The sequence below is a fragment of the Nocardioides sp. JQ2195 genome (genome assembly GCF_012272695.1).
Classification (GTDB): domain Bacteria; phylum Actinomycetota; class Actinomycetes; order Propionibacteriales; family Nocardioidaceae; genus Nocardioides.
Genome location: NZ_CP050902.1, coordinates 169744 through 627314, shown reverse-complemented (window position 1 = coordinate 627314; position 457571 = coordinate 169744). Strand labels below are relative to the sequence as shown.

422 protein-coding genes, 5 tRNA genes and 1 pseudogene (2 of these 428 only partly in view) are annotated in these 457571 nt (G+C 70.0%); 176 read left to right on the top strand and 252 right to left on the bottom strand.

What is annotated here, in order from left to right:
* From nirB to ncot_RS02930, 5 genes are all read right to left on the bottom strand, one after another.
* A protein-coding gene (gene nirB / locus ncot_RS02950; RefSeq protein ID WP_168616263.1) for a nitrite reductase large subunit NirB crosses the window boundary here: on the bottom strand, positions 1 to 1983 show its 5' portion. It extends 609 nt beyond the left edge of the window; only the first 1983 of its 2592 coding nucleotides appear in the window; the start codon lies at positions 1981 to 1983; its stop codon lies off the left edge, out of view.
* Positions 1980 to 3467 (bottom strand): FAD-dependent oxidoreductase, encoded by a 1488-nt coding sequence (locus ncot_RS02945; RefSeq protein ID WP_168616262.1) that lies wholly within the window; start codon positions 3465 to 3467, stop codon positions 1980 to 1982. Before ncot_RS02945 ends, nirB begins: the two co-directional genes overlap by 4 nt.
* Positions 3464 to 5590, bottom strand: a complete 2127-nt coding sequence (locus ncot_RS02940; RefSeq protein ID WP_168616261.1) for a molybdopterin oxidoreductase family protein — start codon at positions 5588 to 5590, stop codon at positions 3464 to 3466. The genes ncot_RS02945 and ncot_RS02940 overlap by 4 nt, the downstream gene beginning before the upstream one ends.
* Positions 5590 to 7086, bottom strand: a complete 1497-nt coding sequence (locus ncot_RS02935; RefSeq protein WP_240938036.1) for a nitrate/nitrite transporter — start codon at positions 7084 to 7086, stop codon at positions 5590 to 5592. Before ncot_RS02935 ends, ncot_RS02940 begins: the two co-directional genes overlap by 1 nt.
* Before the next feature lie 232 nt (positions 7087 to 7318).
* A complete protein-coding gene (locus tag ncot_RS02930; protein ID WP_057323182.1) occupies positions 7319 to 7804 on the bottom strand; it encodes a CarD family transcriptional regulator in 486 nt (161 codons plus the stop codon).
* Between the two features lie 212 nt (positions 7805 to 8016).
* On the opposite strand from ncot_RS02930, the gene ncot_RS02925 reads away from it, so the two are divergent.
* The 5 genes from ncot_RS02925 (at position 8017) to ncot_RS02905 (ending at position 13650) form a co-directional block, all read left to right on the top strand.
* A complete protein-coding gene (locus tag ncot_RS02925) occupies positions 8017 to 8802 on the top strand; it encodes a UbiA family prenyltransferase (RefSeq protein WP_168616260.1) in 786 nt (261 codons plus the stop codon).
* 132 nt (positions 8803 to 8934) lie between these two features.
* The gene (locus ncot_RS02920) at positions 8935 to 9540 is read left to right on the top strand and encodes a hypothetical protein (RefSeq protein WP_168616259.1); all 606 of its coding nucleotides are present in this window, start codon (positions 8935 to 8937) and stop codon (positions 9538 to 9540) included.
* Entirely contained in the window at positions 9540 to 10283 is a 744-nt protein-coding gene (locus tag ncot_RS02915) for a phosphoglyceromutase (RefSeq protein ID WP_168616258.1), read from the top strand. Before ncot_RS02920 ends, ncot_RS02915 begins: the two co-directional genes overlap by 1 nt.
* A 242-nt stretch (positions 10284 to 10525) precedes the next feature.
* Positions 10526 to 11428, top strand: a complete 903-nt coding sequence (locus ncot_RS02910; RefSeq protein ID WP_168616257.1) for a hypothetical protein — start codon at positions 10526 to 10528, stop codon at positions 11426 to 11428.
* A 203-nt stretch (positions 11429 to 11631) separates the two neighbouring features.
* Entirely contained in the window at positions 11632 to 13650 is a 2019-nt protein-coding gene (locus ncot_RS02905) for a M4 family metallopeptidase (RefSeq protein ID WP_168616256.1), read from the top strand.
* Between the two features lie 108 nt (positions 13651 to 13758).
* On the opposite strand, the gene phoU is transcribed toward ncot_RS02905, so the two are convergent.
* Positions 13759 to 14409: a phosphate signaling complex protein PhoU gene (gene phoU / locus ncot_RS02900; protein WP_168616255.1), complete on the bottom strand. Its 651-nt coding sequence runs from the start codon at positions 14407 to 14409 to the stop codon at positions 13759 to 13761.
* Between the two features lie 120 nt (positions 14410 to 14529).
* Between phoU and ncot_RS02895 the strand changes: the two genes are divergently transcribed.
* The 3 genes from ncot_RS02895 (at position 14530) to ncot_RS02885 (ending at position 17415) form a co-directional block, all read left to right on the top strand.
* Positions 14530 to 15660 carry an ATP-binding protein gene (locus ncot_RS02895; protein WP_168616254.1) on the top strand — a complete coding sequence of 377 codons (1131 nt, stop codon included), beginning with the start codon at positions 14530 to 14532 and terminating at the stop codon, positions 15658 to 15660.
* Positions 15657 to 16334, top strand: coding sequence for a response regulator transcription factor (locus ncot_RS02890; protein ID WP_168616253.1), 678 nt, complete (start codon positions 15657 to 15659; stop codon positions 16332 to 16334). Before ncot_RS02895 ends, ncot_RS02890 begins: the two co-directional genes overlap by 4 nt.
* Before the next feature lie 154 nt (positions 16335 to 16488).
* On the top strand, positions 16489 to 17415 hold the full coding sequence (locus ncot_RS02885) for a DMT family transporter (RefSeq protein ID WP_168616252.1): 927 nt from the start codon (positions 16489 to 16491) through the stop codon (positions 17413 to 17415).
* A gap of 193 nt (positions 17416 to 17608) precedes the next feature.
* Here the strand turns inward: ncot_RS02885 and ncot_RS02880 are convergent, their stop codons facing one another.
* The 5 genes from ncot_RS02880 to ncot_RS02860 all read right to left on the bottom strand — a co-directional run bounded on the left by ncot_RS02880 (position 17609) and on the right by ncot_RS02860 (position 21561).
* Positions 17609 to 18883 carry a C39 family peptidase gene (locus ncot_RS02880; RefSeq protein WP_168616251.1) on the bottom strand — a complete coding sequence of 425 codons (1275 nt, stop codon included), beginning with the start codon at positions 18881 to 18883 and terminating at the stop codon, positions 17609 to 17611.
* A 131-nt stretch (positions 18884 to 19014) separates the two neighbouring features.
* Complete coding sequence (locus tag ncot_RS02875) at positions 19015 to 19371, bottom strand: DUF1304 domain-containing protein (protein WP_168616250.1); 357 nt, start codon at positions 19369 to 19371, stop codon at positions 19015 to 19017.
* A gap of 9 nt (positions 19372 to 19380) precedes the next feature.
* Positions 19381 to 19866 (bottom strand): YbjN domain-containing protein, encoded by a 486-nt coding sequence (locus tag ncot_RS02870; RefSeq protein WP_168616249.1) that lies wholly within the window; start codon positions 19864 to 19866, stop codon positions 19381 to 19383.
* On the bottom strand, positions 19850 to 21106 hold the full coding sequence (mshA, locus tag ncot_RS02865) for a D-inositol-3-phosphate glycosyltransferase (protein ID WP_168616248.1): 1257 nt from the start codon (positions 21104 to 21106) through the stop codon (positions 19850 to 19852). The genes ncot_RS02870 and mshA overlap by 17 nt, the downstream gene beginning before the upstream one ends.
* Before the next feature lie 104 nt (positions 21107 to 21210).
* The gene (locus tag ncot_RS02860) at positions 21211 to 21561 is read right to left on the bottom strand and encodes a hypothetical protein (RefSeq protein WP_168616247.1); all 351 of its coding nucleotides are present in this window, start codon (positions 21559 to 21561) and stop codon (positions 21211 to 21213) included.
* A gap of 126 nt (positions 21562 to 21687) precedes the next feature.
* Here ncot_RS02860 and ncot_RS02855 point away from each other — a divergent pair, with 126 nt between their 5' ends.
* From ncot_RS02855 to ncot_RS02845, 3 genes are all read left to right on the top strand, one after another.
* Entirely contained in the window at positions 21688 to 22434 is a 747-nt protein-coding gene (locus ncot_RS02855) for an SDR family NAD(P)-dependent oxidoreductase (RefSeq protein ID WP_168616246.1), read from the top strand.
* A gap of 177 nt (positions 22435 to 22611) precedes the next feature.
* Complete coding sequence (locus ncot_RS02850) at positions 22612 to 23283, top strand: amino acid racemase (protein ID WP_277345809.1); 672 nt, start codon at positions 22612 to 22614, stop codon at positions 23281 to 23283.
* Between the two features lie 38 nt (positions 23284 to 23321).
* Positions 23322 to 24653 carry an AarF/ABC1/UbiB kinase family protein gene (locus ncot_RS02845; protein WP_240938034.1) on the top strand — a complete coding sequence of 444 codons (1332 nt, stop codon included), beginning with the start codon at positions 23322 to 23324 and terminating at the stop codon, positions 24651 to 24653.
* Positions 24654 to 24763: 110 nt separating this feature from the next.
* On the opposite strand, the gene ncot_RS02835 is transcribed toward ncot_RS02845, so the two are convergent.
* Positions 24764 to 26290, bottom strand: a complete 1527-nt coding sequence (locus tag ncot_RS02835; protein WP_206065112.1) for a protealysin inhibitor emfourin — start codon at positions 26288 to 26290, stop codon at positions 24764 to 24766.
* 171 nt (positions 26291 to 26461) lie between these two features.
* Here ncot_RS02835 and typA point away from each other — a divergent pair, with 171 nt between their 5' ends.
* On the top strand, positions 26462 to 28363 hold the full coding sequence (gene typA / locus ncot_RS02830; protein ID WP_168616244.1) for a translational GTPase TypA: 1902 nt from the start codon (positions 26462 to 26464) through the stop codon (positions 28361 to 28363).
* A 33-nt stretch (positions 28364 to 28396) separates the two neighbouring features.
* Here typA and ncot_RS02825 read toward each other — a convergent pair whose 3' ends face one another.
* Positions 28397 to 29125: a sulfite exporter TauE/SafE family protein gene (locus tag ncot_RS02825; protein WP_168616243.1), complete on the bottom strand. Its 729-nt coding sequence runs from the start codon at positions 29123 to 29125 to the stop codon at positions 28397 to 28399.
* A 204-nt stretch (positions 29126 to 29329) separates the two neighbouring features.
* On the opposite strand from ncot_RS02825, the gene ncot_RS02820 reads away from it, so the two are divergent.
* Positions 29330 to 30943: an ABC transporter substrate-binding protein gene (locus ncot_RS02820; RefSeq protein WP_168616242.1), complete on the top strand. Its 1614-nt coding sequence runs from the start codon at positions 29330 to 29332 to the stop codon at positions 30941 to 30943.
* A 183-nt stretch (positions 30944 to 31126) separates the two neighbouring features.
* On the opposite strand, the gene ncot_RS02815 is transcribed toward ncot_RS02820, so the two are convergent.
* The 11 genes from ncot_RS02815 to ncot_RS02765 form a co-directional block, all read right to left on the bottom strand.
* Positions 31127 to 32524 (bottom strand): amidase family protein, encoded by a 1398-nt coding sequence (locus ncot_RS02815; RefSeq protein ID WP_168616241.1) that lies wholly within the window; start codon positions 32522 to 32524, stop codon positions 31127 to 31129.
* A 167-nt stretch (positions 32525 to 32691) separates the two neighbouring features.
* Positions 32692 to 33714, bottom strand: a complete 1023-nt coding sequence (locus ncot_RS02810) for an oligopeptide/dipeptide ABC transporter ATP-binding protein (protein WP_168616240.1) — start codon at positions 33712 to 33714, stop codon at positions 32692 to 32694.
* Position 33715: 1 nt separating this feature from the next.
* Positions 33716 to 34732, bottom strand: coding sequence for an ABC transporter ATP-binding protein (locus ncot_RS02805; RefSeq protein WP_240938033.1), 1017 nt, complete (start codon positions 34730 to 34732; stop codon positions 33716 to 33718).
* Entirely contained in the window at positions 34729 to 35766 is a 1038-nt protein-coding gene (locus tag ncot_RS02800) for an ABC transporter permease (protein ID WP_206065110.1), read from the bottom strand. Before ncot_RS02800 ends, ncot_RS02805 begins: the two co-directional genes overlap by 4 nt.
* Positions 35759 to 36709 (bottom strand): ABC transporter permease, encoded by a 951-nt coding sequence (locus ncot_RS02795; RefSeq protein WP_168616239.1) that lies wholly within the window; start codon positions 36707 to 36709, stop codon positions 35759 to 35761. The genes ncot_RS02800 and ncot_RS02795 overlap by 8 nt, the downstream gene beginning before the upstream one ends.
* 285 nt (positions 36710 to 36994) lie before the next feature.
* Positions 36995 to 37858 (bottom strand): MaoC/PaaZ C-terminal domain-containing protein, encoded by an 864-nt coding sequence (locus tag ncot_RS02790; RefSeq protein ID WP_168616238.1) that lies wholly within the window; start codon positions 37856 to 37858, stop codon positions 36995 to 36997.
* Position 37859: 1 nt separating this feature from the next.
* The gene (locus ncot_RS02785; RefSeq protein WP_168616237.1) at positions 37860 to 39029 is read right to left on the bottom strand and encodes a lipid-transfer protein; all 1170 of its coding nucleotides are present in this window, start codon (positions 39027 to 39029) and stop codon (positions 37860 to 37862) included.
* Positions 39026 to 39451, bottom strand: a complete 426-nt coding sequence (locus ncot_RS02780; RefSeq protein WP_168616236.1) for a MaoC family dehydratase — start codon at positions 39449 to 39451, stop codon at positions 39026 to 39028. Before ncot_RS02780 ends, ncot_RS02785 begins: the two co-directional genes overlap by 4 nt.
* Positions 39448 to 40578, bottom strand: coding sequence for an acyl-CoA dehydrogenase family protein (locus ncot_RS19790; protein WP_168616235.1), 1131 nt, complete (start codon positions 40576 to 40578; stop codon positions 39448 to 39450). The genes ncot_RS02780 and ncot_RS19790 overlap by 4 nt, the downstream gene beginning before the upstream one ends.
* Positions 40578 to 41594: an OB-fold domain-containing protein gene (locus tag ncot_RS02770; protein ID WP_168616234.1), complete on the bottom strand. Its 1017-nt coding sequence runs from the start codon at positions 41592 to 41594 to the stop codon at positions 40578 to 40580. The genes ncot_RS19790 and ncot_RS02770 overlap by 1 nt, the downstream gene beginning before the upstream one ends.
* On the bottom strand, positions 41591 to 42751 hold the full coding sequence (locus ncot_RS02765) for an acyl-CoA dehydrogenase family protein (protein ID WP_168616233.1): 1161 nt from the start codon (positions 42749 to 42751) through the stop codon (positions 41591 to 41593). The genes ncot_RS02770 and ncot_RS02765 overlap by 4 nt, the downstream gene beginning before the upstream one ends.
* Before the next feature lie 80 nt (positions 42752 to 42831).
* On the opposite strand from ncot_RS02765, the gene ncot_RS02760 reads away from it, so the two are divergent.
* A complete protein-coding gene (locus tag ncot_RS02760) occupies positions 42832 to 43449 on the top strand; it encodes a TetR/AcrR family transcriptional regulator (RefSeq protein ID WP_168616232.1) in 618 nt (205 codons plus the stop codon).
* A 105-nt stretch (positions 43450 to 43554) separates the two neighbouring features.
* Here ncot_RS02760 and ncot_RS02755 read toward each other — a convergent pair whose 3' ends face one another.
* Both ncot_RS02755 and ncot_RS02750 read right to left on the bottom strand, forming a co-directional pair.
* Positions 43555 to 45273: an AMP-binding protein gene (locus ncot_RS02755; RefSeq protein ID WP_168616231.1), complete on the bottom strand. Its 1719-nt coding sequence runs from the start codon at positions 45271 to 45273 to the stop codon at positions 43555 to 43557.
* Between the two features lie 101 nt (positions 45274 to 45374).
* Positions 45375 to 46136, bottom strand: coding sequence for an SDR family oxidoreductase (locus ncot_RS02750; protein WP_168616230.1), 762 nt, complete (start codon positions 46134 to 46136; stop codon positions 45375 to 45377).
* Positions 46137 to 46280: 144 nt separating this feature from the next.
* Here ncot_RS02750 and ncot_RS02745 point away from each other — a divergent pair, with 144 nt between their 5' ends.
* A complete protein-coding gene (locus tag ncot_RS02745) occupies positions 46281 to 47915 on the top strand; it encodes a class I adenylate-forming enzyme family protein (RefSeq protein WP_168616229.1) in 1635 nt (544 codons plus the stop codon).
* A gap of 158 nt (positions 47916 to 48073) precedes the next feature.
* Here the strand turns inward: ncot_RS02745 and ncot_RS02740 are convergent, their stop codons facing one another.
* From ncot_RS02740 to ncot_RS02730, 3 genes are read right to left on the bottom strand one after another with little or no spacing between them, the layout of a single operon-like run.
* Positions 48074 to 48736: a PaaI family thioesterase gene (locus ncot_RS02740; RefSeq protein WP_168616228.1), complete on the bottom strand. Its 663-nt coding sequence runs from the start codon at positions 48734 to 48736 to the stop codon at positions 48074 to 48076.
* A gap of 25 nt (positions 48737 to 48761) precedes the next feature.
* Entirely contained in the window at positions 48762 to 50939 is a 2178-nt protein-coding gene (locus tag ncot_RS02735; RefSeq protein ID WP_168616227.1) for an acyl-CoA dehydrogenase, read from the bottom strand.
* Between the two features lie 3 nt (positions 50940 to 50942).
* Positions 50943 to 52118 (bottom strand): steroid 3-ketoacyl-CoA thiolase, encoded by a 1176-nt coding sequence (locus ncot_RS02730; protein WP_168616226.1) that lies wholly within the window; start codon positions 52116 to 52118, stop codon positions 50943 to 50945.
* Between the two features lie 217 nt (positions 52119 to 52335).
* Between ncot_RS02730 and ncot_RS02725 the strand changes: the two genes are divergently transcribed.
* A complete protein-coding gene (locus ncot_RS02725) occupies positions 52336 to 53262 on the top strand; it encodes an SDR family NAD(P)-dependent oxidoreductase (protein WP_168616225.1) in 927 nt (308 codons plus the stop codon).
* 71 nt (positions 53263 to 53333) lie between these two features.
* On the opposite strand, the gene ncot_RS02720 is transcribed toward ncot_RS02725, so the two are convergent.
* From ncot_RS02720 to hsaA, 4 genes are all read right to left on the bottom strand, one after another.
* Entirely contained in the window at positions 53334 to 54107 is a 774-nt protein-coding gene (locus ncot_RS02720; RefSeq protein ID WP_168616224.1) for an SDR family oxidoreductase, read from the bottom strand.
* A 15-nt stretch (positions 54108 to 54122) separates the two neighbouring features.
* A complete protein-coding gene (locus ncot_RS02715; RefSeq protein WP_168616223.1) occupies positions 54123 to 54866 on the bottom strand; it encodes an SDR family oxidoreductase in 744 nt (247 codons plus the stop codon).
* A 59-nt stretch (positions 54867 to 54925) separates the two neighbouring features.
* The gene (locus tag ncot_RS02710; protein ID WP_206065108.1) at positions 54926 to 55516 is read right to left on the bottom strand and encodes a TetR family transcriptional regulator; all 591 of its coding nucleotides are present in this window, start codon (positions 55514 to 55516) and stop codon (positions 54926 to 54928) included.
* A gap of 206 nt (positions 55517 to 55722) precedes the next feature.
* Positions 55723 to 56889, bottom strand: a complete 1167-nt coding sequence (gene hsaA, locus ncot_RS02705; RefSeq protein WP_168616221.1) for a 3-hydroxy-9,10-secoandrosta-1,3,5(10)-triene-9,17-dione monooxygenase oxygenase subunit — start codon at positions 56887 to 56889, stop codon at positions 55723 to 55725.
* A 148-nt stretch (positions 56890 to 57037) separates the two neighbouring features.
* Here hsaA and ncot_RS02700 point away from each other — a divergent pair, with 148 nt between their 5' ends.
* Genes ncot_RS02700 through ncot_RS02690 form a run of 3 tightly spaced genes read left to right on the top strand, consistent with a single transcriptional unit; the run spans position 57038 to position 59330 of the window.
* Entirely contained in the window at positions 57038 to 58207 is a 1170-nt protein-coding gene (locus ncot_RS02700; RefSeq protein WP_168616220.1) for a Rieske 2Fe-2S domain-containing protein, read from the top strand.
* Positions 58207 to 58521: a ferredoxin gene (locus ncot_RS02695; protein WP_168616219.1), complete on the top strand. Its 315-nt coding sequence runs from the start codon at positions 58207 to 58209 to the stop codon at positions 58519 to 58521. Before ncot_RS02700 ends, ncot_RS02695 begins: the two co-directional genes overlap by 1 nt.
* Positions 58518 to 59330, top strand: coding sequence for an SDR family NAD(P)-dependent oxidoreductase (locus tag ncot_RS02690; RefSeq protein WP_168616218.1), 813 nt, complete (start codon positions 58518 to 58520; stop codon positions 59328 to 59330). The genes ncot_RS02695 and ncot_RS02690 overlap by 4 nt, the downstream gene beginning before the upstream one ends.
* 197 nt (positions 59331 to 59527) lie before the next feature.
* Here ncot_RS02690 and ncot_RS02685 read toward each other — a convergent pair whose 3' ends face one another.
* The 4 genes from ncot_RS02685 to ncot_RS02670 form a co-directional block, all read right to left on the bottom strand.
* A complete protein-coding gene (locus tag ncot_RS02685) occupies positions 59528 to 60448 on the bottom strand; it encodes a VOC family protein (protein WP_168616217.1) in 921 nt (306 codons plus the stop codon).
* Between the two features lie 68 nt (positions 60449 to 60516).
* On the bottom strand, positions 60517 to 61701 hold the full coding sequence (locus ncot_RS02680; RefSeq protein WP_168616216.1) for an acyl-CoA dehydrogenase family protein: 1185 nt from the start codon (positions 61699 to 61701) through the stop codon (positions 60517 to 60519).
* A 167-nt stretch (positions 61702 to 61868) separates the two neighbouring features.
* Positions 61869 to 63506 carry an FAD-binding protein gene (locus ncot_RS02675; protein ID WP_168616215.1) on the bottom strand — a complete coding sequence of 546 codons (1638 nt, stop codon included), beginning with the start codon at positions 63504 to 63506 and terminating at the stop codon, positions 61869 to 61871.
* A gap of 1 nt (position 63507) precedes the next feature.
* Complete coding sequence (locus ncot_RS02670) at positions 63508 to 64374, bottom strand: alpha/beta fold hydrolase (RefSeq protein ID WP_168616214.1); 867 nt, start codon at positions 64372 to 64374, stop codon at positions 63508 to 63510.
* 150 nt (positions 64375 to 64524) lie between these two features.
* Here ncot_RS02670 and ncot_RS02665 point away from each other — a divergent pair, with 150 nt between their 5' ends.
* Positions 64525 to 65112, top strand: a complete 588-nt coding sequence (locus ncot_RS02665; RefSeq protein WP_206065106.1) for a flavin reductase family protein — start codon at positions 64525 to 64527, stop codon at positions 65110 to 65112.
* Between the two features lie 89 nt (positions 65113 to 65201).
* Here the strand turns inward: ncot_RS02665 and ncot_RS02660 are convergent, their stop codons facing one another.
* A complete protein-coding gene (locus ncot_RS02660) occupies positions 65202 to 66095 on the bottom strand; it encodes an IclR family transcriptional regulator (RefSeq protein ID WP_206065104.1) in 894 nt (297 codons plus the stop codon).
* Positions 66096 to 66276: 181 nt separating this feature from the next.
* Here ncot_RS02660 and ncot_RS02655 point away from each other — a divergent pair, with 181 nt between their 5' ends.
* Genes ncot_RS02655 through ncot_RS02645 form a run of 3 tightly spaced genes read left to right on the top strand, consistent with a single transcriptional unit; the run spans position 66277 to position 68115 of the window.
* Positions 66277 to 67143, top strand: coding sequence for an LLM class F420-dependent oxidoreductase (locus tag ncot_RS02655; RefSeq protein WP_168616213.1), 867 nt, complete (start codon positions 66277 to 66279; stop codon positions 67141 to 67143).
* A 31-nt stretch (positions 67144 to 67174) separates the two neighbouring features.
* Complete coding sequence (locus ncot_RS02650; protein WP_168616212.1) at positions 67175 to 67690, top strand: nuclear transport factor 2 family protein; 516 nt, start codon at positions 67175 to 67177, stop codon at positions 67688 to 67690.
* Positions 67687 to 68115 carry a nuclear transport factor 2 family protein gene (locus ncot_RS02645; RefSeq protein ID WP_206065102.1) on the top strand — a complete coding sequence of 143 codons (429 nt, stop codon included), beginning with the start codon at positions 67687 to 67689 and terminating at the stop codon, positions 68113 to 68115. Before ncot_RS02650 ends, ncot_RS02645 begins: the two co-directional genes overlap by 4 nt.
* A gap of 126 nt (positions 68116 to 68241) precedes the next feature.
* On the opposite strand, the gene ncot_RS02640 is transcribed toward ncot_RS02645, so the two are convergent.
* The 5 genes from ncot_RS02640 to ncot_RS02620 form a co-directional block, all read right to left on the bottom strand.
* The gene (locus ncot_RS02640; protein ID WP_206065100.1) at positions 68242 to 69840 is read right to left on the bottom strand and encodes an ABC transporter substrate-binding protein; all 1599 of its coding nucleotides are present in this window, start codon (positions 69838 to 69840) and stop codon (positions 68242 to 68244) included.
* Positions 69841 to 70030: 190 nt separating this feature from the next.
* Positions 70031 to 71686, bottom strand: a complete 1656-nt coding sequence (locus tag ncot_RS02635) for an AMP-binding protein (RefSeq protein ID WP_206065098.1) — start codon at positions 71684 to 71686, stop codon at positions 70031 to 70033.
* Entirely contained in the window at positions 71683 to 72507 is an 825-nt protein-coding gene (locus ncot_RS02630) for a glucose 1-dehydrogenase (RefSeq protein WP_168616210.1), read from the bottom strand. The genes ncot_RS02635 and ncot_RS02630 overlap by 4 nt, the downstream gene beginning before the upstream one ends.
* Positions 72504 to 73148 (bottom strand): PaaI family thioesterase, encoded by a 645-nt coding sequence (locus ncot_RS02625; RefSeq protein WP_206065096.1) that lies wholly within the window; start codon positions 73146 to 73148, stop codon positions 72504 to 72506. Before ncot_RS02625 ends, ncot_RS02630 begins: the two co-directional genes overlap by 4 nt.
* 70 nt (positions 73149 to 73218) lie before the next feature.
* Positions 73219 to 74349 (bottom strand): steroid 3-ketoacyl-CoA thiolase, encoded by a 1131-nt coding sequence (locus ncot_RS02620; protein WP_168616209.1) that lies wholly within the window; start codon positions 74347 to 74349, stop codon positions 73219 to 73221.
* A 177-nt stretch (positions 74350 to 74526) separates the two neighbouring features.
* Here ncot_RS02620 and ncot_RS02615 point away from each other — a divergent pair, with 177 nt between their 5' ends.
* Genes ncot_RS02615 through ncot_RS02605 form a run of 3 tightly spaced genes read left to right on the top strand, consistent with a single transcriptional unit; the run spans position 74527 to position 76687 of the window.
* The gene (locus ncot_RS02615) at positions 74527 to 75408 is read left to right on the top strand and encodes an LLM class F420-dependent oxidoreductase (RefSeq protein WP_168616208.1); all 882 of its coding nucleotides are present in this window, start codon (positions 74527 to 74529) and stop codon (positions 75406 to 75408) included.
* A complete protein-coding gene (locus tag ncot_RS02610; protein ID WP_168616207.1) occupies positions 75405 to 75881 on the top strand; it encodes a nuclear transport factor 2 family protein in 477 nt (158 codons plus the stop codon). The genes ncot_RS02615 and ncot_RS02610 overlap by 4 nt, the downstream gene beginning before the upstream one ends.
* A complete protein-coding gene (locus ncot_RS02605; protein WP_168616206.1) occupies positions 75878 to 76687 on the top strand; it encodes an SDR family NAD(P)-dependent oxidoreductase in 810 nt (269 codons plus the stop codon). Before ncot_RS02610 ends, ncot_RS02605 begins: the two co-directional genes overlap by 4 nt.
* Here ncot_RS02605 and ncot_RS02600 read toward each other — a convergent pair.
* Positions 76684 to 77745, bottom strand: a complete 1062-nt coding sequence (locus ncot_RS02600; protein WP_168616205.1) for a hypothetical protein — start codon at positions 77743 to 77745, stop codon at positions 76684 to 76686. The genes ncot_RS02605 and ncot_RS02600 overlap by 4 nt on opposite strands.
* 169 nt (positions 77746 to 77914) lie before the next feature.
* On the opposite strand from ncot_RS02600, the gene ncot_RS02595 reads away from it, so the two are divergent.
* The 3 genes from ncot_RS02595 (at position 77915) to ncot_RS02585 (ending at position 80886) form a co-directional block, all read left to right on the top strand.
* Complete coding sequence (locus ncot_RS02595) at positions 77915 to 78757, top strand: 3-hydroxybutyryl-CoA dehydrogenase (RefSeq protein WP_168619128.1); 843 nt, start codon at positions 77915 to 77917, stop codon at positions 78755 to 78757.
* A gap of 199 nt (positions 78758 to 78956) precedes the next feature.
* On the top strand, positions 78957 to 80135 hold the full coding sequence (locus ncot_RS02590) for a thiolase family protein (protein WP_168616204.1): 1179 nt from the start codon (positions 78957 to 78959) through the stop codon (positions 80133 to 80135).
* Between the two features lies 1 nt (position 80136).
* Positions 80137 to 80886 carry an enoyl-CoA hydratase/isomerase family protein gene (locus ncot_RS02585; protein ID WP_168616203.1) on the top strand — a complete coding sequence of 250 codons (750 nt, stop codon included), beginning with the start codon at positions 80137 to 80139 and terminating at the stop codon, positions 80884 to 80886.
* A gap of 25 nt (positions 80887 to 80911) precedes the next feature.
* Here ncot_RS02585 and ncot_RS02580 read toward each other — a convergent pair whose 3' ends face one another.
* The 4 genes from ncot_RS02580 to ncot_RS02565 form a co-directional block, all read right to left on the bottom strand.
* Positions 80912 to 81655, bottom strand: coding sequence for an enoyl-CoA hydratase-related protein (locus ncot_RS02580; RefSeq protein ID WP_168616202.1), 744 nt, complete (start codon positions 81653 to 81655; stop codon positions 80912 to 80914).
* 10 nt (positions 81656 to 81665) lie between these two features.
* The gene (locus ncot_RS02575) at positions 81666 to 83012 is read right to left on the bottom strand and encodes an MFS transporter (protein ID WP_168616201.1); all 1347 of its coding nucleotides are present in this window, start codon (positions 83010 to 83012) and stop codon (positions 81666 to 81668) included.
* Positions 83013 to 83079: 67 nt separating this feature from the next.
* Positions 83080 to 83718, bottom strand: coding sequence for a hypothetical protein (locus tag ncot_RS02570; protein ID WP_168616200.1), 639 nt, complete (start codon positions 83716 to 83718; stop codon positions 83080 to 83082).
* Positions 83719 to 83919: 201 nt separating this feature from the next.
* Positions 83920 to 84492, bottom strand: coding sequence for a TetR/AcrR family transcriptional regulator (locus ncot_RS02565; RefSeq protein ID WP_168616199.1), 573 nt, complete (start codon positions 84490 to 84492; stop codon positions 83920 to 83922).
* Between the two features lie 63 nt (positions 84493 to 84555).
* On the opposite strand from ncot_RS02565, the gene ncot_RS02560 reads away from it, so the two are divergent.
* Together ncot_RS02560 and ncot_RS02555 are read left to right on the top strand one after the other, a co-directional pair.
* Positions 84556 to 85737 carry an acyl-CoA dehydrogenase family protein gene (locus ncot_RS02560; RefSeq protein WP_168616198.1) on the top strand — a complete coding sequence of 394 codons (1182 nt, stop codon included), beginning with the start codon at positions 84556 to 84558 and terminating at the stop codon, positions 85735 to 85737.
* A complete protein-coding gene (locus ncot_RS02555; RefSeq protein WP_168616197.1) occupies positions 85737 to 86498 on the top strand; it encodes an SDR family NAD(P)-dependent oxidoreductase in 762 nt (253 codons plus the stop codon). Before ncot_RS02560 ends, ncot_RS02555 begins: the two co-directional genes overlap by 1 nt.
* 114 nt (positions 86499 to 86612) lie before the next feature.
* Here the strand turns inward: ncot_RS02555 and ncot_RS02550 are convergent, their stop codons facing one another.
* From ncot_RS02550 to ncot_RS02540, 3 genes are all read right to left on the bottom strand, one after another.
* Complete coding sequence (locus ncot_RS02550) at positions 86613 to 87476, bottom strand: DUF559 domain-containing protein (protein WP_168616196.1); 864 nt, start codon at positions 87474 to 87476, stop codon at positions 86613 to 86615.
* A gap of 203 nt (positions 87477 to 87679) precedes the next feature.
* Positions 87680 to 87826 (bottom strand): DUF1059 domain-containing protein, encoded by a 147-nt coding sequence (locus ncot_RS02545; RefSeq protein WP_168616195.1) that lies wholly within the window; start codon positions 87824 to 87826, stop codon positions 87680 to 87682.
* Between the two features lie 217 nt (positions 87827 to 88043).
* Entirely contained in the window at positions 88044 to 88949 is a 906-nt protein-coding gene (locus tag ncot_RS02540) for an alpha/beta hydrolase (protein ID WP_168616194.1), read from the bottom strand.
* Positions 88950 to 89093: 144 nt separating this feature from the next.
* Here ncot_RS02540 and ncot_RS02535 point away from each other — a divergent pair, with 144 nt between their 5' ends.
* Entirely contained in the window at positions 89094 to 89651 is a 558-nt protein-coding gene (locus ncot_RS02535) for a hypothetical protein (protein WP_168616193.1), read from the top strand.
* 102 nt (positions 89652 to 89753) lie between these two features.
* On the opposite strand, the gene ncot_RS02530 is transcribed toward ncot_RS02535, so the two are convergent.
* Both ncot_RS02530 and galE read right to left on the bottom strand, forming a co-directional pair.
* Entirely contained in the window at positions 89754 to 90545 is a 792-nt protein-coding gene (locus ncot_RS02530; RefSeq protein ID WP_168616192.1) for an N-acetylmuramoyl-L-alanine amidase, read from the bottom strand.
* A 61-nt stretch (positions 90546 to 90606) separates the two neighbouring features.
* Positions 90607 to 91608: a UDP-glucose 4-epimerase GalE gene (gene galE / locus ncot_RS02525; protein WP_168616191.1), complete on the bottom strand. Its 1002-nt coding sequence runs from the start codon at positions 91606 to 91608 to the stop codon at positions 90607 to 90609.
* A gap of 94 nt (positions 91609 to 91702) precedes the next feature.
* Between galE and ncot_RS02520 the strand changes: the two genes are divergently transcribed.
* The gene (locus ncot_RS02520) at positions 91703 to 92824 is read left to right on the top strand and encodes an LCP family protein (protein WP_168616190.1); all 1122 of its coding nucleotides are present in this window, start codon (positions 91703 to 91705) and stop codon (positions 92822 to 92824) included.
* A gap of 76 nt (positions 92825 to 92900) precedes the next feature.
* Here ncot_RS02520 and rfbA read toward each other — a convergent pair whose 3' ends face one another.
* Positions 92901 to 93758 (bottom strand): glucose-1-phosphate thymidylyltransferase RfbA, encoded by an 858-nt coding sequence (gene rfbA, locus ncot_RS02515; RefSeq protein ID WP_168616189.1) that lies wholly within the window; start codon positions 93756 to 93758, stop codon positions 92901 to 92903.
* A gap of 83 nt (positions 93759 to 93841) precedes the next feature.
* On the opposite strand from rfbA, the gene rfbB reads away from it, so the two are divergent.
* Positions 93842 to 94837: a dTDP-glucose 4,6-dehydratase gene (rfbB, locus tag ncot_RS02510; protein WP_168616188.1), complete on the top strand. Its 996-nt coding sequence runs from the start codon at positions 93842 to 93844 to the stop codon at positions 94835 to 94837.
* Positions 94837 to 96228: a bifunctional dTDP-4-dehydrorhamnose 3,5-epimerase family protein/NAD(P)-dependent oxidoreductase gene (locus ncot_RS02505; protein ID WP_168616187.1), complete on the top strand. Its 1392-nt coding sequence runs from the start codon at positions 94837 to 94839 to the stop codon at positions 96226 to 96228. The genes rfbB and ncot_RS02505 overlap by 1 nt, the downstream gene beginning before the upstream one ends.
* Before the next feature lie 102 nt (positions 96229 to 96330).
* Here ncot_RS02505 and ncot_RS02500 read toward each other — a convergent pair whose 3' ends face one another.
* The 6 genes from ncot_RS02500 to ncot_RS02475 form a co-directional block, all read right to left on the bottom strand.
* Positions 96331 to 97281, bottom strand: coding sequence for an NADPH:quinone oxidoreductase family protein (locus ncot_RS02500; RefSeq protein ID WP_168616186.1), 951 nt, complete (start codon positions 97279 to 97281; stop codon positions 96331 to 96333).
* A 131-nt stretch (positions 97282 to 97412) separates the two neighbouring features.
* Positions 97413 to 97706 carry a DUF2516 family protein gene (locus ncot_RS02495; protein ID WP_206065094.1) on the bottom strand — a complete coding sequence of 98 codons (294 nt, stop codon included), beginning with the start codon at positions 97704 to 97706 and terminating at the stop codon, positions 97413 to 97415.
* 143 nt (positions 97707 to 97849) lie between these two features.
* Complete coding sequence (locus ncot_RS19420) at positions 97850 to 98563, bottom strand: hypothetical protein (protein WP_206065092.1); 714 nt, start codon at positions 98561 to 98563, stop codon at positions 97850 to 97852.
* A 56-nt stretch (positions 98564 to 98619) separates the two neighbouring features.
* Positions 98620 to 99000, bottom strand: coding sequence for a helix-turn-helix transcriptional regulator (locus tag ncot_RS02485; protein WP_168616184.1), 381 nt, complete (start codon positions 98998 to 99000; stop codon positions 98620 to 98622).
* Between the two features lie 320 nt (positions 99001 to 99320).
* Positions 99321 to 99761: a hypothetical protein gene (locus tag ncot_RS02480; protein ID WP_168616183.1), complete on the bottom strand. Its 441-nt coding sequence runs from the start codon at positions 99759 to 99761 to the stop codon at positions 99321 to 99323.
* Between the two features lies 1 nt (position 99762).
* The gene (locus tag ncot_RS02475; RefSeq protein WP_168616182.1) at positions 99763 to 100719 is read right to left on the bottom strand and encodes an asparaginase; all 957 of its coding nucleotides are present in this window, start codon (positions 100717 to 100719) and stop codon (positions 99763 to 99765) included.
* Positions 100720 to 100779: 60 nt separating this feature from the next.
* Here ncot_RS02475 and ncot_RS02470 point away from each other — a divergent pair, with 60 nt between their 5' ends.
* The 5 genes from ncot_RS02470 (at position 100780) to cysN (ending at position 107402) form a co-directional block, all read left to right on the top strand.
* Positions 100780 to 102555: a PQQ-binding-like beta-propeller repeat protein gene (locus tag ncot_RS02470; RefSeq protein ID WP_168616181.1), complete on the top strand. Its 1776-nt coding sequence runs from the start codon at positions 100780 to 100782 to the stop codon at positions 102553 to 102555.
* A gap of 162 nt (positions 102556 to 102717) precedes the next feature.
* Entirely contained in the window at positions 102718 to 103944 is a 1227-nt protein-coding gene (cysC, locus tag ncot_RS02465) for an adenylyl-sulfate kinase (RefSeq protein ID WP_240938032.1), read from the top strand.
* Between the two features lie 201 nt (positions 103945 to 104145).
* A complete protein-coding gene (locus tag ncot_RS02460; RefSeq protein WP_168616179.1) occupies positions 104146 to 105099 on the top strand; it encodes a sulfite exporter TauE/SafE family protein in 954 nt (317 codons plus the stop codon).
* A gap of 66 nt (positions 105100 to 105165) precedes the next feature.
* Positions 105166 to 106095, top strand: coding sequence for a sulfate adenylyltransferase subunit CysD (gene cysD, locus ncot_RS02455; protein ID WP_168616178.1), 930 nt, complete (start codon positions 105166 to 105168; stop codon positions 106093 to 106095).
* Entirely contained in the window at positions 106095 to 107402 is a 1308-nt protein-coding gene (gene cysN / locus ncot_RS02450) for a sulfate adenylyltransferase subunit CysN (protein ID WP_240938031.1), read from the top strand. The genes cysD and cysN overlap by 1 nt, the downstream gene beginning before the upstream one ends.
* 547 nt (positions 107403 to 107949) lie before the next feature.
* On the opposite strand, the gene ncot_RS02445 is transcribed toward cysN, so the two are convergent.
* The 6 genes from ncot_RS02445 to ncot_RS02420 all read right to left on the bottom strand — a co-directional run bounded on the left by ncot_RS02445 (position 107950) and on the right by ncot_RS02420 (position 112501).
* Positions 107950 to 108693: a dihydrofolate reductase family protein gene (locus tag ncot_RS02445; protein ID WP_168616177.1), complete on the bottom strand. Its 744-nt coding sequence runs from the start codon at positions 108691 to 108693 to the stop codon at positions 107950 to 107952.
* A complete protein-coding gene (locus ncot_RS02440) occupies positions 108681 to 109271 on the bottom strand; it encodes a hypothetical protein (RefSeq protein WP_206065090.1) in 591 nt (196 codons plus the stop codon). The genes ncot_RS02445 and ncot_RS02440 overlap by 13 nt, the downstream gene beginning before the upstream one ends.
* Positions 109272 to 109507: 236 nt before the next feature.
* On the bottom strand, positions 109508 to 110371 hold the full coding sequence (folP, locus tag ncot_RS02435; RefSeq protein ID WP_168616176.1) for a dihydropteroate synthase: 864 nt from the start codon (positions 110369 to 110371) through the stop codon (positions 109508 to 109510).
* Positions 110368 to 111303, bottom strand: a complete 936-nt coding sequence (locus ncot_RS02430) for a glucosyl-3-phosphoglycerate synthase (RefSeq protein WP_240938030.1) — start codon at positions 111301 to 111303, stop codon at positions 110368 to 110370. The genes folP and ncot_RS02430 overlap by 4 nt, the downstream gene beginning before the upstream one ends.
* Before the next feature lie 68 nt (positions 111304 to 111371).
* Complete coding sequence (locus ncot_RS02425) at positions 111372 to 112184, bottom strand: HAD family hydrolase (protein ID WP_168616175.1); 813 nt, start codon at positions 112182 to 112184, stop codon at positions 111372 to 111374.
* 38 nt (positions 112185 to 112222) lie between these two features.
* Positions 112223 to 112501 carry a hypothetical protein gene (locus ncot_RS02420; RefSeq protein ID WP_168616174.1) on the bottom strand — a complete coding sequence of 93 codons (279 nt, stop codon included), beginning with the start codon at positions 112499 to 112501 and terminating at the stop codon, positions 112223 to 112225.
* Here ncot_RS02420 and ncot_RS02415 point away from each other — a divergent pair.
* From ncot_RS02415 to ncot_RS02405, 3 genes are read left to right on the top strand one after another with little or no spacing between them, the layout of a single operon-like run.
* The gene (locus ncot_RS02415; RefSeq protein WP_168615745.1) at positions 112496 to 112663 is read left to right on the top strand and encodes a hypothetical protein; all 168 of its coding nucleotides are present in this window, start codon (positions 112496 to 112498) and stop codon (positions 112661 to 112663) included. The genes ncot_RS02420 and ncot_RS02415 overlap by 6 nt on opposite strands.
* 1 nt (position 112664) lies before the next feature.
* The gene (locus tag ncot_RS02410) at positions 112665 to 113468 is read left to right on the top strand and encodes an aspartate/glutamate racemase family protein (protein ID WP_168616173.1); all 804 of its coding nucleotides are present in this window, start codon (positions 112665 to 112667) and stop codon (positions 113466 to 113468) included.
* A complete protein-coding gene (locus ncot_RS02405; RefSeq protein WP_240938029.1) occupies positions 113465 to 114790 on the top strand; it encodes an FAD-binding protein in 1326 nt (441 codons plus the stop codon). Before ncot_RS02410 ends, ncot_RS02405 begins: the two co-directional genes overlap by 4 nt.
* A 101-nt stretch (positions 114791 to 114891) precedes the next feature.
* Here ncot_RS02405 and ncot_RS02400 read toward each other — a convergent pair whose 3' ends face one another.
* Complete coding sequence (locus tag ncot_RS02400) at positions 114892 to 115653, bottom strand: IclR family transcriptional regulator (RefSeq protein ID WP_168616172.1); 762 nt, start codon at positions 115651 to 115653, stop codon at positions 114892 to 114894.
* A 116-nt stretch (positions 115654 to 115769) separates the two neighbouring features.
* Here ncot_RS02400 and ncot_RS02395 point away from each other — a divergent pair, with 116 nt between their 5' ends.
* The 3 genes from ncot_RS02395 to dmpG are packed head-to-tail and all read left to right on the top strand — an operon-like array spanning position 115770 to position 118644.
* Positions 115770 to 116666 (top strand): fumarylacetoacetate hydrolase family protein, encoded by an 897-nt coding sequence (locus tag ncot_RS02395; protein WP_168616171.1) that lies wholly within the window; start codon positions 115770 to 115772, stop codon positions 116664 to 116666.
* Complete coding sequence (locus ncot_RS02390) at positions 116663 to 117628, top strand: acetaldehyde dehydrogenase (acetylating) (protein WP_168616170.1); 966 nt, start codon at positions 116663 to 116665, stop codon at positions 117626 to 117628. The genes ncot_RS02395 and ncot_RS02390 overlap by 4 nt, the downstream gene beginning before the upstream one ends.
* Complete coding sequence (gene dmpG, locus ncot_RS02385) at positions 117625 to 118644, top strand: 4-hydroxy-2-oxovalerate aldolase (RefSeq protein WP_168616169.1); 1020 nt, start codon at positions 117625 to 117627, stop codon at positions 118642 to 118644. The genes ncot_RS02390 and dmpG overlap by 4 nt, the downstream gene beginning before the upstream one ends.
* A gap of 178 nt (positions 118645 to 118822) precedes the next feature.
* Here the strand turns inward: dmpG and ncot_RS02380 are convergent, their stop codons facing one another.
* The 12 genes from ncot_RS02380 to ncot_RS02325 form a co-directional block, all read right to left on the bottom strand.
* Positions 118823 to 119299, bottom strand: coding sequence for an SRPBCC family protein (locus ncot_RS02380; RefSeq protein WP_168616168.1), 477 nt, complete (start codon positions 119297 to 119299; stop codon positions 118823 to 118825).
* 110 nt (positions 119300 to 119409) lie between these two features.
* On the bottom strand, positions 119410 to 120750 hold the full coding sequence (locus ncot_RS02375; protein WP_240938028.1) for an MFS transporter: 1341 nt from the start codon (positions 120748 to 120750) through the stop codon (positions 119410 to 119412).
* A gap of 158 nt (positions 120751 to 120908) precedes the next feature.
* A complete protein-coding gene (locus ncot_RS02370; protein ID WP_206065088.1) occupies positions 120909 to 121376 on the bottom strand; it encodes a MaoC family dehydratase in 468 nt (155 codons plus the stop codon).
* Positions 121376 to 122590: an acetyl-CoA C-acetyltransferase gene (locus ncot_RS02365; RefSeq protein WP_168616167.1), complete on the bottom strand. Its 1215-nt coding sequence runs from the start codon at positions 122588 to 122590 to the stop codon at positions 121376 to 121378. The genes ncot_RS02370 and ncot_RS02365 overlap by 1 nt, the downstream gene beginning before the upstream one ends.
* 152 nt (positions 122591 to 122742) lie before the next feature.
* Positions 122743 to 123669, bottom strand: a complete 927-nt coding sequence (locus tag ncot_RS02360; protein ID WP_168616166.1) for a MaoC family dehydratase N-terminal domain-containing protein — start codon at positions 123667 to 123669, stop codon at positions 122743 to 122745.
* Positions 123669 to 124409, bottom strand: a complete 741-nt coding sequence (gene fabG, locus ncot_RS02355) for a 3-oxoacyl-ACP reductase FabG (RefSeq protein WP_168616165.1) — start codon at positions 124407 to 124409, stop codon at positions 123669 to 123671. Before fabG ends, ncot_RS02360 begins: the two co-directional genes overlap by 1 nt.
* The gene (locus ncot_RS02350; RefSeq protein WP_168616164.1) at positions 124409 to 125611 is read right to left on the bottom strand and encodes an acyl-CoA dehydrogenase family protein; all 1203 of its coding nucleotides are present in this window, start codon (positions 125609 to 125611) and stop codon (positions 124409 to 124411) included. Before ncot_RS02350 ends, fabG begins: the two co-directional genes overlap by 1 nt.
* Complete coding sequence (locus ncot_RS02345; RefSeq protein WP_168616163.1) at positions 125608 to 126444, bottom strand: CoA ester lyase; 837 nt, start codon at positions 126442 to 126444, stop codon at positions 125608 to 125610. The genes ncot_RS02350 and ncot_RS02345 overlap by 4 nt, the downstream gene beginning before the upstream one ends.
* Entirely contained in the window at positions 126444 to 127778 is a 1335-nt protein-coding gene (locus ncot_RS02340) for a CoA transferase (RefSeq protein WP_168616162.1), read from the bottom strand. Before ncot_RS02340 ends, ncot_RS02345 begins: the two co-directional genes overlap by 1 nt.
* Positions 127765 to 129174 carry an MFS transporter gene (locus tag ncot_RS02335; RefSeq protein ID WP_168616161.1) on the bottom strand — a complete coding sequence of 470 codons (1410 nt, stop codon included), beginning with the start codon at positions 129172 to 129174 and terminating at the stop codon, positions 127765 to 127767. Before ncot_RS02335 ends, ncot_RS02340 begins: the two co-directional genes overlap by 14 nt.
* Before the next feature lie 13 nt (positions 129175 to 129187).
* On the bottom strand, positions 129188 to 129967 hold the full coding sequence (locus ncot_RS02330; protein ID WP_168616160.1) for a CoA-transferase: 780 nt from the start codon (positions 129965 to 129967) through the stop codon (positions 129188 to 129190).
* On the bottom strand, positions 129964 to 130908 hold the full coding sequence (locus ncot_RS02325) for a CoA transferase subunit A (RefSeq protein ID WP_168616159.1): 945 nt from the start codon (positions 130906 to 130908) through the stop codon (positions 129964 to 129966). Before ncot_RS02325 ends, ncot_RS02330 begins: the two co-directional genes overlap by 4 nt.
* 165 nt (positions 130909 to 131073) lie before the next feature.
* On the opposite strand from ncot_RS02325, the gene ncot_RS02320 reads away from it, so the two are divergent.
* The gene (locus ncot_RS02320; RefSeq protein WP_206065086.1) at positions 131074 to 132015 is read left to right on the top strand and encodes an acyl-CoA thioesterase domain-containing protein; all 942 of its coding nucleotides are present in this window, start codon (positions 131074 to 131076) and stop codon (positions 132013 to 132015) included.
* An 805-nt stretch (positions 132016 to 132820) separates the two neighbouring features.
* Here ncot_RS02320 and ncot_RS02315 read toward each other — a convergent pair.
* A complete protein-coding gene (locus tag ncot_RS02315) occupies positions 132821 to 133729 on the bottom strand; it encodes a LysR substrate-binding domain-containing protein (protein WP_168616158.1) in 909 nt (302 codons plus the stop codon).
* A gap of 83 nt (positions 133730 to 133812) precedes the next feature.
* Here ncot_RS02315 and ncot_RS02310 point away from each other — a divergent pair, with 83 nt between their 5' ends.
* The 4 genes from ncot_RS02310 to ncot_RS02295 are packed head-to-tail and all read left to right on the top strand — an operon-like array spanning position 133813 to position 138049.
* Positions 133813 to 135027 (top strand): CaiB/BaiF CoA-transferase family protein, encoded by a 1215-nt coding sequence (locus ncot_RS02310; protein ID WP_168616157.1) that lies wholly within the window; start codon positions 133813 to 133815, stop codon positions 135025 to 135027.
* Positions 135028 to 135069: 42 nt separating this feature from the next.
* Positions 135070 to 136218: an acyl-CoA dehydrogenase family protein gene (locus tag ncot_RS02305; RefSeq protein ID WP_168616156.1), complete on the top strand. Its 1149-nt coding sequence runs from the start codon at positions 135070 to 135072 to the stop codon at positions 136216 to 136218.
* Entirely contained in the window at positions 136215 to 137033 is an 819-nt protein-coding gene (locus ncot_RS02300) for an enoyl-CoA hydratase/isomerase family protein (protein WP_168616155.1), read from the top strand. The genes ncot_RS02305 and ncot_RS02300 overlap by 4 nt, the downstream gene beginning before the upstream one ends.
* Entirely contained in the window at positions 137030 to 138049 is a 1020-nt protein-coding gene (locus ncot_RS02295; protein ID WP_168616154.1) for a nitronate monooxygenase, read from the top strand. Before ncot_RS02300 ends, ncot_RS02295 begins: the two co-directional genes overlap by 4 nt.
* A gap of 143 nt (positions 138050 to 138192) precedes the next feature.
* Here ncot_RS02295 and ncot_RS02290 read toward each other — a convergent pair whose 3' ends face one another.
* Positions 138193 to 139041: a TetR family transcriptional regulator gene (locus ncot_RS02290; protein WP_168616153.1), complete on the bottom strand. Its 849-nt coding sequence runs from the start codon at positions 139039 to 139041 to the stop codon at positions 138193 to 138195.
* A gap of 96 nt (positions 139042 to 139137) precedes the next feature.
* On the opposite strand from ncot_RS02290, the gene ncot_RS02285 reads away from it, so the two are divergent.
* The 6 genes from ncot_RS02285 to ncot_RS02260 all read left to right on the top strand — a co-directional run bounded on the left by ncot_RS02285 (position 139138) and on the right by ncot_RS02260 (position 145138).
* Positions 139138 to 140160: a phosphotransferase family protein gene (locus ncot_RS02285; protein WP_240938027.1), complete on the top strand. Its 1023-nt coding sequence runs from the start codon at positions 139138 to 139140 to the stop codon at positions 140158 to 140160.
* Positions 140161 to 140192: 32 nt separating this feature from the next.
* Positions 140193 to 141398: an acyl-CoA dehydrogenase family protein gene (locus tag ncot_RS02280; RefSeq protein ID WP_168616151.1), complete on the top strand. Its 1206-nt coding sequence runs from the start codon at positions 140193 to 140195 to the stop codon at positions 141396 to 141398.
* Positions 141399 to 141443: 45 nt separating this feature from the next.
* Complete coding sequence (locus ncot_RS02275) at positions 141444 to 142169, top strand: GAF and ANTAR domain-containing protein (RefSeq protein ID WP_168616150.1); 726 nt, start codon at positions 141444 to 141446, stop codon at positions 142167 to 142169.
* 106 nt (positions 142170 to 142275) lie between these two features.
* Positions 142276 to 142686: an ANTAR domain-containing protein gene (locus ncot_RS02270; protein WP_168616149.1), complete on the top strand. Its 411-nt coding sequence runs from the start codon at positions 142276 to 142278 to the stop codon at positions 142684 to 142686.
* 527 nt (positions 142687 to 143213) lie between these two features.
* On the top strand, positions 143214 to 143537 hold the full coding sequence (locus ncot_RS02265) for a hypothetical protein (protein ID WP_168616148.1): 324 nt from the start codon (positions 143214 to 143216) through the stop codon (positions 143535 to 143537).
* Positions 143538 to 143749: 212 nt separating this feature from the next.
* Complete coding sequence (locus ncot_RS02260) at positions 143750 to 145138, top strand: HNH endonuclease signature motif containing protein (RefSeq protein WP_168616147.1); 1389 nt, start codon at positions 143750 to 143752, stop codon at positions 145136 to 145138.
* Between the two features lie 102 nt (positions 145139 to 145240).
* On the opposite strand, the gene ncot_RS02255 is transcribed toward ncot_RS02260, so the two are convergent.
* The 9 genes from ncot_RS02255 to ncot_RS02215 form a co-directional block, all read right to left on the bottom strand.
* Positions 145241 to 146806 (bottom strand): ABC transporter substrate-binding protein, encoded by a 1566-nt coding sequence (locus ncot_RS02255; protein WP_168616146.1) that lies wholly within the window; start codon positions 146804 to 146806, stop codon positions 145241 to 145243.
* 50 nt (positions 146807 to 146856) lie between these two features.
* Positions 146857 to 147852: an ABC transporter ATP-binding protein gene (locus tag ncot_RS02250; RefSeq protein ID WP_168616145.1), complete on the bottom strand. Its 996-nt coding sequence runs from the start codon at positions 147850 to 147852 to the stop codon at positions 146857 to 146859.
* Entirely contained in the window at positions 147849 to 148892 is a 1044-nt protein-coding gene (locus ncot_RS02245; RefSeq protein ID WP_168616144.1) for an ABC transporter ATP-binding protein, read from the bottom strand. Before ncot_RS02245 ends, ncot_RS02250 begins: the two co-directional genes overlap by 4 nt.
* Positions 148892 to 149848: an ABC transporter permease gene (locus ncot_RS02240; RefSeq protein WP_168616143.1), complete on the bottom strand. Its 957-nt coding sequence runs from the start codon at positions 149846 to 149848 to the stop codon at positions 148892 to 148894. The genes ncot_RS02245 and ncot_RS02240 overlap by 1 nt, the downstream gene beginning before the upstream one ends.
* Positions 149848 to 150780 carry an ABC transporter permease gene (locus tag ncot_RS02235; RefSeq protein ID WP_168616142.1) on the bottom strand — a complete coding sequence of 311 codons (933 nt, stop codon included), beginning with the start codon at positions 150778 to 150780 and terminating at the stop codon, positions 149848 to 149850. Before ncot_RS02235 ends, ncot_RS02240 begins: the two co-directional genes overlap by 1 nt.
* A gap of 77 nt (positions 150781 to 150857) precedes the next feature.
* Complete coding sequence (locus ncot_RS02230) at positions 150858 to 151898, bottom strand: LLM class F420-dependent oxidoreductase (protein ID WP_168616141.1); 1041 nt, start codon at positions 151896 to 151898, stop codon at positions 150858 to 150860.
* On the bottom strand, positions 151898 to 153109 hold the full coding sequence (locus ncot_RS02225; protein WP_168616140.1) for an acetyl-CoA C-acyltransferase: 1212 nt from the start codon (positions 153107 to 153109) through the stop codon (positions 151898 to 151900). The genes ncot_RS02230 and ncot_RS02225 overlap by 1 nt, the downstream gene beginning before the upstream one ends.
* Positions 153110 to 153205: 96 nt before the next feature.
* Complete coding sequence (locus ncot_RS02220; RefSeq protein ID WP_168616139.1) at positions 153206 to 154144, bottom strand: helix-turn-helix domain-containing protein; 939 nt, start codon at positions 154142 to 154144, stop codon at positions 153206 to 153208.
* Entirely contained in the window at positions 154144 to 155196 is a 1053-nt protein-coding gene (locus ncot_RS02215) for an NADP-dependent oxidoreductase (protein WP_168616138.1), read from the bottom strand. The genes ncot_RS02220 and ncot_RS02215 overlap by 1 nt, the downstream gene beginning before the upstream one ends.
* A 156-nt stretch (positions 155197 to 155352) precedes the next feature.
* Here ncot_RS02215 and ncot_RS02210 point away from each other — a divergent pair, with 156 nt between their 5' ends.
* Complete coding sequence (locus ncot_RS02210; RefSeq protein WP_168616137.1) at positions 155353 to 156618, top strand: MFS transporter; 1266 nt, start codon at positions 155353 to 155355, stop codon at positions 156616 to 156618.
* Here ncot_RS02210 and ncot_RS02205 read toward each other — a convergent pair.
* The 7 genes from ncot_RS02205 to ncot_RS02175 all read right to left on the bottom strand — a co-directional run bounded on the left by ncot_RS02205 (position 156573) and on the right by ncot_RS02175 (position 164240).
* Positions 156573 to 157025 (bottom strand): acyl-CoA thioesterase, encoded by a 453-nt coding sequence (locus ncot_RS02205; protein WP_168616136.1) that lies wholly within the window; start codon positions 157023 to 157025, stop codon positions 156573 to 156575. The genes ncot_RS02210 and ncot_RS02205 overlap by 46 nt on opposite strands.
* Positions 157022 to 158011 carry an NADPH:quinone oxidoreductase family protein gene (locus ncot_RS02200; protein ID WP_168616135.1) on the bottom strand — a complete coding sequence of 330 codons (990 nt, stop codon included), beginning with the start codon at positions 158009 to 158011 and terminating at the stop codon, positions 157022 to 157024. The genes ncot_RS02205 and ncot_RS02200 overlap by 4 nt, the downstream gene beginning before the upstream one ends.
* A 28-nt stretch (positions 158012 to 158039) precedes the next feature.
* A complete protein-coding gene (locus ncot_RS02195; protein ID WP_168616134.1) occupies positions 158040 to 158744 on the bottom strand; it encodes a VOC family protein in 705 nt (234 codons plus the stop codon).
* A 93-nt stretch (positions 158745 to 158837) separates the two neighbouring features.
* Positions 158838 to 160544 (bottom strand): class I adenylate-forming enzyme family protein, encoded by a 1707-nt coding sequence (locus ncot_RS02190; protein ID WP_168616133.1) that lies wholly within the window; start codon positions 160542 to 160544, stop codon positions 158838 to 158840.
* A gap of 13 nt (positions 160545 to 160557) precedes the next feature.
* A complete protein-coding gene (locus ncot_RS02185; protein ID WP_168616132.1) occupies positions 160558 to 162072 on the bottom strand; it encodes a carotenoid oxygenase family protein in 1515 nt (504 codons plus the stop codon).
* Between the two features lie 10 nt (positions 162073 to 162082).
* The gene (locus ncot_RS02180) at positions 162083 to 163321 is read right to left on the bottom strand and encodes an acetyl-CoA acetyltransferase (protein WP_168616131.1); all 1239 of its coding nucleotides are present in this window, start codon (positions 163319 to 163321) and stop codon (positions 162083 to 162085) included.
* Positions 163322 to 163376: 55 nt separating this feature from the next.
* Positions 163377 to 164240: a crotonase/enoyl-CoA hydratase family protein gene (locus ncot_RS02175; RefSeq protein WP_168616130.1), complete on the bottom strand. Its 864-nt coding sequence runs from the start codon at positions 164238 to 164240 to the stop codon at positions 163377 to 163379.
* 116 nt (positions 164241 to 164356) lie between these two features.
* Here ncot_RS02175 and ncot_RS02170 point away from each other — a divergent pair, with 116 nt between their 5' ends.
* Positions 164357 to 164791 (top strand): universal stress protein, encoded by a 435-nt coding sequence (locus ncot_RS02170; protein WP_168616129.1) that lies wholly within the window; start codon positions 164357 to 164359, stop codon positions 164789 to 164791.
* 35 nt (positions 164792 to 164826) lie between these two features.
* Here the strand turns inward: ncot_RS02170 and ncot_RS02165 are convergent, their stop codons facing one another.
* From ncot_RS02165 to ncot_RS02155, 3 genes are read right to left on the bottom strand one after another with little or no spacing between them, the layout of a single operon-like run.
* Positions 164827 to 165774 (bottom strand): nitronate monooxygenase, encoded by a 948-nt coding sequence (locus ncot_RS02165; protein ID WP_168616128.1) that lies wholly within the window; start codon positions 165772 to 165774, stop codon positions 164827 to 164829.
* Positions 165775 to 165803: 29 nt separating this feature from the next.
* Entirely contained in the window at positions 165804 to 166004 is a 201-nt protein-coding gene (locus tag ncot_RS02160; protein ID WP_168615744.1) for a hypothetical protein, read from the bottom strand.
* The gene (locus tag ncot_RS02155) at positions 166004 to 166759 is read right to left on the bottom strand and encodes an SDR family oxidoreductase (protein ID WP_168616127.1); all 756 of its coding nucleotides are present in this window, start codon (positions 166757 to 166759) and stop codon (positions 166004 to 166006) included. The genes ncot_RS02160 and ncot_RS02155 overlap by 1 nt, the downstream gene beginning before the upstream one ends.
* A 223-nt stretch (positions 166760 to 166982) precedes the next feature.
* Between ncot_RS02155 and ncot_RS02150 the strand changes: the two genes are divergently transcribed.
* The 3 genes from ncot_RS02150 (at position 166983) to ncot_RS02140 (ending at position 168590) form a co-directional block, all read left to right on the top strand.
* A complete protein-coding gene (locus tag ncot_RS02150) occupies positions 166983 to 167342 on the top strand; it encodes a DUF202 domain-containing protein (protein WP_168616126.1) in 360 nt (119 codons plus the stop codon).
* On the top strand, positions 167339 to 167668 hold the full coding sequence (locus ncot_RS02145) for a DUF202 domain-containing protein (RefSeq protein ID WP_168616125.1): 330 nt from the start codon (positions 167339 to 167341) through the stop codon (positions 167666 to 167668). The genes ncot_RS02150 and ncot_RS02145 overlap by 4 nt, the downstream gene beginning before the upstream one ends.
* Positions 167669 to 167741: 73 nt before the next feature.
* Complete coding sequence (locus ncot_RS02140) at positions 167742 to 168590, top strand: ERCC4 domain-containing protein (protein WP_168616124.1); 849 nt, start codon at positions 167742 to 167744, stop codon at positions 168588 to 168590.
* Between the two features lie 34 nt (positions 168591 to 168624).
* On the opposite strand, the gene ncot_RS02135 is transcribed toward ncot_RS02140, so the two are convergent.
* Both ncot_RS02135 and ncot_RS02130 read right to left on the bottom strand, forming a co-directional pair.
* A complete protein-coding gene (locus ncot_RS02135) occupies positions 168625 to 169302 on the bottom strand; it encodes a GAF and ANTAR domain-containing protein (RefSeq protein ID WP_168616123.1) in 678 nt (225 codons plus the stop codon).
* A gap of 80 nt (positions 169303 to 169382) precedes the next feature.
* The gene (locus tag ncot_RS02130) at positions 169383 to 170666 is read right to left on the bottom strand and encodes a cation:proton antiporter (protein WP_168616122.1); all 1284 of its coding nucleotides are present in this window, start codon (positions 170664 to 170666) and stop codon (positions 169383 to 169385) included.
* 162 nt (positions 170667 to 170828) lie between these two features.
* Between ncot_RS02130 and ncot_RS02125 the strand changes: the two genes are divergently transcribed.
* Positions 170829 to 172235 carry an HNH endonuclease signature motif containing protein gene (locus tag ncot_RS02125; RefSeq protein ID WP_168616121.1) on the top strand — a complete coding sequence of 469 codons (1407 nt, stop codon included), beginning with the start codon at positions 170829 to 170831 and terminating at the stop codon, positions 172233 to 172235.
* Positions 172236 to 172251: 16 nt separating this feature from the next.
* On the opposite strand, the gene ncot_RS02120 is transcribed toward ncot_RS02125, so the two are convergent.
* The 5 genes from ncot_RS02120 to ncot_RS02100 all read right to left on the bottom strand — a co-directional run bounded on the left by ncot_RS02120 (position 172252) and on the right by ncot_RS02100 (position 174813).
* A complete protein-coding gene (locus tag ncot_RS02120; RefSeq protein WP_168616120.1) occupies positions 172252 to 173103 on the bottom strand; it encodes an FG-GAP-like repeat-containing protein in 852 nt (283 codons plus the stop codon).
* A gap of 174 nt (positions 173104 to 173277) precedes the next feature.
* The gene (locus ncot_RS02115; protein WP_168616119.1) at positions 173278 to 173433 is read right to left on the bottom strand and encodes a hypothetical protein; all 156 of its coding nucleotides are present in this window, start codon (positions 173431 to 173433) and stop codon (positions 173278 to 173280) included.
* Between the two features lie 11 nt (positions 173434 to 173444).
* The gene (locus ncot_RS02110) at positions 173445 to 173816 is read right to left on the bottom strand and encodes a hypothetical protein (protein ID WP_168616118.1); all 372 of its coding nucleotides are present in this window, start codon (positions 173814 to 173816) and stop codon (positions 173445 to 173447) included.
* Between the two features lie 32 nt (positions 173817 to 173848).
* Entirely contained in the window at positions 173849 to 174454 is a 606-nt protein-coding gene (locus ncot_RS02105) for a hypothetical protein (RefSeq protein ID WP_168616117.1), read from the bottom strand.
* Positions 174451 to 174813 carry a phosphomannose isomerase type II C-terminal cupin domain gene (locus tag ncot_RS02100; protein ID WP_168616116.1) on the bottom strand — a complete coding sequence of 121 codons (363 nt, stop codon included), beginning with the start codon at positions 174811 to 174813 and terminating at the stop codon, positions 174451 to 174453. The genes ncot_RS02105 and ncot_RS02100 overlap by 4 nt, the downstream gene beginning before the upstream one ends.
* A 96-nt stretch (positions 174814 to 174909) precedes the next feature.
* Here ncot_RS02100 and ncot_RS02095 point away from each other — a divergent pair, with 96 nt between their 5' ends.
* Complete coding sequence (locus ncot_RS02095; RefSeq protein WP_168616115.1) at positions 174910 to 175287, top strand: hypothetical protein; 378 nt, start codon at positions 174910 to 174912, stop codon at positions 175285 to 175287.
* 33 nt (positions 175288 to 175320) lie between these two features.
* Here ncot_RS02095 and ncot_RS02090 read toward each other — a convergent pair whose 3' ends face one another.
* From ncot_RS02090 to ncot_RS02070, 5 genes are all read right to left on the bottom strand, one after another.
* Positions 175321 to 176727, bottom strand: a complete 1407-nt coding sequence (locus ncot_RS02090) for a hypothetical protein (RefSeq protein WP_168616114.1) — start codon at positions 176725 to 176727, stop codon at positions 175321 to 175323.
* An 11-nt stretch (positions 176728 to 176738) separates the two neighbouring features.
* Positions 176739 to 177704: a folate-binding protein YgfZ gene (locus ncot_RS02085; RefSeq protein ID WP_168616113.1), complete on the bottom strand. Its 966-nt coding sequence runs from the start codon at positions 177702 to 177704 to the stop codon at positions 176739 to 176741.
* Positions 177705 to 177853: 149 nt separating this feature from the next.
* Positions 177854 to 178276: a Fur family transcriptional regulator gene (locus tag ncot_RS02080; RefSeq protein ID WP_168616112.1), complete on the bottom strand. Its 423-nt coding sequence runs from the start codon at positions 178274 to 178276 to the stop codon at positions 177854 to 177856.
* Positions 178277 to 178306: 30 nt separating this feature from the next.
* Positions 178307 to 178801 carry an FABP family protein gene (locus ncot_RS02075; protein ID WP_168616111.1) on the bottom strand — a complete coding sequence of 165 codons (495 nt, stop codon included), beginning with the start codon at positions 178799 to 178801 and terminating at the stop codon, positions 178307 to 178309.
* A gap of 52 nt (positions 178802 to 178853) precedes the next feature.
* On the bottom strand, positions 178854 to 179234 hold the full coding sequence (locus tag ncot_RS02070) for a hypothetical protein (RefSeq protein ID WP_168616110.1): 381 nt from the start codon (positions 179232 to 179234) through the stop codon (positions 178854 to 178856).
* 79 nt (positions 179235 to 179313) lie between these two features.
* Between ncot_RS02070 and ncot_RS02065 the strand changes: the two genes are divergently transcribed.
* Entirely contained in the window at positions 179314 to 179676 is a 363-nt protein-coding gene (locus tag ncot_RS02065) for a DsrE family protein (RefSeq protein ID WP_168616109.1), read from the top strand.
* 4 nt (positions 179677 to 179680) lie between these two features.
* On the opposite strand, the gene ncot_RS02060 is transcribed toward ncot_RS02065, so the two are convergent.
* The 3 genes from ncot_RS02060 to ncot_RS02050 all read right to left on the bottom strand — a co-directional run bounded on the left by ncot_RS02060 (position 179681) and on the right by ncot_RS02050 (position 182877).
* Entirely contained in the window at positions 179681 to 180277 is a 597-nt protein-coding gene (locus ncot_RS02060) for a protein tyrosine phosphatase (RefSeq protein WP_168616108.1), read from the bottom strand.
* Positions 180278 to 180306: 29 nt separating this feature from the next.
* Entirely contained in the window at positions 180307 to 181890 is a 1584-nt protein-coding gene (locus tag ncot_RS02055) for a sugar transferase (RefSeq protein ID WP_168616107.1), read from the bottom strand.
* A 156-nt stretch (positions 181891 to 182046) separates the two neighbouring features.
* Positions 182047 to 182877, bottom strand: coding sequence for a 3-keto-5-aminohexanoate cleavage protein (locus ncot_RS02050; RefSeq protein ID WP_168616106.1), 831 nt, complete (start codon positions 182875 to 182877; stop codon positions 182047 to 182049).
* Between the two features lie 117 nt (positions 182878 to 182994).
* On the opposite strand from ncot_RS02050, the gene ncot_RS02045 reads away from it, so the two are divergent.
* The 5 genes from ncot_RS02045 to ncot_RS02025 are packed head-to-tail and all read left to right on the top strand — an operon-like array spanning position 182995 to position 188775.
* A complete protein-coding gene (locus ncot_RS02045; RefSeq protein ID WP_168616105.1) occupies positions 182995 to 184380 on the top strand; it encodes a polysaccharide biosynthesis tyrosine autokinase in 1386 nt (461 codons plus the stop codon).
* Positions 184381 to 184387: 7 nt separating this feature from the next.
* Positions 184388 to 185728 (top strand): hypothetical protein, encoded by a 1341-nt coding sequence (locus ncot_RS02040; protein WP_168616104.1) that lies wholly within the window; start codon positions 184388 to 184390, stop codon positions 185726 to 185728.
* Positions 185725 to 186516 (top strand): FkbM family methyltransferase, encoded by a 792-nt coding sequence (locus ncot_RS02035; RefSeq protein WP_168616103.1) that lies wholly within the window; start codon positions 185725 to 185727, stop codon positions 186514 to 186516. The genes ncot_RS02040 and ncot_RS02035 overlap by 4 nt, the downstream gene beginning before the upstream one ends.
* A gap of 1 nt (position 186517) precedes the next feature.
* Positions 186518 to 187822 carry a glycosyltransferase family 61 protein gene (locus ncot_RS02030; RefSeq protein WP_168616102.1) on the top strand — a complete coding sequence of 435 codons (1305 nt, stop codon included), beginning with the start codon at positions 186518 to 186520 and terminating at the stop codon, positions 187820 to 187822.
* Positions 187819 to 188775, top strand: coding sequence for a UDP-glucuronic acid decarboxylase family protein (locus tag ncot_RS02025; protein WP_240938026.1), 957 nt, complete (start codon positions 187819 to 187821; stop codon positions 188773 to 188775). Before ncot_RS02030 ends, ncot_RS02025 begins: the two co-directional genes overlap by 4 nt.
* Positions 188776 to 188844: 69 nt before the next feature.
* Here ncot_RS02025 and ncot_RS02020 read toward each other — a convergent pair whose 3' ends face one another.
* From ncot_RS02020 to ncot_RS01980, 9 genes are all read right to left on the bottom strand, one after another.
* Entirely contained in the window at positions 188845 to 190038 is a 1194-nt protein-coding gene (locus ncot_RS02020) for a hypothetical protein (protein ID WP_168616101.1), read from the bottom strand.
* A gap of 225 nt (positions 190039 to 190263) precedes the next feature.
* Positions 190264 to 191607: a UDP-glucose/GDP-mannose dehydrogenase family protein gene (locus tag ncot_RS02015; RefSeq protein ID WP_240938025.1), complete on the bottom strand. Its 1344-nt coding sequence runs from the start codon at positions 191605 to 191607 to the stop codon at positions 190264 to 190266.
* A 262-nt stretch (positions 191608 to 191869) separates the two neighbouring features.
* Positions 191870 to 192166 (bottom strand): DUF1416 domain-containing protein, encoded by a 297-nt coding sequence (locus ncot_RS02010; RefSeq protein WP_168616100.1) that lies wholly within the window; start codon positions 192164 to 192166, stop codon positions 191870 to 191872.
* Between the two features lie 2 nt (positions 192167 to 192168).
* Positions 192169 to 193017 carry a sulfurtransferase gene (locus tag ncot_RS02005; RefSeq protein WP_168616099.1) on the bottom strand — a complete coding sequence of 283 codons (849 nt, stop codon included), beginning with the start codon at positions 193015 to 193017 and terminating at the stop codon, positions 192169 to 192171.
* A gap of 37 nt (positions 193018 to 193054) precedes the next feature.
* On the bottom strand, positions 193055 to 193504 hold the full coding sequence (locus tag ncot_RS02000; protein ID WP_168616098.1) for a DUF4395 domain-containing protein: 450 nt from the start codon (positions 193502 to 193504) through the stop codon (positions 193055 to 193057).
* A 457-nt stretch (positions 193505 to 193961) separates the two neighbouring features.
* Positions 193962 to 194702: an SDR family oxidoreductase gene (locus ncot_RS01995; protein WP_168616097.1), complete on the bottom strand. Its 741-nt coding sequence runs from the start codon at positions 194700 to 194702 to the stop codon at positions 193962 to 193964.
* A complete protein-coding gene (locus tag ncot_RS01990; protein WP_168616096.1) occupies positions 194699 to 196174 on the bottom strand; it encodes a class I adenylate-forming enzyme family protein in 1476 nt (491 codons plus the stop codon). Before ncot_RS01990 ends, ncot_RS01995 begins: the two co-directional genes overlap by 4 nt.
* On the bottom strand, positions 196171 to 196419 hold the full coding sequence (locus ncot_RS01985; RefSeq protein WP_168616095.1) for a phosphopantetheine-binding protein: 249 nt from the start codon (positions 196417 to 196419) through the stop codon (positions 196171 to 196173). The genes ncot_RS01990 and ncot_RS01985 overlap by 4 nt, the downstream gene beginning before the upstream one ends.
* Before the next feature lie 96 nt (positions 196420 to 196515).
* Positions 196516 to 197334: a methyltransferase domain-containing protein gene (locus tag ncot_RS01980; RefSeq protein ID WP_168616094.1), complete on the bottom strand. Its 819-nt coding sequence runs from the start codon at positions 197332 to 197334 to the stop codon at positions 196516 to 196518.
* 44 nt (positions 197335 to 197378) lie between these two features.
* Here ncot_RS01980 and ncot_RS01975 point away from each other — a divergent pair, with 44 nt between their 5' ends.
* Positions 197379 to 198080: a hypothetical protein gene (locus ncot_RS01975; RefSeq protein ID WP_168616093.1), complete on the top strand. Its 702-nt coding sequence runs from the start codon at positions 197379 to 197381 to the stop codon at positions 198078 to 198080.
* A 97-nt stretch (positions 198081 to 198177) separates the two neighbouring features.
* Here ncot_RS01975 and ncot_RS01970 read toward each other — a convergent pair whose 3' ends face one another.
* Together ncot_RS01970 and ncot_RS01965 are read right to left on the bottom strand one after the other, a co-directional pair.
* Positions 198178 to 199368: a glycosyltransferase family 4 protein gene (locus ncot_RS01970; protein WP_168616092.1), complete on the bottom strand. Its 1191-nt coding sequence runs from the start codon at positions 199366 to 199368 to the stop codon at positions 198178 to 198180.
* Between the two features lie 4 nt (positions 199369 to 199372).
* Complete coding sequence (locus tag ncot_RS01965) at positions 199373 to 200353, bottom strand: NAD-dependent epimerase/dehydratase family protein (protein ID WP_168616091.1); 981 nt, start codon at positions 200351 to 200353, stop codon at positions 199373 to 199375.
* Between the two features lie 124 nt (positions 200354 to 200477).
* Here ncot_RS01965 and ncot_RS01960 point away from each other — a divergent pair, with 124 nt between their 5' ends.
* From ncot_RS01960 to ncot_RS01950, 3 genes are read left to right on the top strand one after another with little or no spacing between them, the layout of a single operon-like run.
* Entirely contained in the window at positions 200478 to 201614 is a 1137-nt protein-coding gene (locus ncot_RS01960; RefSeq protein ID WP_168616090.1) for a methyltransferase domain-containing protein, read from the top strand.
* Positions 201611 to 202585, top strand: coding sequence for a GDP-mannose 4,6-dehydratase (gene gmd, locus ncot_RS01955; RefSeq protein WP_168616089.1), 975 nt, complete (start codon positions 201611 to 201613; stop codon positions 202583 to 202585). The genes ncot_RS01960 and gmd overlap by 4 nt, the downstream gene beginning before the upstream one ends.
* Positions 202582 to 203877 (top strand): GDP-mannose 4,6-dehydratase, encoded by a 1296-nt coding sequence (locus tag ncot_RS01950; protein ID WP_168616088.1) that lies wholly within the window; start codon positions 202582 to 202584, stop codon positions 203875 to 203877. The genes gmd and ncot_RS01950 overlap by 4 nt, the downstream gene beginning before the upstream one ends.
* A gap of 415 nt (positions 203878 to 204292) precedes the next feature.
* Here ncot_RS01950 and ncot_RS01945 read toward each other — a convergent pair whose 3' ends face one another.
* Positions 204293 to 205108 (bottom strand): class I SAM-dependent methyltransferase, encoded by an 816-nt coding sequence (locus ncot_RS01945; protein WP_206065084.1) that lies wholly within the window; start codon positions 205106 to 205108, stop codon positions 204293 to 204295.
* A gap of 95 nt (positions 205109 to 205203) precedes the next feature.
* Between ncot_RS01945 and ncot_RS01940 the strand changes: the two genes are divergently transcribed.
* Positions 205204 to 206268 (top strand): glycosyltransferase family 1 protein, encoded by a 1065-nt coding sequence (locus tag ncot_RS01940; RefSeq protein ID WP_168616087.1) that lies wholly within the window; start codon positions 205204 to 205206, stop codon positions 206266 to 206268.
* Here the strand turns inward: ncot_RS01940 and ncot_RS01935 are convergent, their stop codons facing one another.
* Positions 206269 to 207453: a hypothetical protein gene (locus ncot_RS01935; RefSeq protein WP_168616086.1), complete on the bottom strand. Its 1185-nt coding sequence runs from the start codon at positions 207451 to 207453 to the stop codon at positions 206269 to 206271.
* 123 nt (positions 207454 to 207576) lie between these two features.
* Here ncot_RS01935 and ncot_RS01930 point away from each other — a divergent pair, with 123 nt between their 5' ends.
* The gene (locus ncot_RS01930) at positions 207577 to 208464 is read left to right on the top strand and encodes a TylF/MycF/NovP-related O-methyltransferase (protein ID WP_168616085.1); all 888 of its coding nucleotides are present in this window, start codon (positions 207577 to 207579) and stop codon (positions 208462 to 208464) included.
* A gap of 77 nt (positions 208465 to 208541) precedes the next feature.
* Here the strand turns inward: ncot_RS01930 and ncot_RS01925 are convergent, their stop codons facing one another.
* From ncot_RS01925 to ncot_RS01915, 3 genes are all read right to left on the bottom strand, one after another.
* Entirely contained in the window at positions 208542 to 209180 is a 639-nt protein-coding gene (locus tag ncot_RS01925) for a hypothetical protein (protein WP_168616084.1), read from the bottom strand.
* A gap of 64 nt (positions 209181 to 209244) precedes the next feature.
* Positions 209245 to 209901 (bottom strand): CatB-related O-acetyltransferase, encoded by a 657-nt coding sequence (locus ncot_RS01920; RefSeq protein WP_168616083.1) that lies wholly within the window; start codon positions 209899 to 209901, stop codon positions 209245 to 209247.
* Positions 209902 to 209956: 55 nt separating this feature from the next.
* Positions 209957 to 211261 (bottom strand): oligosaccharide flippase family protein, encoded by a 1305-nt coding sequence (locus ncot_RS01915; RefSeq protein ID WP_168616082.1) that lies wholly within the window; start codon positions 211259 to 211261, stop codon positions 209957 to 209959.
* Positions 211262 to 211414: 153 nt separating this feature from the next.
* On the opposite strand from ncot_RS01915, the gene ncot_RS01910 reads away from it, so the two are divergent.
* Together ncot_RS01910 and ncot_RS01905 are read left to right on the top strand one after the other, a co-directional pair.
* Complete coding sequence (locus ncot_RS01910; RefSeq protein ID WP_168616081.1) at positions 211415 to 212296, top strand: sulfotransferase domain-containing protein; 882 nt, start codon at positions 211415 to 211417, stop codon at positions 212294 to 212296.
* Complete coding sequence (locus ncot_RS01905) at positions 212296 to 213102, top strand: class I SAM-dependent methyltransferase (protein ID WP_168616080.1); 807 nt, start codon at positions 212296 to 212298, stop codon at positions 213100 to 213102. The genes ncot_RS01910 and ncot_RS01905 overlap by 1 nt, the downstream gene beginning before the upstream one ends.
* Positions 213103 to 213213: 111 nt before the next feature.
* Here ncot_RS01905 and ncot_RS01900 read toward each other — a convergent pair whose 3' ends face one another.
* Together ncot_RS01900 and ncot_RS01895 are read right to left on the bottom strand one after the other, a co-directional pair.
* Positions 213214 to 213669: a thioredoxin family protein gene (locus ncot_RS01900; RefSeq protein ID WP_240938024.1), complete on the bottom strand. Its 456-nt coding sequence runs from the start codon at positions 213667 to 213669 to the stop codon at positions 213214 to 213216.
* 62 nt (positions 213670 to 213731) lie between these two features.
* Complete coding sequence (locus tag ncot_RS01895) at positions 213732 to 214034, bottom strand: MoaD/ThiS family protein (RefSeq protein WP_168616079.1); 303 nt, start codon at positions 214032 to 214034, stop codon at positions 213732 to 213734.
* Positions 214035 to 214088: 54 nt separating this feature from the next.
* Between ncot_RS01895 and ncot_RS01890 the strand changes: the two genes are divergently transcribed.
* Both ncot_RS01890 and mshD read left to right on the top strand, forming a co-directional pair.
* The gene (locus ncot_RS01890; protein ID WP_168616078.1) at positions 214089 to 214808 is read left to right on the top strand and encodes a response regulator transcription factor; all 720 of its coding nucleotides are present in this window, start codon (positions 214089 to 214091) and stop codon (positions 214806 to 214808) included.
* 81 nt (positions 214809 to 214889) lie between these two features.
* Entirely contained in the window at positions 214890 to 215762 is an 873-nt protein-coding gene (gene mshD / locus ncot_RS01885; protein WP_168616077.1) for a mycothiol synthase, read from the top strand.
* A 47-nt stretch (positions 215763 to 215809) separates the two neighbouring features.
* Here the strand turns inward: mshD and ncot_RS01880 are convergent, their stop codons facing one another.
* Positions 215810 to 216841: an alpha/beta hydrolase gene (locus ncot_RS01880; RefSeq protein WP_168616076.1), complete on the bottom strand. Its 1032-nt coding sequence runs from the start codon at positions 216839 to 216841 to the stop codon at positions 215810 to 215812.
* 68 nt (positions 216842 to 216909) lie between these two features.
* On the opposite strand from ncot_RS01880, the gene ncot_RS01875 reads away from it, so the two are divergent.
* The 3 genes from ncot_RS01875 to ncot_RS01865 all read left to right on the top strand — a co-directional run bounded on the left by ncot_RS01875 (position 216910) and on the right by ncot_RS01865 (position 221747).
* On the top strand, positions 216910 to 218031 hold the full coding sequence (locus ncot_RS01875; protein ID WP_168616075.1) for a hypothetical protein: 1122 nt from the start codon (positions 216910 to 216912) through the stop codon (positions 218029 to 218031).
* On the top strand, positions 218028 to 219500 hold the full coding sequence (locus ncot_RS01870; protein ID WP_168616074.1) for a hypothetical protein: 1473 nt from the start codon (positions 218028 to 218030) through the stop codon (positions 219498 to 219500). The genes ncot_RS01875 and ncot_RS01870 overlap by 4 nt, the downstream gene beginning before the upstream one ends.
* 69 nt (positions 219501 to 219569) lie before the next feature.
* Complete coding sequence (locus ncot_RS01865) at positions 219570 to 221747, top strand: RNA degradosome polyphosphate kinase (RefSeq protein ID WP_168616073.1); 2178 nt, start codon at positions 219570 to 219572, stop codon at positions 221745 to 221747.
* 82 nt (positions 221748 to 221829) lie between these two features.
* On the opposite strand, the gene ncot_RS01860 is transcribed toward ncot_RS01865, so the two are convergent.
* On the bottom strand, positions 221830 to 222849 hold the full coding sequence (locus ncot_RS01860) for a hypothetical protein (protein ID WP_168616072.1): 1020 nt from the start codon (positions 222847 to 222849) through the stop codon (positions 221830 to 221832).
* Positions 222850 to 222907: 58 nt separating this feature from the next.
* Here ncot_RS01860 and ncot_RS01855 point away from each other — a divergent pair, with 58 nt between their 5' ends.
* The 6 genes from ncot_RS01855 (at position 222908) to ncot_RS01830 (ending at position 229295) form a co-directional block, all read left to right on the top strand.
* On the top strand, positions 222908 to 223780 hold the full coding sequence (locus ncot_RS01855; protein ID WP_168616071.1) for an NUDIX hydrolase: 873 nt from the start codon (positions 222908 to 222910) through the stop codon (positions 223778 to 223780).
* A gap of 171 nt (positions 223781 to 223951) precedes the next feature.
* The gene (locus tag ncot_RS01850; RefSeq protein ID WP_168616070.1) at positions 223952 to 225088 is read left to right on the top strand and encodes a phosphate ABC transporter substrate-binding protein PstS; all 1137 of its coding nucleotides are present in this window, start codon (positions 223952 to 223954) and stop codon (positions 225086 to 225088) included.
* A 91-nt stretch (positions 225089 to 225179) separates the two neighbouring features.
* Positions 225180 to 226130: a phosphate ABC transporter permease subunit PstC gene (gene pstC, locus ncot_RS01845; protein ID WP_168616069.1), complete on the top strand. Its 951-nt coding sequence runs from the start codon at positions 225180 to 225182 to the stop codon at positions 226128 to 226130.
* A gap of 5 nt (positions 226131 to 226135) precedes the next feature.
* Positions 226136 to 227227: a phosphate ABC transporter permease PstA gene (gene pstA / locus ncot_RS01840; RefSeq protein ID WP_168616068.1), complete on the top strand. Its 1092-nt coding sequence runs from the start codon at positions 226136 to 226138 to the stop codon at positions 227225 to 227227.
* 19 nt (positions 227228 to 227246) lie between these two features.
* Positions 227247 to 228026, top strand: coding sequence for a phosphate ABC transporter ATP-binding protein PstB (gene pstB / locus ncot_RS01835; protein ID WP_168616067.1), 780 nt, complete (start codon positions 227247 to 227249; stop codon positions 228024 to 228026).
* 174 nt (positions 228027 to 228200) lie between these two features.
* Complete coding sequence (locus tag ncot_RS01830) at positions 228201 to 229295, top strand: hypothetical protein (protein WP_240938023.1); 1095 nt, start codon at positions 228201 to 228203, stop codon at positions 229293 to 229295.
* A 67-nt stretch (positions 229296 to 229362) separates the two neighbouring features.
* Here the strand turns inward: ncot_RS01830 and ncot_RS01825 are convergent, their stop codons facing one another.
* The 6 genes from ncot_RS01825 to ncot_RS01800 all read right to left on the bottom strand — a co-directional run bounded on the left by ncot_RS01825 (position 229363) and on the right by ncot_RS01800 (position 232338).
* Positions 229363 to 230367: an inorganic phosphate transporter gene (locus ncot_RS01825; RefSeq protein WP_168616066.1), complete on the bottom strand. Its 1005-nt coding sequence runs from the start codon at positions 230365 to 230367 to the stop codon at positions 229363 to 229365.
* A gap of 4 nt (positions 230368 to 230371) precedes the next feature.
* Positions 230372 to 230989, bottom strand: coding sequence for a DUF47 family protein (locus ncot_RS01820; RefSeq protein WP_168616065.1), 618 nt, complete (start codon positions 230987 to 230989; stop codon positions 230372 to 230374).
* Between the two features lie 178 nt (positions 230990 to 231167).
* Positions 231168 to 231374: a cation transporter gene (locus tag ncot_RS01815; RefSeq protein WP_168616064.1), complete on the bottom strand. Its 207-nt coding sequence runs from the start codon at positions 231372 to 231374 to the stop codon at positions 231168 to 231170.
* Between the two features lie 23 nt (positions 231375 to 231397).
* Positions 231398 to 231691 (bottom strand): metal-sensitive transcriptional regulator, encoded by a 294-nt coding sequence (locus ncot_RS01810; RefSeq protein ID WP_168616063.1) that lies wholly within the window; start codon positions 231689 to 231691, stop codon positions 231398 to 231400.
* A 49-nt stretch (positions 231692 to 231740) separates the two neighbouring features.
* The gene (locus ncot_RS01805; RefSeq protein WP_168616062.1) at positions 231741 to 231926 is read right to left on the bottom strand and encodes a hypothetical protein; all 186 of its coding nucleotides are present in this window, start codon (positions 231924 to 231926) and stop codon (positions 231741 to 231743) included.
* Positions 231927 to 232134: 208 nt separating this feature from the next.
* Positions 232135 to 232338: a cold-shock protein gene (locus ncot_RS01800; RefSeq protein WP_056598399.1), complete on the bottom strand. Its 204-nt coding sequence runs from the start codon at positions 232336 to 232338 to the stop codon at positions 232135 to 232137.
* 319 nt (positions 232339 to 232657) lie between these two features.
* Here ncot_RS01800 and ncot_RS01795 point away from each other — a divergent pair, with 319 nt between their 5' ends.
* Positions 232658 to 233551, top strand: coding sequence for an NAD(P)H-binding protein (locus tag ncot_RS01795; RefSeq protein ID WP_168616061.1), 894 nt, complete (start codon positions 232658 to 232660; stop codon positions 233549 to 233551).
* 3 nt (positions 233552 to 233554) lie between these two features.
* Here ncot_RS01795 and ncot_RS01790 read toward each other — a convergent pair whose 3' ends face one another.
* The 3 genes from ncot_RS01790 to ncot_RS01780 all read right to left on the bottom strand — a co-directional run bounded on the left by ncot_RS01790 (position 233555) and on the right by ncot_RS01780 (position 234848).
* Positions 233555 to 234178, bottom strand: a complete 624-nt coding sequence (locus tag ncot_RS01790) for a CPBP family intramembrane glutamic endopeptidase (RefSeq protein WP_240938022.1) — start codon at positions 234176 to 234178, stop codon at positions 233555 to 233557.
* A 48-nt stretch (positions 234179 to 234226) separates the two neighbouring features.
* Positions 234227 to 234400, bottom strand: a complete 174-nt coding sequence (locus tag ncot_RS01785) for a hypothetical protein (protein ID WP_168616060.1) — start codon at positions 234398 to 234400, stop codon at positions 234227 to 234229.
* Between the two features lie 250 nt (positions 234401 to 234650).
* The gene (locus ncot_RS01780) at positions 234651 to 234848 is read right to left on the bottom strand and encodes a hypothetical protein (RefSeq protein WP_168616059.1); all 198 of its coding nucleotides are present in this window, start codon (positions 234846 to 234848) and stop codon (positions 234651 to 234653) included.
* A 197-nt stretch (positions 234849 to 235045) separates the two neighbouring features.
* Here ncot_RS01780 and ncot_RS01775 point away from each other — a divergent pair.
* Positions 235046 to 235118 (top strand) — tRNA-Lys (locus ncot_RS01775).
* Between the two features lie 108 nt (positions 235119 to 235226).
* Positions 235227 to 236840, top strand: a complete 1614-nt coding sequence (locus ncot_RS01770; protein WP_168616058.1) for a hypothetical protein — start codon at positions 235227 to 235229, stop codon at positions 236838 to 236840.
* 4 nt (positions 236841 to 236844) lie between these two features.
* Here the strand turns inward: ncot_RS01770 and ncot_RS01765 are convergent, their stop codons facing one another.
* Positions 236845 to 237363 (bottom strand): GNAT family N-acetyltransferase, encoded by a 519-nt coding sequence (locus tag ncot_RS01765; RefSeq protein WP_168616057.1) that lies wholly within the window; start codon positions 237361 to 237363, stop codon positions 236845 to 236847.
* An 88-nt stretch (positions 237364 to 237451) separates the two neighbouring features.
* Here ncot_RS01765 and ncot_RS01760 point away from each other — a divergent pair, with 88 nt between their 5' ends.
* Positions 237452 to 238108 carry a PaaI family thioesterase gene (locus tag ncot_RS01760; protein WP_168616056.1) on the top strand — a complete coding sequence of 219 codons (657 nt, stop codon included), beginning with the start codon at positions 237452 to 237454 and terminating at the stop codon, positions 238106 to 238108.
* A 1-nt stretch (position 238109) separates the two neighbouring features.
* On the opposite strand, the gene ncot_RS01755 is transcribed toward ncot_RS01760, so the two are convergent.
* Positions 238110 to 239564, bottom strand: coding sequence for an NAD(P)/FAD-dependent oxidoreductase (locus tag ncot_RS01755; RefSeq protein ID WP_168616055.1), 1455 nt, complete (start codon positions 239562 to 239564; stop codon positions 238110 to 238112).
* A 205-nt stretch (positions 239565 to 239769) separates the two neighbouring features.
* Here ncot_RS01755 and ncot_RS01750 point away from each other — a divergent pair, with 205 nt between their 5' ends.
* The 3 genes from ncot_RS01750 to ncot_RS01740 are packed head-to-tail and all read left to right on the top strand — an operon-like array spanning position 239770 to position 241426.
* Entirely contained in the window at positions 239770 to 240690 is a 921-nt protein-coding gene (locus ncot_RS01750; protein WP_240938021.1) for an ATP-binding protein, read from the top strand.
* Positions 240687 to 241106: a fluoride efflux transporter CrcB gene (gene crcB, locus ncot_RS01745; protein ID WP_168616053.1), complete on the top strand. Its 420-nt coding sequence runs from the start codon at positions 240687 to 240689 to the stop codon at positions 241104 to 241106. The genes ncot_RS01750 and crcB overlap by 4 nt, the downstream gene beginning before the upstream one ends.
* Positions 241103 to 241426 carry a CrcB family protein gene (locus ncot_RS01740; RefSeq protein ID WP_168616052.1) on the top strand — a complete coding sequence of 108 codons (324 nt, stop codon included), beginning with the start codon at positions 241103 to 241105 and terminating at the stop codon, positions 241424 to 241426. Before crcB ends, ncot_RS01740 begins: the two co-directional genes overlap by 4 nt.
* 33 nt (positions 241427 to 241459) lie before the next feature.
* On the opposite strand, the gene ncot_RS01735 is transcribed toward ncot_RS01740, so the two are convergent.
* From ncot_RS01735 to ncot_RS01720, 4 genes are all read right to left on the bottom strand, one after another.
* Positions 241460 to 241807, bottom strand: coding sequence for a metallopeptidase family protein (locus ncot_RS01735; protein ID WP_168616051.1), 348 nt, complete (start codon positions 241805 to 241807; stop codon positions 241460 to 241462).
* Positions 241804 to 242682, bottom strand: coding sequence for a class I SAM-dependent methyltransferase (locus ncot_RS01730; RefSeq protein ID WP_168616050.1), 879 nt, complete (start codon positions 242680 to 242682; stop codon positions 241804 to 241806). The genes ncot_RS01735 and ncot_RS01730 overlap by 4 nt, the downstream gene beginning before the upstream one ends.
* Before the next feature lie 162 nt (positions 242683 to 242844).
* Positions 242845 to 242918, bottom strand: a tRNA-Asp gene (locus tag ncot_RS01725).
* 97 nt (positions 242919 to 243015) lie between these two features.
* Positions 243016 to 243088: transfer RNA gene (locus tag ncot_RS01720), tRNA-Glu, on the bottom strand.
* Positions 243089 to 243188: 100 nt separating this feature from the next.
* On the opposite strand from ncot_RS01720, the gene ncot_RS01715 reads away from it, so the two are divergent.
* A tRNA-Phe gene (locus tag ncot_RS01715) sits at positions 243189 to 243265 on the top strand.
* A gap of 78 nt (positions 243266 to 243343) precedes the next feature.
* Here the strand turns inward: ncot_RS01715 and ncot_RS01710 are convergent.
* A complete protein-coding gene (locus tag ncot_RS01710) occupies positions 243344 to 243727 on the bottom strand; it encodes a hypothetical protein (protein ID WP_168616049.1) in 384 nt (127 codons plus the stop codon).
* Positions 243728 to 243847: 120 nt separating this feature from the next.
* Between ncot_RS01710 and ncot_RS01705 the strand changes: the two genes are divergently transcribed.
* Entirely contained in the window at positions 243848 to 246367 is a 2520-nt protein-coding gene (locus tag ncot_RS01705; RefSeq protein ID WP_168616048.1) for a hypothetical protein, read from the top strand.
* 68 nt (positions 246368 to 246435) lie between these two features.
* Positions 246436 to 247824, top strand: a complete 1389-nt coding sequence (locus ncot_RS01700; RefSeq protein ID WP_168616047.1) for a hypothetical protein — start codon at positions 246436 to 246438, stop codon at positions 247822 to 247824.
* 31 nt (positions 247825 to 247855) lie between these two features.
* Here the strand turns inward: ncot_RS01700 and ncot_RS01695 are convergent, their stop codons facing one another.
* A complete protein-coding gene (locus ncot_RS01695; RefSeq protein ID WP_168616046.1) occupies positions 247856 to 248047 on the bottom strand; it encodes a BldC family transcriptional regulator in 192 nt (63 codons plus the stop codon).
* A gap of 203 nt (positions 248048 to 248250) precedes the next feature.
* On the opposite strand from ncot_RS01695, the gene ncot_RS01690 reads away from it, so the two are divergent.
* Complete coding sequence (locus tag ncot_RS01690) at positions 248251 to 249324, top strand: Glu/Leu/Phe/Val dehydrogenase dimerization domain-containing protein (RefSeq protein ID WP_168616045.1); 1074 nt, start codon at positions 248251 to 248253, stop codon at positions 249322 to 249324.
* Positions 249325 to 249404: 80 nt separating this feature from the next.
* On the opposite strand, the gene ncot_RS01685 is transcribed toward ncot_RS01690, so the two are convergent.
* The 3 genes from ncot_RS01685 to purF form a co-directional block, all read right to left on the bottom strand.
* A complete protein-coding gene (locus ncot_RS01685; protein WP_168616044.1) occupies positions 249405 to 249596 on the bottom strand; it encodes a DUF3073 domain-containing protein in 192 nt (63 codons plus the stop codon).
* 174 nt (positions 249597 to 249770) lie between these two features.
* Positions 249771 to 250871, bottom strand: coding sequence for a phosphoribosylformylglycinamidine cyclo-ligase (purM, locus tag ncot_RS01680; protein WP_206065080.1), 1101 nt, complete (start codon positions 250869 to 250871; stop codon positions 249771 to 249773).
* Positions 250872 to 250923: 52 nt separating this feature from the next.
* The gene (gene purF, locus ncot_RS01675) at positions 250924 to 252483 is read right to left on the bottom strand and encodes an amidophosphoribosyltransferase (protein ID WP_168619113.1); all 1560 of its coding nucleotides are present in this window, start codon (positions 252481 to 252483) and stop codon (positions 250924 to 250926) included.
* A 105-nt stretch (positions 252484 to 252588) separates the two neighbouring features.
* Between purF and ncot_RS01670 the strand changes: the two genes are divergently transcribed.
* On the top strand, positions 252589 to 254385 hold the full coding sequence (locus tag ncot_RS01670) for a GAF domain-containing sensor histidine kinase (protein WP_168616043.1): 1797 nt from the start codon (positions 252589 to 252591) through the stop codon (positions 254383 to 254385).
* A 1-nt stretch (position 254386) separates the two neighbouring features.
* Here the strand turns inward: ncot_RS01670 and ncot_RS01665 are convergent, their stop codons facing one another.
* The 9 genes from ncot_RS01665 to ncot_RS01625 all read right to left on the bottom strand — a co-directional run bounded on the left by ncot_RS01665 (position 254387) and on the right by ncot_RS01625 (position 267608).
* Complete coding sequence (locus tag ncot_RS01665; protein WP_168616042.1) at positions 254387 to 254881, bottom strand: (2Fe-2S)-binding protein; 495 nt, start codon at positions 254879 to 254881, stop codon at positions 254387 to 254389.
* A 15-nt stretch (positions 254882 to 254896) separates the two neighbouring features.
* A complete protein-coding gene (locus tag ncot_RS01660) occupies positions 254897 to 257278 on the bottom strand; it encodes a molybdopterin cofactor-binding domain-containing protein (protein WP_168616041.1) in 2382 nt (793 codons plus the stop codon).
* 173 nt (positions 257279 to 257451) lie between these two features.
* On the bottom strand, positions 257452 to 258657 hold the full coding sequence (locus ncot_RS01655) for a helix-turn-helix domain-containing protein (protein ID WP_168616040.1): 1206 nt from the start codon (positions 258655 to 258657) through the stop codon (positions 257452 to 257454).
* A gap of 9 nt (positions 258658 to 258666) precedes the next feature.
* Positions 258667 to 260019 (bottom strand): dipeptidase, encoded by a 1353-nt coding sequence (locus ncot_RS01650; protein WP_168616039.1) that lies wholly within the window; start codon positions 260017 to 260019, stop codon positions 258667 to 258669.
* A gap of 81 nt (positions 260020 to 260100) precedes the next feature.
* The gene (locus ncot_RS01645) at positions 260101 to 262677 is read right to left on the bottom strand and encodes an AMP-binding protein (protein ID WP_168616038.1); all 2577 of its coding nucleotides are present in this window, start codon (positions 262675 to 262677) and stop codon (positions 260101 to 260103) included.
* Positions 262674 to 263702, bottom strand: a complete 1029-nt coding sequence (locus tag ncot_RS01640; protein ID WP_168616037.1) for an ABC transporter ATP-binding protein — start codon at positions 263700 to 263702, stop codon at positions 262674 to 262676. Before ncot_RS01640 ends, ncot_RS01645 begins: the two co-directional genes overlap by 4 nt.
* Positions 263699 to 265276: an iron ABC transporter permease gene (locus tag ncot_RS01635; protein WP_168616036.1), complete on the bottom strand. Its 1578-nt coding sequence runs from the start codon at positions 265274 to 265276 to the stop codon at positions 263699 to 263701. Before ncot_RS01635 ends, ncot_RS01640 begins: the two co-directional genes overlap by 4 nt.
* Entirely contained in the window at positions 265276 to 266283 is a 1008-nt protein-coding gene (locus ncot_RS01630; RefSeq protein ID WP_168616035.1) for an iron ABC transporter substrate-binding protein, read from the bottom strand. Before ncot_RS01630 ends, ncot_RS01635 begins: the two co-directional genes overlap by 1 nt.
* Before the next feature lie 101 nt (positions 266284 to 266384).
* Positions 266385 to 267608, bottom strand: coding sequence for a pyridoxal phosphate-dependent aminotransferase (locus ncot_RS01625; protein ID WP_168616034.1), 1224 nt, complete (start codon positions 267606 to 267608; stop codon positions 266385 to 266387).
* An 80-nt stretch (positions 267609 to 267688) separates the two neighbouring features.
* On the opposite strand from ncot_RS01625, the gene ncot_RS01620 reads away from it, so the two are divergent.
* On the top strand, positions 267689 to 268525 hold the full coding sequence (locus tag ncot_RS01620; protein ID WP_168616033.1) for a hypothetical protein: 837 nt from the start codon (positions 267689 to 267691) through the stop codon (positions 268523 to 268525).
* 28 nt (positions 268526 to 268553) lie between these two features.
* Here ncot_RS01620 and ncot_RS01615 read toward each other — a convergent pair whose 3' ends face one another.
* From ncot_RS01615 to purL, 3 genes are all read right to left on the bottom strand, one after another.
* Positions 268554 to 268922 (bottom strand): sterol carrier family protein, encoded by a 369-nt coding sequence (locus ncot_RS01615; protein ID WP_346766630.1) that lies wholly within the window; start codon positions 268920 to 268922, stop codon positions 268554 to 268556.
* 26 nt (positions 268923 to 268948) lie between these two features.
* A complete protein-coding gene (locus tag ncot_RS01610; RefSeq protein WP_206065078.1) occupies positions 268949 to 269893 on the bottom strand; it encodes a YafY family protein in 945 nt (314 codons plus the stop codon).
* A 63-nt stretch (positions 269894 to 269956) separates the two neighbouring features.
* Positions 269957 to 272257, bottom strand: coding sequence for a phosphoribosylformylglycinamidine synthase subunit PurL (gene purL, locus ncot_RS01605; protein WP_168616032.1), 2301 nt, complete (start codon positions 272255 to 272257; stop codon positions 269957 to 269959).
* Between the two features lie 201 nt (positions 272258 to 272458).
* Between purL and ncot_RS01600 the strand changes: the two genes are divergently transcribed.
* Entirely contained in the window at positions 272459 to 273802 is a 1344-nt protein-coding gene (locus ncot_RS01600) for a glycoside hydrolase domain-containing protein (RefSeq protein ID WP_168616031.1), read from the top strand.
* 51 nt (positions 273803 to 273853) lie between these two features.
* Here the strand turns inward: ncot_RS01600 and ncot_RS01595 are convergent, their stop codons facing one another.
* The 8 genes from ncot_RS01595 to ncot_RS01560 form a co-directional block, all read right to left on the bottom strand.
* Positions 273854 to 274300 carry a DUF3817 domain-containing protein gene (locus ncot_RS01595; protein WP_168616030.1) on the bottom strand — a complete coding sequence of 149 codons (447 nt, stop codon included), beginning with the start codon at positions 274298 to 274300 and terminating at the stop codon, positions 273854 to 273856.
* On the bottom strand, positions 274297 to 274965 hold the full coding sequence (purQ, locus tag ncot_RS01590) for a phosphoribosylformylglycinamidine synthase subunit PurQ (protein ID WP_168616029.1): 669 nt from the start codon (positions 274963 to 274965) through the stop codon (positions 274297 to 274299). The genes ncot_RS01595 and purQ overlap by 4 nt, the downstream gene beginning before the upstream one ends.
* Positions 274965 to 275237: a phosphoribosylformylglycinamidine synthase subunit PurS gene (gene purS / locus ncot_RS01585; RefSeq protein ID WP_168616028.1), complete on the bottom strand. Its 273-nt coding sequence runs from the start codon at positions 275235 to 275237 to the stop codon at positions 274965 to 274967. Before purS ends, purQ begins: the two co-directional genes overlap by 1 nt.
* A gap of 98 nt (positions 275238 to 275335) precedes the next feature.
* Positions 275336 to 275518 (bottom strand): hypothetical protein, encoded by a 183-nt coding sequence (locus ncot_RS01580; RefSeq protein WP_168616027.1) that lies wholly within the window; start codon positions 275516 to 275518, stop codon positions 275336 to 275338.
* A gap of 52 nt (positions 275519 to 275570) precedes the next feature.
* A complete protein-coding gene (locus ncot_RS01575; RefSeq protein ID WP_168616026.1) occupies positions 275571 to 277121 on the bottom strand; it encodes a long-chain fatty acid--CoA ligase in 1551 nt (516 codons plus the stop codon).
* Between the two features lie 80 nt (positions 277122 to 277201).
* Positions 277202 to 277630, bottom strand: coding sequence for a ribonuclease HI (gene rnhA / locus ncot_RS01570; RefSeq protein ID WP_168619110.1), 429 nt, complete (start codon positions 277628 to 277630; stop codon positions 277202 to 277204).
* A 119-nt stretch (positions 277631 to 277749) separates the two neighbouring features.
* On the bottom strand, positions 277750 to 278217 hold the full coding sequence (locus tag ncot_RS01565; protein ID WP_168616025.1) for an SRPBCC family protein: 468 nt from the start codon (positions 278215 to 278217) through the stop codon (positions 277750 to 277752).
* Positions 278217 to 279101, bottom strand: coding sequence for a phosphoribosylaminoimidazolesuccinocarboxamide synthase (locus tag ncot_RS01560; RefSeq protein WP_168616024.1), 885 nt, complete (start codon positions 279099 to 279101; stop codon positions 278217 to 278219). Before ncot_RS01560 ends, ncot_RS01565 begins: the two co-directional genes overlap by 1 nt.
* Before the next feature lie 114 nt (positions 279102 to 279215).
* Here ncot_RS01560 and ncot_RS01555 point away from each other — a divergent pair, with 114 nt between their 5' ends.
* Positions 279216 to 279524 (top strand): antibiotic biosynthesis monooxygenase, encoded by a 309-nt coding sequence (locus ncot_RS01555; RefSeq protein WP_168616023.1) that lies wholly within the window; start codon positions 279216 to 279218, stop codon positions 279522 to 279524.
* A gap of 16 nt (positions 279525 to 279540) precedes the next feature.
* Here the strand turns inward: ncot_RS01555 and ncot_RS01550 are convergent, their stop codons facing one another.
* The 4 genes from ncot_RS01550 to purD all read right to left on the bottom strand — a co-directional run bounded on the left by ncot_RS01550 (position 279541) and on the right by purD (position 285178).
* Positions 279541 to 280470: a hypothetical protein gene (locus tag ncot_RS01550; protein WP_168616022.1), complete on the bottom strand. Its 930-nt coding sequence runs from the start codon at positions 280468 to 280470 to the stop codon at positions 279541 to 279543.
* A gap of 64 nt (positions 280471 to 280534) precedes the next feature.
* Positions 280535 to 282334, bottom strand: a complete 1800-nt coding sequence (locus ncot_RS01545; protein WP_168616021.1) for a BCCT family transporter — start codon at positions 282332 to 282334, stop codon at positions 280535 to 280537.
* Between the two features lie 94 nt (positions 282335 to 282428).
* Positions 282429 to 283847: an adenylosuccinate lyase gene (gene purB / locus ncot_RS01540; protein WP_168616020.1), complete on the bottom strand. Its 1419-nt coding sequence runs from the start codon at positions 283845 to 283847 to the stop codon at positions 282429 to 282431.
* A 59-nt stretch (positions 283848 to 283906) separates the two neighbouring features.
* Complete coding sequence (gene purD, locus ncot_RS01535; protein ID WP_168616019.1) at positions 283907 to 285178, bottom strand: phosphoribosylamine--glycine ligase; 1272 nt, start codon at positions 285176 to 285178, stop codon at positions 283907 to 283909.
* A 58-nt stretch (positions 285179 to 285236) separates the two neighbouring features.
* Here purD and ncot_RS01530 point away from each other — a divergent pair, with 58 nt between their 5' ends.
* Positions 285237 to 287324 carry a serine/threonine-protein kinase gene (locus tag ncot_RS01530; protein WP_168616018.1) on the top strand — a complete coding sequence of 696 codons (2088 nt, stop codon included), beginning with the start codon at positions 285237 to 285239 and terminating at the stop codon, positions 287322 to 287324.
* An 8-nt stretch (positions 287325 to 287332) separates the two neighbouring features.
* On the opposite strand, the gene ncot_RS01525 is transcribed toward ncot_RS01530, so the two are convergent.
* Positions 287333 to 288619, bottom strand: coding sequence for an adenylosuccinate synthase (locus ncot_RS01525; protein WP_168616017.1), 1287 nt, complete (start codon positions 288617 to 288619; stop codon positions 287333 to 287335).
* A gap of 105 nt (positions 288620 to 288724) precedes the next feature.
* Here ncot_RS01525 and ncot_RS01520 point away from each other — a divergent pair, with 105 nt between their 5' ends.
* Positions 288725 to 289618, top strand: a complete 894-nt coding sequence (locus ncot_RS01520) for a diacylglycerol kinase family protein (protein WP_240938019.1) — start codon at positions 288725 to 288727, stop codon at positions 289616 to 289618.
* Here ncot_RS01520 and ncot_RS01515 read toward each other — a convergent pair.
* Positions 289615 to 290583: a response regulator transcription factor gene (locus ncot_RS01515; protein ID WP_168616016.1), complete on the bottom strand. Its 969-nt coding sequence runs from the start codon at positions 290581 to 290583 to the stop codon at positions 289615 to 289617. The two genes, ncot_RS01520 and ncot_RS01515, sit on opposite strands and share 4 nt — an antisense overlap.
* A gap of 242 nt (positions 290584 to 290825) precedes the next feature.
* On the opposite strand from ncot_RS01515, the gene lysS reads away from it, so the two are divergent.
* Positions 290826 to 292523: a lysine--tRNA ligase gene (gene lysS / locus ncot_RS01510; RefSeq protein ID WP_168616015.1), complete on the top strand. Its 1698-nt coding sequence runs from the start codon at positions 290826 to 290828 to the stop codon at positions 292521 to 292523.
* A 53-nt stretch (positions 292524 to 292576) separates the two neighbouring features.
* Here the strand turns inward: lysS and ncot_RS01505 are convergent, their stop codons facing one another.
* Complete coding sequence (locus tag ncot_RS01505; RefSeq protein ID WP_168616014.1) at positions 292577 to 292990, bottom strand: DUF3151 domain-containing protein; 414 nt, start codon at positions 292988 to 292990, stop codon at positions 292577 to 292579.
* A 138-nt stretch (positions 292991 to 293128) separates the two neighbouring features.
* Here ncot_RS01505 and ncot_RS01500 point away from each other — a divergent pair, with 138 nt between their 5' ends.
* Entirely contained in the window at positions 293129 to 294604 is a 1476-nt protein-coding gene (locus tag ncot_RS01500; RefSeq protein WP_168616013.1) for a DHA2 family efflux MFS transporter permease subunit, read from the top strand.
* Positions 294605 to 294686: 82 nt separating this feature from the next.
* Here the strand turns inward: ncot_RS01500 and fbaA are convergent, their stop codons facing one another.
* The 9 genes from fbaA to ncot_RS01455 form a co-directional block, all read right to left on the bottom strand.
* Positions 294687 to 295721: a class II fructose-bisphosphate aldolase gene (fbaA, locus tag ncot_RS01495; RefSeq protein WP_168616012.1), complete on the bottom strand. Its 1035-nt coding sequence runs from the start codon at positions 295719 to 295721 to the stop codon at positions 294687 to 294689.
* A gap of 67 nt (positions 295722 to 295788) precedes the next feature.
* On the bottom strand, positions 295789 to 297306 hold the full coding sequence (locus tag ncot_RS01490; RefSeq protein ID WP_168616011.1) for a serine/threonine-protein kinase: 1518 nt from the start codon (positions 297304 to 297306) through the stop codon (positions 295789 to 295791).
* Entirely contained in the window at positions 297303 to 298364 is a 1062-nt protein-coding gene (locus ncot_RS01485; protein ID WP_168616010.1) for an FHA domain-containing protein, read from the bottom strand. Before ncot_RS01485 ends, ncot_RS01490 begins: the two co-directional genes overlap by 4 nt.
* Positions 298361 to 299230 carry a protein phosphatase 2C domain-containing protein gene (locus ncot_RS01480; protein ID WP_168616009.1) on the bottom strand — a complete coding sequence of 290 codons (870 nt, stop codon included), beginning with the start codon at positions 299228 to 299230 and terminating at the stop codon, positions 298361 to 298363. Before ncot_RS01480 ends, ncot_RS01485 begins: the two co-directional genes overlap by 4 nt.
* The gene (locus ncot_RS01475) at positions 299227 to 301572 is read right to left on the bottom strand and encodes a transglutaminase-like domain-containing protein (RefSeq protein WP_168616008.1); all 2346 of its coding nucleotides are present in this window, start codon (positions 301570 to 301572) and stop codon (positions 299227 to 299229) included. Before ncot_RS01475 ends, ncot_RS01480 begins: the two co-directional genes overlap by 4 nt.
* On the bottom strand, positions 301569 to 302678 hold the full coding sequence (locus ncot_RS01470) for a DUF58 domain-containing protein (protein WP_168616007.1): 1110 nt from the start codon (positions 302676 to 302678) through the stop codon (positions 301569 to 301571). Before ncot_RS01470 ends, ncot_RS01475 begins: the two co-directional genes overlap by 4 nt.
* A 51-nt stretch (positions 302679 to 302729) precedes the next feature.
* On the bottom strand, positions 302730 to 303704 hold the full coding sequence (locus tag ncot_RS01465; RefSeq protein WP_168616006.1) for a MoxR family ATPase: 975 nt from the start codon (positions 303702 to 303704) through the stop codon (positions 302730 to 302732).
* Positions 303705 to 303730: 26 nt separating this feature from the next.
* A complete protein-coding gene (locus tag ncot_RS01460; RefSeq protein ID WP_240938211.1) occupies positions 303731 to 309907 on the bottom strand; it encodes an Ig-like domain-containing protein in 6177 nt (2058 codons plus the stop codon).
* A 209-nt stretch (positions 309908 to 310116) separates the two neighbouring features.
* Positions 310117 to 310755: an RNA methyltransferase gene (locus ncot_RS01455; RefSeq protein ID WP_168619108.1), complete on the bottom strand. Its 639-nt coding sequence runs from the start codon at positions 310753 to 310755 to the stop codon at positions 310117 to 310119.
* Between the two features lie 511 nt (positions 310756 to 311266).
* Here ncot_RS01455 and ncot_RS01450 point away from each other — a divergent pair.
* Together ncot_RS01450 and ncot_RS01445 are read left to right on the top strand one after the other, a co-directional pair.
* Positions 311267 to 314314, top strand: a complete 3048-nt coding sequence (locus tag ncot_RS01450) for an LPXTG cell wall anchor domain-containing protein (RefSeq protein WP_168616004.1) — start codon at positions 311267 to 311269, stop codon at positions 314312 to 314314.
* Between the two features lie 84 nt (positions 314315 to 314398).
* On the top strand, positions 314399 to 315079 hold the full coding sequence (locus ncot_RS01445) for a VTT domain-containing protein (protein ID WP_240938018.1): 681 nt from the start codon (positions 314399 to 314401) through the stop codon (positions 315077 to 315079).
* Here the strand turns inward: ncot_RS01445 and ncot_RS01440 are convergent.
* Complete coding sequence (locus ncot_RS01440) at positions 315069 to 315749, bottom strand: class E sortase (RefSeq protein WP_168616002.1); 681 nt, start codon at positions 315747 to 315749, stop codon at positions 315069 to 315071. The two genes, ncot_RS01445 and ncot_RS01440, sit on opposite strands and share 11 nt — an antisense overlap.
* A 31-nt stretch (positions 315750 to 315780) precedes the next feature.
* Between ncot_RS01440 and ncot_RS01435 the strand changes: the two genes are divergently transcribed.
* A complete protein-coding gene (locus tag ncot_RS01435) occupies positions 315781 to 316944 on the top strand; it encodes a pyridoxal phosphate-dependent aminotransferase (protein WP_168616001.1) in 1164 nt (387 codons plus the stop codon).
* Positions 316945 to 316994: 50 nt separating this feature from the next.
* Here the strand turns inward: ncot_RS01435 and ncot_RS01430 are convergent, their stop codons facing one another.
* The 9 genes from ncot_RS01430 to dnaK all read right to left on the bottom strand — a co-directional run bounded on the left by ncot_RS01430 (position 316995) and on the right by dnaK (position 327995).
* Positions 316995 to 318041 (bottom strand): proline-rich domain-containing protein, encoded by a 1047-nt coding sequence (locus tag ncot_RS01430; RefSeq protein WP_168616000.1) that lies wholly within the window; start codon positions 318039 to 318041, stop codon positions 316995 to 316997.
* Positions 318042 to 318075: 34 nt separating this feature from the next.
* Entirely contained in the window at positions 318076 to 320664 is a 2589-nt protein-coding gene (gene clpB / locus ncot_RS01425) for an ATP-dependent chaperone ClpB (protein ID WP_168615999.1), read from the bottom strand.
* Between the two features lie 152 nt (positions 320665 to 320816).
* Positions 320817 to 321722: an Abi-alpha family protein gene (locus ncot_RS19415; RefSeq protein WP_206065076.1), complete on the bottom strand. Its 906-nt coding sequence runs from the start codon at positions 321720 to 321722 to the stop codon at positions 320817 to 320819.
* Positions 321719 to 323059, bottom strand: coding sequence for a hypothetical protein (locus ncot_RS01415; protein WP_240938017.1), 1341 nt, complete (start codon positions 323057 to 323059; stop codon positions 321719 to 321721). The genes ncot_RS19415 and ncot_RS01415 overlap by 4 nt, the downstream gene beginning before the upstream one ends.
* Before the next feature lie 257 nt (positions 323060 to 323316).
* Entirely contained in the window at positions 323317 to 323931 is a 615-nt protein-coding gene (locus ncot_RS01410) for a TetR/AcrR family transcriptional regulator (protein WP_168615997.1), read from the bottom strand.
* A 48-nt stretch (positions 323932 to 323979) separates the two neighbouring features.
* Entirely contained in the window at positions 323980 to 324399 is a 420-nt protein-coding gene (locus ncot_RS01405) for a MerR family transcriptional regulator (RefSeq protein ID WP_168615996.1), read from the bottom strand.
* A gap of 2 nt (positions 324400 to 324401) precedes the next feature.
* A complete protein-coding gene (dnaJ, locus tag ncot_RS01400; RefSeq protein ID WP_168615995.1) occupies positions 324402 to 325532 on the bottom strand; it encodes a molecular chaperone DnaJ in 1131 nt (376 codons plus the stop codon).
* Positions 325533 to 325554: 22 nt separating this feature from the next.
* Entirely contained in the window at positions 325555 to 326136 is a 582-nt protein-coding gene (gene grpE, locus ncot_RS01395) for a nucleotide exchange factor GrpE (protein ID WP_240938016.1), read from the bottom strand.
* Positions 326133 to 327995 (bottom strand): molecular chaperone DnaK, encoded by a 1863-nt coding sequence (gene dnaK, locus ncot_RS01390; RefSeq protein ID WP_168615994.1) that lies wholly within the window; start codon positions 327993 to 327995, stop codon positions 326133 to 326135. Before dnaK ends, grpE begins: the two co-directional genes overlap by 4 nt.
* 387 nt (positions 327996 to 328382) lie before the next feature.
* Between dnaK and ncot_RS01385 the strand changes: the two genes are divergently transcribed.
* Both ncot_RS01385 and ncot_RS01380 read left to right on the top strand, forming a co-directional pair.
* Entirely contained in the window at positions 328383 to 330164 is a 1782-nt protein-coding gene (locus ncot_RS01385) for a PxKF domain-containing protein (protein WP_168615993.1), read from the top strand.
* 118 nt (positions 330165 to 330282) lie between these two features.
* Positions 330283 to 330777, top strand: a complete 495-nt coding sequence (locus ncot_RS01380) for a hypothetical protein (RefSeq protein WP_168615992.1) — start codon at positions 330283 to 330285, stop codon at positions 330775 to 330777.
* Between the two features lie 33 nt (positions 330778 to 330810).
* On the opposite strand, the gene ncot_RS01375 is transcribed toward ncot_RS01380, so the two are convergent.
* Positions 330811 to 331539, bottom strand: coding sequence for a class I SAM-dependent methyltransferase (locus ncot_RS01375; RefSeq protein ID WP_168615991.1), 729 nt, complete (start codon positions 331537 to 331539; stop codon positions 330811 to 330813).
* 81 nt (positions 331540 to 331620) lie between these two features.
* Between ncot_RS01375 and ncot_RS01370 the strand changes: the two genes are divergently transcribed.
* Positions 331621 to 334638 carry a glycoside hydrolase family 38 C-terminal domain-containing protein gene (locus ncot_RS01370; RefSeq protein ID WP_168615990.1) on the top strand — a complete coding sequence of 1006 codons (3018 nt, stop codon included), beginning with the start codon at positions 331621 to 331623 and terminating at the stop codon, positions 334636 to 334638.
* Here the strand turns inward: ncot_RS01370 and ncot_RS01365 are convergent.
* On the bottom strand, positions 334630 to 336051 hold the full coding sequence (locus ncot_RS01365) for an NAD(P)/FAD-dependent oxidoreductase (RefSeq protein ID WP_168615989.1): 1422 nt from the start codon (positions 336049 to 336051) through the stop codon (positions 334630 to 334632). The two genes, ncot_RS01370 and ncot_RS01365, sit on opposite strands and share 9 nt — an antisense overlap.
* A gap of 33 nt (positions 336052 to 336084) precedes the next feature.
* Between ncot_RS01365 and ncot_RS01360 the strand changes: the two genes are divergently transcribed.
* Positions 336085 to 336924, top strand: coding sequence for an aldo/keto reductase (locus tag ncot_RS01360; RefSeq protein ID WP_168615988.1), 840 nt, complete (start codon positions 336085 to 336087; stop codon positions 336922 to 336924).
* A gap of 19 nt (positions 336925 to 336943) precedes the next feature.
* Here ncot_RS01360 and ncot_RS01355 read toward each other — a convergent pair whose 3' ends face one another.
* On the bottom strand, positions 336944 to 337438 hold the full coding sequence (locus ncot_RS01355; protein WP_168615987.1) for a MarR family transcriptional regulator: 495 nt from the start codon (positions 337436 to 337438) through the stop codon (positions 336944 to 336946).
* Between the two features lie 39 nt (positions 337439 to 337477).
* Between ncot_RS01355 and ncot_RS01350 the strand changes: the two genes are divergently transcribed.
* Positions 337478 to 338401 carry an EamA family transporter gene (locus ncot_RS01350; RefSeq protein WP_240938015.1) on the top strand — a complete coding sequence of 308 codons (924 nt, stop codon included), beginning with the start codon at positions 337478 to 337480 and terminating at the stop codon, positions 338399 to 338401.
* Between the two features lie 26 nt (positions 338402 to 338427).
* Here the strand turns inward: ncot_RS01350 and ncot_RS01345 are convergent, their stop codons facing one another.
* Complete coding sequence (locus tag ncot_RS01345; protein WP_168615985.1) at positions 338428 to 340284, bottom strand: hypothetical protein; 1857 nt, start codon at positions 340282 to 340284, stop codon at positions 338428 to 338430.
* A gap of 250 nt (positions 340285 to 340534) precedes the next feature.
* On the opposite strand from ncot_RS01345, the gene ncot_RS01340 reads away from it, so the two are divergent.
* Positions 340535 to 341752, top strand: coding sequence for an MFS transporter (locus tag ncot_RS01340; RefSeq protein WP_168615984.1), 1218 nt, complete (start codon positions 340535 to 340537; stop codon positions 341750 to 341752).
* Here the strand turns inward: ncot_RS01340 and ncot_RS01335 are convergent.
* Positions 341743 to 342321, bottom strand: a complete 579-nt coding sequence (locus tag ncot_RS01335) for a hypothetical protein (protein ID WP_168615983.1) — start codon at positions 342319 to 342321, stop codon at positions 341743 to 341745. The two genes, ncot_RS01340 and ncot_RS01335, sit on opposite strands and share 10 nt — an antisense overlap.
* Before the next feature lie 190 nt (positions 342322 to 342511).
* Here ncot_RS01335 and ncot_RS01330 point away from each other — a divergent pair, with 190 nt between their 5' ends.
* On the top strand, positions 342512 to 343384 hold the full coding sequence (locus tag ncot_RS01330) for a TIGR03619 family F420-dependent LLM class oxidoreductase (RefSeq protein ID WP_168615982.1): 873 nt from the start codon (positions 342512 to 342514) through the stop codon (positions 343382 to 343384).
* The gene (locus tag ncot_RS01325; RefSeq protein WP_168615981.1) at positions 343381 to 344526 is read left to right on the top strand and encodes a hypothetical protein; all 1146 of its coding nucleotides are present in this window, start codon (positions 343381 to 343383) and stop codon (positions 344524 to 344526) included. Before ncot_RS01330 ends, ncot_RS01325 begins: the two co-directional genes overlap by 4 nt.
* Here the strand turns inward: ncot_RS01325 and ncot_RS01320 are convergent, their stop codons facing one another.
* Entirely contained in the window at positions 344527 to 346533 is a 2007-nt protein-coding gene (locus ncot_RS01320) for a PhoX family phosphatase (protein WP_168615980.1), read from the bottom strand.
* 111 nt (positions 346534 to 346644) lie between these two features.
* On the opposite strand from ncot_RS01320, the gene ncot_RS01315 reads away from it, so the two are divergent.
* The 5 genes from ncot_RS01315 to ncot_RS01295 all read left to right on the top strand — a co-directional run bounded on the left by ncot_RS01315 (position 346645) and on the right by ncot_RS01295 (position 350352).
* A complete protein-coding gene (locus ncot_RS01315; protein ID WP_168615979.1) occupies positions 346645 to 347439 on the top strand; it encodes an SDR family oxidoreductase in 795 nt (264 codons plus the stop codon).
* Complete coding sequence (locus tag ncot_RS01310; protein ID WP_168615978.1) at positions 347429 to 348583, top strand: sulfotransferase; 1155 nt, start codon at positions 347429 to 347431, stop codon at positions 348581 to 348583. The genes ncot_RS01315 and ncot_RS01310 overlap by 11 nt, the downstream gene beginning before the upstream one ends.
* Positions 348584 to 348681: 98 nt before the next feature.
* Entirely contained in the window at positions 348682 to 348972 is a 291-nt protein-coding gene (locus ncot_RS01305) for a hypothetical protein (RefSeq protein WP_168615977.1), read from the top strand.
* Entirely contained in the window at positions 348969 to 349895 is a 927-nt protein-coding gene (locus ncot_RS01300) for a hypothetical protein (protein WP_168615976.1), read from the top strand. The genes ncot_RS01305 and ncot_RS01300 overlap by 4 nt, the downstream gene beginning before the upstream one ends.
* Positions 349885 to 350352 (top strand): hypothetical protein, encoded by a 468-nt coding sequence (locus ncot_RS01295; RefSeq protein WP_168615975.1) that lies wholly within the window; start codon positions 349885 to 349887, stop codon positions 350350 to 350352. The genes ncot_RS01300 and ncot_RS01295 overlap by 11 nt, the downstream gene beginning before the upstream one ends.
* Here ncot_RS01295 and ncot_RS01290 read toward each other — a convergent pair.
* From ncot_RS01290 to ncot_RS01260, 7 genes are all read right to left on the bottom strand, one after another.
* Entirely contained in the window at positions 350327 to 351238 is a 912-nt protein-coding gene (locus tag ncot_RS01290) for a sucrase ferredoxin (protein ID WP_168615974.1), read from the bottom strand. The genes ncot_RS01295 and ncot_RS01290 overlap by 26 nt on opposite strands.
* A gap of 17 nt (positions 351239 to 351255) precedes the next feature.
* Positions 351256 to 353232 (bottom strand): MFS transporter, encoded by a 1977-nt coding sequence (locus ncot_RS01285; RefSeq protein WP_206065074.1) that lies wholly within the window; start codon positions 353230 to 353232, stop codon positions 351256 to 351258.
* Between the two features lie 67 nt (positions 353233 to 353299).
* The gene (locus tag ncot_RS19785; RefSeq protein WP_168615973.1) at positions 353300 to 356251 is read right to left on the bottom strand and encodes a helix-turn-helix transcriptional regulator; all 2952 of its coding nucleotides are present in this window, start codon (positions 356249 to 356251) and stop codon (positions 353300 to 353302) included.
* A gap of 70 nt (positions 356252 to 356321) precedes the next feature.
* On the bottom strand, positions 356322 to 356492 hold the full coding sequence (locus tag ncot_RS01275; RefSeq protein ID WP_168615972.1) for a hypothetical protein: 171 nt from the start codon (positions 356490 to 356492) through the stop codon (positions 356322 to 356324).
* 111 nt (positions 356493 to 356603) lie between these two features.
* On the bottom strand, positions 356604 to 357782 hold the full coding sequence (gene hutI, locus ncot_RS01270) for an imidazolonepropionase (protein WP_168615971.1): 1179 nt from the start codon (positions 357780 to 357782) through the stop codon (positions 356604 to 356606).
* Entirely contained in the window at positions 357779 to 359203 is a 1425-nt protein-coding gene (locus ncot_RS01265; protein WP_168615970.1) for a formimidoylglutamate deiminase, read from the bottom strand. The genes hutI and ncot_RS01265 overlap by 4 nt, the downstream gene beginning before the upstream one ends.
* Positions 359200 to 360399 carry an allantoate amidohydrolase gene (locus ncot_RS01260; RefSeq protein WP_240938014.1) on the bottom strand — a complete coding sequence of 400 codons (1200 nt, stop codon included), beginning with the start codon at positions 360397 to 360399 and terminating at the stop codon, positions 359200 to 359202. Before ncot_RS01260 ends, ncot_RS01265 begins: the two co-directional genes overlap by 4 nt.
* A gap of 97 nt (positions 360400 to 360496) precedes the next feature.
* Here ncot_RS01260 and ncot_RS01255 point away from each other — a divergent pair, with 97 nt between their 5' ends.
* The 5 genes from ncot_RS01255 to ncot_RS01235 all read left to right on the top strand — a co-directional run bounded on the left by ncot_RS01255 (position 360497) and on the right by ncot_RS01235 (position 365467).
* The gene (locus ncot_RS01255) at positions 360497 to 361090 is read left to right on the top strand and encodes a nitroreductase family protein (protein ID WP_168615969.1); all 594 of its coding nucleotides are present in this window, start codon (positions 360497 to 360499) and stop codon (positions 361088 to 361090) included.
* A gap of 74 nt (positions 361091 to 361164) precedes the next feature.
* On the top strand, positions 361165 to 362493 hold the full coding sequence (locus tag ncot_RS01250) for a M20/M25/M40 family metallo-hydrolase (protein ID WP_168615968.1): 1329 nt from the start codon (positions 361165 to 361167) through the stop codon (positions 362491 to 362493).
* On the top strand, positions 362490 to 363932 hold the full coding sequence (locus ncot_RS01245) for an MFS transporter (protein ID WP_168615967.1): 1443 nt from the start codon (positions 362490 to 362492) through the stop codon (positions 363930 to 363932). Before ncot_RS01250 ends, ncot_RS01245 begins: the two co-directional genes overlap by 4 nt.
* Positions 363932 to 364792 (top strand): hypothetical protein, encoded by an 861-nt coding sequence (locus tag ncot_RS01240; RefSeq protein ID WP_168615966.1) that lies wholly within the window; start codon positions 363932 to 363934, stop codon positions 364790 to 364792. The genes ncot_RS01245 and ncot_RS01240 overlap by 1 nt, the downstream gene beginning before the upstream one ends.
* Positions 364793 to 364924: 132 nt before the next feature.
* Complete coding sequence (locus ncot_RS01235; RefSeq protein ID WP_168615965.1) at positions 364925 to 365467, top strand: DUF1992 domain-containing protein; 543 nt, start codon at positions 364925 to 364927, stop codon at positions 365465 to 365467.
* Between the two features lie 142 nt (positions 365468 to 365609).
* Here ncot_RS01235 and hutU read toward each other — a convergent pair whose 3' ends face one another.
* Both hutU and hutH read right to left on the bottom strand, forming a co-directional pair.
* Entirely contained in the window at positions 365610 to 367397 is a 1788-nt protein-coding gene (gene hutU, locus ncot_RS01230; protein ID WP_168615964.1) for a urocanate hydratase, read from the bottom strand.
* Positions 367394 to 368953, bottom strand: coding sequence for a histidine ammonia-lyase (hutH, locus tag ncot_RS01225; protein WP_206065072.1), 1560 nt, complete (start codon positions 368951 to 368953; stop codon positions 367394 to 367396). The genes hutU and hutH overlap by 4 nt, the downstream gene beginning before the upstream one ends.
* Before the next feature lie 150 nt (positions 368954 to 369103).
* Here hutH and ncot_RS01220 point away from each other — a divergent pair, with 150 nt between their 5' ends.
* Positions 369104 to 369586: a hypothetical protein gene (locus tag ncot_RS01220; RefSeq protein ID WP_168615962.1), complete on the top strand. Its 483-nt coding sequence runs from the start codon at positions 369104 to 369106 to the stop codon at positions 369584 to 369586.
* A gap of 30 nt (positions 369587 to 369616) precedes the next feature.
* Here ncot_RS01220 and ncot_RS01215 read toward each other — a convergent pair whose 3' ends face one another.
* Together ncot_RS01215 and ncot_RS01210 are read right to left on the bottom strand one after the other, a co-directional pair.
* On the bottom strand, positions 369617 to 370522 hold the full coding sequence (locus ncot_RS01215; RefSeq protein ID WP_168615961.1) for a sulfite exporter TauE/SafE family protein: 906 nt from the start codon (positions 370520 to 370522) through the stop codon (positions 369617 to 369619).
* A gap of 106 nt (positions 370523 to 370628) precedes the next feature.
* Positions 370629 to 371468, bottom strand: a complete 840-nt coding sequence (locus tag ncot_RS01210; RefSeq protein ID WP_168615960.1) for a PhzF family phenazine biosynthesis protein — start codon at positions 371466 to 371468, stop codon at positions 370629 to 370631.
* Positions 371469 to 371551: 83 nt separating this feature from the next.
* Here ncot_RS01210 and ncot_RS01205 point away from each other — a divergent pair, with 83 nt between their 5' ends.
* Both ncot_RS01205 and ncot_RS01200 read left to right on the top strand, forming a co-directional pair.
* Positions 371552 to 372733 (top strand): MFS transporter, encoded by a 1182-nt coding sequence (locus tag ncot_RS01205; RefSeq protein WP_240938013.1) that lies wholly within the window; start codon positions 371552 to 371554, stop codon positions 372731 to 372733.
* Between the two features lie 12 nt (positions 372734 to 372745).
* Positions 372746 to 373498 carry an IclR family transcriptional regulator gene (locus tag ncot_RS01200; protein WP_168615959.1) on the top strand — a complete coding sequence of 251 codons (753 nt, stop codon included), beginning with the start codon at positions 372746 to 372748 and terminating at the stop codon, positions 373496 to 373498.
* Here ncot_RS01200 and ncot_RS01195 read toward each other — a convergent pair.
* Positions 373492 to 376134, bottom strand: coding sequence for an OmpA family protein (locus tag ncot_RS01195; RefSeq protein WP_168615958.1), 2643 nt, complete (start codon positions 376132 to 376134; stop codon positions 373492 to 373494). The genes ncot_RS01200 and ncot_RS01195 overlap by 7 nt on opposite strands.
* A gap of 144 nt (positions 376135 to 376278) precedes the next feature.
* On the opposite strand from ncot_RS01195, the gene ncot_RS01190 reads away from it, so the two are divergent.
* Positions 376279 to 378774 carry a peptidase gene (locus tag ncot_RS01190; RefSeq protein WP_168615957.1) on the top strand — a complete coding sequence of 832 codons (2496 nt, stop codon included), beginning with the start codon at positions 376279 to 376281 and terminating at the stop codon, positions 378772 to 378774.
* Positions 378775 to 378883: 109 nt separating this feature from the next.
* A complete protein-coding gene (locus tag ncot_RS01185; protein WP_168615956.1) occupies positions 378884 to 382165 on the top strand; it encodes a (Fe-S)-binding protein in 3282 nt (1093 codons plus the stop codon).
* A gap of 111 nt (positions 382166 to 382276) precedes the next feature.
* Here ncot_RS01185 and ncot_RS01180 read toward each other — a convergent pair whose 3' ends face one another.
* On the bottom strand, positions 382277 to 383140 hold the full coding sequence (locus tag ncot_RS01180) for a hypothetical protein (RefSeq protein WP_168615955.1): 864 nt from the start codon (positions 383138 to 383140) through the stop codon (positions 382277 to 382279).
* Positions 383141 to 383284: 144 nt separating this feature from the next.
* Here ncot_RS01180 and ncot_RS01175 point away from each other — a divergent pair, with 144 nt between their 5' ends.
* The 4 genes from ncot_RS01175 to ncot_RS01160 all read left to right on the top strand — a co-directional run bounded on the left by ncot_RS01175 (position 383285) and on the right by ncot_RS01160 (position 386930).
* On the top strand, positions 383285 to 385207 hold the full coding sequence (locus ncot_RS01175; RefSeq protein WP_168615954.1) for a CocE/NonD family hydrolase: 1923 nt from the start codon (positions 383285 to 383287) through the stop codon (positions 385205 to 385207).
* A gap of 70 nt (positions 385208 to 385277) precedes the next feature.
* Positions 385278 to 385823 carry a toxin-antitoxin system HicB family antitoxin gene (locus tag ncot_RS01170; RefSeq protein ID WP_168615953.1) on the top strand — a complete coding sequence of 182 codons (546 nt, stop codon included), beginning with the start codon at positions 385278 to 385280 and terminating at the stop codon, positions 385821 to 385823.
* A gap of 82 nt (positions 385824 to 385905) precedes the next feature.
* On the top strand, positions 385906 to 386730 hold the full coding sequence (locus ncot_RS01165) for a DUF4097 family beta strand repeat-containing protein (protein ID WP_168615952.1): 825 nt from the start codon (positions 385906 to 385908) through the stop codon (positions 386728 to 386730).
* A 26-nt stretch (positions 386731 to 386756) separates the two neighbouring features.
* Complete coding sequence (locus ncot_RS01160; RefSeq protein ID WP_168615951.1) at positions 386757 to 386930, top strand: hypothetical protein; 174 nt, start codon at positions 386757 to 386759, stop codon at positions 386928 to 386930.
* 10 nt (positions 386931 to 386940) lie between these two features.
* On the opposite strand, the gene ncot_RS01155 is transcribed toward ncot_RS01160, so the two are convergent.
* From ncot_RS01155 to dcd, 6 genes are all read right to left on the bottom strand, one after another.
* Positions 386941 to 387888 carry a siderophore-interacting protein gene (locus tag ncot_RS01155; protein WP_168615950.1) on the bottom strand — a complete coding sequence of 316 codons (948 nt, stop codon included), beginning with the start codon at positions 387886 to 387888 and terminating at the stop codon, positions 386941 to 386943.
* The gene (locus tag ncot_RS01150) at positions 387885 to 388718 is read right to left on the bottom strand and encodes an ABC transporter ATP-binding protein (protein WP_168619102.1); all 834 of its coding nucleotides are present in this window, start codon (positions 388716 to 388718) and stop codon (positions 387885 to 387887) included. Before ncot_RS01150 ends, ncot_RS01155 begins: the two co-directional genes overlap by 4 nt.
* 23 nt (positions 388719 to 388741) lie before the next feature.
* Positions 388742 to 389797 (bottom strand): iron chelate uptake ABC transporter family permease subunit, encoded by a 1056-nt coding sequence (locus tag ncot_RS01145; protein ID WP_168615949.1) that lies wholly within the window; start codon positions 389795 to 389797, stop codon positions 388742 to 388744.
* A complete protein-coding gene (locus tag ncot_RS01140) occupies positions 389797 to 390768 on the bottom strand; it encodes an iron chelate uptake ABC transporter family permease subunit (RefSeq protein WP_168615948.1) in 972 nt (323 codons plus the stop codon). The genes ncot_RS01145 and ncot_RS01140 overlap by 1 nt, the downstream gene beginning before the upstream one ends.
* A 44-nt stretch (positions 390769 to 390812) precedes the next feature.
* The gene (locus tag ncot_RS01135) at positions 390813 to 391856 is read right to left on the bottom strand and encodes an iron-siderophore ABC transporter substrate-binding protein (protein ID WP_168615947.1); all 1044 of its coding nucleotides are present in this window, start codon (positions 391854 to 391856) and stop codon (positions 390813 to 390815) included.
* 119 nt (positions 391857 to 391975) lie between these two features.
* A complete protein-coding gene (gene dcd, locus ncot_RS01130; RefSeq protein ID WP_168615946.1) occupies positions 391976 to 392554 on the bottom strand; it encodes a dCTP deaminase in 579 nt (192 codons plus the stop codon).
* Between the two features lie 90 nt (positions 392555 to 392644).
* Here dcd and ncot_RS01125 point away from each other — a divergent pair, with 90 nt between their 5' ends.
* From ncot_RS01125 to ncot_RS01105, 5 genes are all read left to right on the top strand, one after another.
* Complete coding sequence (locus ncot_RS01125; RefSeq protein WP_168615945.1) at positions 392645 to 393409, top strand: SGNH/GDSL hydrolase family protein; 765 nt, start codon at positions 392645 to 392647, stop codon at positions 393407 to 393409.
* A 40-nt stretch (positions 393410 to 393449) separates the two neighbouring features.
* Positions 393450 to 393525: transfer RNA gene (locus ncot_RS01120), tRNA-Gly, on the top strand.
* A gap of 234 nt (positions 393526 to 393759) precedes the next feature.
* Positions 393760 to 394992, top strand: a complete 1233-nt coding sequence (locus tag ncot_RS01115) for a hypothetical protein (RefSeq protein ID WP_168615944.1) — start codon at positions 393760 to 393762, stop codon at positions 394990 to 394992.
* Complete coding sequence (locus ncot_RS01110; protein ID WP_168615943.1) at positions 394992 to 396116, top strand: hypothetical protein; 1125 nt, start codon at positions 394992 to 394994, stop codon at positions 396114 to 396116. Before ncot_RS01115 ends, ncot_RS01110 begins: the two co-directional genes overlap by 1 nt.
* Entirely contained in the window at positions 396113 to 396763 is a 651-nt protein-coding gene (locus ncot_RS01105) for a DUF2461 domain-containing protein (protein WP_168615942.1), read from the top strand. Before ncot_RS01110 ends, ncot_RS01105 begins: the two co-directional genes overlap by 4 nt.
* On the opposite strand, the gene ncot_RS01100 is transcribed toward ncot_RS01105, so the two are convergent.
* On the bottom strand, positions 396764 to 397225 hold the full coding sequence (locus ncot_RS01100) for a nuclear transport factor 2 family protein (RefSeq protein WP_168615941.1): 462 nt from the start codon (positions 397223 to 397225) through the stop codon (positions 396764 to 396766).
* Positions 397226 to 397348: 123 nt separating this feature from the next.
* On the opposite strand from ncot_RS01100, the gene ncot_RS01095 reads away from it, so the two are divergent.
* Positions 397349 to 397951: a hypothetical protein gene (locus ncot_RS01095; RefSeq protein ID WP_168615940.1), complete on the top strand. Its 603-nt coding sequence runs from the start codon at positions 397349 to 397351 to the stop codon at positions 397949 to 397951.
* 95 nt (positions 397952 to 398046) lie between these two features.
* On the opposite strand, the gene ncot_RS01090 is transcribed toward ncot_RS01095, so the two are convergent.
* Positions 398047 to 398505: an Rrf2 family transcriptional regulator gene (locus ncot_RS01090; RefSeq protein WP_168615939.1), complete on the bottom strand. Its 459-nt coding sequence runs from the start codon at positions 398503 to 398505 to the stop codon at positions 398047 to 398049.
* A 159-nt stretch (positions 398506 to 398664) separates the two neighbouring features.
* On the opposite strand from ncot_RS01090, the gene ncot_RS01085 reads away from it, so the two are divergent.
* Both ncot_RS01085 and ncot_RS01080 read left to right on the top strand, forming a co-directional pair.
* Positions 398665 to 400575: an acyl-CoA dehydrogenase gene (locus tag ncot_RS01085; RefSeq protein ID WP_168615938.1), complete on the top strand. Its 1911-nt coding sequence runs from the start codon at positions 398665 to 398667 to the stop codon at positions 400573 to 400575.
* A 104-nt stretch (positions 400576 to 400679) separates the two neighbouring features.
* Positions 400680 to 400904, top strand: a complete 225-nt coding sequence (locus tag ncot_RS01080; protein WP_168615937.1) for a DUF6458 family protein — start codon at positions 400680 to 400682, stop codon at positions 400902 to 400904.
* Between the two features lie 48 nt (positions 400905 to 400952).
* Here ncot_RS01080 and ncot_RS01075 read toward each other — a convergent pair whose 3' ends face one another.
* Positions 400953 to 402728, bottom strand: a complete 1776-nt coding sequence (locus ncot_RS01075) for a serine/threonine-protein kinase (RefSeq protein WP_168615936.1) — start codon at positions 402726 to 402728, stop codon at positions 400953 to 400955.
* A gap of 143 nt (positions 402729 to 402871) precedes the next feature.
* Here ncot_RS01075 and ncot_RS01070 point away from each other — a divergent pair, with 143 nt between their 5' ends.
* Genes ncot_RS01070 through mnhG form a run of 6 tightly spaced genes read left to right on the top strand, consistent with a single transcriptional unit; the run spans position 402872 to position 409153 of the window.
* On the top strand, positions 402872 to 405772 hold the full coding sequence (locus ncot_RS01070; protein WP_168615935.1) for a Na+/H+ antiporter subunit A: 2901 nt from the start codon (positions 402872 to 402874) through the stop codon (positions 405770 to 405772).
* A gap of 13 nt (positions 405773 to 405785) precedes the next feature.
* Positions 405786 to 406241: a Na(+)/H(+) antiporter subunit C gene (locus ncot_RS01065; protein WP_168615934.1), complete on the top strand. Its 456-nt coding sequence runs from the start codon at positions 405786 to 405788 to the stop codon at positions 406239 to 406241.
* Complete coding sequence (locus tag ncot_RS01060) at positions 406238 to 407935, top strand: Na+/H+ antiporter subunit D (protein WP_240938012.1); 1698 nt, start codon at positions 406238 to 406240, stop codon at positions 407933 to 407935. The genes ncot_RS01065 and ncot_RS01060 overlap by 4 nt, the downstream gene beginning before the upstream one ends.
* On the top strand, positions 407932 to 408501 hold the full coding sequence (locus ncot_RS01055) for a Na+/H+ antiporter subunit E (protein ID WP_168615933.1): 570 nt from the start codon (positions 407932 to 407934) through the stop codon (positions 408499 to 408501). Before ncot_RS01060 ends, ncot_RS01055 begins: the two co-directional genes overlap by 4 nt.
* Positions 408498 to 408788 (top strand): monovalent cation/H+ antiporter complex subunit F, encoded by a 291-nt coding sequence (locus tag ncot_RS01050; RefSeq protein WP_168615932.1) that lies wholly within the window; start codon positions 408498 to 408500, stop codon positions 408786 to 408788. The genes ncot_RS01055 and ncot_RS01050 overlap by 4 nt, the downstream gene beginning before the upstream one ends.
* Positions 408785 to 409153, top strand: a complete 369-nt coding sequence (gene mnhG / locus ncot_RS01045; protein WP_168615931.1) for a monovalent cation/H(+) antiporter subunit G — start codon at positions 408785 to 408787, stop codon at positions 409151 to 409153. The genes ncot_RS01050 and mnhG overlap by 4 nt, the downstream gene beginning before the upstream one ends.
* Before the next feature lie 11 nt (positions 409154 to 409164).
* Here mnhG and ncot_RS01040 read toward each other — a convergent pair whose 3' ends face one another.
* Complete coding sequence (locus ncot_RS01040) at positions 409165 to 410928, bottom strand: thioredoxin-like domain-containing protein (RefSeq protein WP_168615930.1); 1764 nt, start codon at positions 410926 to 410928, stop codon at positions 409165 to 409167.
* A 50-nt stretch (positions 410929 to 410978) separates the two neighbouring features.
* Between ncot_RS01040 and ncot_RS01035 the strand changes: the two genes are divergently transcribed.
* A complete protein-coding gene (locus ncot_RS01035; RefSeq protein WP_168615929.1) occupies positions 410979 to 411785 on the top strand; it encodes a maleylpyruvate isomerase family mycothiol-dependent enzyme in 807 nt (268 codons plus the stop codon).
* Positions 411782 to 412732: an oxidoreductase gene (locus ncot_RS01030; protein WP_168615928.1), complete on the top strand. Its 951-nt coding sequence runs from the start codon at positions 411782 to 411784 to the stop codon at positions 412730 to 412732. Before ncot_RS01035 ends, ncot_RS01030 begins: the two co-directional genes overlap by 4 nt.
* A gap of 11 nt (positions 412733 to 412743) precedes the next feature.
* On the opposite strand, the gene paaN is transcribed toward ncot_RS01030, so the two are convergent.
* A complete protein-coding gene (gene paaN / locus ncot_RS01025) occupies positions 412744 to 414423 on the bottom strand; it encodes a phenylacetic acid degradation protein PaaN (RefSeq protein WP_168615927.1) in 1680 nt (559 codons plus the stop codon).
* Between the two features lie 52 nt (positions 414424 to 414475).
* Between paaN and ncot_RS01020 the strand changes: the two genes are divergently transcribed.
* The 3 genes from ncot_RS01020 to ncot_RS01010 all read left to right on the top strand — a co-directional run bounded on the left by ncot_RS01020 (position 414476) and on the right by ncot_RS01010 (position 417636).
* The gene (locus ncot_RS01020) at positions 414476 to 415042 is read left to right on the top strand and encodes a GNAT family N-acetyltransferase (protein WP_168615926.1); all 567 of its coding nucleotides are present in this window, start codon (positions 414476 to 414478) and stop codon (positions 415040 to 415042) included.
* On the top strand, positions 415039 to 416553 hold the full coding sequence (locus tag ncot_RS01015; protein WP_168615925.1) for a M1 family metallopeptidase: 1515 nt from the start codon (positions 415039 to 415041) through the stop codon (positions 416551 to 416553). The genes ncot_RS01020 and ncot_RS01015 overlap by 4 nt, the downstream gene beginning before the upstream one ends.
* A 66-nt stretch (positions 416554 to 416619) precedes the next feature.
* Positions 416620 to 417636, top strand: coding sequence for an NAD-dependent epimerase/dehydratase family protein (locus tag ncot_RS01010; protein WP_168615924.1), 1017 nt, complete (start codon positions 416620 to 416622; stop codon positions 417634 to 417636).
* Here ncot_RS01010 and ncot_RS01005 read toward each other — a convergent pair.
* Positions 417613 to 417822, bottom strand: a complete 210-nt coding sequence (locus tag ncot_RS01005) for a hypothetical protein (protein WP_168615923.1) — start codon at positions 417820 to 417822, stop codon at positions 417613 to 417615. The genes ncot_RS01010 and ncot_RS01005 overlap by 24 nt on opposite strands.
* A 65-nt stretch (positions 417823 to 417887) precedes the next feature.
* Here ncot_RS01005 and ncot_RS01000 point away from each other — a divergent pair, with 65 nt between their 5' ends.
* From ncot_RS01000 to ncot_RS00990, 3 genes are read left to right on the top strand one after another with little or no spacing between them, the layout of a single operon-like run.
* On the top strand, positions 417888 to 418610 hold the full coding sequence (locus ncot_RS01000; RefSeq protein ID WP_168615922.1) for a helix-turn-helix domain-containing protein: 723 nt from the start codon (positions 417888 to 417890) through the stop codon (positions 418608 to 418610).
* Between the two features lie 9 nt (positions 418611 to 418619).
* Positions 418620 to 420095 carry a carboxyl transferase domain-containing protein gene (locus tag ncot_RS00995; protein ID WP_168615921.1) on the top strand — a complete coding sequence of 492 codons (1476 nt, stop codon included), beginning with the start codon at positions 418620 to 418622 and terminating at the stop codon, positions 420093 to 420095.
* On the top strand, positions 420092 to 420874 hold the full coding sequence (locus tag ncot_RS00990; RefSeq protein ID WP_168615920.1) for an SDR family oxidoreductase: 783 nt from the start codon (positions 420092 to 420094) through the stop codon (positions 420872 to 420874). The genes ncot_RS00995 and ncot_RS00990 overlap by 4 nt, the downstream gene beginning before the upstream one ends.
* 45 nt (positions 420875 to 420919) lie before the next feature.
* Here ncot_RS00990 and ncot_RS00985 read toward each other — a convergent pair whose 3' ends face one another.
* Positions 420920 to 421807 carry a serine/threonine-protein kinase gene (locus ncot_RS00985; RefSeq protein ID WP_168615919.1) on the bottom strand — a complete coding sequence of 296 codons (888 nt, stop codon included), beginning with the start codon at positions 421805 to 421807 and terminating at the stop codon, positions 420920 to 420922.
* Between the two features lie 79 nt (positions 421808 to 421886).
* Here ncot_RS00985 and ncot_RS00980 point away from each other — a divergent pair, with 79 nt between their 5' ends.
* A complete protein-coding gene (locus ncot_RS00980; RefSeq protein ID WP_168615918.1) occupies positions 421887 to 422141 on the top strand; it encodes a hypothetical protein in 255 nt (84 codons plus the stop codon).
* A gap of 74 nt (positions 422142 to 422215) precedes the next feature.
* On the opposite strand, the gene ncot_RS00975 is transcribed toward ncot_RS00980, so the two are convergent.
* The 9 genes and pseudogenes from ncot_RS00975 to ncot_RS00935 all read right to left on the bottom strand — a co-directional run bounded on the left by ncot_RS00975 (position 422216) and on the right by ncot_RS00935 (position 433063).
* A complete protein-coding gene (locus ncot_RS00975) occupies positions 422216 to 423745 on the bottom strand; it encodes a dihydrolipoamide acetyltransferase family protein (RefSeq protein ID WP_240938011.1) in 1530 nt (509 codons plus the stop codon).
* A 10-nt stretch (positions 423746 to 423755) separates the two neighbouring features.
* Positions 423756 to 424736 (bottom strand): alpha-ketoacid dehydrogenase subunit beta, encoded by a 981-nt coding sequence (locus ncot_RS00970; RefSeq protein ID WP_168615916.1) that lies wholly within the window; start codon positions 424734 to 424736, stop codon positions 423756 to 423758.
* On the bottom strand, positions 424736 to 425860 hold the full coding sequence (pdhA, locus tag ncot_RS00965; RefSeq protein WP_240938209.1) for a pyruvate dehydrogenase (acetyl-transferring) E1 component subunit alpha: 1125 nt from the start codon (positions 425858 to 425860) through the stop codon (positions 424736 to 424738). The genes ncot_RS00970 and pdhA overlap by 1 nt, the downstream gene beginning before the upstream one ends.
* Positions 425861 to 426104: 244 nt before the next feature.
* Positions 426105 to 428165 carry an iron ABC transporter permease gene (locus tag ncot_RS00960; RefSeq protein WP_206065070.1) on the bottom strand — a complete coding sequence of 687 codons (2061 nt, stop codon included), beginning with the start codon at positions 428163 to 428165 and terminating at the stop codon, positions 426105 to 426107.
* A complete protein-coding gene (locus ncot_RS00955; protein ID WP_168615914.1) occupies positions 428162 to 429148 on the bottom strand; it encodes an iron-siderophore ABC transporter substrate-binding protein in 987 nt (328 codons plus the stop codon). Before ncot_RS00955 ends, ncot_RS00960 begins: the two co-directional genes overlap by 4 nt.
* A gap of 34 nt (positions 429149 to 429182) precedes the next feature.
* Positions 429183 to 429998, bottom strand: a pseudogene (locus ncot_RS00950) (ABC transporter ATP-binding protein).
* A gap of 48 nt (positions 429999 to 430046) precedes the next feature.
* Entirely contained in the window at positions 430047 to 430967 is a 921-nt protein-coding gene (locus ncot_RS00945; protein WP_168615913.1) for a cation diffusion facilitator family transporter, read from the bottom strand.
* Entirely contained in the window at positions 430967 to 431302 is a 336-nt protein-coding gene (locus ncot_RS00940) for a metalloregulator ArsR/SmtB family transcription factor (RefSeq protein ID WP_168615912.1), read from the bottom strand. Before ncot_RS00940 ends, ncot_RS00945 begins: the two co-directional genes overlap by 1 nt.
* A gap of 228 nt (positions 431303 to 431530) precedes the next feature.
* Entirely contained in the window at positions 431531 to 433063 is a 1533-nt protein-coding gene (locus ncot_RS00935; RefSeq protein WP_206065068.1) for an MFS transporter, read from the bottom strand.
* Positions 433064 to 433140: 77 nt separating this feature from the next.
* Between ncot_RS00935 and ncot_RS00930 the strand changes: the two genes are divergently transcribed.
* Positions 433141 to 433680: a TetR/AcrR family transcriptional regulator gene (locus ncot_RS00930; protein ID WP_168615911.1), complete on the top strand. Its 540-nt coding sequence runs from the start codon at positions 433141 to 433143 to the stop codon at positions 433678 to 433680.
* Positions 433681 to 433776: 96 nt separating this feature from the next.
* On the opposite strand, the gene ncot_RS00925 is transcribed toward ncot_RS00930, so the two are convergent.
* From ncot_RS00925 to ncot_RS00910, 4 genes are all read right to left on the bottom strand, one after another.
* Positions 433777 to 434982 (bottom strand): MFS transporter, encoded by a 1206-nt coding sequence (locus tag ncot_RS00925; protein WP_277345786.1) that lies wholly within the window; start codon positions 434980 to 434982, stop codon positions 433777 to 433779.
* Between the two features lie 82 nt (positions 434983 to 435064).
* Complete coding sequence (locus ncot_RS00920) at positions 435065 to 436276, bottom strand: CoA transferase (RefSeq protein WP_168615909.1); 1212 nt, start codon at positions 436274 to 436276, stop codon at positions 435065 to 435067.
* Positions 436273 to 437337: an acyl-CoA dehydrogenase family protein gene (locus tag ncot_RS00915; protein WP_168615908.1), complete on the bottom strand. Its 1065-nt coding sequence runs from the start codon at positions 437335 to 437337 to the stop codon at positions 436273 to 436275. Before ncot_RS00915 ends, ncot_RS00920 begins: the two co-directional genes overlap by 4 nt.
* The gene (locus tag ncot_RS00910; RefSeq protein WP_240938010.1) at positions 437337 to 438473 is read right to left on the bottom strand and encodes an acyl-CoA dehydrogenase family protein; all 1137 of its coding nucleotides are present in this window, start codon (positions 438471 to 438473) and stop codon (positions 437337 to 437339) included. Before ncot_RS00910 ends, ncot_RS00915 begins: the two co-directional genes overlap by 1 nt.
* Positions 438474 to 438615: 142 nt before the next feature.
* Between ncot_RS00910 and ncot_RS00905 the strand changes: the two genes are divergently transcribed.
* The 6 genes from ncot_RS00905 to ncot_RS00880 all read left to right on the top strand — a co-directional run bounded on the left by ncot_RS00905 (position 438616) and on the right by ncot_RS00880 (position 444379).
* Positions 438616 to 439338 carry a helix-turn-helix domain-containing protein gene (locus ncot_RS00905; protein WP_240938009.1) on the top strand — a complete coding sequence of 241 codons (723 nt, stop codon included), beginning with the start codon at positions 438616 to 438618 and terminating at the stop codon, positions 439336 to 439338.
* Between the two features lie 96 nt (positions 439339 to 439434).
* Positions 439435 to 440511 carry a TRAP transporter substrate-binding protein DctP gene (gene dctP / locus ncot_RS00900; RefSeq protein WP_168615906.1) on the top strand — a complete coding sequence of 359 codons (1077 nt, stop codon included), beginning with the start codon at positions 439435 to 439437 and terminating at the stop codon, positions 440509 to 440511.
* A complete protein-coding gene (locus ncot_RS00895) occupies positions 440508 to 441110 on the top strand; it encodes a TRAP transporter small permease (RefSeq protein WP_168615905.1) in 603 nt (200 codons plus the stop codon). The genes dctP and ncot_RS00895 overlap by 4 nt, the downstream gene beginning before the upstream one ends.
* Before the next feature lies 1 nt (position 441111).
* On the top strand, positions 441112 to 442386 hold the full coding sequence (locus ncot_RS00890; protein WP_168615904.1) for a TRAP transporter large permease: 1275 nt from the start codon (positions 441112 to 441114) through the stop codon (positions 442384 to 442386).
* 23 nt (positions 442387 to 442409) lie between these two features.
* Positions 442410 to 443186 carry a crotonase/enoyl-CoA hydratase family protein gene (locus ncot_RS00885; RefSeq protein ID WP_240938008.1) on the top strand — a complete coding sequence of 259 codons (777 nt, stop codon included), beginning with the start codon at positions 442410 to 442412 and terminating at the stop codon, positions 443184 to 443186.
* Positions 443183 to 444379, top strand: coding sequence for an iron-containing alcohol dehydrogenase family protein (locus ncot_RS00880; protein WP_346766629.1), 1197 nt, complete (start codon positions 443183 to 443185; stop codon positions 444377 to 444379). The genes ncot_RS00885 and ncot_RS00880 overlap by 4 nt, the downstream gene beginning before the upstream one ends.
* 14 nt (positions 444380 to 444393) lie before the next feature.
* Here ncot_RS00880 and ncot_RS00875 read toward each other — a convergent pair whose 3' ends face one another.
* The 3 genes from ncot_RS00875 to ncot_RS00865 form a co-directional block, all read right to left on the bottom strand.
* Positions 444394 to 445389: a glutathione S-transferase C-terminal domain-containing protein gene (locus tag ncot_RS00875; RefSeq protein WP_168615901.1), complete on the bottom strand. Its 996-nt coding sequence runs from the start codon at positions 445387 to 445389 to the stop codon at positions 444394 to 444396.
* Positions 445390 to 445511: 122 nt separating this feature from the next.
* Positions 445512 to 446591 (bottom strand): histidinol-phosphate transaminase, encoded by a 1080-nt coding sequence (hisC, locus tag ncot_RS00870; protein ID WP_168615900.1) that lies wholly within the window; start codon positions 446589 to 446591, stop codon positions 445512 to 445514.
* 10 nt (positions 446592 to 446601) lie between these two features.
* Positions 446602 to 447189: a VanZ family protein gene (locus ncot_RS00865; protein WP_168615899.1), complete on the bottom strand. Its 588-nt coding sequence runs from the start codon at positions 447187 to 447189 to the stop codon at positions 446602 to 446604.
* A gap of 98 nt (positions 447190 to 447287) precedes the next feature.
* On the opposite strand from ncot_RS00865, the gene ncot_RS00860 reads away from it, so the two are divergent.
* The 4 genes from ncot_RS00860 to ncot_RS00845 all read left to right on the top strand — a co-directional run bounded on the left by ncot_RS00860 (position 447288) and on the right by ncot_RS00845 (position 449334).
* A complete protein-coding gene (locus tag ncot_RS00860) occupies positions 447288 to 447662 on the top strand; it encodes a phage holin family protein (RefSeq protein ID WP_168615898.1) in 375 nt (124 codons plus the stop codon).
* Entirely contained in the window at positions 447663 to 448166 is a 504-nt protein-coding gene (locus tag ncot_RS00855; protein WP_168615897.1) for a low molecular weight protein-tyrosine-phosphatase, read from the top strand.
* Positions 448163 to 449017 (top strand): fructosamine kinase family protein, encoded by an 855-nt coding sequence (locus ncot_RS00850; RefSeq protein WP_168615896.1) that lies wholly within the window; start codon positions 448163 to 448165, stop codon positions 449015 to 449017. The genes ncot_RS00855 and ncot_RS00850 overlap by 4 nt, the downstream gene beginning before the upstream one ends.
* 71 nt (positions 449018 to 449088) lie before the next feature.
* Positions 449089 to 449334 (top strand): hypothetical protein, encoded by a 246-nt coding sequence (locus ncot_RS00845; RefSeq protein ID WP_168615895.1) that lies wholly within the window; start codon positions 449089 to 449091, stop codon positions 449332 to 449334.
* 140 nt (positions 449335 to 449474) lie between these two features.
* Here the strand turns inward: ncot_RS00845 and ncot_RS00840 are convergent, their stop codons facing one another.
* Positions 449475 to 450896, bottom strand: coding sequence for an HNH endonuclease signature motif containing protein (locus tag ncot_RS00840; protein ID WP_168615894.1), 1422 nt, complete (start codon positions 450894 to 450896; stop codon positions 449475 to 449477).
* 392 nt (positions 450897 to 451288) lie between these two features.
* Here ncot_RS00840 and ncot_RS00835 point away from each other — a divergent pair, with 392 nt between their 5' ends.
* The 3 genes from ncot_RS00835 to ncot_RS00825 are packed head-to-tail and all read left to right on the top strand — an operon-like array spanning position 451289 to position 454098.
* Positions 451289 to 451993: a response regulator transcription factor gene (locus ncot_RS00835; protein ID WP_240938007.1), complete on the top strand. Its 705-nt coding sequence runs from the start codon at positions 451289 to 451291 to the stop codon at positions 451991 to 451993.
* A gap of 44 nt (positions 451994 to 452037) precedes the next feature.
* Positions 452038 to 453378 carry a HAMP domain-containing sensor histidine kinase gene (locus tag ncot_RS00830; RefSeq protein WP_240938006.1) on the top strand — a complete coding sequence of 447 codons (1341 nt, stop codon included), beginning with the start codon at positions 452038 to 452040 and terminating at the stop codon, positions 453376 to 453378.
* A 3-nt stretch (positions 453379 to 453381) separates the two neighbouring features.
* Positions 453382 to 454098 carry a M50 family metallopeptidase gene (locus tag ncot_RS00825; RefSeq protein WP_168615893.1) on the top strand — a complete coding sequence of 239 codons (717 nt, stop codon included), beginning with the start codon at positions 453382 to 453384 and terminating at the stop codon, positions 454096 to 454098.
* 6 nt (positions 454099 to 454104) lie between these two features.
* Here the strand turns inward: ncot_RS00825 and ncot_RS00820 are convergent, their stop codons facing one another.
* Positions 454105 to 455400, bottom strand: a complete 1296-nt coding sequence (locus tag ncot_RS00820) for an MFS transporter (protein WP_168615892.1) — start codon at positions 455398 to 455400, stop codon at positions 454105 to 454107.
* Positions 455401 to 455507: 107 nt separating this feature from the next.
* Between ncot_RS00820 and ncot_RS00815 the strand changes: the two genes are divergently transcribed.
* Entirely contained in the window at positions 455508 to 456956 is a 1449-nt protein-coding gene (locus ncot_RS00815; RefSeq protein WP_168615891.1) for a trypsin-like peptidase domain-containing protein, read from the top strand.
* Between the two features lie 9 nt (positions 456957 to 456965).
* Here ncot_RS00815 and pabB read toward each other — a convergent pair whose 3' ends face one another.
* On the bottom strand, positions 456966 to 457571 hold the 3' end of the coding sequence (pabB, locus tag ncot_RS00810) for an aminodeoxychorismate synthase component I (RefSeq protein WP_168615890.1). Its footprint extends 663 nt past the window's final position; 606 of the gene's 1269 nt are visible here — the last part of the coding sequence; its start codon lies off the right edge, out of view; its stop codon occupies positions 456966 to 456968.

The window sequence follows — 457571 nt, the reverse complement described above, 5'->3', positions numbered from 1 at the left end:
CTGCACCGAGTCCTGCACGCCGAACCGGCACCACGTGGAGCCGACGCAGGACTTCACCGTGCGCAGCGACTTGCCGTAGGCGTGCCCCGACTCGAAGCCGGCGTCGACGAGGCGCTTCCAGATCTGCGGCAGCTCCTCGACCCGGGCACCGAACAGGTCGATCCGCTGTCCACCGGTGATCTTGGTGTAGAGGCCGAAGTCGCGAGCCACCTCACCGATCACGATCAGCTTGTCGGCGGTGATCTCACCACCGGGGATCCGCGGCACCACCGAGTAGGTGCCGTTGCGCTGGATGTTGGCCAGGTAGGCGTCGTTGGTGTCCTGAAGGCTCGCGGTGGTCCGGTCGAGCACGTGACCGTTGAACTGACTGGCCAGGATGCTCGCCACGGCAGGCTTGCAGACGTCGCAGCCGCGGCCCCGCCCGTGGGCGGTGACGATGTCGTCGAAGCGCTGGAAGCCGTGCACGGCGATGACGTCGAACAGCTCCTGACGGGTCAGGTCGAAGTGCTCGCAGATGCCCCTGCTGACCGACGTTCCGGCAGCCTCGAGCCGTTCGCCGAGCAGGTTCTTCACGATCGGCACGCAGGACCCGCAGACCGTGCCGGCCCTCGTGCACGCCTTCACGCACGGCAGGTCGGCACAGCCCTCCTGGTCGATGGTGTCGCAGATGGAGCCCTTGGAGATGTTGTTGCAGGAGCAGACGATGGCGTCGTCCGGCATGCCGGGCTGCACCGGCTGGCCGCCACGCGCAGCCGGCAGGATCAGCTCCTCCGGGTTGTCGGGCAGCGCCATCCCGCTGGAGACCATCGGTCGCAGCACGCCGTACGCCGACGCGTCACCGACCAAGATCCCGCCGAGCAGCCGATCCCCTTCCGCGGAGACCACGAGCTTCTTGTAGACGCCGGCGACCGCGTCCGCGAACACCAGCTCCAGGGCACCCTCCGTGGTCGCGAACGCGTCGCCGAAGCTGGCCACGTCCACACCGAGGAGCTTGAGCTTGGTGGACATGTCGGCACCCTCGAAGGCCGCGGTGCTGGCCTCGTTGACCAGTGCGTCCACGGCGACCTCGGCCATCTGGTAGCCCGGTGCGACCAAGCCGTACATGCGGCCACCGGGTGCCGCGCACTCGCCGATCGCGAGGACCGCCGGGTCGCTGGTGCGCATCGACGGGTCCACCAGGATGCCGCCCCGCTCGGCGACGTCGAGTCCGCAGTCACGGGCCAGCTGGTCGCGGGGCCGGATGCCGGCCGAGAAGACCACGATCTCGACGGGCAGCGTGTCCTCGTCGTCCTTGAACCTCAGCCCGCTGACTCGGCCCCCGTCGTCAGCCGTGGTGTCGCCGACGATCCTCTCGGTGACCACCCCGGTGTGGACGGAGAGCCCCAGTGACTCGATGTGGCGCTTGAGGGTCGCACCCCCGGCGTCGTCGACCTGGACCGCCATCAGGCGCGGGGCCATCTCGACCACGTGGGTCTCAATCCCCAGCTGGTGCAGGGCATTCGCGGCCTCGAGGCCGAGCAGGCCACCGCCGATGACGACGCCCGCGTTGGCCGTCCTCGATGCCTCGCGGATCGCCTCGAGGTCCTCGATGGTGCGGTAGACGAAGACGTTGGCCAGGTCCTTTCCGGGGACCGGTGGCACGAACGGTGCGGCACCGGTGGCCAGGACGGCGACGTCATAGGCGATCACCTCTCCGTTGCCGAGGCTGACGGTCCTCGCTTCCCGGTCGATCGCGGTCACCGGCGTGTCCAGGACCAGGCTGACCCGCGGGTCGTCGTACGCGCCGGTCGGCAGCAGGGACAGGCGCTCCGCCCCGACGTCGAAGAACGAGGTGAGCGCCACCCGGTCGTAGGCGGCTCGGGGCTCCTCGCCGACCACGGTGATGTCGAAGCGTTCTGTCAGGCCCCGCTCGATGGCGGCCTGCACGAACCGGTGCCCGACCATGCCGTTCCCGATGACGACCAGTGACTTGCGTGTGCTCATGAGGATTCCTTCCTGACAACCTGTGACAGGAAGCTAGGCGGCCCATGTTGACGGGAGGGACCCGCTTTGTTTCCGTCGTGAAAACCCTTGCTCACCGGGCCGCCGCCGGCGAGGAGCTGCTCGACGACCGAGGTGCAACCACCGCAACCCGTGGTGGCGCGGGTCGCCCCGCACACCTCGTCGACCGTGCGACAGGCACGGATCCGGGCCGCGCTGACCCCGGCGCAGGCGCACACCTCGGCGTCATCGGGCAGCTCGGCCGACTCGGCCGGCGTGGGACGCTCGGCCATCAGCAGCTCCCCCGGCTCGTGGGCGCCGAGGACCGTGCGCTGGTCGTAGAGCTGGGTGATCAGCCCGACCCGGGCCAGGTCTCCGACCAGAGCGGCCGCGACGATGACCCCGCCCCGGACGACCAGCTTGCGATGCGTTCCGGCGATCGGGTTGGTCACCTCGACCACCTCGCCGTCACTGCGCTCCGGCTCACCGAGCACGGCGACCTCGAGGTCGCTGGCCCGGAGCCGGGCCACCGAGCGGGAGCCGGAGTAGGACGCCTCGCCCCCGCACAGGTGCTCGGCCAGCACGACCGCCTGCTCCCAGGCGGGTGAGACGAAGCCGGTGACCCGTCCGGCGAACTCCGCACAGTCGCCGATCGCGTGCACCCGCGGGTCGGTGATCGATGTGAGGTGGCCGTCGACGACGACACCACGGCGGACGAACAGCCCGGCCTGCCGGGCCAGCGCGGTCGAGGGCCGGCCGCCCGCGGCCAGGATGACCAGATCGGTCTGCAACGTGCAGCCGTTGTCGAGCCGGAGGCCCTCGTCCACGAGGCGGACGGCGCGCGCACCGGTGTAGACGTCGCTGCCCAGCTTCTTCAACCCCCGCTCGAGGATCGAGCCACCGCGCTCGTCGAGCTGGGTGGAGAGCAGGTGCTCGCTCCCCTCCACGATCTCGGTGGTCACGCCGCGGACGCCCAACGCCCGGGCGACCTGCACGCCGAGCAGTCCGCCGCCCACCACCACGGCCCGTTGGCCGGCATCGGGCACCAGCGCGTCGAGCAGCCCCTCGCAGTCGGCCAGGCTGCGGAACGCGTGCACCTTGGGGTGCAGCTGGCCGTCGACCTGCACCAGCCCCCGGATCGGCGGCAGCGTGGCGATCGCGCCGGTCGCCAGCACCAGGCGGTCGTAGGGAACCGTGGTGCCGTCGACCAGCACCACGTGGGACGCCGTGCGGGAGAGCTCCAGCACCCGGCTCCCCAGCCGCAGGTCGACGCCGACCGAGGCGAGCCACTCCGGGTCGCGCATGGTCAGTGCCGCGGCGCGGTGGGTGCCCTCGAGCACGGCCGACAGCAGGATCCGGTTGTAGGCCGGCACGGGCTCTTCGCCGATCACGGTGATCCGGCCGTCGTACCGGCGCGCGACGAGCGTCTCGACCAGCCGCGTGGCCGCCATGCCGTTGCCGACCACGACCAGCCGCTCGCGCCTCATCCCAGCTCTCCTGCCGGCTCCCGCGCGTGCCACCGGTCGGACCGCACCGGGGCCACGGCGACCGCACAGGCCTTGAACTCCGGCATCCGCGAGACCGGGTCGAGGGCGTCGTTGGTGAGCAGGTTGGCGCCGACCCAGTGGAACGGCACGAAGACGGTGTCGGGTCGGATGGTGTCGACCACCCGCGCCGGAGCAGTCATCGTGCCCCGGCGCGTGGTGAGGCGCACCTCCTCGCCGTCGTCGACGCCCAGGCGCCGGGCCAGCATCGGGTGGATCTCGACGAAGGGCCCGTCGTCGGGCAGGTCGCGGACCCGTCGGGTCTGGGCACCGGACTGGTACTGCGCGAGCACCCGGCCCGTGGTCAGGTGCAGCGGGTGCTCGGCATCGGGTTGCTCCACGGCACCGCGGTGCTCGACGACGTGGAACCTGGCCCGGCCGTCCGCATGCGCGAACGACGAGAGGAACATCCGCGGCGTGCCCGGATGGGCGCGGTCGGGACACGGCCAGAACACACCCTGCTCCTTGCGGACCCGGTCGTGGCTGATGCCGGCGTAGTCAGCCCTCCCCCCTGCGGAGGCCCGAGCCAGCTCGGCGAAGATCTCCTCCGGGTCCTCGCTGAAGGCGATCGGTGAGGCCAGCCTGGACGCGAGCCCGCGCAGGATCGCGAGATCACTCAGCACGCCCCTGGGTGGCGTGATCGCCTGCTGGCGCAGGATCACGCGGCCCTCGAGGTTCGTCATGGTGCCGGTCTCCTCGGCCCACTGCGTGATCGGGAGCACGACGTCGGCACGCGCGGCGGTCTCGGACATGACGATGTCGGCGACCACCAGCAGCGACAGCGCATCGAGTCGTGAGGAGACGAAGGAGGCGTTCGGCGCCGACACGACGATGTTCGAACCGAAGACCAGCAGCGCCCTCACGCCCTCGGGCTCACCGAGGGAGGAGAGCAGCTCATAGGCCGACTTCCCCCTGCCCGGCAGGGATCGTGGCGTCACACCCCACACCCCGGCGACGTGCTCGCGGGCCGCGGGATCGTCGATCATCCGGTAGCCGGGCAGCTGGTCGGACTTCTGCCCGTGCTCACGCCCACCCTGGCCGTTGCCCTGCCCGGTGAGGCAGCCGTACCCGGCGTACTCACGACCGCACATGCCCAGGGCCAGCGCGACGTTGATCCACCCGAGCACGATGTCTGAGCCCGAAGCGTGCTGTTCGGCCCCGCGGGCGGTCAGCACCATCACCCGCTCTGCCGCCCCCAGCAACGCGGCGAGGGCGCGGATCTCGGGGGCCGGGACCCCCGTCACCCGCTCGGCTCGCTCGGGCCACCACGACGACACCGAGTCCTGCACCGCCGCGAAGCCGGAGGTGCGCGACGCGACGTAGGCGTCGTCGACGTTGCCGTCCGCGATGACCTGGTGCAGCACGGCCTGGGCCAGTGCCAGGTCGGTGCCCGGCACCGGTTGCACGAAGACATCGGCCTGCTCCGCGGTCGCCGTACGACGCGGGTCGATCACCACGACCTGCCCACCCCGGGCGCGCAGCGCGGCCACGTGGCGGGCAGCGGGTGGCATCGTCTCGGCCAGGTTGGAGCCGACGAGGACGACGACGTCGGTGTGCTCGATGTCCACCAGGGGAAACGGCAGGCCGCGATCCAGGCCGAGGGCGCGGGTGCCGGCCGAGGCGGCCGAGGACATGCACCACCGGCCGTTGTAGTCGATCTGGCTGGTGCCGATCGCCACCCGGGCGAACTTGCCCAGCTGGTAGGCCTTCTCGTTGGTCAGGCCGCCACCGCCGAAGACCCCGATGCTGTCCGGCCCGTGCTCCCCGCGCAGGGCCACCAGTCGAGCCGCGACGAGGTCGAGGGCCGACTCCCACGAGGTCGGCTCCAGCTCCCCGGTGACGAGCGAGCGCACCAACGGCTGGGTGAGCCGCTCGCGGTGTCGGTGCAACCCGGTCGCGGTCCAGCCCTTGCGACACAGGGCGCCCCGGTTGACGGGGAACTCCGGCCACTCCCGGACCTCCACCGCAGTGCGGGCAGGCAGCGGTGAGGCACTCGCCCCCGCTGGCGCGACGAGCCGCATCCCGCACTGCAGCGAGCAGTAGGGGCAGTGGGTCTCGGTGCCCATCAGATGCCCGCGCCCGCCAGGCTCGGCACCCGGTCGACCAGGAACCCCCGGCGCAGGAAGCAGAACCAGGTCACCGCCAGGCAGAGGCCGTAGAACGACGCGAACGCCACGAAGGCGCCACGCACCGCCGCAGCCGGGTCCGCCACCCAGGGCGCACCGAACGTCATCGGGACCAGGAAGCCACCGATCGCTCCGACCGCGCCGGCGATCCCGATCACCGCCGAGGACTCCCGGGTGGCCCCCGCCAACGCCGACTCCCGCTCCGGAGTGCCCGAGGCGGTGCGGTCGACGGCTCGCCTGCGCCAGATCAACGGGATCATCCGGTAGGTCGACCCGTTGCCGATGCCGGTCGCCACGAAGACGAGCAGGAAGAAGGGGAGGAACCAGGGGAACCACTCCTGGTTCTCCCGGGCGATGGCCGCCGACGCCACAGGGTTGGGGGTCAGCTGGGACAGCGACCACAGCACCGCAAGGGTTGCCGCGATCATCGCCACGAAGGAGGCCGCGGTGACGCGTGCCCCGCCGTACTTGTCGGCCAGCCACCCGCCGTACGGACGGGCGACCGAGCCGACCAGGGCACCGAGGAACGCGTAGTGGGCGAAGTCGATGCCGGCGCCGGAGCCGTCGGTGGTGGGCACCCAGAAGTTGAGCTTGATCAGCAGCGGCAGGGCCGCCGAGTAGCCGATGAACGAACCGAAGGTCCCGATGTAGAGGAACGACACCACCCAGGTGTGCCGGTGCCGCAGCACACCGAGCTGGGGACGGGAACGAGCCATCGTCAGGTTGTTCATGAACAGCCACGCGCACAGGGCGCCGACGAGCGCCAGGGCGGCGTACAGGTGTCCGGCTCGTTGCAGGGCCGGTCCGCCCTCGGCGGCACGGACCAGCCCAAAGAGGCCGGCGCCGCCGACGACGACCGGGAGGAAGAGCTGGATGACTGCGACCCCGAGGTTCCCCCCGGCTGCGTTCAGCCCGAGCGCCGCTCCCTTGCGTGCTGTCGGGTAGAAGAAGTTGATGTTCGACATGGACGAGGCGAAGTTGCCGCCACCCAGCCCGGCGGTCGCCGCGACCAGCACGAACACCCAGTACGGCGTGCCCGGTCGCTGCACGAAGTGCGCGAACAGCAGCGTGGGCACCAGCAGCAGGGAGGCACTGACGACGGTCCAGTTGCGGCCACCGAACCTCGGCACGGCGAAGGTGTAGGGGAGCCGGACCAGGGCGCCCACCAGGTTCGGCACCGCGACCAGCACGAAGAGCTGGGAGGTGGTGAACGCGAAGCCGACCTGCACCAGCATCGCCGCCGTGACGCTCCACAGCAGCCATACCGAGAAGCCGAGGTGCTCGGAGAAGATCGACCAGAGCAGGTTGCGCCGGGCCACCGTGGCGCCCCCGGCACCCCAGAAGGCCGGGTCCTCGGGGCGCCAGTCCTCGATCCAGGTGCCGCCCTTCATGGCTTCGGTGGGTACGCCGGGATCGGGCGCGGAGGTGGTGGTCACGTCGACTCCTCGTGGTTCGGGTGCCGAGGAACCTAGGCAGTCGACGTTTCGGGGACTGTCCCTCTTGTTTCACGCACGTGTCAACGTGCTCTCACCACCTCACAGGAGCGGCTCACCGTCACGGTTCGCGGGAGCGGTTCACGGGGAAGGCTGCGGACCAGTCGGAAATGAGCAGAACCCCCGGTCTCCCGGGGGTTCTGCTCATCACGTTGGTGCTGTGGAAAGGCGTTGCTCAGGAGGCCAGGACTTCGTCCAGGAGAGCCTCTGCCTTGTCCTCGTTGGTGTGTTCTGCCAGGGCCAGCTCGGAGACGAGGATCTGGCGCGCCTTGGCCAGCATCCGCTTCTCTCCGGCCGACAGGCCGCGGTCACGCTCACGGCGCCACAGGTCGCGGACGACCTCGGCCACCTTCATCACGTCGCCCGAGTGCAGCTTCTCGAGGTTCGCCTTGTAGCGGCGGGACCAGTTGGTCGGCTCCTCGACGTGCGCGGCACGGAGGACGTCGAACACGCGGTCGAGTCCCTCCTTGTCCACGACGTCGCGAACCCCGACCAGGTCGAGATTGCACGCAGGAACCCGGACCACGAGGTCCTGCTGAGCGACGATGCGGAGAACCAGGTATTCCCTGTCTTCCCCCTTGATGGTGCGCGTCTCGATGTCCTCGATGACAGCGGCTCCGTGATTCGGGTAAACAACCGTTTCGCCGACGGTGAATGTCATGTGCCAAGTACCCCTTCCTAGGTGACCAGTCTAACACGAGTTCTAGACTTCCCATTTCTCGTTTGCGCAGGTCAGGCGCCCATTCCGGGCTTGACAGAACCGACACCCCTGTGATGGGCGGCCCTGCGGAGGGGGCCGGGAGTGCCCGTGCGGAGGGCGGGAAAAGCCTGTGAATGTCCGCATTGCACGCTCCGCTGGTCAATACTCTCCCCATGCCTGCCAAGAGCTACCAGCCTCCACGCCGCGCCCGTGCGTTGCGCGCCGACGGCACGCCCGGAGCGGTCTTCGAGCTCGGGCGGAGCCTGCCGGTGGCGTTGTTCCGCGCAAGCCACGCCCGGCAAGCCGTGCTCATCACGGTCGGCCTGACCGTGGCTGCGCTGCTGGCCGGCCGCAGCACCCGTGAGTCCGCGCTGGTGCTGGTCACGGTGCTGGTGGGCCAGGTCGTGCTGGGGTGGCACAACGACGTGGTCGACGCCGAACGCGACAAGGCCCACGCCCGCGAGAACAAGCCGATCGCCGCGGGCTATCTCGACAAGGGCACGGTGACGTTCTTCATCGCGGTCGCGATCCTGGCACTCGTGCCGCTGTCGATCTCCCACGGCCTGGCCTCCGGGCTGGTCTGGCTCGGCATCGTCCTCGTCGGCCTCCTCACCAACGCCGGCCTCCTGCGTCGCAGCCAGTTCTCCTACCTTCCCTGGATGGTCACCTTCGGCCTGTTCCCCGTGTTCCTGTCGTACGGCGGCTGGGGCGGCGACGGCGCTGGCGGTCCCCCGACCATCGCGATCACCGTCTGCTCGGCACTGCTGGGCATCGGCGCCCACGTGTTGGCCTCACTGCCCGGCCTGGTCGACGACAACAAGGACGGCTCCAACAGCTTCCCGCTCAAGATCGCCCTGAGGACCGGGGCGCCGCGACTCCTGCTGCTGGCCGGCACCTACACCGCAATCGTGGGTGCGGCGCTCCTCACCGCCGCGTTCACCTCCGGACTCGTCCAGTGAACGCACGTGGGGCGCCGCCGGACGTTCGCCGGTCGACCCACACCCCCGACATCCCGTGACACCCACTAGGCTGTCCCCCGCAGGATGCGGTCCGGTCAGACACGGTCCGCCGACGACACCAAAGGCTCCCAGATGCTGATTCGCAACCGGATCGCCCGCGCCGTGGCCGCAGGCACCCTCGTGCTCGCTGCACCGGTCCTCACCTCGTGTGGCTTCAACTTCGCCACCGACAAGGTCTACACACCGGCCGCGGGCGCCAACAACCGCGATGCGTCGGTCGACGTACTCAACGCGGTGATCGTGGCGACCGAGAACGGCGAGGGCACGCTGGTGACCACGCTGGTCAACAACGAGACCGACGCCGACAAGGCCGACAGCCTCGAGTCGGCGACCGGCACCACCGCCAACGACTCCGAGGTGACGGTCGACCTCTCGAAGCCCGTCGAGATCCCGGCTCGCGGCTACGCCCGCCTCGCCACCGCCACCGAGGAGAACGGCCTGGGCGAGAAGCCCCCGGCCGACGGCTACGCCGTCTACGAGCCGGGCATCGAGGTCACCGGTGACTTCGCGATCGGCGAGTTCGTGAAGCTGACGTTGACCTTCGAGAACGCCGGCGACGTCGAGGTGGAGGTCCCGGTCGTCGCGAACAACTGCGACTGGGCCGGCCAGGACGGCGACGAGGCCGCGAGCCACGCCGCGTGTGAGGGACAGCACGAGAACGAGACGGCCTCGCACTGATGGCCCACACGCTGGTCCTGCTCCGCCACGGCGAGAGCGAGTGGAACGCGAAGAACCTGTTCACCGGCTGGGTCGACGTGGCGCTCACCGAGAAGGGTCGCGCCGAGGCCGTTCGTGGCGGCGAGCAGTTGAAGGCTGCCGGCCTGCTGCCCGACGTCGTGCACACCTCGCTGCAGCGCCGCGCGATCAACACCGCGGCGCTCGCCCTCGACGCCGCCGATCGCCACTGGATCCCGGTCAAGCGCAACTGGCGGCTCAACGAGCGGCACTACGGCGCCCTGCAGGGCAAGGACAAGAAGCAGACCCTCGCCGAGTTCGGCGAGGAGCAGTTCATGACCTGGCGGCGCTCCTTCGACACTCCCCCGCCGCCGCTCGACGACGACTCCGAGTTCTCCCAGGTCGGCGACCCCCGATACGCCGACCTCGGCGACGAGATGCCCCGCACGGAGTGCCTCAAGGACGTCATCGCTCGGCTGCTCCCCTACTGGGAGTCCGACATCACGCCCGACCTGAAGGCCGACAAGACCGTGCTGATCGCGGCCCACGGCAACAGCCTGCGCGCCATCGTCAAGCACCTCGACGGCATCAGTGACGACGACATCGCGGGGCTCAACATCCCGACCGGCATGCCGCTGGTCTATCGCCTCGACGCTGACCTCGAGCCGACGGTCACGGGTGGCGAGTACCTCGACCCCGAGGCCGCAGCAGCAGCCGCAGCAGCCGTGGCCAACCAGGGCCGCTGACCCCCAACACGAACGGGCAACTCTTGCGCCCCGAACGGGCAACTCTTGCGGTGAATGCAGCAACAGCTGCCTGCTCGACCGTCAACAATCGACCGTTCGCGCAGCAACAACTGCCTGTTCGCGCAGCAACAACTGCCTGTTCGCGCAGCAAGGAATGCCCGTTCGCGTCACCGGGTGACGAGGAACTGATACATTCACGCACGTTCCGGGGTGGGATGACGCAGGGTCAGGATCGGAGACCTGTGCCCACCGCACTGACCACGCGCCCCAATGACTTCGCCACCGCCCTGCGCACGGCGGTCGACCGGAGCGGGCTCTGCCTCGAGAGCATCCAGCAGCGCCTGGCCGAGCGGGACGTCCAGGTCAGCGTCGCGACCCTCAGCTACTGGCAGAGCGGCAACCGGGTTCCCGGGCGCAAGCGGTCCGAGATGGTGGTCGCGCACCTGGAGAGCGTGCTGGGACTGGCTCCCCGCAGCCTGCGGGTGCTGGTGCCGGCTCCACGGCCCAGGGGGCCGGTGCGCGCCCCCGACAAGTTCGTCCTCGCGCCGCACTTCAACGAGCGCGACGCCGTACGCGCGATCGCCGAGCGGGTCCAGGCCACTCAGGCCGGTCACCAGCTGACCCGGATCAGCCAGCACGACGTCGTCCGCATCGACGAGGACCGGCGGATGGAGTCGGTCCACATCCGCACCGTCGCCCGAGCCGACAACGACGGGCTCACCGGCATGGGCGTCACCCAGTTCTTCGAGGACGCCACCGCGGGCTCGCCCAGGCTCACCGTGAACTCCGGCGCCTCCATCCGCGCCCAGCACCTCGACCCGGCCCACCGGGTGATCGGCACCGAGCTCGAGTTCGCCCAGTGCCTCGGCCGCGGCGACACGGTGGTGCTCGACTACGAGATCAGCTCCGACGGGCCCGGGCCACGCGACTTCTCCTACGACACCAGCTGTGCCCGCTCGATCCGCGAGTGTGTGGTCGAGGTGCACTTCCACCCGCACGACCTGCCGGCCTGGGTGGAGAGCTACCAGCGGGCGCAGGACCGGGTCGAGGTACGTCGTCGGGTTCCCGTCGACGCGCTGGGCCATGCCCACGTCGTGGTCCTCGACGCGGCGCCCGGGACCACCGGCCTCGAGTGGAGCTTCTGAGCGACGGCGCGCGATTTTGACCGATCGGCCGAGTCGTCGTCAAGCCGTGACAGATTGCGCAAGATTGCATTGCAAGAACCTGCAATTCTTTGTCGATTTTCAAGTCAAAAGTTAACGTCCACGTCTCTCTTGCTACCCGGACTCAGGAGGTCGCAAGGTCGGTGAAGTGCCGACCCCGGCACGAACTTGGGAAAGAGAGATCAATGAGTCACAACCTCATCTCGCGCCGGCGCCGCACACTGGTGGCCTCGGCGACGATCGCCCTCATGTGCCTGGCGCCGAACGCGCAGGCGTCCGGCGGCGACCACGATGTGCAGAAGCCTCGTCAGGACCACGCCTCCGACACCCAGGCAGCCAACCGCAACGCCGACAAGACGATCACGGTCAAGGAGCAGAAGCGGCTCATCTCCGCGGCGAAGAAGAACGAGGCCGCGGTGGCCAGGCAGATCGGCCTGCCTGGCAGCCAGGGCCTGCGCGCCACCGACGTCGTGCAGGACGCCGACGGGGCCCAGCACACCCGCTACCAGCGCACCTATCAGGGCATGCGCGTCATCGGCGGCGACATGATCGTCCACACCGACGCCAAGGGTGCGGTCCAGGACGTCCAGCACGCATCGCGCCAGAAGGTCGCGCCGGCCAGCACCACCGCCAAGGTCAGCAGGGCCACCGCGATCAGGAAGGCCGAGCGCACCGCGACGTTCAAGGCGACCAGCTCGTCCTCCGTGCTGGTGGTCTTCGCCGGCGACAACGGCGAACGACTCGCCTACGACACCGTCGTCAAGGGCGTGAAGAAGGACCAGACCCCGAGCCGTCTGCACGTCGTCGTCGACGCCCAGACCGGCAAGACCCTGGCCTCGTGGGACGAGATCCACAGCGCCGACGGTGAAGGCATCTTCGTCGGCACCGTCGACATCGACACCCGGTCCACCGGCAGCGGCTACGAGATGGTCGACACCGTGCGCGGCAACGGCCGCACCATCGACCTGAGGAACGCGCAGTCCGGCGGCACGGTGATGACCGACTCCGACGACCACTGGGGCAACGGCACGATGAGCGACCCCGACTCTGCTGGTGTCGACGCGCACTACGGTGCCGCGCAGACGTGGGACTACTTCCTCGACAAGCACGGCCGTCACGGCATCTTCGACGACGGCGTCGGTGTGCCGTCCCGGGTGCACTACGGCAACAACTACGTCAACGCCTTCTGGGACGGCCAGCAGATGACGTACGGCGACGGGGACGGCAACCAGAACCCGCTCACCGAGCTCGACGTGGCCGGCCACGAGATGAGCCACGGCGTCACCGAGGCCACGGCCGGTCTCGTCTACTACGGCGACGCCGGCGGCCTCAACGAGTCCACCAGCGACATCTTCGGGACCTCGGTCGAGTTCAACGCCAACAACGCGGCGGACGTCGGTGACTACCTCATCGGCGAGGAGATCGACATCAACGGCAACGGCACCCCGCTGCGCTACATGGACAAGCCGTCGCGTGACGGTGCCAGCTATGACTGCTGGACCTCCTCCATGGGCAACGACGACCCGCACTACACCTCGGGTCCGGGCAACCACTTCTTCTACCTGGCCTCGGAGGGCTCGGGATCGAAGGTGATCAACGGGGTGAGCTACAACAGCCCGACGTGTGACGGTTCGTCGTTCGACGGCATCGGTCGCGACAAGGTCGAGCAGGTCTGGTTCAAGGCGCTGGACGCCTACATGACGTCGACGACCACCTACCCCGAGGCGCGCGACGCCACGGTCCGGGCGGCGATGGACATCTACGGGGCCGACAGCCCCGAGTGCGCCGGTGTCGAAGCGGCGTGGGACGGGGTCGACGTACCCCAGAACGACTTCGCCTGCAGCAGCGACGGCGGAACCGACCCCGACCCCGACCCGGGCACGGGTGAGTGCGCGGACCTCGCGCTCAGCGAGAGCGGCACCCTGAGCCGCAGCAACGACTACGAGTACGAGCCGGGCAGCAGTGGCTACTACACGTCGTCCAGCGCAGGCACGCACACCGCCTGCATCGACGGTCCGGACGGCACCGACTTCGACCTCTACCTCGAGAAGTGGAACGGGAGCCAGTGGGTGCGGGTCGCCTCCAGCCTGTCCTCCGGCTCCCACGAGGAGATCAGCTACAGCGGCACAGCGGGTTCCTACTCGTACGTCGTGCAGTCCTACCGCGGCAGCGGCAGCTACACGATGAGGTACGCCAAGCCCTGACCATCGACCCGGGACCAGGTCCCCCGAGGGCCCGACAACGGCAGCCGGTCCGCACTCTCCCGGAGTGCGGGCTGGCTGTCGGTTCCCCGGCCAATCCGTGGATCCGGGTCAGTCGACCGGGACGACCTCGCCGGTGACCACGAAGACCACCCGGTTCGCCACGGAGACGGCGTGGTCGGCGATCCGCTCGTAGTAGCGGCCGAGCAGGGCCAGGTCGACCGCCGGCTCGACGCCGTGCGGCCAGTCGGCGCTGAGCAGCTCACGCAGGGAGCTGCGGCGCAGGGCGTCCATCTCGTCGTCCTCGCTGCTGAGCGCGGCGGCTCCTTCGACGTCGCGCTCCTCGATGATGGCGGCCACCTTGACGGTCATGATCTCCGCGAGCGCCGCCATCCGCCGGATGGTCGGCTCGGCCTGGTCCGGGACCGCGATCTTGGGGACACGCAGCCGGGCGATCTTGGCGACGTGCACGGACAGGTCACCCATCCGCTCCAGCTCGGCGACCATCCGCAGCGCGGCGACGACGGTGCGCAGGTCTCCGGCCACCGGCTGCTGCAGGGAGAGCAGCTCGAAGGACTTGTCCTCCACCGCTTCACGAGCGAGGTCGATCTGGGCGTCGGCGCTGATCACCTCCTCGGCGATCTGGACGTCACCGTCGAGAAGCGCCTGGGTGGCTCGCGACACCGCAACCTGGACCTGGCGGGCAATCGCGGCCAGGTCAGTGAATATGGACTCGAGTTCGTCATGGAAGGCGTCACGCATGGCGGGGAGCCTAGGCGGCGCAGGTGACCGGACGGCGACGCTGCGTGAACGGGGCGTGAACTCTGGGAAGCAATGGTTCCGGTGGCGAACTCGAAGTGAATCCCTGCGTACGATCAGACCGTGACCACACCGCAGACGATCCTGTTTGCGCTGCTCATCGGGCTCTTCGTGGCGGGCGTCGTGCTGGCCTTCGTGCTGAGCGAGAGGCAGCAGCAACGCATCCCGGACAGCGCCGAGCCACCGGTCCCGTCCGGCGTGGCTGCCGTGCTCTCCGTCCTGCGCTCGAGCGCGGTCGTCCTCAACGAGGCGGACGAGGTCCTCAAGGCCAGCGCGCCGGCGTACGCCCTGGGACTGGTGCAGGGCAACCAGATCAAGGACGCTGCCCTGGTCGACGTGGTGCACCAGGTGCGGCGCGACGGACAGATCCGCGAGACCGAGCTGGTGATGGCGCGTACGGCGTCCTCGCCCGCTCGGCACGTCACCGCGCGGATCGCGCCGCTCGGCACCCGGCAGATCCTGGTGCTGGTCGACGACCGCACCCGTGAACGCCGCGTGGAGGCGATCCGGCGCGACTTCGTGGCCAACGTCAGCCACGAGCTCAAGACCCCGATCGGCGCCGTCCGCATCCTGGCCGAGGCCGTGCAGGACGCCTCCGACGACCCCGAGGCCGTCGAGCGCTTCGCCGGCCGGATGATCGTCGAGAGCGAGCGGCTGGCCCGGCTGGTGCAACAGATCATCGAGCTGTCCCGACTGCAGGGCGACGACCCGCTGGACGAGCCGATGCCCGTCGAGGTCGATGCCATCATCAGCACCGCGGTCGACACCGTGGCCATCGACGCCCAGTCGCGCGGGCTCTCGGTGATCGCGTCCGGTGACAAGGGCCTGCAGGTCGTCGGCAACGCGGAGCAGATCGCGGTCGCCGTGGGCAACCTGGTCGCCAACGCCGTCAACTACTCACCCGATCGCTCCGCGGTCCTGGTCTCCGCGCGCGCCAACGAGGACAGCGTCGACATCGCGGTCACCGATCAGGGCATCGGCATCCCCCAGGACGAGATCGACCGAATCTTCGAGCGGTTCTACCGGGTCGACCCGGCCCGGCACCGCTCGACAGGTGGCACAGGCCTCGGTCTGTCCATCGTCAAGCACGTCGCGGCCACCCACGGTGGAGACATCCGCGTATGGTCCGCCGAGGGACAGGGCTCCACCTTCACCCTGTCGCTCCCCAGGAAAAAGCAGGAGGCACTTCCGTGACCCGGGTACTTGTCGTCGAGGACGAAGAGAGCTACAGCGACGCCTTGGCGTACATGCTGCGCAAGGAAGGCTTCGAGGTGGCGATCGCCAACACCGGCCCCGACGCCCTCGCCGAGTTCGATCGGGCGGGGGCCGACATCGTGCTGCTCGACCTCATGCTCCCCGGCCTGCCCGGGACCGAGGTGTGCCGCCAGATCCGCCAGACCTCCACCGTTCCGGTGATCATGGTCAGCGCCAAGGACGACGAGGTCGACAAGGTCGTCGGCCTCGAGCTGGGCGCCGACGACTACGTCACCAAGCCCTACTCACCCCGCGAGCTGGTGGCGCGGATCCGCGCCGTACTGCGCCGCGGTCAGGAGCCCGACCTCGCGCCGGCCACCCTCGAGGCCGGCCCGGTGCGGATGGATGTCGAGCGCCACGTGGTGACGGTCGGTGGCGAGGAGCAGCGCCTCCCGCTCAAGGAGTTCGAGCTGCTGGAGATGTTCCTGCGCAACCCGGGCCGGGTGCTGACCCGCGGCCAGCTGATCGACCGGGTGTGGGGTTCCGACTACGTCGGCGACACCAAGACCCTCGACGTCCACGTGAAGCGGCTGCGGGCCAAGCTCGAGGACGACCCGGGCGAGCCCAAGCTCCTGGTCACCGTGCGCGGCCTCGGCTACAAGCTCGACCTCTGACTGCTGCTTCTCGATAGTCCCCAACGTCCGGCAGGTCGATCTGCCGAGTTCACCTGCCGGACGTTGGGGACTATCGGGGAAGTACGGCGGGATCTCGCGCATCGGTGTCCGAAAATCGCTCGGCAGGGGCGAGGCCGGTCCCTAGGCTTGTGCAGTGACGACAACACCCGCGCTCCAGCGCACCTGGCTCCCCGGCGCTGCGGCCGCCTTCACCCTCGTCTGCTGGGCCTCGGCGTTCGTCGCGATCCGCCACCTCGGCCACGAGGTCACGCCCGGCGCACTGACCATCGGCCGCCTGGGGATCGCCTCGGTCGTGCTCGGGCTGATGGTCTTCCGCCGGCCCCGGACGTGGCCGAGAGGCGGTGAGTGGGTGCTGCTCGTCGCCTGTGGCGTCATGTGGTTCGGGATCTACAACCTGGCCCTGAACGAGGCCGAGCGGCGCATCGACGCCGGCACCGCCGCCATGTTGATCCAGATCGGTCCCCTGCTGGTGGCCCTGCTGGCCGCGGTCTTCCTCGACGAGCGCCTGACCCGCTGGTTGGTGATCGGCATCGCGATCGGCTTCGCCGGCGTGGCGATCATCGCGCTCGCCAACGACCAGTCCGGCGACCGCGACCTCTGGGGAGTCCTGCTCACCGTGCTCGCGGCGATCACCTACGGCATCGGCGTGGTCTGCCAGAAGCCCCTGACCCGGCGCCTGCACCCCTTCGAGATCACCTTCCTGGCCTGCGTGATGGGCCTGCTCACCGCCTCGCCGTTCACCGGGGAGTTCGTCGACCTGGTCCAGCACGGGAGCACCGAGTCCTGGTTGTGGATCCTCTACCTCGGTGTCTTCCCGACCGCACTCGCGTTCAGCACCTGGGCCTTCGCGTTGACCCACATGGACGCCGGCCGGCTGGCGATCACGACGTTCCTGGTGCCGGTGATCGCCATCGCGCTGGCCGCCGTGCTCCTCGGGGAGACACCGCCCGCCCTCGCGTACGTCGGTGGGTTGCTGTGCGTGGTCGGGGTGCTCGTCTCGCGTCGGCGTACCCGGGTGCGCGAGCCGCTGGTCGACGTACCGGAGGAACAGCCGGTCTGAGGGTCCCGCAGGGCTGCGCGGCGGTCGCGATCACCACGGGAGGAAGTTCGGGCCACGGCCACGACGCCCGAGGCGGTGCGCCGACGTCTCGACGGCGAACTTCCTGCTGAAATGACCGCCCGCCCTCCCGTTCGGCGGCCGAGCCGTCGACGCGATCGAGACTCCTGCGGACGGACGACCGCGTGGAGCAGGACTACCTGGGCGCGCGGACCACGTAGGCGACGCCGCCGGAGCCGCCCAGCCAGGCTCGCTCGAACTGGTCACGACGGTAGGTCCGGCGCACGGTGGAGTTCTCCGGTGCCGCCGGGTCGTTGACGATCACCCGGCCGTCGGCGGTGAAGCCGACGATCACCACCAGGTGGCCCGGCGTCGACGTCAACGGGGATCCGTCGAGGCCGCCGCGCGAGAACGCGATCGAGGTGACCACCGGGATGCCCTTCCGGATCAACCTCTCCGCACCGCGCAGGTCCATCAGCCGGGTGACGAACGCGTCCGTGCCGAAGCTGCCGGCGTACGCCGTGTTGAACGGCCAGTTGCCGGCGCCCTGGTAGCTGTAGTCGTAGGCGTAGCGCGCGGCGTGGTCGACCTGGCCATCGGTCTCTCCGGTCCACGCGTAGTCAGCCGGGGACGGACCGGTGCCGTAGTAGCGCAGCACCATCGCCGTCGACGTCGGAGAGCACCACGCCTCGCCGCCGTTGTCCCACTGCGGGTAGTGGCCCTGGTGGGTCATCTGGGAGAACTTCGGGACGTCCAGCCGCGTCCTCGCCGTCATCGTGGTCGGTGACGTCGCCGGCGTGCGGCTGGTGAAGCTCGCCGCCACGAAGCCTGCCGAGTCGAGGACGGGGGTGGTCGTCGAGCCAGCCGGGCGGAGCAGGGTGAGCCGCACCTGCACCGCGCGGATCCGGCTGGTGCCCTGGCTGACCAGGGTGTCGGTGAGCAGCTTGTTCAGGTCGTCGGTCTGCGCGCCACCCGAGTGACGGTGCATCCCCTGCTCGGCGTGGGTCCAGTCAGCGACCCGGTCCCAGCTGCTGGTGCCGGTGGCGGAACGGGTGCGGATGTTGATGCGGACGAACGTGCCGCGCGGAGCCCGCGCGTTCCACGAGGGGATCACGTTGGTGGCGTCGAACCCGACGGCCTTCCAGGGCGAGACCCAGCGTGCGTAGTCCATCGTGCGGGCCGGCTTGTCGGCGAACGGATCCCGCACCCTCGTCCTGCGGGGGGCGTCGCCGATGCGCATCGAGCCCTTGCGGACCGTGATGCCCTGCTTGGTGCCGTTGTTGAAGTTCTTCGTCGAGCTCCAGCGCTTGGTGAGGACCTGCGCCGACGGCGCCTTCTGGGCCTGGACCGCGACACGCGGCCCGGGGGCAGCTCCGGCCGGCGCCACTGCGGCGGTCGAGAGCGACCCGGCGAGGAGCAGCACGGCGGTCTGGACGGCGATGCGGGACGAGCGACTACGGGGGAAGTCCATGGCCACAAGGGTAAGTGACAGAAGTGACGCGTGGGACGGATCGGGTCAATACACCGGGCCACAGCCCCGGGTCAATGCACCGGGTCAATACACCGGGCCACAGGACCGGGCCGAGGGATCAGGCCAGAGGATCAGGCCTGGGCGAGACCCAGTGCGACCAGCCCCAGCGCAGCCGGCACGGCCTGGATGACGAGGATCTTGCGGCTCACGGTGACCGCGCCGAAGACGCCGGCCACCACCACGCAGGCCAGGAAGAACGCGATGGTCGGCGCATCGGTGCGGACCATCCCGAACACCAGCCCGGCCACGAGGAACCCGTTGTAGAGGCCCTGGTTGGCACCCAACGCCTTGGTCTCCTCGGCGAACTCCGGCGTGAGCCCGAATGCCTTGCGACCGGCCGGTGCAGTCCAGAGGAACATCTCGAGCACCAGGAAGTAGAGGTGCAGGGCCGCCACCAGTGCGACGATCACGTAGGCAACTGTCGTCATGGGCGGAACCTACTCCTGCTCGAGCCACCCACGGAACGCCTCGAGGTTCTTCGTGGACTCACCTCGGGAGATGCGCCACTCCCACTCCTTGCGGATCGAGCTCGCGAAGCCGAGCTCGAGGATGGTGTTGAACGACTCGTCGGCGGTCGCCAGCACCGTGCCGAGCACCCGATCGAGGTCGTCCTCGTTGACCGACGACAGCGGCAGTCGCGCGTCGAGATAGATGTCGCCGTGTCGATCGATGGCGAACGCGACGGCGTACAGCTTGAGGTTCTTCTCCAGCAACCACCGGAAGACACCCTCGTGGTTCTCGTCGGGGTTGCGACAGACGAAGGCGTGAACGCCGAGGGCGTGGGGGCCGAGGTCGAGGCGCACCGGGGTCTGCAGCTTGCGCTCTCCCGGCAACGCGAACGAGAAGATGCCCGGGGAGTCCTCGTCCCACTCGACGTCGTTGTCCTTCAACCAGCCACGGATCACCTCAGCCTGCGGAGACAATCGACTCCTCCTTCATCAGGCCTGCTGCCTTGCGGTACACCTCGAGGGTACGGTCAGCGGTTCGTTCCCACGAGAAGTGCGCGGCCTGCTCGAGCGCGCCGGCGGCGAGCTGCCCGTGCAGCCCCGGCTCCTGGAGCACCCGGCGCAGGGCCAGCGCCCAGTCGCGTGGGTCGTGGGAGGGCACCAGCAGCCCCGAGTGTCCGTCGCGCACGACGGTCGGCAGTCCGCCGACCGCGGCTGCGACCACGGGGGTCCCGGTGGCCTGGGCCTCGACCGCGACCAGCCCGAAGGACTCGTTGTAGGACGGCACCGCGACCAGCGTCGCCGCCCTGAACCAGTCGGCCAGCTCCTCGCGAGCGACCGGGGGCACGAAGCGTACGACGTCGTCGAGGCCAAGGTCGTGGGCCAGCTCGGCAAGTGACTCGGGGTGCTCGAGGCCGGACCCCGAGGGACCGCCGACGATGGGGACGATGAGCCCCGAGCGGAGGGAGGGGTCCTCGTCGAGGAGCACGCGGACCGCGCGGAGCAGCACGTCGGGCGCCTTGAGTGGCTGCAGCCGTCCGGCGAAGAGCAGGACCTGCGCCTCGCCCGGAAGGCCCAGCCGCTCCCGCGCGCCGCTGCGTCGACGGAACACGTCGAGGTCGACGCCGGGATGGACCACCTCGACCCGCGACGGCTCGGCGTCGTAGAGGTTGACCAGCTGGGCGGCCTCGATGTCGGTGTTGGCGATCAGCATGTCGGCGGCCTCGACGACCTGCTCCTCGCCGAGCACCCGGACGCCCGGCTCGGGGGTGTCCCCCTCGGCCAGCGCCTCGTTCTTGACCTTGGCCATGGTGTGCATGGAGTGCACCAGGGGCACGCCCCAACGGTCTCGCGCCAGGGCACCGACCTGCCCGGAGAGCCAGTAGTGCGAGTGCACGGCGTCGTAGTGGCCGGGGAGGTGACCGGCCTCCGCGCGCAGCACCTCACGGGCGAAGACACACATCTGGCCCGGCAGTTCGGCCTTGGTCAGACCCTCGAAGGGGCCGGCGTGCACGTGACGCACGAGGACGTGGTCGTCGACCTCGACCAGCGGGTCGAGGGTGGAGGACGTGGCCCGGGTGAAGATGTCGACCGAGATGCCCCGGGCTGCGAGACGACGGGAGAGCTCGATCACATAGACGTTCATCCCGCCCGCGTCACCGATGCCGGGTTGGTCCAACGGCGAGGTGTGCAGGCTGATCATCGCGATGCGGCTCATCTGCGCGTCGTACCTCCTTCAGGGCCTCAACTCCACGATCACCCGTGATTATTCCGCCGGTGCGGGAGGAGGGTTCGACGCGTCCGCCAGGGGAACGCGAGGCGTCACTTGCTGTGGGAGCCGTGCACGCGAGGCGGGCGCGACCTGCGCCAACGCCAGCCCAGCCCGAGGAAGAGCAGCACCGCCGCGCAGCCGACGACCAGGTCGACCACCTCGACGCCGATCTCGCTGTGGAGGGTGGCCAGCACGGAGCCGGAGAGGGCGACCACGCCCACCCCCACGATGGCCTTCAACCACACCGGCGCCTTCGGGACCAGCATCAGACCGATGCACAGCGCGGCCACGCCGAGCAGGCCGAGCCCGATCCACCGCAGCAGGTCGACGTCGTCGAGGAAGTACTGTGCCACCAGGCACAGCCCACCCAGGATCCCGCACAGGGCAGCCAACGAGCGCACGACAACGCCCTCCCTTCAGTCGACGGACGAGGTGAGTCCCACAGTCTGCCGTTCCGGCCGCTCCGGTGCCACCCTCCCCCCACCCGTCCCGCGGGCTGGCCGTCGGGGGTCGGGCACAATCGGGCCATGAGCACTCGTCGCACTGCCGTCGTCACCGGAGCCTCCAGCGGGATCGGCGCGGCCACCGCGCGCGCCCTGGCCGCGGAGGGCCTCCACGTCCTCTGCGCGGCCCGCCGCACCGACCGGATCCAGGCGTTGGCCGAAGAGATCGGCGGTGTCGCCGTCCCGTGCGACGTCACCGACCCGGCATCCGTGGCCGGCCTGCGCGAGGTGGTCGGGGACGTCCTCCACGTGCTGGTGAACAACGCGGGCGGCGCCTTCGGCTCGGCTCCCGTCGAGTCGGCCGACCCGGCCCAGTGGAAGGCGATGTACGACGTCAACGTGCTCGGCGTCCTCCACGTCACGCAGGCCCTGCTGCCGGCGTTGCGGGCGAGCGGCGACGGGCTCATCGTCAACGTCGGGTCGACCGCGGGGCGGGTCGCCTACGAGACCGGCGCTGGCTACACGGCCGCCAAGCACGCCGAGAAGGTGGTCACCGAGACCCTGCGCCTCGAGCTGGTCGGCGAGCCGATCCGGATCTCCGAGGTGGCGCCCGGCATGGTGCACACCGAGGAGTTCTCCCTGGTCCGCTTCGGCGGCGACCAGGCCAAGGCCGATGCGGTGTACGCCGGCGTGCCCGACCCCTTGGTCGCCGAGGACGTCGCCGACGCGATCGCCTGGGTGGCCACCCGGCCGGCCCACGTGAACATCGACGAGCTGGTGATCAAGCCCCGCGCCCAGGCCGCCCAGCACAAGGTGCACCGCGTCACCTGAGCCTCTTCCCGCCACCGCTCCCGCCACCGCGACCTCCTGCCGCGGCCGCCGCGGCCCGCCGCGGCCCGCAGCGGCCTCGCCCGGGCGGCGTACCCGCCGGCACACGTGCCACGGAGCGGACCCGGGGTGGCCGAATCCACGCCGACACGGGAGACTTCGCGTGTGCAGACCATCGGAATGATCGGCGGCATGAGCTGGGAAAGCAGCGCTGCCTACTACAAGGACCTCAACCTCGGCGTCGAGAAGCGACTCGGGGGCTACTCGTCGGCGAAGACCGTGATGGCCTCCGTGGACTTCGCGGAGGTGACCGCCCTGGGCCAGCGGGAGGACTGGGACGGCGTCGCGCGCATCCTCGCCGACGCGGCGCAGGGAGTGGAGAAGGCCGGCGCCGACTTCCTCATGCTGTGCACCACCACGTTCCACCGGGTCGCCGAGCAGGTCGAGGCGGCCATCGACATCCCCCTGCTGCACCTCGCCGACGTGGTCGCCGAGAACTGCAAGGCCAACCGCGTCGAGACCGTCGCGCTGCTGGGCACCACCTTCGCGATGTCGCGCACGTTCTTCACCGACCGACTGGCCTCCCACGGGCTCGAGGTGCAGGTCCCGGCACCCGAGCACCACGACATGGTCAACGCGGTGATCTACAACGAGCTCGTCCACGGGCAGGTGCTCGACACCTCGCGCCGCAAGATCGTCAAGCTCATCGATGAGCTCTGGGACGGCGGCGCGCAGGGCGTCATCCTCGGGTGCACCGAGCTGGAGCTGCTCATCGAGCAGGCCGACGTCGAGGTGCCGCTCTTCCCGTGCACCACGCTCCACGTGGAAGCAGCGCTCGACCGCGCACTCTGACCGGTTCGGCCAACCCCTGCCCCGATAGGCTCGGCGACGTGGCTGAGGACGACAACCGGAAGATGCGCCAGTCCGCCTTCGGGCGCACGGCTCGACTCGCCACGCTCCCGGTCGGCTTCGCCGGGCGGACGACGCTCGGTGTCGGCAAGCGACTCGTCGGACGGCCCGCCAACCTCGTCCTGACGGAGGTCCAGGCCCGCACCGCCGACCAGATCTTCAAGGTCCTCGGCGAGCTCAAGGGCGGGGCGATGAAGTTCGGCCAGGCGATGAGCATCTTCGAGTCCGCGCTGCCGGACGAGCTGGCCGGCCCCTATCGCGAGGCGCTGACGAAGCTGCAGGACTCCGCTCCCCCGATGTCGGTGCGGATGCTCGAGTCAGTGATGGCCGAGGAGCTCGGCATCGACTGGCGCACCCGCTTCGCCACCTTCGACACCGCACCGGTCGCCTCGGCCTCGATCGGGCAGGTGCACCGCGCCACCTGGGCTGACGGAACCGATGTCGCGGTCAAGGTGCAGTACCCCGGGGCCGCCAAGGCGCTGCGCTCCGACATCAAGCAGATCGGGCGGATGGCGCGCCTGTTCACCGTGCTGGCCCCCGGACTCGACATCAAGCCGCTGCTCGCCGAGCTCGAGGCCCGCATCGCCGAGGAGCTCGACTACTCACTGGAGGCGGCGTCGCAGTCGGTCTTCGCCGAGGAGTTCGCCGATGACCCCGACTTCGTCGTGCCCGCCGTGGTGGAGCACACCTCACGGGTGCTGGTCACCACCTGGATGGACAGCGAGGCGTCGCTGGCGCAGGTGATCAAGGACGGTACGCCGGAGCAGCGCGACCACTTCGGTGGCCTCTACGCCCGTTTCCTGGTCAGCGGTCCCACCCGCACCGGGCTGCTCCACGCCGACCCCCACCCGGGCAACTTCCGGATCCGCTCCGACGGCCGGCTCGGCATCGTGGACTACGGCGCCGTCGCGCGCTTGCCGGACGGCTTCCCGCGCCCGCTGGGCGAGCTGCTCTCGCGCGGCATCTCCGACGACTGGGATGCGGTCGTCGACGGGCTGCGCGAGGAGGGCTTCCTGCTGGCCCGCACCGAGTTCACCCCCGACGACCTGAGCGACTACCTCGGCCCCTTCCTCGACGCCGGACGCGCAGAGACCTTCTCGTTCACCCGGGCCTGGCTGCGCGAGCAGACGGTGCGGGTGGCCACGCCCTCGCAGGAGAACCTGGCCCGGGCGTTCAAGCTGAACCTGCCGCCCGAGTACATGCTGATCCACCGGGTCTGGCTGGGCGGCTTCGGCGTGCTGTGCCAGCTGGAGGCGACCGTGGGGTTCCGGGCCCTGCTCGAGGAGTACGTGCCGGGCTTCGAGCCCGCCTGAGCGGCAACCTCCGCTCCGTGCCGTGATCTGCCTGGCGTGAGCGCTCCGAAACGGACCACTTTTGGCGAGAGGATGGTGCGTTCTGGAGCGCTCACGCGGGTGCTCGCGCGTCAGGACGTCGGATCGGACCTGTCCTCGAGGACCAGGGTCGCCAGCCGCCGCAGGTCGTCGGTCATCTGTGGCTCGGCCAGGGTGACCTCGGTGTCGCCGACGCGGATCACGTAGGAGTACATGTCGGGGTAGCCGCGGCCCGGCTTGGTGGCTCGGAGGTCGACCCGGTCGAGGAGCGACCGCACCTCGTCGACGTGGGCGCCCTGCCCGGAGAGGTCGCAGCGGCCACTCACCGCACGGCCGGTGAAGCCGCCGGTACGGCGCACCTCGACGACCGCGGCCCGACCACCGGGCACGTCTCCGCCGGGCCCACCACCGGGCACGTCTCCGCCGGGCCCACCACCGGGCACGTCGCCGCCGGTGCCACCGCCGGGCACCTCGCCGCCAGTGCCACCACCGGGCACCTCGCCGCCGGGCTCACCGCCGGGCCCACCACCGGGCACGTCGCCGTCGGGCTCACCACCGGGCACGTCTCCGCCGGTGCCACCGGGCACCTTGCCTCGGGATTCACCGGAGACCGCCACTCCCACCGTGTCCCACGCGTCACGCACCGCGTCGGCGTGGTCGCCGGCGGCCTGCACGGTGGCGTCCGCGAAGCCGGCGAAGTCGACCTCGGCGGACACTGCCGACAGCGCCGCCCACCAGATGCGCCCGGCGCCCTCGGCCGAGCTGCCGCCGATCGCCCGCGCGGCCAGCACGAAGGCCCGGTTGGGGATGCCTGAGTTGAGGTGCACCCCACCGTTGTCGTCGGTGGTCTCGACGTAGGCCGACATGTCCGCGCCCTGCGGGTCCTTGCCCAGCACCGGGTCGTCGTACGCCGTTCCGGGGCTCGCCATGTCGCGCAGGCCTCGAGCGGAGACCCCGGGCAGGAAGAGCCCCTCGCCGACCAGCCAGTCGGCCTCGGCCGCCGACTGGCCGCGCACCCGCTGCTTCAGGCAGGCCGCGAAGACGTCGGAGACGGATTCGTTGAGGGCCCCGGACTGCCCTTGGTAGACGAGCCCCGCGACCGACTCGGTGACCGCGTGCGTGAGCTCGTGGGCGAGCACGTCGATCGGCTTGGTGAAGCGGTCGAAGACCTCGCCGTCACCGTCACCGAAGACCAGCTGGGTGCCGTCCCAGAACGCGTTGTCGTAGTTGTGCTCGTAGTGGACCGTGGCGAGGACGCGCGCGGCTCGACCGTCCCAGGAGTCCCGGTCGTAGACCTGGGCGAACATCTCCAACGACGCCTCGAGCCCGGCGTACGCCTCGTCGACGGCCGGGTCGCCGGACTCGACCGCCCCGGACTCGCGCACCACACGACCCGGCAGGGCAGAGCCGTTGTCGGCGGTGTGGATGGTGAATCCACCGGTGGCCTCGACGGCCGCTGACGGCCCACGCCGGGCGGCGCGGAACCGTTCGTCGATGGCCAGGGTGTGGCGGCAGTGGTCGGCGACCGGACGCCCGGGCCCGGTCGTGGCCGACGGTTCGCGGGGTGCGGCGGAGGCGATCTGCGCGAGCAGGTAGGGCGGCACGATGTGACAGCTCATGGCCCCAGTCCTACCCCGGGGCGGTGACATTCGAAAGGGTCTGGAGCGCACCACCACGACGGAAAGTGTGACGCGAACGATTCGGAGCAGACCCCTTTTCGCCCGTAGACTCGGACGGCTGTCCCATGTCCGGGCAGGAAATCCACCGTCAGAAAGCGACACGGCTGCCCCATGTCTGGATCCACCGCACGTCATGACCTCCGCAACGTGGCGATCGTCGCACACGTTGACCACGGCAAGACCACTCTTGTCGACGCGATGCTCCACCAGGCCGGGGCGTTCACCGAGCACCAGGCCGAGGGCGTCGCCGAGCGCGCGATGGACTCCGGCGAGCTCGAGCGCGAGAAGGGCATCACCATCCTCGCGAAGAACACCGCCGTGCACTACGCCGGCCCGGCCGCCGACGGCAAGCCGATGACGATCAACATCATCGACACCCCCGGCCACGCCGACTTCGGTGGCGAGGTGGAGCGCGGCCTGTCGATGGTCGACGGCATCGTGCTCCTCGTCGACGCCTCCGAGGGCCCGCTCCCCCAGACCCGCTTCGTGCTGCGCAAGGCGCTCAACGCCGAGATGCCGGTCATCCTGGTGGTCAACAAGACCGACCGTGGCGACGCCCGCATCAGCGAGGTCGTCGACGAGACCTACGAGCTGTTCATGGATCTCCTCGACGAGTCCCACAGCCAGGACGCCCTCGACTTCCCGGTCGTCTTCGCCTCCGGCAAGGCCGGCATCGCCTCGCTCGAGCAGCCCGAGAACGGCACCCTCCCCGAGGGCAACGACCTCGAGCCCCTCTTCAGGACGATCCTCGACACCATCCCCGCCCCGACGTACGACGAGGGCGCCCCGCTGCAGGCCCACGTCACCAACCTCGACGCCTCGCCGTTCCTCGGGCGTCTCGCGTTGCTGCGCATCAAGCAGGGCAACCTGAAGAAGGGCCAGACCGTCGCCTGGATCCAGCGCAACGGTGACGTCAAGAACGTCAAGATCACCGAGCTGCTGGTCACCGAGGGCCTCGAGCGCAAGCCCGGCGAGTCCGCGGGCCCCGGTGAGATCGTCGCCGTCGCCGGCATCCCCGACATCACCATCGGCGAGACCTTGGCCGACCCGGAGAACCCGGTCGCCCTGCCGCTGATCCACGTCGACGACCCGGCCATCTCGATGACCATCGGCACCAACAACTCCCCGCTGGTCGGCAAGGGCGGCAAGGGCCACAAGGTCACCGCCCGCCTGGTCAAGGACCGCCTCGACTCCGAGCTGATCGGCAACGTCTCGCTCCGCGTCCTGCCCACCGAGCGTCCCGACGCGTGGGAGGTGCAGGGCCGCGGCGAGCTGGCCCTGGCCATCCTCGTCGAGCAGATGCGTCGCGAGGGCTATGAGCTGACCGTCGGCAAGCCGCAGGTGGTCACCCGTGAGGTCGACGGCAAGGTGCACGAGCCGTTCGAGCGCCTGACCATCGACGCCCCCGAGGAGTTCCTCGGCACCATCACCGAGCTGCTGGCCAACCGCAAGGGCCGCATGGAGGGCATGACCAACCACGGCACCGGCTGGGTGCGCATGGAGTTCGTCGTGCCGGCCCGCGGGCTGATCGGCTTCCGGACGGACTTCCTCACCGAGACCCGCGGAACCGGCATCGCCCACCACATCTCCGAGGGCTACTTCCCGTGGGCCGGCGAGATCCGCTCGCGCAACAACGGCTCGCTGGTCGCCGACCGCAAGGGTGCCGCCACGGCGTACGCGATGACGAACCTGCAGGAGCGCGGGATCCTGTTCGTGGAGCCCACCACCGAGGTCTACGAGGGCATGATCGTCGGCGAGAACTCGCGCGCCGACGACATGGACGTCAACATCACCAAGGAGAAGCAGCAGACCAACATCCGCTCCGCCACCTCCGACAACTTCGAGAAGCTGATCCCGCCGAAGCGCCTCTCCCTCGAGCAGTGCCTGGAGTTCTGCCGCGAGGACGAGTGCGTCGAGGTCACCCCCGAGACGGTGCGGATCCGCAAGGTCGTGCTCGACGCCCACGAGCGGGCCAAGACCGCCTCACGGGCCCGCAAGGCCAACCAGGGCTGACCTCTCGACCCGGGGGCGCTGCCGGTGCCCGGCTCAGGCACCCTGGGTGAAGGCGGCCAACGCCACCGCGACCAGGCCGACCAGCACGATCCTGCGGAAGGTCGTCTCGCTGAGCCGGTGGAAGACGCGGTCCCCGACCGCCCAGCCCAGCGGCACGCCGAGGGCCCCGGCCACGACCAGCAGCAGCGCGTCGAGGCCGAGCACCCCGGCCACCACGAAGAGGCCCACCGCCACCACGTCCTGCACGGCGAAGACTGCCTGCAGCGTGGCCCGGATCCGACGGGCGGACAACTGGGTGCCGGTCAGCGCCAGCACGAGTGGCGGTCCGTTCATGCCGGTGGAGGTCAGCAGCGCGCCACTGAGCCCGCCGGCCGCCCAGTGCGCCGAGCGCGAGGCCGGCAGCCGCACCCGGAAAGCGGTCAGCGCCACGGTCACCAGGATCAGTACGCCGATGCCGCGGGCCAGGACTCCCTCGTCGAGCACCAGCAGCGCGAGCAGGCCGAGCGGCATGCCGAGCAGGCCAGCCACGACCAGGCGGCGGGTGGTCTGCACCTCGACGTGGTCACGCTCCCGGTGCCAGGCGCGGGCCGACATCAGCAGGCTGACACCCGTCGCCGCGGCCACCGCGGTCGCGGGATCCACGCCGAGGAGCAGGAGCAGCGGGATCGCCAGCATCGCCCCACCGAAGCCGCTGACTGCCTGCGCCGTCGCGGCCAGGGCGAAGACCGCCACGGCGGCCGCGAGAAGGGTCAGGTCCGGCACCCGCCCACCGTATGCGCCGTCACACGACGTGGGGCGAGCCGCGACCACCCACCGGGAGCGACCCGAAACGCCTTCCGGCGGGTCAAATGGACATTTCTCCCGCTGAGTGGGACCCGTCGCGATCGGCGCAAACACGGTCACCCACGCTGTGACGACATCACATCGTGGTGAGCTCGGAGCACCCCGTCACACAGTGGAGGAACAGTGAAGACACCCATCTCGCGCCGAGTGCGGTGGACGGGGGTGCTGGCAGCCAGCGCCCTCATCCTCGCCGGCTGCGCGGACACCTCGTCCGATGACGGCGGGGATGTATCCGCGCCGGGCTCGGTCGACTACAGCACCCGCATGATCAACGCCAACGAAGCCTCCGGGGACCCGGTGACGGGCGGCACCCTGCGCGTCTCGGAGTACTCCGAGGCCCGCACGCTCGACCCGACGACGACGTACCCGACCGGCTCCACCGGCGGCAACATCGAAGCCGCGGTCTACGACACCCTGATGCGCTACGACCACGAGAGCGACACGTTCGTCCCGCAGCTGGCCGAGTCCCTCGAGACCGACGACAACATCACCTGGACGCTCAAGCTCCGCGAGGGCGTGAAGTTCCACGACGGCACTCCGTTCGACGCGGACGCCGTGGTGGCAAGCATCAACCGCTACATCAACACCTACGGCCTGCACGCGATGCTCACCAAGTCGCAGATCAAGAAGCTGGAGGCGGTCGACCCGCAGACCGTCCAGATCGAGATGCAGTCCGCCTGGCCCCGCTTCCCGAACGTGCTGACCAGCGGCGTCGGCATGATCCTGGCTCCGGCGGCCTACAAGGACCCGCAGAGCTTCAAGCCGATCGGTGCCGGTCCGTTCAAGTTCGAGAGCTACAAGCCTGCCGAGACGACCAAGGTGGTCGCCAACGAGGACTACTGGGACGGCCGTCCCTACCTGGACGCCATCGAGTTCAACATCCTGGGCACCGACCGGACCGGCTACGAGAGCTTGCAGAGCGGCGGGGTCGACGTCTCCTTCGTGCGTGGCACCGAGCTCGCCGACGAGGTGCTCAAGGGCGACCTGCCGGCGATGGACAACTACGCGAGCATGGCGAACAACCTGTGGTTCAACACCCGCGAGGGGTCGCCGACCGCTGACAAGCGAGTCCGCCAGGCGTTGGCGCTGGCCTTCGACCCGAAGATCTTCCTGGACCGCACCGCGAACGGTGCCGGCGACCCGAGCAAGCTCCTGATCGGCGCTGACTCCGCGTGGGCACCGGGTGTCGACCCCATGCCGACCGACACCGAGGCGGCCAAGAAGCTGGTCGAGGAGGCCAAGGCTGACGGCTTCGACGGCAAGGTCCGGGTGCTGGCTCGCACCGACCAGGCTTCACAGGCCGGAGCCGTGGCCATGCAGGGCATGTTCGAAGCGGTCGGGTTCGACGTCAAGCTCGACCTCGTGGCGAACGTGGCCGACCAGGTCCAGAAGATCTACGTCGACCACGACTTCGACATCGCCACGGCGGCGACCTCGATGCACGACGAGGCTGTCTTCGCTCGCCTCACCTCCGCCCTCGGCAGCACCTCCGCCGTCAACGTGGGTGGCTACGCCAACCCCGAGATGGACAAGCTGATCTCCGAGCTGCAGGCCATCGAGGACCCGACCGACGCGAAGGAGGTCCTCACCAAGATCGAGGCTCTCTGGGCCGAGGACGCCCCGGGCGTGGCGATCAACTCCGGCGCCATGCTGAACGTGTGGAACGAGAACGTGCACGGTATCAAGCCGAGCGGCGAGACCATCGTCCTGTTCGACAAGGCATGGATCCAGAAGTAGTCGACCGATCCAGGGAAGAGCCCCGTCCTCCTCGTGAGGGCGGGGCTCTTCTGTTGCTGTCCTGCCGCCTTCGGGACACTGCCTCCAGGGCACACGCAGATCGGGCCCACCGTGTCGGCGTACGCCGAGCTGGCGACGCGGTGCGGTGGGCCCGATCTGCGCAGGAGTCCGGGCGGACGGGTGTCAGACGGTGCGCTGCCAGGGGGCAGCGGCCTCGAGCTGGCCGGCGAGGGAGAGCAGCAGCCCCTCCTCGCCCAGCTCGGCGGCGAACTGCACGCCGATCGGCAGTCCGTCGCGGTCGGTGCCGAGCGGCACGGACATGGCCGGCATGCCGGTCGCGTTGAAGACGCTGGTCCAGGCCGAGAAGGTGCTCGCGTGCTCGTAGATGGACTCCGGGCGCGTGGTGTCGAGCAGGCCCAGCGACGGCACCCGGTGCGCCAACGTCGGCGTCAGCAGGACGTCGTACTGCGCGAACGCCGCGCCCACCTGCCAGCCGATCCGCTGGGCGGCGCTCAGCGCCCGGACCAAGGTCGTGGCGGGAAGGGCGCTGTAGTGCTCGAAGAGCAACCGGGTGAACGGCTCGAGGTCGTCGTCGGCCAAGGGCCGGCCCAGGGACTCGAGGCGGTCCTGGACGGCGGCGGTGAAGGCCACCCCCATGAGCGGCGCGGTGTCGGCGCTCACCTCGGCAGGCATCCACGGCGCCTCGACGGGCACCACGGTGTGCCCCAGCGACTCACACAGGCCGGCGGCAGCCTCGACGGCGGACAGGACGTCGGGATCGGTCTCGGGGCCCTCGGTGAACGACGTGGCGAGGCCGATCCGCAGCGGCGGTGGCGGCTGGGCGGACAGGGCCGTGAACGACTCCGCTGAAGAGGGGACGCCGATCACCGTGCCGGGCACCCGGGTCGAGGCGATGTCGAGCAGCAGGGCACTGTCACGGACCGTTGTCGTCACCGCATGGTGCACGGACGCCGCTCCACTGAGGGTCGACGGGTGCGGAGCCGACGTCACGCGGCCGCGGCTCGGCTTGAGCCCGAACAGCCCGTTCATCGAGGCGGGGATGCGGATCGAGCCGCCACCGTCGCTGGCGTGCGCCACCGGCACCAGACCAGCGGCGACGGCGGCCCCGGAGCCGCCGCTCGACCCACCGGGCGAGCGGGTGTGGTCACGCGGGTTGCGGGTCGGTCCGTGCAGCTGCGGCTCGGTGCTCGCGTTCAGTCCGAACTCAGGGCTGTTCGTCGTGCCGAGGACGACCATCCCGGCCCGCTTGTAGCGGGCCACGAGCTCGGAGTCGCGGTCGGGCAGGAGGTCGGCGAACAGCCGGCTGCCGCGGGTGCTGGGCAGCCCCGCCACGTCCATGTTGAGGTCCTTGACCAGCACCGGTACGCCGCGCAGCGGTCCGTCCGGCAACCCCGCGTCGACCTCGGCCAGGGCCTCGTCGAACCGGGTGGCGACCACGGAGTTCAGTTGCGGATCCTGCTTGTCGATGCGAGCGATGGCTGCCTCGACGACCTCACGGGCAGAGGTCTCCCCGTTGCGGATCGACTCGGCGATCGCGACGGCGTCCAGTGACTGCGGCATGGGTCCTCTTCTCAACGGCGGTGGCGATGCGACACTGCTGGTCGACGCTCATCGAGGCTGTCTCGACGCTCATCGGGGTTGATGCTCGGCGTCGCGGGGTGGAGCACTCCTCGGTTCCCCTCGTGGGGTGCGGCGGACAGCTCGTCGTTGCGCAGCCGTGCAGCCATTCAGGCGCTCACCTCGTGGCAGGCGATGAAGTGTCCCGGGCCGACCTCGCGCAGCTGGGGCTCCTCGGCGGCGCAGCGAGCGGTGGCCAGGGGGCAACGGGTGCGGAACCGGCAACCCGACGGAGGATTCAGCGGGGAGGGCAGCTCGGTGGCGGTCGCCAGCTGCGGGGTCGCGCCGACCACCGGCCCGGTGACCGGGTCGTCGGTCGACGCGATCTCCTCGCCACCGGGGATCGAGGCGATCAGGGTGCGCGTGTAGGGGTGCAGCGCCCGGGTCTGCATGTCCGTCGACGGCAGCACCTCGCACGTCTTGCCCAGGTAGAGCACCATCACCCGGTCGCTGATGTTCTTCACCACGGAGACGTCGTGGGCGATGAAGATCATCGACAGGTCGTAGGCCGCCTTGGTGCGCTCGAGCAGGTTGAGGATCTGCGCCTGCACGGACACGTCGAGTGCCGAGACCGGCTCGTCACAGATCAGCACGTCGGGGTTCATCATCAGGGCCCGCGCGATGCACACCCGCTGGCACTGCCCACCCGAGAGCTCGTGCGGTCGACGGTCCCAGACCGTGTCGGGGTCGAGCCCGACCGCGGTGAGGGTCTCGCGGATCGCACCGTCCATGTCGTCGCCGTCGTAGCCCCAGATGCGCAGGCCCTCGGAGACCAGGTCACGCACCTTGCGCCGCGGGTTCAGCGAGGACACCGGGTCCTGCATGATCATCTGCATCTTGGCGCGCTTCTTGCGCAGGTCGCGTCCCTTGGTGCCGGTGAGCGCCATCCCGCCCAGGCGCACCGCTCCCCCGGTTGGCGCGGGCTCCTGCATGATCGCGCGCCCAGCACTGGACTTGCCGCAACCGGACTCCCCCAGGATGCCGAGGGTCTCGCCCGGGAGCAGGTCGATGTTCAGGCCCGAGACGGCGTGCACGACCTGGCGTCGTCCCACCGGGAACTCGACGACCATGTCGTCCACCGACAGGAGCGGTCCTGCCTCCGGTCGCATGTGAGCGGTTCCGCTGCCGGCCATGTCAGCCCACTTCCTGGCGCGCGGGCAGGAGGGGGAAGTGACAGGCACCCAGGTGGGTGGCGTCGGTCCCCTCTGCCAGCTCTCTCAACTCGGGTGATTCCTCACGGCACCGGTCGGCCGCGAACTTGCAGCGCGGCGCGAACCGACACCCCTCAGGTGGATGCAGCATGTTCGGCGGCGATCCGTCGATCGCCCGCAACAGGGTGTGCGGATCGTCCGCGATGCGCGGGATCGAGGCCAGCAGGGCGTCGGCGTACGGGTGCATGGGCTGGTTGAAGACCCGCGAGGTCTGTGAGGTCTCGACCGTCCGGCCGGCGTACATGACGGCGACGCGGTCCGTGCGGCCCTCGACGGCGCCGAGGTCGTGGCTGATCAGGATCGTGGCCATGTTGCGCTCGGCGGCCAGCGACGCGAGCAGGTCCAGGATCTGCTTCTGCACCGTGACGTCGAGCGCGGTGGTCGGCTCGTCAGCGATCAGCAGCTTCGGGTCGCAGGCCAACGCCATGGCGATCACCACGCGTTGGCGCATGCCGCCGGAGAGCTCGTGCGGATACTGAGTCATCCGGCGGACCGGGTCGGGGATGAAGACCTGCCGCAGCAGCTCGACGGCCCGATCGGTCGCTTCCTTGCGGCCGATGCCCAGGTGCAGGCGCAGCGCCTCCGTCAGGTGGGCGCCGACCCGCTTGACCGGGTTGAGGGAAGTCATCGGGTCCTGGAAGACCATCGCCACCTCGGGGCCCCACAGCTGGCGGCGCTCCTTGGGCTTGAGCGCGTGGACGTCGCGCCCGGCGATGAGGCACTCACCGCTGATGGTGGTCGTCGGAGAGTTCGACACCAGGCCCATCACGGTTCGGCCCAGCACTGACTTGCCGGATCCGGACTCCCCCACGATGCCCAGGGTCTCGCCGGCGTGCAGCGACATCGAGACGCCGTCGACGGCGCGGACCGGGCCACGCGGGGTCAGGAAGGTGGTGCGCACATCGCGCACCTCGAGGACGAGATCGTCGCGTTCGTTCACAGCTTCGCACTCCTCGTGTCCCAACGCTGCTGGGCCTTCTCGCCGAGCAGGTTGAAGGCAAAGACGGTCAGGAACAGGAAGGCGCCGGGCACCAGCACGATGTGGGGGTACTCCTCCATCGCGCCGCCCTCACCCTCGGCGACCATGTTGCCCCAGGTCGGGTCGGGTTGCTGGATGCCGAGGCCGAGGAAGCTGAGGGATGCCTCGGCCACGATCAGCGCAGAGATCATCACCACGGCCATCGAGAAGACCGGCAGGATCACGTTGGGCACCAGCTCGCGAGCCATCACCCGGAACCGGTTGGCGCCCATCAGACGAGCGGCCATCACGAACTCGCGCTGGGCGAAGGCGATGGTGTTCGCCCTGGCCAGGCGCACCATGCTCGGGATGGTCAGCAGTGAGAGCGCCAGCGCCATGTTGCGCAGGTTCGGGTCGAGGAAGGTGCTCAACGCGATCAGCAGGATCAGCGGCGGCACTGCCAGCAGTGCATTGGTGAAGATGCCGATCGCACTGTCGACGCCCTTGCGGAAGTAGCCCGCCAGCACGCCGATGGAGCCCCCGACGACGGTGCCGATGGAGACGGCCAGCAACGAGATGGTCAACGATGTGCGGGCCCCGTGGATGGAGCGCGAGAGCAGGTCCAGGCCCTGGTTGTTGGTGCCGAGGGGGTGGTCGGTGAGCAGCCGCGGCGACATGTTGGTCGGCTCGAGCAACGTCTTGGCGACGTCGTTGTGCTCGCCCAGGGGGAGCAGTGGTGCCAGCAGGGCGACGATGCACAGGCCGACCAGCCAGATCATCGCGAGCGTGAAGAGCAGGTCGATCCGCTTGCCACGCAGGCCCAGGACCAGTCGTGAGATGCCCTGGAACACGAGCGCGAGACCACCCAGGAAGAGCACGGCCTTGCCCGCGAGGACGAGGGCCGGCGTGCTCCAGCCGAAGGCGGCGAGCGCGAGGCCCACCACCAGCATCACGGCACCGAGGCCGAGGTTGCGCGTGCGCTGCGCCCTGTCGGCGCCGAACTTGTCACTAGGCATGAACACGGCGGGTCCTCGGGTCGAGATAGCCATAGGAGAGGTCGATGCCGGCATTCACCACGACATAGACGAGGGCGATGACCAGCACGGCTCCCTGGACGAGGGGGAAGTCGCCCTGGTTGGCGGAGGTGACGATCATCGAGCCCATGCCGGGGAGCGCGAAGAGGTACTCCACGATCACGGTGCTGCCGATCAGGCGACCGAGGCTGATGCCCATCAGCGTGACCAGCGAGAACGACGACGGCCGCAGCGCGTCACCAACCATGATCCGCCACGGCGGCATCCCCTTCGCCCGGGCGGCGAGGATGAAGTCTTCGTTGAGGGTGACGATGAGGTCGTTGCGCAGGATGCGGGTGAACAGCGCGAGCTCCATCAACGCGATCACGATCGCCGGCAGCAGGGCGTGGTGCAGGTTGCCAGGCACCGATTCGGAGAGTCGCACCCACTGCGCCCTCGGGAACCAGCCGAGACCGTTGGCGAAGATCATGATCAGCAGCAGACCGGCCAGGAACGACGGGACCGACAAGGTCGCGAACATGGTCGCGCTGATGATCCGGTCGACGGTGCCGCCGGCGTGGGCGGCCGACCACAACGCCAGCGGGACGGCCAGCACGATGGCGATCAGGAGACCGAGCACCGCCAGCTCGACACTGACCGGGAGAGCTCCGAGGATGCGGTCCGTGACGTCGCTCTGCGGCGGGACCAGCGAGGTACCGAGATCACCCCGGACCGCCGAGCTCAGCCAGTCCCAGTAGCGGGTCAGCAGCGGGTCGTTGAGGCCCATCTCGTCGCGCAGCTCGGCGTACTCGTGCTTCGGGTGGCCCTCGCCCAGGATGGCGACGGCAGGGTCGCCGGGCATCAGGGTCACCATGGCGAAGACCCCGAAGCTGACCACGAACAGGACGGCGAGGAGCTCACCGATCCGCACGGCGATCTTGCGCATCAGGCGTGGCTTCCACGAGGAGCGTGGTGGACGTCCAGGCACATCTCGGAGGTCCTTTCGTCAGTCAGTCGATCAGTCCGTCGAGCACGGCCGGAGCCGGCAGGTTCTCTGAAGGCTAGGTCGGGTGAGCGCGACCACATCGGCGCCAATCCCACTGACCGGAACCACCCCGCTGACGGCACCGTCCCGGCGGCGGACGGATGGGGACGAGGGCGTCGGGGAAACCGCCCACGACGACACCGTGGTCCCGATCTGCGACGGGCTGCGAGCAGCGCGGGGAAGGCCTCAGGCGAAGGTGATGACGCCACCGCGCAGCGCCGCGCGCTCCCCGACGCCCGCCTCGAACGTTGCCCCGGCCCGTGCGTCGGATCGGGGCGAAAGCCGCGTGGCGCCGGCGTACGACGAGGCCGGCGCCGCGGCCTGCGGGGTCGAGGGCCACAGGGCGACAGCGAGCCGCTCCCCCGGGAACACCGGGGCGGCGAAGCGGACGTCGAGGTGTGCCAGGTCAGCCGGGTGCGCGCCGAGCTCGGTGGCGATGGCGAGGGTGACCGTGCCGACCGTGCAGAGACCGTGCATGAAGGGTCGCGGCTGGCCGGCCGCGCGCGCGGCCTCCGGGTCGACGTGCATGGCATGGCGGTCGCCGAGCAGCCGGTAGAGCACCGGTTGTTCGGCGCGGGTGGCCACGTCAAGGGTCCGGGGCGGTTCCCCCTCGGGACGCCCAGGTGACGAGGGTCCGCGCTCGCCGCCGAAGCCCCCGGCCCCGGGCGCGAACAGTGACCAGGTGGCCACGAAGAACTCCGACTCGACCTCGACGTCGAACACCGCCGCCGAGCCCTTGTCGTGCACGGCCGCCACCCGGGCCCGCATGCGCAGCTCCCCCGCAGGGGGCAACGGTGCGAGCACGTCGAGTCGCTGGGCACCGTGCACCGCCGTACGGATGTCGAACGCTCCGGCACCACCGAGGGCGTCCGGCGCCCACTGCGCCAGCGTCAGGGCGAAGCCGGGCAGCACCCGCAGCCGCGGCTCGTGGACGAGGTCGAGCGCATCCGGTGCCGCGCCGATCGCCAGGGCGTAGAGGATCGCGTCACGGTCGGCGTACCCAACCGTCCGCTCGCCGAGCGAACGCCCGACCCAGTCGGCGGACGACACCTCAGACTCCGAGCACCAGCGCACTGGTCGGGACGCCGGTGCCGGCGGTGACGACGGTGTTCTCCACGGTCCCCGGCTGGTTGACCGACGTGCCGCGGACCAGGCGTACGCCCTCGGCGATGCCGTTCATGCCGTGCAGGTAGGCCTCACCGAGCTGGCCGCCGTGGGTGTTGGTCGGCAGCTTCCCGTCGAGCGAGAGATGGCCGTCGGCGATGAAGTGGCGTGCCTCCCCCGGAGCGCAGAAGCCCAGCTCCTCGAGCTGTGGCAGGACGAACGGGGTGAAGTGGTCGTAGAGGATCGCCGCGTCCATGTCAGCCGGCGTCATCCCGGACTGTGCCCACAGCTGCTTGCCGACCACGCCCATCTCGGGCAGGCCCGTGATGTCGGGTCGGTAGTAGGACGTCATCATGTGCTGGTCCTTGGCCTGACCCTGCGCAGCGGCACGGATGACCGCCGGCTTGTGGGCGAGATCCTTGGCGCGTTCCGCCGAGACCACGACCAGGGCCTGGCCGCCATCGGTCTCCTGGCAGCAGTCGAGCAGGTGCAGCGGCTCGGCGATCCACCGGCTGGCCTGGTGCTCCTCGAGGGTGATCGGGCGCTCGTGGAACCAGGCGTTGGGGTTGGTTGCCGCGTGCGCTCGCGCGGTCACCGCGACCCGGCCGAAGTCCTCGGAGGTGGCCCCGAACTCGTGCATGTAGCGACGGGCGAACATCGCCACCCACTGGGCCGGCGTGGACAGCCCGAACGGCGTCATCCAGGAGTACGCCGCCCGGTCGGCATTGGTGTCCATCGGGCGGCTGGCCTGCCCGAGGCCGTAGCGCTCCCCGGAGCGCTCGTTGAAGGCACGCCAGCAGACCACCACCTCGGCGAGGCCGGAGTGGATCGCGGCCGCGGCCTGGGCGACGGTGGCCGCTGCGGCCCCGCCACCGTGGTGGATGCGGGAGAAGAACGTGAGGTCACCGATGCCGACGTTGCGGGCGACGTGGTTCTCCGAGCTGGACTCGGCGGTGAAGGTGACCATCCCGTCGACGTCGGAGGGCTTCAGGCCGGCGTCGCTGATCGCGGCGGACACGGCTTCGCAGGCCAGTTGCAGCTCGCTGCGGCCCGAGGCCTTGGAGAACTCGGTGGCGCCGATCCCGACGATCGCGGCCGACCCCGACAGGCTGCTCATGCTGACTCCTCCGGGAGCTCGACGACGACGGATCCACTGGCGTGGGGGCCGAGGCTGTTGATCCCCTTGACGTCCACGGTCACCAGGCGTCCGTCGACCGCCGAGACGGTGCCGGACATGGTCATCGTGTCCCCGGGGTGGTTCGGCGCGCCGAGGCGGATCTTGATCCGCTTCACGACGGCCGCTGGGCCGGCCCACTCGGCGACGTACTTCTCGACCAGGCCGTTGCTGGTGAGGATGTTCATGAAGATGTCCTTCGAGCCCCGCTCCCTGGCCAGATCCGGGTCGTGGTGGACATCCTGGTAGTCACGGCTGGCGATCGCGGTGGCGACGATCAGCGTGCGGGTCAACGGGATCGGGTGCTCGGGGAGCAGCTCACCCACCCTCACCTGCGAGGCCCGCCTGGTGTCTGCAACCGTCATGACGTCACCTCTGTCGTGGCGATGAGGGAACCCAGCGCGGCCAGCGCGGCGTGCTCGCCGCCGAGCGTGCTGGAGATCTGCTTGCCCCACAGGAAGTGCCGGTGCACCGGGTAGTCGAGGTCGATGCCGATGCCTCCGTGCACGTGTTGGGTGCGGTGCACGACGTCGAGGCCGCCCTTGTCGCACCACCACTTCGCCACCCACCCGCACCGTTCGGCGACGCGCAACGGGTCGGTGCCGGTGGGGTCGTCGGCGTCGGAGGCCAGGGCCTGCCACAGGGTCACCCGCATGGCGTCGATGTCGATCCAGCAGTCGGCGAGCTGGTGCTGGACGGCCTGGAACGAGCCGAGCGGGCGACCGAACTGTTCACGTTCGGAGAGGTACGACGCGGCCAGCCGCATGGCACCGTCGGCGACCCCGACCTGGACCGCGGCCAGCGCGAGGGCGGCCATCCGCAGGGTGACGGACAGTGCCTCGTCACCCGGCACGCCCAGCGCCGCGGCGGGCGTGTTGTCGAGCACCAGCTCGGCGGCCAGGTCGTGCATGGTGGTGTCGGACAGGGTGGTGGACAGCCCAGCTGCTGCCGGGTCCACCAGGAACAGCCCGGGACCGGAGTCGGCGGTCGCCGAGACGAGGATCCGACGGGCGCCCGGCAGGGTCGGCACGACGGCCTTCACCCCGGTGAGGCGCCAACCGTCACCGTCGGCGACGGCACGTGCCAAGGGGGCCGCGGGATCGGCACCGTCGTACTCCTCGAGCGCCAGCGTCAACCGGGACTCCCCGGAGGCGGCACCGGGAAGCAGGTCGGACTGCTGCTGGGGCGAGCCGAACCGGGCCACCGCCAGGGCGGCGATGCCGGCGCTCCACAGCGGCACGGGGGCCACGTGGCGGCCCTGCTCCTCGAGCACCACGCAGAGTGCGTCGAGGCCGAGCCCGGCGCCGTCGTGCTCCTCGGGGACGGTGAGCCCGAGGAAGCCGGCCCGGGCCAGCGCGTCCCACAGCTTGTCGTCGGTGCGCGATTCGGTGGTCTCGACCTCGCGCACCCGGTCGGTGCTGGCCAGGTCGTCGAGGATCTCCTTGGCCAGGTCGGCCAGGCTGAGCAGGTCGTCGTCGAGGGAGAAGTCCATCAGTTCGTCCCCTTCTTCTCGTGGTGGGCGCCAGCCGGGTCGGGCCGGAAGACGGGCAGGGTGAGTTCGTCGTCGGCCTCGAGCCAGTCGAGGACGACCGGCATGCCGATCTCGACGTCGTCGGGCGCGACGTCGACCAGGTTGGTGGTCAGCCGGGTCCCGCTGGGCAGGTCGACCAGGGCGATCACGAGTGGGTAGTCGAAGGCCGGGTGCCGGGGGTGGTGGGCCACCACGTAGGAGTGCACGGTGCCCCTCTCCCCCGCGGGCACGGTGTCCCACTCGAACGATCCGCAGTGGGGGCACCCTGGGCCGGGCGGGTGGCGCAGTGCCTCGCACGACGTGCAGCGCTGGACCACGAGTCGCTTCTCCATGGCGGCCTCGAACCAGAACTGGTTGTCGAGGTTGATCGCCGGGCGGGGGCGCAGCGCCTTGGGCGCCGCTGCCTCCGTGGACTCCGTGGACTCCGCGGACTCCGCGGAGGCTTCGGACTGCTTCGGCTTGAACCGCAGCGTGCGCCAGCGTTGGGTGGCCACGGTCTCGCCGGCGGCGTCGCGGTAGGTCTTGACCGAGGTGACGAAGCGGCCGGTGCCGAGGCCGGTGGCCTTCTCCGGGCTGATCGACTCCACGACCTCCTCGACGGTGATCTCGTCACCGGGCACGACCTCGCGGACGAAGTCGAGCTCGGAGTCGGTGGCCACGACGGAGGTGTAACCACCCTCGGCGAGCAGGTCGACCAGCTCGGCGAACCCGGCGCCGGCCCCGGTCGACGTCTCGGGCGGGCGGACCGTCTTCGCAAAGCCGCGCATGGTCCAGGCCTGGATCATCGAGGCCGGAGCCACGACGTCGTCACGACCGGTGGCCCGCGCCGCCTCGAGGTCGAGGTGGGCCGGGTTCGCCAGGTCCATCGCCTCGACCCAGTGCCGGATCATCGGCACGTTGACCGGGTCCTGTCCCGGCGTACGTTCGTTGATGACCTGGCCGACGAATGCGGCCAAGCGGTCCTCGTAGTCAGTCATCGCTTGCTCCTCGGCATGCCCAGCCCCATCGTCGCGACCATGTCGCGCAGCACCTCGTTGACGCCGCCCCCGAAGGTGTTGACCAAGCCCTGGCGCGAGAGCTGCTCGACCTGGCCGTGCAGCACCGCGGCCGGGGAGCCCGGTCGGACCCGGCCGGCCGCGCCGAGCACCTGGAAGAGTGTGCGTTGCAGGTCGATGTGGGTCTCGGTGCCGTAGGCCTTCGCGGCGCCGGCCTGCTCCCCCCGCAGGGAGTGGTTGCCGACGGCCGCGGTGAGCTTCCAGTTGACCAGCCGCATCGCCTCGAGCTTGGCGTGGGTGCGGGCGAACTCCTGCTGCACCCACGGCTGCTCGATCACGCCGGTCTGCTTGGCCCAGGCCAGGGTCTGCTCCCAGAGCTGGATCATCCGGCCGCCGAGGGCGGCAAGCGCCACCCGCTCGTGGTTGAGCTGCGCGGTGATCAGGGACCAGCCGGCGTTGAGCTCACCGACCAGCTCGCTGCGGGGCACCCGGATGTCCTGGTAGTAGGTGGCCGTCGGGTGGATCCCGCCGACGGACCTGATCGTGCTCCAGGAGAAGCCCGGGTCGTCGCACGGGACGATGAGGATCGAGATGCCCTTGTGCTTGGGAGCCTCCGGCTCGGTGCGGCAGGCCAGCCAGACGTAGTCGGCGGTGTTGCCTCCCGTGGTGAAGATCTTCGAACCGTTCACCACGAACTCGTCGCCCTCGAGCACCGCGCGGGTCGAGAGCGAGGCGAGGTCGGTGCCGGCGTCCGCCTCCGTGTAACCGATCGCGAAGACGATGTCGCCGGTGAGCATGCCGGGGAGGTACTTCTGCTTCTGCTCCTCGGAGCCGAACTGCATCAGCGTCGGGCCCACGGTGTTGATCGTGACCAGGGGGAACGGCACACCGGCCCGCTGGATCTCGTCGTAGAAGATGAACTGCTCCTCGGGGCCGAGCCCGCGGCCGCCGTACTCCTTCGGCCAGCCGACGCCGAGCCAGCCGTCGCGACCGAGCATCCTGACGACCTCTCGGAAGCGGGGGCCACCGGCGCCCGCCTCGCCGACCTCGCGGCGTTCCTGCTCGGGCAGCAGGTTGCTGAAGTATTCCCGCAGCTCGTGGCGCAGCGCCTGCTGGGCGGGGGTCTCACGCAGTTCCATGCCGGTCAGATTGTCACCCGGATATACGGGTGTCAACCACATGTCTATCTCAGTGGAACGAAACGCGTTAGGGTGGGGCAATGTCGTCTGGTTCCCGTGTCGTGCAACGCGTGCTCTCGCCTGCCCGGGCGGCGACTCGCGACAAGCTGATCGCCACCGTGATCGACCTGGCGGTCGAGGGCGGGTACGACGCCGTGGGGATCCGCCAGGTCGCAGCCGCGGCCGGCGTCTCGGTCCCGACCGTCTACCAGCACGTCTCGTCGAAGGACCAGCTGCTGCTCGAGGCGCTGATGTCGCTGGGCGAGCGATCCACCGAGTCCGTGCGTGCCCGGCCGCCCCGTGATGCGACGCCGGCCGCCCGGTTGATCGCGGTCTTCACCCGCATCCTGCGCGAGGCCGGCCGCAAGCCGTTGCTCTACCAGGCGCTCTACCGTGGCTACGTCGCCAGCGCGTCCGGCCTGGCCGCCGACGACGGGGCCCCCGGCTTCGGCCCCGAGCAGGCCGCCTGGATCGGCGAGACCCTGCGCTCCGGCACCACGGAGGATCCCTCGGCCGCGCTGACCGGCGAGCAGATCGACGCGGCCGCGCCGATGCTGTCGATGATGTTCCTCGGCGCGATGATCGGGGTCGCCTCGGGTCGCGATCCCCGGGAGGTCAACGGCATCCTGGCCGAGGCCACCCGCCGCCTGCTCGCCTGAGCCCTGCGCCTTCGGCCGCGCCGACACCAGCACCGGCGCCTTCGGCCGCGCCGACACCAGCACCTGCACCGACGTCTTCGGCCGCGCCTGGTCGGCGTACCGCCGTCAGGGAAGGAAGCGACGTCGCCCGTTCGCCTCGAACTCCGCCACCAGGGCGGCCTTGTCGTCCTCGGTCATCAGTGTGTACGCCGGCTGCCCGCGACCGACCCAGCGGTACACCTGGTCCGTGCAGCGCCAGCCGTCGAGCTGGATCTCCTTCTTGCGCAGCTTGTTGGACCCGGTGCTGGGCAGGGCGTGCGAGACACGGACGAAGCGCGGGGCACCCTTGGTGCCCAGGTCGGCCTGTGCACCCAGGAAGGTGCCGAGGTCGAGGTCGGCGAAGGTCATCCCCTCGGGGATCTCGATCGCGGCCATCACCTGGTCGCCGGCGCGGGGGTCCGGCACCGCGAAGGCAGCGGCGATGGTCACGTCGTCGTGGCGGCGCAGCACGCGCTCGGTGAGCAGCGCCGAGATGTTCTCGGAGTCGACCCGGATCCAGTCGCCCGATCGACCCGCGAAGTAGATGAAGCCGTCGGCATCGACGAAGCCGAGGTCGCCGGTCCAGTACCAACCGTGGCGCACCCGTTCCGCGTCGGCCTCGGGGTTCTTCCAGTAGCCCTCGAACGCGGCCGCACCCGTGGTGTTGACCATCTCCCCCACGGACGCCTCGGCGTTGAGGACACGGCCGTGCTCGTCGAGCTCGGCACGCACGCACTCCACGCGCGTCTCGGGATCGACCACGCAGACACCGTCGTGGGCCGGCCTCCCCAACGCCCCGTCGGGGGCGGCGGGGTCGAGTGCCACCATGCCGGCCCCCTCGCTGGAGCCGTAGGACTCGAGCAGGGTGGCACCGAAGCGCGCCCGGAACCGCTCGCGGTCCTCCGGCGAGGCCTCCGTGCCGAACCCGTGGGTGAGCCTGGTGTCGAGGTCGTCGTCACGCGCGGGCGTGCCGAGGACGTAGCCGATCGCCTTGCCCACATAGGTGAAATAGGTCGCGCCGTAGGCACGGCACTCGTCGATGAACCTCGAGGCGGAGAACTTGCGGGTCAGCGCGATGGTGCCGCCGGCGAGGGCGGTCGGGGCCCACAGGCCCATCAGCGCGTTGCCGTGGAAGAGCGGCATCGAGCAGTAGGAGATGTCGTCACGGGTGATGTCGTACTTCGCGGTGTTCTGGTAGGCCAGACCGAGCAGGCGGCCCTGGCTGCACCGCACCGCCTTCGAGGCACCGGTGGTGCCGGAGGTGAACAGCAGCAGCATCTGCGTCGACGCGTCGATCTCGGGGCGACGCCTCGGCTCGGTCCGTCGCGCGGCGACCCCGTCGGCATACGTCGGCTCGTCGATGCGCAGGAAGCGGTCCCGCGGGACGCCGATGTCGAGGTGCCCCAGCAACGCGATCCCGGCCTCGTCGGTGATCACCAGCTGCAGCTCGGTGTGGCGGACCTCCTGCTCGAGGTACTCACCGGAACGGGTGTTGTTGATGCCGACCACGGTCGCGCCGGCCAACGCCGCGCCACCCAGCCAGAACAGGAACTCGGGGTGGTTCTCCAGCAGCACACCGACGTGGAACGGCTTCGAGGGATCGCGGAGCTCGTCGAGCCATCCGGCCCGAGCCGCGCTCTCGCGGACCACCTCGTCCCACGTCCAGCTCGAGTCGCCGTCCAGCAGTCCCGGGTGCTCGTCGCCGACTCGGGCCAGCAGCAGGTCGGCGATCGTCTCGAGCCGCTCCTCCGGCGGGACCTGCGGACGGCTCCGGGGAAGCTTGCGGGTCGGGGCATCGGTCGTCATGCGACGAACGCTAGGCCCCGGCGGCGACGGCGTACGGGCGTCTCCCGCTCATCGGGAGACCCTGCCACCGCACGAGCCACTGCACGGGCCGGTGCACGGGGTCAGCCGAAGTTCGCCTGGGCTCCGTCGAGGGGAATGGTGGCGCCGGAGAGGTACTGCATGTCGGGACCGACGAGTGCGGCCACGGCACGGCCGATGTCGGCGACCGGATCGCCCACCCGCTTGAGCGGGATGGAGGCGATGAAGGCCTCGGACTCCTCGGGATTCCGCTCGATCCACCCCTGGAGTCCCGGGCTGAGCGCGTGCGGTGCGATCGAGTTGACCCGGATGTTGTCGGGCCCCCACTCCACCGCGGCGGTGCGGGTCAGCGACCTCAGCGCGGTCTTCGCGGCCGCGTAGGCGCCGTACGTCGTGGGGTCCCAGCGCACCATGGCCGAGGTGACCAGGTTGACGATCGAGCCGCCTCCCTGGGCGACCAGGTGCGGGTGGGCGGCCCTCATGAAGTCGAAGGCGGCGAAGGGGCCACTGCGGAAGCCGCGCTGGAACTCGCCGGACGACATCTCCAGGAGCCTGCCGTAGGCACCGAAGTAGGCATTGTTGACGAGGATGTCGAGACGACCGAAGTCCTCGGCGACCCGGTCGACCAGGGCCACGACGTTGTCCTTGTCCGTGACGTCGAAGGCGTAGGGACGAGCAGTGACCCCCAGCCCTTCCAGCTCGGCGCAGACGCCTTCGATCTTGGCCAGGGTGCGCCCGATGACGGCGACGTCGACCTGGCGTTCCGCGAGCGCGATGGCGATGCCGCGACCGACCCCTTGCCCGGCGCCGGTGATGAGGGCAGTGCGACCCTTGAGTGAGTTCATGGCGCCATGGTTCTCGACCCGGGTCACCCAGAGCCCCGTAGTGTCCCGTTCACCGGGAGGACGCGGTTGCCCGGGCGGGCCCGGTCCGCACACTGGTCGCGCCGATGCTCGAGGATGAGCACGAGACACACGAGGAGTCGGACGATGACCAGCACGCAGGACCCGATGGCCGCCTACGCACGACTTGTCGGGCCGGGTGGTCCGTTCGAGATGGTCGAGGAGGACGTGCTCGGCAACCGCCTGCCGGTCTACCGCAACCGGGCCAAGGCCCTCCACGAGATCCTCGCCGAGTCCGCGAAGCACGGTGATCGCACCTACATCGCCACCGCCGACGAGCAGGTCTCCTACGCCGAGCACGCGAGCCGGGTCTCCTCACTGGCCAAGGCGCTGGCCGAGGAGCACGGCGTGAAGAAGGGTGACCGCGTCGTCATCTCGGGCGCCAACTCCATCGAGTGGGTCGAGTCGTTCTGGGCCGTCGTGGCGCTCGGCGCCATCGCCGTCGCGTTCAACGCGTGGTGGTCCGACCGCGAGGTCGAGCACGGCATCGAGCTGACCACACCGATGCTGGCCGTGGCGGACGCGAAGCGGACCGCGGCGCTGGCCCAGCACGGCGTACCCGTCCTCAGCATGGAGGAGGACGTGCCCGCCCTCCGCGCCGCCCACCCCGAAGCCCCGCTGCCCTCGGGCGACGTCGACGAGGACGACCCGGCGGTGCTGATCTTCACCTCCGGCACCTCCGGCAAGCCCAAGGGCGCCACCCACTCGCACCGCAACCTGCTCGCGGTCGTGGAGTACCACCGCATGAACGACGAGCTGATGGCCGCCTTCGGCGACCCGACGGACGCCCGCGACCGCAGCTACCTGCTCGCCTCCCCGCTCTTCCACATCGCCAGCCTGCACAACCTGGTCGTCCCCCGGCTGGCGACCGGCTCCAAGGTCGCGATGAACGTGGGCTCCTTCGATGTCGAGCGCATCTATGCGCTGATTGAGAAGGAGCGGGTCACCAACTGGGGCGCAGTGCCGACGATGGCGTCCCGCATGCTCGACAGTGCCGTCTCCGACAAGTACGACCTCAGCTCGCTCACCGCCTTCTCCCTGGCCTCGGCACCGAGCTCGGAGAGCCTCAAGCAGAAGCTGCGCGAGAACCTGCCGTTCGCGGCAGCGCTGGTCGACAGCTATGGCCTGACCGAGACCTGCACCGGCGTCGCCACTGCCACCCCCGCCGATCTCGCGGAGTCACCGGGCACCCTCGGCCGCCCGTCGTACGGCGTCCAGCTCGAGATCCGCGACCCGATGGACCGGCCACTCGGCCCGGGGCAGGAGGGCGAGGTCTGCGTGCGCAGCACCTACAACATGCTGGGCTACTGGCGCAACGAGGAAGCCACCCACGACACCATCCGTGAGGACGGCTGGCTGCACACCGGCGACCTCGGTGAGCTCGACGAGCAGGGCCGCCTGCGGCTCAGCTCGCGGCGCTCGGACCTGATCATCCGGGGTGGCGAGAACGTCTACCCGGTGGAGGTCGAGCACGTGCTGACCGACCACCCCGACGTCATCGAGTGCATGGTCTTCGGGGTGCCCCACGACGACCTCGGCCAGGAGGTCTCGGCGGTCGTCGTGCACGGCGAGAACGCGCCCACCGTCGAGGAGCTGACCGCCTACGTCAAGCAGGCCCTCGCCTACTTCAAGGTGCCGGTGCACTGGCACCTGACCACCACCCCGCTGGTCCGCAACGCCACCGGGAAGGTCGCGCGCGCCGCCGTGCTAGCCGACGTCTGACACCGGCACTCACACTCCCACCCCCACTCCCCGTCCCCATCCCCGTCCCCGACGTTCCGGTCCTCCACGAGCGATAGTCCCTCACGTCTCGCAGGTCAATCCGACTGATTCGGATGCGAGACGTGAGGGACTATCGAGGATTTCAGGGCGGGTGTCGGTCAGCGGGGGCGGGCGACCTGGGCGTTGATGAACAGTCCCTCGGCGCTGACACACAGCTCGCCGTCGACGGTGATCTCACCGGTGGTCCAGATCTTGCGGCCTTCGACCCTCGTCTGCCGGCCGGTGATCTCGAGCTCTCGGAAGAGCGGCGTGGGGCGGTGGTAGGTCAGCGTCAGCACCTTGGTCATCCCCGAGTCACCGGCCCAGGCGTTCGCAACGCCGAGCACGTGGTCGAGCAACAGGGAGGACACACCACCGTGCACGTGGCCGGGCGGACCCTGGTAGGGCAGGCCGAGGGTGACCGCTCCCCCGATGGAGCCGTCGTCGCGACCCTCGAGCGAGAGTGGCGGGGCGATCGCGTTCTCCGGACCGGTGATCGGGTCGTGCCGGGTGACGCCCTCCCCCGCCCACATGTCGACGAGACGCTCGTCGACGGTACCTGCCTGCTCGACCAGGTGGTCGGCGACCGCGGTGAGCTGCGACGCGATCGCCCCCATCTCGGCCGAGGTCCGGTCACCGGCGTGCAGCAGCGCCTCGATCACGCGACGGGCCGCAGCCACGGCGCTGTCGACACCCTCGTTGTTGGGCTTGGCGGTCAGCACCTCCAGCCTCCGGGTCTCGCCCGGAACGACCTCGGGCTGCTGCGTGGTCTGGTCGGTCATGGTCGACGTCCTTTCCTGGAGGGGGTCAGCGCGGAAGCCCGAGGATGCGCTCGCCGACGATGTTGAGCTGTACGTCGGTCGTTCCGCCGGCGATGGTCAGCGCCCGGCTGCTGAGGAACCACCAGGTGGCGGTGCGCTCCTCCGGGTCCACGGTCAGCGACGCGGCGCCCTGGAACTCCATCAGTGTCTGCCACGTGTCCTGGATGTTCTCCGCGGCGATCAGCTTGGCCAGGCTGGACTCGGCTCCCGGCTGCAGCCCGGCCACCGACCGGATCGTCTGACGCAGGCCCAGCAGGCCGCCCGACTGGGCGTCGGCGATGAGGCGCCCGAGGGCCGCCATCTGCACGGGGTCGGTGCGGTCCACGTGCTCGAAGAGGAGCTCGGCGGTGCCGGTGGCGGAGTTGGAGGTCATGTGCACGCGCTCGTTGGCGAGCGTGGTGATCGCCAGCTTCCAACCGGCACCCGGCTCGCCGACCAGCATCTCGTCGGGGATGAAGACGTCGTCGAGGAACACCTCGTTGAAGTGCGCTCCCCCGGTCAGCTCGCGCAGCGGACGGATGTCGATGCCGGGCGTGGCCATGTCGAGCACGAAGTAGGACAGGCCCTTGTGCTTGGCGACGTCCTTGTCCGTGCGGGCCAGCAGGATTGCGAAGTCCGAGCTGCGCGCCCCCGAGGTCCACACCTTCTGACCGTTGATCCGCCAGCCGCCGTCGACCTTCTCGGCCCGCGTGCTGAGCGCCGCGAGGTCAGACCCTGCCCCCGGCTCGGAGAACATCTGGCACCACTCGATGTCGCCGCGCAGTGACGGCGGGACGAGCCGCTCCTGGATCGCGGCGTCGCCGTGGGCGATCAGGGTCGGGACCGCCCAGTTGCCGATGATCATGTCGTGCGGCTCGAGGCCGCGCGAGGCGAGCTCCTCGGCGATCACCACCTGGGTGACCGGGTCGGCGCCCCTGCCCCACGGCGCCGGGAAGTGCGGGGCCGTGTAGCCGAGCTCTGCCAACCGGGCTTGGGGATTCTCCTCCGTCACCGTGTCGAGCTCGGCGGCGATCTCACTGCGGATCGCCTCCGCCTCCGGCGGGAGGTCGAGGCCGAGCGGCCGTCGTACGCCGCCCAGGGCGAGGTCGGCGACCCGCTGCTCCCAGGCGGCCGTCGAGCCGAGCAGGATGGTCGTGGAGCGGAGCCGACGCAGCGCGAAGCCGGCCAGGTGCTCCCACGTGTAGCCGATGCCACCCAACGTGTTGACCAGGTCCTTGACCACCGCGAAGGAGCCGGGAACGGCCGTCGCACCGGCGATCGCGGCCGCGAGCGAGGCCTCGTCGCGGGCCGTGCCGTCGGACTGCGCCCGAGCGGCGTCCCAGGCACAGGCGCGGCCCTGCTCGGTGCGCACCAGCATCCGCGCCACCCGGTGCTTGACGCCCTGGAACGTGCCGATCTGCTGGCCGAACTGCTCGCGTGTCCTGGCGTAGTCGGCCGCGGTCGTGGTGGCCCAATCGGCCACACCGGCGGACTCGGCGGCGAGCAGGACGGCAGCCAGGTCGAGCGGTCGCTGCGCGTCCAGGTCGAGCACGTCGGCCCGAGCCACCTCGAGTCCCTCCACGGCCACGGTCGCGAACCGGCGGAGGAGGTCGTGACTCGGCTGCTCGGTGACCTGCACCGTCGCCCGTGGCACGACGATCCACGTGGTCTCCTCGGAGACGCGGACGGGCAGCACGAAGACGTCAGCGAGCTGACCACCGATGACGACGCCGCTGGTGCCGGTGACACGCAGGCCGTCGGGGGTCGGCGTACCGACCAGACCAGAGCCGGCCGGACCCGAGCCCGCCGGGTCGGCACCGAGCAGGTCGACCGCACCGGTGGACTCACCGGCGGCCAGCGCGGGCAGGTGCGTCTCGTGCCCCGCGGCATGCAGCACTGCGGACGCGAGCACGGTCGGCAGGAAGGGCCCGGGAGCCAGGGCGCGGCCCAGCTCCTCGGCGACCACGGCGGCCTCGGTGAGGCCGAAGCCGGAGCCGCCGACCTCCTCGGGCAGGTGCAGCCCGAACAGGCCCTGGGCTGCGGCCAGGGACCACCAGTCCGGGAGCTGCTCGTTCTTGACCTCGACGGCCTCGCGGACCGCCTCCTCGGTGACATGGCGTCCCAACAGCCCGCGCACGGAGTCGGCCAGTGCGGTCAGGTCGTCGTCGAGTCCGATGCTGCCCATGGCTCAGATCCGTTCGATGATGGTGGCGGTGGCGTGGGCGCCGCCCGCACACATGGTGACGAGGGCGGTCGACTTGTCGGTGCGCTCGAGCTCGGCCAGGGCCTGGGCGATCAGCCGCGCGCCGGTGGAGCCGACCGCGTGGCCGAGCGCGATGGCGCCGCCGTTGACGTTGACCTTGTCCATGTCGGCCCTGTGCTCCTTGGCCCACGAGAGGACGACGGAGGCGAACGCCTCGTTGATCTCGACGAGGTCGATGTCGCCGAGCTTCATGCCGGCCTTGGCGAGCACGTGGTGGGTGGCGGCGATCGGGCCGTCGAGGTGGAAGTGCGGGTCGGAGCCGACCATGCCGGAGGCGACGATCCGGGCGCGCGGACGCAGGCCCTCGGCGGCTGCCCGCTCGCGGCTCATCAGCAGTACGGCGGCCGCGCCGTCGCTGATCTGCGACGAGTTGCCGGCGGTGTGGATGCCACCGGGAGCCACGGGCTGCAGGGTCGCCAGCTTCTCGAGGGTGGTCTCGCGCAGTCCCTGGTCGCGGGTGACCTCCTGCGTCTCACCCGTGGGAGCCACCGAGCCGTCCTCCTGCTTGGCCATCACCGGCGCGGTGACAGGCAGCAGCACGGAGTCGAAGCGGCCCTCGGCCCACGCCACGGCGGCGCGCTGCTGGGAGACGAAGCCGAGCTCGTCGGCGGCCTCGCGGGAGATGCCGTAGTGCTTCGCGATCCGCTCGGCGGCGGTGAACTGGTCCGGCAGGTCGATCTCGAAGCCGTCGGGGATCGGCATCCCGGTGCCGGGGGCGAGGGCCTCGCCCAGGAAGACCCGGCTCATCGCCTCGACACCGCAGCCGATGCCGGCATCGATCTGTCCGGAGGCGATCAGTCCGGACACCATGTGCACCGCCTGCTGGGAGGAGCCGCACGCGCAGTCGATGCTGGTGCAGGCCGTCGTGTGGGGAAGCCCTGCCACCAGCCAGGAGTTGCGGGTGACGTTGTTCGACTGGGCGCCGACCTGGGTGACGCAGCCACCGACGACCTGCTCGACCGAGGCCGGGTCGATCCCGGCTCGCTCGATGACGCCGCGCTGTGCGGCGCCGAGGATCTCGGTCGGGTGCATCCCGGAGAGCCACCCGTTGCGGCGGCCGACCGGTGTGCGGACGGCTTCGACGATCACTGCTTCGGGCATGGCGGATTCCTCCTGTTGCGGGCTGAGCCAGCAGCGTCGCTCGATCTGGTCGCCGAGTGCCTCGCGATGTCCCACTGACCGGGTGTGATCCGTGTCCAGGCGGCGGGAGCCCCACTGACCGGGACGGTCGACGGCGCGGGCGCCGACACCCGACGTACGTTCCGAAGGAGCCTGGGCCCGAACCTCGGGCCACCCGACGACGAGGAGAAGCAACGACATGAGCGAGACCAGCCTGGCCGGACGCACCGCGATCGTCACCGGTGCCGGCGGCGGACTTGGCCGCGCCGAGGCGCTGTCACTGGCCGCAGCCGGCGCCCGCGTGGTGGTCAACGACTACAGCGAGGCGGGCGACGCCGTCGTCGCGGAGATCAAGGAAGCCGGCGGGGAGGCGCTCGCCGTCCGCGGCGACATCGGTGACTGGTCGCTCGGCGACCGTCTCGTCGAGGCGGCCGTCGACACGTTCGGCTCCCTCGACATCGTGGTCAACAACGCCGGCGTCCTGCGCGACTCGATGATCTTCAACCTCACCGAGGACGCGTGGGACGACGTGATCCGCGTGCACCTCAAGGGCCACGCGTCGCTCTCCCGGGCCGCTGCCGTGCACTGGCGTGCCGCGTCGAAGGCTGCCGGCGGACCGATCTACGGCCGGCTGGTCAACACCACCTCCGAGGCGTTCCTGTTCGGCTCTGCCGGGCAGCCGAACTACTCGGCCGCCAAGGCCGGCATCGTCGCCCTGACCCTCTCGGCCAACCAGGGCCTCTCGCGCTACGGCGTCACCGCCAACGCGATCGCGCCGCGGGCCCGCACGGACATGACGTCGCACGTCTTCGCCGGTGACCCCGACGCGTCGCGCGAGCTCGACATCCTCGCCCCCGAGCGGGTCGGCACGTTCGTCTCCTACCTCGCTTCACCCGCCGCCGCAGGCATCAGCGGCCAGGTCTTCGTCGTGTACGGCGACATGGTGGCGCTGATGGACTCGCCCAAGGTGGAGCAGAAGTTCACCGCGGCGTCGGGCGTGTTCTCGACGGACGAGCTCGCCGCACAGCTCGGGCCCCACTTCGAGGGCCGTTCGCCCCACCAGACCTACGCGGCCTACTCGGTGGCCGCGCTCGACACCACCGGCGTGGAGAACATCGCCAACTGACACGCGCCTGGGACGCGGAGCATCCCGGTCACCTGGTGACCGGGATGTTCCGTTGTGTGGTGGGCGAGAAGTCAGAAGACGTCCGCGCCGCGGTTCACGGCTTCGCCGCCACCGTCGCAGAAGATGACCTGCCCGGTGATGTGCGTGTTCTCCTCCGCGACCAGGAAGGCCAGGGCCGAGGCGAGCACCTCGGGGTCCTGGTGTCCGTTCAGCGGCATCGGCAGTGCCTGGTCGGCTGCGGCGATCATCCGCGGGTCCTCGAAGATCTGCGCGCTCATCGGCGTGCGCACGATGCCCGGGGCGACCGCGTTCAGCGCGATGCCGGCGCCGGCCCAGTCGGACGTGACGCTCTCGCGGCGTACCCAGCGGGCCAGCGCGGCCTTCGATCCCGGATAGATCGCCGAGCCCCGACCCTCGGCGTCGAGCTCGACAGCACGCTTGAGCGCCGACTCCTCCTCACCGGCCAGGCAGGCCTCACCCAGCGCCGCGTCGGAGGCATGGACGGCCACGCTGGAGGCGACGACCGCTACCCGCGGAGCGGACGACCCTCCCAGTGCGGGCAGCAGACCGGTGACGAACTCGGTCACGCCGAAGAAGTTGATCGCGATCACGGCGGGTGAGTTGCCGGAGATGCCGGCACAGGCCACGACCGCGTCCACCGTCGGCGACAGCGCGATTACGCCGGCCACGGCTTCCGCACGCCCGTCAGGGCTGGACAGGTCCGAGCACACGTCGGCATCACGCAGGTCCACACCGATCACCCGATCGCCTCGTTCGACGAGGAGATCGGCGGTGGCCCTGCCGATGCCGGATGCTGCTCCGGTGACGACAACGGTTCGCGACATGGGGTCCTCCAGTTCTCAGGTGTGGGAGCCGCCGTCGACGCGCAGCTCCGCACCGGTGAGGTACGACGCGTCGGGCGAGGCTGCGAACACGATGGCGGCGGCGATCTGCTCGGGTTGGGCTCTGCCCAGCAACGAACGCACGCGGTCGAAGTAGCTGAAGTCGAGGTCGCCCGGCGTGACGGCAGCCGTGAGCGGCGTGGCCGTGGTCCCCGGGGAGACCGGTACGACGCGGATGCCACGCCCCACCAGCTCCGCGGCCAGCGTCTTGCTGAGCGCGAGCACCGCACCCTTCGAGGCGGCGTACGCGCTCATGTAGGGATTGCCGTGGTCGGCCGAGGTCGAGGCCACGTTGACGATCACCCCGACGTCGTTCGGCAGGTGGCGCAGCGCCTCGCGACAGAACAGCGCGGTCCCGATCGTGTTCACCTCGAACAGCTCGCGCATGTCGGCCACGCTGAGCGTCTCGATCGGGGTCGTCCGTTGGATGCCGGCCACGTTGATCAAGATCTCGATCCCGCCCAGCACCTCGGCAGCAGCGTCGACCGTGGCGATCACCTGGGACTCGTCGGTGACGTCGACGACCGCGGTCTCGACGCGGCCGGGACCCTGCGACGTCTCGGCCGTCTCGGCCAGGCCCTCCTCGTCCCGGTCGACGGCACAGACGGCCGCGCCCTCGGAGACCAGTCGCCGCACGGTGGCCCGCCCGATGCCGGAGCCAGCCCCTGTGACGAGGACATTCGCACCGCTGAACCTGTTCATGGTCGTGACGCTAGGGCTTGGCGAAGCCCCTGCGGAGGGAACTCCCGTTGAGCGGTACGCTATGTGGTCGACCAGTCTGCAAGCAGCAGCTGGCAGGTCACCCGCAGGTCGTCCACCACCTGCTCGTGAGGGGTGCGCTGGTTGAGCGCGGCGGTGAGCACGCCGTACCACGCCTGCTCCACCAGCCGAGCGAGCTGGATGTCACGGTCACCGGGCTTCTCGCGACCGGCCGTGTCCAGCAGCAGCTGCGTGAAGCTGGCCGAGGTCTGACCCGCCTCCGCCTCGGTCGCATGGATCGCCGCGTTGTTGGAGACCATCATGGCGTGCGCGAGAAGTGGCGACCCGAGCATCTGTCGAGTGGCCTCGAGCAACAGTCGGGTGACCGCTTCGACCGGGTCGTCACCGCACGCCGGAGGGGATGCGTACGCCTGGATGCGATCGATCTGGGCCTGCATGACCGCGGTGAAGAGGTGCATCTTCGACGGGAAGTAGCGATAGAGCGTGGCGATCGCGACACCGGACTCCTTGGCCACCTCCTGCATCTGGACGCGCTCGAGTCCGTTGCCCGCACCCTGCCGGGCAGCTGCGCGCAGGATCCGCTGCACGCGCGCCTCCTGCTGCGGTGAGTTCGGCTTTGCCGGCGCCCTCACCTCGCCAATTCTGGCCACGTCATCCCCTCGTCGTTGTGGACACCCATTTTCCCGCGATGTTGCCGGCAACGCCCGGAACCCTACCGCTGACCGGGATTGTCGCCGGATGTCCTCGTGCAACCTCCACGTGACGCGAACCGCGCATCAAGAACCCATCGTTCGAGGCGCAGGAACCGCCGGTTCGCGCATCAAGAACCCACCGTTCGTCAGATCAGGTTGTCCTCGACGGTGATCCCGAAGGCGCCCTTGCCGTAGAGAGCCAGCGTGCGCTCGACGTCGTTGGCGACGTGGACGGAACCGGCGTGGGCGTCGCGCCAGGCCCTGCTGATCGCGCTCGACCAGTGCAGCGAGCTCCCGCCGGCGGTCTTGAAGAGGATGTCGATCGCCTCGAGGGCCCGCTCCGCACCGAGCACCTGGTCCCTGCGGGTGCGCAGTCGCAGCTCCATCGGGATCTCCCGACCGGCGGACGCGGCGGCAAACATCTCGGCGATGTTGCGGTCCATCTGCAGGATCGAGGCATCGACCAGCGACGAGGCGCGAGCCACCGCGACCTGGGCGAACTGGTCATCGGCGAAACGGCCGCCGCCGAGGCTGAGACGCAGACGGTCGGCCATCTCCCCGACGTACGAGTCCAGGCACCCCGCGACCGCGCCGAGCACCGGCGCGGTCACCGTGGTGGTGAAGATGGCCCCGAACGGAAGCCGGTAGAGCGGCCCCTTGTTGACCTTCTGGCCGGGGCCGCTCAGCCGGGAGTGCTCGAAGTTGCGCAGCGTGCGGTGCTCGGGAACGAAGACGTCGTCGACGACCACGTCGTTGCTGCCCGTCCCGCGCAGCCCGACGGTGTTCCACACGTCGACGACCTGGAAGTCCTCCCGCGGCATCAGGGCCGTGATGAAGTCGATCGGGTTGCCGGTCGGGCCCAGCACCAGCGCGCCGAGCAGCACCCAGTCGGCGTGGTCGCACCCCGACGAGAAGCTCCACCGGCCCTTGAGCCGGAAGCCTCCGTCGGCGCGCTTCATCTGGCCGACCGGGGCGTACGACGACGCCAGCAACGTGTCGGGTCCGGCCGACCACACCTCGTCCTGCGCGGCCTTGGGGAACAACGCCAGCTGCCACGGGTGCACGCCCACCACCGAGCTCACCCATCCGGTGGAACCACACGCGCCGGAGATCAGCCGGACTGCCTCGTAGAACGCGAGCGGGTCGGCCTCCAGGCCGCCGTACTTCTTGGGTTGCAGCATGCGGAACATGCCCGCCGCGGTGAGTTCCGCGATGGTCACCTCCGACACCTTCCGGGCGTGGTCGGTGGCCTCCGCACGATCCGCGATCGACGGCAGCAGGTCTCGCACGTTGTCCAGCACTTGATGGCTCATGGCCCCAGAATGCGGTCGCACCCGAGCCGGGAACCCCGCTCCTTCCGATCAGTGGGACTGCTCCACGCCGACGGCGCGCGACCGCTCGACACTCGATGGAGCAGATCGGTCAGTGGCACACCAGCCCAGGCACGGACGGAGACGGAAAATGACCGCAGTGGACGACGAAGTACGCCGGATCGAGGCCGACGCAGCACCCACGAGGTTCGCGCGTGGATGGCACTGCCTCGGCCTGGCCAAGGACTTCCAGGACGGCAAGCCGCACCAAGTCCTGGCGTTCGGCGAGAAGCTGGTGGTCTTCGCCGGTGAGGACGGCACGGTCAACGTGCTCGACGGCTACTGCCGCCACATGGGCGGCGACCTGTCGCAGGGCACGGTCAAGGGCAACAACATCGCCTGCCCGTTCCACGACTGGCGCTGGGGCGGCGACGGCCGCTGCAAGGAGATCCCCTACGCCCGCCGCGTCCCGATGCGCGCCCGTACGGCGTCGTGGCCGACACTGGTCCAGGACGGCATGCTGTTCGTCTGGAACGACCCGCAGGGCAACCCGCCCCCCGAGGACGTGACCATCCCCCGGATCGCCGGCGCGACCGACGAGAACTGGACCGACTGGACCTGGTACACCACGGTCATCGAGGGCGCGAACTGCCGCGAGATCGTCGACAACGTGGTGGACATGGCGCACTTCTTCTACATCCACTACTCGTTCCCCACGTACTTCAAGAACATCTTCGAGGGCACCACCGCCACCCAGTTCATGGAGGGCACCGGCCGTGAGGACATCGCCCGTCCCCAGAGTGCCGGCAGCAAGGCGCCGAAGTCGCTGGGCAACAGCTCTGTCGCGTCCTACCACGGCCCGTCGTTCATGATCGACGACCTGACCTACCACTACGACGACGGTGACATCAACAGCGTCCTGATCAACTGCCACTACCCGATCGACTCGAACTCCTTCGTGCTGCAGTACGGCGTGATCGTGGAGAAGAAGCCGGGCATGGAGGATGCGGAGGCCAACGCGCTGGCCCGCAAGATGGGCGACTTCATCCGGCTCGGCTTCGAGCAGGACGTCACGATCTGGAAGAACAAGGCACGCATCGACAACCCGCTGCTGTGCGAGGAGGACGGGCCGGTCTACCAGCTGCGTCGCTGGTACGAGCAGTTCTACGTCGACGTCGAGGACGTCACCGACGAGATGACGGACCGGTTCGAGTTCGAGATCGACACCGACCGTCCCAACGAGGCGTGGAAGCGCGAGGTCGCCGAGAACATCGCCGCCCGTGAGGCCGCTTCAGCCTCCGACCAGGGCCAGCCGGTCTGATGGCCGTCCGTCCCGACAACCGCCTCGCCGACGGGCCGATGCAGCCCGTCGAGTGCGATGCGTGCGGAGCCTGCGTGCTGGTGCGCAAGAGCAGCTGGGAGCAGACCTCCTTGCAGTGGTCGGCCGAAGCCGCCGAGGCGTGCGTCGAACGTCGCGCTGCCTCCCCGCGGCCGGGTCCCAATGGGACCGCGTTCTCCGGTTGCGGCTCGTTGCGCGACTCCGTCCGCGCCGCCGTCCATCGCGGCGACGTGAAGGTCCAGATCGAGGACGACCTCAAGACCAACCCCGATTCCCAGGAGCACGAGCACGCATGAACAACCCCATCGATTCGACCAAGTACGGCCCCTGGGCGGTCATCGCCGGCGGGTCCGAGGGCGTCGGCGCCTCCTTCGCCGACCAGCTCGCCGCCGCCGGGATCAACCTGGTCCTGCTGGCGCGCAAGCCCGGCCCGCTGGAGGAGACCGCAGAGGCCGTACGCCGTACCCATGGCGTCGAAGTCCGGACGCTGTCGGTGGACCTCACCGAACCTGGCGCGATCAAGCAGATCACCGAGGTCACCGACGGGCTCGAGGTCGGGCTGCTGGTCTTCAACGCCGGCGCCAACACCTACGGCCACGAGTTCGTGACCGGCGACCTGGAGAAGTTCGCCAAGGTCATCGACCTCAACATCACCGCCCAGCTGGAGCTGGTGCAGTTGTTCGGTGGCCCGATGAAGGAGCGGCGTCGCGGCGGCATCCTGCTGGTGGGCTCGACCGCCGGCTTCCTGGGCTCCGCCCAGATCAGCATCTACGCAGCCGTGAAGGCGTTCTGCCGGGTGTTCGCCGAAGGCCTCTGGGTGGAGATGCGCGACCACGACGTCGACGTCGTCGAGTTCGTCCTCGGCGTCACCCGCACACCGGCAATGGCACGCGCCGGTCTCAACTTCGACATCCCCGGCATGCACGTCTCCGAGCCGGAGGACGTCGCGCGTCAGGCGCTCGCCGCTCTCACCAAGGGCCCGGTCCAGGTTGCCGAGGGCAACGAGAAGGTGGTCTCGATCCGCAGCGGCACCGACCGGCACAAGCTGGTGCTGGGCGCGCACGAGGCCTCGAAGAAGATGCTGCCCCCGTCCCACCAGGACTGATCCACCGCACTCACTGCCGCTCCGGCACAGACCGGGACCACAGCGTTGTCGAACGACAAGTTCACGACGCGGTGGTCCCGTTCTGCATTGCCGGGATCGGGCGCCCTCAGGCGTCAACACGTGCCGGGTCGGCGCCCTCAGGCGTCAACACGTGCCGGGTCGGCGCCCTCAGGCGTCAACACGTGCCGGGTCGACGATCACTGGGGCGGGGTGAAGGCGGCCAGCGGCTCGGAGCCGGACCAGTCGTGTCCCCAGTAGGAGTCCGCAGTGATCTCCTCGGCCGTGTAGTAGGCCTCGTCGACGAGCATGCCCTCGGTGCCGTACTCGAGGTCCCAGCCGCCCGGCGCGCGGACGTAGAACGAGACCATCTTGTCGTTGGTGTGGCGACCGAGGGTCGAGGAGAGCGAGAAGCCCGCCTTGTTGACCTTGTCGAGGGCCCGGCCGACGGCGTCGAGGGAGTCGACCTCCATCATCAGGTGCACCAGGCCGGGGGCCTCACCGTGCGGGGCCGGGCACACCGCCAGGCTGTGGTGGCGCTGGTTGACGCCCATGAAGCGGACCCGACGCACGGGCGGCGGCGAGTCGAGGCCACCGAGGCGGATCGCTCCGCGCGGCAGGAAGCCGAGGACCTCGGTGTAGAAGGCCACCGTCTCCTCCGGGTTGGTCGTGGGGAGCACGACGTGGCCCATGCCCTGGTCGCCGGTGATGAACTTCTGCGCGTGGCCGGTGAGCACCGGGCTGTGGTCGAGGACCGGGCCGAAGAACACCTCGACCGGGGTGCCGGAGGGGTCCTCGAAGAAGATGCCGGCCTCGACACGGCGTTCGTCGCACTCCTCCTGGGTGAGCACCTTGACGCCCACCCCAGCGGCCTCGACGGCGCGGCCGACGGAGGACAGCGCGAACTGGTCCCGCACCTCCCAACCCACGGCCAGCACCTTGTCGCTGTCACCGGGGACGACGATGAGTCGGGCCGCCCGCTCGTCCATGCGCAGATAGAGGCCGTCGGCGACGGGACCGGCGGTCTCCTGGATGCCCAGGCAGTCGACGGTCAGCTCGCGCCAACGCGCAATGTCCTGGCTCTGCACCTTGAGGTAGCCGAGTGCTCGGATCTGGGTCATCTCTTGGTCCTTCGGTCGTGGGGGGTCGGGAAGCAGGGAGGGAGGTCGGTCGGTCGACGTACGAACCGTCAGATCATCGACAGCATCGGGCCGGGCGGCGGGGTGACATCGATGTCGGTCAGTGCGGTGGCGTGGAAGACCGAGCCGGGCACGTGGATCGCGTGCGCCAGGCCCATGTGGCCGTCGCGCCAGAACCGCTGGATGGGGTTGTCCATCCGCAGTCCGTTGCCCCCGGACCGGGCAACCACCTCGTCCATCGCGCGGACTGCGCGCCAGGCAGCGGCGACCTGGGTACGCCGGGAGTCGGCGCGCTCGGTGAGCGTCGCCTCCTCGCCCCGCTTCGCCTTCTCGTAGAAGTAGGTGACGTTCTCGAGCATCGCGGTGCGGGAGGCCTTGATCTCCGCGGCTGCGGCGCTGATCGCGTAGAGCACGTACGGGTCGTCCTTCACCTTCGTGCCGGTGATCTGGACCCGGTTCTTCTGGTAGGCCAGGTGTGCGTTCAGCGCACCCTCGGCGATGCCGATGACGGCCGAGGTGATGCCCAGCGGGAACGCCGTGGTGAAGGGGATGTGGAAGCTCGGGTCGGTGTGGCCGGACTCGCGCGGCTGGGAGCCGTCGAGGAACTTCGCGAACTCGACGACGCGGTGTTCGGGGATGAAGGCATCCTTGACGATGACGTCCTTGGAGCCGGTGCCGCGCAGGCCCACGACGTCCCACGAGTCGTCGACGATCTCGTAGTCGGAGCGGGGCAGGATCACGTGGTAGTTCTTCGGCGGCATGATCGTGTTGCCGTCCTCGTCACCGAGGAACGCACCGAGGAAGATCCAGTCGCAGTGGTCGGTGCCCGACGAGAACTGCCAGTGCCCGTTGAAGATGTAGCCACCCTCGACCGGACGCAGGACGCCCATCGGCGCGTAGGGCGAGGCGATCCAGGTGTCGTGGTCCTCACCCCAGATCTCTTCCTGCACGCGGGGGTCGCACATCGACATCTCCCACGGGTGAACGCCCACGATGCCGGCCACCCAGCCGGTCGACCCGTCGAGCGAGGCCAACCGCATGACCACCTCGGCGAAGTCGCGGGGGTGCGCCTCGGCGCCGCCGTACTTGGCCGACTGAAGCATCCGGATCACGCCGGTCTCGCGGAGGATCTCCACGGCGCGGTCGCTCAACCGCCCCAGCTTCTCGTTCTCGGGGGCGAGGGCAGCGAGCTCCTCAGCGTGGGCCTCGACTGCCTGCAGCACGGTGTTGGTCATTCTTGGTCTCTTCTCTTGGTGGCGACCCCACCACGATCACAGTCCGGCGAGCGGGCCGTTGCGCGTCTCCCGCTGATCGGGACGACCTGCCGAGGAAGTGTCCGACACCCACGATGAGCAGACCCGTCGGCCCCCACGGCACAGCGCGGGGACCGACGGGTCAGGTGTCAGGAAGCGGCGTGGCGGGCGGCGACGTAGCCGAACACCATTGCGGGGCCGATGGTCGCGCCGGGACCGGCGTACTCGTTGCCCATCACCGATGCCGAGGTGTTGCCGGTGGCGTAGAGACCGGCGATCACCGAGCCGTCCTCGCGCAGCACCCGGGCGTGCTCGTCGGTGACCAGGCCGCCCTTCGTGCCGAGGTCGCCGACCTGGATCTGCATCGCGTAGTACGGCGCCTTGTCGACCCGGTCGAGATTCGGGTTCTTCAGCGTCGGGTCGCCGTAGTAGCGGTCGTAGGCGCTGGCTCCGCGTCCGAAGTCCTCGTCGATCCCGCTCTCGACGAAGCCGTTGAAGCGGGCCACGGTCTCGGCCAACGCCTCAGCCGGTACGTCGATCGCGGCGGCGAGCTCCTCGATGGTGGCGGCCTTGTGGGCCAGTCCCTTGTCGTAGAAGTCCCTCGGGATCGGCGCCCCGGGCAGGATCTGGGCGAACGGGTAGCGAGCACGGGCTCGCGCGTCCATCACGAACCAGGCCGGCAGGTGCTTGCCCTCGAGCTGGTCGTGCACGAAGTTGACGTAGGGCGACGCCTCGTTGGTGAACCGCTTCCCGTCGGCGGAGACGATCACGTGCCCCGGGATGGCGCGTTCGGAGACCAAGGGGATGGTGGCACCTGCCGGGTGCTCCACCGACGGCATCCACCACGCGTCGTCCATCAGGTCGACGGCCGCACCGAGGCCCTGGCCGGCCAGGATGCCGTCACCGGTGTTCTCCCGGGCGCCGAGGCTGTGGTTCTCCTTGCCGCCCTCCGGCAGGTACTGGTCGCGCAGCTGCGGGTTGTGGTCGAAGCCACCCGAGGCCAGGAGTACGCCGCGGCGCGCGCCGATCCGGCGTACGGCGCCGTCGCGAGTGGTCGTCACGATCCCGGTGACCCTGCCGTCCTCGGTGACCAGCTCGGTCATCGAGGTCTGCAGGCGCAACGGGATGCCCGCGTCCTTGAGGGCCATCCGGAGCCTGGCGACCAGCGCCCGCCCACCGGTGGCCATGTGCCGACGCCGGACGACGTTCGACGACACCCGCCACGCCGCCACCACCGAGGCCCAACGGCCGCGCCAGGTGCGCTTGACCATGGCCAGGTCGTGGTAGTCCTTGCTGGTCACCCAGAGCCCGAGCGGGCCCTTCATGCTGTTCGGGCGCTGGAACTGCTCGTCGTCACCGAGCTTGCGGGTGTCGAACGGCTTCGGCTCGATCGATCGGCCCAGCGGCCGGCCGCCGTCGTACTCCGGGTGGTAGTCGGCGTAGCCCTTGGTCCAGCTGAACTTCATCCACCTCGACTTCTCGAGCAGCTCCATCGTGGCCGGCCCGTTGTCGACGAACGCGTCGAGGCGTTCCGGAGCAACCCGGCCCTCGGTCAGGAGGTCGAGGTAGCGCCGGATGGACGCACGCGAGTCGTGGTGTCCACGGCGGCGCAGGGTCGGGTTGTTCGGGATCCAGATGCCGCCACCCGAGATGCCGGTGGAGCCGCCGAACTTCTTCGCCTTCTCGACGACCAGGACGCTGAGCCCCTCCTCGACGGCGGCGAGTGCGGCGACCATGCCACCGCCTCCGGAGCCGACGACGACCAGGTCGAATTCCTCGTCGAACATCTCAGTCCTCCCTCGTCAGGAAGGCGAGGACGGTGGACTCCCACGCCGCCTTCTGCTCGATCATGGTCCAGTGCCCACAGTTGGGCAGCACGTGCACCTCGACGTGCGGGATGGTCCGCATCGGCAGCAGCATCATGTCGACGGGGCTGACCCGGTCGTCGCGACCCCAGGTGATCAAGGTCTTCGCGGTGATCTTGTGGAGCATCGCCCAGTACGGCGGCTCCGGAGACTTCTCGGCCAGCTTCGCCATGTGCTGCAGCACGCCCCGGCCGTACATCCGCTTCGCGGCGGCCAGGGTCGCCGGGTCCTTGGCGACGGCGAGGCGTTCCTCGATCAGCTCCTCGGTGACCAACGACTCGTCGTACACCATCGACTTGAGCCAGGCGACGAGCCGCTCGCGGGTCGGGTCCTCGACGAAGTCGGTGAGCAGGTTGAGGCCCTCGCCGGGCGCCGGACTGAAGATGTTGCGGCCCATGCCGCCGATGGTGACCAGCTTGTCGATCCGCTCGGGCTGGGCGATCGCGAAGCGGGTGGCCACGATGCCGCCCATGGAGTTGCCGATCATGTTCACCCGGTCGAGGCCGAGCTCGTCGAGGAACGTGCCGACGGCGGGGAAGGCCGCGGCCATCGGGTGCAGGTCGGTGTCGTCGCTGACCCCGAAACCCGGGAACTCCAGGGCCAGGCACCGGAAGTGCTGGGAGAAGAGCGGCAGGTTGCCACGGTAGTTGCGCCATGCGCTGACGCCGGGGCCGGAGCCGTGCAGCATCACCAGCGGCGGCGCGTCCGGGTCGCCGGCCTCGTGGTAGCGCAGCACGCCGTTGTCGGTCTTCAACTCACGCAGGGTCGATTCGCGGGTCAGTTCAGTCACCCTCCGCACGTTAGGTCCCCTGGGGTCCGGACGCTCCCGGCGATCCCGATCACCGGGAGCGGGCCGGGCGCCCGCGCCACCGCCAACGATGGCGGCCACTGACCGGGACGATCGGCCACCCGGCGCACCGAGTTCCGGATGATCGTCACCATGAGCACCCAAATCTGCGAGACCGACATCAGCACTCGAACCGGGCCGACCCCCGATGAGATGCGCGCCGCCATGGGCATCTTCGCCTCCGGCGTGACCATCGTGACCGGCGTCGACGACGAGGGACCGGTCGGCTTCGCGTGCCAGTCCTTCGCCTCGGTCTCCCTCGAGCCGCCGCTGATCCTGTTCTGCGCGGACCACCGCGGCCGCAGCTGGCCGCGGATCAGCAGGAGCGGACGGTTCTGCGTGAACGTGCTCGGCGAGGAGCAGGCCGAGCTGTGCGCCCGCTTCGGCTCGAGCCGAGGCGCCCGCTTCGAGGGACTCGACTGGGAGCTCTCCGCGTGGGGTGCGCCGGCGCTGGAAGGTGTGATGCTGCGGGTGCACTGCGAGGTGGAGACCGTGCACCTGGCCGGCGACCACGACGTCGTGATCGGTCGGGTCCAGGAGCTGGAGTACGAGGGCTACGAGCGGCCGATGATCTTCTACCGGGGCGCGTTCGGGACCGAGTTCAACGACCCGTCTCGCCGCAACCCCGATGCCACCCCCGCCTCGTTCCTCAACTGGGGCGACGGCTTCCGCTGGGGCTGAGCCCGGCCCCCGGACGCGGATCGGGACGCCGGGGTCGTCGCACGAAGCGATGACACAGACGTCCCGACCCGGTGCCGGAGACCTGCGGGCTACATCCAGCCGCCGTTGCCGACGGCCATCAGCCGGCCCATGGTCTCGGAGGAGAAGGTCTCCTGCGGCACCCCGGCACGGGGGCGACGACGGGGACGCACCTGCTGGGCCAGCTCCGGGGAGAGCTTGTGGGAGATCGAACGGGCGGCCATGGTCACCAGTGGCGCAACCCGCTCGAGGGGCGCCTGGGCGTCACCGACCAAGGAGATGGCGCCGATCGGGCCGTCCACACCGCGCACCGCAGCCGCAACGCAGGAGATGTTGGGGAAGCACTCGCCGCGCTCGAAGGCGAGCCCGCCGCGTCCACGGATGCGGTGCAGCTCCTGATGCAGGGTCAGGCGGTCGGCGATCGTACGCCGCGTGCTGCGGGCGAGTGCCTCACCGACCATCTCCTCGACGGTCTCGGCCTCGAGCCAGGCCAGCATCGACTTGCCCAGGGCGGTCGAGTGCACCGGGGCACGACCTCCGACACGGGACGGGACGGAGCCGGCGAAGCGGCCACCGACCTTGTCGAGGTAGGAGACCTCGCCGTTGACCAGCACGGCCAGGTGGACGACCAGGCCGGTCTGGACCATCAGGTCGTGCAGCATGGGGGCCGCCTCGGCCCGCAGCTCGTGGTTGCCCCGGTCAGCGGCGTGGCCCAGCTTGAGCGAGCGCGAGCCGAGACCGTAGCCGAACGGCGTGTGCTCCAGCCACGCCAGGCTGACGAGCTGGTCGAGGATGCGGTGCGCAGTGGATCGGGGAAGGTGCGTGGCCCGGGCCACCTGCTCGAGCGTCAGTCGCGTGGTCGCGCCCTGGAACGCATCAAGGATCAACGTCATCCGCTCGACCATGGACGGCGGCAGTTCCCGGCCGGTCTTCTCCGGCTGCTCGACGGTCTCCATTGCGGACATCGTGCTCTCCTCCAGTATTCGGTGACATCCCCCAAACTGAAATTGATTCTAGGCTGCCGGATCGACCCCGGCAAGGCTTTTCTGAAATTCATTTCAGGGCCCGTTCAGTGGGAGCTCGCCGACCCCGGTCGAGCGTCGATGACAGGCTCGGAGCGACACCCAGCCAGAGGCAGGAGCAACCATGCGCATCGGCATCACCAGCCCGATCGTCACCGCCAACCCCGGAGCCCACAGCACGTGGGAGGACAAGGCCGGCATCGCCGAGCTGACTGCGATCGCGGAGGCTGCCGATCGGCTCGGCTTCCACCACCTGACCTGCAGTGAGCACGTGGCGGTCCCGGTGGAGGTCGCCGAGCAGCGCGGGGCGACGTACTGGGACCCGCTGGTCACCCTCAGCTACCTGGCCGCCCGCACCACGGACATCCGGCTGGTGACGCAGGTCCTCGTGCTCGGCTACCACCACCCGCTCGAGATCGCGAAGCGCTACGGCACCCTCGACCTCGTCTCGGACGGTCGGGTCACCCTGGGCCTGGGTGTCGGCACCCTGGCCGAGGAGTTCGAGCTGCTCGGCGCCACCTTCGAGGGCCGCGGTGCCATTGCCGACGACGCCCTCAAGGCGCTGCGCGCCAGCCTCGGCGAGCGCGTGCCCAGCTATCACGGCTCGCACTTCGACTTCGAGGACCTCGTCATCGAGCCGCACGCCGTCCAGGAGCACCTGCCCCTGTGGATCGGGGGTCGTACGCCGCGCTCGCTGCGCCGCGCGCTCACGCTCGCGGACGGCTGGGTGCCGTTCGGCCTGGCCCTCGACGAGCTCACTCGCATGCTCGCCGGGTCGGACGTGCCCGAGGGCTTCGAGGTCTCGCTCAGCGCCGGGCGTCCACTGGACCCGATCGGCGACCCCGACCGCACCCGCGACCAGATCGCCCGCGTGCTCGAGGCCGGTGCCACGGTGGTCAGCACCGCGGTGCACGCCGAGTCGGCCACGCACTACTGCGAGCAGCTCGAAGCACTGGCCGCGATCGCCGCCGCCGAACCCCTGTTCAGCTGACGGACCTTGTCCACCTGAGGGAGGAGCACCCATGAACCACGACGTCCTGCTCGACAGGATCGAACGACTCGAGCTGCGCCTGCGCGCGGTGGAGGACGAACAGGAGATCAGCCAACTGGTCGCGGCCTACGGGCCGTTGGTCGACGCCGGCGAGGCCGAGATGGTTGCCGACCTGTGGACCGAGGACGGCATCTACGACGTCGACGAGATCAGCATGGCCGGGCGCGACCAGATCCGCGCCATGGTGCGCTCGAAGAACCACCAGGGTTGGATCGCCGGTGGATGCGCCCACTTCCTCGGCCCGGTCCGGGTGCAGGTCACGGGTGACGAAGCCGTTGCGGTGTGCCACTCGCTGATGATCGTCAACCAGGGCGGCGCGTTCGAGGAGGCGCCGGAGTTCGTCGTACGCCGTGCCACCGCGCACCACTTCGAGGTCGTTCGCACGGCCGAGGGGTGGCGGGTCGCCAAGCGCACCAGCCGCGTCCTCGACGGCCGTGACGAGGCGCCCGCGCTCCTGGTCCGTGGCGCCAAGGGCGAGCCGGCATGAGCGACCCAGCCGGACACCTGGACGACGACCGCACGCAGGTCATCGAGCAGCTGGCTCACATCGCCTCTGCCCTCGACCGCCGCGACGACGACTTCCTGCGTGACGCGTTCACCCCCGATGCCCACGGCTACGGCAAGGACGGCGCCGAGGCGATCGTCGCGCAGGTCCGTTCGCACCTCGGTGGCGTGGGAGCGACCCAGCACCTGCTCGGCAACCACCGGGTCACGGTCGACGGCGACACCGCCCGATCGCTGACCTACGCCCGCGTGCACCACGTCGGCGCCGGACCCATGGAGGGCTCGTTCTTCGAGTGCATGGGTGAGTACGACGACCAGTGGCAGCGCACGCCGGAGGGCTGGAAGCTGGCCCGTCGCCGGTTCGACATGCAGATCATGCTCGGAGACTTCGCCGTCCTGCGCCCCTGAAACACGCCGAGTCGGCACGAGTTGACGCCCAACAACGCCGAGTCGGCACGAGTTGACGCCCAACAACGCCGAGTCGGCACGAGTTGACGCGCGCAGCGGTCAACTCGTGCCGACTCGGCGAGGGGGTCAGTCGATCCAGGCGTCGTCGAGCAGCACCATGCTGTTGGTGGAGTCGACCACCCCGTGCACGTCGGTGTCCCACATCAGGAACTCACCCGTCGATCCGTAGACCAGCGCCGGCACCTGCTCGTTCCACTGCTCCTGGATGCGGCCCATGATGTCGAGCTGCTCGTCCTCGGTCTCCGCGGCCTGGAACTCGTCGAAGAGGGCGTCCAGCTCGGGGCTGGTGGCCATGCCGACACTCAGGTTGCCCTCGCTGTGCAGGGTGGCGAACATCCGGCCGTAGGGGCCGGCCTCGCGCCAGCTGATCCCCCACCCGCCGACGTCGTAGTTCTGGTCGATGGCGACCTTGCTGATCTGCTCCTGCACGTTCGAGACCAGGTCGAGCTTGACCTGGAAGCCGACCGCCTCGAGGAACGCCTTGACGGTCAACGCGGTCTCGCGCGACGCCGGGTCGGAGGCGTCCATGTAGGTGACCTTGCCGTCGAAGCCGTCGGCCTTCGCCTCGTCGACCAGCTTCTTGGCGGCCTCCGGGTCGAAGGGCAGCGGGTCGACGTCGTTGGCCCACACCGACGAGCTGGCGAAGATCCCGTTGCCGGGCAGGCCGGCGCCGCCGTAGGCCCGCTCGGCGATGACCTCGGGGTCGATCGCCATGTGCATCGCCTGGCGCACCCGCGGGTCGCTGCCGGGGTGGCCCTCCTGGGCGTTGATCACCGCGACGCTGCCGAGCGAGACCATGTTGAGGAAGCCCTGGAACTTGCCCTGCACGGCCTCGTCGACCAGGTCCGGCTCCCGCGTGAAGGCGGCGTCGAGCTCGTCGGACTCGAACGAGTCGAACGTCGCCGTCGGGTCGTTGAGGAACACGACCTTGATGCCGTCCAGGTTGGGCGCGCCGTCCCAGTAGTCCTTGTTGGCCGCGAGACTGAGGCTCTCGGCCGGCTTGTGCGAGGCCAGCGTGAAGGCGCCCGCGCCCACCGGCTTGAACGACTCACCCTCGCCGGCCGACCTGGCGACGATCATGCCCGGGCCCGTGGTGAGCATGTAGTCGAAGGTGGGCCACTTGGTCCGGAGCTGGAACTCGACCGTCAGCTCGTCAGGCGTCGAGATCGACGACACGTTGTCGCTCCACAGCATGGCCTCGTCGGCGCCGAGCCGGACATAGCGCTCGATGCTGTACTTCACGGCCGCGGCATCGAGCGGCGTACCGTCGCTGAACTCCACGCCGTCGCGCAGCGTGAGCGTCCACGTCCGGTAGTCGGCGCTGTGCTCGAGACTCTCCGCCAGCTGGGGCTGGACCGAGTTGTCGGCGCTGTTCCACCGCATCAGCACGTCGTAGATCGCGGCCATCTCGAGGCCACCGGTCGAGCCGGCCACGATGGTCTCGGCCGGGTCGAGGACCGCAGGCTCGGAGTAGGCGCCGAACGTCATCGTGCCGCCCTGCTCGGGCTCACCCGCGTCGGCGATGTTCACCAGGCCGGTCTGGTAGGTCGCGGCGTCGCCGGGTTCGCTCTTCTCGTCGTCGCCGGACGCGCAGGAGGTGAGCACGACCGACGCGAGCGCGAGCGCCGCGAGGCCGGCCAGGGGCCGGGATGCTCGGGGCTTCATTGTCATCATCCGAGAGGACTTCCTTCCAGGTCCTCGGGATCCGTGCGGGTCCCGATCCCGCCAGCAAAGCAAGCGCGCGGACCGGGCCGCTGCCGCACTCCCACCCAGCGGAAGGGCGACGCGGCGAGGCCCGGACGTCATACGCATCGGTCGGTGGGACGACCGCGGCGTATGACGTTGCGGCGGTCGGTCACCAGCTGAGGTCGCGCCGATTCACCTTCCCGGTGGCGTTGCGCGGCAGCGGCTCGGTGCCGATCCGCCAGGTCACCGGTGTCTTGTACTTCGCCAACCTGGACGACAGGTGCTCGCGCAGGCCCGCCTCGTCGAGACCGCTGCCCGGGCGCACCACCACTGCTGCCGCGACCGACTGGCCCCAGTCCGCGTCGGGCCGGCCCACCACGATGCACTCGAGGACGTCGGGGTGCTGCAGGATCTGGTTCTCCACCTCGACCGGGTAGATGTTCTCGGCGCCGCGCAGGATCAGGTCGGAGCGGCGACTGGCGATGCGCAGCCGGCCACCCACGACGGATCCGAGGTCGCCGGTGCGGAACCAGCCGTCGCCCATCGCCGACTCGGCGGTCGCCTCCGGGTTGCGCCAGTAGCCGATCATCATCTGCGCGCCGCGCAGGTGGATCTCCCCCTCGACGCCCTCGGGCACAGGTGTGCCGTCGTCGTCACGGATCTCGAGCTGCACCGTGGGGACCGGCGCACCCACGGTCTCGGGCTCGTCCTCCAGCTCGCGCGCCGACGCCAGGGTGGCCGCGGTGGACGACTCGGTCAGGCCGTACGTCGTGCCGAGGGCGGCGCCGGCCACCGGCAGGGCCTCGCGCAGCCGGGCCTTCAGCTCGGACGACGACGGCGCGCTGTTGACCGACACCATCCGCAGCGAGCTCAGGTCGTACGCCGCCAGGTCGGCGTCGAGCAGTCGCGAGAGCATGGTCGGGACGGCGCCCCAGTTGGTGACCCGTTCCTTCTCGATCAGCCGCAGGACGGCGTCGATGTCGAAGCGGCCCCGGTGGACCACGGCGGTGTCGCCGACGACGAGTCGGGTGACCACCAGGTTGTGCAGCCCGGCGATGTGGAACAACGGAGTGACCAACAGGAACCGTCGTCCCGACGGCGCCAGGCCGAGATCGGTGGCCACCGCATCGTTGAGCAGGTGGAACCACACGGCGGCGATCACGTTGCGGTGGGAGTGCGTCGCACCCTTCGACCGCCCGGTGGTGCCACTGGTGAACAGGATTACCGCGGGGTTGTCCTCGTCGACCTCGACCAGCGGCAGCGTCGCACCGCGGTGCCGGTCGACCATGGCCGCCAGGTCATGCTCGAGGGAGAGCACGGCGGCGGGCGTCTCGCCGACCAGGGCTGCCCGGGGAGCATCGGTGAACAGCACCTTCGGCTCGGTCAGCTCGAGCCCGTGCGCGATCTCGTCGGCCGACCACATGGAGTTCATCCCGACCGCGACGGCGCCCAGGGTCACGGTGGCCCAGAACGCGAGGACCCACTCGGTGGAGTTCGCTCCGCACAACGCCACCCGGTCTCCGGCACGGACGTCGTGCTCGTCGCGCAGGGCGGTCGCGAGCGCCGCGACCAGGTCGTGGTGCTCGGCGTGCGAGATCCGGGACTCGTCGGTCACGAGGTAGTCGACGTCGCCGTTGTGGCGCGACGCGGCGAGCAGTGCGCCGAGGCTGCGGGCGCGGTTGCGGAACACCGGCAGTTGTACGCCGTGCACGACCTCGTCGTGGATCTCGAACGGCGCACCCGGCGCCGTCAGGCGCGCGATCGACTGGTCGCGCGCGCTGAGCGGCCGGGCACTGGAGGGGCCGGTCATCATCTGCTCACTCATCGAATCGTCAGCTGTCCACCGTCGATGTTCCAGCACTGGCCGGTGACCCAGGCAGCCAGGTCGCTGGCCAGGAAGACCGCCGCGTGCGCGATCTCCACCGGCTCACCGACCCGGCCCAGTGGCAGGTTCGCGCTGACGTAGGCCTGCCACGTGGCGTCGTCCTGGTCGTCGAGTCGGCTGGTCGCCGTCACGCCGGGGCAGAGCGCGTTGACCCGTACGCCGTGCTGACCGAGCTCCTTGGCCGCGGTCGAGGTGAGTGACTGCACCCCCGCCTTGCTGGCCGAGTAGGCGCCGGTCCCGGGGCCGGACAGCTTGCCGCCGATCGAGGAGATGTTGATGATGCTGCCGCCCTGTTCACCGGCGACCAGTGCGCCACCGAAGGCCTTGGTCATCAGGAAGGTGCCGCGCAGGTTCACCCGCAGCACCCGGTCGAAGTCGTCGACGTGCAGGTCGAGCAGGGGCCCGCGGTCACCACCCCGGGACGCGGCGGCGTTGTTGACCACCACGTCGACGCGTCCGAGCTCGGCGAGTGTCGTGGCCAGGAGGGTGTCGACCTGGTCGGGGTCGGACACGTCGCAGACCACTGGGACCGCGCGACGGCCCAGCGCCTCGATCTCGGCGGCAACGGACGCGATGTCGTTCCAGCCGGCTGCCTTCTCGTCCGCTGGCCGCCGCTCGGGATCGCGCCCGGTGCCGGTGACCACCACGTCGCAACCGGCACGAGCCAGCTCGACGGCGATCTGCCGACCGATCGAGCGCATCCGCCCCGCACCGGTGACCACCGCGACCTTGCCCTCGAGCCCGGTCGGACCCCAGCTCATGTCGCGACCCCGTCCACGCGGATGAAGAGGCCCTTGGCCTCGACGCACCGCGTTCCGTCGTGCTCGATCCAGCCCTCGGCCCACACCTTGCGCCCGGAGCGTTCCACGATGCGCGAGGTGACCTGCAGTGGCTGGTCCAGCGGTGTCGGGGCGAGGAAGCGCATGTCCAGCGTGGCGGTCACCGAGCGGGTTCCGGTGGCGCGCACCAGGCCGCCGAGCATGCAGTCCATCACGTGTGCCGAGATCCCGCCGTGGACGAGATCGGGTGGCCCCTCGTGCAGGGCGTTGGCCACCAGGTCGGCGTACGCACGATCACCGTCGAAGCGGATCCGGAGCGGGACACCGAGCGGGTTGAGGTCATAGGTCTGCCACTGCGCCTGCGGTCCCGCGTCGCGGACCCGCTCCGGCATGCGCAGATCCGTCCGTTGCACGCGATCACGCACGCGGACGCCGAGCTCCTCGGTGACCGCGGCGATCGCGGCCCGGGCCGCTTCGAGCTCGGCCGGGGTGGCTTCGGTTGTCGCCGCAGCCAGCATCAGGTCGCGGGTGGCGCCGACCAGGGCCGCGTGCGCCGCGAGCTCCGGTGCTGTCCGGAGGAGGTCCTGGTGGTCGACGTCGGTCGTCTGGGTGGGTGCGGTCACGGGCACCTGTCTATCCGTTCGCGCTGCCGGGCCTCATCCCCGCTCCCGATCACCGGGAGCCGGGACGGACTCAGATCCGTTCGATGATCGCGCCGGTGGCCTGCGCCCCGCCGGCACAGATGGCGACCATGCCGAGCGTCTGGTCCCGACGCTCGAGCTCGTCGATGACCGAGGCGATCAGTCGGATCCCGGTGGAGCCCACCGGGTGCCCGAGCGCAATGGCGCCACCGTTGACGTTGAGCTTCTCCGGGTCGACCCCGTGCACCTGGGCGAACGACATCGGCACGGCGGCGAAGGCCTCGTTGACCTCGAACAGGTCGATGTCGCCGATGCTCATGCCGGTGCGCTCGAGCAGCCGATCGGCGGCCCGGATCGGCCCGTCGAGGAGATACGACTGCTCGGCGCCGACGAGCACCTGGGCCCGCAGCCTGGCCCGGGGACGCAACCCGAGCTCGCGGCCCCGGTCCTCGTCCATCAGCAGGGCCGCCGTGGCGCCGTCGGAGATCTGGGACGACGTCCCGGCCGTGTGCAGTCCCCCGTCGCGGATCGGCTTCAGCCCGGCCAACGCCTCGAGGTTCGTCTCGCGGAGCCCCTCGTCGCGGTCGAAGGTGGTGCCGTCGGGCAGCTTCGTCGCGATCACCTGACGATCCAGCCTGCCCTCGTCCCACGCCGTACGCGCCCGCTGCTGGGACTGCATCCCGAAGGCATCGATCTGCTCGCGGGTCAGGCCGCGGCGTTCGGCGATGCGGTCGGCCGCCTCGAACTGCGCCGGCAGGTCGACGCTCCACGAGTCCGGACGCGGACGCCCGACGTCGCCAAGGTTCGACAACAGCGGCACCCGCGACATCGCCTCGACCCCGCAGGCCATCCCGACGTCGATCATCCCGCCCGCGATCTGGGCGGCGATCAGGTGCACCGACTGCTGCGCGGAGCCGCACTGCGCATCGATCGTGGTCGCCCCGGTCTCCTCCGGCAGGCCGGCGTGCAACCAGGCGAAGCGCACCACGTTGGCGGACTGCTCCCCGGCCTGGGTGACGCAACCGCCGATGACGTCGCTGACCAGTGCCGGGTCGAGGGCGCTGCGGTCCAGCAGGGCGCGCTGGGTCGAGGCCAACAGGTCGACGGCGTGCACGCCGGCCAACGCGCCGCCCCGCCTTCCGTACGCCGTCCGCGCAGCGTCGACGATCACCGGATGGGGCATGTGGGTCCTCCTCGACCAGCGCGACGCGGGCCGGGCCCGCCGTGAACGAATCCGACGCTAGGCGCTGCTCGGCCCGCGCGACCCCGGCGTTCCCGTTCACCGAAACAACCCGCCCCTTCCTCCCGCCCATCGGGAAACAGATCCCGACGCCCGGGCAACTCCCCTAGGTTCGCGAGCATGAAGTTCGCCGTGATCGCCCCCGCCGCTGCCGGAACCACCGCCGATCCCGCGTGGATGTCGGCCTATGCCCAGCACGTCGAGGCGTGCGGGTTCGAGTCCCTGGTCCTCGTGGAGCACGCCGTCGTGGTCAGCCGCTACTCGAGCGTCTACCCCTACGACGCCTCCGGGAAGATGGAGCTGGCCGACGACCTCGACATCCCTGACCCGCTGGACACGTTGGCATTCCTGGCCGGGCAGACCAGCACGCTGGGCCTCGCCACCGGTGTGCTCGTCCTGCCGAACCACCACCCGGTCGTGCTGGCCAAGCGCCTGGCCACCATCGACGCCCTGTCCGGCGGACGGTTGCGGGTGTGCGTGGGCATGGGCTGGATGAAGGAGGAGATCGAGGCCTGCGGTGCCCCGTTCGAGGCGCGCGGCCGCCGGGCCGACGAGCAGCTGCAGGTGCTCCGCAAGCTGTGGGCCGACAGTGCGCCGAACGGTGCCGACCACCACGGCGAGTTCTTCGACTTCGAGGGCGCGATGTCCTACCCGAAGCCGGCGCAGGCGGGCGGCGTGCCGTTGCACATCGGCGGCCACAGCAAGGCTGCCGCCCGCCGGGCCGGTCGCCACGGCGACGGGCTGCAGCCCCTCGGCGTGATGGGTGAGGAGCTCGCCGCCCTGTTGAAGCTGATGCGCACCGAGGCTGAGCAGGCCGGTCGCGACCCCGAGGCCCTCGAGCTGTCGCTGGGCCACCTCGTCACGAAGATCAACCAGGACCGGGCCGAGAAGCTGGGCGCGCAGGGCGCCGACCGCATCGTCCTGGCCGCATCGGCGACTGCCGACCTCGACCGGGCCCGCGACGAGCTCTCCGCCTGCGCCGAGCGGTTGGGCCTCTCATGACCTCACTGTCCGCCGCCGACCGGGTGGCGCTGCGCGACCTCGTCAACCGGTACGCCGCCCGTGTCGACGACCGCGACCCGGCGGGCGTGGCCGCACTCTTCACCACCGACGGCGTGCTGACCACCGCCGCCCCGCCGGCCTCCCTGGGCCCCGTCGACGAGAACCGCGGCCAGCCGGCCATCGAGCAGGCCATGGCCGGACTCGAGTCACTGGTCGGCACCTTCCACGCGGTCACGGGCGAGGTCTTCGACCCGGGCCCCGACGCGGACTCCGCGATCGGGCGAGTCGCCTGCATCGCCCACCACGTGAACGAACGTGGGGGCGAGCTCCGCGACGTGGCCTGGGCGATCACCTACCGCGACACCTACCGCCGCAACGGGTCGGGCTGGCTCTTCGCCACGCGATCCGCCCACCTCACCTACCTGGCGGCTTCTCCGGTGAAGCTCGCCCGCGACACGAGGGACGCCACATGAGTCAGCAACGCATCACCGTCGTGACCGGGGGCGCACTCGGCATCGGCGGCGCCACCAGCCGACGCCTGGCCGCCGACGGCGACCTGGTCGTCCTCAACGACGTCGACGAGGCGGCCACGGAGAAGGCGTGCGCGGAGATCGTCGAAGCCGGTGGCCGGGCCGTTCCGGTGATCGGTGACGTGGTCGACGACGCGGTGATCGAGCGGATCGTCTCGACCGTCCGGGAGCTGGGACGCGTGGACGTGCTGGTGAACAACGTCGGCGACTTCCGGCCCGCGTCGAAGACCTTCCTGCACAGCACGCCCGAGCAGTGGCAGCGGCTCTACGAGCTGAACCTGCTGCACGTGCTGAAGCTGACGCACGCGCTGCTGCCGATGATGGTCGAGCAGGGCTCGGGCGCGATCGTGAACAACTCGACGGTCGAGGCCTTCCGTGGCATTCCGGCCGGGGCCCCCTACTCGGCGTACAACGCGGGTGTCTCGGCCTTCACCAAGAGCCTCGCGGTCGAGGTGGGGGCCCACGGCGTACGCGTGAACGCGATCGCCCCCGACCTCGCCGACACCCCACAGACATCGGCCGAGGCGATGCTCCGCGGTCGCGACCCCGACCTGGTCCGCCACTGGATCCCCCTCGGGCGGTTCGGCCGGGTCGACGACTACGCCGCGGTGATCGCGTTCCTGGCCTCGGACGAGGCACGCTTCGTCACCGGTCACACGGTGCCGGTCGACGGCGGCACGCTCGCTGCCTCGGGGTGGTACGCGCGCGCTGACGGCAAGGGCTGGAGCAACATGCCGGACACTCCCTAGCGCTGCTCCTTGCGCTCCTTGCGCTGACGCCGCTTCCGGGCGCGCGTCTCGCGTTCGTTGACGTCCTCGGCCCACAGCCTGACCAGGGCAGCCATGCCGTCGAGGGCGGCCTCGAGCTTCTCCTCGGCGTCGAGGTCGCCGGGGTCGATGCCCGGGACGGTTCGGGCCTCCAGCTCGGCGAGGTCGCCGACGACAGGTGGGTCCAGCTCACGCAGCCGCTCGATCTGACGGCGTGACCGGGCGAGCACCCACTTCTCGTCCAGCCCGACCCTCGGGCCGGGCCGGGCACGCTTGCCCAACGCCTGCTTGGCCAGGCCGCGCTTGACGAACCGGTCGTAGTCAACGCCGTCGACATCGTCGAGGCGCTCGTTGAGGGCGCGCATCACCATGGCCGACGGGGCGTCGATGCCGGTGTTGTTGCGGGTCTCGAGGTCGAAGAGGTCCATCGGCACGCCGGCCACCCCGGCGAAGCGTTCCCACAGGACACCGTGCGGTCCTCCCGGCGGCGGGACCGTGATCAGCGTGAAGTGGTCGCGTCCCACGGCCCGCATCCAGCGCTCGACGATGGCGACCACCCGCTGCTGGCGCCAGAACCCACGCCCCTCGCCGGTGTCCTCCCGGATCGCGTGCAGGTAGTCGTGCCAACCCAGGGTCCCCGAGTTCTGCACGCTCTCGGTCCACATCGAGGTGATCGACCGGGACAGGTCGCGAGCGGTCACCACCACGTCGATCTCCGCGCCGGAAAAGGCGTCGACGACCGCCGCGACCTGGGCCGGCGTACGCGGGCCGAGGAACTCCATCGAGATGATCGCGGTGCCGGGCCATGCCCGGACCTGCTCCACCAAGGACAGCCACGGGCCGTCGGGAGCGAGGGTGTTCGCGTCGGCGGAGACGTGGTCGATCAGGTCGCGCACGGCGCTCACCTGCACGCGCCAGTGGCGGCCGGGGAAGAGTATCCCGGCGTCGGCCAGGGCCGCTTGGTTGGCCAGCAGCGTGCGTTGGATGAACGTCGTACCGGACTTCATCAGGCCCACGTGCAGCACGACGCGCGACGCCATCGACGCTCCTCACCGATCGGGATCCGACTCGGCGCGAGTCTAACCGCGGCCGAGCCTTCCGGGCCTGCGCCCGAGAATCCACGCTGCTCGCAATGTTCGGCTACCTGCCAGTAGTGGATAGCGTCGGAGCAGGAGCACGGTCGCACAACACGAGGAGAGTTCAATGGGCATGGAGAAGATCGGCGTCGTCGGCTGCGGACTGATGGGCGCCGGAATTGCCGAGGTCTGCGCCCGCGCCGGGCTCGACGTGGTCGTCGCCGAGTCGTCCGATGCCGCCGCCCAGGCTGGACGGGACCGTCTGGAGAAGTCGCTCAAGCGTGCCGAGGCCAAGGGCAAGATCGACTCCGCCGGCTCCGTGCTCGACCGGATCCGCGTGGTCACCTCGCTCGACGAGCTTGCCGATCGCGACCTCGTGGTCGAGGCGATCGTCGAGGACGAGGACGCCAAGACCGACCTCTTCCGCCAGCTCGACAAGATCGTCACCAACCCCGACGCGATCCTCGCCTCCAACACCTCCTCGATCCCAATCATGAAGCTCGGGGTGGTCACCTCGCGTCCGCAGAACGTGCTCGGCATCCACTTCTTCAACCCGGTCCCGGTGCTCAAGCTCGTCGAGCTGGTGCCCTCGATCGTCACCGCCCCCGAGGTCACCGAGCGCTCCCGCGCGTTCGTGCAGGACGTTCTCGGCAAGGAGGCCATCGACTGCCAGGACCGCGCCGGCTTCGTGGTCAACGCGCTGCTGATCCCGTTCATCCTCTCCGCGATCCGGATGATGGAGTCGGGCTTCGCCACCGCCGACGACATCGACCGCGGCCTGGTGCTCGGCGCGGCCCACCCGCAGGGTCCGCTCGCGCTGGCCGACCTGATCGGCCTCGACACCACCAAGGCTGTCGCCGAGTCGCTCTACGAGGAGTTCAAGGAGCCGCTCTACGCCGCGCCGCCGCTGCTCAACCGCATGGTCGACGCCGGTCTCCTCGGCCGCAAGACCGGCCGCGGCTTCTACACCTACTGAGCCACCTTCCTTTCGCGCAGTCAGCGGCTTGTCAGCCATCGCACAGATCGGCACCGGCCCCGGCGGGTGCGGCCGGGGGATGCCAGCCACTGGGACAGCGACCTCACGAGAACACCTGACTGCTAATTTTAGTTGGACTTCCTACTAAATGGCCGCCGGCCTCGAGCAGCCGCGGCCTCCCTGCCTTGGAGAGCAACAGATGCCTGAAGAGAAGATCGTCCTGGTCGACGGCGCCCGCACCCCGATCGGCAGCTTCGGCGGTGTGTTCAAGGACGTCCCCGGCTTCGAGCTCGGCGCGACCGCGGCGCGTGAAGCGCTGGCCCGCTCCGGCGTCGACGGCACCGACATCGAAGAAGTCGTGATGGGCTGCATCGGTCAGGTCGGACCCGACGCCTACAACGCGCGCCGGGTGGCGATCACCGCCGGCCTGCCGAAGAACGTGCCTGCCTACACCGTCAACCGTCTCTGCGGCTCCGGACTCCAGGCGATCTGGTCGGCGGCCATGGAGATGCGCTGGAACGACCTCGGCCTCACCCTGGCCGGCGGTGACGAGTCGATGACCCGGATGCCGTTCTACGACTTCGGCGCCCGCAACGGCTACAAGCTCGGCAACCGTTCTCTGGTCGACGGCACCGTGATGATGCTGACCGACCCGTTCCACGACATCCACATGGGCGTCACCGCGGAGAACGTGGCCAGCAAGTACGGCGTCTCCCGCGAGGAACAGGACGAGTTCGCCCTGCTCTCGCAGCAGCGTGCCGCCACTGAGGCCGCGAAGGCTGCGTTCGCCGAGGAGATCACCCCGGTCGAGGTGGGCGGACGCAAGCCGTTCACCGTCACCGAGGACGAGCACCCGAAGCCGGACACCACGCTGGAGACCCTGGCCGGACTGCGTCCTGCCTTCGCCAAGGACGGCACCGTCACCGCCGGCAACGCCTCGGGCATCAACGACGGCGGCGCGGCCGTCGTCCTCGCTCGTGAGTCGGTCGCCACCGAGCGCGGCCTGGGCGGTCTGGTCTCGATCGAGGCCGTCGCCACCGCGGCGATGGAGCCCGAGCTGATGGGCTACGCGCCGGTGCTGGCCCTGCAGAACCTGTTCGAGAAGACCGGCACGAAGCCGTCCGACATCGGCACCATCGAGCTCAACGAGGCGTTCGCCTCCCAGGCCGTCGCGGTGATCCGCGACGCCGGCCTCGACCCCGAGCAGGTCAATCCGTACGGCGGCGCGATCGCGCTCGGTCACCCGGTCGGCGCGACCGGCGCCATCCTCTCCCTGCGCGTCGCCAAGGACATGGCCCGACGCGACCTGGAGCTCGGCATCGTGACCATGTGCATCGGTGGCGGCCAGGCCCTGGCTGCCCTCTTCCGGAGGATCTGACATGACTGACCTGGTTTCCTACTCCGTCTCCGACGGAGTCGCCCACATCGAGCTGAATCGCCCCGAGGTCTCCAACGCGGTGGACCTGCCGACGGCGCACGCGTTCGACGACGCAGTCAAGGAGGCCGCTGCCGACGACGCCGTGCGAGTCGTGCTCCTGACCGGCGCCGGCAAGCGCTTCTGTGCCGGCGGCGACGTGGCCTCGATGGTTGCCTCCGACGGCGACCAGTCGGCATACCTCCTCGAGCTGGCAGGTGCCCTCGACGGGGCACTGCAACGCCTGGCCGCCCTCGAGAAGCCGGTCGTCGCTGCCGTGCAGGGCGCCGTGGCCGGGGCCGGGCTGGGTGTGATGCTCAGCTGTGACCTGGTCGTCGCCGCGCCCGGAACCAAGTTCGTGATCGCCTACCCAGGCGTGGGGCTCACCCCTGACTGCGGTGTCTCGTGGCTGCTGCCGCGTGCGATCGGGCAGCAGCGGGCACTGCAGATGGCGTTGACCAACAGGCCGATCGACTCCGACCGGGCGCTCGACTGGGGCCTGGTCACCGAGGTCGGCGAGCAGGACCGTGCGGTCGAGCTGGCCGGCGAGTTGGCTGCTGGTTCGGTGTTCGCCTTCGGGCAGGCCCGGCGCCTGGTCCGCGGGTCGTTCGAGTCCGACCGCGCCTCGGTCGGCAGGGACGAGGCCGAGACGATCGCCAAGGCTGTCGCCACGGACGATGCCCAGCGTCTGCTCACCGCTTTCACCAAGCGCTGATCCACAGATCACCGACGCCGCACGGTCAGCTCCAGCGCGGCGGACGCTTCTCGAAGAACGCGGCGACGCCCTCGGCGCGGTTCGGCGACCTCGCCACCTCGGCATCTGCGCCAGCGGTGATCTCCCACGGCCGCTGCTCCTGCTCGGCCGCCTGCTGCGCCACCGCGCCCAGCGAGATCGCCACGGCGTCGGGACTGTTGACCACGATCCGTCCGGCCAGGTCCAGCGCCGCCTCGAGTGCTCCACCCGGCTCGGCCAGCACGTTCACGAAGCCGACCTGGTGGGCTCGCTCGGCACCGATCGGGTCCCCCGTCACCAGCATCTCGGTGGCCAGGTTGAACGGCAACCGTGCACCGGCGCGGAACAACGCTCCGGTGTTGGCCACGACCCCCCGCTTCACCTCGGGCGCGCCGAACCGCGCGTCCCGTGCCGCCACGACCAGGTCACTGGCCAGCACGCACTCGAAGCCACCGCCGAGGGCAAAGCCCTCCACGGCCGCGATCAACGGCGTACGACGCGTGCGGGCCAGGAATCCGTAGGGCCCGCCGGCCTCGGTCCGCGGAGGCGCCTCGGAGCCCAGGTCGGTGCCGGCACAGAAGAAGCCGCTCCCGCCGGTGATGACCACGGCCCGCACGACGCGGTCGGCCTCGATCGCGTCGAAGGCTGCCGACAGCTCGTCGGCCAGGCCCTGGTCGATCGCGTTGCGACGCTCCGGGCGCGAGAGGGTCAGGATGCGGACGTGGTCACGGTCCTCGATCAGCAGGCTCATGGTCGGATCCTCACACGTGGGTCCTTGAGGTCCCGACGGGCGACCTCGTGGCGGGTGTCCGCAGCAGCGGCGCCAGTGCGACCAGGCCGGCCAGCGGCAGCGCGGCCAGCACCAGCAGGCCCTGCGGCATGCCGACCAGGTCACCGAGGCCGCCGACCACGGCCGACCCGATGCTGCCGCCGACCAGGAACAGCAGGGTGGCCACGCCCAGCGCCACGCCGCGTACGTCGACGGGCACGGCGTCGCCGACCGCGTCCATCAACGCTGGCTGACCGACACCGAAGGCGATCGTCACGAAGATGACCGACGCACCCAGCACGACGGGCGCGTGGCGGTCGGCACCGAGCGCCGCCAGCAGCATCGCGATCGAGGTGACCAGCCCGGCGACGGCCAACGAGCGAGGTCCGCCGAAGCGGGTCAGCATCGGGCCCGCCAGACGCGGCACCACCAACGCAACGGCCGCGCTCGGCGCGAGCAGGAGGCCGACCTGCCAGGGCTCCCAGCCGTGTCCGATCATCACCGCCGGCACGGCGATCAGGATGCCGAACCAGCCGGCCGGGACCGGTGCCCCGGCGATGGCGCTGCGCACCACGACGCTGTTGCTGATCACCGAGATTGGAAGGAACCCGTTGGGTCGACGCCGGACCCGCAGGGTCACCGCGGGAACGCCGAGCCCCATCAGGAGGACACCGGCCAGGGCCACGGACCACCCCGTCGACGGCGACTGGACCAGCAGCACGAGGCCGGCCGAGGTGCCCGCCACGAGGAACGCACCCAGCACGTCGAGGCGAGCGCCGGTGCCGTCCTTGTGCAGGGCGTGCCACAGGAACGGGATCAGCACGAGGCCCAGGATCGGCAGTGCCATCACCGCCCGCCAGCCGAGCTGTCCCTCGACCGCACCCCCGGCGAGCGGGCCCAGGCACGACAGGGCAGCCGCCACGCCCGCCAACCGGCCGAAGGCCAGCCCGCGCACCGCGCCGTCGTACCGCGCGCTGAGCACGGCCACCCCGAGGGTGGGTACGGCGGCGGCGCCCACGCCCTGCATCACGCGGGCGACGAGCAGCATCTCGAAGTTCGGGGCGAGCGCCGAGAGCGTGGCGCCGGCGGTCATCAGGCTGATGCCGACCAGGAGCGGCAGGCGTACGCCGACGAGGTCGGCGATCCGGCCGTAGACCGGTGTGGCCACCGCGAGCATCAGCGCATAGAGCGTGATCGTCCAGGTGCCGACCCCGACGCTGACGCCGAGGTCGTCGGCCATCAGGGGAACGGCGATCGCGGCGGACGAGGAACCCATGCCGGCAATGCCGAAGAGGGACCCCAGGAGCACGGAGACGCGTCGGGAGTCCGCAAGGTTCATGCAGGCCCAACCATCGCGGCGACCCGGGCATTCCTCAGTCGCCAGAAGTGATCCGGTCGCGGGCGGATCAGTGCGGGCTGGTCGCGTCGCGCGGGAGCTCCCGGGTGTTCGCCGCAATGGCCGCACCGGCGAACCCGAGACACATCAGCACGATCGTCCAGGACCCGTCCAGGTCAGGGACGAGGGACGACAGGGGAAGCGTGGCCACGTGGGCGATCAGCAGCACCGGAACCCACCGTGGCGTGGTCCGGGCGCGCAGGAGGGCCAGGCCGAGCAGCAGTTCGCCGAGGAAGAAGGCGGCGATCCAGACCACCAGGAAGCCGGCCAGTCCGGGGTCGTCGACGACCTCGCCGACCGCCTCCGGCCGGATCGCGTTGCTGAGCGCCAGCGCACGGAAGAAGGCCAGCAGCATCGCGTAGCCGGCGGTGCCCAGGCATCCGATCAGGAAGACGCCCGAGCCGATGATGCCCAGCAGGAAGCCCCGGTTCGGGAAGAGCTTCAGGATGGCGGGAAGCCCCAGCGTCATCCCCACGGCTGCGATGAAGAAGAGCAGAGAGACCGCCAACCAACGACTGTCGTGCTGCTCGACCAGCCCGATGGAGTCTGCGGCACTGTCGCCACCGGGCAGCAGCGCCGCGCCGAGTCCCAAGGAGGTGACTCCGGCGATGAGCGACGCCGCGGAGGCCGGCACCCAGTCGATCCGCATCCGCCAAGCCTAGGCGCTTGCGTCGCTCCGCGTGCCAAGGTGCAGAAATCGAGACACCGTCGATTCCTCGGAGCACGACGACGCAGCGGTCCCGACCTGCGGCCCGTTGGCCTGTCGTCCACCAGCGCCTGACGATTCCACTCGCACAGACAGGCGGGTGACGACTCCGGCCTCACCGGCGGGCGCCCGGCGCCTCCGGTCTCACGGGCCGGCGAGGGCAGCCACCACGAAGGCCGCCAGCTCGTCGTACGCCTGGGCATCGGTGAGCTCGAGCCGCTCGAAGATCTCGCCGCGCTGGATCTCGAACATCGTCGAGGCGATCATCTCGGCCGCGAAGTCGGGATTCACCTGGCGCAGGGCGCCTTCGGCGATGCCGTCGGCGATCAGCGTGCGGATCCGCGCCGCGGCGTACGCCGTGTTGCGACGGTAGACCTCGGAGGCGGGCGCGAAGCCGGCCAGGTCCTCCATGAACCTGCGTGAGAGCGGGACCAGCTCGGCACCGACCGCCCGCAGGTAGACCACCACACGCAGCGCCGGGTCCTCCTCGCCGGCGACCCGGGCCTCGACTGCGTCGGTGGCGACCCGGAAGAACTCCTTGACCGCGGTGACCACGAGGTCTGGCTTCGAGGGCGCCAGCGCGTAGAGCGTGGTCTTCGAGCAGCTGAGCCGGGCGGCGAGGTCGTCGAGGGTGAAGGCCGCGAAACCCTCGGCGGAGATCAGCGCGGCCAGGCGCGCGAGCAGGTCCACCTGTCGGGCAGTCCGTCGCTTCGCCATGAACGAAACGATACTGTAGGTTCGATTTCAGTATCATTCTGGCCGCCCGAAGGAGACCCACCGATGCCCGCCAGCCGCGTCCTGCCCACCGACGAGTCCGCCGACCTGCTCAAGCTGGTCCGCGACCTCGCCACCAAGGAACTGCTGCCGCGCGCCGCCGAGGACGAGGCCACCGAGACCTTCCCGCGCGACATCTTCAGGCTGCTCGGCCGTTCCGGCCTGCTCGGCCTGCCCTACCCGGAGGAGTACGGCGGCGGTGGCCAGCCCTACGAGGTCTACCTCCAGGTGCTCGAGGAGATCGGCGCGGTCTGGTCGAGCGTCGGGGTGGGCGTCTCCGTGCACGCCCTCTCGTGCTTCGGCCTCTTCGAGCACGGCACCGAGGAACAGAAGCAAGCCTGGCTGCCCGACATGCTCGGCGGCGAGCTGCTCGGCGCCTACTGCCTCTCCGAGGCACACGCCGGCTCCGACCCGGCCGCGATGAAGACCTTCGCCAAGCGCGACGGCGACGACTACGTGATCAACGGCGCCAAGGCGTGGACCACCCACGGCGGCAACGCCGACTACTACAAGGTGATGGCCCGCACCCCAGATGACTCAGGGGAACGCACCCGTGGAATCTCCTGCTTCCTGGTCCCCGCTGACACTCCCGGCCTGGAGGCCGACCCGCCGGAGAAGAAGATGGGCCTGACCGGGTCGTCGACCACGACGATGCGCTTCGACGGCGTACGCATTCCGGTCGAGCGGCGCCTCGGGGCCGAGGGTGATGGCCTCAAGATCGCGCTGGCCGGCCTCGACTCCGGACGGCTCGGCATCGCCGCCGTCGCCACCGGCCTCGCGCAGGGCGCCCTCGACCACGCGGTCGCCTACGCCAAGACCCGCGAGACGTTCGGCAAGAAGATCATCGACCACCAGGGCCTGGCGTTCGTGCTGGCCGACATGGAGGCCGCGATCCAGTCCGCGCGCGCGATGCTGCTGCACGCCGCACGTCTCAAGGACCGTGGACTGCCCTACGGCCGCGAGGCATCCATTGCGAAGATGGTCGCCACCGACAACGCGATGAAGGTGACCACCGACGCCGTCCAGGTGCTCGGCGGCTACGGCTACACCCGCGACTTCCCGGTCGAGCGCTTCATGCGCGAGGCGAAGGTCATGCAGATCTTCGAGGGCACCAACCAGATCCAGCGCATGGTGATCAGCCGGTCACTGGCCAAGGACAACAACGGAACCATCAAGGAGAGCAACTGATGCAGGTCGAGAACACCGCGGCGATCGTCACCGGCGGAGCGTCGGGGCTGGGCGCGGCGACCGCCGCCGCCCTCGCCGGTCGGGGCGCGTCGGTCCACGCCTTCGACCTCCCCGCGGCGATCGAGAACGCACCCGCTGTCGACGGTGTCACCTACGTGCCCGTCGACGTCACGGACCCCGAGCAGGTCCAGGAGGCCGTCAACCAAGCCGCCTCCGAGCCGACCACTCCCCTGCGCATCGTGGTCAATTGCGCCGGCATCGGTCCCTCGGCCCGCATCCTGTCGAAGAAGGGCGTCCACGACCTCGCGCTCTACGCGAAGATCGTGCAGATCAACCTGATCGGCTCGTTCAACGTGCTGGCCCTCGCCTCCGAGAAGATCGCTGCCACCGAGCCCCTCGAGCACGACCAGCGCGGCGTCATCATCAACACCGCCTCCATCGCGGCCTTCGAGGGTCAGGTCGGCCAGGCGGCGTACAGCTCCTCCAAGGGCGGCATCGTCGGCCTCAACCTGCCGGCCGCGCGCGACCTGGCGCAATACGGCATCCGCGTGAACACGATCGCCCCCGGCATCGTCGAGACCCCGATGCTGGCCACGGTCTCCGACGAGTTCCGCGCCGGGCTGGCTGCCGGCGTCCCCAACCCGGCCCGCCTCGGTCGCCCCGACGAGTACGCCGACCTGGCGCTCTTCCTGGTCGACCACGACTACATCAACGGTGAGGTCGTACGCATGGACGGCGCGCTCCGGATGGCTCCGCGCTGATCGTCTGAGTCCCGTCCCCGGGACGCCCGGCGGGGCGGTCATTTCGACAGGAAGTTCGCAGCAGGGCCGCCGGGCTCACGCTCCGCCGGAGCGATGCAAGCGTGAACTCCCTGCTCAAATGACCGCCCGGCAGCCGCACGAGCGGTGGATCTCGACCAAGCGCTCGAGATCCCGCTTCACGCGCTCGGGCTTGTACATCACGTCCTCCCACAGGAATCGCGCCACCACCCATCGCTGGGTTGCCAGCCAGGTGTAGCGGCGGACGTCGGCCCGGAAGAGCTCCACGCTCCCGTGGAAGGCGAATGACTCCGCCTCGATCACCAGGCCCAGCTCGCTGTCGGCGAGGTCGACCCGGTGCGGTCCGATGCTGACCTGCGGAGCGGCTCGCAATCCGGCGACCTGCGAACAGATCACCCGCAGAGTGCTCTCGAACGGATTCGCCGCACGGCCGTCGGCGAAGGCAACCACGGCCAGAGCACGCGATCTTCCGGTCCTGGGCATGCGGTCGGCGACCTCGTCGAGCCGCTGGCGCGAGACCCGACCCGACCGGAGCGCTGAGTCCGCGATGCTGACCGCTTCGTCGAAGGGCAGCCACCGCGCGCAGTCGGCGACGGTTCGCGCGAGGGAGGTGACGCCCTCGACCACGTCCTCGTCGGGGAGGTCGTCCCAGTGCACCTCCACGCCCTCACGTCGGTCACGGCTGACCCGACTGTGTGCGCGGACGGTGACCCATGGCCGTTCCGGCTCGAACTTCAGCTTCAGGTCCCAGTGGCGCGCAGCGCTGAGCCCGGACAACACACCGCACAACGCCTCGGCCGCGGGCTGTCCGGCAAAGGGCACCGCATACTGCCCGTGGCGCCGCTTCTCGATCACACCCGAGCGCAGGGCCTTGGCGAGCTGTCGACGGCTGGTGAACCTCGCGAGCTCACGCCAGCCCGCGGTTCCGCCGCAACGGTGCAGTGCGGTGAGTGCGTCCATGCGGACAGTGTTTGCGAAGCTCGGCCGGTTCGCATGTCACTGTCCACAGGCGGTCATTTCGGCAGGAAGTTCGATGCTTCCGGGCTCGGTCCGCGCGTGGCGTCAGTGGGGCGTCGACGAACTTCCTGCCCAAGTGACCGGTCACCGCACGGCCGCCTCGTACGACGGCAGCGGCGGGCTGCAGCAGGCGAGAGCCGGTTGGGTCAGCGGGCGATGAAGAGGATCTCGTCGCGTCCGTACTCCATGCCGGGGTGCTCCGCGGCCAGGTGGGCCTGGGTCTTCTCGACCAGGTCGTCCTCGTCGGTGCCCTTGATGTGCTCACCGCAGGGACAGTTCAGCTGGGTCTTCATGCGGTCAGCCTACGGGCCCGCGTGCCGCGCGTCACAGCGTACGCCGGGTGCCACCGCGCTCGGGTACGCCCGCCACCGCCATGCGTCACGGCGTACGCCGGCTGCCACCGCGCTCGCGTGCGCCGGCCGCCACCGCCATGCGTCACGGCGTACGCCGGGTGCCGCCGCGTGCCGCCGCGCGTCACGGCGTACGCCGGGTGCCGCGCGGAACCGGACCTCAGCGCAGGAGCGCCGCGAAGCGCCGGTTCATGTCGCCGATCGCAGCGTCCGCGGCCGGGGAGAAGGCCGCCATGTCGAGGAACCCGTGGATCAGTCCGTCCCAGTCGACCGCGTCGACCGGGACCCCGGCATCGGCCAGCGCCGCGGCGTAGGCACGGCCTTCGTCGCGCAGCGGGTCGAACTCCGCGGTCACCACGATGGCCGGCGGCAGGCCGGGGCGTACGCCGTGGAGCGGGGAGAGTCGCGTGTCATGTGGTTCGACGTGGGTGGTGAGGTACTGCGTGACGAACCACTCCATCACCGCCATGTCGAGGAAGCGTCCGGTCGCGTTGACGTTGCGCGACTCGTAGGTGCCGAAGACGTCGACGGCGGGATAGACCAGCAGCTGGGCTGCTGCGCCGGGAATCGTCTGGGCGACGATCGCGGAGAGGTTGCCTCCCGCACTGTCGCCGGCGACCGCCCACGTCCCTGAGCCGCCGTACGCCTCGAGGGACTGGGTGATCGCCTGGGCCGCGTTGAGCGCATCGAGCACCGCCGCCGGGAACGGGTCCTCCGGAGCCAGCCGGTAGCCCACCGAGACCACGACCGCGTCGGTGTCGGCGCAGAGTCGCCGGCAGGCGTTGTCGTGGGTGTCGAGGTCGCCGATGACCCAGCCACCACCGTGGAAGAAGATGATCGTCGGCACCGGACCGTCGGCGGTCGGCCGATAGACCCGGGTCGGCAGTCCGGCGACGGACGCGTCGACCACGGACCCCACCGGGACGGGGCCGGACCCGGGAACAGATGCCTGTGCCAGCGCCGCGAATCCCTTGCGCGCGTCATCGACGGAGCCCTCGTTCATCGGCGGGTAGCCCGATGAGTTGATGAACTCGAGCAGGCCGGCGATTCCAGCATCCAGTGGCATGCCCGCACGATAGCCGGGCCCTCAGCCCCCACCCCTGATTTCGCCGACGGCGCGTGCGTCGACGGCGCGACCCCGCAGGTATCTCACCGTCCGGGCGGACCTCTTCTAGGAGCAACCACGTCACAACTGCCCAGGAGGCAAGCCATGCGCATCGCAACAAAGCTCACCTACGCCAACGTCGTCTCGACGTTGTGCCTGTTCCTGTTGGTCGTGGGCGTCGGTGGCACGGCCGCCTACGCCCACGGCAAGATCGGCTCGGACGACCTGGCAAGGAACGCGGTCAAGTCCAAGCACATCAAGAACGGCCAGGTCACGCCGCAGGATCTGAAGGGATCCCTGCGCGGTCAGGTCAAGGACGCCACCAGCCCGTGGGACGACATTCCTCGAGGGCGCACCGTGACCGGGCGCTACTACGACACTGCGGCCGCCGGCGACCTCCTCACGATCAACCTCCCGGCCCGCGCCCCGGTCGCACTGACGGACTCCGACATCATCGTCACGGGCACCAGCGGCAACGCGACCTGCACCGGTTCGTACGTCGACCCGACGGCACCCCGGGGCAAGGTCTGCGTCTACAACGCCGCCGGCACCATCGGGTCCGGTTGGACCTTCGCGGGGTCGAACGAGCACGACCACCACGTGTTCTACCTGACCCCGTCCGGTGGGTACTACTACGGCAGCTGGGCCTACACCGCGCCGTGACCGCGCGGGGGGGGTGCCGGGCTCGCGGTGACGCGGGCCCGGCGCCAGGTCCCGCGACCGGGTACGGCGCTGGGCCCGGCGCCCTGCCCGGTGTCGCCGACGTCAGCGCAGGAACGTGCGGATGCCGCGCGACAACCCGAGGGCGTACGACGACCGCCCGCGCGAGGTGGTCATCCGGCGGGCGTCGATCGGTGACCGCATGTTGCCGAGCTCGACCATCACGGTGGGCATGTCGGACAGGTTGAGGGTGCCGAGGTCGTGCCGGAGGTCGAGCCCGTCGCCACCGGCAACGTAGTCGGCGGCCGGGAGTCCCCGCGCCTCCAGCGCACGCTTGAGCGACCGGGCGAGGCGCTGGGAAGCACGGTGCGTGTCGCGCGTCGGCCTCACGTCGGCCGGTGCGATCACGTGGAACCCGTGGCCGCCGGAGTATGACCCGTCACCGTGGATGCTGACCTTGAGGTCGGCCCTGCCGTTGCCCCGACGCCCGCGCTCGTCGACGCACGGACCCCAGCGATCGAGACGGTTGGAGTGGCGCGTCATGATCACCGTCGCCCCCATGCGGCGGAGACGGTGCTGGAGCACCTTCGCGACCTGCCAGGTGAAGGTCGACTCGGGAAAGCCGCCGTTGGTCGAGGTGCCGGTGGTGTTGCACGGCTTGCGGAAACCACCGGCCGGCACCAGCCGGTTGATCTCGTCGGGGAAGCGGTGGTTGCCGAGCTGGTGGCCCGGGTCGATCACGACCACCTTGCCCGCGAGCGGCTCACGCGCACCAGCGGGCGCCATCGAGGTTGCCGGCTCCGGCGCGGTCGGCGTCGCACCGGGCGGCATCGGGACCAGTGCACCGACCGACGCCGCGGCGGCCACCGCGAGCGAGGCGAGCACGGTCCTGATCATGTGCCCGAGACTAACGGCCGACAGCGACGACCTGCCGTGCTGGAGGGCCTGACGGCACGTCTCAGTAGCCGAGGAGGTCCTTGCGCTTGTTGCTCCAGGCCAGCGCCGACTCGATCGCGTCATCCATCGACAGCTCGGTCTTCCAGCCGAGCAGGTCCTTGGCCCGGTCTGCGTTGGCGAACGCACCCACCGCGTCGCCCGGCCGCGGCGGTGCCTCGGTGGTCGGGACGGACCTGCCGAAGACCCGCTCGAAGGAGGCCAGCATCTCGCGCACCGTCACCCCGTCGCCGCGGCCGATGTTGATCAGCGTGCTGGTCTCGCCGGTCGCGGACAGCACGTCGTCGAACTTCTCGATCGCCCGCACGTGGGCCTGGGCCAGGTCCCACACGTGCAGGTAGTCGCGCAGGCCGGTGCCGTCGCGTGTCGGCAGGTCGGTCCCGGTGATCGTGAACGTCTCACGCACGCCGAGCGCCACCTCCGCCATGATCGGCACGATGTGCGTGGCGTGCTCCAGGTGGTAGCCGGTCTCGAGGTCCGGGTCGGAGCCGATCGGGTTGAAGTAGCGCAGGATGATCGCCCGCAGGTCGGTCGCGGAGGCGATGTCGGTCAGCGCCTGCTCCATCATCAGCTTGGTCCGGGCGTACGGCGACGTGGGCTCGACCGGGTCTCCCTCGCGGACCTCGAACCCGGGCTGCAGGGCATAGAGCGACGCGGTCGACGAGAACACCAGCCTGGTCTTGCCGAGCGCGGCCAGCTCGTCGAAGAGCTCCAGCGACTTGGCCACGTTGTCGCGGTAGTACTCGTAGGGAAGCTCCACCGACTCCGGCACGACGATGCGCGCGGCCATGTGGATGGTCGCGTCGAGGTCAGGGTGCTCCTCGACGATCCTGCGCACCAAGGAACGGTCGGCGATGTCGCCCTCGTAGAAGATCCGGTCACCGACGAACTTGCGGGGACCCACGAGCAGCGAGTCGAGGATGACAGGTGTGTGGCCGGCCTGCTCGAGTGCCTTCGCGGTGATCGATCCGAGGTAGCCGGCGCCGCCGGTGACGAGAACCTTCATGCGCCGAGCCTAGCCGGGCACGACCGCGGGGTGAGCACCGTCACCTCCCGTCCCGCGATTCGTTGTCAGGACGAACTCGGGAGACAGGATCACCATGATCGACGAGAAGACCGGCAGCACGGAGGAGCTGGAGCCCCGGATGGTCGCCGACCAACCGACGGGGCGCATTCGTGTGCGCCGGAAGCGGCGCCGCAGCTGGTTCAGGCGCCACAGGTCGCTGACCATCCTGATGCTGGTCGCGCTGGTGCTGCTCGCGATCGTCATCGGATGGCTGCTGTGGCTGGAGAACCAGATCGACGACGTACGCCGTTTCGACACCGACCTGGGCGACCACCGGCCGGCGCAGGGCCAAGGCATCGACATCCTGCTGATGGGCGTGGACGACCTCGACGGCTCACGGGACGTCGGTGACAGCGTCTACGACATGTTGGAGTCGGGGCGCTGGCAGCCCGGGGTCGCCCGCAGCGACACGTTGATGCTGCTCCACATCGAGAGTGACCACCGAGCCGCCCAGCTGGTCTCGATCCCCCGCGACTCCTGGGTCGACATCCCGGGCCACGGCAGGTCGAAGATCAACGCGGCGTTCTCCTGGGGCGGCCCGTCACTGGCCGCGCGCACCGTGGAGCAGAACCTCGACCTGCGCATCGACCACATGATGATCATCGACTTCGACGGCTTCAAGGACGTCACGGAGGCCATCGGCGGTGTCAAGGTCTTCGTCCCGGACACGGTGACCGATCCCCGGTCCGGCGCGACCGACTGGGAGCGCGGCTTCCACCACCTCGAGGGTGACCGGGCGCTCCACTACGTGCGTACCCGCTACAGCCTGCCCGGAGGCGACTTCGACCGGATCAACCGGCAGCAGAACTTCCTGCGCACGGTGCTCGACAAGCTCACCTCGCGTGGCGTGCTGCTCAACCCCGTGCGGGTGAGCAGGCTCGCCGACACCTTGGGTGAGCTCGTCATGGTCGATGCGGGCCTGACCAACGGCAAGCTCCGCGACCTGGCCATCGACTCGCGTCACCTGCGCAGCGGCGCGATGCGGTTCCTGACCGCACCCAACTCGGGGAGCGGCATGGTGGGCCGGGCCAGCGTCGTGCACCTCGACGTCCGCAGGACCCGGCGCATGTTCGACGCGATGGAGCAGGGGCAGTTCGAGTCCTGGTACGCCCAGCACGAGGTCAGCGAGCTGCCGGGCACGACGCAGGTGAACTAGGAAGCGGGGTCTCGAGACGGTCGCAGAGCGACCTCCTCAACCGCCGTCGGTGCGACCTCGACCACCGAAGCAGGAGTCAGAGCAGGCCGAGCAGGTACTCGCCGTAGCCACTCTTCGCGAGCGGCTCGGCCACCCGGCGCAGGTCGTCGTCGCTCAGCCACCCGGAGCGCCAGGCCACCTCTTCGGGCGAGCCGATCTTCATCCCCTGGCGGCTCTCGATGGTGCGCACGAAGTTGCTGGCGTCGTTGAGGGAGTCGAAGGTGCCCGTGTCGAGCCAGGCCGTGCCGCGCGGCAGCACGCCGACCTGCAGGGTGCCCTCGTCCAGGTAGAGCCGGTTCAGGTCGGTGATCTCGAGCTCGCCCCGCGGAGACGGCGAGAGCGTCTTCGCCCGCTCCACCACGGTGTTGTCGTAGAAGTAGAGCCCCGGCACCGCGAAGTTGCTCTTCGGCTTCTCCGGCTTCTCCTCCAGCGAGAGCGCGCGGCCCTCGTCGTCGAACTCCACCACGCCGTACGCCGTGGGGTCGGCGACCTGGTAGCCGAAGATCGCCGCGCCGTCGATGTCGTTGAACCGGCGCAGCTGGTGGCCCAGCCCGGGGCCGTAGAAGACGTTGTCACCGAGCACCAGCCCGACCGCGGACGACCCGATGTGCTCCTCGCCGATCACGAACGCCTGGGCGAGGCCGTCGGGCGAGGGCTGCACGGCGTACGTGATGTCGACGCCCAGCTGGGACCCGTCGCCCAGCAGGCGGCGGAACGCGTCGGCCTCGTGGGGCGTGGTGATGATGAGGACGTCGCGGATCCCGGCCAGCATCAGCGTGGTCAACGGGTAGTAGATCATCGGCTTGTCGTAGACCGGGACCAGCTGCTTGCTGATGCCTTGGGTGATCGGGTGCAGACGACTTCCGGTGCCTCCGGCAAGGATGATTCCGCGCATGTCGCGCATCATACGGGCGAGGCCACCGCCCCGACCCGGACGACCACCACGAGCCGTGGGGGCCAGGCAATAGGGTGAGCCCCATGAATCTTCTCGTCACCGGCGGAGCCGGCTTCATCGGCTCCAACTTCGTGCACCACGTCGTCGCGAACACCGACCACACCGTGACCGTGCTCGACAAGATGACCTACGCCGCCTCCCGGGAGGCACTGGCCGAGCTGCCCGAGGACCGGGTGACCCTGGTCGTGGGCGACATCGCCGAACCCGACGTGGTCGACCCGCTGGTCGCCGCCGCCGACGCGGTCGTGCACTTCGCCGCGGAGTCCCACAACGACAACTCGCTCAACGACCCGAGCCCGTTCATCCGCACCAACCTGATCGGCACGTTCACGTTGCTCGAGGCGGTGCGCAAGCACGACGTCCGCCTGCACCACGTCTCCACCGACGAGGTGTACGGCGACCTCGAGCTGGACGACCCGAAGCGGTTCACCGAGGACACCCCCTACGCCCCGTCGTCGCCGTACTCCGCTTCGAAGGCCGGCTCCGACCACCTGGTCCGGGCGTGGGTGCGCAGCTTCGGCGTCCGCGCGACGATCTCGAACTGCTCCAACAACTACGGCCCCTGGCAGCACATCGAGAAGTTCATCCCCCGCCAGATCACCAACGTCATCGACGGCATCCGCCCGAAGGTGTACGGCGACGGGCTCAACGTCCGCGACTGGATCCACGCCGACGACCACTCCAGCGCCGTGCTGGCGATCCTCGAGCGCGGGCGGATCGGCGAGACCTACCTCATCGGCGCCGACGGCGAGAAGAACAACCTCGAGGTGGTGCGGCTGATCCTCAAGCTGATGGGCCAGCCCGAGGACGCCTACGACCAGGTCACCGACCGGGCCGGCCACGACCGGCGCTATGCGATCGAGTCCGGCAAGCTGCGCGCCGAGCTCGGCTGGTCGCCGCGCTTCGAGGACTTCGAGTCCGGGCTGACGGACACCATCGCGTGGTACCGCGAGCACGAGGACTGGTGGCGCCCGGCCAAGGACGCGACCGAGGCGTCGTACGCCGCGAAGGGACAGTGATGGCTGAGCTCACCATCGAGCAGACGCCCATTCCCGGTCTCCTCGTCGTCCGCCTGCCGGTGATGGCCGACAGCCGCGGCTGGTTCAAGGAGAACTGGCAGCGCGAGAAGATGGTGGCGCTGGGCCTGCCCGACTTCGGTCCGGTGCAGAACAACGTCTCCTTCAACACCGCGCGCGGCGCGACCCGCGGCATCCACACCGAGCCGTGGGACAAGTTCGTCTCCGTGCTCACCGGCCGGGTCTTCGGCGCCTGGGTCGACATGCGTGAGGGGCCGACGTTCGGCCAGGTGTTCACCATCGAGATCGACCCGTCGGTGGCCGTCTTCGTGCCACGCGGGGTCGGCAACTCCTACCAGACGCTCGAGGACGCGACGACCTACAGCTATCTGGTCAACGAGCACTGGCGCCCGACCACGGCCTACCCGGCGCTGCACCTGGGCGACCCGACGGCCGCGATCGACTGGCCGATCCCGCTGGCCGAGTCGGAGCTGTCCGAGAAGGACCAGAACAACCCGACCCTCGACGCCGCGACGGCGATGAAGCCCCTGCGCACGCTGATCCTCGGCGCCGGTGGACAGCTCGGCCAGGCCCTGGCCGCCGAGTTCCCCGACGCCCACGCGGTCACCCGTGCGGAGCTGTCGTTGACCTCCTCCGAGGACCTCAGTGCCTGGCCGTGGCACGAGTACGACGTCGTGCTCAACGCCGCTGCCCACACCGCGGTGGATGCCGCCGAGTCCACCGGGCGGGCCGACGCGTGGGCCGCCAACGCGACCGGTCCGGCGACGCTGGCCCGGTTGGCCACCGAGCACCGGCTGACGCTGGTGCACTTCTCCAGCGACTACGTCTTCGACGGCACCGCCGGCGATCCCGTCGGCGGCCACCGCGAGGACGAGCCACTGTCCCCGCTGGGCGTCTACGGCCAGACCAAGGCCGCCGGGGAGCTGGCGGTCGGGACCTCGCCGCGCCACTACGTCCTGCGCACCTCATGGGTGATCGGCGAGGGCAACAACTTCGTGCGCACCATGGCCCGGCTGGCCCGCGACGGGGCCTCCCCGAGCGTGGTCGACGACCAGGTCGGCCGCCTCACCTTCACCACGGAGCTGGCCCGCGCGGTCAGGCACCTGCTCGAGTCGGGATCGCCCTACGGCGTCTACAACGTGACCGGCGACGGGCCGCCGACCAGCTGGGCCGACCTGGCGGCCGAGGTGTTCCAGCGCTGCGGCCGCTCCCGTGGGGACGTCACGCCGGTGAGCACGCAGGAGTACGCCGCCGACAAGGCGTTGGCCCCGCGGCCGGCCAACAGCGTGCTGTCGATGGCGAAGATCGAGGCCACCGGCTTCGTGCCGCGCGACGTGCTGACCTCCCTGACGGCGTACCTCAACGCCGACTGACCCGGTCCGGGACGACCGGCGAGCAGGACGCCCCGGCGGCAGACCCTGCCGAGGGCCCGGCAGTCGACCCGCCGACCCCGCGGGTCACGCTGCCCCAACGGCTCAGGTGGTGAGCACGACCTTGCCGGTGGCCCTGCGCTGCTCGAGGCACAGCAGCGCCTCGGCGGCCCTGTCCAGCGGGAAGCTCGGCCCGACGACGGGCTTGAGCGCACCACTCGACAGGTGCGGCAGCATCGCCTCCCACTGGGTGCCGATGTAGCCGGGTCGCGGCATCGCGTAGGCACCCCAACCGACACCCGTGACCGAGATGTTGTTGAGCAGCAGCCGGTTGACCTTCACGGTCGGGATGTCGCCGGCCGTGAAGCCGATGACCAGGAGGCGGCCGTGCGGACGCAGCGTGCGCAGTGAGTCGGTGAACCGGTCGCCACCGACCGGGTCCACGACGATGTCCACCGACTGGCCGACTGCGTCCTTGAAGCCGTCGGCGAGGACGAACTCGTCGGCACCGGCGGTCACCGCGATCTCGCCCTTGTCCTCCGTCGAGGTGACGCCGATGACCCGGCCTGCTCCGAACGCCTTGGCGACCTGGATGGCGCTGGTGCCGATGCCTCCGGCCGCGCCGTGCACGAGCACGGTCTCGCCGGCCAGCAGGTGGCCCCGGTCGACGAGCGCGAAGTGGGAGGTGCAGTAGTTGAAGAGGAACGAGGCGCCCTCCTCGAAGCTGACCGAGTCGGGCAGCCTGAAGGTCAGGTGGGGCTGGGCCAGCACCTTCTCCGCGAAGCCACCGAGCATCGGCAGCGAAGCCACCCGGTCGCCCACGGACAGCCCCGAGCCCTCCGGCGCGGAGGCGACGACCCCGGCCACCTCGGCGCCGGGCACGAACGGCAGCTCGGGCTTGAGCTGGTAGAGACCACGGGACTGCAACACCTCCGGGAAGGCGACACCGATGGCTCTCACGTCGATGACGACCTGCTCGTCGCCGGTCGCATCGGGGATCTCGACGAGCTCGACTGCTTCGGGACCGTCGAGGCTGCTGATGTGGATCGCACGCATCGGGTGATGCCTCCGTTCGGTGGTGGTGGCTCGGGCGTGGCCCCAGCCTTCCATGCTGAATTCCCTGACCACCCCGGGGCCAGCGGTCCCGCGACCGGCCGAGCCCGACGCGCGACGTACGGCGTCTGCGGTCAGCGGCGGGTGAGCGCGGAGACCGCCGGGCGTACGTCGACGAGGTAGACGATCGCGGCCACCGAGCCGATCAGGTGCAGGAAGTTCAGCGGCGAGGCCTGGATCAGGATCACCTGCGCGGCCAGGGCGACACCGAGGATCGCCAGCCAGGCCGGCTTCGAGAGCTTGTTGGCGGCCGAGTAGGCCTCGGCGGGCCAGAGCAGGGCGTTGACGAACGCGAACACCTTCACGCCCAGGGCGATGAAGGTGACCGCGAGCACCACGTAGGCCTCGATGAGGAAGATGTCGAACACGGTCACCAGCCTACGTGCCACGCCGCGCCGAGGGGGAACGGCCGACGACCACAGGAAATCAGCACAGCCCCCGAGCCGATGGCTCGGGGGCTGTGCCGGTGGAGTCAGAACAGCGTCAGCTGCTCCTCCCCTGACTCATCTCTTCAGGCCTGCTTGGTCTCGGTGGCCTTGGTCTGGGTGGCCTGGGCCGCGGGGGCCTGCTTGGCGGCCGGAGCCTTCTTCGCAGCAGCCTTCTTGGCCGGGGCCTTCTTGGCGGCCGGGGCCTTCTTCGCAGCAGCCTTCTTGGCCGGGGCCTTCTTGGCGGCCGGCTTGGTGGCGGGCTTGGTCGTGCCGGTGGCGGTCTTCACGTCGGCGGAGACGGTGGTCTTCGTCTTCTTGGAGTCGACGTCGACGGCCAGCTCGATCTTGCGGAGCTTCGCGACAGCCTTCTCGCCGCGCTTGACCAGGTCGGTGTAGGTGGAGGTCGCGTCGGACACGGCGTCGGCGACGAAGCCCTGGGCCTTGGTCGGGAACGCCTTGGCCTCGGCCTGCAGCTCGGCAACCTGGGCCTCGAACCTGGCCTGGGCCTTCCTGGCCTCGGCCTGCAGCTCGGCGAGCTTCGCCTCCAGCTTGGCCTGGGCCTCCTTGGCCTCCTTGGTCACGGAGTCCACGCGGGCCGAGACGACGGTCTGCGCCTGCTTGTTCAGGTTCTTGGGCTCCAGGTCGATGGCGGCAACCTTCTTCTGCACGTCGGCAACCCGGGTCTGCACGTCGATGACGTACTGGCGGGCAACCTCGACCGCGAGGTCGGTGGCGCCGACGGTGGCGTAGAAGGGGCGGGTCGCCTCGGACTTGATGTCGAACTTGGCCTTGGCCATGTCGATCTCCTCAATGCTTGCGGTGCGATCCCCTCGGACCGCTCCAGGATGGATGGTCAGCTGTCGGTCTCGTCCGCGGCCTGGCCGTTGGTGGCCAGGAACGAGGAGTAGACGTCGAGCAGGGACTGCTTCTGCCGCTCCGTGAGCTTGGTGTCGGCGAGGATCGCCAGCTCCACCGAACCCCCCACACCGTCGACGGGACTGACGATCCCGGCGCGGATGTAGAGCTGCTCGGCCGAGATCCGGAGAGCCTTGGCAATTTGCTGAAGCACGTCGGCGGAGGGCTTGCGCAGACCACGTTCGATCTGGCTCAGGTACGGATTGGACACACCGGCCTGCTCCGCGAGCTGCCTCAACGAGAGCTCAGCGGAGGTCCGCTGCTCCTTGAGGTAGTCGCCGAGCGACTCGACTGTCTTTCCGACCATTCCCTTTGCCATGACTCCATGGTGCTAACTGCAGTTAGCAAAATCAAGTCGACGCACGCGTGGCCTTGCGCACACGCGACCGACTTTTCCCTTGCCCCACAGGTGATTGGATGTTCAACGAGCGTCGTACGCCGCGCTAGCTGCGGCATGCAGCGCGACACTCTGCGGCGGTCATTTCGACAGGAAGTTCGCGGGACGATGGACACCGTCGAGCGTGCCCGTCGCACGGACGCACCCGAACTTCCTGCTCAAATGCACGCCGCCGGCGCAGGTCGCGACATCGGGCGCGGCTGCCCCGGGACAGGGGCTCGGGATCGACGACGAGCCGGGCGTCAGGCGCGCAGGTGCGCCAGCGCCAGGCCGATGGGCATGGTCACCGCGAGCAGGAACAGCACTGCGCGGTACGCCCACAGCAGCACGCCGGCAGTCGCCGCACGGGTCGTCCACACGGCCAGCACCAACGTGGGCAGGAGGAGCAGGCCACCGACGTCGACGACGTACGGCGCACGGGTCAGCGACCCGACGATGACCAGCAGGTTGCCGGCGTTCCACCCGGCGTACTGCACCCACCAGGTCCGGCCACGGACCGGCGCCGGCGCAAAGGCCTCCTGGGCGCGCCCGACCAGGCACTGCGCGACACCGCCGACGAGGACGAGGTACGCCGCCAGCCAGCTGCCCTTGGCCAGGTCGAGGGGCGCCGTGGCTGCTGCGACCAGTCCGCCGGCCACCACCTGGGCGGCACCGGTCCAGTAGAACGTCGACGCCCAGCCCATGTCAGAAGGTCGCCCGGATCTCCCCCACCGGCTTGCCGCCGCCGAGCAGGGGCAACTGGCCGGTCGCGTCGATCGCAGCAGCGTCGACGCCGTCGAGGGAGGGCACGCCGGAGCGACGCAGGGCCTCGGCCATCAGCACCGGCCGCACCCGCGGGGCGCCGTCGTCGCACTTCAGCGCGAAGGCCTGGCCGTTGGGCAGCGCGACGGCGTAGCAGGACTCGGCGCCGGCCTTGCCGATCGCGCCCGGGATCGCCGTGAGCAGCGCGCGCTCGTCGCGGGTGGAGCCGGAGACGTTCTGCGGGAACTCGCGGATTGCTGCGGCGATGCGGGCCTCGGGGCCCTCGGCGGCCACGGCCAGGGTGCGGAAGGCACGGGCCAGGCCGGTCAGCGAGGCGGACAGCAGCGGCGCTCCGCACCCGTCGATCGCGACGTTGGCCACGGGCTCACCGGTGAGCTCGGCGAAGGTCTCCGCGATCCGCACCTGCAGCGGGTGGTCGAGGTCGAGGTAGGTCGCGGTGTCCCAGCCGTTGACCACGCAGGTGGCCAGCATCGAGGCGTGCTTGCCGGAGCAGTTCATCAGCACCGCGGCCTTCTCCCCGCCGGAGCGCAGGAGCGCCTCCTTGGCCGCGTCGTCCAACGGGAAGTCGGGCGGGCACTGCAGGGCAGACTCGTCGAGTCCGGCGCCGGCCAGGATGCGACGCACCGCGTCGACGTGGAAGGGCTCGCCGGAGTGCGACGCGCAGGAGAGGGCGAGCAGGTCCGGCGAGAGGTCGAGGCCCGCGCGGACCATGGCCAGCGCCTGGATCGGCTTGTTGCAGGAGCGCGGGAAGACCGGCGCGTCGACGGTTCCGACCGACCACTCGACCTCGCCCGACGCGTCGAGGGCGACCACGGACCCGTAGTGGTGGCCCTCCACCACACCCGAGCGGAAGATTTCGGCGACGACAGGTGCACTCATGTCCCCGACGCTATCGCTGCACGCGGTTTGAGGTGAGGGCACCCGGGTAGGACGGCCACCATGAGACGAACCCTCCTGGCCGCGCTCGCAGCCTGCATGGCGCTCCCGTTGGCGGCCTGCAGCGAGGACGCCGCCGAGCGTTCCGACCAGCCCGAGAAGATCGATCGCCCGGCATCCCTGGACGCAGGATGGTCGGCTGACATCGCCGACATCGGCACGCCGGTGCGCTCGGGCCGGTCCACCCACAGCGGCGGCGGGCTCACCACCTGGCACATCGGCTCGACGGTGGTCCTCCCCGGCACCAACGGCCTGGCCGCGTTCGACAGCGTGGACGGCACCCCGCAGTGGGAGCTCCGACTCCCCAACCGGCTGGGCCAGGTCTGCCGCACGTCCGACGGGCCGAACGGGGACGGCACCGTCGTCCTCCTGCTCGCCGACGACAGGGACTGCGACATCCGCCGCATCGCCGCAGTCGACACCGGCTCCGGCACGTTGCTGTGGCACCAGCCGCTCGGGGACACGAAGTACCTCTACGACGACGCGGTGCCGAGCATCACCGAGCGCACCGTCAGCATGCCGGTCAACTGCGACGTCGTACGCCGCTTCGACGCCCGCACCGGCAAGCGCCAGCCCGATGTCTTCCCGGAGTCCGACGCCTGCCTGAGCCACGTGGTGATCGGGCAGGGCCTGATGGTGGTCTCGCGCCACGACGCGCAGGACGGCACCGACACGCTGACGGCGTACGACGAGGAGTCGTTGCGCAGGCTCTGGTCGCGCACCCTCGACGAGCGCACCCGCGCCACCGAGGTCGTCTCCGACAAGCCCCTGGTCCTGGGCGTGGAGACCGGTGGTCACCGGCTCTTCCGGCGCTTCGACCGGGACGGCCGCCCCGGGGCGTACGTCGGCTTCGAGAGCAACGCGAGCTTCCCGACCGTGATCGGGATCCTCGACGGACAGTTCATCGTGTCCTACCCGATCGGGGTGCAGTCGAGCCCGTTCCACGGCTTCGACCTGGCCACCGGTGAGCGGACGTGGTCGACGCTGCCCGACCAGCCCGCGATCGCCGGCCGGTCGGGCGACGACCTGCTGACCCTGCAGTGGGTCGTGCCCGAGCAGGGCGACGACCTGCGCGGCCTCGAGCTCTGGGTGGGGCTCGCCGACCCGGCGGACCCCACGGACGTGCGGGAAGTCGGTCGTGTCCCGGCCAGCGAGAGGACCCTGTCGACGTCCCTCGGCTGGGCCGACGACCGCCTCTACACCATCAGCGGCAGCGAGCTGTCGTCGTACGAGATGGAGGACACGGGCGAGCCGCTCCCGCCAGCCCCCTCGCAGCGACCCACGACGTGGACCGACGGCGACGTCACTCCGGCTGACACGTTGAACCTCTGCGACCGGATCCGGCCAGCGACGCTGCGGGCACTGGGCTTCCGGACGGACCTGCCCCGCCCCTCGGGGTGCACCTGGAGCGAGTCGGAACGTCCCGACGACCAGCACAAGTACCTGAGTGTCGAGCTCTTCCCGCTCGCGGCACGCACGGACGCCGACGGCACCAAGCTGACCTCCGTCGAAGCGGCTGAGCGCCAGGTCGCGCAGTGGCGCGACGACAAGGAGATCAACTACGTCGGGCCGATGCGGCCGGTCGACGGGCTCGGTGACGAGGCGTGGCAGGCCAAGAAGGGCACCGGCACCACCCGGTTGATCGCTCGGCAGGGCAACCTGGTCGTGATCGTGCACCACCGGTTGGACGCCGACTCCGGCAGGGCCGCGGAGAACCTGCCCCGCCGGGTGCAGCAGGTCTTCAGCGACCTGGTCGCCGGCCTTCCCGACGCAGGCTGATCCTCCGCCCCAGCGCTGCCCGGGCCTGCCCCAGCTCGGCCCAGCGCATGCACTGCTGCGCGGCCGAACCAGCTCCCTGCAGGTTCGCGTGTTTCTCGCGACCATGGTCCACCCGGGCGTGCAGGCACACTGCCGACCGTCGCAGATGGCAGGATGGCGCCCGTGTCGACTCCCCAGAACCCTCACCCGCAGCACTGCCCCACCCAGCGCGAGCTGGACGATCTCGAGCTCCTCGTCACCGGTGCCTACGAACCGCTGACCGGGTTCAACGAGCCAGGCTCCCCGGTCCGGCTCGAGCTGCCGGCGGAGCTGGCCGAGGCGGAGACCGTCGAGCTGGTCGACCCGGAGGGCCTGCCGCTGGCGACGATCGATCGCGAGGGCAACGTCACCCACCTGGCCCACGCGGCGTACGGCCCCTTCCGTCGCCTCTACCTCTCCCCCAGCCAGGTGCGTGAGCAGCACGCCGGCGCGACGTTCGTCCCGGTGACCGCCGCGCTCACCCGGGCCGAGCTGGATGCCCTGCCGAGCTCCCGGCTGGTCCTGCTGGCACTGGTCGGCGCGGGCACCCCCGACGACCTCAGCCCGGTCGGCCTGCTCCGAGCCACCCTCGCCGCCGCGGACCTGCTGGACGACGCCTCCGTGGTGGCCGTGCCGCTGCCGTCCCACGACGACCCCTCCGCCGACCACCTGCTCGGGCACCAGGTCGTCGACAACTACGCGGCCGGCGACCCGGTGGTGGCACTGCCCTCGTCGTCCTCGGGGGTTGAGGAGGCGAGGAACGAGCCGTCTCGAAACCTTCCCGAGTCCATCCAGGCCATCGTCGACTTCGACCGTCCCGCCCCGGACGAGCGCGGACTGGTCCTCTTCTTCACCGGCCTGTCGGGCAGCGGCAAGTCCACGATCGCCCGCGCCCTCCAGGACAAGCTCCTGGAGCAGGGCCGCCGCACGGTCACCAGCCTCGACGGTGACGTCGTACGCCGGAACCTCAGCGCGGGACTGACCTTCTCCAATGCGGACCGCGAGACCAACATCCGCCGCATCGGCTGGGTGGCCGCCGAGATCGCCCGCCACGGTGGGGTCTCGATCGTCAGCCCGATCGCGCCGTTCGACGCGACCCGTCAGGACGTACGCCGGATGGTCGACGCCGCAGGTGGGGAGTTCTTCCTGGTGCACGTGGCGACTCCCCTCGAGGAGTGCGAGCGCCGTGACCGCAAGGGGCTCTACGCCAAGGCGCGAGCGGGAGTGATCCCCGAGTTCACCGGCATCTCGTCGCCCTACGAGGAGCCCGAGGACGCCGACGTGCGCGTCGACACCACAGGCCGCTCCATCGAGGAGGCACTCGACGACGTGCTCGCGGTGCTCCGCGACGAGGGCCTGCTCGACGTCTGAGCCGCGAGCCCCTTCGCGCCGGCCAACCGCTCGAGCTCTTCCTCCGCCCCCGCACGGAATCCTCGGCACGTCGCCGACGACATCCCACCCCCGGCACTCGGCTGCGGGGTCAGGGCACCGGATTGCGGCATGATCGGACCCACCCATTACCCTGCTCATCGCGTATACCTAGTGATTCACTCGACTTAAGGGACTTCATCCATGCCCGACATCTTCACCACGGCCGCACTCGCCGTGCTGTGCGTGTCCTTCGGGGTCGGCATCGTCGTGGGGCTGACCGGCATGGGCGGTGGCGCCCTGATGACACCGGCGCTGATCTTCCTCGGCATCAACCCGACCGCCGCCGTGGCCAACGACCTGGTCAGCGCGAGCATCACCAAGTCCGTCGGCGCCGGGGTGCACTGGCGCAGCGGCTCGCCCAACCTCAAGCTGGCGGCGTACCTCATCGCCGGAAGCGTCCCCTTTGCCTTCGCCGGCGCCTTCGTCATCGACCACTTCGGCGCGGCCAAGGAGCAGGAGGACTTCGTCAGGACCGCGATCGGCTGCGCGCTCCTCTTCACGGCGGCGACCTACACGTTCCGGATGTACATCCAGCTGCGCCAGGTGACCGGTGGCAACGAGGCGCCCAGGAGCGAGATGGTCGTCCGACCGATCCCGACGCTGCTGGTGGGGATGGTCGGCGGACTGCTCGTCGGCGTGACCTCGGTCGGGTCGGGCTCGCTGATCATGGTCGCCCTGCTGCTGCTCTACCCCACCCTCTCGGCGGTGAAGCTGGTCGGCACCGACCTGGTCCAGGCGGTTCCGCTGGTGCTCGCGGCAGCCATCGGCCACGTCATCGTCAGCGGCGTCGACTGGGAGGTGCTGATCCCGCTGGTGATCGGCGGCATCCCCGGCACCTTCCTCGGCGCCCGGATGGCCAACTGGGTCAGCCAGTCGGTGATCCGACGCGGCATCGTGATCGTCCTCAGCCTCACCGGGCTCAAGCTCCTCGGCGTCGCACCGGAGATCATCGGCATGCTGGGCGCGGCGTTCCTGCTGCTCGGTCCGCTCGCCTGGGGCTTCGTCCGCCAGACCCGCGGGCTACCCGCCTTCGACAACAACTCGGGGGCGTGGCGTGTCACGCACCACGCTGACAAGCACCAAAGCAACGACTGAACGAGACTCACGAGCGGTCGCCCGATACGATGACGGCTGCTGTCCAAGAGGAGAGGTCCCAAACAAATGGTAGAGCCGGTCAAGGCCGCGACTCACGCCGACTATCAACTGAGTCAGCTCGACCAGTTGGAGGCGGAGTCGATCCACATCTTCCGAGAGGTTGCCTCGGAGTTCGAGAAGCCGGTGCTGATGTTCTCCGGCGGCAAGGACTCGATCGTCATGCTCCGTCTGGCGGAGAAGGCGTTCTATCCCGCGAAGATCCCGTTCCCGATCATGCAGATCGACAACGGACAGGACTTCGACGAGGTCGGTGAGACCCGCGCCCGTTGGGTCGAGCGCCTCGGCGTCAAGCTGATCGTGGCGAGCATCGATGACGCCATCGCGCGCGGCATCGTGGTCGACGACGGCAAGACCACCCGCAACCGGTTGCAGACACCGACCTTGATCAACGCGATCGAGGAGAACGGCTTCACCGCCGCCTTCGGTGGTGGTCGTCGCGACGAGGAGAAGGCCCGCGCCAAGGAGCGCGTCTACTCCCACCGTGACGAGTTCGGCCAGTGGGACCCCAAGATGCAGCGCCCCGAGCTGTGGAGCCTCTACAACGGTCGCATCCACCCGGGCGAGCACATGCGGATCTTCCCGATCTCCAACTGGACCGAGCTGGACATCTGGGACTACATCGGTCGCGAGGGCATCGAGATCCCCGAGATCTACTTCTCCCACAAGCGCCGGGTCTTCGAGCGCGACGGCATGCTGCTGTCGGAGACCCCGCTGAACCCCACCCGTGAGGGCGAGGTCGTCGAGGAACGCGTCGTCCGCTTCCGCACCTGTGGTGACATCACGCTCACCGGTTGCGTCGAGTCGACCGCCTCGACCATCGAGGAGATCATCGAGGAGGTCGCCATCGCCAAGGTCACCGAGCGTGGTGCCACCCGTGGCGACGACCGCTTCTCCGAAGCAGCCATGGAAGACCGCAAGAAGGAAGGCTACTTCTGATGGCCAACGAGGCGACCCAGTCCCCCGAGACCAACCAGCCCGCGATCAACCCCGACATGGACCTCCTGCGCTTCGCGACGGCCGGTTCCGTCGACGACGGCAAGTCGACGCTGATCGGTCGCCTGCTGCTGGACTCGAAGTCGATCTTCGAGGACCAGCTCGAGGCCGTCGAGTCGACGTCGCAGTCCAAGGGCTACGACTACACCGACCTGGCGCTACTGACCGACGGTCTGCGTTCGGAGCGGGAGCAGGGCATCACCATCGATGTCGCCTACCGCTACTTCGCGACGCCGAACCGCAAGTTCATCATCGCCGACACCCCGGGCCACGTTCAGTACACCCGCAACATGGTCACCGGTGCCTCCACCGCTGACCTGGGCCTGGTGCTGGTCGACGCCCGTCAGGGCCTGACCGAGCAGTCGCGCCGCCACGCGGTGATCCTGTCGCTGCTGCGGGTGCCGCACCTCGTGCTCGCGGTGAACAAGATGGACCTCGTCGACTTCGACGAGGAGGTCTACAGCAAGATCCACCAGGAGTTCACCTCCTTCGCGACCAAGCTGGCGATCCCCGACCTCGAGATCATCCCGATCTCGGCGTTGCAGGGCGACAACGTGGTCACCCGCTCCGAGAACATGGACTGGTACAAGGGCCCCACGCTCATGCACCACCTCGAGCACGTCCACGTCGCCTCCGACCGCGACCTGGTCGACGTCCGCTTCCCCGTGCAGTACGTCGTCCGACCCAAGTCCGACGACTTCCACGACTACCGCGGGTACGCCGGCATGGTCGCCGGTGGCGTGCTGAAGAAGGGCGACGAGGTCGTCGCGCTTCCCTCGGGCATGACGTCGAAGATCGCCGGCATCGACCTCTTCGACAACGAGATCGACCAGGCGTTCCCGCCGATGTCGGTCACCGTGCGGCTCGAGGACGACGTCGACGTCTCGCGTGGCGACATGATCGCCCGGGTGAACAACGCGCCGAAGCCGAGCCAGGACATCGACGCGATGGTCTGCTGGATGACCAACGAGCCGCTGCGCCCGCGCCAGAAGCTCGCCATCAAGCACACCACCCGCACCGGTCGTGCCCTGGTCAAGGACATCCAGTACCGCCTGGACATCAACACCCTGCACCGCGACCAGGAGACGAAGGAGCTCGGGGTCAACGAGATCGGCCGCGTCCAGCTGCGCACCACGGTGCCACTGCTGTGCGACCCCTACTCGAAGAACCGCACCACGGGCTCGTTCATCCTGATCGACGAGGCCACCGGCGTCACCGTCGGCGCCGGAATGATCAACTCCGGCAGCTAGTTCGTCGTCGAGCAGGTCGCTGCGCGACCTGCGTCGAGACCGTCGAGACCCCCGCCGCCCGCTCAGGGCCGCGGGGGTCTCGCGCATCTCCGGCGGCTCCCACTTCATCGTGTGGGTCTTGACTCATCAGGCAGGTCAGGACCCACACAATGACTCTCCGGTGGTCGAGCACGGACGCTGCACGCACTGCCCCCACCCCAGGCGCACGCTGTCGCGATTGTCGGCGGCCACATCGAGGTCGCGCTCGAGGTCGATGTCACGCTGGATCGCCGTGTCGTGGAAGAGCCTTCCGTCGAGCTCAACGACCAGTCGCTGAGGCGAGCGCCTGCCGGCGGCTGATCACGCCGTCCTGTTGCCGAAGCAACTGGTGGACGGCAGGCGTGCAGCCAGATGCGCACACGTCCGCTCGACGCACGCGGGCTGGCAGGCGGGTTCAATCATTGTGTGGGTCTTGACTCACCAGACAGGTCAGGACCCACACAATGACTCTCCGGTGGTCGAGCAGACCAAGGAACCAGGCCGCTCGTCGAGACCACAGCCCGGTGGCTCAGACGAACCAGCGAGCGAGCAGGGTGCCGTTCTCCTCGAGCAGGGTCTCCAACGAGAGACGGACGTCGAGGGGCAGTCCCGCGGTCATCCGCGTGTGCGTGCCACCGACCATCAGCGGCACCTGGGTGTCGCACAGCTCGTCGACCACACCGGCTGCGAGCATGCCGTCGAACAGGTGCGGCCCGCCCTCGGAGAGCTGGTCGTCGAACCCGCGGCCGGACAGCTCGGACTTCAGCGCCTCGAGGTCGACCTGGTCCGCGCCCAGCTCCATCACGTTCTCCTCGCCCAGCAACGAGCGCGCCTCGGCCAGTCCCCGCGCCGAGGAGACGGTTGCCATCAGCACCCGCCCGGGAGCCGCACCTCGAAGAGTCTCCGGCACCGACCCGCTGAGGCTGACCACGCAGATCGGCGTACGCCCCGGCTTGTAACCCTCGGCACGTGCGGTCCCGGCTCCGACGACCACCACGTCGCACAGCCTGCGCAGCAGGTGGAAGACCCGCTTGTCCGCCGGGTTGTTGATCGATCCGCTGCGGCCGTCCGCGCCGGTGGCGGCGCCGTCCACGGTGCTGACGAAGTTCACCCGCAACCACGGCCTCCTCGGGGCGGCGTACAGCTCGGTGAGCTGGTCGTCGGTGAGGTCGGAGGCGGTCGTGACTGCGGCCCGTCCGTCCGACGAGACGTCCGTCGCCGGTCGAACGGGTCGTCCCGTGTCCGTCTCGCGACCGGGGATCAGGGCACGCATGTCCACCTCGCAATCCAGTACTGCACACCGAGCGGGTCGCCGGAGTAGTCCACGACGCCGGAGTGCGCCGAGGCCCCGGGCAGGGAGCCGAGGACGCGGAAGGCCGGGACGCCGGCAGCCAGCAGCTCCTCGCCCAGCACCGTTGAGAGGTCCGCCAACGCGGCCGCAGAGCAGGACCCGAGTGCCTTCTCGATCGACGAGTCGAAGTCGAAGGCCCGCTCGTCGAGGTGGCCGGGGGCCTTCTCCCCCCGGCGGGCGGACCCGTCGCCGACCACGAGGACTGCGTCACCCGCGAGCAGCTCGAGCGACTCAGGCACGGGCGGCGAACCGGCGGACGGCGACCCGGCGTCCGGCGAACCGGCGGACGGCGACCCGGCGGACGGCGACCCGGCGGACGGCGACCCGAGCTCCGGTACGACGACGACACCGGCGAAGCCTGCGGCCGACAGCAACGCCCGGGCCACCCGCTCCCCCAGCGGCGACGTGACTCCGCGGGCGACGTTGGCCGGGTCGGCAGGCGCGGTGAGCACGACGACGCGCGAAGGAGAGGTGGCGACCAGCCAGTGCACGGCATCCATCGCGAGGGCGCGGACCTCGCCCAGTGGGTCCGCCGTCCCAGCAGATCGGGGCGAGGAAGCCGGGACCGCGTCGCCGGACGACGCTGGCGACCCGGTCTCTGCGGGAGCTGGCGGGGGCCCGGGCGGGGCAGCGCCGGGCGCAGGGCCGGGATCTGGGCCGGGATCTGGGTCGGGACGAACCCCCAGCCGCGAGATCATCAACGGTGTGGACGGGACGACGACCGCGTTCCAGGACGTCATGCCAATCCCCGCGTCACCCGGGCGGGCAGGCGAGACCCCATGATCGTGGCGACCATGTCGACCACCTGCCGGGTCTCGACGACCTCGTGCACGCGATAGATGCGGGCGCCGGCCTGGGCACAGAAGGCGGTCGCGGCGAGCGTGCCGATCAGGCGTTCACCCACGGGCAGGTCGAGGGACTCACCGACGAAGTCCTTGTTCGACAGCGAGACCAGCACGGGCCATCCGGTGTCGACCATCTCCGACAGCCGCCGGGTCACCTCGAGGGAGTGGAAGGTGTTCTTGCCGAAGTCGTGGGCCGGGTCGATCACGATCGACTCGCGGGCAACTCCGGCGGCCAGCGCCCGTTCGGCGTACGCCGTGGTGTCGGCGACCGCGGACGCGACCACGTCGGCGTACTCGATGCGGTGCGGGCGGGTGCGTGGGGTGACGCCGCCGGTGTGGGTGCAGATGATTGCGGCGTCGAACTCGGCGGCCACGTCGACCAGCCCGGGATCGGCGCCACCCCAGGCGTCGTTGAGCAGGTCGGCGCCCTCGCTGCAGACCGCGCGGCCCACCTCGGCACGCCAGGTGTCGACCGAGATCACCAGCGAGGGGTGGGCCGAGCGCACGCGTCCGACGAAGGACCCGACCCGGCTGATCTCCTCGGCAGCGTCGATCTCGACTCCCGGAGCGGCCTTGATGCCGCCGATGTCGACGATCTCAGCGCCTTCGTCGACGACCTGCGCCACGCGGTCGAAGGCGCGGTCCTCGGCCCAGGTGGCGCCCTTGTCGTAGAAGGAGTCGGGCGTGCGGTTGACGATCGCCATCATCAGCGAGGTGTCGTCGGAGAACGACTGGCGTCCCAGCTTGAGGGTCATGCTGACTCCCCGGTCGGGTCGAGTGAGGCAAGGGGTGGGCGCTCGACGGTGTCGACCGAGCGCGTCCTCGGAGCAACGCCGTCGGTGCCGGGCACGAACTGTTGCAGGTCGACCGAGCCTTCGGCTGGCAGGCCCACACGAGCCTGCACGGCGGCGAGGATCTGGGTGGCCATCGCGCCGAGGTCCAGCAGTGCCTGGTGGCTGTGCGCGCGGCGACCGAGGTCGACCTGGGCGATCGCGTCGGGACCCGGACCGCGCAGGGTGTCGATGAGGGCGGCCAGCTCGACGGCGTAGCCGGTCGGCACGGAGAGCTGCGCGAACCAGTCGCGGCGTACCGCCCACTCGCCGGCGAGCGGCTGGACCAGCCCGCGCAGCTCGGGGAACAGCAGCGCGATCAGGGGGCGGGCGACGAGCTCGGTGACCCTGCCGCCGTCGTAGGACGACGCGGACGGACCCTCGAGCATGGGGCGCTCGTAGAAGCCCTTGACCAGCGTGACGTCGGGCTCGGTGAGCAGTGGGCCGAGCAGCCCCGGCACGAAGTGCGTGTCCCACTCGAGCAGGTCGGCGTCCATGAAGACGATGACGTCTCCGGAGGTGACGAACTGCGACTTCCACATCGCCTCGCCCTTGCCGGAGCGCCAGCCGAGGTCGGGCCGGATGTCGGCGGCGCGGTGCACGACGGCTCCCGCGTCGCTGGCGATCGAGGCAGTGTCGTCGGTGGAGTCGGAGTCGATCACCACGATCTCGTCGAGCAGCTCGACGGTGTCCACCAGCGCTGCGCGGATCCGGGTGACCTGCTCGCCGACGGTGGCTGCCTCGTTGCGGGCCGGCATCACCAGGCTGACCTTGGTCGCAGCCTTGGCCGCCATCAGGTCGGCCAGCGACCAGTCGCACCAGCGATACGTCCGCCGGGTGGCCCAGTCATCGATCACGCTGTCACCCTACTGACTCGGTCGTCGGCCCTGGCCGACGGTGGCCGAACCGGGGGCGGGGGGTCGGATCAGAACCAGCGGGCCAGCTCCACCGCCACACCGTCCTCCCCCACGCCGAGCGTCGAGGCGTCCGCGGCGTCGTGCACGTCCTGGACCGCCTGACCCATCGCCACACCGCGACCGGCCCACCGCAGCATCTCGATGTCGTTGCGCCCGTCGCCGATGGCGAGCACGTCGACCGCCGCGACGCCCAGGCTCGACGCGACGTGTGCCAACGCGGAGGCCTTCGAGATCCCGGCGGGAGAGATGTCGAGCCAGCTGGTCAGGTTCGCCACGTAGTCGGTGCCGGTCAGCCCCAGATCGGCGGCGAGGACGTGCAGGTCCTGCGACGAGGAGTCGTCCTCCGGCTGCCGGACCATCACCCGGCAGGCCGGCCGAGCACCGAGAGCTGAGGGCGCCGTCACCACCGACCCTCCGGACAGCTCCCCGCGCGGGAACTCCCGGCTGACCCGGTAGTCCAGCCCCGGCTCCTCGACCGCGACCATCGCGTCAGGGAACCGCGCCAGCACCGCCTCGACCGCCGGCCGCGCGTCGAAGGTCGTTGCCTGCACCACCGCCAGCGGCCCGGTGCGCGCGACCACCGCGCCGTTGGAGCCGACCACCCACCCGGGCTCCGGCAGGTCCACGAGGCGAGCCACGTCCACCAACCCGAGCGGCGAGCGCCCCGACGCGAGCACGACGGGTACGCCGGTGCGCACGACGCGGGCAACCGCCTCGCGAACCGCGGGAGCGACGAACTCGGATGACTTGTCGGTCCCCGGCTCCCACTCCAGCAGGCACCCGTCCACGTCCAACGCCACCAGTTTCGGCTGCCAGGTCATGTGCGCAGACTAGTGGCGGCCTGCCACGAGGCTGGTCCTCACCGGCGGACTCCGATGTCCATCCCGTCCTCTCCCACGACGAGTCGGCCGCTGAACCCGCGCGACGCCCTGCGCCACCGCGGACGCTCCGGCTCTCCCGGGACGAAGTGGTTGAGCACCAAGGTCGCCGCCCCGGCCCGCTCCGCGACGTCGCCGACCTGCTCGATCGTGGTGTGCGCGCCGATCATGTGGTTGAAGTAGGCCTCCTTCACCTCCGGAGGAGCCGGAAGCGCGTTGATGCTCTCGGCCACCCAGTCCTCGTCGATGACCTCGTGCACCAGGACGTCGCAACCCTTCGCGAGCTCGACCAGGTTCTCGGACTGTACTACTCCAACTACACCGGATCGACGTCGGTGCTGCGTGGCGCCACGTTCGGCCGCATCGCCGGGGCAGGCGCAGCTGCGGCGGCCGGGTCGCAGCTCGCCGGGGCGGGGGCCTGACATGCGGATCTGGCACCAGAGCTTCACCGTCCTCGACGACGTGCCGCACTACCGCGACGCGCTGGCGCGTCACCTGGCCGCCCAGGCGGCGCCGGGCACCAAGGTCGACCTGCACGGGATGCAGCCCGGTACCTATCCCTCCGACTATCCGGGGACGCACATCGGTCACGCCTACCTCGCCGGGCTGCACAAGGAGCAGTTCGTCCAGGCCGCCCTGCGTGCGCAGGACGAGGGGTACGACGCGTTCCTGATCGCGACGATCCCCGACACTGCGTTCGAGGAGGTGCGCACCCTGGTCGACATCCCGGTGGTGACCTTCGGGCAGACGTCGGTGCTGATGGCCGCGCAGCTCGGCGACTGCGTCGGCATCGTCAACTTCATCGCCGCCCTCGAGCCCCAGCTCCGACGCAACCTGCGCAACTACCGGCTGGACGCGCTGGTCGGGCCCATCACGCAGGTCGACGCTGCGTTCACCGACGTGATGGCGGCGTACGACGATCCGGAGCCCCTGCTGGACGCCTTCCGGACGGCGGCCCGCCGGGCCATCGCCGATGGCGCCACGGTGGTCGTGCCCGGTGAGGGCCCGCTCAACGTGTTCCTCGCCGACCAGGGAGTGTCCCGGGTCGACGATGTCCCGGTGCTGGACTCCTTGGGCACGTGCGTGCGGGTCGCCGAGCTGCGGGCGGCGCAGTTCGCGGCCACTGGCCTGCATCCCTCACGGGTCGGCTTCTTCGGCTCCCGACCCGAACGCCCTTTGGTCGATGCGGCTCGCTCGTTCTACGGCATTCCGCAGGGGTTGGGGTGACTGCCTTCGACCTCGAGGTGGATGTCGCGGTGGCCGGCGGTGGAGCCTGCGGGATGATGACCGCGCTGCGGCTCGCACAGGACCCCGACCTCGTCGTCGCGGTCTTCGAGAAGTCCACCCGTGAGGGCTGCAACGCCGCCATCTCGAGCGGTTCGTTGGCCGCCGGGGGAACCCGCTTCCAAGTGGCTGCCGGGATCGATGACTTGCCCCAGCAGCACGCCGATGACATCCTGGCCGCCAGTGGTGACGAGGAGTGGCGTCCCGTGGTCGAGGCCCTGTGCCGGGTCGCTCCCACGATGGTCGAGTGGATCGCCGACTCCGGCTACCCGATCGAGATCGGCAGCGACATGCCGCGCGCCGGGATGTCGGTGCCACGCCTGCACACCGACACCGGACGACGTGGCGGCGGGCGGTTGGTCAAGCACCTGCGCGGCCTGCTCGCCGGCCTGCCCAACGTCGCGTTCGTCGACGAGGCACCCGTGCAGGGGTTGCTGCTCGACGGCAACCGAGTGGTCGGGGTCGAGGTTCGTCAGAACGGCAGCACCCAACGGGTCGGCGCCGACCGCGTGGTCCTGGCCACCGACGGGTTCGCCCAGGACCCGATCCTGATGAAGGAACACCTGGGCCACCTGGGTGAACCGCACAACGGCGGCGTCGCCACCGCGACCGGTGACGCCCTCGCCTGGGTGCTCCCGATCGGCGCGCAACTGCGCAACATGGGCGCCGCCCTGCGCTCGGGACTGGTCGTCGTCGGTCACGGCACCCGGGTCTCTCCCGCGCTCCCGTTCAACGGCGCAGTGCTGGTCAACGACGACGGTGACCGATTCGTCGACGAGGAGGCGCACGGCTACTCGTCCATGGCCGGGATCCTGCAGCAGCTGCCGGGTGAGCGGGCCACGATGGTGTGGGACGCCACCGCCATGGCCGCCACCCGCGAGTCGGAGATGATGCGTGACTGCCTCGACTCCGGTGCCATCAGCGACGCAGCGTCGCTGACCGACCTGGCCCGTGGGCTGCGGGTGACGGTGCCCGTCGCCCGAGCGGCGCTCGAACCGGTCCCGGGTCGCCGCCGACTCGAGGCTCCCTTCCACCTGGCCCGCGTCACCCACGGCGTGCTGGCCACCCAGGGCGGTGTCGTCATCGACCTCCGGGGCCGGGTCCTGGATGCACGCGACCGACCCATCCCGGGGCTGTACGCAGGAGGCGGCACCGCGTGCGGCCTGGCCGGGCCGTCGTCCGACGGCTACAGCTCGGGCAACGGGCTCCTGTCAGCCTTCGGGATGGGCTGGATCATCGCCGAGGACATCAGGGCCTCTCTCTGACGCACCGATCGGTCCGACAGGCACACCGCCGCGCCGCGGTGCGTCGCAACGAGACGTCCCCTGTCGTGCCGCCAGGACATCCCGAGCCTGCCGGGTGTCCGCTACGCGAGAGCCTGCCGACGCGCGATCGTCGCGGCGATACCCGCGGCCGCGGCGCGCACCTCGTCGGCGTGCGCCTCGGGCCGGAACCTGGTCACCGGCCCGGTGATGCTGACCGCCGCGAGCGGCTGGTCGTGGCTGTCCAGCACCGGCGCAGCCACACACGCCAACCCGACGGCGGACTCCTCGTGCTCGAAGGCGACACCACGCTCCACGACGGCGGTCAGCTGGCGCCGCAACAGGCCGGGCGCCACCACGGTGCGCGGCGTACGCCGTGGCAACGGGCCGGAGAGCACCTCCTGGCGGAAGTCGTCGCCTGCCCAGGCCAGCAGGGCCTTGCCGATGGCCGTGCAGTGCAACGGCATCCGACCCCCCGGGCGCGAGGGCGCACTGGCCTGCCGGTGCCCACCGATCTTCACGACGTAGACGACCTCGTGTCCCTCATGGATGCCGAGGTGCACGGTCTCGTGCGTGCGCTCGTAGAGGTCCTGGAGGAACGGCATCGCGACCTCGATCAGGCTCCGCTCGACCGACGCCCGCATGCCGAGCTCGAAGAGTCCTCCACTGAGCCGGTAGCCACGCTCGACGCGGTCGAGCAGTCGGACGCTGACCAGCTCGCCGGCCAACCGGTGCACGGTGGCCTTGTGCAGGCCCGTCCGTCGCACCAGCTCGGCCAGCGGCAGGGCCTGGTCGTCGGCCCGGAACGCACGCAGGATCGTCACCGCCTTGCCGAGCACGGTGTCGAGATCGACCTGGTCCACCATCGCCGTGAAAAACCTCCCAGCAAAGCGTACCGCTCAGCGAGACGTTCCAGTGGCCGATCCCGGTGGGACAGCGCAGAGTTCACCCTGACAGTTCCCTAGAGTCAGCGAGTCGCAGCATGAGCAGCCCCTACACCGTCCCCGCCGAGACCGGCGAGGTCCCGACGACCGAGGTGTCCGCGGAGACCGTCAAGGAGGCGGCCGACCGACTGATCGCAGCGCACTTCGACGGCGTGGCCTGCGCACCGGTCCGCGACCTGATCGGTCGCGACGACGTCGCCGCGGCCTACCAGGTCCAGGAGCAGCTCAACGCGGCGAAGACCGAGCGCGGGGCAAGGATCGTGGGCCGCAAGATCGGCGCCACCTCCGAGGCCGTGCAGACCCAGCTCGGGGTCGACCAGCCCGACTTCGGCGTGCTCTTCGACGACATGGCCTTCTCCGACGTGGACGGTGCGGACGGCGCCGAGATCCCGGCCGGCCGGTTGATCCAGGCCAAGGTCGAGGCCGAGGTGGCCTTCGTGCTGGAGCAGGACCTGGCCGAGGGCCCGCTCGACGAGGCACAGATCAGGGGCGCGATCGGCCAGGTCGTCGCCGCCCTCGAGATCGTCGACAGCCGGGTCACCGACTGGGACATCTCCTTCGCCGACACCGTCGCCGACAACGCCTCCTCCGGCCTCTACGTGCTGGGGGGCGAGGCGAAGTCCCTCGACGAGGTGAACCCGCTCGACGTCACGATGAGCATGACCATCAACGGCGACGAGGTCTCCACCGGCGACGGCGCCGCCTGCCTGGGCGACCCGCTCAACGCGGTGGCCTGGCTGGCCCACCAGGCCCGCACCTTCGGTGAGCCACTGCGCAAGGGACAGGTGATCCTCTCCGGAGCCCTCGGCCCGATGCGCCCGGTCTCCCCCGGTGACGTCGTCACCGCCACCATCACCGGCCTGGGCACGGTCACTGCCCGCTTCGCCCAGCCGAGCACAGACGCCACGTCCACCGATCAGGAGAACAACTCATGAGCAAGACCAAGGTCGCCATCATCGGCTCCGGCAACATCGGCACCGACCTGATGATCAAGGTGATGCGCCAGTCGCAGCACCTCGAGATGGGCGCGATGGTCGGCATCGACCCCGCCTCCGACGGGCTGGCCCGCGCCGAGCGCTTCAACGTCCCGACCACCTCCGACGGTGTCGAGGGCCTGGTCGCGATGGACGGCTTCGACGACATCGAGATCGTCTTCGACGCCACCTCCGCCAAGGCCCACGTGGACAACAACGAGCGCCTCGCACCCCTCGGCAAGCGGATGATCGACCTGACCCCCGCGGCGATCGGCCCGTTCGTCGTGCCGGCGGTCAACATCGACGAGCACATCGACGCGCAGAACATGAACATGGTGACCTGCGGCGGCCAGGCGACGATCCCGATCGTCGCCGCGGTCTCCCGTGTCGTGCCCGTGCAGTATGCCGAGATCGTGGCTTCGATCGCCTCGAAGTCGGCCGGTCCCGGCACCCGCGCCAACATCGACGAGTTCACCGAGACCACCTCCCACGCGATCACCACGGTCGGTGGCGCCCAGCGCGGCAAGGCCGTCATCATCCTGAACCCGGCCGAGCCGCCGCTGATCATGCGCGACACCGTCTTCTGCCTGGTCGACGCACCCGACGAGTCGGTGCACGAGGAGATCCGCGCCTCGGTCGAGAAGATGGTCGGCGACGTGTCGGCATACGTGCCGGGTTATCGCCTGAAGCAGCAGGTGCAGATCAATCCGATCCCCGACGACCAGCCCGTCGAGACCCTCCTCGCGGAGGGCGCGACCACGCGCCCGACCCACCAGGTGACGGTGATGCTGGAGGTCGAGGGCGCGGCCCACTACCTCCCGGCATACGCCGGCAACCTCGACATCATGACGTCCGCCGGCCTGCAGGTCGCCGAGCGGATCGCGGCCCAGAAGGCGAACACACAGCAGGAGAGCACCCGATGAGCAAGGAAATCTTCATCCAGGACGTCACCCTGCGTGACGGCATGCACGCGATCCGGCACCGGATCAGCCCCGACGACGTACGCCGCATCGTCAGCGCGCTCGACGCCGCCGGCGTGGACGCCATCGAGGTGGCCCACGGTGACGGGTTGGCCGGCGGCTCGGTGAACTACGGCCCCGGGTCCAACACCGACTGGGAATGGATCGAGGCCGCGGCCGAGTCGATCGTCAACGCTCGCCTCACCACCCTGCTGCTCCCCGGAGTCGGCACCATCGCCGAGCTCAAGCAGGCCTACGCCCTGGGCGTCCGCTCGGTGCGCGTGGCCACGCACTGCACCGAGGCCGACGTCTCGGCCCAGCACATCGCCACCGCCCGTGAGATCGGCATGGACGTCTCCGGCTTCCTGATGATGAGCCACATGGCGCCCGCCGAGGAGCTGGCCAAGCAGGCCAAGCTGATGGAGTCCTACGGCGCGCACTGCGTCTACATCACCGACTCCGGCGGACGGCTCACCATGCCCGACGTCGAGGCCCGGGCGAAGGCCTACCGCGACGTGCTCGACCCCGGGACCGAGATCGGCATCCACGCGCACGAGAACCTCTCGCTGTCGGTGGCCAACTCCGTGGTCGCCGTCGAGAACGGCATCTACCGTGTCGACGCCTCGCTCGCCGGCCACGGTGCCGGCGCCGGCAACTGCCCGATCGAGGCGTTCATCGCCGTCGCCGACATCTACGGCTACAAGCACGGCTCCGACGTCTTCGCGCTGCAGGACGCCGCCGACGACATCGTCCGCCCGCTCCAGGACCGTCCGGTGCGCGTCGACCGGGCCACGCTGACGCTCGGGTACGCCGGGGTCTACTCCAGCTTCCTGCGCCACGCCGAGACCGCTGCCGCGCAGCACGACCTCGACGTCCGCACCATCCTGATGGAGTGCGGTCGCCGCGGGTTGGTCGGTGGCCAGGAGGACATGATCATGGACATCGCGCTCAACCTGGTCGCCGAGCGCGAGGCATCCTGACACTGCGGTGACCGACCAGGCCGAGGAACGAGGCCGGACGTCGGGCCAGGCACGTCCTCAGCAGTAGTCGGCTGAGCACTGGGCGCGGTGGACCAATTGGTCCACCGCGCCCAGTCCTCGTCGGACAGGCCCATGCCGGGTCCCGGATCGGGTGCTAGCACCTAGCACCGACCAGGCCTCAGGTTGCTTCGGCGATCCGCTTGATCGCGGCCAGTGTGGCCGGGATCCCCTCGTGGGCCGCCGCGGTGCGGTTCTCGACCTGGGGCGGGGCCTCCTCGCCGTACCGCTCGACGAAGAACTCCTGGCCGGTGGTCGTGAACTCCCACGACTCCGTCAGCAGCGACGTCCCGGGCTGGTCGCCGGCCTCGATCAGATAGCCCCAGCGCACGTAGTCCCTCCCCACCGCCCAGCGGAACTCCCGACCGGGATCGGCGACGATGACCTGCGACCGGGTCTCCCACGTCCGTCCGGGCACGACGTTCCTCCCGGTGAACCAGGCTCCGACCCGGGGCCCGTCGCCCTCGTCCCACCAGCACTCCCGGCAGACCGGCGACCATTCGCCGGTGCGGGTCACGTCGGAGACCAACGCGTAGAGCTCGTCTGGCGTGGCGCGGACGAGCAGGGATCCTGCATGGCTGCGCGGTGAGGTGTCCATGGCAACCGATGATCGCAGACGCCGCCCTCACCACAGGGGCTGCAGACGAACGCGGAGCGCCCGCCACCGAGGCTTCGGTGACGGGCGCGCTGCGTGAGCGGGAGGAGGGATCAGCCGACCGGGGTCACCTCACGCTGACCGTGGTCGGGCGTCGTAGGGGCGTCGGCGTCCTTGCCGAACGTCCGCTTGAGCAGGGCACGCGAGGCCATCAGCGAGATGAACGTGGTGACCACACCGAAGATGACCGGGAGCACGACCGTGCCGGAGGAGTCGAGCAGCCACTGGAGGATCAGCGGGGTCATGCCGCACAGTGCGCCCGAGAGACCGTAGGCGACCGAGATGCCGGTGTAGCGCACCCGGGTCGGGAAGGCCTGGGCCAGCATGCCGGCCATCACCGAGTAGAACATCACGTCGGGGACGGTGGCGACGACGGCGCCGAGCATGGCCAGCCAGTAGTTGCCGGTCGCGATCAGCATGAACATGCCGGCCAGTGCCGGGATCTCGATGGCGAGCAGCAGGGTGACCAGCTTGCGGACCTCGAACTTGGTGGTCAGCAGGGCTCCGAACGGCTGCACGAAGAACTGCAGGACGCTGGCGACCAGGATGATCGAGAGGAACGAGTCACGCGTGAAGCCGAGGTCCTTGGTGGCCCAGGAGAGGGCGAAGGTGTCCCGGGCGTAGACGACCACGAACACACAGAGGATGGAGAAGACACCGAGGGTGACCTCGCGGCTGTTGCTGCGGAAGAGCTCCAGGACGGGAACCTTCGCGGTGGCTTGGCTCTTCTTCAGCTTCTCCATCTCGGGCGACTCCTCGAGTCGCAACCGGATCACCAGGCCCACGATGACGAGCACGGCGGAGAACAGGAACGGGATGCGCCAGGCCCACTCGAGCAGGGCTTCCTCGGGCAGGAGGCTGGTGACGGCGAGGAAGGCGAGCGTGGCCAGGATGCGGCCGGCGGGTGAGCCCTGCTGGGCGAAGGCACCGAAGAGGTAGCCGCGGTCCTTCGTGGTGTGCTCGGTGGCGATCAGCACCGCACCGCCCCACTCGCCACCGACGGCGAGGCCCTGCAGGAGGCGCAGGAAGATCAGCCCGATCGGGGCCAGGGCGCCGATGCTGGCGTAGGTCGGGAGGAGCCCGACACCGAAGGTGGTGACACCCATCAGCATCAGGGTGATGATCAGGGCCTGCTTGCGACCGATCCGGTCGCCGAGGTGACCGAAGACGACGCCACCGACCGGGCGGGTCAGGAAGCCGACCGCGAAGGTGGCGAAGGAGAGCAACGTGGCAACGGCCGGGTCGGCGTTGCTGAAGAACAGCGGACCGAAGACCAGGGCCGAGGCCGTGCCGTAGATGTAGAAGTCGTACCACTCGATGGTGGTGCCGACGAAGGCGGCGATGCCGGCCTTCCTCGCCATCCTCTCATCGGGGTTGAACCGGGTGTTCGACATGGTGGGGGGCTCCTTGGTGGATTCTGTCGTTCTGGTGGGGCTGGCCGGCCTTGTGACCGCACTCACGCTAAGTCCGGTTTGTGATGCACGTCCAACACCAAATCCGGACACCATTTGTGCACGTTGCGATATAAATGCAGGCGGACGTCACCTACTGGTCAGTTCGACTTCGTCACCACGAGGGTCAGCGTCTCCGCGACGCAGACGGGCTTGGTGGCGCGGTCGCACTCGACCACCCACCGCACCGTCACCTGGTCGCCGGCAGGGACCTCGCGGATGCCCACGATCGTTGGCGTGGCACGGATCCTGGAGCCCACCGGGACGGGCGCAGGGAACCGGACCTTGTTGACGCCGTAGTTGAGCCTCGACTCCCCCGCCTCGAGGCGATAGAGGGTCGCCGCGAAGGCCGGCAGCCTGGCCAGCGTGAGGTAGCCGTGCGCGATCGTGCCGCCGTACGCCGACGACGCGGCGCGTTCGGGATCGACATGGATCCACTGGTGGTCTCCGGTCAGGTCGGCGAACCGGTCGACGGACTCCTGGTCGACCTCGACCCACTCGGTGGTGCCCAGCGGCTCGTCGAGGACCTGCTGGACCTCGTCCATCGAGGCCAGCACGCGGGGCGCCATCAGGCGATCCGCTCGAAGATCGCGGCGAGACCCTGGCCGCCGCCGATGCACATCGTCTCGAGGCCGTAGCGGGCCTCACGACGGTGCAGCTCACGCGTCAGGGTGCCCAGCATGCGAACGCCGGTCGCGCCGACCGGGTGGCCGAGGGAGATGCCGGAGCCGTGCACGTTGGTGCGCTCGTGGTCCTCGTCGGTGAACTTCCACTCCCGCATCACGGCGAGGGCCTGGGCGGCGAAGGCCTCGTTCAGCTCGATGACGTCCATGTCGGCGATCGTCAGATCGGCACGCGAGAGCGCGGCCGCCGTTGCCGGGACCGGACCGATCCCCATCACGTCGGGCCGCACGCCGGCCGCGGACCAGCTGACCAGGCGCACCAGCGGCGTCAGGCCGAGCTCCTCGGCGCGGTCGGCCGTGGTGACCAGCGTCATCGCGGCGGCGTCGTTCTGACCGCTGGCGTTGCCGGCGGTGACGGTCGACCCGGGGTCCTGGGACAGGATCGGCCTGAGCTTGGCCAGCGACTCGGCCGTGGTGCCGGCGCGCGGGTGCTCGTCGGTGTCGACGACCACGTCGCCCTTGCGCGAGGGGATGGTGACCGGGACGATCTCCTCGGCCAGGATGCCGGACTCCTGGGCGGCCACGGCGCGCTGCTGCGACCGGGCGGCGAGCTCGTCCTGCTCCTCACGGCTGATCTTGTACTCGCGACGCAGGTTCTCCGCGGTCTCCAGCATGCCGCCGGGGACCGGGTGGAAGCGCCCGCCGGGGGTCTGCCGGCCACGGTTCAGGCCGTCGTGGATCTGGACGCCGGAGCGGGCTCCGCCCCAACGCATGTCGAGCGAGTAGAAGGCCACCTGGCTCATCGACTCGGCACCACCGGCGACGACGACGTCGCTGGCACCGCTGCCGACCTGCATGACGGCGTTGATGACTGCCTGGAGGCCGGAGCCGCAGCGTCGGTCGACCTGCTGGCCCCCGACGGTGACGGGGAGACCGGCGTCGAGGCCGACGACGCGGCCGATCGCGGGCGCCTCGGCGTTGGGGTAGCAGTGGCCGAGGATCACGTCGTCGATCCGCTCGGGGTCGATGCCGGTGCGGGCGAGCAGGCCCTGCAACGCGGTGACGCCCAGGTCGACGGGTGTGACGTCCTTGAACACTCCGCCGTAGCGGCCGATCGGGGTGCGGACGGTTTCGCAGATGACGACATCGCGGGAGCTCATGGCAGTGCCTTTCGGGTGGAAGGTGAGAACGATGGAGACGGGCGGGTGGAACAGGGCTCGATGGGCGGGGTGGATCGGGGGGAAGACGGGCGGGGTGGATCCGGGGGAAGACGGGCGGGGTACGGCCGGATGGGACAGGTGCAGGCCGGAGGTCAGGCCGAGAGCGTGACCAGGACCTGGCCGTCGGCGTCGCGCATGACGACCTCGGCGGAGGCCGCGGCCGCGTCCGGTGTGGAGTCCGCGCAGGTCAGCGCGATCTCCGCCGGCTGCCCGCAGAACAGCGGTGCCCGGTTGCGGTGCTGCAGCCGGGACGGGGTGGACTCCGGCGAGCCGAGCCGCAGTGCCTCTGCCAGCAACAGGGTGGAGAGGGGCCCGTGCACGACCAGTCCGGGGTAGCCCTCGCGACGGGTCGCGTACGGCCAGTCGTAGTGGATCCGGTGCGGGTTCGCGGTGACCGCGCTGAACCGCATCAACAGGGTCGGGTCGGTGACCACGTCCCACCGAGCACCCGCGTCCGCGCCGGAGGGCCGGGCACCCGCGTCGACGCCGGAGCGCGGGCGCAGGGGCGGCCCGGCCGGCGAGAGCTCCGAGGCCGGCTCGACCGCAGCGCCACTGTCGACCACCGACGGCCCGTCCCGGAAGACCAGGTCCTGGCGTTCCTCGATGCGTACGTCGCCCTCGGGGCCGCGCAGCGTGTGACGCACCCGGACCACCGCGAAGTCGCCGCTGCGACCACGCTTCTGGTCGACGGACTCGACGATCGCCTCGCGTCGGACCCACTCCCCCACACGCAGCGGGGCGTGCAGGTCGAGCGAGCCGCCGGCGAACATCCGCCGGGGCTGCGGCAGCGGCGGCAACAGCCCGCCACGGTGCGGGTGACCGTCGAGCCCGATCTGCGAGGACGACGGCCACGTCGGCAGCGCGACCCAGTGCCACAACGGCGGCAGGTCGTCGCCCTCACCGGGCACCGGCGCCCCCGACTCGAGCAGGGCGGCCAGGGCAGCGACCCGACCCGGGTCGACGTGCTCCTCGGTGGTCACCGGGTGCGGCGACCAGCCCGCGAGCGGATCGGCTGACATCACATGAACCGTCCGCCGGTCACCTCGGCGACCGTGCCGGTCATGTAGGAGGAGAGGCCGGAGGCATAGAAGACGGCGACCGAGGCGACCTCGGAGGGCTCGCCGGCGCGGGCCATCGGGATCTCGGCCATCTTGCCGTCCCAGGCCTTCTGCGGCATCGCCTCGGTCATCGCGGAGCGGATCAGCCCGGGCTGGATCGCGTTGATGCGGACGCCGTGGTGCGCCATCTCCTTGGCCGCCGCCTTGGTCATCCCGACGATGCCGGCCTTGGCGGCCGAGTAGTTCGTCTGGCCGATCATGCCGACCTTGCCGGAGAGCGAGGAGATGTTGACGATCGAGCCGGCCTTCACCTCACGCATCCGCGCGGCGGCCAGGCGGGTGCCGTTCCAGCAGCCCTTCAGGTGCACGGAGATGACCTGGTCGAACTGCTCCTCGGTCATCGTGCGCATGGTGGCGTCGCGAGTGATCCCAGCGTTGTTGACCACGATGTCGAGGGAGCCGAAGGCCGACTCCGCGAGGTCGAGGGCAGCCTCGACGTCGGCGGCCTTCACCACGTCACAGGCGATGCCGACGGCCACGTCGGAGCCACCGAGGCCCTTCGCGGCCAGCTCGGCGGCCGAGCCGTCGAGGTCGGCCAGCACGACGCGGGCGCCCTGGGCGATGAACGCCTCGGCGATGGAGAGGCCGATGCCTTGGGCCCCACCGGTGATGACGGCGGTCTTGTTCTCGAGGAGGTTCATCAGTTCTTGCCCTTCAGGTTGTCGGAGGCCAGGCGGTTCGAAGCGGAGTGGGGAGCCTTGTCGCGGGCCACCACTTGGGCCGCGATGACGTTGCGTTGGATCTCGTTGGTGCCCTCGCCGACGATCATCAGCGGGGCGTCGCGGAAGTAGCGCTCGACGTCGTACTCCCGCGAGTAGCCGTAGCCGCCGTGCACGCGGATCGCGTCGAGGGCGACCTCCATGGCGGCCTCAGAGGCGAACAGCTTCGCCATCCCGGCCTCCATGTCGGCGCGCTTGCCCTCGTCGAGACGCTCGGCGGCGTCGACGGTCATCAGCCGGGCGGCGCGGACCTTGGTGGCCATGTCGGCGATCAGGTTGCCGACCGACTGGTGCTTCCAGATCGGCTTGCCGAAGGACTCGCGCTCCTGGGCGTAGGTGACCGCGTCGCCGAGGGCGGCCTGGGCGACGCCGACGGCGCGCGCGGCGACCTGGATCCGGCCGACCTCGAGACCACGCATCATGTGGCCCCAACCGATGTTCGGCTCACCGCCGAGCACGGCACTGGCCGGCACACGCATGGAGTCGAAGACCAGCTCGCAGGCCTCGACGCCGCGGTAACCGAGCTTGGGGATCTTCGCCGAGACGGTGAGACCGTCGCCGGGCTCGACCAGGATCACGCTCATCCCGCGGTGGGCCGGCTCGGCGTCGCGGTCGGTCACGCACAGCAGCCCGATCAGGCCGGCGTGCTGGGCGTTGGAGATCCAGGTCTTCGAGCCGCGGATGACGTAGTCGTCGCCGTCGCGGACGGCGTACGTGCGCATCGCCTGCAGGTCGCTGCCACCGGACGGCTCGGTCAGCGCCATCGTCGCGCGGATGCTGCCGTCGGCCATCGCGGGGAGGTACTTCGCCTTCTGCTCCTCGGTCCCGAACGTGCGGACCAGGTAGGAGATCACCGAGTGCCCGCCGATCGCGCCGGCCAGGCTCATCCAGCCGCGGGCCAGCTCCTCTGTCACCCGCGCGAAGCAGGCGGTGCTGACATCGACGCCGCCGTGCTCGGCGGGCACCAGGAGCCCGAAGAAGCCGAGCTTCTTCATCTCCTCGATGAACTCCTCGGGATAGGTGTCGCTGGCTTCGTAGTCACGCACGTTGGGCCGCACGCGGTCGTCGACGAAGTCCGCGACCAGCGCGACCATGTCCTTCTCGTCAGGGGTGAGCGTGCTCATGAGTTGCCTCCGTTGGTGGTGGTGAGGATGTGGCGGGCCCGGTCGACCACGGGGCGGTCGACCATCCGGCCGTCGACGAGGATCACGCCGTCTCCGGCGGCCTCGGCCGCCGCGACGATGCGCTCGGCCCACGCGACCTCGTCGGCGTCGGGGGCGAGCGTGGTGGCGGTCGGGACGACCTGGGCGGGGTGGATGCAGAGCTTGCCGGCGAAGCCGAGCGCGGCTGCACGACGTACGTCGGCAACGAGGCGCTCGCTGTCGCGCACGTCGCCGGTGACCCCGTCGACCGGCCCGACCAGCCCGGCGGCCGCGGAGGCCAGCACCAGTGCGCCGCGGGCGGCGGCCATCGCGACGGGTTCGTCGGGGTCGACGCCGAGCTCGCTGGCCAGGTCGTAGGTGCCGATCGCCAGGCGGCAGACACCCGGCACGGCGGCGATCTGCTCGGCGCGGAGGATGCCGCGGGCGGTCTCGAGGAGCGCGACCACGGCTGCCCCGTCCCCGAGGGCGGCGACGGTGCCGGCCACGAGCGTCGGGTCCTGTGCCTTCGGCAGCATCACCGCGCACTCGCGACCGGACCCGACCACGACACCCAGCGCGGCCAGGTCGGCGGCGTGCCACGGGCTGTCCACGGCATTGATGCGTACGGCGGACGGCGTGGTCGTGGCGCGCAGCCAGTCGACGACGGCGTCGCGGGCCTTGTCCTTGGCGTCGGGTGCGACGGCGTCCTCGAGGTCGAGGACGACCAGGTCGGCCCCGGCTGCGGCGGCCTTGTCGAAGCGCTCCGGCCGATCGCCCGGGACGAACAGGAGGGTGCGTGCGGTGGCGGCAGTCATCAGGCGACCTCGGCCTTCGTGGTGGGAGAAGCGGTGGTGGTGCTCGCGGCGGGTGCGGCGGCGGGCGCGTTGGCGGGCGCGTCGGCGGCGGGTGCGGTGCGGACGACGCCGCTGGCCAACAGGTCGGAGACCTCTTCGGCGTCCAGGCCGAGCACGTCGACCAGCACGTCCCGGGTGTGCTGCCCGACGGCGGGCGCGGGGCGGGGACGCCCGCTGGACCGATCGACGTACACCGGCGAGCCGGGAGCCAACAACCTGCCGACACCGGGCTGGTCGACGCTGTCGAACAGCGGGTGCTCGCGCAGGATGTGGGCGTCGTCGGCGACCAGGTCGGCGAACGTGCGGTAGGGCGACCAGAGGATGCGGGTCTCGGCGAGTGCTGTCTCGACCTCGGCCGCGGTGTGGCGTTCAAACCACTCGGAGACCAGGCCGGCGAGAACGGCACGGTGCCGATAGCGGTCGCCCTCGTCACTGAAGTCGGCGCCGAGCGCCTCGCCGAGGGTGTCGATGACGTCGCCGAGTCCGGTCATCGAGCGCAGGTCGGACCACTGGCGCGGGGTGAGCGCGACCAGCATGAAGCGGGAACCGTCGGCGGTGGTGAAGTCGCGCCCGAACGATCCGTAGACATAGTTGCCGTCGGGGGTGCGCTCGGAGCCTGGGTTGATCATCGCGTCGGCGAGATAGCCGAGGTGCCCGGCGGCGGCCAGGGCGACGTCCTCGAGGGCGACCCGCACCTCGCTGCCCTCGCCTGCCTCGACGCGGCGCCGTTCGGCGGCGAGCAGGCCGACGGCCAGATAGAGGCCGGCGGCCAGGTCCCATGCCGGCACCAGGTGGTTGACCGGTCCGTCGTGCTCGGTGGGCCCGGTGATCAGCGGGAAGCCGGAGCCGGCCTGCACGGTGTAGTCGACCGCGGTGCCGCCGTCGTGCTTGCCGGTGAGCAGCACGGTGATCACGTCGGAGCGGCGCTCACTCAGCGCGGTGTGGGTGAGCTCGGGCCAGCGCTCGGTGTTGGTGACCAGGATGCCGCAGTCGGCGACCAGGTCGGCGACGAGCCCACGTCCCTCGGCGCTGGTGAAGTCGACCTCGATCGCCTGCTTGCCGGGGTTGAGCCCGTTCCAGTAGAGGCTGGTGCCGTCGCCGGTGAGCGGCCACCGGGTGCGGTCGGGGCCACCACCCATGGGCTCCACGCGGATCACCTCGGCGCCGAGCTGGGCCAGGGTCAGCCCACAGAGCGGGGTGGCGACGAAGCTGGAGACCTCGACGATCCGCAGACCGGCGAGCGGCCCGGCACGGAGTCCGGCCCGAGGCCCGGGCAGGGGTTCAGTGGGTGTCATCGACGAGGGTCCTTTCGGGTGCGGGCGAGGTGCGCCCGGTGTGGTCGGGGCGGTCGGAGCGCGCCGCGCCGGCGAGCAGCCAGGTGGCGGCGATCAGCACGACGGGGGCGGAGTAGACGAGCAGGAGACGGTCGGGCGACCAGGTGGCGGCGACCCAGGAGTAGCCGACGGCCAGGCCTGCGAAGCGGATCATGTTGGAGACGCCGAGCGCGGTGCCGTGGGAGGCGGCCGACGACGTCATCAGCACGTGGGCCGAGGTGGCCTGGCCGGCGCCGATCGCGCAGCCGGTGACCGCGAGGAGGACCGCGGTCAGCAGCAGCGAGTCCTGGTCGAGGGCGAAGGCCACGCCGAGGCCGACCAGCGCGGCGGACATCACCACCAGGCCGACGCGCAGGGTGCGCACGGCGGTGAAGCGCTCGGACAGCCGGGAGGTGATCGGGGCGAAGAGGGTCAGCGGCACGGCCAGGGTCAGCATCATCAGGCCGATGTGGCCGGGGCCGAGCCCGACGTCGCGGCCCAGGTGCAGCGGCGTCGCGGTGATCGCGACTCCCAGGGCGCACATCACCGTGCCGGCCGCCGCGGTGCTGGCCAGGTAGCGGGGATCGGCCAGGTGGCCGGGGTCGACGAACGCGCGCTCGCTGCGGCGGGCGATCATCCCGTGCAGCAGCAGGGCCACGGCACCCACCACGACGAAGGCGACGCCCACTCCCCAGGAACGGTGCTGCCCGGCCCAGGCGAAGGCGCCGACCAGGGAGCCCACGCCCACGACCAGCGTCATCAGCCCCGAGACGTGCAGCCGGGTGGGGCTGGGCGCGACCGGGGGGACCAGGGCGACGACGAGGGCCAGCAGGAGGAGGCTGAGCGAGGCGTGGGTGACGAAGACCCAGCGCCAGCCGAGGCCGTCGGCGATCAAGCCGCCGATCGGCGGCCCGATGGCCTGCCCGACGCCGATCGCCGAGGCCCAGGCAGCCATCACCCGAGCCCGGTTCTCGGGCCAGTGCCGACCGAGGACCTGCTGCACGGCGGTGGGGATCGCCGAGCAGCCGAGGCCCTGGAGCGCCCGCATCAGCACGAGCTGGGTGAGGTCCTGGCTCAACGACGCACCCACCCCGGCCAGCATCATCACTGCGAGCGAGGAGCCGAGCACCAGCCGGGAGCCGAAGCGCTGGCACAGCCACCCGGAGGCGGGCGCGAAGAGCACCATCGACAGCGTGAACGCACTGACCGCGAGCACGATCCCGCTGGCGCTGGCGCCCACCGACTCGGCGATCACGTTGATCGGAGCGCTGATGATCGTGCTGGAGAGGGTGCCCAGCGTCGAGCACGCCAGCAGCGCCGCGTAGGCAGCGCGGCGTGGCCCTTCCTGGTGGGGCACTGCTCGGGGGTCGCTGGTCATCTCAGGTCGTTGGTCATCTCAGGTAGAGCCGCACCGTGTCGATCTCGTCGCGCAGGAGCCGCACGTCCTCGACGGTCGGCGGCTCGGTGGTGCGTACGTCGTCCGCGACCGCGATGTCCCACCCGGTGGCGGCGCGGACCTCGTCCACGCTCACGCCGGGGTGCACCTCGCTGACCTCCAGCTCACCGAACTTCTCGGGTCGGCGCAGCACGGCCAGCGGGGTGATCACGGTCGAGACGCCGTGTCCGGGCGGCTCCATGCGCGGGTCCTCCTCCCGGGCCCGGACCGGGCTCGGTGAGGTGCAGAAGTCGAGCTCGGTCGGGAGTGCGCCCGGGTCGTGACGTCGGAGCACCACGATGCACTCGCCCGCGTTGGGCACGATCTCGGCAGCACCACCGGCTCCGGGGAGGCGGACGGTGGGCTTGGCCCAGTCGCCGATCAGGGTCGTGTTGAGGCTGCCCCATCGGTCCACCTGGGCCGCACCGAGGAAACCGACGTCGACGTGTCCGCCCTGCAGCACGTAGCCGAAGAGCGCGTGCATGCTCAGCACCGCTTCAGCACCGGTGACCAGCACCGAGTCGGCGATGCCCTCGGCCAGGCCGTCGGGGTGGGCGCCGCAGATGCCGGACTCGTAGACCAGCTCCACGCCTGGGTTCACCGTGCGCATGGCCAGGTCGACGGCCAGGGTCGGCAGCCCGACTCCGGCGAAGACCCGGCGCTTGCCGGCCAGCTGTCGGGCCGCCACGGTGGCCAGGAACTCGGTGCTGCTGGGAGCGACGTCGGCGTGGGTCATGCGTTTGCCTCCTCGGCCGTCCGCGATCCGGCCAGCCCAGCACCGGTGCTGGGCCCGGCACCGAGCGCCGACCAGCGCTCGTGGCCGAGCTTGTCGAGGTAGGCAGCGCGGTCCGGCAGGCCGTGCACCCACGCGTCCAGCCAGGCCAGCACAGCTTCGCGGTCCTTGCTGATCGGCTCCCACTCCCGGTAGAAGTCGTTGTCGCGCACATAGTGGTCGTGGGTGTAGGACGGGTGTGCTCCGCCGGGGATCTCGACCACGGCGTCGACCGCGTGGGCCGGCAGCAGGGTCCGGTTCGGGTCGGCGCGGACCACCTCTTCGTCGACGACCTCCTCGACGGTGGCGATCACTCGCCTGCCGGCGTACGCCGCTTCCTGCTGCGCGCCGGTGATCCCCCACATCTGCACGTTGCCGAGACGGTCGGCGCGCTGGGCGTGCACGATCGTCACGTCCGGCTTGAGCGGCGGGACGACGTAGATGTCGGGTCCACCGAAGGGGTCGGTCACCGTGCGGATGTTGGGGTTCAGCTTCGGCAGGTCGCTCCCGGCGTAGGAGCGCAGCGGGAAGAACGGCAGGTTGGCGGCGCCGGCCTCGTAGCGGCAGAGCATGCCGTAGTGGCTGTACTCCTCGATCTCCAGCGGCTCGGGGTCGGCGCGCTCGACGCGACGGCGGACCTCGTGCAGGGAGCCGGCGGAGCCGCTGGCGAAGAAGGACGCGACCAGCTTGCTGACACAGCCGGCGCCGATGAGCTGGTCATACATGATGTCCGGGGTCATCCGACACACGGTCAGGTCCCGACGTCCTTGCCGGATGATCTCGTGCGCCGCGGCGAAGGGGATCAGGTGCCCGAACCCCTCGAGCGCCACCGTCATGCCGTCCTCGACGTAGGTCGCGATCGCCGTCCGGAGGTCCGTCACCTTGGTGGCCTGGGTGGCGGTCATGGTGGGCTCCTCGGGGGCTCGACGGAAGGGTGTCGAGTCCCTACGATGCTCCTGTTCCGGGCCGGAACTCCAATACTTCTTGGGTGGGCAATTGATACCCAACGGGTCATGAGAAACCGCAAACACATATCGCCAGCGGTTCCAAAGTTCGTCATCATGGTGGGTGTGGACACTGCGCTCACCAACCCCTCTCCCACCAACCCCTCGCCCACTGCCTCCTCCGTCACCGCTGATGCCGTCACGCTGGCGGACCTGCTGGAGGTGCTCGACCTCGAGCGCCTCGATGCCGTGGCCGACGCCGATGGCGGCCCGCGGCGCTGGCGCGGCCAGCCCCAGGCCCACCCCGACGACCGCACCTTCGGCGGACTGCTGCTGGCCCAGGGACTGGTCGCGGCCGGCCGTACGGCGGCGACGGACCAGCGCATCGTCAGCCTGCAGGCGGACTTCATCGGCGCCGTGCCCGCGGACCGGCCGATGCACTGGCGGGTGGACCTGCTCTCCGACGCGCGCTCGCTCAGCACGCGGCGCAGCACCCTGCTCGCCGATGACGGCAGCGAGCTCTTCACCGCGACGACGCGGTGGGCGACGACGCGCGAGGACCTGCCGTCCTGGTCATCGGCAGCCCCCGCATCCGTGCCCGGTCCCGAGACGCTGCAGGACCTGGCCGACCGTCACCGCGACGATCCGCGCATCCCCGCCTGGTGGCGGATCGAGAGGCCGGTGCACTTCCGTCACGTCGAGCCGCCGCCCTACCTCACCCCGTCCTCGGTGACCGACCGCCAGACCGTGCACGTCCGCGCCACCTCGGACCTGCCTCTCGACCCGGTGATCCGCGCGGCCGTGGCGGCCTACGTCACCGACATGAGCCTGCTGGAGCCGGCCTACCGTGCCCTCGGCGCCGTCCGCCACAAGCCCGGCTCACGGATCCTGAGCCTGACCCACGGCATCACCTTCCACCGCGAGCCCGACCTCTCGACGTGGCACCAGTTCGACACTTATGTCGGAATAATCGCCCACGGCCGCGCCCACGGCGACGGCGAGCTGTTCGACAGCGAAGGCCGGCACGTGCTCAGCACCACGCAGCTCGGGTTGGTCAAGACGGTCTGAGCGCGGCGACCTCGCGACTCCTTGTGCCTCTCGGCCGCGGCCGCGGCAGTCCACGGATCCGGCGCGAGTCCTCCGAGCACTACCCGCGGTGGACCAATTGGTCCACCGCGGCCAGTCCTCCAGCACCCTTCGCCCGACAGTGGTTCTGGGGCCTGTCGGTGCGCGCTCCTACGGTGACGCGATGACGAGCACTTCGACGTCCACCACCATCCCGAGCCCGGCCGCAACTGCCGTCGGCGCTCCAGTCGGTTCCGCCCCCGGGGCCCCGGGAACCATGCTCAGTGGCCGGCGAGCGGCCGCGGTGCTCGCGGAGATGGGAGTCTCCCGCGCATCCGCTCGCCGCGCGCTCCTGGCGGGCGTGGCCGGCCCAGGACTGCGGCTTCGGGGCAGCGTGGTCTACGACGCGGCCCGGGTTCGGTCCCTCGTGTGCCCCCCGCTGCACCCCGGGGAGCTGATGGATGCGGTCCAGGCGCCGTGCTTCATCGGCAGGATCGGCGAAGGGGTCCTGCCGGTCGACGAGGTCCGGGGTGTCGGCCAGTCCTTGGGCGATCGCGAGGTCGGATGCGGTCAGGCGGCGCGAGAGGCCGTGGGGTCCGGCTGGCGCATGTCGACGATGACCCGGCTGCTCCTCTCGACACGGGCCGGGCGTGGTGTGCGCATGTCGTTCATCGGATTGGTAGGCGGGTTCATCGTGGCCGGCGGGGAGATCACGGAAGTCCGTGTGGGCCATCCGCGCGACGGCGCGAAGGAGACGGCGGATCGTGGACGACGCTCGCGCCGACGCACTTCCGGCGGAGGCGGCCGCTCAGTCCGACTCCTTCCCAGGTGCGGGCAGTGCTTCCGCGGAGGATCGCAGCACCGCCTGGAGCGCGGGATTCCGGTCGCCCTCGCGCCAGACCAGGTACTGGAACGACGCTTCCTTGCCCTCCTTGAGGGGGATCACCACGATGCCGTTCTGCACGACGTTGGCGACCGCGGTGTCCAGGGTCAGGGTCAGGCCGACCCCGGCGGCGACCAGCGCCATCACGGTCCACGAGTCGGGGGCCGTCTGCACCACGGAGGGCTGGAAGCCGGCTGCCTTGGCCAGCTCGAACATGGCGTCGCGCACGCTCGAGCCGGGATCGGCGGGCAGGGCGACGAATTCCTCGTCACGCAGGTCGGCCATCGTCAGGCGCTTGCGCGAGGCGAGGCGATGGCTGGCCGGGACGACGATCACATACTTCTCCGCGGCGATCGGCCGATACTCCACGCCCTCGGGCTCGATCCGCCAGCGGGCGATCACCAGGTCGAGCTCCCCGTCCACCAGCGACCGGAGCGCCTCGTAGTTGTAGGTCGTGCTGCGCAGCGACAGCTCGATGCCGGGGTGGTGCTCGCGCACGGCCCGACCCAGCTGCCCGACCAGGACGTGTGACGACGGGCCGGCGAAGCCGAGTCGCACCCGGCCGGTCTCGCCACGACCGGCGGAGCGCACGGCACGACGGGCCACCCGCACTCCTTCGAGCACGTCGTTGGCCGGGCCCACCAGCGCCTGTCCGGCGGTGGTCAGCCGGACGCTGCGGGTGGTGCGCTCGAAGAGCGGTGCGCCGAGCTCACGCTCGAGCTGCTTGATCATCCGGCTCAGCGGCGGCTGGGCCATGTGCAGTCGTTCGGAAGCGCGGCCGAAGTGCAGCTCGTCGGCGACGGCCAGGAAGGCCTCGAGGTGGTGTAGTTCCATCTCGTCACTATTGCGCCAGCATCAACAATTGTCCACCCATTGGGTATTGGACGCGCAATAGAATCCTGGACGATGCTGGGGCCATGACAACCCCCCTGCTCCCGCTGGACGGCATCACCGTGGTGGCCCTCGAACAGGCCGTCGCGGCGCCCCTCGCCACCCGCCACCTGGCCGACCTCGGCGCCCGCGTGATCAAGCTGGAGCGTGTGGGCGAGGGCGACTTCGCCCGCAACTACGACACCGCGGTGATGGGCCTGGCCTCGCACTTCGTGTGGCTCAACCGCGGCAAGGAGTCCGTCGCCCTCGACCTCAAGGACCCCGACGGGCTCGCCCTGGCCCGCGAGCTGATCGCCGGCGCCGACGTGTTCGTGCAGAACAACGCCCCCGGTGCCGTGGCCCGCCTCGGCCTCGACCCCGAGGAGCTCGTCAAGGAGCACCCGCGCCTGGTCGCCGCGTCGATCTCCGGCTACGGCACCGACGGTCCGCTGCGCGACCGCAAGGCCTACGACATGCTGATCCAGGCCGAGTCCGGCCTGGTCTCCGTCACCGGCACCCCCGACACCGCGACCAAGACCGGTGTCCCCAGCGCCGACATCGCGGCCGGCCTCTACACCGCCCAGGCCGTGCTCGCCGCACTCTTCCGTCGCGAGCGCACCGGCGAGGGTGGCGTCGTGGACATCTCGATGTTCGACTCGACCGTCGAGTGGCTGGGCCACCCCCTCTACATGCACCTCTACGGTGGCATCCAGATCCCCCGGATGGGCCTGAGCCACGCCTCCATCGCGCCGTACGACTCCTACCCCACCTCGGACGGCCAGATCCTGATCGGCGTGCAGAACGACCGCGGCTGGCGGGCCTTGGTCACCCACGTGCTCGACCTGCCCGACCTCGCCGACCATCCCGACTTCTCGACGAACCCGCAGCGGGTCGCCAACCGTGCCGAGGTGGACCGCATCGTCGCCGAGGCCACGAGCGGTCTCTCCACCGCCGAGCTCGACGAGCGCCTGGCCGAGGCCGGCGTCGCCGCCGCCCAGGTCAACGACATGGCCGGTCTCGCCAAGCACCCGCAGCTCTCCGAACGCGACCGCTGGCGCTCGGTCGACACCCCCGCCGGCCCGGTGGACGCGGTGCTGCCGCCGACCACGTTCCGTGACGTCGAGCTGCCGATGGGTGCGGTTCCGGCCCTGGGCGAGCACACTGGCGCCATCCTCACCGAGCTCGGTCGCGACGCCGTCGACATCGCCAAGCTCGCCGCTTCCGGCGTCGTCGGTGGCGCCGGCCTCGCCGACGACGCCTGAGCAACCACGACCTTCACCCCACCTGATCACGAGGAGTCCCCCATGGAGAACGACGAATTCCAGTTCGTCCTCGACGCCGTCCGCACCTTCGTCCGCAAGGACGTCGTCGCCGCGGAGGAAGAGATCGAGGAGACCGACCGGATCCCCGACCGGATCCGCGACAAGGCCAAGTCGATGGGGCTCTTCGGCTACATGATCCCCACCGAGTACGGCGGACTCGGCCTCAGCGAGTACGACGACGTACGCCTGGCCATGGAGTTCGGCTGGACCACCCCGTCGTTCCGCTCCATGTTCGGCACCAACAACGGCATCGCCGGCCAGGTGCTGGTCAACGCCGGCACCGAGGCCCAGAAGCAGCGCTGGCTGCCCGGGCTGGCCAGCGGCGAGCTGGTGGCGTCGTTCGCCCTCACCGAGCCGGAGGCCGGCTCGGACCCCAGCGGGCTGCGCACCAAGGCCACCCGTGAGGGCGACGAATACGTGCTGTCGGGCCAGAAGCGCTTCATCACCAACGCCATGTACGCCGACCTGCTGATGGTCTTCGCGCGCACCGGTGACGTGAGCGACGGCGCCAAGGGCATCTCCGTCTTCGTCGTTCCCACCGACACCCCCGGCGTCACGGTCGGCCCCAAGGACGCCAAGATGGGCCAGCGTGGCGCAGCCACCTCCGAGGTCTTCTTCGACAACGCCCGGGTGCCCGTCGGCAACCTGGTCGGCGAGGTCGAGGGCGAGGGCTTCGGCACCGCCATGCGCTCGCTGGTCAAGGGCCGGATCCACATCGCCGCGATGTCGGTCGGCATGGCCAAGCGCCTGATCCACGAGAGCCTCGCGCACGCCACCACCAACACCCAGGGTGGCACCAAGCTGGCCGACTTCCAGCTGGTGCAGGCGATGCTCGCCGACAGCGAGGCCGAGGCCTTCGCGGGAGAGACGATGGTGCTCGAGGCGGCCCGCCGCTACGACGACGAGTCCGACCGCCGCATCGCCCCCTCGAGCGCGAAGCTCTTCTGCACCGAGATGGTGGACCGGGTCGCCGACCGCGCGGTCCAGATCCACGGTGGGATGGGCTACATGAGCGAGGTCCCGGTCTCGCGGTTCTACCGCGACGCGCGACTCTTCCGCCTCTACGAAGGCACCAGCGAGATCCAGAAGCTGATCATCGCCAAGCAGATGATCCGGAACTTCAAGGCGTGACCGCGGTGGCGAACGACACGACGTACGACGGGCTGTTGGTCGAGGACCGCGGCCTCGTCCGGGTGCTGACCCTGAACCATCCGGAGCGTCGCAACGCCCTCGACCTCGAGGACCGGATCCGGCTCCGCGAGGCGCTCGTCGACGCCGACCGTGAGGCCCGCGCGATCGTGCTCACCGGGGCCGCCCCGATGTTCAGCGCCGGTGGCGACATCAGCTCGATGACCACCGACCCGGTCATCGCCCAGCAGCGGCTCGACGCCGTCGCCGGGATCGCCCAGCAGATGGCCATCTCGGCGACGCCGATCGTGGCAGCTGTCGAGGGTGGCGCCTTCGGGCTCGGGCTGGCCCTGGTCTGCTCGTCCGACCTGGTGGTCGCCTCGTCGACGTCGCGCTTCGCCGCGTCCTTCGTGAAGGTCGGCCTCGCCCCGGACACCGGCCTCTCGTGGTCGCTCCCCCAGCGTGTGGGCCGCGCGTTGGCCCGACGGATGGTGCTGACCGCCCACCCGGTCGACGCGGCCGAGGCCCTCGAAGCCGGCCTGGTCGACGAGGTGGTCGACGAGGGGTCCGCCCTCGATCGTGCCGTGGAGCTGGCGAACGCCCTCGCCGCGTCCTCGGCGCCGGCCATCGCCGCCGTACGCCGCATCTTCGGCCAGCCCAACCAGAGCCTCAGCGGCATCCTGGCCGCCGAGGCCGAGGCACAGATGGAGCTCTTCCAGACCCCGGAGTTCGCGGAGGGCCAAGCAGCGTTCCTCGAGCGGCGGCCGGCGGACTTCGTCGGCGCCGCCAAGAGCACTGCCGGTGGCGGCCGGCGATGACCGGCACCACGGCCCCCACGACGAGTGAGCAGAGGAGCGTGCCCCGGCTGCGCACCCGGTTCACCGAGGAGTTCGGCGTCGAGCACCCGATCGTGCAGGGCGGCATGCAGTGGGTGGGCCGCGCCGAGCTGGTGGCCGCGGTCGCCGAGTCCGGCGCGCTCGGCTTCCTCACCGCGCTTACCCAGCCGACGCCGGAGGACCTGGTCAAGGAGATCCTGCGCACCCGCGATCTCACCGACCGCCCGTTCGGCGTGAACCTGACCATCCTGCCGTCGATCACGCCCCCGCCGTACGCCGAGTATCGCCGAGCGATCATCGAGTCCGGCGTACGCATCGTGGAGACCGCGGGCAGCATGCCGGCCGAGCACCTCGAGGTCTTCAAGCCCGCCGGGGTGAAGGTGATCCACAAGTGCACGAGCGTGCGGCATGCCGTCAAGGCCCAGTCCCTCGGCGTCGACGCAGTGAGCATCGACGGGTTCGAGTGCGCCGGACACCCCGGCGAGGACGACATCCCCGGCCTCGTGCTGATCCCCGCGGCAGCACGCGCCCTGACCATCCCGATGCTCGCCTCCGGCGGCTTCGCCGATGCCCGCGGCCTGGTCGCGGCGCTCGCGCTGGGTGCCGACGGCATCAACATGGGCACCCGTTTCCTGTGCACCGAGGAGGCTCCGGTCCACCGTCGGATCAAGGAGCAGGTCGTCGCGCACAGTGAACGCGACACCGAGCTGATCTTCCGTCCGCTGCGCAACACAGCCCGCGTGGCGAGCAACGTGGTCAGTCGCGAGGTGGTCCGTCGACTCGACGAGGGCGCCGACTTCGCCGACGTGCGCGAGCTGGTGGCGGGCGTCCGCGGACGTGGCGTCTACGAGAGCGGGGACCCCGACGCGGGCATCTGGAGCGTCGGCATGGTCCAGGGCCTGATCGACGACATCCCCTCGGTCGATGTCTTGGTCCACCGCATCGTGACCGAGGCCGCCGAGCTGATCAGCAACCGCTTGGCCGGCGTCGTCCACTGACCGGCTCTGGTCGCTGATCTGTCACGCCGGGTCTCGACACGGTCGCTGCGCGACCTGCTCGACCCACGACACCACACGGGGCACTTCGCGCGCGCCAGGTCTGATGGACCGATTGGTGCCCCGCACCCAGTGCGGTGCGTTCCTCACCCGCGTCCACCGCCGAGCATGTCGACGGCATACCCGGCGTACATCTTCGCGACGCGCTCAGCCGTCAGGGGCCCCTCGACGTCGAACCAGGACGGCAGCGACGTGCACATGGTGGCGATGGCCCGGCAGACAGTGCGGACCTGGGAGCCCGGAAAGGCGAGAGCGGCCTGTTCGTCAAGGAGGTGTTGCACCTCGCGGCGCAGCCCGGTGACGCGTTCGAGGTCGTCACCGGAGAGGCCGCGCATCTCACTGGCGCCCAGGAAGGCGAGGTCGCCGCGCACGGCGTGGAACAGCGCCAACGACTCGACCATCGACGCGAAGGACTCCGCCGGGCCCGAGCCTTCGTCGCGCGCGGCGAGCAGGCGCCAACGGATCTCGGACATCGTCACGTCGAGCAGGGCGATGAGGATCTGCTCCTTGGCCGGGTAGTGGTGATAGATGCCGGCCACGCTCACCCCCGCCTCGGCCGCGATCTCGCGCATGCTGGTGGCGTGGAAGCCCCTTCGGACGAAGAGTCGCGTGGCCGCATCCAGGACCGGCCCCAGGACGAGCTCGTCGTAGCGCCGCCACTCCCGGGTCTCGACCGCCGGCCGCGACCCGCCCGCGGAACGCGCGGGCACCGTCCGTTCCCCGCGCGCGAGGCGGGCCACGGGCACGTCGACCAGCTCGGCGATCCGCTGCAGGCGGGGCACCGTGAGCGGAGTGCGGTCGTTCTCGATCGCGCTCATCGTGGCCGGGCTCAGCTCCAGCAGGCCGGCCAGCGATCGCAGTGAGATCCCCTGGGCCAGGCGCGCGCTGCGCACGGCCGACCCGACGGAGCCATCCTCAGCCGCATGTTCAGTCATGCTGAACACTCTAGCCCAAATCTGACCCGCACTTCCCCTTTGCTGAACAAAGCCGTACGATCATTCGGTCTTGTTCATCATGTGGAGGGAGCACCCGTGTCGCGCAGCGTTGACGACCTGGTCCGACTGGACCGACTGGGGCCTGCCCTGGCCCACGCCACCGGCGACGACGCGTGGCTGCAGGCCACCGCGGAGCTGATCAGTGGCGGCAAGTCCAACCTCACCTTCACCCTCACCAGCGCTGCGGGTGAATTCATCCTGCGCCGCCCACCCACCGGCGACCTGCTGCCCAGTGCCCACGACATGGGGCGCGAGGCGCGGGTCCAGTCCGCCCTCGCCGGCACCGACGTCCCGGTCGCGCGGATCGTCCTGCACGACGAGGGCGAGCTGATCGGCATCGGTTGCTATGTGATGGAGAAGGTCCCGGGCCATGTCATCCGCGGCGTGCTCCCCGCCGGCTTTGCCGCCACCCACCCCGAACGCGAGCAGATGGCCTTCGCGTTCGTGGACACCCTCGCCGCCTTGCACGCCGTCGACCACGAGGCAGTGGGGCTCGGTGACTACGGCCGACCGGCGGGCTTCATGGAGCGCCAGGTCCGCCGCTGGGCCGGACAGTGGGAGGCCACCCGCACCCACGACGTACCCGAGATCGACGAGCTCGGCCGACGCCTCGCCAAGCAGGTCCCCGACCAGCTGCGCAGCACCATCGTGCACGGCGACTTCCGTCTCGACAACGTCGTCCACGACGCCGCCGACCCCTCCCGGATCAACGCCGTGCTCGACTGGGAGCTGTCCACCCTCGGCGACCCGCTCACCGACCTCGGCCTGCTGATGCTCTTCTGGCGCAGCTCCACCGAGCCCGAGCTGAGCCTGATCCCCGGCATCACCCACCTGCCCGGCTTCCCCGACCGCGACGCCCTGCTCGAGCGGTACGCCGCCAGCTCCGGCGCCGACCTCTCCGACATGGGCTACTACCAGGCCTTCGCCCACTTCAAGTTCGCCGTCATCGCCCAGGGCGTGGCCGCCCGATCCGCCGCCGGCGACATGGGCGGACAGGACTTCGGCAACCTCGACGACCAGATCCTCGGCCTGGCCCAGGCCGGCCTCCACCACATCTGACCCCACCCCCCCCCGCGCAGCAGGAGACACCCATGGACTTCACCCCCTCCCCCAAGGCCACCGAGACCAGCGAGAACATGTGGGACTTCATGCGTGAGCATGTCTTCCCCGCCGAGCCCGTCTGGGCAGCACACCTGGTCGAGCACGGCCAACACACCACCCCGCCGGTGATCGAGGACCTCAAGGCCGAGGCCAAGCGCCGCGGGCTGTGGAACCTCTTCCTGCCCGATCTCTCGGGCCTGTCCAACCTCGAGTACGCCACCATCGCGGAGATCTCGGGCTGGTCGCCTGTGATCGCACCCGAGGCGATCAACTGCCAGGCGCCCGACACCGGCAACATGGAGACCCTCGAGCTCTTCGCCACCGACGAACAACGCAAGCAGTGGCTCGAGCCCCTCCTCGACGGCAGGATCCGCTCCGCCTTCGCGATGACCGAACCCGACGTCGCCTCCTCCGACGCCACCAACATCACCACCTCGATCACCCGCGACGGCGACGACTACGTCATCAACGGCCGCAAGTGGTGGATCACCGGCGTCGCCGACGAACGCTGCGAGATCTTCATCGTGATGGGCAAGACCGACCCCGGCGCCGAGACCCACCGCCAGCAGTCCATGATCCTGGTTCCCCGCGCCACCCCCGGGCTCACCATCGAGCGCCACCTGCCTGTCTTCGGCTACCAGGACCAGCACGGCCACTCCCAGCTCCTGTTCGAGGACGTCCGTGTCCCCGCGACCAACCTGCTCGCCGGCGAGGGCGACGGATTCGCCATCGCCCAGGCCCGCCTCGGCCCCGGACGCATCCACCACGCCATGCGCGCCATCGGCATGGCCGAACGCGCCCTCGCCCTCATGGTCGACCGCGCCAAGAACCGCGTCGCCTTCGGCCAACACCTCGCCGACTACGCCAACGTCCAGGACCACATCGCCAACTCGCGCATCGAGATCGACCAGGCCCGCCTCCTCGTGCTCAACGCCGCGTGGCTCATCGACCAGCACGGCGCCAAGGGCGCCAAGACCGAGATCTCCGAGATCAAGGTCGCCGCCCCAGCGGTCGCACTCGCCGTCATCGACCGCGCCATCGAGGTCTTCGGCGCCATGGGCGTCTCCGACGACACCGTCCTCGCAGGCTTCTACGCCTGGGCCCGCGTCCTGCGCATCGTCGACGGCCCCGACGCCGTCCACCGCCGCACCATCGCCCGCCACGAGCTCAAGCGCACCCCGCCCCACGTCGGCTGACCCGGAGTCCACCCATCCCTCGGGTGGCAGGTATACCGTGGCGCAATGGTTCCGCCTCTGGAAGAAACCCGCGAGCAGTCCGAGTCCTTCGGCCTGCTGGAGAGCCTGATGCTCACCGCCGACGGCATCGAGGCCTTCCTCCAGGAGCTGGTCGGGCGCAGCAGCACGCTGATCGAGCCGGCGATGTCGTGCGGCATCACCACGCAGTACGACGGCCAGCCGCTCACCGTCGCCTCGAGCGACAGCAAGGCTGCCGCGCTCGACGAGGCGCAGTACGCGCTCGACGAAGGGCCCTGCCTGCACTCGATGCGCACGGCGCAGGTGGTCGACCTGGCCGACGTCGAGGAAGCAGCGCGGTGGCCACAGTTCCTGAAGGAGGCGCGCAATCAGGGCCTGCAGTCGTCGTTGAGCCTGCCGCTGATGGTGCAGCAGAAGTCGATCGGCGCGCTGAATCTCTACAGCTTCGACACCGCCCACGACTTCGGCTCCGGCACCCGCAAGGAGGCGGAGGTGTTCGCCGCACAGGCCTCCACCGCACTGTTCCTCGCGCTGCGCCAGATCCGCAGCGACCAGACCGCCCAGCAGCTGGAGCAGGCACTCACCCACCGATCGGTGATCGACCAGGCCCTCGGGATCGTGATGGGCCAGCAGGGGTGCAGCGCCGACGAGGCCTTCGCCTTGCTGCGCACGCACTCGCAGAACAACAACAAGAAACTGCGTTTCGTCGCCGAAGAATTGGTGGCCCGCACCGTTGCTCGACGTACGTCGTGAGGTCGCTTTGAGCGAACGACCAGTGGCCGTATAACCTGTGGCACTGGTTGGGAAGTCAGCCGGCATCCTTGGAGATGCATCAGGCTGACACCCATCGAGGTTCAAGATGAGCGACGACTTGTCGCACGAACGTCACACCCGTCTTGAGGAGTGGCAGACCGCGATTCGCGACGACAGCGAGGTCGCCGGCACGGACCGTGAGCGGGCGGAGATCGTCGCGCTCCAGGCAGACGTCGCCGACCTCCACCGGGCCTTGGAGAGCCAGCCGGTCATCGACCAGGCGAAGGGCATCCTGATGGCCCGCTTCCGCCTCGACGCGGAAGCCGCATTCGCCGTGCTCACCCGGCTCTCGCAGGACCGCAACATCAAGGTCCGGGAGATCTCGCTGGCCATGGTGGAGATCGTGAGCGGCACGTCCCCGACAGACGTGGAGCCCTCGGAAGCCGAGGCCGTCGCGAGGGAAGTGCTGGGCCCGGTGTCGGAGGACTCCGGTCCGATCAGCTCGATCATCGAGTAGCCGCGCCGCCCCTCGCTGGTCGAGTGCCGCTCCCCTCTCGCTGGTCGAGTGCCGGCGAGGAACGAGCCGGCGTATCGAGACCCCAGACCCTTGCCGAATCCCCGGGGCTGATGCATATTGGGAACCACGGGTTGAGCCCACAGCCTTCGCAGATCTTGCGAACTGGCATCCGACATGAGGCTCCCACGATGATCGTTCAGGACATCACTGAGTCGGCTACGGCGCGTCCCTCGCCGCCCTGAGTCCGGATCTGGAGGGGCCGCCTTGCGCCCGTCTCCGGTCCCGACTTACGCAGCTCGGCACCGCGTAGCGCAACCGGCCCCTCCGATCCGTCATCCGTGGCCATGCATGTCAGGAGAAGGCGATGAATGCTTGGAGAGCAGTCCGGCTGGCGATCGCAGCACTGATCCTCGGCAGACGTCTCGATCGGCGAGGGTCGCTCCATCCGCACTAGTGGGTCGACGCCCGGGAACCAGATCCCCTCCCGCCGCGTCCCAGAGGTAGGCCGAGATGCCAGGGAGCCCGTCATGCGATCAGCGCGTGTGTTCGCGATCGCTGCCCTGCTGCTCGCCTCCGGTTGCGCGAGCTCGAGCAGCGACCCGGGCGACGACTGCACCAGCCACCATGAGCAGGTGTCGACCGCCACGACCCGAGCCGCACTGGAGAAGGCACTGCTCAACGACGTCAACCCACGCGTCCGCTCGCTGCGCATGGTCGACTCTGACCCCGCCGACGACAAGACCGGAGTGAACCTGGTCGACGGCAACGACCGACTGGTCATGTCACTCGACATGTGGCGACGACCCGACGGCGCCTGGACGGCCCAGCGCTGGTCCCAGTGCATCGACTGATCGACAATGGGGCTTCGTCGAAACTGGGTCCGCCCTTCACACGACGCCGGCACCCGCAGCCGTCCGGGCCGACGAGGCGGACGTTCACCAGCTGGTCGCGCTCACTCTTCGCTGAGCCGGTTCTCACGCACAGGACAGCAGGGTGCGACGACTTCTCCACAGATCGTCTCAGCCTCTTGACCCCCAAATCGGGCAGGCGTAAAATCGAACACATGTTCGACTCATCCCATGCGCCCACCCTGGAGCAGGCCGCTCCCGTCGCTGAGGAGCGCCTGGACGCGTCGACAGTTGCCGCGTGGACCGAAGCATCATCCCGCATCCACGTTGACGCACACGACGACACAGCGCGCATCGATGCGATCAACGCCATCGAGGTGTTGAAGTGTGCGCTCGCCGCAGCCCAGGCAGACCTCGCTGTCGACTTCGACGAGTCCATGCGCCAGAAGGCCGCGGACCAGGGCATTGCCAAGGAGCGTCAGGGCCGCGGCATCGCCGAACAGATCGGCCTCGCCCGACGCGAGTCCGGTCACCGCGGCCAGCGACACCTCGGGCTGGCCAAGGTGCTGCGCAGCGAGATGCCCTACACGCTCGCCGCCTTCCGCACCGGCCGCATCACCGAGTGGGGCGCGACCCGGCTCGCCCAGGAGACCGCCTGCCTCGAGGTCGAAGACCGCGCCACCATCGATGCAGAGCTGGCCGGAGACCCACAGAAGCTCGAGAAGCTCTCCGAGAAGGAGATCGGCGACCAGGCCCGCAAGCGCGCCAGCCAACTCGATCCCGCATCCGTCGCCCGCCGCCGCGCCAAGGCCGAGAAGGACCGGCGGGTCAGCATCCGCCCGGCCCCCGACACGATGACCTTTCTGACCGGCCACCTGCCCGTGGGCCAGGGCGTCGCCGTCTTCGCCTCCCTCAGGAAGGCCGCCGACGCTGCCATCCTAGACGGGGACGAGCGCAACCGCGGCCAGATCATGGCCGACACCCTCGTCGAGCGGGTCACCGGCCAGACCACCGCTCCCGCGACCCCCGTCGCCGTCACCCTCGTCGTCGCCAACGCCACCCTGCTCGGTGACGACAACGCCCCCGCTCACCTCGACGGCCACGGCTCGATTCCCGCCGACCTCGCCCGCAGCCTCGTGGGCAACAGCCTCGCCGCCGACCTCAAGACCTGGATCCGCAAGCTGTACGCCGACCGCAACGGTCGCCTGATCGGCATGGAGAACAAGTCGCGGCTCGTCCCGAAGGCGTTGGCCAACGTGCTCCGCCTCAGAGACGGCGGTTTCTGCCGCAACCTCTGGTGCGATGCGCCGATCCGCCACATCGACCATGCCACCGGCGCCGCCGTGGGCGGTCCGACCAGCGCGGAGAACCTGCAGGGCCTCTGCGAGGCCTGCAACTACGCCAAGCAGGCCCCCGGCTGGTCCGCCGCCGGCTCGCATCCACCGGACGAGCGACATCAGGTCACCACGGTCACTCCGACCGGGCACCGCTACACCGCAACGGCCCCTCCGCTTCCCACAAGATCGGCCACGCCACCTCGACTGCGCCCCGTCACCGTCGAGATCCACCACCGTCCCGACCTCAAGCTCGACTTCGCCGCCTGACCCGGCGCCACCGGGAGCCCGGCGTGCTCCGACAAATGGCGACGTCCCAGCGCGTGCCCGGGGGGAAGCACGCACTGGGACGTCGGTCCGTGAGGAGCTGGCTCAGCCTTCGGTCATGCCCACGCCGCGGAATTCGATCTTTCCGCTGATGTAGGCGTCGAGACCGACCACCTTGTTGTTCGCACCGGTCGCGGTGACCGACTGGAACAGCACGATGTTGCTGGCCGGCGGGTGCTCGACGAGCTCGGCCGACAGCTCCTGGAGCAGCTCGGCACGCTTCGCGTCGTCGCTCTCGGCACGCTGCTGCTCGTTGAGCTCGATGGCCTTCTTCGACGCCAGGCCGCTCGGGTTGTTCGAGCCACCGGGCATGAAGACCAGGTCGAGCGTCGCGGTCGGGTCGGGGCGACCGGTCCAGCGCACGTTGAGCGCGGGAGCGGTCTTCTCGACCGAGTACATCGCGCCGACCGCAGCGGCCTCGGTCTCGAGGACCTTGACCTTGATGCCGACCTTCTCGAGCTGACCGGCGACGGCCTCGTTGATGCGCGTGCCCGGGCCGGGCACGTTGTGGATCGGCCAGGTGAAGCCGTTGGGGAAGCCGGCTTCCTTGAGCAGCTCCTTGGCGGCCTCCGGGTCGTAGTCATACTGCGGCACGTCGTCGTTGTGCGCGAAGTAGCCCCCGGGGAACGGCTGGTTGGTCACCTTGCCGTGGCCGAAGAGGACACCGTCCACCAGCGACTGCCGGTCGATGGCCAGGTTGACGGCCATCCGGACGCGCTCGTCCTTGAGCGCCGGCGTCAGGTCGGGGTTCATCAGGATGTTGCCGAAACCGAGGTCATAACCCTGCACGACCTGGAGCCCTGCCGACTTGGCCGTGTCGATCTCCGGCTCACGCAGGTAGCCGGCGTCGACGCTGTCGCTGCGGATCGCGTTGAGGATGGCCGTGGTGTCAGCGTTGAAGGTCATCTCGATGCCGGCCAGCTTCTGGGCCTCGGGGCCCCAGTAGCCGTCGAACTTCTCGGTTCTGAGCTCGACGCCCACCTTGTAGTCCTCGGCGACCTTGTACATCCCCGTGCCCGCCGGGTGCAGGTTGACCGCGTCGCCGGTCATCGTCTTCGGGCTGATCATGGCGCCGGCGCGGTCGCTGAGCTTCAGCACGAGACCCACGTCGGGAGCGTTCAGGTGCAGCTCCACGGTGGAGTCGTCGACGGCCTTCACCGAGTCGATGCTGGCGAGGTCGTTGGCCACGAAGGAGGCCTCGACGGTCTTCGCCCGCTCGATGTTCTTCTTGACCGCGTCGGCGTTGAACGGCTCGCCGTCGTGGAAGGTGACGCCCTCGCGCAGCTTCAGGGTCAGGACCTTGCCGTCCTCCGACCACTCCCATGACTCGGCCAGACCGGGCACGGCCTCGCCGGCGGTGTCCATGTGCACGAGGCGGTCGAAGATCTGGAACAGCGGCACGTTGGCGAAGGCCGTGTTGACCACGTGCGGGTCAAGGGTTCCGGGCGCGTTGGCGTAGGCGAAGCGGAGCACCGCGTCGGGGTCGGTCTTGGCATCCGCTGCCGGGGCGTCGGACTCGGCGGCCGGCGGCGGGCTGCAGGCTGTGAACAGCAAGGCCATCGCTGCCAGTCCGATGACCAGCCAACGGCCAAGGGTGAATCGTCTGGACACGGTGTCTCCTAGTGAGGGATGAGTGAAGCGATCGAGAGATGGTTGAGTGATCAGGCGGACTGCAGGGGGTAGTGGCACGCCACCTGGGCGTCGCCGACCCGGCGGAACTCGGGGGCCTCGGTGTGACAACGCTCGGTGGCCAGAGGGCACCTGGAGGCGAAGGCACAGCCCGCGGGCGGGTTGGCGATGTCGGGAATCTCCCCGGTCAGGGGAACCTTCTCCCGATTCCGTTGCTCAACCGGGTCGGCCACGGGTACGGCCGAGAGCAGGGCAGCGGTGTAAGGGTGCTTGGGGTTCTGGAAGACGTCCTCGACGTCCCCCATCTCCACGATCTGGCCGAAATACATCACCGCAACGCGGTCGGAGATGTGGCGGACGACGGCGAGGTCGTGCGAGATGAACAGGTAGGCCATCTCGAACTGCTCCTGGAGCCGCTCGAGCAGGCGGATGATCTGGTTCTGGGTCGAGACGTCGAGGGCGCTGACCGCCTCGTCACACACGACCACGCTGGGATTGAGCGCGAGCGCCCGCGCGATCGCCAGGCGCTGGCGCTGCCCGCCGGAGAACTCATAGGGATAGCGCTCCGCGTGGTGCGGCGCCAGGCCGACGAGCTCCAACAGCTCGGCGACCCGCGCGTCACGCTCCTTGCCGCGCATCCCGTGGTGCACCTCGAGCGGCTCGGCGATGCTGTCCGCGACCATGATCGAGGGGTCCAGGGAGGAGTACGGGTCCTGGAAGACCATCTGCATGTCCTGCCGGGCCTGTCGCAGCGCCTTGCCCTTCAGCTGGGTGATCTCCTCGCCCTCGAGGGTGACCCGGCCGTGCGTCGGCTCGATCAGGCGCATCAGGGCGCGGGCGACCGTCGACTTGCCGGAGCCCGACTCGCCGACCAGGCCGAGCGTCTCCCCGCGGGAGATCCCGAAGCTGACACCCTTCACGGCCCGCAGCTCGGTGGGAGCCCGGAACGCCTTGCGCCGTCCCCAGAAGCTGACCCGCAGGTCTTCGACTTCCAGCACGCGCGCGGTCGTGGTGCTCGTGGCGGTCACTTGATCCTCCCAAGGGTGAGTTCCTCGGTGCGCAGGCACCGGCTGAGGCGACCGTCGACGGCGTGCAGCTCGAGCGGCTCGCTCGCGCAGGCCTCGACCGCATAGGGGCACCGGGGCTCGAAGCGGCACCCGGTCGGCATCTCCCACGGGGCCGGGGTGGAGCCGGGGATCGAGATGAGCTCGTTGCGGCTGTAGAGATTCGGTACGGCGCGCAGCAGGCCCTCGGTGTAGGGGTGCCGCGGACGGTCGAAGAGCTCGGTGATCTCACCGCGCTCGACGATCTCGCCGGCGTACATCACCGTGACGTCGTCGCAGATGTCGGCGACCACGCCCATGTTGTGGGTGATGAACATCATCGCCAGGTCGTGGTCCTCGCACATGGTGCGCAGCAGCTGCAGGATCTGGTCCTGGATCGTCACGTCCAGGGCGGTGGTCGGCTCGTCGGCGATCAGCACCTTCGGCTGGCACGAGATCGCCATCGCGATCATCGCCCGCTGCCGCATGCCGCCGGAGAACTCGTGCGGATAGCGGCGCACCCGCTCGGCCGCGTTGGGGATGCCGACCTCGTCGAGCGACTCGATCGCGCGCTTCCAGGCGACCTTGCGGCTGACCTTCTTGTGGTGGCGCACCGTCTCGGCGATCTGCTCACCGATGGTGAAGGCCGGGTTCAGGCTGGTCATCGGCTCCTGGAAGATCATCGCCATCTGGTCGCCGCGGATCCGGCTCAGCTGCTTCTCGTCGAGGGATCGCATGTCGACCCCGTCGACCACGATGCTGCCGCTGGAGATGCGGGCGCCGGTCTTGGGCAGCAGGCCCATGATCGCCAGGCTGGAGACGCTCTTGCCCGAGCCGGACTCGCCGACCACGCCCAGGACCTTGCCGGGCTTGATCTCGAGGCTGACGTCGTTGAGCACGCGCTGCCACCCGTGGTCGGTGACGAACTCGACGGAGAGGTTCTCCACCGAGACGATGGGTGCCTTCTCGACGCTGCCGGTCGTGGCCGGGGCAGGGGTGGTCCGGGGCAGTTCCATGGTGGTCATCAGCCCTTCCTCGTCTCTCGACCTAGTGAGTCACGCAGTGAGTCGCCGGCCATGTTGAAGGCGAGGACGACCAGGGCAATGGCAATGCCGGGGAAGACGATCAGGAACGGGGCGCGGTCCACGAACGGGAAGGCGCGGCCGAGCATCCCGCCCCAGCTGGACTCCGGATACTGCGCGCCGAGGCCGAGGAAGCTCAGGCTGGCCTCGTTGAGCATCGCCCGCCCGGTGAGCAGCGAGATGCCGACGATCAGCGGGGAGCGCACGTTGCGCAGCACGTGCTGGCGGATGATCCGACCGGTGGGGGTGCCGATGCTGCGGGAGGCCTCGATGTAGGTCTCCTCCTTGATCTCCATGACGCTGCCACGGACGATGCGCAGGATGCGGGGCACGAAGACGATGCCGATCGCGATCATCGCGTTGGTGAGTCCGGGGCCGAGCATGCCGACGATCGCGATCGCGAGGAGCAGGCCGGGCATCGCCATGATGGCGTCGTTGACGAACATGATCGACCGGTCGACCCAACCACCGAAGAACCCGGAGACGAGACCGAGCGGCACGCCGAGGACGACCGCGATCGAGGTGGCCTGGAATGCCGCCACGAGTGAGACCCTGGTGCCGGTCATCATCCGCGAGAGCACGTCACGACCGAGGTCGTCGGTGCCCAGCCAGTGCGCGCTGCTGGGGTACTGCAGGATCCCCTGCAGGTTCTGGGCGTTCGGGTCGTGCGGGGTCAGCCACGGGGCGACGATCGCGAGGATCCCGGCGAGGGCGAGGAAGGCCACCGCCACGACCCCGGCACGGTCCTTGCCGAAGCGGATCAGGAAGCGCCGCATCGGCGTGATCCGCCGGGTCGCCTCCTTCTGGGTGGCGGAGGCGCTGCGCTCGACCTCGCGTGCGGTCGCCTCGGCCCACACGTCGACGGGCGGTTCCACGGTTCCGGCAGTTGTGTTGCTCATCAGCGCACCTTGGGGTTGAAGAACCGGTAGGACGAGTCGATCAGGAGGTTGACGACCAGCACCGAGACCGCGGCAACCAGCACCGCACCCTGGATGACCGGGATGTCGCGCTGCAGCACCGCCTTGATGGCAAGGGCGCCGACGCCCGGGATGCCGAAGATCTGCTCGACGATCACGGACCCGCCGAGCAGGAAGGTCAGCTGGAGGCCGACCATCGTCATCGCCGGGACGCCGGCGTTCTTCAGCGTGTGCTTGAGCACCACGGAGCGACGGTTCAGGCCCTTCGCGGTGGCCGTGCGGACGTAGTCCTGGTCGAGGATGTCGATCATCGAGGCGCGCAGCTGACGGGCGATCTCGGCGGCCGGGGCGGCGGCCAGCGTGATGGCCGGCATCACCATGAACGTCGCCCACTGGGTGGGTGACTCGGTGAAGGGCACGTAGCCGGTGGACGGCAGCACGCGGAGGTAGAGCGAGAAGACGATCACCAGCATCAGGCCGAGCCAGAAGGTCGGGATGGCGATGCCGGCGCTGGCCACCAGCGTGATCACGCGGTCGATCCAGCTGCCCTTGTGGGTGGCGGCGACGACCGCGGCCGGCACGGCGATGAGCAGCGAGACGATGATCGACACCAGGGCCAGGCCCAGGGTGACCGGGAACCGATCGACGATCAGGCCCGAGACCGAGGCACCACCTTGGAGCGAGTGGCCCAGGTCGCCGGTCAGTGCGTCCCCGAGCCACCGGCCGAACTGCACGACGATGTGGTCGTTGAGGCCGAGGCGCTCGCGGGTCTGCGCGATCTGTTCGTTGGTTGCGTTCTCGCCCGCAGCGGTGACCGCGGGGTCACCCGGAACGAGCAGGATCATCAGGTAGGTGAGTGCACACACCATGAGCAACAGGCCCAGTGAGTGTGGCAAACGCTTGAGGAGATTCATCCGCGAGGCTTCCCGGTCAGGTGCCGGCCGGAGCACGGCGACAGCAAATTGATGTTGAGACCCACGTCACTACTTATTCAAGAGTTAGCATGGTTGGCGTTGGTCGTGGCGTCAAGAGGTTGACGCACAAATTCGTCACGGATCCCGGCGATCGCGCCCAAGGTGCGCAGGCCGGCAGGGTCACCCGCCGTCGTGGGCACCACGCAGACCTCGTCGACACCGGCATCCAGGTAGGCCCCGATCCGGGTCCGTACGTCGTCCAGGCCGCCCGCCAAGCACGTCGCGGCGGCGATCTCCGCCTCAGGCATGGCCGCCCGCAGCTCCTTGGGGTGCGGCCGGGTGCGGGCGAACTCGACGAGCGACTCGAAGCCAGCAGCGACGAACATCTCGGAGTAGCCGGGTGCCGCGAGATAGCCGGTCTTGCTGGTCACCATCTGGCTCAGGTCGTCCGGGGTCGGGTCCACCGAGGTGGCCAGCCACAGCGCGATCCTGGGACGCTCGCGCCCTGCCTCCGCGGCAGCCTGCGCCACCTGCTCACACAGACGCCGTGCGGAATCCACGGTCACCATGTTCAGCAGGACGCGATCTGCGTGGGCGCCGGCAAACCTGATCGCGCGCGGCCCGAAGGCGGCCACCGACACCGAGGATCCCGGCGCCGGCAGGCGCAGTCGGTAGCCCTTGGTGTGCAGCGTCTCGCCGTCGAAGGAGACCTTCTCGCCGCGCAGCAGGCGCGCCACGATCTGGGTGGCCTCCTCGAGCTGCTGGGCCGGCCGCTTGCGCGGCAGGCCGTGCCACTCCTCGACGACGACGTTGCTCGACGTGCCGAGGGCGACGTTCACCCGACGCCCGATCGCCGACGTCACCGTGGCGGCACCGACGGCGATGTTCACCGGCGTCCGCACCGAGACGGCGAAGGGGCCGACCGCCGGAGTGATGCGCTGGGTCCGCAGCCCGATCGCCGTGGCGAGGGAGAACGCGTCGAAGGTCGCCATCTCCCCGATCCACAGCTCGGAGAAGCCCAGGCGATCGGCGATCGCTGCGGTTTCGAAAGCCTCGTTCGCCGGACGGTCCTGCCACAGCCCGAGGGTTGCGTTGACGATTCCGGTGGTCTCCGCCATCACTGCACCCGCTCGACGAGCGTGGCCACACCGATGCCGGCGGCACCGCTGATGCTGGCCACGCCGTAGCGGCCACCGCAGCGCTCGAGCTCGTCGATCAGGTTGGCGACCAGGAACGGTCCGGTGGCGCCGAAGGCGTGCCCGACGGCGATGGTCCCGCCGTTGACGTTGAAGCGGTCGTCGCCGACCTTGAGGTCGCGCTGGAAGCGCAGGCACAGCGCGCTGAACGCCTCGGCGAACTCGAAGCGGTCGATGTCGTCGAGCGAGAGCCCGGCCTTCTCAACCACGGCGGCGGTGGCATCCTGCCCGGCGGTGAGCATCTGCACCGGGTTGACCGCGCGGGCGGCGGAGGCGACGACCCGCGCCCGAGGCCTGAGGCCCAGGCGCTGCCCGGCCGCCTCGTCGCCGACCAGGATCAGGCCGGCCCCGTCGGCCAGGGAGGGCGAGGTGCCACGGGTGTGCAGGTGGCGGATCGCGCCGACCTCGGGGAAGCGGGACAACGCGATCACGTCCTGCCCGTCGGCGCCCCGCTCCACGAAGGCCGGCTCGAGCGCGGCCAGCTGCTCCAGTGTGGTCTGCGGGCGCACCTGCTCGTCGCGGTCGAGCACCGAGCTGCCGTCCTTCGAGGGGACCGGCACCAGCGAGCGCGCGAAGCGACCGTCGGCCTGGGCCTGCGCGGCCAGCTGCTGGGTGCGCAGCCCGAACGCGTCGAGCTCCTCGCGCTGGAAGCCCTCCTGGGTGGCCACCACGTCGGCGGCGATGCCCATGTGGACCGCACCGACCGTGTTGATCACCTCGGGGTCGTTCCACAGCGGGCTGTTCTCGGAGAACATCGGGACCCGGGAGAGGGACTCCACTCCCCCGGAGACGATCAGCGATGCATCGTCGGCCTTGACCCGCGCCACCGCGGTGTTGAGCGCCTCGAGCCCGGAGGCGCAGGCGCGGCTGATCGTGGCGCCCGGCACGCTCTCCGGCCAACCGGCCATCAGCGGCGCAACCCGGGCGATGTTCGACCCTTGGTCGAAGTGCTGGCGCGCGGCGCCGAGCACGACGTCGTCCACGCCGGCCGGATCCAGGTCCACGCGCTTGGCGAGCTCCTGCAGCAGCAGGACGACGAGGTCGATCGACGAGTGCTGGGCCAACCCGCCCGTGGGGGTGGCCTTGCCCCGCGGCGTGCGGATGGCTTCATAGATGAATGCGTCATGGGTCACACATTCACTATGAGTTACGAAGTTAGTCTCGTCAAGCCTTGCTTAGTCAGTTATTTCCATCCGTCTCATCTGATATCAATTCAGAAGTCGTAGGTCTCAATCGACAAGTTCGAACTGCACTTCGCTGCGCTTCAACCGCTGCGAGCAGTGCCCACAGACGAAGTCCGGCAGCAGCAGTCGTCCGCACGGGTCATGGGTGATCTCCAGCGACTTGTGCGCGTCTGCACCGACGTGCTCGTCGCTCCACCGCACGATCTGCATGAGCACCATCCCGAAGCCGGCACCCTTGCGGGTCAGCCGGTAGACGGTGCGACCGCCACCCACGAGCACCTCGGGGCGCAGCACCTCGAGCTCGACCAGGCGGGTCAGCCGCGCCGAGAGCACGGTGGGTGGAATGCCGAGGAAGCGCTCCAGGTCGGTGAATCGCTTCATCCCGATCACGGCGGTGGCGACGATCGCGGTGTTCCAGCGATCGCCGAGCAGCTCCATGGTGTCCGGGAAGAGACCGTGGTTCGTCACCCGCTGCAGGGTGCGTGATTGCCGGTGCCGTCGCGGCGCCGAGCCGACGTAGCCCAGCGTCCGGCTGGTGTTCACCGGCGTCAGGTCGCCGCCGGTCACCGGCAGGTCGCACTTCGCGCAGACCACTCGGGGGTCCGCCAGCTCGCCGCAGGTGAGGTGGCGCAGCTCGGGCTTGGGGCCCTCGCCGCGATCGAGCCACTTGCGCTCCCACATGTACGCCGCCACATAGATGCGCCAGGTCGCGGTGCCGGCACGGGTCAGGCGGTACTCGTAGCGCACCCGGCCCTCGTTGTAGGGCGTCTTCACCAGCACGCCGTTCTCGGTCAGCCGCTTGAGCCGGTCGGCCAGGATCGAGTCGGAGACACCGATCCGCTCACGGATGTCCTGGAAGCGGCGCTCGCCCAGGAAGATCCGCTGGATGATCAGCAGGCTCCAGTGGTCGCAGATGATTCCCAGCGCCGTTCCGGTGCGGCTCGGGCCGTCGATCGATCGCGCCTCGCTCGGCGAGCTGGCCATCACATCGTCCTCTCGTGGTGCGTTGGTTCGGGACTGCTGAGACTTCCGGAGGCCCCGTTGCCGACCTCGACGATCGCACGGCCGAGCACCTGACCCCGGAAGAGGGCGGAGAACGCCGCACCGAGACTGCCGGCGCCCTGCCACCGGGTGGCCACGCTCCTCAGCCCCCCGGCGGCACCGTCGACGAGCTCGGTGAGGTCGGGCAGGGCGTCGGGGAAGTCGGTGACCGACATGCCCAGCACGGACTGGCGGGAGCGGATCATCGTCGGGTGGTCGAGCGTGATCGTGTCGGAGAGGTGGGCAGCGGTGCGGCCGACGAGCACCGCACGGCCTCGTTCCCTCAGGCGGGTGAGGGCGAGCTCGAGGTGGTCCCCGCCGACCAGGTCGAGATAGAGGTCGATGCCGTCGGGCGCCGCAGCGTCCAGCTGCTCGGACAGCGATCCGCGGCGGTCCAGCGCGTGGTCGACGCCGAGCTCGTCGGCCAGGAAGCCCATGCGCTCGGTGCCACCCGCGCTGGCGATGACGTTGCCACCGAGCAGCTTGGCGAACTGGACGGCACACGAGCCGACACCACCAGCCGCAGCAGAGATCCACACGGTCTCCCCCGGCGCCAGGTCGCCGACCCGTTTCAGCGCGACATGGGCGGTGAGCCCGACATGCCCCCGGATCGTCAGCAGCTCGTCGGCCGAGAGCTCCGGACTGACGAGGCGGACGTCGGACGCCGGCATCGCGGCCAGCCCGGCCCAGGGCAACATGCCCACGACCCGGCTGCCCTCGGGCAGGTCGGGGTCGCTCGACGCGACCACGGTGGCGACACCGTCGCTGCGTGGCACGTCACCGATGCCGAGCGCCGGCCCCAGCGTCGTGGAGCGCCCGGTGCCGAGGCGATGGCGGAGACCGGCGTTCAGGCCGATGGCCTCGGTGCGCACGACGACTTCACCTGCCGCCGGCTCGGGCGCCACACCCTCGGTCAGGGCGAAGTCGTCGGGCTCGATCCGAGCACCTGGGATCCGGGCAAGGCGAACTTCCCAGGGGGCGGCACCACCGGCCATCTCAAAACCCTTCACTGACTTTGAAACTCATAGTAATCTACTGTTCGCAGCACACTCTATTCCGGTGCCGCGCCGCCGTCGACCCTGACTCTCAGCCAGCCTGTCGGGTCGAAGCAGTCGCATCCGCAGCGGGCACTGCTCACCCCAGGAGACTCCATGCCCGACTCGCCCGCCACGTCCCGGGGATGGGGACCCCTGCTGTTCAGCGCCCCGTTCGGGCCCTACTTCTGGGGCAAGATCCTGTGGACCGTGGGGATCTGGGTGCACAGCGTGGTCGTCGCGATCCTGGCGTTCGAGATCACCGAGTCGGCACTCTTCGTCGGCGCCGTCACCGCCGCGCAGTTCCTCCCGCAGCTCCTGTTCACTCCCATTGCTGGAGCAACGGCCGACCGCGGCAACGTCAAGCGACAGATCGTCGCGGGCCGCATCCTCAGCGCCGTCGGCTCGGTCGGCCTGGCCGTGGGGGTCTTCCTGGTCGACGAGGTGCACCCGGCGGCAATCCTCCTCAGCTCCCTGTGCGTCGGCCTCGGGCTGGTGACCGGCGGGCCGGCCATCCAGTCGATCGTGCCCTCCCTGGTCCGCCCGGAGGAGCTCGCCGACGCCGTCGCGCTGAACTCCATGCCGCTTCTGGTGGCCCGGGCCGCGGCCCCCGCGATCGGCGCCATCATCTATTCCACCCTGGGCGTCGGCCCGGCCCTCCTGGTTGCCGGCGCCGGCAGTCTCTCCTTCGCGGCCGCGATGTGGCTGATCAAGGTCCCCGACCCGACGCCGAGCGCCGACGGCGACAGCTCGATCCGCGCCGGCTGGCAGTTCGTCCGCCGCAACCGCGTGGTGGCCACCCTGTTGCTCGGCGTCACCGCGGTCGGCTTCGGCGCCGACCCCTCGATGACGCTGACCCCGTCGATCGCCGACGACCTCGGTGGAGGAGCAGCCCTGGTCGGCTGGCTCGGCTCGGTCTTCGGGGTCGGCTCCGCCCTGGGCTTCGCGTTCCTCAGGCTGTTGCGGAGCAGGCTCCACGACCACGGGCTCGCCCCGTTGGGCCTGGCCACGATGGCGGCCAGCCTCGTGCTGCTCGCAGTCAGCTCCACCACCTGGTTGGCGATGGCGGGCTTCGCACTCGGCGGCGTCGGGATGACACTGTCACTGACCAGCCTGACCACGCTGCTCCACGAGGCCTGTCCCGACCACGTCCGCGGGCGCGTGATGGCCTACTGGCTGATGGGCTTCATCGGCTCGCGACCGCTCGCCGGTGCGCTGGACGGTCTGCTGGCCGACTACGTCTCGGTCGAGGCGGCACTGTCGGCCATCGCCGCGATCACGGCCGTGGGAGCCGTGCTGTGCCGGCCAAGCCGGATCCGGGCCGGAGCTGCCGTGGGTCAGCCGGCAACGGCCGCGGAGGCCGCGGCGAACCCGGCGAGGTAGTCACGCTCCTGCGCGCTGACCTTGCGGGTCGAGCCGTCGCCGGATGTCGGCACGAGGACCGTCGAGGCGCGGAACGCGGTGACCCCGTCCTGGTGCCCGCGATAGGCAACGGTGAAGGACCCGCCGCCGATCCGGGTGCCGTGCATCGTCACGATGAGGGGCCGCCCGGCGGTCACGCCGCTGACGTAGTCGATCTCGAGGCGCACCACGATCCGCGGGTGGGCGAAGGCGTCGACCCCCTGCGCCACCGCGTCGCGGTGCAGCCAGCGGGTCCTGGCCTCGGCGAGGTAGCCCACGATCATCACGTGGTTGACGTGCCCGAGCAGGTCCTGGTCCCACCAGCGCACCTCGAGCGGCACGTCGTACGTCGAGTGGTCCGACGAGGCGCTCGGCGACCGGCCGTTCACGCGTCGGCCACGAACACGAGGCGGCCGATATTCCTGCCCGCGGCCAACCGCTCGAGAGCGGCCGGGATCTCGGCGAACGGCACTCGCTCGCCGACCAGCGGGCTGATCCTGCCCTCGGCCACCAGACGGGCGAGATCGGCGTTGCACTCGCGGACCAGGTCGGCGTGGGTCCTGCGATAGCGGCCCCACACGAACCCGAGGATCGAGTAGTTCTTGATCAGCGCGTGGTTGAGACGCGCGGACTGGATCTCGCCGCCGGCGAAGCCGACCAGCACGATCCGGCCCTCGAACGCGATGCACTTGGTCGAGCGGGTGTAGGTGTCGCCGCCCACCGGGTCGTAGACCACGTCGGCGCCCCGGCCCTCGGTGAGGGTGTTGACGACCTCGACGAAGTCCTCGGTGTGGCGATCGACGACGACGTCGGCGCCGAGCGCCTTCGCTGCGGCTGCCTTCTCCGGCCCGCCCACGACGGCCACGACCCGGGCCCCGGCTGCCTTGCCGAGCTCGACGGCTGCGCTGCCGACGCCCCCGGCGGCCGCGTGCACGAGCAGGGTCTCCCCCGGCTGGATCCGGGCCCGGCGGTGCAGGGCGAACCAGCTGGTCTGGTAGCCGACGAAGAGCGAAGCCGCCTGCGCGTCGCCGAGGCCCTCGGGGACGGGGAAGGTGACCGCGGCGTCGAGCAGGGCCAGCTCGGCGAACCCGCCGTCGGGAAGGTCGGTGAGCCCGAAGACCCGGTCACCGGCGGTGAATCCGGTGACGCCCTGGCCACAGGCGACCACGGTGCCGGCGGTCTCGATGCCGCTGATGAAGGGCAGCTCCGGCTTGATCTGGTAGACGCCACGCGACATCAGGACGTCGGGGAAGTTCATCGGGGTCGCGGCGACCCGGATCAGCACCTGGCCGGCCGCGGGCTCGGGCGTCGGGACCTCGCGGCGCTCCATCGCAACGGTGGCCTCGCCGTGCTGGGTGACCTGCCAAGCCTGCATCGGGCTCTCCTTGTGCGTGGAGTGTGGGTCAGACGAGGACGAAGTCGACGCCGCTGATCCGGTGCACCTCGCCGGCGCGATCACGGTCAGCGGCCTCCAGCTCGACCGTGGTGAGGCCACGCATCTCGGGCTGGTCGACGAAGTGGACGGTGCGGCCGGAGAGGACCACGGACGTCCCGTCGTCGTTGACCGTGCCGCCGGTGACGGTGGCCCAGCGCTGGGCGAAGTCGGCCGGCTCGGACACGGAGATGCGGACCGCGCTGAGGTCCCGGACGACGGAGGTGCTGCGAGCGTCGTAGACGTCGGGGGCGAAGTGCCAGCTGGTCGCCGGACGGATCTCGTCGAACTCGGCGAGCGTGCCGAAGTCGCGCGGGTGCCACTGGCTCAGCGGGTTGCCGTGGTGGAGCTTGTCGACGATCGGCTTCAGCTCGAGCTCACCGGCGCGCTCACGGAGCTGGTCGCCGTCGGCCACCTGGACCACCACCATGAAGCCCGAGTCGCCCTTGGCCGCGGTCTTCCTGGCCAGTGGCGACTCCGGGTCGTGCGGCTCGCACACCTCGACGTAGGTGCGGTCGAAACCGACCACCTCGTGGTTGAAGCCGACCTTCCTCATCCCCTCGACGTCACGGAACCCGGACGGCACCCCGAGGTGCGTGCGGAGCTGGCCCAGCGTGCCCTCGAGGTCGTTGGACAGGAGGACGATCTGGCGCAGTTCGGGGAGGGACGTGGTCACGGGATTGCTCCTTGACTGGTGACGGTGATGGGTGGTCGGGCGGTCGACAAGACGGGTGGCGAGGCAGTCGGCGAGGCAGGCACGCGCCGTGGATCAGATGGCGCTGGCGGTCTCGTTGATGCGGCCGCGCAGCTCCCGCTTGAGCACCTTGCCGGACGGGTTGCGCGGCAGCACGGGCGTGATCTCGAGGAACTCCGGCAGCTTGAACTTGGCGACCCCCAGGGAGTTGAGGTGGTCGACCAGCTCGGTGAGCTCCGGCGGGTCCTCGAGGTTGCGGGGCACGACGAAGACGCAGGTCCGCTCGCCGAGGCGCTCGTCCTTGCGGCCCACGGCCGCCACCTCGGCCACCTTGGGGTGAGAGGTCAGCAGCGACTCGATCTCGGCGGCCGAGATGTTCACACCGCCGCGGATGATCAGGTCCTTCTTGCGGTCGACGTGCACCAGTATGTCGGGCTGCTCGGTGGAGAGCTCGAACACGTCACCCGAGCAGTAGTAGCCCTCGTCGTCGAAGGGGTTCTCGACCTGGTGGAGATAGCCGGAGAACAGGTTGGGTGACTTGACCCGGAGCTCGCCGGGCACGCCGGGCTCGGTGATCAGCTCGCCGGTCTCGAGGTCGACCAGCTTGATCCGGGTCTCCCGGCTCAGCCGGGTGCGCCACTGGAAGCGTGGGCTGCCGGGCAGCGGGATGGAGCGACCACGCAGGGCGGGGTCGGGCACGGTGTCGCGGTCGGCGGTCATCTGCATGCCCTCGGTGGCGCCGAAGAAGTTGATCACCTCGACACCGTGCTCCTTCTCCAGCTTCTCGATGACCCAGCCGTTGATCGGGGCCGAGCCGGAGCCCAGGGTCCGCAGCGAGGACAGGTCGTAGCGGGAGAACAGGTCACCGTTGACCATGTCGTTGAGGGTGGTCGGCGCGACGACGCTGTAGGCCACCTGCTCCTGCTCGATCTGCTGGGCGAAGACCTCGAGGCTGAACGGCTGGTGCTGCACGAGCGTGCAGCCCGTGACCAGCCAGGGCAGGAAGATGCCGGCGATGCTGCCGGCGTTGACCATCGGCATCGGGTTGATGATGGTGTCCTCGAAGGTCAGGTTCGGCGACTCCGCCAGGGAGAAGGCCGCCACCATCGAGTCGCCCGACGCGCGCGGGACGCCCTTGGGCGTGCCCGTGGTGCCCGAGGTGAAGATGATCAGGAAGCAGTCGTTGGGGTGACGCTCGATCCCCGCGACGTGCTCGACGTACGCCGGGTCGAGGTCGCCGTCGCCGAGCACCGCGGCCAGGTCGAGGGGCACGGTGGCGTCGGCGGGGTCCGAGTGCCAGACGAAGACCGAGGCACCACCGATCTCGTCGGCCACCCCGGTGATGTCGGCGCGCAGGTCGCGACCGTTGAAGCCGGCCGTGGTGACCAGCGAGCTGACCCCGGCGATCTCCGCCAGCTGCTTGATCTCGTGGCGCCGGTAGGGCATCGGGTAGGGCGACAGGATCGCGCCGAGCCGGTTGACGGCGAGGTAGGTGACGACCAGCTCCACCGAGTTGGGGATCTGGATGCCGACCCGGTCCCCTTCACGGACCCCGTTGGCGAACAGCACGGACGCCGTCCGGTCGACGGCCGCGTCGAGCTGTTGCCAGGTCAGGCGGAGGGGGTCCTGCCCCATGAATTCGCGCTTGTTCAGGGCGTCGACGATGGCGGTGCGGTCGGCGTACGCCGTGACGTTGCGGCGGAAGCGGTCGGACCACGTCTCACCGGTCCACCACCCGTCGGCGACGAACTGGTCGGCGGCCTCGTTGCTGAAGAGTCTCATTCTCGAACCGTTCTCAGACTCGGACCGCGTGGAGCGGATTGTCGGAAGTGTCCCATCCGGCGATCGCCGATCCGGGCGCCCAGGTCGAGTGCGTGCCGCTGCTGATGCGCTCGGGCAGGCGGATCCGGGCCACGGGGCCGGCGGTGACGTCCTGGGCGTCGTAGACAAGGCACTCCGACCGGTCGTTGTTCATGTCGGTGGTGAGCGTGACGACGTAGGCGTCGTCCTCGGAGGTCGAGCCGACCTTGGGGGCCACCGCGGTCTCGCTGGCGAAGACGCCGTCGGGAAGCTGGACGGTCTCGGTCCTGCCGGTCACCTCGTCCTGCTTGACGAAGCCGTTGAACATGAACATGCCCGACACCCGCAGCGCGGAGTAGGAGTAGCGGTGGCGGCGGCCGAGGTGCGTGCCGTTGATCATGCCGAACTCGCAGATCACGTCGCTGAGGTCGAACTCCTGGGTCTCGCCCGTGCGCAGGTTCATCCGCCAGCGGTGCAGGCGGGGCTCCTTCTGGTCCTGGCTGAGGTAGCGGAACAGCGCCTCGTAGCCACTGGCGCCCGGACGCGGCGTCGGGGACGGGTTGATCTGGTAGTAGCCGTCGAGCACCACCCAGTCACCCTCCTCGAAGGCGTTGAGCCAGTGCAGGACGTAGGTGGGCTCGAACTCGAACCAGCGCAGCTCGTCGGTCTTGCCGTAGCGCGGGATCACGCCGATCCGGGTGGGGATGTCGCGGAAGAACCGCACCGCGTGCTTGCCCTCCTTCAACGCCTCGGGGTCCCAGAAGAGGGGGCAGTCGTTGAGGATCGAGTAGTTCTCGGTGATGCACATGTCGTGGCTGAGCCGCGGGCCCGGCAACGGGATGTCGGTGTAGTTGATCAGGTTCTGGTCCTTGTCGACCACGCCGTAGTGCATGTACGGCGCCTCGGTGCCGTAGTTGAAGAACATCATCTCGTCGGTGTGCTCGTCGACCTTCGGGTGCGCCGAGACGCCGTCCTTGGCCGGGAAGGCACCGTGGAAGTCGGCCTTGCCGAGGGTCTCCAGGCTGGTGCCGCTGAGCCGGTAGAGATCACCGCACTGGTAGAAGCTCGAGAGCACCTCGCCGTTGTGGACCACCACGTCGGTGCTCGAGGCGTCCTTCAACCCTCCGCGGGCGCCCGAGCCGAAGTCGACCTTCGTCAGCGACGGGGGCTCGGCCAGCCCGGCGAACAACGCCTCACCCGCCTCCACCTCGGCCTTGAGGCCGTCGGTCTGGACGAACCGGTTGCGATAGAAGGCGCGCCCGTCGCGGAAGCCGACCAGGTGGAGCATCGCGTCACCGTCGAAGGGGTGGTACATCTTCATCGACGCGTGGAGCGGGTTCTCGGTGTTGCGGATGTAGGCACCGTCGAGGTCGGTGGGGATCTCGCCCTCCACCTCCATGTCGACAGCGTTCCACTCCTGCGTCTGGGGAGTCCACGCGCCCGTGCGGTAGGGGTGGTCGTCGTCCTCGGGGAGGTTGGTCACATAGCGGTTGACCAGCTCGAGTTCCATGCTGTTGTCCTCAGATTCCTGCCGCTGCGCCACCGGAGACGACCCAGGCCGCCGTGGTGGCGGTGCTGCCGCCGAAGTTCAACGCCCCGACCCGGGACGCGTTGTCGATCTGGTAGTCGCCGGCCTGGCCGGTCACCTGCTTGAAGGAGTCGAGCATCATGCGGACGCCGGTCGCGCCGACCGGGTGGCCGCCGCCGATCAGCCCGCCGCTGGGGTTGAACGGGATGCGTCCGTCGCGCTCCAGGTCGCCGTTCTCGATCGCCTTCCAGCTCTCGCCGGGCTCGGTCACGCCGTAGTGGTCGATCGCGGCGTACTCGCTCATCGAGAAGCAGTCGTGCGTCTCGACCAGGTCGAGGTCGTCGACGCCGGCGATGCCGGCGCGCTTGAACGAGTCGTCGATCGCGGTGCGCACGTGCGGGAGCACGTAGGGCTCGTCGGCGCTGCGCTCGAACTTCTGCTTCACGTCGAGGCTGACGGTGGTGTGGCCCCACCCGGAGATCAGCGCGCGCGGCCGGGAGGCCACGTCGGGGTGTGCCTGCAGGAAACGGTCGCTGACCAGGATCACGCCCGCGCCACCGTCGGTCATGTTGCTGCAGTCGGTGCGTCGCAGGCGGCCCTCGACGACCGGGTTGGCGGTGTCGTCGTCGCCGAAGCTCTCCGGTGTCAGCTGCCACCCGCGCGTCTGCGCGTTGGGGTTGCTGCGTGCGTTGCGCAGGTTGAGCTCACCGATCGCGCGCAGGTGGGCGTTGTCGATGCCGTAGCGACGGTCGTACTCGTCGGCGACGGAGGAGAACATGTAGGGCCACATGTAGGTGGCGTCCTCTCCTTCGTGGCCGATCCAGGCGGCCGCGCCGAGGTGCTGCGCGCCGGTCACCGTGTCCTTGGACTTCTCGATCTCCAGGCCCAGCACGAGGGCGACGTCGTAGCGACCGGCCTCGAGCTCGGCCGTGGCTGCGAGCAACGCCATCGAGCCCGAGGCGCAGGCGGCTTCGTGGCGGGAGGCGGGCACGCCCCACAGGCGCGGGTCGACGGTCGCCGCCATCGCACCCAGCTGGCCCTGGCCGGTGAACAGCTGGCCGAACGCGTTGCCCACGTGGACCGACTGCACCAGCGACGGGTCGAAGCCAGTGGCGTCGAAGGTGCCGTCGAGGACCTCCGTGGCCAAGGAGGAGAACTCCCCGCCCTCGCGAGTGAGGTTGCGGGCGAAGTCTGACTGGTAGCCCCCGAGAACCCACACGAAGCCGGTCATGTGATCACCTTCTGAGTCAATGTTCCTACGAATTGGGAAGCATGAGCAGCACCGCTCACTGCTTGAACTCCGGCTCGTCCCACCAGGGGAACGCCGCGGGGGCGTCCTGGAGCAGCTGGCCGGGGAAGTCGGGGCTGCGCTTCTCGAGGAAGGCGGCGATCCCCTCGGCGACGTCCGGGGACTGGCCCAAGGTGTAGTTGAGCTTGGAGTCGACCCGGTGGGCGTCCATCGGGTGGTCGGAGCCGGCGAAGCGCCAGAGCATCTGCCGGATCATGCCGACGGCCACCGGGGCGGTGTTGTCGGCGATCTCGCGAGCCTTCGCGTAGGCGGCCGGCAGGAGGTCGTCCGCGGCGTGGACACTGCTGACCAGGCCCGCCTCGAGCGCCTCCTGGGCGGGCACGAGGCGACCCGTGAAGCACCAGTCGGCCGCCGTGGAGATGCCGACCTTCTTCGGCAGGAACCAGGTGGCGCAGGCCTCGGGGACCAGACCACGGCGCGCGAAGACGAAGCCGATGCGGGCCGTGTCGGCCGCCATCAGGATGTCCATCGGGAGCAGCATCGTCGCACCGAGCCCGGCGGCGACGCCGTTGATCGCACCGATCACCGGCTTGGTGCTCTCGAAGATCTGGAGGGTGATCTGGCCACCGCCGTCACGGTAGTCCTCCACGTTGTCGGCCCAGCCGCGAGCCTTCGGGTCGAAGGTCTTGGAGCCTCCGGAGACATCCGCACCGGCACAGTAGGCCTTGCCGCTGCCGGTGACCACGATGACCGCGACGTCGGGGTCCTCGTTGGCCTTGGCGAAGGCCTCGATGAGCTCCTCGCGCATCTGCTGAGTCACGGCGTTCATCTTGTCGGGACGATTCAGCGTGAGCGTCAGGATCTTGTCGTCGACGGTGTAGTCGATCGTCTCGAAGGTCATCGTTCTCCTCAGTGTCTGGCGGTCAGGGCCGCTCAATGGTTACTATGAGTTACGAAGCCAACCATGTCAACCCCTCGTCCGAGACGCACGCGTCCCGGCCTCCGGAAGGAATCTCCATGACCAGCAGAATTCTCGTCGGCGTCGACGGATCCGAGACTGCCGCCGCTGCCGCGCACACCGCTGCCCGCCTGGCCCGTGCGCTGGGTGCCCAGCTGCACGTCGTGTCGGCCTTCACCCGCAACGAGATCGAGCGCATCGAGCAGGGCAGCGACGTCTTCATCCACACCAACGAGACCGGCGCGCTCACCGTGGCCGACCAGGAGGCCAGCGCGCTGCGCGCGGAGTTCGCCGGGCTCGCGGTCGAGACGACGGCTGCCGCGGGCAAGCCCGCCGAGATCCTCGTCAATCTCGCCAAGGAGCTCGAGACCGACCTGATCGTGGTCGGCAACAAGCGCGTCCAGGGCCTCGGCCGGGTGCTCGGCAGCATCGCCAAGGACGTGGCCCAGCACGCCCCCTGCGACGTCTACATCGCCCACACCCACCACCGCTGACCTACGAAGCGCGGATCTCGGTGCCCGGGTGGTGATCAGACCAGGACACCCCCGCGGAAGCGGTCCAGGCGGGACAGCGCGACCCCGTAGTCAGCGACGAGCTGGTCGACCACGTCGGCCACGGCCGGCGCGTCCTGGATGACCTGGATCCCCTGCCCGGCGGCCCAGATGTCCTTCCAGCGGGTGTGTCCGTTGCCGCTGCCGTAGGCGCGCTTCTCCGGGGCGACCAGGTTGTCGGGGTCCAGGCCGTTCTCGACGAGGCTCGGACGCAGCCACGAGGCGGGGGTGCCGGTGATGCCGTCACTGACGATCAGGTCGTCGGTTCCGGAGTCGACGACCATCTGCTTGTAGGCGTCGGGAGCCATGCTCTCCCTGGTGGCCAGGAACCGGGTCCCGACGTAGACCAGGTCAGCACCCGCGGCCACGGCTCCGGCCACGCCGTGCCCGTCGGCGATGCCGCCACCGACCGCGACGATGCCGTCGAAGAAGTCCCGCACCGCGGAGACGAAGGCGAAGGGGTTCAGGTGGCCGGTGTGGCCCCCCGAGCCGGAGGAGACGCAGGCCAGCCCGTCGGCTCTTGCAGCGGCCGCCTTGTGCGCCAGCTTGAGGCTGACCACATCGGCGATGACCGTGCCGCCGTACCCCTTGACGACCTCCATCACCGGCCGCGGCGACCCGAGCGCGGTGATCACGATCGGCGGCTTGTGCTCGGCCACCACCTTGAGGTCCTCGGCCAGGCGCGGGTTGCTGCTGTGGGTGACCATGTTCAGCGCCCACGGCTTGGTGACGCCGTCCTCGGTCAGCCCGTCGGTGACGGTGCCCAGCCAGCGGTCGAGCTCCTCGGTGGTCCGGCAGTTGGGGGCCGGGAACGAGCCGAGGACGCCCGCCTTGCTGGCCGCGATCACCAGCTCCGGCCCGGAGATCAGGAACATCGGGGCGGCGACGACCGGCAGCCGCAGGTCGTTGAGGACAGGGTGGGTCATGGGAGTCTCGTCTCTTCTGGGGTGGGGGGTCAGTCGGCGGCACGAGCCGTACGACGCATCGCCTGGCGTCGCAGCTCGGCACGGGCCAGGGCGTTCTGGTGGACCTCGTCCGGGCCGTCGGCGAAGCGGAGCGTCCGGATCCCGGCGACCTGCGGCTGCTGCTCGACGAACCAGTCCCGGAAGGCGCCGAGGTCCAGGCCCGGCAGGTCCTTCCCAGGCACGTCACCCATCAGACACCCCCGGTGAGGAGCAGTCCGCCGTCGACGGCCAGCAGCTGGCCGGTCATCCACGCGGACTCGTCGGAGAGCAGGAAGGCGACCACGCTGCCGATGTCCCCGGGGACACCGAGCCGCTTCAAGGGGTACGCCGCCGCGACCTCGTCCTCGCGGCCCTCGTAGAGAGCCGTCGCGAACTTGGTCTTGACCACTGCGGGAGCCACGGCGTTGACGCGGATGTCGGGGCCGAGCTCGACCGCGAGCTCCTGCGTGAGGTGGGTCAGCATGGCCTTGCTGGCGCCGTACATCCCGATGCCTGGCGCCGGGCGCATGCCGGCCACCGAGGAGACGTTGACGACCGCACCGCCGTGGTCGGCCAGCCAGGCCCGGTGGACCTGCTGGGTCCAGGAGAGGGCGGCCAGCACGTTGACCTCGACGACCTTGCGGGCAGCCTTGAGGTCGAGGTCGATCATCGGGCCGTGCACCGGGTTGATGCCCGCGTTGTTGACCAACAGGTCGGCGCTGCCGAACGCGTCGATCGCCCGCTCGACCGTCTCGGCCTGGTGGTCGACGTCGTCGGCGTGACCGGCGATGCCGAGCGCGTGCTCGGGGCCACCGAGGCTCGCGACCGCCTCGTCGAGTGCCTCCGCGCTGCGACCGGTGACGACGACCGTGGCCCCGTCGTCGACGAGCTGACGGGCGATGCCCAGCCCGATGCCTCGACTGGCGCCGGTGACGATGGCAGTCCTGCCCGCGAATCTCCGGGTCATGCCGACCTCCTCCAGGTGTGCCCGCCGCGCCGCGAACCGGGGCAGACGAATGCGAGAGCGTTGTCGCTCATCCAGTAGACTTCTGAATACGTAGCATTCCGAAGATCGTGGATTCCGTCAAGCGCAGTCCCGTGTGGCCGGGATCACACCCCTTCCCAGCCCAGCGCGCGGGGCGGGCGACGAGAATGACGATTAGCAGCACCCCCTCCCGGAGAGTGAGCACGTGAAGGACCACAAGCGATGGCCCGGCTGGGTCTATGCCGAAGGCAGCGAGCCCGACTACCGGTTCAGCTTCGCCAACGAGCGCACGTTCCTGGCGTGGATCCGCACCGCACTCGCCCTGCTCGCGGCCGGAGTCGCCCTCGACGTCGTCGAACTCTCCATCCCCACCGGCGCGCAGCGGGCCCTGGCCGTGCTCCTGGTGACCCTCGGTCTCGTCAGCGCCGTGGTGGCCTGGGTGCGTTGGGCCCTGGCCGAGCGCGCGATGCGCGAGTCGGCCCCCCTCCCGGCCTTCGGATTCGGCGCCATGTTCACCCTCGCGATGGTGGTGGCCGCAGTCGTGCTGGTCGCCGTCGGCCTGTGACTGCGCCGTACGCCGCCGCCGGCGACGACGGGCTCTCCAACGAGCGCACCGCACTGGCCTGGCAGCGCACCGCGCTGTCGCTCGCCGCGGCCTGCGCCATCATGGCCCGGCTGACCTGGTCGACCCTCGGGCCGGTCGCGATCGTGCTGCTCTCCACTGCCCTGGTCCTCAGCGCGTGGGTCTTCCTGGCAAGCTGGCTCCGCTACTCACATGACGCGGGCACCCGCAGGCGCCCCGGACCGCGCGGAGGACGCGCACCGTTGGCGCTCGCCGTGGCAACCGCACTCATCGCCACCACCGAGCTGGCCGCGGTCGCCTTCCGCTGACCCTGCCGCCCGCCACGCTCCCGACCCGGACCGCAGGCCCTTCCGCGACCGCCTGATCCGCGCAGGGCCGTGCGTGTACCGTCGCAGTGTGGTCGACATGGGTCCGGTGCTGGTTGACCACCGCGAGCGCAACAGTCCGATCCCGGACGCCCTCGACGCCGCCGGTCTCGACGTTCGCCTGACCGACCTGCCGGTCGGTGACTACGTGCTCGGCCCCGGGCTGGCCGTGGAGCGCAAGGGACCGAACGACCTCGGGGCCTCGATCCGCGACCGGCGCATCTTCGACCAGGCCGTGCGCCTGCAGTCCGCCTTCCCCCAGGCGGTCCTGCTGCTGGAGGGCGAGCCGCGTGGCATCGCCGAGGACGCCTGGCGCGGCGCCGTGTGCCGACTCGTCGAGGACGGGTTCAGCGTGCTGCACAGCCTGGACGCCGAGGACAGCGCGGCGTGGATCATCCGCCTCGCCAAGCGGGCCCGCCGCGCCGGTCCGACCCCCCACACCGAGGGTCCGCGCCGCGCACCCCGCCACCCTTCCGCGCAGGCCGAGGCGATGCTCTCGGTCGTGCCCGGCATCAGTGCCACCATGGCCCGCAGCCTGCTCGCCGCCTTCGGCAGCCTGGCCGCGGTCGCCGCCGCGGCGCCCGCGGGGCTGCAACGCCACCCGGGCATCGGCCGGGTGCGGGCGGCGCGGCTCGCGCAAGCGCTGCACGGGGAGTACGTCGCACTCGGCGACCGCGACCCTGAGCCCGGTCGACCCGTCCGAGGCACCCGACCCGCACGCCGGTGGGTGCTGGCACCGCCGGACCCGAGCGTCGAGGCCGAGTCGTTCGACCGTCGCGCGATCGCCCTGCGCGCACTGCGCTCGGCGCCCGCCGGGACCCAGCTGATCGACGGCCTCACGGGCGAGGTGTCCGCCACCGCCTGAGGACTCGGTGCCCGCCGGGACCGTGACCCGGGCGTCAGCCCCTGGACCGGCGTCCGGGGCTGCTGATCAGCTGATCGACCACGTCACCCAGCTTCTGGTCACGGTCCTGGGCGAACTGCTGGAGGATGCGGAACGCGTCATCGGGCGCCAGTCCGAATCGCTCCATCAGCATGCCTTGGGCGATGCCCAGCCGTTTGCGCGAGTCGAGCGAGACGTCGAAGTCGTCGCGGTGCAGGGAGTGCGACAGGGCCAGTGCGGCATGACGCGCGAAGATGTGCGCGAACGCCACGACGTCCTTCGCGAAGGTCCGCTCCTCCGTCCAGTAGAGGTTGAGGGAGCCGACCCGACCTCGCTCCGTGCTGCTCAGCTGCACCGCGAGCACGCTGGCCACCCCCAGCTCCGCTGCCTTCGGCCCCCAGGTGGGCCATCGCGGGTCAGTCGCCAAGGACTCGGAGAGGACCAGCTCGCCCCTCCACGTGCTGTCCACGCAGCAACCCTCGTTCAGCTCGTACTGCAGGTGGTCGACCTGCTCCACCAGGAAGTCGGTCGGGGCGATGGTCTCCAGGTGACCACCGGGTCCGAGCAGGGTGATGCCGGCGTGGTCAGCCTCGAGCTGCTTCAGGGCATGGCCGACCACCTGCTCGGCGGTCTCGACGGCAGATCCGGACAGCTTCAGCTCTTCGACGAAGGCTTCGAAGTCTTGGCTCAACATGCTGGGTTCTCCTGACACGATCGAACGGGTGCCATTGTGCTCCCAAAGCAGGCCGCCGTGCGACAGAAGTCCCGAAGTCGTCAGGACGGGTTCTCGCTCCCGATCCGTCTCATCACCGGCGACGCGAGCACCCCGTGCACGAAGACCGACAGCACGATCGTGAACACGATCGTCGACCACAGCCAGTCCGTGCCCAGCTCGGGCGCCTCACCCGCGGCGTAGGCCAGGTAGAAGATCGACCCGATGCCGCGGACGCCGAAGAACGCAGCGGCCCAGCGCTGGCCGCGGTCGAGCTGCGGTCGCTCGCGGGAGGCGTACGGCGCCAGCGCGAGGATTCCGGTGAGCGGACGCACCAGGAACACCAGGGCCACCCCCAGCACCACCCCGCGCCAGTCGAGGCTCTCGAGCAGTCCGCGGCTCAACGCGACACCCATGACCAGCAGCACGAACAGCGTGAGCAGGCGCTCGAGCCGCAGCACGATGTCGTGCATCGCCGCGTGGTAGTCGTGCGACCGCTCGGCCGAGCGGAACGTCATGGCGCAGACGAAGACCGACAGGAACCCGTAGCCGCCGACGACCTCGCCCACGCCGTACGCCGTCACGAGCGCGGCCAGCGCCATCAACGACTCTCCCCGCTCGGCGACGCGCAGGGAGCGCGAGCCGGAGCGGAATGCTGCGTAGGACAGCGCCCTGCCGACGACGATGCCGACGACCACCCCGATGACGACCTTGCCGAGCAGGTCGAAGCCGATCCACCTCGGCAACCAGTCGCCGACCGTCTCGTGACCGGCCAGCAGGATCGCGGCGTGGACGAAGGGGAAGGCGAGGCTGTCGTTGAAGCCGGCCTCCGAGGTGAGCGCGAAGCGGAGCTCGTCGGACTCGTCCACCTCCTGCTCCTCACCCGCTGTCTGCGGACCCGCCACCTGCACGTCGGAGGCGAGCACCGGATCGGTCGGCGCCAGCGCCGCACCGAGCAGCAGCGCCACGGCGGCCGGCAGGCCCAGTGCCCACCCGAGGAGGGCGACGCCCGCGATGGTGAGCGGCATCGCCACGACGAGCAGGCGCCACGTCGTGCTCCACCGCGCCCAGGACGCTCGGCTGCGCAGGTCCAGCGGACGGTCGATCGCGAGCCCGACGCCCATCAGCGCGACGATCACGACGAGCTCCGTGACGTGCTCGATCGCTGCGCGGTTCTCCTGGGGGTCCAGCGGCAGGCCGTCCGGCAGCGACGTGAAGCCCGAGGCGATGCCGATCGCCACCAGCACCATCGGCGCCGAGATCGCCCACCGGTCGAGCAGCTCGGGCAGGACCACGGCGAGCAGCAGGCTCAGTCCAGCAGCGACCCAGACGAGGTCAGCGTGCATGGGCTCTCCCCTCGCTGCGACTGGGTTTCTGTACCCATGAGCAATACGAACAACCCCGGCGACCGCTGGCCGCGCACCACAACACCGCACCAGACGAAATCTCCTTCCACAGATTCCGCCAGGCCATTGACCCCCATTTCCGGTCGGCGTATCATCGAACACATGTTCGAAACATTCACTCGTCGTCACCCGGAGCAGGCCGCTCCGGTCGCTGTGGCGCCCGTGGATGCGACGACAGTGACCGCGTGGGCAACGGCCTTGGTCGAGGCCGTCGAGAGCGTGGACGACGATTCTGAGCGCATCGATCTGACCACCGAGCTCGAGAAGCTCAAGCGCATCATCGGCTCGGTGCAGGCCGACCTCGCCGTCGACTTCGACACCTCGATGCGGGCGAAGGCTGAAGAGCGCGGAGTCGGCAAGCGGATGCAGGGTCGCGGCATCGACACCCAACTCGGCGCTGCGCGCATGGAGTCACCTACTCGCGCCAGGAAGCACCTCTGCCTGGCCAAGGTGCTCCGCAAGGAGATGCCCAACACCCACGCCGCCTTCCGCTCCGGCGCGATCAGCGAGTGGGGCGTCACGCAACTGGTCAAGGAGACCGCTGCGGTCGAGCTCGACGCCCGCCAACGGATCGACGAGGAGATCGCCGGCGACTCCGAGGCGCTCATGAAGATGAGTGACAAGCAGATCGGCAACGAGGCCAGCAAGCGTGCCGGCCAACTCGACCCCGCCTCGGTCGCCCGGGCCCGTGCCAAGGCAGAGAAGGACCGCTGCGTCACGATTCGCCCCGCCCCCGACACGATGACCTACGTCACCGCTCACCTGCCGGTTGCCCAAGGCGTTGCTGTTGTCGCTGCTCTGAAGGCGGCCGGCGACACCCTGACCAACTCCGGTGACGAGCGTTCCCGCAGCCAGATCATGGCCGACACCTTCGTGGAGCGCATCACCGGACAGTCCGCGGCCCCCGCCACCCCTGTCGCAGTCAACCTCGTCGTCTCCGACTCGACCCTCCTCGGCGCCGACAACGCCGCCCACCTCGACGGCCACGGCCCGATCCCCGCCGACCTGGCCCGCAACCTCCTCGCCAACAGCATCGAAGCCGGCCTCACCACCTGGCTCCGCAAGGTGTATGCCGGAGCACACGGTGGCCTCGTGGCAATGGACTCACAGGCCCGCATCGTCCCCGCCGGCCTCGCCCGACTCCTCCGACTCCGCGACGGTGGCACCTGCCGCAACCTGTGGTGTGACGCCCCCATCCGCCACATCGATCACGTGCAAGGCGTCGCCGAGGGTGGCGCGACCGCCGAGGCCAACCTGCAAGGTCTCTGCGAGGCCTGCAACTACGCCAAGGAGGCGCCCGGCTGGTCAGCCTCCGGCACCCATCCACCCGGCCAGCGACATCAGGTCACCACCACCACACCGACCGGACATCGCTACACCTCGACGGCGCCGCCGTTGCCCGGCCACGTTCCACAGGCTCCGGACCAAACCGCTGACCCGGCTCCGCAGAAGCCGCGCGTCCTCACCATCGAGCTCTACCGCGGACCCGCACTGGAATACGCCGCCTGATCCTGAGCACATACGCCTAGTTGAACCAGAAGATGTCCGTCTTCCCATCACCATTGAAGTCACCAGGAATCGGCGTGTAATTGCTCCCCTTCACCGCCGCGCTCACACCAGTCTTGAACTTGCCCCCACCGGTCGCCAACCAGATCGAATCCTTCGCACTACCCGGGTGGTTGCACCAGAAGATGTCCGACTTTCCATCTCCGTTGTAGTCAGTTGCACTCGGAGCACTGTGGCGCAAACTGGATGGGGCCTTTCGCAGCAGTTTCGTGCCGGCCCACTGATTGGCTACTCCCGGCATTGTCATGTTGGGAGCACCAGAAAAACGAGCTCGATGCACATCATCAAATGGCACCTTTGTTCCGCCACACCCCGTACCAGTTCGCGCGCTCAGATGAAGATGCGCGTATCCACCATTACCTTCGGAACCAGCGGCCGCCACCACGCCGATCTTCTGCCCCACAGAGACTCGGCCAGTTGACCGACGACTCGCGAGGTGGCCAAAGTACATGGATCCTCCAGCGTCAAAAGTTATGCAGATTCCGCCGAGACCACCGCCCAGATTGACGAGCTGTCCTGAAGCCGGGGCGTAAACTGGTTTGCCGTTCGCGTCGTTCGCTCCACCCCAGCATCCATTGGATCCTCGACCGCTGTAGGTCGTTAGATCCAGCGCCGGATCCCCAGTATGGCTTGGCCTTCCGTTGTATCCCTGGCAGACGTACCACGCCTGACCGCTTGCGAAGGGAAGCCTCAAGGTTGACGGGAATGCCTCTGCACGATCGGGTTGCAGGCTCAGACCTGCCAGAGCAGAGATGATGAGGAGCGGGGTGATTCCCAACAGGCATAGCACCCTCATGCGCTTATTGCTCACGAAAGTCTCCAATCGCTCGACGGGGCATTGGCCGGCTGCCGCAGACCTCGATCAAGGTCAAAGTAGAAGGCGCCCGCGACTCCTGGAAGTCGTCCGATTGGGGGACAAGCAACCCGTTCGTTAGGGGACGACAAGCATTCGTGCTCGACGCCCGTCAGTCGGCCGGGCAGACGATCAGGCTTCTCTGGGCGCACACATCAGGCCGACTCCGGCGACTGTGAGTGCCACACCGAGCAGCGACCACTGGATGTCGCTCTGACCGGAAGTCATCGCGCTGATCAGTGCGATGAGCACGCCTACGAAGGTTGCCGTCTGTCCGAGTGCGCGCATGGACACGGACTCTATCCCTGCCCTGTCGCGGGCCTGAGCATGGAGGCCCCGACCCACATCGTCACGATCGCCCAGCCGTCGCCATCGGGTGCGGCGACGGCGATGTTGCCCTCCCACGCTGCGCCCGGGCTTGCTTGACGCCACGCGAGCAGCAACGCGGCCTGGCGACCGTGCGGGCCGGCATACCAGCAGTGCTTGAGGTCGGGCGGGGTGACCTCGGGCGTGCGTGGGCTCGACGGCCGTCCTCGTTCCTCGGACTGCTCGACCACCGGAGTTCCGTTCTGCTCGACTGCCTCGGCGGAACCCTCAGCGTTGCGGCGCGTGGCGGCGACCCGCTCGGCCATCGTGCCGTGATTGCTGCGCCTGCTCCAACCACCCGCCATGGCCCAAGCCTAGGCGGCCGGGGTGACAGCGATCAGATCGTCCAGACCCACGTGGCCAGGGTCTCGTCGATGACTGCGGTGCGCTCCGACGGCGTGACGGAAGGACTGAAGGAGAAGGTCACCACATAGACCTGGCCGTCCCCGGCCGTGGGATAGAACTGCTCGATGTAGTAGTCGACGCCCCGGTTGCTCATGCTCCCCATCACGTGGAGGGAGTCCATGCCGGAGATCCGCACGTTGTCGCCGAAGGAGACCTTGACGTCGGCGGCGGCGAACTCGGCCCTGATCTGCTGGCGGGTCACGCTCGGCGCCGGCGAGAGGAGCACGTTGACGTTGTCGGAGAAGCCGTCGGCGTCGTGGAGGTCGACCGCGAACGCGTCGAACTCACCGGGTGGTGTCCGGCTGGGCTGCCCCCAGCCCTCCGGGACGTCGAAGGTGTAGCCGGTGCCGTTGACCGTCGACCCGAAGGACTCGGGGACGCCGTCGGAGCCCGAGGGCGAAGAGGTCTCGGCCGGGGCCGAGGAGATCGACGACGCCGGGTCGCCGACAGTCGCACCATCGCTCGAGCTGGAGTCGTCGCATCCGGCCAGGACCAGCGCCGTCGCCAGGACAGCAGCGACAGCGAGGGCGCGGGTCATGAAGCCGCGTCGTCCTCTCGGCCGTAGTCGTCCTCGAGCCGGGTGATGTCGTCCTCGCCGGTGTAGGCACCGTGCTGGACCTCGACGATCACCAGCTCCTCGGAGTGCTCGTTGGTGATCCGGTGTGCGGCACCGACGGGCACGTCGATCGACTCCCCGGGGCCGGCCACGATCGTCTCGTCGTCGATGACACAGGTGGCGATGCCGAAGATGATCACCCAGTGCTCGGAGCGGTGCTTGTGGGTCTGGTAGGACAGCCGCTGGCCGGGGTGCACCTGGATCCGCTTGACCTTGTAGCCCTGGTTCTCGTCCAGCACATGCCAAGACCCCCAGGGTCGCTCGGCCGATTCGAGTGCCATGTCCATCCCTTTCCACGTCCGTCGTGGTCACCCTACGTGTTGCGACCTCCCCTCCAACGTCACAGGCCCCGCGGAGTCACGGATAGGGTTCGCGACATGTCCCGCACGCGTGCCGCCCTTCCGGTCGTCCTCACCATCGGCGCCCTGCTGCTCACCGGCTGCAACGAGGACAACCCACGCGAGGCCCCGAAGGACGCGTCGCGGGCCGACTTCTGCACGACGTACGCCGCCCTGCTGGAGGCACCCGGAACCGCCACCACGAAGGACCTCCGCACCCTCCAGGACGACCTGCTCCACGCGGGCACCCCCGAGGGCATCCCTGCCGGGGCACGCGAGGCCTTCGAGCAGGTCACCGACTCGAGCGTGCAGTTCAAGGACGGCGACGCGTTCCGCGACCTTGCCACCCTGCCCACCGGCAACGGCAGGAACGCGGCTCAGCTGGAGCGCTACTACGAGGACACCTGCCCCGACTGACCGTCCTGGCCGGCTGGCCCAGGGGCCGACCGCTCAGGCGTGGATCGCCGGGCCGTGCTCGTGCCACCAGCGAGCGTTCTGTCGCTGCCAGCGAGGAGCGGTGGTCGACTCCGCGAGGACCGCGATGCCGGGAGAACCGGTCATTCCCAACGCATAGACGCGGGCCCGCGAGATCGGCTGCTGCTCCGGCGGGATGCCGCCGCGCCGCAGGATCTGGTCGGCCGTGCCGGAGTACGTCGTGTGGCCGTAGGCCATCGTCGCCCTCTCGGCGACTGCCGGGTCGGGGTCGTGCAGCAACGGGATCAGCTGCAGCGTGCTGCCCTCGCTGACCACATGGCTGAGCGCCTTCGCGCCCCGACGGCGCAGGCCCACCGGCACTCCGGGCTGCCGGAGCAGGCCGATCAGCGCGTGCGCGAGGCCGGGCTGGAACGGTGAGGCACTCAGCAGCAACGTCGCCCGCCACCTGAGCTCCGGGTTCGACACGAACAGGCACTGGTGGACCAACGACTCCAGCCGCGCCACGACCGGCTCACCACCGGCCGGCCAGTCGGCGAGGGAGCGCTGCGCCAGGTCATGGCTCCACCGGCTCGCCTCCGGCACCGAGATCGCGGCCATCGGGTCCGCCACCTCGGCGGCACTGACCCGGCCGTCCCGGGCCAGCACCTCAGCCAGTCCGGCCGGCAGCACGCCGATCAGCTGGCCGAGGTCCTCGTGGGCCACCACCGGGTCGGAGCGCCAGCTCTTCAGCACGCCGAGCACCACCCGCGACCGCTCGGCCTCCGTGAACTCGCCCCGGGCCAGTGTCTCGGCAGCGAGCTCGGCGGCGTACTGCCGTTGCGAGCGCGACCTCGTGGTCTCCAGCAGCTCGAGGAGCACCCCGCGCGACTCGGCGGTCGGGATCTGCTCGAGCAGCCCGATCGTCTCCACGAACGACGGGCCCTCCGGGTCGCCGAGGCAGTCACGGATCGCGCGCACCATCGGCCCCTGCAGGGCCGGCACCTCGGCGATGTCGAGCGCAGCGGACCGCATCATCCGAAAGGCGTGCTTGACCCCGCGCGGGAGTGCGTTGGCCAGCCGGAAGAGCAGCGCCTCGAGGGCCTCGCCCTGCGGCGCCCGTGCCGGGTCGTCGCGGATCGACGCCCCGATGTCCCACCACTGGGCGGCCGAGGCACGTCCTTCGAGCGCCACCTCGAGGAGCTCTCCGAACGCCTCACCGACCGTCGCCGGGCGACGGGAGGACGGTGGCGACGGAAGACGGACCAGGTCGATCAACGAGGTCAGCGTGCCCCGTGCCAGCCGGGCCCGCCCCTCGGTGTCCGCGCACTCGTCGTACGTCGGCACCCAGCCGGTGTGCCACGCAGCGACCTGACCGCTCACGTCGTCGCCGATCGTGTGGCGCCACGACAGGACCAGCCACCCGAGGTGACGGTCCGGCTCCACGAAACCCCGGCTCAGCCGCGCAGGTTGGGGCGCACGTGGAGGCCGGCGTCGGGGTCGACGACGACCTCTTGGCCGGCGGGGATCCCGTCGACGGCCAGGGTCGCGTCGACCGGCACGTTGCGCTTGAGCATGGCCAGTGCGATGGGGCCGAGCTCGTGGTGGCGCGCGGAGGTTCCGACGAAGCCGATCGCCTTCTCCCCGTTGAACACCTCGGAGCCGCGTGCCGGCAGCCGGTTCTCGGAGCCGTCGAGGTGGAGCAGCGTGAGTCGACGCGGGGGGCGCCCCAGCGTGTGCACCCGGGCGACGGTCTCCTGGCCGCGGTAGCAACCCTTGTCGAGGTGCACCGCGGTGGTGATCCAACCGGCCTCGTTGGGGATCGTGCGGTGGTCGGTGTCGAGGCCCATCCGGGCCTCGCCGCGAGCGATCCGCAGCGCCTCGAAGGCCCAGGTGCCGGCCGCCGGGCCGGCCGCTTCGGCGTACGCCGTCAACCGGTCGCGCGGGACGAATTCGTAGCCGTCGAACGGCACTCCCTCGCGCTTGGCCGGACGCCACGTCACCGCGGTGTCGGCAGTGACGTCGTCGATCTCGGCGCGCATCATGAAGCGCATCTTGAGCAGGAAGTCGATCAGCGGTTGGGCCTGCCCCGGCTCGACGTGGGCGGTGAACGTCTCGCTCTCGGCGTCGTCGGCGCCGTACATCGCGTGCTCGACGTGACCCTGCGGGCTGAGGATGAGCGCCATCGTGGGCTTCCCCGAGCCGAGGGCCTCCTCGTGCTGGGTGGTCAGCGAGTGCAGCCAGGTGAGCCGGTCCGGCCCGGCGATGCGGATCACCTCGCGGTGGGAGAGATCCACGAAGCCGTCGCCCTGCTCAAGGGCACGCTGCTCGGTGTTGAAGGAGCCGTAGTGGGCGGCCACCGGGGCGTCGACGCCGTCACCGGAGACCGCGCCGGGCAGGTCGAGGAGGGGGCTGGAAGTCACGGCCCCAGCCTACGCGCCGCCCGGTTCCCCGTGGCTCCTCGTCAAATTTTCACCGGGTCGCTACTGTGTGTGGTTGGTGCGGATCGCAGCCCCACCCCCGATTGGGCTGCGGTCCGCATCTTCGTGCTCGGAGCGACTCGGCCCCGGGATCAGGCCGGTGCGTCTCGGCAGTCGGCGCAGCTCCCGAACACCGTCAGGTGCCCGATGTCGGGCAGGAAGCCGAAGTCCTGCTGCAACCGGCCGGAGAGCTGCTCGACCACCTCGGGATCGACCGAGATGACCTTCTCGCAGCCGCGACAGATCAGGTGGAAGTGCTCCGCGCCGCCGACCGAGTGGTAGGTCGGAGCCCGATCGCTCAGATGCATGTGGCGCACCAGGCCGAGCTCCTCGAGCACCTCGAGGTTGCGATAGACCGTCGAGAGGTTCACCGCCCGGGAGTGCTTGTGCACCTCGGCCAGCAGCTGCTCGGGGGTGGCGTGGCCCAGGGTGTCGACGGCACGCAGGATCAGCTCGCGCTGGGGTGTCATCCGCTTCCCGCTGGAGCGGATCCGTTCGGCGAAGTCGTCACTCATCGTCGTGGCTCCCTGCCGTTCACCTGCGGATCACTGCCTCTGCAGGCGGGCCCAGATGTGCGGCTGCAGGGGCTGGCCCATCGCGGCCATGTCGAACGCGTAGAGCAGGTCGCCCTCGACGTTGCCGTAGAGCCGCTTGCCGGCGGTGTACTCCTTGGCGCTCTCGGTCCGCACGATCGCGTCGGTGGCGATCTCCATGCGGGCCTCGCCTGCGGTGCCGTACCAGACCTCGACGAAGCCGGTGTTGTGCGTCATCACGACCTCGACCTTGCCCTCGGGCCGGCAGCGCACGAAGCCGGTCTCCACGGCGGCGTCGCGGACCTTGCTGCCCTCGTCGTCGACGACCCAGGCCCGCGCCATGTAGTGGAAGAACGGCCGACCGTCGTGGGTGAAGATCAGCTCCTGGCCGAACTCGAACTTGTCGATCGTCGGGTAGTCGCCGTGGCCGTTGCCACGCCAGGTGCCCAGCATCCAGGCGATGGGGGCGCAGTCGGGGTGCAGGTTGTCAGGGAGCTCGAACGGCATGGGCGCCAGTGTAGGTCCTGCCCGTCCTGCCCCCCGACAACCGCACGACTGGTCAGAGCTGCCAGGAGGCGAGCTTGTTGGCCAGCTTGTACTTGCCGTCGCCCTTCTTGATGAAGGCGACGCCCACCGACGAGTACTTGGGGCAGCCCTTGTAGCCACGCGACTCGATGGTGCGGCGACCGTCCTTGACCCGCTGCGCCAGCGTGCCCTTGGTGCCGAAGATGCGCGCGACCTTGGCCTTGGTCATGCCCTTCTTGACCTTCCGGAACTCCTTCTTCGACACGCAGCCGGCCTGTGCCACGACCTGCGAGGCGACCGGTGCCGACACGGCCGTGGTCGCAGCAGATGCGGACGAGCTGGCGAGTCCGACCGTTCCGGTGGTCGCGATGACCAGGGAGGCGGCGGCCAGGCCCTGGATGAAGACGTTGCGCATGTGTTCCCGTTTCTCTGTCCCCGAGACGAACCCCCTTGGTCCGGCGCGGGCATCCTGTCCACCGCCTAGGGTTTCAAACATGGCTCGCAAACTTGTGATCAAGGTGACCTGCGGCAGCGAGGACCCCGAGCGCTGCAACCAGGCCTTCACCGTGGCCTCCACGGCCGCCGTCTCGGGCATCGACGTCAGCCTGTGGTTGACCGGCGAGGCCGCGTGGTTCGCCGTACCCGGCAAGGCGGAGGAGTTCTCCCTGCCCCTGGCTGCCCCGCTGGCCGACCTGCTGGCCAGCGTCCGCGAGGCCGGCCGGGTGACGCTGTGCACCCAGTGCGCCGACCGACGGTCGATCACGCCCGAGGACACCCTGCCCGGCATCCGCGTGGCCGGGGCTCCCGTGTTCGTCGAGGAGGCACTCGGCGAGGGCGTCCAGGCGCTCGTCTACTGAGTGGTCACAACGGATCGTGCAACACCTGGGCGAGCCTCGAGACCTGCTCGTCCATGAGCTCTGCCACTGAGTCGTAGGTCTGCGGAGACCGCCCGATCGGGTCGGTGATGTCGACGTCGTCGAGTCGCAGGATTCCTCGGCCGCGCGAGCAGTCCTCGACCACCTTCGCCAGTGCCGAGGAGCGATCAGGTGCCGGCGGCCTGGCAGCCCGCGCACCGGACTGACCTTCTCCGGCTGCGCGGTGGGCCTCCGCCAGGGAGACGAACTCGCGCACGGTGAAGGCGCGACGCAGCGAGCCGGGTGCGTCCTCGAGCAGGCGTGAGCGGATGTCGCGGGTCGCGGCCAGGACCAGGTCGGCCCCGTCGGCCAGCTCGGAGCTGAGCTGCCGAGCCACGAAGCCGTCGGCCGACCCGCCGCGCTCGGCCAGCGTGCGGGCGGACTCCGGGTGCATCGGCCGTCCACGCAGGGCACGTACGCCGGCACTGGTCACGGTGTAGTCGTCCCCGATGCCCAGCTCGTCGAGCCGGTGCCGCAACAAGCGCTCACCGAACGGGGAGCGGCACACGTTGCCGATGCAGACGAACAGGACCGAGAAGCTCACCGGGCAAGGCTAGCCGCGGCGTTGTCGCCTCAGTAGGCGCCCTTCGAGAGCAGCACCGCACGCACGGTCTTCAGCAGGATGATCACGTCGCCGATCAAGGACCAGTTGTCGACGTAGTAGAGGTCCATCCGGACCGCCTCGTCGAACGGCAGGTCGCTGCGCCCGGAGACCTGCCACAGGCCGGTCAGCCCGGGGCGCACCAGCAGCCGTCGGTGCATGTCGACCGGATAGTCGGCCACCTCGGTGGGCAGCGGTGGGCGGGGCCCGACCACGCTCATCTGGTTGGCCAGCACGTTGAACAGCTGCGGGATCTCGTCGAGGGAGTACTTGCGCAGCACCCTGCCCAAGCGGGTGACCCGCGGGTCGTCCTTGAGCTTGAACAGCACGCCGTCGGCGTCGTTGAGTGCCGCCACCTCGGCCAGCCTGCGGTCGGCGTCGACCACCATCGAGCGGAACTTCCACATCCCGAAGGTCTCGTTGTCACGACCGCTGCGGCACTGGCGGTAGAACACCGGGCCGCCGTCCTGGAGCTTGATGGCCAGCGCGATGACGGCCATCACCGGGGCGAAGACCAGCAGCATGGCCGAGGCCACGACGAGGTCGAAGATGCGCTTGGTGAGCCCGGCAGCCCGACCGACCTGGGGCTTGTCGACGTGCACCAGCGGCAGGCCGCCGACCTGGCGCATGTGGATGCGGGGGCCGGCGACGTCGATCAGCCCGGGGACGACGACGAGGTCGACGTCGAGGTTCTCCAGCTGCCAGCCGATCCGCCGCAGCGCCTGCGAGGAGCTGTGGCCGCCACCGGCCACCAGCACCGTGTCGGCACCGGTCACCCGGCAGGCGCCGACCACGTCGTCGCTGCCACCCAGGATCGGCACCGGCTGCTCACGCAGCTGCTTCTCGGTGAGCTGACCGAGGTGGTGGGAGGGCACGCACGCGCCGACCAGCGTGTAGCCGGCCCACGACAGTCGCTCCAGGCTGGTCTTCACCTCGTCGAGCGCCTCGGGGCTGCACACCGCGACCACCCGGGCGTGCAGCCTGCCGCGCTGGCGCAACGCGTGCAGCACCTTGCGCAGGGCATAGCGGGTGGCGAGCAGCAGCAGGGTGCCGACGACGAAGCAGAGGATCACGTAGCCCCGCGAGATGGTGCTGCGGCTGAGGAACGAGACGGTGCCCACGGCACCGATCGCCATCAACGAGGCCACCGCCACCCGACGGAACTCCTCGGTGCCGCCCCCGAGGATGCGGCGGGCGTAGGCACCGGACAGGGCCAGGCACGCCATCCAGATCAGGAACACGAACGGGGCGGTGCCGTTGAGCACCGCGAACTCGAGGTAGGTGTCCTTCTCGAGCACCCCGTCGAGCTGGGCCCGGAACGAGACCGCGATGACGGCGCTCAGGGCCAGGACGAGCACGTCGGCCAGGGCGACGAAGGCGACCACGTTCCTGAGCCGGCCGGCCAGCGGGCTGCTCCTCGGTGGGTCGTCGAGGTCACTGGTCGGCGGGGTGTCGACGGGGTCGAGCCTCGGGGCCGGCAGCAGCTCGAGGTCGCTCTCCGTGAGCGCAGGCGACGGCGGCTCAGCGACATCCGCGCGGGAGGCGAACTCCGTCATCCTCGACCTCATTCCGAAGGGTGGCTCCGGATGGGTCAACGACACCTCCCCGTGGAGGTCACGGCCTCATCTCACCGGCTTCTCACGTCTGCCGGGTGGGTCACCACCAGCAGCAGACTGGAGTGGGGCAGGCGCCTGGCGGCCGGACCGGCCCCCTCAGAGGGGGCGGGTGCCGAGCAGCGCCCGCGCCTCGTCGGGCGTCATCGGGGTGCGCTGGGCCAGCTCGCCCATCGCCACCGCCCGCTCGACGAGCTGGGCGTTCGACTCGACCGGCACCCCCTTGGCGAGGGTGAGCACGTCCTCCATGCCGACGCGCAGGTGGCCACCCTTGGCCAACGAGGCGAGGCCCACCGACAGGGTGCTGCGACCGATGCCGGTGGCACCCCAGCTGGTCACCTCCGCCGGAAGTGCCGCCACCGCGGCGACCAACGCGTCCGCCGTACCGGGCATGCCACCGGGCACGCCCATCACCAGGTCGACGTGCACCTTGCCGCCGTACGGCAGGCCGAACCTGGCCAGCAGCCGGCTGAGCGCGTGCACGTGGCCGAGGTCGAAGAGCTCGAACTCCGGCACCACCTCGCGCTCCTGGGAGAGCTGGTAGAGGTCGCAGATGAACGGCCACGGGTTGAGGAAGACGTCGTCGCCGAAGTTCGTCGTACCCATCGTCAACGAGCAGGAGTCGGGCGCCGCGTCGAGCACCTTCAACCGCTGCTCGAGCGGGTCGTGGACCGAGCCGCCGGTGGAGAGCTGGACGACCAGGTCGGTCTCCGAGCGCAGCGCGTCGACGGTGTCCTTGAGCCGAGTGCCGTCGAGGGTTGGACGGTGCTCGTCGTCGCGGATGTGGACGTGGATCATCGCCGCCCCGGCCGCCCGGCACTCCTTCGCGGTGGCGACGAGCTCCTCGAGCGTGGTGGGCAGCTGCGGGCAATCAGCCTTGGCGGTCTCGGCGCCGGTGGGCGCGACCGTGATCAGGAGGGATGCAGACATGGTCAGCATGCTGCCAGAAGCGACGGGGAGAACACTGCGCGGACGGGCCACGCGGAGTAACGGAACGGCCTAGACTTCGTTGAGTCGGCGACAGCACATCTACCCCAAAGGCTCGGCGTGGACTTCAAAGACCTCTTGCGCACTGCTCGTCGACGTTGGAAGACGATCGTCGCACTCCTCCTGATCGCCCTCGTGGCGGCCGGGGCCTACTCGTTCCTGGTCACCCCGAAGTACGAGTCGAACGCCCGCGTCTTCATCTCTACCGACGTCGAGGACTCCTCCGAGGCGATCGCCGCCAGCCTGGTCTCCTCCGGCCGCGTCTCGTCGTACGCCGACCTGGCCACCAGCCGCGAGATCATGGAGAAGGTGATCGGCGAGCTCAACCTCGAGGAGAGCCCCTCCGAGCTGGCCGACATGATCAAGGCCGAGGTCGAGCCGCTGACGGTGATCATCGACATCACCGTGAACCACCCGGACCCCAAGATCGCCCAGGCCATCGCGCAGTCCGAGGCCGAGCAGCTGACGAAGTACATCACCCGCATCGACGCCCCGAACCGTGCCGCGACCCCGATCCGGGCCACGGTGGCCGACCCGGCCAGCTACAACGCCGAGCCGGTCTCCCCGCGCACCCTGCTCAACCTCGCGGTCGCCGGGCTGATCGGGCTGGTCATCGGCTGCGGCGTGGCCGTCCTCCGCGAGATCACCGACAACACCGTCAAGACCGCCGAGGACATCCGCAAGATCACCGAGACCGGCGTGGTCGCCAACATCGGCTTCGACAGCGACGTGCCGACCCACCCGCTGCTCACCGACCTCAACGGGTTCGCCCCACGCGCCGAGGCGTTCCGGGTGCTGCGCACCAACCTCGACTACCTCGACCTCGACGCCCAGCCGAAGTCGTTCGTGATCACCTCCGCCCTGCCCGGCGAGGGCAAGACCACCACCTCGACCAACCTCGCCATCGCCCTGGCCCAGGCCGGACGCCGGGTCCTGCTCGTCGACGGCGACCTGCGTCGACCGCGCGTGGCCGGGCTGCTCGGCCTCGAGGGCAAGGTCGGCCTGACCACCGTGCTGGTCGGCAAGAGCTCGCTGGTCGACAGCATCCAGCAGCACGGCGACACCGGCGTCGACTTCCTCGGCGGCGGCCCGATCCCGCCCAACCCCACCGAGGTGCTGCAGTCCAACGCCACCCGCGACCTGATCCGCAAGATGCGCGACATGTACGACGTCGTCATCATCGACGCTCCCCCGCTGCTCCCGGTCGCCGACGCCGCGATCCTGGCCCGGGCCGCCGACGGTGCACTGATGGTCATCCGCCACGGCAAGACCACCAAGGAGCAGCTCCACGACGCCTGCCAGCGCATCGACCAGGTCGACGCCCGTCTCTACGGCGTGGTGGTCAACATGGCCCCGCGCCGCGGCCAGCAGGACTACTACTACTACTACGCCGACGAGACCGACCCGGCGATCAAGTCGGGCCGCTGGGTTTCGCTGAAGCCCTGATCCCCAGATGACCTCCATCGCCACCTACGGATCCGGGCTGCTGGCCCTGGTCGGGCTGCTGGCGTTGGCCACCCTCGGCACCTTCGGGATGATCGCTGCGGTGGTCCTCGCCGTCGGCCTGACCATGCTGATCACCCTCGGCACCGACCGGCTGGGCACCCTCGCCATGATCGCGGCGATGGTCTTCGCCCCGATGAACGACGTCCGACCCTCGCAGTCGGTGTCGTTCGTGACGTTCTCCGACCTGTTCTTCGCTGCCGGCTTCGCGCTGCTGGTCCCGACCATGCTGCAGCGCAAGGCCAAGGTGCCGATGGGGTTCGCGGTCGCGGGGTCTCTGATCCTGGTGCTCACCGTGGTCGCGTCGCTGCTCAACGAGGCGCCGCTGATCAGCCTCAACTACGGCTTCCGGCTCGTCGCCTCGGTCGTCGTGCTCCCGCTCCTGTTCCTGTGGTGGCGCCCCTCCGTCAAGCTGGTCGACGGGCTGGCCTGGTCGTTCGTGGCCGGCACGACGATCAGCCTTCTCGGCGGCTTCGTCACCGGCCCGCAGCCCAACGGGCGCTACCTGGGACTCACCACCCACACCAACTTCTTCGCGCTCGGCGCGCTGATGGCCTTCGGGATGCTGATCCACCTCTGGTCGCGCCACCAGAACCGGTGGATGCGGTTCCTGGTGCTGTCCGGGGGTGGCATGGCCCTGGCCAGCGCCGTGCTGTCCGGCAGCCGGGCCGCCCTGCTCGCGATGGTGATGCTCGCGCTGCTCTATCCGCTGGTCGAGCGATCGGTGATGTCGGCCTACCTCGTCGTCTCGACCGCGCTCCTGGGCATCGCCTCGCTCAACTGGTTGATCTCGGTCGCCGGCGAGGGCTCGGCCCTGGCCCGGCTCAAGGGCGACTCCACGGCGTCCTACTCCGACCTCGCCCGGGAGAAGGCGTTCGCCACCGGCATCGAGGAGTTCCTCGCCAAACCCTTGCAGGGCAACGGATTCGACATCACCGCACTCGACGCGCACAACGTCTATCTGCAGGTCGCCGTCGGCATCGGCATCTTCGGTGCACTGGCGTTCGTGATGCTGTTGTGGAACTTCATCGTCCCGCTCTTCCAGCCCGGGCCGTTGCGCCGACTGGGCTACGTGCCGCTCTCCTACGCCGCCGTCGCGGTGATCACGAACTCACTGTGGGACCGCTTCGTGTGGGCCGGCCTCGCGCTGGCGATCCTGGCCGCGGTGCACACCGAGGAGCCGGACGCGCCGGCTCCTGCCGCTCCGTCCCCCACCGAGCGCGACCTCGCCTTCCCGGTTCGTGATCCCCGCGGCCACCTCACCACCACGCACAATTCGGAGTCCATGTGAGCCGTCGACCCAGCCTCGCCGTACGCCGAGTGCGCCAGACCCTGCAGTACGCCAACGGCGTACCGCTGCTGTTCAACCTCGCCTCCGCGCGGACGCCGTGGCGGCGTCCGTCGCTGACCTATCGCCTGCGAGGTGGCGGCGAGGTGTCCTGCCCCAACGTGGCCGGTGCCCGGGTGCCCATCTACGAGGTGTTCTCCGAGGACGCCTACCGGATGAAGGAGACCCTCTCCGGCCTGCCGCCGGCACTGGTCGCGCTCGACATCGGCGGCCAGGTCGGCTGCTTCTCGCTGGCCCTGGTGCGCGCCGCGAAGCGGGTCAAGGTGCACGCCTACGAGGCCTCCCCCTCGACGGCGGAGTGGCTGCGCCGCAACGTCACGGCCAACGGCTTCGACGACTCGGTGACGGTGCACGCGACGGCGGTCTCCGACCACCAGGGCTCGCTGGCGTTCGCCGACAACGGCCACGCGTCCGGCCTGAACGGCCTCACCGCGCCGGCGGGGTCCGCGGACCTGGTCTCGGTGCGCTGCATCCCCTTCTCGGCCGCGGTGGCCAACGCCGGCGGGCGGGTCGACCTGGTCAAGATCGACACCGAGGGCGCTGAGTACGACATCGTGCTGGGCTCCTCGCCCGCCGACTGGGAATCGGTCTCGCGCGTGGTCATGGAGTACCACGACGTGCCCGGCCACTCGTGGGACGAGCTGTCCGCGTTCTTCACCGCGTGTGGTTTCACGCTGCGTCGGCACGAGCCGGCCGGTCCGCGACAGGGCACCGTCTGGCTGGCCCGCTGACGTGTCCCGCCTGCCCAACTGGCTCGAGCCTGCCTTTCCCTACGTGAAGCGGGCGCACCGCTTCGCCACCCGTCGCGTCGGCGCGATCACCCGCGCCCCAGCTGCCGGTCGTCACGCCCAGCCCGGCGCTGGCGGCAGTCACGCCCCGCCTCGTGCGCGCAGCTTCGCCGCGCGCTCCGACGAACGCGACCCACGCCCACGCCTGCCCCACGTCGGCACCGCGTCGGTCGACGAGACCGTCCGCCTCGACCCGGCTGCCGACGTACGACTCCTGGCGCCGGCGCGCCCTGCGCCGCGCACGGAGCCCACCGGCCACTGGTTCTGGCGCGGCCTCGGTGACTACGAGGAGCCCCGCCGCTTCCTGCTCTCGATCGAGGACGGACTGGTCGTCGGCGACTACGCCGCGCACGTGACGCCCGGTGGCGTGCTCGACTACGAGACGTCGGAGTACTACGGCGTCGACGGCTGGCGCGAGCACCCGATCTACCTGCGCGCGCGGATGCCGCAGGTGACCGACGTCGACGGGTCGCTGCTCTCCTTGGCCACCCGCGGCACCGGCGGCAACTACTTCCACTTCGTCACCGACCTGCTGCCCCGGTGGGGTGTCTTCACGGAGGCGCTCGAGCGCGGGCTGGTCGACCGGGTGCCCGACCACCTCCTGCTCAGTCGTGGCTCGCGCTACCAGGAGCAGTTCCTCGACAAGCTCGGCCTCTCCCACGTCTCGACGGTGCCGCCGTTGCGCGACCGGGCCTGGCGCGCGGAGCAGCTGCTGGTTCCCTCGATGACCAACCCCGACACGATGATGCCGCCGTGGTCGACCCAGTGGCTGGCTCGCACGTTCCCACCCTCGGCCGCCGCCTCGACGCTGCCGTCGCGGATCTACATCACCCGCGGGAGCGCGAGGAACACCCGCCGGCTGGTGAACGAGGACGAGATCTTCTCGATCCTCTCCCGGCACGGGTTCGTCAGGATCGACTGCGGGGCGCTCTCCGTGCAGGAGCAGATCGACCACTTCGCCGCGGCCTCGGTGATCGTGGCGCCCCATGGGGCCGCGCTCACCAACCTCAACTTCTGCTCCCCCGGTGTGCGCATCCTCGAGCTCTTCGCGCCCCGCTACCTCAACAAGTGCTTCTGGGCGATCGCCTCGAACATCCCGTCGTCGACGTACGCCCATCTGGTCGGCACCTCCGCGCGCACGGTCCGCGAGGGCAACCCCATGGGCGGCGTGCAGGACGACATCACCATCCCGGTGGCCGAGTTCACCGCAGCGCTCGAGGCGCTGCTCGACAGTGAGGAACAGCAGTGAGCAAGCAACAGCGGTACGTCGTGATGGGCGGCGCCGGCTTCCTCGGCTCGCACCTGTGCGAGCGACTGGTCGGCGAGGGCCACGAGGTGGTCGCGGTCGACAACTTCATCACCGGCTCCGCGTCGAACGTCGCGCACCTCGCCGGGACCCCGCTCTTCTCACTGGTCGAGGCGGACGTCTCGGTGTCGCTGCCCGTGGAGGGCCAGGTCGACGCGGTGCTCAACTTCGCCTCCCCGGCCTCACCTGTGGACTACCTCGAGCACCCGATCGAGACGTTGCACGTCGGCTCGCTCGGCACCATGAACGGGCTCGAGCTGGCCCGCGCGCAGGGCGCCCGCTTCATCATGGCCTCGACCTCCGAGGTGTACGGCGACCCGCAGATCCACCCGCAGACCGAGGACTACTGGGGCCACGTGAACCCCGTCGGACCCCGTAGCGTCTACGACGAGGCGAAGCGGTTCTCCGAGGCGCTGGTGACCGGCTACCGCACGACGTACGGCACCGACACCGGCATCGTCCGCATCTTCAACACCTTCGGGCCGCGGATGCGCCCCAACGACGGTCGTGCGATCCCCAACTTCGTGCGCCAGTCGCTGCGTGGCGACCCGATCACGATCGCCGGCGACGGCAGCCAGACCCGTTCGATCTGCTACGTCGACGACCTGGTGACCGGGATCCTCGCGCTGACGCGCTCCTCGCTGGCCGGTCCGGTCAACATCGGCAACCCGCACGAGATCTCGATGCTGGAGCTGGCCCAGTGGATCGTGAAGCTGGTCGGTTCGTCGTCGGAGACGGTGCACATCGAGCGGCCGGTCGACGACCCGACCGTGCGCCGACCCGACATCACCCTGGCCCAGCGTGAGCTCGGCTGGGAGCCCGAGGTCTCGGCCGACGAGGGCCTGCGCCGCACGATCGAGTGGTTCCGCGAGCACCCCGAGGTCACCGGCCTCTGAGCGCTCCTGGCTCGCTGAGCGCTCCAAAACGGCCCACTTTCCCGCCAGGAATGGTCCGTTTCGGAGCGCTCACCGCGCCGCTGGCGACGCCGGGGAGGCTGGGGTTTCGCGCAACAAGTCCGCCAGCGCCACCTCGCCGCGGACGAACTTCGTCATCACCTCCCGCAGGCGCAATCTGTCATCGAGAGAATCCGGCCCCGGGCCGATCGGCTCAGTGCTCCACCGACGAGGCAGGCGCGAACGTCTGGCCCGAGCCACTGCACCCAGCATCCGGCGAGCCGCTGCCTCGCGGTCATGCAGCTCCCCCGCCACGAAGCTGAACACCTCGAGACCGAGGTTTCGCATCTTGGCCTCCCGATCGATGTCCCTGCGCCGACGCCGAGTCTCGCGATGGTTCTCGCCGTCGTACTCACCAACCACCCCGAACTCCGACGACAGCAGATCTGGTCGCGCAACGAATCGTCCGCTCAGGTCATGGACCGAACGGTTGCAGAGCGGCTGGGGCAATCCTGCGTCGAGCACCCAGACCAAGCGCATCAAGGTCTCACGCGGCGACTCGGACCCCTCGACGGCCAGGGCCACCGCGCGACGAGCCATCCGCAGCCCCCGACGCCGCGGAGCTCCTGCCAGATACGCCTCGAAGCGGTTCAGCGACGTGAGTTCGGCATGCAGCACCATGTCGACGAGCACGACCGCATCCCTGATGTCACTGGTCACGCAGAGCTCGTCGAGGAGGGCGCGGTGGATGTTGGTGCACGGAATTCCATGGCGCAGCACGATCTCGTCACGCGAGAGAGCCGCGCGGGAGTACGTCGCTGCCTCGCTCGATCGCCGGTCCCAACCGACCAGCACCCGGACGGGCAGGTTCGTGCGCCGGATGGTCGTGGCGCCGTCGAAGTATCTGGCACGGGCCAGATGGATGCTGCACCACCCGGTGACCGCCTCCCCCGGCGACAGGCCAACCGCCGCTTCGACGATCCTCTGGGCGGGTTGATCGATCTCGCCGTGGTCTTCGACAACCCACCCGTGGCCACAGCGGCGCCACTTCTTGCCGCGCGCCTGCGACCTGGTGGGACCGGCGGCTCCGGTGCTGTCCAGGCGCACCGGCGGCACAAACCGTGGCGGGTCAAGTCGGGGCGGTGGCGGAACCAGCCTGGCCTCCTGGAGCGGGTCCTCGGGTGGGATGGGCAGCTGGTCGGCGGGTGGGATGGGCAGCGGGTCGGCGGGTGGGATGGGCAGCGGGTCGGCGGGTGGGATGAGCATGGCTTCGAGCCTGACTGAATCCGCCGTACGTCGTGGGCGCCATCCACAGGCCACGCGGGCCACCCGGCCACCGCCGTTCCCCGGCCCGATCAGCACCGCCGAGCTCGCAGCACCAGCGAGGCGTCGTGAGTGCTCCGAAACGCACCACTTCCGAGCCGAAAGTGGTCCGTTTTGGAGCGCTCAGCTTGCTGGACAGCGAGCGCGCCCCCGCGGGCGCCCGGTGGCTCAGGCGAACTGGCCGCGCCCCAGCGAGCGGTAGTCGAAGCCCGCGGTCTGCCAGGCAGCCGGGTCGAGGCAGTGCCGGGCGTCGATGATCACCGGCTTGGCCACGATGCCGACCAGCGAGGCCGGGTCGAGGTCGACGTACTCCGGCCAGTCGGTCAGCAGCATGACGAGGTCGGCCTCGTGGCAGGCCTTCACCAGGTCCTCGCAGTAGTCGAGCTTCGGGCGCTCGCGGCGCGCCGGCTCGATCGCGCGCGGGTCATGGACGACGACGTCGGCTCCGGCGAGGTGCAGCTGTCCGGCCACGTCGAGCGCCGGCGAGTCACGGATGTCGTCGGAACCGGGCTTGAACGCGGCACCCAGGATGGTGATCCGCTTGTCGCGGACGTCGCCGTCGAGCAGGCTCTCGGCCAGGGCGACCACGTGCTCGCGGCACCGTCCGTTGATCATGTCGACCTCGTGCAGGAAGCCGAGCGCGTGCGGGACGCCGATCTCGGAGGCCCGCGCCATGAAGGCACGGATGTCCTTCGGCAGGCAGCCACCCCCGAATCCCAGGCCCGGCTTGAGGAACTGACCCCCGATGCGTACGTCGTGGCTCAACGCCTCCGACAACGTGACCACGTCACCGCCGGCCGCCGTGCACACCTCCGACATCGCGTTGATGAACGAGATCTTGGTGGCCAGGAACGCGTTGGCGCTGGCCTTGACCAGCTCGGCGGTCTGCAGGTCGGTGGTGATGACGGGGATCTGGTCCTCGGCGATCGGCGTGGCGAAGACCCGGCGTACGACGTCTTCGGAGCGCTGGTCGTCGGGGTGCAGGCCCATCACGATGCGGTCGGGGTGCAGGGTGTTGCGGATCGCGTTGCCCTCCTGGAGGAACTCGGGGTTCCAGCAGAGCTCGACGTCGTCGCCGGCCGGGGCGAGCGCGCGCGCCTCGTCACGGAATCTGGCCGCCGAACCCACCGGGGTGGTCGACTTGCCGATCACCACGACCGGCTTGGTCAGCAGCGGGAACAGCGCGGCGCAGGCGGACTCGAACTGGCTCAAATCGGCCTGCAGCTCGCCATGAGCCTGCGGCGTGCCGAGGCAGAGGAAGATCGCGTCGGCATGGTCGGCCACGCGTGACAGGTCGTGGGTGAACTCGAGGCGACCCGAGGCGACGCCGTCAGCGACGAGCTCGTCGAGTCCGGGCTCGAAGAACGGGGTCATCCCCGCTGAGAGAGCGGCGATGCGTTCCTCGCTGATGTCCTGGGCGATCACGTGGAACCCAAGGCTCGCCAGGCAGGAGGCCGTGGTCGCGCCGAGGTAACCGCAGCCGATCACGCCGATGCGCAGGTCAGAAGTCACAGGAGTCCCTTTCGCAGAACTGTCGCGACGTGATCAACGACCCGCGGCCGGAATCGTGACGGCTCGGGGGTGGGAGTGGTTTCGAGACGGTTGCTGCGCAACCTCCTCAACCACCGTCGGAGGACGGTTCTGCGCAACCTCCTCAACCACCGTCGGAGGACGGTGCTGCGCAACCTCCTCAACCGCCGACGACAGAGTGCGAAATGCAGACCGGCCCGTCACCCCTCGAGCGAGGGGTCACGGGCCGGTGTCGAGACAGCAATCAGATGGCGATGGCCACCTCTGCCACGGAACCAACCGCGGCGACGACCTTCTTGTCGGTCACGTCCGCACCCGCGGCCAGCGTGCGGAGGGTCCAGTCGCCGTCGTTGGCGAAGAACCGGAAGTGACCGGTCGCCGACGTCGGGACCTCGGCGGTGAATTCACCGGTCTTGTCGAGCAGGCGCACGTAGGCGTTGCCGACCGGCTCGCCGCCGCGGGTGACCTGGCCCTGGATCACGGCCTCCTGGTCGACCTTGACGCCGTCGAGGGAGAGTCCCCCAGCAGTTGCTCCGCACATGCTCAGGCCTCTCCACGCTCGTCGCCGAGGACGATCGGGACACCCACGAGGGAGCCGTACTCGACCCAGGAACCGTCGTAGTTCTTGGTGTTCTCGTGACCGAGCAGCTCGTGCAGCACGACCCACGTGTGCGAGGAGCGCTCGCCGATGCGGCAGTAGGCGATGGTGTCCTTGGAGAAGTCGACGCCGGCCTCCTCGTAGAGCTTGGTCAGCTCCTCGTTGGACTTGAAGGTGCCGTCGTCGTTCGCGGCCTTGCTCCACGGGATGTTGGAGGCGGTCGGCGGGTGGCCGGCGCGCTGGGCCTGCTCCTGCGGGAGGTGGGCCGGGGCGAGCAGGCGGCCGGCGTACTCGTCGGGGCTGCGGACGTCGACCAGGTTCTGGGCGCCGATCGCGGCGACCACGTCGTCACGGTTCGCGCGCTTGGTGGTGTCGAGGTCCTGGGCGACGTACGTCGTGGCGGTGCGCTCCGGGACGTCCTGGACCAGCTCGCGGGACTCGAGCTCCCACTTCTTGCGGCCACCGTCGACCAGCTTGACGTCGTTGTGGCCGTAGAGCTTGAAGTACCAGTAGGCGTAGGCGGCGAACCAGTTGTTGTTGCCGCCGTAGAGCACGACGGTGTGGTCGTTGCTCACGCCGTTCTTGCTCAGCAGGGCCTCGAAGCCCTCCTTGTTGATGATGTCGCGGCGGACCTGGTCCTGGAGGTCGTTGGTCCAGTCGAACTTGATGGCACCCCTGATGTGGCCTTTGTCGTAGGACGTGGTGTCCTCGTCGACCTCGATCAGGACGACCTGGTCGTTGTCGATGTTGTCCTCGGCCCACTGGGTCGAGACGAGGGTGTCTTCGCGGCTCATCTTGTTTCTCTCTTTCGATTGTTGCTGAGGTCAGGTGTCAGTTGGTTGCCGGCGCGGCGGAGCGGGTGAACGCCCGCCGCCCGAGGAGGTACATCTCGCAACCGAGGCAGAACGCGAAGACCGCGTTCAGCAGTGCCGCGGCCAACGCGAGGCCGACCGCGATGTCCCCCACGAGCGTGGCGCCGGTGAGGTATCCGAGGAGGCCGACCGCCGTGAAGCCCAGTCCGACGGTCTGGGCGAAGCGCGGCGGTGCGGCGTCCTCGAGTTCGGTGGGGGCAGACAGTCGTGGGCGGACCAGGTTCTTGAAGACCCATGCGTGAGGGGTCCTCTGGACCCCCAGGCCGGCGCCGAGCGCGAACAGCGCGGCTTGTGCGCCGAGCAGCGCGACGCCGATGGTGGCCGGGGCGATCAGGAGCACGACGACCAGCACGACCGACGTCACCGCAGCCGCGAACTGCGGTCCGCGCGGATCGATCTGCTTGCTCATGGTGTTGCTCCTGGTCCTGGGTCTGGTCCGTCGAGGGCAAGCTCTCACCGCCCGTGGCTGGCACCCTCGGGACCTACCCGAGTGGGGTGGCCGGCGTGGGCTGGGGCGAGGCTCACCGGTTGCGACTGCATGCCGGAGGGCACGGGACGCGGCTGCGCGCTGGGAGGCCTGGAGTCAGGCCGGTTCGCGGCGGGAAAAGGGCGTCCCGTCAGGACATTCGACACAGGGCCGAGCGCGTGCGGCAGTGATCCACTGCGCGGCGCTTGGTCAGGTGTGTCGTGAACATGGTGGAAAGACTACGTCGCCCGCATCGCCACACGAAGTCCGCATCTCACTCCTCGGACTCTCCGCTCACATCCTGAGATTTGCCCTCCCTCGATACTCCCTAACGTCTGGCAGGTGAGAACGGCGTGCAGACCTGCCGGACGTTAGGGACTATCGGGCGAGGGGCGATGGATCAGGCGGTGAGGCCGCCGTCGACGACCAGCACCTGGCCGGTGATGTAGGTGTTCGCCGGGTCGGTGAGGAACAGCACGGCCCGCGCGACGTCGGCTGGCTCGCCGAGCCGGCCCGCCGGCGTACGCCGGGTGATCTGGCCGAGCTGGCCCTCGTCGAGGCCGTGGCTCATCTCGGTGCGGAGATAACCGGGCGCGACGCTGTTCACGGTGATGCCGCGCGAGCCGAGCTCACGGGCCAGGCCCCGGGTCATCCCGTCGAGAGCAGCCTTGGTGGCGCTGTACATCGACAGTCCGCGGTAGCCGGACATCCCGACCACCGACGACACGTTGACGATGGAGCCGCTGCGGCGCGCGAGCATCACCCGCGAGGCGGCGCGGGTGACGAAGGCCGTCCCCTTGATGTTGAGGTCGACGACCTGGTCGATCGCGGCGTCGTCGAAGAGCGCGATCACGCCCTCGGGCGCGGTGCCGGCGTTGTTGACGAGCACGTCGATGCGGCCGCGACGCTTCGCCACGTCCTTGACCCACGCGTCGGCCGCGGCCGAGTCGGAGATGTCGACGGCCGCGAAGGCGAAGTGGTCGGGGAAGTCGCCCTCGAGCTTGGTGACCAGGTCGGTCGAGGAGCGCGAGCAGGTCTCCACGATGTAGCCGGCCTCGAGGTAGGCCTCGACGATGCCGGCTCCGAGGCCCTTGCTCCCCCCGGTGACGAGGGCGACGCGGGTCTCTTCGGGTGCGGTCACTGTTCCATCCTTCTCACTGTTTTCTCGCCACGCGTTGCGATGGCCTCGACAAAGGTGATGCTGCGCGGGTGCCAGGCGCGGGGCAGGTCGGCGACCGCGGCCTTGATCGCGCGGCGTACGTCTTCTTCGTCGGTGCCGTCGGCGGCGACGACCTCGGCCGCCACGATCGCACCGGTGAGCTTGTTGGCGCGCCCGAACACGCGGGCCAGCGCGACGCCGTCGAGCGCGGCGATCGCGTTCTCGACCGGCAGCGGGTGGACCTTCACTCCGCCGACGTTGATGACCTCGCTGTCGCGGCCCCGGAACTCGACCCGGTCCGCCACGACCTCGACGAGGTCGCCGGTGGGTCTCCACTCGTCCTCGTCGTGCCGGGCGGCTGCCGCTCGGGCGTAGCCGAGCATCCCGGGCGTACGACGCACCCACAGCTCGCCGTCGAGGATGCGCAGGTGCGCGTCCGGGTTCGTGTCGGAGACCAGCTTGTCCACGGAGAACCCGGCGCGACCGTCGCCGACGGAGACGATCGAGCCGAGCTCGGTCGAGGCATAGACCTGCGAGATGCGCGCGGTCGGGAACGCCTTCTTCAGCTCGTCCAACAGGTCGGGCGGGATCGCCTCGCCACCGAGGGTGATCTGCTCCAGGCCGGGCAGGTGCACCCCGCGGCTGCGGGCCTCGGTGAGCAGGAACCGCCAGTACGTCGGGGTGGCACTGACGCAGGTCACGTCCTGGGTGAGCAGTGCCTCGAGCCCGTCACGCGGTTGGCGCGGGAACGGGGCAACGAGGGTGGCCTGCGCGGCGATCACGTGTTGCAGCACCTGGATCCCGGCGAACTGCTGCGGCCCGTAGGCGAGCAACCACCGATGGTGCGGACGCGGCTTCGCCCGGGCCACCGTCTGCTCGAGCACCCGCCAGTCGTGACGGGCGGCCTTGGGCTCGCCGGTGGTGCCGGTGGTGCGGATCAGCAGCGGTTGCGCCTCGTCGGCGCGAGGTGACGGGTCCGAGCCCTCGAGTCGGCGCGAGTTGACCCCAGACGATGCCGAGTCGGCGCGGGTTGACGGGGTCAGCAGCGACTCGGGCCGGACGACGCTGACTCCGGCAGCCGACAGTGCCTCGACCAGGTCATCGCGCCGAGTCACCACGACGTCGTGACCGAAGGCCGCCAGTTGCGGCGACAACTCGGCGAGCTGGGTGTCGGGTTGGTACTGACACGGCTCGACACCCGCCACGGCAGCCCCGGCCAGCAGGCGGATCACCCAGGCAGCATCGGGCTCGACGATCGCGACTCGGTCAAAGGCGTCAACACGTCCCGACTCGGCGCTGTCACGCGTCAACACGTGCCGTCTCGGCGAAAGAAGGGCGGCGGCGACCAGGTGGGCGTCGCGCAACAGGTCGGCGTACGTCGGTGAACCCTCGGTTGTGACCACCGCGACCTGGTCGGGCACGGCGGCCGCAGCGCGCGCGAGGAGACGGATCATGCGGGCGCGGCGACCTCGTAGAACGCGAGGACGTCGCCCACGGTCTGCGGGAGCTCGTCGCCGGACGAGAACGGGTCGGTGCCGAACTCGTCCTCGAGCATCGCGGAGAGCTCGGCGGCCTCCAGCGAGTCGAGCTCGAGCCCGTCGCCGTAGAGGCCGGTGGCCGGCGTGACGTCGGCGGCGGACTTGTCGGCGCGCGCGAGGAACTGGGTGATGACGGTGAGCGTCTGGTCTGCAGAGGGCACGGTCGGTCCTTTTCGAATCGGTGATCAGGAAGAGTCAGGCAGGCAGGAGGACAACGGAGAACAGAGGAGACAGGTTGGTCGGCTTGGTCGGGTTGGTCAGGGCTTCACCGCGGCGAGTATCCCGTAGCCGAGCGTGCCGTCGTTCCAGAACGCCTCGAGCACCTCGGTCGCGCGCACGAAGTCGTCGACGGACTGGCGGTCCAGCAGCTCGAGCAACGTCGCCTCGTGGGCGGCCACGTTGGCGCGCCACGCGGCGAAGGTGCCCAGCGTGGGCTCGGAGATGTCGGTGGCGTCGAGGACCTCCAGGCCGAGGTCCTCGAGCGAGGAGGCGTAGGCCGCCAACGGCTCCATGTGCGCGTCCCCGAAGGCGGAGCGCAGCACCGCGAGGTCGTGCCGCCGCGAACGCACCTCCAGGAACGGGATCTCGCGCTTGCGGATGATGTCGCACAGCACGAACCGGCCGCCGGGGGCCAGCACCCGCGCGGACTCGGAGAGCAGCCCGGCCCGGTCGCGCATCAGGTGGGAGGACTCCAGCGCCCAGACCACGTCGAAGGACCCGTCGGGCAGGCCGTTCGCGGTGCCGTCGCGCTGCTCGAAGCGCGCGTCGACGCCACGCGAGCGGGCCAGCGCGGAGGCCGCCGCGACGCCGCTTGCCGACGTGGTGATGCCGAGCACCGACGCGCCGAGGTCGGCGGCGAGGTCACACGACTGGCGGCCGGTGCCACAGCCGACGTCGAGCACCCGGTTGCCCTCGCCGATCCCCGCGCGCGACAACATCTCGGAGGTCAGCGCGGCGGTGGCCACCTCGAGCGTGGTGTCGGCGGAGGAGAAGTAGCCGTAGTGGAACTCCTCGCCCATGATCAGGCGCCAGGCCTCGTGCACCCGGTCGTAGTGCGCCGCGGGCTGGGTGCTCATGCAATCGCTCCCTCTGGAGTGGTGGACGTGGATAGGGTGACGCCGTGCGCCTCGCTCTTGCCGTCCTGATGATCGTGCTTCCGCAACGCCTCAAGCACCAGGTGGCGCGACGCGTCCTGAAGTGGGACGTCCACCCCACGGCGTACGTCGGCCGCAGCCTGATCATGGCCAACAAGGTGACGCTCGGCGCTGGTTCGAGCATCGGCCCGATGAACGTGATCCGTGACCTCGAGGAGCTCCGGCTCGGTGAGGGCGCCAGCATCGCGACCCGCAACCGGATCGCCGGCATCCCGCTCGGCTCGCCGGTGTTCAGCAAGGCGTCCCGCGACCCGAGCCTGGTGCTCGGCGACTACGCGATGATCACCGTCGCCCACGAGCTCGACTGCTCGGACCGCATCGAGCTCGAGGAGTACGCCGTGGTCGCGGGCTTCCGTTGCTCGATCCTGACCCACAACCTGAACCTGGTGAAGGACCGCTTCGAGAGCACCCCCGTGGTGTTCGGCGCGCGCAGCGTGGTGATGAGCAACTGCACGCTGCTCAACGGCACGGGGCTGCCGGAGCGCTCGATCCTGTCGGCCGGCTCGACGGTCACCACCAAGTTGACGCAGGCACTGACGCTCTATCGCGGTAACCCCGCCGAGCCCGTCCGGACGTTGCCGGAGAGCCTGAAGTTCTTCCACCGGGTCGGCCTGCAGGCGCAGATCGCCGACGAGGTGGCTGCGCTCAAGAAGACCGTGTCCGGCTGACGGGGCCGCGCCGGTTCGACGGTGGTCGAGGGGGTCGCGCAGCGACCGCCCTTCGAGGCGGCTCGTCCCTCGCCTCCGTTGGAACCATGGCGAAACCTCACGAAGCAGCACTGCGCAGGATCTCCTCGAACCGGTCGGCGCAGCCGGCCAACGCGAACTCCTGCTCGGCCAGTCCACGCGCCCGCGAGCCCAGCTCGTCGCGCAGCTCCGCGTCGTCGAACACCTCGCGCACCCACTCGGCAGCCACCGGGAGCGACACCTCGACCGGCGGCCGCACGCAGCCGTCGACCGAGCTGATCAGGGTCGCGGCCAGGTTCTCCGCGGGCATCAGGCCGAGCACCGGTCGTCCGGCGCACAGGTAGGACAACGTCTTCGAGGGCACCGAGAACGCCCCGGCGTCCTGCTCGAGCAGCACCACCAGCACGTCGCCGGAGCCGAGCACCTCCGGGAGGCGCTCGTAGGGCTGGAACGGCCGCAGCGTGACCGGGACGTCGAGGCGCGCGGCCTCCGCACGGAGTACGTCGACCGCCGGGCCCTCGTTGACCACGACCAGGCGGACGGGCTGTCCGCCGTCGATGACCTCGCGGGCCAGGCCGACCAGCAGCCCCGGGTTGTGCTTGAGACCGAGCGTGCCGGAGTAGAGCAACGTCTTGACGTCGTCGACCTCGTTCTCGACCGCCCAGTCGTTCTTGCGCTCGACGGGGTAGATCTCGTCGAGCGGCGCCCAGTTGGGGATCACCGTGGTCTTGTCGTCGGTGCCCCACTGACGGTGCACGTCGACGAACGAGTCGGCGATCACCACCACCGCTGCGGCGCGACGTGAGCACCACTTCTCTCCGACCTCGATCCCCCGTGCCACGAGGGAGAACGCCTTCGAGAGGCTCGTGCCGGCGAACGAGCGGATCGCCACCGCCTGCACGTCCTGGTGCCAGAGCACCCACGGGGTACGGCGGAGCAGCAGGAAGAACGCGAACACCACGAGCGTCGGGATCGGCGCGTTGGCCACCATCACGACATCGGGTCGCTCGTCACGGGCGACCCGCGCCAGCTCGAAGCCGTAGCGCACTTCCTGGACGAGTCGACGTGCGAAGGCCAGCTTCTCGATCGTCTCCCCCGCACCGACCGGCCGGAAGACCAGCGTCTCGCCGGGCTCGGCGGCCAGGTGGCCCTTGCCGGAGCTGTAGGCGTCGCACCACGAGTGGGTCACGTCGTGGCCGCGGGAGGCCAGCTCGCGGCTGAGCTCCACCTGGAAGGGGTGGCCGGCGTAGTCGTGCACGAGGACGCGCATCGGGTCAGCCGATCGAGCGCTTCACCTGGTCGTACACCCAGGCGTAGGTCTTGGCGAGGCCGTCGGCGAGCGTGATCGAGGGGGCCCACCCGTAGGTCTCCTGGATCTGGGTGTTGTCGCTGTTGCGACCGCGCACGCCCTGGGGCGCGTCGAGCTTGTAGTTGCGGTGGCACTTCACACCGGCGATCTCCTCGACGATGTCGACCAGGCCGTTGATCGAGACCAGCTCGTCGGAGCCGAGGTTGACCGGGACGTTGGAGTCGCCGGCGAGGATCATCTGCGAGCCCTTGAGGCAGTCGTCGATGTACATGAACGAGCGGGTCTGCTCGCCGTCGCCCCAGATCTCCAGCTCGTGCTCGCCGGTGATCGCAGCGGTGGCGATCTTGCGGCACACCGCGGCCGGGGCCTTCTCCCGGCCACCGTCCCAGGTGCCCTCGGGGCCGTAGACGTTGTGGTAGCGCGCCACCCGCGTGGTGAGGTCGAAGTCCTCCTCGAAGTGGCGACACATCCGCTCGGTGAAGAGCTTCTCCCAGCCGTAGCCGTCCTCCGGCATGGCCGGGTAGGCGTCGGCCTCCTTCAACGCGGTGATGTCGGTGTCGACCTGCTTGTCGGCGGCATAGACGCACGCGGAGGAGGAGTAGAAGTAGCGCTGCACGTCGTGCTCACGCGCGGCCTGCAGCATGTGCGTGCTGGTCAGCACGGTGAGCATGCACAGCGCCTTGTTGTTCTCGATGAAGCCCATGCCGCCCATGTCGGCGGCCAGCATGTAGACCTCTTCGGCGCCGGCGGTCTGGGCCATCGCCGTGTCGAGCAGCGACAGGTCGCCGACGACGTTCTGTGCGTCGGGGTGCACCTGGTACCACTCGGACTGCGGCTTCACGTCCACCGAGCGCACGCTCTTGCCCTGGGCGAGCAGGTCTGCGACCAGATGACCACCGATGAAGCCACCACCACCGGCGACCAGGACGTCAACGGAATTCGACACGAGCCCTCCAGGCACACGAGAACGGATTGGTGCGAGGCCCCCCGGCCCCACGGAAGACTTCAACGAGGCGGTTACTGGATGGTTATGCTTCACGGGTTCACGACCCGGAAGGCCCCGTAAGCCGATGACAGTCCAGACCTGCCCCGCCTGCTCGAGGGGCAACCTGCGCCACTACCCGCGCTCGCGGCGATCGGGTCGACGCAACTTCCGCTGCACCTCGTGCGGGCTCGTCGGGTGGAGCGACCGTGACGAGGTGGCACCGGTCGAGACCGTCGGGCTCGACACGATCTCCGTGGAGCAGCGCGAGGCGTGGTTCCAGCTCAAGCGCGACGGGGTCACCACCGCCGCGTGGGACGAGGTTCTCGACGAGCTCGGCTCGCGACTGGGTGGTTTCGAGACGGCTCGTTCCTCGCCTCCTCAACCACCGTCATCAGCGTCGCGGACCGTCTCGCAACCGGCCACCTCAGCACCACTCACGGGGGTTGAGGAGGGAGCGCCAGCGACCGTCTCGCAACCGGCCACCTCCGCACCACTCACGGGGGTTGAGGAGGGAGCGCCAGCGACCGTCTCGAAACCAGCCACCTCCGCACCACTCACGGGGGTTGAGGAGGGAGCGCCAGCGACCGTCTCGAAACCCCGTATCTATGACATCGGTGCCGGCGACGGCGGGTTCCTGGCCCACGCCCGGGAGCGCGGGTTCGAGGTGGGCGGCAACGAGCTGCTCGAGGCGGCCATCGAGATCGCTCGCTCGAAGTTCGACATCGAGCTCGACCTCGGCGACCTCTCCGCCCTCGGCCTCCCCGCCGAGAACGACGCGGTCACGCTGTGGTGCGTGATCGCGCACGTGCCGGAGCCGGCCGAGCTGCTCGCCGAGTGCCGCGACCTGCTCAAGCCCGGCGGGGTGCTGTTCCTGCAGACTCCCTTCCGCTGCGCCGTCGACTCCGCTGCCCTCGGGGCTCTGTCCGCCTCGCGCGGGCGCACCAGCCGTTGGGTCGACCGGCGGGTCGCCGCCCACCACTGGATCCTGCACACCAGGCGCAGCATGACCGAGGCGCTCGAGCGGGCCGGCTTCGTCGACGTACGCATCACGCCGAAGGCGCGCTACTCGCTGCAGGCCGCGCCCTACCTGGCCTCCCTCGGTCTCGGCGGCCGCAAGGGTGAGGTCGTCTCCCGAGGCGTGGATCGCTTGCTGGACAAGGGATTGGCGCCGCGGATCGTGCTCGACGCCTACGCTCGCCGCCCCATGGAGACCTCGTCATGAAGCGCGCATTCATCACCGGGATCACCGGCCAGGACGGCTCCTACCTGGCCGAGCTGCTCATCGAGAAGGGGTACGACGTCCACGGCCTGGTCCGCCGCGCCTCCACCCTGAACCGCAGTCGCATCGACCACCTGCACGAGCATCCCCGCCTGACGCTGCACTACGGCGACCTGACCGACGGCGTCAGCCTGGTCAACCTGATCCACGAGATCGAGCCGCACGAGGTCTACAACCTCGGCGCGCAGAGCCACGTGAAGGTGTCCTTCGAGATGCCCGAGTACACCGCGTCGACCGATGCGGTGGGCACGCTGCGACTGCTCGAGGCGATCCGTGCCGCGGGCATCGACTGCCGCTTCTACCAGGCGTCGACGTCGGAGATGTTCGGTGCGACCCCGCCCCCGCAGAGCGAGGCGTCGGCGTTCTACCCCCGCTCCCCGTACGGCGCCGCGAAGCTCTACTCGCACTGGGTGACGGTGAACTACCGCGAGGCCTACGACCTTTTCGCGGTCTCCGGGATCCTGTTCAACCACGAGTCGCCGCGGCGCGGCGAGTCGTTCGTGACCCGCAAGATCACCCTCGGCGTGGCGGCGATCAAGCTCGGCGTGCAGGACCACCTCGACCTCGGCAACCTCGACGCGATCCGCGACTGGGGCTACGCCCCGGAGTACGTCGAGGGCATGTGGCGGATGCTGCAGCACGACGAGCCCGACGACTACGTGCTGGCCACCGGGGTCGGCACGTCGGTGCGGGAGTTCTGCGCGGCGGCCTTCTCCCATGCAGGCCTGGACTGGGAGGAGCACGTCACCCACGACTCCCGCTACGAGCGCCCGACCGAGGTCGATGCGTTGATCGGTGACGCCTCGAAGGCACAGTCGGTTCTCGGTTGGAAGGCGCAGACCCTGCCCACTGAGCTCGCCGGGCTGATGGTGGATGCCGACCTCGAGAAGATGGCTCGGCTGATCAACAGATGAGCCGCCTGCACCTGATCACCGGCGTCGGCGGCCAAGACGGGATCCTGCTCGCCCGGCACCTGTTGTCCCTCGGTGAGCGCGTGGTCGGCACCACGACGTCGCTCGACGACCCCCGCATCGCCGCCCACCTCCCGGACGTCCCGGTTCTCCAGCTCGACGTGCGCTCGACGGCTGCGTTCGCCACGCTGGTGCGCGAGCACCGTCCGGACGTCGTCCACAACCTGGCCGCACTCTCCTCGGTCGGCGCCTCGTGGGACTCACCCACGTTGACCGACGAGGTGAACCACCAGGCGGTGCTCGGGATGCTGTCGGTGACCGGCGAGAGCGGCGCAGCCTTCGTCCAGGCGTCCTCGTCGGAGATCTTCGGCCCGGTCGAGTCGGGCCTCGTCGACGAGACCACCCCGCTCAACCCCGTCAGCCCGTACGCCGAGGCGAAGGCCCGCGCCCACGTCGCTGTCGTCGAGGCCCGCGCCGCCGGAGCCCGCGCCACCAACCTCGTGCTCTTCGGCCACACCGGTCCGTTGCACGATCCGAGGTTCGTGCTCCCCACGATCACCCGCCAGGCTGCCGCAACCGTGCTCGGCCGGGCCGAGGGTGTCACGCTGCGCGACCCGTCGGTCGCGCGTGACTGGGGCTCGGCCGCCGACTTCGTCCGCGCGTTCGCCCTCGCTGCGCGGGCAGGGCCGGGCAACGCGCGGGACAATCCTGACCGGGACAGCGCTGACCAGGACAACCCTGACCAGGAGAGCGCCCTCCACTCCCCCGCAGCGCGGCCCACCGGCTCAGCCCGGCCCACCGGCTCAGCCCGGACCAATGAGTCAGCCCGGCCCACCGACTCAAGGCCTCCCAGCGGCTCGGCCCGGCCCAGCGGCTCGGCGAGGCCCGACGACTACGTGATCGCCACTGGGCAGGTGCACCGCCTTGCTGACGTCGGCCACTGGGCGATCGAGGCGGCCGAACTGGCCGTTGCCGCGACCGAGTCGTCGGGGAGCACCCCGCCCGGAGGTCCCAGTCGTCCGGGGCTGTCGGAAAGTCCCGGACTGCCGGAAAGTCGTGGACCGTCGGAAAGCCAGGGAGGGCCGGATCGTCAGCCTGTGGCGACGGTACGGTCGAGTGGAGAGGCCGCGCGGCGCAACGACTTCGGTGGTGTTCGTGGAGACATCACCCACGCCGCAACCGAGCTCGGCTGGCGTCCCGAGGTCACGCTGAAGGAGACCGTCGAGCAGATGGTCCGCGCTGACTTGACTCGACTGCGGACCGGGGTCGAGCACTCCCCCGACCACCTCGCCTGAAGGTGATCATGCTTTGCGCGCGATCTGCTGTCACCTGGTGACAGTGAATCGCGCGTGAACCTCGATCACGCGCCGGACGAACCTCGACCCCCACGCGAACCGGCGTGGCGAGCCGCGAGGGAGCTGAGGGCCAGCCGACCACCGAGTCAAGCCGACCACCGAGGCCGGGCAGCGACATCGAGCCCAGCCACCCGGGCGCGAGCCGACCCTGCCGCAAGAACCCCGAGCCGGTTGAACAAACGTATATTCAAAACCGGTTTTGAATGAACGTTTGTTCAACGCGCATCACCCGCCTCCGGCCGACTCTGCCCGAGTCTGGCCACGGAGCGGTCGGGGTCGTCGGCGTCGACTGGTCGAGATCGAGCGGTCGCCGTCGGTGGCCGAGGTGGAGCAGTCGCCGCAGCCGAGGTGGAGATCAGGGTCGGTGGTTGGTGGCCTGGATCCCGAAGTCGGAGCGCAGGGAGGTCTTCTCGAACAGCCGCTGCCACACCGGCCCCTGGGTGGACCAGTAGGCGAACACCTCGACGTCGAAGTGCGGGGCGAGCAGGGTGCGGATCGCTTCCTCGTCCACGCCCTGGCGAACCACGTGGTACTCGACGAGGTCCGACTCGGCGGTCTCGTCGTAGACCCCGCGCAGGCGTCGGATCCGGGTGGCCAGTCCACGCGCATAGTTGCCCTGGCCCAATCGCCAGGCGAAGTAGGTGCCTCGCGAGGCGACGTGGGAGAGCTTCGAACGGCGCGGGTAGAACAGCGGGTCCTGCACCGAGAAGACCCCGCCACCGGGCGCGATCAGGCCCTGGAGCCGATCGAGGAACGCCACGTAGTCAGGGATGTGGTGGATCACGCTGATCATCACCGCGAGGTCCCAGGTCTCGTCCTGGTCGAGCACGAACTCGCCGGTCTCGTCGTGGAAGACGTTCACCCGCGCGTCTCCGGCGTACTGCCTGCGCAGGTGCGCGGCGCTGGCCTCGCTGGCCTCGGTGACCGTGACGGTGGCGCCGGCCGCGACGAGCACGTCGGTGAAGGTGCCGTGCCCGGCGCCGATCTCCAGCACCCTGCAGGCACCGGTGCGCGCGATCCGGTCCCGGACCATCGTCGTCAGCCGTCGCTCGATGTCACCGCGGAGCTGGCGGTGCCGCAGGTGCGGTGACCCCTTGACGTAGTCGTGCCCCTCGGCATGTGCCGCATCCTGGGCGCGCACGACCTCACCCTCCAACATCCCTCTGTCCATGGCCGCAGATCCTTTCATGGTTCAAACAACGGTGCGGCCGAGACCCAAGGATTGTTACCAATGAGTACTGTGTGGCCCATGGACAGGCTTGGGGCATGAGACTCGTCGTCGACGCACTCGCAGCCGACTTCGGCGGTATCCGGACCTACGTCGAGAACCTGCTGGCCGCGTGGGACGAACCGGGTGACGAGCTGCTGGTGATGGTCCACGAGGGATCCGACCTCGCCACCGGCCACCACGCCCGCTGTGAGGTGCGGATCCCCCGACCCGGTCCAGTCGGCCGCCCGTTGCGGCAGTCGGTGGTCACGAAGCGGCTCGTCGCCGATTTCGGGGCCGATGCGGTGCTCGCCACGATGCCCTCGACCAGCCTGGTGCGCGTCGGCGTACCCCTGGCGGTGGTGGTCCACGACCTGCGCCACGAGCTGCGCCCCGAGCAGTTCTCGCGATCGCGCCGTCTGCTGCGCAAGGTCGCCTACGGCCGCGCCTACGACCTGGCCGACGTGATCATCGCTGTCTCCCAGCGCAGCCTCGACGACCTGCAACGACTGCACCCCCACCTGCGTACGACGCCCTCGACGGTCGTCCACCACGGTGCCGACCACGTGTTGTCGTGGCCGGAGGCGGTGCCGAGCCCGGCTCCGCGCAGCGGCCCGGCGATCACGTTCGCGCACCACACCAACAAGAACCCCCACCTCGTCCTCGACGCGTGGGCCCACGGAGTCAGCCAAGGGCTCGACCTGCCCAGCCTGCAGGTCCTCGGCACCGGTGACCAGCGCAACGCCCTGAACTCACGCGTCTCCGAGCTCGGGCTGACCGGCCTGGTCACGCTCGCGCCGTACCTTCCGGAGGCCGAGTTCCGCCAGGCGATGGCACGTGCGTCGATGATCGTCTTCCCGTCGGACTTCGAGGGGTTCGGGCTGCCGATCGTCGAGGGCATGCTCCTCGGGATCCCGGTGGTGATCGGCCCCGAGCCGGCCAGCCTCGAGGTCGCCGGCGGCCACGCCGCGGTGATGTCGTCGTTCTCCGCCCCGGGACTGGCCGAGGCCGTGGCCCGGGCGTCGCGCTTCGACGAGGAACGGCTGACGCAGGCCCGCGAGCACGCCGCTCGGTTCACCTGGCGGCGCAGCGTCGCGCAGACCCGGGCCGCCCTCGCAGGCTAGCTAGCCCCAGATGCCGTTCCTGCCGACCAGCTTGCCCTTCATCGAGCTGGCCAGCCTCGGGAACCGGTTGCGCAGACGGCCGTACTCCTCGGGCAGCGCGAGGCGGATGCTCTTGGCCGCATCGCCGAGGAGCTCGCGTCCCTCGCGACGCCAGGCACGCCGGCGCCAGGCCGCGAACTCCTCGGCGCAGGCCGGGTCGAACGCGGACGGCAGGCCGGGCCCGGAGAGCCGGTAGGCCCGGCGCAGCTGGCGCGAGATGCGCTTGCCGGAGGAGTCGGAGAGATAGGGATAGGCCGGCGCTTCGCCGAGTGCGGCGCGGTGCCGCAGCACGCGGTCGGCGTACTCCCGGCACAGGGCGTCCAGCACGGCGCTGGAGCTGCGCAGCTCCGAGGTCGAGCCGGTCTGGCGGGTCGACAGCTCGCCGGGCGCATCGGGGTCGAAGGCGTGGAAGTGGAAGAGCCGCAGCGGTTCCCCGGTGGTCAGCATGACCAGGCCGGCACCGATCGGACGCTCGTGCAGGTTCACCACCGACACGTTGTAGCCGTAGTGGCGCAGGCTGCGGGCCTGGAAGAGCACGCTGCCGATGTCCATCCACTTCTGGTCGACGAACAGGCCGGAGAGGTAGTCGAAGAGGCACTCCTCCTTGAGCCGGGCCCACCACCAGTCGAGGAACGGGAGCGCGCGACGGTCCCAGGCCCCGAAGCCCAGGTTGTAGACGCCGACCGTCAGCAGGTGTCCCTGGGCGACCGGTGCACCCTCGGGCAGCGGCTCGAGGAAGTGCGGGGTGAGCAGGATGCCGCCGTCGCTCGCGTCGAGCTCCTTGGAGAGCTCCTCCATCGGCGCGGTCACGTAGGTGTCCGGGTCGAGATAGGCCATCTGCTCGGCGGTCTCGAGGATCCGCTTGAACGCCAACGGCTTGATCGCGGTGGCGAACTCGACCAGGTCGTAGGTCATCGCCAGGTGGTCGATCTCGGACGGCGCCAGCCCGAGGAAGTCGGTGCCGACGAGCCGCACGTTGGGCAGGTGGGCGTGCCCGATGGAGGGCAGGTCAGCCTCACCCCGGGCGTCGATGAGCAGCACGACGAGCTCGGCGTCCGGGTGGTGCACCTGGAGGCTCTCGGCCAGCGACAACGCCTTCGGGAGGTAGTTGGTGGCGAGGATCGTGCAATAGGTCAGGTCCGACATCGTGGCCTTCGCAGAAGAGGACGGTCGGCAGGTTCAACGACCGAGAACGGGCCGGGATACGGGCAATCGGTGCGGTGTTCAACACGGTGATCCGGGCCACGTTCCGGTGCTACATTCCAGCGCGTGACCACCTCTGAAGCGGCACTCCGCGACCTCTACCTCGACATCGTCAAGCGCAGCCTGACCGGGGCCCTTGCCGAGGACAACGACACCATCCTCGGTGGTGCCCGCAGCATCGGCACCGGCACCCTCGGCCAGCCGGGCCTCAACCGCGCGACCGCGACGCAGGTGCTCAAGCGGGGGGCCCACGCCGCCGGGCGGTTGGCGAACCGGTTCAACCTTGAGGTCGCCTACAAGCGTCCCTACTCCTCCGAGCTGCGTGAGGCCGGTCAGGACTGGCCCTCGCGCTCGGAGTCGATGATCGGCCTGAAGCGGATGGACAACATCCAGGAGGCGATCGCGACGATCGAGGCCGAGGGCATCCCCGGCGACCTGATCGAGACCGGGGTCTGGCGCGGTGGCGCGACGATCTTCATGCGCGCCAACCTCAAGGCGTGGGAGGACACCGAGCGGAGGGTCTGGGTGGCCGACTCCTTCCAGGGCCTGCCCGAGCCGGATGCCGAGCGGTACGCCGCCGACGCCGGCGACACCCACCACAAGTGGAGCGGGCTCGCGGTCGGCGCCCAGATCGTGGAGCACAACTTCCGCCGCTACGGGCTGCTCGACGACCAGGTCGAGTTCCTGGTCGGCTGGTTCAAGGACACCCTGCCGACCGCTCCGATCGAGCAGCTGTCCCTGATGCGCCTCGACGGCGACATGTACGAGTCGACCATCCAGGCCCTCGAGCCGCTCTACCCCAAGCTGGCACCGGGCGGCTTCTGCATCATCGACGACTTCGGCAGCCACGCCTCGCAGGCCGGCCAGGCGGTGCACGACTACCGCGCCCAGCACGGCATCACCGACGAGATCATCCAGATCGACGAGTTCGGCGCCTACTGGCGCAAGAGCTGAGCGTCACGGGCCACACGACAGTGGAGGATCCCCCCGCACCCTGTGCAGGGGATCCTCCACTGTTGCGGACCGACCGATCAGCGGCGCTTGAGCCAGCGGCTCAACGCGATGGTGTAACCGTCGCTCGTGTTGTCGAAGGCGTCGTCGATGAACAGTCTGTCGCCCTTCTGCACGAGGGTGACCGCACCGACCCGGACCCGCGTCGGCTCGCCGATGCAGCGGGCCGGGACGATGATCTTGACACGGTGCTTGGCGTTGGCGCGCTTCACCTTGAGTCCCGCGCAGGTCACCGGCTCGTACTCGTTGGTCGAGAGCTGCAGCACGTTCCCCTGGCCGATGAACCCGCGCACGTAGTCGACCTGGTAGTCGTAGTCGCTGCCGCTGGTGGCCAGGCGTGCCACCACACCCATCTGGTCCTTCGGCATCGTCCTGCGGGTCGTCGAGGTGATCACCAGCTTGCGCCCGTAGGTCGCCGTGAGCTTGGTGATGTCAGCGGTCTTGTTCGTCCGGACCCGCTTGAGGCTGTCCGAGCTCTCGACACTGGCACCGCGCACGTCACGCAGGCTGTCCTTGTGGTTGATGCGCGTGGTGGCGGAGGCAACGGAGGACTCAGCGGTCGTCGCGTGGACCGGCGACACGAGAGTCATGGCGCCCATCGCAGCGAAGGCTGCGACGGGAGCGATCAGGGCAGTGCGGAGGCGTGCGTGATTGACCATTCGCACAGCATGGCGGGACGGCAGGTCAGCCCGCAGGCATTTCCCAGATTTTGGGGATGCGGAGTCAGCGCAGTCGTGCTTCGCGTTCCTTCGCGTACGCGATGAACGCCTCCACGTCCTTGCCGGCGATCAGCGGGACGGCGTCGCGGACGTCCTCGTCGGGCCAGTCCCACCAGGCGATCTCGAGCAGTGCCTTGCGCTGCTCCTCGGGGAACCGGTAGGAGATGACCTTCGCCGGGTTGCCCCCCACGATCGCGTAGTCGGGCACGTCCTTGGTCACCACGGCACCGGCACCGACGATCGCGCCGTGACCGATCCGGATGCCGGTCAGCACGATCGCGCCGTCACACAGCCACACGTCCGAGCCGATGAACGAGTCTGCGGAGTGCATCGGGAAGCCGTCCTCACCCGCACCCTCCATCCGCCACAGGATCCGGTGCGGGTAGGTGGTCAGCGCGTCGGTCGCGTGCCTGCCGCCGAGCAGGACCAGCGCGTCACCGGAGATGGAGGAGTACCTCCCGATCTCCAGCCTGGTGTTGTCGTGGGTGAACGTCTTGATCATCGGCGGTCCGCCGTAGGTGTGGTCGCCCACCGTCACCCGGCCGGCCTTCACCAGCCGGTTCAGGTTGGCGATGTTCTTGCCGATCGCGGCGTCCCTGGCCCGTCCGGGCGCGTACTTCACGAAGCGCAGGGCATTCATCAGCGTGGGGTTCTTCAGCACGGTGGGTTCTTTGCCTTTCGGGGACGCCGTCAGGGACGCTGTCGCAGGACAGCAGTCAGAGGTCGCTGTCGTCAACACCAACGGTCGCAGCGGGGGCAAGGTCACGGTCGCGTCGGGCACGCCACCCCCGCGACGAGCGCCCGGTGTGCCGCCAGAAGACGCTCCACCAGATCGCCGCGATCACGCCCTGCCCGATCGCCACGCCCCAGAACGCCCCGACCGCGCCGTCGAGGGCGGCGCCCGCCACCGTGAGCACCAGCAGGATCACCGTGCTCACCACGTCGATGACGACGGTCTTCTGGATCGCGCGTACGCCGAGCAGCCCCGACCGTGGTCCGGTGACGAGGGCGAGGAACACGATCTGCAGTCCGGCCGGGAGCATCAGCGGCTCGGTCACCTCCCACGTCTCGCCGAGGACCGCGCGACCCAGCCAGCCGGGGAGGAGGAGCAGCACCAGCAGGTTCAGCCCGGCGACCAGCGTCGTGAGCACCGTCGTACGACGAGCATGGCGGCGAAGCACGTCCCGCCCGGCGTCGAGGTGGGCGATCTCCGCGATCCCGGCGGCGACCGAGGCGGTCTGGAAGGTCATGAACGGGCGCACCAGCAGCAACGCACCGCGCACGCCACCGAGGGCCCGGGCGCCGGCCACCCCGGCGATCGCGACCGTGGTGGCCAAGGACGCGCCGTACGTCGCGACGAAGGAGAGCAGGTAGCGCCACGAGAAGCTCCACCTCGCGCGCAACCAGCTGAGGTCGGGCGTGATCCGGTGGGTGCGGTGCTGCCAGAGCACCAGCAGTGCGGCGACCGCACCGGTGCCGGCCCACGCCACCATGAACCAGGTGAGGGTCTGCAGGTCGAGCACGAAGAGCGCGGCGATGGCGGCGACCAGCAGCACCAGCCACACCACGTCGAGGACGAGCGAGCGGCTCGGCACGTGGGTGGCGAAGCCGAGGTACCGGCCCAGGTCGTGCAGGACCAGCAACGGCAGGCTCACCGCGAGCACCAGCAAACCGTTGCGCAGGTCCGTGGAGAAGGGGTGGGCGACGAGCGCACTGGCCAGCACCACGAGGGCGATCAGCGACCCGACCACGACGGCCGATCCGATCACCTGCCCCGGACGGTGCTCGGCCTCCTCGGGGTGCACCAGCACCGGCTCGCAGACCATCGCCCGGGCCAGGCCTTGGGCGGTCACGTAGACCATGAAGATGATGCCGAAGAGACCGAAGGACTCGACCCCCAGGAACCGGGCCGCGAGCACCGCGATCAGCAGGTTGGACGCACCGGAGATGACCTGGTCGACGGTGATCACGCTCAGGCGACGACCGGCCGAGCCGGTGCTCGGTTCCTCGCTCTGGCTCAAGGTCGTCCTCTTGGCTGGTCTGTCCGGCCGCTGTCGGGTGGCCGCTGTCGGGGTCACGCGGCGCGGGTAGCGTAACCGAACGCAACCCTGCGGCGTTTCTCCTACAACGCGCCCGAACCGGCGCGGCTACGCATGTTGACCCGGAGGTTTCGCTTGTCGCCGTCCACGCCCGAGGCGCCCGCGCGCGGCCAGTCCGCTCGCGAGTGGGCCACCCGCGCCGTGCAGTGGGACCCCGCCCGCAACACCATCAAGCGCGCCGTCCACGTCGGTGCACGCGCCCGCGGCGTACGCCTGGAGCGGTCGGGGCGGGTGCCGGCGATCGCGAACATCTATGCGGCCGGGTCGCCGAAGGCCGGGTCGCAGTGGATGAAGGCCCTCTTCGACCACCCCGTCGTACGCCGTCACACCGGGCTGTTCACGCTGCCCCAGCTCGACTACCAGCTCAAGCCGTCGAAGCCGTTCCCCGCCGCGACGTTCGTGCCGGGGCTCTACTTCAGCCACGACGAGTACCTGACGATGACGCACCGGCACCCCCACCGGTTGGTCTACATGTTCCGCGACCCGCGCGACCTGTTCGTCTCGGGCTACTTCTCCGCGATCGGGACCCACCGTCCGGTGGCCGGCTACGAGAGCTGGCGCGAGGAGCTGCGCGCGATGCCGGTGGAGGAGGGCCTGCTCGAGATCATCCGGCTCGGTGGCTCCCGGCTGCAGGAGATGGCCACGTGGGAGGGCGTCTCGGACCCGGACGTGGCCACCTTCAGGCTCGAGGAGGTCCAGCGTGATCCGCGCGCCACCGTGGCCGCGATCTTCAAGCACTGCGAGATCGACCTGGCTCCCGACGAGCTCGAGACGGTGCTCACCGACGTGTCCCGGGAGGCGCTGCAGGTCAAGGACCTGGCCCAGCGTGCGGAGGGGTCGGAGTCGCACTACCGGGTCGACCGCACGACGTTCCGCGACCTCTTCACCGACGAGCACCATGCGGCCGTCGATGCCCTGGCACCGGGCCTGGCCGCCAGGCTGGGGTACGACGACTGATGACTGCCACGCGAAGGGTCGAGATGGATTCCCCCGACGTCGAGACGACCGAGACCGGCTTCTCCCCCAGCCCCACCCTGGCCCGTCTCTATCCGGAGGCGTCCGTCGGTGGCTACACCCGCCGCGACGGGTTCGTCGACTTCTACACGCGGGTCAACGCGCTGCTCGACCCGTCCTCCGAGGTGCTCGACTTCGGAGCCGGTCGCGGCCAGTGGGCACATGACCCGATGCCCGCGACGCACACGTTCCTGCGCTCCTTCCACGAGCGCGTACGCCGGGTGGTCGGCGTCGACGTCGACGACGCGGTGATCTCCAACCCGACCCTCGAGGACGCCCAGGTGGTGCCCTCCGGCTCACCGATCCCCTACGCCGACTCCACGTTCGACCTGGTGCTCGCCGACTACGTGCTCGAGCACGTCACCGAGTCCGATGCGCCGCAGGTCGCCGGCGAGGTGATGCGGGTGCTGAAGCCGGGGGGATGGTTCTGTGCCCGCACCCCCAACAAGTGGGGGTTGATCGGGGTCGGTGCCCGCACCGTGCCGAACGACCTGCACACGCGGGTGCTCGCGCGGCTGCAGCCGGGTCGCAAGGCCGAGGACGTGTTCCCGGTCGAGTACCACATGAACACGCGTCGTGACCTGAGGCGACTGTTCCCCTCGCCGCACGAGCTGGTGGTCTACGGCCACAGCTCCGAGCCGACCTACATGGGCAGCTCGGTGCCGGCCTGGCGGGCTGCCCAGCTGCTCGACCGGGTCACGCCGCCGCGGCTGGCCTCCACCCTGATGGTCTTCGTCCGGAAACGCTGACCCCTCGCCAGCTCGACGCTCGAGCAGCCGTTGCCCGCAGATGCGCGCGATTCACTGTCACCAGGTGACTGCGATCCACGTCCATCTCCGGAGGGGCCGGAGCCGGCGGCGTCAGATCGAGGCGAGCGCGGAGAGCACCTGCTCCTTGCGTGGCGCACCACTGGCCCGGGTGACCTCACGTCCCTGCGGATCCAGCACCAGCGTGGTCGGCGTACGCAGGATGCCCACCCGGCGGACCAGGTCGAGGTGCTTCTCCGCGTCCACCTCGACGTGCGTCACGCCCGGCACCACCTCGGCGATGTCGGCGAGCACGCGGCGGGTGGCCCGGCACGGGGCACAGAATGCGCTGGAGAACTGCAGCAGCGTGGCCTTCTCGCCCAGCGTGTGGTCGATCTCGGTGCCGGACAGGATGCTGGACACCTGTTCCTCGACCTCCACCGGTTCGCGCGACGGACTCCCCTGGACCTGGTGCGTGCCGCGGAACCTGCCGTCGCCGAGCATCCGCCACAGCCCGAATGCCAGGGCGAGCGGCACCACGACCAGCAGGACGACCTGACCAGAGCTCACGACAACCTCAACCGACCGGGCACCGCAGATGTTCCCGGCTCACGCGGCCGGGTCCTCCCGGCTCAGCCACCCGCGAACGGCGGCAGGAACTCCACCGACTGACCCGGCGAGACCAGGACCGTGCTCGGATCACGGCGTCCGAGGGGCTCGTCGTCGACCAGCACGGAGCACGAGGCGACCACCCGCTCGAGGTTGTCCGAGTCGGGGTGCAGGGCCAGGACCCGATCGCGGACGTCGCTGATCGAGAGAGTCCCGTCCGTCGAGAGACGGTCCTCGTTCACCCCCGTCGCGGCGCGCGCGGACGCCCAGTAGCGGACGATGATCTGTGTCTCGTTCTGCGAGGACGGCGACGATTCCGGGCTCATGACGGATATTCTGTCCCATCATGCGGGTTCGAGCACCCGCGGGAAGGAGTCCCGGTGAGCACACTGCTTCTCCTCACCAGCGCGCTCCAGCCATCGGCCGAGGTTCTTCCCGGCCTGGCCCTGCTCAGCCACCAGGTCAAGATCCTGCCCGCGGAGGGCAGTGCCCTCATCGACGCGCCGGAGTCCGACCTGTTGCTGGTCGACGGCCGCCGCGACCTCGCCCACGCGCGCGACCTGTGCCGCCTGATCCGCACGACCGGGTCCGACATCCCTGTCCTGCTGATCCTCACCGAGGGTGGGCTCGGCGTGGTCGCGACCGACTGGGGCATGGACGACGTCGTCCTGGACACCTGCGGCCCGGCCGAGCTCGAGGCCCGCATCCGGCTGGCCGTCGGACGCCTCGCCCAGCGTGACTCCGACGACCCCGAGTCCCACCTGATCCGCAGCGGTGACGTGGTCGTCGACGACGTGACCTACACCGCCAGGCTCGGCAAGCGCACGCTCGACCTCACCTTCAAGGAGTTCGAGCTGCTGAAGTACCTCGCCCAGCACCCCGGGCGCGTGTTCAGCCGCGACCAGCTGCTCCAGGAGGTCTGGGGCTATGACTACTTCGGTGGCACCCGCACCGTCGACGTGCACGTCCGCCGCCTGCGCGCCAAGCTCGGCCCCGAGCACGAGACGCTGATCGGCACCGTGCGCAACGTCGGCTACCGCTTCGTCGCTCCGGCGAAGTCCAAGCAGCCGGCTCCGGAGACCGTCGACTCCGACTCCTGACGCCGCGAACGGGCAATCCTTGCTGCGCGAACGGGCAATCCTTGTCGTCCCGGCCGAACCGGCCCGACTACGCTCGCAGGCATGGCCTCCGCGCAGCTGACCGAGATCACCACCCTCGACGACGAGTCGCTGAGCGCGCTGCAACGGGTCCGCGCCGCCTGCGCGACCGGCGACCAGCAGGACCCCCTCGACGAGTCGGCCGCGCTGCGGCTCAAGCACCGCGGTCTCGAGGGCTCACGGCTCTGGCTGGTCGGCGACTCCGGCTTCGCCCTGCTCCACGAGGACGGGGTCGACATCGCCGTGGCACCCTCGGCCCGCGGAGCCGGCTTCGGTACGACGCTCGCGGACGCGACTGCCCACCTCGCCCTCTCCGCGTGGTCCCACGGCGACCACCCGGCGGCCGCCGTGCTCGCGGAGCAACGGGGGTTCGACCGGGCCCGAGAGCTGTGGGTGATGCGGCGTCCGGTCGCGCTCGAGCTGCCCGAATCCTCAACCAGCGTTGGGATCCGCGGCTTCCAGGAGGGTGACGCGCAGGAGCTGCTCCGGGTCAACGCGGCGGCGTTCGCCACACACCCCGAGCAGGGCTCGATGGACGCCGACAACCTGGCCGAGCGGATGGCGGAGCCGTGGTTCGACCCGGCCGGCCTCCTGGTCGCGACGGAGGGTGACCGGATGCTCGGCTTCCACTGGACCAAGCAACACTCGGAGGCGACCGGCGAGGTGTACGTCGTCGGCATCGACCCCGAGGCCCAGGGCCGGGGGCTCGGCAAGGCACTGACCCTGGCCGGGCTCCAGCACCTCGCGTCGGCCCTGGCCCCCGACGGCGAGGTGATCCTCTACGTGGAGTCCGACAACCTGCCGGCGCGGGCGGTCTACGAGGGGCTCGGGTTCACCCACGCCGACGCCGACACCCACGTCCAGTATCGCCGCGGGTCAGCCGCGCCAGCGCAGTAGCGGCGCAGAAAGCCGCGCAGGAGCAGTAGCCGCGCAGCGCCAGCGCGTCAGCGAAGGGCGATGGCCAGGCGCGAGGCGAGGTCGGCCACCGCGGCCGGGCTGGCCTTGCCGACCGTGATCGTGTTGAAGAACCCGTGGATCAGGCCGGGCTCGCGGCGGTGGGTGACCGGCACGCCGGCGGCGCGCAACAGCTCGACGTACGCCTCGCCCTCGTCGCGCAGGGGGTCGAAGCCGGCCGTCACCACGTGGGCCGGGGCGAGCCCCGCGGGGATCTTTCCCAGCAGCGGCGAGGCACGGGGGTCTGCGCGGTCGAGCGGTGCCGGCAGGTAGGAGTCGATGGCCAGGTCGATGAACTCCGTGGTCAGGAAGAAGCCGGAGCCGAAGCGGCGTCGGCTCTCCGAGACGCCGACGTTGTCGGTGACCGGGTAGACCAGCATCTGCCAGGCGGGCGCGACCTCGTCGTCGACCACGGCGATGGCCACGACGGCGGCCAGGTTGCCGCCCGCCGAGTCACCGCCGACCGCGATCCGGCTGCTGTCGACCTTCAGGGACGGGGCGCGCGAGACCACCGTGCGGAACGCCGCCACGCAGTCGTCGTACGCCGCGGGGAACGGGTGCTCGGGAGCCAACCGGTAGTCGACGGAGATGACCTGCACCCCGGACTCCTCGGCCAGGAACCGGCAGGCCTGGTCGTGGGTGGAGTGCTCGCCGCCGTAGATGAAGCCGCCGCCGTGGAAGAAGACCAGGGTCGGGCGGGCGTCCTCCGCCAGGAGTGCGGCCGGGACGTACACCCGCGCCGGGACACCGGCCAGTGAGATGTCCTGGGTGGCACCGATCGGCTGCGCCCCACCGACCAGGGCGCTCTGCGCGGCCAGTCGGGCACGCCCCTGCTCGATCGGCAGGCTCTCCGCGGCCACCTCGCGCGCCACCTTCTGCAGCTTCAGCAGCAGCTGCGTGTCGAGGTCGAGGGTCTGCCCGTCGACCACGACGGGCTTCCCGGCCAGCCGCCGCTTGATCGGTTCCGGCAGCGCCAGCACACCGACGACCGTCAGCTTCTTCAGGTGGTGTTCCAAGGACATGCGGTGAAACCTACCCGCGGTACGTCGATCTCGGTGTGAAGGGGCCCTCACTGGGGTAGGAACAGTCCGTGATCGCCTCCCTCGTTCTCTCCGCGGCCCTCGCCCTCGGCTCGTACGCCGTACCGGCGGGGCTGTCGAGTGCCGTCGCGGAGCCCGCCGCAGCCGCACCGAACACGATCGCCGGGCAACCGCTGGCCGCCGACGACTACGTCGCCACGGTCGTCGAGGCGTGGCACGACACCCCGGTCTACGTCAGCCCCCAGTCGGGCGCGCTCTCGCCGGAGGACGCCGACCAGCTGGTCCGGCGCATCGACGGGTGGCGCGACGACGTGCACATCGCGGTGCTGCCCGCGATCGCGCTGGGCTCGTCGCCCGGTGGCAGTGACCCGGAGCGCGCGCGTGCCTTCATCGCGGCCGCAGCCGACGCCCTGGGCCCCGACGGTGTCTACGTCGTCGCGTTCGGCGGCGTGGGAACCTACGGCGCCGCGGTCGGCACGCACGACGAGGTCGGCCCGATCATGGCCCGCCAGGTGGAGAAGCACACGCTCGGACAGCTCGACCAGACGCTGAACGGTGTCCTCGACGAGCTGGGCGCTCCCCGGTCGGAGGACGACGGTGGGATGCCGTGGGGATGGGTCGGCCTCGGCATCGCGGTGGTGGCCGTCGGCGGTGTCGGCGTGCTCCTGTGGCGGCGACGCTCCGGCCTCCGGCAGACCCGGGACAGCGGCGAGGTGTGGGCCGGACCGGCGCCCTACCGTCCGAGCTTCCGGGTGCAGGCCGACGAGCACGACACCGTCGAGGAACGCGCGGCCCTGGCCCGCGAGGACGTCACCCGGCTCGGCGAACGCATCGACGACGAGGACCTCCCCACGACGGACCCGGCCGTCGCCGCCCACGTGCAGGCCGGGCTCGACGCCTACCACGACGCCTCGCGCCGCGTGGACGCGCTGACCACGGACGATGAGCTGCGTCAGCTGAAGGAGACCACGGACTACGCCCGCTGGCAGCTCGACTGCGCCCGGGCACGACTCGACGGCGTCGCTCCCCCGCCACGACGCGCGACCTGCTTCATCGACCCCGAGCACGGCAGGTCCGTCGCCGACTGGTCGTGGGCGCCACCGGGCGGGGTCGAGCGCCCCGTGCCCGTCTGCCACGACTGCCTGACCCGGATGTCCGGAGGAGAATCATGAAGATCAACCTGGCCAAGGTCGTCCCCGCGCTGTTCGTCATCCCGATCGTGGTGTTCGCGCTCAACGACGAGGAGGGGAACAACAGCGCCGCGTCCTACGGGTCCGAGCCGACCAAGTCCTACGCCGCCCACGCGGAGGCCGATGCCTACCTCGACCGGGTGGCGGTCGAGCTGGCCCAGCCGGGGCTCTACGTCGACCCCTCCGTGGCGTCGTACAACTTCTCCGCCAGGGAGGCCGAGCGCCTCGACGATCTCGCCGCCGAGGCGGACGCTCCCCTGCGCATCGCGGTGATCCCGGCGGACCGGCTGGAGCCCGACGACGACGGCGAGCCGTCCTACGACTACTCGAGCCCGGGCTCCTCGAAGGAGCTGGCCTACACCGGGATCGAGCTGGCCGGCCAGCTCTACGACCGGGTCGGTGCCGACGGCACGTACGCCGTCCTGGTCGACGCGACCTCACAGGGTGCGGGCCGGTCGTTCCATGCCGGCCAGTGGGCCGAGGAGGGCGAGACCTACGACGTCGAGGGCGCGGCCGAGGACGCGATCAGCTGCTGTGCACCGGACTACGAGACGATGATCGCCGAGTTCATCAAGGAGAGCGACGACGTCGACCACGGGTTCTGGTGGTGGGCGGCCTGGATCTGCGCACCGATCGTGGCCCTGGTCGCCCTGGTCACCGGCGGCAAGGCATGGGGGCGTCGCCGTCGGCGCTCGAGGGCCGAGGCCGAGGTCGTCGAGGTCCTGCGGCCGCCGCTCAACGAGGAGGTGATCGAGCTCTCGAGGAGGGTCTCGACGCTCCCGCCCGGTGGTGACCCCGACTCCGCGCTGGCCGAGGCGACGCTCACGGTGCTGGACCTCGTCGAGCAGGCTCGGCACCGGATCGACTCGCTGAGGACGGGCGCCGATGCCACCGAGGTCACCAGCCGTCTCGCGGATGCCCGCTACCAGCTGACCGTGATCGACGCGCTGCGTGCCGGCCAGCCGGTCCCCGACCGCACCCCGCCGTGCTTCTACGACCCCCGCCACGGACCGAGCACGACCTCCGTCGACTACCGACCCGAGGCGGGGTCCACCCGCAAGGTGCACGCCTGCCAGGCCTGTGCCGACATGGTCGCCGCCGAGCAGGACCCGCCGATCCGGATGATCGAGAAGTCCGGCCGGCTGCGGTTCTACTGGGAGGTCGACACCGCCAGCAAGGCCTACCTGGACGGCTACTGGCGGCGCAACCGACACCCGCTCAGGGAGGCCGAGAAGGCGCGCCGCATGACGTGGGCAGGGCTGGGCGACGACCCCGACGACGACGGCGAGCCGGCCTTCACGTTCGTCTGGGAGTCCGACACCGGGGGCAGCGCAGGCGGTGGCGGCAGCGGTTGGGGCAGCGGCCGGTCGGGCGGGTCGCGGTTCACGTCGTTCGGCGGCGGTCGCAGCTCCCGCTCCTCGTTCCGCTCCGGCGGTGGCGGTGGCTTCTGATCGCTGCCGAGCACCCGGCCGGCCCGCTTCGTCACCCTGCGTTCACCCAGCGGTGCCACACTCGATCACATGACGCACGACAGCCTGCCCTCGCACACCTCGGGATCGGTCGACGACGGCCCCTTCGAGCCCGGGCTGCGTGCGGTGAGCAGCGAGACCTTCGACGTCGAGCCGCCCTACGTCCCCAACGAGGGCTCCCTGCCGCTGGCTGACTTCCCCGATCGCTTCCTCGACCGCGAGCTGTCCTGGTTGCACTTCAACCAGCGGGTGCTCGAGCTCGCCGAGGACGCATCGTTGCCGCTGCTCGAACGGGCCCGCTTCCTGGCCATCTTCGCCAGCAACCTCGACGAGTTCTTCATGGTCCGGGTGGCCGGTCTCAAGCGGCGCATCGCGGCCGGAGTCGCCGTACGCGCGGCCAGCGGTCACCTGCCACGCGAGGTGCTCGAGTCGATCTGGGGCAGCACCGGTGAGCTGATGGCCCGGCACGCCGCCGTCTTCCAGAGGGACCTCGTGCCGGCGCTGCGCGCCGAGGGCATCGAGCTGGTGCGCTGGGAGGACCTCGACAAGGACGAGCAGAAGCAGTGCAAGCGGCTGTTCAAGGAGCGGGTCTTCCCGGTCCTAACTCCGCTGGCCGTCGACCCGGCCCACCCGTTCCCCTACATCTCCGGGCTGTCGCTCAACATCGCGGTGCTGGTGCGCAACCCGAAGACCAAGAAGGAGCACTTCGCCCGGGTCAAGGTGCCGCCGATCTTCAGCCGGTTCGTGCCCCTGGGCAACCAGCGCTTCGTGCCGCTGGAGGACGTCATCGGCGAGCACCTCAAGCGGCTCTTCCCCGGCATGGAGGTGCTCGAGGCGCACACCTTCCGGGTCACCCGCAACGAGGACCTCGAGGTGGAGGAGGACGACGCGGAGAACCTGCTGGCCGCCCTCGAGAAGGAGCTGTTGCGGCGCAAGTTCGGCCCGCCCGTGCGCCTCGAGGTGGAGGAGTCGATCCACCCGCGCGTGCTCGAGCTGCTGGTCTCCGAGCTCGGGGTGTCGCCCGGGGAGGTCGTGCAGCTGCCCGGCCCGCTCGACCTGCGCGGGGTCAACGACATCGCCGACCTCGCCCGCGAGGACCTCAAGTACGACGCCTACGTGCCGACCACCCACACCGAGCTGGCCGAGGTCGAGTCGGCCAGCCCGGTCGACGTGTTCAAGGCAGCCCGCCGCAACAACGTCCTGCTGCACCACCCCTACGACTCGTTCGCCACGTCGGTGCAGCGGTTCCTCGAGCAGTCCGCCGCCGACCCCCACGTGCTGGCGATCAAGCAGACGCTCTACCGCACCTCCGGTGACTCGCCGATCATCGATGCCCTGGTCGATGCCGCCGAGGCCGGCAAGCAGGTGCTGGTGATCGTCGAGATCAAGGCGCGCTTCGACGAGACCAACAACATCCGCTGGGCACGCAAGCTCGAGCATGCCGGGTGCCACGTGGTCTACGGCCTGGTCGGCCTCAAGACCCACTGCAAGCTGTCGATGGTCGTGCGTGACGAGCCCGACGGCATCCGCCGCTACACCCACATCGGCACCGGCAACTACAACCCGAAGACCGCGCGCCTCTATGAGGACTTCGGCCTGATCACCGCCGACCAAGCCATCGGCGAGGACGTCGCCCACCTGTTCAACAACCTGAGCGGCTTCTCGCGCAACGCCTCCTACGAGCAGCTCCTGGTCGCACCCGACTCGGTGCGCGACGGCCTGATCGAGCAGGTCCACGCCGAGATCGAGCACCACCGCGCCGGGCGTCCGGCCCGGATCCGGCTCAAGGCCAACTCCATCGTCGACGAGACCACCATCGACGCGCTCTACCTGGCCAGCCAGGCCGGCGTGCCCGTGCAGCTGTTGGTGCGCGGCATCTGCGCCGTGCGCCCCGGCGTACCCGGCCTGTCGGAGACGATCGAGGTGCGCTCCGTGCTGGGCCGCTTCCTCGAGCACAGCCGGGTCTTCGAGTTCGCGGGTGGCGGGGAGCCGACCGCGTGGATCGGTTCGGCAGACCTGATGCACCGCAACCTCGACCGACGGGTGGAGGTGCTGGTCAGGCTGCCGACCCAGGAGCTCGTCGGGCGGGTGGCCGAGGTGCTCGACCTCGCGTTCGACGACGACACGTCGGCGTGGACGCTCGGTGCCGACGCCCAGTGGACCCGCACGTCCGGCACCCAGCACCTGCACCAGGTCCTGATCGAGCAGCACCGCCAACGCCGCCGCTGACCTTCCCGATAGTCCCCAACGTCTCGCATCCGAAACGCTCGCGTTCACCTGCGAGACGTTGGGGACTATCGGGAAGGGGGAATCAGCAGGAGGCGAGCAGGACCGGGCCCGACGCCAGGTTCGCCATCGGGGCGCTCGACTCGTCGACGCGACCGGTGATCACGACCCGGTCCCCGTCGGTGGTCGTCCTCGGTGACGCCACCAGGTCGGGATAGGCGACCATCTGGCCCGGGTCCTCCGCAGTCATCAGCGCACCCCGCGATGACGCGTCGTGCTCGGCCTGCGCGTCGTCGGCGAAGCGGAACACCACCGAGAGGCGACGCTCGGCCGACAACGCGACGAGATAGCCCTTCAACGGGGTGACCCCACCGGCCTCGTCGACCAGGTCGTCGGCCACCGCCTGCGCGTCCTCGTCGGCCTCGCCCATGGTGAGTGCTTCGCAGGCGTAGTCGCCCAGGAACGCGGTCACGTCGAGCGGGTCGTGCTCCAGCCCGTCGGAGAGCGGCGTGATGTCGAGGCCGTCCTCGTCGCCAGTGACCACCTCCATCGCCGAGTCGAGGTAGGTCGGCTGGTCCGACCCGACCAGCAACCCCTGCTCCTCGTCGAAGGCGACGAACTGCAGCTCGGGCGTCAGCAACCCCGCGGCGGCGGCCACGTCCGCCCCGCCACTCCAGACCTCACCGGCCAGGTCGTCGGACGACGGGCGGGTCCAGCCCGCGTCCTCGAAACCCGATGCCAGCTCGCCCAGGTCACCGTCGACCTTCACGACGACGACCATCCCCTCGCGACCCTGGCCGAGGATCTCCCACTCGGCATCCGTGGTCGGGTCGAAGCCGACGGCGCCCTCGAGCTCCGGGGCTGCCGAGGCCAACGAGGAGACGCTCAGGTCACGGTCGTCGGCCTGGTTCACGAAGTCGGGCCCGGGCAGCTCGTCTCGCAACCGACCCCAGTCGGTCCAGGTCACCCGCAGCGTGTCGTCGGGCAGGAGCGCTGCGGCCTTCTCGAAGTCGCTGTCGCGCGGCCAGACGACATAGCCGATCACGGCGGCGGCCCCGGCCACCACGACGAGCAGGGCCGTGACGATCGCGACGCGGCGACTCATGCGGCGTGGCACAGGCACAAACTCCTCTTCATCGTTGCGGTGGTGTGACACTACTGGCATGTCCCAGCCCGACATCATCGCCGCCGGCGCCGTGGTCCTGCGCAAGGGCGGTGCCGGCAAGAGCAGTGACGTGCTGCTGGTCCATCGTCCGAAGTACGACGACTGGTCCTTCGCGAAGGGCAAGCTCGACCGTGGCGAGCACGTCACCGCCTGCGCCACCCGCGAGGTGCGCGAGGAGACCGGTCTCGACGTACGCCTCGGGGTGCCGCTGCCCGACCAGCACTACGCGGTCGGCAACCGCGGCAAGGTCGTGCACTACTGGATCGCCTGGGTGGTCGGTGCTGACGACGTCTCGGGCTACCAGCCCAACGACGAGATCGACGAGGTCCGCTGGGTTCCGCTCGACGAGGCGGACGAGCTGCTCACCTATCCGCGCGACCGCGAGACCCTGGCCGCCGCCCGCACCAACGGCGACCGGACCCGCACCCTCGTGGTGCTGCGCCACGCCCACGCCCGCGACCGGGCCCGCTGGCGCACCGACGACCGGCTCCGCCCACTGCTCAAGGAGGGCGAGGCCCAGGCGGCTCGGCTGGTGCCGCTGCTGGCGTCGTACGACGTGCGCCGCCTGGTCTCCTCGACCAGCTACCGGTGCGTGCAGACGCTGGTTCCGTACGCCGACGCGACGGCGCGCGAGATCGAGACGGTCGCCGAGCTCAGCGAGGAGGACGCCACCGTCGAACGGGTCATCGACGTGGTCGACGAGCTGATCGAGGACGGCAAGCGCACCGTGGTGTGCACCCACCGGCCGGTGCTGCCCGACGTGTTCTTCACCCTCGGCCTGGCCGACCCCAAGCTCGACCCCGGGCAGCTCCTGGTCGTCCACCACCGCAAGGGGGCGGTCGTGGCGACCGAGACCCATCACGTCCGCTGAAGTCAAGGGCCCGCCGGCCCAGTTCACGTGATGGCCGTCTCTTCTCCGCCGTCCGGCGACCAAAGGGCCGACCAGCGTTCACCGCTCGTTCACCAAGCCCGAGCAATCCGGTCACCTGGAGGGCTTTCACTCACTGATGTCATCGAAATCAAGAACATCAGGAGTCACGAAGTGAAGCGCACTCCCTTCCGCAGCATCGCGACACCCGCGATCGCGGCCCTCGCCCTCGTCTCCCTCGCCGCGTGTGGCGGTGGCAACGACAGCGAGTCCACCGTTGCCGGCGACGCCGGCGACAGCAGCGTCTACGAGGGCCTCAGCGGCACCCTCGTCGGCGGCGGCGCCTCCTCGCAGGCGTCCGCCCAGAACGCCTGGATCGCCGGCTTCTCCACCGTCGCGCCCGACGTCACCGTCACCTACGACCCGCAGGGCTCCGGCGCCGGCCGTGAGAACTTCATCTCGGGTGGCTACAAGGTCGCCGGCTCCGACTCCTACCTCACCGACGACGAGGGCGAGCTCACCAAGGCCACCGAGACCTGTGGTGCGGCCCCCATCGAGATCCCGAACTACGTCTCGCCGATCGCCATCATCTTCAACGTCGAGGGGGTGGACGAGCTGCAGCTCTCCCCCGAGACCTTGGCTGGCATCATGTCCGGCAAGATCACCACGTGGAACGACCCGAAGATCGTCGCCGACAACGAGGGCACCCCCACTGCTGACGCCCTGCCGGACTCCACCATCCGCCCCGTGCACCGCTCCGACGAGTCGGGCACCACGGAGAACTTCACCGACTACCTCGACGCGGTCGCCGGCAAGGACTGGAAGGCCGGTGTCGTGGAGACCTGGCCCAAGAACTTCGGCGGCGAGGGCGCGAAGGGCACCGACGGCGTGGTCAAGTCCGTCACCGACGGCGAGAAGAACGCCATCGGGTACGCCGACGCCAGCCAGGCCGGCGACCTCGGCCAGGCCATGATCAAGGTCGGCGACGACTACGTGGCCCCGTCCGCCGAGGCCGCCGCGAAGATCCTCGACGTCTCCCCCGAGGCCGAGTCGGCCAGCGACACCGCACTGGTCTACGACCTCGACCACGAGACCAGCGAAGCGGGCACCTACCCGATCGTCCTGACGTCCTACCTGCTCGCCTGCCAGCAGTACGACGACGAGGCCACCGCCAAGCAGGTCAAGGGCTACCTGACCTACATCCTCTCCGAGCAGGGCCAGAACATCGGCTCCGAGGAGGCCGGCTCGGCTCCGCTCTCCGAGGCCATCCTCAAGAAGGCCCGCGACATCGTCGCGACGATCGGTTCCTGATCCACCCGCACCACGGAAGGAGGCCGGGCGCGCGATCCGAGCCCGGCCCCCTTTCGCCTTTCCACCCCGATCCACTCCTGATGGAGGTTCAGTGAGCACCACGGTCGACCAGCAGCCGGAGGTCGAGCAGACCCCGGCGAAGCCCCCGACCAGAGCGGCTGATGCGGTCTTCAGCGGCACCGCGCTGGGGGCCGGCCTGCTCGTCATCCTGTTCCTTGCAGGTGTCGGGGTCTTCCTGACGCTCCGCGGTCTTCCCGCCCTGGACGCATCGGGTGAGTCGGCGTACGGCGAGCCCAGCATCTGGAAGTTCGTCGGGATGCTGCTCTTCGGGACGGTCTACGCCTCCGTCATCGCGATGATCATCGTGACGCCGCTCGCGATCGGGTTGGCCCTGGTGATCTCGCACTACGCGCCCAAGAGGCTGGCCAAGCCGGTGGGCTACCTGGTCGACCTGCTCGCCGCCGTACCCAGCGTCGTGTTCGGGCTCTGGGGCCTGGAGGTCCTGGCCCCGAGGCTGCTGCCGGCCTACCAGTGGCTCAGCGAGCACGCCAGCTGGATCCCCCTCTTCAACGGCTCCGCGAACCAGCGCTCCCTGCTCACCGCCGCCATCGTGCTCGCCCTGATGGCACTGCCGATCGTCACCGCGATCCTGCGCGAGGTCTTCGCCCAGACGCCCCGCGCGCACGAGGAGGCGGCCCTGGCCCTGGGGGCCACCCGCTGGGAGATGATCAAGCTGGCGGTCTTCCCCTACGCACGTTCCGGCATGGTGGCCGCCGTGCTCCTCGGCCTGGGCCGCGCCCTCGGCGAGACGATGGCGGTGGCGATGGTGCTCTCCGCGACCGGCACCGGCCACCTCACGCTGAGCCTCGTCTCCGGCCAGAACCCGAACACCATCGCAGCCTTCATCGCCAACTACTTCGCGAACGCCTCCGGCTCGAAGATCAACACGCTGATCTTCGCCGGCCTGGCCCTGTTCCTGCTCACGTTCATCGTCAACTTCGCGGGTCGTTGGATCGCCACCCGCGGCCGGGCCAAGGGGTGAGGGCCATGAGTGCACAGACCGAGGCTCCCGCCGTCCCCGACACGGACGTCATGAGCATCACCGCCGGCCAGCTGCCGCACACCGCTCCGCTGCTGGCGGGCGCCTTCGCGGCCGCGATCGGCGTGGTGGCCGGGCTGCTGCTCGGCAGCGGCATCACCGTCATGCTGCTCATCGCGTGGCTGGTCTTCGTGCTCGGGCTGCAGGTGTGGTCCCGACTCGTCGAAGGGTCCCGCAAGGCCGCCGACCGACTGGTCAGCAGCCTGGTCTGGTCGGCCTTCGCAGTGGCGATGATCCCGCTGGTCAGCCTCATCGTCACCGTGGTCGTCAAGGGCGGGCCGGTGCTCTCCCCCGAGTTCCTGCAGCGCGACATGACCGGCTTCGCCGCGCTCGGCCAGGGCGGCGGCATCTACCACGCGATCATGGGCACGATCATGGTCACCGCGCTCGCGGCCGTCATCGCGGTGCCGGTCGGGGTCTTCGCCGCGATCTACCTGGTGGAGTACGGCGCCGGCAGGCCCCTGGCCAAGGGGATCACCTTCCTGGTCGACGTGATGACCGGGATCCCCTCGATCGTGGCCGGCCTGTTCGCCGTGTCGCTGTTCATCGTGATCACCGGCAACCAGCTCCCCCGCCTCGGCATCGGCGGCGGCGTCGCCCTGTCCCTGCTGATGATCCCCACCGTGATCCGCTCGGTCGAGGAGATGCTGAAGCTGGTCCCCGACGACCTGCGCGAGGCGTCGTACGCCCTGGGGGTGCCGAAGTGGCGCACCATCGTGAAGGTCGTGCTGCCCACCGCGGTGGCCGGCATCGTCACCGGGGTCACGCTGGCCATCGCCCGGGTGGCCGGGGAGACCGCCCCGCTGCTGCTGATCGTCGGCACCTTCCCGTCGGCGAACTGGAACCCGTTCTCCGGGCCCGTGCAGACCCTGCCGGTCTACATCTACACATCGCTGAGCCAGACCTCCAGCGCCAAGTACGGCGACATCTGGACCGACCGCGTCTGGGGCGCGGCCCTGGTCCTGATCATCATCGTGATGGCTCTCAACCTCATCGCCCGCATCATCGGCAACGTGTTCGCCCCCAAGACCGGGCGCTGAAAGAAGGACTGAAAAGACCATGGCCAAGAGCATTGAGGTCTCCAACCTCGACATCTACTACGGCGACTTCCTCGCGGTGCAGAACGTCAACGTGCACATCAAGGCGAAGTCGGTGACCGCGTTCATCGGACCCTCCGGTTGCGGCAAGTCGACCGTGCTGAGGTCGTTGAACCGGATGCACGAGGTGATCCCCGGCGCCCGGGTGAGCGGTGACGTCCAGGTGGACGGCCAGTCCCTCTACGCCCCCCACGTCGACCCGGTCGCCGTACGCCGTCAGATCGGGATGGTCTTCCAGCGACCGAACCCGTTCCCGACGATGTCGATCTATGAGAACGTCCTGGCCGGCAACCGGCTGAACTCCAAGAAGATGTCGAAGGACGACGCCGACGACATCGTCGAGCGCTCCCTGCGCGGCGCCAACCTGTGGAACGAGGTGAAGGACCGCCTGGGCAAGCCCGGGATGGGCCTCTCCGGGGGCCAGCAGCAGCGTCTGTGCATCGCGCGCGCGATCGCCGTCGAGCCGGAGGTGCTGCTGATGGACGAGCCCTGCTCGGCGCTCGACCCGATCTCGACCTCCGCGGTGGAGGACCTGATCCACGAGCTGAAGTCCGAGTACACGATCGTGATCGTCACCCACAACATGCAGCAGGCGGCCCGGGTCTCCGACGACACCGGCTTCTTCAACCTGAAGGCGGTGGGCGAGCCCGGCCAGCTGGTGGAGTTCAACCCGACCGCGAAGATGTTCTCCAACCCCGACAACGAGGCCACCGAGGCCTACGTGTCCGGCCGCTTCGGCTGACCCTCGCCCTCCCCCCCCGCACCTCCCTCCCCCACCTCCCTCCCCCGATAGTCCCCAACGCCTCGCAGGCGAAACCCCGCCTTTGAGCTGCCAGACGTTGGGGACTATCGGGCAGATGGGGGCCCCTGTGGAAAACGGTCCCTGATTGTCGGTCGCCCTTCTCAGGGTGGTCACATGGCCATCCACGACTTCGACGACTTCCACGACGACTTCCCCAGCACCAGCCGGCGCGTCACCTGGCCGGTCGGTGTGGACCCCCGCGGTCGCGCTGGGCCCACCCGCGGGCAGGCCTCCGGCCCCCACTGGAGGCGCACCGGACTGGGACTGTACGTCCCGACCGACGTCCCTCTGACCACACCTCAACGCATCGTCGAGGCGGCCAAGCTCCTGCCCAGCGACGACCGCGCCCCGGGCGGAGTCGCCGGCGGAGTCACCGGTTGGGGCGCGCTGCACTGGCTCGGCGGCGGCTGGTTCGAGGGCTCGGCTGCGGATGGCAGCCCGCTCGACGTCGACCTCGCCTGCTCATACCGACGCCCGTGGCCGGGCGTCGCGATCTGCGAGGAAGGCCTCGACCCCCAGGAGCTGATCGAGGTGGACGGGGTCCGCGTCACGGTCGCCGTTCGATCGGTCTGCTTCATGATGCGCCGGGCACCGAGCCTGGTTGCGGCGGTACGCGCCTTCGACATGGCGGCGCACAACGACCTCGTCTCACTCGAGGAGGTCCACGACTACGCCAGTGAGCACCGCGGATGGACGGGCATTCCGCAGTGTCGTGACGCCCTCCTGCACTGCGACGAGAACGCCTGGTCGCCGCGCGAGGTCGACATGCGGCTCATGTGGACCCGCGAGGCCGGACTGGCCCGACCGCTCACCAACGCGCCGGTCTTCGACCTCCAGGGCCGGCACATCGGGACCCCCGACCTGCTCGATCCCGTCGTCGGAGTCATCGGGGAGTACGACGGTTCACTGCACCTTGCCGGACCGCAACGCTCGATCGACGTACGCCGGGAGGCCCGGTTCCGCGACGTCGGCCTGGAGGTGGTCACGATGCTGGCCAGCGACCTTCCTGACCATCAAGCCGTCGTCGGCCGTCTCCGGGCGGCCTACGCGCGAGCCGAACCCAGAGCACGGACGGATCGGCCGTGGACGATCACGCCCCCGCAGTGGTGGACACCGACGTCGACGGTCACGCAGCGCCGTGCCCTCACCCCCGAACAGCGCCGGCGGTTCTTGGCGATTCGCCGGCAGGCGAGCAAGCCCCCGCGATAGTCCCCAACGTCTCGCACCCGAAACGCCCGAGTTCACCTGCGAGACGTTGGGGACTATCGGGAAGGGATCAGGGGAGGACTTCGATCAGGAAGTGGGAGAGCCAGTAGGCCACCGCGGCCACGGCGCCGGCTGCCGGGAAGGTGAGCACCCAGCCGGTGAGGATCGACTTGGCGACACCCCACCGCACGGCGGAGAGCCGCTTCGTGGCGCCGACGCCCATCACCGCAGAGGTGATCGTGTGGGTCGTGGAGATGGGCGCCTCGAAGACGTACGCCGTCGTGTAGAGCACCGAGGCGGCGACCGACTCAGCGGCGAAGCCACGCGGCGGGTCGAGGTGGATAATGCGCCGGCCGAGCGTGCGCATGATCCGCCAGCCACCGGACAGGGTGCCGAGCGAGATCGCCGTCGCCGCGAGCACGATGACCCACCACGGGAGACCGTCGCCGGTCTCGGCGTAGCCGATGGTGACCAGGGCAAGGAAGATGACACCCATCGTCTTCTGGGCGTCCTGGAGTCCGTGGCCCAGGGCCATGGCCGCGGCGGACGCGGTCTGCGCCATGCGGAAGCCACGGTTCGCGCGGGCCGGGCTGGCCCGGCGGAAGAGCCACAGGATCAGGATCATCACTGCGAATCCGGCAGCGAAGGCGAAGACCGGCGACAGGATCATCGGGATCAGGACCTTGTCGACCACGACGCCCCACTTAACGCCGACCCCGGCTGCCATCGCGGCTCCGACCAGGCCACCGATCAGGGCGTGCGAGGAGGACGAGGGCAGCCCGAAGTACCACGTGATCAGGTTCCACGTGATGGCGCCGAGCAGACCGGCCATCACGATGATCAGGCCATGGGTGTCGGAAGGTGGCGAGATCACCTCGGCCACCGTCTCGGCGACCTTCTGGCCGAGGAACGCACCGACGAAGTTCATCACCGCGGCCATGGCCAGTGCGACGCGTGGAGTCAGCGCACGCGTCGAGACCGACGTGGCGATGGCATTCGCCGCGTCATGGAAGCCGTTGGTGTAGTCGAAGACCAGGGCAACGACGATGACCGCGATGACAATCGCGAGTTCCATGCGGTCAGGACTCCTTGACCGCGATCTGTTCGACGATGTTGGCCACCGTCTCGAACGCGTCGATCGCCTGCTCGAGCGCCTCGACGATGTCCTTGAGCTTGATCACCTCGATGGCTTCGTACTTGCCGCTGAACAGGCTGGCCAGGATCCGTCGGTAGCTCTTGTCGCCGGTGTTCTCGAGGCGGTTGATCTCGATCCAGTACTCGTCGAGGTCCTTCATCGCCTGGAGGCGCGGCATCGCGTCGGCGGTGAGCTCGGCACAGCGCTGGAGCACCTCGACCTGCTTGGACAGCTCGGAGGGCAGGTGCTCGACCTCGTAGAGCAGGATCAGGTCGACAGCCTCATCCATCTCGTCCATCACGTCGTCGAGCCCGGAGGCCAGCGAGTAGATGTCTTCGCGGTCGAACGGCGTCACGAAGGTGCTGTTCACCCGGCGGACGATGGCGTGGGTCGTCTCGTCGCACTCGTGCTCTGCGGCACGCATACGGGACGCGACTTCTTCACGGTTGCTGTCTTCGCTGAGCATCTCGGCGAGCAGCGCTGCGCCACCGAGGAGGTGCTGAGCGGACTCGGCAAAGAGGTCGTAGAAGGATGAATCGACAGGGCGGAATCGAAAAGCCACGGAAAACTCCTGATGAGGAGGACCTGAACGCTGAACATGCTAGGGGCAACATCGGCGTGGCGCGCAACTGCCGCGCTCCGGACCTTCCCCGGCTTCACGCGGAGCAGGCGCAATTCGTGACCACAAACACTCGCTCGCAGGCCGTGGGCGACGCACCACCCGGCGTACGGCGTGTGGTTCAGGCCAGCTGGTAGCCCGCTTCGGCGACGGCCGACTCGACGGCCGCGCGGTCGAGGGGCTCGGCGCTGGTGACCGTCACCGCTCCGCTCTCGAGGACGACGTCGACGGACTCGACACCGGGAATCTCCTGGATCTCCTCGGTGACAGAGGCAACGCAGTGCCCACAGGTCATCCCCGTGACGTTCCAGCTGCTGATCGTGGCCATGTGGCTCCTCCTGGTGATCGGGATCAGGACCGAATCAGGCGGGCGATCGCCTCGGTCGCCTCGGCGACCTTCTCGCGGCCCTGCTCCTCACCGGCCCGGGCGGCGTCGACGACACAGTGGCCCATGTGCTCCTCGAGCAGGCCGATGGAGACCGCTTGGAGTGCCTTGGTCATCGCAGACACCTGGGTGAGGATGTCGATGCAGTACTTCTCCTCCTCGACCATGCGCTGCAGTCCGCGGGCCTGGCCCTCGATGCGCTTGAGCCGCTTGAGGTAGTCGTCCTTGCGGTGGATGTATCCGTGCTGGTGTTCGGCCATGCCCACAGACTACCCCCCTGGGGTATGAATGCTGGGCGTGGGAGACGAACTAGGCAGGATCGCCGGTCTCGGGAGCGTTCGGCTCATCGGCGGGGACCACACCGAGGATCTCATCGATCTGCTCCTGCGACAGGGCAGCGTCGGACTCACTCGCGGCAATGATCAGGCTCGTGGTGAGCTCGACCTCGTCGAGCAGTTCCTGATCCTCGAGAGTGACGTCGAACTGGTCGTGCACGCCTCGTGTCCCTCTCTGTGGGAGCGTTCCCCAGCCCTACGTCGGGCATACTCCACGTCCCACCATGCCCGTTGACTGGTGATCCAAACCCCCAGGAACCCAAAGATAGTCAAAAAATGGTCCGAAGGCCCCAACCCGGGTGGGTTGAGGCCTCCGAAGAGAAGTCGGTGCGTAGACCTTCTTCGTGTTGTGCTCGATCAGGTTGTGATCAGAGCGGGCGAACGTTCTCCGCCTGCGGGCCCTTGGGACCCTGCGTGACGTCGAACTCGACCTTCTGGTTCTCGTCCAGCGACTTGTAGCCGTTCGACTGGATGGCCGAATAGTGCACGAAGACGTCGTCGCCGCCGTCTTCCTGGGCGATGAAGCCGAAGCCCTTTTCAGCGTTGAACCACTTGACGGTGCCCTGAGCCATTGCTCGATACTCCTTTGTCGGGGCGAGAGGCCATCACTTCAACGGCCCCACACCAGATGCGGTGACACGTCGCTCCGACTCGTGAATCTGGCCCACGAAGAAGAAACGCCGTTGGATCACAAACTCCGCGGGCGTCAGCCATACTGGAACTTGCACCGGGTGCACCCGAAGCCTACCAATCACCACGGGAAAAGGAATGGTCGACGAGCAACCATTTTCCCGGGGCGGGTGAACAGTTGGCGACGGGCGTGTTACGGAGCCACCTCGAGCGCCTCGTCCTCGTCACCGCCCGTCGCCGTTCTTCGGGCATGCTGGGGGCATGACGAACCCGGCAACGACGGTCCTGCTCACGGGCGCATCAGGCTTCATCGGCCAGCGGCTCGGCCCCGTCCTGGAGGCGGAGGGCCACGCCGTCCGCGCGATGACGCGCCGACCCGAGGAGTACGCCGGCCCGGGCGACCCGGTCTTCGGCGACGTGGCCGATGCCGACTCCTTGCGCGACGCACTCGCTGACGTCGAGGTCGCGATCTACCTGGTCCACTCGCTCGACAAGCCCGACTTCGAGGAGCGCGACGCGGCGGCCGCACGACTCTTCGGCACGGTGGCCGCCGAGCAGGGCGTGCGCCAGATCGTCTACATGGGTGGCCTCGGAGCCGATGACAGCGACCTCTCGGCCCACCTGCGCTCGCGCCGGGAGGTCGAGCACCTGCTCGGTGAGGCCGGCGTACCCGTGACCGTGCTGCGCGCGGCGATCGTGGTCGGCAACGGCGGGATCTCGTGGGAGCTGACCCGCCAGCTGGTCAAGCGGTTGCCGGCCATGCTGGTCCCCCAGTGGGCGTCCACCCGCACCCAGCCGATCGCCATCGACGACGTCGTCCGTTACATCTCGGGCGTCGTGGCCCACCCTGACGCGCTGGGTCGCACCTTCGAGATCGGCGGCGCCGACCAGCTGACGTACGTCGACATGTTGCGCGTGGTCGCCCGCATCCAGGGCCGTCCACTCCCGATCCTCAAGGTGCCCGTGCTCACGCCGCGCCTGTCGTCGTACTGGCTGGCCCTCGTCACCGACATCGACGTGACCACGGGGCGCAACCTCATCGACTCGATGGGCACCGAGGTGGTGGTCACCGACACCTCCATCACCGACGTGGTGCCCGGCGACCCGCTGCCCTACGAGGACGCCGTACGCCGTGCCCTGGCCGACGGCGCGTAGCCCTCAGAACAACGCCGGCAGCACGAACAGCATCGTCACCGACCAGGTGACGTGGGTGATCGCCGGCGCCAGCAGCCCGCCGGAGACCCGGCGTTGCTGTCCGACGACAACCCCCAGGATGAGGGCGGCGAAGGCCAGCATCGGATTGCCGGTGACCAGGGTCACCGCGGCGTAGGCCACGGCGGTGATCGACACCGGTGCCCGGTCCAGCGCGTCGAAGAGGGCCCCCCGGAAGAACATCTCCTCGGCCACCCCGTTGATCACCGTGATCAGCAGGAGCGGCAGCCACGGCCCCCTGTCGGCATAGGCGAGCACGTCGGAGACCCGGTCGGCGAGGACAGGGATCTCGCGCACGACCAGTGCGCCCAGGACGAACACCGCTGCCAGTCCACCACCCACGAGCAGGGCGGGGGCGACCGGTCGCTCGGTGCCGACCCGGCCCAGGTGGAGGGGCCCCGAAGCCCACGCCCCCACCGCCCACACGGCCGCCAGGGCGAGTGTCGATGGGTAGAACCAGGCGCTGCCGGGCTCGATCCGCAAGGACACCGCGAGGAGCACTGCGCCGACGACGGCCGTCATCACCGTCGCGACGACCCGGCGACGCGCCGGGTGGGCCTCAGCGTCCACGCAGCAGAACCAGAACGGTCGCCGGCTGGTGGAGCAATGCGGTCGGCATCATCCGCTGTACGAACCCGGGACCTGGGGAGGTGTGCCGTACTCCTGGCCCTGGGTGTTCCCAGCCTGGATGCGGTGGTCGAGGGTCCCGCGGGCGTGGCGACGCTTCTTGCGGCGGCCCTCCAGGACCGCGCCGATGAAGACAACAGCGACGACGGCTCCAACGATGGTCATGAACACCAGACGGTCCTCTCCTCGTGGCGTGGGACCAGGAACCCGATGCACCTGGTCTCGGCCCAGTGGCCGGGACGCCGCAGCATCCCGGCCACCCACGATACCTGCAGGTGGCGGCCTCGATCCGTGGTTGACGACGGTCGCGAGGCCCGGGGATGCCGATTGCGACTCAGCGGAAGGTCCGCATCGCACAGACACCCACCGCCCGCGACCACGATGGTCAGCTCAGGTCCATACGACCATTCGCTCATCAGGTGCCGTGGGTCACGGCCAGGAAGCCGCTTGCGACGGCGACGTAGAGGACGCCGATCAGGGCCAGGGGCCAGCTCAGCAACGCCAGGACCAGGAGCCACACAGTCCCAGCGATGACGTTGGCCGAGAAGACTCGCCACATGATCCGACGCCGCGCAGCATCAACGCCCGCCAGCAGGCCGTCCGTGGTGGTCACGAAGAACATTGTGCCGTCGGGCAGAGCTGCGTGCAGCGTATTCTCCCGCTCCGACCTGCCCGACATCGCGACCCTCCTCCTGGGCGGAGACCATGGCACCCGGGCTGGGAGCGCTCCTGACCCATGCGACATACTTCAGGCGTCGATTTGCGCGGTGGAGGTCCCGAGGGTCCTTCTGACTAGACTTCGCATCTCCCGGGCCCTTAGCTCAATTGGCAGAGCTCCGGACTTTTAATCCGTTGGTTGTGGGTTCGAGTCCCACAGGGCCTACTCACGCGCAGGCGTCGGACGCCATCCACGACTCGCGACATCGGTCACACGCGTCTCAATGCGCGACCCGCGACCATAACGCTGACGAAGGTGGCTAGTTTTCCAGTCATGGGCACTCCTTCGCACGACGAGCTGGCCGACGCCGGCGTCGACGAGCCGATCGAGGAACCCGCGACGCCGACAGCATCGACGCAGCCGGCGGATCCGCTGTTCGCGCCGTTGTCGGAGTTGTTCGCCGATCCGGTGAGCGGGCCGATGATCCACCCCCTGCTCAACACTGAGGCGGTCTCCACCCCGCCTGGTGAGCCGGCGTCAACGGGTGTGTCCGACGACGAGGTGGACGGCCCGGCTCCGGACGACAGCCCCCGTGTCGCGGTCGAGACGGAGCCCGAACCTGCCGGCGAGCCGGAGCCTGAGCCGCAGCCGGAGCCGCTCGCAGGCGACATCGACACGACCGGCTTCAGCCCGTCCGCCCCGCTGGACGTTTTCGCGGCCCTGCGTCAGGCCGCACCGGCCCAACCGGAGGCCGAGGGGATGCGCACTCGCTTCACCAGCCGGCTCCAGCGCAAGCGCAGGCGACCACCGGCTCCGACCACGCCGGAGACTGTCGAGAAACCTCCGCCGCCCGAGCCAGTGACGCCCGAGCCGGTGACACGCGAGCCGCTCGAGTCCCAGCCAGTCACACCCGGGCCGGCGGCAACTCGCGCGGTCGCGGACAGCACATCCCCGCAGATCACCGACGCAGCCGTCATCGGTCCTGCCCTGGCTGCGGTGCTCCGGGCCGAAGAGGACGCCCCTCCCCGGCGCGCTCCGAAGCCCGCGATCACCCGCGGGAAGCCGACCGAGCCGACGACGTACGACGCAGGGCCGGCCGCCGCATCCACCCCGGAGGCGCCCGCCGATCGCACTCCCACGCCGACGCCGGTGGCACAGGAGCCTCAGCCCCCGCAGGAGCCCGAGCCCCGGAAGACCATGAAGTTCGAGTCGCTCGAGGAGCTGCTCAACGCGGCCACGTCGCGCACCCATCCCCCGGCCCCTCTGAAGCCGTACGTGGAGGAGCCGGTCCACGGCCACCCTCCGGCAAGCAGTCCGGCACCGGACCCGGAACCGCCGCACCGTGCCGACGCAGCGCAGCACGCGGCCCCATCACCGAACGTCGCCGAGCCGCAGCGCACCGAATCATCCACGGCAGCGCAACCCGCGCCGCAGCAACCGAGCCGGCCGGCGCCCGTGAGCACCGCGGTCGCCACCGGAAGCGGCACGGAAACCGCGAGCGACCTCGCCGCACCGCCCTCCCACGAGACCATCGACCTCAGCGCCCGACGCAGCACCCAGCAGGTCCTGCTGGCACTCCTCGTGGTCGGCGGGGCAGCGACGCTCGCCCTGGCCTGGCTCGCCTGGCAGGAGAGATCGGTGGGCAGCGTCGTGACGGCCCTGGCCGCCGCGGCGGTCACCCTCGTGCTCTGGAGCGCCCACTCGAACGCCGCGCCGGCCACGGTCGTCGTGGAGCGCGGACAGCTCGACATCCGCAGCCAGGACAGCCACCACCGCTTCGACCTGGCAGGCGCTCACGCGAACATCGAGGTGGAGGGCTCGCCCGGCCACCGCGGCTGGAAGGTGCTCATCCACCGCACCGGCATGCCGCCGTACAAGCTCGACGCGGGCATGGTCGACCCGCAGGCCTTCACCGACGTGCTGGAGCGCTACCGCGGACGAGGCTGAGCGATCAACGCGCCGACGCGTCAAGCCAGTAGCGACGCTTGCCGTTGCGCACGTCCTCGAGCACACCACCGTTGGCCTCGATCGTTCGGTAGGAGCCGATGTTGTCGTCGTCGCAGGTGACCAGCACCCGCTCGATACCCAGCGACTCCGCGACCGGCAGCGACAGGCCCAGCGCACGGGTCGCGTGGCCCTCCTGTCGACGCGAGGGGCGCACCGAGTAGCCGACGTGGCCGCCCTCCTCGAGGAGGAACGGCGTCAGCGCGTGCCGGATCGCCAAGTAGCCGATGAACTCAGCCTCCCCGACCATCCACAGGAACGTGCAGTGCACGAACCCCTCCGGGACCGGGGTGGACGGGTCCGCCATCGACAGGCGGTCGGCCACCATCGCGTCGTACGCCGGCCGGTCCGTCGAGGGGCGGGGACCGGAGAAGCCGGACCCGTCCCGGTGGGCATCGCCGAACTCGTCCTCGGCCTCGAGCCAGCTGTCGTAGAGGTCAGGGGAGGGGGGAACCAGCTCGATCATGGGCACATCCGACCATGCGACAGGGCGAGTGACCAACCCGATATGTGTCACTACCAAGCACTGCTGCGCCACGCCCTAGGGTGAGCCCATGTTGAACTACCGCACCGAAGACCTCAGCCCCGAAGAGATCGCCCGCGAGGTCGAGGTCGCCGGCGCACTCGCCCAGAGCACCCGCGAGCTCGTGGACGCGGTGATCCGCAGCACCGTCCCCCACGAGGAGATGGAGGACGTGCGCAGCCAGGTCGAGGCCCTGACCGCGCGACTGCGGGCCAGCCAGATCGAGGGGGCGTACGGCGCCGTGATCAGCTCCGAGGGCAAGGTGCGCAACATGGGCAACACCGTCGTGGGCCAGCGCAACGCGATCGCGCCACCCTTGGAGACGCATTGGTCCGAGGACGGCACGGCGTCCGCCGACTTCCACCTCGGCGCGGCCTACGAGGGCCCACCCGGCCTGGTCCACGGCGGCGTCAGCGCGCTGATCCTCGACCAGGTCTGCGGGGAGGCCGCGGCAGCCGGTGGATCACCCGGCATGACCGGTCGACTGACCCTGACCTACCGGCGCGGCACACCGCTGGGCGACCTCCACGCCGAGGGCGCGATCGTGAAGGTCGACGGCGTCAAGACGTACGTCGAGGCGCACATCGCCGACGCCGAGGGCCCCACCGTCCTCGCCGAAGGCATCTTCATCCTGCCCCGATGGGCGCGCGAACAGCTGGCCCAGCAGAAGCAGGAGACGTTCGAGTAGGTCAGACCTCGTGGTGGACGCCGCGCTGACCCTCGTCGGTCAGGCGGGCCTCCTCCGCGGCCCGGGCCTCGAGCTCGGCGCGCCGGTTCTCGAGCCTTGCGTCGAACTCGCCGGGCTCGCTGACCAGGTCGCGGGCGCCCTTGCCGAGCCGCTCCAACGCCTGGCGCGCGAAGATCTGCTGCTCGGTGACGGTGCGCTCGGAACGGTCGTTGCCGATGAAGGTGATCGCCCAGCTGAGCAGGGCCCCGACACGGTTCTTGAAGCCGGTCAGGTAGATCAGGTGGACACCCAGCCACATCAGCCAGGCGATGCTGCCGTTCAGCTTCAGCTTGCCGACGGAGGCGACGGCGCGGAACTTGCTGATGATCGCCATCGAGCCCTTGTCGAAGTAGCTGAAGGGCTTCTGGGGCGCCTTGTCCTTGAGCCGGTTGTCGATCTCCTTGGCGGCGTACTTCGCGCCCTGGATCGCGACCTGGGCCACGCCGGGAAGGTTGTCGAGCGAGATCATGTCGCCGAGGACGAACACCTCGGGGTGGCCCGGCAGGGTCAGGTCGGGGTTGACCGAGATGCGGCCGGCCCGGTCGAGCGGCGCACCGCTCTGCTCCGACAGCGTCTTGCCGAGGGGGTTGGCCTGCACGCCGGCGGCCCAGATCTTGGCGACCGAGTCGATGCGACGGGTGGTGCCGTCCTTGTCCTTCAGGTCGAGACCACGCTCGTCGACTCCGGTGACCATCGCACCGAGCTGGACCTCGACGCCGATCTTCTCCAACTCGGCCTTGGCCTTGGCGCCGAGCTTGGCACCGAACGGCGGGAGCACCTGCGGCGCCGCGTCGAGGAGGATGATGCGGGCCTGCTTGGTGTCGATGCTGCGGAAGTCGCGCTTGAGGGTCTTGTGCGCCAGCTCGGCGATCTGGCCGGCCATCTCCACACCGGTCGGGCCGGCGCCGACCACCACGAAGGTCAGCAGGTGGTCGTAGGGCTCACCGCGCCGGGCGGCGTTCTCGGCCATCTCGAACGCCCCGAAGATGCGCCCGCGCAGCTCGAGCGCGTCGTCGATGCTCTTCATGCCGGGGGCGAACTCGGCGAAGTGGTCGTTGCCGAAGTAGGACTGGCTGGCGCCGGCGGCGACGATCAGGGAGTCGTAGTGGGAGACGGTCTGGCGCCCGAGCACGTGGTGGGTGACGGTGCGGGCCTCGAGGTCGATGTCGGTGACCGTGCCGAGCAGCACCTGCGCGTTCTTCTGCTTCGCCAGCACCTCGCGGGTGGGCGGGGCGATCTCGCCCTGCGACAGGATCCCGGTGGCAACCTGGTAGAGCAGCGGCTGGAACAGGTGGTGCGTGGTCTTCGCGACCATCGTCACCTCGAGGTCAGAGCGCTTCAGGGCCTTGGTTCCGAACAGCCCACCGAATCCGGAGCCGATGACGACCACCTGGTGCTTGCCGTTGTTGATTGCCATCCGCCTGCGGCCCCTCTGAGTCTCTGTCTCGACGCTTGATTTCGGCTCCCATAGTTCCACCCACAGGCGTAATCGCCGAAATGAAGTTGGATATTTCAGGTTTCAACCGCCGAGACAGTGGGCAAACACACACCTGGTGCCACAAGATGGGTCGGGGAAGTTCTCGTTCGACACAGGTGGGGTCTTGCCGCTGAGCCAGAGAGAAGTGAGGTTGGGGTCAAGCCCGCGCTCGGTTTCCGATGCGCGTCGCTGGGCCGCTGAGGCCTGCCACAAGCTCGATCGAGAGGACCTCGTCGAGAGCGCCGAGCTCGGCATCTCGGAGCTGGTCACCAACGCCCTGCTGCATGCCGAGCCACCCATCGCGATCCGGATGCGCGGCACGCGTCGCCACCCGCGCATCGAGGTCTACGACGGTTCGCGCGTCCCGCCTGAGCCCAACGGCCGGATGACCCACGACGACGAGCTCCTGGCCACCATCGGCCGCGGGCTCGGCATGGTCGCCATGTCGTCGCACGCCTGGGGAGCCGAGCTGCTCGAGGACGGCAAGATGGTCTGGTTCGAGCCGGCAGCCGAGCCGGTCGACCACCCGGACCTCGACGGCCAGCTCTACACCTCCGAGGGCCCCAGCAGCGGTCGCCCGCCCCAGGTCCGCACCAGTGACGGCATCGTGGTGACCTACGAGTCCCTCCCGTTGGATGTCTACGTCGACTGGCGGCGCCACTTCCGCGACGTACGCCGAGAGCTGCGGCTGCTCTCCCTGGCCCACGAGGACGACTACCCCGTCGCCAAGACCATCAGCGACCTGTTCAACCGCTTCGACGACGAGATCAAGCAGGCGCAGGGGATCACCGAGCTCAACCGGGCGATCGCCGCGGGGAGCCGCCAGACCCCGATCAGGCTCGTGGTCACGCCCGAGGCTCCCAAGGTGACGCTGCAGGTCATCGACGTCCTCGAGCTCGCCGACTCGTTCTGCCGCACCGAGCGCCTGCTCTCCCTGGCGGCGACCGACCAGCAGCGCGAGTTCCAGGGCTGGTTCCTCGGCGAGATCATCCGGCAGGGCAACGGAGCCGCCCCCCTCCCCTGGCCCGGCAACGAGACCGCCGACACGGTGCACCACGTCTCGTGACCCGAGCTCGTCTCTCGGCCACCCACGTGGCTGCAGTCGCCCTGGGCGGTGCCTTCGGGGCCGTGCTGCGCTGGATCGTCTCCCAGGCTGTCCCACACGACGGCGGCTTCCCCTGGGGCACGTTCGCGATCAACGTGAGCGGCGCCTTCGTGCTCGCCCTCCTCCCCGCGTTCGCCGTCGTACGCCGTCACCCGGTCCTTCCGCTCCTCCTCGGCCCCGGTGTCCTCGGCGGGTTCACGACGCTGTCCACGTTCTCCGAGGAGACACGCGCCCTCGCCGCTGACGGTGCTGCCGGGCTGGCCGTGACCTACGTCCTGGCCACGCTCGCCGCCGGCGCGGTGGCCGTGGTCGCGGCCAGCAGCCTCTCCGACCCGGCGGCCCGGGACGAGTTCGCCGACGAGGAGGGCGACGAGTGACCCCGCTCCTGGTCGCCCTCGGCGCCGCGGTCGGCGCGCCGCTGCGCTTCGTCGCCGGGCACTTCCTCGACCGCGACCACCCGAACGGCACGCTGGTGGTCAACGTGGTGGGCTCTTTCCTGCTGGGCCTGCTCTCGTCGCTCGCACTCTCGGGCCACGAGATGGCGTTGCTCGGCGTCGGATTCTGCGGCGGCCTGACGACCTACTCCTCGTTCGCGGTGCAGGCCGACCGGCTGGGGGCCCGACGCGGCACGACGTACGTCGTGGTGACGATCACGCTCTCCCTGACGGCCTGCGCGCTCGGTTGGCTGCTGGCCTGACGATCCGGCCCCCAGCTGGTCGACGGACTGGCCTCAGGCGTAGCCGAGGGCGTGCAGCTCGGCATCGTCGAGGCCGAAGTGATGGGCGATCTCGTGCACCACGGTGATGCGGACCTCGTCCTCGAGCTGCTCCACGCTGTCGCACATGTCCAGCAGCGGGTTGCGGAAGACGAAGATCTGGTCGGGCAGGCCCGCGTGGTTGGCCTGCCGCTCGGTCAGCGCCACGCCCTCGTAGAGGCCGAGCAGGTGCGGATCGTCGGCGGGCGGCTCGTCCTCGACGAGGACGACGACGTTCTGGACCATGGCGGCCAGCTCGTCGGGGATGCCGTCGAGGGCGCGGTCCACCAACGCCTCGAACTCCGCGCGGCCCAGCTCGATCACGGGACCACCTCCGAGCTCCCGGCGGTCACCACCGGGTTCTCGGCGGTCACCAGCCAGGTGCGGGCCGGGAAGCGCACCACACCGTCCACGAGGTGACTGCGCAGCTCGTCGCGGACCTCGTCGACCAGCTCGGCCCAGCCCTGCTCGCCGAGGCGCGGCTCGAGCTCGGCACGGGCGAGCCGGCCGAGGCTGCCGGAGAGGATCACCTCAAGTCGCTCCTCGACGCCGTCCGTGCCGTCGAGGCCGAAGTCGGCCACGGTGTCCACCGCGACCAGGTCGACACCGGACCAGCCCGCCTCATGCAGGATCCGGCGTACCCGCTCGGGATCACCGAACGCCAACGGCCCGGGAGCGTTCGGGTCGGCCTCGGGCTGTGGCTCCAGTCGGTCCAGCAGCGTGGAGGTGCCAAGCGTGAACATGGCGTTCTCGCCCTCGCGCCAGCAGACGAAGGCCAGCCTGGCGCCGGGCACGCAGGCGCGTCGGATGTTGGCGAAGGCGGCCACCGGGTCGTCGAAGAACATCACTCCGAACCGAGAGAGGACGAGGTCGAAGTCGCCGCCGGCCGAGCCGTCGCGGAGGTCGTCGACCTGCGCGTCCGCGATCAGCACGGTGGCATCGGGCACCCGTGCCCGGGCCGCGGCGACCATGGTGTCGGAGATGTCGACACCCACCGCGGAGGCCCCGGCGGCGACGGCTGCCTCGAGCAGGGTCCCGGTGCCGCAGCCCACGTCGAGGACGCGCTGGCCGGGTGCCGGAGTGGCCGCCTCCAGGAGCTCGTCGCTGCACGGACCCAGCACAGCATCGAAGATCCGCTGGTTGGCCACCCAACCCGCTCCGCCGATCGACCAGCCCTTGCGCATCTCTTCATTGGCCACACGCCCACCGTAGGCGAGCCACCAAGGCAGGCCCGCCCGACACGTCCCCGGATAGTCCCCAACGCCACGCAGGCGGGAAGCCGATTCCGAGATGCCGGACGTTGGGGACTATCGAGGAAATGCAGAACGCTCCGGATCTGTGCGATCCGGAGCGTCTTCTTGCGACCCCGACGGGACTCGAACCCGCGGCCTCCGCCGTGACAGGGCGGCGCGCTAACCAACTGCGCTACGGGGCCAGGTTGTGCTCTGCAGTTCTTCAACTGCAAGGCCGGTGAACAATAACCCATGTGGGCCGGTGACTCCCAATCGGGGCCCACCACTGTGCTCAACGCGTACCCCCAACGGGATTCGAACCCGTGCTACCGCCGTGAAAGGGCGACGTCCTAGGCCGCTAGACGATGGGGGCCGGGACTGCCGATACAGCATAGGGGCAGCGGTGACGAGTCGCCAAAGTGACTCGCGGTTTCACCGTTGGGACCAGTCTGGGGTAATCTTCGTCGCGGCTTGGCCAGGTAGCTCAGTTGGTACGAGCGACCGACTGAAAATCGGTAGGTCGGCGGTTCGACCCCGCCCCTGGCCACCAACGCACGTTGGCCGCAGATCGGATCCCGATCTGCGGCCTTCGTCGTTCGCGGGCACGTGACGGCCCGCCACCAGCGCGTCACGGTTCCGTGAGGACGAGGAACGCAGCGACCGCCGCCAGCACGAGCTCGAGCAGCGTGACGGAGACGCCCAGTCCGATGAGCACCCGCGTCACCCGCGTGTTCCCCCGCACCAGCACGCCGACGAGGAGCAGGAGGAGCGCAACGGCCGCGAACAGCGCGAACAGGACCACCAGGGCCAGGACCATGAACGCGATGTCCTGCCCGAGGTCGTCCCCGTGCTCGTTCTCGTGGGCGAGATCGCTGTTGGCCCACCAGATGAGCGGGGCAGCGGCCACCAGCAGGACCACCGCCACGCAGATCGACGCCCATCCGGCCACCAGCCACCGCCCGGACGGCTTCGTGCGGGGCGACGGCGGCAGGGATGACGGGTCGGACGACATGGACGGCATGATCCCACTCACGCGGCCCGGCCAGACCCGGGCCGCTGAGTAGGCGTACTCATCTGCGAATGAGCCGGCTGGACGACGTCGAACCGGCCCTGCCGAGTCGAGACTTGAGCCATGTTCCGATATGCCGATCCCGCCGCCTGCCCGGTGTGCCGCACGACGATGGCCGCCGGGTCGCACACCTGCCCCGACTGCGGTGCCCAGCTGAGCGGTCCCGTGGCCCAGTCGTTGTTCCGCACGCTCACCGACGCCGACGGCCTGGTCGCCCAGCTGGCCGCCCTCCCCGCCCCCGCCCAGGGATCCCTGCTCCCTCCGGACCAGGTGCGCTTCCCCGCTGCCGGAGCCCACGACGTACGCCGCTCCGAGTGGCCGGCCCCGAGGCGCCACGGGCTCAGCGCGGCCTCGGTGCCGAAGATCCTGCTCGGGCTCGGCGCGCTGTGCCTGCTGGTCGCGGCCATCGTCTTCCTCGCCGTGGCGTGGGCACTGCTCGGCGTCGGTGGCCGGACTGCGGTCCTGATCCTGCTCACCGCCGGCGCGGTGGCCCTCGGCGGACTACTCGCCAAGCGCAACCTGCGGGCCGGTGCCGAGGCGTTCGTGACCGTCTCCCTGGGCCTGCTCACCCTCGACCTCCTCGGCGCGGAGAGCTCGGGCTGGCTCGGCTTCCTCGACCGGGCCGGGTTCCAGACCGTCCTCGGTGCCTGCCTGGCCGTGGCGGGAATCGGCGGCGCGACGTTCCTGCGCCGATTCCCGGCCGGCCTCCTGGTCAGCCCCCAGGTCATCGGCGCGCTCGGCCTCGGCCTCGGCACCGCCGGGCTGGTCCAGTCGGTCTTCCAGCTCGGACCGCACAACCACCACCTCGACGCACTCTCCACGGTCCTGTGGATGGCGTTGCTCGGCGCCGGCCTGGTCGGCACCCGGCTGCTCCGGCTGCCGATCGCCTCGATCCTGCTCACCATCGGTGTCGGGCTCGCCTGGGTGACGCTCGTCGTCATGGGCCTGGTCCGGATCCAGACCCCCCTCACCTTCGCCAGCGCCTGGGCCGATTTCGCTCCCTGGCCCACGGTGCTGGCCGCGATCATGGCCGGCGCGCTGGCTCGCTTCGCCCGCTCGCTCCCGCTGCCCGCCCGCGTGGTCTCCGCCGCTGCCGCCGTCGCGTTGCTCGCGCTGCTCAGCACCCTGCCCGCCCTCGACGAGTCCCCGAACACCCTGGTGCTGGTCGCCTCGGCCCTGGTCGCCTCGGCCTCGGTCGCCACCCACCTGTTGGCGCGCCCGTGGCGCCCGGTGGTTGCCGCTCCCGCCGGTGTTGCCGCCGGTGGCCTGCTGCTGGCCGCGCTGGCGTTCGTCAACGGGACCCTGCCCGCACTGCTCTTCAGCCCCGGCTGGTCGCAGGGCGTCGACAGCACGCTCCCCCGCGCCGAGCTCACCGGGTTGTGGCCCGCGCTGCTCCCGCTGGTGGTGGCCATGCTGCTGCTCGCGCTCTGGGGGGCGATCAACCTCGGCCGCGACGTCCCGATCACCCACGTGGCCCTGCCCATGGTGATGCTGGTGGTCGCCTCCGCGCTCGCCGTCCCCACGGCGTACGGCGTCGGGCTGGGCGTCATGGTCGGGCTCCTCCTGGTGGCCGCAGCGGTCTTCGCCGGAGCCGGTCTGCCGAGCGCGGGCCTGAGGCGTCAGACGGCGCTGGCCCTGGCCAGCCTCCTCGCCGCGGGCGCCGTGCTCGTCTCGCTCCAGAGCCAGGTGCTCACCGCAGTCACCACCGGCCTGGTCACCCTCGGCGCTCTCGCGGTCTCGTCCACGGGACACCGCGCTGCTCGACTCGTCGGTGACGTCGTCCTCGCTCCGGCTGCCGGCGCCTTCCTGTGGACCACCCTCGACCTGATCGGTGTCGAGACACCGTGGCGGGCGCTGCCGATGCTCGTCGTGGCCGGCGCCTGGGCGATCCTCGGCGCCCGTCCGGAGCGCGAGCTCCCGGTGGCGCTCACGATGGTCGCGACGGTGGTGCTGTGCGTCACCGGCATCGGTCACGGCTCGAACGGGCAGGACTGGAGCGGGCAGGCCTGGAGCAGCCAGACCTGGTTGGCCGTCGACCTGACCCTGAGCGGCGTGCTGGTGCACCTGTCGGCACTGGTGAACGCCCACCGCCGTTGGTTGGGCTGGGCGGGGCTGGGCCTGATGGTGCTCGCCCAGTGGGTGCGCCTCGAGCAGCTCGGCGTCGAGACGGTCGAGGCCTACACCCTGCCGCTGGCCGTGGTGCTGCTCGCGGTCGGTGTGCTCCGGATGCGGGACACCGCGCTGCGCAGCGCTCGTGCCCTCGGGCCTGGCCTCACCCTGGCACTGGTGCCGTCGTTCTTCATCGCCCTCGCCGACCCGGTCTCCTGGCGTGCTCTGGCCCTCGGCGTCGCCTGCCTGGTCGTCGCGGTCGGCGGCGCCAGCCTGCGCTGGTCGGCTCCCCTCGTCGCCGGCGCCCTGATCGGCGCTCCGCTCGCGCTGCGCGAGGTCACCCACGCGGTCACGCTCCCGCAGTGGTTGGTGATCGGGCTGATCGGCGTGGTGCTCACCGTCGTCGGCGTCACCTGGGAGCGCAGCCTCAACGAGGTCCGCCAGGCCGCCGGGTTCCTGCGGCGCCTCCGCTGATCGACCGGCCGCGGATCGACCGGCCACTGATCGACCAGTGGGGCGAGACACGCTCTAGGCTGCACGGCGTGTGGACGAGATTCGAGGAGGTGCACCGGTCCCGGCCGGTGCAGCTCGTGGGCCGGGAACGAGACACCCCGTTCGCCGCAGTGGAGGTCGAGCTGTCCACCGGCGACCTCTCCGGGCGGGTGGTCGCCCGGCTCACCGTCGGCGGCCTCCGGCTCGAGGGCTGGTACGACGCCACTCGGTCACGGTGCGGCATCGACATCACCGACCCAGCGGGCATCACCAGCCGGCACCGAAGCCGTCGCCACGGCCGCACCTCGTCCCCGCCCCAGGCGCTCGGCGTGATGCTGACCGGTCGCCAGGTGACCGTGCTGACCCGCGGCGACGGTGAGTGGACGGCCCGGGGCAAGGTCGTGCTGGAGCACGACGTCGATCCCGAGCACCTCACCGCCGACGTTGCCGGGCGACCGGCCGACACCGATGCGAGCGCCGCGACGACGAACAGCCCCGTGGCGAGCTGGCGCTCCGGCACCAGCGGGCAGCTCGGCGTGCGCGACGTCCACCTCGTCACGCACGCCGACGGCACGCCGTACGAACGAGACGGCTGGTTGTTCCTGGCCCTCACCCATGCCGGTCCCGGGTTCTTCGCCACTGCACGGTGCGGGGTCTGGGCGTTCGACCCCGAGACCTTCCGCCTGGAGCACCGCAGCGACCTCTGGTTCCGTCGCGACGGGGTCGTGCGCGGCGACCACGCCACCCACGTGGTGCGCGACGGCGACCGGTGGTTGGTCGCGAGCAGCACCTGGAGCACGTTCGACGACGGGGACGATCCGGCCGGCCGCAGCGTCGGCATCTGCCTGGCCACCAGCGACGAGGACCTGCTCCACGGAGAGCACGTCCTCGAGTCGACACCCCTCGACGTGCCCCTCCACCGCTTGCCGCCGCCCGTCGTCGGTTGCTGGGACCCGCACCTGACCCGGATCGACGGACACTGGCACCTCGCCTTCGTCGCCGCGCGCACGTTCTTCGACTTCTACCCGGTGCTGGCACGGGCACGGGCGGCCGGTGGGCCCACCGACTGGGAGCTGATCGGCGCCGCCACCGAGCGGACCGCCACCGAGGGCACGACGATCATCCGGGTCGGGGCGGACTGGCGGGTGCTGGCCAGCGACGGCCCGGAGGGCCCGCGAGGCCTGCGCCGACGCTTCCCGGTCTTCGACCTGGCCATGCGTGAGGTCGACGTCCTCGACGCGGAGCACCCCACCAACATCCCGTGGCCGACCGTGATCCAGCGCGGCGACCACGCCCTGCTGGTCACCTTCGACGGCACGGCGTACGGCGGCACGCTTCCCGGCTACGGCACCCACGGAGACTTCGTCGTCCTGCGGACAAAGTCGGTGGCGGCGGCGTCACACCCGGCAACACCACTCTCCGGACAGGAACGCTCATGAACCGCGTCGCCGGCTTCAGCGTCCTGCTGGCCTAGGAGCCGTTCTCGCCGAGAAGGTCCATCACCTCGGACTCACGGAACCGACGGTGGCCACCCAAGGTGCGGATCGAGCCGATCTTGCCGGCCTTCGCCCACCGGGTCACGGTCTTCGGGTCGACTCGGAAGAGGGCAGCAACCTCGGACGGCGTGAGCAGGTTCTCTGCGTCCGACTGGGGGGAGTTCATGGGACCTCTTTCAAGCGGGAAATGTCCGATTCCTGAAGAAGTTTGCCATAGCCAAGGTTCTCTCCCAAGCCGAGCGACGTCGCGGGTTGGCCACGTGGCCCGGGGGTTCACTACGCTGGTGGTGAGACCCACGTCACCCCTGTGGGCCTGCCCCTCCGGAGTCGCACCACCTCAGCGATTCCCTCACAGAAAGGTCGCCACCCGTGACCACTCCAGCCGACGTCTTCGACACCGAGCACGAACAGGTCGTCTTCTGCCACGACGAAGCCAGCGGGCTCAAGGCCATCGTCGCCATCCACTCCACGGCTCTCGGGCCTGCCCTCGGCGGCACGCGTTTCCACCCCTATGCCAACACCGACGAGGCGCTGGCCGACGTCCTCAACCTCTCACGCGGGATGTCCTACAAGGCGGCTCTCGCCGGGCTCGACCTCGGCGGCGGCAAGGCTGTGATCATCGGTGACCCCAAGGTCGACAAGAACGAGGCCCTGCTGCGCGCCTACGGCCGCTTTGTCGAGTCGCTCAACGGCCGCTACTACACCGCCTGCGACGTGGGCACGTTCTCCGTCGACATGGACGACATCGCCCGCGAGTGCTCCTACGTCACGGGCCGCACCGTCGCTCACGGCGGCGCCGGCGACAGCTCGGTCCTCACGGCGTACGGCGTCTTCCAGGGCATGCGCGCTGCGGCCGACACCACCTGGGGCGAGCCCACCCTCGAGGGTCGCACCGTCGGCGTCGCCGGGGTCGGCAAGGTCGGCCACCACCTGGTCCGCCACCTGGTCGAGGACGGCGCCTCGGTGATCGTCACCGACGTCTGGGCGCCGGCGCTCGACCGGATCCGCGACGAGCTCCCCGGCGTCCAGGTGGTCGAGTCCACCGAGGCCCTGGTCGCCTCGCAGCTCGACGTCTACGCACCGTGCGCCCTCGGCGGCGCGATCACCGACGAGGTGCTCGAGGTGCTGTCCGCCACGATCGTCTGCGGTGCCGCCAACAACCAGCTCTCCCACCCGGGGATCGAGAAGGCGATGGCCGACCGTGGGGTCCTCTACGCGCCCGACTACTGCGTCAACGCCGGCGGCCTGATCCAGGTCGCGGACGAGCTCGAGGGGTTCTCGTTCGAGCGCGCGCAGCAGCGCGCCGCGGGCATCTTCGAGACCACCCGTGCCGTCTTCGAGACCGCCCGCGTGGACGGCGTCCCACCGGCGATCGCCGCCGACCGGTTGGCCGAGCGTCGCATGCGCGAGGTCGGTCGCCTGCGCGGTCTCTGGCTGAAGTGACCGGCCGACGCTAGACGCAGGTCGAGTGCCCGGGTGGTTGCCACGGCAACCACCCGGGCACTCGACTCAGGTGCAGTGCGTCAGTCTCGCTGTCGGTCGGAGTAGTCCGACCAGCTGTCGCGATCGTCCTCGCTGGACGAGTCGTTCTGGGAGCTCTCCCCAGAGGTTCCGTGCAGTTCCTGGGCGAGCGCCCCGAAGTCCGTCTCGTGAGTCCGGTACTTCAGGTCGCGTGCGACCTTGGTCTGCTTGGCCTTGGCCCGGCCGCGTCCCATAGGATCGACCCCTTCGCGCGCTTGGCCGGGACGCACGGCACGTGTGCCGAGTGTCCCGGACTCCTTGGTCTATTTCTCGTAGGGCCAACGCTACCCGAGGGGTGGGTGTTCCCGCACACCCAGGTCCACCGAATCACTTGGATTTGCTCGGATTCGCCGGAATCGTGCCGGATTTCACCAACCGGAGTGCTGACCGACCAGCTCGACGGAGCCGTTGCCGGCGGAGACCGTGCCGGCCACCCAGGCCCGGATGCCGAACCGACCGAGCACCTCGATGGCCTTGTCCGCGTCGGCGGGATCGGTCAACGAGACCATCCCGACACCGCAGTTCAGCGTCTGCTCGAGGTCGGCCTGGGCCACGTTGCCGACCCGGCGCACGAGGTCGAAGATCGGCTGGGGCGTCCAGGTGGATCGATCGAGGGTGGCACTGAGCTCCTCGGGCATGACCCGCTCGAGGTTGGCTGCCAGCCCGCCACCGGTCACGTGGGACATCGCGTGGGTCGCGGTCTCCTCGGCGAGCGCGAGGCACGCCTTGGCATAGATGCGGGTCGGCTCGAGCAGCTCCTCGCCGAGGGTTCGACCGAGGTCGTCGACGTGGCCGTCGAGCGGCATGCCGGCCGTGTTCAGCAGCACGTGGCGCACCAGGGAGTAGCCGTTGGAGTGCAGGCCGGAGGCCTCCATGGCGATCACCGCGTCGCCGGGGCGCACCCGCCCGGGGCCGAGCAGCTTCGCTGCCTCGACCACACCGGTGGTCGCGCCGGCGACGTCGTAGTCGTCGGGGCCGAGCAGGCCGGGGTGCTCGGCCGTCTCGCCGCCGACCAGCGCGCAGCCGGCCTCGACGCAGGCGTCGGCGATGCCCTGGACGATCGCCGCGATGCGCTCGGGGATGACCTTGCCGGTGGCGATGTAGTCGGTCATGAACAGCGGTTCGGCGCCACAGACGACCAGGTCGTCGACGACCATGCCGACCAGGTCGAAGCCGATCGTGTCGTGCTTGTCCATCGCCTGGGCGATCGCGACCTTGGTGCCGACACCGTCGGTCGAGGTGGCCAGCAGCGGCCGCTCGTAGCGCAGCAGTGCGGAGGCGTCGAACAGTCCGGCGAAACCGCCCAGGCCGCCGATCATCTCGGGACGGCGCGCCTTCTCGATCGAGCCCTTCATGAGCTCGATCGCCAGGTCGGCGGCCTCGATCGAGACCCCCGCCTCGGCATAGGCCCCGCGCGTGGGCTCCCCGACCGGCTGGGCAGGGGGCTGGGCAGTGGGCTGCTCGGTCACGTGGGTTCCTCGGGGTTGTGCGAACGGTGTGGGCGTGCGGATGCGTCGGTGGTCAGGGCCGGTCGAGCGCGTCGTTGGCGCCGAAGCCGGTCAGCGAGGTGGCCAGGCCCTCGGCCTCGACCTCGATCGGCAGCGCCGACTGCTCGAGGAGGTTCTTGCCCAGGTGCACCGGGTCGGGCAACGGGACCGGGTAGGTGCCGTCGAAGCAGGCCCGGCACAGGTCGTCCTTGGCGACCTCGGTGGCCTCGACCAGCTCGTCGAGGTCGATGTAGGCCAAGGAGTCGGCGTCGATGGACCGACAGATCTCCTCGGTGGAGAGTCCGTTGGCGATCAGCTCGGCGCGGGTGGCGAAGTCGATGCCGTAGAAGCAGGGCCACTTCACCGGCGGGCTCGAGATGCGCACGTGCACCTCCTTGGCGCCGGCTTCCCGCAGCATGCGGATCAGGGCGCGCTGGGTGTTGCCGCGCACGATCGAGTCGTCGACCACGACCAGGCGCTTGCCCTCGATGATGTCGCGCAGCGGGTTCAGCTTGAGGCGGATGCCGAGCTGCCGGATCGTCTGGCTGGGTTGGATGAAGGTGCGACCGACGTAGGAGTTCTTCACCAGGCCCACGCCGTAGGGGATGCCGGACTCCTCGGCGAACCCGATCGCCGACGGCGTGCCGGACTCGGGCACCGGGATGACCAGGTCGGCATCGGCCGGGAAGTCTCGGGCCAGCCGACGGCCGATCTCGACACGGACGCTGTGCACCCGCCGACCCGTCATCAGCGTGTCGGGTCGGGCCAGGTAGACGAACTCGAAGAGGCAGTGCTTGGGGGCGGCCTCGGCGAAGCTGCGCGAGCGCAGGCCGTCCTGGTCGATCACCACCATCTCGCCGGGCTCGATCTCGCGGATGAACGAGGCGCCGACGATGTCGAGGGCCGCGGTCTCCGAGGCGACCACCCAGCCGCGCTCCAGACGACCCAGCACCAGCGGGCGGATGCCCTGCGGGTCGCGGGCGGCGTACAGCGTGTTCTCGTCCATCCAGACGAAGCAGAAGGCGCCCTTGACCTGCGGCAGCAGCTCCATCGCCTTCTCCTCGACCGTGCTGTCGGGGTGGTGGGCGAGCAGGGCCGTGACGACGCTGGTGTCGTTGGTGGCCGCGTCGGGTTCGCGGACGTGCAGGTCGAGCTCACCGTCGAGGGCGGCCAGGTCGTCCACCATGCCGGCCAGCTCGGCGGTGTTGGTCAGGTTGCCGTTGTGGGCCAGCGCGATCGAGCCGTGCGGCGTCGGCTGGAACGTCGGCTGGGCGTTGTGCCACGTGCTGGCGCCGGTGGTCGAGTAGCGGCAGTGCCCGATGGCGAGGTGGCCCTTGAGCGCCTCGAGCGTCGACTCGTCGAAGACCTGCGAGACGAGACCCATGTCCTTGTAGACCAGGATCTGGCGGGCGTTGCTGACCGCGATGCCGGCCGACTCCTGGCCGCGGTGCTGCAGCGCGAAGATGCCGTAGTAGGTGAGCTTGGCAACGTCTTCCCCGGGGGCCCAGACGCCGAAGACGCCGCAGGCATCCTGGGGACCCTGGTCCTGGGGGTCGAGGGCCATGGTGAGACGACCGTCGCCACCCTTGCGCATGTTGCTGGGCTGGGGCACGGCCCCCAGTCTAGGCGTCTTCCGGCAAACCCACAGAATCGACCACCCTTCGTCACGTAGCCTGTGTGCAAAGGGGGCGCACAAGGCATGCACCAGGATCATCCACGTGATCAGGACAACTGGAACGACTTCGACCGGATCCTGAGCGGGGCGTGGTCCAAGCGAGCCCTCGACGACGCCCTGCTCGCGCTCGCGGAGGGTGTCTGCACCGTCGCCGGCTGGGGCGTCGCCGCGATCACGGTGCTCCGCGACTCGGGCCAGCTCGAGGTGGTGGCCGTGGCCGGCGACCCGGCCGCCGAGGAGACCCTGCGCGGCCAGCTCCGGCCCCTGTCCGAGCTCGACAAGGACATCGCCGACGCGCAGGACTGGGGCGCCCTGCGCTTCGTCCCCCACGAGGCCGTGGCGGGGCGCGAGGACGACCTGGGCTGGGTCCCGGACTACACACCGATCGACAACCCGCTGGCCTGGCGACCGCTCGACCTGCTCTTCGGCCTGCTCCACGACTCCGCGGGCGACCTGGTCGGCACCCTCTCGGTCGACATCCCCGTGGACGGGTTGCGTCCCGATGCCGAGCGGCAGCGCCTGCTCACCCGCTACGTCATCCAGGCCGCGGCCGTGGTCGAGGCGCTGATGGAGCGCGACCGCTTCCGGGACCAGGTGCGGCTCTCGGAGGCGACCCGCGAGATCGTCCGTGCCGCGAACGGCGAGCTCTCGATCGACCAGCTGCTCGAGAAGGCTCAGCCCGCGATCATCAAGGGCCTCTCGTCCGACGGCGTCTGGATCCAGGCCTTCGACGACTTCGGCCGGGGCCACGACGCGATCTACAGCACCGAGGACCGTGAGATCGTCCTGCCGCCCGACCTGATGGAGATCGCCCACACCGCAGCGGCCACCGGTTGGTCGAACGGCCAGGTGCTGGTCATCTCCAAGGACCGTGACCAGCCCGGCCTCGATCCGGCCATCAAGGAGCTCGCCCTCACCTACCTGCAGACCATCAACGTGTCGACCGCACTGCTGGTGCCGATGGGGGTGGGCGACGAGTGCCTCGGGCTGCTCGTGCTCGCGCGCAACCCGGGCTCCCGGGAGTGGACCCGGGCCGAGCTGGAACGCTCCAAGGACCTGGGCCGCGACCTCGGCCAGGCCGTCTTCAACGCGCGCACCGTCGAGCGCGAGCGACATGTCCTGGAGGAGATCCGGGCCCTGGAGAGCTACAAGAGCCAGCTGATCGCCACCGTCTCCCACGAGTTCAAGAACCCGCTCACCGGCATCCTCGGCCACCTCGAGCTGCTCGAGGACCTCGACGTCGATCCCGACGTACGCCGTTCGCTCGACGTCATCGACCGGTCGGCGAAGAAGCTGGACGGACTGGCCGCCGACCTGCTCGAGCTCTCCCGCAGCGGCGACCCGCACCGTGCCGTCGAGCAGGGGCCGGTCGACCTGTGCCGGATGATGCGCGAGTGCGTCGAGCTCAACGCCCTCGCAGCCGCTCGCCGGCAGCTGCGCCTGGTCCTGGACGCACCCGGGGAACCGGTCGTCACCCTCGGCGAGCTGGCCGACCTCGAACGGGTGAGTGCCAACCTGATCAGCAATGCCGTGAAGTACTCCCGCCCGGGCGGCACCGTCACGATCACGGTGGCCGACAAGGGCGACCAGGTGGTCCTCCGGGTCAGCGACGAGGGCATCGGCATCTCCCACGACGACCAGGCCCGGATGTTCACCGAGTTCTTCCGGTCCACGAACCCGGAGGCCCTCCAACAGCCCGGCACCGGCCTCGGCCTGGCCATCGTGAGCCGCATTGTGCACCGTCACGGCGGCTCGATCGAGCTGGAGTCGGAGCTGGGCAGGGGGACGACGTTCGTCGTCACCCTGCCCGCCGCAGCCTGAGCTACATCGCCTGCTCGCCGGCCCGGATCGCCTCGCGGATGCGGGTGTAGGTGCCGCAGCGACAGATGTTGCGGATGCCGTCGAGGTCCTCGTCCGTCACCTGGCGGCCCTCGTCCCTGGCCCGTCGTACGACGGCCACCGCGGCCATGATCTGGCCCGGCTGGCAGTAGCCGCACTGGGCGACGTCGCGCTCGAGCCAGGCCTCCTGCATCGGGTGCAGCCCGTTGGCTCCTCGCTGGCCCTGCGACGCGGTGTCGGGCAGGCCCTCGATCGTGGTGACCTCGTCGTCCTCACCGATCCGGCTGACCGGCACCGAGCACGGGTTGAACGCCTTGCCGTTGATGTGCGACGTGCAGGCCTTGCAGACGTTGATGCCGCAGCCGTACTTCGGCCCGGTGACGCCGAGCAGGTCACGCAGCACCCACAGCAGGCGTACGTCGTCGGCGACGTCGACGGTGACCTTCTCGCCGTTGAGGATGAAGCTCTGTTCAGGCATGTCGGATCCTTCTCCTCAGTAGGTGTGGTCGAGGCCGTCGGTCGGGGACTGCGGCACGGGTGGCACCCGCGACTTCTCCTCGAACGAGATCTCGCCGTGGTTGATCGGGAACGCGGTCGGCACCGTTCCGGTGGCCCGCGCATAGGCACACGCGACCGCGGCGAAGCTGGCCGCCACGCCGGCCTCCCCGGCGCCACCCGGCTGGTCCGACGACGGCGGCATCACGATCACGTTCACCTCGGGCGGGGTGTTCCACTGCCGGGTGTAGAAGTAGTTGTCCCAGCTGCCCTCCATGAAGTGCCCGTCACGCAGGTGGAGGCTCGAGGTGAGGGCCAGCGCGATGCCGTCGTTGATGCCGCCCTGCATCTGGGCCTCGAGGCCCCGCGGGTTGATCGGCAGCCCCACGTCGACGGCGTACGTCACCTTGGTGACCCGCGGGCCGGTGACCGCGTTGCGGATCCTGCGGTTGACGGTCTCGGGGCGGCAGTCGATCTCCACGAGGCAGGCGCTGGCGCCCTTGTACTCCTTGTGGATCGCGATGCCCTGCGCGGTGCCGGCCGGCATCGACCTGCCCCACTCCCCTTCCTCGGCGACCTTGTCGAGGACTCCGCGCACCGACTTGATGCGCAGCATCTTGCGGCGGAACTCGTAGGGGTCCAGCTTGGCCTCCTTGGCCAGCATGTCGACCACCAGCTCGTTGGCGCAGCGCACGTCGGGCGAGTAGATGTTGCGCATGCTCCCGGTGTTGAAGCGCGGGTCGGTCTCGGCCAGGGTCTGGAGGACCACGCCGAAGTTGTAGGGCACCTCCTGGGTGAGGGTGAAGATCGTCTCGGCGAAGCCGAGGTTGCCCAGGCCGGCCGGCAGGTCGGCCGCGTTGGCACTGATGATCTCGCCCAGGCCGTGCCGGAAGTCGGTCTCGATGCTGGTGTGTGACTGGTGGAAGGCCAGGATCTCCTTGCCGAGCAGGCTGGCCCGCACCCGGGACGTCGCCATCGGGTGCGCCCGGCCCGCACGGGCGTCGTCGGCTCGGTGCCACATCAGCTTGACCGGCTTGCCCATCGCCTTGGAGACCTTCGCGGCCTCGAGCGCGGCGTCGTAGAAGAGCCGACGACCGAAGGACCCACCGGACTGCACGACGTTCACCTCGACGTCGGCCTCCCGCAGGCCCAGCTCCCTGGCGATGGCCTGCTGGGCGATGATCGGCGACTTCAGGCCCGCCCAGATGGTGGCCCTGGAGCCGCGTACGTCGGCCACGGCCGAGTTGGTGTCCATCGCCGAGTTGCTGCGGAACCAGAAGGTGAAGTCGGCCGAGACGGTGTGCGCCAGCGGATTGTCCGGCAGCGCCGGCATCGGCAGCTCGGCCTTCTTGAGCCGGGTGAGGATGCTCTGGTCGGACTCGCCGGCGACCGGGCCGTCGTGCCAGCGGACCTTGAGCGCGCGGACCCCGTCGATGGCCTGGCCGAAGGTCTCGGCGCGCACGGCGACGCCGGTGTCGACGAGGGCGACGTCGGTGACGCCGGGCAGGGACAGGACCTCGGCCTTGTTGTCGATCGCCAGCGGCACGCCGTTGAGCGTCGGTGCGCGGCAGATCATGGTCGGCAGCGCGTCGGGGACCTGGAGGTCGGTGGTGTACTCCTTGCGCCCGGTCACCGCGTCGAGCGCATCGATGCGGTTCTGCGGGGTTCCGACGATGCCGAATCCCGCGTCCGCCTTGAGGTCGACCTCGACCTGCTTGGTCGTCGGGCTGGCCGCCTTCGTCGCCAGCTCGCCGTAGGTCACGCTGGAGCCGTCGGGGGCCTCGATGACGCCCGCCTTGGCGACCAGGTTGTCGACCGTGTCGCCGAGCAGGATGGCGGCGGCCTTCAGCAGCTCCATCTTCGCGATCGCGGCGGCCACCCTGATCGGCGTGTAGGTCGAGATCGTGGTGTTCGAGCCACCGGTGAGCTGGTTGAAGAGCAGCTCAGGGCGAGCGGGGGCGAGGGTGACCTTCACCTGGTCGAGCGGAAGCTCGAGCTCCTCGGCGATGATCATCGCGCTCGAGGTGGTGATGCCCTGGCCGACCTCGGCACGGGGCAGTGCGAACGACGCGGTGCCGTCCTCGTTGACGTTGACCGTGATCAGGTTCGCCGTGGGCGCCGCCGCGTGGGTGAGCAGGTCGTTGAGGTCGTAGAGCTCCGGGATGGAGGGAAGGGTCGGGATGGCCGCCTCGGCCCTCGACGCCGTCAGTCCCAGCTCGGCGGCCGCCATCAGCGTCGTGCCGGCCACCACGAAGCCGAGGAAGCCACGCCGGCTCAGTCCCGCGGTCTGCTCGTCCTCGACGGGCACCGACCCCGTCGGATTCTCGGTCGTCGGTGCCGGGTCGGGCCTGCGCCCTGTCGTGCCGAAGTGCTGCGACATCTGGGAGTCCTCCTCGGTGCGGGCTCCGGTCCCTCAACCGGACTCCCGCCTGTGGCGAGCTCCCTCCCTGCCTCCATTGTGAGTGCAGTCACGTTCTCGCACCATGCTCCAGCGCCCCAGAGTTGTCCGCTCTGGTTGGGCACAGTGCACAACCTCCACCGGGCGCGGGCGCGTCAGTCGCGCTGGTCGAGTCGCCAGCGACGCAGCGCCAGCGACAGCTCGACCGGCGGCGCGCCCTCGAGGAGCTCGTGACCGGTCAGGTCGACCACCCGGCGGATCCGGTTCACCACGGTGTTGCGGTGGCAGGGCACCAGGGTCGCCGTACGACTGGCCGAGCCTCCGGCGGCGATCCAGCACTCCAGCGTCTCCAGGAGCGTCTCCCCCTCCCGGGCGGGCAGGTCCAGGAGCGGCCCGAGCCAGAGCTGGACCAGCCGGTCCGCGACCTCCGGCGAGGTGAGCAGCAGGGCCTCCGGCAGGCGCTCCTGATAGAGAGCGACGCCCGGAGACCCGGGTGCAACGGTGCGCAGGGCCAGCATGGCCTCCCCGAGCGCGGACCCGGTGGCCGCCAGCCCGCCGACCACTGAGGACAACCCGACCGGGACGCCCCAGCCGCCGAGCACCTCGACGCTCGCCCCGAGGTCGGAGGTGGTCAGCTCCAGCACGCCGACCTGACTTCCGGAGCGGTGCTGCCAGGTCGATGCCACGCCGCGGGCGGCCAGCCGGCGGGTAATCCTCGCCGTGGCCGCGCGATCCACCGTCGGCTGGTCGACCACGGCCACGGCCACCGTGCCGTGGGGCGAGAGCCCCAGCACCCGCGCCGCCTCGAGCACGAACGCCGCGTCGGTGCCGCGCCCGGACAGCAGGGCCTCCCAGATGACGGCACGCCGCTGCTCGTCGGCGCGCACCTGCAACCGTTGCGTGGAGTGATAGGCCTCGGCGACCTGTGCCGACGTGTCGTCGACCACGTGCCACAGCTCGGTCCCGACGATCCGCAGGTCGTCACCGTCGAGCATGCCCACCGGTCCTGCCTGGGCGATCAGGTCCTCCCAGATCAGTCGGCCGCCGACCCGGAAGGAGCGCAGGACGTCGTCGAGCGGCAGGCCCTGCTCGGCCCGCCGGCTCCCGGTGGCCCGCGCGGCGTCGAAGTAGGGTCCGGTGACCGGCGCGCTGTCGCCGGCAACCCGCAGCGCCAACAGCTCGAGCACCCGCACGATGTTGTCGCGACAGGAGTCGTGGAGGTCCTCCCGTGGCACGACCGCACCCGCCGCGTAGGCCGGGTTGTCGTGCAGGATCGTGGCGACGAGGCGCTCGGTCAGCTGGAGCAGGCTGCGCGTGCGGTGCACCGCCAGGAAGCCGGCCAGCTGGCCCGAGTCACCCATCGCCCCGGGTCAGCGCGCCAGGTTGGCCAGCAGCAGCGCCTCGGCGACGCAGACCCGCTCGAACTCGGCAAGGTGCAGGCCCTCGTTGGCGCCGTGGGCACGCGTGTCGGGGTCCTCGACACCGGTGACCAGCACACTGGCCTGCGGGAACGCCTCGAGGAACGCGGCGATGAACGGGATCGACCCACCGACGCCCATGTCGACCGGTGCGGTGCCGTCCCAGGCCTGGGTGAACGCGTCGCGTGCCACGTCGTACGCCGGGCCGGTGGCATCGATCTGGGTGGCCTCGCCGGTGTCGACGATGGTGAACGTGTGCTCCGCGCCCCACGGCACGTTGGCCTCGACGTGCTTGCGCAGGCACTCGGCGGCGTTGGCGGCGGTGTCACCGGGCGCCACGCGCAGCGAGATCTTGGCGCGGGCCGCGGCGACCAGCGTGTTGCTGGCGCCGTCGACCTTGGGGGCGTCGAGGCCGGTGATGCTCAGCGACGGCTTGGTCCACAGGCGCTCGACCGCGGTGCCGCTGCCGATCCACTCGATGCCGGGGACCGCACCGGACTCGGCACGCAGCCGCTCCTCGGGGTAGTCGACGTCAGCAGCGGGCCCGGAGTGGAGGCCCTGGACGGCCACGTTGCCGTCGTCGTCGTGGAGGGAGGCGATCAGCCGGCTGAGCGCGATCAGGGCGTCGGGGGCGAGACCGCCCCACATCCCGGAGTGGACGGCGTGGGTGAGGGTGCGGACCTCGACGTCGGCCCGGACCAGGCCGCGCAGGCTGGTGGTCAGGGCCGGAACACCGATGTCCCAGTTGCCCGAGTCGGCGATCACGATCACGTCGGCCTCGAGCTGGTCCTTGTAGGCCTCGAGGAAGGCCGGCAGCGAGTCGGAGCCGACCTCCTCCTCGCCCTCGACGAAGACGACCACGTTGACCGGCAGCTCGTCGCCGAGGATGCGCAGGGCGGCCAGGTGGGCGGCAATGCCGGCCTTGTCGTCGGCGGCACCGCGGCCGTAGAGGCGGTCGCCGACCTCGGTGGGCTCGAAGGGAGCGGTGATCCACTCGGAGTGGTCGTTCTCGGGCTGCACGTCGTGGTGCGCGTAGAGAAGCACGGTCTTCGCCGCGGCCGGGTCGCCCTGCGTCGCGCTCTTCGTCGCCACGACGGCGGGAGCTCCCCCGTCGGCGCTGAGGATCTGTGCCTCGAAGCCCTCGGCGGCGAACAGCTCGCGGGTCTTCTCGGCGCTGCGCTGCACCTCGGCCGCGCGTGCCGGGTCGGCACTCACGGACTCGATGCGGACGAGGTCCTCGAGGTCGGCCCGGATCGCGGGCATCAACTCGGTGAGACGGGAACGGATGGCGTCGATCGATGTCATGTCGAGCACCCTAGCGCCGGGTAGGAAGCGCGTCCGTGCCCGGCACTTGCGCGGTGCTGTTGTCACTCCACGCGTGACCGGTCACCTGCGCAGTGACCTGGACACCGCGTTGCACGGGGGAGGCGGGGTGGGGGCGGGGTGCGGGGCGCGCGGAGGGCGAAGACGTCGGGCCGCGTCGCCCAGGGGCTTGCTGGCGTGGTGGTAGCCCACGCCCACCGCCAGCGATGCGAAGAGCGCCAGCCAGGGGTGGTCCACCTCGAGGTGCGGATAGACCTGCCAGTGGGTCAGGTAGACGGCCAGCGAGCTCGTGGCCACCAGCCCGACGAACCAGGCGACCGCCCGGGGCAACCGCACCGTGGGCAGCCACAGGGCGATCAGCAGGCCGGCCCAGACGACGCCCTCGCGTGAGGGCTCGCCGAAGAAGCCGACCACGGAGAGCACCCCGAGCGCGCTGACCAGCACCCGCTGCGGCAGCGAGCGTGCGCGGGCACCCAGCCAGCCGAGGGCCACGCACCACAGCACGATCGGAGCCGTGTAGTGGTCGATCCCGTCGGCGGTCCAACCGGTGAGCCCCAGGCGCAGGGCCATCGCGCCCGAGAAGAACGCCAGCGCGAAGCCGAAGGGGTGCCCGGCCTCGAGCCGGCGTACCCGTGCGGAGGCGAGCAGCACCGCGACCCCGGCAATGATCCAGACCAGGCACTCGAGGAACCAGAAGCGCCATCGGTCGTCCCACGTGTCGGAGCCCAGGGCCCAGTTCAGGAAGGTGACCGTGCTCAGGTCGTAGTCACCGAAGACCAACGCCGTCGCGCCGATCCACAGCACGCTGGGCACGAGGATCGCCGTCACGGCCCAGCCGATGCGCGCCGAGGTGCCGGGTCCGGACCCGAGGTGGAACCGGGCCAGGTTGTAGCCAGCGAGGATCAGCAGCAGGTGGGCGCCGCCGGTCAGGTCGAAGAGCTCGACGTGGGAACCGACGATGAAGACGGTCGCGAGAGCGCGCAGGAGCACGGTCGTGTCGAAGGAGGTGCCCCAGCGGCTGCGCTGCGCGGCGCCCTCCGCGATCTCACGGATCGGCTTGTGGTGCCAGTTCGCCGGCAGCGGGTCGACCCTCTCCCCCAGTCGCACGGACATCTCGACGAACGAGAGCGAGTCGGCACCCAGGCCCACGAAGCTGTCGTCGACGGTCACGTCGTCCCGGTCGAGCACCCGCGCGTAGAGCTCGCGCAGGTCGGCGGCGTCCACGCGCTGCGGCACCGACTCGCGTCTCCGCGACGCTCCGGCCAGCTCGCCGAGGCGCCGGTGGTCGGGCTTCCCGCTCGCGGTGAGGGGCAGCTCCGGGAGGCGGCGGGTGGTCACCACCCAGCCGGGTACGCCGCACAGGGCCGCGGTGAGCTCGGTCGCCGGCCGGACGTCGCGCCGGCGCGTGACGAAGACGTCGATGCTGCCCTCCAGCCCCACGCACCGGGCTGTGATGCCGTGCCCGGCGAGGTGTGCCTCGACGTCGTCGAGGTTGACCCGGAGCCCGAAGACCTTGGTGAAGCGGCTGCTGCGACCCACCACCTCGAACAGGCCGTGCGGCAGCGCGCGGGCCAGGTCTCCGGTGCGCAGCTCCGCCGGCATCGCATCGAGTGCGAGGTCCCGGGGGTGCTCTGCGTAGCCCATCATCACGTTGGGTCCGGAGTAGACCAGCTCCCCCACCCCGTCGTCGGCGCCCTGCACCGGATCGAGTCGGAGCATCCCGCCGGGAATGGCCCGTCCGATGGACTGCGGCCAGGCCTCGGCCAGGTCGGGTGGCAGGTAGGCCATCCGAGCGGTGGCCTCCGTCTGGCCGTACATCACGTAGAAGTCCCAGCCGGATCGTCGTCCCGCGCGGTGGTAGCCGCGCACCCGTTCGGCCTCCAGCTTCCCGCCGGCCTGGGTGACGTAGCGCAGCCGGGGCAGGACCCGTTCACCGAAGCCCGAGCGATCGAGCAGGTCGAAGGTGTGGGGCACCCCCGCGAGCCCGGTGACGCCGGCTCGCTCGACCAGGTCCCAGAAGCAGGCATCCACGACGGAGCTGTCGGTGAGGACCACGGCCGCACCGACGCTCAGGTGACTGTGCAGGACGGAGAGCCCGTAGCAGTAGTGCAGCGGCAGGCTCGTGATCCCGCAGTCGTCCGCGGTGAGGCCCAGGTAGTCGGCGATGCTGGTCGCATTGCTGGTGAGGTTGTCGTGCGAGAGCCGGACCAGCTTCGGTGAGCCGGTCGATCCCGAGGTCGAGAGCAGCACCGCCAGGTCGGGGTGGAACCCGTGCGCGCTGGCAGGACGGCGTACGTCGTCGAGCGCTCCGCCCCCGGGCGAGCAGCGCACCACGACGTCGGGGTCCCACGCACCGGTGACCGCGCTGATCGTCTCCTCGCCCCCCGGAACGACGACCACCGGGCATCCCGCCGACAGGGCGGCCAGGTAGGCGACCACGAAGTCGACGGTGTTCGCCCCCGTGAGCACCACCAGGCGTCGGCAGTCCAGCCAGGCCTCCGCACGACGGGCCACCCGGTCGGACAGCTCGGCGTAGGAGACCCGGCCCTCGGCCGTGACCAGCGCGGCACGGTCCTGGAACCGGGCGAGGTCGCCGAACGGGTGGCGCAGGGGTGACGGGGCTGACCCGGTGACGGTCATGACGAACGCTCGAAGACAGTGGCCGCGCCGTCGACGCTGATCCGGACCCGCTCGCCCGTGCCCGGGACCCGGTCGCCACGCACGCGGCACAGGACGTCGTCGTGGCCGTCGACGGCCAGGTGCAGGCAGGCGTCGTGGCCGTAGAAGTCGAACCCGGCGACGGACGCCACCACCGGACCGGCGGCGTCGAGGCGCACCTGCTCCGGGCGGACGAAGATGTCGACCTCCCCGTCACCGCTGTGCGAGACCGGGAAACGGCCGATCACGGAGTCGGCCACCCCGCCGGAGACGGTGGCCCGGAGGACGGAGCCGCTGCCGACGAAGGAGGCCACGAACGGCGTGGCCGGTCGCGCATAGACCTCCAGCGGGGGCCCCACCTGGTCCACCCGGCCCGCCGTCATCACCGCGACCACGTCGGCCAGGGACAGTGCTTCGTTCTGGTCGTGCGTGACGAGGAGCGCGGCGGCGCCGGTTGCGCGAACGGCGCGGACGACGGCACGACCGGTGGCCTCCCGCAACGAGGCGTCGAGGGACGAGAACGGCTCGTCGAGGAGCAGCAGGGAGGGCTTGCGGGCCAGGGCTCGGGCCACCGCGACGCGTTGCTGCTGGCCACCGGAGAGCTCGTGCGGCCAACGTCGGGCCAGTTGCGGGTCGAGGCCGAGCAGCTCGAGCAGCTCCGCGATGTCGGCCTTGCGTCGCTCGCCGCGATCGAGGCCGAAGGTGATGTTCGCGGCCACGTCGAGGTGGGGGAACAAGGCCCCTTCCTGAGGGACGTAGCCGACGTTGCGGTGTCGGGTCGAGACCCTGGACCGGCCGTCGACCAGCACCGGGCGATCCCCCAGCGTGACGGTGCCGGCGTCACCCGGCAGGAAGCCGGCGACGGTGCGCAGGAGCGTCGTCTTGCCGCAGCCCGACGGGCCGAGCACGGCCAGCACCTCACCGTCCTCGATGGTCAGGTCGACACCGGCCAGCGCTCGCACCGGGCCGAAGCTGCGGGTGAGCCCGCGGACGTCGAGCAGGCTCATGGCTCGACCACCTTCCCGGGGCGGCGCCCCTGCGTCGTGCGACTGAGCAGATAGACCGCCGGCATCGAGATCAGCACCATCGCCAGGGCGTACGGCGCAGCGGCGCCGTACGCGAGGGCGGATGACTCCGACCAGAACTGGGTGGCCAGCGTCTGGGTCTCCAGCGGGGCCAGCAGCAGGGTGGCGGTCAGCTCCGTGGAGATGGCGATGAAGACCAGCGCGGCGCCCGCGCCGATGCCGGGCATCACGATCGGCACCGTGACCCGCCAGGTGGTGGCCAGCGCACCGACACCCAACGACTTGGCCACGTTCTCCAGGACCGGCGGCGCCTGCTCCAGGGAGGCGCGCACGCTGACCACGGCGCGCGACAGGAACATGATCAGGTAGGCCGCGACCAGCACCACCGACGTCTGGTAGAGGTCGGTGGCGTACTCGATGGTGACGGTGATCAGGGCCAGCGCGACCACGATGCCGGGCAGCGCGTTGGCGGTGTAGGTGCTGCGCTCGACCAGGGTGCTGGCCACCGACGAGTGGCGTACGACGAGCAGGGCCACCGGCAGCGCCAGCACGACGGACAGGAGTGCACCGAGGGCGGCGTACGACACCGTGGTGAGTGCCGTCGGCAGCAGCCGGTCGAGGCCCTCGCCGGTGGAGGAGCCGACCTGCATCCAGTGGACCAGGCTGTAGATCGGCACGCCCAGCGCGAGGGCGACCACGGCACCCGGCACCAGCAGTGCCGGCCACCGCAGGGCACCCAGCGGGCTCGACTCACCCGTGCGTGGGCTGCCACTGCTGGTGCGGGCATAGCGACGGTGCCCCCGCAGCCTCAGCTCGACGAGCAGCACGACGAGGCACAGCAGCACGAGCACGGCGGACGACAGGTGCGCCGCCGGGCCGTTGAACGTGGTGTTGAACTGGTCGTAGATCGCGGTGGTGAAGGTCGGGAAGCGCAGCGTCTTGAGTGCGCCGAACTCGGAGAACATGTGCAGCGCCACCAGGAGGGAGCCGCCCAGGATCGCGGGCCGCAGCTGCGGCAGCACCACACGCGCGAACGTGGCCGGGCGTCCCAGTCCCATCGTGGCGGCGATCTCCTCGTGGGCGGGATCGAGCCCACGCAGCGCCGCACAGACGGGCAGGTAGACGAACGGGAAGTAGGACAGCGTGACGACCATGGCCGCCCCGGCGAACCCTTCCACCGAGTGCGTCAACGAGACCCAGCCGAACCCGTTGACGAACGCGGGGACGGCGAGCGGTGCGGTCAGCAGCACGTGCCACAACCCTCGGAGGGGAAGGTCGGTGCGGACCACCAGCCATGCGCACGCCACCGAGACCACGATGCTGGCCGCCACGCACGTGACCATCAGGCCGAGCGTGTTGCGCAGCAACATGCCGATCCTGGGTCGGAACAGCTGATCCTTGGCGACGTCGGGGTCGACCGTGGCGGCGTACTGCACCACGTGGATGAGCGGGATCAACGCGAACAGTGCGACGGCGACTCCGATGAGCAGGAGTGCCACGGGGGCCCCGTCGACCACCCGCCGCGCGGGGCGCGGTCGGTCGACGGTGGTGGTCATCAGATCAGGCCGGCGTCCTGCATCAGCTCGATGACCTTGGGGCCATTGAGCGCCGAGACGTCGACGGTGGGCGGCTCCAGCTCGCTGAACGGCTTGACCAGTGGCTCGAGCTGCACGTCGGGGTTGAGCGGGTACTCCAGCGCGTAGCTGTCGGCCAGGGCCTGCTGGCCCACCTTGTCGACCAGGAACTTCACGAACGCCTGCGCGTCGTCCTGCTTGTCGCTGGACTCGAGCACGCCGGCGCCGGAGATGCTGACGAAGGCACCGGGGTCCTGGTTGCCGAAGAAGTGGAGCTCGGTGCTCGAGCTGTTCTCTCCGGACTCCTTCTGGTCGCGGTACCAGTAGTAGTGGTAGGCGATCCCGGTCGGGGTCTCACCGTCGTTGACCGACTGCATGACGATGTTGTTGCCGTCGTAGACCTCACCGTTGGCGGCGAGACCGGCGAGCCACTCCTTGGTCGCGGCCTCGCCCTCCAGCTGCAGCACGGCCGACACGATGGCCTGGAAGTCGGCACCGGTGGGCGAGAAGGAGACCTTCCCCTTCCACTGCGGGTCGGCGAAGTCGAGGATGCTCTTCGGCAGGTCCTCCGGAGCGATGTCGTCCTTGTTGTACATCACGACGGTGGAGCGGGCCGCGAAGCCGGTCCAGTTGCCGCTCTCGGGGCGGTACTGCTTCGGAGTCAGGGCGAGCGTCTCCTCGGCGAGCGGCGCGAAGAGCCCCTCGCTCTCGACCAACGACATGGCGGGCGAGTTCTCCGTGAGGAAGACGTCGGCCGGCGAGGCGTCGCCCTCGGTGACGATCTGGTTGGCCAGCTCGAAGTCCTTGCCGTTGCGCAGCTTCACGTCGATGCCGGTCTCCTCCTCGAAGATCGGCGCCAGCTCCTCGAGGAGCTCCTCGTGCTGCGCGTTGTAGACGGTGATCGAGGGTCCGTCGTCCTCACTGCAGGAGCTGAGCAGGCCGCTCAGCATCAGCACGGGGACGGCGAGGGCGATCGAGCGGGTCTTCATGGCATTCCTGTCAGTAAGGTTCGGCTTACCTTAATGAGCCATGCCTTATGTCTGCAATGTGACGTCTCGCTCAGCGTGCGGCGCGGTCTCGGGCCTGCACCTCAGCCCTCGGCGCGGACCTCCGCCAGGAATTCCGCGATCCGGCCGATCGCCTCCTCCAGCATGTGCACGTCGGGAAGCGTGACCAGCCGGAAGTGGTCGGGCGTGGGCCAGTTGAAGCCGGTGCCGTGCGTGACCAGGATGTGCTTGGAGCGGAGCAGGTCGATCACGAACTGCTGATCGTCCTTGATCGGATAGACCTCGGGGTCCAGGCGCGGGAAGCAGTAGAGGGCGCCGTGCGGCTTCACCGAGCTCACGCCGGGAATCTCGTTGAGCAGCTTGTGGGCCAGCATGCTCTGCTCGTAGAACCGGCCGCCGGGACCGATGAACTCCTCGATCGACTGGTAGCCGCCCAGGGCAGTCTGGATCGCGTGCTGGGCCGGCACGTTGGCACACATGCGCATGTTCGCGACGAGCGTGAGGCCCTCGAGGAAGTCGGCCGCGAGGTGCTTGGGACCCGAGACCATCAGCCATCCGGCCCGGTAGCCGCAGACTCGGTAGGCCTTCGACAGCCCACTGAAGGTCAGGCACAGCACGTCATCGCCGGTGTGGGCCGCGGTGTGGTGGTGCACCGCGTCGTCGAACAGGATCTTCTCGTAGATCTCGTCGCTGAAGATGACCAGGTCGTGCCGCCGGGCGATGTCGACCAGGGCCTTGACCATCTCCTCGCTGTAGACCGCGCCCGTCGGGTTGTTCGGGTTGATGATCACCAACCCGTGGGTGTTCTCGGTGATCTTCGACTCGATGTCCTCGAGGTCGGGCATCCAGTCGTTGTCCTCGTCGCACAGGTAGTGCACGGGGGTGCCGCCCGAGAGCGAGACCGCCCCGGTCCACAACGGGTAGTCGGGCGCGGGCACGAGGATCTCGTTGCCGTCGTCGACGAACGCCTGGAGGACCAGCGAGATCAGCTCGGAGACCCCGTTGCCGATGAAGATGTCGTCGACGTGGGCCTCGGTCAACCCACGCGACTGGTAGTACTGCGCGACCGCGGTGCGGGCGGAGAAGATGCCCCGGGAGTCGGAGTAGCCCTGCGCATCGGGGAGGTGGTGCACCATGTCGGCGACGATCGCCTGGGGAGCCTCGAAGCCGAACGGAGCCGGGTTGCCGATGTTGAGCTTCAGGATCCGGTGGCCCTGGGCCTCGAGCCTCTCGGCCTCGACCAGGATCGGTCCGCGGACGTCGTACCGGACGTTCTTGAGCTTCTGGCTCTGCTTGATGGTGCGCATGCGCCCATCGTCTCAGGTCGTCGGCCGGGTCTCGACCGCATTCCGTTTCAGCGACCGCCGGTGGTGGTAGGAGGTGCACCATGAACCGAACCGGAACCGCGCTCGTGCTCACCTCCTTGCTCCTCGCGGCCGCCTGTGGTGGCGATGCGGACGACGACTCGCGGAGCGAGGCCGAGAAGCCCTCGGCCTCCGAGGCGGTGGACGTCGTGCACGACGCCGTCGACTCCACACTGGGCGTGACCTCCATGGGCGTCGACAGCGAGGCACACTTCGAGGCCGGCGGCCAGGAGCTGGAGCTCGGGGCCGATGGCGCGATGGACTACGAGAACCTGGTCGGCGACGTCACCATCAGCACGTCACAGGCGGCCCAGGACCAGGAGGTCCAGATCCGCGCCGACGGCGAGAAGGTGTGGTTCCGGATCGACGGAGCGCAGGCCGCGGCCATCCCCCAGGGCAAGACCTGGGCCGAGGGCGATGCGGATCTCCTGCGCGAGAGCGCCTCCGCCGATCCGATCGACCTGGTCGGCGTGGTGCTCGCACTGCGTGGCGCGGAGGAGGTCGAGGTCGGGGGCAGCAAGGAGATCGACGGCGTCCCGACCCGGCAGTTCACGACCACCGTGGTCTATGCCGACGCACTCGAGGCGGCCGGCGACGACCGCGAGGCGTTCGCCTCGTCCTTCAACCTGACCGGCGTCGACGACGCCGACATGGAGATGGAGGTGTGGATCGGCGATGACGGCGTGATCCGCGACTTCAGCCTCGAGGTCGACGCCGGTGACAAGCCCGTCGAGGCCACCTACGACGTCGAGATCTCGGACGCCAACCAGGAGATCGGGGCACCCGAGGCCCCCGACGCCGACGACGTGCTCACCGGCCCGGAGGCCGACGCCTGGATCGCGCAGGCGATGGGCGCCTGACCGCCGACCGGCACGGGGCCTCGCGGGGTCAGGCCAGCGGCAGGTACGCCGAGAGGTCGGCGCGCTGGCCACTGGCACGCACCCGACCGTCGGCCTCGGCCTCGGCGAACCTGATCTCGCCACGGGCCAGACCGATCCACGTGAGCGCGTCGAGCTCCACGACGGCCGGCGGCGTACCCCGAGTGTGGCGGACGCCCGGGATCACCTGCACCGCCGCGTGCGGCGGGACGCGCACCTCGACGGAGTTGCCGGGGGCGCGCTCCTCGAGGATCGCGAGGTAGTGCTTGGTGAGCAGCTTCAGGTCGGCCCGGGCTGCCTGCATCCCCCGGGAGCCGGCCGCCTGGCAGCGAGCCCAGGCGTCGGCGACGACGTCGGGTTCCTGGCGAACGAGTTTCACGACTCCATCATCCCCCAGCCGTCCCGTCAGCCGGTCGCGGTGGCGAACCTGGCAGCCACCCCTGCCACGGCGCTGCGGAGCTCGTCAGGTGACTCCACCTCGAACGGCGCGTCGACCGAGGCGAGCACGGCCAGCGGCCAGAAGAGGTTGTCGGCATGCATCAGCATGAGCGTTCCGGCACCGTCGGCCTCGAGCTCGACCCACCTGCCCACCACGGCGCCGACCTGCTCGGGAGTGGCGGCGAACCGCACGCGGACGTCGTACTTCAGGGGCATCGACCTGATCCCGGAGCGGACGAAGGACAGGGCGTCCTCGGCCGGGAGGTCGCGCGGACGGTAGCGCGTGCCGGTCAGCTCCGGATCGCTGATCCGGTCCAGCCGGAAGCTGCGCCAGTCGTGACGGTCCCGGCAGTAGCCCACGAGGTACCAGCGCTGCCCCAGCGAAACCAGACGGTGTGGTTCGACATGGCGGCTGGTGCGCTCGGAGTCGCGGGCGGTGTAGGTGAAGCGGACCGTCTCGTCGTCACGGCATCCCTGGGCCAGCGTGGTCAGCGCGTGCGCGTCGATCGCCGGTGCGTGGGACGGCGCGGGCTGGGTCTGCGACGTCACCGCATCCATCCGTCGGCGCAGTCGCGGCGGCATCAGCGAGACCACCTTGGTCAGCGCCTGGAGCGCGGTCTCCTCGATGCCGGTCACCGCACCGGCTGCCGAGGTGCGGAGCCCGACGGCGATGGCCACGGCCTCCTCGTCCTCCAGCAGCAACGGGGGCATGGTCGTGCCCGACCGCAGCTGGTAGCCACCCGCCACGCCCCGCGTCGCGTCCACCGGGTAGCCGAGCTCACGCAACCGGTCGATGTCTCGACGCAGCGTCCGCGCGCTGACCTCCAGGCGGCCCGCCAGCTCGCCTCCCGGCCAGTAGCGGTGGGTCTGCAGGAGCGAGAGGAGACGCAACATCCGTGCGCTGGTGCTCATGGAGTCAGGCTAGCCCCGGCAGCGGTCAGGTTGTGACCTCAATCGTCGCCGGACTCTCCCGTGTCAGCCCAGGGCGGCGGGCAGGGTGGCCGACCAGGCGTCGCGGATCTCCGCGACCGGCACCTCGAACAGCGTCTCCGAGCCCGAGCCCTCGACGGTGAGGGTGCTGCCACCGGTGCGACCCAGGGGCGTGGCCGGGACGCCGTGCTTCTCGGCCAGGGCGACCAGGGCGTCGGCCTGTGCGTCGGGGACGGTGACGATCGCCCGGGCCGCGGACTCGGCGAAGAGGTCGACGAACGCATCGCCGGGAACGGCCACCGCGGCGCCGATGCCGTTGCGCAGCGCGGACTCGGCCAACGCGATGGCGAGGCCGCCGTCGGAGAGGTCGTGGGCACTGGTGACCAGCCCGACGCCCTCGACCAGCAGCGAGCTGAGCGCTCTCTCCGCGGCCAGGTCCACCTTCGGCGGCAGCCCGCCGAGGTGGTCGTGCACGACGTGCGCCCACTCGGAGCCGGAGAGCTCCTCACGGGTGGCGCCGAGCTGGAAGATCCGCTCGCCCTCGGCCACGAAGCCGGTCGGCGTCCGCCGGGTGACGTCCTGGATGATGCCGAGCACCGCGACCACCGGGGTGGGCAGGATCGCGGTCTCGCCGGTCTGGTTGTAGAGGCTCACGTTGCCGCCGGTGACGGGGATGCCGAGCTCGAGGCAGGCGTCCTTGAGGCCACGGCAGGCCTCGGCGAACTGCCACATGACGTCGGGGTCCTCGGGCGATCCGAAGTTGAGGCAGTCGCTGATCGCCATCGGGGTCGCGCCACCGGTGGAGACGTTGCGGTAGGACTCCGCCAGGGCCAGCTGCGCGCCCGTGTAGGGGTCGAGCTTGGCGAAGCGGCCGTTGCAGTCGGTGGAGACCGCGACGCCGAGGTTGGTCTCGTCGTCGACGCGCACCATGCCGGAGTCGGAGGGCTGGGCGAGCACGGTGTTGCCCTGCACGTAGCGGTCGTACTGGTCGGTGATCCACGACTTGTCGCACAGGTTCGGCGAGGCGATCAGCTGCAACAGCGTCTGCTTGAGCTCCTCGCCGGTGCCCGGACGGGCCAGCTGCTCCGCGCCGTCGGCCTGCAGGGAGTCCTGCCAGTCCGGGCGGGCGAACGGGCGGTTGTAGGTCGGGCCGTCGTGCGCCACCGACCGCGGGGGCACGTCGACGACGCGCTCGCCGTTCCAGTCGATCTCGAGGCGGTCGCCGTCGGTGACCTCCCCGATCACGACGGCCTCGACGTCCCACTTCGCGCAGATCGCCATGAACGCGTCGACGTCACCGGGCTCGACGACGGCCATCATGCGTTCCTGCGACTCGCTCATCAGGATCTCCTCCGGCGAGAGCGTGGAGTCACGCAGCGGGACCCGGTCGAGGTGGACCGACATGCCACCGTCGCCGGCGGAGGCCAGCTCGGAGGTGGCGCAGGAGAGGCCGGCGCCGCCGAGGTCCTGGATGCCGGCGACGAGGCCGGCAGCGAAGATCTCGAGCGTGCACTCGATGAGGAGCTTCTCCATGAACGGGTCGCCGACCTGGACGCTGGGCCGCTTGGCCGGACCGCCCTCGGAGAAGGTCTCGGAGGCGAGCACCGAGACGCCCCCGATGCCGTCGCCGCCGGTGCGGGCGCCGTAGAGGATGACCTGGTTGCCGACGCCGGAGGCCTTGGCGAGGTGCAGGTCCTCGTGGCGGAGCACCCCCACGCAGAGCGCGTTGACCAGCGGGTTGCCGGCGTACGTCGCGTCGAAGACGGCCTCCCCACCGATGTTGGGCAGGCCGAGGCAGTTGCCGTAGCCGCCGACGCCGGCCACGATGCCGGGCAGCACGCGGTGGGTGTCGTCGGCGTCGAGCGGGCCGAAGCGCAGGGGGTCCATCACGGCGACCGGCCGGGCGCCCATCGCGAGGATGTCGCGGACGATGCCACCGATCCCGGTCGCGGCGCCCTGGTAGGGCTCGACGTACGACGGGTGGTTGTGCGACTCGATCTTGAAGGTGACCGCGTAGCCCTGACCGATGTCGATGACGCCGGCGTTCTCGCCGATGCCGGCCAGCATCTTGGTTCCCTGGGTCTCCCGCTGGCCGAGAAGTTCAGACAGGTCGCTGAACTGCTTGAGGTGCACCTTGCTCGACTTGTAGGAGCAGTGCTCGCTCCACATCACCGAGTACATCGCCAGCTCGGAGCTGGTCGGGCGGCGTCCGAGGATCTCGCGGATCCGGGCGTACTCGTCGGCCTTCAGACCGAGATCGGCCCACGGCTGTTCGCGGTGCGGATCTTCGGCGGCGACGGCGACGGTGTCGAGGACGGGGCGAGTGGTCTCAGGCACGGGGCTCATCCTAGGGCCGGCGTCGGTCCCGTCGGCGACCCGGTCCGGGTCCGGTCGGAGGGCACCGGGCGGGAAATCGGAAAACCGCCTCTGACCTGCACGAATTACAAATCTGTAGTTCATCGGAACCACTGTTACTGGTGTTACTTGTGTGGTTAAGGTGACGCAGTTCCCTGACCTTGGAGACTCAAAATGCGCCCCCTTCCCCGCGTGAGATCGACCCTCCGCAACGCCCTCGTGGTGGCCACCACCGTCGCCACCGCGGCCGTCGTGCTGTCCGCCCCTGCCCAGGCCTCGGCCCCCGCGGCGGGTGACCAGCAGGTCACGCCCGGCAACTTCACCGGCTACGGCTTCGACCAGTGCGTCACACCCACCCAGCGCAAGATGAACGCCTGGATGGAGCACTCACCCTTCGCCGCCGTCGGCATCTACACCTCCGGCTACTCCCGCGCCTGCCGGGACCAGCCGAACCTGACCCGGACGTGGGTGAGCAAGCAGCTGGCCAACAACTGGCGCCTGCTGCCGATCACCCTCGGCCCCCAGGCCAGCTGCCAGCCGCGGTTCCCGCGCTACGGCACCGACACCACGATCAGCCCCCGGTCGGCGAACAACTACGGCAAGGCCCGGCGGCAGGCCCGTCGCACCGCCAAGGAAGCGGTCGCAGCGGCGCAGGACCTCGGCATCGGCACCGGCAGCACGCTCTGGTACGACCTCGAGGGCTTCGACCTGGGCAACACCGCCTGCCGTGAGTCGGCGCTGCGCTTCCTGCACGCGTGGACCAACAAGATCCACCAGCTCGACTACGTCTCCGGTGTCTACTCCAGCGCCGGCTCCGGCATCAAGATGCTCGACGACGCCCGGATCCACCGGCCCGGCAAGTTCAGCCTCCCCGACGCGATCTGGATCGCCCGCTGGGACGGCGTCGCCAACACCTCGACCAGCTACATCAGCGAGGAGGGCTGGCAGCCCAACAAGCGGGTCAAGCAGTACCTGGGCGGCCACAACGAGACCTGGGGCGGCGTCACGATCAACATCGACAGCAACTACATGAGCCTGGGCAACGGCTCGACCATGCCCAGGGCCGGTCGCAGCTGCGGCAACGTCAACATCAACATCCCGCGCTTCAAGGAGATCACTCCGAAGAACGCCGCGGACCGGGTGACCGCGATCCGGGTCCTGCAGTGCCAGCTCAAGACGCGTGGCTACTACAAGGCGAAGATCACCGGCGAGTACGACGCCACCACCATCGCCGCGGCCAACGCCTTCCAGGCCGAGCACGGGGTGAAGGCCCGCAGGCAGTGGCGGGTGCGGCACTGGGTGATGCTCACCAGCTCGGGCCACCAGCGCACCGTCAAGCGCGGCTTCACCGGCCGCGTCATGCGCCGCCTCCAGCGCTCGTTGACTGCGGCGACCGGCCGCAAGGTGCCCTCGACCGGCGTCTTCGACGCTCGCACCGAGGCCGCCGCCAAGACGTGGCAGGGCCGGGTCGGGCTGCGCCAGTCGGGCGTCATCAACACCGAGGCCTGGGCCAGGCTGAACGACGGGCAGTACTGAGCCCTCGGCACCATCCTCTGGCGGACCGGAAACGGTCCGCCAGAGTCATGTTCAGCTGCCGGGAGGGCCTGCCACCAGGGCGACACCGGTCAGCGCGATGACCGCGACGACACCGGCAACCAGGCCCTGCAGGGGCTTGCGGACCAACCACGCGACAACCTTCTCGAGCGGTCCCGAGGGCGCCTCGTCGCGCAGCCGCCAGGTGTCGCCGAAGAAGCCACGGCGCTCGCCGGCCAGGTCGAACCAGACCGTGAAGAAGGGCGGGACGGCAGCGGCCAGGCCCAGCAGCACCCGACCCGCGCGCCACTTCTGGTCGACACCGACCACGACGACGGTGAGGCAGTAGGCGACGAAGACGACGCCGTGCAGCATGCCGCCGATGCGGACACCGAGCTCGGTGGTCTCGGGGACGTACTTGAAGAACATGCCGGTGAGCAGGAGGGCCCAGGTGATCGCCTCGGCAACCGCGACGACCCGGAACAGCCGCTTCGGGCTCACGCGAACACCTGCTCCACCAGCCCGGTGAAGAACCTGAGCCCGTCGGTGCCGGGACCACAGAGGTCCTCGATGGCGTGCTCGGGGTGGGGCATCAGGCCCACCACGTTGCCGGCCTCGTTGGTGACCCCCGCGATGTCGCGCAGCGACCCGTTGGGATTGCCGCCGACATAGCGGGCGATCACGCGCCCCTCTCCCTCGAGCCGGTCGAGGGTCTCCTCGTCGGCGACGTAGGACCCCTCGCCGTTCTTGAGGACGATGGTGATCTCGGCACCCTCGTCGAAGGACGAGGTCCACGGAGTGCGGTTGTTCTCGATGCGCAGGACCTGGTCCTTGCAGACGAACTTGCGGTGGTCGTTGCGGATCAACGCACCCGGCAGCAGGTGGGACTCGCAGAGGATCTGGAAGCCGTTGCAGATGCCGAGGACGGGCAGGCCCTTGCCGGCCGCGTCGACGATCTCGCCCATCACCGCGGAGAACCTGGAGATGGCACCACAGCGCAGGTAGTCGCCGTAGGAGAATCCACCGGGCAGCACGACCGCGTCGACGCCCCGGAGGTCGTGGTCGCCGTGCCAGAGCGCGACGGCTTCGTTCCCGCCGAGGCGTACGGCGCGCTGGGCATCGACGTCATCGAGGGAACCGGGGAAGGTGACGACACCGATCTTCATCAGGCGCTGTGCCTTCCGGTGGTGGACGAGCCCTCGACGTGGATCGCGTAGTCCTCGATCACCGGGTTGGACAGCAGGGTCTCGGCGATCTTGTGCACCCCGGCCAGCTTCTCCTCGGTGGCTTCGCCGTCGAGCTCGAGCTCGAAGCGCTTGCCCTGACGGACATCACCGATGCCGTCGAAGCCGAGGCGGGGCAGCGCGCCGTGCACGGCCTTGCCCTGGGGGTCGAGGATTTCGGGCTTGAGCATGACGTCGACGACGACACGGGCCACGGGAGGCTCCTTGTGCAAGGGGGGTTCGCGAACGCAGTCAGTCTAGGCGCCCCCTCCCGGGCGGCCGCAGAGGCCTTCGCCACATCGCCGCGCGACGCTCAGTCGTCCTCGATGAGAGGGTCGCCGTACTGCACCTGGGACGTGGCGGTCGACGACGAATCGTCGGCCTCCGCCTGGGCCCCGAGGAGCGCCGCGGCGATCACGCTGGCGCTGGCGGTGAGGCCCGCGGTGGCCAGGACGGTGCGGCGGGCACGGTTCTTCTTCGTCGGTTCGTCAGGCATGGCCCCGAGACTTGCTCGGCTTCCTGTGGATCCCCTGAGCGGAGCGTGAACGTCAGGTGAGTTCGCGCTTGAGGATCTTGCCGGTCGCGGTCATCGGCAGGGCGTCGACGAACTCGACGATGCGGGGGTACTTGTAGTTGGCCATCCGCTCCTTGGCCCATGCCACCAGCTCGTCCTCGGTGACCGCGGCACCGGCCTCGAGGATCACGACGGCCTTGATCTCCTCGCCGTGGCTCTCGTGGGGGACGCCGATGACCGCGGCCAAGGAGACCGCTTCGTGGGTCATCAGGACTTCCTCGATCTCGCGTGGATAGACGTTGAACCCACCGCGGATGATCATGTCCTTCGAGCGGTCGACGATGTAGTAGTAGCCGTCGGCGTCCTTGCGGCCGAGGTCACCCGAGCGGAACCAGCCGTCGCGGATCGCCTCGGCGGTGGCCTCGGGTCGGTCGTGGTAGCCCTTCATGATGTTCGGGCCCTTGATCGCGATCTCGCCGATCGCGTCCTCCCCCGGCTCGATGTCCTGCCACTCGTCGTCGACCAGCTTCATCTCGACACCGGGGATAGGGACGCCGATCGAGCCGACCCGCACCTCCCCGCCCCACGGCGAGAAGCTGGCCACCGGCGAGGTCTCCGAGAGCCCGTAGCCCTCGAGGATGGTGACGCCGAACTTGGCCTGGAAGTTCTTGTGCACCTCGACGGGCAGCGCGGACCCACCGGCCGCGGCGACCCGCAGGTTCGCCGCGATCGACGACACGTCGACGCCGTCCTCGAGCGCGCCCAGGAGGCCCCAGTACATCGTCGGCACGCCGGCGAAGAAGGTGACCTTCTCCTTCAGCATCAGCCCGAGCGCGGCCTTCGCCTCGAAGCGCGGCAGCATCACGATCGTGCCCCCGAAGGCGAAGGCGCCGTTCTGGATGACGGTCTGCCCGAAGGAGTGGAACAGCGGCAGGACGCACAGGTAGGTGTCGGGGCGATCGAGGTCGGCATCGAAGAGCTCTTTCGACACCGAGGCGTTGGAGACCATGTTGCGGTGCATCAGCTCGGCGCCCTTGGGCTGGCCCGTGGTGCCGGAGGTGTAGAGGATGACCGCGGTGTCGTCGGCGTCGGTGGCGACCGTCTCGAAGGTCGTCGCCTTGCCGGCCAGGGCCTGGCCGAGCGTCTCGGTGCCCTCGATCGGGGATGTCGCCGCGGGATCGGCGGTGATCACGAAGAACTGCTTGCACCCGGGTGTCTGCTCGAATCCCGCGTGGCCCTCCTGGGCCATCGGCAGGTCGGGCGTGCCCTCGAAGCAGAAGTGGGCCACCGCGTCGGAGTCGTCGAGGTGGTAGGCGATCTCGCGCCCCTTCAGCAGCACGTTGAGGGGGACGACGGTCGCGCCGGCCTTGAGGATGCCGTAGTAGACGATCGAGAACCAGGGCACGTTCGGGCAGCTCAGCGCCACCTTGTCGCCCGGCTGCACGCCACGCTCGACGAGCAGGTTGGCCACCTGGTTGGCCGCACCGTTCACCTGGGCGTAGGTCAACCGGGTCTCGCCGAGGATGATGGCGTCGCGGTCGGCGAAGTCACGGGCGGAGTCATCGAGGAGCGAGGCGAGGTTCATGTGCCCAACCTATAAGGCAGGTGTGCGCCCCGTCACAGAGTGCCGGGCCGGATCTCGATCCGTGGTTCCCGGGGCCGAGGTCAGCGACCGGCGCGAATCGAATCGACGCCGCGGTTGGCCAACAGGTCGGCTCGGTCGTTGCCCGGGTCGCCCGAGTGGCCCTTGACCCACACCCAGTGGATCGTGTGGCGTGCCACCTGCTCGTCGAGCGCCTTCCACAGGTCGACGTTCTTGACCGGCTTCTTCGCCGAGGTCTTCCAGCCGTTGCGCTTCCAGCCGGCGACCCAGGTCTTCATCCCGTTCATCACGTAGGCCGAGTCGACGTGCAGGGTGACCTCGCAGGGCTGGGTCAGCGCCGTCAGGCCCTCGATGACCGCCTGCAGCTCCATCTTGTTGTTCGTGGTCATCGCCTCGCCGCCGAACAGCTCGCGCTCGTGGCCACCCGAGCGCATCCACACGCCCCAGCCGCCGACGCCGGGATTGCCCTTGCAGGCGCCGTCGCTCCACATCTCCACCACGGGCAACGTCTCGTCATTCACGCGGCAGACCCTACAAGGAGGCGATCCGCGCCCGGAGGGTCGCCGAGCAACTGCCCGGCGAGAGGGCGCCGCCCGATCAGTGGAGGATCTCACGCACCAGGTGCACGAGATCCTCCATCGTCCGAGTGGCGCGCCATGAGGCGCGCGGCTCGACGCAGGTCGTCGCGCGCTGCCGCCGGACCGAGCAGGCCCAGCCCCCACCCGATCGGGCGCCGCCAGCCCGGAGCCGACGTCGACGCGACCGCGCGCACGGTCGTCCCGGTCGGTTTGCCGGTCGGTGTGCGGGTGAAGTCGAGGACGAGGTCGACCTCGAGGCCGTGCCAGTGGCCGCGCTCCGCCCACCGCACCCCGGGCTCGAAGACCGTCACCTCCATCCGTGGGCGCAGACCCGGCCAGGTCACGTCGAGCCAGCGGGTGCCCACGTCGTACGGCGGCGACGCGGTCAGGTCGACCGCGCGCAGGCTGCCCTGCCAGAGCGGTCGGTTCCGCAGGTCGGCCAGCCAGGCGAAGACCGTTTCGGCGGACTGCTCGAAGTCGACCTCGACGGTGAAGGTCATCAGAAGGTGAGGCCGGTCAGGCGTTCGTAGGCCTCGACGTACTTGGACCGGGTCAGCTCGACGACCTCGGCCGGGAGCGCCGGCGGCTCCTCCCCCGAGGTCCGGTCCCAGCCCGAGGCAGGCGAGGTCAGCCAGTTGCGGATCACGTCCTTGTCGTACGACGGCTGCGCGCGACCCGGCTGCCACTGGTCGGCCGGCCAGAAGCGCGAGGAGTCCGGCGTGAGGACCTCGTCGGCGAGCACGACGATCCCGTTCTCCCGGCGACCGAACTCGAACTTGGTGTCGGCCAGGATGATGCCGCGCTCCCGGGCGATGGCCTCGGCCCGCTCGTAGATGTCGAGGGTCCGCTCGCGCAGCGCGGCAGCGTCATCGGCACCGATCCGGTCGACCACCGCGTCGAACGAGACGTTCTCGTCGTGGTCGCCCACCTCCGCCTTCGTTGCCGGGGTGAAGATCGCCTCGGGGAGGCGGCTGCCGTCCTCCAGGCCGTCGGGCAGGGCGATTCCGCAGACCTCACCGGTGGCGGCGTACTCGCGCAGGCCCGACCCGGTGAGGTAGCCGCGGGCCACGCACTCGACCGGGAACATGGCCAGGTTCTCGCAGATGACCGCGCGGCCGGCCACGGACTCCGGGACGTCGGTGGAGATCACGTGGTGGTCGGCGCCGAGCTGGTCGAACCACCACAGCGACATGCGGGTGAGGATCTCGCCCTTGTCGGGGATGGTCGAGCTGAGCACGAAGTCGTAGGCGCTGATCCGGTCGCTGGCCACCATCAGCAGGTTGCCGGCGAGCTCGCCCTCCTCGATCCGGTAGAGGTCGCGGACCTTGCCGGAGTGGAGGTGGGTGGTGCCCTCGATGGCCGGTGCGTCCGGGATGTTCAGCATGGGCCGAGCCTACTGGGCCAACGGCTCGTCGCGGTGCGGGCCCGGGTCCGGCCCAGCAGCGTGGTTGCTGACCGTTCGGGCCCCCGGCGTCACGTCGATGGCTAGGGTCGAGGCATGCCCGTCGTGAAGATCAATGCCATCAACGTCCCCCCGCAGGCACATGCCGAGCTCGAGCGTCGCTTCGCTGCCCGGGCCGGGACCGTGGAGAACTCTCCCGGATTCCTCGGCTTCCAGCTGCTGCGTCCGGTTCGGGGCGAGGAGCGCTACTTCGTGGTCACCCAGTGGGAGGACGAGGAGTCGTTCTCTGCGTGGCGTGACGGCGACGCCCGAGCAGCCCACGCCGGAGAACACGGCAAGCCGGTGGCCTCCGGGGCGGACCTGCTCGAGTTCGACGTCGTCATGGACGTCAAGCCCGCGACCTGACAGCCGTGTCAGCCCGTCAGCCGGTCAGCAGCGGGATGCACGGCAGCCCGGGGAGACCGGGAAGCCCCGGGATGCCCGGGATCAGGCCGCCGAGCAGGTCACCGAGCACATCGGTGAACAGGCCGGTCAGCAGGGCCGGGTCCAGGATCTCGGGCAGGTCGAGGTCGCCCCCGGCCAGCCCACCGAACTGCTCGACGAAGACCTGCAGCAGCGCTCCGAAGACGGCCGGGTCCGGGGTCTCCCCCAGCAGCGACGCGAGCTGTTCCGGTGAGAAGTCACCGAAGGAACCGAGCAGCGCCAGCAGCACCGCGGGGTCGAGCGACGACGGGTCCAGCGCGCCGGCACCGAAGCCGGCCAGGAGGTCCGCCAGCATCGCCGGGTCCAGCGCGGCGGCGCCTCCGGGGATGACTCCCTCCAGCAGGGCGGTGACCTGCTCGGGGTCGAGCGGCAGGGACGACCCGCCGTTGGCAGCTGCGGTGAGCAGCGCGAGCAGCTGGCCGAGCTGGTCGGCGGACAACGCCGGAGTGCCCGGCTCGGTCACGGGCGCGCAGTAGGTCGCCTTGTTGGCCTTCACCCTGCGCAGCTTCGCCTGACGCCTCTCCAGGACCCGCTTGGCGCGCCTCAGCTCCCGCCTCGCCTCCTTGACCCGAGCCTTGGTCCTGGTGGTGTGCTTCGCCCGGTTCGCCCGCTGGGCCCTGGCCAGCGCCCTCCGCTTGGCCTTCACCTTCGCCTTGGCCCTGGCCACGGCCTGCTTGGCCGTCGGGAGGTTCGCGGTGGCCCGGGCACAGCCCTCCGGATCCACGATCTGCACGGCAACGTCGCTCGCGGCGACAGTGACCGGAGCGACCGTCGCAGGAGCGGCAGATGCGGAGGCGGGCACGTTGGCCAGGCCCACGCCCAGCACGACGAGGGACACAGCGGCGCCGAGGCGCTTGGCGAGATTCATGGAACGCAGCATGCGGCAGGGAGCTCCCTGCCGCATGCTGTTTGCCGCGAATCGCGCGAGTGGTCTAGTCCACCCGGGGCGAGCTGTCCTCGTCGCCCTTCTCGTTGACGACCCGGTCGTTGCCGTGCTCGTCCTTCTGGACGGTCAGCGCGAAGTCGTCCCCGTGCTCGGTGACACCGGTGACGACCGCTGCGTGCACGGCCTCCACGGCGTACTGACGACGCACGACCAAGGGGTCCTGGGACAGGTCCTTGACGAGTGAGATGCAGAGCCCGACCATCACGAACACGAACGGCACGGCCGCCACGATCGTGATGTTCTTCAGACCGTTCAAGGCGGTGTCACCGCCGATCAGCAACATCACCGCCGCCACGGCTCCGGTCGCCACACCCCAGAAGACCACCGGCGCCCGCTTCGGCTCGAGGGCACCGTGCTGCGACAGCGACCCCATCACGATCGAGGCCGCGTCGGCCCCGGAGACGAAGAAGATCGCCACCAGGATCATCACCAGCACCGAGGCGATCATCGACATCGGCAGCTGGTCGAGGGTGTTGAACAGCTGGGCCTCCGCGCCGCCGTCGAAGATGTTCGGGAACCTGTCCGGTTCCTTGAGGAAGTCCATCTGGAACTTGATCGCGGTGCCCCCGAAGATCGCGAACCAGACCAGGCTGACCAGGCTCGGCACCAGCAGCACACCGGTCACGAACTGGCGGATGGTCCGGCCCTTGGAGATGCGCGCGATGAACATGCCGACGAAGGGCGTCCACGAGATCCACCAGGCCCAGTAGAAGACCGTGTAGTAGGTCAGCCAGGACTCGGTGTAGGCGCCCTGACCGTTGACCCGGCCCGCCATCTCCGGCATGTCGCCGGCGTACTCGGCGATCGCGGAGGGGAGGAAGTTCAGGATGAACATCGTCGGGCCGACCACGAAGACGAAGACGGCCAGGAGCAGCGCCAGCACCATGTTGATGTTGGAGAGGTACTGGATGCCCTTCCCGACACCGGAGACGGCCGAGAGGATGAAGCAACAGGTCAGGAACGCGATCAGCGCGACCAGGATGCCGTTCCCGATCGTGCCGACCCCGTCGAAGAGCTCGAGGCCGGTCTTGATCTGCAGTGCGCCGAGGCCCAGCGAAGCGGCCGAGCCGAACAGGGTGGCGAAGATCGCCAGCATGTCGATGACCTTGCCGATGGGACCGTGCACGTGGCTGCCGAGCAGCGGCTCGAAGACCGAGCTGATCAGCTGGAGGCGGCCCTTGCGGAACACGCCGTAGGCAATGGCGAGGCCGACCACCGCATAGATCGCCCACGGGTGCAGCGTCCAGTGGAACAGGGTCTGGGCCATCGCCTTGCGGGCCAGCTCGACCTGGTCGGCCCCGTCGGTGCCGGGGATCCCGGCCGGTGCGGCGGGGTCCGTCGCGTCGCCGGCGAAGAAGGTGAGTGGTTCGCTCACGCCGTAGAACATCAGGCCGATGCCCATGCCGGCGGAGAACATCATCGCGATCCACGAGGAGGTCCGGAACTCCGGGTCATCGCCGTCACGGCCGAGCGGGATGTTGCCGTACTTCCCGAGGGCGAGCCAGATCGCGAACACCACGAACCCCGAGGCGGTCAGCACGAAGAACCAGCCGAGGTACTGCATCGACTTCGCCAGCGTGGTGCCCGAGGCACTGCCCAGGCCGGCGGTGTCCACGAAGCCCCAGACCAGGAAGCCGACGGCGATCGCGGCGGTGACACCGAAGACGATCCAGTCGATCCTCGACGTGTCCTGGGCCAGCTCGACCTCGGCCGGGTAGTCGAGCGCCGGGTGGGCATGCCCGACCGATTCGTCAGGTGAATGCGGTGGATCCTGCTGTGCTGTCACAGGGACTGCCTCCTGGGGCGTGGGGACTCAGAGCCCATCGACCGTTGCAGGTTGCACAGGATCGCGCAACTCCCAACGGACCCCACTCACTCTCTCAGAGAATGTCCCCCGGTGCGTAGGACGCCGCTTCCGGGTGTGCCTCGACGACCTCTGCCACCCGGCGTACGACGGCCTGGACCTGGTCGACCGCCGCGCCGGTGAACGTGATCGGCTCGGCCACCAGGGCGGAGATCTGGTCCTTGGTGAGCCCGAGACGCTCGTCGGCGGCGAGCCGGTCGAAGAGGTCGTTGACGGCGAGCCCCTGGCGCATCTCGAGGGCCACGGCGACTGCGTTCTCCTTGATCGCCTCGTGAGCGGTCTCACGCCCGACGCCGTTGCGCACGGCACTCATCAGCACCTTCGTGGTGGCCAGGAACGGGAGGTAACGGTCGAGCTCGCGCTGGATCACCGCGGGGAACGCGCCGAACTCGTCACACACGGTGAGGAAGGTCTGGAAGAGCCCGTCCGCGGCGAAGAACGCGTCGGGCAGTGCCACCCGGCGTACGACGGAGCAGGAGACGTCGCCCTCGTTCCACTGGTCACCGGCCAGCTCGCCGACCATCGAGAGGTGTCCGCGCAGGATCACGGCCAGGCCGTTGACCCGCTCGCAGGAGCGGGTGTTCATCTTGTGCGGCATCGCGGACGAGCCGACCTGGCCCTCCTTGAACCCCTCGGTGACCAGCTCGATGCCGGCCATCAGCCGGATCGTGGTGGCCAGGTTGGACGGGCCGGCGACCAGCTGCACCAGCGCGGAGACGGCCTCGAAGTCGAGCGAGCGCGGGTAGACCTGGCCGACCGACGTGAGCACGTGGTCGAAGCCCAGGTGCGCGGCGACGCGGGACTCGAGCTCGTCGAGCTTGTCGCCGTCACCGTCGAGCAGGTCGAGCATGTCCTGGGACGTGCCCATCGGGCCCTTGATGCCCCGCAGCGGATAGCGGGCGAGCAGCTCGTCGATGCGAGTGACCGCGACCAGCATCTCGTCGGCGACGGTGGCGAAACGCTTGCCGAGCGTGGTGGCCTGGGCGGCGACGTTGTGGGACCGGCCGGCCATCACGGTGGTCTCGTGCTCGGTGGCGAGTCGGGCCAGGCGCGCCAGGGTGGCGACACCACGGTCGCGCAGGATCTCCAGGGACTGGCGCACCTGCAGCTGCTCGACGTTCTCGGTCAGGTCGCGCGAGGTCATCCCCTTGTGGATGTGCTCGTGACCGGCGAGGGCACAGAACTCCTCGATGCGGGCCTTCACGTCGTGGCGGGTGACCCGCTCGCGCGTCGCGATCGAGTCGAGGTCGACCTGGTCCACGACCTTCTCGTAGGCCTCGACGACCCCGTCGGGGACGTCGATGCCGAGGTCCTCCTGGGCCTTGAGCACGGCGATCCAGAGCTGGCGCTCGAGCACGATCTTGTGCTCAGGCGACCAGATCGAGGCCAGGTCGGCGGCGGCGTAACGGGTGGCGAGGACGTTGGGAACGGTCACGTGCCCAAGTTTCTCACGGGCAGCGGGACGTCTCGAATCGTTCTCAGCCGCGGGTCGCGTCACTCGAGGGCGGCAGCGCCCTCGACCACACCGAGCGGCTCGGCGGCGATGTCGGTGCGGTGCTGCATGCCGGGGAAGCTGATCGCCGCCACGCCTTCCGAGGCCTTCGCCCGGGCGTCCGCGACGTCGGTGCCCGTGGCGCGCACGGCGAGCACGCGACCACCGGCGGTCACGAGGCGGCCCTGGTCGTCGAGGGCGGTCCCGGCGTGGATCACGTCGACGTCGGGCTCGGAGGCCAGGGTCTCGGTGCCGATGATCACGTCGCCCTTCGACGACGACTCCGGGTAACCGGCGGAGGCGAGCACGATGCTGACGGCCGCGCCGTCCCGGAACCTGGGCGCCTCGACCTCCGAGAGCCGGCCCCGCGCCGCGGCGTGCAGCAGCTCACCCAGGGGTGAGTCCAGCACCGCGAGCACGGGCTGGATGTCGGGATCCCCGAAGCGCACGTTGAACTCGATCACCTTGGGGCCGGCGTCGGTGAGCGCCAGGCCGACGTAGAGGCAGCCCCGGAACGGGGTGTCGCGGCGCGCCATCTCGTCGAGCGTGGGCTGTACGACGGTCTCCATCACGGTCGTGACGAGGTCGGCGGGCGCCCACGTCAGCGGCGTGTAGGAGCCCATGCCGCCGGTGTTGGCGCCGCGGCCGCCGTCGAAGATGCGCTTGAAGTCCTGGGCCGGCTGCAACGGGTGCGCCATGGTGCCGTCGCAGACCGCGAACAGCGACACCTCGGGGCCGGCGAGGAACTCCTCGATGACCACGGTGTCGCAGGACGCGGCGTGGGCCAGCGCCTCGTCCCGGTCGTTGGTGACCACGACGCCCTTGCCGGCGGCGAGGGCGTTGTCCTTGACGACGTACGGCGCCCCGAACGCGTCCAGCGCGGCCGCGGCCTCCTCCTGCGTCGAGCAGGTGGCGGAACCGGCGGTCGGCACGCCGGCGGCGGCCATCACCTCCTTGCTGAACGCCTTGGAGCCCTCGAGCTGGGCGGCCGCCCTCGACGGGCCGCAGGAGGCGATGCCGCGGGCCGTCACCGCGTCACCGACGCCGGCCACCAGGGGCGCCTCGGGGCCCACCACGACGAGGTCGATGCCCAGCCGCTCGGCCAGGTCGGCGACCGCGGGGCCGTCCATCGGGTCCACGTCGTGCAGGGTCGCCGTCGTCGCCATCCCGGGGTTGCCGGGAGCGGCGTGCACCTCGGTGACGGAGGGATCCTGGGCCAGGGCAAGGACGAGGGCGTGCTCGCGGCCTCCGCTGCCGATCACGAGAGTCTTCACGGGTGTCGATCCTACGGTGCGTTTCTCGTCGACCGGCGTGGGGCAGGATGGGGCCGTCATGTCGCTGAACACTCCTGCTCCCGGCACCCGCTTCGGTCGCTACCGCATCGACGAGCGCATCGGCATGGGCGGCATGGGCGTGGTCTTCCGGGCCACCGACACGCACCTGAACCGCACGGTGGCGCTGAAGGTGATGGCCGGCCGGCTGACCGGGGACGACGCGTTCACCCAGCGCTTCGAGCGCGAGGCCGACATCATGGCCCGTCTCGACTCCCCCCACGTGATCGCGATCCTGGACCACGGCGTCGAGGACGGCGTCCCGTGGATCGCCACCCAGTTCGTCCGGGGCGGCGACCTCTCCGACCTGTTGCGCGAGACCGGGAGCCTGTCGCTGACCCGCGCCGCGAACGTGTCCGCGCAGATCGCCGAGGCACTCTCCGACGCCCACCGGGCCGGCGTCGTGCACCGCGACGTGAAGCCGAGCAACGTGCTGCTGCGCGAGAGCCCCCTCGACAGCAGCGGGTCCGAGCCCTTCGCCTACCTGTGCGACTTCGGCATCGCCCATGCCGGCAGCACCGGCCTCACCCAGACCGGCGGTGTCGCCGGCAGCTGGGCCTGGCTGGCACCCGAGCGCACCAAGGGCGACCCGGGGACCGCGCGCTCCGACATCTACGCCCTCGGCTGCGTGCTGTGGGCCACGCTGACCGGCCACGCGCCGTACGCCGGCTCCGACGTCGAGGTCGCCCTGGCCCAGGTCCGGGACCCGGTGCCCCAGTTCATCGGCGACGACCCTGCGACGACCCGGGTGAACGCCGTCCTCGCCAAGGCCCTGGCCAAGGATCCCGCCGACCGCTATCCGACGGCCGCTGAGTTCCGCGTCGACCTGCTCTCCCTGACCCGCCTCGGCGACCGCGCACTGGTCGCCCCGGAAGGCCCCACCCACGCACCCGACGGCACCGGGACGGCCGTGCGCGACGGTTCCCGCTCCGGCACGTCCCGCCAGCGGCCCGGCGCCCCGCGGTGGCCGGTCGCTGCGCTGCTCGCGCTCGCCCTCGTCGCCGGGGCGTCGTACGCCGTGTGGCGTCAGCAGGGCGATGACCAGCCGCCCGGGCAGGAGCCCGCCGCGATCCAGGGTGACGTCGACGGTGACGGCCGGGGCGACCTGGTCTTCCGCTGGTTCAACTGGGGCAGCAAGTACAAGGAGGGCCGCAACTTCCTGGTCCGCTCCACGGGCACGTCCTTCGCCGAGCCCCGGCGGACGTCTCAGCCCGACGGCTACATGGTGCGTGGAGACGTGGACGGCGACGGGCACGACGACGTGGTGGCGATCGACGACAACCTGGAGACCAAGGGGCTCGACGTCACCGTCATCAGCAGCGACGGCACCCAGTCCGGCGTCGCCTTCGGTCGGCGCGGCCACCGCGACGACGCGTTCCCGGTGATGGCCGACGTCAACGGCGACGGCCTCGACGACCTGCTGCTGACCTGGGCACGCCGGCCCGACGATGCCCGGTCCACGCTCGAGCTCGAGCTGGCCGTGGCCACCGACAACGGTTTCGCGCAGCCCACCCCGGCCGGCACCATCGCGGGCTGGGCCGGCTACGGCGAGGTGATGGTGGCCGGTGATGTCGACGGCGACCGGCGCGACGACCTGGTCCTGCGTCGCACCCACGCGGGCGAGGACGGTCCGGAGGCGGAGCTGCGGGTGCTGCGCTCCGACGGTTCCGGGTTCGCCCCGGCGAGCGCCGGGCAGGCGACGCCCTTCGACGGCCCGGTTCCGCCACCCGTCGACGTGGCCGACCTCGACGGGGACGGGACCGAAGAGGTGGTGGTCCTGGTGCGTGACGTTCCCGGCATCCTGCGCGTGCACCGGTTCGAGGACGATGCCCTCTCCGAGGGCGAGGACTGGGCCACCGACCCCGTCGGCGACCCTGAGGGGACTGCGGCCCTGGCCCTGGTCGACGTCGACGGTGACGGGAAGTCGGACGCCGTGCTGCAGCGCAGCAACACCGAGACCCACGTGCGTCTCGACGTCGCCCTGTCCACGGGCGAGTCGTTCCGGGCGCCCTCCCGCTGGGCCGAGGTCGCCTGCCTCAACAAGGAGTGCGACGAGACCTGGTCGATCGTGACCGACAACATCACCTGACCCCGGCGTCAGCTGTCGTGGACCACGATCGTCTGCTCGCGACCCGGTCCGACACCGACACCCCAGAACGGCGCACCGCTGAGCTCCTCGAGCGCCTTCACGTAGACCTGCGCGTTCTTCGGCAGGTCCTCGAAGCGACGGCAGCCGGAGATGTCGGTCCCCCAGCCGTCGAAGAACTCATAGATCGGCGTGGCGTGGTGGAACTCGGTCTGCGTCATCGGCATCTCGTCGACCCGCTGGCCGTCGATCTCGTAGGCCACGCACACCGGGATGCGTTCCCAGTCGCCGAGGATGTCGAGCTTGGTCAGGAAGAACTCGGTGAGCCCGTTGACCCGGGTGGTGTAGCGCGCGATCACCGAGTCGTACCACCCGCAGCGACGGGTGCGGCCGGTGGAGACACCGATCTCACCGCCGAGCGTCTGCAGCTTCACGCCGTCGTCGTCGAACAGCTCGGTCGGGAACGGACCGGACCCGACGCGCGTCGTGTAGGCCTTGATCACGCCGATCACCCGGTCGATGCGGGTCGGCCCGACCCCGGCGCCCACGCACACCCCGCCGGAGACCGGGTTGCTGCTGGTCACGAACGGGTAGGTGCCGTGGTCGACGTCGAGCATCGTCGCCTGGGCGCCCTCGAAGAGCACCGTCTTGTCGGCGTCGAGCGCCTGGTTGAGCAGCAGCGACGTGTCGGCGACCATCGGCCGCAGCCGGTCGACGTACTGGGTGAGCTCCTCGACGACCGCGTCGACCTCGATCGCCCGGCGGTTGTAGACCTTGGTGAGCAGGTGGTTGCGCACGTCGAGTGCGGCCTCGATCTTCTCGCGCAGGATCTTCTCGTCGAAGAGGTCCGCGACGCGCACGCCGTAGCGGTTCACCTTGTCGGAGTACGCCGGCCCGATGCCGCGCCCCGTCGTGCCGATGTTGTTCTTGCCGAGGAAGCGCTCGGAGACCTTGTCGATCGTGGAGTGGTAGGACGCGATGACGTGGGCGTTGGCGCTGACCTTCAGGTCGGCCACCTCGACGCCACGCTCGATCAGGCCGTCGAGCTCACGGAAGAGCGCCTCGGGAGAGACCACGACGCCGTTGGCGATCACGGAGGTGGCGCCCGGGGTGAGGATGCCGCTGGGCAGCAGGTGGGTGGCGAACTTCTCGCCGTTCACCACGATGGTGTGGCCGGCGTTGTGGCCGCCGCTGGTGCGGACGACGTAGTCGATGGCCGTGTCCTGCGCGAGCAGGTCGGTCGCCTTGCCCTTGCCTTCGTCGCCCCACTGGGCGCCCAGAACGATGATCGCGGGCATGGAGTGCCCCCTCCGTAGACATGGAAACAGCCCGGCAACAGCGCAAGTGCTGAAACGGGCTCTTGCGACCACACGTTACCAAAGCCGACGGTAGGGTCACGGATCGTGGAACCATTGCTGCTGATCACCAACTCCCAGGCCGGGAGCTCCGACCAGGCCAATCTCGAGCTGGCCCTCGACGTCCTCCGCGCCGAGTGCAGTGTCGAGATCGCCGAGACGTCGAACCCCGGCGAGCTCGACGGCGTGCTGCACCGCGCCGGATCCCGTCGCATCGTGATCGCCGGCGGGGACGGCAGCATCCACGCCGTCGTGGCCGCCCTGCACCGGCGCAACGAGCTGGCCGGCAAGGTGCTCGGCCTGATCCCGCTGGGCACCGGCAACGACTTCGCCCGCAGTGCGGGGATCCCCGAGGACCCCGCGAAGGCCGCCCGTCTCGTGCTGCACGGCAAGCCCACCCCCACGGACCTGCTGGTCGACGAGTTCGGCGACATCGTGGTCAACAACGTGCACCTCGGCGCCAGCGCCCAGGCCGGCCGCCTCGGCTCCGCCGTCAAGGGCGTGCTGGGCAAGGTGAAGCTGGGCAAGATCGGCTATCCGATCGGCGCCGCCCTGGCCGCGCTCCGGCCGCACGTCCTGCGGCTGAAGGTCGAGGTGGACGGCAAGGTGGTCAACGACCTCGACCAGCCGGTGCTGATGGTCTCCCTCGGCAACGGCTCCGACGTCGGCGGAGGGACGACCCTCAACCCCGACGCCGAGCCGACCGACGGCTCGATCGACGTGATGATCTCCCGTGCCGTCCAGGGCTGGTCGAAGGTCAACTTCGCAACCCTGCTCTCACGCGGCGAGCACGACTCCCACGAGGACGTGCTCACCATGCGCGGCACGACGGTCACCGTTGCCGGTGAGGAGTTCTGGACCAGCGCCGACGGCGAGATCCACGGACCGGAGACCCGGCGGACCTGGCGGGTCGAGCCGGGCGCCTACTCCCTCACCCGCTAGACCCACCCGCGGCGCACCGCTTCGACACCCGCCTGGAAGCGGGTGTCGACACCGAGTTCCTGCAGCAGGTCGGCGACCCGACGGCGTACGGTCCGCAGGCTCAGGCCCATGGTGCGCGCGATCTGTTCGTCGCGCATGCCACGGCCCATCTGCTGCAGCAGCATGCGGCGGTCCGTGTCGCCCCGGGCCGCTCCGGGAACCACGACCGCTCGCGACCAGATCTCCTCGAAGAGCTCGGCCAGCACCGCGGTCATGCCGACCTGGCGGAGCAGGATGCGTCGCTGGTTGGCCACCCCCCACACCTCCGGGACCACCGCGCCGACACCCGCCACGACCGCCATCCGGCTCGGCACCTCGGGGACCAGGCGGACCTCCTCCCCCGCATCCATCCGCTCGAAGAGCGAGCGCGGCGCCTCCTCCAGCACCCGAGCCGGGTAGATCGCACGTGAGCGCTGGCCACGGGCCAGGGCGGCCCGGACGGCGCGTGACATCGCCGGCTCCTGGGGCAGCTTCCACTGGTCCGGGCGCAGCCACATCAGGTCCCCGCGGGACTCCGATACCCAGGCGCGCAGGGTCGCGTGCACGTCGTGGCCGGCGCGCAGCTCGACATCCGACAACCCCGGTCCGGCCGGCTGGTCGCCGAGCATCCCGCTGACGTCCGGGATCGAGACGCGGAGCCGTTCCAACCGGTCGACCACCGACCGGAGCTGGTCGGCCTCCGCGGCGACCACCTCGGCCAACAGGTCGTAGCCGGCAGGCACGCTCAGCTGGTCGTCGCTGACGGCCGCCACTCCCGCCGCGACCAGCGGCTCGAGGACCCGTTCGAGCTCCTCGCGGTCGATCTCGAGTGCCGCCGCGGCCTCGTCCAACGAGACGCCGGAGTGCGGTCGCAGCCGTTGGTGCCAGTCCACCTCCGACGGCGAGATGCCGAGCACGGCCAGCGCGTCGAGTCGTCTCAGGGGCATGGTTGGCAGGTTAGTGCCATTGGCCCATTTGTGACAGGACAGCGGCCGGGAACGGTGCCAAGATGTGCTGCGCAGGCAGACAGAACGGTCGAATCGCGGGGGGTTTGACCGCTCAGTCGTGCCTGATGGGCGTCGAAATGGGCTGTGGGCGGGACCATTTCGTCGCCCATTCATGCGTTCGGGAGGGCTCGGGTAGCGTTTCCCCTTGGCCAACCCACCCGAACCTTCAGGAGCGCGTCACCATGGCACGAGGCGGACCACAGACCCCGAGCGACTGGGTGACCCGGGCCGCCGACGACGCCGTTCGCCATGCCGGTGACGACGCCGAGCTGATCACCGTCGCCTCCGGAGCCAGCCCGTCGGGCCCGATCCACCTCGGCAACCTGCGTGAGTTCCTGACCGTGCACTTCGTCGCCGAGGAGCTGCGCTCACGCGGGCTCGACGTGCGCCACCTGCACTCGTGGGACGACTACGACCGGTTCCGCAAGGTGCCGGCAGGGGTCGACGAGTCGTGGCACGAGCACATCGGGCGCCCGCTCTCGGCCGTCCCGGACCCGTGGGGATGCCACGACTCCTGGGCCACGCACTTCAAGGCCCCGCTCCAGGACGCCCTGGCCGCGATGGGTGTCGAGATGGACGAGCTCTCGCAGACCGAGCTCTACCGGTCCGGCACCTACACCGAGCAGATCCTCACCGCCGTGCGCAACCGCGACCGCATCGAGCAGGTGCTGGCCCGCTACCGCACCAAGGCCGCGGCCCCGGTCGCCGAGTCCGAGCAGGAGGCCGTGGCACTGGCCGACTCCGTGACCGTCGAGGACGAGCCCACCGGTGACGACCTGCTGGCTCGCTTCCCCTACAAGCCCTACTGCCGCGACTGCGGCCGGGACACCACCACCGTCACGGCGTACGACGACGAGTCGACCGACCTCTCCTACACCTGCCAGTCGTGTTCCTTCGAGGGCATCACGAACCTCGCCACGCAGAGCGAGGGCAAGCTGGTGTGGAAGGTCGACTGGCCGATGCGCTGGGCCTTCGAGGGCGTGGACTTCGAGCCCGGCGGGGTCGACCACGCCTCTCCCGGGTCGTCGTACACGGTCGGCAAGGAGCTGGTGAAGGCGATCTACGGCGGCCGGGCACCCTCGTTCGTGGGCTACTCGTTCGTGGGCGTGGCCGGGATGGCGAAGATGTCGTCCTCCAGGGGAGGGGTGCCGACCGCGGCCGACGCCCTCAAGGTGCTCGAGGCCCCGATCCTGCGCTGGCTCTACGTGCGCCGCCAGCCCAAGCAGGCCTTCAACGTCGAGTTCGGGCCCGAGGTCGTGCGCCTCTACGACGAGTGGGACGCGCTCGGCCGCAAGGCAGCGAACCCCGACAAGCGCGACGCCCAGGTGCTCGCCTTCGAGCGCGCCGCGGCGACCACCACCGCCGGCACCCTGCCGACCCCCGAGGTCGTCGTCCCGTTCCGCACGCTGGCCTCGGTCGCCGACGTCACCGCCGGCTCCGCCGACATGATCAGCCAGATCATCGGTCGGGTCGGCCACGCACACGACTCGGTCGACGACCTGCAGCCGCGCCTGGACCGCGCGATGCAGTGGACCTCCGACTTCGTCGACGCCGAGGACCGCACGACGGTGCGCGCGACGCCCGACACCGCTCGGCTCGCTGCGCTCTCCGACGACGAGTCGCGCTGGGTCTCGCTGCTGCTGGAGACGTTGCCCTCGCCCCTGGAGCTCGACGAGGTGACGTCGGTGGTCTACGGCGTGCCGAAGCTCGCCCGCGGCCTGGCCGTCGACGATGCCCCGACCGACGAGGTGAAGGCCGACCAGAAGGCGTTCTTCAAGCTGCTCTACAACCTGCTCGTCGACAAGGACCGCGGACCACGCCTCCCGACGTTGATCGTGGCCCTCGGCGCCGACCGGGTGCGCGCGCTCCTGGGCTCCTGACGCACCAGCACCGCCCAAGGGCCGGCGTACGCCGCCCGCGCGAGGGCGTGCGCTCAGCCCAGCAGCTCGGCGTACGCCGTGGGGCTGGAGTCGCGCAGGAACTCCGAGCAGCGATCCCACTCGGCCTGCTCGCCGATGGCCTTCGCCGACTTGGCGAGAAGCGCCAGTGAGCGCAGGAAGCCGCGGTTCGGCTCGTGCTCCCACGGGACCGGGCCGTGGCCCTTCCAGCCGTTGCGGCGCAGCATGTCGAGGGAGCGGTGGTAGCCGACCCGAGAGTAGGCGTAGACGGTGACGTCATCGGCGCCCTGGTCGACGGCCTGCTCGGCCAACGCCGCCCAGGCGAAGGGCGACTCGGGGCGGCTGCGCACCACCTCCACGGGAGCAGCGCCGCCGGCAAGCTCGGCTGCGGCGGGGTCTTCGGGCAGGTGCGTGGGCGGGGGTCCCGCCATCAGGTCGACGTGGCTCATGTCGCCAAGCCTGCCACGCGGCCCCCGGCCACACTCAACGGGACAGGTCGCGCTCCTGCACGACCGGTCGGCCGGAGCACACCACGAACGTGGCGACGTGCACATTGCTTTGTCACTGCAAGGGTGTTGACTGTTCTCGTGACAGACACCGACACCACCGCTGCGCCGACGACGCACGAGACCAACCCATGGCCGGCGCTCTTCGCGCTCTGTCTCGGCTTCTTCATGATCCTGGTCGACATGACGATCGTGACGGTCGCGACGCCCGACATCATGAGCGACCTCGACGCCGAGGTGAACTCCGTCGTCTGGGTGACCAGCGCCTACCTCCTGGCGTACGCCGTCCCGGTGCTGATCACAGGTCGGCTCGGCGACCGCTTCGGCCCCAAGCGCCTCTACCTGGCAGGACTGACCGTCTTCACGATCGCGTCCCTGTGGTGCGGGCTCACCAGCACCGTCGAGATGCTGATCGGCGCCCGTGTGCTGCAGGGGTTCGGGGCCGCGATGATGGCGCCGCAGACGATGGCGATCATCACCCGCATCTTCCCGGCCGCCCGCCGTGGTCAGGCGATGTCCCTGTGGGGCGCCACCGCCGGAGTCGCCACGCTCGTCGGGCCGCTGCTCGGCGGGGTGCTGGTCGGCCAGCTCGGGTGGGAGTGGGTCTTCTTCGTCAACATCCCGGTGGGTGTCATCGCCTACGTCCTGGCCCAGCGCCTGGTGCCGTCCCTCGAGACCCACCAGCACACGTTCGACTGGCTCGGCGTGGCCCTGTCCGGGATCGGGATGTTCTGCCTGGTGTTCGGCATCCAGGAGGGCCATCAGTACGACTGGTCGAGGATCACCGGCGTGATCACGGTCTGGCGACTCATCGTCACCGGTCTCGTCGTGCTGGCGATCTTCATCCTCTGGCAGGCGCGCAACCGCAAGGAGCCGCTGGTCCCGCTGCGCCTGTTCCGCGACCGCAACTTCTCGGTCTCCAACCTGGCCATCTCCACGATGTCGTTCGCCATCACGTCCATCGGCTTCCCCTTCATGCTCTACGCCCAGCTGGTCCGCGGCCTCTCCCCGACCCGCGCAGCCCTGCTCCTGGTGCCGATGGCGCTGATGAGCATCGTGCTGGCTCCCGGGGTCGGCAAGCTGATCGACCGGCTGCACCCGCGCAACATCACCGCGATCGGTTTCCTCGCCGCGTCCGGGTCCTTGTTCTGGCTCTCCCGGGTGATGACCCCCGAGGCCTCCACCTGGGAGTTCATCGCCCCGATGGCGCTGCTCGGAGCCGGCAGCGCCGCGGTCTGGGCGCCGCTGACCGCGACCGCCACCCGCAACCTGCCGATGAACCTGGCCGGCGCCGGTGCGGGGGTCTACAACGCCACCCGCCAGGTCGGTGCCGTGCTCGGCTCGGCCGCGATCGCCGTGCTCATGGATGCCAGGCTGGCCAAGCACCTGCCCGGTGTGGATGCCGGGCCGGAGGCCTCGCTGACCGGTTCACTGCCCGCCGCGGTGCACGTGCCCTTCAGCCAGGCGATGGCCGACTCGATGCTGCTGCCACCCGCCGTGCTGCTCGTCGGCTTCGCCGCCGTGCTGTTCTTCGTCAAGCCCAGCCACGAGCGCTGAGCCGAGCCCGTCCGCCTTCACCCCGGGCGCGCGCTCGTTCCGCGGTCCTCGCCTCGGGCACGTCACCTGGGGGTCGGTGGGGTCAGCCGCGGAGCGAGGTGCCGGCCGAGCTCAGGTTCTCGCACGCCTCGACGACCCGGGCAGCCATCCCGGCCTCGGCGGCCTTGCCCCAGGCGCGCGGGTCGTAGGCCTTCTTGCTGCCCACCTCGCCGTCCACCTTGAGCACACCGTCGTAGTTGTGGAACATGTGCGCGGCGGCAGGTCGGGTGAAGGCGTACTGCGTGTCGGTGTCGACGTTCATCTTGATCACGCCGTGGCCCACGGCGGCGGCGATCTCCTCCGGCGTCGAGCCGGAGCCGCCGTGGAAGACCAGGTCGAAGGGCTTGGAGCCGGCCTCGAGGCCCAGCTCGGCGACGACCGCGTCCTGGGCGGTCCTGAGGATCTCGGGTCGCAGCTTCACGTTGCCGGGCTTGTAGACCCCGTGCACGTTGCCGAAGGTCAGCGCCGTCATGTAGCGACCCTTCTCACCGACGCCGAGCGCGGCCACGGTCGCCAGCGCGTCCTCGGGGGTCGTGTAGAGCTGGTCGTTGATCTCGTTGGCGACGCCGTCCTCCTCGCCACCGACGACACCGATCTCGACCTCGAGGATGATCCTGGCCGCGGCACACGCCTCGAGCAGCTCCTCGGCGATGACGAGGTTCTCCTCCAGGGGTACGGCGGAACCGTCCCACATGTGCGACTGGAACAGCGGCAGTTCACCCCGGTCGACGCGCTCCCTCGACAGCGCCAGCAGCGGGCGCACGAAGCCGTCGAGCTTGTCCTTGGGGCAGTGGTCGGTGTGCAACGCGATGTTGACCGGGTAGTTCTTCGCCACCTCGGCGGCATAGGCCGCGAACGCGACGGAGCCGGTGACCATGTCCTTCACGGAGGGGCCGGAGAGGTACTCCGCACCCCCTGTCGAGACCTGGATGATGCCGTCCGAGCCTGCGTCCGCGAAGCCCTGGAGCGCGGCGTTCAGCGTCTGTGAGGACGAGACGTTGATGGCCGGGTAGGCAAAGCCTCGGGCCTTGGCTGCATCGAGCATCTCGGCGTAGACCTCGGGGGTGGCGATCGGCATCGCGAAATCTCCTCTTGCGGACAGGCAGCGGTCGGCGCCCACCCTAGGCCATGGCGCTCGATCGGGGTCAGCCCAAGTCACACTTCAGCACGGGTTCGGAGACGTGGCTGCCCCGCACCGTCCGAACGGTGACGCAGCGCTCGCCCCCGGAGCGCACGACGAGGGTGGTCCGATCGGTCTCGATCGCGTGCGCCGGATCCAGCGAGAGTGCCGAGGGATCGGCCTGCAGGTGCAGTGAGTAGGTGTCGCCCGGCTGGGGATCCGGGTTCTTCCACGCCACCCTGAGCTGGTCCGGACCACGCACCGAGACCGACACCGACGTGGGCGTGAGCGGCCCGGCCGGGCCGATCGGGTCGACCGCCTCGGGCTTCGTCACGGGCGCCTCCTCCTGCTCGGTGCCCCCCGGGGCCCGGGTGCCGAGCCAGATCGCACCGGCCACGACGGCCAGCACCACGAGGAGCCCCGCCACGACCAGCGGTGCCCTGTGCGAGCCGGCCCCCGGCGCAGCTGACGATCTCCCCCCGGCGCTTCGCGCCCGCAGACGAGTCGCGTCGTCCCCCCGCGGCGACTGGCCCACCGGTGGCGCACCCCACCCCGGATGGACGGTCGGCGAGGTCGATCCGGACGGCGAGGTGGACGGCACGTCCGGGTCGATCGACACGAAGCCGCTCACCCTGGTGCCGCCGACTCCCTCCTCAGCCACCACGTCCGCGACGTGCTCGTCCAGCACGTCGACCGTGGTCACCGGCTGGTGCAGCTCGGCCTGGATCCCCTGCAGGGCACGGGCGAAGGACAGCGCCGTGTCGAAGCGCTCGTGCGGCGACTTCGCCATCGCCGTCCGCAGTGCCCGCTCGAGGGACTCCGGAACGTCGCGACGGCCCGTCGGGGGCACCGGCATGCCCTTGACGCGGGCACCCAGGGAGACGGAGTCGTTGGCGCCGCCGGGAGCGTAGAACGGCGAGTGGCCCACCAGGGCGGCCCACAAGGTCGCGGCCAGCGAGTAGACGTCGCTGCTGGCGCCCATGGGCGCCCCGGCGGTGAGCTGCTCCGGAGGCGCCCAGGGCACCGACACCCCGATGCCCTGGCCGGCGCCGGCGCTGCTGGTGTTGACCGAGATGCCGAAGTCGGTCAGTGCCGCGCGGCCGAACTCGGTGAACAGGATGTTGGCCGGCTTGATGTCCCGGTGCAGGATGCCCAACCGGTGCGCGGTCTCGACGGCGCCGCACAGCTGCACGACCACGTCGAGGGCCTTGGCGACACTCAGCGGCCGCTTGCGCAGCCGGACCAGGAGGTGCGGCGGTGGGCAGAACTCCATCACCAGGTACGGCCGACCGTCCGGAGTGATCGCGGCCTGGTAGATGCTGACGATCGAAGGGTGGTTGGACAGCTGCGCCATCACGCTCGCCTCGGCCGCGAAGGAGGCGTGCACGTCGGCGTCGATGTCGGTGAGCAGGACCTTGACGGCCACCAGCCGTCCGAGCCCGAGCTGTTCGTACTTGAAGACGTCCGAGAAGCCCCCGCCGCCCAGCAGCTCGACGTACTCGAAGCCCGGCAGCTGGGGCGGGGCGACGTGTGGGCCGCTCATGGCAACTCCTCGAATCGCAGTCGTACGCCGTGTCCCAGGTCGACGACGTCCCCGGGCACGAGGATCTGGGACGTGTCGGAGAGACGGATCAGTCGTTGCCCGCTGCGGCGCAGGAAGGTGCCGTTGGTCGATCCGAGGTCCACGACCAACACGTTCCAGTCCTCGATGTGCAGCGCCAGGTGGCTCGAGGAGATGTGTGAGTGCGGGAGTCGCATCAGCCGCGGCTCCTCGCTCCCCGTGAACCTGCTGGCCCGGGGAGCCCGGCCGACCACCACCGGGCCGGTCAGGTCCAGGCTCTCCCCGGAGGTCGCGATCACCCGCCCCATCACCGGTCGCGGCACTCGGACCGGGGCCGCGGACAGGGTGGCCGCGCACACCCGGCAGGTCGGCCGTTGCGGTGGGTTGGCATGGCCCGCGGGGCACCGGACGGCAAGCAGGTCCCTGGTGTGCCCGGGCGCGACCAGCGGCGGGGACGAGGCACTTCCCGGCACCCGGGCCACCGTGTGGCCGTCGTGCTCGACCGACGGCGCCGATCGCACGAAGCCCGGCGAGCCCGGGGCCGCCGAGATGAAACCGGCGCCGGGTCGCCCCGCCGGCGAGGGCACCGCGGCACCGTCGGCAGCCCACCGCATCGCCGACGCGGGCACGACCCCGGCGTCCAGCATCCGTCCGGGCACGGTCGGGGAGGCATCGCCGTCACGGGTGAGGACCACCCCGGCCGCCTGGCGGACCCGTCTCTCCGCCCAGGTCAGCACGCCGTTGCCGCAGGCCGCCACCGGCTCGCCCGGTGCCGTCGCGGTGGCCACGAACCGCCCCCGCGCTGCGAGGTGGAGGCTGCCACCGGGGGCGCCGACCGCCACCGTGAACTCGGGCAGGTCGAGCAACCCGGTGCCGAGGGCCTCGGACAGACCGGTCAGGAAGTCGCCGAGCTCCCGGACGTCGCGGACGCGCTGCCACAGACGATTGGCGGTCTCGAGGTCCACCGCGCCGTCGAGCAGCGCCACGCCGAACGGCCAGGCCAGGCCGTGCTGCTCCCCCGGGGTCCAGTGTGCGCTCACCCCATCACCCCGCTCACGCCCTGCTGCGTCAGGCTGGGCCGGGTCTCGTCGCCGAGGGGGTCGTGCTCGAACGTCTCGAGGGTGTCGTCGGGCTCGCTGAGGTCGGGGTGCCCGACGCCGCGCACCACCTGGGCATCGACGACCACGGCTGTGACGTTGTCTCGCCCGCCGGAGCGAACCGCCGCGGCGACCAGCTCGGCGGCCGCCTCGGAAGGATCGGGGTGGGCCATCAGCAGCGCGGCGATCAGCGGATCGCTGAGCTCTCCGGTGAGCCCGTCGGAGCAGATCAGCACGCGGTCGTCGACCCGGGCCGGGACCAGCCACCGGTCCGGGTCACGGCTCCCGGCCACGCCACCCCCGATGGCCCGGGTGATCACGTTCCTGGTGGTGCGGGCGTCGGCCTCGGCGACGCTCAGCCCGCGGTCGAGGAGGTCCTGGTGCTCCGAGTGGTCGACGGTGACCTGGTCGAGCACCTCGTCACGCAGGAGGTAGGTGCGCGAGTCGCCGATGTTGAAGACCAGCCACGTCGGCGCTCCCTCGTGCACCGTCAGCGCCGCGCCGGACAGGGTGGACCCGGGTGCCCCCGGGCGCACAGCAGCCAGGCCGTCGACCACGGTGCCCGCGTGGGCAGCCGCCGAGGTGACGTGCTCGGCGGTGGCCCAGTGCTCCCACGGCGCCGAACCGAAGGCTTCGACCACCAGGTCGGCCGCGACCCGGCCGGACTCGTGGCCGCCCATCCCGTCGGCGACCAGGAACACGGGTGCCCGGATCAGCCAGGCGTCCTGGTTCTCCGCGCGCACCAGCCCGGGGTGGGTGGCCGCGCCGGCCCCCACCTCGAAGACCGTTCCGCGCAATCGTGGATTCATCGCAGTGACCGTATCGAGAAACGGGCGCGTAGCCGTTGCCACGGGCCGGACCCCTCGTGGAGCTCCTCGCGCAGTCCGTCGACGGCTTCCCAGACGGCGTCCACGTCGCTGCTCGTGGGGTCGGTGACACCGAAGACGTGGCCGTCCACCCGATGGGCCATGGTGGTCCCGGACGACGTCGGGATGCGGTCGCCGAGGATCATCGCCGCTTCGGTGCGAGTCGCCTGGCGCGGCACGGAGAGGCCGACGTCGGCCCCGAGGTCGATGATCTCGGACCAGCCGCCGCTGATCCGGTCGGCCAGGCGCGGGGCGTTGCGACGACGCTGGCGGCGCCGGGACTTCAGCGCGGCCACCACCAGGAAGGGGGCCAGGAGCAGGAGCAGGACGCCGGTGCCGATGGCCACCCACCTCAGCACCACGGCGACCGTGGAGTCGTCGTCGTCGCGACGATCGACGTCGGAGTCGGCGGGCGGTGGCTCGCGTGGCTCACGTTCCTCGGGGACCTCCGGAGGGGGCAGCACCTGGGGCTCGTTGCGGGGGTTGGGCTCCGGCGTGTTCACCTCGGGGGTCTGGTCCTCCGGCGGCGTCGGGTCGAACGTCACCCACCCGGCGTCGCCGAACAGGACCTCGACCCACACGTGCGCGTCGTCTCCCGTGATCGCCAGGGGCGCGCTCCCGCTCGTCCCGGTGTCGGGGTGGAACCCCATCACCACGCGCGCCGGCAGATCCAGGTCGCGCGCCATCAGGGCGAACGCGACGGCGTACTGCTCGTCGTCGCCGATCATCTGCTGGCTCTGGCTCTCCAGGAGCTGGCTGATCCGCGTGACCGTGTGCCCGGCGTACGACGGAACTCCCTCGTCGGTGCCGTTGGCGAAGAAGCCGTCCTGGCGGAACCTGCTCTCGATCTGCCGCAGCTGCTCCATCGGTGTGACCGCGTCGCCGACGAACTCGGCGACCTTGTTGGACACCGCATCGACCCGCGCCGTGTTCTCCGGCATCCGGAAGGACCGGTCGGGCTCGAGGTCCGCCGGAAGTTCCTTGCTCTCGGCCGCGCTGAGGCTCGGGCGAGCCACGTCGACGGTGTACGTCGTGCCCTCACCGACCCCGGCCGTGGTCAGGGCCGTGCCCGTAGCGGGGTTGAAGAACAGGCCGGCAGCGAGGCCTTCCTCGTCGTCGCCGGCGAAGGTGACGCCACGCAGGTCACCTCCTCCGGGGACCCACACCCCGGAGTAGCCCACGATCCGGAAGGTCAGCTCGTCGACCGGGGTCTCGCTCCCGGAGAACTCGGAGGGCAGGATCTCCTGCCCCGCGTGGACGAACTGGGCCGAGCCCTCGGACACGCTGTAGACGTTGCCGTCGTAGAGGTCCATCGTCGCCAGCCGGATCCGGCCACCTTCCGGCAACCCCTCCACGGTGAAGAGGGTCTCCTTCTCCAGGGTCGCCGACAGGTGCCGGAACAGCGTGAGCGGGCTGGCGTAGTCACGCAGCTCGAGTGGCGGCACGACGTGGTCCCGGAGCACGGTGCGGTCCGGGTGCGGGGCCAGCAGCGCAAGGCCGGTGACCGCCAACCCGCCGGCCGCGGCGAGTGCGACCGCGCCGATCACTGCCTGGCGGATGCGGGGAGTGCGGGCCGTGGGGCCCGAGCGGCTGAAGATGGCGTGACCGCGCAGGTCACCGCGTCGGGTGCGCCACGACGCCCAGACCAGGGCGACGGCCGCGAACAGCGCACCCCGGAGCGCGCCGAAGGGTGCGTCGTGGGATCCCCACAGGATGCCCACGACCAAGAGGACCAGTGGCGCGAGCAGGCCACCCAGGACGACCCACCGCAGTGCACGCAGACGGAGCACTGAGCTCGTGGCCACCGTGGCGGTGACCAGCGCGCCCAGGAACGGCGCGACTGCCGGGCCGTCGAACTGGCCGGCCGGGAGCCCGACGGTCAGCAGGTCCCGCCAGGCCTGCCACGACAACAGGGTCAGGCGCCGGATCGTCTCCCCGGTCGGGAGGAACCCGGCGACGGTCGTCGAGGGCAGCGCGAACGGGCCCCCGAGGAGCAGGTAGCCGAGCATGGTGGCCAGCAACGTGCCCAGGCGGCTCCAGCGCCGCCACGCACCGAGGACGCCGATGCCGACGCCGAGGACGACGCCGCCACCGGCAGCGACGAGGCCCACCGCGCCGCCGAACACCGGACCGAACCCGATCGCGCCGAGGGACAGCAGGAGCGTGGTGGCAGCGACGTCGCCGGCGGCACGGCGTACCGCCGGCAGCTTCCACGGGGCGACGCGGCGCACGGTCCCACCCGTGAAGACGGACCGGGACCGGGAGCCGGTGGAGGTGCTGCTCATCGCAGGCTCCTGATCGCTCGGGGCAACGCCTGCACGTCGGGTACGTCGAGCAGCGTGAGGTCACCGATGCGGCGCTGGGTCGGCTCCGTCCCGCCGGCGCAGCGCACCGCGAACGACGACACCGACAGGGGCAACGCCTTGTGCGCCGCGCGCAGGTCGAGAGGCTCGGCCGGGCCACCGGCGAGCAGGGTGACCACCGAGGCCTGCGGCACCGCGCGGATCGCCTTGGCGGCCAGGTCACGCAGGGAGACCTGCTGCGTGGCCGGCTCGAGCTCGGCCAGCCGGTCGAGCATCAGGGGACCGCTCGCGGTCGGGACCAGCCCGCTGGAGGTGTGGATGCTGACCTGCCTCTCGAGCGAGAACGCGTGACGGCCCAGTGAGGCAGCCACCGAGATGGCCGCCTCCAGGTCGGCCTCGCTCCCGTAGTCGTCGGGGTGGGTGGGCAGCACCACCAACAGGTGGGCCCGGCGGGTCTCCTCGAACTGGCGCACCATGAGACGACCGACACGGGCCGTGGTGCGCCAGTGGATCGCCCGACGGTCGTCACCGGGTTGGTACTCCCGCAGGGCATGGAACGAGACGTCACTGGACGACAGCTCCTGCGTGGTCACGCCCTCGATGTCACGGATGAATCCCGTGCTGTCGTTGAGCAGTGCGACCGTGACCGGGTGGACGTAGAGGTCCACCGAGTCGGCCCAACGCTGCGTGCGCCCGAGCAGCCCCAACGGGTCGGTCCGCACGGAGGCCACCGGGCCGATGGTGATCACGCCACGGCGCCGGGTCGGCACGTCGAAGAGCTGCTCGTGCTCGTCGCCGGTGGCCAGGCTGGGCAGCATGAAGTGGGCCCGGCCGCGGCCCACGTTGAGCTCGATGCGGGTCGGGAAGAGCGCCCGGCGTCCGCGGTTGCGGATCAGCACCCGGCCGCTCGCGGTCTCCCCCGCGACGACGCGCTGGCGGTGCAGGTCGAACTCCACCTCGTAGATCGTTCGGCCCAGCACCCACGCCAGCGCGAACGCCAACAGGGCCAGGCAGACCAGCCCGAGCACCCGCAGCTCCATCCACCCCTGCGGGAGGCCCAGGACCACGCCGAGAACAGCGCCGACCACGGCGACCCAACCTGCTGGCGAGACCCACCGGCTGGCCGATGCCAGCACGGGTCAGGCACCCACCCCGCGCAGTTGCGGCGCGGGGACGGTCGCGAGGGCGCGTCCGATGACCGCCTCCGGCGTGGTGCCGGCGAAGTCGGCTTCGGGGGTGAGGATCAGTCGGTGGCACCAGACCGGGCCGATCAACGCCTTGACGTCGTCGGGGGTGGCGTAGTTGCGACCGTGCGCTGCCGCGAAGACCCGCACGGCACGGACCAGGGCGATGGCGCCGCGGGTCGAGACACCCAGGGCGGTGTCGCGGTCGTCACGGGTCGCCTCGGTGAGCGAGTGGACGTAGTCGATGATCGAGTGGTCGACGTGGTTCTCGCGGACCAGGTCGATCATCTGCGCGACCGCCTCGGCCGAGATGACGGGTGACAGGGCCTGGGTGCGGTCGGGGTGGGCCGATCCGCTGAGGATCTCGCGCGCGGCCTCACGGTCCGGGTAGCCCACGGACGTCTTCATCAGGAAGCGGTCGAGCTGCGCCTCGGGCAGCCGGTAGGTCCCGGCCTGCTCCACCGGGTTCTGCGTGGCGACCACCATGAAGGGACGGCCCACGTCGTGGCGTACCCCGTCCACGGTGATCCGGCCCTCCTCCATCACCTCGAGCAGCGCCGACTGGGTCTTGGGGGAGGCGCGGTTGATCTCGTCCGCCAGCACGATCGAGGCGAAGACGGGCCCCTTGTGGAACTCCCAGGTGCTGGTCCGCTGGTCATACATCGTCACGCCGGTGATGTCGGACGGGAGCAGGTCGGGGGTGAACTGGATCCGGCTGTTGCTCCCCTGCACGGTGGCCGCGATCGCGCGGGCGAGGGCCGTCTTGCCGGTTCCCGGCGCGTCCTCCAGCAACAGGTGCCCCTCGGCCAGCATCGTCACCAGCGCCAACCGGATCACCTCGGTCTTGCCCAGCAGTGCCCGGCCGATGTTGTCGGTCAGCTGGGTGAAGGTCTGCTGGAACCAGTCCGCGTTCTCGGCGGTCATGGGCATGGTCGAGCTCCTCGAGGTCGGGTGGGTCAGGGCCGGTTCTGCCGGCAGATGTTGGGCGGTTGCTCCCCGGGGCCGTTGAACTCCAGGTTCGCCGGGGCGCCGTCGAGCCCGTTGCGTCCCTTGAGCCGGCTCTTGAGGTGCCCGGACGAGTCAGCCACGCCCGCGCTCTCGTGCCAGTGCGTCACTCCGTTGTCGTGCTGGCCCTCGTAGGTGATCGGGCACCACACGGTCGAGCCGGGCTCGGCCTCGAAGGCCTCGACGCCGATCCAGTAGCAGTCGACCAGGCAGTTGCCGCTGGGAGCCGGGGCGGTCCCGGCGTTGTAGAAGGTCGAGCGGAGTCGGTAGGACGTCCCGCTGGCCGAGTCGCTGCGACCCGGGACGGACGGGTCGCCCGACCCGGTCCGGGTGGTGACGTTGACGGTCAGCGTCGCCGACTGCCCGTCGCCACTGGTGGTCACCTTGTGCGACCCCGACCTGCTGCCGCCCGACCCACTGGGGAATCCGCCGGTTCCGCTCCAGGCGCAGGTCCGGCCGTTCGAGGTGACCCGCCAGTCGAAGGTGACACTGCGGTAGCCGGATCGTGCGTTCGAGACGTCGACCGTGCACGGACCGAAGGTGTTGACCGAGTCCTCGCGTCGTGCGCTGTCCGCGGAGCCGCCGCCGGCCGTCGTGTTGGCAGAGCCCCGGGCCCACACCTCGATCGTGTTCCCGGTGCCGTTGGCCAGCCCCGAGACGGTGAACGAGTGCGCCCCGGGCCCACGCGCGATCGGGGTGGTGCCGGTCTCGCTGCTGTAGAACTCGACCGAGTCTGCGTTGTTCATGTTGGCCGTGGAGTAGCTGAAGCTCACCTTCGCCTGGCCGGAGGTGCCGGTCGGGCGGGCCTGGAGGTCCTGCACGGCGTCGGGGGTGGTGGCTCCGGTCACGCGCGTGGTCGCCTCCGACCATTCGCCCCAGCCGTCGATGCCGAGCTTGCGGTCGGGGTTGGCGCGGTTCAGCAGGCGCACCTGGAACTGCTGGTCCCGGCCGCCGCCGGCCAGGCTCACCCGGCATCCGTTGCCGGTGGACGGGCCCGCACAGGCGACGACCTTGCCACCCACCCGACGGACCTGGAAGTCGGCAACCGGGTGCCCGTTGGCCTGGGGCGTCCACGAGATCTCCGCCGACGGGTCGTCGTCGGGGGCGTCGGCGACGATCGACACCGCGCTCACCGTGGGCTCTGCGTTCGGGTGCTCGGTGACCTCGGCAGACCAGCCGCTGGCGCCGGGGGTGCCGTGCGGATCGGCCTCGGCGTCGTTGATCGCGCGCACCTTGATCCGGTACGACGTCCCGTTGGTGAGCCCGGCCAACGTCTCGACCAGATCGGTGCCGGCATCGATGATGCGCCCGTTGTAGGACACCTCGAAGCGCTTCACGGCGCTGCCCTCGTAGGTGGGCATCGACCACGAGGTGTGCAGCTGCTGGTCGTCGAAGGAGACCGCGAGGTTCGCCGGGGTGGCCGGCACGTAGTCGGGCGTCACCGTGCGTGACCACGGTGATGCCGAGGGCGACTCACCGACCTCGTTGATGGCGTGGACCTGGAACTGGTGGGCGTCGCCGTTGGTCAACCCGGTGACGGTGTGCGTGGTCTGGGGGCCGTTGATCCGTGCCTGCCCGCTGTCGCCGCCGGTGCTCTTCCACGTCAGGCGGTAGCCGGTCATCGGTGCGCCGTTCGGCGCGGCACCGCTCCAGTCGACCTCGACCTGTCCGTTGCCGGCGTCCGCAGTGATCGTGGTCGGCGCCGACGGCAGTCCGCGGACGTCGAGCGTGATCCTGCCCTGCACCTCGCGCTCGGCCAGGCCGGTGGCATCGCCGAGGACGTAGGTCATCAGCACGGTGCCGTGGAAGTCACGCGCAGGGGTGACGGTCACCTCGAGCCCACTCGAGTCGACGGCGTCGGTCTGGCCGGCGACCACGGTCGGGCCGCTGACCAGCTCGACCGGGTCGCCCTCTGCCTCGAACGGGTTGTTGGTCACGTAGTCGGCGAGGTCGATCGTGATCGGTTCACCGGAGTCCGCCGTCAGCTGCGCGTCACGCACCGTGAGCGGGTCACGGGTGGACTCCACCACGGTGACGTTGGCGGTTCGGCTGACGGCGGCGGTGCGTCCGTCGCTGACCACCAGGTCGAACTGGTACTGGCCGGGCCTGGTCCCACCATCGGGCTGGACCGTGACCTGCTCGGACCCGTCGTCGACGCGCACGTCGAGGCCGGGGTCGACCTTGGCGGTGCTGAACGCCAGGTTCCCCTGGTCACCCGGGTCCGGGTCGGTGGCCATCAGGTCGAGGTCGCCGGACCACGGCTCACCCGGTGCCACCGTGATCGCGGGGACCCGGAGCTCGGGTCGGGTGTTGCCGTCCGCGTTCACGAAGACCGGCAGGGTCAGCGTGCTCGTCAGCGCCGAGGCGTCGTCCGACCCGTTTGCGTCGGATACCACGGCCGAGACCGAGGTGTCTCCGTGGAAGCCCTTGCGGGCGCCGAAGGCGATCACGGAGTCGTCGGCCTTGAGCTTGGATCCGTCGTGGCCCGGCCCCGGGACGATGCTCTCGGTGAACGGCAGGGACGGCGAGCGCCCGTCGCGGACGACGACGTAGTCGTCGAGGTCGATCTCCCCGGTGGCGCCGGCGTCGATCGGGATCGGGAGCTCGACCCCGGGCCTGAGCGCCGGACGCTTGGCTGCCTCGCTGTCGCTGCCCGGCACCACGACGACGGCCGTGCCGACCTCACCGTCCGGGTCGACGAGTCGGTAGACGATGAGCTGCCGCTCCGGGCGGACCGGAATCGTCAGCTGTCCGCCGGCCACCTCGACGCCGTCCTCGCGCAGCCCGGCCGCAACCTGCGGGGCGAGCTCGGTGATGGAGCCGTCGGGGTCCTCGTCGTTGGCCAGCACGTCGGCGGTCACCTTCGACCTGCCGATGATGTTCGCGACCGGGATGCGGTCGTCGCGCGCGATCGGCGGGAGTGCCGGGGCGTCCTTGCGCACCTTGACGACCAGGTCCGACGTGCTCTCCGCACCGAGGTCGTCCCTGATCCGGTAGCGATAGGTGAGGGTGGCCTCGTCGTCGGGCGTCGTCAGCCGCACCCGGCCGTCGACCACCTCGGCCGGTGCCGACGGGCCGTCCACCTGCTCGACGTCGTCGAGGATGGTCAGCGCGCCGCCCTCGGGATCGATGTCGTTGACGGTCACCGGGACGGTGAGTCCGCGGCCGGGACGCACGTCGCGCTCGTCGGTGATCGCGATCGGCGGGAGGTTGTTGACGGGCGCGGCGGCAATGCCGATGCGCACCTCGCCCGTGCTCCGGAGCCCGAACTCGTCCTCGACGACATAGGCGAAGGTGTCGGTCCCGCGGTTCTGCTCACCTGCGGCCGCGGTGTAGGTGATCGAGCTCCCGTCGAAGCTGACACTTCCCTTGCCGGGCGCATTCTCGATGTCGAGCCCGACCAGGGAGACCGAGTCACCGTCAGGATCGACGCCTTCGAGGGGCACCGGGAGCACCACGTCCCCGCCCTGCACCAGTCGTCCGGTCATCGGCTCGGGACGCGGGGCCGCGTTGGCGCCGCTGGTGGGCGTGATGGTGACCTCGACGGTGGCACTGTGCGTGCGTTGCTCGGTGTCGCGGACGGTGTACTGCACCCGGGCCGTGCCGGACTCGCCCGTGGCCCGGAACCGGACCTTGTTCTCCGAGACCCAGGCCTGGCCGAGGTCGGCGCCGGAGGTGATCGCGTCGTCGGCGAGCGGCAGGACGGTCAGCGGCAGGTCCGTCGGTGACAGGTCGTTGTCCAGCACGTTCGCGGTCACGACGTCACCGCTGCGCACGACCGCCGCGTCGTCGGCCGCGACCGGTGCCTCGGGGGTGCGCGCCGGGTCGAGCACGACGGTCACGGTGCCGGTGCCGCTCATGGAGCCGTTGCCGACGTCGTAGGTGATGGTGACCGGTTGGCCCTCCTTCAGGCTCACGTCGGAGAGCTTGATCGACTCGTGGTCGACCACCTCGGCGGTGACCTCGGTGGACTGGCCCACGTTGACGGACTCGACGACCAGGACGCCGCCGAGCGGGTCGGTGTCGTTGGAGAGCACGTCGACCAGCGCCTCTCCGCCGGGTGGCAGCACGGCCAGGTCGTCGTCGGGCACCGGCTGGGCCACCTCGGGCGCGATCGTGTCCACCCGGACGACGCTGGTCGCGCTCTCCCGACCGTCGGTGACGGTGTACTCGAGGTAGGCGGTGCTGCCCGGGTCCGTGCCGGTGATCGTCAGGCTGTCGTCCTCCCCCTGCTCGACCCGCAGGCCTTCCGGCGTACGCCCGGAGAGCGAGAAGAAGAGCTCGTCGCCGTTGGGGTCGACGTCGTTGGCCAGGGGCCGCACCGTCACCGAGCTCCCCTCGGCCGAGCCAGCGGAGTCGCCGGTCGCCAGCGTCGTCACGTAGTCGGCGTTGGCGATCGGCTTGGCCCTGCCGTCGACCGGCAGGACGGTGACCGTGAGGTCGACGGTGTGGCTGCCGTTGAGCCTCCCGTCGGTGAGGGTGACCTCGACGACCCTTTCGCGCGGAAGACCGGAGCGTCCGTCGTCACGGACCTTGATCAGGCCGTCGGGGCGGTAGGTGCCCGAGAGCCCCTCGGGGAACTCGACCTTCGAGACCCAGAACGGGTCACCGTCCGGGTCGACCCACTCCTGCAGGATGTGGTGCTCGCCCGATCCGCGGGAACGGATCTTCAGCTGGCTGGGTCGCTCCGCGACGAGGAGCTCGGGGTGGGCGTTCTGGGCCTCGCCGCGCACGGTGAGCGCCACCGACGCATCCGCGGTGCCGTTCTCGCGGCCGTCGTTCGCGGTGTAGGTGAAGTCGGCGACACGGCCTGGCGACGCATCGGCATCGACGCTGATCCGGACCGCCCGGCCGTCACGGACCGGCTCGAGGGTGCCGACCCCGGCGACCTGGCGCTCGTCGAGGTCGGCGACGAGGATGTCGCCGTCGGCGTCACGGTCGTTGCCCAGGACCGGCAGGGTGACCGACTGTCCGGGGCGTACGCCGAACTCGTCGTCGCGTGGCTCCGGCGGCGTGTTCTTCTCCGAGCGCTCGGAGACGGCGATGGTCTTGTCCTGCTTGTCGTTCTCGTCCTGGTTGAGGTTGGCCAGCACGGTCTGCCAGTCGGAGATCTCCTGCATGTTCTCGTTGACCAGGAAGACGTCGCCGTTGGTCGGGTCGTTGAGCACGACCACGTCGCGGTTGGTGCGGAACACCAGCTCCCGGCTGGTGCGCAGCTGCGGGTACGTCGCGACGTCGACGTCATCGGCGCCGGACGTGCAGTCCCGCAGGTAGGCGCCGGTGCCGGTCCACGCGGCGTACACGCACGCGCCCACGGTGACCGGAGGGATCGGCGTACCGCCGTCGGGAGCCGGAAGGGTCTCCACCGAGTCGTCCTCGAGCGAGACCTGGACCAGCCCGGAGGGGCCGCCGAGGGCGATCCGACCGGTGTCGTCGCCGGGCTGCTGGAGGCGCAGCGTCGAGGCATCGTCGAGGTCGACCCTCTCCCCCGGCCAGGCAAGCCACCCGGCGTCGGGGTTGAGCACGACCCCGGTCCCGCCGACCGCGCTGAGCTGGAGGTCCTGGAGCTCAAGGTCGGAGATTCCGGGCACGGACCCGACGTCCTCGACCACCCAGGAGTCGGAGTCCCGACGCAGGTCGCGCAGCTCGCCGTCGGGTCGGACGGTGTGGATCACGTCGTCCTTGCCGGTGACCACGCGGACACCTCGGGCGTTCTCCATCACCGGCTCGACGGACTCGGGATCGAAGCCGGCCACCTCGGTGGCCGAGACTGCCCACACCTTGCCCGCATTGGGGTCGGCGATGGCCACGACGTCGCTGCCCTGGCTGGAGTGCGCACTGGCGGGCAGGGTTGCCGGCGTGGGGTCGGCCTGCCACGTGGCCGTGTCGACGGCACGGAGCTGGGTGGCCCCCGTGGCGAGCACCACCGAGTTGGCCTCCTGGGACAGGTCGAAGCCGGCGCCGGGGATCGAGGCCGTGTTGGCGTCGAGCTGTCGCGACGGGTAGTTCAGGTGGGCCGCGACCTGGAGCCCGTTCAGGTTCTCGTTGGTCACCCACACGCCACCGTCGTTGAGCTCGAGGTCAGCGACCTCCGTGCCGTCGTGGAACAGGGCCAGCGTGGTCAGCACGATCGTCAAGGACGAGAACGCGACCAGGGTGCGGCTTCGCTGGGACGGCCAGAGAGACGGCCAGAGAGCACGTAAGCGCTGCATCGCCCCCGTTGCCCCCACCACGCTGCTCAACCCCCAGTTGACGCCGGGGACCGATGGTGGCCCCTCCCGAAATTCGCCAATACCGGGACAGGCTAGATCAAATTCCTGAGTTCGGCACAGCCGGCTCAGCCACGCCAGGCGTCATCCCCCGACAGGTCGGCGTACTCCCGCACCCAGGTGTGCATCGCGATCGCCGCGGCCGCGGAGGCGTTGATCGACCGGGTCGAGCCGAACTGTGCGATCGAGAAGGTGCCGTCCACGGCGTCACGGGCGCCCGGGGAGAGGCCGGGCCCCTCCTGACCGAACAGGAAGCACACCGAGCGGGGCAGCTGCATCGTCTCGAGGTGCGCCGAGCCGGGCAGGTTGTCGATGCCGAGCAACCGCACCGACTTCTCGTGGAGGTACGCCGCGAGGTCCTCGGCAGTGTCGTGGTGGCGGATGTGCTGATAGCGATCGGTCACCATCGCGCCGCGACGGTTCCACCGCTTCCTGCCCACGATGTGCACCTCCGCGGCGAGGAAGGCATTCGCGGTGCGCACGATCGTGCCGATGTTGAAGTCGTGCTGCCAGTTCTCGATCGCCACGTGGAAGCCGTGTCGTCGCTCGTCGAGGTCCGCGACGATCGCCTCCATCGTCCAGTAGCGGTAGCGGTCCACGACGTTGCGGCGATCGCCCTGCGCGAGCAGCTGTTCGTCGTACTGCTCACCCACGGGCCACGCACCCTCCCACGGCCCGAGCCCCACCTCCTCGGGTCCGTGCGGCATCGGGTCGTACGGCGCCCGGGATCCGCCGTCGTCGACGGGTTTCGCATCATCCACAAGGCGAACCGTAACGCCAGCACCAGTGGAGAACTCCCGTCACGCGCCCGGGAAAGTTACGGGACAGGCGGGTGGTTGCAGCACACAGACGGGCCGTTCCAGAATGGCCCGTTCGTGCCATCTTCCTGGCCTGGACGGCGTTTGTGGTGCCAGATCAGCGCCGGACGCCTACCGTGTTGGCCAATGGCACCACGGGTGGGTATCGGTGGTGACAGGCGAACACACACGATTGTGAAGCGCCGGCCATGCCGGGGGGACCGCAGATCAGTCTGACGAATCAGACAGCTCGAGGCACAGCGCCGCGAGCAACAACGTAACCGCGCACGTCCAATGGGGATGCGGCTTGCGTGTTGATTCGTCACGGCAGGCACTCGGGGGCTCGACGCGACGGAAAAAACGCATGGGCAGCGCCTCGGTGGAGCGTGCTCGGGCCAGATCCATGGGGGATCCAGTGTCCATGCATTCCGCGTACCGTCGCGCGTCGTCCTTCCGCCAGCTCTTGGCCAGGATGGCCGCCGTGCTCCTGATCTCGCTCGCCGCAGTCGCGGGCCTGGCCGGACCGGCTGCTGCCGACGGCGAATGGTCTCCACCCGATGGAACGACGTCTGCGAGCCCGTCGGCACCCGCCGATGACGCGGTCCCTGCACCCGACACACCGGCCGAACCAGAGACCCAGGCCCCGACGTCGGCCGAGCCGGCGGCCGAGCCGGCGGAAGAGCCGGCGGAAGAGGCGCCGACACCCGAGGAACCCAAGGCCGCGGAGCCCAAGGCCGGCGAACCCGCTGACGAGCAGCCCACGCCGGAGACGAAGCCGGCCCCCGCGAAGTCCACCAGCACCACCGAGGCCGCGCTCGCGCCGACGACGGACGGCCCGGAGTCCAAGGTCTGGATCTGCAAGTACTCCAGCACCCCGGAGGACAACGAGAAGGCACAGACCGTCAACTCCGTCGCCTACAACAGCAACCGCATCCCCGGGACCTGGGGCTTCGAGGACGCCCAGGGCCTCACCTACGTCTACTCGTTCGACACCGGCCAGGCCTCGAAGCCGAGCAAGGACGACTGCCCGGTGCTGATCGACCCGCCGGCGCCGCCGACGTGGACCGAACCGACCTGCGCCGACCCGCTCGGTTCCTACCAGCTGCCCGCCTACCCGGCTGATCGGGCCACCGTCTCCACCTCCGGCAGTCTCGAGCCGGGCGGGACCTTCACGGTGACCTGGACCGCCGTCTCGCCGTACCGCTTCCTCAACGGCAGCGGGGCACCGACCGAGACCATCTCCTTCAGCCACACCTTCAGCCAGCTGTCGAGCTGTCCGGTCGTGATCGACGACCTGCCGACGGTCCAGGTCAGCGACCCGTGCGGCACTGCGGACGACTCGGTCACCCTCTCGCATTCGTCCCAGTACACCGGCGTCGACAACGGTGACGGCACTGCGACGTTCACCGCCGTGCCGCCGAACGTGTTCCCGGGCAACGAGGCGACCTACACGGTCACCTACGTCCCCACCACGGACGTGCCGTGCATCGTCACGGTCGACCTCGCCGCGCCGACGATCACGCCCAGCACCGCCTGCGACACCCCGTGGTCGATCGCCATCGGGGACACCGACCACGTCAGCTACGCGATCTCGCCGGCAGCCAGTGGCACCGAGGCGACGACGGTCACCATCACCGCGACCCCCGACGTGTTCTTCGCCTTCTCCCCTGCTCCGGGCTGGACCATCCACCCGGACGGAACCGCGACCTTCGAGCACTCGTTCGCCGCGGCCACGACCTGCCTGGACGTCCCGGCTGAGCCGATCGTGACCGCACCGACCTGCTACGACGACGGCTACCTCACGGTGGAGATCCGTGACCACGCGACGGTCACCGTCAACGGCACCACGATCACGTCGGCGACCATGTTCGGTCCCGGTTCCTACGACGTGGTCTACACCGCCGACGCCGGCCACGTGTTCGACGACGCAGGCACCGAGTCGACCACCACGACGTACGACGACATCGTGGTCGAGGCGGCCACCGGGGACTGCGTCATCGACGTCCCGGCCCAGCCCGACTCGACCGACACCTGCAACCCGGACGTGGTCGTCGACAACGTGGAGTGGGCGCCCTTCCCGACGCTCGACAACATCGTGTGGTCCGTCGACGCCAGCACCGGTGAGGCCATCGCCACCGCGATCAACGGCATGTCCTTCAGCAACGGGGTGACCGAGAAGCGGTACTCACTGCCCGCCGACAACGGCATCAAGTGCGCCGCCCCGGTCGACCCGGTGGTCACCCAGTCGAGCGCGTGCGACGTCCAGGGGACGCTCACCGTCCCCGACACCGAGGGCATCACCTACGCCCTCGACGGCGACACCATCGCGCCCGGAACGCATGACGGCCCGCTGTCCGGAACGCTGACCGCGACCGCCCTCCCCGGCTACGAGGACACCGACGCCGACTGGAGCTTCCACGTCGACATCGCTGCCGCCACGACCTGCCTGGACGTCCCGGCGGAGCCCGCACCGACGCCACCGACCTGCTTCGACGACGGCACCCTCACGGTGACCCCGGCCGCCCACGCGACGGTCACCGTCAACGGTGATCCCATCGTGGACGAGACCGTCTACGGCCCCGGCTCCTACGACGTGGTCTACACCGCCGACGCCGGCCACGTGTTCGACGACGCAGGCACCGAGTCGACCACCACGACGTACGACGACATCGTGGTCGAGGCGGCGACCGGGGACTGCGTCATCGCACTCGAGGCAGAACCGACCGAGATCGACCCGTGCAACACCGACGCCACGAGCGACAACATCAGGTGGGCGGACTTCCCGGTCCAGGACGACATCGAGTGGTCCGTCGACCCCAGCACCGGCGAAGCGGTCGCCACCGCGACCAACGGGATGTTCTTCGGTCCCGGGGTCACGGAGCAGAGGTTCGCGCCCTCACCGGACGCCGGCCTGGACTGCTCGCTGCTGCCCGGTTCCATCAGCTCGGTCTGCGTGGGGGACATCCCCTACCTCAGCTACGCGATGACCCTTCCGGACGACTACGTGGGACCGACGGACATGACGATCACGTTCGTCAACCCGGACGGACGCGACTACGTCGTCACCGGCCAGCCGCTCGCGGGTGAGCTGCTGTGGCCGGGCGCCTCGGTCGACCCGGCGGGTTGGCCGGGATGGGTGCGCAACCCGGACGGCACCTACTCGGAGACCACCGGCAACTACGCGTGGACTCGTGAGGGAGTCGAGGTCCGCTTCCAGGTGAACCCGGAGTTCACCACCACGGTGGCGTACCCGCAGGCGACCAGCGCGTGTGCCGGCCCGGCACCCGCGGACGACCCCGGGGAAGGCCCCGAGGAAGGACCGAAGCCGCAGGCGAAGCCGAGCACGCCTGACGCGATCCTGCCCAACACGGGCGCACCGTCCGGGTCCGGCATGTACGCCGTCCTGGGCGGCCTGTACCTGACCTTCGGGGCCTGGCTGATGTTCCGGAACCGGAGGCGTCGCGCCTGACCCACCACCACAGACCCAGCGGCCTGCGCCAAAATGTCCCCCATGCGGCGCGGGCCGCTGTTTCACGCCAGTAGGGTTGCGCCCGTGATCACCGATCTCCTGCACCCGCTGCTCCTGGGCCTGGACTGGATGGACCCCGAGTGGCTGCTCGACAAGTTCGGCCAGGAGATGTTCTGGGTCAGCATCCTGATCGTCTTCGTGGAGTGCGGGCTGCTCTTCCCGATCCTGCCCGGGGACTCCCTGCTGTTCAGCGTCGGGCTGTTCATCCATCGCGCCGGGGCGGGCGAGGCCGGCATCGACGTCAACATCGTGGTGGCCTGCGTGCTGCTGTCCCTGGCTGCCCTGCTCGGCAACATCACCGGCTACGAGATCGGTCGAGCCATCGGGCCCAAGGTCTACGAGCACCGCGGCCGGTTCCTGAAGCAGGAGCACTTCACCAAGACCGAGCTCTTCTTCGAGAAGCACGGCGCCAAGGCGTTGGTGCTGGGCCGGTTCGTGCCCATCGTGCGCACCTTCATCACCCTGGTCGCCGGGGTCGGCAGGATGGACCGCCGGCACTTCTTCCTGTGGTCCGCGATCGGTGCCGTCCTGTGGGCCACGGGGATCACCCTGCTGGGCTACTTCCTCGGCGGCATCGAGTTCCTCCAGCACAACATCGAGGCGGCGATCCTGGTGATCGTGGCGATCTCGGTGCTGCCGATGGTCTTCGAGTGGTGGCGGCACCGCAAGGAGGCCGCCGCGGCCATCGACGAGGTCAACGACTGACCGGTTCCGCCTTCTCCAGCACCCCGAAGGCGACCAGCCGCTGGTCGGTGTGGAACAGCTCCGCACACGTGGTCAGGGTGATCAGCCGTTGGCCCTCGCGCTGGTCGGGTTGCACGCCCCCGCGGTCGGGGTTCACCGGAAGGGGGTCGACCACCCATCCGGCGGTGAACGGCACCTCCAGGTCGGCACCGGCAGAGGTCAGCACATAGGTGTAGGTCGTGCTGCGGGTCTGCACGATGACCTCGTCGCCCACCTCGAGGTCGGGCATCCCCCGCAGCGGCTCGCCGTGCGTGATCCGGTGTCCCGCCAGGGCGTAGTTGCCCTTGCGTCCCGGACCGGCGGAGTCCTCGAAGTGGCCGAGACCGGCAGCGAGCACGTCGTCGGAGGTGCCTTCGAGCACGGGGACGGAGTAGTCGTCACCGAACCTCGGGATCCTGACCAGGGCCTCCACGTCGCCCTCGGGGACCCGGACCACGTCGGCGCCGTCCGCCTCCCACTTCTTCTCGACCTCACCGACGATGCGCTCCTGGGTGCGGTGCGCCACCCAGTTGGTGCCCCAGAACTGCCACGCCACCCAGCCGAGGACGGCGAGTCCGGCCAGCACCAGCACGAGGCCGAGCCACCACGAGGTGCGGTGGCGCGGCTTCGTCCCGGGGTCCGGTGCGGCCATGCTCCGATTCTGCCCGACTACCCTCGGCAGCATGGCAAGCACAGCGAAACGGCTCGACGGCATCCCGACCACCATCTTCACCGAGATGTCCGCGCTGGCGATGCAGACCGGCGCGATCAACCTCGGCCAGGGCTTTCCCGACGTCGACGGACCCGCCTCGGTGGTCGAGCGGGCGGTGGTCGCGCTGCGGGCCGGCGAGAACCAGTACGCCCCGGGCATCGGCACCCTCCCCCTGCGAGAGGCGATCGCCGCCCACCAGGCCCGCCACTACGGCATCGAGCTGGATCCGGCCCGCGAGGTGGTGGTCACGACCGGCGCCACCGAGGGCATCGCCGCGGCGCTGCTGGCCCTTGTCGACCCGGGCGACGAAGTCGTCGTGCTGGAGCCCTACTACGACTCCTACCTTGCGATGATCGCCTTCGCCGGCGGCGTACGGCGACCGGTCACCCTGCGCGCGCCCGACTTCCGGCTCGACGTCGACGAGCTGCGGGCGGCGATCACCGAGCGCACCAAGCTGCTGCTGGTCAACACCCCGCACAACCCCACCGGGTCCGTGCTGACCCGCGACGAGCTGCAGGGGATCGCCGACGTCGCGATCGAGCACGACCTGCTGGTGGTCACCGACGAGGTCTACGAGCACCTCGTCTTCGACGACCACGTGCACGTCCCGCTGGCCACCCTGCCCGGGATGTTCGAGCGCACGGTCACCCTCTCCAGCGCCGGCAAGATGTTCTCCTTCACCGGGTGGAAGATCGGCTGGGCCACGGGCCCGGCAGAGCTGGTGACGGCCGTCCTCGGCGCCAAGCAGTGGTTGTCGTTCTCGAGCGGCACCCCGCTGCAGTCCGCCGTCGCCCACGCCCTCGACGAGGAGTCGGCGTTCTACGAGGAGCTGACCCGGTCACTGCAGGGACGGCGCGACCAGCTCTGCGCGGGGCTCGCGCAGCTCGACGTCGACGTCCGGGTCCCGGAGGGCACCTACTTCGTAGCCACCGACGTGCGCCGCCTCGGCTGGCCCGACGGTGACACGTTCTGCCGTGCGCTCCCCGAGCGGGCCGGGGTGGTGGCGATCCCCGCGCAGGCGTTCTACGACGACCTCGAGGCCGGGCGCCACCTGGTCAGGTGGGCGTTCTGCAAGGAGCCCGAGGTGATCGAGGCCGGCATCGAGCGACTCGTCGCGGCAGACCTCCTCGCCTGAGCGACCACCTCCGACCGGCCGTCCCTACTGGCCGCGCCTACCGGCCGCGACTACCTGCGGGCTTCGCGGCGCTCCCGGTCCTTCTCGGCGAACCAGGCGACGGAGGGCGGTTGCGTCAACCGCACGACCGTGAACACGGCAACGCCGGTGACCACCAGCATCGGTGGCGAGGAGATCGCCGTGGCCAGGCTGAAGGCTGCGGCCACGGCGGCCGAGACGATCAGCAGGATGCGCGCCCAGCCGGCTCCCCTGAAGGCGAACCACGCCACCACCATGGCCGCGACCGACCAGAGCGCGAAGACGATCGAGACCACGATCGCGGCCGTGCGCAGGGCCGAGAGACTGATGTCGGACTCCGCGAAGCGGGAGTCACTCTCGTAGACCTCCTTGACCAGCTCCGGCGACAGCGCGAAGCCGACCAGGACCATCAGCAGGCCGAGGACGGCGGTGCCGCACATCGCCCACGTGAACGCGCAGGCCTGGACGACCTCCCGGGGGCGACCAGCGCCCGGGGTGGGTCGCTGCGCCACCGGTCCGGGCTGCTCGACCGGCTTCGAGCCGAATCCCTCGAAGGCCCGCGGCCCCTGCTCAGGAGGCGGGGTCGGCGCCTGCCAGGGTGCGTCACCCTGCTCCGGGGGCGCCACGCGCTGCGGGCGCTCGGGCGGGGTGACGCCGTTGAACCAGTCACGCGCGGGCCGTCCCCACAGGATCACGACCGAGACCGCGATCATCGAGGAGACGAACCCCCCGGCGACCAGCCCCGAGAAGAACAGCGGCAGCGCGATCACGCTCAGCGCCACGCGCGCGTGGTGGTTGCGCTGCAGCACGAACCAGCCGAGGATCGCCGCGGCTGCCGCGGTCGCGCCGGCCACCAGCGCCGTGCCGTGCATCAGCGACAGCGCCTGCTCGAGGTCGATGCCGGTTCCCTTCAGCGGGTCCCGCGACAACGCGTCCGTGACGTTCTCGCGGGTGTCGAGGGAGCGCAACCTCGACACCACGCCGAAGACGTTGACGAGCATGAACAGCGACCCGACGACCGTCACCCATCCGGCCATGGTCACTTGAGGCGGGCGAGCGGGCGCCTTGCTGTCCGTCATGCGCCCCAGTGTCTCAGGGCGACCCAGCCGGCGATCAGTCGGCAGCCAATGTGAGCTCGTCGTCGCGGAGCCCGACCGTCACCGACCCGCCGTCGGCGACCTGACCGCCGATCAGCAGCCGCGCGAGCGGGTCCCCGATGGTGGTCTGGATCAGCCGTCGCAGCGGCCGGGCGCCGTAGGCCGGGTCGTAGCCCTTGTCGGCCAACCACGCCTTCGCCTCGTCGGTGACGGTGATCGTGATCCGGCGCACCGCGAGTCGCTGCTCCAGCAGCGCCAGCTGCAGCTCGACGATGTGGCCCAACGCATCCTTGGACAACGCCTCGAACATGACGATCTCGTCGAGCCGGTTCAGGAACTCGGGCTTGAAGTGCCCGCGCACGACGCCCATCACCGACTCGTGCTTCACCTCCGGGGACAGCGCCGGGTCCACGAGGAAGTTCGAGCCCAGGTTGCTGGTGAGGATCAGCAGCGTGTTGCGGAAGTCGACCGTGCGACCCTGCCCGTCGGTCAGCCGACCGTCGTCGAGCACCTGCAACAAGATGTCGAAGACCTCGGGGTGGGCCTTCTCCACCTCGTCGAGCAGCACCACCGAGTAGGGGCGTCGCCGCACGGCCTCGGTGAGCTGGCCCCCCTCGTCGTAGCCGACGTAGCCGGGAGGCGCGCCGACCAGTCGCGAGACCGAGTGCTTCTCGGAGTACTCGCTCATGTCGATGCGGATCATCGCCCGCTCGTCGTCGAAGAGGAAGTCGGCCAGCGACTTGGCCAGCTCGGTCTTCCCGGTCCCGGTCGGGCCGAGGAACAGGAAGGACCCGGTGGGCCGGTTGGGGTCAGCGACACCGGCACGCGAGCGGCGTACCGCATCGGACACTGCGCTCACCGCATCGTTCTGGCCGATCAGGCGTTGGCCGATCTCGGCCTCCATCTCGAGCAGGCGCGAGGTCTCGCCCTGCAGCATCCGGCCGGTGGGGATGCCGGTCCAGGCCTCGACCACGTCGGCGATCTGCTCGGCGCCCACCTCCTCCCCGACCAGCGGCTCGACCGGGCTCTTCTCCGCCTCCTCGAGGGCACTGATCTGCTTCTCGAGAGCAGGGATGCGGGCGTAGTTGATCTCGCTGGCCGCGGCAAGGTCACCCTCGCGGACCAGCCGGTCGGCGTCGATGCGGAGCTGGTCGAGCTGCTTGCGCAGCTCACCCTCGCCCTCGAGGGACGACTTCTCCTGCTCCCAACGTGACTCCAGGCCGCGCAGCTCCTCCTCCTGGTCGGCCAGCTCGACGCGCAGCTTCTCGAGCCGCTCCTTCGAGGCGTCGTCCGTCTCCTTGGCGAGCGCGAACTCCTCCATCTTGAGCCGGTCGACCGACCGACGGAGCTGGTCGATCTCCTCCGGGGACGACTCGCGCTCCATGCGCAGGCGCGACGAGGCCTCGTCGATCAGGTCGATCGCCTTGTCGGGCAGCTGCCGGCCGGTGATGTAGCGGTCACTCAGCGTGGCCGCGGCCACCAGCGCCGCGTCGGTGATGCGGACCCCGTGGTGCGCTTCGTACTTCTCCTGGATGCCGCGCAGGATCTGGATGGTGTCCTCGACGCTGGGTTCACCGACGAAGACCTGCTGGAAGCGTCGCTCCAGGGCCGGGTCCTTCTCGATGTTCTCGCGGTACTCGTCGAGCGTCGTGGCGCCGATCATGTGCAGCTCACCGCGCGCCAGCATCGGCTTGAGCATGTTGCCGGCGTCCATCGACCCGTCCCCGGTGCCACCGGCGCCGACGACCGTGTGCAGCTCGTCGATGAAGGTGACCACCTGGCCACCGGCGTCCTTGATCTCCTCGAGCACCGCCTTGAGCCGTTCCTCGAACTCGCCGCGGTACTTCGCACCCGCCACCATCGCGGCCAGGTCGAGGCTGAGCACGCGACGACCCTTGAGCGAGTCGGGCACGTCGCCGGCCACCACGCGCTGGGCCAGGCCCTCGACGACCGCGGTCTTCCCGACACCGGGCTCACCGATGAGCACCGGGTTGTTCTTGGTCCGTCGTGACAGCACCTGGACGACGCGGCGGATCTCGGCGTCCCGGCCGATGACGGGGTCGAGCCGGCCGTCCTCGGCAGCCTTGGTCAGGTCGATGGAGTACTTCTCGAGGGACTCGTAGGTCGACTCGGCGTCCTGGCTGGTCACCCGGCGGTTGCCGCGGACCGCGGTCAACCCCTCACGCAGGCCCTTCTCGGTCAGTCCGGCGTCGGAGAGCAGGGTGCGGGCCCCGCTCTCGACGCTCGCCAGGCTGATCAGCAGGTGCTCGGTGGCGGTGAAGTCGTCCTTCATCGAGCTCGCGAGATCCATCGCCCCCGCCAGCACCCGGGTCAGGGCGGCCGAGGCGCCGGGCTGCTGCACCGTCGCGCCGCTGGCGCTCGGCAGCGCCGCCATCGCCTGCTCGGCGCGAGCGGCCAGGGCATCGACGTCGACCCCCGCCTTGGTGACCAGGTTGCGTGCGGTTCCCTCGTGGTCGCGCAGCAGCGCCACCAACAGGTGCACCGGGTCGGTCTGGGTGTTGCCGGCGGTGGTCGCCGACAGCTGGGCAGCCTCGATCGCCTCGCGGCTGCGGGTGGTGAACTTCTCGGCACCGAACTGGCTCATCGGCAGCGATCCCCTCTGACGTGATGGTGACGGCACCCAGTGTGTCCGTCACACCTCTCAACGCGCCAGGAGTTGAGTCCATTCCACTCAACTTTGGGAAATTTCTGCAGCCCCGAGGATGGCGGACTTCCCCATGACTGCTTGCGGCTGGCTCAGTCCAGGTCGTGTGGCGCCTGGTGCTGGGGCAGCTCGTCCACCTCGACCTCGTCGTCGAGGAGACAGGTGCGGCAGAAGTCCTCACCGAACGGGGTGAGGTGAACACTGCGCCGCACGATCTTGGCGGCACGCACCGAGTGCATCGCGTTGAGCACGTCGGGTTGTGCCTCGACCACCTGGTACTCCAGCGGGTCCCTGAGCTGTTCCTTCGAGAACCAGATCAGTCCCAGCCGGAACAGGTTGTTCAGGTAGGAGGGCACGTGGTCGAGGTAGCGCGCACCCGATCGCGGGCCGATCATGTTCAGGCCGGGAGCGACCAGCGTCGAGCTCACCATGCCGACGGCACCCCCGGTGCGTACGTCGACCATGGGCTGCGGACCCTGGTTGAGCAGCAGCATCAGGATGCGTCCCTCGTCGGGCGCCAGCTCCGTCAGGATCCGGGCGTACGCCGGGTGACCCTCGTCGTTGCTCCACACGTCGCGCGAACGCTCGAGGAGACGGGCGCCCTGCTCCCGCAGTGAGCTCTGGAGGTCGGTGCTCTCGTGCTGGCGCTGCTCGCGGCGTACCTCGACGGCCTTGGCGGCTGAACCGTTCGAGAGTGAGGCGCTGACCTGCTGGATCGCCTGGGGCACGGACGAGCCGGAGCTGACCGCCTTGGCGAGATCGGCCACGAGGCCCGAGGCCGTCGCGGCGCCCTGGGCGAGCTCGACGGCCGTCTGCGGATCGGTCGCCGCCTTCAGCACCCGTCGCCCGGTGCGGATTCCTGCCACGACGCTCCACTCCGCGGTGCGCACCCACGACGACGCGGCCAGCCTGACCAGGCCGGGAATCGCGTCGAGGGCATCACGCTGGTCGTCGTGCGGACCGGACTCGTCTCGCCCGGGCAATCTGTTGTCAGTCATCCGCCACCTACTCCGAAGATTGCCAGGTGGATGAACCCACCGGCCAGTCCCATGATCGCGCCGTGGGCGTAGAGCATCCACTCGTCCTCCTTGATCGCCGAGCGCATCATCTCCACGAAGTCGTCGGGGTGGAGCTCCTTGGTGCGGTCGGCGACCAGGGTGCGGATGCGGTCGGACTGCCGCTTGCTGAACTCCGGGTCCTTGAACGGCGTCAGGGTCCGACCGACGGCCTCGTTCGCGAACGACTCGCGGATCCGCCGATAGTTGCCGGAGCCGATCACGACCTTCGCCGCACCCAGGGTGGGTCCGGCAGCACGATCGATCGCCGGCCCCAGCGCCACCGCCAGCATCTGCCGCGTGCGGTCACCCCGTGGGCCGTCGAGCAGGAAGTCACCGATGCGCTCCAGCGTGATGACGTCGTCCGCGATGATCTGGGCGTAGACCTCGGCCGCCTCGTTCTGCCGCCGCAGGAACAGCCCCTGGAAGGTGATGCCGAGCTTCTTCGTCGGCACGGTCGGCTCGAAGATCAGCCACATGCCCAGCGCGTTGGTGATCCAGCCGACGCCGATGCCGAGCACGGGGAGCAGCCACCACTGGTGGAACCAGTGGTCGGCGAAGGCGACCGGGAGACCGAGCAGGAACCCGAAGATGAACCCGAAGTTCACCATCATGTTGAGCTCCTTCTGGCCCACGTCCTTGAAGACACGCACGACGAGGTCGGGGTGCTTCCTGAAGTGGTCGATCACCATGATCTTGGGATCGAGGAGCTGGTCGATGTGCGTGCCGATCTCGTCGGTCACCGTCTTCACGACGGACGGCAGCTGGGCCTGCACCCGGGCAATGACCGCGCGCTTCGCCGGACGAGGCAGGTCGCGCCACAGCCCGGGGTTGGACTCGCGCATGACCTGGTCGACCAGGTCGGGGATCTCCGGGGTGAAGATCTTCACGATGTGCTCGGCGATCTGGTCGGGCTCGAGCTGCTGGTAGAACTCTGCCGGCGTGCCGAGCTTGGCGATCGCCTTGTCGACCGCGATGCTGCCCATCTTGGCGGCGCGTGCGGGGACGATTCCCTGCCACCCGACGCCGCCCTGGAGGATCCCGGGGACCTCCTGCAGCTTGCGGGGGGCGAGCCGGGCCAGCTCCGCCATGCCGCGGATCCGGAAGCCGTGGAAGTGGATCGGGTGGAACAGCATGATCAGCCCGGTCCAGTTGATCAGCCAGCCGATCACCGCGGTGAACACCGGGATCGAGAGCATGGCGAACCACTCCATCGGCTCGTCGAGCTCCTGGAGGAACCAGTCCACCTGGCCGAGGTGGTCACCCAGTGCGTCGAGCACCGTCGCCACCACCTCTCGCGTCCCGGGCCGCTTGCCGATCGCTGACGATACCGGCCCGTCGGGAGGTGCAACGACGATCTCGCCGTCTGGTTCCGCGCTGACTCATCGGCACCCGGCCCGTGGACGGGAGGATGCCGATCGAGGACAACCGCAGCCCGTCGATCCGAGCCCCGGCGGGACAGCTCGAGACGACGAGCGGCACCAGCAGAGCGAGCACGAGGCCGGCGGCGAGGACCCCGACGTCGCCGGAGCCTGCCTCAGGACGAGTGCTGGCCAGCCGTGTAGTGGGTGGCCATGGTGATCATCGCCGCGACCATCGCCTCGCGGTCGAGATCGGTGGGGGTGATGATCTGCCCGATGACGAACCGGGAGAACAGGTCGATCACCACCTCGCAGGAGGCCCGGTCGGCGTCCGGCCACCGCTCCAGGGCGAACTCGGTCACCTTCTCGCGGACCGGCACGATGATGAAGTCGGCACGAACGGTCAGGATCGGGAGCAGCCCGTCGTTGGAGCCACTGCGCGCGTCGCGCACCATCCGGGCCAGGACCTTGTGACCGGAGATCTCGTCGAGCATCCAGTTCATCGAGTTGCCGATCGCCTCGTGGAAGGTCGCCGCCTCGCCGAGGTGGACCTTGAGCTCCAGGAGGAACCGATCGAGCTCACGTTGGAAGAGCGCCAGGGAGAGCTGGTCCTTGGTGCCGAACTCGTTGTAGATCGTCTGGCGACTCACACCCACGTCGTCGGCGATGTCGGCGATGCGCACCTGGCTCCAGGAGACCTCGGCGGCGCGGATCCACGCCGCGTCGAGGATCGAGCTGCGGAGCAGCTCGTGCACCTTGTCCTTGAAGGACTCCGGACGGTCCTGACTCATACAAGAACTTTACATCAGGAGAAAAAAGTCAACGCATTCGACTCTCGCTCAGCGGGAGCTGCCACCGCGACGCCAGACCACCATCTGGCCGGCGGACGACGAGCGCAGCGCCGGCAGGTTCGCGGCTGCCACCGGCCGGGCGCCACTGGCCACCGCACGCAGTGCCTGGCGCAGGCCGTCGACCTCGGCCACCAGCTCTTCATTGCGCTGGGACAGCGCCAGCACCTGGTTCTCGAGGTCGAGGATGCGGCGTACCCCCTCGATGCCGATGCCGTGGGAGGTCAGGTCGGAGATCGCCCGCAGCTGCTCGATGTCGTGGTGCGAGTAGCGCCGCCCGCCACCACCCGTGCGCCGTGGAGTGATCAGGCCCATCCGCTCGTAGGTGCGCAGCGTCTGGGGGTGCAGGCCGGCCAGCTCGGCGGCCACACTGATCACGTAGACGCCGATGGTGGGGTCCGGGGTGACCATGCTCAGGACTCCTCGAAGAGCTTGGCCCGCAACGGCTTGCCGGCCATGGCCTCACGATAGGCCTGCACCGCCTCGCGCGAGGGCTGGTCCAGGACCGCCGGCACCTGCACCTCGACGGTGACCAGCAGGTCACCATTGGTGCCGTCAGCCTTCCTGGCCCCCTTGCCGCGCACGCGGAAGGTGCGTCCGTTGGGAGTGCCAGCAGGAATCTTGAGGGTGACGGGGCCGTGCTTGAGCGTGGGCACCTTGATCTCGGCGCCGAGCGCGGCCTCGTCGAAGCCGACCGGCACCTCCAGCGTCAGGTGATCACCCTTGCGGCCGAACAGGCGGTGCGGACTGACCTTCACCGTGACGAAGAGGTCGCCGTTGGGCCCGCCGTTCTCACCGGGCGATCCCTTGCCCCGCAGGCGGATCTTCTGGCCGTCCTTCACACCCGCTGGGATGCGGGCCTGGATGGAGCGGGCGGACATGCCCCGCCCCGAGCCACCGCACGTGGGGCACGGGTCGTCGTAGACGAGCTGCCGGCCACCGCACGCGGGACAGGTCTCGTTGAGGGTGAAGGCCCCGCCCGAGGTCGAGGCCACCATGCCTGCCCCCTCACAGACCATGCAGATGTGTGGCTTGGTGCCCGGCTTGCCTCCGGTGCCCCGGCAGGAGACGCACGGGGCGTCGCTGGTCAGCCGCAGGCTGATGGTCACGCCGTCGATCGCGTCGACGAAGCTGATCGTCGCCGAGCTCTCGACGTCGGAGCCGCGCTGGGGCCGCGGCTGACGGGCTCGGCCACCACCGAAGAGGTCGCCGAACATGTCACCCAGGCCGCCCTGGCCCGCTCCTCCGCCCCGCTGTCCGAAGAGGTCACTGACGTCGAAGCCACCCTGGCCGCCGAACCCGCCGACGGGGGCGCTGCGGATCTGGTCGTACTGCTTGCGTTCCTCCGGGTCGCCGATGACGTCGTAGGCCTCGGCGATCGTCTTGAACTTCTCGTGCTTGGCGGTGTCACCCGGGTTGGAGTCCGGGTGGTTGGCGCGCGCAAGGCGACGGTAGGCCTTCTTGATCTCCTCGGCGCTTGCGTCCTTGGAGACTCCGAGCTCCTTGTAGTAGTCCTTGGTTGCCCAGTCAGCCTTGCCGCTCATGCGCGCACCTCCCGTCCGTCAGTCAGTCTTCTGTCGAGCCGGTGACCGGGTCGACCACCAGCACCTGGGCTGCCTGGACGACGCGGTCACCGATCTTGTAGCCGCCCTTGGCCACCACCTTGACGGTGGTGACCTCCACCTCGGCGTCCTCCCCCAGGTGGGAGAGGGCGTCGTGGATGGTCGGGTCGAAGGCGTCACCCGGGGCGCCGTAGCGCACCAGGCCCTGCCCGGCCACGACCCGCTCGAGCTGCTCCGCGATGGAGCGGAAGCCGTCCTCGAGCGGTCCGTGCTGGCGGGCCCGGTCGATGTTGTCGAGCACCTCGGTGATCGGGGCGAGCGCGGCGAAGGTCGCATTCTCCTTGATCAGCTCGCGGTCACGATCGACGCGGCGCTTGTAGTTGAGGAACTCGGCCTGCAGGCGCTGCAGGTCGAGGGTCCTCTCCTCCAACGCCATCCGGGCCACCGTCAGCTCGTCGTCGGCCGGGTCGGGCTCGACATCGGGTTCGACGTCGGGCTCGACCGGCTCCTCGGCGACTGGTTCCTCCGGGACCGGGTCCTTGGCGGGCTCGCCGTCAGGGAACTGCTCGTCGGGGGACTGGGTCACTTGGACTCACCCTCGGCGCCGTCGGCCGGCTCCTCGTCGACGATCTCGGCGTCGACGACGTCGTCGTCGGCCTCACCGGTGGCACCCGTGGCACCGCCGGCCGCGGCAGCATCCGCCTCGGCGGAGGCATACATCGCCGCACCCATCTTCTGGCTGGACTCACCCAGCTTGGTGACCCCGGCGGTGAGCTCCTCGGCGGAGGCCTCGTCGTTCTCCAGGGTGGCCTTGAGCGCGTCGACGTCGGCTTGGACCTCGGTCTTCACGTCGTCCGGGATCTTCTCGCCGTTCTCGGCCAGGAACTTCTCGGTCGTGTAGACCAGGCCGTCGGCCTGGTTGCGCGCCTCGACGGCCTCCTTGCGCTTGCGGTCCTCGTCGGCGTACTGCTCGGCGTCCTTGACCATCCGGTCGATCTCTTCCTTGCTCAACGCCGAGCCACCGGAGATCGTCATCGACTGCTCGCGGCCGGACGCGTGGTCCTTCGCGGAGACGTGCACGATGCCGTTCGCGTCGATGTCGAAGGTCACCTCGATCTTCGGCACGCCACGCGGGGCCGGCGGAAGACCGGTCAGCTCGAAGTTGCCGAGGGGCTGGTTCTGCGCCCACATCTGGCGCTCCCCCTGGGCGACCTTGATCTCCACGGAGGGCTGGTTGTCGTCAGCGGTGGTGAAGATCTCCGAGCGCTTGGTCGGGATGGTGGTGTTGCGGTCGATGAGGTTGGTCATCACGCCGCCCTTGGTCTCGATGCCGAGGGAGAGCGGGGTGACGTCGAGGAGCAGGACGTCCTTGACCTCGCCCTTGAGGACGCCGGCCTGCAGTGCGGCACCGACGGCCACGACCTCGTCCGGGTTGACGCCCTTGTTGGGCTGCTTGCCGCCGAGGAGGTCGGTCACGACCTCGGTCACGGCCGGCATGCGGGTCGAGCCGCCGACGAGGACCACGTGGTCGATGTTGGCGACGGCGACGCCACCGTCCTTGAGCACCGACTGGAACGGCGCCTTGGTGCGCTCGAGCAGGTCGGCGGTGAGCTTCTGGAACTCGCTGCGGGTCAGCTTCTCCTCGAAGTGCAGCGGGCCGGACTCGCCGTGCGTGATGTAGGGCAGGTGGATCTGCGTCTCGCTCGAGCTGGACAGCTCGATCTTCGCCTTCTCCGCGGCCTCCTGCAGACGCTGCTTGGCGATCTTGTCGGCGCCCAGGTCGACGCCGTTGTTGGCCTTGAACTTGCCGACCATCCACTCGACGACCTTGTTGTCCCAGTCGTCACCACCGAGGTGGTTGTCACCGGAGGTGGCCTTGACCTCGACGACGCCCTCACCGATCTCGAGGAGGGACACGTCGAACGTGCCGCCACCGAGGTCGAAGACGAGGATGGTCTGGTCGTCACCCTTGTCGAGGCCGTAGGCCAGCGCGGCGGCGGTCGGCTCGTTGACGATGCGCGAGACGTTGAGGCCGGCGATCTCGCCGGCTTCCTTGGTGGCCTGGCGCTGCGCGTCGGAGAAGTACGCCGGAACCGTGATCACGGCGTCGGTGACGGTCTCACCGAGGTAGGCCTCGGCGTCGCGCTTGAGCTTCTGGAGGATGAATGCCGAGATCTGCTGCGGCGTGAAGTCCTTGTCGTCGATGGTCTGCTTCCAGTCAGTGCCCATGTGGCGCTTGACGGAGCGGATGGTGCGGTCGACGTTCGTGACCGCCTGGCGCTTGGCGACCTCGCCGACGAGGACCTCGCCGGACTTGGCGAAGGCCACCACCGACGGGGTGGTGCGGGCGCCTTCTGCGTTCGCGATGACGGTGGGCTCGCCACCTTCGAGGACGGCGACGACGGAGTTCGTCGTTCCGAGGTCGATGCCGACTGCTCGTGCCATGGGGTGTACCTCCGGTGTGTGTTTCAGGTGGTCCCGGGCGCCCGTGTCGGACCTTCCGGGGAGTCTGTGTGGTCCCATCCTGCGTGACCCGCAGGAAGTGTGGCAAATAAGTTGAGTCGATTCAACTCAAGTTTGTTCACTGGTCCCAACGGAGCACGGACACCGGCTATTCCCGTCCATCGATCGGCGCTTCCCCGATCGGTTGTCTGGACCAGCCCTTTCGGGGCATTTCCGGATCACGTCGCGCGGAATCCTCCGCGTCGCCGTGAGGCGCCCGACAGCATCGGGGGCAGCCCTCCTCCAGCGGGGGTCGCTGTGCACAGTTCCTCCGGGGGCTCGGGTGGGGGTCATGCCAGGGGGTATCCAGCTCAAGGAAGTGGGCTCCGCATGCGGGTCACGAAGAAACGAAACCTCGGCCGGAGGCGGCTCGTCCGCGCGTCGGCCCTGACCGCGCTCACCATGTCCGCCGCACTGGCCCTGAACGGGGTCGCGACAGCTGACGACATCCACAACGACCTCGACGCCACCATCGACGCGGCTGCCGAGGTGATGCCGCTCAACGTCGGCACCGACGGCACCACCACGCTCTACCTGCAGCCCCGCAACGGCGACGGCAACAACGGCTGCAACCTGACCGGCCAGACCACCCTCACACTCTCGGTGACCTCCTCGGACACCTCGGTCGCGACCGTCAGTCCGTCCTCGGTCACCTTCACCTCGTGCGGTGACACCAAGGCGCTGACCGTCCACCCGGTGGCGACCGGTTCGGCCACCGTCTCCGCCGCCGAGGTGGCCAGCTCGGGCCAGGGCAGCTTCAACCTCGCGCCCGCGACCTTCACCGTCAACGTGGCCGGCCCGTCCAACACCGCACCGACCGTCGAGGTCGCCGGCGTCGACGGTGGAGCCTCCTACGCCAAGGGCTCCGTACCGGCTGCCACCTGTGAGGTCACCGACGCCGAGGACGGCCCGTCGTCGTTCCCGGCCACCCTCAGCGCGGTCACGGGTGAGTACGCCGTCGACGGCATCGGCACCCAGACCGCATCCTGCGACCACACCGACGCGGGAGGGCTCCAGGCCTCGGCCTCCGAGACGTACTCCGTCGTCGACGCCAGCGCGCCCGTCATCACCTACACGCTGGACCCGGCCGAGCCGGACGGCGACCACGGCTGGTACCGCGGTGACGTCAGCCTCACGTGGCACGTCTCCGAGCCGGAGTCACCGAGCTCGGTCGTCACGACCGGCTGTGTCGACCAGGCGGTCACCAGCGACCAGTCGCTCACCGACTACGCGTGCTCGGCCACCAGCGCCGGCGGGGCGTCGGCGGAGCAGACCGTCAGCATCCAGCGTGACGGATCGGCGCCGGCAGCCCCCGCGGGCACCCTCTCACCTGCCCCGAACGCGGCCGGCTGGAACAACACCGACCTCGTGGTCAGCTTCAGCGACAACGGCGACGAAGGCCCCAGCGGCGTCGCCGGCTGCACTGCCGACGTCCCGGTCACCGAGGAGACTGCCGGCCGCACCGTCACGGGCACCTGCACCGACCTCGCCGGCAACACCAGCGCCGGCACGGAGGTGGCCGTGAAGCTCGACAGGACCGCCCCGGCGGTGCCGACCTTCGTCGGTGGGCCGGAGGACGACATCTACTACGGCGACGACCTGACCGCTCCGACCTGCGAGTCCTCGGACGCCCTGTCGGGCCTGGCCTCGTGCGTGGTCTCCGGCGGCGGTACGTCGGTCGGCACGCACACCTGGACCGCCACCGCGACGGACCTGGCCGGCAACACCTCCACCGCGACGCTCGGCTACGAGGTGCTCGCCTGGACCCTCGACGGGTTCCAGCGACCGGTCGACATGAGCGGCGTCTGGAACACGGTCAAGGGTGGCAGCACCGTGCCGCTGAAGTTCGAGGTTCTCGTCGGTCCGACCGAGCTGACCGACACCTCGGCGATCGCCGGGTTCCGGACCGCGAAGGTGAGCTGCACCTCGGGCATCAGCACCGAGGACTCGATCGAGATCGTCTCCACCGGTGGCACGTCGCTGCGCTACGACGCAACCGGCGGCCAGTTCATCCAGAACTGGAAGACGCCGACCGGCGCCGGCAGCTGCTACACGGCAACGGTGACCACCCTCGACGGCTCGTCGATCAGCGCCCGCTTCAAGATCAAGTGATCTGAGCGGGAAGGCCCCGCCCGGAGTGCGCCGATCACGATCGTCACCGCACCCACGGCGGGGCCGCCTCGATCCGTTAGGTTGAGAGCTGACCACGCGACGCACCCTAGGAGTCTGAATGGGCAACTCTCGGCCCCCTGCAGCTGTCATCGACCTCGTCGACAGCTACGCCCGCCGCCGGAACGGCCAGGTCGAGATCGTGCTGGCCGACCCGCAGTCGCCGATCGGTGAGAACCCCGTGCTGGTGCTGCGCCAGGACCAGCGCAAGCTCAAGGCGCCGGCGCAGCTGGTCGAGGACGAGTCCGGGCGCCGGCTCGTGGCCACCCTGGCGCCGGGGAACCTCCGCGGCACGTGGCGGATCGCGCTCAAGTCTGACGCCGGCCCACGGGTCAGGGTGGAGGCACGACTCCTCGTGCAGGGGCCCAAGCGGCCGGTCGTCCTGCTCTGGGGCAGGAATCCCGGCCCGTCGCGACTGCCCGACTCCAACCGAGTGGAGATCCAGGACGCGCAGCCCGTCGGAGCGGCCCGGTCGGTGGCCCGCAAGGTCGTCTCCGTGCTGCCCGAGAAGCGTGCCGAGCAGCTGCGTCGGCAGGTACGCCGCCTCCGCGGCTGACCAGCGGCTGACCAGCGGCTGACCAGCGGCTGATCAGCCCAGGACGTCGCTGAAGCCCGCCCGGATCGCGGCGGCGTCGGCGCGACCGGCGCTGCGCAGCTCCACCAGGTTCCTCCATCCGGCACTGGCCAGGACCCGCTCCGGGTCGAGGGCGTTCGTCCGGCCGAGGATGGCCTCGGGGACCGGCTGCGGGTCGGGCGTGATGGCCGACTCGACCCAGTCGTCGTACCCCTCGAGCGCGCCGCCGCGCGAAGCGTCCGGGCACAGGACCAGGGTGGTGCCGGTCAGCGCGGTGTCGAGGTCGATGACCACCAGGTCGGGACGCAGGTCGCGCAGGGCCTGCGTCGCCTTGTAGACGTCCCCGGTCCAGGAGCCCGACTCGCGCTTGCGGTTCGCCATGAGGACGTTCAGCGGCAGGGTGTCGTCGAAGAGCATCACCGACGCCGGCGTGGTGAACCGCTCCACGGCGATGAAGTCGCGCAGCGCGTACTCGGCGAGGTGCATGCCGTCGATGAACGCCAGGTCGACGATCGGGATCGGCAGGTGGGCCAGCGGGTCCTCACGGGCGAAGAACTCGTCGCTGGTGGTGCGCGCCAGGTGCACGTCGGCCTGGATCTCACGGTTGATGGTGAAGGCCGGGTCGATGCCGATGCTGGGCACGCGGCTCAGCTGCAGGCTCTGTCCCGTCTGGACCCCGGTCTCCAGGTAGGTGCGGGGTCGGACCGCTTCGTGCAGGCCGGCGAGGAATTGGTGGCGGTTCATGTGACCTTCCGGGGCGTCAGGGGCGTCGGCCCACCCTAGCGACTCCCCGGGACCGCGCCCGGATGCCACTAGGGTCGGCACATGCACGATCGCGGCGAGGAGATCGAGTACCGGCTCGGGCGGGTCATGGAGGAGCGGGTCAGGCCTGCGATCCACCGCGGCATCAGCGCGCTCGACGTCGAGGTGTGGCACGTCCCGCCCTCCTCGGACGGGACCATCGGCGAACCGGTCGGGTTCGACGTGGCCCGAGCCGCGGCGTACGAGCCGGCGAAGGTGGGCGACCGGTGGGGGCCGGCCTGGGGCACCAGCTGGTTCCACCTGACCGGGACCGTGCCTGCGGACGCGGTCTCGCCGGAGGTCGTCTTCGACCTCGGCTGGGCCTCGCGCCGGCCGGGCATGCAGGCCGAGGCGCTGGTCCATCGCCCCGACGGCTCCCTGGTCAAGGGCCTCAACCCGCAGAACTCCTGGATCCCCGTGCAGCCGGGTGAGCAGCTCGACCTGTACGTCGAGGCCGCCGCCAACCCGGCGATCGGGCCGGGTTGGACGCCCACCCGCCAGGGAGATCGCCACACCTCCACCAGGGAGCCGATCTACACGATCAGCCGGGCCGAGGTCTGCGAGCGCGACGTGGCGACCTACGAGCTGAATGCCGACCTCGACGTCCTCGACGGCCTGCAGCGATCCCTGCCCGAGAGCGATGCCCGGCGCTGGGAGATCCGCTACGCGTTCGAGCGTGCGCTCGAGGCGCTCGAGCCGCACGACGTGCCCGGCACTGCCGCTGCGGCCCGGGCCGAGCTCGCGGAGGTGCTCTCCCGGCCGGCGAACGCGAGCGCCCACCGGATCAGCGCCATCGGCCACGCCCACATCGACTCGGCGTGGCTGTGGCCGGTGCGCGAGACCGTGCGCAAGGTGGCGCGCACCGTCGCCAACGTCACCAACCTGCTCGACACCACCGACGACCTGGTGCACTGCATGAGCTCGGCCCAGCAGTGGGAGTGGCTCGAGCAGAACCAGCCGGCCCTCTTCGAACGCGTCCGCGCCCACGTGGAGTCGGGCCGGTTCATCCCGGTCGGCGGCATGTGGGTCGAGTCCGACACCAACATGGTCGGCGGCGAGGCGATGGCCCGCCAGTTCGTGATGGGCAAGCAGTGGTTCCTCGACAAGCTCGGCGTCGAGTGCGAGGAGGTGTGGCTGCCGGACTCGTTCGGCTACACCGCCGCGCTGCCGCAGATCGTGAAGCTGGCCGGCTTCCGCTGGTTCCTGACCCAGAAGATCTCGTGGAACACGGTCAACAAGTTCCCGCACCACACGTTCTGGTGGGAGGGCATCGACGGCACCCGGGTGTTCACCCACTTCCCGCCCGCCGACACCTACAACGGCACCCTGGCCGGGAGCCAGCTCGCCCACGCGGCGTCGAACTTCAGGGACAAGGGCATGGCCAGCCGCTCGCTGCTCCCCTTCGGCCACGGAGACGGCGGTGGTGGGCCCACTCGCGAGATGCTCGACCGCGCCCGGCGCACGGCCTCACTCGAAGGGTCGCCCCGGGTCGAGATCGAGTCACCGGCGTCGTTCTTCGCAGCCGCGGAGGCGGAGTACCCCAACGCTCCGGTGTGGGCCGGAGAGCTCTATCTCGAGATCCACCGCGGCACCTACACCTCCCAGGCGAGGACCAAGCAGGGCAACCGGCGCTCCGAGCACCTGCTGCGCGAGGCCGAGCTCTGGTCGACGTACGCCGCAGTGCGTGGCCTGGTCGACTACCCGTACGACGCGTTGCGGTCGCTCTGGAAGACCGTGCTGCTCAACCAGTTCCACGACATCCTGCCCGGCTCCTCGATCGCGTGGGTGCACCGGCAGGCCGAGCAGGACCATGCGCGGGTGGCCGAGGAGCTCGAGGCGATCATCACCCGGGCGATCACGGCGCTGGCCGGAACCGGCGACGGGTCGGCGGTGTTCGACGCGTCCCCGATCGCGATGCTGAGCCACAGTCCGGTGGTTTCGAGACGGTCGCAGAGCGACCTCCTCAACCCCCGACGGGGGACGGTGGTTGAGGAGGGAGCGCCAGCGACCGTCTCGAAACCACACCTGCTGGTCAACGACCACCTCCGGGTCGATATCGACGCGACCGGCGTGATCCGCTCGATCCACGACCTGGTCGCCGACCGCGAGGTGCTGCCGCCGGGCGGCGCGGCCAACCTGCTGCAGATCCACCCGGACTTCCCGAACAAGTGGGACGCCTGGGACCTCGACCAGTTCTACCGCGACCAGGTCTCGGACCTGGTCGGCGAGGTCTCGACGAACGCGGCCACCGAGGGGTCGGTCGAGGTGCGGGGCAGGTTCGGCGACTCGTCGTACTCCCAGGTGATCAGCCTCGACGGTGGCCGCATCGACATCGAGACCACCGTCGACTGGCACGAGCGGGAGCGGGTGCTCAAGCTGGCCTTCGACATCGACGTGCACACCGATCACGCGCGCTACGAGACCCAGTTCGGCCACGTCACCCGACCGACGCACGAGAACACCACGTGGGACGCGGCCCGCTTCGAGGTGTGCGCCCACCGCTGGGTGCTGGTCGAGGACGGTGGGTACGCCGCCGCGGTGGCCAACGACTCGACGTACGGCCACGACGTGGCCCGTCACCCGCGCCCCGGGGGCGGCACGTTCTCGACCGTGCGCCAGACCCTGCTGCGGGCGCCGCGCTACCCGGACCCGGAGACCGACCAGGGCAACCACACGTTTCGCTCGGCGATCGTTCCGGGCGCCGGCGTTGCCGGGGCCGCCGAGGCCGGCTATGCGCTGAACCTGCCGCCCCGCCACGTCGCTGGTGCGACGGTGGAGCCGCTGGTGCGGGTGGCCGGCGGCACTGCCCACGTCGAGGCGATCAAGCTCGCGGAGGACCGGTCCGGCGACGTGGTCGTGCGGTTGCACGAACCGCTCGGGGCCAGGACGGGCGTGACCCTCGAGCCAGCCTTCGAGGTGGCGCGCGTGAGCGAGGTCGACCTGCTGGAGCGACCTCTGGACAAGGACGCGCTGGTCGCGACGGACCCGATCACGCTGTCCCTGCGACCGTTCCAGATCGTCACGCTGCGCCTGTCACGCTGAGAGCTCCTTGAGGGCCGACAACGCAGCGTTGTGGCCGCCCATCCCGTGCACGCCGCCGCCGGGTGGCGTGGCGGACGAGCAGATGAAGACCCCCGGAACGCCTGTGGCGTAGGGGTTCCGAGCGATCCTGGGGCGCAGCGCGACCTGCAGTCCGCCGTTGGAGCCCGCGGAGATGTCGCCGCCGACGTAGTTGGCGTTGTAGGCCTCGAGCCCGGTCGTGTCGCGCACGTGCACGTGCCGGACCCGCTCGCCGAAGCCCGGCGCGAACCGTTCGACCTGGGCGGTGATCGCCGCGGTCGCGTCGCCGCGCCAGGCATGGGGCACGTGGGCGTAGGCGTAGACCGGGTTCAGCCCTGAGTCACCTCCCGAGCGCGAAGGATCGGTGAGGTACTGCTGGCCCAGGAGCACGAAGGGCCGGTCCGGCATCTCGCCACGACCGGTCCTCGCCTCCGTGGCGACCATCTCCTCCAGCGTTCCACCGAGGTGGACGGTGCCGGCCCTGAGCACCTCGGGGTTCTCCCACGGGATGTCGCCCTCGATGGCGTAGTCGACCTTGAACGCGGCCGGGCCGAACCGATGGCGCCGAAAGGCCCTGTGGATGCGCTGAGGCAGCCGGTCACCCATGATCCGGGCCACCGCGTCCGGCGCCGTGTCGAGGAGCAGGATGTCGGGGTCGCCCAGCTCGTCGTACGCCGTCACCCGGATCCCCGTCTCGACGCGGCCGCCGGCCCGCTCGAGCCTGGCGAGGAGGGCCCGTGTGATCGACTCGGTGCCACCCTCGGCCACCGGCCAGCCGTAGGCGTGGGCGGCCGCGCCGAGCATCAGTCCCGCCGCGGAGGCGAGCGGTCCGGTGAGCGGTCCGAACTTGTGGGCTGCCATGCCACCGAACAGCGCCCGGGCCTCGTCGGTCCTCCAGCGGCGAGCCAGCCACGGCACCGGCAGCAGGGAGTTCAGTCCGAAGCCGGCGAGCTTGAAGGGGTGTTCCGGCAGGTGCAGGATCGGCCGGAAGACGTCGCTGGCGAGGTCGTCGAAGTTCCGCGCGGCGCGTCCGACGAGGCGCTCCCAGGCGGAGCCGTCGACGCCGAGCCCGTTCGCCGTACGCTCCACGCTGCGCCACAGCAGCGCGGCGCGACCGCCGTCGAGCGGGTGCGCGACCTGGACCTCGGGCCACAGCCAGCGCAGGCCTTCGCGCTCCAGGCCGAGGCTCTGGAACCAGGGCGATGCAACTCCCGTCGGGTGGAAGGCGGCACAGTCGTCGTGGAGCAGGCCGGGCACCGTCAGCTCGGAGGTGCGGGCGCCGCCGCCGACCCGGTCCGCGGCCTCGAGGACGAGCACGTCGATGCCCCGCTCGGCGAGGGTGAGGGCGGCCGAGAGCCCGTTGGGGCCGCTGCCGACCACGACTGCGTTGGTCACCCCTGCAGCCTCCCATGTGCTTGGCTGGGAGACATGACTGTTCCCTCCTTGAGTCTCAACGACGGCCACTCCATCCCGCAGCTCGGTTTCGGCGTCTTCCAGGTGCCACCGGACCAGACCGCGGCGACGGTCACCGCCGCACTGGAGGTCGGCTACCGGCACATCGACACCGCGCAGATGTATGGCAACGAGAAGGGCGTCGGCGAGGCCCTGGCGACGTCAGGGATTCCGCGCGACGAGCTGTTCGTGACCACCAAGCTCAACAACATGAACCACGCCCCGGACGACGTCCGACGCTCGTTCGACGAGTCGCTGCGTGCGCTGGGGCTCGACCACGTCGACCTGTTCCTGATCCACTGGCCGCTGCCCACCCAGTACGACGGCGACTACGTCTCCACGTGGAAGGCGATGACCGAGCTGACCGCCGACGGGCGCGCGAAGTCGGTCGGTGTGTCGAACTTCGAGCCCGACCACCTGGCCCGTGTCATCGACGAGACCGGGGTGCTGCCGGCGGTGAACCAGGTCGAGGTGCACCCGCGGTTCGGCAACGAGGCGGTCCGCGCGGCGAACGCCGAGCACGGGCTGCTCACCGAGGCGTGGTCCCCCATCGGCCAGGGCTCGATCCTGGACGACCCGACCATCGGCGAGATCGCCGAGCGTCTGGGCAGGACCCCGGCCCAGGTGACACTGCGTTGGCACGTCGAGCGTGGCGACATCGTCTTCCCCAAGTCGATGCACCGCGAGCGCATGCAGGAGAACTTCGCGCTGTTCGACTTCGACCTCTCCCCCGACGACGTGTCGGCGATCAGTGGACTCGACCGGGGCAGCGCGGGTCGGATCGGGCCGGACCCGGCGACGTTCGACAGGATCTGACGGATCAGTCCAGCCCGAGTCAGTCCAGTTCGAGCAGCTCTCCCCACGCCTGCAGGATCCGGGCCAGTCGCGTCCGGTCGATGTCAGGCAGTCCGCTGATCAGCACCTTCTCGTTGGCGTAGTGCGCCTCGACGGCGCGATCGATCAGCTCCCGGCCGGCCGGGGTCAGGGCAATCGTCCTGGCCCGGCCGTCGCTCTTGTCGGCGCGCCGTTCGACCCACCCGCGCGCGGCCAGTCGGTCGACCCGCTTGGTGATCGCCCCCGTGGTCACCATGGTCGAGGCAGCCAGGTCGGTGGGGCTCAGCTCATGGGGAGCACCGCTGCGACGCAGCACCGCCAACAGGTCGAACTCGCCCTCGCTGAGGCCGAACTCGGCGTACACCTCGACGAGTCGCTCACGGAGCAGGTCGCCGAGTCGGTGGAGTCGGCCGATCACGGCCATCGGGGCCGTGTCCAGGTCAGGACGCTCGACCGCCCACTGCTCGATGATGCGACTGACGTGGTCCGGGGTCATGGAAGGAATATAACTTCTCTGGAAAGTATTATGCCTTCCATGGAAACCATTTGGCGGAACATCCTGCTCACCGCGATCGCCCCGGTCGCGTGGGGGTCGACGTACTTCGTGACCGACGCCTTCCTGCCGCCGGACCGCCCCTTGTTCGCCGCCCTCATGCGGGCCCTGCCCGTGGGACTCCTGCTGCTGGCCCTCCGGCCCGCACTTCCCAGTGGTTCGTGGTGGTGGCGCAGCCTGGTGCTCGGAACGCTCAACATCGGCGCGTTCTTCGTGCTGATCTTCGTCGCGGCCTATCGACTGCCCAGCGGCATGGCGGCGACCCTGACCGCCACCGCACCGATCGCGATGATGGTGGTGGCCTGGCTGCTGATCGGGGAGCGTCCGCGCGTCGCATCACTGCTCGGCTCAGCACTCGGCATCGCTGGCGTCGTCCTGCTGGTGCTCCGGGCCGGCTTCGCCGTGGATCCCGTGGGTGTTGCCGCGTCCCTCGGCGCGGTCGCGATGTCGTCCCTCGGCTACGTGCTGCTCAAGCGGTGGCAGGCACCTGTCGACCTGCTCACCTTGACCGCCTGGCAGCTCGTTGCCGGCGGACTGCTGCTGCTCCCGGTCGCACTCCTGGTTGAGGGCGCGCCGCCCACCTTGGATGCGCGAGCGATCGGCGGATTCCTCTACGTGGGGCTGATCGGCACTGCGCTGGCCAACTACGTGTGGTTCCGCGGCCTGCAGCGGATGACTGCCGCATCCGTCTCCCTGATCGGACTGCTCAACCCCGTCGCCGGCACCGTGCTCGGCGTCGCCTTCGCGCACGAGGTCTTCAGGCTCCCCCAGCTCACGGGCATGGTGCTCGTTCTCCTGGGGGTCGTCCTCGGGCAGCCGGCGATCATCGCGAGGCTCAGGAAGGACCATCGCGACGCACCACGGGCGGTCCTCGAGGTGCCGACCAGGCCGTTGGTCAGGAACTGACTCAGACCATGTGCTCAGACAGCGGTTCAGGCGGCGGGGTCGTGGTGGGCGAGGGTCAGCGCGAGGCCTTGTTCGAGGCGTGAGGGTCCGAAGAGGGCTCGGCCCAGTGTCTCGTTGATGACCGTGGTTCCGGTGGCATCGACAAGCCGGTAACGCTGATGTGGGGTTCGCCAGACAACAGTGCCCGGCTCGGGTATTCGCACCGTGTAGCCGGCATGGGTCTTGGCCCGGTGCTGGCTCCGGCCCAGCGGGGCAGCATTGTGCAACCCGGTCTGCCCCGGCGGCGCACTGCTCCCCGGTCTTCGGTGCTGGAAGGGTTCGACGTGGTCGTAGTCGACAGCCCGGCTGATCGTGGTGGAGTGCGGGAACGCCGTCCTCGGGCTGATCAGCTGCACCTGCTCCTTGAGCCACTGCGGCATCACGTAGGAGGCCACCGGGGTGATGCCGTTGAGGTCGACGACCTCGGTGACCTTCACCAACGCACCCCCCAACATCGACCCGAGGTGCTTCGGGAGCACCGGTCCGCCGTCCTCGACCTTCACCACGCACCCTCGCCCGGTCGGGTGACTCGATGCCAACGCGGCCTGGTGCAGGTGCACGTAGACCACCGCCTGCGGGCGCAGCTTCGCCGGATCCAGGTTCCTCAAGACTTCGAGCAGGTGGGCCGGGAAGGCTGCGGCCCACGACTGGGTCCACGGCCCCGCCCACGACCCCGCCCACGACCTCGCCTCGTCCGGCGGCGCGGACGCGTCGTCGGGCTCGACCTCGTCGTCGGGCTCGGCACTCAGGTCCGGCCTCGGACCGGGATCGACATCAGCACCCGGGTCGGGCCAGGGTCCCGGGTCTGGTTCGGGGTCTGGTTCGCCTACGCGGCAGTCATCACCGCTGTCGTCACCGCTGTCGTCACTTTCGTCACCGTTGCCAGCGCCACTGCCGTCCACGCTCGCGGCGTCGCTGTTCTTGTCCTCGCCACCGCCGACACCGTCGTCACCGCCGACGTCGTCGACCTCGCCACCGTCGGCGCTGGCGGCGTCGTGGTCGCTCTCGTCGGCACGGGCCTCGTCCTCGGCGTCGTGCTCGGTGGGACCGGGGTCCGGGTCCTCGGCATGCTCCAGCAACAACGCCAGAAGCTCCGCCGGCCTCGCCAACCACCCGAACGCCACCGACCGGCGGGCGTCCTTGGACCGCAACGGCAGCCGTGCCGCCTCATCCTCGACCGCCAAGATGTCAGCGACCCGGTCCAGCAACGCATCCACCCACACCGCATCCCCGTGCTCGACCCGGGCAATCACATGACGCAACCCCGCAGCATCCATCCGACCCACGCTCACGAACCTGCGCTCCCGGGCCTCCTTGACCTTGCGTTCGTGCAACCCCGGGTTGGCCTCGATCACCTTCGCCTCGGCCACCTCCAACACCACCGAAGGCTGCTCCCCCGCCAACGCCACGGCCACCGCAGCATCGACACCCGCCGCCTCGCCCTCGGACAGGTCCCGGGTCAGCCTCGCGACCTTGCGGGCCACCCAGGCCTCACACGCGAGCGCACCGACCACCGCCCAACACCTCGGAAGCCGGTGCACCAGGTCCAACGCATCGGCCATCAACCACCGCGTCGCCATCGGATGCGCCTGCCTGCTGACCGCCAGCTCATGCAGACACAAGTCCTGCACCCGCGGGGTGCCGACACCCCCCACCAGCACCAGCCTCGCCATCCCCGGGAACTGCCGCTCAACCGGCCACTCCCGCGGATCATCGGCATGGAAATCAGCCCACAGGACAGCCAACCGCAGATCGTCATACTCCGCCTGACGACGAGACCTCAACGCATCCTCCACGAACAGCAACGTGCCGCCCGGGTCCATGCCATCGACGAAGGTCTCCATGCAGACCACTCAAGCACTGGCCACCGACAACCACCCCCCCGAAAACAGCCCAAACCGGGGCTCTGGGGAAAACTTTCTGAAAACCTTTCCGCGCCGGCCCGACGGGTGCCCCGAAAGTGAGCCCGAAGGGGCCCTGCCCACCCCGCGACGCGATCTCGACGGGCGGCCTCGTCCCTCACGGCCCGCTCGGACTTCCGGCCGGTCAGCACATGGTCTGCCGCGGCCGCCTCCGTCGTGACAGGATCCGGGGGTGAGGCAGACCGACTTCAAGCTGCGCACGGTCGCCCTCGAGGCATTCGGCCCGACGATCGTGAACTCGATCGGGCACGGCGCCGTTCTCCCCGTGCTGGCCCTGCAGGCCCGCCACCTCGGGGCCGGCGTCGACCTCGCCGCGCTGGTCGTCGCCCTGCTGAGCATCGGCCAGCTGGTCACCAGCCTCCCGGCGGGAGCCATCATGGCACGCATCGGCGAGCGCCGGATGCTGATCTGCTGCGGCCTCGTCGACTGCGTCGCGATGCTGGTCGCCTGGCGGGCCACGTCGGTGCTCGTCCTGGGTGCCGCGATCGTGCTCTCCGGAGCCACGTGGACCGGGTTCCTCCTGGCCCGACAGGGCTTCCTCATCGAGGCGGTCCCGCCCACCCACCGAGCCCGGGCCATGTCGAGCCTGGGCGCCAGCCACCGGGTCGGTCTGTTCGTCGGCCCGTTGATCGGCGCCGGGATCATCGCCTGGCAGGGGCTCTCGGCGGTCTTCGTGCTCGCCGCCGTCATGTCACTGACCTCTGCGGTGATGGCCAGGCTCATGCGCGACCTCGGCCACGAGTCGCGTGCGGACCAGAAGGCCGCCGGCCACGCCAGCGTGGTCTCCGTGCTGGCGGCCCACCGTCACACCCTGCTCACGCTCGGCGTCGGAGTGGTCGTCATCGGGGCATCCCGCTCGATCCGTGGAACGCTCCTGCCCCTGTGGGCCGACCACATCGGCATGTCGGGCTCGGAGACCTCGCTGGTCTTCGCCGTCGCCGCCGCGGTCGACATCCTGTTCTTCTTCCCCGGCGGCTGGCTGATGGACCACAAGGGGCGGGCCGTGGTCGCCGTTCCCGTCGTCCTGGCCGTGGCGATCGGCTCGCTGCTGCTGCCGCTGGCCACCAACGAGGCGGCCCTGCTCGCGGTCGCCGTACTCATCGCGATGGGCAACGGCCTCGGCTCCGGCATCGTGATGACGATCGGCGCCGACACGGCACCGGTGCTCGGACGCTCGCAGTACCTCGGCGGCTGGCGGCTGTGCGGTGACATCGGGGGTACGACGGGCCCGTTGCTGGTCAGCGCAGTCGCCTCGGTGGCGCCCCTTGCAACAGCCTCAGTCGTGTTCGGCGTGGCCACCTTGGCCGGGACCGGCTGGGTCGGTCACTGGACGCGTCAGCTGGACCGACGCCGGGCCGACGCCGGGGCTCGCGAGCGGGCTCAGCCGTAGGTGACGCTGATCGCGTTCGACTTCAGGTTGCGCTCCTTGTCGACCACGCGCCACTGGATCCTGCCCACCTGGGAGGTGATCACGTAGGTGGTGAAGGTCGCCCCGGAGACACTGACGTCGACCGGGAACTCCCGCCAGGACTGGCCCTCGAGGCGGATCTCGATGTCGAGGACCGCGCCCTCGCCGGTCGGGTAGACACCGGAGAGGTAGAGCTCCTCACCCGGGGTCACCTGGGAGGCACCGGGGCTCAGGGTGATCTGGTCCTTCGGCTTCTCGGACTTCTTCTTGTCGGGCTTGGCCTTGCCGGTCTTCTCGTCCGTGCCCTGCTCGGACGACTCCGCCTCCGGCAGCGTCACCAACGGACCGTCCTGCCTCTCCGTCTCGGAGGGATCGGGCAGATAGAGGGAGGCGCCGCCGGCGGTCTCGTCCGACGAGGCACTGCTGTCGCCGACTCCCATCACCTTCGTGCCGATCAGGATCGCGATTCCAGCGAGCAGACCCACCACGACGGCGACCGCGACCAGGGCGATGAGCCCGTTGGCGACCGGCTTGTCTTCGGAATCGGACACGTCACGCTCTCTCAGGAGGAGGACTGATGGCCCCATTCTTACAGGCGGAGCTCAGAAACCTCGTGTCCGTTGGACGTCGTCCACGATCCCGGTCGACCTCCAACCGCGGATCTCCTCGCGGTCGCTCGGCTCCTGGAGCTCCGTGGGACAGCTCTGGCAGAGAAGTGAAACACGTTCTAGTGTAGGTCCCATGCGATTCACCTACGCCGAGGCCATGACCCACGCTGCGTACTACGCCCCGCTCGCGCAGGCAGCCGAGGCGGCCGGCTTCACCAGCATGACCGTGGCGGACTCCCTGATCTATCCCGAGGAGTCCGACTCGAAGTACCCCTACACCGACACCGGCGACCGGGAGTTCCTCGAGGACAAGGAGTTCATCGAGACGATGACCCTGGTCACCCACCTCTCGGCGGTCACCGAGACGCTCCGCTTCACACCGTTCGTGCTCAAGCTGCCGGTGCGTCCGCCCGTCCTGGTCGCCAAGCAGGCCTCGTCGATCGCCTACCTCAACAACAACCGCCTCGGTCTCGGCGTCGGGCTGTCCCCCTGGCCGGAGGACTTCGACGTGATGGGCGTCGAGTGGGCCCGGCGCGGCAAGCGGATGGACGAGTGCATGGACATCCTCCGCGGCCTGACCAGCGGCGACTTCTTCGCCTACGACGGCGAGTTCTACCAGTTCGACGCGATCAAGCAGTGCCCTGCACCGACCGAGCGGATTCCCCTGCTCGTCGGGGGTCACAGCGATGCCGCGCTGCGCCGCGCCGTACGCAAGGGTGACGGCTGGATGCACGCCGGTGGTGACGGCGAGGAGCTCGACCGCCTGCTCACCCGCCTGGCCGAGATCCGCCGTGAAGAGGGCGACTCGCGTGAGGACTTCGAGGTGCACGTGATCTCGTTCGACGCCTACGACCTCGACGGCATCAAGCGACTCGAGGACAAGGGGGTCACCGACTGCATCGTCGGCTTCCGGGTGCCCTACACCAAGGGTCCCGACACCGAGCCGCTCGAGAAGAAGGTCCTGCACCTGCAGGGATACGCCGACTCGATCATCGGCAAGCTGTGAGCACGACCGAGGCCTTCGCAGCCGCCGTTGCCGAGGCAGAACGGCTGATCCGCAACCCTCCGTTCGAGGTCAACGAGCAGGAGCTCGCCGAGGGCCTCGACTACCTCGCCGGATCGATCCGCTCGTCCTTGCAGATGGCCTTCGACTACGACCTCGAGCATCCCGTCCTGATCAACCCCACGCACCAGTACGCACGCCAGGGCCTCGACAACCCCGACGCGATCTACTTCAACGCCTACCTCGACGCGGGGGCGTCGTACGTCGTCTCGGGGCGGCGCGGCACCAGCGCCGACCTGTCGTTCCAGGTGATGGACGGCGGTTACACGGAGAGCGGTTTCCCCAGCACTGTCGCGGCTTTCGACGACCGCGAGCTCGAGATCGCCGACGACGGTTCCTTCGAGTGGCGCTTCGGTCCGGAGCTCGGACTCGCCAAGGGAGCCACCCTGATCGTGCGCGAGGTCTTCGACGACTGGGGCACCGAGGAGCGCGGCACCTTGCGCCTCCAGCGCCTGGACACCGCCGGACAGGCGCGCGGACCGGTCACCGAGGAGAGGATCGCCAAGCGCTACGCCGTCGCCGCCAAGATGTTGACCGGCCGGATCAGGACCTGGTTCGCCTTCCCCACCTTCTTCACCTACAAGGAGCCCGTCAACACGCTGACCGCTCCCGCCTCGACGCCGGGAGGACTGGCCTCGCAGTTCTCCTCGATCGGGCACTACTCGCTGGGTGAGGACGAGGCGATGGTGGTCACCGTCCCGGCCTGCGCGGACGCGCCCTACCAGGCCATCCAGATCGGCTCGAAGTGGTATGTGTCGACCGACTACGAGCACCACCAGACGTCCCTGACCCGCGCCCAGTCCCACGCCAGCAAGGACGGACTGCTTCGGTACGTCGTCAGCGAGCGCGACCCCGGCCTGGCCAACTGGCTGGAGACCACCGGCCACGACAAGGGCGTGATGATGCTGCGCTGGCAGCGGGTCGTCCGCCCGCTGGGTGCCGAGGACGGCCCGCGCGTCGAGGTGGTGCCGTTCTCCTCGCTGCGGACCCGCGTCGACCTCGACGACCAACGGATCAGTCCCGATGAGTACGCCGCCCGCATCGCGGCCCGTCAGGTGGGCGTCGCGCGCAGGATGATCAGCTGATCAGTCGCGCCAGACCTGGGCGATGGCAGGCCGCGGCTGGCCGTCGCCGAGATAGGGGAAGGTGCTGACCACGTGTTCGGGGCTGGCGCCGCTGACCTCGCCCGGGTGCTGCACCGCGACCAGCACGGTGCGGTCGTCCGCGCTGATCACCGGCCCCGAGCACTCGGCACCGACCGGCACCGACAGGAACTGCTTGAGCCTCCCGCGCTCGCGCCCCTCGAGCGGCAGCATGTAGAGGCCGTCGGCGAAGCCGAGCGTGCCCGGCATGCCGTCGGTGGAGATCCACAGGTTGCCCGTCCGGTCGAAGGTGACGTTGTCCGGGCAGGAGATCGGGCTGACCTGGTCGCGGTCGAAGCCGGCGAAGTACGTCGACGGGTCGGTCGGATCACCGGCAACGAGCACGATCTGCCAGGTGAACGTCACCGCGGCCGCGTCGTTGCGGTGCTCGGAGATCTCGATGACGTGGCCGTGCTTGTTGGGCCCACGCGGGTTGGCCTCGTCGACCTGCCCCGGCTGCCGCGCGGTGTTGTTGGTGAGCGCGGCGTAGACCTTCCAGGTGACCGGGTTGGCCTCGACGTCCTCGGGGCGGTCCATCTTGGTCGGACCGACCAGGTCGGCGGCCTGTCGCGTCCAGATCAGCACCTCCTCCACCGACCAGCCCGGCACCTGTGACCGGCCGTCGACCACCAGGGGCAGCCACTCGCCGGTGCCGTCGTGCTGCCCGTCGCCCGCACCGTCGCCGGTGAACTTCGCCACGTGGAGGTCGCCCTCGGACAGCAGCTTCGCGTTGTGCCGCCGGTTTCCCGGCCTGTGCTTCTTCCTGGAGACGAACTTGTAGATGTAGTCGTTGCGCTCGTCGTCACCCATGTAGGCGACGGCGCGACCGTCATCCGCCAGCCGGATCGTCGCTCCCTCGTGCTTGAAGCGGCCCAGGGCGGTGTGCTTGACCGGCCGCGAGCCGGGGTCGTCCGGGTCGACCTCGACGATCCAGCCGAAGCGGTTGACCTCGTTGGGCTCGGTGGCCACGTCGAAGCGCGGGTCGACGCGTTCCCAGCCACGACCACCGGAGGTGATGCCGTAGCGCTTGAGGCGCCCGTCCGGGTCGGAGGCGCCGGTGGTGTTGAAGTACTGGTTGAAGTTCTCCTCACCGGACAGCACCGTGCCCCACGGCGTCACGCCACCGGCGCAGTTGTTCAGCGTGCCGAGCACGTGCTTGCCGGTCGGGTCCGCCGACGTCCTGAGGGCGGCGTGTCCAGCGGCCGGGCCGTCCACGACGAAGGGCGTCTCGCTGTGCAGGCGCCGGTTCCGGCGACCGGCCTGCAGGTACCTCCACGGCGTGCCGGGGCGCTCCCGACGTACCTCCACGATGGTCATGCCGTGCGCCGCCATCACGATGCGGAGCTGGTCGTCGGAGAGGTCGGCGGAGCTGCCCACGCCTCGGAACATCAGCTCGTCGTTGGTGTACTCGTTGTTGAACGCGAGCACGCCGCTGCGGGCACCGCGCCCACGACCGTCGAGGAGCAGCGCGGTGAAGTCACAGTTGTAGCCGGCCTGGCAGCGCTGGGCCTCGACGCTCTGGTTGTCGAAGTCGAAGGCCGGCGCGTCCCGGGTGATCGGGTCGCCCCACGCGATCAGTGGCGACCAGGTGAATCCGCTCGGCACGACCAGCTCGTCCGTCGTGGCCGCCGTCGGCGCGATGCCGGAGAAGCGCGAGAGTGGCCCACCGGCTGGCGCCGTCGCCCGGGCCGTTCCGCTCGCCGCTGCCGGGGAGACAGCTCCCCACCCCGTGGCTCCGAGCACGCCGGCCGCGGCCGCGCCCACGGCGCCTGCACGCAGGACGGATCGGCGCGACACGGCGCGGGCCACGACCTCCTCGAAGTGCTCGTTGGCCGATTCGTTCGGCACGGGGTGCGCGCACGCGTTCCCGCAGCGGTAGAGGCAGGTCATCGAGCTGCGTCCGCCCGGGTGGGCTCGGTCGACGAAGGGCAGGAGCTTGCGAGTGGTCATGGGTTGGAGGCTGGTGGACCCGGTTGACGTCCGGGCGCTGCGTGGGTGACGCGCGGGTGACGAATGGGCTAATCGCTCGACGGAAACTGAAACACGTTCTACTGTGTGCCCATGACCCTCCTGCAGGACAAGGTGATCGTGCTCTCCGGCGTCGGCCCCGGCCTCGGCCGCTCCCTCGGGGAGGAGGCCGCGAGGATGGGCGCCGACCTGGTGCTGGTGTCCCGCACGGAGAAGCGCCTCGAGAAGATGGCCGAGGTGGTGCGCGGGCACGGACGCCGCGCCCTGGTCGTGCCGACCGACATCACCGACGAGTCGCAGCGCGCGGCGCTCGTCGAGACCGCCCTCGCCGAGTTCGGCAAGGTCGACTGCCTGATCAACAACGCCTTCGGCATCCCCCCGATGGATCCGATCTCCACGCTCTCCCTCGACTCGTTGCGAGCCGCGCAGGAGACCAACGTCCTCGCTCCGCTGCGCCTCTCGGCACTGTTCGCCGACGCGCTCTCGGAGACTCCCGCCAAGCCCGGCGGCTCGATCATCATGCTCAACTCCTGCGTGGTGCACAGCTCCCAGCCGGAGTACTCCGGCTACAAGCTCTCCAAGGGCGCGCTCAAGCACCTCGCGTCGTCCCTCGCGACCGAGCTGGGGCCGCGCGGCATCCGGGTCAACAGCATCGCCCCGTCGTACATCTATGAGGACGTGAACAAGGCCTACTTCGACTGGCTGGCCTCCGAAGCAGGAGTGACCCACGACGACATCTACCGCGAGAAGGCAGCGCCGACCGACCTGAAGCGGCTCGCCACGCCCGACGAGGTGGCGAAGGCTGCGCTGTTCTTCGCCAGCGACCTCGCCACGGCCGTGACCGGCACGATGCTCAACGTCGACTGCGGAGAGTTCCATGACAACTGAGGCATCGCGCCCACGGGTCCGCGATGACGTCGGGACGTACGACGACATCGCCGCCGCCGCGGTCCGCACCACCGGGATGGAGGACTTCGGCGGGACCGCCCACGAGGAGGGCCTGCGCATCCTCGTCGACGACCTGAACTCCTCGGCCGCCGGGCTGACCGGCGAGGGCAACCACTTCCACCGCGGACAGGTCAAGAGCTGCCTGGTCGGACGCCTGCTCACCCAGTTCGGGATGAAGGAGAACCCGGCGTACGTCGACGTGCGGATCGAGCGGCCGGTCTTCGTGGTCGGCCTCCCCCGCACCGGCACCACCGCCCTGCACCGGCTGTTGACCGCTGACCAACGCCACCAGGGCCTCGAGCTGTGGCTGACCGAGTTCCCCCAGCCCCGTCCGCCGCGCTCGACGTGGGAGCAGGACCCGGTCTTCACCGGCATCAACGCCGCCTACTCCCGGCACCACGTGGCCAACCCGGAGTTCATGGGGATCCACTACATGGACGCCACCTCGGTCGAGGAGTGCTGGCGGCTGCTGCGCCAGACCGGCAAGTCGATCAGCTTCGAGTCACTGGCCAACGTGCCGACCTACTCGTCGTGGTTGGCGGAGCAGGACTGGACCGACGCCTACGAGCGACACAAGGAGGCGCTCCAGCTGATCGGGCTCAACGACACCGACCGGCGCTGGGTGCTGAAGAATCCGTCGCACCTGGTCGCGCTCGACGCGCTGATGGCGGTCTACCCAGATGCCCTGGTCGTGCAGACCCACCGGGACCCGGTCACCTCGATCGCGTCCGCCTGCTCGCTCTCGGCCGAGGCCACGGCCGGCACGTCGACCACGTTCACCGGCTCGACCATCGGCGAGACCCAGCTGGAGATGTTGTCCCGCTCGGCACGGTCCTTCCACGCCGCGCGACCGGCGTACGACCAGTCCCAGTTCTTCGACGTCGAGTACGCCGACTTCGTGGCCGACCCGGTCGGCACCACGCGGGCGATCTACGACGCCTTCGACCTGGGCTGGACGTCGACGGTGGCCGATGCCGTGGGCGCGATCGATGCGGAGTCGAGGGCCGGGGGCAAGCGACCCGCCCACTCCTACTCACTGGCCGACCACGGGCTCACCGAGGAGCGGGTCCGCGCGGCGTTCTAGGCCACTCGTGCAGCTGGCTGCACGGTTTTCACGCTCCCGTCCACAGGCTGGCCGGGGACGGGTTGTGGAGGTGTTGACGGGTTCCTAGCGTCGTGGCCATGAGCGGATTCGAGATCGACCTCGACGAGATCGAGGGGCTGCCCAGGCCGATGCGGCACCACCAGGCCGCGATCCTGGCCAGCACCACCCTGCCGTCGCCGGACACCGGCGCCTCCACAGCCAGCACGCGTGACGCCATCGACCGCGTCTCCACGCTTGCCGGTTCCTTCGCCGCCGACCTCGACCAAGGAGCCGACGGCCTCGACGCCGTGGTGGCGACCTACCAGGCCACCGACGGCCGGATGAACTACTGGTTCGAGACGATCCAGTCGGCGGTGGTGTTCGGATGAGCGTCTCACTGGTGGTCGACGGCTCGCCGTCCGGTTGCCGTGCGGCGTCGACCGAGATCCGCCGACTCGCCAACCAGGTGGGCGATGCCTGCGACATGCTCGCGAAGACGATGATCGCCGCCTGCGGCGCGTGGAGCGGCAGCTCCTCCGACGCCTTCACCGACTTCGCCAAGGAACGCATCAACCGCGCCGACGAGCTCCACGAGGAGCTGCTCCTCTTCGCCCTGGCGATGGAGGCGTTCGGCCTCGGCCTGGCCGACGTGAAGTCGGAGATGAAGCGGGCCAAGGGCATCGCGGTGGGTCACGGGATCGTGGTCTCCACCCTGCTGCCGGAGGTCGGCGAGATCACCCTCGACCCCGGCCAGGAGGGCCCTCTCGACCACGCGGTCGGGGTGGCCAACCGGGCCCGAGAGCACGAGCAGCGGCTCCAGCTCGCATGGCAGCAGAGCCTGTCCCGTGCCTCGCGGCTGGTCTGGGACCCGGCCGAGGTCGACGCAGCCGTCGTCTCCGCCGGCACCTCGTTGTCCGGGCCGGTCGAGCGGCTGCGCGACCTGGCCCCCGACCTGCCCGACCTGACACCGGGGCCGGTCGACGTCACCGGCCTGCTGCAGGGCGCCCGCGACCAGCTGCCCAGCCTGCCCGACATCGGCAACGTCGACCTGATGGCGCAGCCGATGGTCTACCCGAGCATCCTGGTCCCACTGATGGCGATCAAGGCGTCGAAGCGTGCCTTCCCCGAGCAGGCCGGCACGCTCGACAGCGGCATCCGCAAGATCACCAAGATCGTGGTGCCGAAGGCCGCCATGGCCGGCTGCAGGCTCACCCCCGTGACGGCACCGCTCTCCCCGCTCTGTGGTGTTGTCGGCGGCGTGGCTGCCGGTCCGGTCGGTGACGAGATCGTGGAGATGACCGATGCGAGGTGACCGAAGCCATTCGCTGCTCCGTGTTCCCGACGGCTGGTCCGTCGAGCACGAGCCCCGCTCCGGGATCGTGGCCACGATGACCCCGCGCAAGGCCCCCGACAGTGGCCTGGCCCCTGCCATCACGTTGACCCGGAGCTCGACCGGCCTGGGCGTTCGTGAGCACCTCGACCAGCTCAGGTCGTTGGTCGAGCACACCTTCGACAAGGTCGACATCGAGGATGCCGACGTCTACGACTACCACGATGTCGACGTGGCCTACCTCCGGTTCTTCCACCGCACACCACGCCACGACGTGATCGTCGAGATCTGGAACTGGCTCGTCGACGGCCAGGTCTGGTCGATGGCGGCCTCCGCCGACCATCGCGACCATCCTGACTACACCGACGTCTTCGACGACGTGGCGGCCACCTTCGACCCGACGGTGCGCGAGGTCAGGCGCTTGGCTCGACCCGCGTGACGAAGCGCTTCGTGGCCTTCACCCTGGTGTCCGCACAGCTGGCGCGCACCGGTGGTCCGGCCTCGACGTCGACCGTCACGACACGCTCCCCGGTGCGGTGCCGGAACCCCACGCGATGGCGCCCGTCCTCGTCGACCTGCACGTCGACCAGGCTGAGCGCATCGGCCGCATCGTCACCCAGCTCGGCGAGCAGCGCCACCTCCGCGGCCTGCACCGCCGGGGCGTAGGCCGTCCGGCCGCGCAGGTGCTCGACGACCAGGCGGCCGGCCAGGGTCGACGCGGCGACGGCGAGGGCGGAGGTGCTGTCCAGCCGGCCGTAGGAGAACCCGTGCGGGAGGGTCAGCATGGCCCCGGCGAAGCGGTGCCCACCGACGTGCGTCGTCTCCCATGTCTGGAGCGGGTGGGCAGCGGTGAGGGCGGCGACGATCGGCCTGCCGAACTCCGCGCAGCACGCGTCGCGCCGGCCGTTGGTGCAGACCAGCAGCAACGGCTCGTCATGCGGCTCCAGGCCGGGACGCCTGCCCTCGGCGAGACCGTCGAGGTCGAGGTCGAGCAGGTCGTCGGCCACCTCGAGGACAGTGGTCTCCAGCCACGCGTCGTCGGGAGCGGCACTCCCGAGGAACACCCGGAACGCTTCGCCGCGCGGGTTGCGACCGTGCCTCCGGATCAGCTGCACGCGCACTCCGGCGCGATCCGCGGCCTCGGCCAGTCCGTCACGCACGTGCTCGGGAAGCGCGCTCTCGGCGAGCGCCTTCTTGCCCCACGCCCCGGGATACTCCACCAGCAGATAGGCGGCATCGGCCGCCGCGCTGCCGGCCAGGTGCTCGGCGCCGGCACTGAGGGCGCACCGGAACCTCGACTCGGGGGCATCGTTCGGCTGGGACATGGCGTCAGTCTCTCGCGTCACGGTTCGACCACAGGCATCGGTCGGAGCTCCAGGGCGAGGTCCACGTCGACCACCTCCGGGTCGGTGTTGACCGTCAGCTTCCGGGAGGCGGCGCAGCCGAGCTCCTCGCTCGCTGCGCTCACGATGTAGGGACCCGGAACCGGCAACGGCATCACGAACTCCCCCTGGTCGTCGGCGTGGGTGGAGTGCACGAAGTCGCCGCTGCCCAGGTGCAGCGTCACCAACGCGTGCGACACCACGGCGCCGGCGTTGCTCACCGTGCCCGACAGGGTCAATTGGCGCTCCAGGACGACATCCTGCGGGTCGGCGCCCTCACGGAAGTCGATCACCTGCGCCTGGGGCGCCCACCCCCGGGCATTGCCGATCAGGAGGTAGCGGCCGGGCCCCGGCAGGGCAACTCCGAAGCGGCCTTCGCGGTCACAGCGCGCCCAGTCGACCGGACGCCCGTCCATCCGGGTGACCGTGACGAAGGCAGGTGTCAGGTCGGGGAGTCGATCACCGGGGAGGATCCGACCCCGGATGACCGTCTCCCTGCTGTCCCCGGCGGTGGCCACGGACGGAACGCCTTCGCGTCCAGCAGCGGCGGTGGAGGGCAACGGGATCGCCCAAGTGACCAGGCAGGCGAGGAAGCAGGCCAGCGCGCACAACCAGAACATCAGGGTGAAGGCGCCCTCGGACGGGATCTTCCGTCCGGCGAAGCCGACGGTCATGGAGGTCATGATCGCCGCCAGGGCCGCGCTCGACGTCGATCCACCCACGGCGCGCATCAGCGAGTTGAGACCGTTCGCGGAGGCGGTCTCCGTGATCGGCACCGCGGCCATGATCAGGGTCGGCATCGCAGCGAAGGCGAACGCCGTCCCGATGCCGACGAGGGTGGAGCCAACGATGATCTGGGCCAACGATTCGGAGGCGAAGGCCCGGAAGACATAGGCCGAGGCCATGATCCCGCCGCCGACCAACATCGTCGTGCGTCCGCCGATCCGGGCCAGCATCGCGCCGGAGACCGGTGACAGCACCACCATCACGAGTCCGGTCGGCACCATCGCCAGGCCCGCGGCACTCACGTCGAGACCGAAGCCGTAGCCCGACTCCTCGGGCAGCTCGAGCAGCTGGACCGTGAGCAGCATGTTCACATACATGCCGAAGGCGATCAGGACCGACGCGACGTTGGTCAGCAGCACCGGCCGGCGTGCCGACGTACGCAGGTCGACCATCGGCTCGCTCACCCGCAGCTCGAGCGGGAACCATGCCGCCATGATCACCACGGAGGCCGCGAAGCAGCCCAGCACACCGGGGCTCAACCAACCCCAGGTGCCACCGTTGGTGACCGCCAGGAGGAACGAGGTCAACGCCGCCGACAGGAGCACGGCACCTCGGTAGTCGAAGCGTCCCGGGGACCGGACCTCGGACTCCTCGACCAGCAGGGCCACCCCGACGGTGACCACCGCACCGAAGCCGGCGGCGACCCAGAAGAGCGAGTGCCAGCCGAAGTGCTCGAAGAGCACGCCGGAGAGCGGCAGCCCCAGGGCGCTGCCGATGCCGAGGGTGGCGCTCATCAGCGCCACACCGAAACCGACGCGTGCCGGCGGCAGCTCGTCGCGCATGATGCTGATGCCGACGGGGATCAGGGCCGCACCGAAGCCTTGGAGGGCCCGACCGGTCAGGGCGAGGACGAAGGCCGGGCTCAGGGCCAGCAGCAGCGACCCGATCACCATGCAGGCCAGGGAGATCAGGATCATCCGCTTCTTGCCGAACATGTCGGCCAGGCGGGACACGATCGGGGTCGCCACCGCTCCGGTGAGGAGCGTGATGGTGACCATCCACGACGCGTTCGCGTCCGACACCTCGAGGATGCGCGGAATGTCGGGGGTGAGCGGGACGACCAAGGTCTGCTGCAGCGCAGCCAGCATGCCGGCCAGCGACAACACCGTGATGACCGCCCCGGTGGGAGCGCGGCGTTCGGTGGTCGTCACGGCGGGGCTCCTCGTGCTGGCTGGGTCTGTGTCCGCAGTCTGCCAGCCCGCTGCCGACGCCCGCCGGTCAGTCCGCGATCAGGCCACGCCTGCGAGCAATCGCGGCAGCCTCCGTGCGGCCGGCGGCGCCGAGCTTGCCCAGGACGTTGGAGACGTGCACGCTGACCGTCTTCGCACTGATGAAGAGCTGTTTGGCGATCTCGCCGTTCGTGCGCCCCGCCGCCACCAGGGTGAGGATCTCCGTCTCCCTCGGGGTCAGCGCGGTCGAGCCCGTCGATGCGGCGCGCACAGGCGTGCTTCCGAGCAGCTTGAGCACCTCGATGAGCGGTGTCGCGCCCAGGCTCGCGGCGGCCTGTCGTGCCCGGTCGGCCACCTCCCGCGCGGCGGCCGGGTCTCCGGAGGCCCGCAGCACCGAGGCCAACCGCGCCCTGCTCCACGCCAGCTCGTGCGGGTTCCCGAGATCCTCGAAGAGGGTCACGGTCTCGCGCCACACCTCGGTGAGCTCCTCCAGCGGCGGGGTGTCGACGCCGACCAGCCAACGCCAGCGCAACAGCTCCGCATCGAGCCGCTTGGCCCAGGCCCGCCCCTCGGGACCCCACAGCACCTGGGCCTCGGCGCGGGACTCGAGCGCCCGGTGGCCGGCTGCGAGCAGCCGCTCCGCCACCTCGGCGTACGTCGCTCGGTCGTCGCTGCTCATCACCGGAACGCTCTCCGACAGCGCGGCGATCGTGACCGCTGAGAGCCGCACCCGTGCCTGGAAGAACTCGCCCCAGTTCGGCGAGAGGGTGTCGACGAGCAGGTCGTGGGCCTCCACGGCTGCCTGGGGTCTCCCGGCCCTCCCGAAGGCCTCGATCTCGACCGGGGCGGAGAAGATCGCCACCACCCCTTCGCGACTCCAGTGCTTGCGAAGCCGCTTGAGCGCGGCCAGCTGGTTCTCCCCGCGGGCGCTGCCCACGGCGAGGCGCAGGGTGAGGAGCAGGGCCTCCGACACCGGTGGGGGCGACTGGCCCGCCATGTCGGTCAGGGACAGGACCGACTCCCACATCCCCACGGTGAAGGCGATCTGGGCGTGCATGAATCGCGAGTCGAAGGCGTACGGAGCCCACGGGACCCCGGCTTCGGCGGCCCGGGTGGCTGCCTGGGCGAACGCCTCGCAGGCCTCCGGGAAGTGGCCACGGTCCTGGTGGGCGCGTCCGAGGATGAAGAGTGCCCGCAGCTCGGCGTTCACCGCACCCGTCGTGCGGGCTCGCTGCACCGCCTCCTCGAGGGCGACCTGCAGCTCCTCCATCGGGGCCTGCTTGTCGAGGCCGATGATCGTGGTGGTCACGTCGGCGGCGGTCTTGGGCAGGTTGTGCCGCTCGGACAGGGCCAGCGCCTCCACGGCGGCGTCACGGGCGCGTTGCTTGTCGTCGCTGGCCAGCATCACCCGGGCGAACAGCGCCAGCAGCTTGGCCCGCTCACGCGTCGGCTCGGCGGGAGTCAGGGCCAGGCCGTCCTCCGCGTGCTTGAGCCAGTCGGTGTCGCTGTCGAAGAGCAGCGCGGTGTGTGCGGCAGCCAGGTGCAGCTGGGCACGGTCGACGGGCTCGGTCTCGTCACCCAGTGAGGCCAGGTGTCGTTCGAGCAGGGTCAACGCGCGATGCATCTGGCCGTTGGCGACCAGCGCCTCGCTGGCCTTGACGACGAGCGGTGCCACCTCCACGCCCACGGCCAGCTTCGGGTCGGCCGCGATCTCCAGCGCGTGCTCGTAGTGGCGGGCCGACTCGTCCGGACCACCGACGGCTCGCGCCTCGTCACCCGCCTGCACGCTTGCCTTCAGCGCGGTCTCGAAGTCCATCGCCGCCCGGGCGTGACGGGCCAGCTCCGCGGCGGTGCCCCGGGCGCGGCCGTCGCGCAACGCCTCGGCGTACGACGCGTGCAGCCGCACCCGTTCACCCGGGAGCAGGTCGTCATAGATCGCCTCGGCCAGCAGCGCGTGCCGGAACGCATAGGAGTCGTCCCCAGCGGTGACCAGCACGTGGGAGTCGATCGCGCTGCGCAGCGCGCGGTCGAGGTCGTCGGGCTTGACTCCGCTGGCCTCGACCAGGAGGTCGTGGGTGATCTTCCGGCCGGCGGCGGAGATGGCCCGCACCACCTGGCGGCCGGTGTCGTCGAGCCGGTCCAGGCGCACCAGCAGCAGGTCGGCCAGGTCGTCGGGGACCCGGGAGTCCCAGGCGGCGCCGACCAGCTCCTCGACGAAGAAGGCATTGCCCTCGGCGCGCAGGACGATGTCGGACACCCCCGACTCGGGGAGCGCCTCGGGGTGGAGCTCACGGATCAGGGCCCGCACCGCGACTGGTCCGAGCGGCTCGAGCAGCATGCGGTGGACCCCACGGACCCGGGTCCACTCGGCGACCTGCGCACGCAGGGGGTGGCGGCGATGCAGGTCCTCGGCGCGATAGCTGATCACCACGCCCACCGGTGGGACGAACGGACGCGAGCACAAGAAGCTGATCAGGTCACGCGTCGACTGGTCGGCCCAGTGGGCGTCCTCGATCACCAGGAGGAGCGGCGCCTTCTCGGCGGCACGCTCGAGAAGGGCATGCACCGCCTCGAAGATGTCGGCGCGGTCGACGGTCGCCTGCCCCGGCTCCCCCAGCTCTCCGGAGAGCATGCGGCGACCGGGCTGGAGCCGGGACAGTCCGGGGTGCAGGCCGGCAACCGTGTCGACCACCTCGGGCAGGTCCGCGGCCAAGCGACCCATCACCTCGGAGAACGGGAGGTAAGGCAGCGCACTGTCGCCGAAGTCGAGGCAGTGGCCGGCAACGACCTGCCACCCCTCGGCGAAGGCAACATCGCGCAGGGCGGTCAGCAACCGGGTCTTGCCCACGCCCGCGTCCCCGGCCAGCAGGACCACGTGCGGCTGGGCGTCCGCGCCCGGGCGCGCCTCGACCCTCGTCGGAAGGATTCCGAGTGTCGAGCTGAGCTCGGCAAGTTCGGCATCGCGTCCGACGAGGGTCGACATCGTTCCGGCTGGAGCCACGTCCCCCATCATGCCGGGTGGGAGGCGGTCAGCGCTCGCGGGTTTGTCCCGCACCACGGTCACGCCGGCCTCAGCTGGCCAGGTCGTCGCCCATGGATCGGCGGGCACGCTGTGCCCGATCGAGTGCGCGGTCCTGTGCCCGCTCGCGACGGCTGCGGCGAACCGGCTTCCGGATCTGGTTGGCCCGCTCGCGCCGGTAGGTGGCTTCCGCCTCGGTGTAGTAGCTGTTGTAGCTGTCCATCTCAGTGCCCTTCTCTCGAGTTGATGTGTCGAGAGTGCGCCTCTGAGGTAGGCCCGCACATGGGGCGACTGCCTTAGGCGGGCTGTCGGGATGCCTCAGATCTGCCCGGGGTCAGCACCGCGCTCCGCGGACCCAGGTCTCCTGCACGAGGGGTACGCCGGGGCGGTAGGCCAGGTGCAGGTGGTTCGGTGCGTCGAGCACGGCGAAGTCGGCGCGGGCGCCCGGCTGCAGGGTCCCGACGTCGTCACGAGCCAGCGCGTCGGCGCCGCCACGCGTGGCCGCGGCGAGCGCCTCGGTCGGGGTCAGCCCCATCTCGCGCACGGCCAGGGCGATGCAGAACGGCATCGAGCTGGTGAAGCACGAGCCCGGGTTGCAGTCGGTGGCGATCGCGACCGACACCCCGGCATCCAGGAGTGCCCGCGCGTCGGGGAACGGGTGCTTGGTCGAGAACTCGACCCCCGGCAGCAGCGTCGCGATCGTTCCGGAGTCGCGCAACGCAGCGACGTCGTCGTCGCTGAGGTAGGTGCAGTGGTCGACGGCCACCAGGCCGAGCTCACAGGCCAGGCGGACGCCGGGACCCTCGCCGAGCTGGTTGGCGTGCATGCGGGGCCGGAGTCCTCGGGCAACACCCGCGGTCAGCACGGCCCGTGCCTGGTCGGCGTCGAAGGCACCGCGCTCGCAGAACACGTCGACCCAACGCGCATGGGGTGCCGCCGCCTCGAGCATCGGACCGGTGACCTCGGCGACGTAGTCCTCGGGCTCGATCCCCTCGGGGACGACGTGGGCGCCGAGGAACGTGGTCTCCTCGGTGAACTGCCGGGCGATGGCCAGCGAGCGGGCTTCGTCGCGCACGCTCAGCCCGTAGCCGCTCTTGATCTCCAGGGTCGTGGTGCCCTGCCGGCGCATCTCCTGCACCAGCCTGGCCACGTGCGAGGTCAGCTGCTCGTCGCTGGCCTCGCGCGTCGCGCGCACCGTCGTCCGGATTCCGCCAGCGGCGTAGGGCTGCCCGGCCATCCGGGCGCTGAACTCCTCGGCCCGGTCACCGGCGAAGACCAGGTGGGAGTGGCTGTCGACGAAGCCGGGGATGACCGCGCGGCCCCCCGCGTCGTACGCCGTGTCGGCCGCGGGCGCCTGTGCCGCCGGGCCGGTCCACGCCACCGCACCCGCCTCGATGACGAACGCCGCCGCCCGGACGATCGGTTGCTCCGGGTCCCACGTGGTGAGCTCGCCGATGTTGGTCACGAGAGTGCTGGGTGGGGTGCTCGGAGAGGTGCTGGCAGTGGTGCTCATCGCATTCCTTCGCTGGCTGCTCGACGGCTGACGGGTTGTTCGCTGACCGACCGGACGGCCCGCTCCAGCTCCGGGCCGACCTCGTCCCGGATCGCACCTGCCTCGTGGACGAGGCCGTCGACCATGACCTGTCGGACGTCCTCGGCGACGGCCGCGAAGACGGCCGTCTCCGGGCCCGCCCCGGTGCCGGCGGTGCGGGTCGACGTGGTGTCGAGGGTGACCAGGTCGGCGCGCTGGCCGACCGCGATCCGTCCGGCGTCGGCGAAGCCGAGGCTGGCGTGCCCCTGGTGGGTCGCCGCCCCGAGCAGCTCCACGGCACTCCAGTGGCCGCGCTGCTGGGTGGCCAGGCGTTCGTCGAGCTCGACCGCACGCATCTCCTCGAACGGGTCGATCACGGCGTGGCTGTCGGAACCGAGCGTGAGTCGGGCGCCGTGGTCGAAGAGCGCGCGGGACGGGCCGATCCCGTCGCCCAGGTCACGCTCGGTCGTCGGGCAGAAGCAGGCATGTGCGCTGGCGCCGCCGACCAGGGCGAGGTCGTGGTCGGTGAGGTGGGTGGCGTGCACGGCGCTGGTCATCGGGCCGAGCGCGCCGCAGTCGTCGAGCAGTTCCGTCGGCGTGCAGCCGTGGGCGGCGTGGCACTGCTCGTTCTCGGCGACCTGCTCGCTGAGGTGGACGTGGAGGGGCCGGCCGTCAGGCGTGTCGGCCCGTGCCCATCGGGAGATCGTCGGGATCTGCTCCTTCGGGACCGCTCGCACCGAGTGGATCGCCGCTCCGATGACGGTGGACTCGTCACCGCGCAGCTGGTCGACGCGCTGGGCCCAGCGCTCGGCGTCGCCGTCGGAGTAGCGCACCTGGACGCCCTCGGGAGCCCTCCCGATCCCTGCCGCGAGGTAGCAGGTGTCGAGCAGCGCGATCCGGATGCCGGCGTCCTTCGCCGCTGCGACCAGCGCGTGGCCCATCGCGTTGGGATCGGCATAGGGCGTGCCGTCGGGTTGGTGGTGCAGGTAGTGGAACTCGCCCACCGCGGTGATGCCGGCCGAGAGCATCTCCCGATAGGTGGCCCTCGCCAGGTCGTGGTAGCTGTCGGGGTCGAGCCGCTGCGCCACGGCGTACATCTGCTCGCGCCAGGTCCAGAAGCTGCCCGGGCTCCCGTCAGCCCCCACCTGCTGGGTGCGTCCGCGCAGCGCCCGGTGGAACGCGTGCGAGTGACAGTTCGCCAGGCCCGGGATGCTCAGCCCCGCCAGCCTCACAGGCTCGCTCGTCACCCCGGGTACCCGAGAAGAGGGTGACTCCCCGGCCGGGAGGTGGCGGTCTCGGCCGGGCAGCACCTCGGTGAACCGGCCGTCCTCGACGACCACGAGCACGTCGGCCTCGACCCGGTCGTCGATCAGCGCTCGCTCGAGCAGGAAGGTCGCGCTCACCCGGCCAGCCTCTCGAGGGTGTCGGCGAGCGCCTCGACGCCGACCAGGCAGTCGGCGATCTCGGCCGACTCGGCCGGGGAGTGCGAGACCCCGGTCGGATTCCGCACGAAGAGCATCGCTGTCGGGATGCCGGCCGCCGAGAGCACGCCGGCATCATGACCGGCCTGGGTGGCGATGATCGGCCAGTCCCCGCCCGCGTGGTCGACCGCCAGGCGGCGGGCCAGGTCGGCGTCGAAGCCGACCGCGGCCGAGACCGACTCGGGGGTCACTGAGAGCGCGGTGCCGTCGCGACCGGCTCGGTCCTGGCCGAGGCGCTCGATCTCGGCGAGCATCCGCGTCAGCGACTCGTCGGTCTCGCACCGGGCGTCGAGCCAGGCGGTCACCCGCGACGGAACGGCGTTGGTGCCGTTGGGCACCGCCTCGATCCGGCCGAACGTGGCTCGCTCGCCCGAGAGCCGGGCCTGCTTGTTGGCGGCCAGGGCGGTCATCGCATAGGTCAGCATCGGGTCGTGCCGATCCTCCATGCGGGTGGTGCCGGCGTGGTTCGCCTCGCCGGTGAAGTCGAACCGGAAGCGCCCGTGCGGCCAGATCTCGCTGGCCACGCCCACGGCGGCGCCGCGGTCGACGAGATCGCGTCCTTGCTCGACGTGGAGCTCGACGAAGACACCGACGTCGTCGAGGAGCGTCCCCCTGCCCAGCTGCGGATCCAGTCCGGCGGCGGCCATCGCGTCGAGGAGGTGCACACCGTCCCGGTCGCGCAGCTCCTGCGCCGCCTCCGGGGTGGTCGCGCCCGTCATCAGCCGCGAGCCCAGGCAGGCCAGGCCGAACCTGGATCCTTCCTCCTCCACGAAGGCACCCACGCCGATCGGCCGGGACGGGACGAAGCCGCGGTCGCGGAGCAGGTCGATCGCCGCAAGCGACGAGACGACGCCGAGCGGGCCGTCGTACGCACCGCCGTCCAAGACGGAGTCGAGGTGGGAGCCGGTCAGCACGGACGAGCCGGAGCCGGCCCGCCACCAGCCGACCGTGTTGCCGTTGCCGTCACTCTCGACCTCGAGCCCGCGAGCGGCGCACTCCTCCAGGAACCACGCGTGGCACTCGCGCTCGGCCGAGCCGAAGGGCTGCCGGAAGTAGCCGCCGCTGCTCGCCGACCGCCCAACCGGGCCCAGGTCCTGCCACATCCGTTCGAAGCTCACGCTGACAGTCCACCGGCCCGGCGCCCCGGGGTCAACGCGACTCACCAGCTGAGGGTCTCGGATCTGAGACAGACCGGCCGGGTGGGAGGATCGCGGCATGGAGTTCGGAGAGGTCGTCCGTCGACGCCGCATGATCCGCAGGTACGCCGACAGGCCGGTCGACGCTGCCGTCGTCGACCGGCTCCTCGATCACGCCACCCGGGCCCCGAGCGCTGGCTTCAGCCAGGGCTGGGCGTTCCTGCGCCTTGACACCCCCGACTCCGTGGCGCGGTTCTGGGAAGCCACCAGTCCCGACCCGGGCGCCTCCAACCCCTGGCTCGACGGCATGCGCACGGCTCCGGTGGTGATCGTCCCGATGTCCAACGAGTCGACCTACCTGGACCGCTACGCCGAACGGGACAAGGCCGGCTCCGACCAACGGTGGCCGGTGCCCTACTGGCACATCGACACCGGCATGGCGTCCCTGTTGATCCTGCAGACCGCCGTCGACGAAGGGCTCGGTGCGTGCTTCTTCGGCATCCCCGGCCAGAGGCACGACGCGTTCCGTGCGGAGTTCGACGTACCCGGCGACTACACGCCGATCGGCGCGATCACCGTCGGTCACCGGCCTGCCGACACCGGCTCGTCCGGTTCCGCGGCGAGGCGACGACGCAAGGACACCGCAGAGGTCGTGCACCGCAACGGTTGGTGACATCCGCGTGGAGTGCTGTCACCGGGTGACAGCACTCCACGCGCTTGTGTGCTCCCCCGGTCTAGGGTCGCCGCATGGCCCGCCCCACCACACCGATCGAGCGACTCCAGGCACTGATCCGGATCCCGACGGTCTCCCACGCGGATCGCGACCGGATCGACCCGGCACCGTTCCGGGCGTTCGCGCACCAGCTCGAGGAGAGCTTTCCGCTGCTGCACGCGCACCTGGCGAAGACCGCTGTCCACGAGCACGGGATGCTCTTCCACTGGCGTGGACGGAGCGACACGAAGCCCCTCGTGCTGATGGCACACATCGACGTCGTCCCGGTCGAGGAGACCGACACCTGGCAGCACCCCGCCTTCGGCGCCGAGGTCCACGACGGGATCCTCTGGGGCCGCGGCACCCTCGACGACAAGGGTTGCCTGGCCGGGATCTGCGAGGCCGTCGAGCAGCTCCTCGAGCGCGACTTCACTCCCGAGCAGGACGTCTGGCTGAGCTTCGGCTGCGACGAGGAGGTGATGGGAGAGGCCGCTCCCGCAGCCGTCGAGATGCTGAAGGAGCAAGGGGTCGAGCCGTGGATGGTGCTCGACGAGGGCGGTGCCGTCGCACATGACGCGTTCCCCGGCGTGAAGCCACCCCTGGCCGTCATCGGAGTCACCGAGAAGGGCATCACCAACGTCCGGCTCAGCGTCGAGGGTCGCGGCGGCCACGCCAGCATGCCGACGAGGATGGACACCACCGCCCGACTGGCGCGCGCCATCCTGCGCCTGGACCAGAGCCCGTTCCCCAGCTCGGTCCCGGAGCCGACGATCGAGATGTTCCGCCGTCTGGCCGACCACCTCCCGCTGCCGTTGCGCCCGATCGCACGCAACGTCGTGCGGCTCAAGCCGGCCCTGGCCAGGGCACTGGTCGCCGCCGGACCCGAGTCGGCCGCGATGACGCGCACGACGACCGTGGTCACCACGCTCACCGGCTCGCCGGCCAACAACGTGATCGCATCGCACGCCACCGCCGGGATCAACGTGCGGATCATGGTCGGTGACACCGTGGCCGGCGTGGTCGAGCGGATCCGCTCGGTGGTCAACGACAAGCGGGTGCAGGTCGACATCGTCGAGAGCAACGAGCCGAGCCCGCTGTCCCCCACCGACGACGACGCGTTCCGCCTGCTCGAGTCAGCGATCGCGGAGACGTTCCCCGACGCGGTGGCCACGCCCTACGTGATGATGGGCGCCACCGACTCCCGCTTCTTCACCGCGATCTGCCCGCGGGTCTACCGGTTCGCACCGTTCCGGATGACCAGGGCGCAACGCGAGTCCATCCACAGCTACGACGAACGGATCGGGGTCGACGACTACCTCGAGGGCATCGACTTCTATCGCCGACTGGTCGAGGGAATCAGATGACCGCGACGGAGGAGCGCAGGAGTCCGGCCGTTCCCGGGCTCTGGGCGATCGTCGGGTTCCTGGTCTGCGTCGAGCTCGCCAGCGGGGTCCTGCAGGGCTACTACACCCCGATCTTCAGCGACATCGCCGACCACCTCGGCATCCGCGACGCCGACGTCAACTGGTTCGAGGCAGCCCAGCTGATTCTCTCCGCCCTGGTCGTTCCGTTGCTGGCCCGCCTCGGCGACCTCATCGGGCACCGCAACGTGCTGCTCATCTCGACCGCGGTGACCGCCCTCGGCTCCTGGATGCTGGCCTTCGCACCGTCGTTCACCACGTTCCTGATCGGCTGGGCGCTCCAGGGGGCGTACGTCGTGTGGTTGCCGCTCGAGATCGCGATCATCCACCGCCGCACCGCCGCGAGCGGCCAGCAGGCACTGCTCACCCGCCGGGCAGCGGCGTTCCTCGTCGCCGCCCTGGAGATCGGCGTGATCATCGGTGCGGTGACCAGCGGTGCCCTGGTCGAGGCGACGTCCATGACGTTCCTGCTGACCCTGCCCGCGATCGTGGTGACCGCCTGCTTCTTCGTCATCTTCTTCGGCATCGAGGACGTGCGCGGTGCGTCGACGGGCGGGGTCGACCTGCCCGGCCTCGGGTTGATCACCCTCACCCTCGGGCTGGTCATGGGCGGCCTGATCGCGATCCGCCTGCAGGGCGCCGAGAGCCTCTTGGCGTGGGGCCTGATCGTGGCCGGGTTGCTCAGTCTCGTTCCGTTCGTCCGCTTCGAGGCCCGTCTGGCCGAGCCGCTGATCGACGTCCGCCTCTTCGCGGAGTCGCGCCAGTGGCCGATCCAGCTGACCGCGTTCCTGTTCGGCATGTCGGTCCTCGGTGCACAGATCCCGCTGTCCACGTTCGCCCGCACCGACCCGGACGAGGTCGGCTACGGCCTCGGCGCGGGGGCCGGGTTCGTGTCGACGTTGATCGCGCTCTACGTGATCACGCTCGTCGTCGGCGCACTGTCACTGCCCCTCGCCGCCCGACTGGTCGGACCACGGGGGGCGTTGATCACCGGCTGCCTGCTCGTCGCGCTGGGCTACGGCCTGTTCCTGCCGTTCCACGACTCGACGGTGCAGGCGCTGGTCAACATGGGCATCGCCGGGCTCGGGTCGGGCGCGCTGGTCGCAGCCCTACCCGCGGCGGCCGCGGACGCCGCACCCGCAGAGCGCACCGGATTCGCCACCGGGATGACCAACGCCACCAAGACGGTCGGCGGGGCCATCGCCTCGGCCGTCTTCGCGATCGCCCTGTCCGCGACAGGTTCCCTGGAGGACCCCAGCGAGGGACACGCAGCACTCGGCGGCTATCTGACAGTCTGGGCGGTCTGCGCCGCCGCGGCCATGGTCGCAGCCGTTGCCCTGCTGGTGCTCCCGAAGCCCGACCCCACCGAAGGAACCGCTTGATGCACCTCCCCCGCCTGCCGGGTCCGCTCTCGTTCCTCCTCGTCCTGGTCGCGTGCGTGCTCCTCCCGTTGGCCCTGGTCTCGAGCTGGACAGCGACGACCGTCAGCGACACCGATGAGTACGTCGAGACGGTGACGCCCCTCGCGTCCGACCGGGCGGTCCTGACCGCCGTCCGCAAGGAGCTCAAGGTCGTCGCCGTCCGCGCGATGGCCACCACGCCGCTGGCCGGGCAGCAGACCAGCCAGATCGATGCCGCCATCCGCCGGGTGATCGAGAGCGAGCGGTTCCGGACAGCTTGGGCCGACGGCAACCGGCAGGTGCACGAACAGGTGATCGCCGTCCTCGAGGACAACAGCTCCCGCGTGGACACGGCTGATGGCGTGGTCAGCGTCGACCTGGGCCCGCTGGTCTCGAGGCTCGTGGACCAGCTGGATGCCAACGGGATCGCGACCCCCGCCGAGGTCAACGACCTCGATGCCTCCATCCCGCTGATGAAGACCAGCGACCTCGAGCAGGCGCGCGGCGGCTACCAGTTGCTTGCTGCGCTGGGCTTCTGGCTGCCGGTGACCTGGATCGCCCTGGTCGTGATCGTGCTGCTGCTGGCCCGCCGACGGGTCGCTGCGCTCGGCCACCTGGCGATCGGATCCCTGCTCACCTTGGGGATCCTGGCCGCCGGCCTCGTCCTGGCCAGGCAGCTGGTCACCGAACGCAGCCCGGACGGACCACTCGCCCAGGCGGTCTGGGACGTCGTCCTTCACCCACTCTGGACCACCCTGTGGGTCGCCGCGATCGTGGCCGGTGCCGTGCTGGTGCTCCGGATCGTGCTGGGCCTCGTGCTGCGCACGGCCCGTCCCCGGTGACGCCCGGGAGGCCACCGGGGAGCCGTGCTCACTCCCGAAGGAGGTCTTCCCACTCGGTCATCGGGTGAAACCTGGTCGCCCATCGGCCGGATAATCTGGACAGACACCTCCGAGCGCGAGGAGTTGATGTCGATGCCGGAGAGCAAGGACGTGGACGAGAAGGGCCCCGGCCAGAAGAACCCAGGCTCGCCCGACAGCAAGGCAGCCGCCAGCGCGCGGATCGCCCAGCAGCACCTCTGGGTCGACCTCCAGGTCAAGCAGGCGATGGAGCGCGGCGAGTTCGATGACCTGCCGGGCGCCGGCAAGCCGATCGACGACCTCGGGGAGCACCACGACCCCGACTGGTGGCTCAAGAAGATGGTCGAGCGCGAGAAGATCTCCGTGCTCCCACCGGCCATGGCCCTGCGCAAGGAGGACCTCGAGCTCGATGCGCTTCTCGACCGCCAGGCCGGTGAGAAGCAGGTGCGCGACGTGCTCGAGGACTTCAACCGCCGCATCGTCAACGCCCGCCGACAGCTCGAGGGCGGCCCACCGGTGATCACGCCCACGCGTGACGTCGAGGCCGAGGTCGCGGCCTGGCGTGACCGGCGAACGGCCAGGCGGGAGGCCGCCGCGGCCCGCCGGCGCGAAGCCGACCTGGCCCGGCCACGCTGGTGGCGCCGCAGGCGGGACTGACTGACAGTGGAGGATTTCACGCACGTGGTGCACGAAATCCTCCGACGTGGTGATCCTGCTCGGGGATCCACCACCAGCTCGGGGAGCCGCGGAAGGACCCCGTGGCAGTGGTTCACGCCGCCATCCTGGTGGGTGCTGCGGTTCAGCTCTCCTGCATCGGAATCCGTACGCCGCGCTCCGCGGCCACCTCGGAGGCGAGGTCGTAGCCGGCATCGACGTGGCGGATCACGCCCATCCCCGGGTCGTTGGTCAGCACCCGTTCGATCTTCGCGGCGGCCAGGTCGGTGCCGTCGGCGACGCACACCTGACCGGCGTGGATCGAGCGTCCCATGCCGACGCCGCCACCGTGGTGGATCGAGACCCAGCTGGCACCGGACGCGGTGTTGACCAACGCGTTGAGCAGGGCCCAGTCGGCGATCGCGTCGGAACCGTCCTTCATCGACTCGGTCTCCCGGTAGGGCGAGGCGACCGAGCCGCAGTCGAGGTGGTCGCGCCCGATCACGATCGGCGCCTTGAGCTCACCCGAGGCGACCATCTCGTTGAACTTCAGGCCGGCGCGGTGCCGGTCGCCGTAGCCCAACCAGCAGATCCGCGCCGGCAGGCCCTGGAACGAGACCCGCTCGGCGGCCATGTCGAGCCACTTGTGCAGGCGGGCGTACTCAGGCTTCTGGTCAGCAGGGAAGAGCTCCTTGATGGCGCGGTCGGTGGCGGCGATGTCGGCCGGGTCCCCGGAGAGGGCTGCCCATCGGAACGGCCCCTTGCCCGCGCAGAACAGCGGCCGGATGTAGGCCGGCACGAAGCCGGGGAACTCGAACGCCCGGTCGTAGCCGCCCTTGCGGGCCTCGTCGCGGATCGAGTTGCCGTAGTCGAAGACCTCGGCGCCGGCGTCCTGGAACTCCACCATCGCCCGCACGTGCGCGGCCATCGCGGCCTGGGCGGCCTTGGTGAAGCCGATCGGGTCGCTCTCACGCTGGGTCTGCCACTCCTCGAAGGGCACGCCGACCGGCAGGTAGAACAACGGGTCGTGGGCCGAGGTCTGGTCGGTGACGATGTCGATCAGGCCACGTCCGTAGTCGTCCTTGACGGCGAGGTGGCGCTGCAGCAGGTCGGGAACCATCTCGGCGGCGTTGCCGAGCACACCGACGGACAGCGGCTTGCGGGCGTCGCGGGCCTCGAGGGCGAGCTCGAGTGCGTGGTCGAGGTCGCGGGCCTGCACGTCGAGGAAGCGGTGCTCGATGCGTCGGGTGATGCGGGACTGGTCGCACTCGATGCAGATCGCGACGCCGTCGTTCATCGTGACCGCGAGCGGCTGCGCACCACCCATGCCTCCGAGCCCGGCGGTCAGGGTGACCGTGCCGGCCAGCGTCCCGCCCCCGGTGGTCGAGGAGGGAGCGTCAGCGACCGCCCCTCGGGACGGCTCGTCCCTCGCGTCCTCAGGGACCATCTCGGATCCACGACCCAGCTTCTCCGCAACCGCGGCGAAGGTCTCGAACGTGCCCTGCAGGATGCCCTGGGTGCCGATGTAGATCCAGGACCCCGCCGTCATCTGGCCGTACATGGTCAGACCGAGGTCCTCGAGCTTGCGGAACTCCTCCCAGTTGGCCCAGTCCCCGACCAGGTTGGAGTTGGCGATCAGCACGCGCGGCGCCCATTCGTTGGTGCGCATGACACCGACCGGCTTGCCGGACTGCACGAGCATGGTCTCGTCGTCCTCGAGGGTGCGCAGCGTGCGGACCAGGGCGTCGTACGCCTCCCAGCTGCGGGCTGCCTTGCCGGTGCCGCCGTAGACGACGAGGTCCTCCGGACGCTCGGCGTTCTCGGGGTCCAGGTTGTTCATCAGCATCCGCAGCGGGGCCTCGGTCTGCCACGACTTCGCGGTCAGCTCGGTGCCGGTCGCGGCGTGGATGGGCAGGCGCGGGTTCTCGGTCATGCGAGTTCTCCGATCACTTCTTCGGCGGCGGCCAGGACGGCGCCGGACTGGACGAGCGAGACGGCCGCGGCGATCTCGGGTGACAGGTGGCGGTCGGGCCCGGGGCCCTCGATGCCTTCGGACCTCAACAGGCGTACGACGGCTGCCGTGGCCGGCGAGGGTTCGAGCGGAGCTCGCATGTCGAGCGCGCGGGCAGCGGTGAGCACCTCGATCGCGACGACGCGGGACAGCCCGTCGACCGAGCGGCGCAGCTTGCGCGCTGCCGACCAGCCCATCGACACGTGGTCCTCCTGCATGGCGCTGGAGGGGATCGAGTCGACCGAGGCGGGGTTGGCCAGGCGCTTGAGCTCGGAGACTACGGCGGCCTGGGTGTACTGCGCGATCATGTGACCGGAGTCGACGCCGGGGTCGTCGGCCAGGAACGGGTTCAGCCCGTGGTTGCGGGCCTTGTCGAGGAAGCGGTCGGTTCGGCGCTCGCTGATCGAGGCCACGTCGGCGGCGACGATGGCGAGGAAGTCGAGCACGTAGGCGACGGGGGCACCGTGGAAGTTGCCGTTCGACTCGACGCGCCCCTCGTCAGCGAGCACCACCGGGTTGTCGACGGCGCTGGCGAGCTCGCGCCCGGCCACCGTGGCGGCGTGCTCGACCGTGTCACGGGCTCCCCCGTGGACCTGGGGGGAGCAGCGCAACGAGTAGGCGTCCTGGACCCGGTTGCACTGTGTCCCGTCCCCGGGGAGGCCGCGGTGCGAGGCGACCACGCCGGAGTCCTTGAGCAGCGCGGTCAGGTTGGCGGCCGAAGCGGCCTGACCCGGGTGCGGTCGGATCGCCTGCAGCTCGGGGGCGAAGACGCGGTCGGTGCCGAGCTGGCCCTCGACCGACATGGCGGCCGCGATGTCCGCCGTCTTCAGCAGCATGCGCAGGTCGGTGATCGCCATGACCAGCATCCCGAGCATGCCGTCGGTGCCGTTGATCAGCGCGAGGCCCTCCTTGGCCTCGAGCTCGACCGGGGTGAGCCCGGCGGCCGCCAACGCCTCGGCGGCCGGCACCAGGGTGCCGTCGGCGTCGCGGACGTCACCCTCCCCCATCAGCGCCAGCGCGCAGTGGCTCAACGGAGCCAGGTCGCCCGAGCAGCCGAGCGATCCGTGTTCGTGCACCACCGGCGTGATGCCGTGGGTGAGCACGTCGGCCAGGAGCTGCGCGGTCTCGAGGCGGATGCCGGTGTGACCGGTCGCCAGCGTCGAGAGGCGCAGCAGCATCAGCCCCCGGGTCACCTCGCGCTCGACCTCGGGCCCGGACCCCGCGGCGTGCGACCGGACCAGGGACTTCTGCAGCTGGGCACGCATCTCGGTGGGGATGTGGCGCGTGGCGAGAGCCCCGAACCCGGTGGAGATGCCGTACGACGGGGTGGCCCCGGCCGCGAGCTCCTCGACCACCGCACGGGCCTTGCCGATGGCTGCCTGCGCCTCGTCCGTGAGCGTGACACCCGCACCCCCGCGGGTGACGGCGACGAGCTCTTCGAAGGTGACCGGTCCGGGGCCGACTGCAACGTTGTCCATGTCGTCCATCCAACTCCCGGGGCCGGCGGGTGAACAGTGGCTCGTGGGCATTGTTGTCTCGGATGCGAGACCGCAATTCATCAACGGGCCGGTTTCGGGCACCGGCTTGAGCAGCATGCCCACCACGGACCCCGACACTGGAGGAACCCCATGGAGACCAGCACCATCGTCTGGATCGTCGTTGCAGTCATTGTCGCCCTGATCCTCATCGCTCTCATCGGATCACTGCTCAAGCGCAAGAAGGCCCAGCACGACCGCGAACGAGCACAGGAGCTCCGCACCGACGCCCAGACCCGCGCCAGCAGCCTCCACGGGGCCGACCAGGAGGCCCGAGCCGCCCAGGCAGAGGCCGACCAGCGCAGGATCGAGGCCGAGCGGGCGGCAGCCCAGGCCCACGAGAAGCAGCAGGCACTGGCCCACGAGCAGGCCGACGTCGAGCAGCGGGTGCGCGAGGCGGACCGGGTGGATCCCGACGTCAACGTCAAGTCGAAGGACTACCGGCCCACCACGCCGGAGGCACACCCCCAGGGCACCGTGACCAACGCGGACGGCACGCTGACCTACCCCGATGGCAGCGTGCGCCGCGCAGACGGAAGCACCGTCGACTCCGGAGGCCCCGAGCTGCGCGGCTGACCGCAGGGGCCGGGCCCTGCGACGCTGCGATCAGGCGTTGGTCAACACCTGACCGGGTGCCTCGTCCGTGTCGAGCACACGGGCGAGGCGCTCCTGCTTGACCGCCCAGGTCAGTCCGGCGACCCAGGCGACGAAGAGCGCGAGCACCGAGATCCAGACCGTCGTGCCCGAAGTACCCGAGGACTCGAGGATGGTCTTGGCGTTGGTCACCACGATCAGGCCACCGGCGGCAACGCCGAGCACCCGCGCCGGGAGGATCCGGACCAGCCACGCGGCGATGGGCGCGGCGATCACGCCCCCGACCAGGAGCGCGGCGGCGTAGCCCCACTCGATGCCGGACGAGCCGAGGGCGATGATGAAGCCGAGCGAGCCACCGACCGCGACGACGAACTCCGAGGTGTCGATGGAGCCGATCACCTTGCGTGGCTCCAACCGGCCCGAGGACAGCAGCGAGGTGGTGCCCACGGGGCCCCAGCCGCCACCGCCGACGGCGTCGAGCGCCCCGCCGAAGAGACCCATCGGAGCGAGGAAGGCGACGGACGGGCGTTCCTTGAACTGCGGGCGGCGACCCCCGAGGGCGAGGAAGCGCCAGATCACGTAGACCCCGAGGGCCAGCAGGATCCCGCCGACGATCGGCTTCGCCGCGTCGCCGTCGAGGCTGACCAGGAACGTGGCCCCGGCGAAGGCCCCGACGAAGCCGGGGACGGCCAGGATCCCGACGGTGCGCCAGTCGACGTTCCCGAACTTCGCGTGCGAGGCACCAGAGACGAGTGAGGTGCCGATCTCGGAGAAGTGCACTGCGGCCGAGGCGGCCGCGGGTGCGACACCCGCGGCCAGCAACAGGGTGGACGACGTGACCCCGTAGGCCATGCCGAGCGAGCCGTCGACCAGCTGGGCGAGGAGGCCGACGAAGCCCAGGACGAGGAGTTTCCGCATGACGGAGCCTTTCCATAGTGGATTAAAACGATAGACTTTGTTTGTATAGTGACATACTGCAGTTAAACCCCACAACAAAGCCAGCGCTCCGGCGCGTCGCCGCACCTCAGATCGTGAGCGAGCCCCTGATCACCGTGTGCGAGGTCCCTCCGACCCACTGGTCACCAACCGCGTCGGTGGTGATCCGCACGTCACCCGCCCGCCCGAGGGCCGTGCCCTGGCGGACCGTGTAGTCGGCCGGCGCCAGCCCGGCCTCGACCAGCCAGACCGCGAACCCGGCATTGAGCGAGCCGGTCACCGGGTCCTCCGGCACGGCCAGCTCCGGGCAGAAGGCCCGCACCTCGAAGTCCGCCGGTCCGCCCGCGGAGTGCGGACCGATGACACCCAGGTCGAGCTCCCCGATCGCGGCGTGGTCGGGATCGAGCGCCAGCACGTCCTCCGCACTCTCCAGCAGGAGCCCCATCCACCCGGGACCGTTGTCGATCCAGCTCGACGCACGGACCCGCTCGGGAGGAACGCCCAGCGCGGAGACCGCTCGCGCCAACGTCTCCTCGTCGACGGGACCGGAACGGAGGAACCCGGGAGCCCGGAACGCCCAGGCGGCACCGTCGCGCCGCAGCGACACCAGGCCGATGCCGCATTCCTGCACCACCTCGTCCTCACCGGCCGGGTTGCCGCCCTGCTCGAGCCACGCATGGGCACTGCCGAGCGTGGGGTGGCCGGCGAAGGGGAGCTCGGCAGCCGGGGTGAAGATCCGCAACCGGTAGTCGGCGCTGGGGTCGGTCGGCGGCAGCAGGAAGGTGGTCTCCGAGAGGTTGGTCCAGCTGGCGAACGCCGCCATCTGCTCGTCCGTCAGCCCGACGGCGTCGTGCACCACGGCCACCGGGTTGCCGGTCAGCGGACCGGAGGCGAAGACATCCACCTGGGAGAAGTCAAAGGTCGTCATCACCACAACGTACGACGTGTCCCACACCGTTCACTCCGTGGGAATCGGTCGGTACGTCGTCGCCGCGGGCGTTGACTGGGCCCGTGACCACCATCCACGCCAGCACCGGTCGTCGCTGGGCGATGCTGGGAGCCAGCACGATCGCGCAGGCGGCGGGCGCGGTGATGATCCACGGCCCCGCCTTCCTGATCCCCGTGCTGCACGACAAGAGGGGCCTCAGCCTGGCCGAGGCCGGTCTGGTCGCCGCCGCCCCGACCGTCGGCGTGATGCTGGCCCTGGTGCTGTGGGGCCTGGTCGTCGACCGCGTCGGTGAACGCTTCGTGCTCATCGCCGGGTTGGCGGTCACCACGGTGGCCGGGCTGAGTGCCACTCTCGTCGACACCACCGCGTTCCTCGCCCTGGCGCTGCTCCTGGCGGGAGCCGCCGCTGCCTCGACGAGCTCGGCCAGCGGACGCATCGTCGTCGGCTGGTTCCCGGCCGAGCGTCGTGGCCTGGCGATGGGCATCCGACAGATGGCCCAACCCGTCGGTGTCGGCGTGGCCGCGATCAGCATCGCGGTGACCGCGGACCAGCACGGGATCGCGGCCGCACTGCTCGTGCCGGCAGCGGCCTGCGGCATCGCGCTGCTTGCCGTCGTGGCCATCGTCATCGACCCTCCCCGACCGGCCCGCACGGAGGGAGATGCGCCCAACCCGTATGTGCAGGACGACTACCTCACCCGGATCCACGGGGTCTCCGTGCTGCTCGTCGTGCCGCAGTTCCTGGTGTGGACCTTCGCCCTGGTCTGGCTGGTGCAGGACCGGGACTGGTCACCCGCCGCTGCCGGAACCCTGGTCGCCACCGCCCAGGTCGTGGGCGCCGTCGGCCGGATCGCGGTCGGTCACCTGTCCGATGTCGTCGGCAGCCGGATGCGCCCGCTGCAGTGGGTCTCGGTCGGCGCCGCGGCCAGCATGCTGCTGCTCGGGATGAGCTCCGGCGCGGACTGGCCGGTCGCCGTCGGCCTGATGGTGGTCGCCACGGCGATCACCGTGGCCGACAACGGACTTGCCTTCACCGCGGTCGCCGAACGGGCCGGACCGTTCTGGTCGGGCCGGGCCCTCGGCATCCAGAACACCGCCCAGTTCCTGGCCGCCTCGGCCGTGCCTCCGGTCGCGGGGATCGCGATCACCGAGTGGGGCTACTCGGCGGCCTTCGCGGCGGCCGCCTTCTTCCCGATGATCGCCATCGCCCTGGTGCCGGTGCGCGACGAAGCACCGCTGGCCTGACACGATGCGACCATGAGCCAGGTCCCCGCAGCGACGCGCACCCTACAGGTGCTGCGCTTCCTGGCCGCCCAGCCGGGACCGGTGCCACTCGACCGGATCATGGTCGCACTCGACCTGCCGCGCAGCACCGCCTACCACCTCATCAACACGATGATCGACGAAGGCTTCGTGACGCACCTGGCCGACGAGAAGCGCTACGGACTGGGTGTGGCGGCCTTCGAGGTGGGCAGCGGCTACACCCGACAGGCGCCACTGCAACGCATCTCGCGTCGACTGCTGGCCGAGCTCGTCGACCGCACCGGCCAGAGCGCGCACCTCGCCGTCCTGCACGGACGGGACGTGCTCTACGTGATCGAGGAGCGGGCACCCGGGCGTCCCCCGCTGGTCACCGACGTCGGCGTACGCCTGCCCGCCCATCTCACCGCCAGCGGCCGCGCCATCCTGGCTGCCCTCCCCGCCGCCCAGGTCCGCGCGGCCTACCCGGACCGGGCGTCGTTCGTCGACCGGCACGGAGCTGGGCCCACCGGGCCACGTGAGTTGAGCGCCCTCCTCTCCGACACCCGACAACGCGGGTTCGCCACCGAGGACGGCGAGGTCACGCCGGGTTTCGCGAGCGTCGCCGCAGCGGCGCTCGACCACAACGGCTACCCCGCCGCCGGAGTCGCGATCACCCATGCCAGCGACTCCCCCGAGCCCAGCCACGCCGACGCCGTACGCCGCACCGCGGCCGAGCTGACCCGACGCCTCGGTGGCCGAGCTCAGTAGTGCAGCGTCACCGTGACCCGACGGTTGCGGGCACGACCAGCTGGTGTGCCGTTGTCGGCGACCGGACGTCGTTCACCCAACGTCCTGGTCACGACCCGCACCCGGCTGGGCAGGCGCAACGCCTTGCAGACCGCCTTCGCGCGGCGCAGGCCGAGTGTCCTGTTGTAGGCCTCCGACCCCTGGCTGTCCGTGAAACCGGTGCACGTCACGGTCCTCACCCGACGTACCTTGTTCCCGACCGCCCGAAGGTAGGAGGCATCAATCACCCTCACCCGATCGGCGGAGATCGCAAACATCGGCGTGCGCACGAGCGTGAAGCGCCTGCTGACCACCTGGGTGCGATCGCGATCCCACAGCTTCCTGCTCCTCGTGGTCCGCACCGTCATCTGGCCCTTCATGACCTTGCCACCTGGCGTGGCGGCCACCGCTCGACCCACCGCATTGAGCCTGACCTTGACGCGCTTGCCCTTCGCGCTGCCGGCTCCGACCTTGGTCAGGTCCCCGCCGACCTTGGCGAACAACGTCACCTTGCAAGAACGGATCTTGGCGTGGCGAACGGCACAGGTCGCCGGCACCCGCGCGACGCGACCGGGGGCAACACTGACGAAGGAGGGGAGCCCCAGGGTCGCCTTCGGGTTGTCAGGCTTGGGCTCAGGTGGCACGACGGTGTCCAAGACCTCCGGGGTGTATGTCGACTCGGCCGTCTGGTTGTAGGCGTCGATCAACCGGTAGTCGACCGGAGTGGCCAGGCCGGTCTCCCCAGCATCAGGCACGAAGGAGATCGTGGACGTCGCGACATCGAGCACATAGGTGCCCTGACTCACAGTCACGGTCGTGGTCTCGACACCACCGATGTCGAGCAGCGTGACCGAGCCACCCGTCGGCGGGGTGATGACGACGGACTGCGTTCCCGTGCCCGATGATGTCAACGGCAGGGCGACCGGAGCCGCCGGTGGCAGGACCGTTGGCGTGTAGGTGCTGTCGTCCTGTTGGTTCCAAGCGTCGACGATGCGGTAGGTCACCGGAGTCGCGACACCGGCGTAGCCGAACAGCGGGGTGAAGGTGATGACCCCGGTCGTCCGATCCAGTTCATAGGTGCCCTGGCCGGGAACGGTCACGGTGTCGGTGAGGGTGGCGCCGTCAAGAAGGCGGACCTCCTGCTGCGATCCCACCGTCACCGTGGCCGACTGGGTCCCGATCGCCTCCGACGTCAGCGGTGTCGCAACCGGGGCCGCGGGCGCGTCGGCGATCGGGGCCACGGCAGCGCCCCCGGAGTATCCGAAGGCGTCGTAGTTCCCCCAGGCGTAGACCTGCACCCCGAACTGGTGCGGCGCGGACAGCGAGTGTTGCCCGATGCTGGCGCTGAGCTGCGCCACGGAGTAGTCGGTCCCCGCGACCCCCGTGAACTCGCTCGCGTCAACGGGCACTCCGTCGAGGGTGAGGGTGCCGATGTCGCGGGTCTGCACCAGGAGGTTGATCCAGGGCAGGGTTCCGGCGCCTGACGAGACGATGTCAGGTGTGGCCAGGGTGTACGACGTCAGGTGCTGCCCGAGCGGGGTGACCAGCATCATCAGCGGATCCCCCGAGGTGGCGTCATAGCTCGAACCATTGCCGAACTGGGCGACCAGGACGGGTTTGCTGGCCTCGATGATCACTGCTTCCCGGCCCGGCTCCGTCGCTGCTGCGGGTAGCACCATCTCGTGGAACTCACCGGCGTCCAGCGTGGCCACCTCGTTGCCGCCGACCTTGACCACTGTGCCGTCCTGGTCGGCCAGGACGCGATAGGTGTCACCCTTCGCGCGAGTCGCGAACCGGCCCGAGATGAACTCCGTGCCCCATGCTTGAGTCGGCGGCAGCTGCTGGAGGATCGGGTTGCACGCCGGGAATCCGGTCGGGACGTTGGCGCAGGAGTTGCCGCCGTAGACCGCGACCGGCGCCGTGGCGGTCACCTCGGTGCCGGTGACGTCCTGCTCCGACGCGCTCGAGCCGAGCTGATAGGTCTGCCCCTCGTCCAGGGTGATGGTGAAGGGTTCGCCAGCGGGTCGGGCACCGACTTGAGTCTTCGGGGTGATCGTCACCTCCGTGCCGTCCGTGGATCCGATGACGGTCATCCTGGTCTGCATGCCGGGGAGGGTCTGGGTCGCGTTGTAGCCCAGCACGCGGTACGACGTGCCAAGCGCATCGATCGGGTAGGCCTGGAAGCCGGTCGAGGCCGCGGGGTAGATCATCGCACCGAAGACCGAGATCGGCGAGGTGGACGTCACCCGGACGCCCACCGACTCCACACCGTCCTCACTGGTCACTCCCTGCCCCGCAGGGATCTCCACCTGCGAGATGGTCCCTGCGGAGGTGCTCACGGTCTCGATCGACGCGCCCGAGGCATCGGCCACGGTGACCGTGCCGTCATCGGTGGGCGAGAGATAGAGCCGGTAGGCGATCGGAAAGCCCTCAAGGTCGGGGAAGGCGACCCAGAAGTCGGTTCCAACGGTGTCGGGGATCTCCGGAAGAGGTGTGATCAATGAGGGATCACCTGGGTCCTGCGCCGGAGCCGCGGTGGCGGTGGCGGTGGCCCCCAGCAGTCCCGGGAACAGCGCGAGGAGAAGGACCAGACAGGTGGTTCGGGCAATCCAGGACATGACGTCGCGCTCTTTCCGCCAGAGAAGTGCTCCCGAGTGGGGCATCCCCAAATTAGGGGAAGCCCTGTGTCGCCCGCAGTTGTTTGCCAATACCCAACAAACCCCGTGAGTGTGACCTGTGGCACGATTCTCCGTTGAGCCCGCATGAGACCCACGTCGCAGGACCGCAGTGGACTTTTCCGTCTCGCGCTGGCGTGCGGAGTCGCGGTCGGACTCGTCGTCACCGCGATCACCGTTCCTTCCTACTCGTTCTCGCGGACCACGTCGGTCGCGGACAGCTATGGGGCGACCAGGCCCGTGCAGGCAGCGGACGGCCACTGGCACCGCCACGACCCGGCCCGCAAGAACGACCTCAGCCAGTCCGACGAGGTGTCCGGCAGCAGTGCAGCCACGGCCTCCACCCAGGATCCGACGACGTCGGCGGAGGCTCGCCGCAATGCGGCCTACGTCGCGGAGTCGCGCAACAGCCGGGACCCCGAGCTCAGGCGGGTCTCGTTGCGTTCCCCGCGCCGGACAGTGCCCGAGAACAGGTATGCCGTCGCCGGGGGTTGCTACACGGTCGCCGGCACCCCGATCCGCTTCCAGGCCACCGACCTGGGGGTGAACCTGCTCTACACGACGGGCCGCAGGTTCCTCAGTGCGACCAGGGCCGGGGCAGTGACCCCCGCCGACAAGCCGTCGGTCGCCGCGGAGTGGATCACCCGGCGCACCGACGAGGGCTTCACCTTCCGGCTCGCCGACGGTCGCTGGTTGACCGGCCGCGGCGCCGCCATGAGAACCGGCAGCGAGCCCACGGCGTACCCGCTGCACACCACCGGTGGCTGCCCGACCTACCCGGAGGTGCAGGTCAACGTCAGCGGAAGTCCCCACGCGGGGGTGAGTCCGTTCCAGGAGGTGCGCGGCTACATCGATGCGCACGTCCACGGGATGGCGTTCGAGTTCCTCGGTGGCAAGGTGCACTGCGGCAAGCCGTGGGACAAGTACGGCGCGCCGTACGCCCTCGTCGACTGTCCGGACCACGAGCTCACCAACGGCAACGGAGCACTGCTCGAGTCGGTGCTCTCCGGCGAGGCCTCGCACGACCCGACCGGCTGGCCGACCTTCAAGGACTGGCCGGCACCGAAGTCGCTGACCCACGAGGGCACCTACTACAAGTGGATGGAGCGGGCCTGGCGCGGCGGGCAACGCATCTTCGTCAACCTGCTCGTCGAGAACGGCAAGCTCTGCCAGATCTATCCGATGAAGAAGAACTCCTGCGACGACATGGAGTCGGCGAAGCTGCAGGCCAAGGACATGCGCGCGATGGAGCGCTACATCGACGCACGGTACGGCGGACCGGGCAAGGGGTGGTACCGCATCGTCACCAGTCCCGAGCAGGCGCGCCGCGTGATCAACCAGGGCAAGCTGGCCGTGGTGATGGGGATCGAGGTCAGCATTCCCTTCGGCTGCACCATGAAGCTCGACATCCCGCAGTGCGACCGAGGCGCCATCAAGCGACAGCTCACCGACCTCCATGACATGGGGGTCCGGCAGATGGAGCTGGTCAACAAGTTCGACAACGCCCTGTCGGGCGTGGCCGGCGACGAGGGCGCGGTCGGTGTCGCGGTCAACCTGGCCAACTTCCTCGAGACCGGGTCGTTCTGGAACATGAAGCACTGCGAGCCGGCCGACGGCGAGTCCGCGGACAGGACCCAGCTCGGGTTGCCCGACATCAGTGGTGGCCAGCAGGACGCGCTCTTCGGTGCCCTGGTCCAGGTCGCCGGGCTCGGCCTGCCCGCCCTTCCGCTCTACGGCACCCCGTTGCACTGCAACCAGCGCGGGCTCACCGACCTGGGCAGCTACGCGATCGACCAGCTGATGGCCAAGAAGATGCTGATCGACCCCGACCACATGAGCGTGAAGGGGCGCCAGGCCGCGCTGACCCGGCTCGAGCAGGCGAGCTACTCCGGAGTCGTGTCCAGCCACTCGTGGTCGACCCCCGACGCCTACCCGCGCATCTACGACCTCGGCGGCTTCGTCGCCCCGATGGCCGGAGACTCCACCGGCTTCCTCGAGAAGTGGCAACGCCACCTCGGATGGGCCGACAAGCGGTTCTACTTCGGCTTCGGCTACGGCGCCGACATCAACGGACTCGCCGAGCAGGGACTCCCGCGCGGTGCCGACGCGGCCGACAAGGTGACCTATCCGATCACCGGGATGAACGGTGTGCGGATCGGCCAGCAGCGCAGCGGCGAACGCGTCTACGACATCAACATCGACGGAGTCGCCCACTACGGTCTCTACCCCGACTGGATCGAGGACCTCCGCCGGATCGGCGGTGCCTCACAGGGCACGGCGATCGTCGAGGACCTCAGTCGCGGCCCCGAGGCCTACCTGCAGACCTGGGAACGGGCCCAGGGCATCGCGCCCGACTCGTGCCGCAACCCGGAGCTGCGTCGTACGCCGGCCGCGGTGCGACGGTTGGTGCAGCCGGGGATGACCACCACCGCGGTGATGCGGAAGGTCGGCCAGCCCTGGACGCGACTGGGGCGCACCTACGGCATCTGCGCGCGGACCGCGTCGAAGCAACGGGTCCCGATGACGATCACGTTCTCCCGGTCCGGCCGGGTGACGTCGGTGCGCTTGGTTACCGACAAGTAGGATCAGCCTCACAGCGTGGACCCCCTGACGGACGGGGGCGCGGAGCAATAGGCTCAGCCGTGCGCCTGAACTCCGGGTGCAGGAAAGCTTGACGAGGAGCAGTTCTTCCATGCAGATCTTCGCCATTGTGGTGTCGCTGGCCTTCACGGTCGTGGCCGTCGCGATGACCGTGAAAGCGGTCCGGTCGATGTTGGCCACCATCAAGATCGGCCAGCCGGCCCTCGGCCGCACCGACCAGCCGGGCCAGCGCACGCTGGTCATGCTGAAGGAGACGGTGCTGCACACGCGGATGCTGCAGTGGACCTGGGTCGGCATCCTCCACTGGTTCGCCTTCGCGGCCTTCATCGTGCTCTCCACGGCCGTGGCCCAGGCGTTCTTCCAGCTCTTCGACGCCGAGTTCGCCTGGCCGATCATCGGCCACTTCTTCGTCTACGAGTGGATCAGCGAGTTCATCGGGCTCCTCGGCGCCCTGGCGATCATCCCGCTGTTCATCTACCGCGTGATCAAGCGTCCCAGCGCCAACGGCCGCCAGAGCCGCTTCTTCGGCTCCACCATGTGGCAGGCCTACTTCGTCGAGGCGATGGTGTTCCTCGAGAGCTCCGCGATCATCTTCATCCGCGCCGCGGAGTACAAGCACGTCGACGACGCCGAGGCCTGGCACTTCCCGATCAGCCACCTGATCAGCGGGATGTACCCCGACTCGCACTCCGCGCTCGAGAACATCATCTTCTTCATCGCCATGGTCAAGATCGTCTCCGCGATGGCGTGGCTGATGGTGATCTCCTCCAACCTGACCATGGGTGTGGCCTGGCACCGTTTCACCGCCTGGTTCAACATCTGGTTCAAGCGCGAGTCCTCCGGCCGGACGGCGCTGGGCAACCTGAAGCCACTCACCTCGGGTGGGAAGGCGATCACGCTCGACGACATCGATGACCTCGACGAGGACTCCACCCTCGGCGTCGGCTCGATCCAGGACTTCTCATGGAAGGGCATCCTCGACTTCACCACCTGCACCGAGTGCGGTCGCTGCCAGTCGCAGTGTCCTGCGTGGAACACCGAGAAGCCGCTGTCGCCGAAGCTGCTGATGATGGGCCTGCGCGAGCACGCCTACGCCACCGCCGGCGCCCCGGCCGCCGACTCCGAGGGGCAGCCCGAGGCCGCGCAGCGCTCGCTGATCGGCAAGACCGACCACGACAGTGACGGCTCCGGCCCGGAGGTCACCGACTGGTTCTACAACCCCGAGGGTGGCGACTTCGTCATCGACGAGGACGTCCTCTGGAGCTGCACCTCGTGTGGCGCCTGCGTCCAGCAGTGCCCCGTCGACATTGAGCACGTCGACCACATCGTCGACATGCGTCGCTACCAGGTGCTCGTCGAGTCCAACTTCCCCGCCGAGCTGAACCAGCTGTTCAAGGGCCTCGAGAACAAGGGCAACCCGTGGAACATGTCGGCCTCGGCCCGCATGGACTGGGCCAAGGGCCTCGACTTCGAGGTCAAGGAGGTCGGCAAGGACCTTGACTCGCTCGAGTCGGTCGACTGGCTGTTCTGGGTCGGCTGCGCCGGCGCCTACGAGGACCGCGCCAAGAAGACCACGCGCGCCGTCGCCGAGCTGCTCGACATGGCCGGCGTCAGCTTCGGCGTGCTCGGCAACGGCGAGACGTGCACCGGTGACCCGGCCCGCCGCGCCGGCAACGAGTTCGTCTTCCAGGGGCTGGCCCAGCAGAACGTCGAGACGTTCAAGGAGTTCAAGGTCAAGAAGGTCGTCTCGACCTGCGCGCACTGCTTCAACACGCTCAAGAACGAGTACAAGGAGTTCGGCATCGAGCTGGAGGTCGTGCACCACACCCAGCTGCTGAACCGTCTCGTCCGCGAGGGCAAGCTCACCCCCGTTCGTGAAGGAGCAGGTGCGGCAAAACGGTCGATCACCTACCACGACCCCTGCTACCTCGGTCGCCACAACCAGGTCTACTCGCCGCCGCGCGAGCTGCTGCAGATCCTGCCGGGCGCCGAGGTCAAGGAGATGGAGCGCAACTCCGAGAAGTCCTTCTGCTGTGGCGCCGGTGGTGCCCGCATGTGGATGGAGGAGACCATCGGTGAGCGGATCAACATCAACCGCACCAAGGAGGCCGTCGGCACCGGTGCCGACCAGATCGCCGTCGGTTGCCCGTTCTGCCGGGTGATGCTGGCCGACGGACTGACCGCCGAGCAGGCCAACGGTGGTGCCCGCGAAGAGGTCGAGGTGCTCGACGTCGCGCAGATGCTGCTGGCCTCGGTCAAGGGCGAGGCCGCGACGCGTGCGCCCAAGCCGGCCGCCAGGAAGTCGGACGCCCCGGCCGCGAAGAAGGACGTCGCCACACAGGCCGCTCCCGCAGCCGGCGACGTCACCCAGACGGCCGACACGGTCACCGCCACCGAGGACGTGGGCCCGGCCGCCAAGGCTTCCGGCGGCTCGTCGCTCTTCGACACCCCGGCCGACTCGGCACCTGCCGAGAAGCCGGCCGTCTCGGGTGGGTCGCTCTTCGACACCCCGGCCGACTCGGCACCTGCCGAGAAGCCGGCCGCCTCGGGTGGGTCGCTCTTCGACGTCGAGCCTGACGCCCCCGCGGCGAAGCCGGCCGCCTCGGGTGGGTCGCTCTTCGATGTCGAGCCTGACGTCCCCGCGGCGAAGCCGGCCGCGGGTGGGTCCGCCCCGGCTGCCGAGGCCGCTCCGGCGGCGAAGGCGGAGCCGGCTGGCGACCTCGGTAGCAGCGGTTCGCTGTTCGACATCTCCGCGGACGAGCCTGCTGCTCCGGCGGCGAAGGCAGAACCCGCCGCGGAGCAGGCCGACGCGACGCCGGACGTAGCGCCCGATGCTGCGCCCGATGCTGCGCCTGCAGCCAAGGCCGAGCCCGCCCAGGACATCGACATGTCCGGCTCGCTGTTCGACATCCCGGCCACCGAGCCCGAGGCACCAGCGGCCAAGACCGCCCCGGTCGAGGAGGCCGTCACGGAGGCCGTCACCGAGGCACCTGCCGCGAAGACCGATGCCGCACCGGCCGAGCCGGCCAAGGTCGAGCCCGCCCAGGACATCGACATGTCCGGCTCGCTGTTCGACATCCCGGCCACCGAGCCCGAGGCACCAGCGGCCAAGACCGCCCCGGCCGAGGAGACTGCCGCGAAGGCCGATGCCGAGACCGATGGGGGCGCCGCCGCCCAGGCGCCGCTGTCCGGTGCGGAGCTCAGCCAGGCTGCGACGGACGCGTCGCCGGAGGCGGCCGAGTCCGACCCGGAGACGATCGTCGACGCCGAGCCCGAGCAGGCGGCCGACTCCGAGCCGGCCACGCCGAAGGCTGCGGAGAACACTCCGAAGCAGGCCGACATCAACGAGGCCGGTTCACTCTTCGACCTCTGATCGGACCCGCAGGCAAAAGAATGCGGAGGCTTCCTCTTCGATGAGGAAGCCTCCGCATTCTTCGATTTCTGCACCGGGACCACTGGTCACCGGAGACCATGGGCCGACGGGTCAGCCGATCGCGTCGACCATCTCCTGCAGGGCGGCCGCGACCTCCTGCGGGCTGGTGACCGTGGTCATGTTGCTCGAGGTGAACAGGACCCCCTCGGCGTAGTCGACCGCACACGCATACGACTCCATGCCGTCGAGGACCTTGGAGCAGTAGGCATCCCCCACCTCGGTGACGGGGTGGTCCGTGGCTTCGGCGTACGACTTCGCGTCAAGATCCTTCATGTACTGGTAGATCATCATGTCCGTGATCTCTGACCCCTTGTAGGTGGCCATGATGAAGGAGTCATCGGGTCCGACCACACCACCCTCGGGCGCCGACGAGGGATCGAGGGTGCGACCGTCCACCTCCTGGGGGAAGGTGAAGACCGCGTCACCGCCCACCGGAGCGCTGGTCACCGGGGCCGGGCTCGTCTCTGCAGAGGAAGCCGACTCCTCGGCGGACTCCTCGTCCGACGGGGACGCGGAGGCAGAGGCAGAGCTGGACGTGTCATCGTCCGCACTGTTCGTGTCGTCATCGTTGTTCGTGAAGACCAGGACCGCGGTGGTCACCCCGGCCAGCACCAGCACCACGACAGCTGCCAGCACGATCCACAACGTCTTCCTGCTGCCCCCGGGCTGGCCCGGCCCACCGGGTCCACCGGGGCCGACCGGTCCTCCGGGCCCGGGCCCCCACTGCTGGCCGTAGGCATCCTGGGGCGCCGGCTGCCCCCACGGCTGCTGCCCCCACTGCGGCTGGCCCCACTGCGGCTGGCCCTGCTGCGGCTGCTGACCCCACTGCGGCTGGCCGTAGGGCTGGGTGGGGTGGTTGTCCTGCGGTTGCTCGTAGGGGTTCTGGCCCCACTGATGGGGCGGCTGCTCCGACATGACCCGATCCTTCCACGATGGTGACGACGCGATGATCATCGCCTGCCGTCGTGGGCAGCGTCGCCCCACATCACCAATTGGTGACTGATTCGTTGTCCTTGATGCGCGATCAGAGGGGATCTCGCCGGCTCCGGAAGGCTCTGCATGGACACCCGCCGCTCCACCCCGCTCGTTGCCGCCCTTGCCGGGTTGGCCCTGGTCGTGGCGGGAGCGCTGTCTCCCGCAACGGCTGCCGGCTCACCCGTGACCGCCGTGCGGCCGAGCGACTCCGGCATCGTCACGTCGGCGCCGGTGAGTGCGGCCGACGGCACGTGGACGCCTCGCGGCGAGGACCATCCGCAGACGACAACCGTCAAGGACGTGGCGATCCCGATGTCCGACGGCGTCAGCTTGCGTGGCGACCTGATGCTCCCGGCCGACTCCGCCGGCAACGCGATCGACGAGAAGGTTCCGGTGGTCGTCACCATCACCGCCTACAACAAGACCCTCCAGACCTACGCCGGCGGACTGGCCGGCGGCGACGCCTCCTACTTGGTCAAGCGAGGCTACGCGCACCTGACGGTCGACGCCCGCGGAACCGGCAGCTCCGAGGGCGAGTGGCAGGCGTTCTCCGCCCGTGAGAACAAGGATGCCGGCGAGGTGATGACCTGGGCCCACGAGCAGGAGTGGTCCGACGGCAGCACGGCGATGACCGGGCCGTCGTACATGGGGATCAGCCAGATCTGGGCTGGCTCGGCCCAACCGCCGGGACTCAAGGCACTCTTCCCGCAGGTGCCCGGCGCCGACGTCTACCGCGACGTGGTGGCCTCCGGCGGACAGGTCGACGTGGGCTTCATCCCGCTGTGGCTGGGGCTCGTCACCAGCCTGGGGGTCGTGCCGCCGACGATCACTGCCGACGACCCGGCGGCCGGTCTGGGCACCCTGCTGTCCCACCTCGGCAGTCTGCTCACCTTCACCACCCCCCTCCTGCTGAACGCCGTGCTCGGCCAGGAGCCGGCCTACGACGGCGAGTTCTACCAGGAACGCAGCCCGATCAACGTGGTCGACCGGGTCGAGGTGCCGACGTTCTTCATCGCGGGCGAGTACGACCTCTTCCAGCGAGGCACCCCGCTGCTCTTCGAGAACCTGCAGCAACGTGGGGTCCCGACCAAGATGATCATCGGCCCCTGGGACCACCTGCAGGGCTCCTCCGGCGAGGACGTCGACCAGGCAGGCCACGGCGAGCTGGCCGAGCTGCAACTGCGCTGGTTCGACCACTACGTCAAGGGCATGGCCGACCCGACGCTCGACTCCGAGATCGCGCCGCTGACCTACTTCGAGCAGGGCTCCGGTGACTGGCGGACCAGCCAGGAGTGGATCGGACCGCAGCTGCAGGCGACCAGCTATCGCCTCTCCGGGTCCGCCACGACCGGGGTCAGGAACGGCTCCCTGACCACCGGCAAGGTCGCCGACGGGACGGCAGACGTGCTGCCGATTCCGGTGGCCGGCCTGTGCACCCGCTCGATGAACCAGTGGACGGCCGGTCTCCCCAGCTCCACCGGCCTGGCCAACCCCTGCCTGGAGAACAACGCGCTCAACGACCGGGCCGGTGTCGTGTTCGAGACCGCGCCAGTGACCGAGCCCGTCTCGATCCAGGGTCCGATCAACGCCCGCCTCCACGTCTCCAGCACCAGCGGTGACGGGATGCTGTCGGTGGCCGTGGAGGACGTCGCGCCCGACGGCACCGTGTCCCGACTGACCGGTGGCTGGCAGGTCATCTCGCTGCGCGAGCTCGACGAGTCCAGGTCCCGCCACCTCGATGGCAAGCTGATCCAGCCGTTCCACCCGTACACGTCGGAGTCCAAGCGGCCCCTGGAGCGCGGCGAGGTGGCCCCGGTCGACGTCGAGGTGTTCCCCACGGGCGCACAGATCCGCAAGGGCCACCGCCTCCGCCTCGCCGTCCAGGCCTTCGACGTCCCGCACCTGCTGCCGACACTCCCGGACGTCCTCGGAACGCTGACCGTCATCAGGATCCACAATTCCGCCCGGTACCCGTCGGAGCTGACCCTGCCCACCCTGGCCCACTGACACCACGGCGACGTCATGTGACGTCATACGACCCTTGACATGACATCACAGTGATGTCATCGTGGTGCACATGGACATCACACCGTACGTCGACAGCCTCCACCGGGACCTGGCGGCCGCGGCCGAGGCCGGCGGCGCCGACACGTTGGCGGCTGCCGAACGGCTCGCCATGGCCCTGGACCCGGCCGCACGGCTGGCCCTGATGGAAGCCATCTCCCACGCCGCCAACGAGATCACCGCCGAGATGCCGAGCGGCTCGGTCGACGTCCGCCTCGACGGACGCGAGCTCGCCTTCGTGGTCGACTCCCCGATGGCGGCCCCCGCCCCGCCTGCCCCTCCGCCCCCTCCCGCGCCCGAGGAGCCCGACGATGACGGGGTCCTGGCCCGCATCACGCTGCGGATCCCCGAGTCGGTCAAGGCGAAGGCCGAGGAGAAGGCCGCGCAGGCCGGGCACTCCCTCAACACCTGGTTGGTCAACGTGGTGCGCAACGCCACGACCAACGACCAGTCGATCAATGTCGACATCGACCTCTCGAGCCTGCCCTTCATGGGCGGCGGCGACCCGTTCGGTCGCGGCCCCGGCCGCGGCAAGCGCCGCATGACCGGCTGGGTCTGAGAACTCAGCAAACCCCATCCAACACCGACCACGGACCAGCGCAAGGCTGGCCCGGAGGACGAACACACCCTGGAGACGCCCCATGGACCACACCTTCGAGACCCCCCACCCCGTCGAGCTGTACGTCGAGCTCGGCCGCGGCAACCTCTCGGTCACCACCGGTGACACCACGCAGACCACGGTCACGCTGAGCGGCAAGGGAGCCGATGAGGTCGCTGTCGAGCAGAGCGGCAACAGCATCGCCGTGATCGCCCCTCGCGACCGGGCCGGCTTCTTCGGCAGCAACGAGCCCCGACTGGACGTGACCGTCACCATCCCGGACGGCTCCGAGGTCGTCACCAAGACCGGCTCGGCCGACCAGAGCCTCCACGGGCGCTACGCGCTGGCGCAGCTCAAGGCCGGCTCCGGCGACGTCCGGGTGGAGGAGGTGACCGGCCACCTGGCCGTCAACACCGGATCCGGCGACATCACCGTGCGCGCGTGCGGTGGCGACCTGCGGGTGAAGAGCGGATCCGGTGACGTGGAGGTCGTGCATGCCGCGAGCCACGCCGGTGTCTCGACCGGGAGCGGCAACATCAGCCTCGGCCACACGGAGGGCGCGGTGCTGGTGAAGTCCGGCTCCGGCGACCTCGGCATCCGCCTCGCCAGCGGTGACGTCACCGCTCAGACCGCCAGCGGCGACGTCACCGTGCAGGAGCTCCGGCGCGGCAACCTCACGTCCAAGAACGCCTCCGGCGACATCCGTGTCGGCATCCCCGCCGGGATCCCGGTGTGGACCGACGTCAACACCGTCACCGGCCGCATTGCCTCCGACCTCGCCGGCGCCGGCCAACCCACCGGCGACCAGGACCACATCGAGCTCCGGGCCACCACCGTCAGCGGAGACATCAACCTCAAGCAGCTGTGAGCCACACGCCCACGAAAGGCATCATCATGAGCATCGCCAACTTCGACTCAGGAGAACTCGCCCGCCAGGTGATCGAGGAGCGCATCGCCCGCGCCGCCGTGGACCGGCGTGCGAACAGCACGGTCCGCGTGCCACGTCCCGGACGCCGTCAGGCTCTGGCCCGCCAGGTCCGCCGCATCGCCGACGTCATCGACAACTGACCCGCCTCGATCAGGAACGCATGGCCACGCCGTGCCGCCAGTAGCCCATGAACGCCACCTGGTGCCGGTCGACCTCGAGCTCCTTGACCAGCACGCGACGCAAGGTGGTCACCACCTTCGACTCCCCGGCGATCCAGGCGTAGAGCCCGGCGAGGTCGTGGCCCACCACGACGGCGTCGTCGTCGAGCGCCTCACCCGAGGACGAGTAGGTCGGGGTCTCCCACAGGTCCGGGTCCACCGTCAGGTCGTCGACCAGGTCGAGGGTCGGGGCCAACCCGAAGTGCTCGCGCACCGCGACGATCTGCTTCTCACCGTGGGGCGCACCGTCACGCGGCAGCCAGACGACCTCGACCCCCTCCGGGTGCACCAGCTCCTGGACGTCGGCAGCAACCGGCACCTCGAGCACCGCCGTGCCGATCGCGGTGGACGGCAGGTCCTCGAGGATGGAGGCGATCGCCGGGACCGCGGTCTCGTCGCCGACCAGGAGCAGGTTGCGCGCCGTCCCCGGGTCGAACTCGATGCCGCCGAAGGGCACTCCACGGCGCGGCGCGAGGATGACCAACCGGTCCCCCACCTGGGCCTTCGCGGCCCAGGCAGAGCCCGGGCCGGTCGCCCCTTCTGCCAGGTGCAGCACGAAGTCCACCACCAGGCGGGTGTCGGCCCCCTCGCCACGCACGTCGCGCACCGTGTAGGTCCGCATGTGGCCACGTTCGTCGGCGGGAATGTCCATCCACGTGGCGAACCACGACTCGTCAGCGCCCTCGAAGGACGCCAACCGGCCGGCGTCGTTGGGAAGGACCACCTTGAGTCGCTGGTCGAAGAGGGAGCCGTCGACGCCGAAGTCGGCCAGGGCCGGGGAGGCGAGCTCGATCCGCACGAAGGTGGGGCTGATCAGCTCCACCGCGGTCACCTCGACCTCGGTCAGGATCAGGGGGAGTTCCTGGGTGGCAGTGCTCATCGCTTCATCCTTGGGTCGTGGCGTCCGATCGGGACCACCAGCGGGGTGTGGGAGACGGGGTCGGTGATGACGCGGCTCTCGAGGCCGAAGACGTCGCTGACGACCTCCTCGGACACCACGTCGTGCGGTGTGCCCTCGGCCGCCACCTTCCCGTCGCGCATCGCGACGAGGTGGTCGGCGTACCGGGCCGAGAGGTTGAGGTCGTGCAGCACCATCACGATGGTGGTGCCGCGGCTGCGGTTCAGGTCGGTGAGCAGGTCGAGCATCTCGACCTGGTGCGCGACGTCGAGATAGGTCGTGGGCTCGTCGAGCAGCAGCAGGTCGGTGCCCTGCGCCAGCGCCATCGCGATCCACACCCGCTGGCGCTGGCCCCCCGACAGCTCGTCGACGAACCGGTCGGCCAGGTGGGTGGTGTCGGTCAGGTGCAACGCCTCGGCCACCGCCAGGTCGTCGTCACGGCTCCAGCGACGGAAGGCACCTTGGTGGGGGTGACGGCCACGGCCGACGAGGTCGACCACGGTGATGCCCTCCGGTGTGATCGGGTTCTGCGGCAGCAAACCCATCACCTTGGCGACGGACTTCGTCGAGGTCCGGTGGATGGCGCGGCCGTCGAGCAGCACGGAACCGGTCGACGGCTTCAACAGGCGCACCATGCCACGCAGCAGCGTGGACTTGCCGCACCCGTTGGCTCCGACGATCACCGTGACCGCATGGTCCGGGACCCGCATGGAGAGCTCGGTGACGACGGGGCGATCGCCGTAGCCGAGACTGACCGAATCGGCCACCAGGCGGGCAGTCTCAGGCAGCCCGTCGTCTGCGAGATCGACCATGAGTCTCTCCTCAAGGGCAGTCATCAGGCCCTCCTTCCGGCGCGGCCCACGGCCAGCAACCACAACAGGAACGGTGCGCCGAGGGCGCCGGTGACCACGCCCACGGGGTAGTTGACGTCGGCCAGCAGGTAGTCGGCCACGTAGTCCGCGCCCACCACGATGATCGCGCCGACCAGGCCGGCGCCGACGATGGTGGTCCGTCCGCGGTTCAGCTGGCGCGAGATGGGACCGGCCAGGAACGACACGAACGCGATCGGCCCGGCGGCAGCCACGGCCAGGGCCACCAGCACGACCGCCAGCAGGAGCAGGGTGTCGACGCGGCCCGGCTTGACCCCGAGCGCCGCGGCAGCATCCTGGCCCAGCTCGGTGATGCGCAGGATCCGCGCACCCCACAGCACGAGCGGAACCAGGACGGCGAAGCAGGTCGCGAAGAACCGCACGGTGGGCCAGTCGACCTGGTTCAGGCTGCCGGTCATCCAACGCAGGGCGAGCTGGGCGTCGTAGACGTCGGCGCGGGTGAAGAGGTACTGGATCACCGACAGCAGGCCGGCGGCCATGCCGATGCCGACCAGCACCAGTCGATGGCCCAGGAGGGTGTCGGCCACCAGCCTGACCAGCACCGCCACCCCGATCGCACCGGACACCGCTGCGACGCTCACCCAGGTGCCGGCCTGGTCCAGGGCGACGATCGCGAGAACGGCGGCCGCACTCGCTCCGGTCGTGACGCCGATGATGTCCGGGCTCGCCAGCGGGTTGCGCAAGGTGGTCTGGAAGATCGCGCCACCGACCCCGAACGCGGTGCCGACCAGGACGCCCAGGAGTGCGCGCGGCAGCTTGACCTCCATCACGATGTAGGAGGCGACCGGGATCTCGGTCCCGGTGATGATCCGGAGGAAGTCGGGGATGGTGATCGTGTAGTCACCCAGCAGCACGCGGGCACCGACGACGGCCACGAGCAGCACGAGCAGGCCGAGCAGGACCAGGGCCGTACGCCGCGCAGGGCGGCGGCGGGCCCGGCGTACGACGTCGATGCCGATGTCGTCGAAGCCGGCCGCGCGGTCGGGAGCCAGGAGCGTCATCAGATGCCCCCCAGGCCGCGCCGGCTGATCATCCAGAGGAACACCGGCACGCCGAGCACCGCGGTCATGATGCCGACCTGCACCTCGGTCGGCGGGAGCACGATGCGGCCGACGACGTCGGCAGCCACGGTGAGGACGGCGCCGTACCCGGCACTGAACGGGATGATCCGGCGATGGTCGGACCCGACGATGGACCGCACGAGGTGCGGGATCACCAGCCCGACGAAGGCGATCGGGCCGGCGAGAGCGGTCGCGGTGCCGGCCAGCAGGACGATCGCCAGGCCGACGAGGACTCGGTCGAGGGCGACCCGGCGACCCAGGCCGCGAGCGAGGTCGTCGCCGAGCGCGAGCAGGTTGAGCAGGCGGGCGCCGAAGATGGCCAGGGTGGCGCCGACGAGCAGGAAGGGCAGGCCGGTCAGGAGGACGTCGAAGTCGCGACCGCCGATCGTGCCGACCTGCCAGAAGCGGAAGACGTCGAAGGTCTGGCGGTCGGTCAGCAGCACGGCCGAGACCCAGCTGGTCAGCGCCGCGGTGAGGGCCGCTCCGGCGATGGTGAGCTTCATCGGGGTGGCGCCGTCGCGACCGAGCGAGGCGATCGCGTGCACGGCCACGGCGGCCACCGCCGCACCGGCGAGCGCGAACCAGAGGCGTCCGTTGAGATCGCTGACGCCGAACCACGCGATCGCCAGCACCATCGCGAAGGCGGCACCGGCGTTGACACCGAGGATGCCCGGATCGGCCAGCGGGTTGCGGGTGAGGCCCTGCATGCAGGCCCCCGCGAGGCCCAGGGCCGCGCCGACGGCCAGGCCGAGGAAGGTGCGCGGCCACCGCGACTCGGCGATGCCGTGGTCGGGATGGGCCGCGTCGAGCACCGCAGCCGGCGAGATCGTGACACTGCCGATCAGCATGGAGCAGGCGGCAACGACGACCAGCGCCGCGATCAGGATCGCGGCGCCGGTCGCCAGGCGCATCCGGCCGAGTGTGGCGACTCGGTCAGGCGCTGTTGCCGTGAGGGTCACTGGCCTTCGACGGCCTTCGCCACCTGCGGCATGAAGTGCTCCATGGCGTAGGGGATCGAGAGCGGGGTCGGCGAGGAGAGGCCGAGCGCGTCGGTCTGGTTCGCGGAGGCCAGCACGTGACCGCTCGCGATGCCGGGGATCTGGCCCAGCAGCGGGTCCTGCTCGAACGTGGCGAGGTCGTCCTCGGTCTCGGCGTAGGTGATGAACACGTCGGACTCCAGCTCCTTGGCGCGGTCCGCCGAGAGCGTTCCGTAGAACCTCCCGGGGGCACTCAGCTCCTCGATGATCGGGGCATTGACCATCCCGGTCTCCGCCAGGATCAGCGGGCGGTTGTCGGCGACGGTGTAGTAGTCGATCTTCGACATGTCGGCGGTGGAGAGGGAGGCGAAGATGAAGGACTTGCCCCCGATCTGGGGGTGTTCCTCGCCGGCCTGTGCGAGAGCGGCCTCGGTCTGCTCCTTCACGTCGGCCGCGATCGCCGTACGCCCCAGGGCCTTGCCGACCAGGTCGAGCGAGTCCTGCCACGACGTCAGCCACGGGTCACCGGGGAACGCGACGACCGGAGTGCCTCCGTTGATCTTGGAGAGCTTGTCGTAGTCCTTCTGCGTGATGCCGGAGTTGGTGGCCAGGATCAGGTCGGGGTTGAGCTTGGCGACCTCGGTGATCGGCACCCCGTCGGCGTCGCTGAGTCGCTCGGGCTGCTCACCGTCGAGCTCCTCGAGCTCGGCGTCGAACCACGGCGTCGACCCGTGCTCGTTGCCGCCCCAGCTGATGTCGGTGGCGCCGATCGGCACGACACCGAGGGAGAGCGCGGTGTCCTGGTCGGTCCAGCCGAGGGTGACCACGCGCTGGGGCTCGGACTCGATGGTGCTCTCGCCGTAGGCGTGCTCCACGGTGACCGGGAACGCGTTGGCGTCAGGCTCCGTGACCGCCTTCGAGTCAGGGGCCTCGTCACCGTCGGCGGATCCGGTGGAGCACGCGGTCAGGGACAGGGCCGCCGCCGCCATCAGGGCGACGAAGAGGGTACGGGGGCGCGACATGCGGCGTCCTCTCAAGTTAGGGCAGACTTATTTAGGTCAGCCTAACCTTGCACCCCGCGAATCTGGCAAGGGGCTGGTGCCCTTGGTCGGGGGTGACTCCCGTCACACGGGCGTGCGCCTCAGCCGATCGGCGTTCGGTGGAAGTTCTGGAAGGAACGTGAGGGAGTCGGGCCGCGCTGTCCTTGGTAGCGCGAGCCGTACTTCTCCGAGCCGTAGGGGTGCAGCGCCGGCGAGGTGAGCCGGAAGAAGCAGAGCTGCCCGATCTTCATCCCCGGGTAGAGCTTGATCGGCAGGGTCGCGACGTTCGCCAGCTCGAGGGTGACGTGGCCACTGAAGCCGGGGTCGACGAAGCCCGCCGTTGCGTGGGTGAGCAGCCCCAGGCGTCCGAGCGACGACTTCCCCTCCACGCGCGCGGCGATGTCGTCCGGGAGGGTCACGACCTCGTAGGTCGACCCGAGCACGAACTCACCCGGGTGCAGGATGAAGGGGTCCTCGCCCTCCGCCTCGATCTCGCGGGTCAGGTCGGACTGGTCGGCCGCAGGATCGATGTGCGGGTAGCGATGGTTCTCGAACACCCGGAAGAACCGGTCGAGGCGGAAGTCGATGCTGGAGGGCTGCACCATGGCCGGGTCGTAGGGCTCGACGGCGATTCGCTTCGCGTCGATCTCGGCCAGGATGTCGCGGTCTGAGAGAAGCACGCCGACAACCTACCGTCAGTCACGCCGCGGCGGGAGAGCCGCTCGGACCCGCCGGCCGACCCCCGGGGACCCGGCGAGCACAATGCCCTCATGACCTTCCAGCGTTACGTCGCCCTGGGCGACAGCTTCACCGAGGGCGTCGGCGACGTCGACCTCGCCCGACCCAACGGCGTGCGGGGGTGGGCCGACCGGTTCGCCGAGGCGATGGCCACCCGCGACCCGGAGTTCCTCTATGCCAACCTCGCCATCCGCGGGCGCAAGCTCGACGGCGTGCTCGCCGAGCAGGTCGAGCCCGCCGTGGCCATGCGCCCGGACCTGGTCACCATCTATGCCGGCGGCAACGACATGCTGCGACCGAAGGTCGACCTCGACGCGCTCGTCGCACGGTACGACGAAGCGCTGGGCAGGCTCGCCGCCACCGGCGCCCACCTGGTCCTGTGGACGGCGCACGACCCCTCCGCGTCGCGCATGTACGCGCCGCTGCGCGGCCGGTTCGCGATCTACAACGAGCTCGTCCGCGAGGTCGCCGACGAACGGGGGGCGACGCTGATCGACTTCTGGCGGATGCCGGAGTACCACGGGTGGGACCTGTGGGCAGACGACCGACTGCACATGAACTCCGCCGGCCACCAGCGAATGGCGATCGCCGTGCTCGACGCCCTCGACGTGGAGCACCCGCTCGACATGCCCCCGGCACGGCCTGCTGCGCCTCCCGTGGCGCGGCGCGTCGCCGTCGGCCAGAACCTGCGCTGGACCCGCGAGGAGGCCTTGCCCTGGGTGCACCGCCGCCTGACCGGACGCTCGTCCGGCGACTCGCTCAGCCCTCGCCGCCCACTCCTCGCCCCGGTCGAGTAGCATCTCCTCGTCCGGCCAAGCTCCAGTGGCCGCCGGGCGTGCGGACGTAGCTCAGTTGGTAGAGCGCGACCTTCCCAAGGTCGATGTCGCGAGTTCGAGTCTCGTCGTCCGCTCCACTTCCTCCCCTCCCTGCGCGAACCGCGGGCTCTTGTCCCCCGAGCCGCGAGTTCTCGTGTCGTCCGGCCGGACGATTTCCGGCTCGGTGACCACCCTCGATGAATGACATCTTTGTGGTTCAGGCGGCGTGTCGCGGTCTGTGTCTGATGTGACTTGTGGGACTATTGACGATTCACGTGATCTCTGTGAATAGTGGGGCGCGGCCCACTCCCGATTTCATCGAGGTCTTCCCCATGCACCGCCGTCGAAGCGCCGCGATCGGCACATTCGCCCTGACCTTGTTCGCACCCCTCGTGGTGGTCGGCGGATCGGCGACAGCCGGCACCGCCGCGTCGCCAGATGCGCTCCGCACCCCCGCGCTCCCGGCGAACGCCACGGCGGGCCCCAGCGTGGTCACCCCAGCCATGCAGACCGAGATCGACCGCGTGGTGAAGGCGGGCCAGACCGCCTCCGCTCGGTCGGCCATGCGCGCCGGCCCCACGTCGTTGGCCGACAGCCAGGTCCGTTGCGCCGACTTCGAGGGCCAGCGCTACTGCCTGAACACCGGGTGGACCACCGCGTCGCAGGCGTCCGTACGCCGCGAGGCGGCCGGCGACCTGACCGCCCTCGCCGCCCGGTCCCGCTCGACCGAGACGACCGGTGACCTGACCGTGGCGGACGCCATGCGCCAGCGGGCCGCGCTGAGCCCCCGCAAGCGCGCCGCCGCCGAACGCGCCGAGCTCACCGAGGCCGCCGAGTCCGTGGGCAAGGTCTGGCTGCTGCGCCACCAGGTGCAGGGGGAGCCCCTTCCCGACGGCTTCCTCGAGCGCCACCCGGAGATCACCGTGGACAGCACCCCGGTCGCCGCCCGATCCACCACCAGCGACACGACGACGGCGACCACCAAGTCCACCAAGGACTACCCGCAGCAGGACGTGATCCTCAACCGCAACAGGATCAAGGAACAGAACCGCACCTACTGGTGTGGCGTCTCCGCGATGCAGACGATCGCCTGGAATGCCAGCGGCACCCGCAAGTCCCAGAGGTACTGGGCGGCCCGCCTCGGCACCACGACGAGCGGCACGGCGATCAGCGAGATGGTCCGCGTCACCAACGCCTACACCGGCTGGGACAAGGAACGCTTCGCCGGAAAGTACATCGTGCTCGACATCGGCAGCTGGTCCTACCGCCAGTGGTGGAAGCTGCAGATGCGCCACATCACCGACTACCACGCACCGGTGATCCTGCACCCGATCCTGCTCAGGCAGTTCTATCCCTACCTCGATGACGACGCGAGCGGCCACTTCCAGGTCGGGCGGGGCTACGACAAGAACGGGTCGAAGGCCAACAAGCTGAAGTACTTCGAGCCGTGGAACCAGCAGCGCTTCGACCCGTCGGAGCCGTTCATCTCGCGCACCCAGACGCGCGGCGCCTACAAGAGCTACCGCGCCAACCAGGCCCACTCGATGCACAACATCGGCGTCTGATGCGCGCAGGCAACCGGGCCGGCCACCGCGCCGGCCACCTGGCCGTCGCCGTCGTGCTGGCCGCGACCCTGGCCGGTTGCGGCTCGGACGACACCGAGCCCGCTGCCGACCCCAGCCCCGCCAGCGGCTCGAGCGGGACTCCGGCACCCTCGGGATCGTCGTCGCCGAGCAGCCCGGACAGTGGCATGGTCGAGCCGACGACGAACCTTCTGGACTGGTCCGCGATCGGTCGGGGCGCCGCCCAGGGCGTCGTGCACACCGGCGCCGACTGGTCGCTGACCATCGACACCAACGGCACCACGGCCACGCTCGGGGGCACCGAGTCCACCGAGATCCCGGCCGGCCAGGATCGCCGGATCGTGGACTCCTTCCTCACCTCGACCACCGCCGTCGTGGTGGCCCAGGACGCGGCCGAGCAGAAGCCCCAGCAGGTCACCCTGGTCGACCTGGCCTCCGGCGAGCAGTCGCGCCTCACGAGTCCGCCCCCGGGCCCGGGTGGGCCCTGGGCGGCGTACGACGACACCGTCGCCTACGCGAGCTACCGTCCGGGCAGCGACTACTGCCTGGCCACCTACGACTTGGCGTCGAGCACCGGCGAGAAGGGCTACTGCGCGCCCGAGCGACACGGCTTCTCGAACCTGACGCTCTCCCCCCATGGCCTGTCGATGATGGCTTTCGACGACAAGCGCCCGGTCTCCTGCCGCACCTTGGTCGACGTGGACGGCGCGGAGGTCACCCCCATCGAGGGCGTGGACGAGTGCAAGGGCTGGGAAGCGGTCGCCACGGCCGACGGTCATGTGTGGTCGGTGGTCCGGAAGCAGAACCAGGTCGAGGTCGGTGACTTCCACGCCAGCAGTGGCGGCACGACGTACGACCTGGGCGAAGGTGCCACGAACTCCCTGACCTGGTGCGGCGACTCGGCCTACTTCAGCCGCGACGCCGACAAGGGCGGCAAGGCGCGACTGCTCCGCTGGACGCCCGACGCCACCCTCGAGATCGTCTACGAATCGCCCGGCAACGGCGAGGCGTTCCTGGGCCAGCCGTCCTGCACCGGCAACGTGCTGACCGTCAGTGCCTACGGCGAGGGCGGCGACGAGGTGGTGTCGGCTACCGTGCCGGGGTGACCGCGCCAGCATCCTTCACCGGCTTCCCCGAGGCAGCGCTCGACTTCTACGACGACCTCGAGGTCGACAACACCAAGTCGTTCTGGGAGGCACACCGGCACGTCCATGCCGAGTCGGTGAAGGCGCCGATGGTCGCCCTGACGGCTGCCTTGGAGTCCGAGTTCGGCACGGCGAAGGTGTTCCGTCCCTATCGCGACGTCCGTTTCGCGAAGGACAAGACGCCGTACAAGACGCACCAGGGAGCCTTCGTCGGCCGCGCCCCCGCCACCGGGTGGTACGTCGAGGTCTCGGCACGGGGCGTGCGAACCGGCGGTGGCTTCTACGAGGCCAGCGCCCACCGACTGGCCGCTGTGCGCGCAGCGATCGACGACCAGCGCACCGGCGCCGAGCTGGAGGACCTCCTTGCCGAGTTGGTGAGACGCGGCTGGGACGTGGGCGGCGACAGGTTGAGGACGAAGCCGCGGGGCTACGAGGTCGACCATCCACGGATCGACCTGCTGCGGCATCGATCGCTGGTGCTCGGACGCCACCACGGCTTCGAACCGGTGATCCACACACCGGAGCTCGCCGACGTGGTGCGCGAGGACTGGCGTGAGCTCCGCCCGATCGTGGAGTGGATCGCCGCACGCACCGACACCTTGGAGTGACTACGCGCCGGTCGTGTCGTCCTTGCGCATCGTGGCCATCGTGCGATCGATCTCCCAGTGTGCGTTCATCGACACGATGAGCCCGTCGTCGTCGAGGCGATAGACGGCGATCAGGTCGGTGTCGGCCAGGGTGCCGTCGGCCATCCGGGTGGAGAACGTGCCGATGTTGGCGCAGGCGTTCCCGTTGGCGAACGAGTCGCGGATGGTGAACTGGAAGCGCTCGACCGGACCGATCGCCATGTCCCAGAAGGCCGCGATCGCTTCCTTGCCCTGGTGCCCCTCGCCACTCTCGTCGAAGAACGAGGGGCCGACGGGATCGGCGACGACGGCATCGTCGGCGAAGAGCGCGAGCCACTCATCCTTCGCCTTGCGGGAGACGGCGTCGTAGGAACGCTGCGATGCCCGGCGCGCAGGGTTGTCGCCATCGGGTGCTTCCCAGGTGATGAACTCAGACTCGATCATGGTGGTCACCCTACGGCGAAACTGAAACTCGTTCTAGTTCCTTGGCAATCTGTCCTGCCAGGATCCGGGCGACGTTCGCCGACAGTTAACCGGCCCGTCGGATCGGGACGCCACGCTCAACGCATGGGACGCAAGAAGAAGATCCTGCTGCACATCGGACCCAAGTCGCCCGAGCCCACCGGACCACCCTTCGGCGTCCACACGGGGCTCGCCGCCGAGCAGTCACTGCTCGACGGTGTCGAGCTCCTGGTGGCCGACGTCGAGCAGCCCGACCTCGACCGGGCGGCCCACGAGATGCTCCGCACCCACAAGTCGGTCGGCCTCAGGCGTCGTGAGGTCGACGGCGCTTGGGCGGGAACCTGTCGGTCACTTCTCAGGTGCAGGTCCGACCTCGTGCTGAGCCAGCCGGGCTTTGCTACCGCGAACGACGAACAGGCCGCGCTGGTCATCGACGGACTTGCGGGACTCGACGTGCACGTGGTGATCACGCCGACCGAGGGCGAGGACCCCGAAGCCCTCAGGGCTCGCTGGTCGGCGCACCTGAGGGCGGGTCGTGTGCACATTGCACCCCTGAGCCACGATGCGGCATTCGTCGACCTGGCCGAGGAGCTGGCCGGTCTGGCACTGTGCATCCGGAAGGCAGACCCGGGCGGCCACGTCACGAAGTTCACGCGGCGCCGCCCCACGCGAGCCGGCAGTCGGATGGTGCTGCGCGAGGCGTCCTGAGTCGAAGCACCTCAGGATGGCGCGGGCGCGACAAGAACTGCCCGCTCGGCCGACAACAATTGCCCGTTCGCGACGCAAGAGTTGCCCGTTCGGGGTCAGTGGGGTTGCCAGGCGTCCTCGTCGGCCGTGCGTGAGGTGACCGCCTCCGGCAGCGTGCCGGCGGCGAGCTGGGCGATCGAGACCTCCTCGAACACGTCACGCAGCGAACGACGCGCGGCGATCCAGACGTGCTGCAGCACATCGGCCTTCTCGTTGTAGGTGACCGCCTCGGGCCGCAGGCCGTAGACGGAGACCAAGGGGCCGTCGACCGCGCGGATGACGTCGGCCACGCTGACCGTGCTCGCCTCGCCGGTCAGCCGCCATCCGCCCGACTGCCCGCGCTGGGACACCACGATGCCCGAGCGTCGGAGGTCGGCCAGGATCGCCTGGAGGAAGCCGTGGGGGATGTCCTGGCGCCGACCCAGCTCCTCCGCGCTGATCGGCGAGGCCCCGGCAGCATGCGCCATCTCGATCAGGGCACGCAGGGCGTAGTCGGACTTGGCGGAGACGCGCATGGCGCCCAGTCTCTCAGATTGTCGTGTGATCCAGTCCACGATCCCCGGCTGAGTGACGCGTCTCGCCTTGCGTGCACGGCGATTGCGATTCATACTTAAGTTACTGACGAGTAGAGACATCTGCTCGTCCACTCCCCTGAACATGGAAAAGGTGGGTCCGTGAGCCACTACAAGAGCAACCTGCGCGACATCGAGTTCAACCTCTTCGAGGTGCTCGGCCGGGACCAGGTCCTGGGCCGGGGTCCCTTCGCCGACGTCGACGTCGACACAGCCAAGACGATCCTTGCCGAGGTGGACCGCCTCGCCCGCGAGGATCTCGCCGCTTCCTTCGAGGACAGCGACCGCAACCCGCCGGTCTTCGACCCCGAGACCCACTCGGCTCCCCTGCCGGAGTCGTTCAAGAAGTCCTACAAGGCCTGGATGGACGCCGAGTACTGGCGCCTCCAGATTCGCGAGGAGCTGGGCGGAACCCCGGCTCCCTCCAGCCTCAACTGGGCCATCGGCGAGATGGTGCTCGGCTCCAACGCCCCGCTGCACATGTACGCCGCAGGCGCCCCGTTCGCCGGCGTCGTCTACAACAACGGCAACGAGCGCGACCAGAAGGTCGCCCAGTTCATGGTCGAGCGCCAGTGGGGCTGCACCATGGTCCTGACCGAGCCCGACGCCGGGTCCGACGTCGGGGCCGGCCGCACCAAGGCCACCCCGAACGACGACGGCTCGTGGAACGTCACCGGCGTGAAGCGCTTCATCACCAGCGCCACCAACGACATGACCGAGAACGTCATGCACCTGGTGCTGGCCCGGCCCGAGGGCGTCGAGGGCGCAGGTGGCCCCGGCACCAAGGGACTCTCGCTGTTCTGGATGCCCGAGCACCACTTCGACCACGAGACCGGCGAGCTGACCGGTGAGCGCAACGGCATCTATGTCACCAACGTCGAGCACAAGATGGGGATCAAGGTCTCCAACACCTGCGAGGTCACCTTCGGCGACCCGCAGGTCGGCGGCGGCGAGCCCGCCAAGGGCTGGCTGCTCGGCGAGGTGCACAACGGCATCGCCCAGATGTTCGACGTCATCGAGAACGCCCGCATGATGGTCGGCACCAAGGCCATCGCCACGCTCTCGACCGGTTACCTCAACGCGCTCGAGTACGCCAAGGAGCGCGTCCAGGGCGCCGACCTGACCCAGGCCGCCGACAAGACCGCGCCCCGCGTCACGATCACCCACCACCCCGACGTACGTCGTTCGCTGATGACGCAGAAGGCGTTCGCGGAGGCGATGCGCGCGCTGGTTCTCTACACCGCGTCCTACCAGGACCAGGTGATGATCGCCGAGGCCGCCGGAGAGTCCGACACCAAGGAGGCCAAGCTGGCCGCCGCGGTCAACGACCTGCTGCTCCCGATCGTCAAGGGCTACGGCTCCGAGCGCTCGTGGGTCCTGCTCGGCACCGAGTCGCTGCAGACCTTCGGTGGCTCGGGCTTCCTGCAGGAGTACCCGATCGAGCAGTACGTGCGCGACGCCAAGATCGACACGCTCTACGAGGGCACCACCGCGATCCAGGGCCAGGACTTCTTCTTCCGGAAGATCGTCAAGGACCAGGGCCGCGCACTCGGCCACCTCGCTGCCGAGATCGAGGGCTTCATCAAGGCCGGCGACGCTGCCGACTCGGGCGGTCGCCTCAAGGTCGAGCGCGAGCTGCTCGCCACGGCCCTCGAGGACGCCAACGCCATGGTCGGCACGATGATCAACGACCTGATGTCGGCCGACGCCTCGAGCAACACAGGCGAGGGCGACGGAAACATCCGCAACATCTACAAGGTCGGCCTGAACACCACCCGCCTGCTGATGGCGCTGGGCGACGTGGTGTGCGGTTGGCTGCTGCTCAAGGGCGCCGAGGTCGCCCTGGACAAGCTTGCCGGCGAGGTCTCCGAGAAGGACCGCCACTTCTACGAGGGCAAGGTTGCCGCGGCGCAGTTCTTCGCGCAGAACAACCTGCCGAAGCTGACCTCGGAGCGCCTGCTCGCCGAGAACGTCGACCTGGCCCTGATGGACCTCGACGAGGCTGCCTTCTGATCCTGGCACCCCCAGACGCGAACACTCCCCGGCCGGGCAATCGGCCGGGGAGTGCCGCATTTGTGCCACAGTGGGTCCCAGTCCTCGACCAAGGGAGCAAAGTGATGGGTATCGGACTCGGCATCGTCCTGCTGGTGATCGGATTGATCCTCGCCCTCGGAGCCGTCGACCTGCCGGCGAGCATCGACGACGCCGTGGCGTCGGAGACGATCGGCTGGATCCTGGTGATCGTCGGAGCGCTCGCGATCGTGCTGGCACTCGTGATGAACGCGCAGCGTTCCCGCACGACCCACGTCGTCGACGACCGTCGTCCGCCGCCGCCCGCCTGACACACGGGGCAGCTGCCCGACACCCGGGCAACGGGGCCCGGACCACGCTCACTGGTACTTGTAGCCGCGCAACCAGTTCGGGTAGCGGTAGCGATGGAAACGGTCGAAGAAGGCCTTGCGCGCCGCCTTGTCGGTGGCATTGACCGACACCGACCACGGCTCGTTCTCATAGATCCGGACGACTCCGAAGCGACGCTGGCGGTCGCCCTTGCGCCCGGACATGGCCACGCCGAAGCGGCGATCACCCCGCAACCACGCACCGGAGCTGGCCACGCCGCTGAACCAGCTCGAGTAGTAGGACCTGGCGTTGCGTGAGGTGTACCAACGACTGATCGTCACCCAGTTCTTCTCGGTCCCGCCACTCGCGTAGCGACATCCCCACGACTCGACCATGTTGGGGCTGGCCGGTTGTGCCACGGCCCGGCAGTCACTCAGGTTCGGGAGGTCACGGAAGATGTAGCTGGCTCCGGTCCAACCGAGGGGACGCGTGCAGTCGGAGTAGTCCGGCACCTCGTCGCCGTTCCAGCAGCGGTAGTGGTTGACCGGAGCCGGGGTCGGGGTCGTCGAGGTCTTGGTCCGGTCCTTGCGCTTCGTCGGGACCGGACCGCCGTCGCCGCCACCGCCCTCACCGGCACCGCCGTCACCACCGGAACGGGCTGCCCGGCGCCTCACCCGCGGACCCTCGCCGGGCTCCGCCGCATCGGTGGGCTCCGACGACGACGCCGACTCCGAGGAGGTGGCCGGCACCAACGTCGGCGGCTCGTTGACCACCTTCGCCGCCGCGACCGTGGAGGGCGTGCTCGACCTGCCGAGGACCGAGGCGGCTTGGCGCTCCGGATCCCCCTCGAGGAATCCGGCGGCGAACAGGGTGCCCACGACCACCGCTCCGGTCGCGACCGCGGCGACCGTCCCCGGGACCCAGCGACGCCTGCCCCTCTCGAGCACGATCGGTGCCCGGAACGCCGTCGCTCCCGGCAACAGGACCGAGTCCGGGGCGAGGGTGGCCAGGTGGGCCAGCTCGGCGTGCAGCGCACGGGCCGACGGGTGCCTCCTGCGCGGCTCCTTCGCCATCGACCGGCGCAGCAGGGCGTTGACCGCGGAGCTGAAGTCGTCCTTGCCCGGAAGCTGCGGGATGGGCCCCTGGATGTGGCCGAGGGCGACCTCGACGTCGGTGCCGGCGTACGGCGCGGAGCCGGTCAGCACGTGCCACAGCAGGCAGCCAGCGGCATAGACGTCGCCGGCGACACCGGCCTTCTCCCCCCGGTGCCGTTCCGGCGCCATGTAGGGCAGGCTGCCGGCGACCGTGCCGGTGCGGGACAGGTCGGCGCCGGGTGTGGTGGCGATGCCGAAGTCGCAGAGGAACACATCGAGGTCACGTCCGCGTCCGCGCAGCAACACGTTGGCCGGCTTGATGTCACGGTGGATCACCCCGACGGCATGGGCGTCGCACAGGCCGAGGACCACCTGGCCCAGCACGTCGATGGCCAGCGCGGGGGGCATCGCTCCCTCGCGGTGGATCAGCTGGAGCAGGTCACCGCCCGCGACCAGCTGGGTGACCAGGAACAGCACACCGTCCTGCTCCCCGTGGTCGAAGATGCTCACCACGTGTGCCGAGTCCAGCTTGGCCAGCGTCGCCGCCTCCTGCTGGAACCGGGCCCGGAAGCCGGGGTCCGCGGCGTACTGCGGGACGACGAGCTTCACGGCGACGTCGCGGCCCAGCGTAGTGTCCCGGGCCGCAAGGACCACGCCCATACCGCCATGACCGAGAGTGCGCTCGAGCTGGTAACGACCGAAGCTCTCCCCTGCTGCAGGCAGGCGGATCATTGCGAGGACCCCCAGGTTGTCATGGCCACCGGACGGGCCCGAGTCTAGAAGGCTTCCGGCAGGAGCGCGCGGTCCGTGACTCGAGCCACCCGGTCATTCCCTAGGATTGCCCCGACACGGACCCCACGCATTGAGGCCCACCCTTGCTCGCTCTCGTCATCGCCCACTTCGCGGTAGCCCCGCTGGCCCCTGCCCTGGTGCGCCTGATGGGTCGCAAGGTGTTCCTCGCGCTCGCCGTCGCCCCCGCGGCCACCCTGGTCTGGGCGCTCGCCCAGACCGGTCGGGTGCGCGACGAGGAGACGGTGACCGAGACGATCTCCTGGCTGCCCAGCCTGAAGTTCGACCTCGCCCTGCGGATGGACACGCTGCAGTGGGTGATGGTGCTGATCGTCAGCGGCATCGGCGTGCTCGTGATGGCCTACTGCGCCTGGTACTTCGAGCGGGACGACCCGGCCGTGGCGCGATTCTCGGGCATCTTCGTCTCGTTCGCCGGTGCCATGCTCGGACTCGTCGTCTCCGACGACCTGCTGCTGCTCTATGTCTTCTGGGAGCTGACCACGGTCTTCTCCTACCTCCTGATCGGCCACGACCCCGCCAGGCGAGCCAGCCGACTGGCGGCCACCCAGGCCCTGATCGTCACCACCTTCGGTGGCCTGGCCATGCTGGTCGGGGTCCTGCTCCTCGGCGCCCTGGGTGACACGCACCGGGCCAGCGAGCTGCTGGCCGATCCTCCCAGCGGCACGGCGGCCACGGTCGGCGTCCTGCTGGTCCTGGTCGGAGCGCTGAGCAAGTCGGCCCTGTTCCCGTTCCACTTCTGGCTCCCGGGCGCGATGGCCGCGCCCACCCCGGTCAGCGCCTACCTGCACGCAGCCTCCATGGTGAAGGCCGGCGTCTTCCTCGTCGCGCTGCTCGCCCCCGCCTTCGCGGGAACCCCCGGATGGCACGGCAGCATCCTGGTGCTCGGCGTGTTCACGATGCTGCTGGGCGGCTGGCGGGCGCTGCGCCAGTTCGACATCAAGCTGCTGCTCGCCTACGGCACCGTGAGCCAGCTCGGCTTCCTGCTGGTCGTCTTCAGCATCGGCACCCGCGCCGCGGCGCTGGCCGGGCTGGGCATGCTGGTCGCGCACGCGCTCTTCAAGGCCACCTTGTTCCTCGTCGTCGGCATCATCGACAAGTCCACCGGCACCCGTGACCTGCGCGAGCTCTCCGGCCTGGCCCGCGCCATGCCGGTGGTCTTCGCCACCGCGGTGATCGGCTCCGCCTCGATGGCCGGGCTCCCGCCGCTGCTCGGCTTCCTCGGCAAGGAGAGCGTCTTCGGCGCCCTGCTCGACGTGGCCCGCACGTCCGGCGGCGACGGCACCGGGCTGCCGCCGTACGCCGGGTGGCTGGTGCTCGTCGGGATCGTGCTCGGCTCGGTGCTGACCATGGCCTACACCCTGCGCTTCCTGTGGGGCGCCTTCGCCACCAAGCCGACGGTGGCCCCGATCGCGGCACGGCCGGTCCCGGTCGGCTTCGCCTTCGCACCGGTGGTGCTGGCCGCGCTGACGGTGGTCCTCGGCTTCTCCGGGCCGGCGATGACCCACGAGTTCGCCGGCTACCTGCACCAGTTCCCCGAGGGTGCCCACCACGCCGAGCTGGCTCTGTGGCACGGCCTCGGGCTGCCCCTGCTCTTCTCCGCCCTGGTCGTCGCCGTCGGGGCGCTGCTCTTCGTCAAGCGGCACGCGATGGCGCAGCTCCAGGCGTTGACCTCGTCGACGCTCAGCATGGAGCGCTTCTACCGCTCGGCCATGCGCGGCATCGACCGGGCCGCGGTCGAGATCACCGGTACGACGCAGCGAGGTTCCGTGGCGGCGTACCTCACCTTCATCCTGCTGGTGGTCCTCGTCCTGCCCGGGGTGGTCATGGTCGACGCCTTCCCGGACACGATCGACGTCATCCTGTGGGACTCCCCGGAGCAGGCCGCGGTCGGCGCGGTGATGGTGCTCGCCGCGATCTACACGGTCCGCTCCCGGCGGCGCCTGCGGGCCGTGCTGCTGGTCGGCGTCACCGGCTACGGCACGGCCCTGCTCTTCCTCCTGCACGGCGCACCCGACCTCGCGCTGACCCAGGTGCTCGTCGAGACCACCAGCCTGGTCGTCTTCGTGCTGGTGCTGCGCCGGCTGCCCGGCCACTTCACCGACCGCCCGCTCACCCGGCAGCGGTGGTTCCGGATGGCCCTCGGCGCCGCCGTGGGCGTCGCGGTGGCCGGCTTCATGATCCTGTCCACCAACGCGCGCACCGCCGAACCGGTCTCCGCCTGCTTCCCGGAACCGGCCCTGGCCTACGGCGGCGGCCACAACATCGTCAGCGTCATCCTGCTCGACATCCGGGCCTGGGACACGATGGGCGAGATCTCGGTGCTCGTCGCGGCCGCCACCGGGGTGGCCAGCCTGATCTTCCTCGACACCCGGATGTCCGGGATCCGCCGGGTGCGTGAGATCCCCTATCCCTCGACGGTGACGAAGCTGACCACCACGCCGGGCCTGCGGACCTGGCTGGCCGGGCCCCGCACGCTGAGCCCCGACCGCCGCTCGATCATCTTCGAGGTGGTCACCCGGCTGATGTTCCACACGATGGTGGTGCTCTCGATCTATCTCCTCTTCGCGGGGCACAACCACGTCGGCGGTGGCTTCGCGGCCGGCATGGTCACCGGGCTGGCGCTGATGGTGCGCTATCTCGCCGGTGGTCGCTACGAGCTCGACGAGGCGGCCCCGGTCGACGCCGGCATGCTGATGGGCACCGGACTCTTCGTGGCCACGGCGGCCGCACTCGCGCCCCTCGCCTTCGGCGGCGAGGTGCTGCAGAGCGCCCAGGTCGACTTCCACCTCGGCCCGCTGGGTGAGCCCCACGTGGTCACCTCGATGTTCTTCGACATCGGTGTCTACCTCGTCGTGGTCGGCCTGATCCTCGACCTGCTGCGCACCTTCGGATCCCGGTTGGACCGGCAGATCCTGCGCGAGGAACGCACGGCCGCGGACACGACGGCCGGAGGGGTGCGACTGTGAGCAAGGTGAACCTGTGAGTGCCAACCTGACCCTGATCCTCACCGCGTCGTTCCTGATCGGCTGCGGCGTCTACCTGATCCTCGAGCGCAGCCTGAGCCGGGTGCTGGTCGGCCTGCTGATGCTCGGCAACGGCGTCAACCTGTTGTTCATGGTCTCGGCCGGGCCGGCCGGCAAGCCGCCGATCATCGGCGCGACACCGACCGACGAGATGGCCGACCCGCTGCCCCAGGCCCTGGTGCTGACGGCGATCGTGATCGCGCTGGGCACCACCGCGTTCCTGTTGGCGATGGCCCACCGCAGCTGGCAGCTGAACGGGCACGACGACGTCCAGGACGATGTCGAGGATGCCGCGATCCGCCGTCTGGCCGCCACGGACGACGTGTCCGACAGCCACGAGCTGGCCCACGAGGCCACCGCCGAGGACCGGGCCACCGACGAGGTCTACGAGGAAGAGGGGGCCGAGCAGTGAACCTGACCGCCCTCGTCCCGCTGCCCGTCGTGCTCCCCCTCCTGGGGGCCGGCGCCGCCCTGATGCTCTCCCACCGCCCACGTGCCCAGCGACTGGTCACCATCACGATCCTGACCGCGGTGGTGGTGATCGCCGCGGTCCTGATGGTCGAGGCCGACCGCAACGGGCCGCAGGTGGTCTGGGTCGGCGGCTGGGCCTCGCCGCTCGGCATCGCGCTGGTCGCCGACCGGCTCTCCGCACTGATGCTGCTGGTCTCCGCCGTGGTCACCCTGCTGGTGCTGCTCTACTCACTCGGCCAGGGCATGACCGGCGACTCCCACGAGGCACCGGTCTCGATCTATCACCCGACGTTCCTGGTGCTGGTCGCCGGCGTCTCCAACGCGTTCCTGGCCGGCGACCTCTTCAACCTGTTCGTCAGCTTCGAGATGCTGCTCTTCGCCAGCTACGTGCTGCTCACCCTCGGTGGCACCGGCGCCCGGATCCGGGCCGGCACGATCTACGTGGTGGTCAACATGCTCTCCTCGAGCCTGTTCCTGATCTCGTTGGCCGCGGTCTACGCCGCCACCGGCAGCCTCAACTTCGCCCAGCTCGCCGGACGTCTCGACGAGCTGCCCGACGGCACCGCGCTGATGCTGCAGCTGTTGCTGCTGACCACGTTCGCGATCAAGGCCGCGGTGTTCCCGTTGTCCTTCTGGCTCCCGGACAGCTATCCCACCGCTCCGGCTCCGGTCACGGCGGTGTTCGCCGGGTTGCTGACCAAGGTGGGTGTCTACGCGATCATCCGGGTGCAGGTGCTGCTGTTCCCCGACTCGCCGCTGAGCAGCCTGCTGCTGTGGGCAGCCCTGCTGACCATGGTGATCGGCATCCTCGGCGCCATCGCCCAGTCCGACATCAAGCGGATGCTCTCCTTCACCCTGGTCAGCCACATCGGCTACATGATCTTCGGGATCGGGCTGGCCACCGTCGAAGGCATGTCGGGGGCCATCTTCTACGTCGCCCACCACATCACCATCCAGACCGCACTGTTCCTGGTGGTGGGGTTGATCGAGCGCCGCACCGGCAGCACCGGCCTGATCCGGATGGGCGGGCTGGCCAAGCTCTCCCCGCTGCTGGCCGTGCTCTTCTTCGTGCCGGCGATGAACTTGGCCGGCATCCCGCCGATGTCCGGCTTCATCGGCAAGGTCGGCCTCCTCCAGGCCGGCATCCACGACGGCACCCCGCTGGCCTGGCTGCTGGTCGCCGGCGCCGTGGTGACCAGCCTGCTCACGCTCTACGCGATCGCGAAGACCTGGAGCCTGGCCTTCTGGCGCACCCCCGAGCAGGCGCACGAGATGATGCGCGCCCTGCCCGGGCTCGAGGACGACCTCGACGACGACCAGCGACAGCACGGCATGGTGGTCCACGGCCAGCACGTGCACGTGCACGGCACCGCCTTCGGCACCCGGGACCTGGAGGAGGCCCGGCGGGTGATCGACTCCGACGCGCCCGACCGCGACCTCCACCAGCGGCTCCAGGACGGGAGCCTGCCGTCCCGGCTCCCGCTGTCGATGGTGCTGCCGACCGCCGCCCTCATCGCCTTCTCGCTCGCGCTGACCCTGGTCGCCGGGCCCCTCTACGGCTACACCGACCGGGCTGCTGCCGACCTGCTGGAGCGTACGCCGTACGTCAGCGCGGTCCTGGGGGACGAGCAGTGAGCCCGCACCAGCCGCGGCACAGGCTGCTGCAGCTTCCCGTCCTGGCCTGGCTCACCCTGGTCTGGCTGATGCTGTGGCGCGACTTCTCCCTCGGCAACGCGCTCTTCGGATTCATCGTGGCGGTCATCGTCTGCGTGGTCTTCCCCCTGCCGCGACTCAGGATGAACCTCCACGTGCGTCCGATTCCCCTGCTGTGGCTGGTGGTCAAGTTCCTGGCCGACGTGGTGGTCTCCAGCCTGCAGGTGGCGGTGGCCACCCTGCGGTCGACGAAGAACCTGCGCAACGCGGTGATCGAGGTCGATCTCCGGTCCTCGTCGGACTTCGTGCTCACCGTGGTCGCCGAGATGACCTGCCTGATCCCCGGTTCCCTGGCCGTCGAGGCACGCCGCTCGACGCACACCCTGTTCTTCCACGCCTTCGACGTGAAGGACGTGGACGGCGTGGAGAAGTTCCGGCAACGGGTCCTCGACCAGGAGCGCCGCGTGGTGCGGGCGTTCGGTGCCGAGCTCAGCTGCGTCGAGGATCCCCCAAGGACCACCGCTGCAACTGAAGGAGTCGACCGATGACCGTCGTGCTCATCGTGTGTGCCGCAATGCTGGCCCTGGCCGCCGTCCTCCTGGTGGCCCGGGTGACGATCGGGCCCACCATCCTCGACCGCACCGTCGCGCTCGACGTGCTGATCGCCGTCGGCATCTGCGCGGTCGGCCTGCACGCCGCGGCCAACCGGGACACCTCCACGATCCCGTTGCTGCTGGTGCTGACCCTGCTGGGCTTCGTCGGCTCGGTGGCGGTCGCCCGGTTCACCACGGGCAGTGACGACATCGACAACGGCCGGAAGGAGGGCCGGCGATGAGCTGGACCACCGCCGCGGACGTGATCGCCGCGACCTGCTTCCTGCTCGGCGCCGGCCTGGCCCTGGTCGCCGCGATCGGGGTGCTCCGGCTCCCGGACCTGCTCAGCCGGATGCACGCCGCCACCAAGCCGCAGGTGCTCGGCCTGCTGCTGGTGCTGGCCGGGCTCGGCTTCCGGCTGCGCGACCCGTCATCGATCGGGATCCTGCTGCTGATCGCGCTCTTCGCACTGGTCACCTCCCCGGTGGCCAACCACATGGTGGGCCGGGCCTCGTTCCGCGCCGGGCAGGTCGACCGGGACCGCCTGATCGTCGACGAGCTCAGCGAGGTCCTGCCCACGATCAAGGAACCCCGCGGAGCCCCGTGACCACGTGCGGGTCAGCCGTGGTCGGCTCCCCCGAGGGGGAGCACCAGCTCGGCGGCTCCGTCACTGCTGATCCGCACCGGGACGCCCCAGTCCTGCTGGTGCATCCGGCACGCGGCACCCTCCCCGCCGGCGATGTCGCAGGATGCGGCCCGGGCCGCGACATGGAGCACGCCCTCTCCGACCGCCGGGTCCAGCTCCAGCGTGCGGGACAGGTCCGTCCCGCGTCCGTCGCCACTGCGGATCAGTGAGGCCGGGGTCGCGGTGACGATCAGCTGGCTCGCCGGGCCGAACCGGTCGTCGACCTTCTGTCCGGGGGGCGGGGAGAACGGCGTGCGCAGCTCGAGGCGGTCGCCGACGTCGGTGGTCGGCCGCTGGGTGCGCGCTTCGAACCCGGTGTCGTCTCCGACATCGTCGAGGTCCACCGGGGTGATCCGGTGCGCCGCCGACTCCACGACGTACGCCGTCCCGTCGCGCACCAGCAGCCCGGACGGCTCGCCCCAGCCGGACGAGATGGTGGAGAGCAGGCCGGTTCCCGGGTCGAAGCGGCGCAGCGCGCCGTTGTAGGTGTCGCAGACGCCGATCGCGCCGTCCGGGAGGACGGCCACGCCCAGCGGGTGCTGCAGGCGGGCATCGTCGCGGGCGCCGTCCCTGAAGCCGAAGTCGAAGAGGCCCTGGCCGATCGCGGTGTGCACCCGGCCGTCCTGGATCCAGCGCAGGGAGGAGGTCTCCGAGTCGGTCAGCCACAGCCGGTCGCCGTCGGGCGCCAGCCCGCTGGTCTGCGCGAACCAGGCTTCCTCGAGTGGCCCGTCGACCAGGCCCTCGTTGGTGGTGCCGGCCGCGACCTCGACCGCACCGGTGCGCGGGTCGAAGGTCCACAGCTGGTGGATGCCGGCCATCGCGATCCAGATCCGGTCCTGCCACCACGCCACGTCCCACGGGCTGGAGAGGCGGTCGGTGCCGTCACCCTGGAACCACTGGCGTCCGTCGCCGGCCAACGCCCGCACCTCACCGGTGGCCAGCGTGATCCCGGCGATCCTGTGCGCGACGGTGTCGGCCACCACCACGTCGTACCCGACCTCGGCGGCGACGTCGGGCGGGAGCAGGCACAGGCCGTTGGGCTCACGGAAACCGTCGAGGCGGCGGACGACGTGATCTCGACAGGCTCGATCACCGGGAGAAAGCTCGACGACCTGGTCGTGACCGGCGTCGGCGACCAGCAGGTGGCCGTCGGGCAGGGCCACCACCTTGGCCGGGAACCGCAGGTCGGTGTGCTCCGGCTCGGGTGGGACGTAGGGCGAGTCCCCCGGCTGGAGGGTGCCCTTGGCCCGGTGCTCGCCGATCAGCTGTCGGACCTGCGCCGTGATCGCGTGGGCGTGCCCCTCGCCCGCGTAGTGCGCGACGACGTACCCCTCGGGGTCGATCAGGACCAGCGTCGGCCAGGCCCGGGCCGCGTAGTTTTGCCAGGTGACCAGGTCAGGGTCGTCGAGCACCGGGTGGGCCACGCCGTACCTGTCGACGGCGCTGGCGAGGGCGACCGGGTCGGCCTCGTGGACGAACTTCGGCGAGTGCACGCCGATCACCACGAGCTCGTCGGCGAACTCCTCCTCGACCTCGCGCAGCTCGTCGAGGACGTGCAGGCAGTTGATGCAGCAGAACGTCCAGAAGTCGAGGAGCACGACGCGGCCACGCAGCTCGCGCAGGGTCAGCGCCCCGTCGGTGTTGAGCCAGCCACGGCCCTGGAGCTCCGGCGCGCGGACGCGGGGTGTGGTGCTCATGACTCCAGTGTCCTCCAGCCGCCATGGGACCACCTCGGTAGGCTCGGCCCATGAGCGATGAGAAGCGGTTGGCCGGCTGGATCGACGTGTGGTGGCAGGCCATCGACGACTTCTCCGAGTTGCTGGAGGAGCTCGCCGAGGTCGACTGGGCCAAGCCGACGGACCTGGCCGGCTGGACCGTCCACGACGTGGCCGCCCACACCGCCCACCTCGAGGCGGTGCTCGCCGGCGCCCCCGAGGAGACCATCGACATCGGCGAGCCCGAGCACGTCACCGGACTGATGGGCCTCTACACCGAGCAGGGCGTGGTGGCCCGCCGCGAACGGTCCCCCGACGAGCTGATCAACGAGATCCGTCAGTCGACCACCAAGCGGCGCACCGAGCTGCTCGACGACCCGCCCACGGACGGCACGGCGAAGCCGTCGCTGGTCTTCGGGGGCGTCCCCTGGGACTGGAACACGCTGCTGCGCAACCGTCCCCTCGACGTGTGGATGCACGAGCAGGACATCCGCCGCGCGACCGGTCGCCCCGGGAGCATGGACTCCGTCGCCGCCGAGCACACCACGGACTACATGCTCGACGCCCTCGGCGTGGTCGTCGGCAAGAGGGTCGCCCCGGCCGCTGCCACGACCGTGGTGCTCGCCGTGGCCGGCAGCGACGAGCGCGCGGTCTCGGTCGGCGACGACGGCCGGGCGCACCCGGTCGAGGTGCCGTGGAACCCCACGGTGCGGATCAGCATGGGCCGTGAGGCGTTCATCGTGATGGCCGGCGGACGCCGCGCACCCGAGGGCATCGAGTTCCACGGCGATGCCGCTCTCGGCCAGAAGGTCGTCGACGCCTTCCGGACCACGCCATGAGCTGGGACCTGGCGCAGATGCCCGACCAGTCGGGGCGGACCGTCCTGGTCACCGGCGTCACCAGCGGCCTCGGCACCCAGACCGCTCGGGAGCTGGCCCGGCGTGGGGCTCGGGTGGTGCTGGCCGCACGGAACCCCGAGAAGCTCGCGGCCACCAGGGCCCAGCTGCTCCAGGAGATCCCCGACGCCACGTTCGACGAGCTCGTCGTCGACCTCTCCTCCCTGGTCTCCGTCCGGTCCGCTGCCGAGGATGCGGCCCGCCTCGGTGCCATCGACGTGCTCGTCCACAACGCCGGCGTGATGGCCACGCCGGAACGACGCACCGATGACGGCCTCGACCTGCAGATGGCGACCAACCACTTCGGACCGTTCCTGCTGACCGGGTTGCTGCTGCCCCAGCTGATCGCCTCGGGCAACGCCCGCGTGGTCAGCGTCTCCTCCAACGCCCACCACCTGACCAAGGTCGCCCCGTTGTGGGATCCCCGCGAACGCCGGGGTCGCTACTCACGATGGGTGGTCTACTCACAGTCGAAGCTGGCCAACCTGCTGTTCACCTTCGAGCTCGACCGGCGGGCCCGTGCCGCCGGCATCCCGGTCAGGGCGCTCGCCGCGCATCCCGGGTACGCCGCCACCCACCTGCTCTCCTACGGCCAGACGATGAAGGGCTCCGGCGGCCTGACCAGCATCCTCGATGCCGTGATGAAGGCCGGGGCACAGTCCGCCGAGATGGGCGCCCTGCCCACGCTGATGGCAGCCACGGACGACCTGCCCGGCGGCACCTACTGCGGACCGGGCGGACTGCGCCAGATGCGCGGCCTGCCACGCGTGGTCGGCTCCAACCGGCTCTCCCGCGATGCCGGCACGCAACGCCGGTTCTGGGAGATCAGCGAGGCGACGACCGGCATCACCTACCCGTCCAGGATCGACGGGTCACGGGTCACCGACTGACCGGTCGCGGGTCAGAGGTGACGCCGGGACTGCACCACGCGGAACCGTGGGGCGACATACGCACCGTCGGTGTAGGAGGCGTTGGCCGCCGGGTTCGCGCCGGTGCCGTGGAAGTCGGAGAACGCCGCGGACTGGTTGACGAACACGCCCCCGAGCAGGTTCTCGCTGAGCGCCACGCCGGCATCGAGGGCGGCATCACGCATCGAGTCGATGACACTCTCGTCGGTGGAGTAGACCGCAGCGGTCATCGCGCCGTGACGCTGGACCGTGTCGCGGAACAGGTCGATCGACTGGTCCGTGCCCGAGGTCGAGATCAGGTAGGCGACCGGGCCGAAGCACTCACTCTCGTAGACGTCACTGTCGTCCGCGCCGAGTGCGACCAGCGCCGGCGTGCGCACCCGTGCGTCGTCGTAGGCCGGGTGGACCACCTCCCGCGACGCGACCAGGACGTCACCCTTCTCCCCGACCGCGGCCAACCGCTCGAGCACGCTGTCGTTGACCACACCGCCGAGCAGCTCGACGGCCCGTGCGTCGTCGCCGAGCAGCTTCGCGAGCGCCGCCTCGACACCGGCGGCCACCTCGGCCTGCGACTTGGTGCCCTGGTCCGTCTCGATCCCCCCGGCGGGCAGGTAGAGATTCTGCGGGGCGGTGCACATCTGGCCGGAGTAGAGGGAGAACGAGAACGCGAGGTTCGCGCACATCGCCGCGAAGTCGGAGGTGGAGTCGATCACGATCGTGTTCACGCCGGCCTTCTCGGTGAAGACCGTGGCCTGCCGGGCGTTGAGCTCGAGCCAGTCCCCGAAGGCGTTGCCGCCGGTGAAGTCGATCAGCTTCACGTCGGGGTGGAGGGCGAGGTTCGAGGCGAGCTTGTCGGCCGGGTCCTCGGCCGCGAGCGTCACGAGGTTCACGTCGAAGCCGGCCTCGGTGAGGACCTCTCGGCAGACCTGCACCGTGATCGCGAGCGGCAGCACCGCCTGCGGGTGCGGCTTGACCACCACCGGGTTTCCGGTGACCAGGGACGCGAAGAGACCGGGCCACGAGTTCCAGGTCGGGAAGGTGTTGCAGCCGATCACCAGGGCCACTCCGCGCGGCACGACCGTGAAGGTCTTCTCCATGCGCAGGGGGTCGCTCCCCGGCTTGGGGCCGGGCTTCTCCCAGACCGCCGTCGCCGGCGTGCGGCTCATCTCCGTGTGGGCATAGGCAACCGCCTCGAGCGCGCGGTCGAGGGCATGCGCGCCGCCGGCCTGGAAGGCCATCACGAAGGCCTGGCCGCTGGTGTGCTGCACCGCGTTGGCGAGCTCGAAGATGCGCTGGTGAAGACGGTCGAGGATCTCGAGGCAGACGCCGGTGCGAGCATCGGGCCCGGCGTCGCGCCAGGCCTTCATGCCCTGCTTGGCGGCGCCGAGCAGCGCCTCGACGTCGTGCGCGCGCGGGTAGGACACGCCCAGGTCGAAGCCGTAGGGCGAGCGCTCCGTCGCCACGGTCCCGTCAGCGCCCGGTGTCTCCAGCGGGAAGGCGGAGTCGCGCCACACGTCGAAGTCGGCGCGGCCCTGCGCGGCGGCGTGCTCGCCGTAGACGCGCGGCGACGGCGACTCGTTGAACGCGGAGAAGTACGTGCGGTGGGCGCACGCGTCCTTGGCCTGGTCGAGGCGCTCGGAGTGGCGGGCGAAGAAGTCAGTTTGTGACACCATGCGACAACTCTTGCACACCGCTGTAAGACGACCAACCCGATAGCGTGCGGTCATGCCCACCCTGCGCCCGATCACCGCGGACGACCATGCGTTCGTGCTGGACCTCAACCAGCGCAACGTCGAGCTGCTCTCTCACCTCGACGAGCCGCGGCTCGCCCAGCTGGTGGAGTGGGCCGACCGCGCCGACGTCATCGAGCACGACGGGCGCCGGGCCGGATTCGTGCTCACCTTCGCTCCCGGGACGGACTACGACTCGGAGAACTACGTGTGGTTCGGGGAGCGCTTCGGGGACCGGTTCTACTACCTCGACCGGATCGTCCTCGACGACGGGTTCCGGCGCGCCGGCCTCGGCCGGGCGGCGTACGACGAGCTGGAGCGCCACGCTGCGGCGTACGGCCGGATGGTGCTCGAGGTCAACGTCGAGCCGCCCAACCAGCCGTCGCTCGACTTCCACCACGGCCGCGGCTACGTCGAGCTGGCGCGCCTCGGGGGCGAGAAGCAGGTGGCCCTGATGGCCCTGGGGTTGGACGGCCCGAATCGGGGTAGGAGTGGGGCCGCACCCGGCGCTCAGGACGCCGGTGCTGAGGACGCCGGCGTTCAGGACAGGGGAGACGCGTGAAGAACAAGGTGCTGCTCATCGTGGCGGTCGTGGTGACCCTCGTGGTCGGCGTGGTGGTGCTGCTGGCCATCCTCACCGCCGGGGTGCTGGGCACGGACCCGGGAGCCGGAACCACCTCCGAGGAGCCGGCCACCCAGACCGCGCCACCGAGCGATGACGACCCTCCCGTCTCCGACACCGACCCGAACGACCCGGCATTCAAGGCCGCGGAGAGCGAGACGGTCGAGGACAGCCTCTACCCCAACGTCGGAGACCCGAGCGTCGACTCCCTGCACTACGGCCTGGACCTGACCTGGGACCCTGACGCGAAGGCGCTCTCCGGCACCGCCGAGGTCGCCTTCCGCGCCACCACGACGCAGGGCCAGTTCCAGCTCGACCTGGGCGAGCCCCTCGAGGTCACGTCGGCCACCCTCGACGGCCAGGAGGTCGAGGTCGAGCACACCGGCAAGGACCTCGTGGTGAAGGCGCCGGTCACCGAGGACACCAAGTACCTCCTCGTCGTCGAGTACGAAGGCACCCCGGAGCCCGCGGACGCACCCACGACCCGCAGCGACTTCTCGACCACCGGCTTCACCATCACCGACGACGGCGACGTCTGGACCATGCAGGAGCCCTACGGCGCCTACACCTGGTACCCGGTCAACGACCAGCCGGCCGACAAGGCGTTCTACGACTTCACGATCACCACACCGGCGCCGCGCATGGGCATCGCCAACGGCGAGCTCACCTCGCAGGAGGAGGTCGACGGCAACAGCGTCACCACCTGGCACCTCGACTCCGCTGCGTCGTCCTACCTGGTCACCCTCGCCATCGGGGAGTACGAGAGCACCGAGGCCGAGTCGGCCAGTGGTGTCCCGCTGACCTACTGGACCGAGCCCGGTGACACGCGCGCGCTGAACGCGATGCAGTACACCAGCAAGGCGGTGGACTGGCTGGAGAAGAAGCTCGGTCCCTTCCCGTTCTCGTCGCTCGGCTCGGTGGTCGTCGACTCCGAGAGCGCCATGGAGACCCAGCAGATGATCACCTACGGCAACAGCGACTACACCCTCTCCAAGGACGTCGTGGTCCACGAGATCGCGCACCAGTGGTACGGCGACATCACCTCGCCCAGCGACTGGAAGGACGTGTGGATCAACGAGGGCATGGCGATGTACCTCCAGGGTGTCTTCGAGGCCGAGGACACCGGGCGCAAGGTCGATCGGGTGATGGACGACTGGGCGCTCTACGAGAAGCAGTACCGCGCCACGGCGGGCCCGCCCGGCAACTACGACCCGCGCACCTTCGGCGAGAGCAACATCTACTACGGCCCGGCGCTGATGTGGCACGAGCTGCGCAAGAGGATCGGCGACGAGAAGTTCTGGGCGATGGTGAGGAAGTGGCCGACCGTCCACGAGCAGGGCAACCCGACCCGCGAGGAATACCTCGACTGGATCGAGCAGGAGACCGGCGAGGAGCTCTCGGCCTTCTTCGACGCCTGGCTGATGGGGTCGAAGACACCCCGGCGCAGCTGATCTGCTGACAGCGGAACCCGGCCGGTCTCCCTTGCGGGAGGCCGGCCGGGTCGCTTTGCTGGGGGCATGAAGCTCCTGGTGCTCGGCGGAACGGTCTTCCTCTCCCGAGCGGTCGCGGCCGAGGCGGTGGCCCGAGGGCACGAGGTCACGTGTGCCTGCCGGGGCGCCTCCGGCCCGGTCCCGGAGGGTGCCCGACACGTCGTGCTCGACCGGTCGGCGCCCGACTGGGGTCCGCTCGACGTGGACGCCGACGCGGTCGTCGACGTCGCTCGCCACCCGGGACGGGTCCGCGACGCGGTGGCCCGCTTCCCCGATGCCCACTGGGTCTTCGTGTCCACGGTGAGCGTCTACTCCGACGACTCCGTCCCCGGCGGGACGCCCGACACGGTGCCCGTGCACGACCCGATCACCACCGACGAGGACCTCGCCGAGAACCCCTCGGCCTACGGACCGATGAAGGTCGCCTGCGAGCAGGTGGTCCTCGACGGCACCCGGTCACCGACGATCGTCCGGGCCGGCCTCATCGTGGGGCCGGGCGACCCGAGCGGTCGATTCACCTACTGGCCCGACAGGGTCGCCGACGGAGGTGAGGTGCTCGCTCCCGGCTCACCCGACGACCCGGTGCAGCTGATCGACGTCCGTGACCTGGCCGCGTGGATCGTGACGTGCGCCGAGCGACGCACCGGTGGCGTCCTGGACGGCACGGGGCGCGCGACCAGCCGGCGCGAGTTCCTCGACGAGGTGGCCCGAGGAGTCGGCGTCCAGCCGCGGTGGACCTGGGTCTCGCAGGAACGTCTGGCCGAGGAGGGGGTCGCCCCCTGGTCCGGCCCCCGGTCGCTGCCGCTGTGGGTCCCACTCCCGGAGTACGCCGGGCACATGTCACGTGACGTGGACGCGTCGTACGCCGCCGGGCTGGTCACCCGCCCGCTGGCCGACACCGCGCGTGACACGCTGGCTTGGCTCCGGGCGACACCGGGGGCCACCCGCACCGGTCTCACGCAGGCGGACGAGGCCAGCCTGCTGAGCGGCCGGACGGAGCCGGGCACACCCCGGGGTGGCTCAGGCGCGGGTCATCATGGCTGAGCACGGCGCGGTGCGGGTCTGGGCGTCGTACCTCACCCGACAGCTCGCGCAGTAGACCTCGAGCACCTCGATCCGGGTGGAGGCCGGCAGCACGTGCCGGCCCGTCCGCGCGGCGTGCTCCGCCCTGCCGGTGTTGCCCGCCCCCATGCCCACCAAGGCGGCGCCGACCCACTGATGACCCTTCATGACTGGTCCCCCCAGATTTCGCAGCTCTTATTGACACAACTCATTTTCGTTTCAATGATGGGTGGATGGCAATAGCCCGACCGGGCCATCCGGTCCCCCACACCGATCCGACCACCCCGTCGCCGCCGCGGCGCCGACGGGCCGAGGTGCTCGCCTGCCTGAAGGCCTCCGCCAGCCCCGTCCCCGTGGCGGAGGTCGCGCAGCGGACCGGCCTGCACGTCAACACCGCACGCTTCCACCTCGACCGCCTGGTCGAGGACGGGCTGGCCCAGCGAGAGTCCGAGCAGGCAGAGGCGCCCGGCCGCCCTCGGATCCTCTACTCGCACGGTGCAGCGGAACCGGGCCCGCGCAGCTACCGGCTGCTGACCGACATGCTGGCGGGGCTGGTCGCCGCACTCGACCCCGACGGGTCAGCGGCCGCCTCGGCCGGCCGGACCTGGGGGCACCGGCTCGCGGCCGACCAGGAGGCACTGGGTGGTGGCACAGCCCTCGCCCGGCTCGACACCGTGCTGGAACAGGTCGGCTTCGCGCAGACTCGTCATCACGACGCTGGAGGGTCCGAGATGCGGATCCACCACTGCCCCTTCATCGAGGTGGCCGAGCAGCGGCCCGACGTCGTCTGCACCCTTCACCTCGGGCTGCTGCGTGGAGTGGCGGAGGAGCTGGCCGCTCCGGTCGACGTCACGGGTCTCCACCCCTTCGCCCGCCCCGGCCTGTGCGTCGCGAGCCTGCGGGACACCGCGACCCGCGATCCGGCCCCGCCCACCCCACCCGCGGCCGTGCCCTAGCCTTCACGAGTGACCTCGACACGTCTCTCCGCACACCAGCTGATCCACCTCGTCCTCGACGACGGGTCGTGGGCCTCGTGGGACACGGCACCCGCACGTCGCGACGTCAGTGACGACTACGCGGCACAGCTGGCGGCCGCTGCCGACAAGGCGGGCACCGACGAGTCCGTGATCACCGGCGAGGGACGACTGCGCGGCAGGCGGGTGGCGCTCCTCGTCGGCGAGTTCGGCTTCCTGGCCGGCTCGATCGGCCGGGACGCCGCCGACCGCCTGGTCGCGGGCATCGAGCGCGCCACCGCGGAGGGCCTTCCCCTGCTGGCGGCACCGATCAGCGGCGGGACGCGGATGCAGGAAGGCACGCCGGCATTCGTCCAGATGGTGCGGATCAGTGCCGCGATCGCCCAGCACAAGGAGGCCGGCCTCCCCTACCTGGTCTACCTGCGGAACCCGACCACCGGTGGAGTGATGGCCTCGTGGGGATCGCTGGGCCACGTCACCGTCGCCGAGCCCGGGGCACTCACCGGCTTCCTGGGTCCGAGGGTCTACGAGGCGCTCTACGGCAAGGCGTTCCCCGACGACGTGCAGACCGCGGAGAACCTCTACGCGCGCGGCATCATCGACGCGGTCCTGCCACCCGAGGCCCTGGCCGACATCGTGGACCGCGCGCTCAACATCCTGGCACCGCGCCACGGCATCTCCACGGTCGCCGCGCCCGCCGTCGACGAGATCCCCGACGTGGACACCTGGGACGCCATCACCCGCTCGCGCAACCCGGAGCGCCCCGGCGTACGCCGCCTGCTGAAGTTTGCGGCCACCGACGTGGTTCCCCTCAACGGCACCGGCCAGGGCGAGGCCGACCCGGGCCTGCTGATCGCGCTGGCCCGCTTCGGCGAGGCACCCTGCGTGTTCCTCGGCCAGGACCGGCGCGGCCAGACCACCGACCACCCGATGGGGCCCGGCGCGCTGCGCGAGGCACGCCGGGGCATGCGCCTGGCGGTGGAGCTCGGGCTGCCGCTGGTGACCGTCATCGACACTCAGGGCGCCGCCCTCTCCAAGGAGGCGGAGGAGGGTGGCCTCGCCGGCGAGATCGCCCGGTGCCTGGCCGACCTGGTCACGCTCGGGGCACCGACGTTGTGCCTGATGCTCGGTGAGGGCAACGGCGGCGGGGCGCTCGCGTTCCTGCCCGCCGACCGGGTGATCGCCGCCCAGCACGCCTGGCTCTCCCCGCTCCCGCCCGAGGGTGCCAGCGCGATCGTGCACCGCGACGTCGCGCACGCACCCGAGATGGCGCGGGCCCAACAGGTGCACGTGTCCGGGCTGCTCGAGCGCGGCGTGGTCGATCGCATCGTCGCGGAGAAGCCCGACGCGGCCGAGGAGCCCGAGACGTTCTGCCGCCGCATGGGCGGCGTGCTCGAGTTCGAGCTGGCCCAGCTGTTGGAGAGCGGTCCCGGATCGACCGCCGCGCGGACGGCTCGCTACCTGTGAGGAGCTACGCCGTCACCGGCGCCGCCTCGGGCATCGGCGCGGCCACGACCGCTCTCCTGCGCCAGCAGGGGAACCGGGTGATCACCGTGGACCTGCGTGGGGCCGACGTGGTCGCCGACCTGTCCACGGAGTCGGGGCGCGCGGAAGCCGTGGCCGGCGTACGCGAGCTGACCGACGTGCTGCACGGTGTGGTGCCGTGTGCGGGCATCGCCGGCCTGACCGGGACCGACCCTGCGCTGGTGGTGTCGGTCAACCACTTCGGAGCGGTCGCGTTCGTCACCGGCCTGCGTGAGCAGCTCGCGGCGGCGGAGGCCTCGTCGGTGGTGCTGCTCGCCTCGAACTCGGTGACCTGCCAGCCCGGTTGGGAGACCGCGGTCGCCGACCGGTGCCTGGCCGGCGACGAGGCCGGCGCCCGGTCCGTGGCCACCGCGACCGAGGCGGTGCAGGTCTATCCGGCCACCAAGGCGGCACTCGCCTGGTGGGCCAGGCGCGAGGGGGTCCGGCCCGAGTGGATCGGCGCCGGCATCCGGATCAACGCCGTGGCCCCGGGTCTGGTCACCACCGCGATGACCGAGGAGCTGCGCGCCGATCCCGAGCTCGGGGTCTTCGCCGACTCCTATCCCTCGGCCATCGGCCGTCCCGGACGAGCCGAGGAGGTCGCCGCCACCATCGCGTTCCTGCTCTCCGACGCGGCGTCACTGGTCGTGGGTTCGGTGCTCTTCGTCGACGGAGGCACCGACGCGATCCTGCGCCCGGTGGCACCCGTCCGCATCGGCTGAGTCACCAGCGGTTGCGGGCACCTTCGGCCCACCCGGTCAGCCAGGTCAGACGGCGGCGACCGCGTCCCTGAAGTCGGCGGCGCTGGCGAAGCGAGCGACGGGGTCCTTGGCCAGGGCCCGCGCCAGGACGGCGTTGAGCCGGTCGACCTCCCGGCCGTTCCCGACGAGCACCGGGACCGGCGCCGCGATGTGTGCGGTCATCAGCTGGTAGTCACCCGTGCTCCATGCGTACGGCGCCTCGCCGACGAGCACCGCCCACAGCAGGCAACCGAGTGCGTAGACGTCACTGGCTGCGCTGGCCTCCACGCCGTGGTGCAGCTCCGGAGCCATGTAGGACGCCGTCCCCAGCATGCCCGCGGTCTCGGTCAGGTCGGAGTCGGGCGTGCGGGCAATGCCGAAGTCGGCGACGAGGACCCTGATTCGACCACCTGTGCGGTCGAGCAGGATGTTGGCGGGCTTGATGTCACGGTGCACCAGTCCCACGGCGTGGGCGTCGGCCACGCCGGCCGCAACCTGGCGGACGAGGTCCAGGGCCACGGCCAGTGGCGGCGTCCCGTCGGCCCGCAGCACAGCCGCCAGGTCGCCGCCCGCGATGAGCTGGGTGGCCGTCCAGAGCAGGCCCTCGTGCTCGCCGTGGGCGAGGACCTGCACGACGTACGGCGACTGCACGGACGCCTGCACCCGGGCCTCGCGGGCGAAGCGGGCCCGCATCACCGGGTCGACGGCGTGGCGTCCGGACATCACCTTGAGGGCGACGGGCCGGTCCAGCGAGAGCTGCGTGGCCTCGTGGACGACTCCCATCCCGCCGTACCCGAGGGTGCGCTCGATGCGGAAGTCACCGACCACCGAGCCGGGGCCGAGTGACGAGACACCCCGTGCGGCCGGCCGTGACGGACCGGTCGCGCGCGAGGAGGAGGCACGGGTCGAGGACATGGCTCCACCCTCGCCGGACGGGTGACCCCGCGGATCCGTACAGGTACTCAGATGTGGGTGGGTACTCACCCACCGAGCGGTGCTGGTCACAGTCCGTGACAGACGGCTCGGCGGCGGCCCGCTCGGTCAGCTGATCGGCCTGGGCCTGGTCACCGGCAGCCCGTTCCTGGAGAAGATGCGCGAGGGTGGCTCGGCGGTGCCGGGGATCCGCTGCACCCACGTCGTCCTCCAGGACCACTGCGCACTCGACTTCTCGGAGCACGTGCAGATCCCGTCCAGCCCCAACGCCGTGCGCCTGGTGCTGCCGCTGAACGGCTTCGTCCTCGGCACGTAGGGCGCCGGACGCCAACGACGTGTGGGTTCCGACGTACTCGGTACGTCGGAACCCACACGTTGTCGTTCAAGCCCTCAGAACAGCAGCGCGCTGGCCGGGTCCTCGAGAATGCCGGCGACGTCGGCGATGAAGCGCGAGCCCTTCTCGCCGTCGACGTGGCGGTGGTCGAACGAGAGCGCCAGCGTGGTCACGTCACGCACGCACAGCTCACCCGACTCGTCGACCCACGGCTTCTTCTTGATCGAGCCGAAGCACAGGATCGCGGACTCGCCCGGGTTGATGATCGGCGTGCCGGCGTCAACCCCGAAGACACCCACGTTGGTGATGGTGAAGGTGCCACCGCTCATCTCGGCGGGCTGGGTCCTGCCGTCACGCGCGGTCTTCGTCAGCTTGTTGAGCGCACCGGCGAGCTGGAGCAACGACATCTGCTCGGCGTCCTTGACGTTCGGCACGACCAACCCACGGGGGGTGGCCGCGGCGATGCCGAGGTTCACGTAGTTCTTGTAGACCACCTCCTGGGCCTGCTCGTCCCAGAAGGAGTTGATCTCCGGCGTGCGACGCATCGCCAGCATCACCGCACGGGCCAGCACCAGCAGCGGCGACACCTTCACGTCGCGGAACTCGCGCCGGGCCTTGAGCCGGTCGACGAACTCCATCGTGCGGGTGACGTCGACGGTGATCCACTCGGTGACGTGCGGGATGGTGAACGCGGAGTTCACCATCGCCTGGCCCATCATCTTGCGGACGCCCTTGATCGGCTCGCGGGTCTCGCGGGCGCCGGGGACGCCGGTGGTCGAGGAAGGCGCGGCAGCAATCCCGGTGGTTGAGGAGTGAGCGCCAGCGAGCGTCTCAAAACCACCACCACTCACCGCGGCCTGGACGTCGTCACGGGTCACCGTGCCGTTGGGGCCGGTCGGCGTGAGCGAGGCCAGGTCGACACCGAGCTCCTTGGCCAGCTTGCGCACCGGCGGCTTGGCCAGGGCGCGGGCTGCGGCCGGATCCGTGGCCGTGGCCGGCACGAAGGCGGGGGTCTCCACCGACGGGGCGGCGGCGGCCGAGCGTGCGGGGACGGCCGGCTCGTCGGCCTCGACGACCGGGTCGGACTGGGCGCCACCGGGCGCGAAGGCGCCCTGCACCTGCATCTGGGTGGCCGCCGCCGACTCGGTGGACGGGGACGCGGAACCCTTGCGCGGACGACGGATCGGGCCGCGGTCGGCCTTCATCCGACCGACCAGGCTCTCGCCCTCACCGCCACCGCTGGCGGCCGGGTTGGACAGGTCGATCTCCATCGGCGCCGAGTCGGCACGAGTTGACGAAGCGTCGGCTGAACCACGCGAGGCGGTCCCGTCAACTCGTGCCGACTCGGCGTTCGGGTCACCGACGGAGATGATCGGGGTGCCGACCGGGATCATCTCGCCCTCGGGCACCAGCAGGGCCAGCACGGTGCCGGCGTACGGCGAGGGGAGCTCGACCAGCGACTTGGCGGTCTCGATCTCGACGACGATGTCGTTGACCTCGATGACGTCGCCGACCTTCACCTTCCAGGAGACGATCTCGGCCTCGGTCAGGCCTTCGCCGACGTCGGGCAACAGGAATTCAGACACGGCAGTCCTCTCAGAACTCGAGCGAGCGGTCGACGGCATCCAGCACCCGGTCGAGGTCGGGGAGGAAGTCCTCCTCGATCCGCGACGGCGGGTAGGGGGTGTCGAAGCCACCGACACGCAGCACCGGTGCCTCGAGGTTGTAGAAGCACTGCTCGGTGATCCGGGAGGCGACCTCCGCACCCATGCCGAGGTTGACGTGCGCCTCGTGCACGATCAGGGCGCGGCCGGTGCGGCGTACGGAGTCGAGCACCGGGCCCATGTCGAGCGGCGAGAGCGTGCGCAGGTCGATGACCTCGATCGACTTGCCCTCGGACGCGGCGGCGTCGGCGGCCTTGAGCGCGGTCTTCACCGTCGGGCCGTAGGCCAGCAGGGTCAGGTCGGTGCCGGTCCGGACCACCCGCGAGGTGAACAGCGGCTCGGGGGCCTGCGACTCGTCGAGCTCGGCCTTGTCGGCGTGGTACTGGCGCTTCGGCTCGAGGAAGATCACCGGGTCGTCGCAGGCGATGGCCTGCTGGAGCATCCAGTAGCCGTCGACCGGGTTCGAGCAGGCCACCACCTTGAGGCCGGGGGTGTGCGCGAACTGCGCCTCCGGTGACTCCGAGTGGTGCTCGACGGCGCCGATGCCACCACCGAAGGGGATGCGGATCACGATCGGCATCTTGGTGTGGCCCTTTGACCGGAAGTGGATCTTGGCGACCTGGCAGACGATCTGGTCGTAGGCCGGGTAGACGAAGCCGTCGAACTGGATCTCGACGACGGGACGGTAGCCGCGCATCGCCATGCCGACCGCGGTGCCGACGATGCCGGACTCGGCCAGCGGCGAGTCGATGACCCGGTCCTCACCGAAGTCCTTCTGCAGGCCGTCGGTGATCCGGAACACGCCGCCGAGCTTGCCGACGTCCTCGCCCATGACGAGGACCTTGGGGTCCTTCTCCATGGCCTTGCGCAGGCCCATGTTGAGACCCTTGGCGAGAGTGATCCTGGTGCTCATCAGTGGGCCTCCTCAAAGCTCGAGTGGTACGCCGCGAACGCATCACGCTGCTCGACCAGCTCCGGGGGCATCTCGTCGTAGACGAAGTCCCAGATCGCCTTCGGGTCGGGGTCGGGCAGGGCCTTGCAGCCCTCACGCAGCCGGACACCGAGCTCGTCGGCCTCGGCCTTGACCGCCTCGATGAAGCCGCCGTCGGCCAGGCCGTTGCGCTTGAGGTAGACCTCGACCCGGGCGATCGGGTCCTTGAGCTTCCAGTTCTCCACGTCGTCGGACAGCCGGTACCGGGTCGGGTCGTCGGTGGTCGTGTGGGCACCCATCCGGTAGGTGTAGGCCTCGATCAGGGTCGGGCCCTGGCCGTCACGGGCCCGCTGCAGTGCGGCCTGCGTGACGGCGTACGTCGCCAGCACGTCGTTGCCGTCGACGCGGACGCCGGGGAAGCCGAAGCCGAGGGCACGCTGGTAGAGCGGGATGCGGGTCTGGCGCTCGATCGGCTCGGAGATGGCCCACTGGTTGTTCTGGCAGAAGAACACGACCGGCGCGTTGTAGGAGGCGGCGAAGATGAAGCCCTCGTTGACGTCACCCTGCGAGGAGGCGCCGTCACCGAAGTGGGCGATCACGGCCGCGTCGCGCTCGGGCTCGCCGGTGCCGACGACGCCGTCGCGCTGCATGCCCATGGCATAGCCGGTGGCGTGCAGGACCTGGGCGCCGATGACGATCGTGTACTGGCCGAAGTTGTTGTCGTTGGGGTTCCAGCGGCCGTGGTCGACGCCGCGGAACAGGCCGAGCAGGTCGAGCGGGTCGACACCACGGCACCAGGCGACGCCGTGCTCGCGGTAGGTCGGGAAGACGAAGTCCTGCGGGCGCAGGGCGCGGCCGGCGCCGATCTGGGCGGCCTCCTGGCCGAGCAGCTGGGCCCAGATGCCGAGCTCGCCGTGGCGCTGGAGGGCGGTGGCCTCGGTGTCGATGCGGCGGGTCAGCACCATGTCGCGGTAGAAGCCGCGGACCTGGTCGGCGCTGAAGTCGAGATCGAACTCGTCGTGGTGGACGCGCTCACCCTCTGGGGTCAGGAGCTGGACCAGCTCAGGGCCGCCGTCCTCCTGTGAGGGACCGAAGACCTTGACCAGGTCCGGTCCGAACTCTGTGTGGGACACCTTGGCACTCCTTCTCTTCGCCGGCCTGCGGGGTCACCGCGCCCGGGTGTGGGAACTCGGTTCCGGCCTCGTCCTGCTGGTGGTGGGACGAGGGGACGAAACGGGCTTTCAGGCGCGTGGAACCATCTGTGACTGGCACCACACTGCCGTTCCCCAAAGGTACCCGTCCAGTCGGCCGCGTCGCCAATCCGGACGCCAGCGCCCCACTGGCGAACAGTCAGGCCCGGGAGCGCCAGAGCAACCAGACGAAGTACGGCGTCCCGATCAGCGCGGTCAGCAGGCCGGCCGGGACCTGGTCGGGCGCGATCACGTTGCGCCCGAGGGTGTCGGCCAGGCCGACCAGGATCGCCCCCATCAGCATGGCGACGGGCAGCACCCGGACGTGTCGTGAGCCGACCACGGCCCGTGCCGCGTGCGGGGCCACCAACCCGGCGAAGGCGACCAGGCCGATCGCGGCCGCGGAGGCAGCGGTCAGCACGACCGCCGTCGCGAGGAGCAGCAGACGGGTCCTCTCGAGGGCCACGCCCAGGACCCGCGGGGTGTCGTCGTCGAGGGCCATCACGTCGAGGTCGCCGCGGTGCCGCAGCAGCAACGGGAACGCCAGGAGGACGACGACGGCGAGGGGCACCACCTGGTCCGGGGTACGACCGTAGGTCGACCCCGACAGCCAGGTCAGTGCCAGCTGGGTGTCGTAGGGGCTGAACCCGATGATGAGGAACGCGATCAGGCCCTGTCCCATCGCTGCGACGCCGACCCCGACCAGCACGAGACGGATCGAGTCGAGGCCACCGCGCCACGAGACGACGTACACCAGCGCGAAGGCGAGTGCCGCGCCGGCGAGTGCGGAGGCATTGACCAGCCACAGCGCGGTGGTCCCGACGAAGGAGATGCACAGGACCGCGCCCACCCCGGCCCCGGCGGTGACACCGAGCAGGCCGGGTTCGGCCAGCGGGTTGCGGCACACGGCCTGGGTCGCGTAGCCGGCCAGGGCGAGCGCCGCTCCGGCGAAGACGGCGGCGAGGAGCCGCGGTACGCGTTCCTCGAGGGTGAACTCGACGATGAGGCCGGCGTTGCCGCTCGCCCAGTTGGCCACGTCGCCCAGCAGGAGGGTGTCCTCGTCGTTGAGCGTCCAGCCGGTGCCGCCGAGCAGGCCGAGGACCATCGTCGCGGCCAGCAGGAGGCCCAGCCCGACGACGAGGAGCGGGGTGAACCGGAACGGCGAACCGGTGCGTGATCGAGCGGAAGGCGCCTCCGGGACGTTGCCGCCCTGGCGGAAGGAGCGCGCGACCCAGATCAGCACGACGGCGCCGAAGAGGGTCGTGGCGACGCCGGTCGGCACGCCGGGCCCGAAGGTCCCGGTCGGCACCAGACGCATGAGCACGTCGGCCGACAAGACCAGGACGATGCCGACCAGGCCGGAGAGCGGAAGGAACATCCGGTGCCGGTGCACCGACGGGATCCAGCGTCCCGAGAGGCGCGCGAGCACCGGTGCGCAGAGCCCGATGAAGCCCATCGGTCCGGCGACGGTGACCGCCAGGCTGGCCAGGAGCACGGCCAGGAGCACGGCGGCCATCTGCACCAGTCGCACGTTGACGCCCAGGCTGGAGGCTGCGTCGTCGCCGAGGGCGACGAGGTCGAGGCGGCGGGCCAGGAGCATGGTCACGGCCACCGCCGCGACCACCACCACTGACGCCTTGGCCGGCGCGTCGATGCTGATCTGGACCAGGTTGCCGTTGCCCCAGGCGAAGAGGCTCTGGGTCTCCTCCTCGAAGAGCAGCAGCATCAGGCCGGTGAGCGACCCGAGCGCCATCGCCAGCGCCGACCCGGCCAGCACCAGGCGGGCCGGGCCGGAGGCCCCGCCGGAGAGGGCCAGCACGATGCCGGCGCCGACCAGCCCGCCGAGGAATGCCACGCCCCCCTGCAGGAAGATCGGCAGGGTGATGCCGAAGGCGGCCACACAGGTGGCCGCGAACCAGGCACCGGCGTTGACCGCCAAGGTGTCCGGCGACGCGAGCGGGTTCCGGGTGATCGACTGCAGCAGGGCGCCCGAGACGCCGACCGCCAACCCGACGACCAGGCCCGCGAGCAGTCGAGGGAGCCGCGAGCCGATGAAGATGTCACGCGTCATCTGGTCGCCTCGCCCGAGGGCGAGATCCACCAGGTCACCCACCCCGATCTCGGACGTGCCCTGGGTGACGTGGACGGCGCCGATCGCCAGGGCGACCAGCACCAGTCCAGCCAGGCTCCAGGAGCCACGACCGGCGAGGGGCAGGGTCACTCGGTCAGGTCCGCGACGACCTGGTCGATGAACGCCTGGGCGGAGACCGGTCCACCGAAGGTCCAGACGCCCTTCTCCAGCGGGTGGAGGTGATCGCTCTCCACGAACTCGAGGTTGTTCCAGATCGGATTCTTCTCCAGCTGGTTGCCGAAGACGTCGTCGGCCTCGATCGGGCTGTTGTAGAAGAAGTTGACGTCGTCGCCGAGAGCGGTGAGGCCCTCGGGGTCGGTGGTGCCCAGGCCCCAGTCCTTGTCGACCTCGCCGGTCCACGCGTTCTCGAGGCCGAGCCCTTCGGCAAGGTCGGACATCAGGGAGCCATCACCGAAGAGGCGGATGGTCACCGTGCCACCCTCGGCCCAGCCATCAGCCATCGCGAACTTCATGCCCTCGGAGTCACTCTCCTCGATCGCCTTCCTGCCGGCCTCCATCGACGCCTCGAGGTCGCCGATGATCCGGTCGGCCTCCTCCGTCCTGCCCACTGCCTCGGCAATGGCCTGGACGTTCTCCTTCATCAGGTCCAGCTGGCGCGACCCGTCAGCGGTGTCGAGCACCAGCACCGGCACGTCGCGCTTCTCCAGCTGCTTGACGATCGCCTCGGGCCCGGACTCGTCGGCGATGACCAGCTCGGGTCCGGTCTTCATGATCTCGGTGAAGCTGGGCTCGCTGCGGTTCCCGACGTTCTTCACGGAGTCGTCGACCTGCGCGTTGGCCACCCACGTGTTGTAGGCGTCGCCGTCCGCGTGACCGACCGGCATCACGCCGAGGCTGACCAGGGTCTCGGTCTGCATCCATTCCAGCGAGACCACCTTGGTGGCGGGGTGGTCGAGCTCGATGGTCCGGCCACGGGCGTCGGTGATCGAGACCGGCCCGCCGGTCGCCCGCGACTCGGGCGCCTCGTCCCTTGCGGGCTCGGTGGTGCCGCAGGCGGAGAGGACCAGGGACAGGGGGAGGCAGGCCAGGGCGAGGCCGTGCAGAGTCTTCACGGTGGGGTCGTGCCTTTCGGGGGTGGTGGAGGGATCAGGCCGACTGCCGGATCCGGCGGGCGGCGCGGTGCACCGGCTGCACGGTCACTCGGGAGGTGGCCGGGTCGCGGGTGACCGCGACGGGGAGTCCGTAGACCTCGGAGACACGCGTCGAGGTCAGGACGTCGGCGGGCGATCCAGTGGCCTGGATGACGCCTCGGTGGAGCAGGGTGATCTCGTCGGCCGTGTCGGCAGCCTGGTTGAGGTCGTGGAGCACGACTCCGACCGCGACACCGTGGTCGTCGGCGAGGTCACGGACCAGGTCGAGGATCTCGACCTGGTAGCGCAGGTCCAGGTGGTTGGTGGGCTCGTCCAGCAGTAGTACGTCGGTCTGCTGGGCCAGGCAGCAGGCCAACCAGACCCTCTGGAGCTCGCCACCGGACAGCTCGTCGACACCGCGGCCGGCCATGTCGGCCACGCCGGTGACCTACATCGCCCAGGCGACGGCGGCCGGACCGTCAGGGTCGTGGGCCCGCCACTTGCCCCGGTAGGGGTGGCGACCGAACTCGACGACCTCGCCGACCGGGACCCCCGAGGGCACCGGCCGATTCTGTGACAACAGGGTGATGACGCGGGCGAACTCCCGCTTCCCCAGGGTGGAGACGGACTCGTCACCGAGGGTGAGGTGGCCCGCATCTGCCTTGTGCAACCGGGCCATGGCCCTGAGCAGCGTCGACTTCCCACTGCCGTTGGGTCCGACCAGCGCGTGCACACGACCCGCGGTGACGCAGAGTGAGGCCGAGTGGACGACGGCGCGGGAGAAGTAGGACAGGTCCAGGCCCTCGCCGCGGAACACCGTGCCATCGCTCATGGAACAAAGGGTAGCCTAACCTCACTGGGCTTGGCGAGGTTGTCTCAGTCAGTCGCAGTCGGCGTCGCCGAGCTGCTCGTGCTGGCGATGCGCGACCGGCTCGATCTGGAACGTGGCGTGGTGCAGCTCGAAGTGATCGGCGGCGCACTCCTGGAGCTGGTCGAGGATGCCGCCCACCCCGCGCCGCTCGAGTGCCTCGTCGGTCACGGTGACGTGCGCGGAGAGGCTCGGGAGCCCTGACGTGATGGTCCAGGCGTGCAGGTCGTGGACGTCGGTGACACCGTCCACCTCGGCCAGGTGAGCACGTATGTCGGCGAGGTCGAGGTGGGCAGGTGCGATCTCGAGCAGGACCCGCAACGAGTCACGCAACAGCACGAGGGAGCGCGGCAGGATCATCACCGCGATGACCAAGGACGCGATCGGGTCCGCCCGCTGGAAGTCGGTGGTCCAGATGACCACGCCCGCCGCGATCGCCAGCACCGAGCCGACCAGGTCCGCGAGGACCTCGTTGATCGCGCCGCGCATGTTCAGCGACTCCCCGTCGGCGCGGCTCAGGATCGCCAGCGAGACCCCGTTGGCCAGCAGCCCGACCGTGGCGAACACGATCATCGGACCGGCATCGACGTGCGTGGGGTCGGCCAGCCGGCTGATCCCGGCGTACGCGAGGTAGGCGCAGACGCCCAGCAGCACCAGGGCGTTGAGCAGCGCCGCCAGGATCTCGGCCCGGTGGTATCCGAAGGTGGAGCGCGGTCCCGGCCGCAGCGTGGCGACGTACGACGCCCCGAGCGCGAGCAGCACGGCGGCAGCGTCGGTGGCCATGTGGCCCGCGTCGGCCAGCAGCGCGAGGGATCCGCTGACGAAGGCGCCGACGACCTCGACCACCATGACGGTCGCCGTGACGAGCAGGACGACCTTGAGCCGGCCGCGGTCCTCGGCCCGGCTCGATGCGTGGTCGTGGCCGTGCCCCATCAGGCGTCCCGGTGCCGGACCACGGCGTCGACAGCGTGCTCGGCCTGGTTGAAGGCGACCTCGACCAGTTCGAGGGCATGCTGGTTGGCCAGTCGGTAGAACACCCGGTTGCCCTCCTGCCGGGTGGCCACGACGCGGCTCATCCGCAGCTTGGCCAGGTGCTGGGAGACGGCGGCCTGCGACTTGCCCACCTCGTCGGCCAGCACGCCCACCGAGCGCTCCCCCTCGCGCAGGGCGAGCACGATCCGCACCCTGGTCGCGTCCGCGAGCAGCGAGAAGATCTCGACCGCCACCGGCAGGTGCGAGTCGAGATCTTCATCGGTATATGCATGCATACGCACATAATACGCGAACGGTGGATTCTTGCTGCGCGAACGGGCAGTTCTTGTTGCTCGAACTGTGGGTCCTTGGTGCACCGTCGTACGCCGAACGGCCGCTACCTGGCTGGCAGGCCGCGGGTGAACTCGACGCCGGTCCAGACCGACTCATCAAGATCGTCCGGGCGACCGGAGAACCACATCAAGGATTGACGGTTCGCGCGTCAACAATTGAGTGTTCGCGCATCAAGAATCCACCGTTCGTGAGGGGCGGAGGATCCGGTGGGCAGCGAGCGCGACCAGGAAGGACAGTCCGCTGGCAATGGCCGCAGTCACCGTGACGCCGGAGTCGAAGGCATGCGCGGCCGAGGCCAACAGGGCATCCGCAGCGTGCGTCGGGAGGTCGCCGGCGACCTCGACGGCACCGCCGAGGGTCGAGCGAGCCTGCTCGGCGTCGTCCGCGGCGACAGTCACCGGCACGTGGACCCCTTGCCGGTAGGCGAGGTTGAGCAGGCTGCCCAGGACCGCCGTGCCGAGCACCGCACCGACCTCGTACGCCGTCTCCGAGACCGCCGAGGCAGCCCCGGCCTTCGAGGGCGGCACGGCACTGAGGGCGAGGTCGTTCGACACCGTCTCGGACATGCCGACGCCGGCGCAGACCAGCACGAAGCCGATCAGAAGCGCGGCGCCGGAGCCGGTGTGGCCCAACGCGGACACGACGAGGTAGCCGACACCGTTGGCCAGCACGCCGGCCACCATCACCTGCACGGCGCCGAAGCGACGCGCCAGGGGCACGGCGCCCAGGCCCAGGGCGATGGTCACGACCAGGCCCGGGATCATCATGACCGCCGAGTCCAGCGGCGACCGGCCCGCGATCAGCTGCAGGTGCTGGGTGAGGAAGTAGATGAAGCCCACCAAAGCGAACACGCTGACCAGGTTGACCACCAGCGCCATCGAGAAGACCGGGTTGCCGAAGAGTCGCACGTCGAGCATCGGGTTGCGGCGGGTGAGCATGCGACGTACGAACGCCACCCCGGCGGCGATGCCGATGCCGATCGTGAGCACGGCGACCTGGTCGAAGCCGTGCGTGGCCACGGTCTTGATCGCGAACACGATGGCGGCCAGGGCGGTGGAGACCAGCAGGATGCCGGCCAGGTCGACCGGTCCCGGGTCGGGGTCACGCGACTCGGGAAGCAGGCGCGGACCGAGCACCAGCAGCGGCACCAGGACGGGCAGGGCGATCAGGAAGATCGAGCCCCACCAGAAGTGCTCCAGGAGCCAGCCACCGACCAGCGGCCCGAGAGCGGCGCCGCCGGAGAAGCCGGCCATCCAGATGGCGATCGCGATGCGTCGCTCGCCGGCGTCGGTGAAGATGTTGCGGATCAGCGACATGGTCGCCGGCATCAGCATGGCGCCGAAGATGCCGAGCAGGCCGCGCGCGAGGATCAGCCAGCCCGCGGACGGCGCGAACGCGGCGAGCACCGAGACCGCGGCGAAGCCGCTGCTGCCGAGGAGCAGGATCCGGCGCCGGCCGATCCGGTCACCGAGGCTGCCCATGGTGACGAGCAGGGCGGCCAGCACCAGCGGATAGACGTCGATGATCCACAGCAGCTGGTTGCCGCTCGGCTCGAGCGAACGCGACAGGGAGGGTACGGCGAAGCTCAGTGCGGTGTTGTCGATCGAGACCAGCAGCACCGGCAGCATCAGCACAGCCAGAGCGGCCCACCGCGCGCGGCGGGTGAGCTGATCGGGGGCGAGCTCGAGCTGGTGGATGGTCACCCGATAACTATACCGTCTGGCCGGTACAGTTACGAACGAATCGGCGGTGACGTGCACCACTGGATAGGGTCGCCCCCATGAGCCGCCCGCCGAAGGCCCGCAACAAGGCGCTGCTCGCCTACTGCGAGTTGCTGCGCAGCGACGGCGAGCGCGCCACCACGATCGATGCGGTCGCGGCCCGGGCCGACCTGTCGAAGGGTGGAGTGCTCTACCACTTCCCCAGCAAGGAGGCGCTCGCCGAGGCCGTGCTCGAGGAGTTCCGCACCATCTGCGAACGGGACCTGGTCATCATGGCCGAGGCGCCCGAGGGGCCGGCCCGGCACTACGTGCGGACGTCATGGACCAGTGGTTCCGACCTCGACACCTTCTACATAGCGGTGCTGCGACTGGCGCAGTCGTCGTGGCAGCCCGCGGTCGATGCCCTCGAGTGGGTGCACCAGGCCTGGCTGGAGCTCATCCAGGAAGAAGTCGGCGACCGCTACGCCGCCGAGGCGATCATGCTGATCGGCGAGGGCCTCTATCACCACTCGTCCATGCCCGGCGAGTGGTCACGCGGCACCTTCGCGCGTTCCGTCGAGCACCTGCTGGAGCTGGTCGACCACCTCAAGCACCCCTGAAGGCACCCCTCAAACCCCCGAACGCCCCCGAAGGCACCCGCGGAGCGACCTCCCGGCTCGAGCCGGCGCCGCAACCCAGGAGCCTCGAGTGCGCCATCATTCATCCGAGGCCGGCCGCGAGGCCATCCTCGCCGGATTGCTGAGCCTGCCACCGCCGTAGCCGAGGGGCTCCCGGGGTGGTCGATTGACCAGGTCCGTGACCAGCAACCGACGAGCGATCACGATCAGGGCCGCACCGATCACGAACACCGCCGAGGCAAACCGCCACGCGGGCACGAAACCCACTGTGTCCCCGAGCAACCCGAAGCACATCGGGCCGGCCGCGCCGCCGGCGAAGGCGCCGGCCTGGAGCATCCCCGAGGCGGTCGCGGGACCGTCGCGGCTGATCCGCACGACGGCGTACATCATCAGTCCGGGCCAGGACCAGCCCAGCGCGAATGCCAGGACCGTGACCGGCCAGAAGATCGTCGGCGACGGCCAGGAGAGCACCATCAGGGCGAGGGCACCGATCAGGAACTGACCGGTCACGACGGGCAGGTTGCGACCTTGGCGGCGGTCGGCGAGCAGGCCCGAGACCAGCCGCACCAGGATGTTCAGTCCACTGCCCAGCGCCATCACCACACCCACCCGCGCCGGCGACAGGCCGATCTCTGCGCCCCACGTGGCGACGAAGGCACCCATCGAGTTGGCGGCAGCACTTCCGAACGTCATCGCGATCATCAGCAGAACGAGCGGCAACAGGGGCGGCCGGTCGTCCTCGCCGGAGCCGGCCGCCCGCGCCACGACCGGCTGTCGTCGACCGAGTCCGAGGACCACCACCACGAGTCCCAACAGGCCCGTTGCGGCATACATCGCCCGCCAACCGAGTGCTCCGTTGGCAATCGGGACGCACAAGCCGGCCACGAGGATGGCTGCGGGGATCGCCGACTGCTTGACGGCAAAGCCGAAGCCCCGGCGCTCCGCCGAGATGGAGCGGGCCAAGGTCAGGTTCGCCGTGACCTGGCAGGCGGCATTCGCGAGGCCGAGCACCGCCATCAGGATGACCAGGTTCCGCCACGACGTTCCCCAGACCGCGACCCCCAGGCCGCCTCCGGCGCACAGGGCACCCGCGGCCACGGCGCTCAGCCGGGCTGACACCCGGTCCGCGACCGGCCCGACCAGCATCGCCCCGACGGCGGCAAAGGTGAAGTAGCAGCCCACCGTGAGCCCGAGCCGACTGGCACCGAAGTCCAGGTCCGATCGGACGTAGGGCGACAGGACGGCCAGCAGGAACACCGGCATGGAACCGAGTGTCGTGAGCATGCTCGCCCCGATGACGGTCGTGGCGAAGGCACGCCCGTCACCAGCCCGGCGACCCGGACCGTTCGACGACGTGGCAGGCACCTCAGTCCCGCGGCAGTGCCACGGCGACGCCGTCAGCCACCAGCTTGGCCACGTCATCAGGACCCAGACCCGTGCCCTCCAGCACCTGCTCCGTGTGCTCGCCCAGGCGTGGAGCCGGTCGAGCAGGGTGGGGTGGCACGCCCATCGATATGGGCGAACGGGCCAGGCGCACCTCGCCGAGCCCCGGCTGGTCGAGCGTGTGGAAGAACTCGGTGGCCACGAGGTGCTCGTCCTCGAAGAGGTCCTCGATCGAGTTGACCGGGCCATGGGGGATGTCGGCCGCTCGGAAGAGCGCCATCCACTCCTGCGTCGTGTGCCGGAGCATCTCGTCAGCCAAGATCGAGTAGAGCTCGTCGATGTTCCGCGTCCTGGCTCCGATGGTGGCGAATCTCGGGTCCGAGCCCAGTTCCGGCTTGCCGATCAGGTCGAAGAACGCCAACCACTGCTTGTCGGCGTAGACCATCACGGAGAGATGGCCGTCCGACGTCCGATAGGGCTTGCGGTGCTCGGAGTCGGTGCGGGCATAACCGGTGGGGCCGGTCGGCGGGTTCTGGACCCAGCCACCCTGGCGATCGAGCAGCATGAAGGAGGCCATGCCCTCGAACATCGGCACCTCGATGATCCGACCCAGGTCCGTGCTGCCGCGGCCCGCCAGGGCCGCGCTGATCGCAGCTGCTCCGTAGAGCCCCATGATCTTGTCGGCCGCGGCCGAGCGCCAGTACGCCGGCTCAGAGCCGTCCACCGCCTGGGCCGCCGCGACTCCCGATGCGGCTTGGATCACGTCGTCGTACGCCGGCTGGTCCGCGTAGGGGCCACCCGCGCCGAACCCGCGGAAGCCGCAATGGATCAGGCGCGGGTTGATCTCCAGCAGTTCCTCACCAGTGATGCCGAGACGTCGGGCGGCAGGAGGTCGGATGTTGTGCAGGAACACGTCGGCGTCGGCGACGAGAGAGCGCAGCGCCGCCATTCCTCGTGGGTCCTTGAGGTCGAGCGCAACCGAGCGCTTGCCGCGGTTGGCGGTGACGAAGACCGGGCCCAGTCCACTGCCCTGGTGATCGTTGATGCTGCGCACCGTGTCGCCATCGGGGCTCTCGACCTTGATCACGTCGGCTCCCCACTCCGCCAGGAGCTGCGCGCAGTAGGGGGCCATGAACACGGTGCTCAGCTCGATCACTGTGACGCCTGCCAGTGGCGCCTGTGCCGTCGGTTTCATCGGGACGCCTCCATCAGGACCTTGTCGAACTCAGCACTCGTGGCGCCGGTGGCCAGTTCCCACACGGATCCGGAGGTCGCCCTCAGGGTCGAACCGAGAAGCCGGTCCCAGAACCGCACCCCTCCGAACTCATTGCGCCAGTCCAGCAACGGCAGGGTGAGCAGCTGCAGTGGGTGCTCGACCGTGGTGCCGATCGCGCCGTGCACCTGGTGGGCATTGCGGATGACCGTGCTCGAGGCATGGCCGACGCACGAGCGCGCGACCGCCACGCGGAACGCCGAGGAGGGACCGGCCAGATCGGTGATGGCCGCGTCCGTGACGGCCGCATCCACGGCAGAGCGGGCGAGAGCCGTCTCAGCGGCGATGTCGGAGACAAGGTTCTGCACCGACTGGAACTTGCACAGTGGTCGTCCGAACTGCACGCGCACCGTTGTGTGCTCCACGCAGAGCTCGACGATGCGCTCCATGGCGCCGACGGACTGCACCGCTCGCCCCAAGGCCCCGCGCAGCAGGATCTGGGTCTCGGTGCCGTCATCGACCGGCGTGCCGTCGACCGTCCCGGTGACCCTCACCGAGGAGCGGGGCAGGCCGGACCGGCTGGCAACGGGCTCGATGTCCACGTCGCTGGGGTCGAGATCGGCAACAACGCGCCGTCCGTCTGCATGGGCAAGCACGACGATGCGCTCCACCTCACCGGCCCACGGGACCAGCGGACTGTGGCCCGACTCGTCGAGGACCGCGACGGTCCGCGGCCTGTCGTCCACCGGCAGGTCGGCCTCGCGGAGCAACCACGCCGCCAGCAGGTCCGTCTCCACCAGGGGAAGGTGCGCCGCGGCCGCAGCGGCCTCACGCAGGAGGGCTGCGCTCTCCAGCCAGGACGCTCCACTGCCACCGTGCTCCTCAGGCAAGGTCAGTGTGGCCAGGCCGAGTTCTTGGAGCTGGTGCCACTGCGCCCCTTCCAGACGGATGCCGTCGACGCCCTGGTCGAGCCGGTCGATGAGACCTCGTGAGCGCACCACGTCGCGCATGACCTGCAACAGGTCGGGATCAATCGTGTTCATCAGCGCATCCCCAATCCGCGGGCGATGACCCCGCGCAGAATCTCGTTGGTGCCGCCACGGAGGGTGAATCCAGGTCGCTGGATCACTCCCCGCGTGGCCAGTGACTTGGTCCGCGACTCAACCCCGCTGGCGCTTCCCGCCGACTGGTCGATCCACTCCGCGAGGTCTCCCTCGAAGGTCGTGCCGAGCACCTTGACGAGCGCGGCCGAGACATCGGCCTCTTCGCCCCGCTGCAGACTGCCCGCCACCGCACGCGACATCTCGTGGAGCCCAGCGAGCCTGGCCAGCTGGCGACCGGAGTCGACGTCCGCCACGTTCTCCGCGACGGCCGGGTCCGCCATGGCCTGCTCGAACAGCTGCATCGTGGAGAGGAAGCGCTCGGGTCCGCTCCGCTCGAAGGACAGCTCGGAGGTGACCTGCATCCACCCGTCGCCCTCCTCACCCACGAGGCGGTGATCGGGGACGAAGACGTCGTCGAGGACCACTTCGTTGAAGTGGTGGTGCCCGCCGGCCGAGATGACAGGCCGTACGTCGACTCCGGGATCATCGAGCCGCACCAGCAGCTGGCTGAGCCCGGCATGCCGGTCGGAGGCATCGAGCGGGGCGGTGCGGACCAACGCGATGAACGCATGCGCGAGGTGTCCGCCGGAGGTCCACAGCTTCGTGCCACTGACCGTCCAGCCGCCATCCACACGGTGCGCCTTGGTGCGGACACTGGCCAGGTCGGAGCCACTGTCCGGCTCGGACATGCCGATGCCGAAGTAGCACCTCCCTGCGGCGATCTCGGGCAGGAACTCACGGCGTACCTCTTCGGTTCCGAAACGCAGGAGCGTCGGTGCGACCTGCCGGTCGGCGATCCAGTGTGCGGCCACCGGAGCCCCTGCAGCGAGCAGCTCCTCGGTCACCACGAAGCGTTCGAGGTGGGTGCGCGCATGGCCGCCGTACTCCCTCGGGATGGTCATCCCGATCCATCCGCGCTCTGCCAGGGCACGTGTGAAGTCGATGTTCCACCCGCTGAGCCAGGTGTCGACTCCGCCGAGCTCGGTGCGCAGGGTTGCGGGTAGCGTCATCAGGAACTCACGCACCTCCTGACGCAGCGTGCCCAGCGCAGCGCTCTCGTCGGTGTGGGTCGGCATGAGGGACATCGATTTACCACCGTTCTACGAATGTACGAAGTGAGTTACGTAATTACGTATCTGAGCGGTAGGATAGGTTCTGCCGTTGGAATCGTCAATCAGCTGCGAGGTAGCCATGTCGGAGGAAGCCAGACCCGTTCACGTGCGACCCCGACACCGCATGGTCGACCGCGTGGCCGGGATCCTCGAGACAGTCGCCCGCAGCGAGAACGGCTTGTCGCTCACCGAGATCGCGCGACAAGTCGACGCACCCCTCAGCACCTGCCAAGGGCTGGTCAACGGACTGGTCGCCACCGGCTACCTGGACGAGAAGGCCCGGTCGTACCGCCTTGGAGTGGCCCCCTACCTGCTGAACCTCCTGGCCGGACGGGGCGCGGTCAACCGCGTGGACCACCAGGATCTCGTCGACCTGCACGCCGAGACGGGCATGACCGCGATCATCACGGTGGCCGTCGGCCAGGACCAGGTCTACATCGACCACTGCTCCACCGACCCGAGCACGGCCTACCTGGCCGAGAGCTACATGCGGCGCTCCCTCATCCGCACCTCATCGGGGTGGATCCTGCTCGCGGACTACGAGCAGCGAGACCTGTGGGCCTACCTCCAAGGGCTCCCCGACGTGGACGCCGGGCGCGTGGAGTCGCTCCTCGAACACCTCCCCGAGATCCGCCGCAGCGGCATCTGCGCGATCCCCCACGTCGCCGAGAATCCCGACTCGGACGGCATCTCCGTGGCACTGCGCGAAGGCAACCGGACGGTGGCCGCCGTCGGCGTGGTCGGACCGCACGCGATTCTCGCCCAACGGCGCGACGAGATCGTCGAGACTCTCCAGCGCCATGCCGCACGCTGGCACCAGCGCGACTGAAACTCTCCAGCACCTGGGCGTTGACATGGTCCGGGGCATGTGGCTACGGTCACGTCTACGTAAATACGTAGTCACCACCGTAATTAGGGAGACAGGATGGCCCGGAAGAACCACGGCCGCACCCGGCGGGGCACCATTGGTGCACTCTCCGGCGCGGCCCTCCTCCTCGCGAGCAGCGCATGCGCATCGCCGCCACACCCCAACGCAGAGGGCGACCTGATCCTCAAGTTCGGAGACAGCTTCTCCGCGACGCACCCCATCGGGGCCGGAGGCGTCACCCCGTTCATCGACACGCTCCAGGAACGCGGCGACGACCTCGGCCTGGACGTGGAGTACTTCGCCAGCGGCCAGATGGGCAAGCAGCGTGACATGGCCGCGCTGCTGCGATCCGGGGTCATCCAGCTGGGCGCCGTGTCACCGGCATACGTCGGAACCGAGCTCCCACTGTCGAACGTCGGTGACCTTCCCGGGCTGATCTCCGATGCCTGCACCGGCGCCGACGCGGTTCTCGCCACGATGCAGGAGGGCGGCACCCTCTTCGAGGAGGAGCTGGAACCGCGCGGCATCAGGCCGCTGTGGGTGGCAGTCGTGCCCCACTACGAGGCGATGACCGCGGGACTGCCGGTGCAGGATCCCAGCGATCTCGACGGTGAGATCCTGCGGTCCACCGGCGGTGTCGCAGACCGAGTGGTCGACGAGGTGGGCGCTGCCGGCGTCTCCATGCCCCTGGGCGACCTCTACGAGGCGATCTCGCGGAAGACCGTTGCCGGCACCTTGGCCAGCCCGGCCAGCATCGGCTCCTACAAGCTCGGCGAGGTGCTCCACTACAGCACGGAGGACGCGCGCCTCGGCGCCTTCACCGTCACGTTCTCCATCTCCGAGGACGTCTGGGACATGCTCGACGACGACCAACGAGACCTCCTCCGCGAGGCCGGCGAAGCGGCCCAGGACGGCGCCTGCAAGGCCATCGAGGAAGAGCAGGCGCAAGCACTCAAGGAGATGCGTCAGCAAGGGGTCCGGATCCACGAGATCACCGACGGCGAGCGCGCGGCCTGGGACGAGCTCGCCGAACCCGTGCGCGAGAACTGGGTCAGTGACCTGGAGAGCACCGGCCGCCCGGCCAGCGAAGTGCTGACCGAGTTCGAGACCGCGCTCGAGGAGACCCGTAGATGACCGAGACCATTCTTCACGTCGACGAACGAACGATGACCCCTCCGCCCCCCAGGGACACAGCCCTGGTCAGGGTCGAGAAGGCCATCTCCTCGGTCTGCGCGGCGATTGCCGGGTTCAGCCTGGTGGGCATCACCGTGCTGACCGTTGCTGAGGTGATCAGTCGCAACCTGGCCTCGACCCCACTCGGTTGGAACGTCGCGATCGTCGAGCAGTACCTCATGATGGCGATGGCCTTCTTCGGCGCGGTCACCGCCTACTACGCCGGCGCCCACATCGCGGTGGCCACGGTCTACGACCGGTTCCCCGAGCCGGTGCGAAGGGCACTGACCCTCTTGGCACACGCCATCGTTCTCGCCTGCTTCGTCCTGCTCGTCTGGGCGGGCACGGGGGCCGCTTGGTTCTCCTTCCGTCTCGACGAGGCTCCGGTTCCGGGCATGGCCGAGCTGCCCCTGCCCACGTGGTGGTGGAAGGCGATCATGCCGGTCGCCTCCATCCTGGGCGCGTTCATCGCCCTGTGCGAGATCTGGCACACCCTTCGGGGTGGCCATGTCCCGGACCAGGACGACACCATCCAGGCCGAACTCTCGGAAGGGGTCTGACATGATCGCCCTTGCCTTCACCCTGCTCATGCTGGCGCTGATCCTGCTGCGCGTCCCGGTCTCCTTCGCAGTGCTCGGCACCGGGATCGTGGGCCTGCTGACCTTGGGCAGCCTGCCGGAAGCGATCGGCGTCCTCGCCACAGCGGCACCCACGTCGGTGATGAGCTACACGCTGTCCGCGGCGCCCCTGTTCATCTTCATGGCCCACCTCATCTTGCTGTCCGGCCTCGCCGACAGCATGTTCGACGCGGCTCGCACCTGCGTCGGGCGGGTGCGCGGAGGGACCGCCGTGGCCTCAGTGGCCGCAGGCACCGCCTTCGCCGCGGTCTCCGGGTCCAGCACCGCCTCGGCTGCCACGCTTGCCTCCACCTCCACCACGCAGATGATCCGCGAGGGCTACGACCCGCGCACCGCGAGCGGGCTGGTCGCGGTGGTCGGCACGTTGGCGGCCATGATCCCGCCCAGCGTGATCCTGGTCTTCTACGCCATCACCGCCGAGGTCAGCGTCGGTGACACCATCATCGCCGCAGTGATACCCGGCCTCTGCATCGCGGCCACGCTGGTGCTGACGCTCTACATCGTCTTCGCATTCAACCCCTCGGCCGCACCCAGCGGCGAGGCCACGTCGATGAAGGAGAAGGCGAAGGCGGTCGTTCCTGCCCTGCCGATCATCCTCCTCTTCGGTGCCGTCGTCGGATCCATCTACACCGGGATCGCCACCCCGACCGAGGCCGCGGCGGTCGGCGCCCTGGCCGCGTTCCTCCTGACCGTGGCACGGGGGAGGGCCACCGTCGCCGGTCTTCGGCACGTGATGGTCGAGTCGGTCCACACCAGCGCGATGATCTTCGCGATCATCGTGGGTGCGCACATCTTCGGTCACTTCCTGACCGACACCCAGGTCACCCCGAAGATGGTGGAGTGGATCAGTGGCCTGGGTCTGCCCGCCTTCGTGATCATGCTCTGCATCGGCCTGGTCTACGTCGTCCTGGGATTCTTCATGGACCAGATCGCAATCATCGCCCTGACCGTTCCCGTGATGCTTCCCGTGGTGCTCGAGCTCGGCTACGACCCCATCTGGTTCGGCATCTTCGTGGTGCTCCTCGCCGAGGTCGGACTGGTGACACCACCCATGGGCCTCAACGTCTTCGTAGTGGCCCGGGCAGCGGATCGTCCTGCCGAGGAGGTCTTCCGCGGTGCCCTGCCCTTCGCCGGAGCCATGCTGTGCATGGCAGTGGTCCTGCTCGTGTGGCCCGATCTCGCCCTCATGGTCCTGTGAACGAAATGAATGGAGAAACCCCCGTGTCTGAAGTCCTCACCGTTGAAGCATCCGGTCACATCGAGACCTGGACCATCAACCTGCCCGACATGCGCAACCCCATCTCCGGGCCCGATGTCGTCGAGGCGTTCGTCGACAATGCCTCCCGCGTCGACCGCGACCCGAATGTCAGGTGCGTCATCATCACCGGCGCCGGCAGCGCCTTCTCCGCCGGCGGGAACGTTCGCGAGATGGCCGACGGAAATGGCATGTTCGGCGGATCGCCCTACGAGCAGCGCAACGGCTACCGCCACGGCATCCAGCAGATCCCGCTGGCGCTGCACAACTGCGAGGTTCCGCTGATCGCTGCAGTGAACGGTCCCGCAGTGGGTGCCGGCTGCGACCTGGCGATGATGTGCGACCTGCGAATCATGTCCGAGCGCGCCTTCTTCGCCGAGTCGTTCGTCCAGCTCGGACTGATCCCCGGCGACGGTGGCGCATGGTTCCTGACCCATGCCGTCGGCCCCGCGCGGGCGGCCGAGATGGCGCTCACCGGAGATCGGGTGGACTCCGCGACCGCACTCGAGTGGGGCCTGGTCTCCCGTGTTTCCACACCTGAGGCACTGCTCGACGATGCGAACGCCTTGGCTGAGAGGGTCGCCAAGAACCCGCCTCACGGTCTCCGGATGGCCAAGAAGCTGCTCCGGGAGTCGCGCCGTCGCGACCTGGCCGACGTGCTCGAGCTGAGTGCGTCCATGCAGGCGCTGGCCCACCACACACCAGAGCACCGGGCCGCCGTGGAAGCCTTCGTCAAGAAGTGACCGGCCGACGACGCGTGACCACCGCGAGCCCGCCCGCGTTCAGTCACGCGACCCCTGCGTTCCGCACCTTCTGCGGGGACCGGGCCATGGCAGCCCTGCCACGCGAACTGCAACGCACCGGCCGGGCTCGGGTGGTCCTCGTCCACGGCGCTTCCGTCGGCCGCGACGAGCCGGCCATCGGTCGAGTCCGTCAGGCTGTCGGCGACAGGCTGGTCGGTGCCTTCACCGAGGTGCGGGCCCACAGTCCCGTGCCCACGGTGGAGGCGGCGAGTCGCTACCTCGCCGAGGTCGGCGCCGACGCCGTCATCGCCGTCGGTGGAGGCTCCGCGGTCGTGACGGCACGCGCAGCGAGCATCCTCCTGGCCGAACGCGCTCCACTGCGGCAGCTGTGCACCTCCCGGGCTGCGGACGGGAGCCTGCACAGCCCCAGGCTCCTCGAGCCGAAGATCCCCCAGTGGATCCTGCCCACGACGCCGACCACGGCCTACGCCAAGGCCGGAAGCGCGGTCAGGGACCCCGAGACCGGTGAGCGTCTGGCGCTGTTCGATCCGAAGACCAGGGCCCAGGGCGTCTTCCTCGATCCAGCGATGATCGCGACCACGCCCCAACCCCTCTTCCTGTCCGCGACGCTCAATGCGTTCTCGATGGCTGTGGAGGGGTTGCAGGCCCCGCTCGACGATCCACTCACCGATGCGCTGGCCTTGCACGCTCTCCGCGAGATCGCGGTCTGGGGACCTCGGTCGGTTGCTTCACCGGTGGATCCCGAGCCCAGATTGCGCCTGATGTCCGCCGCACTCCTCGCCGGGCAGGCCAGCGACCATTCGGGCAGCGGACTGGCACAGGCCCTCTCGCACGCCGTTGGCCCGGCATTCGACGTCTCCAACGGGATCATCGAATCGATCCTGTTGCCGCACGCGATGCGGTTCAATGCACCGGCGTGCGCACCCGGCCTGCGCAAGGTTGCGGAGGCCTTGGGCCGAGACCCAGACGAAGCACCTGCTGAAGCTGCCACCTGCGCCGTGACTTCGGTGCTCGGGAAGCTGAACGCCCCCGTCCGACTCCGTGACGTGGGGATTGCCCGCGAGGACCTGGACAGCATCGTCGACCATGCACTGGACGACTGGTCACTGTCCCAGGCACCGCGTCGGCCCTCGCGCACCGAGCTCCAGGAGCTGCTGCGGAGCGCGTGGTGATCCTCGACCGGCGCTCAGGCCCGGCCGTGCGGTGAGTGCCAGGCCTCCAGCGCAGGCCCCTTCGGGATGATCCCCGAGGGATTCACGTCGGTGTGCACGACGTAGTAGTGCGCCTTGATCTGGTCGAAGTCGATCGTCTCGCCGAAGCCGGGCGTCTGGAACAGGTCGCGCGCGTAGCCCCACAGGGCGGGCATCTCGGCGAGCTTGTTGCGGTTGCACTTGAAGTGTCCGTGGTAGACGGCGTCGAACCGGGCCAGCGTGGTGAAGAGCCGGACGTCGGCCTCCGTGATCGCGTCCCCCATGAGGAAGCGCCGGTCGGTGAGCCGATCCTCGAGCCAGTCCATCGCCGTCCAGAGCCGGTCGTACGCCGCGTCGTACGTCTCCTGGGACCCGGCGAAGCCACAGCGGTAGACGCCGTTGTTCACCTCGGTGAACACCCGCTTCATCACCGACTCCATCTCCTCGCGGAGGTCGTCGGGCCAGAGGTCGGGGGCATCGGGTCGGTGGTGGTCGCGCCACTCGAAGAAGAGGTCGTGGGTGATCTGCGGGAAGTCGTTGGTGACCACCGCCTTGGTCGGCACGTCGACCATCGCCGGCACCGTGATGCCACGCGAGTAGTCGGGGAAGCGGGCGAAGTAGGCCTGCTGCAACCGTTCGTAGCCGAGGACCGGGTCGACGCCACCGGGGTCGAGGTCGAAGGTCCAGCTGCGCTTGTCGTGCGTGGGACCGGGGAGCCCGAGTGAGATCACGTCCTCGAGGCCGAGGAGCTTGCGCACGATGATCGCGCGGTTCGCCCACGGGCACGCCTTGGCAGCCACCAATCGGTAGCGCCCCGGCTCCACGGGCCACACCTGCACGTCGCGCGGGCTGTCCTTGCTGCCGCTGGGGAACTCGTCGTCACGCGGGTCCTGCGAGGAGGCACCGGCCAGGATGCGGTCGGGGATGTAGTTCATGTCGCGACTGAACTCCTCGCCCTTGGCGACGTACGTCGGGGTGTGGTCCTCGCCCATGACTGCTCCTCCTGTGGTTGCCTCTTCAACGATAGTCGGTGGTGGTCGAGTGCCCGCCAGGACCAGCAAGAAGTCCCGGTGGTCGAGTGCCCGCGAGGAACGAGCGGGTGTATCGAGACCGCTCAGCGCCGGAAGCTGCCGGCCAGGTCGATGAGTCGGTCATTGGCCTCCGGCTCGCCGATCGACACCCGCGCGCCCTCGCCCGCGAACGGACGCACGACGATGCCGACCTCGTCGGCGGCGGCCGCGAAGTCCGCAGTCCGGTCGCCGAGGGCGAACCAGATGAAGTTGCCCTGCGCGTCGGGGATGTCCCACCCGGCCGCGCGGACGCCGTCGACGACGCGCTTGCGCTCGGCCACCAGCGACTCGACCCGGGCCAGCAGGTGCTCCTCGGCCTGCAACGACGCGATGGCTGCGGCCTGCGCGACACCCGAGACCCCGAACGGCAGCGAGACGGCGCGGAGGGCACCGGCCAGCGGCGCTCGCGCAACGGCGTACCCGACCCGGAAGTTGGCCAACCCGTAGGCCTTGGAGAAGGTGCGGGTGACGACCACGTTGGCGTGCTCGCGGTAGACCGCCAGCCCGTCGACGGCGTCGTCCATGCGGACGAACTCGACGTACGCCTCGTCGAGGATCACCAGCACGTGCGACGGCACCTTGGCCAGGAACCCGAGCAACGCGGTCTGGGTGACCGCCGGGCCGGTGGGGTTGTTCGGGGTGCAGACGATGACGACCTTGGTGCGGTCGGTGATCGCCTCGGCCATCGCGTCGAGGTCGTGCTCCCCGGTCGCGGTGACCGGCACCTGCACGGACGTGGCCGCGGCCGCGGTCACCGCGATCGGGTAGGCCTCGAACGAGCGCCACGCGTAGACGACCTCGTCGCCGGGATCGCAGAAGGCCTGCAGGATCTGGTAGATCAGCGCGACCGAACCGGTCGCCGCGGACAGGTCCTCGACGGGTACGTCGAAGTGCTCGGCGAGCGCCGCATAGAGATCGGTGCAGCCCATGTCGGGGTAGCGGTTCATCTGGCCGACCACGCCCATCGCCGCCTCGACCACGCCGGACAGCGGCGGGTAGGGGTTCTCGTTCGAGCTCAGCTTGTAGGTCGTGAGACCTGCTCGCGGGACGGGAGGCTTGCCGGGAACGTAGGCGGGGATCTTCCCGACGTTGGCACGCGGCTGGGGGGTGGTCTGCTCGGTCATGCCGGTCAGGCTAGGGCATGCGGCCGGGCTGCCTGCTCTGGCGCTTGCGGTGCTTGTGGCGCCACGGCCGGAAGATCACGATCAGCACCAGCCCCAGGGCCACCCCGAAGACGGCACCCGTGACGTTGTCGACGATGTCGGTCACGTCGCAGGCCCGGTCGATGCGATCCAGCTCGAGCTGGGCCTTCTCGATCACCGCGGAGTAGACCGCGAGCCCCACCAGGCCCAAGGGCGTGAGCACCCATCCGGCCCGCCACCGGGCCACGGACAGCACCAGCAGCGCCCCAGCCGGGATGAACAACACCGTGTTGAGGGTGCGTTGCCCGGACTGGAAGATCCAGAAGCCGTCAGGGGCCGGTCCCCCGACGTCGAAGGAGCAGGTGGTGCTGCGCGCCTCCTCCGGAATCGCCAGGTCGACCGCCGTCAACGGGGTGAGGGTGACCAGGGCGATCACGGTGACTGCCCAGAGGAAGCCGGCCATCGAGAAGGCCGACACCCAGCCGAGGGGCCGGAGCAGCGCCAGGGCGAGCAGCCCGAAGACCACTGCCGACGCAGCTGCGCCCAGCAGCATCGCGCCGGTGCCACCGAAATCACTCATCGGGCAGAAGGCTAACTTTCCGGTGCGCCCCTGTCGGCCGCGGGCGCACGAGTCCCGCACGGAACAGGCGGCAACCCCGGTCTGAGTAGGCTGGCCGCGTGAAGTTCGTTGCCTGGCTCCTGACCAACGCGGTCGCACTCTCCGTGGCCGCGTGGATGCTCGACGGCATCAGCTTCAAGGGAGCCGACTGGGAGGCCAAGCTCGTCCCCGTGGCGCTGGTCTCCCTGATCCTCACGATCGTGACGATGTTCGTCGCGCCGGTGGTCAAGTTCCTCTCGTTCCCGTTCATCATCCTGACCATCGGCCTGTTCCTGCTGGTGATCAACGCCGCGATGCTCCTGCTGACTGCCTGGATCGCCGACAAGGCCGACGTGGGCTTCCACGTCGACGGCTTCTGGAACGCGTTCTTCGGCGCCTTGATCATCACCTTGGTCGGCAGCCTGATCAACGCCGTGATCCTCGAGGACGACTGAATGAGCCTGCCCCCTCCCCGCACCGCCGGCGCCTATCGCATCGCCCTGGTCTGCTTGGGCAACATCTGCCGATCGCCGATCGCCGACGTGGTGGTGAACCACCGACTCCACGAGGCAGGCCTCGACGCTCTGGTCTCGGCCGACAGCTACGGCACGGCCGGCTGGCACATCGGGAACCCGATGGATCCCCGGTCCGCGGCCACTCTCGATGCGGTCGGCCACGACTCGAGCAGCCACCGGGCGCGGCAGATCGACGCCGCGTCAGCCGCGACGTACGACCTGGTCGTGGCGATGGACCACGACAACGCCCGTGACCTGCGCGCGCTCGGTGTTCCCGATGACCGCCTGCGCCTCTTCCGTGACTTCGACCCGACCCCCGGCGACGGTGACGTCCCGGATCCCTACTACGGCGGTGACGACGGCTTCAGCGCCGTGCTCGAGCTGGTCGAGCGCAGCGCCGACGGTCTCATTGCCGCCCTCGAGCAGGAGGTGGTGCGCACATGACTCGCAACTCCACGACCGCACGCAAGGCCGAGGAGCTGCTCGACGTCCCGGTCGTCGCCACCTCCCCCGTCGCGGGCGGCGACATCTGCATGGCGACCCGGCTCAAGCTCTCCGACGGGCGCAACGCCCTGATGAAGACCCACGTGCACCCGCCCGTCGGCTTCTTCGAGGCCGAGGCCCGCGGGCTCACCTGGCTGTCCGTTGACGGAGGGGTGCCCGTGCCCGAGGTGTTGGCCGTCGACACCGACTGCCTGATCATCCCCTTCGTCGAGACCGGGAAGCAGACTCCCGACGCCGCCATCGAGTTCGGTCGCGCCCTGGCCGGACTGCACGGTGCCACCGTCGACGAGTTCGGTGCCGAGAAGGACGGCTTCATCGGACGACTGCCGATGCGCAACGCCACCGCCGGCTCCTGGCCGGAGTTCTACGCCACGCGTCGCGTGCTGCCCTACCTGAAGCTGGCCAGCGATCGGGGCGCCATCAGCCCCGCTGACGCCGGCGTCGTCGAGGGCTTGGTCGGCCGGCTCACCGAGCTGCTCCCCGAGGAACCACCCGCCCGCGTGCACGGTGACCTGTGGAACGGCAACGTGCTGTGGGGCACCGACGGTCACGTGCACGTGATCGACCCCGCGGCGTACGCCGGTCACCGCGAGGTCGACCTGGCCATGCTGGCGCTCTTCGGGCTGCCTCACCTGCCCCGGGTGATGGACTCCTACCAGGAGGTCACCCCGCTGGCCGACGGCTGGGAGGACCGCCTCGGCATCCACCAGGTCTTCCCACTGCTGGTGCACGCCTGCATGTTCGGCGGCGGGTACGGCGCCCGCGCGGCCACGATTGCCGCACGCTACTGAGGCCGCTCGACGGCTTGCCGCTCGGGCGCGCCGATGTCTGTACGCCCGCCCCTCCATGGAATTGGGGCGTCATGCCGTCACAGGGCCGCGCGGATGAGCTGGAGCTACGGGAGCGCACCCGAGGCGACAGACCGATCGGCCTCGCCCGTTGCCAGCGCGTGTTCGAGCACAAGGACCACGACATCATGGTCGACACGACGCATACGAGTGGTTGTATCGAGACCGGCGCCGGGCGTGGCAGTGGTCTGATGTTCGGTGGTCGAGTGACCGCGAGGCACGAGCGGTTGTGTCGAGACCAGTACCGGGCGTGGCAGTAGGCCCAGTCACCGGGTTCTTGTCCTCGGTGTGGGCCTGCTGTCGTGGTGCTACGTGTTCGGCCGGTGCTTGATGTGTCGGTGCCCTGACGGGGAGTTGGTTTCGAGACGGTCGCTGGGCGACCTCCTCAACCAACGTCGATTCAGAGTTCTTGGGTGAGTTCGACTGTTCCGGTGTGGGTGACCAACCAGGTCCGGCCGTGCTGGTTGGTCCAGGTATAGGTGCCGTCGCGGTTGCGTTGGTATCGCCATCCACCGTGGGTTTTGAGCAGGTGGTGTCGGCGGCACAGGGGGGCCAGGTTCTCCGGGTTCGTCTGCCCCGGTGGTCCGGTGTCGTCATAGGGCACGATGTGGTCGAGGTCGCAGGTCTTCGATGACCTGCCGCAGTAGGGGTGCACGCAGTGGGGGTCGCGTTCGGTGACCTGGTCCCGCATCGACTGCGGCGGGTCGTGGGCGTCGATGGCCCATTGCCTGGTGGTGTCGATCACCGGTGTGAGGCGGGCATCGGCTCCGAGCTGCTTCAGGTAGCCGGCGATCAGGGTGGTGGTGGCGGGGCCGAACATGTTCGTGTCCACCACCCCGATCTCACCCTGCTCGGTGTCTGAGTCGGGGCCCTCCACGAGGTCGCCGGGCACAGTCGCGGAGGCGGCGCACATGGTGGCCAGGTCCGTGAGGGACAGGTGCACGAACAGGCGGGCCTTGAGGTAGGACTTGCGCGGGATGACCGGCTCCCCGGTCTCCGGGTGGACCGGCGGGTCCTGGTCGAGGATCCCCAGCAGATCCAGCGATGCTTGCCGGTCGGCGATCACACCCAACGCCTTGGCCTTGCGTTGGCCCAACGTGTCGGTGTCGCCGAGGCGTCCCAGGGTGGTCGCCTCATCACAGACGAGGCCTTCGAACTTTGCCAGGTCCAACGACCCGCCGGTGGCGTGCAGGGTGCTGGTGCCCTCAGCCCCCGCGTCATGGTCGACCTCGACGTCCCAGTCGTCCTTGCCGGGGAGCCCGTTGTCGTCCTCGAGCTTGTCGGGGTGGAACTTCGCGATGCCGTGCTTGACGGCCCGGGCCATCGCGGCCATCGAGTACGAACCACCCTCGTGGAGGTGGTTGTCGATCCACCGGGCTGCCTCCAGGGAGAGGTCGTGGGTTTCCTCGGCGAGGCGGAAGGCTTTCCACAGCTCCAGCTCGAGGTCCTCGAAGCGGGCGTGGGTTCGTGGCAGCCGGTGGTGCAGGTCGAGGGTGTTGGCGAGGAACTGCTTCGCAGATTCCCGGGACTTCCTGGTGGCTGCGGCGAGGTCCTCGGTCACGAACGCGGCCACCAGTGGGGTGCCCTCGCCACCCAACACGGCGTCGAAGTCTCCGGCCATGCCGGGCAGTCCGTCGCCCCAGGTCGCGGGGTCGACGTCCGGGCCGGCGGGGTTGGTGACACAGAGCTGGTAGGCCAACCTGACCTTGCGGCGGTCGGTGCGGAACTCGGTGTCGCGGGTGTCCGAGATGAGGTCGAACAGGACGGCGCCGCCGAGGTCACAGACCTCGTAGGGGTGCAGTGCTGCGTCGATTTCGAACATGCCCCCATTGCATCACCGAGCACTGACACCGAACCCCCGAAAAAGGGGGTTCTCCACAGGGTTCGGAGAAACTATTTCCAGAATCTTTCCCGGTGGACTGCCGGTGGTGTGAACTCGGCCCGGCGGGGGCGACGTACGGGCGGTTTCGAGACGCTCGTTCCTCGCTCCTCAACCACCGGCGGGGGCGACGTACGGGCGGTTTCGAGACGCTCGTTCCTCGCTCCTCAACCACCGGCGGGGGCGACGTACGGGCGGTTTCGAGACGCTCGTTCCTCGCTCCTCAACCACCGGCGGGGGCGACGTACGGGGCGGTTTCGACCAACGAGGACTGGCGGCGCGGCGACTCGGGGCATTCTCAGCCACGATTCAGGAGGGTTTGGCACAGTGGTGTCGTGAGCACCACTGCGCCCAAGCCCCACATCCTCGTCGTCGACGACGACCGAGCGGTTCGTGAGTCGCTCCGCCGTTCGCTGGAGTTCAACGGATTCATGGTGTCGATGGCCGAGGACGGCGCCCAGGCGCTGGCCGGCATCGGCACCCTCAAGCCCGACGCCGTGGTGATGGACGTGATGATGCCGCGGCTCGACGGCATCGAGACCACCAAGGCCCTGCGCACCGCTGGCAACGACGTGCCGATCCTGGTGCTCACCGCCCGTGACGCCGTCGGCGACCGTGTCGACGGCCTCGACGCCGGCGCCGACGACTACCTCACCAAGCCGTTCGCCCTGCAGGAGCTGCTGGCTCGGCTACGTGCGCTGCTGCGCCGAGTCGTGCCGCAGGACGAGTTCATCGACGAGACGCTGACCTTCTCCGACCTGACGCTGGACCTGGCCAGTCGCGAGGTGCGCCGCGGCAAGCGCTCGATCGAGCTCACCCGCACGGAGTTCGCCCTCCTGGAGATGTTCATGCGGCGACCCAAACGGGTCCTCGAGCGGTCGTTCATCCTCGAGGAGGTCTGGGGCTACGACTTCCCCACCACCGCCAACTCGCTCGAGGTCTACGTCGGCTACGTGCGGCGCAAGACCGAGGCCGAGGGTGAGCCCCGGCTGCTGCACACCGTGCGCGGCGTCGGCTACGTGCTGAAGGACTCGCCCTGAATTCCCTGACCCGCAACCCCGAGGGGTGGCACTACCGCAGGTCCTTGGCCAGTCGAGTCACCCTCCTGACCACCTTCGCCGTGGGCCTGACCGTGACGGTCCTCGCGTTGGGCGCCTACCTCACGGTGCGGATGCAGATGCAGGCCAGTCTCGATGCCTCGCTGCTCGATCGTGCGCAGAGCGCCGCGCAGACCCCGACCCTCTCGGAGCTGACCGCGGAGATGAAGGTGCCCTCGTGGGCCTTCGGTGCCGCCGACGTACGCATCGCGTTCGTGACCGCGTCCCGCAGCTGGTCCATCGACGGTGGCCCCTCCCTCGACCTGGGCCACCAGGAGCTCGCGGTCGTGCGGGGCACGACGTCCCACTCGATCCGCACGATCGAGGCTGGCGACACCCGCTACCGCGTCGTCGCCGTGCCGACGCGCGACCGCGGTGTCGCCCTGGTCATCGCCCAGTCGCTCGACTCCCAGGAGCGGGTGCTCGGTCGTCTCGGCATCGTGATGCTGCTCTTCGGTGCGGCCGGCGTGATCGCGGCCGGCGTCGCAGGATGGGGCGTGGCCCGCAACGGTCTGCGTCCGGTCCGCCGCCTGACCGAGGTGGTCGAGGAGATCGCCCGCACCGAGGACCTCACCCCCATCGAGGTCGAGGGCAACGACGAGATCGCCCGACTGTCCTCCGGGTTCAACGCGATGCTTGCCGCCCTCGAGGCCTCACGCGAGCGCCAGCGCCAGCTGGTCGGCGACGCCGGCCACGAGCTGCGCACGCCGCTCACCTCTCTGCGCACCAACCTCGACCTGCTCCTGCAGGCCGACCAGGCAGGTGGCATGCCGGCCGAGGCACGGGCCGAGCTGCTCGACGACGTGGGCGCCCAGATCGAGGAGATGACCACGCTGATCGGTGACCTGGTCGAGCTCGGCCGTGACGAGCACGCGCCACACCAGGTCGAGCTGGTCGACCTCAAGGAGGTGCTCGACCGTGCCATCTCACGCGTCCGTCGCCGGGCCTCGAGCATCGACTTCGACGTCGAGGCCCACGACTGGTGGGTGACCGGGGAGTCGGCTGCCCTGGAGCGGGCGGTGATGAACCTGCTCGACAACGCCGCCAAGTGGAGCCCGGCGGACGGCACCGTCACGGTGCGCCTGGTCGACGGCGTGCTCACCGTCTGCGACGAGGGGCCGGGGATCGCCGAGGTGGACCTGCCCTACGTCTTCGACCGGTTCTATCGCTCGACGGAGTCGCGGGCGATGCCCGGCTCCGGGCTGGGACTGTCGATCGTCCGGCAGACGGCGATCCGGCACTCCGGCTCGGTCGAGGCCAGCAACCTCCCCGACGGCGGCGCCTGCCTGGAGCTGCGGTTGCCCGGGCGCACCCTGCAGCGAGTCTGATCCGTGGACCTCACCGAGGCGGCCAGCCAGGTCTGGTCGCGGGCCACGGCCGAGCAGACCCCACCCGAGCCCGGGTTGGTGCTGTTCATCGCGATCGTCGCCCTGCTGCTGGTGCTGTTCCCCACGACCTGGCACTGGGTGCGCCACCTGGTGACCGTCGTGCACGAGGCCGGCCACGCGTTCGTGGCGCTGCTGGTGGGCCGTCGCCTCTCGGGCATCCGCCTGCACTCCGACACCTCCGGGCTGACCGTCTCCCGCGGCCGTCCGAGCGGTCCGGGCATGGTCGCGATGCTGGCTGCCGGCTACCTGGCGCCGGCCGTTGTCGGGCTCGGCGCCGCGACACTGCTGGCCGCCGGGCACGGCCTGGCCGTGCTGTGGCTGCTGCTGCTCGCGCTGGTGCTGATGTTCGTGCAGATCCGGAACTGGTACGGCGCCCTGGTGCTGCTGGTCCTCGGGGGCGGGGTCTTCGCGATCACCTGGTACCTCTCCCCCGTGTGGCAGTCGGCTGTGGCCTACGCGATCACCTGGTCGCTGCTGCTGGCCGCTCCGAAGCCGGTGCTGGAGCTGATCGGCCAGCGCCGCAGCAGCCGGCGTACCGGCTCCGACGCAGACCAGCTGGCCCGGCACACGCCCCTGCCTGCCGGGTTGTGGGTGGCCGTCTTCCTGGTGGCCAACTTGGCCGGGCTGGCCGTCGGGGTGACCACCCTGCTGCCGGTCTGAGCCGGCCTACGCGACGCTCGCCCCGCCCTCGGTCAACGGGGTCCGGGCGCGCGCCCACACCAGGACCGGCACCAGCAGCAGGGCGAGGAGCCCGAAGCCCACGGAGAGTGTCTGGAAGCTGGTGGCGGACATGACCATGCCCGACATCACTCCACCGCCGGCGCCGGCGAGCGCGATGAGCACGTCGATGGTGCCCTGGGTGCGGGGTCGGTTCTGCGGCACGGTGGCGTCGACGACAAGCGCCGTGCCCGAGATGAGCCCGAAGTTCCAGCCCACGCCGAGCAGGACCAGCGCGAGGACCAGCATGCCCAGAGAGTCACCCGGGGCGAACGCGGCGACGATGCCCGCCGCCAGCAGGGTGATGCCGGAGGCGATCGCCATCGGCGTGCGGCCGAGCCTGTCGACCAGCATGCCGGTGACCAGCGAGGGCAGGTACATGCCGGCGATGTGCAGCCCGATGACCAACCCGACGGCGCCCAGCTCGTGGTGGTGGGCACGCATGTGGACCGGAGTCATGGTCATGATCGCGACCATCGCGACCTGGGTCAGCACCATCACCGTGGCACCCACGTAGGCACCGACTCCCGGCCGCGGGACGGCGACGACGGGCCGACCGGGATCGAGGCTGGCCTCCTCCGCCGCCGTGATGGAACGTGCCAGCAGGTAGGGGTCGGGACGGAGCATCAGCAGCAGCACCGCGCCGGCCGCCAGGTAGGCAGCTGCGGCCAGCAGGAAGGGACCGGCCAGCGCCGGGATGCCCAAGGCAGTCGCCAGCTCGCCGAGCGGCTCGACCAGGTTGGGGCCGGCCACCGCCCCGAGCGTCGTGGAGACCAGGGCGATGCTGATCGCGTTGCCCCGCTTGCCGCGCTCCGCCAGGTCCGTGCCGGCGTACCGCGCCTGCAGGTTGGTCGCCGACCCCGCGCCGTAGGCGAAGAGTGCGATGAACAGCAGGGGCACGTTGTCCGCGATCGCGGCCAGCACGACGCCGATCGCGCCCAGGCCACCCGCTGCAAAACCGACGCCGAGACCGACTCGTCGTCCCCAGCGGTGACTGAACCGGCCGATCAGGAACGCCGCCAGTGCGGACCCCAACGTGAACAGCGCGATCGGGACGCCGGCGAGGCCTTCCGACCCGAGCATGTCCTCGGCCAGCAGGGCCCCGACCGTGATCCCGGCCGCGAGGCCGGCACCGCCGAGGACCTGGCTGGCCACCACGACGGTGAGGGTCCGCTTCTGCACCCGGGCGCGCTCCGCCTCGTCCGGAAGGTGCTCGGGCAGTCCCACGGCATCCCGCGCTGTCATGATGCATCTCCCACATGGCCGGCTCGGTGCGGCGTCCTCGGTTCCACCCGCTGGATGCTAGTGGGCGCGAGGTTTGCACACGTCACCTCCGCGGCATGATGAGCGCCATGAGCGACGAGAACGGCGCCCCGGAGCCCAACCCGAAGACCAACGTCCGGCCGGCTGCGCAGCCGAGCCAGCAGGGATCGGGCCAGCAGGGGTCGGGCCAGCAGTACGCCGCCCCGCAGGGCCACGCGCACCAGGGACCGCAGTTCCCTCCGCCCGCACAGGGCCAGCCCGCACGAGGCCAGCACCCACCAGGCCAGCACGCACCAGGACAACCCGGACCGGGCCAGCCCGCCCACGGCCAGCCTGCCTACGCGCCACCTCCGGGACCGCAGTGGCCGACACCGGCGCCGTACTCCGACCAGCCGGCCCACGGTGGCTCGGACAAGCGTGCCGCCCGGTCCTCGAGGAGTCGCCTCGGTGGCATCGGCCTCCTCGCCGGCGCGGTCGTCCTCGGCGCAGGCGCCGGCTTCGGCGGTGGCTGGCTGCAGGACGAGACCTCGGGTGGAGGCGGCGGCGACGCCACGGTCGATGCCGGCCAGATCGACATCGGCGGCGTGAACCTGCAGGACCTGGTCTCCGTGCAGACGGTCGCCGACAAGTCGCTGCCGTCCGTGGTCAAGATCGAGGCGTTCGGCAGCAGCTCCGGCTCCACCGGGTCGGGCATCGTCATCAGCGACGACGGGATGATCCTGACCAACTACCACGTCGCGTTCGACGGTATCGACGGAGAGCTCGACGTCTACTTCGACGACGGCACCAGCACCACGGCCGAGGTAGTCGGCACCGACCCCGACCTCGACATCGCCGTGATCAGGGCCGACGACGTCTCCGGTCTGACCCCCATGGAGTTCGGCGCTGCCGAGAACCTCCACGTGGGCCAGGCCGTGGTCGCCCTGGGCTCGCCCTACGGCCTCGAGTCCACCGTCACCGCGGGCATCATCAGCACGGTCAACCGGCCGATGCAGCTGCCCGGGATGGACGCCTCGCAGGAGGCGATGATCTACCCGGCCCTGCAGACCGACGCCGCGATCAACCCCGGCAACTCCGGTGGCGCCCTGGTCAACATCAAGGGCGAGCTGGTCGGGATGAACTCCAGCAACCGGATGGCGTCGGACTCGTCCGGTGGAACCGGGGACCTCGGCTCCATCGGCATCGGCTTCGCGATCCCGATCAACGTGCTCGAGCCGATCGTCGAGCAGCTGAGGAACGGCGAGGAGCCCACCCATGCCTGGCTCGGCGTCATCCCCGGCGACGCCCGCCAGTCCGGTGTGGCGCAGGGAGCCCGGGTCGACGAGTTCACCTCCGACAGCCCGGCCGAGCAGGCCGGTCTCGAGGTCGGCGACGTGGTCGTGCACATCGACGACTACCCCGTCGCGGAGGGCCTGGGCCTGGTCACCACCGCGCTGAACTACCGCCCCGGCGACCAGGTCTCGATCACCGTCATCCGTGACGGCGCCGAGGAGAAGTTCGACGTCACGCTGGGCGAGAAGGGCCAGCTGCTCGAGTAGCAGGACTGCTCAGTCAAGGACCCGACGCAGCCGCTCCGCCTTCCACCGGGACTCGGCGTACTCCTCCTCGACGTCGGAACGAACCGTGATGCCACCGCCGGTGCCGAGTCTCCAGATCTGGTCGCCGGCGGTGGTCATGCTGCGGATGACCACCCCGAGGTCGGCCCGTCCGTCGCCGGAGATCCAGCCGAACGCCCCGGCGTACACCCCGCGTGCGGTGGCCTCGACGTCCTGGATGATCTCCATCGTGCGCAGCTTCGGCGCGCCGGTCATCGATCCCGCCGGGAACAGCGCCCGCAGGGCGGCGATCGTGCCCAGGTCGTCGCGCAGGCGACCGCGCACCGTCGAGACGAGCTGGTGCACGGACGCGTAGGACTCGACGTCCATCAGCACCGGCACGTCGACGGTGCCGGGCGCGCAGACCGTCGCGAGGTCGTTGCGCAGCAGGTCGACGATCATCAGGTTCTCGGCACGGAACTTCGGATCTGCGGCCAGGTGCCTGCGCTGGCGCTCGTCCTCCTCGGGCGTCGCACCGCGAGGAGTGGTGCCCTTGATCGGCTTCGCCTCGATCATCCGGTGCCGGTCGATGGTGGCGTAGCGCTCGGGTGACGAGCT

Bases quoted from the DNA above. Each gene is read 5' to 3' on its own strand.
- ncot_RS02660 (WP_206065104.1), bottom strand. From the start codon at position 66,095: ATGTCCGCAATGGAGACCGTCGAGCAGCCGGAGAAGACCGGCCGGGAA.
- ncot_RS02500 (WP_168616186.1), bottom strand. From the start codon at position 97,281: ATGCGTGCGATCCACATCAGCAGCCTCGACGGTCCCGAAGCAGTCGAG.
- ncot_RS02270 (WP_168616149.1), top strand. From the start codon at position 142,276: ATGAGCGACGACTTGTCGCACGAACGTCACACCCGTCTTGAGGAGTGG.
- ncot_RS01320 (WP_168615980.1), bottom strand. From the start codon at position 346,533: ATGACCACTCGCAAGCTCCTGCCCTTCGTCGACCGAGCCCACCCGGGC.
- ncot_RS02460 (WP_168616179.1), top strand. From the start codon at position 104,146: ATGCCCGACATCTTCACCACGGCCGCACTCGCCGTGCTGTGCGTGTCC.
- dnaJ (WP_168615995.1), bottom strand. From the start codon at position 325,532: ATGAGCGGCAAGGCTGACTGGGCAACCAAGGACTACTACAAGGAGCTC.
- ncot_RS02695 (WP_168616219.1), top strand. From the start codon at position 58,207: ATGGCCGTCCGTCCCGACAACCGCCTCGCCGACGGGCCGATGCAGCCC.
- pstA (WP_168616068.1), top strand. From the start codon at position 226,136: ATGAGTGCACAGACCGAGGCTCCCGCCGTCCCCGACACGGACGTCATG.
- ncot_RS01685 (WP_168616044.1), bottom strand. From the start codon at position 249,596: ATGGGACGCGGCCGGGCCAAGGCCAAGCAGACCAAGGTCGCACGCGAC.
- ncot_RS02040 (WP_168616104.1), top strand. From the start codon at position 184,388: ATGACCTCCATCGCCACCTACGGATCCGGGCTGCTGGCCCTGGTCGGG.
- ncot_RS01645 (WP_168616038.1), bottom strand. From the start codon at position 262,677: ATGACCGTCACCGGGTCAGCCCCGTCACCCCTGCGCCACCCGTTCGGC.
- ncot_RS02590 (WP_168616204.1), top strand. From the start codon at position 78,957: ATGCCTGAAGAGAAGATCGTCCTGGTCGACGGCGCCCGCACCCCGATC.
- ncot_RS19415 (WP_206065076.1), bottom strand. From the start codon at position 321,722: ATGACTGACAACAGATTGCCCGGGCGAGACGAGTCCGGTCCGCACGAC.
- ncot_RS01865 (WP_168616073.1), top strand. From the start codon at position 219,570: ATGACGCACGACAGCCTGCCCTCGCACACCTCGGGATCGGTCGACGAC.
- ncot_RS02210 (WP_168616137.1), top strand. From the start codon at position 155,353: ATGCCCGACTCGCCCGCCACGTCCCGGGGATGGGGACCCCTGCTGTTC.
- ncot_RS02350 (WP_168616164.1), bottom strand. From the start codon at position 125,611: ATGAGCACGCTCACCCCTGACGAGAAGGACATGGTCGCGCTGGTCGCG.
- ncot_RS01360 (WP_168615988.1), top strand. From the start codon at position 336,085: ATGACTGTTCCCTCCTTGAGTCTCAACGACGGCCACTCCATCCCGCAG.
- ncot_RS01345 (WP_168615985.1), bottom strand. From the start codon at position 340,284: ATGGAGACCTTCGTCGATGGCATGGACCCGGGCGGCACGTTGCTGTTC.
- ncot_RS01240 (WP_168615966.1), top strand. From the start codon at position 363,932: ATGCACCTCCCCCGCCTGCCGGGTCCGCTCTCGTTCCTCCTCGTCCTG.
- ncot_RS01925 (WP_168616084.1), bottom strand. From the start codon at position 209,180: ATGGTCAATCACGCACGCCTCCGCACTGCCCTGATCGCTCCCGTCGCA.
- ncot_RS02010 (WP_168616100.1), bottom strand. From the start codon at position 192,166: ATGTGCGGAGCAACTGCTGGGGGACTCTCCCTCGACGGCGTCAAGGTC.
- ncot_RS01640 (WP_168616037.1), bottom strand. From the start codon at position 263,702: ATGAGCCTGCTCGACGTCCGCGGGCTCACCCGCAGCTTCGGCCCGGTG.
- ncot_RS01220 (WP_168615962.1), top strand. From the start codon at position 369,104: ATGGAGACCAGCACCATCGTCTGGATCGTCGTTGCAGTCATTGTCGCC.
- ncot_RS02395 (WP_168616171.1), top strand. From the start codon at position 115,770: ATGAGCAGCCCCTACACCGTCCCCGCCGAGACCGGCGAGGTCCCGACG.
- ncot_RS02245 (WP_168616144.1), bottom strand. From the start codon at position 148,892: ATGACCACCATGGAACTGCCCCGGACCACCCCTGCCCCGGCCACGACC.
- ncot_RS01380 (WP_168615992.1), top strand. From the start codon at position 330,283: ATGGGCAACTCTCGGCCCCCTGCAGCTGTCATCGACCTCGTCGACAGC.
- ncot_RS02925 (WP_168616260.1), top strand. From the start codon at position 8,017: ATGCCTGCCAAGAGCTACCAGCCTCCACGCCGCGCCCGTGCGTTGCGC.
- ncot_RS01945 (WP_206065084.1), bottom strand. From the start codon at position 205,108: ATGGACAGAGGGATGTTGGAGGGTGAGGTCGTGCGCGCCCAGGATGCG.
- ncot_RS01050 (WP_168615932.1), top strand. From the start codon at position 408,498: ATGACCGTCGTGCTCATCGTGTGTGCCGCAATGCTGGCCCTGGCCGCC.
- ncot_RS00970 (WP_168615916.1), bottom strand. From the start codon at position 424,736: ATGAGCACCAGGATCACTCTCGCCAAGGGTCTCAACATGGGCCTGCGC.
- ncot_RS02630 (WP_168616210.1), bottom strand. From the start codon at position 72,507: ATGAGCTGGGGTCCGACCGGGCTCGAGGGCAAGGTCGCGGTGGTCACC.
- ncot_RS01310 (WP_168615978.1), top strand. From the start codon at position 347,429: ATGACAACTGAGGCATCGCGCCCACGGGTCCGCGATGACGTCGGGACG.
- ncot_RS01035 (WP_168615929.1), top strand. From the start codon at position 410,979: ATGAGCGATGAGAAGCGGTTGGCCGGCTGGATCGACGTGTGGTGGCAG.
- ncot_RS01255 (WP_168615969.1), top strand. From the start codon at position 360,497: ATGGAGTTCGGAGAGGTCGTCCGTCGACGCCGCATGATCCGCAGGTAC.
- ncot_RS02265 (WP_168616148.1), top strand. From the start codon at position 143,214: ATGCGATCAGCGCGTGTGTTCGCGATCGCTGCCCTGCTGCTCGCCTCC.
- ncot_RS02200 (WP_168616135.1), bottom strand. From the start codon at position 158,011: ATGCAGGCTTGGCAGGTCACCCAGCACGGCGAGGCCACCGTTGCGATG.
- ncot_RS01970 (WP_168616092.1), bottom strand. From the start codon at position 199,368: ATGCGCGTCCTCGTGCACGACTACGCCGGCCACCCCTTCCAGGTGGAG.
- ncot_RS01135 (WP_168615947.1), bottom strand. From the start codon at position 391,856: ATGTCGCGCCCCCGTACCCTCTTCGTCGCCCTGATGGCGGCGGCGGCC.
- ncot_RS02680 (WP_168616216.1), bottom strand. From the start codon at position 61,701: ATGACCAACACCGTGCTGCAGGCAGTCGAGGCCCACGCTGAGGAGCTC.
- ncot_RS01450 (WP_168616004.1), top strand. From the start codon at position 311,267: ATGCATTCCGCGTACCGTCGCGCGTCGTCCTTCCGCCAGCTCTTGGCC.
- ncot_RS01825 (WP_168616066.1), bottom strand. From the start codon at position 230,367: ATGGAACTCGCGATTGTCATCGCGGTCATCGTCGTTGCCCTGGTCTTC.
- ncot_RS01490 (WP_168616011.1), bottom strand. From the start codon at position 297,306: ATGAGCGGCCCACACGTCGCCCCGCCCCAGCTGCCGGGCTTCGAGTAC.
- ncot_RS01185 (WP_168615956.1), top strand. From the start codon at position 378,884: ATGCAGATCTTCGCCATTGTGGTGTCGCTGGCCTTCACGGTCGTGGCC.
- ncot_RS01815 (WP_168616064.1), bottom strand. From the start codon at position 231,374: ATGGCCACGATCAGCAGCTGGAACGTCACGGGGATGACCTGTGGGCAC.
- ncot_RS01305 (WP_168615977.1), top strand. From the start codon at position 348,682: ATGAGCGGATTCGAGATCGACCTCGACGAGATCGAGGGGCTGCCCAGG.
- ncot_RS02170 (WP_168616129.1), top strand. From the start codon at position 164,357: ATGACCAGCAGAATTCTCGTCGGCGTCGACGGATCCGAGACTGCCGCC.
- ncot_RS01950 (WP_168616088.1), top strand. From the start codon at position 202,582: ATGAGCCGCCTGCACCTGATCACCGGCGTCGGCGGCCAAGACGGGATC.
- hutH (WP_206065072.1), bottom strand. From the start codon at position 368,953: ATGGACAACGTTGCAGTCGGCCCCGGACCGGTCACCTTCGAAGAGCTC.
- ncot_RS02470 (WP_168616181.1), top strand. From the start codon at position 100,780: ATGAGACGAACCCTCCTGGCCGCGCTCGCAGCCTGCATGGCGCTCCCG.
- ncot_RS02400 (WP_168616172.1), bottom strand. From the start codon at position 115,653: ATGGTGGACCAGGTCGATCTCGACACCGTGCTCGGCAAGGCGGTGACG.
- ncot_RS02765 (WP_168616233.1), bottom strand. From the start codon at position 42,751: ATGGAACTGCGTGAGACCCCCGCCCAGCAGGCGCTGCGCCACGAGCTG.
- ncot_RS01010 (WP_168615924.1), top strand. From the start codon at position 416,620: ATGAAGCTCCTGGTGCTCGGCGGAACGGTCTTCCTCTCCCGAGCGGTC.
- ncot_RS02215 (WP_168616138.1), bottom strand. From the start codon at position 155,196: ATGGCCGGTGGTGCCGCCCCCTGGGAAGTTCGCCTTGCCCGGATCCCA.
- ncot_RS01465 (WP_168616006.1), bottom strand. From the start codon at position 303,704: ATGCCCATGACCGCCGAGAACGCGGACTGGTTCCAGCAGACCTTCACC.
- mnhG (WP_168615931.1), top strand. From the start codon at position 408,785: ATGAGCTGGACCACCGCCGCGGACGTGATCGCCGCGACCTGCTTCCTG.
- ncot_RS01880 (WP_168616076.1), bottom strand. From the start codon at position 216,841: ATGTCCTTGGAACACCACCTGAAGAAGCTGACGGTCGTCGGTGTGCTG.
- ncot_RS01140 (WP_168615948.1), bottom strand. From the start codon at position 390,768: ATGCGCCTGGCGACCGGCGCCGCGATCCTGATCGCGGCGCTGGTCGTC.
- ncot_RS02335 (WP_168616161.1), bottom strand. From the start codon at position 129,174: ATGACCAGCGACCCCCGAGCAGTGCCCCACCAGGAAGGGCCACGCCGC.
- ncot_RS01895 (WP_168616079.1), bottom strand. From the start codon at position 214,034: ATGAGCCCGGAATCGTCGCCGTCCTCGCAGAACGAGACACAGATCATC.
- ncot_RS02370 (WP_206065088.1), bottom strand. From the start codon at position 121,376: ATGGCGCCCCGCGTGCTGGCCTCGATGGACGAGGTCCAGCAGGTCCTC.
- ncot_RS02685 (WP_168616217.1), bottom strand. From the start codon at position 60,448: ATGACCCAGATCCGAGCACTCGGCTACCTCAAGGTGCAGAGCCAGGAC.
- ncot_RS01795 (WP_168616061.1), top strand. From the start codon at position 232,658: ATGACGAACCCGGCAACGACGGTCCTGCTCACGGGCGCATCAGGCTTC.
- ncot_RS01440 (WP_168616002.1), bottom strand. From the start codon at position 315,749: ATGGCCGCACCGGACCCCGGGACGAAGCCGCGCCACCGCACCTCGTGG.
- ncot_RS01180 (WP_168615955.1), bottom strand. From the start codon at position 383,140: ATGTCGGAGCAGCCGCCCCATCAGTGGGGCCAGAACCCCTACGAGCAA.
- ncot_RS02530 (WP_168616192.1), bottom strand. From the start codon at position 90,545: ATGATCAGGACCGTGCTCGCCTCGCTCGCGGTGGCCGCCGCGGCGTCG.
- ncot_RS02230 (WP_168616141.1), bottom strand. From the start codon at position 151,898: ATGGCGGAGACCACCGGAATCGTCAACGCAACCCTCGGGCTGTGGCAG.
- ncot_RS01370 (WP_168615990.1), top strand. From the start codon at position 331,621: ATGCACGATCGCGGCGAGGAGATCGAGTACCGGCTCGGGCGGGTCATG.
- ncot_RS00875 (WP_168615901.1), bottom strand. From the start codon at position 445,389: ATGGGCGAGGACCACACCCCGACGTACGTCGCCAAGGGCGAGGAGTTC.
- ncot_RS02315 (WP_168616158.1), bottom strand. From the start codon at position 133,729: ATGGAACTACACCACCTCGAGGCCTTCCTGGCCGTCGCCGACGAGCTG.
- ncot_RS02135 (WP_168616123.1), bottom strand. From the start codon at position 169,302: ATGTTGAGCCAAGACTTCGAAGCCTTCGTCGAAGAGCTGAAGCTGTCC.
- ncot_RS02410 (WP_168616173.1), top strand. From the start codon at position 112,665: ATGCGGATCTGGCACCAGAGCTTCACCGTCCTCGACGACGTGCCGCAC.
- ncot_RS02425 (WP_168616175.1), bottom strand. From the start codon at position 112,184: ATGACCTGGCAGCCGAAACTGGTGGCGTTGGACGTGGACGGGTGCCTG.
- ncot_RS01830 (WP_240938023.1), top strand. From the start codon at position 228,201: ATGGCCATCCACGACTTCGACGACTTCCACGACGACTTCCCCAGCACC.
- ncot_RS01810 (WP_168616063.1), bottom strand. From the start codon at position 231,691: ATGGCCGAACACCAGCACGGATACATCCACCGCAAGGACGACTACCTC.
- ncot_RS01150 (WP_168619102.1), bottom strand. From the start codon at position 388,718: ATGGTCGATCTCGCAGACGACGGGCTGCCTGAGACTGCCCGCCTGGTG.
- fbaA (WP_168616012.1), bottom strand. From the start codon at position 295,721: ATGCCGATCGCCACCCCCGAGGTCTACGCCGAGATGCTCGATGCAGCC.
- dmpG (WP_168616169.1), top strand. From the start codon at position 117,625: ATGAGCAAGGAAATCTTCATCCAGGACGTCACCCTGCGTGACGGCATG.
- ncot_RS01655 (WP_168616040.1), bottom strand. From the start codon at position 258,657: ATGGGTGACTCGGGCCAGCTGGCCGGCTTCCTGGCGGTGCACCGCACG.
- ncot_RS01115 (WP_168615944.1), top strand. From the start codon at position 393,760: ATGCACCGCCGTCGAAGCGCCGCGATCGGCACATTCGCCCTGACCTTG.
- ncot_RS02800 (WP_206065110.1), bottom strand. From the start codon at position 35,766: ATGCCTAGTGACAAGTTCGGCGCCGACAGGGCGCAGCGCACGCGCAAC.
- ncot_RS02155 (WP_168616127.1), bottom strand. From the start codon at position 166,759: ATGACCCGGAGATTCGCGGGCAGGACTGCCATCGTCACCGGCGCCAGT.
- ncot_RS19790 (WP_168616235.1), bottom strand. From the start codon at position 40,578: ATGGACTTCTCCCTCGACGACGACCTGCTCAGCCTGGCCGACCTGGCC.
- ncot_RS02050 (WP_168616106.1), bottom strand. From the start codon at position 182,877: ATGTCTGCATCCCTCCTGATCACGGTCGCGCCCACCGGCGCCGAGACC.
- ncot_RS00840 (WP_168615894.1), bottom strand. From the start codon at position 450,896: ATGTTCGAAATCGACGCAGCACTGCACCCCTACGAGGTCTGTGACCTC.
- hutU (WP_168615964.1), bottom strand. From the start codon at position 367,397: ATGACCGAGAACCCGCGCCTGCCCATCCACGCCGCGACCGGCACCGAG.
- ncot_RS01695 (WP_168616046.1), bottom strand. From the start codon at position 248,047: ATGAACTCCCCCCAGTCGGACGCAGAGAACCTGCTCACGCCGTCCGAG.
- ncot_RS02330 (WP_168616160.1), bottom strand. From the start codon at position 129,967: ATGACCCACGCCGACGTCGCTCCCAGCAGCACCGAGTTCCTGGCCACC.
- ncot_RS02235 (WP_168616142.1), bottom strand. From the start codon at position 150,780: ATGAATCTCCTCAAGCGTTTGCCACACTCACTGGGCCTGTTGCTCATG.
- ncot_RS00855 (WP_168615897.1), top strand. From the start codon at position 447,663: ATGAGCCTGCCCCCTCCCCGCACCGCCGGCGCCTATCGCATCGCCCTG.
- ncot_RS01385 (WP_168615993.1), top strand. From the start codon at position 328,383: ATGCGGGTCACGAAGAAACGAAACCTCGGCCGGAGGCGGCTCGTCCGC.
- phoU (WP_168616255.1), bottom strand. From the start codon at position 14,409: ATGCGTGACGCCTTCCATGACGAACTCGAGTCCATATTCACTGACCTG.
- ncot_RS01125 (WP_168615945.1), top strand. From the start codon at position 392,645: ATGACCTTCCAGCGTTACGTCGCCCTGGGCGACAGCTTCACCGAGGGC.
- ncot_RS02645 (WP_206065102.1), top strand. From the start codon at position 67,687: ATGAGCGACCCAGCCGGACACCTGGACGACGACCGCACGCAGGTCATC.
- lysS (WP_168616015.1), top strand. From the start codon at position 290,826: ATGGCACGAGGCGGACCACAGACCCCGAGCGACTGGGTGACCCGGGCC.
- ncot_RS01670 (WP_168616043.1), top strand. From the start codon at position 252,589: ATGCACCAGGATCATCCACGTGATCAGGACAACTGGAACGACTTCGAC.
- ncot_RS02550 (WP_168616196.1), bottom strand. From the start codon at position 87,476: ATGGACGCACTCACCGCACTGCACCGTTGCGGCGGAACCGCGGGCTGG.
- ncot_RS01610 (WP_206065078.1), bottom strand. From the start codon at position 269,893: ATGAGCACCAGCGCACGGATGTTGCGTCTCCTCTCGCTCCTGCAGACC.
- purL (WP_168616032.1), bottom strand. From the start codon at position 272,257: ATGAGCCCCGTGCCTGAGACCACTCGCCCCGTCCTCGACACCGTCGCC.
- ncot_RS02070 (WP_168616110.1), bottom strand. From the start codon at position 179,234: ATGCGCAACGTCTTCATCCAGGGCCTGGCCGCCGCCTCCCTGGTCATC.
- ncot_RS02080 (WP_168616112.1), bottom strand. From the start codon at position 178,276: ATGAGTGACGACTTCGCCGAACGGATCCGCTCCAGCGGGAAGCGGATG.
- mshD (WP_168616077.1), top strand. From the start codon at position 214,890: ATGGCCTCCGCGCAGCTGACCGAGATCACCACCCTCGACGACGAGTCG.
- ncot_RS01935 (WP_168616086.1), bottom strand. From the start codon at position 207,453: ATGTCGGACCTGACCTATTGCACGATCCTCGCCACCAACTACCTCCCG.
- ncot_RS02380 (WP_168616168.1), bottom strand. From the start codon at position 119,299: ATGGACACCTCACCGCGCAGCCATGCAGGATCCCTGCTCGTCCGCGCC.
- ncot_RS02115 (WP_168616119.1), bottom strand. From the start codon at position 173,433: ATGCGCGCACTCGGACAGACGGCAACCTTCGTAGGCGTGCTCATCGCA.
- ncot_RS01620 (WP_168616033.1), top strand. From the start codon at position 267,689: ATGAACCGAACCGGAACCGCGCTCGTGCTCACCTCCTTGCTCCTCGCG.
- ncot_RS01095 (WP_168615940.1), top strand. From the start codon at position 397,349: ATGGGACGCAAGAAGAAGATCCTGCTGCACATCGGACCCAAGTCGCCC.
- ncot_RS02160 (WP_168615744.1), bottom strand. From the start codon at position 166,004: ATGGGTGACGTGCCTGGGAAGGACCTGCCGGGCCTGGACCTCGGCGCC.
- ncot_RS01020 (WP_168615926.1), top strand. From the start codon at position 414,476: ATGCCCACCCTGCGCCCGATCACCGCGGACGACCATGCGTTCGTGCTG.
- dctP (WP_168615906.1), top strand. From the start codon at position 439,435: ATGGCCCGGAAGAACCACGGCCGCACCCGGCGGGGCACCATTGGTGCA.
- hsaA (WP_168616221.1), bottom strand. From the start codon at position 56,889: ATGAGCCATCAAGTGCTGGACAACGTGCGAGACCTGCTGCCGTCGATC.
- ncot_RS02945 (WP_168616262.1), bottom strand. From the start codon at position 3,467: ATGAGGCGCGAGCGGCTGGTCGTGGTCGGCAACGGCATGGCGGCCACG.
- ncot_RS01505 (WP_168616014.1), bottom strand. From the start codon at position 292,990: ATGAGCCACGTCGACCTGATGGCGGGACCCCCGCCCACGCACCTGCCC.
- fabG (WP_168616165.1), bottom strand. From the start codon at position 124,409: ATGAACCTCCTCGAGAACAAGACCGCCGTCATCACCGGTGGGGCCCAA.
- cysN (WP_240938031.1), top strand. From the start codon at position 106,095: ATGGCCAACGAGGCGACCCAGTCCCCCGAGACCAACCAGCCCGCGATC.
- ncot_RS02295 (WP_168616154.1), top strand. From the start codon at position 137,030: ATGACCGGCACCACGGCCCCCACGACGAGTGAGCAGAGGAGCGTGCCC.
- ncot_RS02175 (WP_168616130.1), bottom strand. From the start codon at position 164,240: ATGACCTTCGAGACGATCGACTACACCGTCGACGACAAGATCCTGACG.
- ncot_RS02260 (WP_168616147.1), top strand. From the start codon at position 143,750: ATGTTCGACTCATCCCATGCGCCCACCCTGGAGCAGGCCGCTCCCGTC.
- ncot_RS02565 (WP_168616199.1), bottom strand. From the start codon at position 84,492: ATGGCGAAGCGACGGACTGCCCGACAGGTGGACCTGCTCGCGCGCCTG.
- ncot_RS01555 (WP_168616023.1), top strand. From the start codon at position 279,216: ATGCCCGTCGTGAAGATCAATGCCATCAACGTCCCCCCGCAGGCACAT.
- ncot_RS00845 (WP_168615895.1), top strand. From the start codon at position 449,089: ATGCCGTCACAGGGCCGCGCGGATGAGCTGGAGCTACGGGAGCGCACC.
- ncot_RS02375 (WP_240938028.1), bottom strand. From the start codon at position 120,750: ATGTCGAACACCCGGTTCAACCCCGATGAGAGGATGGCGAGGAAGGCC.
- ncot_RS02785 (WP_168616237.1), bottom strand. From the start codon at position 39,029: ATGAGCAGCCTGTCGGGGTCGGCCGCGATCGTCGGGATCGGCGCCACC.
- ncot_RS01215 (WP_168615961.1), bottom strand. From the start codon at position 370,522: ATGCGGAAACTCCTCGTCCTGGGCTTCGTCGGCCTCCTCGCCCAGCTG.
- purF (WP_168619113.1), bottom strand. From the start codon at position 252,483: ATGCGCAAGGGTGGCGACGGTCGTCTCACCATGGCCCTCGACCCCCAG.
- ncot_RS01000 (WP_168615922.1), top strand. From the start codon at position 417,888: ATGGCAATAGCCCGACCGGGCCATCCGGTCCCCCACACCGATCCGACC.
- ncot_RS01040 (WP_168615930.1), bottom strand. From the start codon at position 410,928: ATGAGCACCACACCCCGCGTCCGCGCGCCGGAGCTCCAGGGCCGTGGC.
- ncot_RS01565 (WP_168616025.1), bottom strand. From the start codon at position 278,217: ATGACCTTCACCGTCGAGGTCGACTTCGAGCAGTCCGCCGAAACGGTC.
- ncot_RS02725 (WP_168616225.1), top strand. From the start codon at position 52,336: ATGAGCGAGACCAGCCTGGCCGGACGCACCGCGATCGTCACCGGTGCC.
- ncot_RS01770 (WP_168616058.1), top strand. From the start codon at position 235,227: ATGGGCACTCCTTCGCACGACGAGCTGGCCGACGCCGGCGTCGACGAG.
- rfbB (WP_168616188.1), top strand. From the start codon at position 93,842: ATGAATCTTCTCGTCACCGGCGGAGCCGGCTTCATCGGCTCCAACTTC.
- ncot_RS02555 (WP_168616197.1), top strand. From the start codon at position 85,737: ATGCAGGTCGAGAACACCGCGGCGATCGTCACCGGCGGAGCGTCGGGG.
- ncot_RS00890 (WP_168615904.1), top strand. From the start codon at position 441,112: ATGATCGCCCTTGCCTTCACCCTGCTCATGCTGGCGCTGATCCTGCTG.
- ncot_RS02585 (WP_168616203.1), top strand. From the start codon at position 80,137: ATGACTGACCTGGTTTCCTACTCCGTCTCCGACGGAGTCGCCCACATC.
- ncot_RS01410 (WP_168615997.1), bottom strand. From the start codon at position 323,931: ATGAGTCAGGACCGTCCGGAGTCCTTCAAGGACAAGGTGCACGAGCTG.
- ncot_RS02240 (WP_168616143.1), bottom strand. From the start codon at position 149,848: ATGAGCAACACAACTGCCGGAACCGTGGAACCGCCCGTCGACGTGTGG.
- ncot_RS02940 (WP_168616261.1), bottom strand. From the start codon at position 5,590: ATGGGCACCGAGACCCACTGCCCCTACTGCTCGCTGCAGTGCGGGATG.
- rfbA (WP_168616189.1), bottom strand. From the start codon at position 93,758: ATGCGCGGAATCATCCTTGCCGGAGGCACCGGAAGTCGTCTGCACCCG.
- ncot_RS02650 (WP_168616212.1), top strand. From the start codon at position 67,175: ATGAACCACGACGTCCTGCTCGACAGGATCGAACGACTCGAGCTGCGC.
- ncot_RS02275 (WP_168616150.1), top strand. From the start codon at position 141,444: ATGGTTCCGCCTCTGGAAGAAACCCGCGAGCAGTCCGAGTCCTTCGGC.
- ncot_RS02600 (WP_168616205.1), bottom strand. From the start codon at position 77,745: ATGGCGTCGCGCGTCGTGCTGCACGTGGGCCTGATGAAGTCCGGTACG.
- ncot_RS01580 (WP_168616027.1), bottom strand. From the start codon at position 275,518: ATGCCTGACGAACCGACGAAGAAGAACCGTGCCCGCCGCACCGTCCTG.
- rnhA (WP_168619110.1), bottom strand. From the start codon at position 277,630: ATGTGGAGCGACGGCGCCTGCAAGGGCAATCCCGGCGTCGGCGGCTGG.
- ncot_RS02190 (WP_168616133.1), bottom strand. From the start codon at position 160,544: ATGAGACTCTTCAGCAACGAGGCCGCCGACCAGTTCGTCGCCGACGGG.
- ncot_RS02220 (WP_168616139.1), bottom strand. From the start codon at position 154,144: ATGGCCAGCTCGCCGAGCGAGGCGCGATCGATCGACGGCCCGAGCCGC.
- ncot_RS01250 (WP_168615968.1), top strand. From the start codon at position 361,165: ATGGCCCGCCCCACCACACCGATCGAGCGACTCCAGGCACTGATCCGG.
- hutI (WP_168615971.1), bottom strand. From the start codon at position 357,782: ATGAGCACCACTGCCAGCACCTCTCCGAGCACCCCACCCAGCACTCTC.
- ncot_RS00820 (WP_168615892.1), bottom strand. From the start codon at position 455,400: ATGACAGCGCGGGATGCCGTGGGACTGCCCGAGCACCTTCCGGACGAG.
- ncot_RS02850 (WP_277345809.1), top strand. From the start codon at position 22,612: ATGATCGGCGGCATGAGCTGGGAAAGCAGCGCTGCCTACTACAAGGAC.
- ncot_RS01530 (WP_168616018.1), top strand. From the start codon at position 285,237: ATGTCGCTGAACACTCCTGCTCCCGGCACCCGCTTCGGTCGCTACCGC.
- ncot_RS02810 (WP_168616240.1), bottom strand. From the start codon at position 33,714: ATGGCCGGCAGCGGAACCGCTCACATGCGACCGGAGGCAGGACCGCTC.
- ncot_RS02005 (WP_168616099.1), bottom strand. From the start codon at position 193,017: ATGAGCCGCGAAGACACCCTCGTCTCGACCCAGTGGGCCGAGGACAAC.
- ncot_RS00850 (WP_168615896.1), top strand. From the start codon at position 448,163: ATGACTCGCAACTCCACGACCGCACGCAAGGCCGAGGAGCTGCTCGAC.
- ncot_RS01430 (WP_168616000.1), bottom strand. From the start codon at position 318,041: ATGACGGACAGCAAGGCGCCCGCTCGCCCGCCTCAAGTGACCATGGCC.
- ncot_RS01290 (WP_168615974.1), bottom strand. From the start codon at position 351,238: ATGTCCCAGCCGAACGATGCCCCCGAGTCGAGGTTCCGGTGCGCCCTC.
- paaN (WP_168615927.1), bottom strand. From the start codon at position 414,423: ATGGTGTCACAAACTGACTTCTTCGCCCGCCACTCCGAGCGCCTCGAC.
- ncot_RS01870 (WP_168616074.1), top strand. From the start codon at position 218,028: ATGAAGATCAACCTGGCCAAGGTCGTCCCCGCGCTGTTCGTCATCCCG.
- ncot_RS02760 (WP_168616232.1), top strand. From the start codon at position 42,832: ATGTCGTCTGGTTCCCGTGTCGTGCAACGCGTGCTCTCGCCTGCCCGG.
- ncot_RS02310 (WP_168616157.1), top strand. From the start codon at position 133,813: ATGACAACCCCCCTGCTCCCGCTGGACGGCATCACCGTGGTGGCCCTC.
- ncot_RS02665 (WP_206065106.1), top strand. From the start codon at position 64,525: ATGAGCACCCAAATCTGCGAGACCGACATCAGCACTCGAACCGGGCCG.
- ncot_RS02280 (WP_168616151.1), top strand. From the start codon at position 140,193: ATGGACTTCACCCCCTCCCCCAAGGCCACCGAGACCAGCGAGAACATG.
- folP (WP_168616176.1), bottom strand. From the start codon at position 110,371: ATGACCCTCAAGCTGGGACGCCAGTCGTTCTCCGACGACACCTCGCTG.
- ncot_RS02690 (WP_168616218.1), top strand. From the start codon at position 58,518: ATGAACAACCCCATCGATTCGACCAAGTACGGCCCCTGGGCGGTCATC.
- ncot_RS02475 (WP_168616182.1), bottom strand. From the start codon at position 100,719: ATGAGTGCACCTGTCGTCGCCGAAATCTTCCGCTCGGGTGTGGTGGAG.
- ncot_RS02100 (WP_168616116.1), bottom strand. From the start codon at position 174,813: ATGGCACTCGAATCGGCCGAGCGACCCTGGGGGTCTTGGCATGTGCTG.
- ncot_RS01785 (WP_168616060.1), bottom strand. From the start codon at position 234,400: ATGACCATCGTTGGAGCCGTCGTCGCTGTTGTCTTCATCGGCGCGGTC.
- ncot_RS00815 (WP_168615891.1), top strand. From the start codon at position 455,508: ATGAGCGACGAGAACGGCGCCCCGGAGCCCAACCCGAAGACCAACGTC.
- pstB (WP_168616067.1), top strand. From the start codon at position 227,247: ATGGCCAAGAGCATTGAGGTCTCCAACCTCGACATCTACTACGGCGAC.
- ncot_RS01110 (WP_168615943.1), top strand. From the start codon at position 394,992: ATGCGCGCAGGCAACCGGGCCGGCCACCGCGCCGGCCACCTGGCCGTC.
- ncot_RS02770 (WP_168616234.1), bottom strand. From the start codon at position 41,594: ATGACTGACTACGAGGACCGCTTGGCCGCATTCGTCGGCCAGGTCATC.
- ncot_RS01990 (WP_168616096.1), bottom strand. From the start codon at position 196,174: ATGATCCGTCTCCTCGCGCGCGCTGCGGCCGCCGTGCCCGACCAGGTC.
- ncot_RS00910 (WP_240938010.1), bottom strand. From the start codon at position 438,473: ATGCCGACCCACACCGACGAGAGCGCTGCGCTGGGCACGCTGCGTCAG.
- ncot_RS02390 (WP_168616170.1), top strand. From the start codon at position 116,663: ATGAGCAAGACCAAGGTCGCCATCATCGGCTCCGGCAACATCGGCACC.
- ncot_RS01300 (WP_168615976.1), top strand. From the start codon at position 348,969: ATGAGCGTCTCACTGGTGGTCGACGGCTCGCCGTCCGGTTGCCGTGCG.
- ncot_RS02610 (WP_168616207.1), top strand. From the start codon at position 75,405: ATGACCTCACTGTCCGCCGCCGACCGGGTGGCGCTGCGCGACCTCGTC.
- ncot_RS01170 (WP_168615953.1), top strand. From the start codon at position 385,278: ATGGACATCACACCGTACGTCGACAGCCTCCACCGGGACCTGGCGGCC.
- ncot_RS01090 (WP_168615939.1), bottom strand. From the start codon at position 398,505: ATGCGCGTCTCCGCCAAGTCCGACTACGCCCTGCGTGCCCTGATCGAG.
- galE (WP_168616191.1), bottom strand. From the start codon at position 91,608: ATGAAGGTTCTCGTCACCGGCGGCGCCGGCTACCTCGGATCGATCACC.
- ncot_RS02580 (WP_168616202.1), bottom strand. From the start codon at position 81,655: ATGAGCCTGCTGATCGAGGACCGTGACCACGTCCGCATCCTGACCCTC.
- ncot_RS01155 (WP_168615950.1), bottom strand. From the start codon at position 387,888: ATGAGCACTGCCACCCAGGAACTCCCCCTGATCCTGACCGAGGTCGAG.
- ncot_RS02655 (WP_168616213.1), top strand. From the start codon at position 66,277: ATGCGCATCGGCATCACCAGCCCGATCGTCACCGCCAACCCCGGAGCC.
- ncot_RS00925 (WP_277345786.1), bottom strand. From the start codon at position 434,982: ATGCTCACGACACTCGGTTCCATGCCGGTGTTCCTGCTGGCCGTCCTG.
- ncot_RS02520 (WP_168616190.1), top strand. From the start codon at position 91,703: ATGATCGACGAGAAGACCGGCAGCACGGAGGAGCTGGAGCCCCGGATG.
- clpB (WP_168615999.1), bottom strand. From the start codon at position 320,664: ATGAGCCAGTTCGGTGCCGAGAAGTTCACCACCCGCAGCCGCGAGGCG.
- ncot_RS02730 (WP_168616226.1), bottom strand. From the start codon at position 52,118: ATGCCCGAAGCAGTGATCGTCGAAGCCGTCCGCACACCGGTCGGCCGC.
- ncot_RS01175 (WP_168615954.1), top strand. From the start codon at position 383,285: ATGGACACCCGCCGCTCCACCCCGCTCGTTGCCGCCCTTGCCGGGTTG.
- ncot_RS01860 (WP_168616072.1), bottom strand. From the start codon at position 222,849: ATGAGTCGCCGCGTCGCGATCGTCACGGCCCTGCTCGTCGTGGTGGCC.
- ncot_RS00930 (WP_168615911.1), top strand. From the start codon at position 433,141: ATGAGCCGCCCGCCGAAGGCCCGCAACAAGGCGCTGCTCGCCTACTGC.
- ncot_RS01190 (WP_168615957.1), top strand. From the start codon at position 376,279: ATGAGACCCACGTCGCAGGACCGCAGTGGACTTTTCCGTCTCGCGCTG.
- ncot_RS02735 (WP_168616227.1), bottom strand. From the start codon at position 50,939: ATGGGCAGCATCGGACTCGACGACGACCTGACCGCACTGGCCGACTCC.
- ncot_RS00895 (WP_168615905.1), top strand. From the start codon at position 440,508: ATGACCGAGACCATTCTTCACGTCGACGAACGAACGATGACCCCTCCG.
- ncot_RS02915 (WP_168616258.1), top strand. From the start codon at position 9,540: ATGGCCCACACGCTGGTCCTGCTCCGCCACGGCGAGAGCGAGTGGAAC.
- ncot_RS02345 (WP_168616163.1), bottom strand. From the start codon at position 126,444: ATGACTGCCGCCACCGCACGCACCCTCCTGTTCGTCCCGGGCGATCGG.
- ncot_RS01760 (WP_168616056.1), top strand. From the start codon at position 237,452: ATGTTGAACTACCGCACCGAAGACCTCAGCCCCGAAGAGATCGCCCGC.
- ncot_RS01165 (WP_168615952.1), top strand. From the start codon at position 385,906: ATGGACCACACCTTCGAGACCCCCCACCCCGTCGAGCTGTACGTCGAG.
- ncot_RS02780 (WP_168616236.1), bottom strand. From the start codon at position 39,451: ATGACGGTTGCAGACACCAGGCGGGCCTCGCAGGTGAGGGTGGGTGAG.
- ncot_RS02635 (WP_206065098.1), bottom strand. From the start codon at position 71,686: ATGAGTGAGCAGATGATGACCGGCCCCTCCAGTGCCCGGCCGCTCAGC.
- ncot_RS02875 (WP_168616250.1), bottom strand. From the start codon at position 19,371: ATGACGACAGTTGCCTACGTGATCGTCGCACTGGTGGCGGCCCTGCAC.
- ncot_RS01435 (WP_168616001.1), top strand. From the start codon at position 315,781: ATGGCAAGCACAGCGAAACGGCTCGACGGCATCCCGACCACCATCTTC.
- ncot_RS02880 (WP_168616251.1), bottom strand. From the start codon at position 18,883: ATGGACTTCCCCCGTAGTCGCTCGTCCCGCATCGCCGTCCAGACCGCC.
- ncot_RS01275 (WP_168615972.1), bottom strand. From the start codon at position 356,492: ATGGACAGCTACAACAGCTACTACACCGAGGCGGAAGCCACCTACCGG.
- ncot_RS02000 (WP_168616098.1), bottom strand. From the start codon at position 193,504: ATGAGCAAGCAGATCGATCCGCGCGGACCGCAGTTCGCGGCTGCGGTG.
- ncot_RS02340 (WP_168616162.1), bottom strand. From the start codon at position 127,778: ATGACACCCACTGAACCCCTGCCCGGGCCTCGGGCCGGACTCCGTGCC.
- ncot_RS01405 (WP_168615996.1), bottom strand. From the start codon at position 324,399: ATGGTCACCCCGGACCCCACCATCGGCGTCTACGTGATCAGTGTGGCC.
- ncot_RS01355 (WP_168615987.1), bottom strand. From the start codon at position 337,438: ATGACCCCGGACCACGTCAGTCGCATCATCGAGCAGTGGGCGGTCGAG.
- ncot_RS02605 (WP_168616206.1), top strand. From the start codon at position 75,878: ATGAGTCAGCAACGCATCACCGTCGTGACCGGGGGCGCACTCGGCATC.
- ncot_RS02740 (WP_168616228.1), bottom strand. From the start codon at position 48,736: ATGACCGACCAGACCACGCAGCAGCCCGAGGTCGTTCCGGGCGAGACC.
- ncot_RS02485 (WP_168616184.1), bottom strand. From the start codon at position 99,000: ATGGCAAAGGGAATGGTCGGAAAGACAGTCGAGTCGCTCGGCGACTAC.
- ncot_RS01625 (WP_168616034.1), bottom strand. From the start codon at position 267,608: ATGCGCACCATCAAGCAGAGCCAGAAGCTCAAGAACGTCCGGTACGAC.
- ncot_RS02165 (WP_168616128.1), bottom strand. From the start codon at position 165,774: ATGACCCACCCTGTCCTCAACGACCTGCGGCTGCCGGTCGTCGCCGCC.
- dnaK (WP_168615994.1), bottom strand. From the start codon at position 327,995: ATGGCACGAGCAGTCGGCATCGACCTCGGAACGACGAACTCCGTCGTC.
- ncot_RS02105 (WP_168616117.1), bottom strand. From the start codon at position 174,454: ATGACCCGCGCCCTCGCTGTCGCTGCTGTCCTGGCGACGGCGCTGGTC.
- ncot_RS02615 (WP_168616208.1), top strand. From the start codon at position 74,527: ATGAAGTTCGCCGTGATCGCCCCCGCCGCTGCCGGAACCACCGCCGAT.
- ncot_RS01630 (WP_168616035.1), bottom strand. From the start codon at position 266,283: ATGAAGACCCGCTCGATCGCCCTCGCCGTCCCCGTGCTGATGCTGAGC.
- ncot_RS02305 (WP_168616156.1), top strand. From the start codon at position 135,070: ATGGAGAACGACGAATTCCAGTTCGTCCTCGACGCCGTCCGCACCTTC.
- ncot_RS01245 (WP_168615967.1), top strand. From the start codon at position 362,490: ATGACCGCGACGGAGGAGCGCAGGAGTCCGGCCGTTCCCGGGCTCTGG.
- ncot_RS01195 (WP_168615958.1), bottom strand. From the start codon at position 376,134: ATGTCCTGGATTGCCCGAACCACCTGTCTGGTCCTTCTCCTCGCGCTG.
- ncot_RS01575 (WP_168616026.1), bottom strand. From the start codon at position 277,121: ATGAACCTCGCCTCGCTCCTCGATGACTCCGCCCGTGACTTCGCCGAC.
- ncot_RS00985 (WP_168615919.1), bottom strand. From the start codon at position 421,807: ATGTCCTCGACCCGTGCCTCCTCCTCGCGCGCGACCGGTCCGTCACGG.
- ncot_RS02855 (WP_168616246.1), top strand. From the start codon at position 21,688: ATGAGCACTCGTCGCACTGCCGTCGTCACCGGAGCCTCCAGCGGGATC.
- cysD (WP_168616178.1), top strand. From the start codon at position 105,166: ATGGTAGAGCCGGTCAAGGCCGCGACTCACGCCGACTATCAACTGAGT.
- ncot_RS02185 (WP_168616132.1), bottom strand. From the start codon at position 162,072: ATGGAACTCGAGCTGGTCAACCGCTATGTGACCAACCTCCCCGAGGAC.
- ncot_RS02055 (WP_168616107.1), bottom strand. From the start codon at position 181,890: ATGACGGAGTTCGCCTCCCGCGCGGATGTCGCTGAGCCGCCGTCGCCT.
- ncot_RS01480 (WP_168616009.1), bottom strand. From the start codon at position 299,230: ATGAATCCACGATTGCGCGGAACGGTCTTCGAGGTGGGGGCCGGCGCG.
- ncot_RS01200 (WP_168615959.1), top strand. From the start codon at position 372,746: ATGAGCCAGGTCCCCGCAGCGACGCGCACCCTACAGGTGCTGCGCTTC.
- ncot_RS02620 (WP_168616209.1), bottom strand. From the start codon at position 74,349: ATGCCCCATCCGGTGATCGTCGACGCTGCGCGGACGGCGTACGGAAGG.
- ncot_RS02535 (WP_168616193.1), top strand. From the start codon at position 89,094: ATGCGCATCGCAACAAAGCTCACCTACGCCAACGTCGTCTCGACGTTG.
- ncot_RS02545 (WP_168616195.1), bottom strand. From the start codon at position 87,826: ATGAAGACCCAGCTGAACTGTCCCTGCGGTGAGCACATCAAGGGCACC.
- ncot_RS01905 (WP_168616080.1), top strand. From the start codon at position 212,296: ATGACTGCCACGCGAAGGGTCGAGATGGATTCCCCCGACGTCGAGACG.
- ncot_RS02755 (WP_168616231.1), bottom strand. From the start codon at position 45,273: ATGACGACCGATGCCCCGACCCGCAAGCTTCCCCGGAGCCGTCCGCAG.
- ncot_RS19420 (WP_206065092.1), bottom strand. From the start codon at position 98,563: ATGGCCAAGGCCAAGTTCGACATCAAGTCCGAGGCGACCCGCCCCTTC.
- ncot_RS00865 (WP_168615899.1), bottom strand. From the start codon at position 447,189: ATGAGTGATTTCGGTGGCACCGGCGCGATGCTGCTGGGCGCAGCTGCG.
- typA (WP_168616244.1), top strand. From the start codon at position 26,462: ATGTCTGGATCCACCGCACGTCATGACCTCCGCAACGTGGCGATCGTC.
- ncot_RS01705 (WP_168616048.1), top strand. From the start codon at position 243,848: ATGTTCCGATATGCCGATCCCGCCGCCTGCCCGGTGTGCCGCACGACG.
- ncot_RS01710 (WP_168616049.1), bottom strand. From the start codon at position 243,727: ATGTCGTCCGACCCGTCATCCCTGCCGCCGTCGCCCCGCACGAAGCCG.
- ncot_RS02075 (WP_168616111.1), bottom strand. From the start codon at position 178,801: ATGCCGTTCGAGCTCCCTGACAACCTGCACCCCGACTGCGCCCCCATC.
- ncot_RS02020 (WP_168616101.1), bottom strand. From the start codon at position 190,038: ATGCTCATCCCACCCGCCGACCCGCTGCCCATCCCACCCGCCGACCCG.
- ncot_RS01660 (WP_168616041.1), bottom strand. From the start codon at position 257,278: ATGTCGCAGCACTTCGGCACGACAGGGCGCAGGCCCGACCCGGCACCG.
- ncot_RS02480 (WP_168616183.1), bottom strand. From the start codon at position 99,761: ATGGGCTGGGCGTCGACGTTCTACTGGACCGGTGCCGCCCAGGTGGTG.
- ncot_RS01560 (WP_168616024.1), bottom strand. From the start codon at position 279,101: ATGCTGAACATCCCGGACGCACCGGCCATCGAGGGCACCACCCACCTC.
- purQ (WP_168616029.1), bottom strand. From the start codon at position 274,965: ATGAAGATCGGTGTCGTCACCTTCCCCGGTTCCCTCGATGACGTCGAT.
- ncot_RS01525 (WP_168616017.1), bottom strand. From the start codon at position 288,619: ATGCCCGCGATCATCGTTCTGGGCGCCCAGTGGGGCGACGAAGGCAAG.
- ncot_RS02675 (WP_168616215.1), bottom strand. From the start codon at position 63,506: ATGTTCGACGAGGAATTCGACCTGGTCGTCGTCGGCTCCGGAGGCGGT.
- ncot_RS02365 (WP_168616167.1), bottom strand. From the start codon at position 122,590: ATGAGCTCCCGCGATGTCGTCATCTGCGAAACCGTCCGCACCCCGATC.
- hisC (WP_168615900.1), bottom strand. From the start codon at position 446,591: ATGACCGAGCAGACCACCCCCCAGCCGCGTGCCAACGTCGGGAAGATC.
- ncot_RS01980 (WP_168616094.1), bottom strand. From the start codon at position 197,334: ATGAGCACCCAGCCCGCGGCGCACTACGACCGGGTGCACGAGGCCTGG.
- ncot_RS02505 (WP_168616187.1), top strand. From the start codon at position 94,837: ATGGCTGAGCTCACCATCGAGCAGACGCCCATTCCCGGTCTCCTCGTC.
- ncot_RS02595 (WP_168619128.1), top strand. From the start codon at position 77,915: ATGGAGAAGATCGGCGTCGTCGGCTGCGGACTGATGGGCGCCGGAATT.
- ncot_RS02570 (WP_168616200.1), bottom strand. From the start codon at position 83,718: ATGCGGATCGACTGGGTGCCGGCCTCCGCGGCGTCGCTCATCGCCGGA.
- ncot_RS02540 (WP_168616194.1), bottom strand. From the start codon at position 88,949: ATGCCACTGGATGCTGGAATCGCCGGCCTGCTCGAGTTCATCAACTCA.
- ncot_RS01550 (WP_168616022.1), bottom strand. From the start codon at position 280,470: ATGAATCTCGCCAAGCGCCTCGGCGCCGCTGTGTCCCTCGTCGTGCTG.
- ncot_RS01765 (WP_168616057.1), bottom strand. From the start codon at position 237,363: ATGATCGAGCTGGTTCCCCCCTCCCCTGACCTCTACGACAGCTGGCTC.
- ncot_RS02180 (WP_168616131.1), bottom strand. From the start codon at position 163,321: ATGACCGGCTTCGTGTGGGTTCTCGGGGGCTACCAGTCAGACTTCGCC.
- ncot_RS01235 (WP_168615965.1), top strand. From the start codon at position 364,925: ATGCCGGAGAGCAAGGACGTGGACGAGAAGGGCCCCGGCCAGAAGAAC.
- ncot_RS00920 (WP_168615909.1), bottom strand. From the start codon at position 436,276: ATGAAACCGACGGCACAGGCGCCACTGGCAGGCGTCACAGTGATCGAG.
- ncot_RS01210 (WP_168615960.1), bottom strand. From the start codon at position 371,468: ATGACGACCTTTGACTTCTCCCAGGTGGATGTCTTCGCCTCCGGTCCG.
- ncot_RS02795 (WP_168616239.1), bottom strand. From the start codon at position 36,709: ATGCGCAAGATCGCCGTGCGGATCGGTGAGCTCCTCGCCGTCCTGTTC.
- ncot_RS02290 (WP_168616153.1), bottom strand. From the start codon at position 139,041: ATGACTGAACATGCGGCTGAGGATGGCTCCGTCGGGTCGGCCGTGCGC.
- ncot_RS02835 (WP_206065112.1), bottom strand. From the start codon at position 26,290: ATGAGCTGTCACATCGTGCCGCCCTACCTGCTCGCGCAGATCGCCTCC.
- gmd (WP_168616089.1), top strand. From the start codon at position 201,611: ATGAAGCGCGCATTCATCACCGGGATCACCGGCCAGGACGGCTCCTAC.
- ncot_RS01475 (WP_168616008.1), bottom strand. From the start codon at position 301,572: ATGAGCAGCACCTCCACCGGCTCCCGGTCCCGGTCCGTCTTCACGGGT.
- ncot_RS01960 (WP_168616090.1), top strand. From the start codon at position 200,478: ATGACAGTCCAGACCTGCCCCGCCTGCTCGAGGGGCAACCTGCGCCAC.
- ncot_RS01075 (WP_168615936.1), bottom strand. From the start codon at position 402,728: ATGATCCGCCTGCCTGCAGCAGGGGAGAGCTTCGGTCGTTACCAGCTC.
- ncot_RS02325 (WP_168616159.1), bottom strand. From the start codon at position 130,908: ATGACCGCCACCCAGGCCACCAAGGTGACGGACCTCCGGACGGCGATC.
- ncot_RS01635 (WP_168616036.1), bottom strand. From the start codon at position 265,276: ATGACCACCACCGTCGACCGACCGCGCCCCGCGCGGCGGGTGGTCGAC.
- ncot_RS02815 (WP_168616241.1), bottom strand. From the start codon at position 32,524: ATGCCGCAGTCACTGGACGCCGTCGCGATCGCCGAGTCGATCCGCAAC.
- ncot_RS02110 (WP_168616118.1), bottom strand. From the start codon at position 173,816: ATGGCGGGTGGTTGGAGCAGGCGCAGCAATCACGGCACGATGGCCGAG.
- ncot_RS01160 (WP_168615951.1), top strand. From the start codon at position 386,757: ATGAGCATCGCCAACTTCGACTCAGGAGAACTCGCCCGCCAGGTGATC.
- ncot_RS00915 (WP_168615908.1), bottom strand. From the start codon at position 437,337: ATGAACACGATTGATCCCGACCTGTTGCAGGTCATGCGCGACGTGGTG.
- ncot_RS02720 (WP_168616224.1), bottom strand. From the start codon at position 54,107: ATGTCGCGAACCGTTGTCGTCACCGGAGCAGCATCCGGCATCGGCAGG.
- ncot_RS01665 (WP_168616042.1), bottom strand. From the start codon at position 254,881: ATGCCTGAACAGAGCTTCATCCTCAACGGCGAGAAGGTCACCGTCGAC.
- ncot_RS02745 (WP_168616229.1), top strand. From the start codon at position 46,281: ATGACCAGCACGCAGGACCCGATGGCCGCCTACGCACGACTTGTCGGG.
- ncot_RS01755 (WP_168616055.1), bottom strand. From the start codon at position 239,564: ATGGCAATCAACAACGGCAAGCACCAGGTGGTCGTCATCGGCTCCGGA.
- ncot_RS02750 (WP_168616230.1), bottom strand. From the start codon at position 46,136: ATGAACTCACTCAAGGGTCGCACTGCCCTCATCACCGGCGCCGGGCAA.
- ncot_RS01800 (WP_056598399.1), bottom strand. From the start codon at position 232,338: ATGGCTCAGGGCACCGTCAAGTGGTTCAACGCTGAAAAGGGCTTCGGC.
- ncot_RS02930 (WP_057323182.1), bottom strand. From the start codon at position 7,804: ATGACATTCACCGTCGGCGAAACGGTTGTTTACCCGAATCACGGAGCC.
- ncot_RS02700 (WP_168616220.1), top strand. From the start codon at position 57,038: ATGACCGCAGTGGACGACGAAGTACGCCGGATCGAGGCCGACGCAGCA.
- ncot_RS02560 (WP_168616198.1), top strand. From the start codon at position 84,556: ATGCCCGCCAGCCGCGTCCTGCCCACCGACGAGTCCGCCGACCTGCTC.
- ncot_RS02920 (WP_168616259.1), top strand. From the start codon at position 8,935: ATGCTGATTCGCAACCGGATCGCCCGCGCCGTGGCCGCAGGCACCCTC.
- ncot_RS02575 (WP_168616201.1), bottom strand. From the start codon at position 83,012: ATGAACCTTGCGGACTCCCGACGCGTCTCCGTGCTCCTGGGGTCCCTC.
- ncot_RS01350 (WP_240938015.1), top strand. From the start codon at position 337,478: ATGGAAACCATTTGGCGGAACATCCTGCTCACCGCGATCGCCCCGGTC.
- ncot_RS02905 (WP_168616256.1), top strand. From the start codon at position 11,632: ATGAGTCACAACCTCATCTCGCGCCGGCGCCGCACACTGGTGGCCTCG.
- ncot_RS02360 (WP_168616166.1), bottom strand. From the start codon at position 123,669: ATGTCAGCCGATCCGCTCGCGGGCTGGTCGCCGCACCCGGTGACCACC.
- ncot_RS02130 (WP_168616122.1), bottom strand. From the start codon at position 170,666: ATGCACGCTGACCTCGTCTGGGTCGCTGCTGGACTGAGCCTGCTGCTC.
- ncot_RS00940 (WP_168615912.1), bottom strand. From the start codon at position 431,302: ATGCATGCATATACCGATGAAGATCTCGACTCGCACCTGCCGGTGGCG.
- ncot_RS02125 (WP_168616121.1), top strand. From the start codon at position 170,829: ATGTTCGAAACATTCACTCGTCGTCACCCGGAGCAGGCCGCTCCGGTC.
- ncot_RS01030 (WP_168615928.1), top strand. From the start codon at position 411,782: ATGAGCTGGGACCTGGCGCAGATGCCCGACCAGTCGGGGCGGACCGTC.
- ncot_RS01455 (WP_168619108.1), bottom strand. From the start codon at position 310,755: ATGCCGCACGGACCCGAGGAGGTGGGGCTCGGGCCGTGGGAGGGTGCG.
- ncot_RS01855 (WP_168616071.1), top strand. From the start codon at position 222,908: ATGTCCCAGCCCGACATCATCGCCGCCGGCGCCGTGGTCCTGCGCAAG.
- ncot_RS01100 (WP_168615941.1), bottom strand. From the start codon at position 397,225: ATGATCGAGTCTGAGTTCATCACCTGGGAAGCACCCGATGGCGACAAC.
- ncot_RS02640 (WP_206065100.1), bottom strand. From the start codon at position 69,840: ATGAAGCCCCGAGCATCCCGGCCCCTGGCCGGCCTCGCGGCGCTCGCG.
- mshA (WP_168616248.1), bottom strand. From the start codon at position 21,106: ATGAGCCGCATCGCGATGATCAGCCTGCACACCTCGCCGTTGGACCAA.
- ncot_RS01375 (WP_168615991.1), bottom strand. From the start codon at position 331,539: ATGAACCGCCACCAATTCCTCGCCGGCCTGCACGAAGCGGTCCGACCC.
- ncot_RS02095 (WP_168616115.1), top strand. From the start codon at position 174,910: ATGTCCCGCACGCGTGCCGCCCTTCCGGTCGTCCTCACCATCGGCGCC.
- ncot_RS01145 (WP_168615949.1), bottom strand. From the start codon at position 389,797: ATGACGCTCCTGGCTCCCGACCGCGCGGCCGGCTTCGACGACATCGGC.
- ncot_RS01315 (WP_168615979.1), top strand. From the start codon at position 346,645: ATGACCCTCCTGCAGGACAAGGTGATCGTGCTCTCCGGCGTCGGCCCC.
- ncot_RS01650 (WP_168616039.1), bottom strand. From the start codon at position 260,019: ATGACATCGATCGACGCCATCCGTTCCCGTCTCACCGAGTTGATGCCC.
- ncot_RS01005 (WP_168615923.1), bottom strand. From the start codon at position 417,822: ATGAAGGGTCATCAGTGGGTCGGCGCCGCCTTGGTGGGCATGGGGGCG.
- ncot_RS01515 (WP_168616016.1), bottom strand. From the start codon at position 290,583: ATGCCCCTGAGACGACTCGACGCGCTGGCCGTGCTCGGCATCTCGCCG.
- ncot_RS01940 (WP_168616087.1), top strand. From the start codon at position 205,204: ATGAGACTCGTCGTCGACGCACTCGCAGCCGACTTCGGCGGTATCCGG.
- ncot_RS02445 (WP_168616177.1), bottom strand. From the start codon at position 108,693: ATGCGTGCCCTGATCCCCGGTCGCGAGACGGACACGGGACGACCCGTT.
- ncot_RS01295 (WP_168615975.1), top strand. From the start codon at position 349,885: ATGCGAGGTGACCGAAGCCATTCGCTGCTCCGTGTTCCCGACGGCTGG.
- ncot_RS02715 (WP_168616223.1), bottom strand. From the start codon at position 54,866: ATGAACAGGTTCAGCGGTGCGAATGTCCTCGTCACAGGGGCTGGCTCC.
- ncot_RS02440 (WP_206065090.1), bottom strand. From the start codon at position 109,271: ATGGATGCCGTGCACTGGCTGGTCGCCACCTCTCCTTCGCGCGTCGTC.
- ncot_RS01330 (WP_168615982.1), top strand. From the start codon at position 342,512: ATGCGATTCACCTACGCCGAGGCCATGACCCACGCTGCGTACTACGCC.
- ncot_RS02065 (WP_168616109.1), top strand. From the start codon at position 179,314: ATGGCTCGCAAACTTGTGATCAAGGTGACCTGCGGCAGCGAGGACCCC.
- ncot_RS00945 (WP_168615913.1), bottom strand. From the start codon at position 430,967: ATGGGGCACGGCCACGACCACGCATCGAGCCGGGCCGAGGACCGCGGC.
- ncot_RS01080 (WP_168615937.1), top strand. From the start codon at position 400,680: ATGGGTATCGGACTCGGCATCGTCCTGCTGGTGATCGGATTGATCCTC.